The organism is Variovorax paradoxus NBRC 15149 (assembly GCF_001591365.1).
Classification (GTDB): domain Bacteria; phylum Pseudomonadota; class Gammaproteobacteria; order Burkholderiales; family Burkholderiaceae_C; genus Variovorax; species Variovorax paradoxus.
This window is the reverse complement of sequence record NZ_BCUT01000005.1, coordinates 57,672-505,188: the sequence shown is the minus strand read 5'-3', so window position 1 is coordinate 505,188 and position 447,517 is coordinate 57,672. Positions and strand designations below refer to the sequence as shown.

The 447,517-nt window shown below is 66.7% G+C and carries 434 protein-coding genes, 6 tRNA genes and 3 pseudogenes (1 of these 443 running past the window's edge); 191 read left to right on the top strand and 252 right to left on the bottom strand.

The window, feature by feature from the left end; genetic code table 11:
* The first annotated feature begins 23 nt into the window (after positions 1-23).
* The gene (locus tag VPA02S_RS22755; RefSeq protein WP_062365692.1) at positions 24-779 is read left to right on the top strand and encodes a HesA/MoeB/ThiF family protein; all 756 of its coding nucleotides are present in this window, start codon (positions 24-26) and stop codon (positions 777-779) included.
* A 13-nt stretch (positions 780-792) separates the two neighbouring features.
* Here VPA02S_RS22755 and VPA02S_RS22750 read toward each other — a convergent pair whose 3' ends face one another.
* Positions 793-2,802: an AsmA family protein gene (locus VPA02S_RS22750; protein WP_062365689.1), complete on the bottom strand. Its 2,010-nt coding sequence runs from the start codon at positions 2,800-2,802 to the stop codon at positions 793-795.
* Positions 2,803-3,035: 233 nt separating this feature from the next.
* Here VPA02S_RS22750 and VPA02S_RS22745 point away from each other — a divergent pair, with 233 nt between their 5' ends.
* Positions 3,036-3,449: a response regulator gene (locus VPA02S_RS22745; RefSeq protein WP_015866881.1), complete on the top strand. Its 414-nt coding sequence runs from the start codon at positions 3,036-3,038 to the stop codon at positions 3,447-3,449.
* 28 nt (positions 3,450-3,477) lie between these two features.
* Here VPA02S_RS22745 and VPA02S_RS22740 read toward each other — a convergent pair whose 3' ends face one another.
* The gene (locus VPA02S_RS22740; RefSeq protein WP_015866882.1) at positions 3,478-4,110 is read right to left on the bottom strand and encodes a response regulator; all 633 of its coding nucleotides are present in this window, start codon (positions 4,108-4,110) and stop codon (positions 3,478-3,480) included.
* A 131-nt stretch (positions 4,111-4,241) separates the two neighbouring features.
* On the opposite strand from VPA02S_RS22740, the gene VPA02S_RS22735 reads away from it, so the two are divergent.
* The 6 genes from VPA02S_RS22735 (at position 4,242) to VPA02S_RS22715 (ending at position 7,818) form a co-directional block, all read left to right on the top strand.
* Positions 4,242-5,561 carry a CHASE3 domain-containing protein gene (locus tag VPA02S_RS22735; protein ID WP_015866883.1) on the top strand — a complete coding sequence of 440 codons (1,320 nt, stop codon included), beginning with the start codon at positions 4,242-4,244 and terminating at the stop codon, positions 5,559-5,561.
* A 191-nt stretch (positions 5,562-5,752) separates the two neighbouring features.
* The gene (locus VPA02S_RS31545) at positions 5,753-5,917 is read left to right on the top strand and encodes a DUF1328 domain-containing protein (RefSeq protein ID WP_015866884.1); all 165 of its coding nucleotides are present in this window, start codon (positions 5,753-5,755) and stop codon (positions 5,915-5,917) included.
* Between the two features lie 54 nt (positions 5,918-5,971).
* Positions 5,972-6,346: a hypothetical protein gene (locus VPA02S_RS22730; protein WP_021008789.1), complete on the top strand. Its 375-nt coding sequence runs from the start codon at positions 5,972-5,974 to the stop codon at positions 6,344-6,346.
* Positions 6,347-6,393: 47 nt separating this feature from the next.
* Positions 6,394-6,777, top strand: coding sequence for a TMEM134/230 family protein (locus VPA02S_RS22725; RefSeq protein ID WP_015866886.1), 384 nt, complete (start codon positions 6,394-6,396; stop codon positions 6,775-6,777).
* Entirely contained in the window at positions 6,764-7,261 is a 498-nt protein-coding gene (locus VPA02S_RS22720) for a hypothetical protein (protein WP_062365688.1), read from the top strand. The genes VPA02S_RS22725 and VPA02S_RS22720 overlap by 14 nt, the downstream gene beginning before the upstream one ends.
* Positions 7,258-7,818, top strand: coding sequence for a ferritin-like domain-containing protein (locus VPA02S_RS22715; protein ID WP_015866888.1), 561 nt, complete (start codon positions 7,258-7,260; stop codon positions 7,816-7,818). Before VPA02S_RS22720 ends, VPA02S_RS22715 begins: the two co-directional genes overlap by 4 nt.
* A gap of 83 nt (positions 7,819-7,901) precedes the next feature.
* Here the strand turns inward: VPA02S_RS22715 and VPA02S_RS22710 are convergent, their stop codons facing one another.
* The 19 genes from VPA02S_RS22710 to serA all read right to left on the bottom strand — a co-directional run bounded on the left by VPA02S_RS22710 (position 7,902) and on the right by serA (position 27,353).
* Positions 7,902-8,402 carry a BON domain-containing protein gene (locus VPA02S_RS22710; RefSeq protein ID WP_018906411.1) on the bottom strand — a complete coding sequence of 167 codons (501 nt, stop codon included), beginning with the start codon at positions 8,400-8,402 and terminating at the stop codon, positions 7,902-7,904.
* 132 nt (positions 8,403-8,534) lie between these two features.
* A complete protein-coding gene (locus VPA02S_RS22705) occupies positions 8,535-9,371 on the bottom strand; it encodes a DUF429 domain-containing protein (RefSeq protein WP_062365686.1) in 837 nt (278 codons plus the stop codon).
* A 2-nt stretch (positions 9,372-9,373) separates the two neighbouring features.
* Entirely contained in the window at positions 9,374-10,255 is an 882-nt protein-coding gene (locus VPA02S_RS22700; RefSeq protein WP_062365684.1) for a DMT family transporter, read from the bottom strand.
* 15 nt (positions 10,256-10,270) lie between these two features.
* Positions 10,271-10,693, bottom strand: coding sequence for a BLUF domain-containing protein (locus VPA02S_RS22695; protein ID WP_062365682.1), 423 nt, complete (start codon positions 10,691-10,693; stop codon positions 10,271-10,273).
* Between the two features lie 2 nt (positions 10,694-10,695).
* A complete protein-coding gene (gene folE / locus VPA02S_RS22690; RefSeq protein WP_015866893.1) occupies positions 10,696-11,427 on the bottom strand; it encodes a GTP cyclohydrolase I in 732 nt (243 codons plus the stop codon).
* Positions 11,428-11,491: 64 nt separating this feature from the next.
* On the bottom strand, positions 11,492-12,244 hold the full coding sequence (locus VPA02S_RS22685; RefSeq protein ID WP_015866894.1) for an endonuclease/exonuclease/phosphatase family protein: 753 nt from the start codon (positions 12,242-12,244) through the stop codon (positions 11,492-11,494).
* Positions 12,241-12,714, bottom strand: coding sequence for a dihydroneopterin triphosphate diphosphatase (gene nudB, locus VPA02S_RS22680; RefSeq protein WP_018906409.1), 474 nt, complete (start codon positions 12,712-12,714; stop codon positions 12,241-12,243). Before nudB ends, VPA02S_RS22685 begins: the two co-directional genes overlap by 4 nt.
* Positions 12,715-12,721: 7 nt before the next feature.
* Entirely contained in the window at positions 12,722-14,527 is a 1,806-nt protein-coding gene (aspS, locus tag VPA02S_RS22675; RefSeq protein ID WP_015866896.1) for an aspartate--tRNA ligase, read from the bottom strand.
* A gap of 33 nt (positions 14,528-14,560) precedes the next feature.
* Complete coding sequence (locus tag VPA02S_RS22670) at positions 14,561-15,181, bottom strand: DUF502 domain-containing protein (RefSeq protein WP_015866897.1); 621 nt, start codon at positions 15,179-15,181, stop codon at positions 14,561-14,563.
* Positions 15,182-15,191: 10 nt separating this feature from the next.
* On the bottom strand, positions 15,192-15,530 hold the full coding sequence (locus tag VPA02S_RS22665; RefSeq protein ID WP_015866898.1) for an FmdB family zinc ribbon protein: 339 nt from the start codon (positions 15,528-15,530) through the stop codon (positions 15,192-15,194).
* Positions 15,531-15,618: 88 nt separating this feature from the next.
* On the bottom strand, positions 15,619-17,058 hold the full coding sequence (locus tag VPA02S_RS22660; RefSeq protein WP_062365680.1) for a high affinity choline transporter 1: 1,440 nt from the start codon (positions 17,056-17,058) through the stop codon (positions 15,619-15,621).
* Between the two features lie 12 nt (positions 17,059-17,070).
* Positions 17,071-18,636 (bottom strand): ubiquinone biosynthesis regulatory protein kinase UbiB, encoded by a 1,566-nt coding sequence (ubiB, locus tag VPA02S_RS22655; protein ID WP_018906406.1) that lies wholly within the window; start codon positions 18,634-18,636, stop codon positions 17,071-17,073.
* The gene (locus VPA02S_RS22650) at positions 18,633-19,205 is read right to left on the bottom strand and encodes a ubiquinone biosynthesis accessory factor UbiJ (RefSeq protein ID WP_015866901.1); all 573 of its coding nucleotides are present in this window, start codon (positions 19,203-19,205) and stop codon (positions 18,633-18,635) included. The genes ubiB and VPA02S_RS22650 overlap by 4 nt, the downstream gene beginning before the upstream one ends.
* Positions 19,206-19,253: 48 nt before the next feature.
* A complete protein-coding gene (locus VPA02S_RS22645) occupies positions 19,254-20,267 on the bottom strand; it encodes a Tim44 domain-containing protein (RefSeq protein WP_062365679.1) in 1,014 nt (337 codons plus the stop codon).
* A 34-nt stretch (positions 20,268-20,301) separates the two neighbouring features.
* A complete protein-coding gene (gene ubiE / locus VPA02S_RS22640) occupies positions 20,302-21,033 on the bottom strand; it encodes a bifunctional demethylmenaquinone methyltransferase/2-methoxy-6-polyprenyl-1,4-benzoquinol methylase UbiE (RefSeq protein WP_015866903.1) in 732 nt (243 codons plus the stop codon).
* Positions 21,034-21,188: 155 nt separating this feature from the next.
* Positions 21,189-21,602: a gamma-butyrobetaine hydroxylase family protein gene (locus tag VPA02S_RS22635; RefSeq protein WP_015866904.1), complete on the bottom strand. Its 414-nt coding sequence runs from the start codon at positions 21,600-21,602 to the stop codon at positions 21,189-21,191.
* Positions 21,602-22,039, bottom strand: a complete 438-nt coding sequence (locus VPA02S_RS22630) for an HIT family protein (protein ID WP_062365678.1) — start codon at positions 22,037-22,039, stop codon at positions 21,602-21,604. The genes VPA02S_RS22635 and VPA02S_RS22630 overlap by 1 nt, the downstream gene beginning before the upstream one ends.
* Positions 22,036-25,914: a DUF3683 domain-containing protein gene (locus VPA02S_RS22625; protein ID WP_062366029.1), complete on the bottom strand. Its 3,879-nt coding sequence runs from the start codon at positions 25,912-25,914 to the stop codon at positions 22,036-22,038. Before VPA02S_RS22625 ends, VPA02S_RS22630 begins: the two co-directional genes overlap by 4 nt.
* Positions 25,915-26,120: 206 nt before the next feature.
* Positions 26,121-27,353 (bottom strand): phosphoglycerate dehydrogenase, encoded by a 1,233-nt coding sequence (serA, locus tag VPA02S_RS22620; protein WP_015866907.1) that lies wholly within the window; start codon positions 27,351-27,353, stop codon positions 26,121-26,123.
* A 226-nt stretch (positions 27,354-27,579) separates the two neighbouring features.
* On the opposite strand from serA, the gene ugpB reads away from it, so the two are divergent.
* The 11 genes from ugpB (at position 27,580) to VPA02S_RS22565 (ending at position 42,416) form a co-directional block, all read left to right on the top strand.
* Positions 27,580-28,893 (top strand): sn-glycerol-3-phosphate ABC transporter substrate-binding protein UgpB, encoded by a 1,314-nt coding sequence (gene ugpB / locus VPA02S_RS22615; RefSeq protein WP_018906402.1) that lies wholly within the window; start codon positions 27,580-27,582, stop codon positions 28,891-28,893.
* Between the two features lie 113 nt (positions 28,894-29,006).
* Complete coding sequence (gene ugpA, locus VPA02S_RS22610) at positions 29,007-29,888, top strand: sn-glycerol-3-phosphate ABC transporter permease UgpA (RefSeq protein ID WP_018906401.1); 882 nt, start codon at positions 29,007-29,009, stop codon at positions 29,886-29,888.
* A gap of 51 nt (positions 29,889-29,939) precedes the next feature.
* A complete protein-coding gene (gene ugpE, locus VPA02S_RS22605) occupies positions 29,940-30,788 on the top strand; it encodes a sn-glycerol-3-phosphate ABC transporter permease UgpE (RefSeq protein ID WP_018906400.1) in 849 nt (282 codons plus the stop codon).
* Between the two features lie 23 nt (positions 30,789-30,811).
* Entirely contained in the window at positions 30,812-31,819 is a 1,008-nt protein-coding gene (ugpC, locus tag VPA02S_RS22600) for a sn-glycerol-3-phosphate ABC transporter ATP-binding protein UgpC (RefSeq protein WP_018906399.1), read from the top strand.
* Positions 31,820-31,821: 2 nt separating this feature from the next.
* Positions 31,822-32,571 carry a glycerophosphodiester phosphodiesterase gene (ugpQ, locus tag VPA02S_RS22595; RefSeq protein WP_062365677.1) on the top strand — a complete coding sequence of 250 codons (750 nt, stop codon included), beginning with the start codon at positions 31,822-31,824 and terminating at the stop codon, positions 32,569-32,571.
* Between the two features lie 74 nt (positions 32,572-32,645).
* The gene (locus VPA02S_RS22590) at positions 32,646-35,099 is read left to right on the top strand and encodes a DUF3772 domain-containing protein (RefSeq protein ID WP_062365676.1); all 2,454 of its coding nucleotides are present in this window, start codon (positions 32,646-32,648) and stop codon (positions 35,097-35,099) included.
* Positions 35,100-35,224: 125 nt separating this feature from the next.
* On the top strand, positions 35,225-36,370 hold the full coding sequence (gene flhB / locus VPA02S_RS22585; RefSeq protein WP_062365675.1) for a flagellar biosynthesis protein FlhB: 1,146 nt from the start codon (positions 35,225-35,227) through the stop codon (positions 36,368-36,370).
* Entirely contained in the window at positions 36,367-38,460 is a 2,094-nt protein-coding gene (gene flhA / locus VPA02S_RS22580; RefSeq protein ID WP_062365674.1) for a flagellar biosynthesis protein FlhA, read from the top strand. Before flhB ends, flhA begins: the two co-directional genes overlap by 4 nt.
* Positions 38,457-40,811, top strand: a complete 2,355-nt coding sequence (gene flhF / locus VPA02S_RS22575; protein ID WP_062365672.1) for a flagellar biosynthesis GTPase FlhF — start codon at positions 38,457-38,459, stop codon at positions 40,809-40,811. The genes flhA and flhF overlap by 4 nt, the downstream gene beginning before the upstream one ends.
* A complete protein-coding gene (locus VPA02S_RS22570) occupies positions 40,808-41,710 on the top strand; it encodes a MinD/ParA family ATP-binding protein (protein ID WP_062365671.1) in 903 nt (300 codons plus the stop codon). Before flhF ends, VPA02S_RS22570 begins: the two co-directional genes overlap by 4 nt.
* The gene (locus VPA02S_RS22565; protein ID WP_081247619.1) at positions 41,685-42,416 is read left to right on the top strand and encodes an RNA polymerase sigma factor FliA; all 732 of its coding nucleotides are present in this window, start codon (positions 41,685-41,687) and stop codon (positions 42,414-42,416) included. Before VPA02S_RS22570 ends, VPA02S_RS22565 begins: the two co-directional genes overlap by 26 nt.
* 40 nt (positions 42,417-42,456) lie before the next feature.
* On the opposite strand, the gene VPA02S_RS22560 is transcribed toward VPA02S_RS22565, so the two are convergent.
* The 23 genes from VPA02S_RS22560 to fliE form a co-directional block, all read right to left on the bottom strand.
* Positions 42,457-43,503 carry a hypothetical protein gene (locus VPA02S_RS22560; protein WP_062365669.1) on the bottom strand — a complete coding sequence of 349 codons (1,047 nt, stop codon included), beginning with the start codon at positions 43,501-43,503 and terminating at the stop codon, positions 42,457-42,459.
* The gene (locus VPA02S_RS22555) at positions 43,500-44,510 is read right to left on the bottom strand and encodes a hypothetical protein (protein WP_244883715.1); all 1,011 of its coding nucleotides are present in this window, start codon (positions 44,508-44,510) and stop codon (positions 43,500-43,502) included. The genes VPA02S_RS22560 and VPA02S_RS22555 overlap by 4 nt, the downstream gene beginning before the upstream one ends.
* Before the next feature lie 26 nt (positions 44,511-44,536).
* Positions 44,537-44,977, bottom strand: a complete 441-nt coding sequence (locus VPA02S_RS22550; RefSeq protein ID WP_062365667.1) for a VOC family protein — start codon at positions 44,975-44,977, stop codon at positions 44,537-44,539.
* Between the two features lie 41 nt (positions 44,978-45,018).
* Positions 45,019-45,447 carry a GNAT family N-acetyltransferase gene (locus VPA02S_RS22545; RefSeq protein WP_015866922.1) on the bottom strand — a complete coding sequence of 143 codons (429 nt, stop codon included), beginning with the start codon at positions 45,445-45,447 and terminating at the stop codon, positions 45,019-45,021.
* A 36-nt stretch (positions 45,448-45,483) separates the two neighbouring features.
* A complete protein-coding gene (locus VPA02S_RS22540; protein WP_062365664.1) occupies positions 45,484-46,023 on the bottom strand; it encodes a nucleotidyltransferase family protein in 540 nt (179 codons plus the stop codon).
* A gap of 78 nt (positions 46,024-46,101) precedes the next feature.
* Positions 46,102-46,758 (bottom strand): protein phosphatase CheZ, encoded by a 657-nt coding sequence (gene cheZ, locus VPA02S_RS22535; protein ID WP_015866924.1) that lies wholly within the window; start codon positions 46,756-46,758, stop codon positions 46,102-46,104.
* A 1-nt stretch (position 46,759) separates the two neighbouring features.
* Positions 46,760-47,155 carry a chemotaxis response regulator CheY gene (cheY, locus tag VPA02S_RS22530; protein WP_026284205.1) on the bottom strand — a complete coding sequence of 132 codons (396 nt, stop codon included), beginning with the start codon at positions 47,153-47,155 and terminating at the stop codon, positions 46,760-46,762.
* A gap of 29 nt (positions 47,156-47,184) precedes the next feature.
* Positions 47,185-48,264 carry a protein-glutamate methylesterase/protein-glutamine glutaminase gene (locus VPA02S_RS22525; RefSeq protein ID WP_015866926.1) on the bottom strand — a complete coding sequence of 360 codons (1,080 nt, stop codon included), beginning with the start codon at positions 48,262-48,264 and terminating at the stop codon, positions 47,185-47,187.
* Positions 48,261-48,914 carry a chemoreceptor glutamine deamidase CheD gene (cheD, locus tag VPA02S_RS22520; RefSeq protein ID WP_062365663.1) on the bottom strand — a complete coding sequence of 218 codons (654 nt, stop codon included), beginning with the start codon at positions 48,912-48,914 and terminating at the stop codon, positions 48,261-48,263. The genes VPA02S_RS22525 and cheD overlap by 4 nt, the downstream gene beginning before the upstream one ends.
* The gene (locus VPA02S_RS22515) at positions 48,911-49,732 is read right to left on the bottom strand and encodes a CheR family methyltransferase (RefSeq protein WP_062365661.1); all 822 of its coding nucleotides are present in this window, start codon (positions 49,730-49,732) and stop codon (positions 48,911-48,913) included. The genes cheD and VPA02S_RS22515 overlap by 4 nt, the downstream gene beginning before the upstream one ends.
* A 12-nt stretch (positions 49,733-49,744) precedes the next feature.
* Positions 49,745-51,061 (bottom strand): EAL and HDOD domain-containing protein, encoded by a 1,317-nt coding sequence (locus tag VPA02S_RS22510; RefSeq protein ID WP_062365659.1) that lies wholly within the window; start codon positions 51,059-51,061, stop codon positions 49,745-49,747.
* A gap of 36 nt (positions 51,062-51,097) precedes the next feature.
* Positions 51,098-53,158 (bottom strand): chemotaxis protein CheA, encoded by a 2,061-nt coding sequence (gene cheA, locus VPA02S_RS22505; RefSeq protein WP_062365657.1) that lies wholly within the window; start codon positions 53,156-53,158, stop codon positions 51,098-51,100.
* 43 nt (positions 53,159-53,201) lie between these two features.
* Entirely contained in the window at positions 53,202-54,149 is a 948-nt protein-coding gene (motB, locus tag VPA02S_RS22500; protein WP_015866931.1) for a flagellar motor protein MotB, read from the bottom strand.
* A gap of 18 nt (positions 54,150-54,167) precedes the next feature.
* Positions 54,168-55,028, bottom strand: a complete 861-nt coding sequence (motA, locus tag VPA02S_RS22495) for a flagellar motor stator protein MotA (RefSeq protein WP_015866932.1) — start codon at positions 55,026-55,028, stop codon at positions 54,168-54,170.
* A 63-nt stretch (positions 55,029-55,091) separates the two neighbouring features.
* Positions 55,092-55,700, bottom strand: coding sequence for a flagellar transcriptional regulator FlhC (flhC, locus tag VPA02S_RS22490; RefSeq protein WP_018906380.1), 609 nt, complete (start codon positions 55,698-55,700; stop codon positions 55,092-55,094).
* Complete coding sequence (flhD, locus tag VPA02S_RS22485) at positions 55,697-56,035, bottom strand: flagellar transcriptional regulator FlhD (RefSeq protein ID WP_026284204.1); 339 nt, start codon at positions 56,033-56,035, stop codon at positions 55,697-55,699. Before flhD ends, flhC begins: the two co-directional genes overlap by 4 nt.
* Positions 56,036-56,236: 201 nt before the next feature.
* The gene (locus VPA02S_RS22480; RefSeq protein WP_015866935.1) at positions 56,237-56,530 is read right to left on the bottom strand and encodes an EscU/YscU/HrcU family type III secretion system export apparatus switch protein; all 294 of its coding nucleotides are present in this window, start codon (positions 56,528-56,530) and stop codon (positions 56,237-56,239) included.
* Complete coding sequence (gene fliK / locus VPA02S_RS22475) at positions 56,527-57,687, bottom strand: flagellar hook-length control protein FliK (protein ID WP_062365656.1); 1,161 nt, start codon at positions 57,685-57,687, stop codon at positions 56,527-56,529. Before fliK ends, VPA02S_RS22480 begins: the two co-directional genes overlap by 4 nt.
* Positions 57,688-57,711: 24 nt before the next feature.
* A complete protein-coding gene (locus tag VPA02S_RS22470) occupies positions 57,712-58,041 on the bottom strand; it encodes a flagellar protein FliT (RefSeq protein ID WP_230537932.1) in 330 nt (109 codons plus the stop codon).
* 31 nt (positions 58,042-58,072) lie between these two features.
* A complete protein-coding gene (fliS, locus tag VPA02S_RS22465) occupies positions 58,073-58,495 on the bottom strand; it encodes a flagellar export chaperone FliS (RefSeq protein ID WP_015866938.1) in 423 nt (140 codons plus the stop codon).
* Between the two features lie 23 nt (positions 58,496-58,518).
* Complete coding sequence (gene fliD / locus VPA02S_RS22460; protein ID WP_062365654.1) at positions 58,519-59,967, bottom strand: flagellar filament capping protein FliD; 1,449 nt, start codon at positions 59,965-59,967, stop codon at positions 58,519-58,521.
* A 152-nt stretch (positions 59,968-60,119) separates the two neighbouring features.
* Positions 60,120-61,358: a flagellin FliC gene (locus tag VPA02S_RS22455; protein ID WP_027730281.1), complete on the bottom strand. Its 1,239-nt coding sequence runs from the start codon at positions 61,356-61,358 to the stop codon at positions 60,120-60,122.
* Between the two features lie 166 nt (positions 61,359-61,524).
* Positions 61,525-61,842 carry a flagellar hook-basal body complex protein FliE gene (gene fliE, locus VPA02S_RS22450; RefSeq protein WP_015866941.1) on the bottom strand — a complete coding sequence of 106 codons (318 nt, stop codon included), beginning with the start codon at positions 61,840-61,842 and terminating at the stop codon, positions 61,525-61,527.
* Between the two features lie 292 nt (positions 61,843-62,134).
* Here fliE and fliF point away from each other — a divergent pair, with 292 nt between their 5' ends.
* The 13 genes from fliF (at position 62,135) to fliR (ending at position 73,207) form a co-directional block, all read left to right on the top strand.
* A complete protein-coding gene (gene fliF, locus VPA02S_RS22445; protein WP_062365652.1) occupies positions 62,135-63,817 on the top strand; it encodes a flagellar basal-body MS-ring/collar protein FliF in 1,683 nt (560 codons plus the stop codon).
* Positions 63,814-64,809 carry a flagellar motor switch protein FliG gene (gene fliG / locus VPA02S_RS22440; RefSeq protein ID WP_015866943.1) on the top strand — a complete coding sequence of 332 codons (996 nt, stop codon included), beginning with the start codon at positions 63,814-63,816 and terminating at the stop codon, positions 64,807-64,809. Before fliF ends, fliG begins: the two co-directional genes overlap by 4 nt.
* Positions 64,796-65,506, top strand: a complete 711-nt coding sequence (gene fliH, locus VPA02S_RS22435; RefSeq protein WP_062365650.1) for a flagellar assembly protein FliH — start codon at positions 64,796-64,798, stop codon at positions 65,504-65,506. Before fliG ends, fliH begins: the two co-directional genes overlap by 14 nt.
* The gene (gene fliI, locus VPA02S_RS22430; protein WP_374987748.1) at positions 65,496-66,947 is read left to right on the top strand and encodes a flagellar protein export ATPase FliI; all 1,452 of its coding nucleotides are present in this window, start codon (positions 65,496-65,498) and stop codon (positions 66,945-66,947) included. The genes fliH and fliI overlap by 11 nt, the downstream gene beginning before the upstream one ends.
* A 26-nt stretch (positions 66,948-66,973) precedes the next feature.
* Complete coding sequence (gene fliJ, locus VPA02S_RS22425; RefSeq protein ID WP_015866946.1) at positions 66,974-67,429, top strand: flagellar export protein FliJ; 456 nt, start codon at positions 66,974-66,976, stop codon at positions 67,427-67,429.
* A 5-nt stretch (positions 67,430-67,434) separates the two neighbouring features.
* A complete protein-coding gene (locus VPA02S_RS22420) occupies positions 67,435-68,793 on the top strand; it encodes a flagellar hook-length control protein FliK (RefSeq protein WP_062365649.1) in 1,359 nt (452 codons plus the stop codon).
* 107 nt (positions 68,794-68,900) lie between these two features.
* The gene (gene fliL / locus VPA02S_RS22415; protein WP_015866948.1) at positions 68,901-69,398 is read left to right on the top strand and encodes a flagellar basal body-associated protein FliL; all 498 of its coding nucleotides are present in this window, start codon (positions 68,901-68,903) and stop codon (positions 69,396-69,398) included.
* A gap of 21 nt (positions 69,399-69,419) precedes the next feature.
* Entirely contained in the window at positions 69,420-70,421 is a 1,002-nt protein-coding gene (fliM, locus tag VPA02S_RS22410; protein WP_015866949.1) for a flagellar motor switch protein FliM, read from the top strand.
* Positions 70,414-70,881: a flagellar motor switch protein FliN gene (gene fliN / locus VPA02S_RS22405; protein ID WP_062365648.1), complete on the top strand. Its 468-nt coding sequence runs from the start codon at positions 70,414-70,416 to the stop codon at positions 70,879-70,881. Before fliM ends, fliN begins: the two co-directional genes overlap by 8 nt.
* Positions 70,878-71,363 (top strand): flagellar biosynthetic protein FliO, encoded by a 486-nt coding sequence (gene fliO / locus VPA02S_RS22400; protein ID WP_062365647.1) that lies wholly within the window; start codon positions 70,878-70,880, stop codon positions 71,361-71,363. The genes fliN and fliO overlap by 4 nt, the downstream gene beginning before the upstream one ends.
* Complete coding sequence (gene fliP / locus VPA02S_RS22395; RefSeq protein WP_062365646.1) at positions 71,360-72,121, top strand: flagellar type III secretion system pore protein FliP; 762 nt, start codon at positions 71,360-71,362, stop codon at positions 72,119-72,121. Before fliO ends, fliP begins: the two co-directional genes overlap by 4 nt.
* A 9-nt stretch (positions 72,122-72,130) precedes the next feature.
* The gene (gene fliQ, locus VPA02S_RS22390) at positions 72,131-72,400 is read left to right on the top strand and encodes a flagellar biosynthesis protein FliQ (RefSeq protein WP_015866953.1); all 270 of its coding nucleotides are present in this window, start codon (positions 72,131-72,133) and stop codon (positions 72,398-72,400) included.
* Between the two features lie 12 nt (positions 72,401-72,412).
* Positions 72,413-73,207 carry a flagellar biosynthetic protein FliR gene (fliR, locus tag VPA02S_RS22385; RefSeq protein WP_062365645.1) on the top strand — a complete coding sequence of 265 codons (795 nt, stop codon included), beginning with the start codon at positions 72,413-72,415 and terminating at the stop codon, positions 73,205-73,207.
* 19 nt (positions 73,208-73,226) lie between these two features.
* On the opposite strand, the gene flgL is transcribed toward fliR, so the two are convergent.
* From flgL to flgB, 19 genes are all read right to left on the bottom strand, one after another.
* Positions 73,227-74,438, bottom strand: coding sequence for a flagellar hook-associated protein FlgL (gene flgL, locus VPA02S_RS22380; RefSeq protein ID WP_062365644.1), 1,212 nt, complete (start codon positions 74,436-74,438; stop codon positions 73,227-73,229).
* A gap of 40 nt (positions 74,439-74,478) precedes the next feature.
* Positions 74,479-76,437, bottom strand: a complete 1,959-nt coding sequence (gene flgK / locus VPA02S_RS22375; RefSeq protein ID WP_062365643.1) for a flagellar hook-associated protein FlgK — start codon at positions 76,435-76,437, stop codon at positions 74,479-74,481.
* 109 nt (positions 76,438-76,546) lie between these two features.
* Complete coding sequence (locus VPA02S_RS22370; protein WP_018906367.1) at positions 76,547-78,097, bottom strand: methyl-accepting chemotaxis protein; 1,551 nt, start codon at positions 78,095-78,097, stop codon at positions 76,547-76,549.
* 38 nt (positions 78,098-78,135) lie between these two features.
* Positions 78,136-80,178: a methyl-accepting chemotaxis protein gene (locus VPA02S_RS22365; protein ID WP_062365642.1), complete on the bottom strand. Its 2,043-nt coding sequence runs from the start codon at positions 80,176-80,178 to the stop codon at positions 78,136-78,138.
* Between the two features lie 22 nt (positions 80,179-80,200).
* Complete coding sequence (locus VPA02S_RS22360) at positions 80,201-81,940, bottom strand: methyl-accepting chemotaxis protein (protein WP_062365641.1); 1,740 nt, start codon at positions 81,938-81,940, stop codon at positions 80,201-80,203.
* Between the two features lie 23 nt (positions 81,941-81,963).
* On the bottom strand, positions 81,964-83,697 hold the full coding sequence (locus VPA02S_RS22355; protein ID WP_062366023.1) for a methyl-accepting chemotaxis protein: 1,734 nt from the start codon (positions 83,695-83,697) through the stop codon (positions 81,964-81,966).
* Between the two features lie 80 nt (positions 83,698-83,777).
* Positions 83,778-84,293: a chemotaxis protein CheW gene (locus tag VPA02S_RS22350; protein WP_062365640.1), complete on the bottom strand. Its 516-nt coding sequence runs from the start codon at positions 84,291-84,293 to the stop codon at positions 83,778-83,780.
* A gap of 20 nt (positions 84,294-84,313) precedes the next feature.
* Positions 84,314-86,014, bottom strand: a complete 1,701-nt coding sequence (locus tag VPA02S_RS22345) for a methyl-accepting chemotaxis protein (protein WP_062365639.1) — start codon at positions 86,012-86,014, stop codon at positions 84,314-84,316.
* Between the two features lie 86 nt (positions 86,015-86,100).
* Positions 86,101-87,780: a methyl-accepting chemotaxis protein gene (locus VPA02S_RS22340; protein ID WP_062365638.1), complete on the bottom strand. Its 1,680-nt coding sequence runs from the start codon at positions 87,778-87,780 to the stop codon at positions 86,101-86,103.
* Between the two features lie 24 nt (positions 87,781-87,804).
* Positions 87,805-88,302, bottom strand: a complete 498-nt coding sequence (locus tag VPA02S_RS22335; RefSeq protein ID WP_062366021.1) for a chemotaxis protein CheW — start codon at positions 88,300-88,302, stop codon at positions 87,805-87,807.
* A gap of 22 nt (positions 88,303-88,324) precedes the next feature.
* Positions 88,325-89,308 (bottom strand): flagellar assembly peptidoglycan hydrolase FlgJ, encoded by a 984-nt coding sequence (flgJ, locus tag VPA02S_RS22330; RefSeq protein WP_062365637.1) that lies wholly within the window; start codon positions 89,306-89,308, stop codon positions 88,325-88,327.
* Between the two features lie 8 nt (positions 89,309-89,316).
* Positions 89,317-90,450, bottom strand: coding sequence for a flagellar basal body P-ring protein FlgI (locus tag VPA02S_RS22325; RefSeq protein WP_062365636.1), 1,134 nt, complete (start codon positions 90,448-90,450; stop codon positions 89,317-89,319).
* Positions 90,450-91,136 carry a flagellar basal body L-ring protein FlgH gene (locus tag VPA02S_RS22320; RefSeq protein WP_062365635.1) on the bottom strand — a complete coding sequence of 229 codons (687 nt, stop codon included), beginning with the start codon at positions 91,134-91,136 and terminating at the stop codon, positions 90,450-90,452. Before VPA02S_RS22320 ends, VPA02S_RS22325 begins: the two co-directional genes overlap by 1 nt.
* Positions 91,133-91,915: a flagellar basal-body rod protein FlgG gene (gene flgG, locus VPA02S_RS22315; RefSeq protein WP_062365634.1), complete on the bottom strand. Its 783-nt coding sequence runs from the start codon at positions 91,913-91,915 to the stop codon at positions 91,133-91,135. The genes VPA02S_RS22320 and flgG overlap by 4 nt, the downstream gene beginning before the upstream one ends.
* Before the next feature lie 40 nt (positions 91,916-91,955).
* Positions 91,956-92,702 carry a flagellar basal body rod protein FlgF gene (locus tag VPA02S_RS22310; RefSeq protein WP_062365633.1) on the bottom strand — a complete coding sequence of 249 codons (747 nt, stop codon included), beginning with the start codon at positions 92,700-92,702 and terminating at the stop codon, positions 91,956-91,958.
* A 7-nt stretch (positions 92,703-92,709) separates the two neighbouring features.
* Positions 92,710-93,924: a flagellar hook protein FlgE gene (gene flgE / locus VPA02S_RS22305; protein WP_027730591.1), complete on the bottom strand. Its 1,215-nt coding sequence runs from the start codon at positions 93,922-93,924 to the stop codon at positions 92,710-92,712.
* Between the two features lie 92 nt (positions 93,925-94,016).
* Positions 94,017-94,703 (bottom strand): flagellar hook assembly protein FlgD, encoded by a 687-nt coding sequence (locus tag VPA02S_RS22300; RefSeq protein ID WP_062365632.1) that lies wholly within the window; start codon positions 94,701-94,703, stop codon positions 94,017-94,019.
* 23 nt (positions 94,704-94,726) lie between these two features.
* Complete coding sequence (flgC, locus tag VPA02S_RS22295) at positions 94,727-95,143, bottom strand: flagellar basal body rod protein FlgC (RefSeq protein ID WP_062365631.1); 417 nt, start codon at positions 95,141-95,143, stop codon at positions 94,727-94,729.
* 17 nt (positions 95,144-95,160) lie between these two features.
* On the bottom strand, positions 95,161-95,571 hold the full coding sequence (flgB, locus tag VPA02S_RS22290) for a flagellar basal body rod protein FlgB (protein WP_062365630.1): 411 nt from the start codon (positions 95,569-95,571) through the stop codon (positions 95,161-95,163).
* 166 nt (positions 95,572-95,737) lie between these two features.
* Here flgB and flgA point away from each other — a divergent pair, with 166 nt between their 5' ends.
* The 3 genes from flgA (at position 95,738) to VPA02S_RS22275 (ending at position 97,275) form a co-directional block, all read left to right on the top strand.
* Entirely contained in the window at positions 95,738-96,451 is a 714-nt protein-coding gene (gene flgA / locus VPA02S_RS22285) for a flagellar basal body P-ring formation chaperone FlgA (protein WP_015866974.1), read from the top strand.
* Positions 96,452-96,526: 75 nt separating this feature from the next.
* Positions 96,527-96,823 carry a flagellar biosynthesis anti-sigma factor FlgM gene (gene flgM, locus VPA02S_RS22280; protein WP_062365629.1) on the top strand — a complete coding sequence of 99 codons (297 nt, stop codon included), beginning with the start codon at positions 96,527-96,529 and terminating at the stop codon, positions 96,821-96,823.
* Positions 96,824-96,828: 5 nt separating this feature from the next.
* A complete protein-coding gene (locus VPA02S_RS22275) occupies positions 96,829-97,275 on the top strand; it encodes a flagella synthesis protein FlgN (protein WP_062365628.1) in 447 nt (148 codons plus the stop codon).
* Positions 97,276-97,284: 9 nt separating this feature from the next.
* Here the strand turns inward: VPA02S_RS22275 and VPA02S_RS22270 are convergent, their stop codons facing one another.
* Both VPA02S_RS22270 and VPA02S_RS22265 read right to left on the bottom strand, forming a co-directional pair.
* Positions 97,285-98,055 (bottom strand): Crp/Fnr family transcriptional regulator, encoded by a 771-nt coding sequence (locus tag VPA02S_RS22270; RefSeq protein WP_018906813.1) that lies wholly within the window; start codon positions 98,053-98,055, stop codon positions 97,285-97,287.
* 154 nt (positions 98,056-98,209) lie between these two features.
* Entirely contained in the window at positions 98,210-98,485 is a 276-nt protein-coding gene (locus VPA02S_RS22265) for a hypothetical protein (RefSeq protein WP_062365627.1), read from the bottom strand.
* A 135-nt stretch (positions 98,486-98,620) separates the two neighbouring features.
* On the opposite strand from VPA02S_RS22265, the gene hemA reads away from it, so the two are divergent.
* The 6 genes from hemA to paeA all read left to right on the top strand — a co-directional run bounded on the left by hemA (position 98,621) and on the right by paeA (position 104,236).
* Positions 98,621-99,892 (top strand): glutamyl-tRNA reductase, encoded by a 1,272-nt coding sequence (gene hemA / locus VPA02S_RS22260; protein WP_062365626.1) that lies wholly within the window; start codon positions 98,621-98,623, stop codon positions 99,890-99,892.
* A gap of 101 nt (positions 99,893-99,993) precedes the next feature.
* The gene (prfA, locus tag VPA02S_RS22255) at positions 99,994-101,082 is read left to right on the top strand and encodes a peptide chain release factor 1 (protein ID WP_062365625.1); all 1,089 of its coding nucleotides are present in this window, start codon (positions 99,994-99,996) and stop codon (positions 101,080-101,082) included.
* Positions 101,079-101,930, top strand: coding sequence for a peptide chain release factor N(5)-glutamine methyltransferase (gene prmC / locus VPA02S_RS22250; protein ID WP_062365624.1), 852 nt, complete (start codon positions 101,079-101,081; stop codon positions 101,928-101,930). The genes prfA and prmC overlap by 4 nt, the downstream gene beginning before the upstream one ends.
* A gap of 29 nt (positions 101,931-101,959) precedes the next feature.
* On the top strand, positions 101,960-102,292 hold the full coding sequence (grxD, locus tag VPA02S_RS22245; protein WP_015866982.1) for a Grx4 family monothiol glutaredoxin: 333 nt from the start codon (positions 101,960-101,962) through the stop codon (positions 102,290-102,292).
* A 14-nt stretch (positions 102,293-102,306) separates the two neighbouring features.
* Positions 102,307-102,807 carry a cupin domain-containing protein gene (locus tag VPA02S_RS22240; RefSeq protein WP_015866983.1) on the top strand — a complete coding sequence of 167 codons (501 nt, stop codon included), beginning with the start codon at positions 102,307-102,309 and terminating at the stop codon, positions 102,805-102,807.
* A 145-nt stretch (positions 102,808-102,952) separates the two neighbouring features.
* A complete protein-coding gene (gene paeA, locus VPA02S_RS22235; protein ID WP_015866984.1) occupies positions 102,953-104,236 on the top strand; it encodes a polyamine export protein PaeA in 1,284 nt (427 codons plus the stop codon).
* Positions 104,237-104,243: 7 nt separating this feature from the next.
* Here paeA and VPA02S_RS22230 read toward each other — a convergent pair whose 3' ends face one another.
* Both VPA02S_RS22230 and VPA02S_RS22225 read right to left on the bottom strand, forming a co-directional pair.
* Positions 104,244-104,903 carry a lytic transglycosylase domain-containing protein gene (locus tag VPA02S_RS22230; protein ID WP_015866985.1) on the bottom strand — a complete coding sequence of 220 codons (660 nt, stop codon included), beginning with the start codon at positions 104,901-104,903 and terminating at the stop codon, positions 104,244-104,246.
* A complete protein-coding gene (locus VPA02S_RS22225) occupies positions 104,900-106,645 on the bottom strand; it encodes a proline--tRNA ligase (RefSeq protein ID WP_062365623.1) in 1,746 nt (581 codons plus the stop codon). Before VPA02S_RS22225 ends, VPA02S_RS22230 begins: the two co-directional genes overlap by 4 nt.
* Before the next feature lie 146 nt (positions 106,646-106,791).
* On the opposite strand from VPA02S_RS22225, the gene VPA02S_RS22220 reads away from it, so the two are divergent.
* Positions 106,792-107,463 (top strand): RNA pyrophosphohydrolase, encoded by a 672-nt coding sequence (locus tag VPA02S_RS22220; RefSeq protein ID WP_015866987.1) that lies wholly within the window; start codon positions 106,792-106,794, stop codon positions 107,461-107,463.
* A 16-nt stretch (positions 107,464-107,479) separates the two neighbouring features.
* Positions 107,480-108,010, top strand: a complete 531-nt coding sequence (locus tag VPA02S_RS22215) for a CNP1-like family protein (protein ID WP_015866988.1) — start codon at positions 107,480-107,482, stop codon at positions 108,008-108,010.
* A 65-nt stretch (positions 108,011-108,075) separates the two neighbouring features.
* Here the strand turns inward: VPA02S_RS22215 and proB are convergent, their stop codons facing one another.
* The 4 genes from proB to rplU all read right to left on the bottom strand — a co-directional run bounded on the left by proB (position 108,076) and on the right by rplU (position 110,997).
* The gene (gene proB, locus VPA02S_RS22210) at positions 108,076-109,215 is read right to left on the bottom strand and encodes a glutamate 5-kinase (RefSeq protein ID WP_015866989.1); all 1,140 of its coding nucleotides are present in this window, start codon (positions 109,213-109,215) and stop codon (positions 108,076-108,078) included.
* A gap of 38 nt (positions 109,216-109,253) precedes the next feature.
* The gene (cgtA, locus tag VPA02S_RS22205; protein ID WP_062365622.1) at positions 109,254-110,345 is read right to left on the bottom strand and encodes an Obg family GTPase CgtA; all 1,092 of its coding nucleotides are present in this window, start codon (positions 110,343-110,345) and stop codon (positions 109,254-109,256) included.
* A gap of 70 nt (positions 110,346-110,415) precedes the next feature.
* Positions 110,416-110,673, bottom strand: a complete 258-nt coding sequence (gene rpmA, locus VPA02S_RS22200; protein WP_015866991.1) for a 50S ribosomal protein L27 — start codon at positions 110,671-110,673, stop codon at positions 110,416-110,418.
* A gap of 12 nt (positions 110,674-110,685) precedes the next feature.
* Entirely contained in the window at positions 110,686-110,997 is a 312-nt protein-coding gene (gene rplU / locus VPA02S_RS22195; RefSeq protein ID WP_015866992.1) for a 50S ribosomal protein L21, read from the bottom strand.
* 188 nt (positions 110,998-111,185) lie between these two features.
* On the opposite strand from rplU, the gene VPA02S_RS22190 reads away from it, so the two are divergent.
* The 10 genes from VPA02S_RS22190 to VPA02S_RS22145 all read left to right on the top strand — a co-directional run bounded on the left by VPA02S_RS22190 (position 111,186) and on the right by VPA02S_RS22145 (position 120,655).
* Positions 111,186-112,178 carry a polyprenyl synthetase family protein gene (locus tag VPA02S_RS22190; protein ID WP_021008896.1) on the top strand — a complete coding sequence of 331 codons (993 nt, stop codon included), beginning with the start codon at positions 111,186-111,188 and terminating at the stop codon, positions 112,176-112,178.
* A 49-nt stretch (positions 112,179-112,227) separates the two neighbouring features.
* Positions 112,228-112,304, top strand: a tRNA-Pro gene (locus tag VPA02S_RS22185).
* Positions 112,305-112,417: 113 nt separating this feature from the next.
* Positions 112,418-114,151, top strand: a complete 1,734-nt coding sequence (gene pilB / locus VPA02S_RS22180; RefSeq protein ID WP_015866994.1) for a type IV-A pilus assembly ATPase PilB — start codon at positions 112,418-112,420, stop codon at positions 114,149-114,151.
* Between the two features lie 29 nt (positions 114,152-114,180).
* Positions 114,181-115,410 (top strand): type II secretion system F family protein, encoded by a 1,230-nt coding sequence (locus VPA02S_RS22175; protein WP_015866995.1) that lies wholly within the window; start codon positions 114,181-114,183, stop codon positions 115,408-115,410.
* A complete protein-coding gene (locus VPA02S_RS22170) occupies positions 115,410-116,375 on the top strand; it encodes a prepilin peptidase (RefSeq protein WP_062365621.1) in 966 nt (321 codons plus the stop codon). Before VPA02S_RS22175 ends, VPA02S_RS22170 begins: the two co-directional genes overlap by 1 nt.
* 10 nt (positions 116,376-116,385) lie before the next feature.
* Positions 116,386-116,991 carry a dephospho-CoA kinase gene (coaE, locus tag VPA02S_RS22165; RefSeq protein ID WP_062365620.1) on the top strand — a complete coding sequence of 202 codons (606 nt, stop codon included), beginning with the start codon at positions 116,386-116,388 and terminating at the stop codon, positions 116,989-116,991.
* A gap of 78 nt (positions 116,992-117,069) precedes the next feature.
* Positions 117,070-118,563, top strand: a complete 1,494-nt coding sequence (locus VPA02S_RS22160) for an MBOAT family O-acyltransferase (RefSeq protein ID WP_062365619.1) — start codon at positions 117,070-117,072, stop codon at positions 118,561-118,563.
* A gap of 6 nt (positions 118,564-118,569) precedes the next feature.
* Positions 118,570-119,589, top strand: coding sequence for an alginate O-acetyltransferase AlgX-related protein (locus VPA02S_RS22155; protein WP_015866999.1), 1,020 nt, complete (start codon positions 118,570-118,572; stop codon positions 119,587-119,589).
* 36 nt (positions 119,590-119,625) lie between these two features.
* Positions 119,626-120,381: a cell division protein ZapD gene (gene zapD, locus VPA02S_RS22150; RefSeq protein ID WP_015867000.1), complete on the top strand. Its 756-nt coding sequence runs from the start codon at positions 119,626-119,628 to the stop codon at positions 120,379-120,381.
* A 61-nt stretch (positions 120,382-120,442) separates the two neighbouring features.
* Positions 120,443-120,655 (top strand): DNA gyrase inhibitor YacG, encoded by a 213-nt coding sequence (locus tag VPA02S_RS22145; protein ID WP_015867001.1) that lies wholly within the window; start codon positions 120,443-120,445, stop codon positions 120,653-120,655.
* A gap of 5 nt (positions 120,656-120,660) precedes the next feature.
* On the opposite strand, the gene VPA02S_RS22140 is transcribed toward VPA02S_RS22145, so the two are convergent.
* The 5 genes from VPA02S_RS22140 to secA all read right to left on the bottom strand — a co-directional run bounded on the left by VPA02S_RS22140 (position 120,661) and on the right by secA (position 128,045).
* Positions 120,661-122,610, bottom strand: coding sequence for an acyltransferase family protein (locus VPA02S_RS22140; protein ID WP_062365618.1), 1,950 nt, complete (start codon positions 122,608-122,610; stop codon positions 120,661-120,663).
* Between the two features lie 61 nt (positions 122,611-122,671).
* The gene (locus VPA02S_RS22135; protein WP_015867003.1) at positions 122,672-123,124 is read right to left on the bottom strand and encodes a (deoxy)nucleoside triphosphate pyrophosphohydrolase; all 453 of its coding nucleotides are present in this window, start codon (positions 123,122-123,124) and stop codon (positions 122,672-122,674) included.
* Positions 123,121-123,996 carry an ATP-binding protein gene (locus VPA02S_RS22130; protein ID WP_015867004.1) on the bottom strand — a complete coding sequence of 292 codons (876 nt, stop codon included), beginning with the start codon at positions 123,994-123,996 and terminating at the stop codon, positions 123,121-123,123. The genes VPA02S_RS22135 and VPA02S_RS22130 overlap by 4 nt, the downstream gene beginning before the upstream one ends.
* The gene (gene argJ / locus VPA02S_RS22125; RefSeq protein ID WP_018906804.1) at positions 123,993-125,222 is read right to left on the bottom strand and encodes a bifunctional glutamate N-acetyltransferase/amino-acid acetyltransferase ArgJ; all 1,230 of its coding nucleotides are present in this window, start codon (positions 125,220-125,222) and stop codon (positions 123,993-123,995) included. The genes VPA02S_RS22130 and argJ overlap by 4 nt, the downstream gene beginning before the upstream one ends.
* Before the next feature lie 30 nt (positions 125,223-125,252).
* A complete protein-coding gene (gene secA, locus VPA02S_RS22120) occupies positions 125,253-128,045 on the bottom strand; it encodes a preprotein translocase subunit SecA (protein WP_062365617.1) in 2,793 nt (930 codons plus the stop codon).
* Between the two features lie 195 nt (positions 128,046-128,240).
* On the opposite strand from secA, the gene VPA02S_RS22115 reads away from it, so the two are divergent.
* Entirely contained in the window at positions 128,241-128,549 is a 309-nt protein-coding gene (locus tag VPA02S_RS22115; RefSeq protein ID WP_062365616.1) for a hypothetical protein, read from the top strand.
* Positions 128,550-128,589: 40 nt separating this feature from the next.
* On the opposite strand, the gene VPA02S_RS22110 is transcribed toward VPA02S_RS22115, so the two are convergent.
* Together VPA02S_RS22110 and VPA02S_RS22105 are read right to left on the bottom strand one after the other, a co-directional pair.
* Entirely contained in the window at positions 128,590-129,576 is a 987-nt protein-coding gene (locus VPA02S_RS22110; protein WP_062365615.1) for a tripartite tricarboxylate transporter substrate-binding protein, read from the bottom strand.
* A 32-nt stretch (positions 129,577-129,608) separates the two neighbouring features.
* Positions 129,609-130,808 carry a threonine synthase gene (locus tag VPA02S_RS22105; RefSeq protein WP_015867009.1) on the bottom strand — a complete coding sequence of 400 codons (1,200 nt, stop codon included), beginning with the start codon at positions 130,806-130,808 and terminating at the stop codon, positions 129,609-129,611.
* A gap of 100 nt (positions 130,809-130,908) precedes the next feature.
* Here VPA02S_RS22105 and VPA02S_RS22100 point away from each other — a divergent pair, with 100 nt between their 5' ends.
* Entirely contained in the window at positions 130,909-131,829 is a 921-nt protein-coding gene (locus VPA02S_RS22100) for a LysR substrate-binding domain-containing protein (RefSeq protein ID WP_015867010.1), read from the top strand.
* A gap of 27 nt (positions 131,830-131,856) precedes the next feature.
* On the opposite strand, the gene VPA02S_RS22095 is transcribed toward VPA02S_RS22100, so the two are convergent.
* The 3 genes from VPA02S_RS22095 to VPA02S_RS22085 all read right to left on the bottom strand — a co-directional run bounded on the left by VPA02S_RS22095 (position 131,857) and on the right by VPA02S_RS22085 (position 137,448).
* Positions 131,857-132,573 carry a PA4824 family protein gene (locus VPA02S_RS22095; RefSeq protein WP_244883714.1) on the bottom strand — a complete coding sequence of 239 codons (717 nt, stop codon included), beginning with the start codon at positions 132,571-132,573 and terminating at the stop codon, positions 131,857-131,859.
* Between the two features lie 78 nt (positions 132,574-132,651).
* Positions 132,652-133,806 carry a response regulator transcription factor gene (locus tag VPA02S_RS22090; protein WP_062365613.1) on the bottom strand — a complete coding sequence of 385 codons (1,155 nt, stop codon included), beginning with the start codon at positions 133,804-133,806 and terminating at the stop codon, positions 132,652-132,654.
* Between the two features lie 12 nt (positions 133,807-133,818).
* Positions 133,819-137,448 (bottom strand): hybrid sensor histidine kinase/response regulator, encoded by a 3,630-nt coding sequence (locus tag VPA02S_RS22085; protein ID WP_062365612.1) that lies wholly within the window; start codon positions 137,446-137,448, stop codon positions 133,819-133,821.
* Between the two features lie 103 nt (positions 137,449-137,551).
* Between VPA02S_RS22085 and VPA02S_RS22080 the strand changes: the two genes are divergently transcribed.
* Genes VPA02S_RS22080 through ureC form a run of 4 tightly spaced genes read left to right on the top strand, consistent with a single transcriptional unit; the run spans position 137,552 to position 140,518 of the window.
* Complete coding sequence (locus VPA02S_RS22080; protein ID WP_018906796.1) at positions 137,552-137,854, top strand: urease subunit gamma; 303 nt, start codon at positions 137,552-137,554, stop codon at positions 137,852-137,854.
* Positions 137,855-137,882: 28 nt separating this feature from the next.
* The gene (locus VPA02S_RS22075) at positions 137,883-138,482 is read left to right on the top strand and encodes a HupE/UreJ family protein (RefSeq protein WP_062365611.1); all 600 of its coding nucleotides are present in this window, start codon (positions 137,883-137,885) and stop codon (positions 138,480-138,482) included.
* 8 nt (positions 138,483-138,490) lie between these two features.
* Positions 138,491-138,796, top strand: a complete 306-nt coding sequence (locus VPA02S_RS22070) for an urease subunit beta (protein WP_062365610.1) — start codon at positions 138,491-138,493, stop codon at positions 138,794-138,796.
* 3 nt (positions 138,797-138,799) lie between these two features.
* Entirely contained in the window at positions 138,800-140,518 is a 1,719-nt protein-coding gene (gene ureC / locus VPA02S_RS22065) for an urease subunit alpha (protein ID WP_018906793.1), read from the top strand.
* A gap of 3 nt (positions 140,519-140,521) precedes the next feature.
* On the opposite strand, the gene VPA02S_RS22060 is transcribed toward ureC, so the two are convergent.
* Positions 140,522-140,926: a type II toxin-antitoxin system death-on-curing family toxin gene (locus VPA02S_RS22060; protein ID WP_062365609.1), complete on the bottom strand. Its 405-nt coding sequence runs from the start codon at positions 140,924-140,926 to the stop codon at positions 140,522-140,524.
* Entirely contained in the window at positions 140,923-141,150 is a 228-nt protein-coding gene (locus VPA02S_RS22055; RefSeq protein WP_015867019.1) for an AbrB/MazE/SpoVT family DNA-binding domain-containing protein, read from the bottom strand. Before VPA02S_RS22055 ends, VPA02S_RS22060 begins: the two co-directional genes overlap by 4 nt.
* 71 nt (positions 141,151-141,221) lie before the next feature.
* Here VPA02S_RS22055 and ureE point away from each other — a divergent pair, with 71 nt between their 5' ends.
* The 3 genes from ureE to ureG all read left to right on the top strand — a co-directional run bounded on the left by ureE (position 141,222) and on the right by ureG (position 143,500).
* Positions 141,222-141,830 carry an urease accessory protein UreE gene (gene ureE, locus VPA02S_RS22050; RefSeq protein ID WP_062365608.1) on the top strand — a complete coding sequence of 203 codons (609 nt, stop codon included), beginning with the start codon at positions 141,222-141,224 and terminating at the stop codon, positions 141,828-141,830.
* 329 nt (positions 141,831-142,159) lie between these two features.
* Positions 142,160-142,831, top strand: coding sequence for an urease accessory protein UreF (locus VPA02S_RS22045; protein WP_062365607.1), 672 nt, complete (start codon positions 142,160-142,162; stop codon positions 142,829-142,831).
* Between the two features lie 18 nt (positions 142,832-142,849).
* Positions 142,850-143,500: an urease accessory protein UreG gene (gene ureG / locus VPA02S_RS22040; RefSeq protein ID WP_015867022.1), complete on the top strand. Its 651-nt coding sequence runs from the start codon at positions 142,850-142,852 to the stop codon at positions 143,498-143,500.
* Positions 143,501-143,509: 9 nt separating this feature from the next.
* Here ureG and VPA02S_RS22035 read toward each other — a convergent pair whose 3' ends face one another.
* The 4 genes from VPA02S_RS22035 to VPA02S_RS22020 all read right to left on the bottom strand — a co-directional run bounded on the left by VPA02S_RS22035 (position 143,510) and on the right by VPA02S_RS22020 (position 146,285).
* A complete protein-coding gene (locus tag VPA02S_RS22035; protein WP_062365606.1) occupies positions 143,510-144,049 on the bottom strand; it encodes a hypothetical protein in 540 nt (179 codons plus the stop codon).
* A 79-nt stretch (positions 144,050-144,128) separates the two neighbouring features.
* The gene (locus VPA02S_RS22030) at positions 144,129-144,752 is read right to left on the bottom strand and encodes an ATP-binding protein (protein WP_018906787.1); all 624 of its coding nucleotides are present in this window, start codon (positions 144,750-144,752) and stop codon (positions 144,129-144,131) included.
* A 13-nt stretch (positions 144,753-144,765) separates the two neighbouring features.
* Positions 144,766-145,050 (bottom strand): hypothetical protein, encoded by a 285-nt coding sequence (locus tag VPA02S_RS22025; RefSeq protein WP_018906786.1) that lies wholly within the window; start codon positions 145,048-145,050, stop codon positions 144,766-144,768.
* A gap of 77 nt (positions 145,051-145,127) precedes the next feature.
* Positions 145,128-146,285 (bottom strand): porin, encoded by a 1,158-nt coding sequence (locus VPA02S_RS22020; RefSeq protein WP_062365605.1) that lies wholly within the window; start codon positions 146,283-146,285, stop codon positions 145,128-145,130.
* 201 nt (positions 146,286-146,486) lie between these two features.
* Here VPA02S_RS22020 and VPA02S_RS22015 point away from each other — a divergent pair, with 201 nt between their 5' ends.
* The 3 genes from VPA02S_RS22015 to VPA02S_RS22005 all read left to right on the top strand — a co-directional run bounded on the left by VPA02S_RS22015 (position 146,487) and on the right by VPA02S_RS22005 (position 150,330).
* Positions 146,487-147,155, top strand: coding sequence for a nuclease-related domain-containing protein (locus VPA02S_RS22015; RefSeq protein WP_062365604.1), 669 nt, complete (start codon positions 146,487-146,489; stop codon positions 147,153-147,155).
* Positions 147,156-147,230: 75 nt separating this feature from the next.
* The gene (bamA, locus tag VPA02S_RS22010; RefSeq protein ID WP_062365603.1) at positions 147,231-149,633 is read left to right on the top strand and encodes an outer membrane protein assembly factor BamA; all 2,403 of its coding nucleotides are present in this window, start codon (positions 147,231-147,233) and stop codon (positions 149,631-149,633) included.
* A gap of 16 nt (positions 149,634-149,649) precedes the next feature.
* Positions 149,650-150,330 carry a response regulator gene (locus VPA02S_RS22005; RefSeq protein WP_062365602.1) on the top strand — a complete coding sequence of 227 codons (681 nt, stop codon included), beginning with the start codon at positions 149,650-149,652 and terminating at the stop codon, positions 150,328-150,330.
* On the opposite strand, the gene VPA02S_RS22000 is transcribed toward VPA02S_RS22005, so the two are convergent.
* Entirely contained in the window at positions 150,291-150,572 is a 282-nt protein-coding gene (locus VPA02S_RS22000; protein WP_062365601.1) for a hypothetical protein, read from the bottom strand. The two genes, VPA02S_RS22005 and VPA02S_RS22000, sit on opposite strands and share 40 nt — an antisense overlap.
* A complete protein-coding gene (locus tag VPA02S_RS21995; RefSeq protein ID WP_015867031.1) occupies positions 150,569-150,904 on the bottom strand; it encodes a hypothetical protein in 336 nt (111 codons plus the stop codon). The genes VPA02S_RS22000 and VPA02S_RS21995 overlap by 4 nt, the downstream gene beginning before the upstream one ends.
* Positions 150,905-151,002: 98 nt before the next feature.
* On the opposite strand from VPA02S_RS21995, the gene VPA02S_RS21990 reads away from it, so the two are divergent.
* The 4 genes from VPA02S_RS21990 (at position 151,003) to VPA02S_RS21975 (ending at position 156,058) form a co-directional block, all read left to right on the top strand.
* Positions 151,003-152,592 carry an ATP-binding protein gene (locus VPA02S_RS21990; protein WP_062365600.1) on the top strand — a complete coding sequence of 530 codons (1,590 nt, stop codon included), beginning with the start codon at positions 151,003-151,005 and terminating at the stop codon, positions 152,590-152,592.
* Positions 152,589-153,281: a response regulator gene (locus VPA02S_RS21985; protein WP_018906779.1), complete on the top strand. Its 693-nt coding sequence runs from the start codon at positions 152,589-152,591 to the stop codon at positions 153,279-153,281. Before VPA02S_RS21990 ends, VPA02S_RS21985 begins: the two co-directional genes overlap by 4 nt.
* A 131-nt stretch (positions 153,282-153,412) precedes the next feature.
* The gene (locus tag VPA02S_RS21980) at positions 153,413-153,859 is read left to right on the top strand and encodes a universal stress protein (RefSeq protein ID WP_015867034.1); all 447 of its coding nucleotides are present in this window, start codon (positions 153,413-153,415) and stop codon (positions 153,857-153,859) included.
* 189 nt (positions 153,860-154,048) lie between these two features.
* A complete protein-coding gene (locus tag VPA02S_RS21975) occupies positions 154,049-156,058 on the top strand; it encodes an AsmA family protein (RefSeq protein WP_062366014.1) in 2,010 nt (669 codons plus the stop codon).
* Between the two features lie 38 nt (positions 156,059-156,096).
* On the opposite strand, the gene VPA02S_RS21970 is transcribed toward VPA02S_RS21975, so the two are convergent.
* The 4 genes from VPA02S_RS21970 to VPA02S_RS32020 are packed head-to-tail and all read right to left on the bottom strand — an operon-like array spanning position 156,097 to position 157,227.
* The gene (locus VPA02S_RS21970; RefSeq protein WP_018906777.1) at positions 156,097-156,354 is read right to left on the bottom strand and encodes a hypothetical protein; all 258 of its coding nucleotides are present in this window, start codon (positions 156,352-156,354) and stop codon (positions 156,097-156,099) included.
* A gap of 28 nt (positions 156,355-156,382) precedes the next feature.
* Positions 156,383-156,628 carry a hypothetical protein gene (locus tag VPA02S_RS21965; protein ID WP_062365599.1) on the bottom strand — a complete coding sequence of 82 codons (246 nt, stop codon included), beginning with the start codon at positions 156,626-156,628 and terminating at the stop codon, positions 156,383-156,385.
* Entirely contained in the window at positions 156,621-157,082 is a 462-nt protein-coding gene (locus VPA02S_RS21960; RefSeq protein WP_244883713.1) for a hypothetical protein, read from the bottom strand. Before VPA02S_RS21960 ends, VPA02S_RS21965 begins: the two co-directional genes overlap by 8 nt.
* A 4-nt stretch (positions 157,083-157,086) precedes the next feature.
* A complete protein-coding gene (locus VPA02S_RS32020) occupies positions 157,087-157,227 on the bottom strand; it encodes a hypothetical protein (RefSeq protein WP_169804846.1) in 141 nt (46 codons plus the stop codon).
* 316 nt (positions 157,228-157,543) lie between these two features.
* On the opposite strand from VPA02S_RS32020, the gene VPA02S_RS21955 reads away from it, so the two are divergent.
* Positions 157,544-157,825 (top strand): HU family DNA-binding protein, encoded by a 282-nt coding sequence (locus VPA02S_RS21955; protein WP_015867040.1) that lies wholly within the window; start codon positions 157,544-157,546, stop codon positions 157,823-157,825.
* Positions 157,826-157,846: 21 nt separating this feature from the next.
* Here the strand turns inward: VPA02S_RS21955 and VPA02S_RS21950 are convergent, their stop codons facing one another.
* The 14 genes from VPA02S_RS21950 to VPA02S_RS21885 form a co-directional block, all read right to left on the bottom strand.
* Positions 157,847-161,254, bottom strand: coding sequence for an efflux transporter outer membrane subunit (locus tag VPA02S_RS21950; protein WP_062365598.1), 3,408 nt, complete (start codon positions 161,252-161,254; stop codon positions 157,847-157,849).
* Positions 161,242-162,591, bottom strand: a complete 1,350-nt coding sequence (locus tag VPA02S_RS21945; RefSeq protein ID WP_018906773.1) for a hypothetical protein — start codon at positions 162,589-162,591, stop codon at positions 161,242-161,244. The genes VPA02S_RS21950 and VPA02S_RS21945 overlap by 13 nt, the downstream gene beginning before the upstream one ends.
* A 43-nt stretch (positions 162,592-162,634) precedes the next feature.
* Entirely contained in the window at positions 162,635-163,936 is a 1,302-nt protein-coding gene (locus tag VPA02S_RS21940; protein WP_062365597.1) for an HlyD family secretion protein, read from the bottom strand.
* 469 nt (positions 163,937-164,405) lie between these two features.
* The gene (locus tag VPA02S_RS21935) at positions 164,406-165,335 is read right to left on the bottom strand and encodes a class I SAM-dependent methyltransferase (protein ID WP_155736630.1); all 930 of its coding nucleotides are present in this window, start codon (positions 165,333-165,335) and stop codon (positions 164,406-164,408) included.
* Between the two features lie 137 nt (positions 165,336-165,472).
* On the bottom strand, positions 165,473-166,231 hold the full coding sequence (locus VPA02S_RS21930; RefSeq protein WP_062365596.1) for an enoyl-CoA hydratase: 759 nt from the start codon (positions 166,229-166,231) through the stop codon (positions 165,473-165,475).
* Positions 166,228-167,409: a CaiB/BaiF CoA transferase family protein gene (locus tag VPA02S_RS21925; protein ID WP_062365595.1), complete on the bottom strand. Its 1,182-nt coding sequence runs from the start codon at positions 167,407-167,409 to the stop codon at positions 166,228-166,230. The genes VPA02S_RS21930 and VPA02S_RS21925 overlap by 4 nt, the downstream gene beginning before the upstream one ends.
* Before the next feature lie 4 nt (positions 167,410-167,413).
* Positions 167,414-168,388 carry a Bug family tripartite tricarboxylate transporter substrate binding protein gene (locus tag VPA02S_RS21920; RefSeq protein ID WP_062365594.1) on the bottom strand — a complete coding sequence of 325 codons (975 nt, stop codon included), beginning with the start codon at positions 168,386-168,388 and terminating at the stop codon, positions 167,414-167,416.
* Positions 168,389-168,521: 133 nt separating this feature from the next.
* Positions 168,522-169,415, bottom strand: a complete 894-nt coding sequence (locus VPA02S_RS21915; protein WP_062365593.1) for a LysR family transcriptional regulator — start codon at positions 169,413-169,415, stop codon at positions 168,522-168,524.
* Between the two features lie 19 nt (positions 169,416-169,434).
* Complete coding sequence (locus VPA02S_RS21910; protein ID WP_018906766.1) at positions 169,435-170,142, bottom strand: GntR family transcriptional regulator; 708 nt, start codon at positions 170,140-170,142, stop codon at positions 169,435-169,437.
* Positions 170,143-170,205: 63 nt separating this feature from the next.
* Positions 170,206-170,961: an aspartate/glutamate racemase family protein gene (locus VPA02S_RS21905; protein ID WP_062365592.1), complete on the bottom strand. Its 756-nt coding sequence runs from the start codon at positions 170,959-170,961 to the stop codon at positions 170,206-170,208.
* A 22-nt stretch (positions 170,962-170,983) separates the two neighbouring features.
* A complete protein-coding gene (hydA, locus tag VPA02S_RS21900) occupies positions 170,984-172,411 on the bottom strand; it encodes a dihydropyrimidinase (RefSeq protein ID WP_062365591.1) in 1,428 nt (475 codons plus the stop codon).
* 55 nt (positions 172,412-172,466) lie between these two features.
* Positions 172,467-173,195, bottom strand: a complete 729-nt coding sequence (locus tag VPA02S_RS21895) for a maleate cis-trans isomerase family protein (protein WP_062365590.1) — start codon at positions 173,193-173,195, stop codon at positions 172,467-172,469.
* An 8-nt stretch (positions 173,196-173,203) separates the two neighbouring features.
* Positions 173,204-174,406 carry a serine hydrolase domain-containing protein gene (locus VPA02S_RS21890; RefSeq protein WP_062365589.1) on the bottom strand — a complete coding sequence of 401 codons (1,203 nt, stop codon included), beginning with the start codon at positions 174,404-174,406 and terminating at the stop codon, positions 173,204-173,206.
* A gap of 29 nt (positions 174,407-174,435) precedes the next feature.
* Positions 174,436-175,755, bottom strand: a complete 1,320-nt coding sequence (locus tag VPA02S_RS21885) for an MFS transporter (RefSeq protein ID WP_015867054.1) — start codon at positions 175,753-175,755, stop codon at positions 174,436-174,438.
* Positions 175,756-176,216: 461 nt separating this feature from the next.
* Here VPA02S_RS21885 and VPA02S_RS31875 point away from each other — a divergent pair.
* Positions 176,217-176,316, top strand: a pseudogene (locus tag VPA02S_RS31875) (XRE family transcriptional regulator); the annotation flags it as partial.
* 216 nt (positions 176,317-176,532) lie between these two features.
* On the opposite strand, the gene VPA02S_RS21880 reads toward VPA02S_RS31875, so the two are convergent.
* From VPA02S_RS21880 to VPA02S_RS21855, 6 genes are all read right to left on the bottom strand, one after another.
* Positions 176,533-178,323, bottom strand: a complete 1,791-nt coding sequence (locus VPA02S_RS21880; RefSeq protein WP_062365588.1) for an acyl-CoA dehydrogenase — start codon at positions 178,321-178,323, stop codon at positions 176,533-176,535.
* A 267-nt stretch (positions 178,324-178,590) separates the two neighbouring features.
* On the bottom strand, positions 178,591-179,121 hold the full coding sequence (locus tag VPA02S_RS21875) for a MarR family winged helix-turn-helix transcriptional regulator (RefSeq protein ID WP_015867056.1): 531 nt from the start codon (positions 179,119-179,121) through the stop codon (positions 178,591-178,593).
* 84 nt (positions 179,122-179,205) lie between these two features.
* Entirely contained in the window at positions 179,206-180,012 is an 807-nt protein-coding gene (locus VPA02S_RS21870) for an alpha/beta fold hydrolase (RefSeq protein WP_062365587.1), read from the bottom strand.
* Positions 180,013-180,137: 125 nt separating this feature from the next.
* Entirely contained in the window at positions 180,138-181,331 is a 1,194-nt protein-coding gene (locus tag VPA02S_RS21865; protein ID WP_062365586.1) for a xanthine dehydrogenase family Fe-S subunit, read from the bottom strand.
* A 6-nt stretch (positions 181,332-181,337) separates the two neighbouring features.
* Positions 181,338-182,189, bottom strand: a complete 852-nt coding sequence (locus VPA02S_RS21860; RefSeq protein ID WP_062365585.1) for an FAD binding domain-containing protein — start codon at positions 182,187-182,189, stop codon at positions 181,338-181,340.
* A complete protein-coding gene (locus VPA02S_RS21855; protein WP_062365584.1) occupies positions 182,186-184,567 on the bottom strand; it encodes a xanthine dehydrogenase family protein molybdopterin-binding subunit in 2,382 nt (793 codons plus the stop codon). Before VPA02S_RS21855 ends, VPA02S_RS21860 begins: the two co-directional genes overlap by 4 nt.
* 466 nt (positions 184,568-185,033) lie before the next feature.
* Between VPA02S_RS21855 and VPA02S_RS21850 the strand changes: the two genes are divergently transcribed.
* From VPA02S_RS21850 to VPA02S_RS21785, 14 genes are all read left to right on the top strand, one after another.
* Entirely contained in the window at positions 185,034-185,351 is a 318-nt protein-coding gene (locus VPA02S_RS21850; RefSeq protein ID WP_015867061.1) for a non-heme iron oxygenase ferredoxin subunit, read from the top strand.
* The gene (locus VPA02S_RS21845) at positions 185,348-186,601 is read left to right on the top strand and encodes an NAD(P)/FAD-dependent oxidoreductase (RefSeq protein ID WP_062365583.1); all 1,254 of its coding nucleotides are present in this window, start codon (positions 185,348-185,350) and stop codon (positions 186,599-186,601) included. Before VPA02S_RS21850 ends, VPA02S_RS21845 begins: the two co-directional genes overlap by 4 nt.
* Positions 186,602-186,629: 28 nt before the next feature.
* Complete coding sequence (locus VPA02S_RS21840) at positions 186,630-187,940, top strand: aromatic ring-hydroxylating oxygenase subunit alpha (RefSeq protein ID WP_062365582.1); 1,311 nt, start codon at positions 186,630-186,632, stop codon at positions 187,938-187,940.
* Positions 187,937-188,452: an aromatic-ring-hydroxylating dioxygenase subunit beta gene (locus VPA02S_RS21835; protein WP_062365581.1), complete on the top strand. Its 516-nt coding sequence runs from the start codon at positions 187,937-187,939 to the stop codon at positions 188,450-188,452. Before VPA02S_RS21840 ends, VPA02S_RS21835 begins: the two co-directional genes overlap by 4 nt.
* 17 nt (positions 188,453-188,469) lie before the next feature.
* Entirely contained in the window at positions 188,470-189,465 is a 996-nt protein-coding gene (locus VPA02S_RS21830) for an amidohydrolase family protein (protein ID WP_062365580.1), read from the top strand.
* A 24-nt stretch (positions 189,466-189,489) separates the two neighbouring features.
* Positions 189,490-190,533, top strand: coding sequence for a 2,5-dihydroxypyridine 5,6-dioxygenase NicX family protein (locus VPA02S_RS21825; RefSeq protein ID WP_062365579.1), 1,044 nt, complete (start codon positions 189,490-189,492; stop codon positions 190,531-190,533).
* Positions 190,530-191,171, top strand: a complete 642-nt coding sequence (locus VPA02S_RS21820) for an isochorismatase family protein (RefSeq protein WP_062365578.1) — start codon at positions 190,530-190,532, stop codon at positions 191,169-191,171. Before VPA02S_RS21825 ends, VPA02S_RS21820 begins: the two co-directional genes overlap by 4 nt.
* Positions 191,172-191,251: 80 nt before the next feature.
* On the top strand, positions 191,252-192,430 hold the full coding sequence (locus VPA02S_RS21815; RefSeq protein ID WP_062365577.1) for an ABC transporter substrate-binding protein: 1,179 nt from the start codon (positions 191,252-191,254) through the stop codon (positions 192,428-192,430).
* Between the two features lie 15 nt (positions 192,431-192,445).
* Positions 192,446-193,315, top strand: coding sequence for a branched-chain amino acid ABC transporter permease (locus VPA02S_RS21810; RefSeq protein ID WP_062365576.1), 870 nt, complete (start codon positions 192,446-192,448; stop codon positions 193,313-193,315).
* Positions 193,312-194,325, top strand: coding sequence for a branched-chain amino acid ABC transporter permease (locus tag VPA02S_RS21805; protein WP_062365575.1), 1,014 nt, complete (start codon positions 193,312-193,314; stop codon positions 194,323-194,325). The genes VPA02S_RS21810 and VPA02S_RS21805 overlap by 4 nt, the downstream gene beginning before the upstream one ends.
* Positions 194,322-195,086: an ABC transporter ATP-binding protein gene (locus tag VPA02S_RS21800; RefSeq protein WP_062365574.1), complete on the top strand. Its 765-nt coding sequence runs from the start codon at positions 194,322-194,324 to the stop codon at positions 195,084-195,086. Before VPA02S_RS21805 ends, VPA02S_RS21800 begins: the two co-directional genes overlap by 4 nt.
* Entirely contained in the window at positions 195,067-195,789 is a 723-nt protein-coding gene (locus VPA02S_RS21795; protein WP_062365573.1) for an ABC transporter ATP-binding protein, read from the top strand. Before VPA02S_RS21800 ends, VPA02S_RS21795 begins: the two co-directional genes overlap by 20 nt.
* 36 nt (positions 195,790-195,825) lie before the next feature.
* Positions 195,826-197,067, top strand: a complete 1,242-nt coding sequence (locus VPA02S_RS21790; protein ID WP_062366012.1) for an MFS transporter — start codon at positions 195,826-195,828, stop codon at positions 197,065-197,067.
* A 25-nt stretch (positions 197,068-197,092) separates the two neighbouring features.
* Positions 197,093-197,965 carry a LysR substrate-binding domain-containing protein gene (locus VPA02S_RS21785; protein WP_062365572.1) on the top strand — a complete coding sequence of 291 codons (873 nt, stop codon included), beginning with the start codon at positions 197,093-197,095 and terminating at the stop codon, positions 197,963-197,965.
* A 21-nt stretch (positions 197,966-197,986) separates the two neighbouring features.
* Here the strand turns inward: VPA02S_RS21785 and VPA02S_RS21780 are convergent, their stop codons facing one another.
* The gene (locus VPA02S_RS21780; protein ID WP_062365571.1) at positions 197,987-198,847 is read right to left on the bottom strand and encodes an EamA family transporter; all 861 of its coding nucleotides are present in this window, start codon (positions 198,845-198,847) and stop codon (positions 197,987-197,989) included.
* Complete coding sequence (locus tag VPA02S_RS21775; RefSeq protein WP_062365570.1) at positions 198,847-199,725, bottom strand: MurR/RpiR family transcriptional regulator; 879 nt, start codon at positions 199,723-199,725, stop codon at positions 198,847-198,849. Before VPA02S_RS21775 ends, VPA02S_RS21780 begins: the two co-directional genes overlap by 1 nt.
* 88 nt (positions 199,726-199,813) lie before the next feature.
* Between VPA02S_RS21775 and VPA02S_RS21770 the strand changes: the two genes are divergently transcribed.
* Entirely contained in the window at positions 199,814-200,710 is an 897-nt protein-coding gene (locus tag VPA02S_RS21770) for an oxidoreductase (protein WP_062365569.1), read from the top strand.
* A gap of 108 nt (positions 200,711-200,818) precedes the next feature.
* Here the strand turns inward: VPA02S_RS21770 and VPA02S_RS21765 are convergent, their stop codons facing one another.
* The 6 genes from VPA02S_RS21765 to VPA02S_RS21740 form a co-directional block, all read right to left on the bottom strand.
* On the bottom strand, positions 200,819-201,802 hold the full coding sequence (locus VPA02S_RS21765) for a Bug family tripartite tricarboxylate transporter substrate binding protein (protein ID WP_062365568.1): 984 nt from the start codon (positions 201,800-201,802) through the stop codon (positions 200,819-200,821).
* Between the two features lie 119 nt (positions 201,803-201,921).
* Complete coding sequence (locus VPA02S_RS21760; protein WP_015867079.1) at positions 201,922-202,698, bottom strand: enoyl-CoA hydratase/isomerase family protein; 777 nt, start codon at positions 202,696-202,698, stop codon at positions 201,922-201,924.
* A 9-nt stretch (positions 202,699-202,707) separates the two neighbouring features.
* On the bottom strand, positions 202,708-203,898 hold the full coding sequence (locus VPA02S_RS21755) for a CaiB/BaiF CoA transferase family protein (RefSeq protein WP_062365567.1): 1,191 nt from the start codon (positions 203,896-203,898) through the stop codon (positions 202,708-202,710).
* A gap of 48 nt (positions 203,899-203,946) precedes the next feature.
* Positions 203,947-204,726, bottom strand: a complete 780-nt coding sequence (locus tag VPA02S_RS21750) for an SDR family NAD(P)-dependent oxidoreductase (protein ID WP_015867081.1) — start codon at positions 204,724-204,726, stop codon at positions 203,947-203,949.
* Positions 204,727-204,736: 10 nt separating this feature from the next.
* Positions 204,737-205,873, bottom strand: a complete 1,137-nt coding sequence (locus VPA02S_RS21745; RefSeq protein WP_026284315.1) for a thiolase family protein — start codon at positions 205,871-205,873, stop codon at positions 204,737-204,739.
* 1 nt (position 205,874) lies between these two features.
* On the bottom strand, positions 205,875-206,234 hold the full coding sequence (locus VPA02S_RS21740) for a Zn-ribbon domain-containing OB-fold protein (protein ID WP_062365566.1): 360 nt from the start codon (positions 206,232-206,234) through the stop codon (positions 205,875-205,877).
* Positions 206,235-206,421: 187 nt separating this feature from the next.
* Between VPA02S_RS21740 and VPA02S_RS21735 the strand changes: the two genes are divergently transcribed.
* Both VPA02S_RS21735 and VPA02S_RS21730 read left to right on the top strand, forming a co-directional pair.
* Positions 206,422-207,567, top strand: a complete 1,146-nt coding sequence (locus VPA02S_RS21735; protein WP_062365565.1) for a PrpF domain-containing protein — start codon at positions 206,422-206,424, stop codon at positions 207,565-207,567.
* Positions 207,568-207,593: 26 nt separating this feature from the next.
* Positions 207,594-208,373, top strand: coding sequence for an SDR family oxidoreductase (locus tag VPA02S_RS21730; protein ID WP_062365564.1), 780 nt, complete (start codon positions 207,594-207,596; stop codon positions 208,371-208,373).
* Between the two features lie 49 nt (positions 208,374-208,422).
* Here VPA02S_RS21730 and VPA02S_RS21725 read toward each other — a convergent pair whose 3' ends face one another.
* A complete protein-coding gene (locus tag VPA02S_RS21725; RefSeq protein ID WP_244883709.1) occupies positions 208,423-209,160 on the bottom strand; it encodes an AraC family transcriptional regulator in 738 nt (245 codons plus the stop codon).
* 569 nt (positions 209,161-209,729) lie between these two features.
* Here VPA02S_RS21725 and VPA02S_RS21720 point away from each other — a divergent pair.
* The 6 genes from VPA02S_RS21720 (at position 209,730) to VPA02S_RS21695 (ending at position 217,765) form a co-directional block, all read left to right on the top strand.
* Positions 209,730-211,748, top strand: a complete 2,019-nt coding sequence (locus VPA02S_RS21720; RefSeq protein ID WP_062365562.1) for an FUSC family protein — start codon at positions 209,730-209,732, stop codon at positions 211,746-211,748.
* Positions 211,745-211,957, top strand: a complete 213-nt coding sequence (locus VPA02S_RS21715) for a DUF1656 domain-containing protein (protein WP_062365561.1) — start codon at positions 211,745-211,747, stop codon at positions 211,955-211,957. The genes VPA02S_RS21720 and VPA02S_RS21715 overlap by 4 nt, the downstream gene beginning before the upstream one ends.
* Before the next feature lie 20 nt (positions 211,958-211,977).
* A complete protein-coding gene (locus VPA02S_RS21710; RefSeq protein WP_062365560.1) occupies positions 211,978-212,961 on the top strand; it encodes an efflux RND transporter periplasmic adaptor subunit in 984 nt (327 codons plus the stop codon).
* Complete coding sequence (locus VPA02S_RS21705; RefSeq protein ID WP_062365559.1) at positions 212,958-214,418, top strand: efflux transporter outer membrane subunit; 1,461 nt, start codon at positions 212,958-212,960, stop codon at positions 214,416-214,418. Before VPA02S_RS21710 ends, VPA02S_RS21705 begins: the two co-directional genes overlap by 4 nt.
* Before the next feature lie 81 nt (positions 214,419-214,499).
* Positions 214,500-215,405, top strand: coding sequence for a LysR family transcriptional regulator (locus VPA02S_RS21700; RefSeq protein ID WP_062365558.1), 906 nt, complete (start codon positions 214,500-214,502; stop codon positions 215,403-215,405).
* Between the two features lie 755 nt (positions 215,406-216,160).
* Complete coding sequence (locus tag VPA02S_RS21695; protein WP_062365557.1) at positions 216,161-217,765, top strand: GGDEF domain-containing protein; 1,605 nt, start codon at positions 216,161-216,163, stop codon at positions 217,763-217,765.
* Positions 217,766-218,245: 480 nt separating this feature from the next.
* On the opposite strand, the gene VPA02S_RS21690 is transcribed toward VPA02S_RS21695, so the two are convergent.
* From VPA02S_RS21690 to VPA02S_RS21665, 6 genes are all read right to left on the bottom strand, one after another.
* Positions 218,246-218,330, bottom strand: a tRNA-Ser gene (locus VPA02S_RS21690).
* Between the two features lie 32 nt (positions 218,331-218,362).
* Complete coding sequence (gene hemW, locus VPA02S_RS21685; RefSeq protein WP_062365556.1) at positions 218,363-219,622, bottom strand: radical SAM family heme chaperone HemW; 1,260 nt, start codon at positions 219,620-219,622, stop codon at positions 218,363-218,365.
* A gap of 3 nt (positions 219,623-219,625) precedes the next feature.
* Positions 219,626-220,225, bottom strand: coding sequence for a non-canonical purine NTP pyrophosphatase (locus tag VPA02S_RS21680; protein ID WP_062366010.1), 600 nt, complete (start codon positions 220,223-220,225; stop codon positions 219,626-219,628).
* A gap of 17 nt (positions 220,226-220,242) precedes the next feature.
* On the bottom strand, positions 220,243-220,974 hold the full coding sequence (rph, locus tag VPA02S_RS21675) for a ribonuclease PH (RefSeq protein ID WP_018907218.1): 732 nt from the start codon (positions 220,972-220,974) through the stop codon (positions 220,243-220,245).
* A 64-nt stretch (positions 220,975-221,038) separates the two neighbouring features.
* Positions 221,039-221,953, bottom strand: coding sequence for a PP2C family protein-serine/threonine phosphatase (locus tag VPA02S_RS21670; RefSeq protein ID WP_062365555.1), 915 nt, complete (start codon positions 221,951-221,953; stop codon positions 221,039-221,041).
* Positions 221,950-222,957 carry a serine/threonine protein kinase gene (locus tag VPA02S_RS21665; RefSeq protein WP_015867097.1) on the bottom strand — a complete coding sequence of 336 codons (1,008 nt, stop codon included), beginning with the start codon at positions 222,955-222,957 and terminating at the stop codon, positions 221,950-221,952. Before VPA02S_RS21665 ends, VPA02S_RS21670 begins: the two co-directional genes overlap by 4 nt.
* A gap of 91 nt (positions 222,958-223,048) precedes the next feature.
* Here VPA02S_RS21665 and VPA02S_RS21660 point away from each other — a divergent pair, with 91 nt between their 5' ends.
* The 4 genes from VPA02S_RS21660 (at position 223,049) to VPA02S_RS21645 (ending at position 227,186) form a co-directional block, all read left to right on the top strand.
* Complete coding sequence (locus tag VPA02S_RS21660) at positions 223,049-223,963, top strand: YicC/YloC family endoribonuclease (RefSeq protein WP_027730611.1); 915 nt, start codon at positions 223,049-223,051, stop codon at positions 223,961-223,963.
* A gap of 8 nt (positions 223,964-223,971) precedes the next feature.
* The gene (gmk, locus tag VPA02S_RS21655) at positions 223,972-224,592 is read left to right on the top strand and encodes a guanylate kinase (RefSeq protein WP_015867099.1); all 621 of its coding nucleotides are present in this window, start codon (positions 223,972-223,974) and stop codon (positions 224,590-224,592) included.
* A gap of 30 nt (positions 224,593-224,622) precedes the next feature.
* Entirely contained in the window at positions 224,623-224,826 is a 204-nt protein-coding gene (gene rpoZ / locus VPA02S_RS21650; protein WP_015867100.1) for a DNA-directed RNA polymerase subunit omega, read from the top strand.
* 101 nt (positions 224,827-224,927) lie between these two features.
* Positions 224,928-227,186, top strand: a complete 2,259-nt coding sequence (locus VPA02S_RS21645; RefSeq protein WP_018907216.1) for a RelA/SpoT family protein — start codon at positions 224,928-224,930, stop codon at positions 227,184-227,186.
* Positions 227,187-227,202: 16 nt separating this feature from the next.
* On the opposite strand, the gene greB is transcribed toward VPA02S_RS21645, so the two are convergent.
* The 6 genes from greB to hrcA all read right to left on the bottom strand — a co-directional run bounded on the left by greB (position 227,203) and on the right by hrcA (position 231,017).
* Entirely contained in the window at positions 227,203-227,775 is a 573-nt protein-coding gene (gene greB, locus VPA02S_RS21640) for a transcription elongation factor GreB (protein ID WP_062365554.1), read from the bottom strand.
* A gap of 40 nt (positions 227,776-227,815) precedes the next feature.
* Positions 227,816-228,877, bottom strand: coding sequence for a hypothetical protein (locus tag VPA02S_RS21635; protein WP_062365553.1), 1,062 nt, complete (start codon positions 228,875-228,877; stop codon positions 227,816-227,818).
* Positions 228,874-229,467, bottom strand: coding sequence for an adenylyl-sulfate kinase (gene cysC, locus VPA02S_RS21630; protein ID WP_062365552.1), 594 nt, complete (start codon positions 229,465-229,467; stop codon positions 228,874-228,876). Before cysC ends, VPA02S_RS21635 begins: the two co-directional genes overlap by 4 nt.
* Before the next feature lie 289 nt (positions 229,468-229,756).
* Positions 229,757-229,833 (bottom strand) — tRNA-Arg (locus tag VPA02S_RS21625).
* Positions 229,834-229,897: 64 nt separating this feature from the next.
* A tRNA-Ile gene (locus VPA02S_RS21620) sits at positions 229,898-229,974 on the bottom strand.
* Between the two features lie 32 nt (positions 229,975-230,006).
* Positions 230,007-231,017, bottom strand: a complete 1,011-nt coding sequence (gene hrcA / locus VPA02S_RS21615) for a heat-inducible transcriptional repressor HrcA (protein WP_015867105.1) — start codon at positions 231,015-231,017, stop codon at positions 230,007-230,009.
* A 28-nt stretch (positions 231,018-231,045) separates the two neighbouring features.
* Here hrcA and VPA02S_RS21610 point away from each other — a divergent pair, with 28 nt between their 5' ends.
* The 3 genes from VPA02S_RS21610 to rapZ are packed head-to-tail and all read left to right on the top strand — an operon-like array spanning position 231,046 to position 234,516.
* Complete coding sequence (locus tag VPA02S_RS21610) at positions 231,046-231,957, top strand: NAD kinase (protein WP_018906749.1); 912 nt, start codon at positions 231,046-231,048, stop codon at positions 231,955-231,957.
* A 1-nt stretch (position 231,958) separates the two neighbouring features.
* The gene (gene recN, locus VPA02S_RS21605; RefSeq protein ID WP_027730950.1) at positions 231,959-233,638 is read left to right on the top strand and encodes a DNA repair protein RecN; all 1,680 of its coding nucleotides are present in this window, start codon (positions 231,959-231,961) and stop codon (positions 233,636-233,638) included.
* Positions 233,638-234,516: an RNase adapter RapZ gene (gene rapZ, locus VPA02S_RS21600; protein WP_015867108.1), complete on the top strand. Its 879-nt coding sequence runs from the start codon at positions 233,638-233,640 to the stop codon at positions 234,514-234,516. The genes recN and rapZ overlap by 1 nt, the downstream gene beginning before the upstream one ends.
* Positions 234,517-234,531: 15 nt before the next feature.
* Here the strand turns inward: rapZ and mutY are convergent, their stop codons facing one another.
* The 3 genes from mutY to mutM all read right to left on the bottom strand — a co-directional run bounded on the left by mutY (position 234,532) and on the right by mutM (position 238,473).
* Positions 234,532-235,596 carry an A/G-specific adenine glycosylase gene (gene mutY / locus VPA02S_RS21595; protein ID WP_062365551.1) on the bottom strand — a complete coding sequence of 355 codons (1,065 nt, stop codon included), beginning with the start codon at positions 235,594-235,596 and terminating at the stop codon, positions 234,532-234,534.
* Positions 235,597-235,603: 7 nt separating this feature from the next.
* The gene (locus VPA02S_RS21590) at positions 235,604-237,571 is read right to left on the bottom strand and encodes a dynamin family protein (protein ID WP_062365550.1); all 1,968 of its coding nucleotides are present in this window, start codon (positions 237,569-237,571) and stop codon (positions 235,604-235,606) included.
* Between the two features lie 89 nt (positions 237,572-237,660).
* Entirely contained in the window at positions 237,661-238,473 is an 813-nt protein-coding gene (mutM, locus tag VPA02S_RS21585; protein ID WP_062365549.1) for a bifunctional DNA-formamidopyrimidine glycosylase/DNA-(apurinic or apyrimidinic site) lyase, read from the bottom strand.
* A gap of 71 nt (positions 238,474-238,544) precedes the next feature.
* Between mutM and VPA02S_RS21580 the strand changes: the two genes are divergently transcribed.
* From VPA02S_RS21580 to VPA02S_RS21545, 8 genes are all read left to right on the top strand, one after another.
* On the top strand, positions 238,545-240,395 hold the full coding sequence (locus tag VPA02S_RS21580) for a tetratricopeptide repeat protein (protein ID WP_062365548.1): 1,851 nt from the start codon (positions 238,545-238,547) through the stop codon (positions 240,393-240,395).
* Positions 240,392-240,916 carry a lipoprotein insertase outer membrane protein LolB gene (locus tag VPA02S_RS21575; RefSeq protein ID WP_062365547.1) on the top strand — a complete coding sequence of 175 codons (525 nt, stop codon included), beginning with the start codon at positions 240,392-240,394 and terminating at the stop codon, positions 240,914-240,916. The genes VPA02S_RS21580 and VPA02S_RS21575 overlap by 4 nt, the downstream gene beginning before the upstream one ends.
* Entirely contained in the window at positions 240,913-241,803 is an 891-nt protein-coding gene (gene ispE / locus VPA02S_RS21570) for a 4-(cytidine 5'-diphospho)-2-C-methyl-D-erythritol kinase (protein ID WP_062365546.1), read from the top strand. The genes VPA02S_RS21575 and ispE overlap by 4 nt, the downstream gene beginning before the upstream one ends.
* 66 nt (positions 241,804-241,869) lie before the next feature.
* Positions 241,870-241,946: transfer RNA gene (locus tag VPA02S_RS21565), tRNA-Gln, on the top strand.
* Positions 241,947-242,085: 139 nt separating this feature from the next.
* Entirely contained in the window at positions 242,086-243,057 is a 972-nt protein-coding gene (locus VPA02S_RS21560) for a ribose-phosphate pyrophosphokinase (protein ID WP_015867115.1), read from the top strand.
* Between the two features lie 96 nt (positions 243,058-243,153).
* Positions 243,154-243,828, top strand: coding sequence for a 50S ribosomal protein L25/general stress protein Ctc (locus tag VPA02S_RS21555; RefSeq protein ID WP_015867116.1), 675 nt, complete (start codon positions 243,154-243,156; stop codon positions 243,826-243,828).
* Positions 243,829-243,901: 73 nt separating this feature from the next.
* Positions 243,902-244,534, top strand: a complete 633-nt coding sequence (gene pth, locus VPA02S_RS21550) for an aminoacyl-tRNA hydrolase (RefSeq protein WP_015867117.1) — start codon at positions 243,902-243,904, stop codon at positions 244,532-244,534.
* A gap of 51 nt (positions 244,535-244,585) precedes the next feature.
* The gene (locus VPA02S_RS21545; protein WP_026284248.1) at positions 244,586-245,080 is read left to right on the top strand and encodes a hypothetical protein; all 495 of its coding nucleotides are present in this window, start codon (positions 244,586-244,588) and stop codon (positions 245,078-245,080) included.
* On the opposite strand, the gene VPA02S_RS21540 is transcribed toward VPA02S_RS21545, so the two are convergent.
* Positions 245,066-245,362: a YfhL family 4Fe-4S dicluster ferredoxin gene (locus tag VPA02S_RS21540; RefSeq protein WP_028256292.1), complete on the bottom strand. Its 297-nt coding sequence runs from the start codon at positions 245,360-245,362 to the stop codon at positions 245,066-245,068. The two genes, VPA02S_RS21545 and VPA02S_RS21540, sit on opposite strands and share 15 nt — an antisense overlap.
* Positions 245,363-245,425: 63 nt before the next feature.
* Between VPA02S_RS21540 and VPA02S_RS21535 the strand changes: the two genes are divergently transcribed.
* The 7 genes from VPA02S_RS21535 (at position 245,426) to VPA02S_RS21505 (ending at position 253,789) form a co-directional block, all read left to right on the top strand.
* Positions 245,426-246,376, top strand: coding sequence for an ABC transporter permease (locus tag VPA02S_RS21535; RefSeq protein ID WP_015867120.1), 951 nt, complete (start codon positions 245,426-245,428; stop codon positions 246,374-246,376).
* The gene (locus VPA02S_RS21530) at positions 246,373-247,248 is read left to right on the top strand and encodes an ABC transporter permease (protein ID WP_062365545.1); all 876 of its coding nucleotides are present in this window, start codon (positions 246,373-246,375) and stop codon (positions 247,246-247,248) included. The genes VPA02S_RS21535 and VPA02S_RS21530 overlap by 4 nt, the downstream gene beginning before the upstream one ends.
* 5 nt (positions 247,249-247,253) lie before the next feature.
* Positions 247,254-248,243, top strand: a complete 990-nt coding sequence (locus tag VPA02S_RS21525; protein WP_062365544.1) for an ABC transporter ATP-binding protein — start codon at positions 247,254-247,256, stop codon at positions 248,241-248,243.
* Positions 248,240-249,070: an ATP-binding cassette domain-containing protein gene (locus VPA02S_RS21520; RefSeq protein WP_062365543.1), complete on the top strand. Its 831-nt coding sequence runs from the start codon at positions 248,240-248,242 to the stop codon at positions 249,068-249,070. The genes VPA02S_RS21525 and VPA02S_RS21520 overlap by 4 nt, the downstream gene beginning before the upstream one ends.
* A 109-nt stretch (positions 249,071-249,179) precedes the next feature.
* Positions 249,180-250,673 (top strand): ABC transporter substrate-binding protein, encoded by a 1,494-nt coding sequence (locus VPA02S_RS21515; protein ID WP_062365542.1) that lies wholly within the window; start codon positions 249,180-249,182, stop codon positions 250,671-250,673.
* A 204-nt stretch (positions 250,674-250,877) separates the two neighbouring features.
* A complete protein-coding gene (locus VPA02S_RS21510; protein WP_062365541.1) occupies positions 250,878-252,365 on the top strand; it encodes an ABC transporter substrate-binding protein in 1,488 nt (495 codons plus the stop codon).
* The gene (locus tag VPA02S_RS21505) at positions 252,362-253,789 is read left to right on the top strand and encodes an amidase (protein WP_062365540.1); all 1,428 of its coding nucleotides are present in this window, start codon (positions 252,362-252,364) and stop codon (positions 253,787-253,789) included. Before VPA02S_RS21510 ends, VPA02S_RS21505 begins: the two co-directional genes overlap by 4 nt.
* A 315-nt stretch (positions 253,790-254,104) precedes the next feature.
* Here the strand turns inward: VPA02S_RS21505 and VPA02S_RS21500 are convergent, their stop codons facing one another.
* Both VPA02S_RS21500 and VPA02S_RS21495 read right to left on the bottom strand, forming a co-directional pair.
* Complete coding sequence (locus VPA02S_RS21500) at positions 254,105-254,734, bottom strand: YitT family protein (RefSeq protein ID WP_062365539.1); 630 nt, start codon at positions 254,732-254,734, stop codon at positions 254,105-254,107.
* Positions 254,735-254,771: 37 nt separating this feature from the next.
* Positions 254,772-255,641 carry a LysR family transcriptional regulator gene (locus VPA02S_RS21495; RefSeq protein ID WP_062365538.1) on the bottom strand — a complete coding sequence of 290 codons (870 nt, stop codon included), beginning with the start codon at positions 255,639-255,641 and terminating at the stop codon, positions 254,772-254,774.
* A 112-nt stretch (positions 255,642-255,753) separates the two neighbouring features.
* On the opposite strand from VPA02S_RS21495, the gene VPA02S_RS21490 reads away from it, so the two are divergent.
* The 3 genes from VPA02S_RS21490 to VPA02S_RS21480 all read left to right on the top strand — a co-directional run bounded on the left by VPA02S_RS21490 (position 255,754) and on the right by VPA02S_RS21480 (position 259,243).
* Entirely contained in the window at positions 255,754-256,152 is a 399-nt protein-coding gene (locus VPA02S_RS21490) for a tautomerase family protein (protein WP_015867129.1), read from the top strand.
* A 31-nt stretch (positions 256,153-256,183) separates the two neighbouring features.
* Positions 256,184-257,542, top strand: a complete 1,359-nt coding sequence (locus VPA02S_RS21485; protein WP_062365537.1) for a tetratricopeptide repeat protein — start codon at positions 256,184-256,186, stop codon at positions 257,540-257,542.
* Positions 257,543-257,647: 105 nt separating this feature from the next.
* On the top strand, positions 257,648-259,243 hold the full coding sequence (locus VPA02S_RS21480; RefSeq protein WP_081247618.1) for an N-acyl-D-amino-acid deacylase family protein: 1,596 nt from the start codon (positions 257,648-257,650) through the stop codon (positions 259,241-259,243).
* A gap of 6 nt (positions 259,244-259,249) precedes the next feature.
* Here VPA02S_RS21480 and VPA02S_RS21475 read toward each other — a convergent pair whose 3' ends face one another.
* On the bottom strand, positions 259,250-259,942 hold the full coding sequence (locus tag VPA02S_RS21475) for a histidine phosphatase family protein (RefSeq protein ID WP_062365536.1): 693 nt from the start codon (positions 259,940-259,942) through the stop codon (positions 259,250-259,252).
* 107 nt (positions 259,943-260,049) lie between these two features.
* Between VPA02S_RS21475 and VPA02S_RS21470 the strand changes: the two genes are divergently transcribed.
* Complete coding sequence (locus VPA02S_RS21470) at positions 260,050-260,769, top strand: alpha/beta fold hydrolase (RefSeq protein ID WP_062365535.1); 720 nt, start codon at positions 260,050-260,052, stop codon at positions 260,767-260,769.
* Here the strand turns inward: VPA02S_RS21470 and pcp are convergent.
* The 7 genes from pcp to VPA02S_RS21435 all read right to left on the bottom strand — a co-directional run bounded on the left by pcp (position 260,757) and on the right by VPA02S_RS21435 (position 265,770).
* Positions 260,757-261,416: a pyroglutamyl-peptidase I gene (pcp, locus tag VPA02S_RS21465; protein ID WP_062365534.1), complete on the bottom strand. Its 660-nt coding sequence runs from the start codon at positions 261,414-261,416 to the stop codon at positions 260,757-260,759. The two genes, VPA02S_RS21470 and pcp, sit on opposite strands and share 13 nt — an antisense overlap.
* Positions 261,417-261,424: 8 nt before the next feature.
* A complete protein-coding gene (gene pxpA, locus VPA02S_RS21460; protein ID WP_015867135.1) occupies positions 261,425-262,165 on the bottom strand; it encodes a 5-oxoprolinase subunit PxpA in 741 nt (246 codons plus the stop codon).
* 70 nt (positions 262,166-262,235) lie between these two features.
* Positions 262,236-263,234: a 5-oxoprolinase subunit C family protein gene (locus VPA02S_RS21455; protein WP_062365533.1), complete on the bottom strand. Its 999-nt coding sequence runs from the start codon at positions 263,232-263,234 to the stop codon at positions 262,236-262,238.
* Complete coding sequence (gene pxpB / locus VPA02S_RS21450; RefSeq protein ID WP_062365532.1) at positions 263,231-263,878, bottom strand: 5-oxoprolinase subunit PxpB; 648 nt, start codon at positions 263,876-263,878, stop codon at positions 263,231-263,233. Before pxpB ends, VPA02S_RS21455 begins: the two co-directional genes overlap by 4 nt.
* Positions 263,879-263,888: 10 nt before the next feature.
* On the bottom strand, positions 263,889-264,392 hold the full coding sequence (gene coaD / locus VPA02S_RS21445; protein WP_015867138.1) for a pantetheine-phosphate adenylyltransferase: 504 nt from the start codon (positions 264,390-264,392) through the stop codon (positions 263,889-263,891).
* Positions 264,393-264,435: 43 nt separating this feature from the next.
* Entirely contained in the window at positions 264,436-265,104 is a 669-nt protein-coding gene (locus tag VPA02S_RS21440; protein WP_062365531.1) for an RsmD family RNA methyltransferase, read from the bottom strand.
* A gap of 30 nt (positions 265,105-265,134) precedes the next feature.
* The gene (locus VPA02S_RS21435; protein WP_062365530.1) at positions 265,135-265,770 is read right to left on the bottom strand and encodes a LysE/ArgO family amino acid transporter; all 636 of its coding nucleotides are present in this window, start codon (positions 265,768-265,770) and stop codon (positions 265,135-265,137) included.
* Positions 265,771-265,851: 81 nt separating this feature from the next.
* On the opposite strand from VPA02S_RS21435, the gene VPA02S_RS21430 reads away from it, so the two are divergent.
* A complete protein-coding gene (locus VPA02S_RS21430) occupies positions 265,852-266,769 on the top strand; it encodes a LysR family transcriptional regulator ArgP (RefSeq protein WP_062365529.1) in 918 nt (305 codons plus the stop codon).
* A 24-nt stretch (positions 266,770-266,793) separates the two neighbouring features.
* Here the strand turns inward: VPA02S_RS21430 and VPA02S_RS21425 are convergent, their stop codons facing one another.
* Both VPA02S_RS21425 and VPA02S_RS21420 read right to left on the bottom strand, forming a co-directional pair.
* Complete coding sequence (locus VPA02S_RS21425) at positions 266,794-268,140, bottom strand: M16 family metallopeptidase (protein WP_062365528.1); 1,347 nt, start codon at positions 268,138-268,140, stop codon at positions 266,794-266,796.
* Positions 268,141-268,157: 17 nt separating this feature from the next.
* Complete coding sequence (locus VPA02S_RS21420; RefSeq protein WP_374987734.1) at positions 268,158-269,615, bottom strand: M16 family metallopeptidase; 1,458 nt, start codon at positions 269,613-269,615, stop codon at positions 268,158-268,160.
* Positions 269,616-269,644: 29 nt separating this feature from the next.
* On the opposite strand from VPA02S_RS21420, the gene ftsY reads away from it, so the two are divergent.
* The gene (gene ftsY / locus VPA02S_RS21415) at positions 269,645-270,895 is read left to right on the top strand and encodes a signal recognition particle-docking protein FtsY (RefSeq protein WP_081247617.1); all 1,251 of its coding nucleotides are present in this window, start codon (positions 269,645-269,647) and stop codon (positions 270,893-270,895) included.
* Between the two features lie 24 nt (positions 270,896-270,919).
* Here the strand turns inward: ftsY and VPA02S_RS21410 are convergent, their stop codons facing one another.
* From VPA02S_RS21410 to VPA02S_RS21400, 3 genes are all read right to left on the bottom strand, one after another.
* The gene (locus tag VPA02S_RS21410; protein ID WP_062365525.1) at positions 270,920-271,945 is read right to left on the bottom strand and encodes a hypothetical protein; all 1,026 of its coding nucleotides are present in this window, start codon (positions 271,943-271,945) and stop codon (positions 270,920-270,922) included.
* 149 nt (positions 271,946-272,094) lie between these two features.
* Positions 272,095-273,873, bottom strand: coding sequence for a hybrid sensor histidine kinase/response regulator (locus tag VPA02S_RS21405; protein ID WP_062365524.1), 1,779 nt, complete (start codon positions 273,871-273,873; stop codon positions 272,095-272,097).
* 10 nt (positions 273,874-273,883) lie between these two features.
* A complete protein-coding gene (locus VPA02S_RS21400; protein ID WP_062366006.1) occupies positions 273,884-274,597 on the bottom strand; it encodes a response regulator in 714 nt (237 codons plus the stop codon).
* A gap of 167 nt (positions 274,598-274,764) precedes the next feature.
* Between VPA02S_RS21400 and VPA02S_RS21395 the strand changes: the two genes are divergently transcribed.
* Both VPA02S_RS21395 and rpoH read left to right on the top strand, forming a co-directional pair.
* Complete coding sequence (locus VPA02S_RS21395) at positions 274,765-275,229, top strand: Mpo1 family 2-hydroxy fatty acid dioxygenase (RefSeq protein ID WP_062365523.1); 465 nt, start codon at positions 274,765-274,767, stop codon at positions 275,227-275,229.
* Between the two features lie 147 nt (positions 275,230-275,376).
* The gene (rpoH, locus tag VPA02S_RS21390) at positions 275,377-276,318 is read left to right on the top strand and encodes an RNA polymerase sigma factor RpoH (RefSeq protein WP_015867149.1); all 942 of its coding nucleotides are present in this window, start codon (positions 275,377-275,379) and stop codon (positions 276,316-276,318) included.
* A 47-nt stretch (positions 276,319-276,365) separates the two neighbouring features.
* On the opposite strand, the gene VPA02S_RS21385 is transcribed toward rpoH, so the two are convergent.
* The 6 genes from VPA02S_RS21385 to VPA02S_RS21360 are packed head-to-tail and all read right to left on the bottom strand — an operon-like array spanning position 276,366 to position 281,473.
* The gene (locus VPA02S_RS21385) at positions 276,366-277,205 is read right to left on the bottom strand and encodes a DNA alkylation repair protein (protein ID WP_062365522.1); all 840 of its coding nucleotides are present in this window, start codon (positions 277,203-277,205) and stop codon (positions 276,366-276,368) included.
* A gap of 10 nt (positions 277,206-277,215) precedes the next feature.
* The gene (locus tag VPA02S_RS21380) at positions 277,216-277,833 is read right to left on the bottom strand and encodes an SCO family protein (protein WP_026284245.1); all 618 of its coding nucleotides are present in this window, start codon (positions 277,831-277,833) and stop codon (positions 277,216-277,218) included.
* Positions 277,834-277,861: 28 nt separating this feature from the next.
* Complete coding sequence (gene cyoE / locus VPA02S_RS21375) at positions 277,862-278,767, bottom strand: heme o synthase (RefSeq protein WP_015867152.1); 906 nt, start codon at positions 278,765-278,767, stop codon at positions 277,862-277,864.
* The gene (locus VPA02S_RS21370) at positions 278,764-279,990 is read right to left on the bottom strand and encodes a COX15/CtaA family protein (RefSeq protein WP_062365521.1); all 1,227 of its coding nucleotides are present in this window, start codon (positions 279,988-279,990) and stop codon (positions 278,764-278,766) included. Before VPA02S_RS21370 ends, cyoE begins: the two co-directional genes overlap by 4 nt.
* A 6-nt stretch (positions 279,991-279,996) precedes the next feature.
* Complete coding sequence (locus tag VPA02S_RS21365) at positions 279,997-280,680, bottom strand: redox-active disulfide-containing membrane protein (RefSeq protein ID WP_062365520.1); 684 nt, start codon at positions 280,678-280,680, stop codon at positions 279,997-279,999.
* Entirely contained in the window at positions 280,664-281,473 is an 810-nt protein-coding gene (locus VPA02S_RS21360; protein ID WP_062365519.1) for an SURF1 family protein, read from the bottom strand. Before VPA02S_RS21360 ends, VPA02S_RS21365 begins: the two co-directional genes overlap by 17 nt.
* Positions 281,474-281,509: 36 nt before the next feature.
* On the opposite strand from VPA02S_RS21360, the gene VPA02S_RS21355 reads away from it, so the two are divergent.
* Positions 281,510-281,731, top strand: coding sequence for a twin transmembrane helix small protein (locus tag VPA02S_RS21355; protein WP_015867156.1), 222 nt, complete (start codon positions 281,510-281,512; stop codon positions 281,729-281,731).
* Positions 281,732-281,805: 74 nt separating this feature from the next.
* Here the strand turns inward: VPA02S_RS21355 and VPA02S_RS21350 are convergent, their stop codons facing one another.
* From VPA02S_RS21350 to VPA02S_RS21320, 8 genes are all read right to left on the bottom strand, one after another.
* Positions 281,806-282,687, bottom strand: a complete 882-nt coding sequence (locus VPA02S_RS21350) for a cytochrome c oxidase subunit 3 (protein WP_062365518.1) — start codon at positions 282,685-282,687, stop codon at positions 281,806-281,808.
* A 70-nt stretch (positions 282,688-282,757) separates the two neighbouring features.
* Positions 282,758-282,967 (bottom strand): DUF2970 domain-containing protein, encoded by a 210-nt coding sequence (locus VPA02S_RS21345; RefSeq protein ID WP_015867158.1) that lies wholly within the window; start codon positions 282,965-282,967, stop codon positions 282,758-282,760.
* On the bottom strand, positions 282,964-283,590 hold the full coding sequence (locus VPA02S_RS21340) for a cytochrome c oxidase assembly protein (RefSeq protein ID WP_018906709.1): 627 nt from the start codon (positions 283,588-283,590) through the stop codon (positions 282,964-282,966). Before VPA02S_RS21340 ends, VPA02S_RS21345 begins: the two co-directional genes overlap by 4 nt.
* A gap of 28 nt (positions 283,591-283,618) precedes the next feature.
* Entirely contained in the window at positions 283,619-283,735 is a 117-nt protein-coding gene (locus tag VPA02S_RS32120) for a cytochrome oxidase small assembly protein (RefSeq protein ID WP_208856271.1), read from the bottom strand.
* A 31-nt stretch (positions 283,736-283,766) separates the two neighbouring features.
* Positions 283,767-285,398 (bottom strand): cytochrome c oxidase subunit I, encoded by a 1,632-nt coding sequence (gene ctaD, locus VPA02S_RS21335; protein ID WP_015867161.1) that lies wholly within the window; start codon positions 285,396-285,398, stop codon positions 283,767-283,769.
* Positions 285,399-285,444: 46 nt separating this feature from the next.
* Entirely contained in the window at positions 285,445-286,623 is a 1,179-nt protein-coding gene (gene coxB, locus VPA02S_RS21330) for a cytochrome c oxidase subunit II (RefSeq protein ID WP_015867162.1), read from the bottom strand.
* Positions 286,624-286,683: 60 nt separating this feature from the next.
* Positions 286,684-287,160, bottom strand: a complete 477-nt coding sequence (locus tag VPA02S_RS21325) for a DUF2244 domain-containing protein (protein ID WP_015867163.1) — start codon at positions 287,158-287,160, stop codon at positions 286,684-286,686.
* A gap of 168 nt (positions 287,161-287,328) precedes the next feature.
* Positions 287,329-288,243, bottom strand: coding sequence for a class I SAM-dependent methyltransferase (locus VPA02S_RS21320; RefSeq protein ID WP_018906707.1), 915 nt, complete (start codon positions 288,241-288,243; stop codon positions 287,329-287,331).
* Positions 288,244-288,266: 23 nt separating this feature from the next.
* Here VPA02S_RS21320 and VPA02S_RS21315 point away from each other — a divergent pair, with 23 nt between their 5' ends.
* Together VPA02S_RS21315 and trmL are read left to right on the top strand one after the other, a co-directional pair.
* A complete protein-coding gene (locus VPA02S_RS21315) occupies positions 288,267-288,983 on the top strand; it encodes a ComF family protein (protein ID WP_062365517.1) in 717 nt (238 codons plus the stop codon).
* Between the two features lie 19 nt (positions 288,984-289,002).
* Positions 289,003-289,464: a tRNA (uridine(34)/cytosine(34)/5-carboxymethylaminomethyluridine(34)-2'-O)-methyltransferase TrmL gene (trmL, locus tag VPA02S_RS21310; RefSeq protein WP_015867166.1), complete on the top strand. Its 462-nt coding sequence runs from the start codon at positions 289,003-289,005 to the stop codon at positions 289,462-289,464.
* Between the two features lie 9 nt (positions 289,465-289,473).
* On the opposite strand, the gene VPA02S_RS21305 is transcribed toward trmL, so the two are convergent.
* Together VPA02S_RS21305 and VPA02S_RS21300 are read right to left on the bottom strand one after the other, a co-directional pair.
* Positions 289,474-289,944, bottom strand: a complete 471-nt coding sequence (locus VPA02S_RS21305; RefSeq protein ID WP_062365516.1) for a MaoC family dehydratase — start codon at positions 289,942-289,944, stop codon at positions 289,474-289,476.
* Positions 289,945-289,996: 52 nt separating this feature from the next.
* On the bottom strand, positions 289,997-290,617 hold the full coding sequence (locus VPA02S_RS21300) for a nucleotide-binding protein (RefSeq protein ID WP_062365515.1): 621 nt from the start codon (positions 290,615-290,617) through the stop codon (positions 289,997-289,999).
* A gap of 92 nt (positions 290,618-290,709) precedes the next feature.
* Between VPA02S_RS21300 and kefF the strand changes: the two genes are divergently transcribed.
* A complete protein-coding gene (gene kefF, locus VPA02S_RS21295) occupies positions 290,710-291,405 on the top strand; it encodes a glutathione-regulated potassium-efflux system oxidoreductase KefF (RefSeq protein ID WP_062365514.1) in 696 nt (231 codons plus the stop codon).
* A gap of 2 nt (positions 291,406-291,407) precedes the next feature.
* A complete protein-coding gene (gene kefC / locus VPA02S_RS21290) occupies positions 291,408-293,258 on the top strand; it encodes a glutathione-regulated potassium-efflux system protein KefC (protein ID WP_018906702.1) in 1,851 nt (616 codons plus the stop codon).
* Positions 293,259-293,285: 27 nt separating this feature from the next.
* On the opposite strand, the gene VPA02S_RS21285 is transcribed toward kefC, so the two are convergent.
* A complete protein-coding gene (locus VPA02S_RS21285) occupies positions 293,286-294,152 on the bottom strand; it encodes an amidohydrolase family protein (RefSeq protein WP_062365513.1) in 867 nt (288 codons plus the stop codon).
* Positions 294,153-294,256: 104 nt separating this feature from the next.
* On the opposite strand from VPA02S_RS21285, the gene VPA02S_RS21280 reads away from it, so the two are divergent.
* From VPA02S_RS21280 to VPA02S_RS21255, 6 genes are read left to right on the top strand one after another with little or no spacing between them, the layout of a single operon-like run.
* Positions 294,257-295,030: a crotonase/enoyl-CoA hydratase family protein gene (locus VPA02S_RS21280; protein ID WP_018906701.1), complete on the top strand. Its 774-nt coding sequence runs from the start codon at positions 294,257-294,259 to the stop codon at positions 295,028-295,030.
* Positions 295,027-296,880: a feruloyl-CoA synthase gene (locus tag VPA02S_RS21275; RefSeq protein WP_018906700.1), complete on the top strand. Its 1,854-nt coding sequence runs from the start codon at positions 295,027-295,029 to the stop codon at positions 296,878-296,880. The genes VPA02S_RS21280 and VPA02S_RS21275 overlap by 4 nt, the downstream gene beginning before the upstream one ends.
* Before the next feature lie 25 nt (positions 296,881-296,905).
* Entirely contained in the window at positions 296,906-297,670 is a 765-nt protein-coding gene (locus VPA02S_RS21270; protein WP_018906699.1) for an SDR family NAD(P)-dependent oxidoreductase, read from the top strand.
* A 51-nt stretch (positions 297,671-297,721) separates the two neighbouring features.
* Entirely contained in the window at positions 297,722-298,711 is a 990-nt protein-coding gene (locus tag VPA02S_RS21265; protein WP_018906698.1) for a Bug family tripartite tricarboxylate transporter substrate binding protein, read from the top strand.
* Between the two features lie 7 nt (positions 298,712-298,718).
* Complete coding sequence (locus VPA02S_RS21260) at positions 298,719-300,488, top strand: acyl-CoA dehydrogenase family protein (protein ID WP_062365512.1); 1,770 nt, start codon at positions 298,719-298,721, stop codon at positions 300,486-300,488.
* 40 nt (positions 300,489-300,528) lie between these two features.
* Positions 300,529-301,020, top strand: coding sequence for a MarR family winged helix-turn-helix transcriptional regulator (locus VPA02S_RS21255; RefSeq protein WP_015867177.1), 492 nt, complete (start codon positions 300,529-300,531; stop codon positions 301,018-301,020).
* A 15-nt stretch (positions 301,021-301,035) separates the two neighbouring features.
* On the opposite strand, the gene VPA02S_RS21250 is transcribed toward VPA02S_RS21255, so the two are convergent.
* Positions 301,036-301,698, bottom strand: a complete 663-nt coding sequence (locus VPA02S_RS21250; protein WP_062365511.1) for a TetR/AcrR family transcriptional regulator — start codon at positions 301,696-301,698, stop codon at positions 301,036-301,038.
* Between the two features lie 128 nt (positions 301,699-301,826).
* Here VPA02S_RS21250 and VPA02S_RS21245 point away from each other — a divergent pair, with 128 nt between their 5' ends.
* From VPA02S_RS21245 to VPA02S_RS21225, 5 genes are all read left to right on the top strand, one after another.
* Positions 301,827-302,264 carry a VOC family protein gene (locus VPA02S_RS21245; RefSeq protein WP_062365510.1) on the top strand — a complete coding sequence of 146 codons (438 nt, stop codon included), beginning with the start codon at positions 301,827-301,829 and terminating at the stop codon, positions 302,262-302,264.
* 41 nt (positions 302,265-302,305) lie between these two features.
* A complete protein-coding gene (locus VPA02S_RS21240; protein ID WP_062365509.1) occupies positions 302,306-302,833 on the top strand; it encodes an SRPBCC family protein in 528 nt (175 codons plus the stop codon).
* Positions 302,834-302,851: 18 nt separating this feature from the next.
* Complete coding sequence (locus VPA02S_RS21235) at positions 302,852-303,271, top strand: VOC family protein (protein ID WP_018906693.1); 420 nt, start codon at positions 302,852-302,854, stop codon at positions 303,269-303,271.
* Between the two features lie 36 nt (positions 303,272-303,307).
* The gene (locus VPA02S_RS21230; protein WP_018906692.1) at positions 303,308-304,801 is read left to right on the top strand and encodes a DHA2 family efflux MFS transporter permease subunit; all 1,494 of its coding nucleotides are present in this window, start codon (positions 303,308-303,310) and stop codon (positions 304,799-304,801) included.
* Between the two features lie 64 nt (positions 304,802-304,865).
* Positions 304,866-305,225: a DUF1428 domain-containing protein gene (locus VPA02S_RS21225; protein ID WP_015867184.1), complete on the top strand. Its 360-nt coding sequence runs from the start codon at positions 304,866-304,868 to the stop codon at positions 305,223-305,225.
* A 24-nt stretch (positions 305,226-305,249) separates the two neighbouring features.
* On the opposite strand, the gene VPA02S_RS21220 is transcribed toward VPA02S_RS21225, so the two are convergent.
* Positions 305,250-306,008: a sulfite exporter TauE/SafE family protein gene (locus VPA02S_RS21220; protein ID WP_018906691.1), complete on the bottom strand. Its 759-nt coding sequence runs from the start codon at positions 306,006-306,008 to the stop codon at positions 305,250-305,252.
* A gap of 200 nt (positions 306,009-306,208) precedes the next feature.
* On the opposite strand from VPA02S_RS21220, the gene VPA02S_RS21215 reads away from it, so the two are divergent.
* Positions 306,209-306,682: a DoxX family protein gene (locus VPA02S_RS21215; protein WP_015867186.1), complete on the top strand. Its 474-nt coding sequence runs from the start codon at positions 306,209-306,211 to the stop codon at positions 306,680-306,682.
* Between the two features lie 9 nt (positions 306,683-306,691).
* Here the strand turns inward: VPA02S_RS21215 and VPA02S_RS21210 are convergent, their stop codons facing one another.
* The gene (locus VPA02S_RS21210) at positions 306,692-307,432 is read right to left on the bottom strand and encodes a Crp/Fnr family transcriptional regulator (RefSeq protein ID WP_018906690.1); all 741 of its coding nucleotides are present in this window, start codon (positions 307,430-307,432) and stop codon (positions 306,692-306,694) included.
* A gap of 28 nt (positions 307,433-307,460) precedes the next feature.
* Here VPA02S_RS21210 and VPA02S_RS21205 point away from each other — a divergent pair, with 28 nt between their 5' ends.
* Positions 307,461-309,104: an adenylate/guanylate cyclase domain-containing protein gene (locus VPA02S_RS21205; RefSeq protein ID WP_018906689.1), complete on the top strand. Its 1,644-nt coding sequence runs from the start codon at positions 307,461-307,463 to the stop codon at positions 309,102-309,104.
* 28 nt (positions 309,105-309,132) lie between these two features.
* Here the strand turns inward: VPA02S_RS21205 and rtcA are convergent, their stop codons facing one another.
* From rtcA to VPA02S_RS21190, 3 genes are read right to left on the bottom strand one after another with little or no spacing between them, the layout of a single operon-like run.
* Positions 309,133-310,170 (bottom strand): RNA 3'-terminal phosphate cyclase, encoded by a 1,038-nt coding sequence (gene rtcA, locus VPA02S_RS21200; protein WP_018906688.1) that lies wholly within the window; start codon positions 310,168-310,170, stop codon positions 309,133-309,135.
* Positions 310,167-310,550 carry a zinc-ribbon domain containing protein gene (locus tag VPA02S_RS21195; RefSeq protein WP_015867190.1) on the bottom strand — a complete coding sequence of 128 codons (384 nt, stop codon included), beginning with the start codon at positions 310,548-310,550 and terminating at the stop codon, positions 310,167-310,169. Before VPA02S_RS21195 ends, rtcA begins: the two co-directional genes overlap by 4 nt.
* A 3-nt stretch (positions 310,551-310,553) precedes the next feature.
* Positions 310,554-311,777 (bottom strand): RtcB family protein, encoded by a 1,224-nt coding sequence (locus tag VPA02S_RS21190; protein WP_018906687.1) that lies wholly within the window; start codon positions 311,775-311,777, stop codon positions 310,554-310,556.
* A 239-nt stretch (positions 311,778-312,016) separates the two neighbouring features.
* Here VPA02S_RS21190 and rtcR point away from each other — a divergent pair, with 239 nt between their 5' ends.
* From rtcR to VPA02S_RS21165, 5 genes are all read left to right on the top strand, one after another.
* Positions 312,017-313,627, top strand: coding sequence for an RNA repair transcriptional activator RtcR (gene rtcR, locus VPA02S_RS21185; RefSeq protein WP_018906686.1), 1,611 nt, complete (start codon positions 312,017-312,019; stop codon positions 313,625-313,627).
* 41 nt (positions 313,628-313,668) lie between these two features.
* Positions 313,669-314,010, top strand: coding sequence for a VOC family protein (locus tag VPA02S_RS21180; RefSeq protein WP_026284241.1), 342 nt, complete (start codon positions 313,669-313,671; stop codon positions 314,008-314,010).
* Between the two features lie 58 nt (positions 314,011-314,068).
* Positions 314,069-314,905, top strand: coding sequence for an alpha/beta hydrolase (locus tag VPA02S_RS21175; RefSeq protein WP_018906684.1), 837 nt, complete (start codon positions 314,069-314,071; stop codon positions 314,903-314,905).
* Positions 314,902-315,849, top strand: coding sequence for a bifunctional Delta(1)-pyrroline-2-carboxylate/Delta(1)-piperideine-2-carboxylate reductase (gene lhpI, locus VPA02S_RS21170; RefSeq protein WP_018906683.1), 948 nt, complete (start codon positions 314,902-314,904; stop codon positions 315,847-315,849). The genes VPA02S_RS21175 and lhpI overlap by 4 nt, the downstream gene beginning before the upstream one ends.
* A 141-nt stretch (positions 315,850-315,990) precedes the next feature.
* Positions 315,991-316,233 (top strand): hypothetical protein, encoded by a 243-nt coding sequence (locus tag VPA02S_RS21165; protein WP_015867195.1) that lies wholly within the window; start codon positions 315,991-315,993, stop codon positions 316,231-316,233.
* A 45-nt stretch (positions 316,234-316,278) separates the two neighbouring features.
* Here the strand turns inward: VPA02S_RS21165 and VPA02S_RS21160 are convergent, their stop codons facing one another.
* From VPA02S_RS21160 to VPA02S_RS21150, 3 genes are read right to left on the bottom strand one after another with little or no spacing between them, the layout of a single operon-like run.
* Positions 316,279-318,069 carry a cytochrome c biogenesis protein DipZ gene (locus VPA02S_RS21160; RefSeq protein ID WP_062365508.1) on the bottom strand — a complete coding sequence of 597 codons (1,791 nt, stop codon included), beginning with the start codon at positions 318,067-318,069 and terminating at the stop codon, positions 316,279-316,281.
* Between the two features lie 3 nt (positions 318,070-318,072).
* Positions 318,073-319,446 (bottom strand): ATP-binding protein, encoded by a 1,374-nt coding sequence (locus tag VPA02S_RS21155; RefSeq protein WP_062365507.1) that lies wholly within the window; start codon positions 319,444-319,446, stop codon positions 318,073-318,075.
* A gap of 51 nt (positions 319,447-319,497) precedes the next feature.
* Entirely contained in the window at positions 319,498-319,917 is a 420-nt protein-coding gene (locus VPA02S_RS21150) for an organic hydroperoxide resistance protein (protein ID WP_062365506.1), read from the bottom strand.
* Between the two features lie 202 nt (positions 319,918-320,119).
* Here VPA02S_RS21150 and VPA02S_RS21145 point away from each other — a divergent pair, with 202 nt between their 5' ends.
* Together VPA02S_RS21145 and VPA02S_RS21140 are read left to right on the top strand one after the other, a co-directional pair.
* Positions 320,120-320,860: a response regulator gene (locus VPA02S_RS21145; RefSeq protein WP_062366004.1), complete on the top strand. Its 741-nt coding sequence runs from the start codon at positions 320,120-320,122 to the stop codon at positions 320,858-320,860.
* 59 nt (positions 320,861-320,919) lie between these two features.
* Positions 320,920-321,171 carry a hypothetical protein gene (locus VPA02S_RS21140; protein WP_062365505.1) on the top strand — a complete coding sequence of 84 codons (252 nt, stop codon included), beginning with the start codon at positions 320,920-320,922 and terminating at the stop codon, positions 321,169-321,171.
* Here the strand turns inward: VPA02S_RS21140 and soxR are convergent.
* From soxR to VPA02S_RS21115, 5 genes are read right to left on the bottom strand one after another with little or no spacing between them, the layout of a single operon-like run.
* Entirely contained in the window at positions 321,152-321,634 is a 483-nt protein-coding gene (soxR, locus tag VPA02S_RS21135) for a redox-sensitive transcriptional activator SoxR (protein ID WP_062365504.1), read from the bottom strand. The two genes, VPA02S_RS21140 and soxR, sit on opposite strands and share 20 nt — an antisense overlap.
* A 48-nt stretch (positions 321,635-321,682) precedes the next feature.
* The gene (locus VPA02S_RS21130) at positions 321,683-322,657 is read right to left on the bottom strand and encodes a Bug family tripartite tricarboxylate transporter substrate binding protein (RefSeq protein ID WP_062365503.1); all 975 of its coding nucleotides are present in this window, start codon (positions 322,655-322,657) and stop codon (positions 321,683-321,685) included.
* A complete protein-coding gene (pcaF, locus tag VPA02S_RS21125) occupies positions 322,657-323,862 on the bottom strand; it encodes a 3-oxoadipyl-CoA thiolase (RefSeq protein ID WP_015867203.1) in 1,206 nt (401 codons plus the stop codon). Before pcaF ends, VPA02S_RS21130 begins: the two co-directional genes overlap by 1 nt.
* A gap of 39 nt (positions 323,863-323,901) precedes the next feature.
* Positions 323,902-324,555 carry a 3-oxoacid CoA-transferase subunit B gene (locus tag VPA02S_RS21120; RefSeq protein ID WP_015867204.1) on the bottom strand — a complete coding sequence of 218 codons (654 nt, stop codon included), beginning with the start codon at positions 324,553-324,555 and terminating at the stop codon, positions 323,902-323,904.
* Positions 324,552-325,253 (bottom strand): 3-oxoacid CoA-transferase subunit A, encoded by a 702-nt coding sequence (locus VPA02S_RS21115; protein ID WP_015867205.1) that lies wholly within the window; start codon positions 325,251-325,253, stop codon positions 324,552-324,554. The genes VPA02S_RS21120 and VPA02S_RS21115 overlap by 4 nt, the downstream gene beginning before the upstream one ends.
* Positions 325,254-325,418: 165 nt before the next feature.
* Here VPA02S_RS21115 and VPA02S_RS21110 point away from each other — a divergent pair, with 165 nt between their 5' ends.
* Positions 325,419-326,204 carry an IclR family transcriptional regulator domain-containing protein gene (locus VPA02S_RS21110; RefSeq protein WP_062365502.1) on the top strand — a complete coding sequence of 262 codons (786 nt, stop codon included), beginning with the start codon at positions 325,419-325,421 and terminating at the stop codon, positions 326,202-326,204.
* Between the two features lie 24 nt (positions 326,205-326,228).
* Here the strand turns inward: VPA02S_RS21110 and VPA02S_RS21105 are convergent, their stop codons facing one another.
* Positions 326,229-327,245 (bottom strand): Bug family tripartite tricarboxylate transporter substrate binding protein, encoded by a 1,017-nt coding sequence (locus VPA02S_RS21105; protein ID WP_062365501.1) that lies wholly within the window; start codon positions 327,243-327,245, stop codon positions 326,229-326,231.
* Positions 327,246-327,388: 143 nt separating this feature from the next.
* Entirely contained in the window at positions 327,389-328,102 is a 714-nt protein-coding gene (locus tag VPA02S_RS21100; protein WP_244883704.1) for a helix-turn-helix transcriptional regulator, read from the bottom strand.
* 360 nt (positions 328,103-328,462) lie between these two features.
* Between VPA02S_RS21100 and VPA02S_RS21095 the strand changes: the two genes are divergently transcribed.
* The 16 genes from VPA02S_RS21095 (at position 328,463) to VPA02S_RS21030 (ending at position 345,219) form a co-directional block, all read left to right on the top strand.
* A complete protein-coding gene (locus VPA02S_RS21095) occupies positions 328,463-329,620 on the top strand; it encodes a nuclear transport factor 2 family protein (protein ID WP_062365500.1) in 1,158 nt (385 codons plus the stop codon).
* Entirely contained in the window at positions 329,620-331,068 is a 1,449-nt protein-coding gene (locus VPA02S_RS21090) for a L,D-transpeptidase family protein (RefSeq protein WP_062365499.1), read from the top strand. Before VPA02S_RS21095 ends, VPA02S_RS21090 begins: the two co-directional genes overlap by 1 nt.
* Before the next feature lie 413 nt (positions 331,069-331,481).
* Positions 331,482-331,682, top strand: a complete 201-nt coding sequence (locus tag VPA02S_RS31535) for a Flp family type IVb pilin (protein ID WP_081247616.1) — start codon at positions 331,482-331,484, stop codon at positions 331,680-331,682.
* Between the two features lie 19 nt (positions 331,683-331,701).
* Entirely contained in the window at positions 331,702-332,211 is a 510-nt protein-coding gene (locus tag VPA02S_RS21085) for an A24 family peptidase (protein WP_244883702.1), read from the top strand.
* A gap of 77 nt (positions 332,212-332,288) precedes the next feature.
* On the top strand, positions 332,289-333,293 hold the full coding sequence (gene cpaB, locus VPA02S_RS21080; protein ID WP_062365498.1) for a Flp pilus assembly protein CpaB: 1,005 nt from the start codon (positions 332,289-332,291) through the stop codon (positions 333,291-333,293).
* Between the two features lie 41 nt (positions 333,294-333,334).
* Positions 333,335-334,711: a type II and III secretion system protein family protein gene (locus tag VPA02S_RS21075; protein WP_062365497.1), complete on the top strand. Its 1,377-nt coding sequence runs from the start codon at positions 333,335-333,337 to the stop codon at positions 334,709-334,711.
* 33 nt (positions 334,712-334,744) lie between these two features.
* Positions 334,745-336,028: a CpaE/TadZ family protein gene (locus VPA02S_RS21070; RefSeq protein ID WP_062365496.1), complete on the top strand. Its 1,284-nt coding sequence runs from the start codon at positions 334,745-334,747 to the stop codon at positions 336,026-336,028.
* Positions 336,029-336,032: 4 nt separating this feature from the next.
* The gene (locus tag VPA02S_RS21065; RefSeq protein WP_062365495.1) at positions 336,033-337,346 is read left to right on the top strand and encodes a TadA family conjugal transfer-associated ATPase; all 1,314 of its coding nucleotides are present in this window, start codon (positions 336,033-336,035) and stop codon (positions 337,344-337,346) included.
* A complete protein-coding gene (locus tag VPA02S_RS21060) occupies positions 337,339-338,331 on the top strand; it encodes a type II secretion system F family protein (RefSeq protein ID WP_062365999.1) in 993 nt (330 codons plus the stop codon). Before VPA02S_RS21065 ends, VPA02S_RS21060 begins: the two co-directional genes overlap by 8 nt.
* The gene (locus VPA02S_RS21055) at positions 338,328-339,296 is read left to right on the top strand and encodes a type II secretion system F family protein (protein ID WP_062365494.1); all 969 of its coding nucleotides are present in this window, start codon (positions 338,328-338,330) and stop codon (positions 339,294-339,296) included. The genes VPA02S_RS21060 and VPA02S_RS21055 overlap by 4 nt, the downstream gene beginning before the upstream one ends.
* On the top strand, positions 339,293-340,174 hold the full coding sequence (locus tag VPA02S_RS31530; protein WP_081247615.1) for a tetratricopeptide repeat protein: 882 nt from the start codon (positions 339,293-339,295) through the stop codon (positions 340,172-340,174). The genes VPA02S_RS21055 and VPA02S_RS31530 overlap by 4 nt, the downstream gene beginning before the upstream one ends.
* Complete coding sequence (locus VPA02S_RS31525) at positions 340,171-340,554, top strand: DUF3613 domain-containing protein (RefSeq protein ID WP_081247614.1); 384 nt, start codon at positions 340,171-340,173, stop codon at positions 340,552-340,554. The genes VPA02S_RS31530 and VPA02S_RS31525 overlap by 4 nt, the downstream gene beginning before the upstream one ends.
* 36 nt (positions 340,555-340,590) lie before the next feature.
* Complete coding sequence (locus tag VPA02S_RS21045; RefSeq protein ID WP_062365492.1) at positions 340,591-341,064, top strand: TadE/TadG family type IV pilus assembly protein; 474 nt, start codon at positions 340,591-340,593, stop codon at positions 341,062-341,064.
* Positions 341,061-341,555 (top strand): TadE/TadG family type IV pilus assembly protein, encoded by a 495-nt coding sequence (locus VPA02S_RS21040; protein ID WP_062365491.1) that lies wholly within the window; start codon positions 341,061-341,063, stop codon positions 341,553-341,555. Before VPA02S_RS21045 ends, VPA02S_RS21040 begins: the two co-directional genes overlap by 4 nt.
* A gap of 101 nt (positions 341,556-341,656) precedes the next feature.
* Positions 341,657-343,744, top strand: coding sequence for a TadG family pilus assembly protein (locus VPA02S_RS21035; protein ID WP_062365490.1), 2,088 nt, complete (start codon positions 341,657-341,659; stop codon positions 343,742-343,744).
* A gap of 35 nt (positions 343,745-343,779) precedes the next feature.
* Positions 343,780-345,219, top strand: coding sequence for a sigma 54-interacting transcriptional regulator (locus tag VPA02S_RS21030; RefSeq protein ID WP_062365489.1), 1,440 nt, complete (start codon positions 343,780-343,782; stop codon positions 345,217-345,219).
* 16 nt (positions 345,220-345,235) lie between these two features.
* On the opposite strand, the gene VPA02S_RS21025 is transcribed toward VPA02S_RS21030, so the two are convergent.
* The 7 genes from VPA02S_RS21025 to VPA02S_RS20995 form a co-directional block, all read right to left on the bottom strand.
* A complete protein-coding gene (locus VPA02S_RS21025; protein ID WP_062365488.1) occupies positions 345,236-346,789 on the bottom strand; it encodes a TolC family protein in 1,554 nt (517 codons plus the stop codon).
* Positions 346,786-348,102, bottom strand: coding sequence for an HlyD family type I secretion periplasmic adaptor subunit (locus tag VPA02S_RS21020; RefSeq protein ID WP_015867226.1), 1,317 nt, complete (start codon positions 348,100-348,102; stop codon positions 346,786-346,788). The genes VPA02S_RS21025 and VPA02S_RS21020 overlap by 4 nt, the downstream gene beginning before the upstream one ends.
* 37 nt (positions 348,103-348,139) lie before the next feature.
* Positions 348,140-349,981: a peptidase domain-containing ABC transporter gene (locus VPA02S_RS21015; RefSeq protein WP_015867227.1), complete on the bottom strand. Its 1,842-nt coding sequence runs from the start codon at positions 349,979-349,981 to the stop codon at positions 348,140-348,142.
* Between the two features lie 79 nt (positions 349,982-350,060).
* Complete coding sequence (locus VPA02S_RS21010) at positions 350,061-350,357, bottom strand: hypothetical protein (RefSeq protein ID WP_018906842.1); 297 nt, start codon at positions 350,355-350,357, stop codon at positions 350,061-350,063.
* Positions 350,354-353,428 (bottom strand): glutamate ligase domain-containing protein, encoded by a 3,075-nt coding sequence (locus VPA02S_RS21005; RefSeq protein WP_062365487.1) that lies wholly within the window; start codon positions 353,426-353,428, stop codon positions 350,354-350,356. Before VPA02S_RS21005 ends, VPA02S_RS21010 begins: the two co-directional genes overlap by 4 nt.
* Before the next feature lie 78 nt (positions 353,429-353,506).
* Positions 353,507-354,013, bottom strand: a complete 507-nt coding sequence (locus VPA02S_RS21000; protein WP_062365486.1) for an OmpA family protein — start codon at positions 354,011-354,013, stop codon at positions 353,507-353,509.
* 83 nt (positions 354,014-354,096) lie between these two features.
* A complete protein-coding gene (locus VPA02S_RS20995) occupies positions 354,097-357,390 on the bottom strand; it encodes a hypothetical protein (protein ID WP_062365485.1) in 3,294 nt (1,097 codons plus the stop codon).
* A gap of 286 nt (positions 357,391-357,676) precedes the next feature.
* On the opposite strand from VPA02S_RS20995, the gene VPA02S_RS20990 reads away from it, so the two are divergent.
* Entirely contained in the window at positions 357,677-358,111 is a 435-nt protein-coding gene (locus tag VPA02S_RS20990; RefSeq protein ID WP_018906845.1) for a DUF1841 family protein, read from the top strand.
* Here the strand turns inward: VPA02S_RS20990 and VPA02S_RS20985 are convergent.
* The gene (locus VPA02S_RS20985) at positions 358,108-359,094 is read right to left on the bottom strand and encodes a LysR substrate-binding domain-containing protein (RefSeq protein WP_018906846.1); all 987 of its coding nucleotides are present in this window, start codon (positions 359,092-359,094) and stop codon (positions 358,108-358,110) included. The genes VPA02S_RS20990 and VPA02S_RS20985 overlap by 4 nt on opposite strands.
* A 107-nt stretch (positions 359,095-359,201) precedes the next feature.
* Between VPA02S_RS20985 and pcaH the strand changes: the two genes are divergently transcribed.
* Together pcaH and pcaG are read left to right on the top strand one after the other, a co-directional pair.
* The gene (gene pcaH / locus VPA02S_RS20980) at positions 359,202-359,918 is read left to right on the top strand and encodes a protocatechuate 3,4-dioxygenase subunit beta (RefSeq protein ID WP_062365484.1); all 717 of its coding nucleotides are present in this window, start codon (positions 359,202-359,204) and stop codon (positions 359,916-359,918) included.
* Positions 359,919-359,938: 20 nt separating this feature from the next.
* Complete coding sequence (gene pcaG, locus VPA02S_RS20975; protein ID WP_062365483.1) at positions 359,939-360,547, top strand: protocatechuate 3,4-dioxygenase subunit alpha; 609 nt, start codon at positions 359,939-359,941, stop codon at positions 360,545-360,547.
* A gap of 73 nt (positions 360,548-360,620) precedes the next feature.
* On the opposite strand, the gene VPA02S_RS20970 is transcribed toward pcaG, so the two are convergent.
* Entirely contained in the window at positions 360,621-361,313 is a 693-nt protein-coding gene (locus VPA02S_RS20970; protein WP_015867236.1) for a c-type cytochrome, read from the bottom strand.
* Between the two features lie 162 nt (positions 361,314-361,475).
* On the opposite strand from VPA02S_RS20970, the gene VPA02S_RS20965 reads away from it, so the two are divergent.
* From VPA02S_RS20965 to VPA02S_RS20940, 6 genes are all read left to right on the top strand, one after another.
* Positions 361,476-362,330, top strand: a complete 855-nt coding sequence (locus VPA02S_RS20965) for an AAA family ATPase (protein ID WP_015867237.1) — start codon at positions 361,476-361,478, stop codon at positions 362,328-362,330.
* A 19-nt stretch (positions 362,331-362,349) separates the two neighbouring features.
* Positions 362,350-362,946 (top strand): GNAT family N-acetyltransferase, encoded by a 597-nt coding sequence (locus VPA02S_RS20960; protein ID WP_028256501.1) that lies wholly within the window; start codon positions 362,350-362,352, stop codon positions 362,944-362,946.
* Positions 362,947-362,971: 25 nt separating this feature from the next.
* On the top strand, positions 362,972-364,159 hold the full coding sequence (locus VPA02S_RS20955; RefSeq protein ID WP_015867239.1) for a vWA domain-containing protein: 1,188 nt from the start codon (positions 362,972-362,974) through the stop codon (positions 364,157-364,159).
* Positions 364,160-364,230: 71 nt separating this feature from the next.
* Positions 364,231-366,162, top strand: coding sequence for an autotransporter assembly complex protein TamA (locus VPA02S_RS20950; protein WP_062365482.1), 1,932 nt, complete (start codon positions 364,231-364,233; stop codon positions 366,160-366,162).
* 14 nt (positions 366,163-366,176) lie between these two features.
* On the top strand, positions 366,177-370,262 hold the full coding sequence (locus VPA02S_RS20945; protein ID WP_062365481.1) for a translocation/assembly module TamB domain-containing protein: 4,086 nt from the start codon (positions 366,177-366,179) through the stop codon (positions 370,260-370,262).
* A gap of 109 nt (positions 370,263-370,371) precedes the next feature.
* The gene (locus VPA02S_RS20940; RefSeq protein WP_244883698.1) at positions 370,372-370,641 is read left to right on the top strand and encodes a hypothetical protein; all 270 of its coding nucleotides are present in this window, start codon (positions 370,372-370,374) and stop codon (positions 370,639-370,641) included.
* Here VPA02S_RS20940 and VPA02S_RS20935 read toward each other — a convergent pair.
* A complete protein-coding gene (locus VPA02S_RS20935; RefSeq protein WP_062365480.1) occupies positions 370,638-371,504 on the bottom strand; it encodes a LysR family transcriptional regulator in 867 nt (288 codons plus the stop codon). The two genes, VPA02S_RS20940 and VPA02S_RS20935, sit on opposite strands and share 4 nt — an antisense overlap.
* 113 nt (positions 371,505-371,617) lie before the next feature.
* Here VPA02S_RS20935 and VPA02S_RS20930 point away from each other — a divergent pair, with 113 nt between their 5' ends.
* Positions 371,618-371,854, top strand: a complete 237-nt coding sequence (locus VPA02S_RS20930) for a hypothetical protein (RefSeq protein ID WP_027730511.1) — start codon at positions 371,618-371,620, stop codon at positions 371,852-371,854.
* 48 nt (positions 371,855-371,902) lie between these two features.
* Here the strand turns inward: VPA02S_RS20930 and oxlT are convergent, their stop codons facing one another.
* On the bottom strand, positions 371,903-373,186 hold the full coding sequence (gene oxlT, locus VPA02S_RS20925; protein ID WP_374987737.1) for an oxalate/formate MFS antiporter: 1,284 nt from the start codon (positions 373,184-373,186) through the stop codon (positions 371,903-371,905).
* Positions 373,187-373,701: 515 nt separating this feature from the next.
* On the opposite strand from oxlT, the gene VPA02S_RS32015 reads away from it, so the two are divergent.
* Positions 373,702-373,866, top strand: a complete 165-nt coding sequence (locus tag VPA02S_RS32015; protein ID WP_169804845.1) for a hypothetical protein — start codon at positions 373,702-373,704, stop codon at positions 373,864-373,866.
* 42 nt (positions 373,867-373,908) lie between these two features.
* Here the strand turns inward: VPA02S_RS32015 and VPA02S_RS20920 are convergent, their stop codons facing one another.
* The 11 genes from VPA02S_RS20920 to oxc all read right to left on the bottom strand — a co-directional run bounded on the left by VPA02S_RS20920 (position 373,909) and on the right by oxc (position 386,130).
* Positions 373,909-374,856 (bottom strand): LysR family transcriptional regulator, encoded by a 948-nt coding sequence (locus VPA02S_RS20920; RefSeq protein WP_027730510.1) that lies wholly within the window; start codon positions 374,854-374,856, stop codon positions 373,909-373,911.
* Between the two features lie 69 nt (positions 374,857-374,925).
* Positions 374,926-376,341, bottom strand: coding sequence for a pyruvate kinase (pyk, locus tag VPA02S_RS20915; RefSeq protein WP_062365997.1), 1,416 nt, complete (start codon positions 376,339-376,341; stop codon positions 374,926-374,928).
* Between the two features lie 77 nt (positions 376,342-376,418).
* On the bottom strand, positions 376,419-377,432 hold the full coding sequence (locus VPA02S_RS20910) for a 2-dehydropantoate 2-reductase (protein WP_062365478.1): 1,014 nt from the start codon (positions 377,430-377,432) through the stop codon (positions 376,419-376,421).
* Between the two features lie 46 nt (positions 377,433-377,478).
* Complete coding sequence (locus VPA02S_RS20905) at positions 377,479-378,267, bottom strand: fumarylacetoacetate hydrolase family protein (RefSeq protein WP_062365477.1); 789 nt, start codon at positions 378,265-378,267, stop codon at positions 377,479-377,481.
* Between the two features lie 45 nt (positions 378,268-378,312).
* Positions 378,313-379,212, bottom strand: a complete 900-nt coding sequence (sucD, locus tag VPA02S_RS20900; RefSeq protein WP_027730507.1) for a succinate--CoA ligase subunit alpha — start codon at positions 379,210-379,212, stop codon at positions 378,313-378,315.
* Positions 379,213-379,526: 314 nt separating this feature from the next.
* A complete protein-coding gene (sucC, locus tag VPA02S_RS20895) occupies positions 379,527-380,696 on the bottom strand; it encodes an ADP-forming succinate--CoA ligase subunit beta (RefSeq protein WP_018906862.1) in 1,170 nt (389 codons plus the stop codon).
* Between the two features lie 8 nt (positions 380,697-380,704).
* Positions 380,705-381,088 (bottom strand): HAD family hydrolase, encoded by a 384-nt coding sequence (locus VPA02S_RS20890; protein WP_374987736.1) that lies wholly within the window; start codon positions 381,086-381,088, stop codon positions 380,705-380,707.
* Between the two features lie 153 nt (positions 381,089-381,241).
* Complete coding sequence (gene frc, locus VPA02S_RS20885; protein WP_015867254.1) at positions 381,242-382,492, bottom strand: formyl-CoA transferase; 1,251 nt, start codon at positions 382,490-382,492, stop codon at positions 381,242-381,244.
* The gene (locus VPA02S_RS20880) at positions 382,492-382,929 is read right to left on the bottom strand and encodes a PAS domain-containing protein (RefSeq protein WP_015867255.1); all 438 of its coding nucleotides are present in this window, start codon (positions 382,927-382,929) and stop codon (positions 382,492-382,494) included. The genes frc (VPA02S_RS20885) and VPA02S_RS20880 overlap by 1 nt, the downstream gene beginning before the upstream one ends.
* Positions 382,930-383,002: 73 nt before the next feature.
* On the bottom strand, positions 383,003-384,274 hold the full coding sequence (gene frc, locus VPA02S_RS20875) for a formyl-CoA transferase (RefSeq protein ID WP_062365475.1): 1,272 nt from the start codon (positions 384,272-384,274) through the stop codon (positions 383,003-383,005).
* 26 nt (positions 384,275-384,300) lie between these two features.
* A complete protein-coding gene (oxc, locus tag VPA02S_RS20870; protein ID WP_062365474.1) occupies positions 384,301-386,130 on the bottom strand; it encodes an oxalyl-CoA decarboxylase in 1,830 nt (609 codons plus the stop codon).
* A 156-nt stretch (positions 386,131-386,286) separates the two neighbouring features.
* Here oxc and VPA02S_RS20865 point away from each other — a divergent pair, with 156 nt between their 5' ends.
* A complete protein-coding gene (locus tag VPA02S_RS20865) occupies positions 386,287-386,895 on the top strand; it encodes a Crp/Fnr family transcriptional regulator (protein WP_015867259.1) in 609 nt (202 codons plus the stop codon).
* Positions 386,896-386,910: 15 nt separating this feature from the next.
* Here VPA02S_RS20865 and VPA02S_RS20860 read toward each other — a convergent pair whose 3' ends face one another.
* The 4 genes from VPA02S_RS20860 to VPA02S_RS20845 form a co-directional block, all read right to left on the bottom strand.
* Positions 386,911-387,747 carry a cytidylate kinase family protein gene (locus VPA02S_RS20860; protein ID WP_062365473.1) on the bottom strand — a complete coding sequence of 279 codons (837 nt, stop codon included), beginning with the start codon at positions 387,745-387,747 and terminating at the stop codon, positions 386,911-386,913.
* Between the two features lie 15 nt (positions 387,748-387,762).
* Entirely contained in the window at positions 387,763-389,292 is a 1,530-nt protein-coding gene (locus tag VPA02S_RS20855; RefSeq protein WP_018906865.1) for a tripartite tricarboxylate transporter permease, read from the bottom strand.
* A gap of 21 nt (positions 389,293-389,313) precedes the next feature.
* On the bottom strand, positions 389,314-389,838 hold the full coding sequence (locus tag VPA02S_RS20850) for a tripartite tricarboxylate transporter TctB family protein (RefSeq protein WP_027729803.1): 525 nt from the start codon (positions 389,836-389,838) through the stop codon (positions 389,314-389,316).
* A gap of 115 nt (positions 389,839-389,953) precedes the next feature.
* Positions 389,954-390,976, bottom strand: coding sequence for a Bug family tripartite tricarboxylate transporter substrate binding protein (locus tag VPA02S_RS20845; RefSeq protein WP_374987738.1), 1,023 nt, complete (start codon positions 390,974-390,976; stop codon positions 389,954-389,956).
* Positions 390,977-391,299: 323 nt separating this feature from the next.
* Here VPA02S_RS20845 and VPA02S_RS20840 point away from each other — a divergent pair, with 323 nt between their 5' ends.
* The 6 genes from VPA02S_RS20840 (at position 391,300) to VPA02S_RS31865 (ending at position 394,660) form a co-directional block, all read left to right on the top strand.
* The gene (locus VPA02S_RS20840) at positions 391,300-391,536 is read left to right on the top strand and encodes a hypothetical protein (RefSeq protein WP_062365471.1); all 237 of its coding nucleotides are present in this window, start codon (positions 391,300-391,302) and stop codon (positions 391,534-391,536) included.
* 55 nt (positions 391,537-391,591) lie between these two features.
* Positions 391,592-391,666 (top strand) — tRNA-Arg (locus VPA02S_RS20835).
* Positions 391,667-391,841: 175 nt separating this feature from the next.
* Entirely contained in the window at positions 391,842-393,071 is a 1,230-nt protein-coding gene (locus VPA02S_RS20830) for a tyrosine-type recombinase/integrase (RefSeq protein ID WP_062365470.1), read from the top strand.
* A gap of 255 nt (positions 393,072-393,326) precedes the next feature.
* On the top strand, positions 393,327-393,608 hold the full coding sequence (locus VPA02S_RS31945; protein ID WP_162269826.1) for a YlcI/YnfO family protein: 282 nt from the start codon (positions 393,327-393,329) through the stop codon (positions 393,606-393,608).
* A complete protein-coding gene (locus VPA02S_RS20825) occupies positions 393,605-393,931 on the top strand; it encodes a type II toxin-antitoxin system RelE/ParE family toxin (RefSeq protein ID WP_015867267.1) in 327 nt (108 codons plus the stop codon). Before VPA02S_RS31945 ends, VPA02S_RS20825 begins: the two co-directional genes overlap by 4 nt.
* Before the next feature lie 531 nt (positions 393,932-394,462).
* Positions 394,463-394,660 (top strand): hypothetical protein, encoded by a 198-nt coding sequence (locus VPA02S_RS31865; protein ID WP_150106809.1) that lies wholly within the window; start codon positions 394,463-394,465, stop codon positions 394,658-394,660.
* A gap of 127 nt (positions 394,661-394,787) precedes the next feature.
* Here VPA02S_RS31865 and VPA02S_RS32245 read toward each other — a convergent pair whose 3' ends face one another.
* The 3 genes from VPA02S_RS32245 to VPA02S_RS20810 all read right to left on the bottom strand — a co-directional run bounded on the left by VPA02S_RS32245 (position 394,788) and on the right by VPA02S_RS20810 (position 398,231).
* Complete coding sequence (locus tag VPA02S_RS32245; protein ID WP_230537962.1) at positions 394,788-395,474, bottom strand: hypothetical protein; 687 nt, start codon at positions 395,472-395,474, stop codon at positions 394,788-394,790.
* An 807-nt stretch (positions 395,475-396,281) separates the two neighbouring features.
* A complete protein-coding gene (locus tag VPA02S_RS20815; protein ID WP_015867268.1) occupies positions 396,282-397,730 on the bottom strand; it encodes an IS1182 family transposase in 1,449 nt (482 codons plus the stop codon).
* 150 nt (positions 397,731-397,880) lie between these two features.
* The gene (locus VPA02S_RS20810) at positions 397,881-398,231 is read right to left on the bottom strand and encodes a nuclear transport factor 2 family protein (protein ID WP_015867269.1); all 351 of its coding nucleotides are present in this window, start codon (positions 398,229-398,231) and stop codon (positions 397,881-397,883) included.
* Positions 398,232-398,657: 426 nt separating this feature from the next.
* On the opposite strand from VPA02S_RS20810, the gene VPA02S_RS20805 reads away from it, so the two are divergent.
* Positions 398,658-399,206, top strand: a complete 549-nt coding sequence (locus tag VPA02S_RS20805; RefSeq protein WP_015867270.1) for a DUF1003 domain-containing protein — start codon at positions 398,658-398,660, stop codon at positions 399,204-399,206.
* Between the two features lie 373 nt (positions 399,207-399,579).
* Here the strand turns inward: VPA02S_RS20805 and VPA02S_RS32380 are convergent, their stop codons facing one another.
* From VPA02S_RS32380 to VPA02S_RS20770, 7 genes are all read right to left on the bottom strand, one after another.
* Entirely contained in the window at positions 399,580-399,999 is a 420-nt protein-coding gene (locus VPA02S_RS32380) for a DUF6228 family protein (RefSeq protein ID WP_220459244.1), read from the bottom strand.
* Positions 400,000-400,375: 376 nt separating this feature from the next.
* Entirely contained in the window at positions 400,376-401,572 is a 1,197-nt protein-coding gene (locus VPA02S_RS20795) for an IS91 family transposase (RefSeq protein WP_062365468.1), read from the bottom strand.
* Positions 401,573-401,581: 9 nt separating this feature from the next.
* Positions 401,582-402,454, bottom strand: a complete 873-nt coding sequence (locus tag VPA02S_RS20790; RefSeq protein ID WP_062365467.1) for a tyrosine-type recombinase/integrase — start codon at positions 402,452-402,454, stop codon at positions 401,582-401,584.
* A 181-nt stretch (positions 402,455-402,635) separates the two neighbouring features.
* Positions 402,636-402,872: a hypothetical protein gene (locus VPA02S_RS20785; protein ID WP_038108222.1), complete on the bottom strand. Its 237-nt coding sequence runs from the start codon at positions 402,870-402,872 to the stop codon at positions 402,636-402,638.
* 2 nt (positions 402,873-402,874) lie between these two features.
* A complete protein-coding gene (locus VPA02S_RS20780) occupies positions 402,875-403,219 on the bottom strand; it encodes a hypothetical protein (protein ID WP_150106810.1) in 345 nt (114 codons plus the stop codon).
* A 483-nt stretch (positions 403,220-403,702) separates the two neighbouring features.
* Entirely contained in the window at positions 403,703-403,984 is a 282-nt protein-coding gene (locus VPA02S_RS20775; RefSeq protein ID WP_015867274.1) for a hypothetical protein, read from the bottom strand.
* Between the two features lie 195 nt (positions 403,985-404,179).
* Positions 404,180-404,416 carry a DUF6429 family protein gene (locus VPA02S_RS20770; RefSeq protein WP_230537982.1) on the bottom strand — a complete coding sequence of 79 codons (237 nt, stop codon included), beginning with the start codon at positions 404,414-404,416 and terminating at the stop codon, positions 404,180-404,182.
* 190 nt (positions 404,417-404,606) lie between these two features.
* Between VPA02S_RS20770 and VPA02S_RS20765 the strand changes: the two genes are divergently transcribed.
* On the top strand, positions 404,607-405,158 hold the full coding sequence (locus VPA02S_RS20765; protein ID WP_015867276.1) for a hypothetical protein: 552 nt from the start codon (positions 404,607-404,609) through the stop codon (positions 405,156-405,158).
* A gap of 38 nt (positions 405,159-405,196) precedes the next feature.
* On the opposite strand, the gene VPA02S_RS31860 is transcribed toward VPA02S_RS20765, so the two are convergent.
* The 10 genes and pseudogenes from VPA02S_RS31860 to VPA02S_RS20735 all read right to left on the bottom strand — a co-directional run bounded on the left by VPA02S_RS31860 (position 405,197) and on the right by VPA02S_RS20735 (position 411,910).
* Positions 405,197-405,646, bottom strand: coding sequence for a hypothetical protein (locus tag VPA02S_RS31860; protein ID WP_150106811.1), 450 nt, complete (start codon positions 405,644-405,646; stop codon positions 405,197-405,199).
* Between the two features lie 107 nt (positions 405,647-405,753).
* Entirely contained in the window at positions 405,754-406,089 is a 336-nt protein-coding gene (locus VPA02S_RS20760) for a DUF2489 domain-containing protein (protein WP_018907259.1), read from the bottom strand.
* Positions 406,090-406,184: 95 nt separating this feature from the next.
* On the bottom strand, positions 406,185-406,382 hold the full coding sequence (locus VPA02S_RS20755) for a hypothetical protein (RefSeq protein ID WP_018907260.1): 198 nt from the start codon (positions 406,380-406,382) through the stop codon (positions 406,185-406,187).
* A 72-nt stretch (positions 406,383-406,454) separates the two neighbouring features.
* A pseudogene (locus VPA02S_RS32375) lies at positions 406,455-407,026 on the bottom strand (GNAT family N-acetyltransferase).
* Between the two features lie 224 nt (positions 407,027-407,250).
* Positions 407,251-407,568 carry a hypothetical protein gene (locus tag VPA02S_RS31855; RefSeq protein WP_155247920.1) on the bottom strand — a complete coding sequence of 106 codons (318 nt, stop codon included), beginning with the start codon at positions 407,566-407,568 and terminating at the stop codon, positions 407,251-407,253.
* A 77-nt stretch (positions 407,569-407,645) separates the two neighbouring features.
* The gene (locus VPA02S_RS31850; protein ID WP_155247921.1) at positions 407,646-408,095 is read right to left on the bottom strand and encodes a hypothetical protein; all 450 of its coding nucleotides are present in this window, start codon (positions 408,093-408,095) and stop codon (positions 407,646-407,648) included.
* Positions 408,096-408,299: 204 nt separating this feature from the next.
* Positions 408,300-408,608: a hypothetical protein gene (locus VPA02S_RS20750; protein ID WP_015867279.1), complete on the bottom strand. Its 309-nt coding sequence runs from the start codon at positions 408,606-408,608 to the stop codon at positions 408,300-408,302.
* 44 nt (positions 408,609-408,652) lie between these two features.
* Complete coding sequence (locus VPA02S_RS20745; RefSeq protein WP_015867280.1) at positions 408,653-409,183, bottom strand: hypothetical protein; 531 nt, start codon at positions 409,181-409,183, stop codon at positions 408,653-408,655.
* Complete coding sequence (locus VPA02S_RS20740; protein WP_015867281.1) at positions 409,180-411,363, bottom strand: GYF domain-containing protein; 2,184 nt, start codon at positions 411,361-411,363, stop codon at positions 409,180-409,182. Before VPA02S_RS20740 ends, VPA02S_RS20745 begins: the two co-directional genes overlap by 4 nt.
* 151 nt (positions 411,364-411,514) lie before the next feature.
* Entirely contained in the window at positions 411,515-411,910 is a 396-nt protein-coding gene (locus VPA02S_RS20735; RefSeq protein WP_015867282.1) for a hypothetical protein, read from the bottom strand.
* 654 nt (positions 411,911-412,564) lie between these two features.
* Here VPA02S_RS20735 and VPA02S_RS20730 point away from each other — a divergent pair.
* Positions 412,565-413,368: a type IV toxin-antitoxin system AbiEi family antitoxin domain-containing protein gene (locus VPA02S_RS20730; protein WP_018907261.1), complete on the top strand. Its 804-nt coding sequence runs from the start codon at positions 412,565-412,567 to the stop codon at positions 413,366-413,368.
* Positions 413,369-413,446: 78 nt separating this feature from the next.
* On the top strand, positions 413,447-414,202 hold the full coding sequence (locus VPA02S_RS20725; protein ID WP_015867284.1) for a nucleotidyl transferase AbiEii/AbiGii toxin family protein: 756 nt from the start codon (positions 413,447-413,449) through the stop codon (positions 414,200-414,202).
* Positions 414,203-414,655: 453 nt separating this feature from the next.
* Here the strand turns inward: VPA02S_RS20725 and VPA02S_RS31845 are convergent, their stop codons facing one another.
* Genes VPA02S_RS31845 through VPA02S_RS20715 form a run of 3 tightly spaced genes read right to left on the bottom strand, consistent with a single transcriptional unit; the run spans position 414,656 to position 415,685 of the window.
* Positions 414,656-414,883 (bottom strand): hypothetical protein, encoded by a 228-nt coding sequence (locus VPA02S_RS31845; protein WP_150106814.1) that lies wholly within the window; start codon positions 414,881-414,883, stop codon positions 414,656-414,658.
* A gap of 56 nt (positions 414,884-414,939) precedes the next feature.
* Positions 414,940-415,272, bottom strand: a complete 333-nt coding sequence (locus VPA02S_RS20720; RefSeq protein WP_018907263.1) for a hypothetical protein — start codon at positions 415,270-415,272, stop codon at positions 414,940-414,942.
* Between the two features lie 47 nt (positions 415,273-415,319).
* On the bottom strand, positions 415,320-415,685 hold the full coding sequence (locus tag VPA02S_RS20715; RefSeq protein WP_018907264.1) for a hypothetical protein: 366 nt from the start codon (positions 415,683-415,685) through the stop codon (positions 415,320-415,322).
* On the opposite strand from VPA02S_RS20715, the gene VPA02S_RS31940 reads away from it, so the two are divergent.
* A complete protein-coding gene (locus VPA02S_RS31940; protein WP_162269825.1) occupies positions 415,630-416,151 on the top strand; it encodes a hypothetical protein in 522 nt (173 codons plus the stop codon). The two genes, VPA02S_RS20715 and VPA02S_RS31940, sit on opposite strands and share 56 nt — an antisense overlap.
* Here the strand turns inward: VPA02S_RS31940 and VPA02S_RS31500 are convergent.
* The 11 genes from VPA02S_RS31500 to VPA02S_RS20670 all read right to left on the bottom strand — a co-directional run bounded on the left by VPA02S_RS31500 (position 416,076) and on the right by VPA02S_RS20670 (position 436,949).
* Positions 416,076-416,276 (bottom strand): helix-turn-helix transcriptional regulator, encoded by a 201-nt coding sequence (locus tag VPA02S_RS31500; RefSeq protein WP_230537988.1) that lies wholly within the window; start codon positions 416,274-416,276, stop codon positions 416,076-416,078. The genes VPA02S_RS31940 and VPA02S_RS31500 overlap by 76 nt on opposite strands.
* A gap of 327 nt (positions 416,277-416,603) precedes the next feature.
* Entirely contained in the window at positions 416,604-416,870 is a 267-nt protein-coding gene (locus tag VPA02S_RS31495) for a helix-turn-helix transcriptional regulator (protein ID WP_015867286.1), read from the bottom strand.
* Positions 416,871-417,265: 395 nt separating this feature from the next.
* Complete coding sequence (locus VPA02S_RS31840) at positions 417,266-417,709, bottom strand: hypothetical protein (protein ID WP_150106815.1); 444 nt, start codon at positions 417,707-417,709, stop codon at positions 417,266-417,268.
* Between the two features lie 9 nt (positions 417,710-417,718).
* Positions 417,719-419,467 carry a ShlB/FhaC/HecB family hemolysin secretion/activation protein gene (locus tag VPA02S_RS20705; protein WP_015867288.1) on the bottom strand — a complete coding sequence of 583 codons (1,749 nt, stop codon included), beginning with the start codon at positions 419,465-419,467 and terminating at the stop codon, positions 417,719-417,721.
* Positions 419,468-419,543: 76 nt separating this feature from the next.
* Positions 419,544-420,152, bottom strand: coding sequence for a hypothetical protein (locus tag VPA02S_RS20700; RefSeq protein ID WP_015867289.1), 609 nt, complete (start codon positions 420,150-420,152; stop codon positions 419,544-419,546).
* A gap of 83 nt (positions 420,153-420,235) precedes the next feature.
* Positions 420,236-421,186 carry a hypothetical protein gene (locus tag VPA02S_RS31835; protein WP_015867290.1) on the bottom strand — a complete coding sequence of 317 codons (951 nt, stop codon included), beginning with the start codon at positions 421,184-421,186 and terminating at the stop codon, positions 420,236-420,238.
* Positions 421,187-421,211: 25 nt separating this feature from the next.
* The gene (locus VPA02S_RS20695; RefSeq protein WP_062365466.1) at positions 421,212-432,866 is read right to left on the bottom strand and encodes a hemagglutinin repeat-containing protein; all 11,655 of its coding nucleotides are present in this window, start codon (positions 432,864-432,866) and stop codon (positions 421,212-421,214) included.
* Between the two features lie 630 nt (positions 432,867-433,496).
* Positions 433,497-433,709, bottom strand: coding sequence for a hypothetical protein (locus VPA02S_RS32115; RefSeq protein ID WP_208856273.1), 213 nt, complete (start codon positions 433,707-433,709; stop codon positions 433,497-433,499).
* A gap of 467 nt (positions 433,710-434,176) precedes the next feature.
* Positions 434,177-435,268, bottom strand: coding sequence for a relaxase/mobilization nuclease domain-containing protein (locus VPA02S_RS20680; RefSeq protein ID WP_018907269.1), 1,092 nt, complete (start codon positions 435,266-435,268; stop codon positions 434,177-434,179).
* 7 nt (positions 435,269-435,275) lie between these two features.
* The gene (locus VPA02S_RS32240) at positions 435,276-435,857 is read right to left on the bottom strand and encodes a hypothetical protein (RefSeq protein ID WP_230537984.1); all 582 of its coding nucleotides are present in this window, start codon (positions 435,855-435,857) and stop codon (positions 435,276-435,278) included.
* Positions 435,858-436,376: 519 nt separating this feature from the next.
* The gene (locus VPA02S_RS20670) at positions 436,377-436,949 is read right to left on the bottom strand and encodes a helix-turn-helix domain-containing protein (RefSeq protein ID WP_062365465.1); all 573 of its coding nucleotides are present in this window, start codon (positions 436,947-436,949) and stop codon (positions 436,377-436,379) included.
* 277 nt (positions 436,950-437,226) lie between these two features.
* Here VPA02S_RS20670 and VPA02S_RS31485 point away from each other — a divergent pair, with 277 nt between their 5' ends.
* A complete protein-coding gene (locus tag VPA02S_RS31485) occupies positions 437,227-437,589 on the top strand; it encodes a helix-turn-helix domain-containing protein (RefSeq protein WP_155736629.1) in 363 nt (120 codons plus the stop codon).
* A 212-nt stretch (positions 437,590-437,801) separates the two neighbouring features.
* Here the strand turns inward: VPA02S_RS31485 and VPA02S_RS20665 are convergent, their stop codons facing one another.
* From VPA02S_RS20665 to VPA02S_RS32235, 6 genes and pseudogenes are all read right to left on the bottom strand, one after another.
* Positions 437,802-438,908: an HNH endonuclease gene (locus tag VPA02S_RS20665; protein WP_062365464.1), complete on the bottom strand. Its 1,107-nt coding sequence runs from the start codon at positions 438,906-438,908 to the stop codon at positions 437,802-437,804.
* Positions 438,901-440,646, bottom strand: coding sequence for an ATP-binding protein (locus VPA02S_RS20660; RefSeq protein ID WP_081247612.1), 1,746 nt, complete (start codon positions 440,644-440,646; stop codon positions 438,901-438,903). Before VPA02S_RS20660 ends, VPA02S_RS20665 begins: the two co-directional genes overlap by 8 nt.
* 244 nt (positions 440,647-440,890) lie before the next feature.
* Positions 440,891-442,795, bottom strand: a complete 1,905-nt coding sequence (locus tag VPA02S_RS20655; protein ID WP_174545088.1) for a coiled-coil domain-containing protein — start codon at positions 442,793-442,795, stop codon at positions 440,891-440,893.
* A 5-nt stretch (positions 442,796-442,800) separates the two neighbouring features.
* Positions 442,801-443,289, bottom strand: coding sequence for an ABC-three component system middle component 2 (locus tag VPA02S_RS20650; protein ID WP_062365462.1), 489 nt, complete (start codon positions 443,287-443,289; stop codon positions 442,801-442,803).
* On the bottom strand, positions 443,277-444,335 hold the full coding sequence (locus VPA02S_RS20645; RefSeq protein WP_062365995.1) for an ABC-three component system protein: 1,059 nt from the start codon (positions 444,333-444,335) through the stop codon (positions 443,277-443,279). Before VPA02S_RS20645 ends, VPA02S_RS20650 begins: the two co-directional genes overlap by 13 nt.
* A gap of 326 nt (positions 444,336-444,661) precedes the next feature.
* Positions 444,662-444,799, bottom strand: a pseudogene (locus VPA02S_RS32235) (cupin domain-containing protein); the annotation flags it as partial.
* Positions 444,800-445,315: 516 nt separating this feature from the next.
* On the opposite strand from VPA02S_RS32235, the gene VPA02S_RS20640 reads away from it, so the two are divergent.
* Positions 445,316-447,517 carry the 5' end (the start) of an RHS repeat-associated core domain-containing protein gene (locus VPA02S_RS20640; protein ID WP_081247611.1) on the top strand. It continues 2,493 nt past the right edge of the window, so the window shows 2,202 of its 4,695 coding nt (coding positions 1-2,202); it begins with the start codon at positions 445,316-445,318; the stop codon falls past the right edge of the window.

Genomic DNA, 447,517 nt, shown 5'->3' with positions numbered 1-447,517 from the left:
CACCAAGGCGGCCCGGAGCGCGCATGGACGATCACGACCTGCTGCGCTATTCGCGGCACATTCTTCTCGAAGAGTTCGGCATCGACGGGCAGGCGCGCGTCAGTGCCGGCCACGCGCTGGTGATCGGCGCGGGCGGCCTGGGCTCCCCGGTTGCGCTGTATCTCGCGGCCGCCGGCGTCGGGCACATTGCCCTTGTGGACGACGACGAGGTCGATCTCACCAACCTGCAGCGCCAGGTCGCCCATACCAACGACCGCGTGGGCCGGCTCAAGGTCGAATCGGCCGCCGAGGCCATGCGCGCCATCAACCCCGACATTGCCATCGAGACGCACGCCCTGCGCGCCGACGAGGCGCTGCTTTCGCGCCTGGTCGCGGCCGCGGACGTGGTGGTCGACTGCTGCGACAACTTTGCCACGCGGCACGCCGTCAACCGCGCCTGCGTGGCGCATGGCAAGCCGCTGGTGGCGGGCGCCGCGATCCGCTTCGACGGCCAGCTGAGCGTGTACGACACGCGCGACCCGGCGTCCCCCTGCTATGCCTGCATCTTTCCGCCCGACGCGGCCTTCGAGGAAACGCGCTGCGCGGTGCTTGGCGTGTTCGGCCCGGTGGTCGGCACCATCGGCACGCTGCAGGCCAGCGAAGCGCTGAAGCTGCTCGCGGGCATCGGGCCCTCGCTGGCAGGCAAGCTCCTGATGTTCGACGGCCGGCGCACCGCCTTCGATACGCTGAAGATCGCGCGCGATCCGCACTGCAGCGTGTGCGCGCAGCGCCCGGCCTGAAGAAGCGCCCTTCTCAAGGCTGCCGGGCGCCCTTGGCCCGAGCGGCGCCCTTGGCGGGGGCTCCGGGGGTCGGGCGATTCGCTTCCGACAGCACGCCCTTGCAGTCCGAATCCTGCCCCGGTCCGGTCTCGATGGTCGCGGCCAGTCCCAGCAGCGGGTTGACGGTGCCCAGCGCGAGCGCCGCCAGGCCGCGCCCTGCCAGCGGGACCACCTTGACGCCGCCCGTTGGCGAACCGAAAGTGCCGCCGATGACCAGCGGCGTGCGCAGCGAGAGGATGTTCTTGCTCTTGGGCTCCGGGCGGACCACGAAGTCGAGCGTTTCGGTCGCGAGGTTGGCCTGGCCGGTGGCATAGAACACGGCATTGGTCGTGTCCAGCACGAGGGTGCGCCCGGTCATCAGCCCCTTGTTCACGTCGAAGGCCATGGCCGCGCAGCGCAGCTCGACGTTGCGGTCGCCGCGCAGCAGGAACTTGATGATGTCGCCCCCCACGAGCGTTGCGAAGACCGGCAGCAGGTTGCCGAACTGGCCGCGCCCGGAAATCACCGCGACGTCGCCGGAAGCGCCTCCGAGCCAGTTGGCCACGGAATTGCCGGCGCCCGACAGGTTGATGCGGCCGTCGAGCCGGCCCACGCTGTTGCCCGTGGTCTCCAGCTTCGGAAACACCCGGGCGAGCTGCATGCCGCGCAGGTCGAGCGAGGCGCGGATGTCGGCCGGATCCTTCGCGCCGTCGATGCGGATCGCGCCGGCCAGCTTGCCGCCGCCCACGCCCAGGTCGAGCGGATCGAGCGTCAGCACGCCGTTGTTCAGCTTGACCTGCACGCTGCCGCGGTCGAGCGGCACGTCGCGCACGTTGCGGATGCGGTCGGCCGTGTACTTGACCTCGGCGTTCATGGCGCGCAGGCGCTCGAAGTCGAGCTTGGCGCTGGGCAGCACCTTGGCGCCCGGGGCACGCTTCGCCTTGATAGTGGGCGGCGGCGCGACGCCCTCGACCGCCTTGGCCGAGCGTTCGGTCGGCGGCAGGCCGATGAGCGGGCCCAGGTCGTCCATGTCCATGACCTTGGAGCGCAGCTCCCCCGCCAGGTGCGGCACCTGGCCGGCCTTGTCGAAGCGCATGTCGCCGGCAATGTCGGAAAGGCCGAGCCGGCCCTTGAGCCCGGCCACTTCCCACAGCTTGCCGCGCTTGCGCAACTCGCCGCTCAGCGCATAGGGAGAGGTTTCCGGCAGCGCGATGCCCAGCAGCGGGAACAGCGCGCCGAGGGTCTGGCCCTTGAGGTCGAACGTGGCCTGGATGCCGTCGAGGTCGGCAAAGTCGGTCACCGTGCCCGAGGCCTTCAGCCGTGTCTGGCCGGCCGCGGCATCGACCTCCAGCGGGAACGGCGGCTGGCCGGCCGCCTTGAGCTGCAGCACGTTGCCGGTGCGGCCCTCGGCCGTCAGCGGCTGGCCCTTGTAGCGGCCCTTGATGCGGTAGCTGAGCGGGAGCGTTCCCCGGCTGGTGTCGTAGCTCACGTCCGCATGCAGGTCGACGCCCAGGTGCGTGGCCAGGAAGTCGACCGCGCCGCTGTCGACCTGCATCAGGCCGATGACGGGCACGGTGCCGGCATCGGAGGTGTCCTTGCCGAGCGCCCACGTGCGGCGTCCGTCCGGCTCGATCTGCAGGCCCAGCGTGGGCGAGGACAGCGCCAGGCGCGGGATCACGACCTTGCGCGAGACGAGCGGCCAGAGCCGGATGTCGAACTCGGCGCGCTCGGCCTTCACCAGGTAGGGCTCGCGAGCCCAGGGCGGATTGGCAAACTCGATGCCGTCGGCCTTGACGGTGGCGCCGCGCAGGCCGATGCCCACGTCGAGCCGGCGCGTGATCTCGAACTTGCGCCCGGTCTTCTCGCTGACGTAGCGGTTGACCGGTCCGCGCAAGGTGTCCCACGGAAAGAACGCCAGCAGCACCGCCAGTGCGGCAAGCAGCAGCACGAAAGCCGCAAGCAGCTTGAGCCAGAGCGGCCGGTCGCGAAGGACGTTCGTTGCCATGCCGACGGGATATATCGGCCGCAGTGCATCGCGGGTCGGCAATGGACCGCAGAAACCGTGAGGCAATGCCTACGGAGGGGCCCCGCCAGCGCCTTCGTCAGAACGCGCCTACAACACCCTTCCTCCGAAACTTGCATGATGCTCGTCGGCGGCGCCACAAATTTCCGGTGTGCAGGCATTCGCCAGCGGGGCGTCGAAGACACCTGCCAACGTCAGAGGAAGCGCGGTTCGGCATGGAGACAAGATTGCAGACCTACATCGTCGAAGACAACCTCACGATCCGTGAAAACCTCATTGGCACCCTGGAAGAACTCACCTGCACGACGGTGGTCGGCTTTGCCGAAACCGAGGCCCATGCGAGGCAGTGGCTGCACGACCACAGCGAGGAGTGGGACCTGGCGGTGGTCGACCTTTTCCTCAAGCAGGGCAGCGGCCTGGGCGTGCTGCAGGCCTGCACCTCACGCCGGGCGAACCAGAAGGTGGTGGTGCTCAGCAACTACGCAACGCCCGACATCCGGCGGCGCTGCGCCGAATTCGGCGTGGATGCGGTGTTCGACAAGTCGAACGAGATCGACGCGCTGGTCGACTTCTGCATCCTGGAGGCGGTGGCTCACCGCCCCACCAGCGGCACCGGCGGCACCGGTTGAAGAAAAAGCCGCAAGGCGGCTGCTTCCATCAATCGATCAGCTTGTTCTTCAGTGCGTAGTACGTGAGGTCGCTGTTGGAGGACAGGTTCATCTTCTCCATGAGGCGCGTGCGGTAGGTGCTCACGGTCTTCACCGACAGCGACAGCGTCTTGGCGATGTCGCCCGCCGTCTCGCCCTTGGCGAGCTTCAGGAACACCTGGAACTCGCGCTCCGACAGCTGCTCGTGCGGCGCGGCATCGTCCTTGCGGTCGAGCTGGCGTGCCAGCAGCTCCGCCACGGCCGGCGTGATGTAGCGGCGGCCGAGCGAGATGGTGCGAATGGCGTTGACGATCTCCATCGGATCGCATTCCTTGTTGAGGTAGCCGCTCGCACCCTGGCGGATGAGATTCATCGCGTAGTGCTCTTCGGGATAGCCGCTCAGGATGAGGATGCCCACGTCCGGCGCCTTGGCGCGGATCATGGCGAGCGCGTCGATGCCGCTCTGCCCCGGCATGGAAAGGTCCATCACCAGCACGTCGAGTTCGGTGGTGCGCACGAGCTCGATGGCCTCGCGCCCGCTGGCGGCTTCGCCGGCCACGCGCAAATCGACGTGTTCGGAGAAGAACTGCCTGAGGCCAGATCTGACGATGGCGTGGTCGTCCACAATTCCAATTTTGATCATCTGTTACTTTCTTCGTTGTGCCGCGCCTGCGCAAGCCGCAGCATGCCGGTCCCCTGCTTGTTGTCAATTATTCACGAACTTGTGTTGAAAGCACCTTCGAAAGTTTCATGCATTGGCTAGCCCCTCCAAAAATGGCCGTGAGCCTGCTGCTCGCGGCGCTGGCCGCGCTGGCCCTCGTTGGGATCAACGAGGCCGGCTACCGCCAGTCGAGCCGCGCCCTGGCAGACATCGACGCGGCGCTGAAGGTGCGCGGTACGCTCAACCAGATCCTGCAGAACATGCTCGATGCCGAAACCGGCCAGCGAGGCTACCTCCTGACGGGCGAAGCCAGCTACCGGCAACCCTACGACACGGCGGTCAAGCAGGTCGACGGCCACCTTGCGGCGCTACGCCAACTGTACGCCGAACGCCCGGCCGAGCGTACGCGGCTGGCGGAGCTTTCGAAGCATGTGCTGCGCAAGATCGCTGAAATGGACATGAGCGTGCGGCTGCGGCAGGACGGCAAGGACGAGGCCTGGAAATTCGTCATCACGACGGACGTGGGGCGCGAGGAAATGGATTCCATTCGCAAGGCCGCCGGCGAATTGGCGGAGATCAGCAACCAGACCCTGCACCAGAGCCAGATCCAGGTGATGAAGTCGCTGCGGCTCGCGCGCATCGGCACCGCCATCGTCGCGCTTGCCGCGTTCCTTGCCTTCTTCCTGTACCTGCGGCAGGCGCACGCGCTGCGCTCCATCGGAGAGCGCCAGCAGGAAACACTGCAGCGCGAGCGCAATGCGCTCGAAGACGAAGTGCGCGAACGCACCGCATCGCTGGCCGAACTGGCCACGCACCTGCAGGACGTGCGCGAAACCGAGCGCGGCTATCTCGCGCGGGAGTTGCACGACGAACTCGGCTCGCTGCTGACCGCCGCCAAGCTGGACGTGGCACGCCTCAAGTCGCGGTTGCTGGAGGCGCCCGACGCCACCCAGCGGCTGCAGCACTTGACCGAGCTGCTCAACAGCGGCATCGCGCTCAAGCGCCGCATCATCGAGGACCTGCGGCCGTCGTCGCTGTCGAACCTCGGGCTGGTCGCGTCGCTCGAGATCCTCGGGCGCGAGTTCGCCGAACGCTCGGGCATCCAGGTCCAGATGGTGCTCGAACCGGTGGCCATGGACGAATCGCGCCAGCTCACGATCTACCGCATGGTGCAGGAGAGCCTGACCAACATCGGCAAGTACGCCGAGGCCAGCGAAGCGACGATCGTGCTGAAGAACTACGAGAACCACGCGGTCGTTGAAGTGGCCGACAACGGCAAGGGCTTCGACCCCCAGCGCATCCGTCCGTCGACGCACGGCCTGGCCGGCATGCGCCACCGGGTCGAGGCGGCCAGGGGCAGGCTCACGATCTCGTCGACGCCGGGCCGCGGCACCCGCGTGAGCGCCATGCTGCCGATCGCGAAGACGCTCTGAGCGCTTGCCGGCACCCCTGCGGTATTTCTGCACGGATCGGCGCGCAAGGAACTCGGCCATCTCCTACGCTCCCCGCGCCCAGCCGCTGACAGCCCCTCGCAGGGGGGTCCACTTAAGGTTGGCCACGTGCCGTTCATTTCCTCTTGGACGCGCAATTTCCAAACAACGAGCGAAGCCTCGAAGGAGTCCACATGTTGTATTACGCAGTGGTGTTTCTGGTCATCGCACTGATCGCCGCCGTGTTCGGCTTCGGTGGCATTGCGGCCAGCGCGGTAGGGATCGCCAAGATCCTTTTCGTGATCTTCGCCGTGCTTGCCATCGCCAGTTTCCTGGCCGGCTTGCTACGACGCAAGTAGCGTAGGTACGATCCACAGGCTCCCGCAATTCATCTCCCCGGAAAGGAAAGATTCATGAACACGACCAAGACTCCCTCGCAACTTGCCGACGAGGCCCGCCAGACCGCCAACGATGCGGTGGAAACGACCCGGGCCTATGCACAGAACGCGGTGAATGCGGCCGGCGAGAAGGTCCGCGAATTGCGCCGCGACGCGGAACCCGCGGTCGAACAACTGGCCGCACGCGTGCAGCAGGCCGTGCAGCGCGGCCTCGACGCCGCCTCCACCACCAGCGCGCGCGCACAGCGCCGGCTGGAACAGGCAGCCGACGTCACCGGACGCTACATCTCCGACCAGCCCGTGCGATCGGTGCTGATTGCGGCCGCCGCCGGCGCCGCGATCACCGCCCTCATCGTGCTGGCCAGCCGCAACCGCCGGGACGACTATTGATCTGATCCGCTGAAGGCACGCAGGCAGTTCCACCCGTTCCGCGCACCATGCTTCATCCGATTTTTTCCACGGTGCTCGGGCATCCGGAACTCATCGCCGACCACGCCGCCAACTACGCGGCACTGGTAAGACAGGAGGCCTCGGAAGCGGGGCGCGGGATCGTTGCCCGCATCGTGGCCGGCGTGCTGGCGGTCGGCAGCGCCCTGCTGGCCCTGGGGCTCATCGGCGTGGCCGTGCTGATGGGCGTGCTCCACGGCAGCTTCCACTGGGTGCTGGTGGCGGTGCCCGGCGTCGCGCTGGTGATCGCCGCCATTTGCGCCTGGATGGCGGTCCGGCCCTTCCCCGGCTATGGATTCGACGACCTGCGCGCCCAGGTCGACGCCGACCTCCGGGCGCTGCACGAAGCAGGAGTTCGCCATGGACGGCACTGAGCGCAGCTTCCTGACGCCGCAGGAGCGGCTGGCCATCTCGCGCCGTGCGCTCGTCAGGCAGTTGAATGGCGAGGACGAGCCGGCGGACGACGGCGGCCGCGGCCGGCGCCACGCCGCGCAGGAACGTCCGGAAGGAATGCATGCCGCCGGCGAAGCGGCGGACCACCGGCGGGCCTCGCCGGCGCGCGGCCGCAACCAATGGGTTTCGATGGCCCGCAGCATGACCGAGCGCTGGTGGCGCCGCCATCCGGCCCATGCGGTGGGCCAGCTCGCCCGCCCTTTGCTCGAACACTATGCCCGCAAGGAGCCCGCCAAGCTCATGGCGCTGGCGGCCGCCACCGGGGCGGTGATCGTGCTGACCAAGCCGTGGCGCCTGCTCTCCTTCACGGCGGTGCTGGCGGCTGTGCTCAAGACATCGGACGTGGCTGACGTCGTCAACACGTTGATGCAGAAAAACACCAGCCCACGAAAGGATTCTCCATGAATGCCAATGCTTCCACCGCCACGGGCGCGGCACAACACCAGCGCCTGGTGCTCGACGAGCAGGCCATCGGCGCCGCCGCCAAGAGCCTCGACGAAGGCGCGGTCACGCCGAGCTACGGCCCCTGGCGCGACGATGTGCTCAAGCTGCTGAACGACGCGCTGGCCACCGAACTGGTTTGCGTGCTGCGCTACAAGCGCCACTATTTCACCGCCAACGGCGTGTCGTCGCCCAAGATCGCCGAGGAATTCATGGTGCACGCCAACCAGGAATCGGCCCATGCCGACCGCATCGCGGAACGCATCGTCCAGCTGGGCGGGGAGCCGGACTTCGCGCCGACGCACCTGCTCGACCGCAGCCACGCGAGCTACGACGAATCCACCGACCTGCAGGCCATGGTGCGCGCCAACCTCGTGGCCGAGCGCATCGCGGTGGAAACGTACCGGCAGATGATCGCGCTGATCGGCGACAAGGACCCGACCACCCGCCGCATGCTGGAAGACATTCTTTCCGACGAGGAAGAGCACGCGGACGAGCTCAAGGACTGGCTCGGCCACTGAGCGCGATTCCTGAGGCCGCAACAGCCCTCTCTCCCATTAAAAAGCCCGGACGAACCGGGCTTTTTGCTGGGCAAGGGAAACGGTCAGCTTCTGACCTCGAGCTGGTTGTTCACCGAGGTCACGCCCTGCACGCCCTTGGCGATCTCCTCGGCGCGCGCCTTGGCGGCGGCCGTGGGTGCGGGGCCCTTCAGGCTCACGACGCCGCCCTTGGTGTCGACGTCGATCTTGATCGCGCTCAGGTCCGGATCCTTGGCGAGGCCCGCGGACACCGACGCGGTGATCGCGGCATCGTCCACCGTGGCGCTCACGGCCGCGCCGGCGTTCTTTGCGGCGTCCTTCACCTCGGCGGCGGTGCCGGAGGCGTCGATCTTCGCCTTCGCTTCCTTCAGGGCCTCCGCGGTCTTGGCGGCGGCCGTGTCGGCCGCCTTCTCGGTCTTTGCGATGGCGCTGTCGAGCTTCTCGCCCGCGGTGCGGTTGCCCGCGTTGTCGCAGGCGGCGAGGGTCAGCGCGGCGCCGGCCAGCAGCACGGCGAGCCATGCGCGCGAAAACGGCATGGCGATGGTTGTTCGGCGAATATTGTTCATTGGGAATCCTCCAGTCGCTCGCAGGGAGCAGGGAAAGGCGTGGCCCGAAGGGACGGGCCACGGCTCACTCTAGCTTTCGGAGCGAACCGGCAGGGATGGCCGGCGGCGCGAAACCCTGTAGGACGGAAGGGGTCAAGCCGTGACGATCCAGCCTTCGAGCGGATCGAACTGCTCCGGCAAGCCGTAGCCCGGACCGGGCGTGGAAGCGCGCTGCGCGCCCCAGGCGGCCTGCACGAGGCAAAGTACCGCATCGATGTGGTCGCCACGGGCGTCGCCCAGCAGCTCGGCGCGCTGGGCGCCGCTGAGCGCCAGCCGCAGCCCGAGCCGCGTGGTGCCGGCTTCGAGCGCCGCGAGCAGGTCGGTGCGCGCGGCCAGCCGCTCGGGCGTCTGCTTTGCGGATTCGTCGCTCTTGTAGCTGCGGCGGCCGATCAGCTCGCGCGCGAGCAGCCCCGGATAGGCCTCGAGCGCCACGCGGCGGCCGTTGCTGCCGGCGTGCAGCCCCGGCAGGCTCGCGCCCGCGTCCAAGAGCGGCGGCACGCCCGCATGGAGCATGAAAGCCACCGGCGGATTGACCCATTTCATCGACGTGCTCGAACCCGCAGGTCCGTCGGTCGCCCGGTGCGCGAACTTGCCGCCGGCCGGACGGGCGGCGCAGAAGGCCGCGAAGGTGGCGCGGATCTCGGCGCGGCCGAGGCCCGCATAGTGGCTCATGAGCGCGTTCCACTCCGTGGGCCATCCCAGATGCTCCACCAGTTCGCGCGGAAGGCCGAACGGAAAATCGAAGCCGCCGATCCACGCCGGTTCGCCGCGCAGCCACGCGGCCCAGGCATCGAGCGACGTGAAGCGCTGCAGGCCGGCCACCACCAACTCGCCTACATCGCCGCCGATGCTGCCGCTGGCCACGACGATCGGCTTGCGCGCCGTGGGTGCGCAGGAAAAATCGCAGCCGAACAGCAGCGCCTCGCTCATCTTCAGCCCAGCGCGAGCGCCACCACGCCGGCCGCTATGAAGCCGGCCCCCAGCAGCCGCAGCAGGCGGTCGCCCTCGCGCAGCAGATGGCCACCGATCAGCGCCGCGAACAGCATCGAGACCTCGCGTGCCGGCGCAACATGCGAAATGGGCGCCTGCTGCACCGCATAGAGCACCAGCACGTACGAGACCGGACTGATCGCCGCCACCAGCAGCGCGTATTTCCACTGCGCGCGCCACATCCGCGCGGTGGTGGCGCGGTCGTGCAGCGCCGCGGGCAGCAGCAGGCCCACGCGCACGAAATTGCTGAAGTAATCGAGCAGGATCGGCGACATCGCCAGGAACTTCACGGCATAGCTGTCGGCCACCGTGTAGGCCGCAATGAAGGCGCCGGTCAGCACGCCGTAGCGAAGGCCCTTGTGCACCCGCGCGCGCTGGGCAGGGTCATGCGTCTTGCGCCAGAGGCCCGGGCCGCCCGCCACCAGGAACACGCCGAGCACCACGCCCGCGATGCCCGCCACACCCACCAGGCTGATGCGCTCGCCCAGGAACAGGATGGCCACCAGCGACGACAAGAGCGGGCCCGAGCCGCGCGCCAGCGGATAGACCACCGTGAGATCGGACTTGCGGTAGCCGCGTAGCAGGATGACGTAGTAGAAGACGTGCAGCACGCCGCTCAGCGCGACGAAGCCCCACTCCCGCAAACCCCAGCCCGGCACCACGCGCCAGCCCAGCGCAATGCCCACGGGTGCCCACACGATGGCCATCAACACGCCGCTCTGGAATGCGAAGCGCGCATCGCCGTTCGCCTTCTTGGCGGCGATGTTCCAGCTGGCATGGACGATCCCGGCGAGCAGGATCAGCGCGAAGGCGGAAAGCGGCACCCCGGAAAACGGGGCTTAATGGCGCCCGACGATGGCGGCGGTGGCCATCAATTCTTCGAGCAGCGCGAGCGAGACCTTGCCCGACACTGCGTACGGATTGAGTTCGGGCTTTTCCGAGTACTTGAGCAGCGTCGAGGCATTGAGCTTGGAGAGGTTGACCTGCCCCATGGTCCAGCCGCCGAAGCGGCGCTCGGAGATTTCCTCGTAGTGCAGCAGCACCACGTCCTTGTGGCGCCCATCGCGCTGGATGTGGCCGTAGAGCTCGCTGATGGCCATGCGTCCGCCCTCGATGGCCTGCAGGAAGGTACCCGCGCCATAGCAAAGAATGCCGGTGATGCCGCAGGCCGTGTTGTGCGTGCGCGATTGCGAGAGGATGGCTTCGATGGCCTCGGGGCTGGTATCGACCGCGCGGCTGGCGTAGAGAAGTCGGACCAGCATGATCAGCTCCTTCTTGGCAAGAGGGAAAGGAATTCGCGCCGCAGGCTCGGGTCCTTCAGGAACACGCCGCGCATCACGGAGTTGATCATCTTGCTGTCCATTTCCTTCACGCCGCGCCAGGCCATGCAGAAATGCTCGGCTTCCATCACGAGCGCGAGGCCGTCGGGCTGCGTCTTTTCCTGGATCAGGTCGGCCAGCTGCACCACCGCTTCTTCCTGGATCTGCGGTCGGCCCATGACCCATTCGGCCAGGCGCGCGTACTTCGACAGGCCGATGACGTTGGTGTGCTCGTTGGGCATGATGCCGATCCACAGCTTGCCGATGATCGGGCAGAAGTGGTGCGAGCAGGCGCTGCGCACGGTGATCGGGCCGACGATCATCAGCTCGTTCAGGTGCTCGGCGTTCGGGAATTCGGTGAGCGAGGGTGGCGCCACGTAGCGGCCCTTGAACACTTCGTTCAGGTACATCTTGGCCACGCGGCGCGCGGTGTTGCCGGTGTTGTGGTCGTTCTCGAGGTCGATCACCAGGCTCTCGAGCACGCCCTTCATCTTGACCTCGACCTCGTCGAGCAGCGATTCGAGCTCGCCCGGTTCGATGAACTCGGCGATGTTGTCGTTGGCATTGAAGCGCCTGCGCGCGGCGGTCAGGCGCTCGCGGATCTTCACCGAGACGGGGGTGCCCTCGTCGTCGTTGTTGCCGTCAGGGCGCGGTTCCACGTCGGTTTTCCTCAGCATCCGCGCATGGTATCAGCGAACGCATTCCAGCCGGGGCCGGCGGGGAACACCGCGCCGGCGCCATTCATGCCAGCGCAAAATCGGCCACCAGCGGCAGGTGGTCGGACATGCGCGCCCAGATCGGGCCGCGCGGCACCGAACAGGCCACCGGCTCGAGCTCGCGCCCGTAGACGAAATCGAGCTGCGCCACCGGCAGCCGCGAGGGGTAGGTGAGCGTTCGCGGCCCGCGCAGGTCGCTGGTGTCGCGCAGGCCCATGGCGTTCATGGCGTAGCGCATGCGCGCGCCCCAGTCGTTGAAGTCGCCCGCGACCACCACCGCCTCGCCGGGCGGTACCTCGCGCTCGATGAACTCGCGCAGCCGCGCCACCTGCCGCACGCGGCTGCCCTTGATGAGCCCCAGGTGCACCACGATGGCATGCACCGGCCGACCCTCCACCTCGATGACCACGTGCAGCAGGCCGCGCTGCTCGAAGCGGTGGTCGGAAATGTCCTGGTGGCCGGTGCGGATCACCGGCCAGCGCGTCAGGAGCGCATTGCCGTGTTCGCCGTGGCGCGTGATGGCGTTGGTTTCATAGACGGCGGTGTAGCCCTCGGGCGCGAGGAAGTCGGCCTGCGGAAGCTCGGGCCAGCGCTCGAAGCGAAGCGCGGCCTGCCGGTTCATCTTGCGCACTTCCTGCAGGCAGACGATGTCGGCATCGAGCTGCTCGATGGCATGCCCCAGGTTGTGGATCTCCAGGCGCCGGGCCAGCCCGATGCCCTGCACACCCTTGTGGATGTTGTAGGTGGCCACCCGGAGGTTGTATGCCGGCAGGTTCATCGCACAAATTCTGGCAGCAACAGAATGGCTTCGGCGTTCGACGGGGAAAAGCAGGCATCGGCCGCTTCGCGGTAGGGAAGCCACTTCCAGTGGGTGTGCTCGTGCGGCGCCAGCGTGGGCACCACGCGCTCGGGCACGCACAGGCCGAACAGGTGCTCGGTGTTGTGCGTCACGCCGGGCGCATAGCGCGCGCGCCAGCGCGGATAGATCTCGTAGACGTTGCGCAACTGCCAGTCGACCAGCCGCGGTGCGAGCGGGCTGCCCTCCCCGCACTGGATGCCGGTTTCCTCGGCCACTTCGCGCGCCGCGGTGAGCGCCAGCGGCTCGTCGGCCAGGTCCTTGCTGCCGGTGACCGACTGCCAGAAATCCTCGGCATCGGCGCGGCGGATCAGCAGCACCTCGAGCGCCGGCGTATGGATGACGACCAGCACCGACTCCGGAATCTTCCAGGGCCGAGTGCTGGCGGTCATGGGCGCATCAGGCGGGTTGCTGTACGTTGCGCAGCCGGATGTGCAGCTCGCGCAGCTGCTTCTCGTCGACCGGGCTCGGCGCCTGCGTGAGCAGGTCCTGCGCGCGCTGGGTCTTGGGGAAGGCGATCACGTCGCGGATCGACTCGGCGCCGGTCATGAGCATGACCAGGCGGTCCAGGCCGATGGCGATGCCGCCGTGCGGCGGGGCGCCGTACTGCAGCGCGTCGAGCAGGAAGCCGAACTTGAGCTGCGCATCCTCGGCGCTGATCTTGAGCGCGCGGAACACCTTGCTCTGCACTTCCTCGCGGTGGATACGCACCGAGCCGCCGCCCATCTCGATGCCGTTGAGCACCATGTCGTAGGCCTTGGCAATGCACTTCTCGGGCGCGGTGTCCATGAGGTCTTCATGGCCGTCCTTCGGCGCGGTGAACGGATGGTGCACGGCGCTCCAGCGCTGGCCTTCCTCGTCGAATTCGAACATCGGGAAGTCGACCACCCACAGCGGCGCCCAGCGGTCGTCGAACAGGCCGCTCTTCTTGCCGAAGGCGCTGTGGCCGATCTTCACGCGCAGCGCACCGATCGCGTCGTTGACGATCTTTTCCTTGTCGGCACCGAAGAACAGGATGTCGCCGTTGCGCGCACCCGTGCGGGCGATGATCTCGGCCAGCGAGGCATCGTCGAGGTTCTTGACGATCGGGCTCTGCAGGCCCTCGCGGCCGGCCGCGGCATCGTTGACCTTGATGTAGGCCAGGCCCTTGGCGCCGTAGATCTTGACGAACTCCTGGTAGGCGTCGATCTCGCCGCGCGAAAGGCCGCCCTCGGCGCCACCGCCCGGCACGCGCAGCGCGACCACGCGGCCGCCCTGCATGGTGGCGGCGTTCGAGAACACCTTGAACTCGACGCGCTTCATGAGTTCGGTGAGCTCGGTGAACTCGAGCTTCACGCGCAGGTCGGGCTTGTCCGAGCCGTACTTGAACATCGCGTCGCCGTACGTCATGGTCGGGAACACCGGCAGGTCGATGCCCGCGGCGTTGCGGAACACATTGCGGATCATGCCCTCGAACATCTCGCGGATTTCTTCCTCGGCAAGGAACGAGGTCTCGATGTCGATCTGCGTGAATTCGGGCTGGCGGTCGGCGCGCAGGTCTTCGTCGCGGAAGCACTTCACGATCTGGTAGTAGCGGTCGTAGCCGGCCACCATCAGCAGCTGCTTGAAGAGCTGCGGCGACTGCGGCAGCGCGAAGAAGCTGCCGTCGTGCACGCGGCTGGGCACGAGGTAGTCGCGCGCGCCTTCGGGCGTGGACTTGCCGAGCATCGGGGTCTCGATGTCGATGAAGCCGTTGGCATCGAGGAACTTGCGCGTTTCCATCGTGACCTTGTAGCGCAGCATCATGTTGCGCTGCATGGCCGGGCGGCGCAGGTCGAGCACGCGGTGCGTGAGGCGCGTGGTTTCCGAGAGGTTGTCGTCGTCCAGCAGGAACGGCGGCGTGACCGAGGGGTTCAGCACCTTGAGCTCGTGGCACAGCACTTCGATCTTGCCGCTCTTGAGCTGGTCGTTGGTGGTGCCTTCGGGGCGCGCGCGCACCAGGCCGGTGACCTGCACGCAGAACTCGTTGCGCAGGTTCTCGGCCACGGCGAAGGTGGCGGCGCGGTCGGGGTCGCACACCACCTGCACGTAGCCTTCACGGTCGCGCACGTCGATGAAGATCACGCCGCCATGGTCGCGGCGGCGGTTGACCCAGCCGCACAGGGTGACGGTTTGGCCCATCAGGGCTTCGGTCACGAGACCGCAATAGTGAGTACGCATGGCCATATCTTGGATTCCGGCGCCGCGGGGGCGCGTTTTTTACTTGTTCGCGAGGGAGGACGGGCCGCCGGGAACGACCACCCCCATCGAGACGATGTACTTGAGCGCTTCGTCCACGCTCATCTTGAGTTCGATGCAGTCGCTGCGCCTGAGCATCACGAAATAACCGCCCGTGGGGTTGGGCGTGGTCGGAACGTAGACACCCAGGTAGTCGCCGCCGCCCAGGTGGCCAATGACCTCGCTGCCCGGCGTGCCGGTCACGAAGGCGATGGTCCAGACTCCCTCGCGCGGCCACTGCACCAGCACCGCCGTGCGAAAGGCGTTGCCGTTCTCGGAGAACAGCGTATCGGACACCTGCTTGACGCTGGAGTAGATCGAGCGCACGACGGGGATGCGCCGCACCACGGCGTCGCCCCATCCGAGCAGGCGCTTGCCCACGAAATTGCTCGCAATGGCGCCTACGCCCAGCAGGATGGCCAGCGTGAGCAGCACGCCGAGCCCGCGCACGTTGTTGTCGTACAGCCATTTCTGCCAGACCGAGGGCAGCACCCAGAGCGTCTGGTCCAGCGTGTCGATGATCCACTTCAGCACCGCCAGGGTGATGAACAGCGGAACGATCACCAGCAAGCCGGAGAACAGCCATTTGCGCAGGGCGAGCATGGATGGCTTCTCAGTCGCTCTTGGCGGCAGCAACCGGCGCGGGGGCCGGGCTGGGGGCGGGGACGGCGGCGGGCGCTGGGCTGGAAGCTTCCGCGGTGCTGGCGGCCGGCGCGGCTGCGGCGTCGCCGTTCTTGGCGGCGCCCGCAGGCTCGGCCTTCTTGCCGCCGCCATCGCGGAAATCGGTCACGTACCAGCCGGAACCCTTGAGCTGGAAACCGGCGGCGGTGACTTGCTTCTCGAATGCACTAGCGCCGCACGCCGGACACACCGTGAGGGGTGCATCGGACATTTTCTGCAGGGCGTCCTTGGCGAAGCCGCAGGCGCTGCACTTGTAGGCGTAGATGGGCATGGAATTGAGTGAAAAAGCGGCGCAAAAACGAGGCAGGGGCCGCTCGCAAAGCCCTCGATTATAAGGGCGCCCCGCCCTTCGGGGCGTCCTAGACAGCCAGCATCCGGTGCGGCGTGCGGGTGTTGGCCACCCACTGCGGCGCCAGCGATCCGGCCACCAGGCCGGCAAAGGAGGCCAGCACGCCGGCCAGCTGGGCCGGGAATGCGCTGCCCCAGGGCATGGCCAGGAACAGCAGCCAGGTGCCGATGCCCAGCACAATGGAAGCAAGGGCGCCCTGCGTGGTGGCGCGGCGCCAGTAGAGCCCGCACACCAGCGGCACGAAGGCACCGACCAGCGGCACCTGGTAGGCGCCCGACACCAGTTCGTAGATGGGGGTGCCCTGCATGCGGACGGCGTAGGCCAGCACGGCTGCGCTGAAGACCAGCACCGTGATGCGCATGGTCATGAGGTTCTGGCGGTCGGTGCCGGCGGGACGGAACTGGCGCCAGATGTTCTCGGTGAACGTGACGCTCGGTGCCAGCAGCGTCGCCGAAGCGGTCGACTTGATGGCCGACAGCAGCGCACCGAAGAACAGCACCTGCATCACGAAGGGCATCTTCTCGAGCACCAGCGTGGGCAGCACCTTCTGCGGATCTTCCTTCAGCAGCGCGGCGGTCTGCTCCGGCATGATCAGCAGCGCGCTGGCCACCAGGAACATCGGCACGAAGGCGAACAGGATGTACGCCACGCCGCCGATCACCGGGCCGCGGGTGGCGGACTTGACGCTGTTGGCCGACATCACGCGCTGGAACACGTCCTGCTGCGGAATGGAGCCGAGCATCATCGTGATGGCCGCGGCAAAGAAGAACACCATGTCGTGCCAGCTGGGCTCGGGCCAGAACCTGAAGAGGTCCTTGCTGACCGCGAAGGCCACCACCTTGTCGGCGCCGCCGGCCATGTTGCCGGCGAACACCGCAATGCAGGCCAGCCCCGCCACGAGGATGATCATCTGGATGAAATCGGTCACGGCCACCGACCACATGCCGCCGAACAGCGTGTAGGCGAGGATCGACACCACGCCGATCACCATGCCCGCCGGGATGGGGATGGCGCCGGCCGAGAGCACGTTGAACACCAGCCCGAGCGCCGTGACCTGCGCCGACACCCAGCCCAGGTAGCTCAGCATGATGATGAGCGAGCAGGCCACCTCGACGCCGCGGCCGTAGCGCTCGCGGTAGTAGTCGCTGATGGTCAAAAGCGTCATGCGGTAGAGCTTGCCCGCGAAGAACAGGCCCACCAGGATCAGGCAGGTGCCCGCGCCGAACGGGTCTTCGATGACCCCGTTCAGCCCGCCCTCGATGAACTTGGCCGGAATGCCGAGCACCGTTTCGGAGCCGAACCAGGTCGCGAAGGTGGTCGTCACGATCATGTAGAGCGGCAGGTGCCGCCCGGCGATGGCGAAGTCGGTGGTGTTCTTCACCCGCTTGGCGGCGTACAGGCCGATCGCGATGGTGACCAGCAGATAAACGACAACCAGCGTCAGCAGCACGGGGACACTCCTCTAGAACAATCTCACGCGCACCAGCAATTGCATGGCGAGCAACCCCAATACAAATCCTATGCCACCGTAGATGATGGTCTGCAGCAGCCGGTTGGTGCGCTTCTGGGCGGCCAGCAGCTCCAGCAGCTCGCGGCGGTGGTCGGCGGGCCGATTTTCCAGGAAATCGTGCAGCAGGCGCGGCAGCTCGGGCAAGAGTTTTGCGTAGCGCGGCGCTTCGGCCTTGAGCTGCTGGAACAGCTTCTTCGGCCCGATCTGGTCGACCATCCACTTCTCGAGGAAGGGCTTGGCGGTGTGCCAGAGATCGAGTTCCGGATCGAGCTGTCGGCCCAGGCCCTCGATGTTGAGCAGGGTCTTCTGCAGCAGCACCAGCTGCGGCTGGATCTCGACATGGAAGCGGCGCGAGGTCTGGAACAGGCGCATCAGCACCATGCCGAGCGAGATTTCCTTCAGCGGCCGGTCGAAGTACGGCTCGCAGACGGTGCGGATCGCGCCTTCGAGCTCGTCGATGCGCGTGCCCTCGGGCACCCAGCCGCTCTCCAGGTGCAGCTCGGCCACGCGCTTGTAGTCGCGCCGGAAGAAGGCCACGAAGTTCTGCGCGAGGTATTCCTTGTCCGACTCGGTCAGCGTGCCGATGATGCCGAAGTCCAGCGAGATGTAGCGCCCGAAGGTCTCCGGCGCGAGGCTCACCTGGATGTTGCCCGGGTGCATGTCGGCGTGGAAGAAGCCGTCGCGGAACACCTGGGTGAAGAAGATCGTGACGCCGTCGCGCGCCAGCTTGGGGATGTCGACGCCGGCCGCGCGCAGGCGGTCGAGCTGGGCAATGGGCACGCCGTTCATGCGCTCCATCACGATCACCTCGGGGTGGCAGAAGTCCCAGAACATCTCGGGGATCAGCACCAGCTCGAGCGAGGCCATGTTGCGGCGCAGCTGGGCCGCGTTGGCCGCCTCGCGCACCAGGTCGAGCTCGTCGTGCAGGTACTTGTCGAACTCGCCGACCACCTCGCGCGGCTTCAGGCGCTTGCCGTCGGGCGAGAGCTTCTCGACCCAGCCGGCCATCATGGCCATGAGCGCCAGGTCTTTCTCGATCACGCCGCGCATGCTGGGGCGCAGCACCTTGACCGCGACCTCGCGCACCTCGCCTTCGTCGGTGCGGATGGTCGCGAAGTGGACCTGGGCGATCGACGCGCTGGCGATCGGCGTCTCGTCGAACTGCACGAACACGTCGCCCACCGGACGGCGGAAGGCGCGCTCGATGGTGGCAATGGCCACCGACGAGGGGAACGGCGGCACGCGGTCCTGCAGGAAGGCGAGCTCGTCGGCGATGTCGGGCGGCAGCAGGTCGCGCCGGGTCGACAGCACCTGGCCGAACTTGACGAAGATCGGCCCCAGGCGTTCGAGTGCCTCGCGCAGCCGCTGGCCGCGGGGTGCGTCGAGGTTGCGGCCGATGGAGACGATGCGCGCCACCACGCGCAGCCAGGGTTTCTGGAAGCTCGTGAGCACCAGCTCGTCCAGGCCGTAGCGCAGCGCGACCCAGACGATGAAGATTCCGCGGTAGAAGCGCCTCATTCGGCCGTGCTCGCCGAGCCGGTCGACGGACCGCCGGCCTGCGGTGGCTTGCGGCCGCCGGCGAACTGGCGCAGCGCTTCCACGACCCGGCGCGCGCCGTTGGCGATGGTGTGCGCCGGTACGTCGCCCACGAGGCGGGCGAGGTCGTCCTCGACGTCCCAGCGCACGTGGTCGACCAGCCAGTTGACCTCGGCGGCGAGCTGCACGTCGCCGATGATCTGCACCGAGGGCTTGCCGCCGCGCAGCGTGGCGCGGGCCAGCTCGAAGGGGGATTCGTCCGTGACGGTGAGCGTGAGTTCAGGCACCGAGCCGGCAGGCGCGAGGTCCAGCAGGCCGGCCGGCGTGGCGACCAGATCCATCGTCACGAAGCGCCACTGGAAGCGCACCACCCGCCCCTGCTGCCGGAGCAGCCGCTGCTGGGCCTCGGGTTCCTGCTGCAGCACATGGTTCAGGAACAGCACCGCGCGGTGCTGGATCTCGTGCACCGCCCAGGCGGGCGGCTGCAGGCGCTCGCCGATGCGGTTGAACAGATCGTCGAGAAAAGAAAATGGGGACGATGGTGTAGCCATGTCCCCATTATCGGTTCTGCAGGCGGCCCCGCGGCCGCCGCAATGCGCTTACTGCAGGGCCTGGACGCCCGCCACGAGCCAGCCGCTGGTGCCGCTGGTGGGCTTGGTCATGTTCCAGACTTCGCGGAACGGGCCCGGGCCGGCCGAGGCATCTTCGCGGATCATGCCGGAGAACTCCACGCTCGCGAGGTAGGCATCGGCCAGTTCCTCGATGCCGAGCAGCTTGGCGTCGAGCATGACCACTTCGGTCTTGTTCGAGGCGCCGCCGGTGTGGCTTGCACGGTCGGCCAGCTGGCTGCGGATTTCCTCGACCATGTCGTCGGTCATCATCGAGCGCAGCATGCCGACGTCGGCGCGGTCCCATGCGTCCTGCAGCGTCACGAAGTTGCGCTTGGCGGCGCTCAGGAAGCCGTCCACGTCGAAGCCGGCCGGAATGCCCCACGACTGCGAGCCCGAGAGCGCCGAGCCGATCATGCTGCCGCCAGCCGCCGCACCGGCCGCGGACAGGCTGCTGCCATGCGCGGAGGAGCCGGCGTCGAAGGCGGTCGTGTTGCGCTCCCAGGGACGCGCCGACGCGTCGTTGCCGACATTGGCGGGGCTGTACTGCGCGGGCGCGCTGGCGTTGGCCGGATTGCCGGCGCCTTCGAATGCGAAGCCGCCGGGGCGGTTGGCACCCGACGATGCGGCCGATCGCGCCTTGAACATGCGCCAGACGAACAGCCCGGCCATCACGAGCAGGCCGATCAGGAGGATGTTCGCAAAGCCGGCACCCAGGCCGAGCGAGTGTGCGAGCCATGCGAGGCCCAGGCCGGCAGCGAGGCCGCCGAGCATGGCGCCCCACGGGCGCTTGGGCGCAGCGGCGGCGGGCGCGGGCGTTGCGGGTCTCGGCGCCGCATTGGTCGCGCTTTGCTGTGCGGGTGCGGTGGGCGCTGCGGATTCGCGCTGCGTCACGTTGGACGACTGGCGGCCGAACGACTTGCCGCCACCGATGCGAGCTGCGTCTGCCTGAACACTGACCAGGGCCAGCACGCAAGCCAGGAACAAAGAACTCAAACTTTTCATGTCGTCTCCTCTTTCGAGCGAAGAATTCGCTTCATCAACATTTGATTCCAACATGAAGGGCCACCACGCCCCCCGTCATGTTGTGATAGTCCACATGCCCGAAACCGCCCTCTTTCATGAGGGTCTTGAGTTCGTCCTGCGCGGGATGCATGCGGATCGATTCGGCCAGGTAGCGGTAGCTCGCGTCGTCGCCGGCCACCAGCTTGCCCAGGCGCGGCAGCACGTTGAACGAATACCAGTCGTAGGCCTTGGCCAGCGGCTTGGCGACCTTCGAGAACTCAAGCACCAGCAGCTTGCCGCGCGGCTTGAGCACGCGGTTCATTTCCTTCAGCGCAAGGTCCTTGTGCGTCATGTTGCGCAGGCCGAAGGCCACGGTCACGACGTCGAAGTGGTTGTCGGGGAAGGGCAGTTTCTCTGCGTCGCACACCAGCGTGGGGAGCGCCACGCCGGCATCGAGCAGGCGGTCGCGGCCGGTGCGCAGCATGGCTTCGTTGATGTCGGTGTGCACCACCTGGCCGCTGGCACCCACCTTCTTCGAGAAGGCCAGCGCGAGGTCGCCGGTGCCGCCCGCAATGTCGAGCACGCGCGAGCCCTCGCCCACGTTGGCCACCATCACGGTGTAGGCCTTCCAGGCGCGGTGCAGCCCCATCGACATCAGGTCGTTCATGAGGTCGTAACGCGTGGCGACGGAATCGAAGACGCCGCGGACACGTTGCGCTTTCTCGCTTTCGTCGACTTTCTCGAAGCCGAAGTGGGTGGTGCTCATGCGCCTGATATTAGGCCGGAAGCACACAGCTCAAGAAGGCGACCCTGCGGCGACGGCGGACATTTGTTGCTTTTTCTTGAAATCGCGGGCCGCGGCAAGGCGCGCCGCGCCTGCGTGCGGGGCTACTTTTTCAGGAGCGAACGGGGTCTGGCGGGTCAGTGGCTGCCGCAGGCGGAGCCGCCCTTGTCGATCATCGGCGCGTCGCGGTCGACGCCCGCGGCGGCAAGCCGGCGCTCGTATTCGGCCCAGAGCGCGGCCTGGTTGGCGCCGAGTTCGTACAGCAGGTTCCACGAGAAGATGCCGGTGTCGTGGCCGTCGCTGAAGACCGGCTGCACGGCGTAGTTGCCCACCGGCTTCAGGTCGACCAGCTCGACCTCGCGCTTGCCGGTCTGCAGCACTTCCTGGCCCGGGCCGTGGCCCTGCACCTCGGCCGATGGCGAATAGATGCGCATCAGCTCGAACGGAATGCGGAAGCTCGCGCCGTCCGAGAAGCCGACCTCGAGCACGCGCGACTGGCCATGCACGGTGATCGATTGCGGCGTTGGTGCGCCGGCTTGCAAACCTGCCATCAGAAGCTCCTTGTGCCCAGTCGGGCCATCATCTCACTCTCGAGCGCGGGCAGGCGCGCGGCCACGGCGGCCTGCTGGGCCGCATCGGCTTCGCGCTGCACCGGCGCCCACACGGAGCCCGGAAAATGCGTGTCGTCCGCAAAGCGCGCGATCACATGCCAATGCAGGTGCGGCACCATGTTGCCGAGCGCCGCAAGATTGATCTTGGCCGGCGACAGATGCTCGCGCAGGCACTGCTCGACCACTGTCACGGCCTCCATGCACAGCACGCGGTCGGCCGCGTCGAGGTCGGAAAACTCCGCCGCATGCTCGCGCCAGATCACGCGGTAGAAGGCCGGGAAGCCGGCCTCCTCGGCATGGATGACGCGAAGCTTCGCGCCCTCGAACACGATGCGGCCGCCGGGGCCTTCGCAGAAGGGACAGTTCTTCACCCTCATACGAGCACCCGCTCGATGCCGCCCTGGTTGGCCGCAGCGACGTATTCGGGCATCCAGTCCTTGCCGAGGATCTTGTTGGCCATTTCGACCACGATGTAGTCGGCCTCGAGCAGCCCGTTGTTCAGGTCGTTGCCATAGCGCGAGAGGCCCTGCAGGCAGCTCGGGCAGCTGGTGAGGATCTTGACGTTGTCCTTCTCGCCGACCTGGCCGTTCGCGCGCAACGCGGCCTCGCCCTTCTTGAGTTCTTCTTCCTTGCGGAAGCGGATCTGCGTCGAGATGTCGGGCCGCGAGACGCCCAGCGTGCCCGATTCGCCGCAGCAGCGGTCGTTCTTGAGCACGTTGTCGCCGACCAGCGCCTTCACGGTCTTCATCGGGTCCTGCAGCTTCATCGGGCTGTGACAGGGGTCGTGGTACAGGTAGCCACCGCCACTTGCGTCGGCGAGCGTGATGCCCTTTTCGAGCAAGTATTCATGGATGTCGATGATGCGGCAGCCCGGGAAGATCTTGTCGAACTGGTAGCCCTGCAGCTGGTCATAGCAGGTGCCGCAGCTCACCACCACCGTCTTGATGTCGAGGTAGTTGAGCGTGTTGGCCACGCGGTGGAACAGCACGCGGTTGTCGGTGATCATCTTCTCGGCCTTGTCGAACTGGCCGCTGCCGCGCTGCGGATAGCCGCAGCACAGGTAGCCGGGCGGCAGCACCGTCTGCACGCCCGCATGCCAGAGCATGGCCTGGGTGGCGAGGCCCACCTGCGAGAAGAGGCGCTCCGAGCCGCAGCCCGGAAAGTAGAAGACCGCCTCGGTCTCGGACGTGGTGGCCTTCGGGTCGCGGATGATCGGCACGTAGTCGGCATCCTCGATGTCGAGCAGCGCGCGCGCCGTCTGCTTGGGCAGGTTGCCCGGCATCTTCTTGTTGATGAAGTGGATCACCTGCTCCTTGACCGGCGCCGGGCCGAGCGTGGCGGGCGGCGCGGCCGTCTGCTTCCTGGCAAGCCCGCGCAGCAGGTCGTTGGCCAGGCGCTGCGCCTTGAAGCCGATGCCCACCATGCCGGCGCGCACCGCCTTGATGGTCTGCGGGTTGGTCGCGTTGAGGAAGAACATCGCGGCGGCGTTGCCGGGGCGGAAGCTCTTCTGCCCCATCTTGCGCAGCAGGTTGCGCATGTTCATCGACACGTCGCCGAAGTCGATCTTCACCGGGCAGGGCGTGAGGCACTTGTGGCAGACCGTGCAGTGGTCGGCCACGTCCTCGAATTCTTCCCAGTGCTTGATGCTGATGCCGCGCCGGGTCTGCTCTTCATACAGGAAGGCCTCCACCAGCAGCGAGGTTGCGAGGATCTTGTTGCGCGGGCTGTACAGCAGGTTGGCGCGCGGCACGTGGGTGGCGCACACCGGCTTGCACTTACCGCAGCGCAGGCAGTCCTTCACGCTGTCGGCAATCGCGCCGATGTCGCTCTGCTGCATGATGAGCGACTCGTGCCCCATGAGGCCGAAGCTCGGCGTGTAGGCGTTGGTCAGGTCGGCATGCGGCAGCGCGGCTTCGCCGGCGGGCGCGCGCAGCAGCTTGCCCTTGTTGAAGCGGCCCTCGGGATCGACGCGCTGCTTGTAGTCCATGAAGGGCTTCAGCTCTTCGTCGCTCAGGAATTCGAGCTTGGTGATGCCGATGCCGTGCTCGCCCGAGATCACGCCGTCGAGGCTGCGCGCCAGCGCCATGATGCGCACCACCGCAGCATGCGCGGTCTGCAGCATCTCGTAGTTGTCGCTGTTGACCGGGATGTTGGTGTGCACGTTGCCGTCGCCTGCGTGCATGTGCAGCGCCACCCACACACGGCCCTTGAGCACCTGCTGGTGGATGGCGGTGCACTCGGCCAGGATCGGCGTGAATTCGGCGCCCGAGAAGATTTCCTGCAGCGGCTGGCGCAGCTGGGTCTTCCAGCTGGCGCGCAGCGTGTGGTCCTGCAGCTGCGGGAACAGCGTGTCGACGTCGCGCAGCCATTCGGCCCAGAGCGCACGCACGCCCTGCACCAGCGCCACGGCCTGCGCCACCCGGTCTTCGAGCAGCTCGGCGGCCGGGATCTCGTGCGCGTCGTCGGTCTTGCCCAGCGGCAGGTTGCCGCGCAGCAGGAAGGCTTCGAGCGCGTCGGTGAGCGCGAGCTTGTTCTGCAGCGAGAGCTCGATGTTGATGCGCTCGATGCCGTCGCTGTACTCGGCCATGCGCGGCAGCGGAATGACCACGTCCTCGTTGATCTTGAAGGCGTTGGTGTGCTTGCTGATGGCCGCGGTGCGCTTGCGGTCGAGCCAGAATTTCTTGCGCGCCTCGGGGCTGATGGCGACGAAGCCTTCGCCGCTGCGCGAATTGGCGATGCGCACCACTTCGGAGGTGACGCGCGCCACCGCATCGGCGTCGTCGCCCGCGATGTCGCCGAACAGCACCATCTTGGGCAGGCCGCCATGCTTCTTCGACTTGGTGGCGTAGCCCACGGCCTTCAGGTAGCGGTCGTCCAGGTGCTCGAGGCCCGCGAGCAGCACGCCCGAGCGCTTCTGCTCGGCGAACATGAAGTCCTTGATCTCGACGATGCTGGGCACCGCGTCCTTCGCGTTGCCGAAGAATTCGAGGCACACGGTGCGGGTGTGCGCCGGCATGCGGTGCACCACCCAGCGGCAGCTGGTGATGAGGCCGTCGCAGCCCTCTTTCTGGATGCCGGGCAGGCCCGAAAGGAACTTGTCGGTCACGTCCTTGCCGAGGCCTTCCTTGCGGAAGGTGCGGCCGGGAATGTCGAGGCGCTCGGTGCGCAATTTCGTCTTGCCGTCGGCGGCGTAGTACTGCAGTTCGAACTCGGCGCTCTCGGCGTCGTGGATCTTGCCGAGGTTGTGGCCGATGCGCGTGACTTCGAGCCATTCGGCCTGCGGCGTGACCATGCGCCACGACGCGAGATTGTCGAGCGCCGTGCCCCAGAGCACGGCTTTCTTGCCGCCCGCGTTCATGGCCACGTTGCCGCCCACGCACGAGGCCTCGGCGGAAGTGGGGTCGACCGCGAACACGTAGCCGGCGCGCTCGGCGGCGTCGGCCACGCGCTGGGTGACGACGCCGGCTTCGGTCCAGATGGTGGGCACGGGGTTGTCGAGGCCGGGCAGCGGAACCAGCTCGACCTCGGTCATGGCCTCGAGCTTCTCGGTGTTGATGACCACGCTCTTCCAGGTGAGCGGAATGGCGCCGCCGGTGTAGCCGGTGCCGCCGCCGCGCGGGATGATGGTCAGGCCCAGCTCGATGCAGCCCTTGACGAGCAGGGCCATCTCGGCCTCGGTGTCGGGGCAGAGCACCACGAAGGGATATTCGACGCGCCAGTCGGTGGCGTCGGTGACGTGCGAGACGCGCGAGAGGCCGTCGAACTTGATGTTGTCCTTGGCCGTGAGGCGACCCAGTACGCGCGTGGCCTTGCGGCGCAGGGCGGCCACGTCGCGAAAGGCGGTGTCGAAGGCCGCGACGGCCTGGCCGACAAGGCCCGTGAGTTCGCCCACGAGCTGGTCGCGCGGCAGGTCGCTGTCGGGGGTGCGGCGCTTCTGGACTTCGGCCAGGCGGTGCCTGAGCGCATCGACCAGCTGGCCGCGGCGGCGCGGGTTGTCGAGCAGGTCGTCGACGAGGTAGGGGTTGCGCTGGACCACCCAGATGTCGCCGAGCACTTCGTAGAGCATGCGCGCCGACCGGCCGGTGCGGCGCTCGGCGCGCAGGGTCTGGAGCAGTTCCCAGCCGCGCTCGCCCAGCAGGCGGATCACGATCTCTCGATCGGAAAAGCTGGTGTAGTTATAGGGGATCTCGCGCAGTCGTACAGGCTCTGCGGCCTGCGACAACAGCGTGGTCAACGCGGTCGGAGCATTCATCGGGGGTGGCACCTCGGCCAGGCGCTGCGCGCCCATCTAGCCGGGGGTGGGATTTTAGGGCAGGGGCGGGGGGCCTGCCTTGCGCCTTCGCTGTTCCCCTATTGGGAGGCGCCCGGCAGGCGGTGCCGTGGTGTGGATGCCGCTGCCCTCACCCCGGCCCTCTCCCGGAGGGAGAGGGAGCAAGACGGAGGCGCTTGGTTCAGGGTTCAGAACAGCACGCGGCTGCGGATCGTGCCGTTCACCTTGGCCAGCTTTTCCAGCGCCAGGTCGGAATACGCGGCGTCGATGTCCATCACCACGTAGCCGATCTTCTCGTTGGTCTGCAGGAACTGCGAGGAGATGTTGATGTTGTTGTCCGAGAAGATCTTGTTGATCTCCGACAGCACGCCGGGCACGTTGCGGTGGATGTGCAGCAGCCGGTGCTTGCCGGGGTGGGCCGGCAGCGCCACCTCGGGAAAGTTGACCGACGAGGTCGAGGTGCCGTTGTCGCTGTACTTCACCAGCTTTTCCGCCACCTCCAGGCCGATGTTGGCCTGCGCCTCCATGGTCGAGCCGCCGATGTGGGGCGTGAGGATCACGTTGTCCAGCCCGCGCAGCGGCGACTGGAACTCGTCCTTGTTGCTGCGCGGCTCGACCGGGAACACGTCGATCGCGGCGCCCAGCAGCTTCTTCTGCTTCAGCGCCTCGGCCAGCGGCTCGATCCGCACGACCGTGCCGCGCGAGGCGTTGATCAGGATGGCGCCCGGCTTCATGGCGGCGATTTCGGCCGTATCGATCATCCATTGGGTGGCCTGCGTCTCGGGCACGTGCAGGGTCACGATGTCGCTCTGGGCCAGCAACTGGTGCAGTTCGCGCACCTGGTGCGCATTACCCAGGGGCAGCTTGGTCACCACGTCGTAGAAGGCGACCTTCATGCCCAGCGCCTCGGCCAGCACCGACAGCTGGGCGCCGATGGAGCCGTAGCCCACGATGCCCAGCGTCTTGCCGCGGATCTCGAAGGCGTTCTCGGCCGACTTGAGCCAGCCGCCGCGGTGGGCGACCGCGCTCTTCTCGGGCACGCCGCGCAACAGCAGGATGGCTTCGGCCAGCACCAGCTCGGCCACCGAGCGGGTGTTGGAATACGGGGCGTTGAACACCGCCACGCCGTGCTCGCGCGCGGCTTCCAGGTCGACCTGGTTGGTGCCGATGCAGAAGCACCCCGCCGCCACCAGCTTGTGGGCGGCCGCGAAGACCTCGGCCGTGAGCTGCGTGCGCGAGCGGATGCCCAGGAAGTGGACGTCGGCGATCTTGGCTTTGAGCTCCGCATCGGGCAGCGCACCCGGCAGCGACTCGATGTTGGTGTAGCCCGCGGCGCGCAGGACCTCCACCGCCGAAGGATGGATGCCCTCGAGCAGAAGGAACTTGATCCGGCTTTTTTCGAGGGAGGTTTTGCTGCTCATGGCGTACTCGCGGAAGCCCCGGCCGCGGCAACAGGCTAGGCCGAAAAAGGGGAGGTCGATGCTAGCATGCTGCGCCGCAGCATGAGGGCGCGCACGCCGTGGGAAGCCCTGCGCCAAAGGGGTTTTCCCGATTGGAAATTAACAACACTCCGTGCGCAAATGTGACGCGGCCATGTCATCCACGTGGCCTAGCATCCGCGCTTTCATTTTCCCATCAGGAGTCTTCATGCGATTCAAGACGCTCGCGCTGGCATCGGCGCTGGCCGCCACCACGCTGTTCAATGTGGCACATGCCCAGACTGAGATCCAGTGGTGGCATTCGATGAGCGGTCCGCTCGGCGAGTGGGTCAACGACCTCGCCAAGCAATACAACGCCAGTCAGAAGGACTTCAAGGTCGTGCCGACCTACAAGGGCCAGTATGACGAATCGATGACCGCCGCCATCGCGGCCTTCCGCGCAGGTAATGCGCCGGACATCCTGCAGGTGTTCGAAGTGGGCACCGCCACCATGATGGCTTCCAAGGGCGCCATCAAGCCGGTGGGCGAGGTGATGACCTCGGGCGGTGCCAAGTTCGACCCCAGTGTGTACGTGCCCGCCGTGTCCGGCTACTACACCGCGCCGAACGGCCAGATGCTGAGCTTCCCGTTCAACAGCTCGACGACCATCTTCTACTACAACAAGGATGCCTTCAAGGCGGCCGGCCTCGATCCGGAGAAGGCTCCCACCACCTGGCCCGAGGTGATCGCCGCAGCCGACAAGCTCAAGGCCAGCGGCCACAAGTGCCCCTTCACCACGAGCTGGATGAGCTGGACCCAGCTCGAAAGCTTCTCGGCCTGGCACAACACCCTGTATGCCACGCAGAACAACGGCTTTGGCGGCACCTCGGCACGCCTGGCCTTCAATTCGCCGCTGCAGGTGCGCCATTTCGAGAACCTGGCCAAGATGTCGAAGGACGGCACCTTCGTCTACAAGGGCCGCAACAACACGGCCGACGCCGCCTTCCCCTCGGGCGAATGCGCAATGATGACCGGCTCGTCGGGCCTGTACGCACGCGTGGCCAAGGACGCCAAGTTCAAGTACGGCATCTCCACCATGCCCTACTACCCCGACGTGAAGGGCGCCCCGCAAAACACCGTGATCGGCGGCGCCAGCCTGTGGGTCATGTCCGGCAAGCCGGCCGACCACTACAAGGGCGTGGCCAGCTTCTTCACCTTCCTGTCCGACACCAAGGTGCAATCCGAAAGCCACAAGCGCACCGGCTACCTGCCCATCACCACGGCGGCCTACAAGCTGACCGATGCTTCGGGCTTCTACAAGGAAAACCCGGGCACCGACGTGGCAGTGACGCAAATGATCCGCAAGACCACCGACAAGTCGCGCGGCGTGCGCCTGGGCAGCTTCGTGCAGATCCGCACCATCATCGACGAGGAGACCGAGCAGATCTGGAGCGGCAAGAAGACCGCCAAGGAGGCACTCGACGCCGCCGTCAAGCGCGGCGACGAGCAACTCGAGCGCTTCCAGAAGGCAAACAAGGGCTGAGCCGGGTGTGAGGCGCCGGCATCTGCGGCGCCTCACCCACTACACTCGCAACCCGCCGCGCCCACCGCAGGGCCGGTGGGTTCTTCTTTTTCCGAGCCAATGTTCTAACTTCCATGGAAAAACGCGTCCTCTTTCGATCTGCCTGGCTGCCCTGGCTGCTGATCGCGCCGCAGATGGCGGTGATCCTGGTGTTCTTCTTCTGGCCGGCGAGCCAGGCCATCTGGCAATCCATGCAGACGGAGGACGCCTTCGGCACATCCTCCGTCTTCGTCGGCCTGGAGAACTTCCAGACCTTGTTCGACGACCCGGCCTACATCGAGTCCTTCAAGGTCACGGCGCTCTTTTCTGTTCTGGTGGCTGGCAGCGGTATTGCACTGTCATTGATGCTGGCCATCTTCGCCGACCGCATCCTGCGCGGGAGCCTGGTCTACAAGACCTTCCTGATCATCCCCTACGCCGTGGCGCCGGCCATCGCGGGCGTGCTGTGGGTTTTCATGTTCTCGCCCAGCATCGGCGTGGTGTCGTACTTTCTGCACTACATGGGCATGGACTGGAACCACCTGCTCAACTCCAACCACGCCCTCGCGCTGATCGTGGTGGCTGCCGTCTGGAAGCAGATTTCCTACAACTTCCTGTTCTTCCTGGCGGGCCTGCAGTCCATTCCCAAATCGCTGATCGAGGCCGCCGCCATCGACGGCGCCGGGCCGCTGCGGCGCTTTCTCACGATCCAGTTCCCGCTGCTGTCGCCCACCACCTTCTTCCTGCTGGTGATCAACGTGGTGTACGCCTTCTTCGACACCTTCGCGATCGTGCATGCGACCACCGAAGGCGGGCCGGGGCGCGACACCGCCATCCTGGTCTACAAGGTCTGGCACGACGGCTTCAAGGCGCTGGACCTGGGCGGCTCGGCTGCGCAGTCGGTGGTGCTGATGATGATCGTTGTCGTGCTGACCGTGATCCAGTTCCGCTACGTCGAAAAGAAGGTCCAGTACTGATGACCGCCTATTCCTCCGCCTCTTCCCTCGCCCTTTCCCTGAGGCCTCACCATGGTTGAACGCCGCCCCGGCCTCACGGTCCTGTCGCATGCGGTGCTGCTCCTGGGCATTGCCATCGTGGCCTTCCCCATCTACCTGGCTTTCATCGCGTCCACCCATACCCGCGACGCGATCCTGCGGGTGCCCATGCCGCTCCTGCCGGGCGGCCACATGTTCGAGAACTACAGCTCCGCCCTGCTCGGCGCCGACACCCAGGGCGCGCGCGTGGTGGTGGGGCGGATGATGTGGATCAGCCTGGTCACGGCACTGGTCATCAGCCTTGGCAAGATCGCAATCTCGCTGCTGTCGGCCTTCGCGATCGTGTACTTCCGCTTTCCGTTCAAGAAGATCGTCTTCTGGATGATCTTCGTGACCCTGATGCTGCCGGTCGAGGTGCGCATCCTGCCAACCTACAAGGTGCTGGCCGACCTCCACATGCTCAACACCTATGCGGGGTTGACGGTACCGCTGATTGCCTCGGCCACTGCCACCTTCCTGTTCCGGCAGTTCTTCCTGAGCGTGCCCGATGAACTGGTGGAAGCAGCCCGCATGGACGGCGCGGGGCCGATGCGCTTCTTCAAGGACATCCTGGTGCCGCTGTCCCAGACATCGATCGCGGCACTGTTCGTGATCCAGTTCATCTACGGCTGGAACCAGTACCTGTGGCCGCTGCTGGCCACCACCAGCGAGGACATGTATCCGGTGGTGATCGGCATCAAGCGAATGATCGCCTCGGGCGACGCCGCAGTGGACTGGAACCTGGTGATGGCCACGGCCATCCTCGCGCTGGTGCCACCGGCCATCGTGGTGGTGGTGATGCAGCGCTGGTTCGTCAAGGGCCTCGTGGACACCGAGAAGTAACCGACAAAGAAGCAAACGACACAATGACTGCCATTTCTCTTCGCAACGTCATCAAGCGCTACGGCCACGGTGCCAAGGCCAACCAGGTCATCCACGGCGTCTCGGCCGATGTCAAGGAAGGCGAGTTCGTCGTCATCGTCGGCCCCTCCGGCTGCGGCAAGTCCACCCTGCTGCGCATGGTGGCCGGCCTGGAGGAAATCTCGGCCGGCGAAATCTCCATTGGCGGGCGCGTGGTGAACCAGCTCGAACCCTCCGAGCGGGACATCGCCATGGTGTTCCAGAACTACGCGCTCTATCCGCACATGAGCGTGTTCAAGAACATGGCCTATGGCCTGAAGATCGCCAAGGTGCCGGAGCCCGAGATCAAGACCCGCGTCGACAAGGCGGCCAAGATCCTGGAGCTGGGCCACCTGCTCGAGCGCAAGCCGCGCGAGCTCTCGGGCGGGCAGCGCCAGCGCGTGGCCATGGGCCGCGCCATCGTGCGCCAGCCGCAGGTGTTCCTGTTCGACGAGCCGCTGTCCAACCTGGACGCCAAGCTGCGCGCGCAGACCCGCATCGAGATCCAGAAGCTGCACCGCGAGCTCGGCATCACCTCGCTGTTTGTCACGCACGACCAGGTCGAGGCCATGACGCTGGCGCAGCGCATCATCGTGATGAACGGCGGCGTGATGGACCAGTTCGCGACGCCCGAAGAGGTCTACAACCGGCCCGCCACCACCTTCGTTGCCAGCTTCATCGGCTCGCCGCCGATGAACCTGCTGCAGCACGCCCCCGGCGTGCGGCCCGGCCAGATCCTGGGCATCCGCCCGGAGCACCTGACGCTGGACGAAAGCGGCTGGTCGGTGCAGGTGGAGTCGGTCGAACTGCTGGGCGCCGAGCGGCTGGTGTACGGCCGCATCGGCGAGGAGCAGATCATCATGCGCACCGACGAAAGCGATCATCCGCCGGTCGCGGGCGACACCGTGAAGATCGCGGCGCGCGAGGACAAGCTGCACTGGTTCGATGCCGGCTCCGGCAAGCGGGCCGACTGACGATGCCGGCACGGATGAAGCCCTGGCCCTATCCGCGCTGGATCGCGCACCGCGGCGCCGGCAAGCTGGCGCCCGAGAACACGCTGGCGGCCTTCCGCCTTGGCGCGGCGCACGGCTACCGCATGTTCGAGTGCGATGCGAAGCTCAGCGCCGACGGCGTGGCCTTTCTGATGCACGACGCCACGCTCGACCGCACCACCAACGGCCGCGGCACCGGCGGTGCGCAGCCCTGGAGCGCGCTGGCTCAGCTCGACGCCGGCGGCTGGCATTCGCGCGCCTTCGCGGGCGAGCCGCTTGCCACGCTCGAGAACCTCGCGCGCTTCTGCCTGGCCAACGGCCACCTGCTCAACATCGAGATCAAGCCCACCCCGGGCACCGAACGCGAAACCGGCGAAGCGGTGGCGCGGCTCGCGGCCCGGCTGTGGCAGGGCGCGGCCATACCGCCGCTGCTCACCTCGTTCCAGATGGAATCGCTCGCGGGCGCCAGGGCGGTGCAGCCCGAGCTGCCGCGCGGGCTGCTGCTCGACACGCTGCGGGACGGCTGGCTGGCCGCGGCCACCGGCCTGGACTGCGCCGCGGTGGTCTGCAACCACGCGCTCTGGGACGCCGCCACGGTGGCGCAGGTGCAAGGCGCGGGCATGCGCGCGCTGAGCTACACCGTGAATGACGAATGGGCCGCCGAGCGGCTCGTCGAGCTGGGCACCGACGGCATCATCACCGACCGGGTCGACCTGTTCAGCCCGGCCGGTTGACCGCTTCCCGCCGGCGCGGCCCGGCAGACACACGCTGTCACGCCCCGCGCCGCGGGCCGCAAATGGCGCCTTCTATGATGGCAGCCATGCGTTCGATCCCCCGCCTGATTGCCTTTTGCCTGGCCGCCCTGCTGCTGCTGATGTGCGGCGCCGCAACGGCCCAGCCGGGCACCAGCGGCGTCGGCGGCAGCACCGCGGCTGCCGCGGCCCCGGCGCCCGAACCCACGGTGGCCGAGCTGCGCGAGCAGTTCAACAAGATCAGCACCGATGCCGATTCCACCGGGGACCTGCGCCAACTGCTCGCGCAGATCAGCGACATCGGCACGCAGGCCGACAAGTTCGTTGCCGCGCGCACCGGCGAGCTGGCCGACCTGAACGCCCGCCTCGGCGAACTCGGCAATCCGCCGGCCGCGGGCGCGACCGAAGACCCCGACATCACGCGCCAGCGCGCCCGCCTCACGAAGGAGCGCAACGCGCTGGACGCCGACATCCGGCTCGCACGGCTGCTGGCCATCGACGTGCGGCAGCGCGCGGCCGAACTGGTGACCCAGCGCCGCGCGCTGTTCGAGGCGCAGATCACCGAGCGCGCGCCCTCGCCGCTCACCGGCGAGTTCTGGGGCGATCTGCAGGACGCCTGGCCGAGCGACCTGGCGCGCCTGAAGGCCATGGCCTCCGACCTGCGCGACGGGTTCTCGCAGGCCATGCAGCAAGGCCCCCGCATGGCGGTGCTCTGGGCGCTGATCCTGGCAGTGCTGCTCGCGGTGCTCGGCAACTGGGTGGCCGAGCACCTGCTGACGCGGATCGCCGCGCGGCTGCTGCCGGCGGGCCGGCTGCGGCGTTCGCTGCTGGTGATTGCCATCGTCGCGAGCCACGTGGTGCTGGTGGCCGTGGCGGCGCACGGCTTCGTGTGGGTGCTCGAGGAATACGCCACCTGGGAGCCGCAGGCGCGCAAGGCGATGCGCTCGATGGCGCAGGCGCTGGTGTTCATGGCCTTCGTCATCGGGCTGGGCCGCGGGCTGCTGGCCACCAGCCGCCCATCGTGGCGGCTGCCGCCGATTCCCGACGCCATGGCCACCCGCCTGGCGCCGCTGCCTTGGCTGGTTGCGGCGGTGGCGGCGCTGGCCTGGGCGCCGGTGGAGATCAACGCGCTGGTGGAAGCCAGCTTTGCGGCCGTGGTGGCCACGCACGTGCTCACGGCGCTGGTGCTCACCGCGCTCGTGGGCGCGGTGCTCCATCGCCTGCGGCCAATGCGCGCCGATACGCCGGACGCCGATCCGCCCGAGCGCCCGATGTGGGTGGGCCTGCTGGTGGCCTGCATCGGCGTGCTGATGGTGGCCATCTGGGTGCTGGTGGCGGTGGGCTACGTGGCGCTCGCGAGCTTCCTGGCCTCGCAGCTCACCTGGAGCGGCATCGTCGCGGCCGCCTTCTACGTGCTGTTCAAGTTTGCCGACGACGTGTTCATGGCCGGCGTGTCGTCGCGCAGCACCTTCGGCCAGCGCCTGCAGAAGAGCTTCGGCCTGGCGCCGCAGACGCTCGACCAGGCGGCCACCGTGCTCTCGGGCCTGAGCCGGGTGGCGCTGTTCTTCTACATGCTGATCGCGCTCGCGGCGCCGCTGGGCACCGGGCCCAGCGAAGTGTTCCAGCGCAGCGGCAAATTCGGCACCGGCGTGAAGGTGGGCGAGTTCCAGCTGGTGCCGGGCGCCATCCTGAGCGCCGTGGCGGTGGCGGTGATCGGTTTCATCGTGCTCAGGGTGTTCAAGCGCTGGCTCGCGCGCAGCTACCTGCCCAGCACGCAGTTCGAGCCGGGCATGCAGAGCTCGATCACCACGCTGCTGGGCTACGTGGGCGGCATCCTGGTGATCGCGTTCTCGCTGTCGGCGCTGGGCATCGGCATCGAGCGCATCGCGTGGGTGGCCAGCGCGCTGTCGGTGGGCATCGGCTTCGGCCTGCAGGCCATCGTGCAGAACTTCATCTCGGGCCTCATCCTGCTGGCCGAGCAGCCGGTGAAGGTGGGCGACTGGGTGGTGCTGGGCACCACCGAGGGCGACGTGCGGCGCATCAACGTGCGGGCCACGGAGATCCAACTCGGCGACCGCTCGACGGTGATCGTGCCGAACTCCGAGTTCATCACGAAGACCGTGCGCAACATGACGCTGACCAACGCGGAGGGCCGGGTGCTGATCCGCCTGCCGATGCCGCTGACCACCCACGCGCAGCGCGTGCGCGAACTCATCCTGGACGCCTGCCGCGCACACGAGAGCGTGCTGGAAACGCCGGCGCCTTCGCTCACGCTCGAAGGCATCGAGGGCGGGCTGCTGATCTTCCAGGCCATTGCCTATGTGCCGAGCCCGCGGCTGGCAGGCAGCGTGCGCAGCGACCTGCTGTTCACCATCCTGGAGCGCCTGGATGCGGAGCAGCTGCCGCTGGTGCCGTATGCGGCGCCGCCTGCGCCCGCGCCAGTGCCTGCGTCCGCACCCGCGCCGGATGCCGCGGACGGCGCCGGCCCGGCCGCCACCCCCGCCGCCTAGGCGCCGCACCGATCGTCCAAGCAGCGGGCGAATGCCCGCGCTGATCGATCAATTGTCCGGAGGCTCCCAAACCAACAATCAGCCATGAGCAGGCGTGCTGACGCCAACGCTCGCCCGGAGCATCAATGGCTGAAGAAAGCGACCTCGAAAAAACCGAACCCGCCTCACCGCAGCGCCTCGAAAAGGCCCGCGAGCAAGGGGACGTGGCGCGGTCGCGCGAATTGGCGACCTTCGTGCTGCTGGGCACCGCCGTGGCCGGCCTGTGGCTCACGGCCGATTCGCTCGGCGCCACCCTGCGCGGCGCACTGGCCCAGGGCCTGCACTTCGACCGGGCCGCGGCGTTCGACCCTTCCCACATGCTGGCGCGTGCCGGGCTCATGGGCCAGCAGGCGCTGCTCGCGCTCGTGCCGCTGTTCGGCATGATGCTGGTGGCGGCCGTGGCGGCGCCGCTGATGCTCGGCGGCTGGCTGCTCTCGGCCAAGGCCCTGGCGCCCAAGTTCAGCAAGCTCGACCCGGTGGCCGGCGTGGGCCGCATGTTTTCGGCGCAGGCGCTGTCGGAGCTGTTCAAGGCGCTGGCCAAGTCGCTGCTGATCGGCGGCGTGGCCTGGCTGGTGATCATGGGCAACGTGGACGAGGTCTCCGCGCTGATGGCGCAATCGGAGCGCGCCGCGCTGCCGCAGATGATCGTGCTGGTGGCGCACAACTGCGCGCTGATCGCCTCCGCGCTGTTCCTGGTGGCGCTGGTCGACGTTCCCTACCAGCTGTGGAGCTACCACCGCAAGCTGCGCATGTCGCGCGAAGACCTGCGCCAGGAACACAAGGAGAGCGAGGGCGATCCGCACATCAAGGCGCAGATCCGCCGCCAGCAGCAGCAGATGGCGCGCCGGCGGATGATGTCCGAGGTGCCCAAGGCCGACATCGTGGTGACCAACCCCACGCACTTTGCGGTGGCGCTCAAGTATGTGGACCACGACATGCGCGCGCCGCGCGTGGTGGCCAAGGGCAGCGACCTGATGGCCGCGCGCATCCGCGAGATCGCGCGCGAGAACAACGTGGCGGTCCTGGAGGCGCCGCCGCTCACGCGTGCGCTCTTCAAGCACACCCGGCTCGGCGACGAGATCCCGGCCGGCCTCTACACCGCGGTGGCCGAGGTGCTGGCCTGGGTCTACCAGCTCAAGCGCTGGCAAAGCGAAGGCGGCGAAGCGCCGCGCACGCCGGCCGACCTGCCGATTCCTGAATCGCTCGAATACTCACCGAAGGCCGCCGCATGAACGCCATGGCCACCCTCACGCGCCTGCAGTCGCAACTGTTCTCCGGCAGCCAGTGGAAGGGCCTTGCCGGCCCCATCCTGATCGTGCTGATCCTGAGCATGATGGTGCTGCCGCTGCCGCCCTTCCTGCTCGACCTGCTGTTCACCTTCAACATCGCGATGTCGGTGATGGTGCTGCTGGTGAGCATGTACACCATGAAGGCGCTGGACTTCGCGGCCTTTCCGGCCGTGCTGCTTTTCTCCACGCTGCTGCGCCTGTCGCTCAACGTGGCCTCCACGCGCGTGGTGCTGATGCACGGCCACACCGGGCCGGACGCGGCGGGCAAGGTGATCGAGGCCTTCGGCCACTTCCTGGTGGGCGGCAACTTTGCCGTGGGCGTGATGGTGTTCATCATCCTGGTGCTGATCAACTTCATGGTGATCACCAAGGGCGCGGGACGCATCGCCGAGGTCGGCGCGCGCTTCATGCTCGACGCGATGCCGGGCAAGCAGATGGCGATCGACGCCGACCTGAACGCCGGCCTGATCGGCGAGGAGGTGGCGCGCAAGCGCCGCCAGGAAGTCGCGCAGGAAGCCGACTTCTACGGCTCGATGGACGGCGCCAGCAAGTTCGTGCGCGGCGACGCGATTGCCGGCCTGCTGATCATGGTGATCAACATCATCGGCGGCCTGGTGGTGGGCATGCTGCAGCACGGGCTGGACTTCGGCACCGCGGGCACGACCTACACGCTGCTGGCCATCGGCGACGGCCTGGTGGCGCAGATTCCGGCGCTGGTGATCTCGACCGCCGCGGGCGTGATCGTCTCGCGCGTCACCACCGACGAAGACGTGGGCCGGCAGCTGACCGGCCAGCTGTTCTCCAACCCGCAGGTGCTGTTTCTCACGGCCGGCCTGATCGGCCTGATGGGGATGATCCCCGGCATGCCGAACCTGGCCTTCCTGCTGATTGCGGGCAGCCTCGCGTGGCTCGGCCGGCGCATGCTGAAGCGCGCGCCGCAGGCCGCTGCCGAACAGGCCGCCGCAGCCCAGGCCGCGGCCATGCCGTCGGCCGAGGCGCCCGAGGCGACCTGGGACGACGTGGCGCTGGTCGACCCGCTCGGCATGGAGGTCGGCTACCGGCTGATCCCGCTGGTGGACCAGACCCAGAACGGCGAGCTGCTGGGCCGCATCAAGAGCATCCGCAAGAAGGTGGCCCAGGAGATCGGTTTCCTGGCGCCGGTGGTGCACATCCGCGACAACCTGGAGATCCCGCCCAACACCTACGTGATCAGCCTGAAGGGCGTGGAGATCGGCCGCGGCGAGGCCTTCCCCAACCAGTGGATGGCCATCAACCCCGGCCAGGTGAGCGGCACCCTGCCCGGCACGCCGACGCAGGACCCGGCCTTCCACCTGCCCGCGGTGTGGATCGACGCCAGCCTGCGCCAGGAAGCGCAGGTGCTCGGCTACACGGTGGTCGATGCCTGCACGGTGATGGCCACGCACCTGAACCACCTGATCCAGACCCACGCCGCCGAGCTGCTCGGCCGCCAGGAAGTGCAGCAGCTGCTCGACCAGATCGGCAAGACCGCGCCCAAGCTCACCGAGGATCTGGTGCCCAAGGTCATCTCGCTGAGCACGCTGCACAAGGTGCTGCAGAACCTGCTCGACGAAGAGGTGCCGATCCGCGACATGCGCACCATCCTCGACGTGATGGCCGAGCATGCGCCCACCGTCAAGGACGCGGCCGAGCTCACCTCGCTCACGCGCCTGGCGCTCGGCCGCGCGATCACGCAGCAGCTGTTCCCGGGCGATTCCGAGCTGCAGGTGATCGGCCTGGACAGCGCGCTCGACAGCGTGCTGCAGCAGGCGCTCACCAACAACAACGGCATCGAGCCGGGTCTTGCCAACAGCCTCATGCAGCAGACCCGCGCCGCCATCGCGCGCCAGGAGCAGCTGGGCCTGGCGCCGGTGCTGGTCGTCCAGCATTCGCTGCGCGTGCTGCTCTCGCGCTTCCTGCGCCGCAGCTTCCGCCAGCTCAAGGTTCTCTCGCATGCAGAGATTCCTGACACCCGCAACATCAAGATCACCGCCACCATCGGAGGAAGAGTTTGAACATCCCGACAGACGTCCGCACCAGCGCGCGCAAGTTCGTCGCGCCCACCAGCCGGGAAGCACTGCGCCTGGCGCGCCAGGCGCTCGGCGACGAAGCCATCGTGTTGACCAACCGCGTGACCGCCGAAGGCGTGGAGATCGTGGCCATGGTGCAGGAGGACGTGGAAGGCGTGCGTGCGAGCGCCGCTGCCGCGCCGCCGGCACCCCAGCCATTGCCGGCAGCCATGGCGGCTCCTGCGCCCACCATTGCCTCCATCGCAGCGCCTGCCGCTGTCCCCGCGCCCCTGGCCGCGGACAGCGTGCTCGGCGAACTCCATTCGATGCGCTGCATGATCGAGGAGCAACTGGCCGGCGTGGCCTGGAACGAGAAGCAGCGGCGCGACCCGATGCGCGGGCGCCTGTTGCGCACGCTGCTGGGCGCCGGCTTCAGCGCCCGCCTCTCCAAGGCCATGCTGGAGCACCTGCCCACGGGCCAGAGCTACGCGCAGGGCATGGCCTTCGTGCGCTCCGAACTGATCCGCACGCTGCCGGTGCACGAGGACGAGGACGCGCTGCTGGCGCAGGGCGGCGTCTATGCGCTGATGGGCCCCACCGGCGTCGGCAAGACCACCACCACGGCCAAGCTCGCGGCGCGCTGCGTGATGCGCTTCGGCGCCGACAAGCTCGCGCTGGTCACCACCGACAGCTACCGCATCGGCGCCTACGAGCAGCTGCGCATCTACGGCCAGATCCTCAACGTGCCGGTCTACGCCGTGAAGGACGCGGCCGACCTGCACCTGGTGCTGCAGGACCTGCAGGGCAAGCACATGGTGCTGATCGACACCGTCGGCATGAGCCAGCGCGACCGCGCCGTGTCCGACCAGATCGCCATGCTCTGCAACAGCCAGCGGCCCGTGAAGCGGCTGCTGCTGCTCAATGCCACGAGCCACGGCGACACGCTCAACGAGGTGGTGCATGCCTACCGCCACGGCAGCGGCAGCGATCTCGCGGGCTGCATCTTCACCAAGGTCGACGAGGCCACGCACCCCGGCGCGCTGATCGACACCGTGATCCGCCACCGCCTGCCGGTGCACTACGTCTCGAGCGGCCAGAAGGTGCCCGAGAACCTGATGCGCGCCGACCGCGCCCAACTGGTGGACAGCGCGTTCCAGGCCAACAGCCGCAGCGCGCTGTTCGTGCCCGGCGAAGGCGACCTGCAGGACGGATCGGCAAATGCCGAGGCTTCCGCGGCCCACGCAGAGGCCGAACGCCAGCGGCTGCAGTACCGGCAGCTGATCCGCGCCATGGCGCACGACGCGCAGGAAGTGGCCGCCGCGGCGTCGGCACTCGCGGCCGCGCCGCTGGGCTTCGAGCAGGCGCGCGCGCTCTGGCGGATGGCCGCCGACGAGGACGTCGGCCACAAGGCGGTGCTGCAGGCGCTCATGGCGCATGCCGCGAGCGAGATTGCCGCAAGCTGCGACACCCACGTGCTGGCGCTCAGCGGCCAGGTCGGCCTCAAGTCCGACGAAGGCGGCGACGCCTACCAGTGCCAGGGCAGCCTGCTCCTGTCCGACCGCGGCGGACAGCCGCTCGCGGCGCCCAACCAGTGGCTTTCCACCGCCGCGACCCGCAGCGCCACCGACCCCACGCGCAAGCCCGGCGTGCGGCAGGTGCAGTGGCTGCGCCAGCAGGACTTCGGCAAGGCCGTGGTGCACATGCTGCCGCGGCTGCCCGCGGCCGAGCTCATGCTGCAGTGGCAGGTGCAGCGCCAGCAATGGATGGCGCGCGCGCCGGGCTCCACGGCCGTGACCGATCCGCGCACCGGCGAATACGCCACGCTGACCGGCCTGGACTTCAATTTTGGCGAGGCGCGCGTCGTGGTCTTCAAGGGCCGGGCCGCGCTGCAATCGGTGGCCGAGGCCCGCGTCACGCTGCGCACCGACGGCGGCCTGCCCGGCCTGCGCTGCATTGCCACGCGCCTGACCGATGCGCGCAGCCACAAGGTGCTGGCGCAGAGCTATGCGCTCACCAACATCGGCCGCGACATCGGGCCGCAGCAACTCGCGCAATGGCAAAGCTGGGCCGCCGAGGCCGAGCCCTGCCTGCGCCTGCTGCGCCAGGGCCTCTCGGTGCTGGGCGGGCTTGGCGAGGCGGGCGATCCGCACATGATGAAGCGTCTGCTCATCGCCGGCCAGGTGACCACCACCGTCTGGCGCCTGCAGCAGGCTGGCGGCGACTGGGCCGGCCGCACCCGCGCGCTGCTGTCGCAGCTGACCGGCCGGCCCGCGCGGCCCGGCCGCCCCGTGTCGGGCAACGTGCTGTATGCCGGCGTGGGCAAGCTGTTCTTCCTGCTGGAGGCGCTGGACACGTGAGCAAGCTGGTGTCGGATCAAGCCGATGGGCTGCGGCGGCTGCTTGCGCAGTCGTCGGCGCGCATCATCGCGATCGCAAGCATGGGCAACCGCCCCGGCGCCACCACGGCGGCCATGAACCTGGGCGCCGCGCTGGCCCACATGGGCAAGGACGTGCTGCTGCTCGACGAGCACGGGCCAGGGCCGGATACGGCGTGCGCCGCATGGGCCGCCGACCCGCTTGGAACGCTGGCCGACGTCGCCTCGCAGCGGCTGACCTGCGAGGGCGCCGCCGCGCGCACCGAGTGCGGCGTGCACGTGCTGCCGGCACCGCTCGGCGGCCAACCCGACCACACCGACCCGCGCCTGATGTGGGACGGCAGCATGATCCTGGTCGACGCGGCGCTCGACGCCGTCGGCAACCTGTCGCCGCTCGCGCGGCTGGCGGACGAGCTGGTGGTGGTGCTGCAGCCCCACCCGGCCTCCATCACCGCCACCTATTCGGGCATCAAGCGGCTGCACTACGCGCACGCGCTCAGGCAGCTTCGCCTGCTGGTCAATGGCGTGGCCGACCCCGAGGCCGCGCGCCAGACCATGGCCAACCTGGTCGACACCGGCAGCCGCTACCTCGCGGTCTCCATACAGCCGGCCGGCTGGGTCCGCGCCGACCCGCACATGGCCGATGCCAGGCGCCTCGCCCGCACCGCGGTGGAGGCCTTCCCGGCCAGCCCGGCGGCGGTCGATTTCCGCGTCATTGCCGCCGCGGTCGCGCAGTGGCCCTGGCGTCCGGCCGTGCGGCCGCAGGACACCCGGACCGCGCTCTGGCGGCCCGAGGCGTTGGCATCGGAGCCCGTGGCGGCACAAGAGCAAGAGACGGAAGACGAAAGGGACGGCCGTGTACACCGCGCAGGGAACCTTTGAGAAGTCCCACCTGCTGAAGCAGCACCAGCCGATGGTGCGCCGCATGGCGCTCCAGATGCTGGCCAAGCTGCCCGCCAGCGTGGAGCTCGACGACCTGATCCAGGCCGGCATGATCGGCCTGCTCGACGCTTCCACGCGCTACCAGGACAACCGCGGCGCGCAGTTCGAGACCTTCGCCAGCCAGCGCATCCGCGGCGCCATGCTCGATGAACTGCGCGCGAGCGACTGGGGCTCGCGCGGCCTGCGCCAGTCGGCGCGCAAGGTCGAACAGGCCATCCAGGCGCTGGAGCACCGGCTCGGCCGCTCCGCCAGCGAAGGAGAGATCGCCCGGGAACTGAAGATGGAGCTGGACGACTACCAGTCGCTGCTGCAGGACATCCAGGGCTGCCAGCTGCTCTACGTGGAAGACTTCGCACAGGACGGCGAATCAGAAAACCCCTGGCTCGAACGGCAGGCGCACAACGACGCCCGGCTCGGCGGCGACGATCCGCTCGCGCAGCTGCTCGAAGCGGGTTTCCGCCATGAGCTCGTCGATGCGATTGCCGCGCTGCCCGAACGCGACCAGCTGCTGCTGAACCTGTACTACGAGGAAGAGCTGAACCTGCGAGAGATCGGCGCGATCCTGGAAGTGACCCAGTCGCGCGTGTGCCAGCTGCACAGCCAGGCGATCAGCAGGTTGCGGGCGAAGTTGAAGGATTCGCTTTAGGGGTTGTGATGGGGCTTAGGACGAGCCCTGTCAATCAGCACTACGAGACATCGTCGAGTCTGCCGGCACGACGACGCTTCCATATCACGCTGTCCGCCAAATAGTGATGAAAGTTCAAGACGAAGTGCGCGATTAGAACGGTCGGAAGCCCCAGCCAAAGAAGGCTTTCTCCAACCCGGCTGGCTGCCGCATACAGAACGGCGCCCACAATTAAACAAGCCAGAAAAAAAGTCGCTGGGGGTTTCAAAACCTCGACCAGCGACTTGCGACGCGCCGAGACACTGCCTGATGTCTCGCTGCTTTTGCCCGTCATGGCTCCGGACCGACGCTGGCGATAAACGAATATCAGGTACTGAATGTTGTGCCAGACGTTGACCACCAACCAGCCGACGGTGATGTCGCTGATCCAGACGTAACCGACCAACGAAATCATCAAGTGCGAGAACACGAAGCTGTTGAAAGGCCCATCCGCCCGCTTCGCGCTCCTGGGGTATCCGAGACATGCAAACCAGCACAATGCACCGGTGACGGCCACGATTCCAACCGCAACGGCCAGCTCCTGTGGAACGGGAGGCAACCAGATCGGATATCCCAGGAAGCTGTTGGGCATCTGCGCACTGCGATGAAGGTATCCCCACGCGGGAAACAAGTAGATCAGCAGATAGGGCAGGCCGCGCCGAGGCACCTCAAGCCGACAGTCATGGCGCCTTGCGATCCCATAGCTCTGGCGAGAAACATGGAAGGCCTGGAGTACGAAATACAGGGCGAGCAACCCGGCCGCTTCATATGCAAGAGCAACGATCGTCAAGCCCGCCAATATCAAGATTGGCGCCACCGCGATCAGAGTCCAACGCAGGCGAATGCGCGATGAGATGGCTCCGATGCGCGTGTATGTCGCAACCAGATGAGGATTCGCCAGCAGCCATATGTTGATATAGAGGACGGCCAGCATCATCGGAGCCGACCACGATGCCAGCGCGCCGGCCGATAACGCTGCGAACAGGTTGCCAAAGATGAGCCAGTGCTCCCGGCGCATCGTGGCGCTCACGGGACTCCCCGAGGCGGGCTGCACGTGGACGGTGGTCATGTCACGGCAATTGGAGCAGGCGGTGGACGTGGCGATCCGAGGGGCGCTTGTTTGGGGGGTACCGAAAATACGGAGCGGGGCCGCAGATAGCGCTCGAGGTCGGTGCGCAAGCTCTGGTATGCCGCATCTCGCGCTGCCGTGAATCTCGACTCGAGGGTTGCACGGCTCAGGACACCGGACAAACCCGCCGGGGGAAGTTGCTGGTACGGATCGTAGTATTCGGTGAGCTCACAGGGGTAGCAGTGCCCCTCTGCGTCGTACTGGCTGCGGATCCTCACCTTGTAGACCACGCCGCCGTCTTTGGCCGGATCCACGGGAAAGCTGAAAGCCAGAGCGAATTCGGAAGCCTTGTCAGCAGCCTCGCTTTCAATGGGTATGAAGCCAGCGCTCCGATAAGCGCGAACGATGCTTTCCTTGAAGCTGGACAAACTGATGCCGGCAAAGGAGTTGCCGAACAAGTTCTGCTCGCCTTCCCATTGCCGCTTGTAGTTGAACCTGAACGAAGGGTCGAGATGCTCGCGCCCGACGGACTCAATCGTCGAGTACGCGTTGTCGATTGCCGGCACGAGTAGCGCGCTCAGTTCGTACTGCGCCATCCACGGAAGCGCCTTGAAATCCTGCGCATTCTTGATATCGGCAAATCTCAAGAAACATGGATTGCACTTCCCCCTGCCATCAAGCAACTCGTCGGCAGATACAAGGACGGTCGGAACCAACCGCAACTTCGGATCGACATCAAGTTTGAACTCGAAGACCGTCGACTTGCTTTTCTGCGCATCCACGGCAATGAAAGAGAAGCCGGACTTCTGGAATGCCTTGCTTACCATCGACCTGAATTCCGCAACACCGATATTTCTATAAGCAGCGATCGGGAATGCCGGCTTTCCGACCTTGTAGCTCAGATCCAGAACGCTCCGCGGCAGTTGCGGCTGCGCGAAAGCAGCCAGCCCAACCAGCAGGAGGCATCCGCCAACCAAAACTTTGCGACCGTCAGGAATAATCATCATGTGCTTCACGTAAAACGATCGCGGGATTACAACTTGCCAAGCTGCTCGGCAAGCCCGACGATGATGCCCTCGGGCCCGCGGATGTAGGCCAGCCGGTAGCTGTCTCCATACTGCATCTCGCCGATGACCTCGGCCCCATGGGCGCGCATGCGCGCGACGACGCTGTCGATGCCATCGACCGCGAACATGATGCGGCGGATGCCCAGCGTGTTCACCGGTTGATTCACGGGACCAAACCTGATCGCATTGGGCGTGTGGAACTTGTCCAGCTCGATCCCCTGTCCATCGGGCGTCCGCAACATCGCCAGGGTGGCGCGGACATCCTTGAGCCCGATCAGTTGTCCGACCAAGGGCCCTTCCACTGTTGTTTCGCCCTCGAGCTTGAGGCCCAACTCGATGAAGAACGCCTTGGTCGCTTCAAGGTCGTCGACAACGATAAGGACGTTGTCCATGCGTTTAAGCGTCATATCCTTCCTCTCCTGACTTTGAATGCAGGCGTTCGGAGCCGCTATGGTTCCAGCGCTTTCTTCATGTACGCCATGTAGAAGCCCTGAATGTAGTCGTCGATGCGCCCGAACTCTTCGTATCCCTGCTTGAGGTAGAAGGCGCGGGCCTGCCATTCGAATGTGTTCAGCGTCGCGTTGCGGGCGCCGAGTTCGCGGGCTTTGTGTTCTGCCATGGCGAGCAGCCTGCGGCCCACGCCCTGGCGCCTCGCTGCATCGTCCACGAACAGCAACTCCACGTTCAGCCATTGCAGGAATACAAACCCGCGCAGGCCACCTACGAGCGCGCCGTCCTGGTCCTTCGCGCTGACCCAGACCGGCTGCACCTGTCCGTATTCGCCGACAAATCGGTAGTTGAACTGCCGCATGCGGCGACCCAATTCGCCCGAGTGCACTTCCTCGGCCGTGGGGGTGTAGATCTCGAAGTTGCTCATGGGTTGAAAGCCGGCTGCTGGCCGCATTCTGTCCCTTCAGCCCATCTCGACCAAAAGCCGCGGCCAGCGCTCGCCGAACCGTTTTGCCACAACCCGCTGCCGGTAGGTCGCAACACTCGCCCGCAGGGGGTTGTGCCGGACGCGCAGCGCGAACAGGTCGTCGAGTCCATGCGGCGCGACGACGCCCAGCGATTCATCCTCGTTCAGCCAGACACCGACGCAGGTGGCAAATTCCGGCCAGGTTGCAACGCCTTCTTCCAGCGATGCGAGAGGAGGCACCACCTGGCCGAGGGCGGCGGCGAACCAGCGGTGCACGGCCGTCTGATTCGTCACTTCCCAATTGAAGCCTGGCATGGCCGAACGAAGCTGGTTTTCAAGGCCGGCATCGTGCTCCGGACTGGCCTCCACGTCGAAGTAGACGACATCCAGGTCTTCGACGGCCGAGCGCCGGTCGAACCCGTGAAGGGTGTCCCACACCAGGGACCGGATCGCGCCGGCGCCAATGCACCAGGACCGCAGCCCGAGCGAGCGGACGGCCCGCAGTGCGGCCATCAACTCGTCCGATGCGGCCACCATGGCGGCAAGCCTCTGCGCATGGTCTGCCTTGGGGCTGGAAGTCATGGCCCGATGGTAAGCCGGCGGACCCGCGCAGCCTCAGAACCCGAGGCTCTCCAGCAGGTCGTCGACCTGCGCCTGGCCCGTGACGGCCTCCGGGTTGCCGGGCACCACCTGCGGGCCGTTCTGCAGGCTGCTCGCTTCGGCCTCGTGGCGCTTCTCGGCGTGCTTGTCGAGGTGCGAGTTGTCGATCAGCACCTGCAGCAGCTGGGTCTCGACGTCGTTGACCACTTCCATCATCTTCTTGATGACCTGGCCCGTGAGGTCCTGGAAGTCCTGCGCCATCAGGATCTCGATCAGCTGCGTGTTGATGGCACCGGCCTTCTGCGGCACGTCCTGCAGGTAGCCGCGTGTGTCCATCACGAGCTGGCGCGCATGGTCCAGCTCGACCGGGTTTGCAAACCATTCGTCCCAGCGCCGGCTCAGGCCCTTGGCGTTGCTTGCAAGGTCTTCCTGCAGCGGCTGCGCCAGGTCGATGGCGTTGAGCGCGCGGTGCGCCGCCCGCTCGGTCATGGAGGCGATGTAGCCCAGGCGGTCGCGCGCATCGGGAATGGCCTGCGCGGCCTTGGCAACCTGCTTGTCCAGGCCCAGCTCGCGCAGGCCTTCGCGCAATTGCCGCGTCAGGTGCCCGATGCGCCCGAGCAACTCTTCGGCCGTGTTCCCGTGCTCCGCGGGTTCGAGCGCAGCGTGTGTCATGTCAGGCCGCCTCTTTCTGGAGCTTCTCGAAGATCTTGGTGATCTTTTCCTCGAGCGTGGCCGCCGTGAAGGGCTTGACCACATAGCCGTTGGCGCCGGCCTGCGCGGCCGCGATGATGTTTTCCTTCTTGGCCTCGGCCGTGACCATCAGCACCGGCAGCTTGGCAAGCTCGGGGTCGGCGCGGATGGTCTGCAGCATGGTGAGGCCGTCCATGTTGGGCATGTTCCAGTCCGACACCACAAAGCCGAAGTTGCCGCCGCGCAGCTTCTCGATGCCGGCCGCGCCGTCCTCGGCCTCGTCGACGTTCAGGAACTCGAGTTCCTTCAGCAGGTTGCGCACGATGCGCCGCATGGTCGGGAAGTCGTCCACGACCAAAATTTTGATGCTCTTGTCAATCACGATTCTTCAACTCCAACAGTTCGTTTTCAAACACGGTTCGTGCGTTCGCCGAAGGTGCGCAGATGGGCCAGCACGCGGCGCCCCATCTCTGCCAGCGGCGCCACTTCATCGGCCGCGCCCAGGGCGATGGCCTCGCGCGGCATGCCGAAGACCACGCAGCTGGCCTCGTCCTGCGCAAAGGTGTAGGCACCGGCCTGCTTCATGCGCAGCAGGCCTTCGGCACCGTCCCGGCCCATGCCCGTGAGGATCATTCCGATCGCGTTCTTGCCGGCGTGCCTGGCGGCCGAATCGAACAGCACGTCGATCGAGGGGCGGTGGCGGTTCACCGGCGGCTCCTGGTCGAGCTGCGCCACGTAGTTGGCGCCGCTTCGCCCGAGCGACAGGTGAAAGCCGCCAGGCGCGATGTAGGCGTAGCCCGGCAGCACGCGTTCGCCATGCTCGGCTTCCTTCACGGTGATGCGGCACAGGCCGTTCAGGCGCTGCGCGAACGAGCGCGTGAAGCCGGCCGGCATGTGCTGCGCAATGAGCACCGCGGGCGCATCGGGCGGCAGCGGCAGCAGCACCTCGCGGATGGCCTCGGTGCCGCCGGTGGAGGCGCCGATGATGATGAGCTTCTCGGTGCTCAGGAGCGGGCTGCGCAGCAGCGGCTCCTGCGGGTTTTCGCCCGCACTCTTGGCCGAGGCGCCGTGCCGGCCCGGCAGCAGCCGCGCCGCGGCGGCCGTGCGGATCTTGCCGGCGATGAGCTCGGTGTATTGCAAGAGGCCGTCGCGCACGCCGAGCCGCGGCTTGGTCACGAAATCGATCGCGCCCAGCTCCAGCGCGCGCAGCGCAATCTCCGAGCCGCGCTCGGTCAGCGACGACACCATGACCACCGGCATCGGCCGCAGGCGCATGAGCTTCTCGAGGAATTCGAGGCCGTCCATGCGCGGCATCTCGACGTCGAGCGTGAGCACATCGGGGTTCGTCACCTTGATGAGGTCGCGCGCCTGCAGCGGATCGGCCGCGGTGCCGACCACCGTCATGTCGGCCTGGCTGTTGATGATCTCGGTCATCACGCTGCGGATCAGCGCCGAGTCGTCGACGCAAAGTACCTTGATTTTCTTCATGCGATCCAGCTTCCCTTGCCATATGTGGCGGACCATTTGCGCAGCAGTTCGCCCTCGTCGCGCTGGACCGCCTGGATGTCGACCGGCGCGCGCAGCTTGCGCACCACCGCCTTGCCGCTCTCCGGCAGCAGGCACACGCGGCGCGCATGCAGGCCGCGCAGGTCCTGCGCAGCGACGGCGATGCGCTGCTTCTCGAGGTAGCGCAGGACAAAGTCGGCATTGCGCCCGCCGATGTTGAGCATGGTCATGTTCGCCAGCACCGCGGCGCCGCCAAAGACCTTGGCCTTGAGCCGTTCGCGGCGTGCGCCCGCGCGCAGCAGCTCGGCGATCAGCACGTCCATCGCATGCGCACCGTAGCGCATGGCACCGGCCTGCTCGCGCGAGCCCGCCTCGGCGTCGTCGGGCAGCATGAAGTGGTTCATGCCGGCCACGCCCGCCTCCACGTCGGTGATGCAGGCCGCCACGCAGGAGCCCAGCACCGTCGTCAACAGCACACCGGCATCGGTCACGTAGTACTCCGCCGGCAGCAGCTTGACCGCGGCGCAATCGAAGTCGCGGTCGAAGTAGTGGTGCGTGGCCACCGAACCCGGCACGGCCGCGGGCAGGAAGCCCTTCTGCGCAGCAAGATGGGTGTTCGCATTCGTGTTCATGCACGCGCCTTGCCCAGCGCGTACACCGTCTGCCCGACCGTCTTGAAGCTCTGGTTGACCAGCGAGGCGTTCTCCGAATGCCCTGCGAACAGCAGGCCGTTCGGCTTGAGCAGCGGCATGAAGCGGTCGAGCAGCTTCTTCTGCGTGGGCTTGTCGAAATAGATCATCACGTTGCGGCAGAAGATCGCGTCCACCGGCTCCTTCACGGGCCATGACGTATCGAGCAGGTTGAGCCGCGAGAACTTGACCATGGCGGCCACCTCGGGACGCACCCGCACCTTGCCGGCGTTCGCGCCGGTGCCCTTGTTGAAGAAGCGCCGCAGGCGCTCGGTGGACATGCGGTTGACCTGCTCCATCGTGAAGACGCCGGCCGACGCGCGGGCCAGCACCGCGGTGTCGATGTCGGTGGCAATCACGCGCGCTGCGCTCGCACGCTCGCCGAGCGCCTCCATCAGCGTGATCGCGATCGAATAGGGCTCCTCGCCCGTCGATGCGGCTGCGCACCAGACGGTGGGCGGCTGGGTGCACTTGCGCGCCAGTTCCGCAAGCACCGGAAAGTGGTGCGCCTCGCGGAAGAACGAGGTCAGGTTGGTGGTCAGCGAGTTGATGAACAGCTGCCACTCCTGGCCGTCGCGGCTGTCTTCCAGCATGGCCAGGTAGGCCGAGAATTCGGGCAGCCCGAGCTCGCGCAACCGGCGCGAGAGCCGGCTGTACACCATCTGCCGCTTGTGCTCGCCCAGCGCGATGCCGGCGCGCCGGTGGATGAGCGTGCGAATGCGCGAAAAATCGCCGTCGGTGAAAAGGAATTCGGAAGTCATGCGCGCATCTCGCTAGGCGGCTTCGGCCGGGATCACGTCCTGCGACCAGGCCAGTGCCGACAAATGCGCGGCATTCACCTGGCTCGCGCTCAGGAGCAGCGCCTCCGCCAGGCGCGCCGCCTCGCCGGTGTCCAGCTCGCAGGCCTCGGCCAGCGAGAGGAAGGGGCCGTACACGCCACCGCGCGTGAGGATGGCCTGCTGGACCGAATCGGACAGCTGCACCTTGTTGAGCACCTCCTGCATCGGAATGCCCAGCAGCTGGTCGATCAGCGAGAACATGCCGACCACGAACAGGTTGTCCGACTCGCCCCGCGGCAGCATGATCTCGCCCATCAGCTCGACGAAGCGGCCGCGCATGATGGCCTTCTTCATCATGAAGGGCGGGCTGCCCATGGGGTTGCTGGTGGCCAGCAGCAGCGAGAGCCAGCGGAACAGCGGCGAGTAGCCGAGCATCGTCACCGCGTGGTGTAGCGAATGGATCTCGACGCCGGCACCCACGGCCGGCGAATTCATGTGGCGCAGCAGCCGGTAGGTGAGCGCGGCATCGCGCTTGAGGGCGGCCTCGATCTCGCGCAGGTCCTCGTTGCGCTGGATCATCTGCAAGAGCCGCATGATCAGCACCGACTCGGGCTGCAGCGCATGGCTGCCGGTGCTCGCCGCAGGCGGCAGCGGCAGGCCGCAGCTCGGATCGGCGAACACGTCGACGCGGCGTACGGCGCAGGCTTCGAAGTCTTTCCACGAGGCCATGCGCGTGGCGATCGGCTGGATCGGCATGTGGTCGGGCAGCTCCTTGCCGCGCGCGGCCGCCACCAGCAGGGGATCGCCGGCACCCACGTCGAAATGGCTCACCAGGCCGAGCAGTTCGGGATCTTCGGGCAGCGCCTTGGCGCGGCACAGCATGAAGCTGAACCCCTGCTCGTGCAGGAAGTGCAATATCGGCCGCAGCTCCTCGTTGGCCAGGTCGCCGAGCTCCACGCACAGCACGGTGTACTCGGGCGGCAGCGACTGCAGCGCGCCCAGCGCCAGCAATTCGGCATTCACGTCGAAGAACAGTTCGCTGCGCCCCAGCCGCCATGGCGTGTCCGGCGGGTTGAGGTGTTCCGTCACGCAGGCCACGAGCGACTTGAACTGGCTGATCGCATCCGGCGCTTCTTCGGGCCTGGCGGCCGCGCGCCAGGCGAGCCTGTAGCCTGCGACGCGCTTGTGCGCATCGAGCAGCAAGGTGTAGGCCACAAAGCCCTCTGCATTGCGCGGCATCGCCAGGCCCTGGGCCGTTTCGGCTGCCGGCGTTTCCTCGGCCGCGCTGCGCCGGAAAAAATCAAAACGCATTGCATCGTCTCCGTGGGGTTGTCTCTGTCGTATCCGTCAGGCCGCGACCGGCTCCGTGCGCGCCGCGCGGGCCAGCACGGTGGCGCGCTCCACGTGCGCGCGCTGGATGCGCGGCATGGCATCGACGTCGATGATGAAAGCCACGCTGCCGTCGCCCAGGATCGTGGCGGCCGAAATGCCCGGCACCTTGCGGTAGTTGGTCTCCAGGTTCTTGACCACCACCTGGTGCTGGCCGAGCAGCTCGTCCACCAGCAGCGCGAAGCGCGTCTCGCCGGCCTGCACGATCACCAATATCCCCTGGGTCGGATCGGTCTGCGCGCCGGCCACGTCGAACACGCCGTGCAGCTCGATCAGCGGCAGGTACTCGCCGCGCACCTTGATCACATGGCCATCGCTGGTGATCGAATGCAGGTGCTCGGTGCGCGGCTGCAGCGACTCGATCACGTAGCTCAGCGGCAGGATGTAGGCCTCGCTGCCCACCTTGACCGACATGCCGTTGAGGATGGCCAGCGTGAGCGGCAGCACGATGCGGGTGGTGGTGCCCCAGCCCTCGCGCGAGCTGATCTCCACGTGCCCGCCCATCTCCTGGATGTTGCGCTTGACCACGTCCATGCCGACGCCGCGGCCCGAGATGTCGGTGACCTGCTCGGCCGTGGAGAAGCCGGGCGCGAAGATCAGCTGCCACACCTCGTCGTCGGGCATGGTGTCGGTCACGGGCAGGCCCTGCTGCATGGCCTTGGCGAGGATCTTCTGGCGGTTCAGGCCCGCGCCGTCGTCGCTGACCTCGATCACGATGTTGCCGCCATGGTGCTGCGCCGACAGCAGCAGCTGCCCTTCGGCTTCCTTGCCCTTGGCGATGCGCTGCGCCGGCGTCTCGATGCCGTGGTCCAGGCTGTTGCGCACCAGGTGCGTGAGCGGGTCGATGATGCGCTCGATCAGGCCCTTGTCGAGCTCGGTCTCCTTGCCGAAGGTGTCCAGGCGCACTTCCTTGCCGAGCTTGGCGCTGACGTCGCGGATCACGCGCGGGAAGCGACTGAACACATAGTCCATCGGCATCATGCGGATCGACATCACCGATTCCTGCAGGTCGCGCGCGTTGCGCTCCAGGTGGCCGAGGCCGCTCAGGAAGCGCTCGCATTCCACCGGGTCGAGCATGGTGGCGGCCTGCGTGAGCATCGACTGCGTGATCACCAGCTCGCCCACCAGGTTGATGAGCTGGTCGACCTTTTCCACGTCGACGCGGATCGAACTCGAATCCTTGGCGCCTGCTGCGGCGGCCGAAGCGGAAGCCGCCCGGGGTGCTGCGTTGGCCGGCGCTGGAGCGGGCTGCGATGCCGCGGCCACCGGTGCGGCCGGCGCGGCGGCCATGGGCGCGGCCGCAGGAGCCGCATCGCCGCCAGCCGGCTCGGCCGTGATCTCGATCTGCGATTCGTCGATGACGAAGCAGCACACGGCCACGATGTCGTCTGGCGCGCAGCTGGTGTCGAGCAGCACCGTGAGCTGGTCGCCGCTGCGCGTGCGCGACAGCAGCTTGCCGAGGTTGCCGAGCTCGTCGGCGAGCAGCTCGCATTCGCTGTCGGACAGGCGCGAGAAGCGGATGCGCAGCGCCCCGCCCGCCGCGGACACAGCGGCGACGGCAGCAACGGGCATGGCGGCGGGTGCGGGTGCGGGTGCAGGCACGGGTGCCGGTGCAGGCGCCGCCTGGGCAACGTCGCTCTCCAGCGCCAGCTGGCGCAGCACCTCGCAGATGTGCGCCACGCGCTCGGGGTCGGGTTCGTTCTCGGCCTGGTAGGCGATCAGTTGTTCTTGCAAGGCGTCCTTCGTTTCCAGGAATGAATCGATCATCGAGCGGCTCAGCGTCAGCTGGCCGTGGCGCGCGCGGTCCAGCAGGGTTTCCAGAAGATGGGTGGTGTCGGTCAGCGCAACGAAGCCGAAGGTGGCCGCGCCGCCCTTGATCGAATGCGCGGCACGGAAGATGGCGTTGAGCTGCTCGCTGTCGGGCGCCTCGGCGTCCAGCTCGAGAAGCAGCTGCTCCATCTGCGCCAGAAGCTCGACGGCTTCGACAAAAAATGCCTGTGTGAACTGACTGAGATCCATCGTTGCTCCGAACCGGCGTGCATGCGTGCCGGCGTCAATGTCTTTAGGGGTGCGTGGCTGCCGGCGACCCTTTGACGGTCACCTTGAGGTTGTCGGTGGGCGCGGAAAGCAGTGGCGGCGGCGATGCCTTCGCCCTTGCCGGCAGGATGGCGCCGGCACCGCCACCGCCGCTGTTCTCGTTCTCGATCTGCTGCTGGGTGCGGTGGTTCAGCAGGATGATGCTGATGCGCCGGTTGATCGGGTTGCGCGGATTGCTGCGGTCCAGGTGCATGCTGTCGGCCAGGCCGACCACGCGCAGCACCTTGTTCTCGGCCATGCCGCCCATCACCAGCTCGCGCCGCGAGGCGTTGGCCCGGTCGGCCGACAGCTCCCAGTTGCCGTAGGAGCGGTCGCCGTTGCTGTAGACGAAGGCATCGGTGTGGCCCGACAGCGTGATCTTGTTGGGCAGCTCGTTGAGCGTGGGTCCGAGCTCGCGCAGGATGGCGCGCATGTGCGGCACCACCTGCGCACTGGCCAGGTCGAACATCGGGCGGTTCTCGTTGTCCACGATCTGCAGGCGCAGGCCCTCGGTCGTGATGTCGATCAGGATCTGCGAGCGGAACTGGCGGAACACCGGGCTGTTCTCGATGAGCTTGTCCAGCCGCTCCTTCATGCTGGCCAGGCGGTCCGCATCGGCGTCGTCCTCGGCGTCGGCGCGCTGCACCTCGCCGTCGGCCCGCGTGCTCGGGTCCATGCCGCCGCCGGGCACCACGCTGATGCTGGTGCTGCTCTTCTCGCCGCCGCTGAGCGCCACCTTCAGCGGCATGCGGAAGTGCTCGGCGATGCCCTCGCGCTGCTTCGGCGAGGTATTGGACAAGAGCCACATCACGAGGAAAAACGCCATCATGGCGGTCATGAAGTCGGCATAGGCGATCTTCCAGCCGCCGCCGTGCCCGCCGCCCCCATGGGCGGCCACGCGCCTGACCACGACCCTGTGCTTTTCGGTGCTCATGACGATGCGCCGCGCCGCTCAGCGCGCCTTGACTTCGCGCACGTGGCTGTCCAGCTCGGTGAAGCTGGGCCGCTCGGTCGAGAACAGCACCTTGCGGCCGAACTCCACCGCCAGCTGCGGCGCATAGCCGTTGAGGCTCGCAAGCAGCGTGACCTTGGTGCACTGGTACAGCTTCATGCCCTCGGACACCTTCTGGTCGATCAGCGAAGCCAGCGGCGAGACAAAGCCGTAGGCCAGCAGCACGCCAAGGAAGGTGCCCACCATGGCGTGCGCGATGAGCGCGCCCATTTCCGAGGGCGGCAAATCGGCCGAGCCCAGCGCATGCACCACGCCCATCACGGCCGCGACGATGCCCAGCGCGGGCAGCGCATCGCTCACGCGCGAGAGGCTGTGCACGGGCATCTCGGCCTCGTGCTTGATGGTCTCGATCTCGTGGTCCATGAGCGCCTCGATCTCGAACGCATCGGTGTTGCCGCTGATGACCAGGCGCAGGTAGTCGCACAGGAACTCCATCACGCCGGCATCGGCCAGGATCTCGGGGTAGCGGCGGAAGATCTCGCTTTGCGCCGGGTCCTCCACGTCGGACTCCAGCTTCATCATCCCTTCCTTGCGCGCCTTGGCCAGCAGCTCGTAGAGCAGCGCGAGCAGGTCCAGGTAGAGCTGCCGGTTGTGCTTGGACGAGCGCAAGAGCAGCGGCAGCTCCTTGAGCGTGGCCTTGATCGTCTTGCCGTTGTTGCCGGCCAGGAAGGCGCCCAGCGCGGCGCCGCCGATCATCAGCAGCTCGACCGGCTGGAACAGCACGCCGAAGTGCCCGCCCATGAGCGCATAGCCGCCGAAGACGGCGCCAACCACCACCAGATACCCAACCAGAAGGAGCACGCGCTTCCCCTATTGCCCTTGAGGCGTCGATTCAAAAGCCCTGCCCGGCGGGCAGGGTCCGTGTCAGTGGAGGCCCGCGCCGCCCGGCGCCGCCTCCACGCCAAAACCCATGCCTTCGATGCCGAGCGCGCCGGCCTCGCCATCGGCGCCGCGCTTGGCGCCGCGCGCCTTGCCCGCGCGCGACGGCGGCCTGCAGAGCACGCACACGTAGCCGCTCTTGTGGTCGTGCGCATGCGCGACGAACTGGCCCGAACAGCGGCAGCAGGTGCTCAGCTGCAGCATGTCGCTGTCGAAAAAGCGCACCATCGTGTAGGCGCGCGTGAAATCCAGAATTGGCTCGCTGTCCTGGGCTGCAATTTGCTGCAAATAAAGCTTGTAGCTTTTAATCAATATCCAGACTTTTTCTTCGTCCGAATGAATTTTCATGAATTGATACATGTTGTAAAACATTGACGAATGGATATTCGCCAGCCACGTCATATACCAATCGGTTGAAAATGGAAGCAATCCCTTGGGCGGTGAAACTCCCTTGATTTCCTTGTAGAGGCGGATCAGGCGCTCGCGGCTCAGGCCCACCTCCGACTCCAGGAACTGCAGGCGGGCGCCCAGCTGGATCAGCTGGATCGCGAGCTGCACTTCCCGCACCTCGCCCAGCACGCTCTTGCGCGTCATGCCGGCACCGCTGCTTTTCGGGTCTGCAGGCTCCGTGCCGACATCAGGATCGACATGTGTGCTTGTTGCAGCATCGTGTCCTTACCTTCGCCAACCACCGCCGACATCGAGGCGTGTTCGTCGAGCCTGAAACTGCACAGCAGGAAGTTCGACGCCGCCAGCTTGACGATCTGCGCCAGCGACATGCCGGCCAGCATGTCGGCCAGTTCGCTGCTCACGCCGAGCCTAAACATCGCCGCCACGCGGTCCTGCTTGACCAGTTTCTGCGCCAGCAGCATGTAGGCGAGATTGATGTCGCCGATTTCCCGGGAGATTTCGCCGTTGGCTACGCTCATCACGTTATCCGTTTCCAAAATGCACTCCGTTCAGTCATGTCCTGATTGGATTATTCACAATATTTAACACTTGTAACCTTCTGCACTACTCAAACTGTAAACAGGGCTACAAGTACATGTAAGCTTTTGTTGCAATAGCACGACGGGGCTTCCGTCGCTGCGACCAGTTCTCAAAAAAGATGTGAATCTAATGACAAAGCATTAATCGAATCGCCCTGCCGCCTGGCCCCTGCCGTTCTCGATTCCGTGGATCCATGCCATGACCTCGGCCACCGCCAGATAGAGCTGCGGCGGAATCTGCCGATCGAGGTCCACCTGCATCAGCAACCGGATCAGGTCCGGCGAGGCGTGCACGTAGACACCGTTCTCGCGCGCCTGCCGCAGGATCGATTCCGCCGTCACGCCATAGCCCTTGGCCACGACCACCGGCGCCTTCGCGGTGTCGGCATGGGACAGCGCCACGGCGCTCTGGCGCGGTTGTGCCGGGGTCGTCATGCGGTGCGCTCCATGGCGGTGATCTGCAGGTCCTGCAGCCGCAGGCCCGCGGCCGCGAGGCGCGGTGCCAGTTCGCCGCCGTCGCTGCGCAGGCGGGCCAGCGTCGCGGCCTCGCGTGCGGCCAGGTGCGCCTGGACCATTTCGCCCGCAAGGCTCAGGCGAAGGTCCACTGCCCCCAGATTCGGCAGCGTGAGCGACACCGTGGTCGTCCAGCGGCGCGTAGGCGTGCCGCCGCCGTCGCCGCGGCCTTCCGGCGCATCGCCGGGCTGCCCGGTTTCCTCGTGGATCGACCACGCCATCGGCACATCCGGCCAGGCCTGGCCGCTCCAGCGGAACACGGCGGTGGCCAGCAGGTCGAGCTGCTGGTGCACCAGCGCGGCGGTCTGCGGATGGATCAGATCGGCCGCGGCCGGCGCTGGCGCGCGCGCCGGCGCATTGGCCGCATCGGTTTCGCCGACGCCCAGGCTGGCCATGCGCTCCTCGCCGGACGGCGCGGCCATCGCGGCGATCGCGGCCATGTGGCTGGCCGAGGCAACCGCGGCCTGGTGGATCTGGGCGGCCGGCGCGGCGCCAGCGGGCTGGGCCACAGCGGGTTGGGCCATCGCCGTCGGCTGCGCCCGAGAGGTGCCAGGCCCGGCCGGCTGCTGAAGCATCGGCAGCGGCTGCGTCAACCGAACCTGCGGCTCCTCGGCCAGCTGCGACAGCGTGCGCAGCCCCGTGGCGAATTCGAGCAGGTGCGATTCGTAGAACAGCCCGCTGCCGCTCACCGATCGTCCCAGCGCGGCCGCGAGCACGGCGCCGGACGGAGCTTCCTGCGGCGACGCCCACAGCGGCGCCGCACCGCGCACCGGCTCCGGTTCGGCATGCAGGTCCGCCAGCACGGCGCCGATGACGCGTGCCGCCGCCGACCACCGCGTGTCGATCGAGGGCGGCGCATCGGCGCGCGGCAGTGCGGGCGCGGCGCCAGTGTCAAGGCGCGTTTCGAGCGGCGCATGGGACGGCAGCCGGACATCGTTCTTGACCTTCTGGATCTCGGCCATCGGCCCGACCGGCATGCTGGTGCCGACCTCGGTCTGCAGCACGGCGAGGTCCGGCCGCGCCGAAGAAAGCTTCGAGGCAAGCAGCGCATCGACGGCAGGTCCGATCGGTCTGTTCATGGCTTCGGGTGCAGCGTCCGGCGATCAGTGCGGCAGGCCGTAGGCCTTGCCAAGATCGCTGCGGTTCTGCAGCTGGGCCATCTTGGCCACCAGGCGCTCCAGCTGCGGCTTGACCAGCGCGCACACCTCGTCCTGGTCGGCGTGGATGCGCGCGATCAGTCCGCGCACCTGTTCCAGCTGCGCGGCATCGAGCGACACCGCGCCCACGGCCTTGAGCCGGTCGACCAGCTGCGCACAGCGGGCTTCGAGCTCGGGCAGCCGGTCCCATTCCCTCGCGCGGGCCAGCGAAGCCATGAGCGACATGGCCGAGGCGAGCTCGCCATAGCAGTGGACGACTTCGTGGCGGACTGGCACGGCCTGCGCTTCCAATGCGGTGGGGTTGGAATCAATTGCCGGCACTGGCGCCGCCGATCTCGCGCCATGCGGACGCGACGTTCTCGAGCAATGCCTCGGCCTCGTCGAGTGCCTTGGGCTCGTTGTGCAGGTTGGCATAGAGCAGCCGGCGAATGACGTAGTCGTACAGCGCCGAGAGATTGCCCACCAGCTCGGCGCCGGCCGCGCCCGCGGCCTTGGCATCGAGGGCGGCCTTCAGGCCGTTGTCGACGATGCTCACGGCCTTGGAGATCGCGTTGCCCTTGGCGGCCATGTCGCCGGTGGCCATGTGGTGGCGGGCCATGCCGATGCTGGTGACGACGCCGTCGAACAGCATGACGATGAGCTGGTGCGGCGACGCGCTCATGGTGCGCGTCTCCATGCCGACGTGCGCATACGCGCTGGCGCCGGTCCTGAAGGTGTGGGGGGTGTACATGACTGCTTGCTCCGCTGGAATGGCTACTTGCTGCTGCTTTGCATGCTCGCGAATTGCTGTGTGAGATAGCTGCTGGTCCGGTTCATCTGGCTCATGAGCAGGTCGAGCTGGGTGAACTGCGTGCGATAGCGCTCCACCTTGGCGTCCACTCGCGTCTTCATGTCGGCGTACTGCTCGTCGAGCTGCTTGAGCGAGGCGGTCATGCCATCGGACGCGACCTTGAGCGCGCCGCCGGTGGAGGTGAGGTCGTCCACCAGCGCGCTCAGCTGCTTGCCGTAGCCGGCGGTGCTGCCGGTGGCGCTCGCGAACAGCCCCGAGACGCCCGCCAGGTTGCCGGCCAGGGCCGACTTGAGCTTGGTCGAATCGACCGCCATGGTGCCGTCCTTCTGGAAGGCGACGCCGATCTCGGACAGCACCTTCATGTCGTCGGGGCCGCCGGCCTGCGGCGTGGTGAGCGCCTGCCGGATGCGCGTCTGCAGGTTGCGCAGCGTCGAATCGCCGACGAGCGCGGCGCCGGTCTTGGAGTCCTGGTTGTAGGCGGTCAGCGTGTTGGCGGTGGCCTGCAGGCTGTTGTAGGCCTTGACGAAATCGTTGATGGCCGTCTCCACCGCGGCCGTGTCGGCCTGGGTCGAGAGGCTGCTGCTGCCGGTCTTGAGCAGCGTCAGCGTGGTGCCCTGGATGGCTTCCTTGACGGTGTTGCTCGCGCTGGTCACGGCAATGCCGTTGACGCTGAGCTTGGCGTTCTGCCCTGCCACCGTCTGCCGCAGGTTCTGCGTGCCCGCGGGATCGTTGTTCAGCAGGTTCTGCAGCGCTGCATCGCCCGCCACCGAGACGCGCATGCTCGAGGCCTCGCCGGTCTGCGAGGAGGTCAGCACCAGCCGGTTGGGCGTGCCGCTGCCGTCGTTCACGATGCTGGCCGAGACACCGGCCTTGGCGGCGTTGATGGCGTCGCGGATGCCCGCGAGCGTGTTGTTGCTGCTGTCGATGGTGATCGGCACGGCGGTGCGGGTGGCGTCCTTGGTGAAGCCGGAGCCGCTGTAGGTGCCGGTGGCCGCATCGAGCGTGCCGCCCGTGATGGCGCCGAAATCGATGGTGATGGTTCCGCTGCCGATGGCGGCAGTGGTGCTCGCCTGGCCCGCCGCAACCAGCGACTGCGGTTGCGCAAGCTGCGTCACCTCGACGGCATAGGTGCCGGCCGCGGCCGTGCCTGCGGCTGCCGCGGTCAGCACGTCGGTTGCGCTGGAGACGGCCTTCACGCCCTGGAACAGCGCCGGGTCCGAGAGCTTCTTGGCCGCGGCCTGCAGCGTGCCCAGCGAGCTTTGCAGCGTGCCGTAGGCCGAGAGCTTGCTCGTGTAGCTCACCTGGCGCTGCTGCAGCGCCACCAGCGGCTGGCTCTCCGCCGTCTGCAGCTGCGAGAGCAAGGTGCTCAGGTCGAGGTTGGAGCCCACGCCCAGGCTGCTGATCGATGCCATGTTGAAATTTCCTGATGTCTGTGAATGAGGAGGCGGCGGCGGCTGTCAGGATTGCTTTCGCTGTCGTCTGCGGCCTGGCCGGAACCAGGCCGCAGGGAACAGCGCAGGCGGAGCCGGGCTTTCGCCCGGCGGCCTGCGCAATGCCTTTCAGATCAGCGCAGGAGCGACAGCACGCCTTGCGTGGTCTGGTTCGCCTGGGCCAGCACCGAGGTACCGGCTTGCTGCAGGATCTGCGCACGGGTCATGTTCGACACTTCGGTTGCGTAGTCAGCGTCTTCGATGCGCGAGCGCGAGGACGACAGGTTGGTGATGGCGGTGCCCAGGTTGGAGATCACCGAGTCGAAACGGTTCTGCACCGCACCCAGCGAGCTGCGCAGGTCGTCGACTTGCTTGAGCGCTGCGTCGATGGCTTCGAGCGGGTTGGCGGTCGAGCCGGTCTGCAGGCTGGCGACCGAGACCTTCGAGGTGTCGACGGTGAAGGCAGCCGTGCCGGCGGTCGTGGCCGTGTCGGCAGAAGCCGGGTCGAGCGCGATGTAGCGGAACATGGCGGTGCCGTCGACCGCGCCGGTGAAGCCCTGGTTGATGAGCGACGAGGTTTCGCCGGCGCCGGTGGGCGTGATCGAGACTTCGGCGAACAGGTTGCCGTTCTTGTCGGCAACGGTGTTGCCGGTGAGCGTGGCGCCGCCTGCGGCCAGGCCGAGCTTGGTCGACAGGTCGTCGGTGGTCTTCTCGGCGACGGTGGTCGTGGTGACGGCCGTGGTCGAACCGTAGAGCGACTTCAGCTGGGCAACCGTGGGCGCATCGCCAGCGGCCGAACCGGTCACGCCGTCGAATGCGAAGGCAGCCGTGGCGCCGGGGCCGGCCACGTTGAAGCCTTGCATGCCGAGCGTCTTCGAGCTGATTTCCTTCAGGTCGATGTCGATGGTCTCGCCGTCGTTGGCGCCGACCTGCACGGTCAGCGGCTTGGCCGACGACGACAGGACCTTCACGCCGTTGAAGTCGGTCTGCTTGGACACGCGGTCGATTTCACCGAGGCGCAGCTTGATTTCGTCCTGGATGGATTGCAGGTCGCTGCCCGAGTTGCTGCCGTTGGCGGCTTGCACCGACAGTTCGCGAACGCGCTGCAGGTTGTTGTTCACTTCCTTGAGCGCGCCTTCCGTCGTCTGCGCCAGCGAGATGCCGTCGTTGGCATTGCGCGAGGCTTGCGTCAGGCCGCGGATGTTGGCCGTGAAGCGGTTCGCAATGGCCTGGCCGGCGGCGTCGTCCTTGGCGCTGTTGATGCGCAGGCCGGAGGACAGGCGCTGGATCGCCGTGTTCAACGACGATTGCGACGCGTTGAGGTTGTTCTGCGTGAGCAGGGAAAGGCTGTTGGTGTTGATGACTTGCGCCATGTTCGACTCCTGATAGACAAAGGTTGTGGACTCCGGCCCTCAGGCCGCAACGCTGGACCCGCTCCCACTGTGAGACTCAAGCCATCGTTGGTTTAGTTATCGGCAGGGCTTTTCAAACATTTAGAGTCCGGCGCAAAAAAAGATGCGCGCCCCACAACCTCGGCGTTCAGGCGGGCAGGTTCATCACTTCCTGGTAAGCCGCCACCAGCCGGTTGCGCACCTGCAGCCCGGTCTGGAAAGCGACGTTGGCCTTCTGCAGGTCGACCATCACGTCGTTCAGCGCCACGCCGGGCTTGCCCATTTCGAAGTCCTCGGCCTGGCCGTAGGCCTTGGTCTGCGCGGTGCTGATGCTGTCGAGCGAGCGGCGCAGCTCGGCCGCGAAGCCCCCGGGCTGGGCCGCCTCGGCGGCGGGTTGCGCAATGCCGCTTTGCAGCGCGGTGGCGCGCATCTGCTGCAGGACGGATTCGATGGCGGTGATCGACATGGAGAGCTCTCTCTGGATGGGTTGGATCTGGATATGAAGAGGGAGGCCCAGGGCCTTCCCGCGTGTTTTCAGCGTAGCAGGCGAAGCCCCGGCGACATGCGCCCAACTGACGGCAAAACCCGCAGTTGTTCGACCAATCGAATATGGCCCGGCTGCTGAGAATCAACGCCGAACCCATAGCTCGCTGACGACACCACGGCCCCCTCGGCATGACCCCAGAACATCGAAGCCTCCAGCCCCTCGACATGATCCCGCGCCGCCCCGTGCACCTGGCCGCGGCGGAGCCTGCGCAATGAGTTCGGCGGCCCCCGCGGGCACCGGCCCGGCGCCCTCGCCCGCCTCCGGCCTTGCCGAGCGCCTGCGCATCCAGCCGAAGCTGCCGCTGATCGTCGGCGCGGCCGCCATTGCCGCGGCCGCCGCGGCGTTCCTGCTGTGGAGCCGCGCGCCCGACTACGGCGTGCTCTACACCAACGTGACGGACCGCGACGGCGGCGCCATCATCGCGTCGCTGCAGCAGATGAACGTGCCCTACAAGTTCGCCGAAGGCGGCGGCGCGATCCTGGTGGCGCGCGACAGGGTGCCCGAAGTGCGCCTGAAGCTCGCGTCGCAGGGCCTGCCCAAGGGCGGCGGGGTCGGCTTCGAGCTGATGGACAACCAGAAGTTCGGCACCAGCAACTTCGCCGAACAGGTCAACTACCAGCGCGGGCTCGAAGGCGAGCTGGCGCGCTCGGTCGAATCGATCGGCTCGGTGGAATCGGCGCGCATCCACCTGGCGCTGCCCAAGCCTTCGCTCTTCGTGCGCGACCAGAAGAAGCCCTCGGCCTCGGTGATCCTGACGCTGCACCGCGGCCGCAGCATCGACGAGGGCCAGGTCAGCGCCATCGTGCACATGGTCTCCAGCAGCGTGCCCGACCTGGACGCCAAGAGCGTGACCGTGGTCGACCAGCGCGGCAACCTGCTGTCGGCCGCCAATGCCGGCGCGCGCGGGCTGGACGTGAGCCAGCTCAAGTACGCGCAGGAAATCGAGCAGGGCTACATCCGCCGCATCGAGGCGATCCTGCAGCCCCTCGTGGGCGCGAGCAACGTGCGCGCGCAGGTGGCGGCCGAAATCGACTTTTCCGTGGTCGAGCGCACCGAGGAAAGCTACAAGCCGAATCAGGACCCGCGCGCCGCGGCCATCCGCAGCCAGCAGTCGAGCGAGTCGACGCAGCAGGGCGCCACACCGCCGGGCGGCGTGCCGGGCGCGCTGTCGAACCAGCCGCCGCAGACCCCGAGCGCGCCCATCACCGCGCCGCCGAACGCCGCGGCAGCTGCGCCGAAGGCCGCGGCAACCGCCACGGCAGCCGGCACGGCACCGGGCAGCTCGCGCAAGGACGTGACGACCAACTACGAGCTCGACCGTTCGATCCGCCATGTGCAGCAGGGCGCGGGCGGCGTGAGGCGGCTGTCGGTGGCCGTGGTGGTGAACCACCGCGACACCGCGGACAGCGCCGGCAAGCCGGGCCAGCGCGCGCTCACGCCGGCCGAGATCGAGCAGATCCGCAACCTGGTCAAGGAAGCGATGGGCTTCAGCCAGGAGCGCGGCGACTCGCTCAACGTGGTCAACAGCGCCTTCGCCCGCGAAGGCGGCGACGCAGAAGCCGGGCCCGCGCTGCCGTTCTGGCGCGACCCCGCCAACCTCGGACTCGCCATGAGCGTCGCGCAGTACCTGCTGATGGCCGGCCTCGCGCTGTTCGCCTGGTTCGCGGTGCTGCGGCCGCTGCTGCGCAAGCACCTCGCGCCGCCCGCCGCCGCGGTGCCCGAAGCGGCGCCGGCCGCCCCTGGCACGGCCGACGACGACGGAACGGCCGCGCAGAACAACGCGCGGCTGCGCGAGATCGAGCGCCAGAAGGCCGACCTCGACTACGCGCACCAGACCGCCGACCAGGACCCGCGCCTGGTCGCCACGCTGATCAAGCATTGGATGAATTCATGAGCGACGCAGGCACCCGGAAGAGCGCAATCTTGCTGATGTCGTTGGGCGAAGACCGCGCCGCGGCCACGCTGCACCACCTGCCCGCCACCGAGGTGCAGGCACTGGGCGTGGCCATGGCGCGGCTGAGCCAGGTCTCCAAGGACGAGCTCGCGGCCGTGCTGGCCGAGTTCCGCATGGAGACCGAGCAGCTGTCCGCGCTGCACCTGGGCTCGGGCAGCTACATCCGCGCCGTGCTGCGCAAGGCGCTGGGCGACGACCGCGCGAGCAACCTGCTCGAGGACATCCTGCAGCCCGACGAGCCGCACGGCGGCATCGAGCGGCTCAACGACCTGGAAGCCGGCGAGGTGGTGGAGCTGGTGCGCGACGAGCATCCGCAGATCCTGGCCACGCTGCTGGTCCACCTGGACCGCAAGAAGGCCTCCGAGGTGCTCGAAAGATTGCCCGAGCGCCTGCGCCACGACGTGATCCTGCGCGTGGCCACTTTCGGCGGCGTGCAGCCGGCCGCGCTGGCCGAGCTGACCGACGTGCTCACCGAGATGCTCTCGGGCGAAGGCCTCAAGCGCAGCCGCCTGGGTGGCGCGCGCACCGCGGCCGAGATCGTCAACCTGATGAACAGCGCGCAGGAGGAAGAGGCCATTGCCCACGTGCGCGCCCACGACGAGGCGCTGGCCCAGCGCATCGTCGAGGAGATGTTCGTGTTCGAGAACCTGCTCGACCTGGAGGACCGCTACATCCAGCGCCTGCTCAAGGACATCGAGTCCGATTCGCTCATCGTCGCGCTCAAGGGCTCGGCGCCCGAGTTGCGCGAGAAGTTCCTCAAGAACATGTCGCAGCGCGCGGCCGAGACGCTGCGCGAGGACATCGAGCTGCGCGGGCCGGTGCGCGTGTCGCAGGTCGAGACCGAGCAGAAGGCGATCCTGCAGGTCGTGCGCCGCCTGGCCGATGCCGGCGAGATCGTCGTAGCCGCGCCTGGAACCGATGATTTCGTCTGACGCTTCCTTCGCCGCGCGTCCGCGCCTGTCTGCCTGGCAGCGCTGGGAGATGGGCGCGATCGACGCGGATGCGCTCGCGGCGCGCAGCGCCAGCATCGAGGTGCCCGCTGCGCCGCGCGTGGACCCGGCCGCGCTGGCACGCGAGGCCGAGCTCGAACGCCTGCGGCGGGAAGCGCGCGCCACCGGCGAGGCCGAAGGCCGCCGCGAGGGCTGGGCGCAAGGCCATGCCGAAGGGCGCGCCGAAGGCCTGGCGGCCGGCCTGGCCGCGGCCAGCGCGCATGCCGAGCAATTGCGCGCACTGGCCGCCTCGCTGCCGGCCGCATTGCGCAGCGCGGAAAGCGAGCTGGCCGATGCCATCCTGGCGCTCGCGCTCGACGTCGCGCGCCAGGTGATCCACCGCACCCTGCGCGTCGAACCCGAATGGGTGCTGGCGCTGGTGCAGGACCTGCTGCACACCGAACCCGCGCTGCAGGGCGAACCGCGCCTGCTGCTGCACCCCGAAGACCTGGCGCTGGTGAAGAACAGCCTCGGCGGCGAACTGCAGGCCGCCGGCTGGCAGCTGCGCGCCGACGACACCCTGGCCCGGGGCGGCTGCCGCGTGCGTTCCGCGAGCGGCGAGATGGATGCCAGCCTGGAATCCCGCTGGAAGCGCGTGGCCGGTGCCTTCTCGCGCGATGCCGAACCCGATGGAGCCTGAAGCCATGCAAGCCACTGCAAACACCGCCGCGCCCGGCGCCATCAACCCGCACCTCAAGTCCTGGCTCGGCACGCTCGCGCAGGCCCGCGGCGAGGTCGGCCTGTGCGCAACCATCGCGACCTCGGGCCGCCTGACGCGCGCCGTCGGCCTGGTGCTGGAGGCCGTGGGCCTGCAGCTGCCGGTCGGCAGCGACTGCCTGATCGAATTGCCGCCCGGCTATCCGCAGCGCCATGCCGAGGCCGAAGTGGTCGGCTTTGCCGGCGACCGCCTGTTCCTGATGCCGCAAAGCGAAGTGGCCGGCCTGCTGCCGGGTGCGCGCGTGTTTGCGCGGCCCGGTCCTGCGCAGTTTGCGGGCGGCGCTTCCGGCGATGCCCACACCAAGCGGCTGCCGGTGGGCGAAGGCATGCTCGGCCGCGTGGTCGATGCCGCCGGACGGCCGCTCGACGGGCTCGGCCCGCTCGACGTGAGCCGCAGGGTGCCGCTGGGCGCGCCGCCGATCAATCCGCTGGCGCGTGCGCCGATCGATTCGGTGCTCGACGTGGGCGTGCGCGCCATCAACGCCATGCTCACGGTGGGCCGCGGCCAGCGCATGGGCCTGTTCGCGGGCTCGGGCGTCGGCAAGAGCGTGCTGCTGGGCATGATGGCGCGCTACACCAGCGCCGAGGTGATCGTGGTCGGCCTCATCGGCGAACGCGGCCGCGAGGTCAAGGACTTCATCGAGAACACGCTGGGCGAGGAAGGCCTGGCGCGCTCGGTGGTGGTGGCCGCGCCGGCCGACAACTCGCCGCTGCTGCGGCTGCAAGGTGCGGCCTATGCCACCTGCCTGGCCGAGTACTTCCGCGACCAGGGCCGCGACGTGCTGCTGATCATGGATTCGCTCACGCGCTATGCGATGGCGCAGCGCGAGATCGCGCTGGCCGTGGGCGAGCCGCCCGCCACCAAGGGCTACCCGCCTTCGGTGTTCGCCAAGCTGCCCGCGCTGGTGGAGCGCGCCGGCAACGGCGCGCGCGACGCCAACGGCCGCGGCGGCTCGATCACGGCCTTCTACACCGTGCTGTCCGAAGGGGACGACCAGCAGGACCCGATCGCCGATTCGGCCCGCGCCATCCTCGACGGCCACGTGGTGCTGTCGCGCACGCTGGCCGAGGCCGGCCACTACCCGGCGATCGACATCGAGGCCTCCATCAGCCGCGCGATGACGGCGCTGATCGAGCCCTCGCAGTTCGACACCGTGCGCCGCTTCAAGCAAGCGCTCTCGCGCTACCAGCGCAACCGCGACCTGATCAGCGTCGGCGCCTATGCGGCCGGCCACGACCCGCAGCTCGACCAGGCCATTGCGCTCTATCCGCGCATCGAGGCCTTCCTGCAGCAATCGATGCACGAGCGCTGCGACTACGCCGCCTCGATCGAGCGCATGGGCAGCCTCTTCGAATCCGCCTGATCCATTTCCCTTCCACAGGAGTTGCCATGCCGCACAAGCTTCCGCTCGACACGCTCACCGACCTCGCCCGCACACGGACCGACGATGCGGCGCGCCAGCTCGGCCTGCTGCAGAACGCGCAGGTCAGCGCCCACCAGAAGCTGGAGCTGCTGCTGCAGTACCGCCAGGACTACAGCGACCAGCTGCAGGTGCTGATGGAGAACGGCCTGCCCTCGGCCCAGTGGCACAACTACCGCAACTTCCTCGGCACGCTCGACGGCGCCATCCAGCAGCAGCAGGCCATCGCCGCACAGGCGGCCAGCCGGCTCGACCATGGCCGCAGCGAATGGCAGCAGCACAAGCGGCGCCTGAACTCCTTCGACGCGCTGGCCGAACGCGCACGGCGGCAGGAACTCGTGGTCGGCGCGCGGCGCGAGCAGCGCGACAGCGACGAGCGCACGGCACGCAAGTTCTTCGACCGCGCCTCCCAACCGACACCCTGACGCACATGCCTTCCCCCATCGCCCCTTCCTTCAGCCCGAACGCGGCTGCCTCCGCGGCTTCTTCCACCGCCGCCGGTGCACGCGGCCGCAACGCCGAGGAACCCGGCGGCCGCAGCTTCGACGCGGCGCTGGCCCGCTCGCGCAACGCAGGCGCAGCGCAGGCGCCCGAAGAGGCCGAATCGTCCGCACTGGCAACCACGCACCGCCGAAAGGCCTCGCGCGCCGGCGATCGCAAGGACGAGCTTCCCGCCGAGTTGCTGCCGATGTCTTTTTTTGCGCCGCTGGTGGCGCCGCCAGCTGCCGCTACTGCTGCACTTGCAGCCGGTGCGTCCACGGCCGCCTCGGTGCCCGATGGCGTCCAGGCCGTGGTGCCGGGCGATGCGCCGGCCGACACGCTGGCTGGTGATACCGCGCACGCTGGGGCAGGCAAGCCGGCCGTCGCGGCGGATGCCGAAGGCGAAAGCACCGCGCAGGCGAAGCCGGCAGACGGTGCGCAGCAGGCCACGGCCCCGGACACCGCGCAGCCGGCGGAGGCACGCGCCGCCATGCAGGCCGCAGCCGCTGTGCCGCCGCCGGCCGCCGCGGGCACGGCCCCAGCCGCGATCCCGGCTGCCGATGCTGCAGCGCCCGACGCCGCCGCCACCACCGCCGCGGCTTCCGCAGCAGCAGCCACCGACCCCCGTGGCGCCTCCACCGCCTCCCTCTCCGCCGATGCCGACACCGACCCGGCACCGGCCACCGCCATGATCTCCGCCGACAAGACCGCCGACCTGGCCGCCGCCTCCGACGCGGCGCCCGCTTCCACCAGCGTACCCGCCTCGATGCCGTTCACGCCGGCCGCGGCCGCGGCTGCGCGCACAAACGTGCCGCCGGCTTCGCCGCACACGCCCATCCTCAGCGTGGAGCCGTCCGTCGGCTCGGCCGCCTGGGGCAAGGCCATCGGCCACCAGGTGCTGCGCATGACCGCGGCGGGCTACCAGGTGGCCGAACTGAACCTCAACCCGGCCGGCCTCGGCCCGCTCAAGGTCACGCTCACCATGGGCGACAACCAGGCGCAGGCGATGTTCGCCTCGGCCCACGAAAGCGTGCGCAAGGCGCTGGAAGTGGCCTTGCCGCAATTGCGCACCAGCCTTGCCGACCACGGCATCAGCCTGGGCCAGGCCTCGGTCGGCTCGCAATCGCATCCCTCGGCCGGACAGGGCGGCGCCTTCGGCCAGCCGCCCCAGCAGCAGGGATCGCCGCGGCAGGCCGACTACCCGGGCGCCAGCCGCGCGCAAGCCATCGCCGCCACCGAGCCGCTGCGCAGCATGCCGGCGCCCGCAACGCTTCGCAGGCCCAGTGCCGGCGTCGACACCTTCGCATGAGACGGTGAACGCGGGATCTGAGGCCTTTTCCCGCGCTTGATCAGCCCTTCGCCTGCCAGCCACCTGGCAAAGAATAGTCCGAAACCGATTCGCTTCGCAGCACCCTTATGGCTACCAGTCCTCCTGTCGCACTCGCCCCCGTTCCCCCTTCCCCCGCACGTCCATCGAAGCTGTGGATCGTGCTCCTGATCGTCGCGCTGGTTGGCGCGCTGGCCGCTGCCGGCGGCTATTTCCTGCTGCGCCAGCGCGCACCGGCCGAGCCCGCCGCAGCCGCTGCGCCGGTGCCGGAGAAGCCGATCTTCGTGACGCTGGAGCCGCTCACCGTCAACGTGCAGTCCGAAGGCCGCGGCCGCTTCCTGCACGTGGGCGTGGCCCTCAAGGTGCACGACGAACAGGCCAAGGCGCGCATCGTCGAATTCATGCCCGAGATCCGCAGCCGGGTGCTGCTGCTGCTGTCGAACCGCCCGCCCGAGTCGCTGGTGACGACCGCCGACAAGGCCCGCCTGGCCGAGGAGATCCGCGTCGAGCTGAGCCGCCCGCTGGGCGCGGGCCTGCCGCCGCAGGAGATCGCCAGCGTGTCCTTCAACACCTTCGTGGTGCAGTAACCCTTTCCGGACCGCCGATCCATGGCCTATGAACAAGTGCTCTCCCAGGACGAGGTCGACGCGCTGCTGCAGGGCGTCACCGGCGGCGCGCCCGAGCAGAGCGACGGCGCCGCCGCCCGCGCGGACGGCCTGCCGGTGTACGACCTGGGTGCGCCCGACCGCGTGGTGCGCAGCCGCATGCACACGCTCGAAGTCATCAACGAGCGCTTTGCCCGCCACCTGCGCAGCTCGCTGCTGAACTTCATGCGCCGCAGCCCCGACATCTCGGTCGGGCCGGTACACATCCAGCAGTACGGCGAGTTCGTGCGCCACCTGCCGGTGCCGGCCAACATCAACATGCTGCACATGAAGCCGCTGCGCGGCACGGCGCTGTTCGTGTTCGATCCGAAGCTGGTGTTCCTGGTGGTCGACAACCTGTTCGGCAGCGACGGGCGCTACCACGTGCGCGTCGAGGGGCGCGACTTCACGCGCACCGAGCAGCGCATCATCAAGCGGCTGCTGAACCTCACGCTGCAGTGCTATGCCGACGCCTGGCAGCCGGTGTTCCCGCTGAGCTTCGACTACGTGCGCGCCGAGATGCACGGCAAGCTCGCCAACATCGTCGCGCCCAACGAGGTGGTGATCAACACCACGCTGCAGATCGAGTTCGGCCCGGTGGGCGGCTTCCTGCACGTGTGCATTCCCTATTCGATGATCGAGCCGATCCGCGACCTGCTGTCCAACCCGGTGCAGGACGAGATCGAGGTCGACAAGCGCTGGGTGCGCCAGATGTCCCAGCAGATGCAGAGCGCCGACGTGGAGCTCAGCGCCGAATTCATCACGCTGCCCTCGACCATTGGCGAGGTGCTCAAGCTGCAGGTGGGCGACGTGCTGCCCATCGAGCTTCCGACGTCGATCACCGCGCGCGTGGACGGCATTCCGGTCATGGAATGCGGCTACGGGGTGTCGAACGAGCGCTATGCCCTGCGCGTGCTGCAGATGATCTCCCACCAAGACAGCGATCCGAAGAACGACCATGACTGACAACACCCCATCCACCAGCGATGCGGACGACTGGGCCAGCGCGCTGGCCGAGCAGACCGCGGCCTCCGCGCCCACGCCCGCCTTCGCCCCCGCCGCCCCGCCGGCGATCGCTCCCGCTCCCGCACCGGCTGCCGCTCCCGCGGGCAGCCGCGTGTTCCAGCCGCTGCAGGCCATGGCGACCGGCGCCGGCTCGCCGGTGGACGTGGAGCGCATCCTCGACGTGCCGGTGCAGCTCACGGCCGAGCTCGGCCGCACCCGCATCACCATCAAGAGCCTGCTGCAACTTTCGCAGGGCTCGGTGGTCGAGCTCGACGGCCTGGCCGGCCAGCCGCTGGACGTGCTGATCAACGGCTACCTGATCGCGCAGGGCGAAGTGGTGGTGGTCAACGAGAAGTACGGCATCCGCCTGACCGACATCGTCACGCCCTCCGAGCGCATGCAGAAGCTCGGCCGGTCATGAGCCTCTTCGCCCGCCGGCTGCGGCAGGCCGCGGCTTCGTTCGCGGCCGCGGCCTGCGTTGCCGCCCACGCTGCGCTGCCGACCGTGCCCTCGCCCGTGGAGGCCGCCGCGCCGGCCGTGGGCGCCTCCAGCCTGCTGCAGGCCGGCTTCGGCATGTTCACGGTGCTGGGCCTGATCTTCCTGTGCGCCTGGGCCGCGCGCCGCTTCGGCCTGCAGCGCCTGGGCGGCGGCCAATCGGTGAAGGTGGTCTCCAGCACCATGGTCGGCCAGCGCGAGCGCGTGGTCGTGGTCGAGGTCGGCGGCACCTGGCTGGTGCTGGGCGTTGCGGCCGGCCGCGTCAACGCACTGCATTCGCTGCCGGCACAGGTTCTGCCCGCGGCGCCGCCGGCCAGTGCCATGCCTGATGCCCGCCTGGCCGGCGCGGCGGGCCTGTTCGCCCAGAAGCTGCGCGACTCGCTCGGCCTTCAGCGGCCCCATCCATGATGCGCACCGTCCGCCAACGAAGCCTTGCCGGCTTCGCGCTGATGCTGCTCGCCCTCGCGCTGCCGACGGCGGCGTCGGCTCAGGGCCTGCCCGGCCTCACCAACACGCCCGGGCCGGGCGGCAGCCAGACCTGGTCGCTCAGCGTGCAGACGCTGGTGATGCTGACCTCGCTCAGCTTCCTGCCGGCGCTGCTGCTGAGCATGACAAGCTTCACGCGCATCCTCATCGTGCTGGGCCTGCTGCGCACGGCCATCGGCACGCAGTCGTCGCCGCCCAACCAGATCCTGGTGGGCCTGTCGCTGTTCCTGACCTTCTTCGTGATGGCGCCGGTGTTCGACAAGGTCCACGACGAGGCCTACAAGCCCTTTTCCGAGAACAAGATCACGGCCGAGAAGGCGCTCGAGAAAGGCATTGCGCCCTTCAAGTCCTTCATGCTGAAGCAGACGCGCGAGAACGACCTGGCCCTGTTCGCCAGGCTCGCGAAGATCCCCGACATGCAGGGCCCGGAAGAAGTGCCGCTGCGCATCCTGCTGCCTTCGTTCGTGATCAGCGAGCTGAAGACCGCGTTCCAGATCGGCTTCACCATCTTCATTCCGTTCCTCATCATCGACCTGGTGGTGGCCAGCGTGCTGATGTCGATGGGCATGATGATGGTGCCGCCCGCCTCCATCGCGCTGCCCTTCAAGCTGATGCTGTTCGTCATGGCCGATGGCTGGCAGCTGCTGATCGGCGCACTGGCCCAGAGCTTTTATCTTTAGAGGCGCGCAATGACTCCCGAATCCGTCATGTCCCTGGGCAGCCAGGCCATCCACGTCTCGCTGCTGCTGGGCGCGCCGATGCTGCTGGTGGCGCTGGTCGTGGGCCTGGTCATCAGCATCTTCCAGGCCGCCACGCAGATCAACGAAGCCACGCTGTCCTTCATTCCCAAGCTGCTGGCGGTGTTCGCGGTGCTGGTGCTGGCCGGCCCCTGGATGCTGGCGCAGATGCTCGACTACATCCGCACGCTGTTCTCGAGCATCCCGCAGCTGGTCGCCTGAGCGCGCGCCGACATGCCCGCCATCTTCTCCGTCACCTCGGCGGAGCTGACCGCCTGGCTGACGGCCTTCCTGTGGCCCTTCGTCCGCATGCTGGCGCTGGTGAGCACCGCGCCGGTGTTCGGCGAGCCCGGCGTCGCGCGCCAGACCAAGGTGGCCATTGCCGCGCTGCTGGCGGTGGCCCTTGCGCCCACGCTCGGGCCGATGCCCGCGGTGCCGGTGGTCTCCGCGGGCGGCGTGTGGATCATCGTGCAGCAGGTGCTCATCGGCGGCGCGATCGGTTTCACGATGCGCATGGTGTTCGCGGCCGTGCTGGCCGCGGGCGAGTACATCGGCCTGCAGATGGGCCTGTCGTTCGCGTCCTTCTTCGACCCGATGGCCGGCGGCGCCACCATGGTGGTCGCGCGCCTCATGCACATGCTGGCCATTCTTCTTTTCCTGGCGGTGGACGGCCACCTGCTGATGCTGGCCGCGCTGGCCGACAGCTTCCACACGCTGCCCATTGCCGATGCACCGCTGGCGGCGCAGGGCTGGACGCTGCTGGTGTCCGGCGGCGGCCGCATCTTTGCCAACGGGCTGATGCTGGCGCTGCCGCTGGTGACCGCACTGCTCACGCTCAACCTTGCGATGGGCATCCTGAACCGCGCATCGCCGCAGTTCAGCATCTTTGCGGTGGGCTTTCCGCTCACGCTGCTGGCGGGCATCGGCATGCTGCAGCTGCTGATGCCGCAGCTCGGCGCCTTCCTGGAGCCGCGCTTTGCCGCCGCGCTGTCTTCGCTGCCGCAGCTGATGCAGGCGCTGCGGCCCTGAGCCGCACGCCCCTTCCCATTCACAGGTAGTTGAACAGCGCGATGCTGTGCAGCCGCGCGAAGGTCTGCTGGGTGGCCTGGAGCGAGGTCTGGCGCTGCAGGAATTCCGAGATGGCGCTGGCCGGGTCCAGGTCCACCAGTTCCGAGAGGTAGGCCTTGTCGGTCAGGCCGCGCGAGGCACCGCTGGTGTCGAGCGCGTCGATCTCGTTCATGCGCGAGCCGATCGACGACATCACGGTGAGCACGTTGTCGTGCGCGTTGGTGATCTTGACATTGAAGGTGCTGAGCGCGTTGAGCAGGTCGGCCTTCGCCGAATCGCCATTGCCGGCGAGCGGCTGCCTGAGCGCGGTGACCAGTTCGCCGATGGCGGCGAACACGTCGGTGCCCGCATTGCGCGCGGTGGCCACCTGGAAGGTGTCGCCATCGGCCGGCGCGCCGCTCATGGTGATCTGCAGGCCGCCGAACGAGATGGCGGCGCCCGGCACATAGGCGCCCGATGCGGCCACCACGGGCGGCGTCTCCTGCGTGGCCACCGTGTAGTTGCCGCCGCTGAAGCTGATGACGAAGTCCTTGCCGTAGTTGGCCGCGCCCGCGTCGGTCACGCCCACGGCGCCGAAGACGCCGGAGCCGGTGTTGGCCGCGCCCGCCGAGCTCACGTAGCCCGCGCCGCCCTGCACCGACTGGAACACGCTGCGCCCGTCGTCCGTGGTGGACATCTGGCGCGACACGTCGACCTGCATCAGCCGCTGGCCCTGGTCGCCCATGTACTGGATGCCGCCGGCGGCGCCGGCCACGAAGGGCTGGCTCCCGCTCTTGAAGCCGGCGAACAGGAACTGGCCGTTGCCGTCGTCGGCATTGGCCACGTTCACGAGCTGGTCCAGGTTGCCCTGCAGCGTGGTGGCCAGCGAGGCGCGGTCGGCATCCGACAGCGTGCCGTTGCCCGCCTGCACCGCGAGCGTCTTCATGTTCTGCATGATCGAGGTGGCCGACTTCAGCGCGGTCTCTTCCTGCGAGAGCGAGAGCATCGCGCGGCTGCGGCTGGTGGCGTACTGCGCCGACTCCGCCATCGACTGGCTCACGCCCAGCGCGCGCGCGGCGGCCACCGGATCGTCGGCAGCCGTCAGGAACTTGGTGCCCGCAGCGAGCTGCTGCTGGATGCGGAACAGCTGCTGCTGCTGCGAACCCAGCGAGCTCATGCTCTGGGCGTAGAAGGATTGGGTGCTGATGCGCATCGCGGCTCCTGAAGATCTTCTTTGGAAAAATGCGGCCGGCTCAGCCGCGGATGCCCAGGATCGCGTCGAACATGGTCGACGCGGTCTGGATCACCTTGGCATTGGCCTGGTACATCTGCTGGTACATCAGCAGGTTGGCGGTTTCCTCGTCCTGGTTCACGCCCGAGATCGAATCGCGGCTCGCGCGGATCTGGCTCGTCACGCCTTCCTGCGTGGCCGAGGCCACGCGGATTTCCATGGCGCGGTTGCCCACCTCGCTCACCAGCTTGGCGAAGGCGCCGTTGAAGGTGGAGGTGCCGCCGTCCATCGCGGTCTTGCGCTGCAGCGCGCCAAGACGCAGCGCGTTGCTGCCGTCGGACACGCCGCCCGCGTTCTTGCCGATGGTGAAGGTGTCGCCCTCGGCGGGCGCGCCGCTGAGCTTGACCTCGATGCCGTCGAAGCGGATGGAAGCGCCCGCGGTGTAGGGCACGGCCGTGCCGGCGGCATAGCTGGTCGATGTGCCGTCGGCCAGCGTCACCGTCACGGCGGAGGTCGCCGGAAAGCCCGACAGCGTGTTGGCCGCGGCGTCGTAGGCGAGCGTGACCGTGCCGGCGAGCGGCGTGGCCAGGTAGGCCGCGTCGACCACGGCCGGGCTCAGCGCGCCGGTGCCCTTGTTGCCCACCGCCTTGCCCGTGGCCAGCGGCGACGCGGCCGCCACCTTGGCGGTGTCGCGCACCAGCACGTCCATGTCGCGCGCGCCGGTGCGCGTCGGCTGCACCAGGAAGGAATCGCCCGCCTGCGCGGTGCCGCTGGCCGGCGAGAGGCTCACGCCGTCGAAGCTGGCGGGAAAGCTGGTGAAGTCGCCCATCGGCTGCTTGTCCGACAGCCGCGTGACGCTGTAGGTGAGCGTGCCCGCCACGTCCTTCACCTGCACCGAATAGTCGCTGGTCGTGAGCTGCGAGGTATCGGCCACGCTGGCGCCAAGCACCATGTCGCCTCCGTTGCGCGCATTGGAAAACACGCCCGGCGCAGCTTGCGAGAAGAAGTCGGTGCCCAGCACGCCGTTCAGGTCGACGCCCAGCTTGTGCTGCTCGTTGAACTCGCTGCCCAGCGCCATCGCCAGGCGGCCGACGGCGTTCTGCGTGGGGGTGAGCGTCTCGGCGCGGAAGGCCAGCAGGCCGCCCAGCGATCCGCCAGCAATCACGTCGTCGTTGAGTTCGGACACCGTGCCGGTGAGCCCGACCAGCGCCACCGCCTTGCGCGTGGGATCGGCGGCGGACGACACCGCCTGCAGCTGCGCGGCCCGGTCGCCCAGCACCAGCGTCTGGCCGTTGCCGATGAAGACGTTGTACTGGCCGCTGTCCTGCTCCAGCACCTTCACGCCCACGATCTTGCCGAGCTCGCTCACCAGCTGGTCGCGCTGGTCCATCAGGTCGTTGGGCGGCTGGCCGCCGGCCATGGCGCTGAGCTGGCTGATCTGCTGGTTCAGGCTCGCGATCTGCTTGGCATAGGTGTTGATCTGCCCGGTGCTGCCTTCGATCTGGTCGTTGACCGAACCGTTCAGGTCCGTGAGGTACTGGTCGGTGGCGCGGAACTTGTTGGCCAGCGTCTGCGCCGCGCTGATGAGCTGCTGGCGCGCCGCCGGATCGGCCGGCGTGTTGGCCACGCCCTGCACGCTGGCAAAGAAGCTCTGCATCAGCGGTGTGAGGCCCGCGGTCTTGTCGGCCAGCAGCGAGTCGATGCGGTTGATCTGCGATCCGTAGCTCGCGAGCGCCGCGCCCGCGGCCTCGGCGCCGTTGAGCTGGGCCGTGAGATAGCCGTCGTAGCTGCGCTGCACCGTAGTGACGCGCGCGCCGTTCCCGATGAACCCCGCACCGGTCGTCGTGCCGCCGTTGGACGAGACCAGCGCGGTCTGCCGGCTGTAGCCGGCGGTGTACACGTTGGCCGTGTTGTGGGCCGTCGTCATGAGCGCGGATCGCGCGACGCTCAGGCCGGACAGGCCCGTTTGGAACATCGACATGAGGCTTTACCTGTAAAACGTTTTCTTGTTGGCACCGGGCATCGCTTGCGATGCCTGCTTCCTGTCTATCGGCAGGCGGCGCGGAAAATGAAGTGCCCGGTGGAACATTTCAGGCGGCGCGCCGGAACACGCTGACCGACTCGACCAGGCTCGCGGCCTGCTCCTGCATCGACTGCGCCGCAGCCGCCGCTTCTTCCACCAGCGCCGCGTTCTGCTGCGTCACCTGGTCCATTTGCGCAATCGCCTGGTTCACCTGCTCGATGCCGGTGCTCTGTTCCTGGCTGGCCGCCGTGATCTCGCCCATGATGTCGGTCACGCGCTTGACGCTGTCGACGATCTCGTCCATCGTGCGGCCCGCTTCGGCCACCTGGCGGCTGCCGGCCTCGACCTTGTCCACCGAGTCGTCGATCAGGCCCTTGATTTCTTTTGCCGCTGCGCCCGAGCGCTGGGCGAGGTTGCGCACTTCGGAGGCGACGACTGCGAAGCCTCTTCCCTGCTCACCGGCTCTTGCGGCTTCAACTGCAGCGTTGAGCGCGAGGATGTTGGTCTGGAACGCGATGCCATCGATCACGCCGATGATGTCGACGATCTTCTTGGACGAGGCATTGATCGAAGCCATGGTATCGACCACCTGCCCCACCACGCCCCCGCCCTTCACCGCGACCTCGGAGGCCGAGAGCGCGAGTTGGTTGGCCTGCCGCGCGTTGTCGGCGTTCTGCTTGACGGTGCTCGTGAGCTCTTCCATCGAGGCTGCCGTCTGCTCGAGCGAACTGGCTTGCTCCTCGGTGCGCGCCGAGAGGTCCCGGTTGCCCGCCGCGATCTGGCCCGATGCGGTCGCGATGGTGTCGGTGCCCTGGCGCACTTCGCCGACCACCCTGGCCAGGCTCTCGTTCATGTGCTTCAGCGCCTGCATGAGCTGGCCGGTCTCGTCGCGCGAGTCGGCTTCGATGACCGAGCCCAGGTCGCCGCTCGCCACGGTTTCGGCCACCTTCACCGCGCGGCCCAGCGGCTGCGTGACGCTGCGCGCGATCAGGAAGGCGCAGGCCGCGCCGATCACCAGCGTGAGCACCGTGAGCACGATGCGCAGGTTGAAGCCTCGCTCGTTGGCCGCGTCGATCGCATGGCTCATGTCGTCGATCGCCTTGCGCTCGAGCGCCAGCAGTTCGAGCACCCGGCTTTCATAGGCCTTGGCGGCCGGCTGGAAGATGTTCTTGAAAACCGCCTCCGCTTCGCCCGGAGTGCCGCTGGCCTTGGCTTTCTGCACCGCGTCCTTGGCGGCCTGGTACTTGGCCCGCAGCTCGACGATAGACTTGAAGGTCGACTTCTCGACGTCGGTCACCAGCAGGGCCTCGACCTTGGCCATGGTCTCGCCGCCCTTCTTGACGCTGTCGGAGATGACGTCGGCAAAGGTGACGGGAAGCGTCTCGTCGGTGGTGCGGGCAATCATCGCGGTGCGCGCGATGGCCGAGTAGGTCAGCACGTACCAGTCGGAGATGAGCCGCTCCTTCGCGAGCGGGCTCTGCATCATCTGGCGCGTGGCCTCGGCATTGCTTCGGGCGGTCACCAGGGCGAAGGCGGCCGAGACCAGGGTCAGCGCGAGAACCAGGCCGAAGCCGATGGCCAGGCGCGTTCCGATGCGCATGTTGGAAAGGAAGTTCATCTTTGAATACCGAATGGGAGTGAAGGAGGCGCGCGGCCTCAGATGGGCGCCACCTCGGGCGCGTGGTAATGGACAGGGCTGGTTTGGCGCAGGGCGGTTGCGGGCTGGCGCGGCGGGCCGTCCAGCTTGAACACGCTCACGGCCTGCACGAGGCTCGCGGCCTGCTCCTGCATCGACTGCGCCGCGGCCGCGGCTTCTTCGACCAGCGCCGCGTTCTGCTGCGTCACCTGGTCCATCTGCGCAATCGCCTGGTTCACCTGCTCGATGCCGGTGCTCTGCTCCTGGCTCGCGGCCGTGATCTCTCCGATGATGTCGGTCACGCGTTTCACGCTGCCCACGATCTCGGCCATGGTCTTGCCGGCTTCGCCCACGAGGGCGCTGCCCATGTCGACCTTGCCCACCGAGTCGTCGATCAGGCCCTTGATTTCCTTGGCGGCTGCGCCTGAGCGCTGGGCCAGGTTGCGGACTTCGGAAGCGACCACTGCGAAGCCGCGGCCCTGCTCGCCGGCACGTGCCGCTTCCACCGCAGCATTCAAAGCCAGGATGTTGGTCTGGAACGCGATGCCGTCGATCACGCCAATGATGTCGACGATCTTCTTCGAGGACGCATTGATCGAGGCCATGGTGTCCACCACCTGCCCCACCACATTGCCGCCCTTCACTGCCACTTCGGAGGCCGAGAGCGCGAGCTGATTCGCCTGCCGCGCGTTGTCCGCGTTCTGCTTGACCGTGGAGGTCAGCTCTTCCATCGAGGCCGCGGTCTGCTCCAGCGAGCTGGCCTGCTCCTCGGTGCGCGACGAAAGGTCCTGGTTGCCCGCGGCGATCTCGCCCGAAGCCGTGGCGATCGCATCGGTGCCCTGGCGCACGCCGCCCACCACCTTGGCGAGGCCGCCGCGCATCGACTCGACGGCCCGCGTGATGACGCCGATCTCGTCGCGGCGGTCGGACGACAGCGGCCGCGACAGGTCCCCTTGGCCGATGGCCTGCACATGCTCGCTCAGTACGCGAAGCGGCCGCACCATGCGCCGGATGAAGACGATCAGCCCCGTGCCCAGCAGCAGCGCGGCCAGCGCAATGACGCCGCCGAGCAGGCGCATCTCGCGGTAGAGATCGGCCATCACTTCCGAGGCGGGCATCTCCGCCACCACCAGCCAGCCGGTCGCATCGCTCCTGCTCACGGACGCATAGCGCTGCCCCGGCTGCGCCGACTGCAGCACCGCGGGCGCATCCTCGATCCACGCGGCGTCCTCGCCCTTCAGGCGGGCGAGCCAACCGGCCGCATCCGCGCCCTGCACAACCTCGGACAGCTTCTTGCCGGCCGCAGACGGATGGAACACGAGCGTGGCAGCGGCAGGGTCTGCGCCCGGGTTGACGATGTAGAGCCCGCCAGTGTCGAAGATCCGGCTCTGGCCCACCGCTTCGCCGAACGAGGCCTGCTGCTGCGAGATGTCCAGGCCGATGTAGAGCACGGCGACCACATGGTCCGCCGCGTCGCGCACCGGCTCGTAGACCGTCATGAAGGGGCGCCCGAACAGCATGACGCGGCCGATGAATTTCTTGCCCGAGCGCAGCACCGGATACGCTGCGCTCTTGCGGTCGAGCAGCGTTCCGATGGCGCGCTCGCCGTTCTCCTTCTTGACTGAGGTCGTGATGCGGCGGAAGTCTTCGCCCTGCGCCACGAACACCGTGGCGTTGGCGCCGGGAAAATCCCGCGCGAAGGCATCCACCTCGCTCGTGCTCGCGCCATTGATCTGCGTTCCGTAGCTGCTCACGATGCCTTGGGCCGCATCTTCGACAGCGAAGGTGGCCGAGAACTGGCGCCGGAAGACGCCGTAGGCGTTCTCCGCGGTCAGCTGCATGGTGCGGTCGAAGATGTCGAGCGACCGCGCAATCGCTTCGGCCTTGGCATTGGCGTATTGCGCGGCGCTGCGCTGCTGCTGCGCGGAGCCGATCGCATAGAACGCCGCGAGCAGCAGCCCCGTCACCAGAAGAATGGCAAGGGCGGCCCTGACGGTGAGCGTGCGCGCCAGCGAGACGAAGGGGCGCGTTGGCTGGGACGGGTCCGTGGCTGCGGCTTTCATCAGAGTTCTCTCCTGTGGGTGTCTAGAACTCGGTCCAATCGCCCGTGGCACCTGCGGCACCCGCGGCGCCGCCGGCCAGGGTCAGCGGCGGAGCGGAGGCCATGGCTTCCTTCTTGCGCGGCTTCGCGAGCGGCCGGGCCGGCGCCTCGGGCGTGCGCGGTGCTTGCGCATGCAGGGTTGGGGCCGCGCCCTCGAGCCTGAACACGCTGACGGCTTCCACCAGGCTCGCGGCCTGCTCCTGCATCGACTGCGCCGCAGCGGCGGCTTCTTCGACCAGCGCGGCGTTCTGCTGCGTCACCTGGTCCATCTGGGCAATGGCCTGGTTCACCTGCTCGATGCCCGTGCTCTGCTCCTGGCTCGCGGCCGTGATCTCTCCGATGATGTCGGTCACGCGCTTCACGCTGCCCACGATCTCGGCCATGGTCTTGCCGGCTTCGCCGACCAGCGCACTGCCCATGTCGACCTTGCCGACGGAGTCGTCGATCAGGCCCTTGATTTCTTTTGCCGCTGCGCCTGAGCGCTGGGCCAGGTTGCGCACTTCGGAAGCGACGACTGCGAAGCCTCTTCCCTGCTCACCGGCACGTGCCGCTTCCACCGCGGCATTGAGCGCGAGGATGTTGGTCTGGAACGCGATGCCGTCGATCACGCCGATGATGTCGACGATCTTCTTGGATGACGCATTGATCGAGGCCATGGTGTCGACCACCTGGCCCACCACGTTGCCGCCCTTGACGGCCACCTCGGAGGCAGACAAGGCCAGCTGGTTCGCCTGCCGCGCGTTGTCCGCGTTCTGCTTGACCGTGGAGGTCAGCTCTTCCATCGACGCCGCAGTCTGCTCGAGCGAACTGGCCTGTTCCTCTGTGCGTGAAGACAAGTCCTGGTTGCCCGCGGCAATCTCTCCCGAGGCGGTCGCGATCGCATCGCTGGAACTCTTGATCCGCACCACGACCTCGGTCAGCTGGTCCTGCATGCGCTTGATCGAGAACAAGAGACTGCCGGCGCGGGCCGAGCGGGCCTGCACGCTTTCGCTCAGGTCGCCGTTCGCGATGCGGCCGACCACGTCGGCGGCGTAGCCGGGCTCGCCGCCCAGTTGCCGCCCCAGCAACCGCGCCACCACCACGCCGAGCCCCACGCTGATGGCGATGCCGGCCAGCGCCATCAGCACCATCAGCAGGCGCGAGGTCTTGAAGGTGCGTGCGGCGTCCTCCATGCCGTCCTTGGCCTGCTGGTCGCTGTAGGCCACCATGCGCTGGAGCACTTTCTCCAGCGCGCGCGACTCCTTGAGCAGCTGCTCGCTCTCCTGCGGCACGCTGCCTTCGAACTGCGAGCTGTCCAGCGACTGCTTGGCGATGAGGTCGGCAAAATCGGCCAGGTGCTTTCGCAGCGGCGGCATCAGGCGCTGGTACTGCTCGCTGAGTTCGCGGCCTTCGGGCGTCTCCTCGAGCAGGGGCTTGACCTCGGCCACGTTCGATTCGAGCGCCCTCACGGCGTTCTTCAGTTCCGTGAAGCCGGTGTTGCGCTCGCCCTTGGTGCCGGCCGACAGCAGGCCCATCTGGGCGCGGCTCGCGTCGAGCAGCTGGATGTTGGCCGCCTGCACGGCCTTGATCGCGCGCAGGTCATGGCTGTAGAGGTCTTCAGTCGAGGCGTTGATGCGCCCCATGTGGAAGATGCCGAGCCCGCCAACCGCGGCGCCCACCGCCGCGACCACGAGAAAGCTCAGAACCAGCTTGGCGGCGACACGAAGCTCCAGGAACCATTTCATTTTGCTTTTTCCTGTGGTGCGTGTCAGAACTCGGTCCAGTCGCCCGGCGCGGCAGCCTGGGCCGCGGCGAGCCTTGGAGCGGAACGGGTGCCGGCGGCGCGGCGGGCCGCCGCCGGCCGGGTGGGCGCCTTCAGCGCGGGCACCGCCTTGCGCGGCGGCAGCGCCGGCTGCACCCGGGCCTGCATCTGCACGAGCGGGCGCGGTGCGTTGTCGCCGTCCAGCTTGAACACGCTGACCGACGCCACCAGGCTCGCGGCCTGCTCCTGCATTGACTGCGCTGCCGCGGCCGCCTCTTCCACCAGCGCCGCGTTCTGCTGCGTCACCTGGTCCATTTGCGCAATCGCCTGGTTCACCTGCTCGATGCCGGTGCTCTGTTCCTGGCTGGCCGCCGTGATCTCGCCCATGATGTCGGTCACGCGCTTGACGCTGTCGACGATCTCGTCCATCGTGCGGCCCGCTTCGGCCACCTGGCGGCTGCCGGCCTCGACCTTGTCCACCGAGTCGTCGATCAGGCCCTTGATTTCCTTGGCGGCTGCGCCTGAGCGCTGCGCGAGGTTTCTCACCTCGGAAGCGACGACTGCAAAGCCGCGGCCCTGTTCACCGGCTCTTGCGGCTTCCACTGCCGCATTCAGCGCCAGGATGTTGGTCTGGAACGCGATGCCGTCGATCACGCCGATGATGTCGACGATCTTCTTGGACGAGCTGTTGATGGAGCCCATGGTGTCCACCACCTGGCTCACCACGCCGCCGCCACGCACCGCCACTTCAGAGGCGGAGACCGCCAGCTGGTTGGCCTGCCGCGCGTTGTCGGCGTTCTGCTTGACGGTGCTCGTGAGCTCTTCCATCGAGGCTGCGGTCTGCTCGAGCGAGCTCGCCTGCTCTTCCGTCCTGGAAGACAGGTCCTGGTTGCCCGCCGCAATCTGGCCCGAGGCCGTCGCGATCGCATCGGTGCCGTGGCGCACTTCGCCCACCACCTTGGCCAGGCTGCCGTTCATGCCCTTGAGCGCGTGCATCAACTGGCCGGTCTCGTCCTTCGTCGTCACTTCGATGCGGCTGGTCAGGTCGCCGGCGGCCACCGCCTCGGCCACCTCGACGGCGCGGCGCAGCGGATGCGTGATGCTGCGCACCAGCAGCCAGGCGAGCACCAGGCCCAGGCCCAGCGACAGCACGCCGAAGACGACCAGCATCAGGCTGGTGCTGGCGCGCATCTCTTTGCTGCGCTCGGCCGCGGCGTCGAGCAGCGCGCGTTCCGTGTCCACCATCTGCTGCACACCTGCAAGATAGCTGCGCGAGGTGGGTTCGAAGCGTTCGTTGAAGATCCGGTTGGCGCCTTCCATGTCGCCCGCCAGCTTGGCCTTGCTGACCTCCTCGCGGGCCGCGAGGTAGGCCTTGCGCAGCTCGCCGACCTTGTCGTACAGCGCCTTCTTTTCGGGCGTGTCCATCTGTTCCTCGATGAACTTCTGCAGCTCGTTGGTCTCCTTGATGGAGAGCGCCGTGGCCGGCGCGAAGTAGGCGATCAGGCTCGCATCGCTGCTCTTGGCAATGGCCGCGGCGCGCTGGACGCCCGAGTTGGTGTTGCGCAGCCAGTCGGAGCCCGCGCGCTCGGTCTTGATGTTCTTCTCGACCATCGCATTGATTTCCTCGCCGAGCTGCTGCAGCTTCAGCACGGCAAGCACGCTGCTCGTGAGAGACAGGGCGAGGATGACGCCGATCACGACGGCCAGCCGCTTGCCGATGGAAATATTGCTCAGAAACATGCTCATCACTCCAGAAAATCAGGAAAGGGCAAGCACGCAGAACGCGCGCTTGCCGCAGGAAAGGGTTGTGCGCGCCCGCCTCAGGCGGCGATCTTCTCGACCAGGCCCATCTCGTCGCTGGACATCAGCCGGTCGATGTCCACCAGGATCAGCATCCGCTCGTCCAGCGTGCCCAGGCCGATCAGGTAGTCGGTGTCCAGCACCGAGCCCATCTCCGGCGCCGGCTTGATCTGCTCCGCGCTCAAGGTGATCACGTCCGACACGCTGTCCACCACCATGCCCACCACGCGACCCGCGATGTTCAGCACGATCACCACCGTGAACTGGTCGTAGCTGGGCGTGCCCAGCCTGAACTTGATGCGCATGTCGATGATCGGGACGATGATCCCGCGCAGGTTCACCACGCCCTTGATGTACTCCGGCGCGTTCGCGATGCGCGTCACCGCGTCGTAGCCGCGCAGCTCCTGCACCTTCTGGATGTCGATGCCGTATTCCTCCTGGCCCAGCGTGAAGGAAAGAAATTCCAGGGGACGGCCGGCCCGCAACGGGGCGATGCTGCGGCTGTCGGCGGTTTGTTGGGATGTTGTTGTGCTCATCGGATATCTGTCGCTGTTGGCTAGAACTCGGGCCACGCGCCGCCGGTTGCGCCGGCCATGGCCAGCTGCGGGGACGCGGGGGCTTCGTGGGTCTTCTTGCCCGGCGCGAGGCGCCGGGACTTCTCGGAAGCCGGGGGCATGGCAGCGGCGCTGCCGGGTTCGAGCCTGAACACGCTGACCGACTCGACCAGGCTCGCGGCCTGCTCCTGCATCGACTGCGCCGCAGCCGCGGCTTCTTCCACCAGCGCCGCGTTCTGCTGCGTGACCTGGTCCATCTGCGCGATCGCCTGGTTCACCTGCTCGATGCCCGTGCTCTGCTCCTGGCTCGCCGCCGTGATCTCGCCCATGATGTCGGTCACGCGCTTCACGCTGTCGACGATCTCGTCCATCGTGCGGCCCGCTTCGGCCACCTGGCGGCTGCCGGCCTCGACCTTGTCCACCGAGTCGTCGATCAGGCCTTTGATTTCCTTGGCGGCTGCACCTGAACGCTGGGCCAGGTTGCGCACTTCGGAGGCGACGACTGCGAAGCCTCTTCCCTGCTCGCCGGCTCTTGCGGCTTCGACAGCAGCATTGAGCGCCAGGATGTTGGTCTGGAACGCGATGCCATCGATCACGCCGATGATGTCGACGATCTTCTTCGACGAGCTGTTGATGGAACCCATGGTGTCCACCACCTGGCTCACCACGCCGCCGCCGCGCACCGCCACTTCAGAGGCGGAGACCGCCAGCTGGTTGGCCTGGCGTGCGTTGTCGGCGTTCTGCTTGACGGTGCTCGTGAGTTCTTCCATCGAGGCCGCGGTCTGTTCGAGCGAACTCGCCTGCTCCTCGGTGCGCGAAGACAGGTCCTGGTTGCCCGCGGCAATCTGCCCTGAAGCCGTCGCAATCGCATCGGTGCCGTGGCGCACCTCGCCCACCACCTTGGCTAGGCTGTCGCGCATGGCCTGGACCGCGTGCAGCAGGCTCGCCTGGTCGCCGTGCTTCAGGTCGATGCGGACCGCCAGGTCGCCGTCGGCGATGCGGTGCGCGATGCCGGCCGTGACCATCGGTTCGCCGCCGAGCTGCTTCAGCAGGCCGCGCGAGATCGCCCAGCCGAGCGCGAAGAGTGCCGCGGCCAGCACCAGCGCGCTGATCGACAGGCCGATGGCCCGGCTCATGATGGTGGCCTGCACCGTGTCCACGTAGACGCCCGAGCCGATGATCCAGCCCCAGGGCTCGAAGCCCTTCACGTACGAGACCTTGGGCACCGGCTTGTCGCTGCCCGGCTTGGCCCAGAGATAGGGAACGAAGCCCGCACCATCGGCCTTGACGGTGTCGACGAAGGCGACGAACAGCCGCTTGCCGGTGGCATCCTTGTTGGACGAGAGGTCCTTGTTCTCGAGCGCCGGGCTGATCGGGTGCATCAGCATGCGCGGCTGCATGTCGTTGATCCAGAAATACTCGCTGCCGCTGTAGCGCAGGCCGCGGATCGCCTGCATCGCCTGCTCCTTCGCCTGCGACTCGGTCAGCGTGCCCTTGGCCGCGAGCGCGTGGTAGTGGACCAGCAGGCCATGCGCGCTTTCCACCACCTGGCGCACGCTGGCCTGCCGCTCTTCCAGGATGAGCTTGCGCTCCGAAACCAGGAAAAGGGCCGTCAGCGCCGCCACGCCCAGGATGGCGCTGGCCGTGAGCAGCCCGAGCTTCTGCCCGATGCTGAGGGCGCGCGGATTCAAGCGGTTGAACATGGTCTCTTCCTTGGGTGGATGTCTTTTGTGCGGTGCTCTGTCCACAGGGTTATCGGCATCCGCGCGCAAGACTTGAGGCCTTCAGCTCAAAATTCCGTCCAATCGCCATTTGCCGCGCTGGCGGCCACGGCCAGTTGCGGGGCTGCGGTGGCCTCGCTCTTCCTGGCCGGCGCCGGCCGCAGGGCCTTCGGCGCGGCGAATGCGAGCCCGGAACGAGCGGCCGGTGTTCCATCCAGCCTGAACACGCTGACGGCCCCGACCAGGCTCGCGGCCTGCTCCTGCATCGACTGCGCCGCGGCGGCGGCTTCTTCGACCAGCGCCGCGTTCTGCTGCGTCACCTGGTCCATCTGCGCGATGGCCTGGTTCACCTGCTCGATGCCGGTGCTCTGCTCATGGCTCGCGGCCGTGATCTCCCCGATGATGTCGGTCACGCGCTTCACGCTGCCCACGATCTCGGCCATGGTCTTGCCAGCTTCGCCGACCAGCGCACTGCCCATGTCGACCTTGCCGACGGAGTCGTCGATCAGGCCCTTGATTTCCTTGGCGGCGGCGCCTGAGCGCTGGGCCAGGTTGCGCACTTCGGAAGCGACGACTGCGAAGCCGCGGCCCTGCTCGCCGGCACGTGCCGCTTCCACCGCAGCATTGAGCGCGAGGATGTTGGTCTGGAACGCAATGCCATCGATCACGCCGATGATGTCGACGATCTTCTTCGAGGACGCATTGATCGAGGCCATGGTGTCGACCACCTGCCCCACCACATTGCCGCCCTTCACTGCCACTTCGGAGGCCGAGAGCGCGAGCTGATTCGCCTGCCGCGCGTTGTCCGCGTTCTGCTTCACCGTGGAGGTCAGCTCTTCCATCGACGCCGCGGTCTGCTCGAGCGAACTGGCCTGCTCCTCGGTGCGCGAAGACAAGTCCTGGTTGCCCGCGGCAATCTCGCCCGAAGCCGTGGCGATCGCATCGGTGCCCTGGCGCACGCCGCTCACCACGGTGGCCAGGCTCGCATTCATGTTCTTCAATGCCAGCATCAGCTGGCCCGTCTCGTCGCGGGACGATGATTCGATGCGGCTGGTGAGGTCGCCGTCCGCCACCGTCTGCGCCACGCGCACCGCCTCGTTCAGCGGCCGCGTGATGCTGCGCGTCAGCAGCCATGCCAGGACGCCGCCGAGCAGCAGCGCAGCCATGGCCAGCACGATCACGTTCATGCGGCCCGCGCGGTTCAGGCTGTCCACCGCATCGGCGGCCTTGTCGATGCGCTCGGCCTGGTGCGTCAGCATGCCGCGGATGCTCGCGTCGTAGACCTCGAGCATCGGCACCAGCTTGCCGTTGGTGATCGCTGCCGCCTCCTCCTGCTTGCCTTCGGCCTTGAGCTTGAGGATGGTGTTGCGCAGGCCCACGTACTGGCTGCGCTTTTCCTTGATGCCGGCGCTGATCGCCTGCTCCTCGGGCGAATCCAGCATGGCCTCGAGCTTGGCCTGCGTCTCGGAGATGCCGGCGCTGGTCTTGCTCATCTGCTTTTGCAGGTAGTCCTGCACTTCCGCATCGTTGCTCTTGACCAGCGCGAAAGTGCGCACGCTGTTGCTGCTGGTGTTGAGCAGCCAGTTCGCGGCCAGGCGCTCCTTCACGAGCGAGCGCTGCACCATCTCCTGCACCGCGTCGCCCACGCCCTGCAGGCGGAACACGCCAATGCCCGCAATGCAGGCCATGAGCGCCAGCACCAGCGCAAAACCGATGCCCAGGCGCGTGCCGATCTTGAGGTTCTTCATGTCGATTGCTCCGTGCGCGCCGTCTCAGGCGGCGATCTTCTCGACCAGGCCCATCTCGTCGCTGGACATCAGCCGGTCGATGTCCACCAGGATCAGCATCCGCTCGTCCAGCGTGCCCAGGCCGATCAGGTAATCGGTGTCCAGCACCGAGCCCATCTCCGGCGCCGGCTTGATCTGCTCCGCGCTCAAGGTGATCACGTCCGACACGCTGTCCACCACCATGCCCACCACGCGACCTGCGATGTTCAGCACGATCACCACCGTGAACTGGTCGTAGCTGGGCGTGCCCAGCCTGAACTTGATGCGCATGTCGATGATCGGGACGATGATCCCGCGCAGGTTCACCACGCCCTTGATGTATTCCGGCGCGTTCGCGATGCGCGTCACCGCGTCGTAGCCGCGCAGCTCCTGCACCTTCTGGATGTCGATGCCGTATTCCTCCTGGCCCAGCGTGAAGGTCACCACCTCCAGCCGGCTCGAGGTGGCAGGCGCCGCGGCGCCCCGGTGTTGTGGGGGGGTCATGATCTCTGCCATATGGATTCCTTCAGCTGAACTTCTGCATGATGCGAACGAGCTTCTGCCCGTATTGCGGATCGGTGGCGTAGCCGGCCTTCTGCAGGCCGTGCGCGGCCTCGGCCGGTGTATCGGCGGCCAGCACGCCGGCGTAGCGCGGGTTGCGCGTGATGAACCGGGCGTAGTCGGTGAAGGCCTCGTCGTAGGACGCGTAGGCCCTGAACTTCGCGCGCACGCGCTGCGGCTCGCCGTCCACGTATTCGGTCGTGGTGGTCTCCACCACCGGACCCTTCCAGCTGCGGTCGGCCTTGATGCCGAACAGGTTGAAGCTCTGGGTGCCGTCGTCGGCCCGGATCTCGCGCTTGCCCCAGCCCGATTCGAGTGCGGCCTGCGCGAGGATCAGCGGCGCGGGCACGCCGCTCGCCTCGCTCGCCACCTGCGCGGAGCCGCCCATGCGCTGCACGAAGCTGTCGACATTGCCCTGCAGCGAGGCCACGGCGCCCGCGGCCGAGCGGTCGCTGTTGCGCTGGTAGATGCCCAGGTCCACCGATGCGGCCGATGGCCTTGCCGGTGCGGATGGCAATGACGATGGCAGTGGCGACGAACCGAGCGGAATGCCCGACTGCGGTGTGAGCGGAATGCCCGCGCGGGGCGCGAGCGAGATGCCTTCGCTGCCGCCGCCGTCTGTTTCTCCCGAGGGCGCTGCGCGGCTGAGCTGCGCGAGCATGGCCTCGGCCAGGCCCACGCCGCGCCCCGAGAGGTTCTGCGCGAGCTGCTGGTCGAGCATCGACATGTAGATCTTCTGGTCGCGGTTCTCCAGCAGTCCGCTCGAAGGCGTGGCCTCGCGCATGCTCTTGAGCACCATGTTCATGAACAGTGCCTCGAACTGGCGCGACACCTGCTTCAGCCCCTCTTCGGGCGAGCTGCGCACGGTGTAGCGCAAGGCATCGACGCCCTGCACGTCGAGTGCAAGGCGCTGGTCCAGCGCGCCGCTTCTGCTTTCGGTGATGGCCATGGCGATGCTCAGATGATCTCGAGCTCGGCGCGCAGCGCGCCGGCGGACTTCATGGCCTGCAGGATCGACACCAGGTCCTGCGGATTGGCGCCCAGGCTGTTCAGGCCCTTGATCACATCGGCCAGCGAGGCGCCGCCGCGCACCATCTGCAGCGCGCCGCCGCCCTGGCTGATCGAGATCTGCGAGGTCTGCCCGACCACCGTGGAGCCGCCGGAAAATGCATTGGGCTGGCTCACCACCGGATCCGTGTTGATGACCACCGAGAGGTTGCCGTGCGCCACCGCGCAGTCGTTCACGCGCACCGCCTGGTTCATGACCACGGAGCCGGTGCGCGCATTGACCACCACGCGCGCGACCGCCTGCGTCGGCGTCACTTCGAGGCTCTCGAGCCGCGCGAGAAAGCCCACGCGCTCCTGCGGCGCGGGTGCCTGCACCTGGATCACCCGGGCGTCGAGCGCCTGCGCCGTGCCCGCGCCGAACTGCCGGTTGATGGCTTCGGCCGCCAGCTGCACGGTGCCGAAGTCGGAGCGGTTGAGCTCGAGCGTGAAGCTGCCTTCGCCGCCCACCGGCGCCTCGACGCTGCGCTCCACCAGTGCGCCGGCCGGAATGCGGCCCGAGCTGAGCTGGTTGACCTGCGCCTTGCTGCCGTTGGCCGACGCGCCCGCGCCGCCGACCACCATGTTGCCCTGCGCGATCGCATAGACCTGCCCGTCGACGCCCTTGAGCGGCGTCATCAGCAGCGTGCCGCCGCGCAGGCTCTTGGCATTGCCCATCGAGGACACCGTCACGTCGATGTTCTGGCCGGGCCGCGCGAACGAAGGCAGCGTGGCCGTGACCATCACCGCCGCCACGTTCTTGAGCTGCATGTTCACGCCCTGCGGAATCGTGATGCCCAGCTGCTGCAGCATGTTGTTGAGGCTCTGCGTGGTGAACGGTGTCTGCATCGTCTGGTCGCCCGTGCCGTCGAGCCCGACCATGAGGCCGTAGCCGATCAGCGGGTTGTCGCGCACGCCCTGGATGCTCGCGAGCTCCTTCAGCCGCTCGGCCTGCGCCGGTGAACACAGGGTGATGGCGCACAGCGCCGCAAAGCCGATCAACGAACGCACATTGCAGAAGAAATTCATGATTTGGGGGTGAGTCATCAAAACGGCATGACGTTCAAGAAGAAGCGCTGCATCCATCCCATGTGCTGCGCCTCGTCGATGTAGCCCTTGGCCGTGTACTCGATGCGCGCATCGGCCACCAGCGTCGAGGGCACGGTGTTGTTGCCCGAGACCGTGCGCGGGTTCACCACGCCCGAGAACCGGATGTATTCGGTGCCCTGGTTGATGCCCATCTGCTTCTCGCCGCTCACCAGCAGGTTGCCGTTGCGCATCACGTCCACCACCGTGACCGTGATCACGCCGTTGAAGGTGTTGTTGGCGTTGGCGCCGCCCTTGGCGTCGAGCTTGTTGCCGCCCGACAGCTTGGCGTCCTGCCCGTCGAGCAGCGAGCCCAGCAGCTTCGGAATGCCGGCGAAGTCGGCCGCCAGGCTGCCCGTGCGGCTTGCCGACGCGCCCGAGTTCTTGCTCGCGTTGACGCGCTCGCTGATGACGACGGTCAGGATGTCGCCCACGTTGCGCGGCCGGCGGTCCTCGAACAGCGCGCTGCCGCCGGGACCGTCCTGGAAGATCGCGCCGTTGGCACGCCGCGGCATCGAAGAAGCCGTGTTGTCCGCCCGCGCCGTCATCGGCTGGTGCACCAGCGGCTCGCGCGGAACCTGCGCGCAGCCCGAGGCCAGCACGGCAACCGCCACCCACGGCGCCAGGCGCAAGGTGCGGGAGGTCATAACTGCGCCAGGCGCTGCAGCATCTGGTCCGAGGTCTGGACCGCCTTGCTGTTGATCTCGTAGGCGCGCTGCGTGGCGATCATGTTCACGAGCTCTTCCACCACGTTGACGTTCGAAGCCTCCACGTAACCCTGGCTCAGGATGCCCGCGCCGTCGACGCCGGGGTTGACCTGGTTCGGCGCGCCGGAGGCATCGGTTTCCGCATAGAGGTTCTCGCCCTTGCTCTGCAGGCCGGCCGGGTTCAGGAAGGTGGCCAGCTGCAGCTGCCCGACCTGCACCGTGTTGGTCTGCCCGGCCTGCGTGATCGACACGATGCCGTCGCGGCCGATGGTCAGGCTGGTGGCGTTCGCGGGCAGCGTGATGGCCGGCTGCACCGGAAAGCCGCTGGCCGTGACGAGCTGGCCGTCGCGGTCGGTCTGGAACGAGCCGTCGCGCGTGTAGGCGGTGGTGCCGTCGGGCATCAGCACCTGGAAGAAGCCGCCGCCGTTGATGGCCACGTCGGTCGGCTTGTCGGTCTTGGTGAGGTTGCCCTGCGAGTGGATGCGCTCGGTGGCGACCACGTGCACGCCGGTGCCCACCTGCAGGCCCGAAGGCAGCCGCGTCTGGTCCGAGGTCTGGCCGCCGACCTGGCGCAGGTTCTGGTACATCAGGTCCTCGAACACGGCGCGGCTTCGCTTGAAGCCCGTGGTGCCGACGTTGGCAAGGTTGTTCGACACCACGTCGAGTTGGGTCTGCTGGGCATCCAGGCCGGTCTTGGCGATGTAGAGCGAGCGCATCATGGCAAAAAATCCTTGGGGAAATGGGTGGTGGGGCGCGGGCTCAGCCGTACGCCAGCAGCTTGTTGGCCGACTGCGCGTTCTCGTCCGCGCTGTGCATCGACTTCATCTGCATCTCGAAGCTGCGGGCGTTGGCGATCATGGCCACCATGGCCTCCACGCCGTTGACGTTGCTGCCCTCGACCGCGCCGGTGGTCACGGTCACGGCCGCATCGGGCTCGGCCGGCGCGAGGCCCTCGCGCATGCGAAAGAGGCCGTCGGCGCCGCGCACCAGGTCGGCCACGGGCGGGTTGACCAGCTTCAGCCGGCCCACCTCGGCAATGCCGATGGCCGGGTCGCCGGCACCGCGTGCGGTGACCAGGCCGTTGGCCGCGATCGCGACAGTGGAGCCGGGCGGCACCGTCAGTGCGCCGGCATCGCCGGCCACAGGCAGCGAGCCCATGGTGGTGAGCTGGCCCTCGGCGTTCACCTGCAGGTTGCCCACGCGGGTGTAGGCCTCGCCGCCATCGGGCGTCTGCACCGCGAGCCAGCCGTCGCCGTGAATGGCGATGTCGAGCGCGCGGCCGGTTTCCGTGAGCGGACCGTGGCTGAAGTCGGCGCCCGGCGTGGTGGCAACCACGTAGGCGCGCGTCGTCGCCTCGGCGCCATCGGTCACCGGCACCGCGCGAAAGCTGTTGATCTGCGCGCGGAACCCGGGCGTGGAGGCGTTCGCCATGTTGTTGGCCACGGAGGCCTGCTGCTCCATGGCCTGCTTGGCGCCGCTCATCGCGACATACAGCATGCGGTCCATGGGCGGCTCAGCGGATGTTGATCAGGGTCTGGACGACCTGATCCTGCGTCTTCACCGTCTGCGCATTGGCCTGGTAGCTGCGCTGCGCGACGATCAGGTTGACGAGCTCGGAGGTCAGGTCAACGTTCGATGCCTCCAGCGCGCCCGAGGCGAGCGAGCCCTGCTTGGTGCCCGCGCCCGGCGTGCCGGTGAGCGGCTGGCCCGAGGCCAGCGTTTCGCCCCAGACGTTCTCGCCCATCGGTTCCAGGCCGTTGGGGTTGGCGAAAGAGGTCAGCACCACCTGGCCCATCAGCGTGGTCTGTTCGTTGGAGAACTTGCCGGTGATGGTGCCGTCGGGGTTGATCGAGAACGAGGTCAGCGTGCCGGAGGTGTAGCCGTCCTGCTTGAGCGTCTTGATCTCGTTGACGTTGCCGAACTGCGTGGTGCCCGAGAGGTCGACCGTGGCGTTGAGCGCCACCGAGCCGTTGCCGAAGTTCATGGCGGGCAGCGTCAGCTTGCCGCCGGCCGGCGTGAGCAGGTTGCCGTTGCCGTCGAAGCTCATCGTCGAGATCGGCGCGCCGCCATTGAGCGCGCTGCCGTCGGCCGCGCCGTACACGTCCCAGGCATTGGCGCCGGTCTTCACGAAGAAGACGCCGAGCTCGTGCGGATTGCCGAGCGAATCGAACACCGGGCCGAGCGCGTTCGAATAGTTGAAGGTGGCCGAATCGGTGGCGGAGAACGGCGTCTTGGTGGGCACCGTGCCGCGCGCGTCCAGGTTGAAGGTGGCGTTGATGGCGGTGGTCGCCTTCGGGCTCATGGCCGTGGTCTGGACCTGCAGCGGGCCCGGCGTGCCGCCGTCCAGGCCGCCGGTGGCGGAGACGCCGTAGCCCGTCAGGCGCAGGCCCGCGGCGTTGACGATGAAGCCGTCCTTGTCGCGCGTGAACTGGCCATTGCGCGAATACATCACCTCGCCGCTCGGGCTGCTGAGGCGGAAGAAGCCGTCGCCGTTGAGGATCGCCACGTCCAGCGGCCGGCTGCTGGTCTGCACCGAGCCCTGCGTGAAGTTCTGCACGATGCCCGACACCGCCACGCCCAGGCCGACGCGCGAGCCCGCATACACGTCCTGGAAGGTTGCCGCGCCCGACTTGAAGCCGACCGTGCCCGAATTGGCGATGTTGTTGCCGATGACGTCCAGGTTGGCGGCGGCTGCGGACAGGCCGCTGATGCCTTGGGAAAAGCCCATGATCGAATCCTTGTTTCAGTGCAATGAAGAAGAAGAAATGGCCCGCGGCGCACGGGCCGCTGCCGATGAGGAAGACGGCGCGCGACAGCTGCTCAGAGGAACATGCGCACGTCGGCCAGGCCGATGCTCTGGCCCGACATCAGTTCGAGCGTGACGCCGCTGGCGCCCTGCTTGACGGCGGCCACCTGCGAGAAGACCAGCGAAGTGGCCTCCACGCGCGTGCCGTTGTTGGCGGCCGCGACGCTGAAGCTGTAGGCGCCCGCCGGGGCCGTGCTGCCGTCGTCGGCCTTGCCGTCCCAGCTGACGGCGTTGACGCCCTCGGTCATCGGCCCGAGCGTCAAGGTGCGCACGGTGTTGCCCGCGGCGTTGACGATCTTCACCTCGACGGTGCCGGCGGTGGCCGGCAGCTGCACGGCAAAGGGCACGGCCGCCGGTTCCTCGCCGGCCTTGGGCTCCGTGGCGGCGATGGTGTTGCCGGGCGACAGCACGTTGTAGCCAATGAGCGATGCCGCCTGCAGCACCTGGTTGGCGCCGGTCTGGTTCACCAGTCCGCTGAGCGCGCTGTTGAGCCGCTCGATGCCGCTCACGGTGCTCATCTGCGCGAGCTGCGACGTGAGCTCGGCGTTCTCCATCGGGTTGAGCGGGTCCTGGTTGTTGAGCTGCGTCACCAGCAGCTTGAGGAAGCGCTGCTCGCTGTCCGCTCCCGAGACGTTGCCGGCGCTCGACGCGGCGGTGGCTGCGTTGAGCCCGGAGATGGAAGAGGTGTCGGAAATGGCCATGGTTCTTGTTGGGATGTGGGGGGTTACTGGCCGATGCTCAGCGTCTTGACCATCAGCGTCTTGGCGGTGTTGAGCACCTCGACGTTGGCCTGGTAGCTGCGCGAGGCGGAAATCATGTTGGTCATCTCCTCGACCACGTTGACGTTGGGCATGGCCACGTAGCCCTTGGCGTCGGCATGCGGGTTCTTCGGGTCGAAGACCATCTTCAGCGGCGAGGGGTCCTCGATGACGCCGGCCACCTTCACGCCGCCGATGTCCTGCTGGCCCGAGGCGTCGACTTCGAAGACCACCTGCTTGGCGCGGTAAGGCTTGCCGTCGGCGCCGGCCACGCTCTCGGCGTTGGCAAGATTGCTGGCCGTCACGTTCATGCGCTGCGACTGCGCGGCCATGGCGGAGCCCGCCACGCTGAAGATGTTCATGGAAGCACCGGGATGCGGCATGTGCGGCTCCTTCCTGTTTATTGCGCAGCGGAGAGCAGCGACTTGATCTTGGCGCTGACCACCGTGAGGTTGGCTTCGTAGCGCAGCGCGTTGTCGGCGAAGTTGATGCGCTCGGCGTCCATCTCCACCGTGTTGCCGTCGATGCTGGCCTGGCTCGGCACGCGGTACAGCAGGTCGCGCTCGGGCATCGAGGACGGCGCATCGGCCTGGATGTGGCGCGCCGAGGTGGCGGCCATCTGCACCGGCTGCTGCGTTGCGCGGCCGTGCTCGACCGCCTGCGTCAGGCGGCTCGCAAAATCGAAGTCACGCGCCTTGTAGTTGGGCGTGTCGGCGTGGGCGATGTTGGCCGCGAGCACTTCCTGGCGCTGCGTCCGAAGGTTCAGTGCTTCGCGGTTGAAGCGAAGCGCCGCATCCAGCTTGTCGATCATGTGTTTCCATCTTTCGAGGCGTCGCGTCCCTGGCGGGGCATGGCGACAGATGGAAAGCGAGTCTATGCATGCACTGCGTTCGCAATGGCCCGAACAAAGGGGCATTTGGCGTGCACTTCGAATCTTCGGATCGGGTGCGCCTTCCTAGAATTGCCGGGCACCCATCATGGAAAAAATCCCTTGCCGCCCACGCCGCCTGAAGCTCGTGCTGCCTGCCCTGGCGGCCGGACTGGGCGCGGCGATGTGCGTGGCCGCGGCGCCGCTCACGGGCGATGCGCGCGCCGCCGTCGACCGGCTGCTGCAGGCCCAGAGCGCCGGACTCCCGGGCAAGGTCGGCATCCGCGTCGAGGCGCCGGCATCGGGCCCGCTGCCCGCCTGCGATGCGCTCGAGGCCTTCCTGCCGCGCGGCGCCGCGGCGTGGGGCCGGGTGTCGGTCGGCCTGCGCTGCCACTCGGAGCAAAAGCCCTGGACGCGCTATGTGCTGGCCCATGTGGCGGTCGAGGGGCGCTACCTGGTGGCCGCGCGCAACATCGATACCGGCCAGGCCCTGGGCGCGGGCGACTTCATCGCCCGCAATGGCGATCTCACCGCCCTGCCGCGCTCGGTCGTGACCGACCTTGCCGAACTGCAGGGCGTGGTGGCCGCCAACCGCATCGCGTCCGGCGCGCCGCTCAGGCGCGAACTGATGCGCGGCGTGGCCGTGATCCAGCAGGGCCAGACCATCAAGGTCGTTGCCGAAGGCCCAGGCTATGTGGTCAGCACCGAAGCACGCGCGATGAGCAGTGCCAGCGCCGGTGCGGCCGTGCGGGCCAGGACCGTGGACGGCCGCATGGTCAGCGGCGTGGCCGACGAGGAGGGGCAGGTCCGCCTGCCGCAGTAGCCGCATTCGATGCGCACTGCCCTAAAGTTCTGGCCCGAACTGCCGATACACCAGGCAGCCCTTTGAGGAACCATCTTGAAAATCGATCCATTCGCCCCTTCGGCCACACCGCTCCCCCGAACGAACAAGGGCGCGGCGTCCTCGCCCGCCAGCGGCACCGATGCCGTCCAGGGCGGCAGGAACGCGGTGAAGCTCTCGCCGGGGCAGGTGCATTCGCTGCCCGAGGCGCCCAACTCCGATTTCGACGCGGCGCGCGTTGCCTCGATCCGCGAGGACATCCGGGCCGGGCGCTATGAAATCCACCCCGACCGGATCGCCCGCGGCCTGCTCGCCAGCGTGCGCGATCTGCTCCACGAAAACGGAAAGCTCTGAACGCCATGCTGCTTCACCTGTTGGCCGAAAAAACCTGTGTCGAGGAATTCCTGTCGGTGCTGGAGCGGGAGGCAGAGGCCATGAAGAACGGCCTCTTCGCCGAGCTGCCCTCGCTCACCGGGCGCAAGGCCGGCCTGCTCGACCGCATGGCGGCACTCGACCAGGCGCGCGAATCGGCGCAGGTGGCGCGGGGTTTCGAGCCCGGGCGCGCGGGCGCCGATGCCGCCGCCGCGGCGGACGGCGAGGCCTCGCTTGCCGCCTGGACGGCACTGGTCGAGCTGGCGCAGCAGGCCAAGGCCAGCAACCGCCGCAATGGCGCCATGGTGTACAGCCAGCTCGATTTCACGCAGAACGCGCTGCACTACCTGCAGGCCGGCGCGCAGCCCTTCTACGGGCCGGACGGCATCCGCAAGGCCGCCAGCGCCGCGGGAACGCGGCTGGCGGTGGGCTGAGCCGCAGATCTACTTGCGGGTCGTCTTGCCCGACTTGGGCGGCGCCTCGAACAGCTCCGAGAAGAACGACTGATTCACCTCGCCGGAATCCTTGGCAGTTGGACTCGGCTCAGCCGACGGCAGCTCCTGGAAGTCCGACGACGCGAAGTGCGGCGGCACATACACCCCGTGCTCGTCCCGCCTGACCAGGCCGCGGCGCTCCAGGTCCCGCATGGTCTTGTTGACCTGCATCCTGGAAAGCCCCGAATAGGAGGCGATGACCGACTGGGTGATGCGCTTGTCGTAGCCGCCGTCGGTGCCCGGCGCCAGCACGGTGAGCTCGTGCAGGATGCGGCTGATGAGCCGCTCCGACGAGGCCGATGAAATCTGCCGGATCTGCCTGCGCAGCACCGTGGTGCGCTTCATGACCACGTCGAGCAGGCCCATCGTCACGGCCGGATGGCGGTCGCACAGCGCCTTGAATTCGAGCGTGGGCACCAGGTACAGCGAGGTGGGCAAGGCCGCCACCAGAGTCGCGCCGGCCTGGTAGCGCTCCTCGATCAGGGCGGAGTTCAGGAAGAAGTCGTCCTGCCGGATGAAGTCGGTCGTGACGTCGCCGCTGTCTCCGCTGCCCTGCACCACCACCCGCAGCAGGCCGGTGGCCACGCAGTAGATGCGGTCGGACCATTCGTCCGCCGCCAGCACCACTTCGTTGCGCCGGTAGGACCGAAGCTCGATGCGCTGAACGAAGGCTGCGCGCTCATCCGGGGGAACGCTGGCAATAAGAGGATGCAAATACATCTGTACCGTCCATGGGCTGCCTTGCCGCATATTGGCTCAAAGCGGCTGCCTGCAACTCTCCCCGCTCTCTAAATGTGAATATTTACCAGATTAGACTCATATACTAACAGTCGGTAACATCTGGACACGCAACATCATCGCATGACTTGGCGAACTACGCGCGCCAGCCGCCCGAGACCAGCCATTGGCTTGTACCGCAGGCGACAACGAGCGCCGCGTAGGTCGCCATCGCGCCGTCGCGCCCTGCAAGGACGACGCCGCCGAGCAGCACCAGCGCTCCCACGCCTGAATTGATCGCGCCCTGGGCCCACCATGCCCTGCCGCCCGCCTTGCGCCGGAAGACGTGGCCCATGAGCGCGCACAGGAAACCGACGGCCAGCGCGGGCGCCACGAAGTTCAGCAGGTGATTGAGAAGATCCAGCAGCGACATGGGTAGGAAATGGGTATCGAGCGAGGGCCGCCGGATAAGGCCAAGGGCGCTCGCGGCGCCCTTGTTGTGTGGAGTTGCATGCGGCCAAGCCCCTTGGCGGCCGCATGGCTGCTGCTGATTTTATAATCAGTGGATATGTCAGTCTGGACCCTCGGGTTGAACCACACGACCGCGCCGCTCGATCTGCGCGGTCGTTTCGCGTTCGCGCTCGATCAGCTGGCACCCACGCTGCAGAGCCTGCGCAGTTCGTTTGCCGGCGGCCGCCATCCGCAGGTCGAGGCCGCGATCATCTCCACCTGCAACCGCACCGAGATCTATTGCGCCGCCGAGCATGCCGCGCTCGACCACACGGTCGGCTGGCTGGCCGAGAGCGGCGGCGTCGCGCCCGCGCTGCTGCGCTCGCATGCCTACACGCTGCAGGACGACGAGGCTGCGCGCCACGTCTTCCGCGTGGCCAGCGGGCTCGATTCCATGGTGCTCGGCGAAGCCCAGATCCTCGGCCAGATGAAGGACGCCGTGCGCGCGGCCGAAACCGCCGGCGCGCTCGGCAGCACGCTCAACCAGCTGTTCCAGCGCTCCTTCGCGGTCGCGAAAGAGGTGCGCACCGCCACCGAGATCGGCGCGCATTCCATCAGCATGGCCGCGGCGGCCGTCCGGCTGGCCGGCCAGCTGTTCGAAGACCTGCACCAGACGCGCGTGCTGTTCGTCGGCGCGGGCGAAATGATCGACCTGGCCGCCACGCATTTCGCGGCCAAGGACCCGAAGGCCATCGCCATTGCCAACCGCACGCTCGAGCGCGGCGAAAAGCTGGCCTCGCGCTTCGGCGGCGAGGCCATGCGGCTGGCCGACCTGCCCAGCCGGCTGGCCGAGTTCGACATCGTGGTGAGCTGCACCGCCAGCACGCTGCCGATCATCGGGCTGGGCGCGGTCGAGCGCGCACTCAAGGCCCGCAAGCACCGCCCGATGTTCATGGTCGACCTGGCCGTGCCGCGCGACATCGAGCCCGAGGTGAAGGCGCTCGAAGACATCTATCTCTACACCGTCGACGACCTCGCCCAGGTGGTGCAGCAGGGCCAGGCCAGCCGCCAGGCCGCCGTGGCCGAGGCCGAGGTCATCATCGACGCCGGCGTGCAGAGCTTCATGCACTGGCTCGGCCAGCGCGGCACCGTGCCGCTGATCCAGCAGCTCAATGCCCAGGCCGACGAGTGGCGCGCCGCCGAGATGGCGCGCGCGCGCAAGCTGCTGGCCAAGGGCGAATCGGTCGATGCGGTGCTCGAGGCCATGTCGCGCGGGCTCACGCAGAAGCTGCTGCACGGCGCCATGGCCGAGCTGCACGCGGGCGACGCCGCATCGCGCGAGCACACCGCGCAGACCATCTCGCGCCTGTTCCTGCGCAAAGAGCGTTAGCGACGCTCGCCAGCGGCCCGGCCCTGCCGGCCGCGGTCCCCCATGCGCCCTGCCGCGGCACCGCGGCGCCCTTTCCCCATTTTTCCGAGCTCCTTTCCGCCGTGAAGACCTTTCTGCGCCACCAACTCGAACGCTACGCCCAGCGCCTGGGCGAACTCGACTTCCTGCTTTCGCGCGAAGACATCATGAGCGACATGGCTCAGTACCGCCCCATCTCGCGGGAGCACGCCGAGATCACGCAGATCGCGGGCCGCTACGAGCGCTACAAGCAGCGCGAAGCCGACATCGCCGGCGCGGCCGAAATGCTCGAAGACCCCGACATGGCCGAGATGGCCCGCGAAGAAATCGCCGCCGCGCAGGCCGAGCTTGTGCAGCTCGAGGAAGAGCTGCAGCGCCTGCTGCTGCCCAAGGACCCGGACGACGCGCGCAACGCCTTCCTCGAAATCCGCGCCGGCACCGGCGGCGACGAGTCGGCGCTGTTCGCGGGCGACCTGCTGCGCATGTACACGCGCTACTGCGAGCGCGCCGGCTGGCGCTGCGAAGTGGTGAGCGAGAGCGAGAGCGAGCTCGGCGGCTACAAGGAAGTGGTGATCCGCATCGCCGGCAACGACGTCTTCGGCCGCCTGCGCTTCGAATCGGGCGGCCACCGCGTGCAGCGCGTGCCGGCCACCGAGACCCAGGGCCGCATCCACACCAGCGCCTGCACCGTCGCCGTGCTGGCCGAGCCCGACGAAACCGTGGCAGTGCAGATCAACCCGGCCGACCTGCGCATCGACACCTACCGCGCCAGCGGCGCCGGCGGCCAGCACATCAACAAGACCGACTCGGCCGTGCGCATCACGCACATTCCAACGGGCATCGTGGCCGAGTGCCAGGACGACCGCAGCCAGCACCGCAACAAGGCCAAGGCGCTGCAGGTGCTGTCCGCGCGCATCCAGGAAAAGGACCGCAGCGAGCGCGCCGCCAAGGACGCCGCCATGCGCAAGGGCCTGATCGGCAGCGGCGACCGCTCCGACCGCATCCGCACCTACAACTTCCCACAGGGCCGGCTCACCGACCACCGCATCAACCTCACGCTCTACAAGCTGCAGGCCATCATGGAAGGCGACCTCGGCGACGTGCTCGACGCGCTGCGCGCCGCGCGCGAGGCCGAGCAGCTGGCCGAGCTCGAATCGAGCCTGCCGGCATGACGGCCACGGCCACCACGCCGTCCACCGTGGCCCAGGCGCTGGCCGCGGCTGTCGCGCTGGGCGTCGACCGGCTCGACGCGCAATTGCTGCTGCTGCATGCGCTGGGCCGCGCGCCGCACGACCGCGCCTGGCTGCTGGCGCACGACACCGACGCCATTTCCGACGCGGCCTGGTCCGCGCTTTCGGTGCAGCTGCCGCGCCGCCTGGCGGGCGAGCCGGTGGCCTACCTGCTCGGCGAGAAGGAATTCCACGGCCTCGGCCTGCAGGTGGATGCACGGGTGCTGGTGCCGCGCCCCGACACCGAAACGCTGGTCGACTGGGCCCTGCAATGCCTCGAAGGCCGCAAGGCCCCGCAGGTGCTCGACCTGGGCACCGGCAGCGGCGCGATAGCGCTGGCGCTGCAGCATGCGCGCCCCGATGCGCTGGTCGACGCGGTCGATGCCAGCGCCGACGCACTGGCCGTTGCCGAGGCCAATGCGCAGCGCCTGGGCCTGCCGGTGCGCTTTCGCCAGGCCCACTGGCTCGACGGCGCGGCCGGCGGCTACGCGGTCATTGCCAGCAATCCGCCCTACATCGCGGCCGGCGACCCGCACCTGGCGGCGTTGCAGCACGAGCCGCTGGCAGCGCTGGTGGCCGGCCCCGACGGGCTGGCCGACATCCGCCAGATCGTGCAGCAGGCCCCCGCGCACCTGGCGGACGGCGGCTGGCTGCTGCTCGAGCACGGCCACGACCAGGCGGCGGCCGTGCGCCAGCTGCTCGGCGCGCGCGGCTTTGCCGAAGTGCAAAGCCGCGACGACCTTGCCGGCATCCAGCGCTGTTCCGGCGGGATCTGGCGCACGGTGAAATAATCCCCCCAGCCCATTTTTCAGGAGTTCCCATGTCCGACGCCCAGCAACGCATCGACGATCTCGTCAAGACCAACGACCTCGTGCTCTTCATGAAGGGCAACGCCAGCTTTCCGATGTGCGGCTTCTCCGGCCGCGCGATCCAGATCCTCAAGGCGGTCGGCGTCGACACCAGGACGCTCAAGACCGTCAACGTGCTCGAAGACGACGGCATCCGCCAAGGCATCAAGGAATACAGCAACTGGCCCACGATCCCCCAGCTCTACGTCAAGGGCGAATTCGTCGGCGGCTCGGACATCATGATGGAGATGTACGAGTCGGGCGAACTGCAGCAGGTGCTGGGCGGCGGCAGCAACGCGGCCTGATTTCCCGGCCCGCCATGAGCCACGACCACGGCCACGGCCACGAGGGCAAGGCCGCACCGGCCTGGAAGCACGACGGCGTGCGCGTGATCGCGGCCAACCAGCTCGACGCCAACACCGCCCAGACGCCCGGCATGAACCGCGCCGCGGCCATCAACTTTGCGCGCGTCGGCGCGCAGAAGCTCTGGGCCGGCACCGTCACCATCCATGCCGACGCCAAGACCGGCGCCCACCACCACGGGCACCTCGAATCGGTGATCTACGTGGTGCGCGGCCGGGCCCGAATGCGCTGGGGCGAGAAGCTCGAGTTCACGGCCGAGGCCGGCCCGGGCGACTTCATCTACGTGCCGCCCTACGTGCCGCACCAGGAAATCAACGCCAGCGCCACCGAGCCGCTCGAATGCGTGCTGTGCCGCAGCGACGGCGAGGCGGTGGCGATCAATCTCGATATCGAGCCGGTAGAAAAACCCGAATCGGTCCTGTGGGTCGACCCGACCCACCCGCACGGCGGGGTCTAGGCTCTCCCCCAGGCTGCGCGCACTTCGTGTCGCTTCTCCCTCCCCCTTCCGGGGGCAACACCAGCGGCCCGGCAAAGCCGGTTCCGCGGTGTTCGCTGGAATGTGCTCCGGGTCATGGTACCATCGTGCACTTCGCCGTGCCACCATGACCCTCACCCAAAGCCTGCTCATCATCGTCCTGCTGATCGCGATGAGCGCGTTCTTCTCCCTTGCCGAAATCACGCTGGCCGCCTCGCGGCGCCTGCGCCTGCGCCAGATGGCCGACGAGGGCGATGCGCGGGCCGAGCGCGTGCTGCGCGTGCAGGAGCAGCCGGGCCACTACTTCACCGTGGTGCAGATCGGCCTCAACGCGGTGGCGATCCTCGGCGGCGTGGTCGGCGAGGGCTCGCTCAGCCCCTACTTCGCGCGCTTCCTCGAAGGCTGGATGAGCGTGGAAGCCTCGGCCAACGTGGCCTTCCTGTGCTCGTTCGTGATCGTCATCGCGGTGTTCCTGGTGTTCGCCGACCTGTTCCCCAAGCGCCTGGGCATGAGCGACCCCGAGCGCATCGCGGTTCGCATGGTGGGGCCGATGATGGTGCTGATCACCGCCTTCAAGCCGCTGGTGTGGTTCTTCACGCGCTCCACCGACATGCTCTTCAAGCTGCTGGGCATGCCGCTGGTGCGCGACGACAAGATCACCTCGGCCGACATCCTGGCCATGACCGAGGCCGGTGCGCGCGCGGGCGTGCTCGCGGTGCGCGAGCAGCAGGTGATCGCCAACGTGTTCGAACTCGACACGCGGCTGGTCAGCAGCGTGATGACGGTGCGCGACAACATCGCCTGGTTCCTGCACGACGACCCCGAATCTGTGCTGCGGGCGCGCATCGTGGCCGAGCCTTTTTCGGCCTACCCGGTGTGCGACGGCGACATCGACCATGTGCTCGGCTATGTCGACGCCAAGGAGATGTTCCAGCGCGTGCTCAGCGGCCAGCCGCTGGCCTTCGACCAGGGCCTCACGCTGCACAAGGCGCTGGTCATTCCCGACCGGCTCACGCTCACCGAGGTGCTCGAGCAGTTCCAGCAGGCGCACGAAGACTTCGCGATCGTGGTCAACGAATACAGCCTGGTGGTGGGCGTGATCACGCTCAACGACGTGATGAGCACGGTGATGGGCGACCTCGTCTCCATGCCCGACGAGGAACAGATCGTGAAGCGCGACGAGAACTCGTGGCTGATCGACGGCGTCACGCCGATCCAGGACGTGCAGCGCGCGCTGCACATCGACGAGATGCCGCACCCGGACGACTACGAAACGCTGGCCGGCTTCCTGATGGTGATGCTGCGGCGGGTGCCCAAGCGCACCGACAGCGTGAGCTGGGGCGGCTACACCTTCGAGGTGATGGACGTCGACAGCTACCGCATCGACCAGGTGATGGTCACGAAAACCTAGCTCGCCCTCAGGCGGCCGAGCGGTCGCGGTCCACGAAGGTCCAGAGGCGCTGGTTCGCGAACACAGCGTTGGGATAAGGCGCCTTGCCGCGGCTGCCGTTGTAGCGCCCGAGGGTCATGTACAGGTCGCCGTTCTCGCGGTCGAGATAGTGGCGCAGGATCACGCAGCCGAAGCGCAGGTTGGTCTGCATGTGGAACAGCTTGGCCGGGTCGCTGTCGCCGATCACGCGGGTCCAGAACGGCATGACCTGCATGTAGCCGCGCGCACCGGCGCTGGACACCGCGAACTTGCGGAAGTTGCTCTCGACCTGGATCAGCCCGAGCACCAGGCTCACGTCCAGGCCCGAGCGCTTGGCTTCATACCAGGCGGTCTGCAGGAATTCCTTGCGCGTGGGCCAGTCGGCAATCTTCTTCTTGAGGCGCTCGCTCATCTCGCCCAGCCAGCGCAGGTAGGTCAGGCGGGCCTCGGTGCTCGAGAACTCGGGCACCGGCGGCGCCTTGTTGTGCACGGCCGAACTCAGCGCGGTGCGCACCGAGTCGATCAGCGGCTCCTCGATCTGCGCGCCGGCGTGCGCGGCCTGCGGCAGCGACAGCGCGGCCAGGGCGCCCGCCGCCGCGGCGCCGCCCACCAGGCACCGGCGCCGCGAGAGGCCGCCCTCCAGGCTCATTGCGCGAACTTGCCGGCGATGAATTCGGCGATGCCCGCGGCGGGCACCTTGGTGGCTGCCGTGTCGCGGCGGTGCTGGTATTCGAGCTGGCCTTCCTTCAGGCCGCGGTCGGAAATGACCACGCGGTGCGGCACGCCGATCAGTTCCCAGTCGGCGAACATCGCGCCCGGGCGCTCGCCGCGGTCGTCCAGCAGCACGTCGACGCCGGCCGCGAGCAGCTGCTCGTACAGCGCTTCGGCCGCCACCTTGACCTCGGGGCTGCGGTCCATGCCGATCGGGCAGACCACCACCGTGAACGGCGCCAGCGCGTCGGGCCAGATGATGCCGCGCTCGTCGTGGTTCTGCTCGATGGCGGCGGCCGGCAGGCGCGTGATGCCGATGCCGTAGCAGCCCATCTCGAGGAACTGCGGCTTGCCGGCTTCGTCCAGGTAGGTGGCGCTCATGTCCTTGCTGTACTTGGTGCCGAGCACGAACACGTGGCCCACCTCGATGCCGCGCTCGATCGCGAGCACGCCCTTGCCGTCGGGCGAGGCGTCGCCCGCCACCACGTTGCGCAGGTCGGCCACCAGTTCGGGCTCGGGCAGGTCGCGGCCCCAGTTGACGCCGGTCATGTGGAAGTCGACCTCGTTGGCGCCGGTGATCCAGTCGGCCATGACCATCACCTCGCGGTCGGCCACGAGCCTGACGGGCTTCTTGAGGTTCAGCGGGCCGAGGTAGCCGGGCTTGCAGCCGAAGTGGTCGTCGATCTCGGCCAGCGTCGCGAAGCGGAAGCCCTTGTCCAGGCCCGGCACCTTGCCGACCTTGATCTCGTTCATGTCGTGGTCGCCGCGCAGGAGCAGCAGCCAGACTTGCGAACCCTTCGGGTTGCCGGCCTCGTCGAGGATGTCCGTTGCCAGCACCAGCGACTTGACGGTGGTCGAGAGCGGCACGCCGAGCAGTTCGGCCACGGCTGCGCAGGTGCTCTTGCCCGGGGTGGGCGTCTTCTCGAGCGCCTTGGCCGCCGCGGGGCGCGGGCCGGCCGGAGCGAGCGCCTCGGCCTTCTCCATGTTGGCCGCGTAGTCGCTGCCGGGGCAGTAGACGATGGCGTCTTCGCCGGTGGCGGCAATCACCTGGAACTCTTCGCTCAGGTCGCCGCCGATGGCGCCGCTGTCGGCCGCCACCGCGCGGTAGCGCAGGCCGAAGCGGTCGAAGATGCGGCGGTAGGCATCGGCCATGGCCTGGTAGCTGGCCTTGGCCGCATCCAGGTCGCGGTCGAAGCTGTAGGCGTCCTTCATGATGAATTCGCGCCCGCGCATCAGGCCGAAGCGCGGACGGCGCTCGTCGCGGAACTTGGTCTGGATCTGGTAGAAATTCTTCGGCAGCTGCTTGTAGCTGCGGATTTCCTGGCGCGCGATGTCGGTCACCACCTCTTCGCTGGTGGGCTGGACCACGAAGTCGCGGTCGTGCCGGTCCTTGATGCGCAGCAGCTCGGGGCCCATCTTGTCGAAGCGGCCGGTCTCCTGCCAGAACTCGGCCGGCTGCACCACGGGCATCGTGAGCTCGACCGCGCCGGCGCGGTTCATTTCCTCGCGCACGATCGCCTCGACCTTGCGGATCACGCGCAGCCCCATCGGCATGTAGGTGTAGATGCCCGTGCCGAGCTTCTTGATCATGCCCGCGCGCATCATGAGCCGATGGCTCGCGACCTCGGCGTCAGCGGGCGCTTCCTTGAGGGTGGAGACAAAAAATCGGGAAGCTTTCATCGGGATCGCGCTGGTGGATTTAAGAATCTTGGGGAAGACGGATGCCGGCGGAGAGACCTCCGGGAACCCGCGGGCCTCGAACTGGCCGCTTGCCGTGTGCAACCCGGCATGCATAATCGACTCAGTTCAAAAATTGGGGTTTGATTATGCTCGACCGGGACGGCTTCAGGCCCAACGTCGGCATCATCCTGCTCAACCAGAGAAACCAGGTTTTCTGGGGCAAACGCATACGCACGCATTCCTGGCAGTTTCCGCAAGGCGGCATCGACCGCGGCGAAAGTCCCGAGCAAGCCATGTTCCGGGAACTGCACGAGGAAGTCGGACTCCATCCGGAGCACGTGCGCATCGTGGCCCGTACCCGTGACTGGTTGCGCTACGAGGTGCCGGATCGGTTCATTCGCCGTGACGCACGGGGCCACTACAAGGGCCAGAAGCAAATCTGGTATTTGCTGCAATTGATCGGTCACGACTGGGATCTGAACCTGCGCGCGACCGACCACCCCGAATTCGACGCCTGGCGATGGCACGACTACTGGGTGCCGCTCGATGTGGTCGTCGAATTCAAACGCGGCGTCTACGAGATGGCACTGACCGAGCTTGCTCGCTACCTGCCGCGGCAGGATTTCCGCAACCGCTTCCTGCGCAGCAACGTGCGCGCCCGGGAGTTCGAGCGCCACATGCCAGACGGCGGCGCGCCCGCGGGGCTGGACCTGCCGCCCGGCGGCAGTTTCGATCCACATCCCGACATTACTTCTGCGAGCGATGACCCTTCCCCTCCTCCCCACAACAAAGCGCCCTTCCTTCCGTCGCAGCGCTGAGGGCGCCCTGCTCGCCGTGTGCCTGGCCCTGCTGGCCGGATGCGCATCGGGCCCGCACGACACGGACAACCCCGACTGGGCGCAGGCCGGCCTGCCGCCGCCGCCCAAGCGCTATGAGACCGATGCCGAATGGAAGGAAAGCGAAGCGCCTCCGCCGCCGGCCTTCGACGTCAAGCGCCTCGAGCCGATCGCAATGCCGCCCTACATGTCGCTGAAGTTCGGCGTCGATCCGGCCACCATCACGATCACCGGCGACGGCGTGGTGCGCTACGTGGTGGTCGCCACCAGCCGCAGCGGCGGGGACGCGGCGCTGAACGCTTTCTACGAGGGCGTGCGCTGCTCGACCGACGAGGTGAAGAGCTACGCGCGATTCAACAACGGCGCCTGGAGCAAGGTCGAACGGTCCGAGTGGAAGAGCTTCCGCGACCTGAACTCGAGCTACGCCAGGCAGCTGGCGCAGCAGGGCCTGTGCCGCGGCCATGCGCCCCGCGTCTCGGTCAAGGACATGGTCACCAACATGCGGGACCCGGCGCGCCAGCTGCAATAAGGCAAGGCGGCAGAACGATCGAACGGGGCCTCCTTGAAGGCCCCGTTTTCCATTCCGGCCCGGCCTCAGCCGCGCATCAGCACCATGTTGTCGCGGTGGACCATTTCCGGCTCCGCCACATAGCCCAGCAGCCGCTCGAATTCCGACGAGGGCTTGCGGCACAAAAGCCGGGCCTCCACGCTCGAGTAGTTGGCCAGGCCGCGGGCGAGTTCCACGCCGTCGGCGTCGCGCACGGCGATCACGTCGCCGCGCGAAAACTCGCCCGAGACGCCCGTCATGCCGATCGGCAGCAGGCTCTTGCCCTCGGCGCGCACCTTGGCGGCCGCGCCGGCATCGACGGTGACCGCGCCGCGCAGCTGCAGGTGGTCGGCCATCCAGCGCTTGCGCGCCTGGTGCTTGGCCGTCTGCGCCACCAGCAGCGTGCCGATGGATTCGCCGCGCACGAGGCGCAGCAGGGCATCGGGCTCGCGGCCCCAGGCGATCACGGTGGAGGCGCCCGAGCCGGCCGCGCGCTTGGCAGCGAGGATCTTGGTGATCATGCCGCCGCGGCCGAGGCTGGAGCCCGCCCCGCCCGCCATGGCTTCGAGCGCCGGGTCGCCGGCCGCGGCCTCGTGCACGAACTTGGCCTGCGGGTCCTTGCGCGGATCGGCCGTGTAGAGGCCCTTCTGGTCCGTGAGGATCACCAGCGCATCGGCTTCGACCAGATTGGCCACAAGCGCGCCGAGCGTGTCGTTGTCGCCGAACTTGATCTCGTCGTTGACGACGGTGTCGTTCTCGTTGATGACCGGCACCACGCCCAGCCCGAGCAGCGTGACGAGCGTCGAGCGCGCATTGAGGTAGCGCTCGCGGTCGGCCAGGTCGGCATGGGTCAGCAGTACCTGGGCGCTGCCGATCCGGTTCTCGCGCAGCTTGGTCTCGTACATCTGGGCCAGGCCCATCTGCCCGACGGCCGCGGCGGCCTGCAGTTCATGCACCTCGTGCGGCCGCGTGCGCCAGCCCAGGCGCTTCATGCCTTCGGCAATGGCGCCGCTGGACACCATGACCACCTCGCGGCCGCCCTGCACCAGCACCGCCAGCTGCCGGCACCATTCGCCGATGGCGGCTTCATCGAGACCGCGCCCCTCGTTGGTCACGAGGCTGGAGCCTACCTTGACGACGATACGGCGGGCATCCCGCAAGGCAGTGGATCCGGAGTTCGAGGTCATGGAGGGGCGTGGCGGTCGTGAATGCGGGGTGCGGAGCGTCAGGAGGAGGAGGAGGAAGAAGTATCGGGCGGCAGCTCGACGAAGCGCGGATCGACCTCGACCGGCACATGTTCAGCCGCCTGCTGCGCCTTGACCTGCTGGTACACGGCCTGCACCAGGTGCTCGCAGCCTTCGCGCGTGAGCGCGGAGATCTCGAACACCGGGCCCTTGAAGCGCAGGCGCTTGACGAAGTCCTTCACGCGCGCGGCGCGCTCGTCGGCGGGCACCATGTCCAGCTTGTTGAGCACCAGCCAGCGCGGCTTTTCATAGAGCGCGGCGTCGTACTTCTTGAGCTCGCCGACGATGGCCTTGGCCTGGGCGACCGGATCGACCGCATCGTCGAACGGCGCCATGTCGATCACGTGCAGCAAGAGCCGCGTGCGCTGCAGGTGGCGCAGGAACAGGTGGCCGAGGCCCGCGCCTTCGGATGCGCCTTCGATCAGGCCCGGCAGGTCGGCCACCACGAAGCTCTGCTCCGGGCCGACGCGCACGACACCGAGGTTCGGGTGCAGCGTGGTGAAGGGATAGTCGGCGATGCGCGGGCGCGCGTTCGAGATGGCGCTGATCAGGGTCGACTTGCCCGCGTTGGGCATGCCCAACAGGCCGACGTCGGCGAGCACCTTGAGCTCGAGCTTGAGGCTCTTCTTCTCGCCCGGCCAGCCCGGGGTCTTCTGGCGCGGCGCGCGGTTGATCGCGCTCTTGAAGCGCATGTTGCCGAAGCCGCCGTCGCCGCCCTTGGCGATGGTGACGACCTCGCCTTCCTTCAGCAGCTCGTACAGCACTTCGCCGGTTTCGGCGTCGCTGATGATGGTGCCGACCGGCATCTTCAGCAGGATGTCGTCGCCCGCGGCACCGAACATGTCGGAGCCCATGCCGTGCTCGCCGCGCCTGGCCTCGTGGCGGCGCGAATAGCGGAAGTCGACCAGGGTGTTGAGGTTGGAATCGGCCACCGCGTAGACGTGGCCGCCGCGGCCGCCGTCGCCGCCGTTGGGGCCGCCGAATTCCTTGTATTTTTCATGACGGAACGACACGCAGCCGTTGCCGCCATCGCCTGCGGCGATGTCGATGAAGGCTTCGTCGACGAACTTCATGGGGTATCCAGTGTACAAATGAAGAAGCCCCGACAAAGCGGGGCTTCGAGCTGATCGAAGTGACTCAGGCTTATGCCGGGGTCACGTTGACCATGTGCTTGTTCAGTGCGCCCTTGACACCGAACGACACGTGGCCGTCCACCAGTGCAAACAGCGTGTGGTCCTTGCCCACGCCGACGTTCACGCCGGGGTGGAACTGGGTGCCGCGCTGGCGCACGATGATCGAGCCTGCGCTGATCAGTTCGCCGCCGAAGGCCTTCACACCGAGCATCTTGGGCTTGGAATCGCGCCCGTTTCGCGTTGAGCCGCCGCCTTTTTTCTGTGCCATGGAATCTGCTCCTTAGCCAGCGATCGCGCCGATTTGCAGTTCCGTGAACTGCTGGCGATGGCCTTGACGTTTCTGATAGTGCTTGCGACGGCGCATCTTGAAGATGCCGACCTTGTCGTGCTTGCCGTGCGACAGTACCGTGACTGTCACCGTTGCGCCGGACACCAGGGGCGTACCGATCTTGATTTCGCTGCCGTTGCCGACTGCAAGAACCTGATCGATCACGATTTCCTGGCCTACATCCGCAGCAATCTGTTCTACTTTAATTTTTTCGCCGGAAGCAACGCGATACTGCTTGCCGCCGGTTTTTATGACCGCGTACATGTGAACCTCTTAAGGAATGAGCTCTACGGCGAATTCCGCAGAGCCCAAGATTCTAGCACGGTTTGCACGCGCTAACATGGTTTGAGCCAAGGCGCCGCCGGGACGGCGCGCGCTCCTCCCTATAATCTGCGCCTTCCGGCCTCGTGCCGCTGTCACTTTCGCATTCAGACGCGCCGCGCGCAAACGCCTTGCCAGTCCACGCCGCCGATACCTCCCCCACCGCCACCGTGCTGGATTTGATCGCCGGCGACATGGTCGAAGTCGACCGTGTGATCGCGCAGCGCCTCGACACGGGCGTGCCCCTGGTCAGCCAGGTGTCGAAGTACATCATCTCCGCGGGCGGCAAACGCCTGCGCCCGGCGCTGCTGCTGCTCATGTCGGGCGCGCTCGGCTACACGGGCGAGCAGCGCTTCAACCTGGCGGCGGTGGTGGAGTTCATCCACACGGCCACCCTGCTGCACGACGACGTGGTCGACGAATCGACCCTGCGGCGCGGGCGCCCGACCGCCAACGAATCGTTCGGCAACCCGGCCAGCGTGCTGGTCGGCGACTTCCTCTATTCGCGCGCCTTCCAGATGATGTTGGATGCAAACAACATGCGCATCATGCAGATCCTGGCCGAGGCGACCAACGTGATCGCGGAAGGTGAAGTGCTCCAGCTGATGAACATGCACGACGCCACGCTGGACGAATCCGCCTACCTGCGCGTGATCCGCTCCAAGACCGCCAAGCTGTTCGAGGCCAGCACGCGGCTCGCCGCCGTGCTGGCGGGCGCCACGCCCGAAGTTGAGGAAGCCTGCGCCACCTACGGCCAGGCCCTGGGCACGGCTTTCCAGGTGATCGACGACGTGCTCGACTACGCCGGCGACGCACACGAAACGGGCAAGAACGTGGGCGACGACCTGCGCGAAGGCAAGACCACGCTGCCGCTGATCTTCGCCATGCGTCGCGGCAGCCCCGCGCAGGCGACGCTGGTGCGTGCGGCCATCGAGGCCGGCGACACCGCCCAGCTGGGCAAGATCGTCGAAATCGTCCACGCCACGGGCGCCCTGGAAGCCTCGCGCGCCGCCGCAGCCGACGAGGCAAAACGCGCGATTCACGCATTGCGCGACTTCCCGTCCAATTTGCATGCCGACGGTTTGCTACAATTGGCGGCTCAGTTGCTTGAGCGACGTGCCTGAACACCTCACAAGAGTTGGCAAGGACGAATTCTCTTTTTTTGCAACCAATCGGGGTGTAGCTTAGCCTGGTAGAGCGCTACGTTCGGGACGTAGAGGCCGGAGGTTCGAATCCTCTCACCCCGACCAGCCTTTGGCTGGCACAAATAATGCCCGTGCCTGTTGCTGCGTAGCGATTTACAGGGACGGGTGGTTCAGCGATGATCGTGAAGCACTTTTTCACATCTCTTGCAATTCGCTGAATGGCTGCTGCCGAACTTCCTGTTAAAGAAAACACGCAAATCGCCCTCCCGGGCCTTGCGCGTGCCTTGGTCTCGGCCGGCAAGCTTCCTGCGAAGACCGCGGAAGACATCTACCAAAAGTCGCTGAGCGGCCGCACCAGCTTCATTGCCGAGCTGACCGGCAGCGGCGCCGTCTCGGCCGCCGACCTCGCCCACACGCTGTCCAGCGCCTTCGGCGCGCCGCTGCTGGACCTGGACGCCATCGACCACCAGCGCCTGCCCAAGGACCTGCTCGACCCGAAGCTGTGCCACGCCTACCGGATCGTGGTTCTCAGCAAGCGCAACAACCGTCTCATCGTTGCAACGGCCGACCCTTCGGACCAGCAGGCGGTGGAAAAGATCAAGTTCGCCTCCCAGATGGGCGTGGACTGGGTCATTGCCGAATACGACAAGCTCTCGCGCATGATCGAAGCCGCCGCGGTCACTGCGGCGGAAACCATCAACAGCATCGTCGGCGCCGAGTTCGAGTTCGACGACGTCTCGGCGGACACCTCGGGCGATGCCAACGAACAGGCCATCGCCGAGGTCGAGGACGCGCCGGTCGTGCGCTTCCTGCACAAGATGCTGCTCGACGGTGTCAGCATGCGGGCCTCGGACATCCACTTCGAGCCCTACGAGCACAACTACCGGGTGCGCTTTCGCATCGACGGCGAGCTGCGCGAGATCGCGAGCCCGCCCACGCTCATCAAGGACAAGCTGGCCTCGCGCATCAAGGTCATCTCGCGGCTCGACATTTCGGAGAAGCGCGTGCCGCAGGACGGCCGCATGAAGCTCAAGATCGGGCCCGACCGCGTGATCGACTTCCGCGTCAGCACGCTGCCCACGCTGTTCGGCGAGAAGATCGTGATCCGTATCCTGGACCCGAGCAGCGCGCGCCTGGGCATCGACGCACTGGGCTACGACGCCGACGAAAAGGAGCGCCTGCTGCATGCGATCGGCCGCCCCTATGGCATGGTGCTGGTGACGGGCCCCACGGGTTCGGGCAAGACGGTGTCGCTCTACACCTGCCTGAACCTGCTGAACCAGCCCGGCGTCAACATCGCCACGGCGGAAGACCCGTCCGAAATCAACCTGCCCGGCGTGAACCAGGTGAACGTCAACGAGCGCGCCGGGCTCACCTTCGCGGCGGCGCTGCGCGCCTTCCTGCGGCAGGATCCCGACATCATCATGGTCGGCGAAATCCGCGACCTCGAAACCGCCGACATCTCGATCAAGGCCGCGCAGACGGGCCACCTGGTGCTCTCGACGCTGCACACCAACGACGCGCCGACCACGCTCACGCGCATGCGCAACATGGGCATTGCGCCGTTCAACATTGCCTCCAGCGTGATCCTGATCACGGCGCAGCGGCTCGCGCGGCGCCTGTGCCACGTATGCCGCGCGCCGGCCGACATGCCGCGCCAGGCGCTGCTGGATGCGGGCTTCAAGGAAGAACAGCTCGACGGTACCTGGAAGCCCTATCGGCCGGTCGGCTGCGCGGCGTGCAGCAACGGCTACAAGGGCCGGGTCGGCATCTACCAGGTGATGCCGATCTCGGAAGCCATCCAGGCGATCATCCTGCGCGACGGCAGCGCACTCGACATCGCACGCCAGTCCGAGGCCGAGGGCGTGCGCTCGCTGCGGCAATCGGGCCTGCGAAAAGTCATGCAAGGGCTCACCTCACTCGAAGAAGTGGTGGCGGTCACCAACGAATAACGAACACACTGCAAGAAATCGGAGATCGAATGGCAACAGTGGCATCCACCCGCACCTCGAACACGCTCAAGGAATTTGTCTACGAGTGGGAGGGCAAGGACCGCAACGGCAAGCTGGTGCGCGGCGAGCTCCGGGCCGCCGGCGAGAACCAGGTGCAGGCCGCCCTGCGGCGCCAGGGCGTCCTGGCGTCCAAGATCAAGAAGCGCCGCATGCGCTCGGGCAAGAGCATCAAGCCCAAGGACATCGCGATCTTCACGCGCCAGCTGGCAACCATGATGAAGGCCGGCGTGCCGCTGCTGCAGTCCTTCGACATCGTGGGCCGCGGCAATGCGAACCCGAGCGTGGCCAAGCTGCTCAACGACATCCGCAGCGACGTGGAAACCGGCACCTCGCTGTCGTCCGCCTTCCGCAAGTTTCCGAAGTACTTCGACAACCTCTACTGCAACCTGGTGGAAGCCGGCGAAGCGGCCGGTATCCTGGAAGACCTGCTGGACCGCCTGGCCACCTACATGGAAAAGACCGAGGCCATCAAGTCGAAGATCAAGTCGGCGCTGATGTATCCCACCTCCGTGGTGGTGGTCGCGTTCGTGGTGGTGGCCATCATCATGATCTTCGTGATTCCGGCCTTCAAGCAGGTGTTCACCTCGTTCGGCGCCGACCTGCCCGCGCCCACGCTGTTCGTGATGGCCATGAGCGAATTCTTCGTCTCCTACTGGTGGCTGATCTTCGGCGTGGTCGGCGGCGGCACCTACTTCTTCCTGCAGGCCTGGAAGCGCAACGAACGCGTGCAGCGGGTCATGGACCGCGCGCTGCTGCGCGTGCCGATCTTCGGTACGCTGATCGAGAAGTCGTGCGTGGCCCGCTGGACCCGCACCCTTGCGACCATGTTCGCGGCCGGCGTTCCGCTGGTCGAGGCGCTCGACTCGGTGGGCGGCGCCTCGGGCAACACCGTCTACGGCGACGCCACGGCCAAGATCCAGCAGGAAGTCTCGACCGGCACCAGCCTCACGACGGCCATGACCAACGTCAACCTGTTCCCCTCGATGGTGATCCAGATGACGGCCATCGGCGAGGAGTCCGGCTCGATCGACCACATGCTCGGCAAGGCCGCCGACTTCTACGAGTCCGAGGTGGACGACATGGTGGCCGGCCTCTCGAGCCTGATGGAGCCCATCATCATCGTGTTCCTGGGCGTGATCATCGGCGGCATCGTGGTGTCGATGTACCTGCCGATCTTCAAGTTGGGCCAGGTCGTTTGATGCTGGTGTCGCAGGAGTTCGACGCCGCATTGGCCGGCGTCCTCGGGTTGCTGGTCGGCAGTTTTCTCAACGTGGTGATCTACCGCACCCCGGTCATGATGTACCGGGGCTGGCTGGCCGATGCCGTGGCCAACCTGATGTCGTCCAAGGACGTCCCGTCGCTCTGGACGTTGGTGTTCGGGCCGAAGGCGCAGCCGCCGGCCGGCCTCGAGGCGGCGGCGGACAAGGCGGCCGTGGCCATCGAGGCGCTGCCGCCCTTCGACCTCGCCCGCCCGGCCTCGCGCTGCGGCGCCTGCGGCCACCGGATCCGCTGGTACCAGAACATCCCGGTGCTGAGCTACCTGGTGCTGCGGGGCCGCTGCGCCGCCTGCGGCACGTCCATCAGCCCGCGCTATCCGCTGGTGGAACTGGTGACCGGCGCGCTGTTCGCGCTGTGCGCCTACCGCTTCGGCCTCACGCCCACCGGCGCGCTCTGGGCAGCGTTCGCGGCCTTCCTGATCTGCCAGTTCCTGATCGACTTCGACACCCAGTTCCTGCCCGACGCGCTCAACTATCCGCTGCTGTGGCTCGGGCTCGTTGGCGCGGCCATGGGCTGGACCGGCACCGCGCTGAGCTCGGCGGTCTGGGGCGCCGTCTTCGGCTACCTGAGCCTGTGGCTTGTGTACCATGGCTATCGCCTGGCCACGGGCAAGGAAGGCATGGGATATGGCGACTTCAAACTGCTGGCGGCGCTCGGCGCCTGGCTCGGGGCCGACTACCTCATTGCCATCATCCTGGTCTCATCGCTGGTGGGCGCCGTGATCGGCCTCACGCTGCGCCTTGTCGGGAAGCTGGCGCACAAGGACATTCCGATGGCCTTCGGTCCCTTTCTTGCCGGTGCCGGCCTGGTCTGCCTGGTGGCGGGCCCGGAGCTCGTGAGGCAATGGATTCCCTTCGCCTTCCCGCTCGGCGCATTCGCCCGCTGAGGAGCGCGTGATGCGGCGCATCGGCCTCACGGGCGGCATCGGAAGCGGCAAGAGCACGGTCGCGGCCCTGCTGGTCGCCGAAGGCGCCGTGCTGGTCGACACCGACGCCATCGCACGCCGCATCGCGCAGCCCGCGGGCATCGCGATGCCCGCCCTCGAGGCCGCCTTCGGCCGCGGCGTCATCGCGGCGGACGGCGGGCTCGACCGCGCGGCGATGCGGCAGCTCGCGTTCGCCGACCACAGCGCCAAAAAGCGCCTCGAATCGATCCTGCATCCGCTGATCGGTGCCGAGACCGAACGCATGGCCTCCAACGCCGGCCCCGACGCGGTGGTGGTCTTCGACGTGCCGCTCTTGGTCGAATCCGGCCGCTGGCGGGCCCGGGTCGACCGCGTGCTGGTGGTCGATGCCACCGAGCAAACGCAGCTGCGGCGCGTGGTGGCGCGCTCCGGCTGGACGCCCGAGGCGGTGCGCGCGGTGATCGCCCAGCAGGCGCCGCGCGGGCTGCGCAGGGCGGCCGCGGACGCGGTCATTTTCAACGAGTCGCTCTCGCTGGAGGAACTCGCTGCAGAGGTCCGGAGTCTCTGGAAGCGGTGGGTTCCGCCCGGCACGCGATAATCCGAGACTGGCCGCCAGAGCGGCCGCACAACGACCAAGACAAAAAAGGCGCTCGCCGGAGTGCCCTCACCTCCTGCGATGCTTTTCAATTCGTATCCCTTCATTTTTGTCTTCTTCCCGCTGGTACTGATCGGGTTCTTCCTGATCGGCAAGCGCAACGCCCGGTCCGCCGCGGGCTTTCTCGCCCTGGCCTCGCTGTTCTTCTACGGCTGGTGGAGCGTCAAGGCGCTGCCGCTGCTGGTGGCGTCGATCTGCATCAACTACTGGTTCGGGCTGCGCCTGTCGCCCGCGCCGGAGCGGGACGACCGCAAGCGCAAGTCGCTGCTGGTGCTGGCGCTGGTGGTCAACCTGGGCGTGCTCGCGGTCTTCAAGTACGCCAACTTCTTCGTCTCGAACGTGAACGACGGGCTGGCCGCGGCGGGCCTGTCGCAGATCCCGCTGCTGCACATCGTGCTGCCGATCGGCATCTCGTTCTACACCTTCACGCAGATCGCCTTCCTGGTCGACTGCTGGCAAGGCAAGGTGCATGAGCGCAGCTTCATCCACTACGTGCTGTTCGTCACCTACTTTCCGCACCTGATCGCGGGCCCGGTGCTGCACCACGCGCAGATGATGCCGCAGTTCGCCAATGCGGCCACCTACCGGTTCGACCCCAACAAGGTGGCGCTCGGCATTGCGATCTTCACCTTCGGCCTCGCCAAGAAGCTGCTGATCGCCGACCCGGTGGGCCAGTACGCCGACATGATGTTCAACGGCGTGCACAAGGGCATCGAGCCCACGCTCTACACCGCATGGTTCGGCGCGCTCGCCTACACGCTGCAGATCTATTTCGACTTCTCGGGCTATTCGGACATGGCGGTCGGCCTGTCGCTGTGCCTGGGCGTGCAGCTTCCGCTGAATTTCCGCTCGCCCTACAAGTCGACCAACATCATCGAATTCTGGCGGCGCTGGCACATCTCGCTGTCGAACTTCCTGCGCGACTATCTCTACGTGCCGCTGGGCGGCAACCGCAAGGGCCCGGCGCGGCGCTACCTGAACCTGTTCCTCACGATGCTGCTGGGCGGCCTCTGGCACGGCGCCGCCTGGACCTTCGTGATCTGGGGCGCGCTGCACGGCGTGTTCCTGATGATCAACCACCTCTGGAACGCCAAGGTGCGCCGCAACATTCCGGCGGGGCCGGTCGCGCACGTGCTGGGCTGGTTGCTGACCTTCCTGTGCGTGGTGCTGGCCTGGATCGTGTTCCGCGCCGACGGCCTGCACACGGCCATGGCCATCTACAAGGGCATGCTCGGCCTGCATGGCGCACCGCCTTCCGCGTTCAGCGAGCTGGGGCCGGTTCCGTTCCGCAAGCCCGAGTTCTTCCAGACCATGCTCGTGGGCATCGTGATCTGCCTCGCATTGCCGCCGACGATCACGCTCGAGCGCTGGATTCCCCACCCGAAGGCGGTGGCGGGGCAGCGCGTCATGGCCTGGTGCTCCTCGGCCGTGCTGGCCATCGGTACCTTCGCGCTCTTCGCCTGGTGCGTCTCGAAGCTGGGCAACTACAGCCCGTTCCTCTACTTCCAATTCTGATTCGACATGACGACGCCCGCGAAAGTCTGGCTGCGGTTCTTCCTGACCGGCTACATCGTCCTGATGGTGCTGTGGATCGTTTCGCTCACCAGCCCCGTGCCTTACGGCGACCTCACGCGGATCGGCCGCCTGTCCGAGCGCGAATTCGGCTGGACCGCCCCGCCGCCCAAGGTGGACCCTGCCTACCTCAAGGGCACGCCCGTGGACCAGGCCGACATCATGGTGATCGGCGACAGCTTCTCCATGACCTTCCGCTGGCAGTCGGTGCTCACCAGGGCCGGCTACCGCGTCTCGACCACCTACTGGGGCCAGTACGAGAACGCGCTGTGCAGCGACTTCGACCAGTGGGTCGAGCGCACGGGCTTCAAGGGCAAGCTGATCATCATCGAGAGCGTGGAACGCCTGTTCGGCGACCGTACCAAGGACAGCATGAAGTGCCAGAAGATGATCCGGCCCTACGACGCCATGGACCATCCGCTGATCACGCCCGACGAGACCGTGCCGAGCCCCGCGCCCAACTGGAACGTGCAGTTCCTGACCGGCATCACGACCTACTACAACACCTGGAAAGCGAAAAAGTCTGCAACAGACATCCACTTCGACTGGAACACCTGGGTGCGCCCGGTGCCCGATGGTTGCAAGCTCTTTTCGCATCGCTCATGCGACAAGATGCCCTTTTTCGCTGAAGATGACGACAATGGGCCGCTGACCCTTGCGCACCTGGAATGGATGAAGAATTTCACAAAGGCGCACAGCAAGCTTCCTATCATGTGGATGGTGATTCCCAACAAGACCACCGTGTACCTGAAGCCCGACTACTCGAAGGATTTCGAAGCCGGGTTCCGCACGTCCGGGCTGCCAGGACCGGATCTCTTTGCGTTCACGCGCGAAAAGCACACGCAGATCCGGGACTTCTATTTCTCGAACGACACCCACATGTCCATGCATGGCCAGCTCGCGCTGGGAGAACGCATGCTGGCGGCCGTGCGCGAGGTGGTGCCGACGCCTCCCTCGAAATCGCCCTGAAGCTATGATGGCTCGACAGGAAAGCTATAGAACCGCGTGATCCTCTACGAGTACCCCTTCAACGAGCGCATCCGCACCTATCTGCGGCTGGAGCACCTGTTCCGCCGCCTCGGGGAGCTGGTGCCCTCGGAGTCCGCGCTCTCGCACCACTACGCGCTGGTCACGATCTTCGAGATCATGGATGTCGCCGCGCGCGCCGACCTCAAGGCCGACGTGATGCGCGACCTCGACAAGCACAAGAACGTCTTCAACAGCTACCGCGGCAATCCCGCCATTGCCGAGGCCGTGCTCGACCAGGTGGTCGGCCAGCTCGAACGCAATTTCGCCACGCTCAATGCCGTTGCCGGCAAGGCCGGCCAGTCGCTGACCGAAAACGAATGGCTCATGAGCATTCGCAGCCGCGCAGGCATTCCGGGCGGCACCTGCGAATTCGATTTGCCCGCCTACTACGCGTGGCAGCACCGCAGCGCGGCCAGCCGCCGCGCCGACCTCGAACGCTGGTCGGCCACGCTCTCGCCGCTGGCCGAATCCATCTACCTGCTGCTCAAGCTGCTGCGCGATGCCGACGTGCCCTACAAGGTCATCGCCACCAGCGGACAATTCCAGCAGAACCTGCCGCAGGGGCGCAGCTTCCAGCTGCTGCGCCTGCGCATCGATCCGCAACTGGGGCTGATTCCCGAAATCAGCGGCAACCGGCTCATGGTGTCGGTGCGGATGATGCGGCATGAAGCCGACGACCGCCTGCACCCGAGCAGCGACGACGTCGCATTCGAACTCACGCTCTGCGCCTGAGCCGCCGGCTCGTCTCCAGGGCGCGCACCGCAGGGCAAGCACGAAGGTTATCCATCCCATCATGAGCGACGTGAACAAGATCGGCGAGCGGATCGTCCGCTGCCCCTCGTGTGGCGGCGACAGTGTCTACGCCGAACGCAACCCCTACCGCCCGTTCTGCAGCGCACGCTGCAAGGGCATCGATTTCGGCGCCTGGGCCAGCGAGGAATTCCGGATGCCGGCCGAAGCGCCGGCCGACGACGAGCCTTTCGGCGATCCGAAGAAAGTCCAGTAGGCGCGCTACGGCTGCGGCGCGAGCAGGATGCGGTCCAGATAGTCCGCATGGCCGCGCACATAGGCCGGGCGCAGATGCTCCCGGTCCTTGTAGACCGGTGCGTCGTCCGGCGTTGCGCGCAGGCACTGCCCGCCGGTGCAAAGCCGGGCCATCACATCGATGGGCTCCGCGCCACTCGCCCGCGCCAGCGCCTTGAGCTGCTCGTTGAGCTGCGCCTGGTCCGGCGGCAGGGGCGCCGTGGGCGTGCTGTGCAGCGCCACCATCCGGCCCATGCGGCTGCCTTCGATGAGGCGCCGCGGCTCGAACTCGGGGCCGCTGGCGTTGTCCAGCAGCAGGTAGACCTTCTTCTTTTGCCGCACCAGTTCGGCCAGCAGTTTCTCGAGCGAAGCCAGCGAGCGGCCGAGGCCTTCGCCGCCGTTGTTCACGAGGTACGCCGCATCGCCTTCGCGAAAGTAGAAGGGCAGCGGGAAATTGCCCGTGAAATAGCAGTTCCAGCAGCCGCCCACCACCACCGTGTCGATCCGCGGATCGAGCGCCAGCGCCAGCATCTCGCCGCGCGCCTTTTCGCAGCCCGGGTTGCCTTCGGCGACCATGCCGGGCACCGGCGGGCAGGCGCCATAGGTCGAGAAGTAGGTGGTCGCCATGCGCGCGGGCGCGCTGCCCGCGAGCGCCAGGGCGCGGGGTGCGTACTGCAGGATGTGGCTGTCGCCGATCAGCAGGACCGTGCGCGGCCCGCTGCCCACGCGCTTGACCGGGTAGGCGCCGATCTTCTGCTGCTCGAAGCCGGCGTAGTAGTTGTCGTCCACGGTGGCGTCGGTCACCTTGCGCAGCAGGTCGCTGCCGTTGCGCGGCGGCATGCCGCCCAGCGCCAGCAGGCCGGCCACCGCAATCGCCGTGCTGCCGGCCACCAGCGAACGCAGCATGCCGGCCTGGGCTCGCGCCCGGGTGAAGCGCTCGACGAAGCGATAGGTGAGCCAGGCCAGCGCCACGCTCGCCAGCACCAGGCATGCGCGGATCCACGCCGCCGGCTCGCCCTCTTCCACGATGCGCGCATACACCAGCAAGGGCCAGTGCCACAGGTAGAGCGGATAGCTGATGAGCCCGATCCACACCATCGGCCGGCTCGCGAGCACATGCCTGTTGAGCAGGCCCGCAGGCCCGGCCGCGATGCAGCTTGCCGCGCCCAGCGTGGGCAGCAGCGCCCACCAGCCTGGAAAGGCCTTGTCGCTGCGGGTCATCACGAGCCCGAGCACGATCAGCCCCACGCCCAGGCAGGACTGCAGGTGGCTGCGCCAGGCCGGCGCCTTGCCCGCGGCCTTGAGGCGCATGCAGGCCAGGATGCCGCCCACCATCAGCTCCCAGAAGCGCGAAGCGGGCGAGTAGAAGGCCGCCGTGCGGTAAGGGTGGATGGTCAGCACGTTGACCAGGAACGACACCGCCGCGAGCACCCACAGCAGCCGAAGAATGGGCCAGCGCCGGCGCCAGGCCAGCGCGAGCAGCATGGGCCAGAAGATGTAGAACTGCTCCTCGATGCCCAGCGACCACAGGTGCAGCAGCGGCTTGGTCTCGGCCGCCGTGTCGAAGTACCCGGCCTCGCCCCAGAAGACGAAATTGGCGATGAAGGCCGCGCCGCCCGCTGCCTGCTTGCCGAGTTCGGTGAACTCCCTGGGCAGCAGCGCATACCAGCCGAAGGCGAGCGTGGCCAGCAGCACCAGCGTGAGCGCCGGAAAGATCCGCCGGATGCGCCGCGCATAGAAGTCGCGGTAGCTGAAGTCGCCGGCCGCGTGGCTCTGCATGATGATGGTCGTGATCAGGAAGCCCGAGATCACGAAGAAGATGTCGACCCCGATGAAGCCCCCCGGCAGCGCATCGGGAAACGCATGGAAGGCCAGCACCGAGGCCACCGCCACGGCGCGCAGGCCGTCGATGTCGGGGCGGTACTTGGGGTGCATCATCTGGTGCTCCAGGCCCGCGGCGCCGGCTGCGCGCGCCCGCCCGCCCGCGCGGCCCCGTCCATCAGGCCAGCGTCGAGACCGCCAGCGCCGCCGAGGCCGGCAGGCCGCGCTCCTGGGTCAGCCATTCGAGCACCGGCAAGGCGCCCGGCAGCACCGGCGCCACGTCCAGCGGCAGCTGCTGCCAGCGCATGGCCTGGCCTTCGCGCATTTCGAACTCGCCGCTCCAGGCCGTGACCTTGCACCAGTGCAGCCGCACCAACGCGTGCGGATAGTCGTGCTCGGTGATCTTCCAGACCTCGGCGCCCGCGATGGTGATGCCGAGTTCTTCTTCCAGTTCGCGGCGCAGCGCCTGCTCCACCGTTTCGCCGGCCTCGATCTTGCCGCCCGGAAATTCCCAGAAGCCCGCATAGGCCTTGCCTTCGGGCCGGGTGGACAGCAGCAGCGCGCCGTCGGCCGGCCGGATCAGCACGCCGACGGCCACCTCGGTGTGCTTGCGGCCTTGCTCTGCACTCATGCCGTCGCCCGCCCGGCGTAGTCGCGCGCGAACTGGTAGGCCACGCGGCCGCTGCGCGATCCGCGCTCCAGCGCCCAGACCAGCGCCTCGGGCCGCGCCGCCTCGATGGCGGCGGCGTCGACGCCGAACGACGACAGCCACTGCGCGACGATCGCCAGGTATTCGTTCTGGCTGAACGGATAGAAGCTGACCCAGAGGCCAAAGCGCTCCGACAGCGAGATCTTTTCCTCGATCACCTCGCCGGGATGGACTTCGCCGTCCTCGGTGTGGGTGTAGCTGAGGTTGTCCTTCATGTACTCGGGCAGCAGGTGGCGCCGGTTGCTGGTCGCGTAGATCAGCACGTTGGGCGTGGCCGCGGCGATCGAGCCGTCGAGAATGGACTTGAGCGCCTTGTAGCCCGGCTCGCCCTCGTCGAAGCTCAGGTCGTCGCTGAACACGATGAATTTCTCGGGCCGCTGCGACACCACCTCGACGATGTCGGGCAGGTCGGTGAGTTCGGCCTTGTCGACCTCGATCAAGCGCAGCCCCTGCGGCGCATAGGCCTGCAGGCAGGCGCGGATGAGCGACGACTTGCCCGTGCCGCGCGCGCCGGTCAGCAGCACGTTGTTGGCCGGCTTGCCCTCGACGAACTGGCGCGTGTTGCGCTCGATCTTTTCCTTCTGGACGTCGATTTCCTTCAGGCTGTCGAGCGCCATGGCGGCCACGTGCCTGACGGGCTCGAGCACGCCATGGCCCGAGCTGCGGCGGCGGTAGCGCCAGGCGATCGACGCGTTCCAGTCGGCGGGGGCCGCGAGCGGCTGCGGCAGGATCGACTCGATGCGGCCGATCAGCTGTTCGGCGCGCTCGATCAGCTTCTGGAACTGCTCGTTCATGACCTGTAGTCGGCGTTGATCGTGACGTACTCGTGGCTGAAGTCGCAGGTCCACACGGTTTCGCTGGCGTTGCCGCGGCCCAGGCCGATGCGCACCGTGATCTCGCTCTGCTTCATCACGCGCTGGCCGTCTTCCTCGCGGTAGGACGGATTGCGCCCGCCCTTGACGGCCACGTGCACGTCGTCCAGGAACAGGTCGATGCCGGTCTGGTCGAGGTCCTCGATGCCCGCGTAGCCGACGGCCGCGAGGATGCGGCCGAGGTTCGGGTCGCTCGCATAGAAGGCCGTCTTGACCAGCGGCGAATGCGCCACGGCATAGGCCACCTGCTTGCACTCGGCGGCATTGCGGCCGCCTTCGACCTGGATGGTGATGAACTTGGTGGCACCCTCGCCATCGCGCACGATGGCCTGCGCAAGCAGGCGCGCGACGTTCTGCATGGCATCGACCAGGGCCTTGCCCTCGGGCGAATCGAGCGAGGTGATGGCGGCGTGCGCGGCCTTCTGGGTGGCGATGACCACGAAGGAATCGTTGGTCGAGGTGTCGCCGTCGATGGTCACGCGGTTGAACGAGGCGTCGGCCAGGCGCCGGGCCAGCGGCTGGATCAGCGAGGGATCGATCTTCGCGTCGGTCGCCATGAAGCCCAGCATGGTCGCCATGTTCGGGCGGATCATGCCGGCGCCCTTGCTGATGCCGGTGATGGTGACGGTGGCGCCGCCGACCTGGACCCGCTGGCTGAACGCCTTGGGGATCGTGTCGGTGGTCATGATGCCTTCGGCGGCACGCGCCCAGTGGTTCTCCGCCGCGTCGGCCAGCGCGGCGGGCAGGCCGGCCTCGATGCGATCCACCGGCAGCGGCTCCATGATCACGCCGGTGGAGAACGGCAGGATCTGCTCGGGCGCGATCTCCAGCTGGCGCGCGAGCGCGATGCAGGTGGAGCGCGTGCGCATCAGGCCGTCTTCGCCGGTGCCGGCGTTGGCGTTGCCGGTGTTGATGACCATCGCGCGGATGCCGTAGCCGGCCGCCAGGTGGTCGCGGCAGACCTGCACCGGCGCCGCGCAGAAACGGTTCTGGGTGAACACCCCGCCGACCGCGGAGCCTTCGTCGATCAGCACGACGGTCAGGTCCTTGCGGTTGGCCTTGCGCACACCCGCTTCGGCCACGCCGATGCGGACGCCGGGCACCGCGAACAAGGCGGCGGGATCAGGGGCGGACAGGTTCACGGGCATGGCGGTTTTCTCTTCTCTGGAGTTTCTGGGTCAGCTGAGCTTGCCGTGGCAGTGCTTGTACTTCTTGCCGCTGCCACAGGGGCAGGGATCGTTGCGGCCGACGCGCGCGAAGGCTGCGGCCTCGGCGCCGAGCGTGCCCAGCCCCAGTCCCGCGGCCGCGATGCGGCGCTGGTTTTCCTCGTCCAGGCGCACCTCGACCTCGCCGGTCTCGGTGGGCGCGCTGTAGGTGATGTTCGAGACGTTCTCGCCGCGGCTCTCCAGCGCATCGGCGGCTTCCTCGAGCTGCTCGCCCGACTGCACGCGCACCGTCATGAGCTGGCGCGTGACTTCGTTCTTGACCGAATCGAGCAGCTGGCCGAAGAGCTCGAAGGCCTCGCGCTTGTACTCCTGCTTGGGCTGCTTCTGCGCATAGCCGCGCAGGTGGATGCCCTGGCGCAGGTAGTCGAGCGAGGCCAGGTGCTCGCGCCAGTGCGTGTCGATGCTCTGCAGCAGCACCATGCGCTCGAACTGGGTGAAGTTTTCCTGGCCGATCAGCGCCACCTTGGCATCGAAGCTGTCGTTGGCGGCCTTCACCACCATGTCGACGATGTCCTCGTCGCTCACGGCCTCGGCCGCCTCGACCTGCTGCTTCAGGGGCATGTCGATGCCCCATTCATTGGAAAGCGTCTTCTCCAGGCCCTGCAGGTCCCACTGCTCCTCGACCGACTCGGCCGGCACGTACTGGCGCACGAGGTCGGTGAAGCAGCCTTCGCGCAGCGCCGCGATCTGTGCCGAGAGGTCGGCCGCGTCGAGGATGTCGTTGCGCTGCTGGTAGATCACCTTGCGCTGGTCGTTCGAGACGTCGTCGTACTCGAGCAGCTGCTTGCGGATGTCGAAGTTGCGCGCCTCGACCTTGCGCTGCGCGCTCTCGATGCTGCGCGTGACGATGCCCGCTTCGATGGCCTCGCCGTCGGGCATCTTGAGGCGGTCCATGATCGCCTTGACGCGGTCGCCCGCGAAGATGCGCATCAGCGGATCGTCCAGGCTCAGGTAGAAGCGCGAGGAGCCCGGGTCGCCCTGGCGGCCCGAACGCCCGCGCAGCTGGTTGTCGATGCGGCGCGACTCATGGCGCTCGGTCGCGATGATGCGCAGGCCACCCAGCGACTTGACGAACTCGTGGTCCCGGGTCCATTCGTCGCGCACGTGCGCGATGTCGGCTGCCTTGGTGGCTTCGTCGCGGCCTTCGTCGTTCTCGATGGCCTCGATCATCTTCTCGATGTTGCCGCCCAGCACGATGTCGGTGCCGCGGCCGGCCATGTTGGTCGCGATGGTGATCATCTTCGTGCGGCCAGCCTGCGCCACGATGTCGGCTTCGCGCGCATGCTGCTTGGCGTTGAGCACCTGGTGCGGCAGGCCCGCCTGGGTGAGCAGGCCGTCGATGATTTCGGAGTTCTCGATCGACGAGGTGCCCACCAGCACGGGCTGGCCGCGCTCGTAGCACTCGCGGATGTCCTGGATGGCCGCCTCGTACTTCTCGCGCGTGGTCTTGTAGACGCGGTCGAGCTGGTCGTCGCGCTTGCTGAGGCGGTTCGGCGGAATGATGACGGTCTCGAGGCCGTAGATTTCCTGGAACTCGTAGGCTTCGGTGTCGGCCGTGCCGGTCATGCCGGCCAGCTTGCCGTACAGGCGGAAGTAGTTCTGGAAGGTGATGGAGGCCAGCGTCTGGTTCTCGGCCTGGATCTGCACGCCTTCCTTGGCTTCCACGGCCTGGTGCAGGCCGTCGCTCCAGCGGCGGCCCGTCATCAGGCGGCCGGTGAATTCGTCGACGATGACGACTTCGCCCTGCTGCACCACGTAGTGCTGGTCGCGGTGATACAGGTGCCGTGCACGCAGCGCGGCGTTCAGGTGGTGCATCAGCGTGATGTTGGCCGGGTCGTAGAGCGACGCGCCTTCGGGCAGCAGCTTGAATTCGCCCAGCAGCTGCTCGGCCTTCTCGTGGCCGTCTTCGGTCAGGAAGACCTGGTGGGTCTTTTCGTCGACCGTGAAGTCGCCCGGCACCGTGACGCCCTCGCCCGTGCGCGGATCGGCCTCGCCTTCCTGCTTGGTCAGGAGCGGCACCACCTTGTTGATGGCCAGGTAGAGGTCGGTGTGGTCTTCGGCCTGGCCGCTGATGATCAGCGGCGTGCGGGCCTCGTCGATCAGGATGGAGTCCACCTCGTCGACGATGGCGTAGTTCAGCATGCGCTGCACCCGGTCGCCGGGCTCGTACACCATGTTGTCGCGCAGGTAGTCGAAGCCGTACTCGTTGTTGGTGCCGTAGGTGATGTCGCTGCCGTAGGCCTGCTGCTTTTCCTCGCGCGGCATCTGCGGCAGGTTGATGCCCACCGTGAGGCCCAGGAAGTTGTACAGGCGGCCCATCCACTGGGCGTCGCGGTTGGCCAGGTAGTCATTCACCGTGACCACGTGCACGCCCTTGCCGGCCAGCGCGTTCAGGTACACCGGCAGCGTGGCGGTGAGGGTCTTGCCCTCGCCGGTGCGCATTTCGGCGATCTTGCCGTTGTGAAGTGCCATGCCGCCGAGCAGCTGCACGTCGAAGTGGCGCATCTTCATGACGCGCTTGGAGCCTTCGCGCACGGTGGCGAATGCTTCGGGCAGCAGGTCGTCGAGGCTTTCGCCCTTGGCGATGCGGTCCTTGAACTCCTGGGTCTTGGCGCGCAGCCCATCGTCGCTGAGCTTCTCGAATTCGGGTTCGAGTGCATTGATGCGCTCCACCGTCTTGCGATACTGCTTGAGGAGCCGGTCGTTGCGACTGCCGAAAATCTGGGTCAGGAAGTTGGTTGCCATTGGCGTGGAGATGGGCGTGCACCTGACCAGGCAGGCACTGCGACCGGATTCCCTAAGATATGGTGAAAGCAGTTGGGCGCATCTTCTTCGAATGCAAGCTCCGAAGAAGGCAAGCGGCTCCAGACCGGATCTGCCGGCGCAAGCGTCGGCAAACCGGGCATTTTAGCTGCCCTTGTTCCACCCTCCGGATTACCCATGAATCGCCGCTCCGTCCCCCCCTTCACGCTGCAGCAGGCCGCCGAAGGTTCGCCCACCCTGGCGAGCCTGATCGCCCGTGCGCGCGACGCGAACGAACGGCTGCGGGCGGTCGAGGGGCTGATCCCGCCGGCCATGCGCCCGGCCGTGCAGGCCGGCCCGGCCGAGGGCGATGTGTGGTGCCTGCTGGTCAACGGCAGCGCGGCGGCGGCCAAGCTGCGCCAGCTGTCGCCGATGCTGGTCACGCGGCTGCGCAGCAAGGGCTGGGACGTGAACACGATCCGGATCAAGGTGCAGTCCGGGCGCTGAGCAAGAAAAGCCGTCCCCTCGAACGGCCAGGCGGCCGCGCCTATTGCGGCTGCAGCCCGATGCCGTGCGCCACCTTCTGCCAGCGCTCGGCCTCCGAGCGCATGAAGGCCCGCAGCTCGCCCGTGGTGGAACCCTTCAGCTGCACGCCGAGCACCGCCATGCGCTCCTTCACCGACGCATGGTCCAGCGCCGCGATCGCCTCGCGCCGCAGCCGCTCGATCAGCTCCAGCGGCGTGGTGGCCGGCGCCACCAGCGCCCACCACTGGTCGATCTCCATGCCCTTGAGCCCGCTCTCCGCCAGCGCGGGCACTTCCTTGAGCCCCGGAATGGCCACGCGCTGTGCGCTCGTCACCAGCAGCGGTCGGATCCGGTTGGCGCCCAGCAGGCTGGAGCCGCTGGCCAGCGTGGCGAAGTGCCCGGCCACCGTGCCCGCCGCCACGTCGGTGAGCGCCGGCGCCGAGCCGCGATAGGGAACCATGTTGAACCTGATGCCGGTGCGGCTCGCCAGCAGTTCGGCCGCCAGGTGGCTCACCGTGCCGGCGCCGCTGTGCGCGATGGCCGGCGGCATCGGCCGCGCGGCCGCGGTCTTGACGAAGGTCTTGAAATCGCGGCTGTCGTTGTCCATGCCCGCGAAGAACACGAGCGGCGAGGTGCCGATCATCGTCACCGGCGTGAAGTCGCGCAGCAGGTCGTAGGGCAGCCGCGCCGTCACCGCGGGCGCAATGGCGTGCGGCAGCTCGACGATGGCCAGCGTGTAGCCGTCGGGCGCGGCCTTGGCCGCCGCCTCGGTGCCGATCTGGCCGGCGGCGCCGGGCCGGTTGTCCACGATGACCGAGCTGCCGATCGTCTGGCTCATGCGCTGCGCCATGGCGCGGGCAATGGCGTCGGTGCTGCCGCCGGCGGCCCAGGGCACGATCAGCTTGATGGGCTTGTCGGGAAAGGCCGCCCAGGCGCGCTGCGCGGTGGCGGCAAACAGGGCGGCGGCCGAACCGGCAGCCAGGAAGGCGCGGCGTTGCATTGCGTGCATGGTTTCGATTCCTTCTGTGGTGCTTCGGAGGTTCAGGCGGCCCGGTCGGGCCAGCTCGGGTCGCGCGAGGCGTTGGCGGTGAGCATCAGCACCACGTGGGCGTCGGCGGCAATCGCGTTGCCCTCGCGCAGCTGGCGCAGCGCGTCGAGCCCGGCCGCCGCGCACAGTTCGGCGCTCACGCCGGCCGCCGTGAGCTTTTGCCGGGCCGCGCGGGCCTGCTCGTCGCCCACCACCACCGCGCCGCCGCCCGAGGCGACGGCCGCCTGCCACTGCAGGAAGGTCACGGTGGAGCCGGCGGTGGAAAACTGCGCGGTGTGGCCGGGATATGCGCCGTCGAGCGCCCCGCCGGCCAGCACGCGCGAGAGGCGCGCAAAAGGCTCCACCAGCCAGAGCCGCGGCAGCCGCGAAATGCGCCCGGCGGCCAGCAGGTCTCGAAAGCCCGCGTAGATGCCCCAGGCCAGGTCGCCGCGCGCCGTGGGAATCACGAGGTGGTCGGGCAGGCCGCCCTCGGCCAGGCACTCCAGGGCGATGGGCTTGTAGCCCTCGATCGCGAGCGGCGCGCTGCCCAGGGCGGGCAGGCGGTAATTGGTCAGCGCGAAATAGCCCGGATGCTGCGAGCGCTCGCGCACGAAGGCCCAGCGGCCGGCGTTGTCGGCAAAGGCGTGGCGCCGCGCGCCCAGCGCATCGAGCTGCCGCGCGTAGGCGGCGGGCAGGCCTTCGTAAGTGGCCACTTCGCAGCCCAGCCCCGCAGCCCATGCATAGTGCGCCGCCGAGACCGCGGCATTGCCCGATGAGGCCAGCACCAGCGTGTGGGCGCCGAAGTCCAGCGCCTGGGCCACGCCCACCGCGGTCATGCGGTCCTTGTGGGAGCCCGTGGGGTTGCACGATTCGTCCTTGAGCGCGAGCCGCGCCACGCCGAATTCGTGCGCCAATTCCGGCATGTCGAGCAGCGGCGTGCCGCCCTCGCCCAGCGTGAAGCCCGGCGCGTAGGGCATGGGCACGGGGCTGTCGCCGCCCGGCAGGTAGCTCGCGTGCAGCCCGACATGGACGCCCATGCCGCGGCAGGCCGGGCAGCCGTCGTTCGCCAGCGTCAGCGGATAGGGGGCATCGCAGCGCAGGCACCGAAAACCCTGCAGGCGGGGGTTTTTCAGCGGGCGCGGCGGACGGGGTCGCGCGGTGCCGGACGGCTCGGAAGCCGAGGCGAGCTTGAAGTGGATGACGGGCGCAGGCATGTTCAGGGGGTCTTGGCTGGGGGAAGTCGTGCCGAAATCTTAGGCATCTGCAAATAAAATCATCTAGCTTGAAATACTCAAGCGATAAGAAAACTTATCGATGCGCTTCGCCGAAATAGAGACGTTCCGGGCCCTGATGCGCGCCGGCTCCACCCGCAAGGCCGCGGCGCTGCTGCATGTGACGCAGCCCGCCATCAGCCAGTCGCTCAAGCGGCTCGAAGCGCAGGCCGGCATGCTGCTGTTCCAGCGCACCGGCGGGCGGCTGGTGCCCACGCCCGAGGCGCAGGCGCTGTGGAGCGAGGTGGAACGCGTCTTCATCGGCATGGAGGCGATCGAGCACCGCATGCGCAGCCTGCGCGACTTCGGCACCAACCAGCTCGAGCTCAGCTGCTATCCGGCCTTCGGCCTGGGCTTCATGCCGCGCGCACTGGAACGCCTGAAGGCGCAGCGCGGCGACAACCCCTGGCCGCAGGTGTCGCTGCAGGTGCTCAGTTCCAAGGACGTGCGCGACCGCGTGGCCAAGGGCGTCTCCGACTTCGGCCTGATGGCCGATGAACTGCCGCTCGAAGGCATCGATCACTCGACCTTCGCGCGTTTTCCCGGCGTGGTCGTGATGCCGCAAGGCCATGCGCTGGCGCGCTTCAAGCGCGTCGAGCCCGAACAGCTCGCGCAGGTGCCCTTCCTGGCACTGAACCCCGAGGACCCTTCGCACCGCGGGCTCGAAACCGCACTGGCCGAGCGCGGCGCGTCGCTCCGGGTGATGGTGCAGACGCCCTACGCGGCCAGCGTGTGCGAGATGGCCGTGCGCGGCCTGGGCGTGGGGCTGGTCAACCCGGTCACCGCGCTCGACTACGCGGAGCGCGGCCTCGTCGTGCGCCGCCTCTCGGTCGACGTGTTCTTTTCGTGCGTGCTGGCGCTGCCCGCGGGCAAGGTGCTGTCCACCACCGCGCGCGACTTTCTTTCGCTCATGCGCCGGCAGCTGGCGGAGGACGAGAAGCGCATCCAGCGCTACCTGCGCTGAAGCCGCGCGCCTCCTCTCTTCTCCCTGCTACTTCAAGCCGAACTCGTGGTTCAGCCCCACGACGAAGCCGCGCACGCCGCCGGGCCCCGTCCTGGAGGCGCTCACATCCACGCTGACCAGCGGCGTGAGGCTGAAGCGCCCGCCGAGGCGCGAAGTCCACACACCCGATGCGCGGCTGCGCTCGGCGATCAGCGAAACCTTGTCATCGAGCGCCCACTCCGCCGCCAGCCCGCCGCGTGGCGTGCGGGCGCCGGTGCCGGTGGCCCAGTCGGCGCCGAGGTTTGCATGGACCTGCAGGCTGTCCGCCGGCCGCCATGTGACCGGCAGCACCAGCTGACCGCCGGCACGGCCGCCGCGCCTGAGGTCGAACACGGCGCCGAGCGACAGCGCCGCGCTCAGCGGCGCATCGGCAGCGGGTCCGTGGAAATTCCATTTGAGCTGCGGGCCCGCAATGACCGAGCGCACGCCCTGCGCCGACAGCCGGTCGGCGCCGAGCCCGAGCTCGACCGGCCCGACGCGGCAGGACGGGCCGATGTGCAGCCCGTTCACCGGCTCGGTGCCGGTGCGGCCCCACCAGGCTTCGTACTGGCACTGGCCCGGATCGAGCATGCCTGCATCGTCCACGTCGAAATGGCCCGCGGCCTGGGCAGCCGCGCTGGCCAGCAGGCAGGCAGCCGCCGGCAGCCAGGCGGGTTGCGGCCGAAGTCGTCGAATCGTTGTTGTTCTGCGTCTGTTCTTTTTCATCGCCCGTCATCCCGAAGTCCCGGCATTCTAGGGATGGCCAAAGTCACCGCGGCGGCGCGGCGCCCGCAAGGCGGATTCTCAGATCTCGAACTGCGGCTGCAGCTCGCGGATGCGCTTGATGGCCACGCCGGCAGCGGCCGTGCGGGTCTCGACGCCGAGCTTCACGTACACCCGCTCCAGGTGCTTCTTGGCCGTGGCGGGGCTGCTGCCCAGGATCTCGCCGATGTCCTTGTTGGTCTTGCCCTTGACCACCCAGTAGAGCACCTCGGCCTCGCGCGCCGTGAGCTTCAGGCTCAGGCTCATGGCCTCGATCACGGCAGTGTCGGAAATCTCGCGCATGACGATCATCCATTCGTCGCCATCGTCGTCCTGCCCGGTCTGCCGATGCAGCCGCAGGCTGAGGCTGCTCGTGGTTGGCGTGGCCCCCACGCTCGGCACCTGGGGCTGTCCGGCGGCGCTCGGCGTAGCCCCCACGCTCGGCACTGCGTGTCCTCGCTGCCCCCCGAGGGGGCCGCTCGCGCCTTGGGGCGGCCCGGCGGCGCTCGGCGTGGCCCCCACGCTCGGCCGCACGATCGAAAGCGCCGGCGGCTCGATGCCCTGCTGCCTGGCCTCGGGCGCATGGCGCCGCAGCCATTCGAGCACCACGGGCGGCGTCTCGGGCGCGCGGGTGTCGCAGTAGCGCTGCAGCAGCTCGCGCGCGAGCGCCGTCTGCCAGATCAGCTTGCCTTCGGGCAGGCGCACCGTGATGCTCGCGTAGCCGAAGGCGTCGAGCGCATTGCGCGCCTGGCCGGCCTGGCGCGCGTCCTGCCGCGCGCGGCGGGCGCCCTGCAGGTGCACGTTCATGCGGGCCAGCACTTCCTTGGGCTTGATCGGCTTGGTGACGTAGTCGACACCGCCGGCCTCGAGCGCGGCCACCAGGTGCTCGGTCTCGGTGAGGCCGGTCATGAAGACGATGGGAATGTGCGCCGTCGCGGCATCGGCCTTGAGCCGGCGCGCCACCTCGAAGCCGTCGATGCCCGGCATCATCGCGTCGAGCAGCACGATGTCGGGGCGGGCCTGCGCGGCGCGCTGCAGCGCCTGCTCGCCGTTGGTGGCAATGAGGACGGTGTAGCCCGATTCGTCGAGCGCATCGTGCAGCACCGCAAGGTTGTCGGGCACGTCGTCGACGATCAGCACCAGGTCGCTGTTGGCGCCCTGTTCGCGCAGCGTTCTTGCAAGCGGTGTGGTTTCCATGGGAGGTGTTCTTCAGGCCGCGCTGGCTGCGGCCGCCAGCGCCCGGCTCATGGCCTCGAACTGGAACTGGCGCGCGAGCACGCGCTGCGCCTCGGTCCAGGCCATGCATTCGGGCTCGTCGGCGTCGATCTCGTCGAGCTGGTTCATGATGCCGCGAAAGTAGCCCAGGCTCACCGCTTCGTCGAGTGCGCGAAGCCTCGAAAGCGACGGCGCCTGCATGGCGCGCGGCGCGGCGGCGGGCGCCGGCTTCGCGGCGGTGTCGGTCCATCGCAGGCCGAGCCGGCGCTCGAGCCAGTCGAGCAGTTCCGTGTGGCGCACCGGCTTGACGAAGAAATCTTCCGGCGCAATGCCCACGTCGTTCTCCAGGCCCTTGTCGAAGGCATTGGCCGAGACGATGGCCACGCTGGCATCGGCCAGGCCGAGCCTGCGTGCGCGGCGGATGGTCTCCCAGCCATCGATGCCGGGCATGGCAAGGTCGACGAACATCGCGTCGGGCCGGTAGCCGGCCGCAATGAGGTCGAGCGCATCGTGGCCGCTGGCGGCGCTGCGCAGCTCGAAGCCGAGCGGCGCCAGCACATGGCCGAGCAGGTCGCGGTCGGCCTCCTCGTTGTCGACCACCAGCAGCCGCCGGCGCGGGCCTTCGTAGCCGCGGCGCGCAGGCTGCACCGGCGCCGGCCGGCCCGAGGCGCCGGCCGCGTCGTGCACGCGCGGCAGGAAGAGCCGCACGCAGAAGAGCGAGCCTTCGCCGGGCGTGCTGCGCACCTTCATCTCACCGCCCATCAGGTCGGTCAGCATCTTGGCGATGGTGAGGCCCAGCCCCGCGCCGGGCGTCGCAGCCGCGGCCGCATCGCCGCGCGTGAAGGGCTCGAAGATGCGCTCGATGTCCTCGGCCGTCATGCCGGGACCGGTGTCCTCGATCTCGACCGAGGCGAATTCGCGCGCATACGACAGCCGCAGCCTCACCTCGCCCGCGGCCGTGAACTTGATGGCATTGCCCAGCAGGTTGATGAGGATCTGGCACACGCGCTTCTCGTCGGCGCGCACCAGCTCGGGCAAGCTGCCGGTGGTCTCGAAGCGGAACCGCAAGCCCTTCTCGGCCGCCTGCAGCTCGAACATGTCGGCCAGCTCGCGCAAGGTGTCGGCAAAGCGCATGGGCCGGGCATGCAGCGTGAGCTTGCCGGCCTCGATGTGCGCGATGGCCAGCGTGCCCTCGATGAGCGACAGCAGATGCTCGCCGCCGCGCTTGATCACCGCCACGGCCTGCTGGCGGTGCGGCGGCACGGACGGGTCCTCGCCCATCAGCTGCGCGTAGCCCAGGATGCTGTTGAGCGGCGTGCGCAGCTCGTGGCTGATGGCGCTGATGTAGCGGCTCTTGGCCTGGTTGGCCTGGTCGGCGGCGCGGCGCGCCTGCTCGGCCGCGAGCTTGGCCTGTTCGGCGACTTCGCGCGCTTCCTCCGCCGTCTGCTTGGCCGATTGCAATGCGCGGTCGGTCGCGCGGTGCAGCTCGATCTCGCGCATCAGCAGATGGGTCTGGCGGTTCGATTCTTCCTGCGCGACCCTCCGGCTCTGGTGCGCCAGCACCAGCCACCAGGCCACCACGCCCGCAATCACCAGCAGCGCCATGTACGCCTTGAGAAAGCCCGAGCGCAACGCCGACTGCTGCACGCCGGCGAGCGCCTCGGCCAGCTCCGACTGCGAGGCCAGCTGCAGCGCGCTCTCGCCCAATGCGCGCAGCTCCTGCTGGTAGAGCACGCCGAACACCACCGCCAGCACCGGCACGATGATCAGCATCAGCAGCAGGAAGTGTCCGAGGCCGGTGTCGAGGTAGCGCCAGCTGAAGCGCGGCAGCAGCCAGCGCAGCACCGACGACCATTGCGCCGAGAGGCTCGCATGCGGCTTGCACAGGTCGCCGCAACGCGCGTCGAGCGTGCAGCACAGCGAGCAGATCGCGCCCTGGTAGGCCGGGCAGTGGGCCATGTCGGGGCCTTCGTACTCGCGCTCGCAGATCACGCAGTGCTGCACCTTGAGGCGCTGGTAGCTGCCCTGCGCGCCGCCCTCGTCCACGGCATGCTCGACCCGCGCCCAGCGCACCGCGCGCGGGCCCGCGGCCGGTGTGAAGGCGACCGCGCCATGGCCGGCCGAGCCCCGCGCCAGGTAGTACTTGCCGCCCGTCGCCCAGGCCAGCAGCGGCGACACCACCAGCGCCGTGCCCAGCGCAATGAGCGCCGAGAAGGCCTGCGCGAGCGGCCCGAAAACGCCCAGGTGCGCGGTGATCGACAGCACCGAGGCCAGCGCCATCGCGCCGACACCCACCGGATTGATGTCCCACAGGTGCGCCCGCTTGAACTCGATGCCCGGCGGCGACAGGCCCAGCGGCTTGTTGATGACCAGGTCGGCCACCACCGCCATCATCCAGGCGATCGCGATGTTGGCGAACAGGCCGAGCACGTCGCCCAGCGCCTCGAACACGTTCATCTCCATCAGCATGAAGGCGATGAGCGCATTGAACACCACCCACACCACGCGCCCTGGATGGCTGTGCGCCACGCGCGAGAAGAAATTGCTCCAGGCCAGCGAGCCCGCATAGGCGTTGGTCACGTTGATCTTGAGCTGCGAGATCACCACAAACAGCGCGGTCGCGGCCACGGCCCAGCCGTAGTTCGGAAACACGTACTCGTAGGCCGCCAGGTACATCTGGTTGGGATCGACCGCGCGCTCGACCGGCACCATGTGCGTGATCGCCAAGTAGGCCAGCAGCGCGCCGCCCAGCATCTTGAACACGCCCAGCACCACCCACCCCGGCCCGCCGGCCAGCACGCCGGCCCACCAGCGCCGGGCGCCCGCGGCGGTGCGCGCGGGCATGAAGCGCAGGTAGTCGGCCTGCTCCCCCATCTGGGTGATCAAGGCGATGCCGACGGTCAGCGCCGCGCCAAACAGGTGCAGGTCGAAGCCCTTGGCGCCGGCCCTCACACCGTTGTAGTGCACGATGCCCGCAAACGCACCAGGATCGCGCACCAGCACGAAGACAAAGGGCACCACCAGCATCACCAGCCAGAGCGGCTGGGTCCACAGCTGCAGCCGGCTGATGGCCGAGACGCCGTGCGTCACCAGCGGAATCACCACCAGTGCGCACACCAGGTAGCCCCAGACCGGCGGCACGCCCAGCGCGAGTTCGAGCGCATAGGCCATCACCGCCGCCTCGAGCGCGAAGAAGATGAAGGTGAACGAGGCGTAGATCAGCGAGGTGAGCGTGGAGCCGATGTAGCCGAAGCCCGCGCCGCGCGTGAGCAGGTCCATGTCGACGCCGTAGCGCGCGGCATACACGCTGATCGGCAGGCCCGCCAGGAAGATGATGAGCCCCGTCGCCACGATGGCCCAGAACGCGTTGGCGAAGCCGTACTGCACCAGCAGCGTCGCGCCCACGGCCTCCAGCACCAGGAACGAAGCCGCGCCGAAGGCCGTGTTGGCCACGCGCCATTCGGACCACTTGCGAAAGCGCTGCGGCGTGTAGCGCAGCGCGTAGTCCTCGAGCGTTTCGCTCGCCACCCAGCTGTTGTAGTCGCGCCGCACCTTGACGATGCGCTGGGGCGCGTCGTCGGGGCTGGGGGTGGCGGCATCCGGGTTCACACCGTTTCGGTGCATCTTTCGTGCCATCCATACGTCTTTTGGCGAACACCGGCACGACTGTTGCAAAGACGAAGCCTGCCCAATAATGGCCGACCTCCCGCCACCCGAAGCCGCCCCAATGGAACTGACCCCGCGCGAAAAAGACAAGCTGCTGATCTTCACCGCAGCACTGCTGGCCGAACGCCGCAAGGCGCGCGGGCTGAAGCTCAACTACCCCGAAGCCGTCGCGCTGATCTCCGCCGCCGTGATGGAAGGCGCGCGCGACGGCAAGAGCGTCGCGGCGCTGATGAGCGAGGGCCGCAGCGTGCTCACCCGCGCCGACGTGATGGACGGCATCGCCGAGATGATCCCGGACATCCAGGTGGAAGCCACCTTTCCCGACGGCACCAAGCTGGTCACCGTGCACCAACCCATCGTCTGACTCTCCCCCCGGAACAAGAAAGCCTGCCATGCGCCACAACGCTTCCAAGACGCTTGCCCTCATTGCCATGCTGCTGCCGCTCGCGGCCAGCGCCCACACCGGCGCCGACGGCGGCGTGCACCACGGCTTTGCCACCGGCTTCCTGCACCCGCTGACCGGCGCCGATCACCTGGCGGCGATGGTCGCGGTCGGCCTCTGGAGCGCGCTGGCCGCCCGCCGCGCCTGGCCCGATCTGCTGTGGGCGCCGCTCGCCTTCGCGGGCATGCTGCTGGTGGGCGGGCTGATGGGGCTCGCAGGCGTGCAGCTGCCGGCCGTCGAACCGATGATCGCGGCCTCGCTGCTGGTGCTGGGCCTGCTGGTCGCCACGCGCGTGCATCTGCCGGCCGTGGTGGCCGTGGCGGTGGTCGGCGTGTTCGCGGTGTTCCACGGCGTGGCCCACGGCTACGAGCTGGCCAGCGAAGACGGTGCGGCCCTCACGCTCGCCGGCATGGTCGGCGCCACGGTGCTGCTGCACGCCGCCGGCATGGCGATCGGCTGGGCGCTGCGCCGCGCCAACGCCTGGCTGCCACGCGTGGCCGGCGCCGCTGTGCTCGGCCTGGGCGCAACGCTGCTGGCCCAGGCCATCTGAGGCCGGCCATGATCCCTGGCGAACTCTTCACCGACGACGGCGAGCACACGCTCAACCCGGGCCGCCGCACCCTCACGCTGGTGGTGCAGAACACCGCCGACCGGCCGATCCAGGTCGGCTCGCACTATCACTTTGCCGAGACGAATGGCGCGCTCGGCTTCGACCGCGCGGCCGCACGCGGCATGCGGCTGAACATCGCCTCGGGCGCCGCGGTGCGCTTCGAGCCGGGCCAGCAGCGCACGGTCGAGCTGGTCGACCTTTCGGGCGATCGCATCGTCTACGGCTTTCGCGGCCTCGTTCAAGGGAAACTTTAAAAAATGGCCACCATCGGGCGACGCGCCTATGCAGAAATCTTCGGCCCCACCGTGGGCGACCGCGTGCGGCTCGCCGACACCGACCTGCTGATCGAGGTCGAGGCCGACTACACGCTGCGCGCCGGCGGCTACGGCGAAGAGGTGAAGTTCGGCGGCGGCAAGACCATCCGCGATGGCATGGCGCAATCGCAGCGCACCAGGGCCCAAGGTGCCGTCGATACCGTGCTGACCAACGCGCTGATCCTCGACCACTGGGGCATCGTGAAGGCCGACATCGGCTTGAAGGACGGGCGCATCGCCGCCATCGGCAAGGCCGGCAACCCCGACGTGCAGCCCGGCGTGGACATCGTCATCGGCCCGGGCACCGAGATCATCAGCTGCGAGGGCAATATCGTCACCGCCGGCGGCATCGACAGCCACATCCACTTCATCTGCCCGCAGCAGATCGAGGAAGCGCTCGCCTCCGGCATCACCACCATGCTGGGCGGCGGCACCGGCCCCGCCACCGGCACCTTCGCGACCACCGCCACGCCCGGCCCCTGGCACATCGAACGGATGCTGCAGGCGGCCGATGCGTTCCCGATGAACCTGGGCTTCCTCGGCAAGGGCAATGCGAGCCTTCCGGATGCGCTGCACGAGCAGATCGAAGCCGGCGTCATGGGCCTGAAGCTGCACGAGGACTGGGGCACCACGCCTTCGGCCATCAGCAACTGCCTGGACGTGGCCGACGCCACCGACACGCAGGTGGCGATCCACAGCGACACGCTCAACGAGTCGGGCTTCGTCGAGAACACCATCGCGGCCGTGGGCGGCCGCTCGATCTGCGCCTTCCACACCGAAGGCGCGGGCGGCGGCCATGCGCCGGACATCCTGCGCGTGGTGGGCGAGGAGAACTTCCTGCCCTCCTCCACCAACCCCACCATGCCCTACACCGTGAACACGCTCGACGAGCACGTCGACATGCTCATGGTGTGCCACCACCTGGACGCCGGCATTGCCGAGGACCTGGCCTTTGCCGAGTCGCGCATCCGCAAGGAAACCATCGCCGCCGAGGACGTGCTGCACGACCTGGGCGCGATCAGCATGTTCAGCTCCGACAGCCAAGCCATGGGCCGCGTGGGCGAAGTGGTGCTGCGCTGCTGGCAGACCGCGCACAAGATGAAGCTGCAGCGCGGCAAGCTGCCCGAAGACAACGAGCGCAACGACAACTTCCGCGCCAGGCGCTACGTGGCCAAGTACACGATCAACCCCGCCATCTCGCACGGCATTGCGCACGAGGTGGGCTCGATCGAGGTCGGCAAGTGGGCCGACATCGTGATCTGGAAACCCGCCTTCTTCGGCGTGAAGCCCTTCACCCTCATCAAGGGCGGCACCATCGCCATGGCCGCCATGGGCGACCCCAACGCGTCGATCCCCACCCCCCAGCCGGTGCACTACCGCCCGATGTTCGGCAGCTACGGCGGCTCGCTGGCCAGGAGCTCGCTGACCTTCGTCTCGCAGGCCGGACTGGCCGCGGGCATCAAGGAACGCTACGGCCTGGCAAAGCACCTGAGCGCGGTGAAGAACATCCGCAATGTGCGCAAGAAGGACCTGGTCCACAACGGCTACACGCCGAAGATGGAGATCGATGCGCAGACCTATGCGGTGCGCGCCGACGGGCATCTGCTGACCTGCGATCCGGCGGTGCAGCTGCCGCTGACGCAGCGGTATTTTCTGTTCTAAATGTCAGCTGCTCCGAGGCGCGAGATGAGCGCGGATCCACTCCGCAAGCGCCTCTTCCTCGAGCTGGCCGGCGGCGAGCTTGAGTGTGGTCAGCACGCAATCGTGGTCGGTCGCGCGAAGCTCAAACCCATTGAGGTCCAGAAAAACTTCCATGGCGACGAAAGCCGTTCTTTTTTTGCCGTCGGTGAATGGATGGTTGCGGGCAATCCCGAAGGCGTAGCTCGCAGCCAGTGCCGCCGCGTCGGGCGATTCATAAAGCGCCCGGTTTTGCGGTCGCCCCATGGCGGAAACGAGCAGCCCCTCGTCGCGTACTCCGGCGGGACCTCCATGCTCGGCCAGCTGTTCTTCGTGGACAGCATGAATCAATTGAAGGCTGAGCCAGACCCAGGCGTCGTTCGCGGCGCTCACTTGGCGAGCTCGCGCAGCACGTTGCGCCGCTTCTTCATGATGCGGCGGGCTGCTTCCATCTGGCGCTCGAACTCCTCGTCATACGGAGTCATGGTGAACCCCCCGCCTGCGGCTTGCGTCAGGTAAATCGTGTCACCCTTGCCGACATTCATGCTCGCCAGCACTTCCTTGGGCAGGATGACTCCGACCGAGTTGCCGATCTGGGTCAGTTTGAGGGCGGACATGGAAAGCTCCATTCAATCGAAGTTATAACAAGCGTTATATTATTCCGCCTTACTGGGAGTCGCAAGCCACCATGCTCACCGCCAACAAACTCATGCCCCAAGGCCGCGGCCTTGCGCCCGTGCTGCTCAAGCGCGCCGCCACCATCGAGCTCGACTGGGACGTGCGCCAGAAAAGCCGTTTCGACGCCACCGATTCACAGGGCCGGCAGATCGGGGTGTTCCTGCCGCGCGGCACCGCCGTGCGCGGCGGCGACGTGCTGGTGGCCGAGGACGGCTCGCTGGTCCGCGTAATCGCGGCGCCGCAGCCGGTGCTGCGCATCACGCATTGCACGGCCCACGGCACGCCGTTCGACCTGACGCGCGCGGCCTATCACCTGGGCAACCGGCATGTGCCGATCGAGCTCAAGCCCGACCACCTGAAGATCGAGCCCGACCATGTGCTGGCCGACATGCTGCGCTCGATGCACTTGATCGTCGTCGCGGTCGAGGAAGCCTTCGAGCCCGAGGGCGGCGCTTATGGTTCGCACGAGCATTCGCACGGGGCCGGCCATGATCACGCGCACGACCATGGCCACGCGCATGGCAGCAGCAAAGGCGCGAAGCCGCTCGTGCTCGCACCGGAACTGCTCGATGACCATGATCATTCGCACGATCACGGCCATCATGGGCACTCGCACTGAAATGAGATCGGCTTGGTGCGTTGTGCGTCATTCAGGGCGCGCTCCCGCCGACGGGGTACGCGGCTCCGCGAATGTCCTCCGGCCTGCGGCCTCCCCCTTGATTTCGCTGCGCAAGGCACCCCATCGGCGTGATCGTTATCAGCCACGGTCGTTGATCGCGGTTCACCGGCAGCGTGCCCGAGTGCACAGGGCATCGGGTGCTCCCCGCAGCGAAATCAAGGAGGAGGGGCGTAGCCCCGGGGGACATTCGCGGAGGGGAGTACCCGGTGGCCTGTGCACGCGCCCCGAACAACAGCGCCCCCCAACACGACGCGCAGCAAAGAGCTGACATGCCCGACCCCCACAGCCTCCTGCAGCTCATCTGGCTCGCCTCCCCCGCCCTGCCCGTCGGCGGTTTTTCCTATTCGGAAGGCGTCGAGGCGGCCGTCGAATGGGCCGGCATCGATTCGGAAGCCAAGGCCATCGAGTGGCTCTCCGACCAGTTGCACCTGAGCTTCGCGCGCGGCGACCTCGCGCTGGTGGCGCAGGCCATCCCGGCCTGGCGCGCAGGCGACGCAGTGCGCATCCGAGAACTCAACACTTGGGTGATGGCCACCCGCGAATCGGCCGAGTTCTTCCTGCAGACCGAACAGATGGGCCGCTCCTTCGTCGAATGGCTCAGGCTGCACCACGGCGACACGGCTGCCGTTTTTGCCGGCCTGCCCGCGAGCTATCCCGTCGCCTTTGCCTTTGCCGCGAGCCGCACCGGCGCCTCGGTGCACGACGGCTGCCTGGCCTTTGCCTTCGGCTGGGCCGAGAACATGGTGGCCGCGGCGGTCAAGGCCGTGCCGCTCGGCCAGAGCGCGGGCCAGCGCATCCTGGCCCGGCTCGCCAACGAGATTCCCGCCGCCGTCGAGCGCGCCATGCAGCTTGGCGACGACGAGCGCCAGGCCTTTGCGCCCCTCTTGGCCGTGCTGTCGGCACGGCATGAAACACAATACTCGCGCCTCTTTCGAAGCTGACCGAACCGGACAACGCCCATGACCTCCGCCCTGCACCACATTCCCCATCGCACCAAGAAACTGCCGCCACTGCGCGTGGGCATCGGCGGCCCGGTCGGCTCGGGCAAGACCACGCTGCTCGAGATGCTCTGCAAGGCCATGCGCGACAAGTACGACCTCGTCGCCATCACCAACGACATCTACACCAAGGAAGACCAGCGCCTGCTCACCGTGGCCGGCGCCCTGCCCGCCGAACGCATCATGGGCGTGGAGACCGGCGGCTGCCCCCACACCGCCATCCGCGAAGACGCGTCGATCAACCTCGAGGCCATCGACCGCATGCTCGAGGATTTTCCCGATGCCGACGTGGTGTTCGTCGAATCGGGCGGCGACAACCTCGCGGCCACCTTCAGCCCCGAGCTGTCGGACCTGACGATCTACGTGATCGACGTGGCGGCCGGCGAGAAGATTCCGCGCAAGGGCGGCCCCGGCATCACCAAGAGCGACCTGTTCGTCATCAACAAGACCGACCTCGCGCCCTACGTCGGCGCGAACCTCGACGTGATGGAGCAGGACACGCAGCGCATGCGCCGCCAGCGGCCCTACGTGATGACCAACCTCAAGACCCACACCGGCGTGGCCGAGGTGGTGGCGTTCATCGAGAAGCGCGGCATGCTGACCGCAGACTGAGGCACGCCCTCAGAGTTCGCTGCCGTCGCGCAGCTGCCGCGCCTTGTAGACCAGCCGCACGCCCCCGCGGCGCGCATCGCGCACGTGCTGCAGGTACACGTCGGCATCCTCGTGCGTCCACGCCGCGTAGGCACTGCCGGGATCGTTCGAGGCCAGCTCGGCGCCGAAGGCCGCGCGGCCCCATCGGAGCAGTTCGGCAAACGCGGCCGCGCCGCCGTCGGGCACCGCCGATGCGGACGCGAGGTACTCGACGCGCCGCAGCTGCGAATCGGCAAAGAAGAAGGTCGGTTCGAACACCAGCCCCGCCATCGAGACCGGCGCCCCCTGCCAGCCGCCGACCAGGCGGCCCGCGAGCCGCTGCGGCCGCGGCACGCGCTCGATCGTGGGCATTGCGGCCTGCAGCTCGACGGCCGTCATGCCGAGCCGCACGCCGGGCGGCAGCGCCTGCGCATGCAGCGCCCCGGCAGCAAAGACTGCGGCGCTCGCGGCGAGTGCGCGAACGAGCAGACCGAAAAAGAGCGGGGGAACGAGGGATCGCAGCTTCGACATCGGAACAGGAAAGAATCAATTTGCGGCCAGCACAGGCAGCGAGCAAGCCGCAAGTATCGTGCGAGCGAAGGCCCGGCACTCAGCCTCCCGCCGACGCCGCCCGCCCGGGCAGCGGCAGCCGCAGCGTCAAGCCCAGCGCGCCGCCCGCGTCCGGCGCCGCATAGATGCGCCCGCCGTGGCGGCTCGCGATGCGCTCGCACACGCGCGCACCGGCATGGCCGACGGCCTGCGTCGCCTCGAGAAAACGCGCCAGCGGCGGGCTCGCATCGGAAGCATCGAGATCCCTCCAGTGGATGACGGCCTGGCCGCGTTCCACCCGCGCCGAGACCTGCAGCGTGGCGCCGGGGGACATGACCTTTGCCGCATAACGCGCGATCTTCGAAAGCAGTTCCTCGAGCTCGGCCTCGATGCCGAACACGGGCACCACCTCGTGCGGAACCCGGATGTCGAAGCGGATCGGCCAGCCGGACGCGCCTTCTGAATCTTCAAAACTCCGCAGCGACGCGACAAGCGGCCGCAGGTCCTGCATGCGGCTCTCGCGCATCTTCTGCTCGGCCTCGTGGCGGGCCTCGGCGGCCATTTCGCGCGCTTGCGCGCCGGCCTTGAGGTTGGCAACGAACAGGGAGGCGATGAAGGCCAGCACCGCGGCCAGGCCGAGTGCAACGACGATGGCAATGGCCAGGCCCAGGTTGCTTGAATACATGGCTCGTGCGCCTTCAGCGCCCCTGCGGCGGCCGGAACTCCAGCGCACCACCGGGACCGCGTTCGCAAGTCCCGGTCAAGCTGTCGGCGCGAGGACCCGGAAGCACCGGACGCGCGCCTTCGGCCTGGCCGTCGCACACGTCCCATGCGGCCATGGGCGGCCCTGGCGGTGCTTCGCCGCGAAAACCCGCGTGCCAGCCGGGCAGCGGGCCATGGGGCGGCGGCGGGGGAAGCATGATGCAGCCGGACAAGCCGGCCGCGGCGAGCAGGCCCGCCAGGTAGGGGTGGATTCTGGTCATTCGAACCTCATGAACAAGTTCACGGGCACATGCGGCGGGGCTGTGCATTGCAAGGCCCCGCCGCACCTCGCCTGTCGTCAGAACGCGTGCCGGATGCCGAAGTCGTAGCCCGTGGACGAGCGCGGCAGGCCGGTGTAGCTGACGCCGGCGCTGCCGTAGCCCGTGGTGCTCGCGGCGCTCAGGCTGCCGGTGTAGGCCGCATCGTTGCGGTTGTTCACGCGGGCCACGGTCGCGTACAGGGCCGTGCGCTTCGAGAGGTTGTGCACATAGCCGATGGCCAGCTTCTGCGCGCGCGGATCCTCGCCCGTGATGCCCGCGGCGCCTTCGTCGTAGCGCACGGTCGAGTACGACGCGCGGATCACGCCCGCGCCCACCGGCATGCTCGCGCCGATCAGGTAGCCGTTGTAGCTGTCGTGGCTGTTGCCGACGGCCAGGTCGAACTTGTTCTTCACGTTCGACAGCTCGCCGAACAGCTTGACCGGGCCGAAGTCGTACGACGCGCCGAGGTTGATGGTCTGCACCTTGCGGGTCAGCGAGGTAGTGTCCACCGCAACGTTCTCGCCCACGGCCAGTGCCACGTCGAGCGGCCCGTTCGCATAGCCGAAGCGCCCGCCCGCGTAGCGGCCCGCGCTGCTGCTGGTGGCGGCCGTGAGGTCGGTGGCGCCGGTCCGGGTGTTCTCGTTCAGGCTGTATTGCAGCTGGCCGTAGAAGCCACCGAGGTTGGGCGGCAGGAAGTAGCCGACCATGTTGCTCGCACGCACGTAGTTGGTGTTGTTCAGGCCGGTGCTGCCGCTCACGGTGTTGATCACGCTGGCGCCCGAGCCGTTGGTGCCGAACGGATCGAAGACCGTGTCGTTCCAGAAGGTGGCGGTGTAGTCGCGGCCCAGCCGCAGTTCGCCGAAGCTGCCCGACAGGCTCACGGTGGAGCGGCGGTTGAAGGTGGAGATGCCGGTGGCGCCGTCATCGTTGGTGATCGGCGCTTCGAGCCAGAAGCTGGCGGCCAGCCCGCCGCCCAGGTCTTCCGTGCCACGGAAGCCGATGCGGCTGGAGTTGTAGCCGGAGTTGGCGAGGCTCCACTTGCTTTGCTTGGAGGCAAGGCCTGTGGCCGCGTCGCGCGAGGTGGCCGACTGGTAGGTCACGCCGGCATCGATGACGCCGAACAACGTGACGGACGATTGGGCAGAGGCCAGGCCGGCAACGGCCAGCGCGGCGAGTGCCGTGAGGGATTTCTTCATACAGGTTTCTCCGGTTTTCAGCAGCTCTTCATCGAGCAGCTGGACGGATGGTCCCGTTCAAAATTGGAGGAATCTGGTCGATGCAGCCGGCTTTGCATCGACTGTTGTTTGTGCGCACGCCCAAGCCCCTGGGCCCTGCAAGGCCTCGTACCAGAAATCTCCCAAATGGCACGCAATGCTCGGCACCCGAAGGAGCCCGACATGACCATTGCATTGCAGAACACCATCGCAGCCTCGCTGGGTGTGCAGCAGCTCGCCAGCGCATTCAGCCCGGCCTTTTCCCATTTGCGCATTCTTCGCGACCTGATCATCCCGATGCCCGAGGGCAGCGTGGTTCGCACCGCCATGATCGATGCGGTGCTGGTGTGCGAAACCGGCGTCTACCTGTTCGAGATCAAGGCCTGGCGCAATGCCTTCGTCTACCGCAAGAAATCGGAGGCGGCGCCGCCGCGCTGGTTCCTGCGGCTGCAGGGCTGCAGCCGGGCACGCGAGGTGAAGGACCCCGCCTGGCAGGGCGGCCGCAAGACCACGCAGCTGCGAAGCCTGCTGAGCGACGAACTGCGGCTGCAGTATTTCGTGCTGCTGCCCTGCGAGGGCGTCGAACTCGAAGGCGTGATGCCCGCCGCCGTGATCACCCAGCAGGACCTGCCCTACATTGCGCGCCTGGTGCGCAACAACGGCCGCACCGCGCGCACCTATCCGCTGCTGGATGCCGGCGCCATCGACCGCACCGCGCAGCGGCTGCTCGACATCCAGGGCAGCCTCTCGCTCGACGAGCACATGCAGAACTGCCGCGAAAGAAGCGAGCAGATCTCCACGCGCTGGAACGGCGCGGGCGCTGCTGCAGCGGCAGGCATCGGGCTGCAGTAGGCGGCGCCTGCGGCACGCCACCGCGCGGCGCAGGGCATCCCAGATTTCTCCGACTTTGGCGGGGACCATGCGGCGATGAATCCTTCCAAGCCCGCCTGCGTCCTTGCCGCCATGTTTCTCTCGATCGCCTGCGCGCCCGCCTGGGCCGCCGATCCGTTCACCGTCAGGGACATCCGGCTCGAAGGCCTGCAGCGCGTGGAGCCCGGAACGGTGTTTGCCACGCTCGGCATCAAGGCGGGCGACACCTACAGCGACGAGCGCGGCAGCGCAGCCATCCGCTCGCTGTTCGAACTCGGCCTCTTCAAGGACGTGCGCATCGACATCAACGGCAGCGTGCTGGTGGTGATCGTCGAGGAACGCCCGTCGATTGCCGACGTCGACTTCGTCGGCACCAAGGAATTCGACAAGGCCGCGCTCCAGAAGGCACTGCGCAGCGTGGGCCTGGCCGAGGGCCAGCCCTACGACAAGGCGCTGGCCGACCGCGCGGAGCAGGAACTCAAGCGGCAGTACATCAGCCGGAGCCTCTACAGCGCGCAAGTCGTCACCACCGTGACGCCGCTGGAGCGCAACCGCGTCAACCTGACTTTCAGCGTGACCGAGGGCGAGTCCGTGCGCATCAAGGAAGTGCGCGTGGTCGGCAACCAGGCCTTCGGCGAAAGCACCCTGCTCGACCTGTTCGACCAGGACAGCGGCGGCTGGCTGAGCTGGTACACCAAGTCGAACCAGTATTCGCGCAGCAAGTTCAACGGCGACCTGGAGACGCTGCGCTCCTTCTACGTCACGCGCGGCTACCTGGAGTTCCGCATCGACTCCACGCAGGTCGCCATGTCGCCGGACCGGGAGACGCTCACGCTCACGGTCAACATCACCGAAGGGCAGAAGTTCGCGGTGGCCGGCGTCAAGCTCGCGGGCAACTACCTGGGCCGCGAAGACGAGTTCAAGTCGCTCGTGACGATCCGCCCCGGCCAGCCCTACAACGGCGAAGACGTGAACGCCACCACCCGGGCCTTCACCGACTATTTCGGCACCTTCGGCTATGCCTTCGCACGCGTCAAGGCAGAAACCGAGATCGACCGCGACAACAACCGCGTCACGCTGGTGCTGCGGGCCGAACCTTCGCGGCGCGCCTACGTGCGGCGCCTGAACATCGGGGGCAACGCAAGAACGCGCGACGAAGTCATCCGCCGCGAGTTCCGGCAGTACGAGGGCGCCTGGTACGACGGCAACAAGATCAAGCTCTCGCGCGACCGCGTGGACCGCCTGGGCTTCTTCACCGACGTGAACATCGAGACCACCGAGGTGCCGGGCTCGCCCGACCTGGTCGACCTGGCGATCAACGTGACCGAGAAGCCCACCGGTTCGCTGCAGCTCGGCGCGGGCTACTCGTCGACCGATAAGGTCTCGCTGAGCTTCGGCATCACGCAGGAGAACGTGTTCGGCACGGGCAACTACCTGGGCCTGCAGGTCAACACGAGCTCGTACAACCGCACCGTCTCCCTCACGGCCACCGACCCGTACTTCACGCCGGGCGGCATCTCGCGCACCTTCAATGTGTTCCACACCACCACCCGCCCCTACTACCAGGCAGACGGCAACTACAAGCTCGCGAGCGATGGCGGCTCGGTGCGCTTCGGGCTGCCGCTCGGGGAGCTGGACACGGTCTACCTGGGCATCGGCGTGGAGCGCTACAGCTTCACGCCGGGCACCAACGGCGCCTACACGCTGGTCGACGGCTCCTACGTCTACACCGGCACGCCGCAGGCCTACCTCGACTACTTCCAGTGCACGGGCACCGCGCCGAGCGTGGTGTGCGCATCGAGGAACATGGTGGGCATTCCCGCGACCATCGGCTGGGCACGCGACGACCGCGACAGCGCGCTGGTGCCCACCACCGGCCGGCTGCAGAGCGCCAACCTGGAGGTGGGCGTGGGCAGCGAGCTGCGCTACCTGAAGAGCACCTACCAGTACCAGCAGTACTTCGCGCTGTCCAAGCAGTACACGCTGGCCGTCAACGGCCAGCTCGGCTATGCCAAGGCGCTGGGCGGCACCACGTACCCCATCTTCAAGAACTTCTATGCGGGCGGGCTCGGTTCGATCCGCGGCTTCGAGCAGAACTCGCTCGGGCCGGTCGATGCGGTCACGGGCGGTGCGCTCGGGGGCACGCGCAAGGCGATCTTCAACATGGAGTTCAGCACGCCCTTCCCGGGCGCGGGCAACGACCGGTCGCTGCGGCTGTACACCTTCTTCGATGCCGGCAACGTGTTTGCCGAGCGCACCGCGAGCATGACCGACGCGCAGTGGAAGGCGCAGAACCGCCTGCGCGCCTCGGCGGGGGTGGGCATCAGCTGGATTTCCCCGCTCGGCCCGCTGCGCCTGGCCTATGCGGTGCCGCTCGTGTACCAGAAGCTCGACGAAGCCAACGGCATTGCGGCGGACCGGACGCAGCGCTTCCAGTTCCAGATCGGCACCTCGTTCTGAAGCGGAGCACCCCTCGATGAGCCGCATCCTGCTGGCCGAAAAAGGCCGCGAGATGGCCGCCGTCTTGCTCGAAGGCTTGCAGCGCGCAGGCCACGACGTGGAGCACATCGCCGATGGCGCCGCGGTGCTCGACCGCATCCTCAGCTCGCCGCCGGCGCTCACGCTGCTCGACACCGCGCTGCCGCGCATCGGCGGCCTCCGGGTGCTGGAGCAGGTGCGCTCGCACAGCGACCATCCGATCATCGTTCTGACGGCCCGCACGCGCGAGGCCGACCGCCTGCGCGGCCTGGACCTGGGCGCCGACGACTATGTGTGCAAGCCCTTCTCGCCGCGCGAAGTGGTGGCGCGCGTGAACACGGTGCTGCGCCGCCATGCGCAGCGCCAGCGCATCGCCATGGCCTCGCCTTCGGTGGCCTTCGGCGGCAGCGCCCACAGCGTGAGGATCGAGGGACAGCTGCTCGCGCTCACGGGCCGCGAGCTGAACCTGCTGCAGGCGCTGTCACGCGAGCCGGGCCGGGTGTTTTCGCGCTCCGCGCTGCTCGAGGCGGCGTTTGCAGATGCGCTCGATGTGAACGAGCGCGCAGTCGACGGGCACATCAAGAACCTGCGCAGGAAGCTCGCCGCCGCATCGCCCGCGCACGACTGGATCCGCTCGATCTACGGGGTCGGCTTTGCCTTCGAGGAGCGGCCGGCCTGAGCGCGTGCGCAGAGCTCGCGCGGCGGCCGGGCGGCGCGGCTGTCGGTGACCATGATCGGCGCCAGCGTGGAAAGCGCCGAGCTGCCCGCGCGGACCCGGCCGGCCGCGACGCATCCGCCGCTCGCCGCCACCACGGCGCCGACCACCAGGCCGCAGGCGGCCAGCAACCCCAGGAGGCGCTGCGCCAGCATGGGCCCGTGGTCTTCCGCAGCCTCGGCGCGGACGTGCCAGACGGCGCTCATGTGCGCGGAGGCTCGGTGGCGGTGCCGGTCCCGCCCGATCGGGTGGCGCGTGCTTCCGCCCACACCACCAGCAGCGCCCAGACATGGGCCACCGCCCAGAACAGCGCGGCCAGCAGCAGCAACAGCGCGTCCATCCCCGGATCGGACCAGAGCTCGGTCCAGGACCACGGCGAAGGCGCCGGCGCGCAGTACCCCGGACTCGCCCATGCGAGCGCGGGGGCCACGAGGGCCTGCCAGGCCTTCTTCTTCGGGGAGCATCGGTGCGTGAGCGGGTTCATGGCGCGCATCGTGCGGTTCGATTCGGGAGAAATGTGGGAGAGCGGTTCTCCCAATTTCCTCCTCGATTCGCGGCCATGATCGGCCGCTCCTCCATGACGCATTCCCGCCCCGTACGCATGCCGCAGAATGCGGCCATGCCTCCCCCGAGCCCATGCCGCGCCTGACACTTTCCAGGAAGATCTTCCTGGCGCTGGCCGCCTTGCTGATCGTGCTGCTGCTCAGCTTCGCGGGGCTTTCCATCGTGGCGCTGCAGCGCGGCCTCGGCTCCTACGTGGCCGAGATCGAGATCCGGCGCATGGACTGGCTCTCGCAGCTGCTGCTCAAGCACTATGCGGCCAACGGCGACTGGAAGAAGCTGCAGGGCAACGACGATGCCTGGCAGCGCCTGCAGATGGGCCGGCTCGCCGCGGTGCTCGACGGCGCCAGCAATGCCGACGAAAGAAAGCTCCCGCCCTGGTACGAGAACCGCGGGCCGGGCGCAAACGGCAACGGCCCCGAAGGCAACCCCGAGAACGGATCGCGCCCGCCGCCTCCTGCGCCCTCGCCCCAGCTCGAGCTGCTGCCCCGGCGCTTTCCGCCGCCACCGCCGCTGGGCTTCTTTCCCGATCCGCGCGAAGCCGCCGACTCGATCTTCCAGCGCCTGGGCGTGGTCGACGCGCACGGTGCGCACGTGGTCGGCGCCAAGGTCGACCCGGAGAATGCCGCGCGCCTGCCGATCCGCCACGGCCGCTCGGTCGTCGGCTACCTGGTGCTTGCGCCGATGCAGGGCCTGGAGAGCGAGGCCGACCGCGCCTTCCTCGCGCGCCAGTCCGGCGTGATCGCCCTCACCGGCCTGTGCGGGCTGGCCTTTGCGCTGATGCTGTCGTGGCTGCTCGCGCGGCGCTGGTTCCGGCCGATCGACGAGCTCACGCAGGCCGCGCAGCACGTGGCGCGCGGGCGGCTGTCCACGCGCGTGGCCGTGCATGGCTCGGACGAGCTTGCGCTGCTCGGCAAGACCTTCAACGACATGGCGCAGCGCCTGGACACGGTGGAGGCCTCGCGCCGCGCCTGGCTGGCCGATGCGGCCCACGAACTGCGCACGCCGCTGGCCGCCATGCGCGCAGAAATAGAGGCGCTGCAGGACGGCGTGCGCAGCTTCGACGAGCGCACCGCGCTGCGGCTGCATCGGCAGGTGATCCGCCTCGGCCAGCTGGTGGACGACCTGCGCAGCAGCATGCGCGAGCCGCAGAACGACCTGCTCGCGACCACCGTGTTCCCGCTCTCGCTGCTGAAGGAAGCGCTCGACCACACGCGCGACCGGTTCGCTGCGCGCGGCATCGCGGTCGACCGCAGCGCCATCGACCGTGTCTCGGCGCGCGCCCAGCCGATGATCGACGGCGACGCGCACCGGCTGCACCAGGTCTTCATGAACCTGCTGGAGAACACGCTCGCCTACACCGACGCCGGCGGCCGGCTGCGCATCGGCGCCACGGTCGACGGGGCGTGGACGGGCAACAACCTGACCCTGCAATTCGACGACAGCGCGCCCGGCGTTGCCGAAGCGGAATTGCCGCGCCTGTTCGACCGGCTGTTCCGCGGCGAGTCGTCGCGCAGCCGCGAGCTCGGCGGCTCCGGGCTCGGCCTGTCGATCTGCCGCGCGGCCATCGAGGCCCATGGCGGCACCATCGACGCCCAGGCTTCGGAGCTCGGCGGACTGCGCGTGACCATCACCCTTCCGCTGTCGAGGAGCGCGTCGCCATGACCCGTATCGTCATCGTCGAGGACGAGCTCGACATCGCATCGGTGGTGCAGGACTACCTGCGCCACGCCGGCTACGAGACCACGCATTTCGCCGACGGCCAGAGCGCGCTCGACCACCTCATCGCCTCGCCGCCCGAGCTCACGCTGCTCGACATCATGCTGCCGCGTCTCGACGGCATCGAGGTGCTGCGCCGCGCGCGGGAGCACACCAGCCATCCGATCATCATGCTCACCGCGCGCATCGAGGAGGTCGACCGCCTGCTCGGGCTGGAGCTGGGCGCCGACGACTACGTCTGCAAGCCCTTCTCGCCGCGCGAACTGGTGGCGCGCGTGCGCGCCGTGCTGCGGCGCACCGAGCCGCCCGCGGAGCGCGGCCAGGCGCGCCAGGGCATGTCCGGCCTGGTGCTGGACGACGTGCACTGGCGCGCGTCGCTCGAAGGCACGCCGCTCAATCTCACACGCCGCGAGTTCGGGCTGCTGCAGGTGCTGTCGCGGCACCCGGGCCGCATCTTCTCGCGCGCCCGCCTGCTCGAGCTGGCCTACGACGACACCATGGACGTGACGGAGCGCGCCATCGACAGCCACGTGAAGAACCTGCGCCGCAAGCTCGGCGCCGTCACGCCCTCGCACGACTGGATCCGCTCGGTCTACGGCGTGGGGTTTGCGTGGGAGGCGCCGGCCCAGGCCTGAGCGTGCGTGGGCGCTCTCCCGTCGTTTGCGATTAGGGGCCGCAGCCCAGCTTCGTTGCTTGAAGGGCCCCTGCCCGCGAACTAGACTGGAATGCGAAGGCACCCGCAGTGCCGGGGGCCAAGGAGTCGGCCATGTACAAGCGCATCCTCGTCCCCACCGATGGCTCTTCGCTCTCCGAGCAGGCGGTTGCCACTGCCATCGACCTGGCGCTGCTGGCGGGTGCCGAACTGGTGAGCGTCACTGTCGCGCACATCCAGCCTTATGGCTATTTCGAAGGCTCGATGGTGCTGAACCAGCGCGAGATCGAAGCCTCGCAAGAACAGGTGGAGCAATCCGCGCAGCGCCTGGTCGATGCGGTCAGGAGCGCCGCCATCGCCCGGGGCGTGCGCAGCGCGCAGGCCATCGTCATGAAGTCGAACCAGGTGGCCGAAGCCATCATCGCCACGGCCAAGAACCAGCAGTGCGACCTGATCGTGATGGCCTCGCACGGCCGGCGCAGCCTGGCGCGGCTGCTGATGGGCAGCGAGACGCTGCATGTGCTGACCCACTCGCACATTCCGGTGCTGGTGCTGCGATAGAAGCCTGATCGAAGTGCGCCCGAGGTGAAATTTTTCACGGCCGGGCACCGGCATCGGCCGCTCCTCGTGAACGCGCCGCTCCTGGTGCGACTCACTCCCTGACTGCCATCCGCAGCTCGCGCAGGGCTGCGGAAGGTACAGTGCCCTGCAATGGCTGCATTGCGCAAGGGCCGCTTCAAGGGAGTGAAAATGAAATCATCGATGTTTCCCCGCGCCGTGGGCTGGGGCCTGCTTCTGCTGTCGGCCCTCGCGGCGCTGTGCATCGCGGTCCTGTTGAGCTTCGACTGGAACCGCGCCCGGCCCTGGATCAACCAGCGCGTGAGCGAAGCAACCGGCCGCCCGTTCGCGATCCGCGGCGACCTGGCGCTGCAGTGGTCGAGCCCCGAAGCCGAAACGGGCTGGCGCCGCTGGGTGCCCTGGCCGAGGCTGAGCGCACAGGACATCACGCTGGGCAATGCCGACTGGGGCAAGACCGGTCCGCACCTGGCCGAGATCCGGCAGCTGACCTTCTCGCTGAACCCGCTGCCCCTGCTGAACCACACGATCCGCATTCCCACGCTCGAGCTCGCCGGCCCCGTTCTTTCGCTCGAACGCACCGCGGACGGCAAGAACAACTGGACGCTGGCCGCCGGCGGCGGCGCGGAGCCCTCGAGCTGGAAGCTCGACCTGCAGCGGCTGGTGCTGAGCCAGGGCACGGTGAAGCTGGCCGATGCAACGGCAAGGCTCGATCTCAAGGTCGACATCGACAGCCTGCCCGCGGAAAGCGCCGAAGGCTACGGCATCGGCTGGAAGCTCGGCGGCACCTTCCGCCAGACGCCGGTGCAGGGAAGCGGCAAGGCCGGCGCCGTGCTCTCGCTGCAGCAGGACACCAAGCCCTACCCCTTGCAGGCCGGCGTGCAGGTGGGTGCCACGCGCATCGACATCGCCGGCACGCTGACCAAGCCCGACGCGCTGGCCGCGCTGGACCTGCGGCTCAAGCTGTCGGGCGCGAGCATGGCGCACCTGTATCCCATCACCGGCATCACGCTGCCCAATACGCCGCCGTTCAGCACCGAAGGCCATCTGGTCGGCAAGCTCGACAAGGCCGGCGGGCGCTGGCTGTACGAGAACTTCAAGGGCCGCGTGGGTGCCAGCGACATTGCGGGCACGCTGGAGTACGTCTCGCAGCAGCCGCGGCCGCTGCTGCGCGGCCAGGTGCAGTCCAACCAGCTGCGGCTGGAAGACCTGGCGCCCTTGATCGGCGCCGATTCGAACGCGAGCAAGGCCAAGCGGGGCGCCCCGGCCGTCCAACCGGCGGGCAAGGTGCTGCCGGTGGAGAAGTTCGATACCGCAAGCTGGGGCAGCATCGATGCGGACGTCAAGTTTGCCGGCCGCAAGATCTTCCACGCGAAGGACCTGCCCATCGACAGCCTGGTGGCGGATCTTCACCTGAAGGACAGCGTGCTCTCGCTCACGCCGTTGAGCTTTGGCGTGGCAGGCGGCACCGTGGCCGCCACGGTCAAGCTCGACGGCCGGCAGGACCCGATCCGCGCCAACCTGCAGCTGTCGGCGCGCCGGCTCCGGATCAAGGAACTCTTCCCGACGCTCGACACCCTGCAGGCCAGCCTGGGCGAAGTCGGCGGCGACGCGGCGCTGTCCGCCTCCGGCAACTCCGTCGCGGCCCTGCTGGGCACTTCGAACGGCGAGGTGAAGGCGCTGGTGAGCAAGGGCACGGTGAGCAAGTTCCTGCTCGAGGCCATGGGACTGAACATCGGCAGCGTGGTGGCGACCCAGCTGTTCGGCGACAGGCAGGTCCAGCTGAACTGCCTGGCGAGCGATTTCAAGGTGACGCAGGGCGTCATGCAGACGCGCTCCTTCGTGCTGGACACGGACGAATCGGTCGTCAACGTGAGCGGGCTCATCGATCTTTCCAAGGAACAGCTCGCGCTGGAGATCCAGCCGCGCAACAAGGCGCTGCGCGTTCTTTCGCTGCGCTCGCCGCTGTACGTCCAGGGCACGTTCAAGAACCCCGACGTCGGCGTCGACAAGGGTGCCGTGGCGCTCAAGCTGGGTTCCGCGATTGCGCTGGGTGCGGTGGCGCCCGCCGCCGCGCTGCTGCCGCTCTTGAACATGGGCTCGCAGGAGTTCGCGCAATGCGCGCCGCTGGAGGCGGCCGCGCGCCAGAAGCCGAAGGCTGGCAAGCAGCCCGGGGCACGCTAGCGGCGCCGCGGGCCCGCTGCCCGCGCGGGGCTTTCTTTCTATTTTGAAAGCTTGGCCTGGACCGCCCGCTGCGCCAGGCAGGCCTGCGTGGCGCGATGCGTTGCGAGTCCGAAGCAGTGCGCCTCGGCCCGGCGGGCAAGCGCCTCGAGCGATCGGCGTTCCTGCGCCGCCGAAACCTGGAATTCGACCAGCCACTTCATGACCACGGCCATCACGATCAGGAGGCCGACCAGCGCGGCAACCAAGGTTCCGCGCCAGTCCTGGATGCGGAAGATCGACGGTGGGGGCTTGCTCATCGTTGTCGTCCGAGTCGGCAGAGGAGCACTAGCGCGGAAGCTCCGGGAAGAGCCACAGGCTCAAGCCAAGAATGACGCCCGCCCCGAGCGACACGACGGCCGCGGTCACGAACAGCGCCGCGGCAACGATGTTCGGCACCCGCATGGCGATGGCCAGGAAGGAAATGGTCGCCAGGGCATACAGGAGCACGGGCAGCAGGGCCAGCCAGGCCGGCCGCCCGGGCGGTGCCGGCGGCTCGTCCGGACTCGGGTCTGCGAGGAACGGACTACGCATGGAATCCCTTGCCGTGGAAGGCGGCGCGCAAATCGGCATCGCTCGCGGGGGAAAGGATCATCTGCGAACGCCATCCGCTGACAGCCGACCGCGACAGCGCCTCCCGCGCATGGGGCAGCTCGGTCGGATGCGCCATGAAGAACACGTGAACGCGCTGGCCGAGCGCGCTCCACGCGTCGGCAATGAGCGCCACGACCGGCGCTGCATCCGCGTGCAGTCCAAGAAGAATGGCATCGAAGCGCCGGCCTTCGCGGGCGGCGTCGATCAGGCCATGAAGATGCGCGAAGGAGGCGTGGTCGAGGCCGATGGCTTTCAGCGAACTGCCGGTGCACAGGCGTTGCAGGGCGTCGGAGTCCACCAGCGCGATCCGGTTCTGGCGGAGCGTGGGTGCAGATGTCATGGAGGTGGCGGCTTGGTGTTCCCGGCCGGGGTCGGGCCTGCGGTCCGGGAACACCGGGTCAGCAGTTGCCCTTCTTGGCTTGCCCAGGAGGGCAGAAGCCGCCCTTGCCCGGGCCTGGCCCCGGGTCCGCCACAACGCAGGCGCTCAGGAGCAAGGTCATCGCAAACGAGAAGATCACGGTGGCGGCTGTTTTTTTCATGCGGACTCCTTGGTTGAAATTGCCTGGCGCTGCTTCAGATGGCGCCGTGGCCATCAGCGAGGCGACAAGATATGTGAATTACTAACATTTAGACAGGAAATGCTTCACGATCGGCTTTGGTTTACGTGAGAAACCGTAACCAGCCCTCCGTTCTGCCCAGTACTTCACGAATGCGCGAAGCGGACATCCGTCACAGGTGTGCAGATTTAGAAGCACATCTGCAGGCCCGGGCGGGAATCCGGCCGCCGCATTCGGTCAAACTCGGGTACGACCCTCCGTGGTTTTCACAAATGTTCTATCGAAAGGAATTCCTGTTTTGAACAAGACCGAACTCATCGCCGCCATTGCAGAAGACACCAACCTCAGCAAGGCCGACGCCGGCCGCGCCTTCGACTCGGCGCTCGAACAACTCTCGCGCGCCCTGGTGCGTGGGGAGACGGTGCAGCTGATCGGCTTTGGCACCTTCAGCGTGGCCGACCGTGCCGAGCGCACCGGCCGCAATCCGTCGACCGGCGAGCAGATCACGATCAAGGCGAGCAAGAGCGCGAAATTCGCGGCCGGCAAGGCGCTGAAGGACGCCATCAACCAGGTCGGCTGACCGTCCCCGGGGGGCGGCGGCTCAGGCCTGTGCGCCCTGCCACCCTCCGCCCAGCGCCTTGTAGAGGTTGACCCTGTTCACGGCCTCCTTGAGCTGCAGCTCGATCAGCTGCTGCTGCTCGGCATAGAGCTCGCGCTGGGCGTCCTGGCTCGCAAAATAGTCTTCCAGGCCACTGCGGAAGCGCGTACGCGCAATGCTCGCCACCTTCTCCAGCGCCTGCACGCGGGCCTGCTGCGCTTCCAGCTGCGGGCGCAGGTGGTCGTCGGCGATCAGGGCGTTGGCGGTTTCTCGGAATGCCATCTGCGCGGCACTTTCATAGGACGCCATGGCCGCTGCCAGCCGCTCCTCGTTGGCCGTGATGTTGGCCGAGCGGCGGCCCCAGTCGAACAGCGGCAGCGACACCCCCAGCACCCCGGCCCAGCTGCTGTTGCCGCTGCTCAGCAGCGTCGACAGCTCCCGGCTCACTCCGCCCGCGAGCGCGGTGAGCGAGATGGTCGGCAGCATCGCGGCCTTGGCCGCGCCCACGCCCGAATTGGCCGCCTCGACGCGCGAATAGGCCGCCAGCAGGTCGGGCCGGCGCTGCAGCAGGCTGGACGGCAGGCCGGCCGCCACCTGCGCAGTGGAGCGCTCCGGCCACGGCCGTGCGCTGCCCGTGTCGGGCGACACCGGCTGGCCGACCAGCACGTTCAGCCACTGGAGATCCTGCGCGACGCGCATGCGGAATTCTTCCTGCTTGACGCGGGCGTTCTGCAGCAGCGACTGCGCGCGGTACACGTCCAGCTGCGCCGCACCGCCCGCCGCCTTGGCGCGCCCGATCATGTCGGCATTGGCGGCCAGGCCGGACTCGTTGGCATTGGCCAGCGCGAGCAGGGCGCGGTCGGCGCGCAGCGTGAGGTAGGCATTCGACACCTCTCCCACCAGGTTCATGTGGGCGGCCGCAAAGTCCTTGTTGCCCGCCTCGGCCAGCGAGCCGGTCTGCTGGGTCGCGCTCTGCTGGCGGCCGAAGAAGTCGAGCTCGTACGAGGTCACGCCGGCCTGGATGTCGAAGCTGTTCGATGTCCGGCCGTCGGTCGGAATGTTGCCCAGCGGGCTGAGCGAGCCCTGCGGGGTGGTCTGCGCCCGCTGCGCATGGCCCGACAGCCCGATCTGCGGAAACAGCGAGGCGCGGCTGCCGGCATACACGGCCCGGGCTTCGCGGGCACGCGCGGCATAGGCGCGCAGGTCGCGGTTCTGCGCGAGGGCGGTGGTGATGAGCCCGCGCAGTTCGTCGTCCTGCACGAAGCTGCGCCAGTCGACGGGTTCCGCGTTCGGCGCCGTCGTGCCGGCCGGCCATTGCGAAGGCACCGTCAGGTCGGGCTGCTTGAGCGGCGGCGTGAGATTGCATCCGCTCACCACCAGAACCACGCAGGTCGCCAGCACCAGCAGCAGCAGCCGCAGGGACAGGCGCACGAAGCCGGCGCCGGGAGATCCGAAGCCCGCGCTCGCCAGCAAGGCCGAGGCGGCCTTCCATGGCCGCACCTGGACCGCGACGTGGCTCGGCGGCACGTTGAACACGTGGCTCACCAATTGCTCTCGCTGAGCCTCGGTCCCGGCAAAGCGCAGCTCGGCGCCCGCGGAACTCCTGGCGGCCAGGCGGGCCGGAAGCCATCCCACCGGGTCGACGTAGACCTCCAGCGGCTGTCCCACGCGCAGGCGTTTCAGCAGGGCCTTGGCCTCCAGCAGCGCGCCATCGGCCGCGATGTTGACGAAGCGCGATTCGCCCTCGCCCGCCGCGGTGCGCACCCGGGTGCGCGCACGCCAGGGGAAGCGCTCTTCCTGCTCCGGCCGCGGCAGGTCGACGCAGGCCATGAGCGCGGCCAGGCACAGCAGCAGTGCGATACCGGTCCACACCAGATTGAGCTCGTCGCCAGGCGTGAGCGCCTCGCCGCTCAGCGCGACCGACGCGCCGCCGAGCTGCAGCGCCAGCAGAAGCCCGCCGAACATCGCGACCAGCTTCCAGTGCACGACGGTCTTGGTGCGGTCCAGCCCCTTGTTCGTCACCTTGAAGGGCCGCCCGAAGGGCCGCAGCATGGCGCTGGCCAGCGTGCTGGTGACGGCCATGGCCGCCACCAGCTGGCTCACCTCGCTGAACACGGGCAGGCAGCGCCGCCCGCTGATCCAGTAGCTGTAGGCCCAGAACATGAGGAGCGGCGGCAGCCCGAAGGAGGCAAAGGCCTGCGGCGTGGCATGGAACACCGACACTCCGGCATACCAGTAGAGCGCCGGCGCCAGCATGACCATGGCCATGAACGGCTTGCCGAGCCAGTGCAGCAGCCCGTGCAGGAAGTGCATCCGCGCCGAGAAACTGAAGCCCCGGCCGCGCAGCGGGCCGTTGGGCAGCAGCGCGAGCTGCACCGTGCCCAGGCACCAGCGGCTGCGCTGGTTGATGTAGTCGATGATGCTCTCGGCCGACAGGCCGTTCGACAGCCGCTCGCCGAGCCAGCGCGTGATGTGGCCGTGGCGCAGCAGCAGGTAGGTGGTGTGGATGTCCTCGCACACGCTGCCCACCGGAAAGCCGCCCGCGGCGGTGATCAGGTCGCGCCGCACGATGAAGGAAGTGCCCACGCAGAAGGCCGAGTCGGCGGCATCCTTGGCCGGCTGCAGCACGTCGAAGAACACGCGCTGCTCGTCGACCCAGCTGTCGGTGGCGCGCAGGTTGTGCTGGATGGGGTCGGCGTTGTAATAGAACTGCGGCGTCTGCACCAGCCCGACCTTGCGGTCCGCGAACAGGCCCAGCATGCGGTAGACGATCTGGCGCTGCGGCGCGAAGTCGGCATCGAGCACCAGGATGTAGGGCGCATTGGTCACGCCCGCCGACAGCCGCAGGCCGTTGTTGAGGTTGCCGGCCTTGGCATGGCTGTTGTCGGGCCGGCGCGCGTAGTGCACGCCCTTGCGTTCGCAATACTCGCGCAGCCAGTCGCGACGGGTGTCGTCGAGCACCCACACGTTCAGGTTCGGGTAGTCGATGGCCTGCGCGGCAATGACGGTCTTCTCCAGCACCGCCAGATCCTCGTTGTACGTGCAGATGAACACGTCCACGGCCGGCACCTGCGCACCGCGGCCGCGCAGCAGGGCTTCGCCGCGGTCGGCCAGCTGGTGGTTGTCGCGCCGCCGCACCAGCATGTGGATGGACATCAGCGTGTAGACGATGGCCGTGAGCTCGAAGCACAGGAACACCCAGGCGAACAGGGTCTCGAAGCCCAGGTCCGACGGCGGCATGGTCGCAACCACGCGCCAGACGGCATAGCGCATCAGCAGCAGCGCGGTCAGCGCGCCGAACAGCACGCGGTGGGAGGTGCGGTCGATCCGCCCCCACGTCATCAGGAGGAGGGCCAGGCCCGCGACGAGTGCGTTGAGCTGGAACTCCGGTGTGGCGATCAGGTGGGACATGGTGACGTAGCTCCTGTTGCGGCGGTCTTGCCGGTGAAGGGGTTGAACCCCGTGGCGGCCAGCGCGATCCAGGCAGTCGCGCCCAAGTGTGGCCAGCGGTAGTAGAAGAAGTCGGCGCCGGTCGAGTCGGGGCCGATGGCCAGCCCCGTCGATATGCGGGCACTGGGGGTGGCGTAGTACAGGCCGTTGCCGGCGCGCTGCGAGGCCAGCAGCTGCCACAGGGCTTCGGGCGCCGCGCCCTTGCGCGCCACCAGCGTGGCGGCGGCCTGGGCGGTGCCCTCGGTCCAGATGCCGTCGGGGCTGCGCGAGAAGCCGTAGCCTTCGCCGAAGCGATGGTGCTTCTCCACCCAGTCGAGCCCGCGCATCCAGGGGCAGGAACCCTCGGGCGCCGCCAGCAGCGGCCACAGCTGGGCATCCAGGCCGGAGCCATCCGTGGCGATGGTGGCGCCGTCTTCCTTGGTGCCGATGTTGAAGCGCTGCTCCGATGCGTTCCACATGCGGCTGACGAATTCGAGCGCGGTGCGCGCCTGCCGGCGTTCGGCTTCGGCCTCGCCGCCGGCGCTCTTCGCCGCCCAGGCGGCCGCCACCGCGATGTCGATGTTGTGCTCGGTGGATTTCCAGGTCTGGGCGCGCTGCGCGTTGTCCCAGCCGTACCAGCCGCCGTTGTAGCCGTCGGGGGCGTTGCGCGCGCGGGTGCGCTGCTCGATCCAGCCGAGCAGCCGGCGCGCGCCCGCCAGGTAGGCGGGCGAAGGCTCGGCCTCGTTCAGGTTCAGCAGCAGCAAGGCGGCCCAGGCCACGTTGCCGGTGGCCGTGCTCACCTGGTAGGCATCGGCGATCCACTGGTTCTTGGCCGCATCCCAACGCCCCGGCAGCGCGGCCTTTTCCTCGGTCATCGGGCCGGCGCGGTAGGCGTTGCGAACGCGCCCGTCGGCCGTGTTCGGGTCGCGCTCCATCGCGCGCACCACCGCGTCGCCGATGCGCCGGGCCGAGGCTGCGTCGCCGCAGGCCAGGAGCGCGATGCCCGCGAGCGCGTTGTCATAGGTGAAGGCGGCGCCCGCCAATGCAGGTTCCAGCGGCGTGCCCTGCTTCGGGTCGGCGACGCGGTAGCTGGCCAGGAACAGCGGTCCGGAAGCCGCGCCCTTCTGGTCCTCCGCCACCGCGCGCCGCAGCCCCTCGCAGCTTTGCCGCGCCAGCGTTTGCTGGGTGGCGCTGGCGGCTTGCGGGCCGGGCGGCCGGCCCGCAGACGGCTGGGCGAGCGCTGCGGACAGCGGCAAGGCCAGTGCCATCGATGCGGCAAGGCAGGACGCCAGGGGCCGGGAAAACGGGAAGACCGACATGGTTCTGTTCCGATGCATGCAAGGGGTGCATTGGCGCCTGCGCTCAGGACCTGAGGCTGGCCGACACCACCTTGCCGGGCGCGCACATGTTGCTGCCGCCGTCCGGCGGAGCCTCCTGCGGCTCCTTGCCTTCGATGCGGGCCACGGCGTAGATGGAGCCCTGCTCGGCATACGGGAACGGCACGCTGTAGGTGCTCTGCAGCGCATCCGAGGCCACGGGCAGCAGCTGCTCCACGCGCGCCGGCATCGACTTGGCGGAATCGTCGAGCTTCACGTCGAGCACGGAGCCGATGCCCAGCCGCTTGGCCACGCGCGCCGGGAACACCGCCACCACGCCGAGCCGGCTGCAATCGGTCACCCGCACCAGCGAGGCACCTGCCGTGACATACGCGCCTTCGGGTGCGAGCACGGAGTGGACCTGCCCGGCCTGGGACGCCTTGATTTCATAGAAGGAGAGCTTCTCCACCCGGCGGCGCTCCTCTTCCTCGAGGTCGCGGACCTCCTTGAGCTGCTTGAAGATGGCGGTGGCGTCCTGCTGGGCGCGCCCGACGCTGTTGCGCAGCGCCTCGCGGCGGCTGGCGAGCGTCTGGAACAGGTTGCTGCCGCCGGTGCCCACGAAGGCACCCTGCCCGGCGCTCGCCACCGTCTGGGCCTGACCCGCGAAGGACTGTTCCGCCACCGCGGCATTGGCGCGCGCCGTGTTCAGCTGCGCCATCGAGGCGTTCATCACCTGCTCGCTGATCGCGCCCTGCTCCAGCAGCGCCTGGTTGGTGCGGACCTTGTTCTCCTGCTCTTCCACCACGCTGTGCGCCACGTCGCGCTGGCGCCGGGCGATCTGCCAGGCCTCCCAGGCCTGCGCCAGCGAGGCCTCGCGGTGCACGCCGGCTTCCTGCCCGACGGACCGCATCTCCTGGTTGTCGGACTTGTACTGGTTGCCGAGCTGGGCCAGCTGGCTTTGCAGCGACAGGCGCTGCGACCTCAGGGTGGTGAGGATTTCCTGGCTCACGGTCGGGTTGCGCACCGTGGCCACGATGGTGCCGGGCTCCACCTTGTCGCGCGCATGCACCACCATCTGCGACACCACGCCGTTGATCGGCGAAGTGATCAGCCCCACCGGCGCCTGCAGGACGGCGCGGGTGGCCTGCGAAGACAGCAGCGGCTGGACCAGCGTGGCAATCATCAGCCACAGCACGAAGGCCAGCAGCGCATAGGCCGCCAGCTTGGGAACGAAGGCGCCCGATTGCCTTCGCCGGCCGTTCCGGCCCAGGGCGCGAGCGCTCGCGGCGCCAGCGATGCGCCGCTGGCGAAGAGAAAAGAGAACCGAATCCGGTTTTGACACACGCATAGCCACCTCTCGTGAGAACCACGTAGCGCCGCCCACAAGCGGCGCGACACCAAGATTGAAAGACCGCCCGCAGCAAGCCGACGCCAAGCCACAGGCCTGCGTCCGCATGTTGCGGTGCAATATCAAGGTACGTCGAAACCCTGGTCAGGACTGCTTCGGTGCGAAACAAGATGTGCTGAATTCACATTCCGGCAACACCGATGGTCGGGTAAAAGTCCTACATTGGCGTCGGATAGCGCGCCATTGACCACAAAAGGCCGCATCAGGCATGCGGACTGATGCGAGGCTCGGGTTTCCCCTGGGAAGCCCTCAGCGGGGCACGCCAAAGCGCGGTTCGCCGGGCCCTCCGGCATTTGAACGCGCAGCCGTCGGCAAGTGGGCAAAAGGAAGATTCGGTAACGATACCGATCGTGTCTGCGCCGCGCTCCGGGCGGCTTCGCGGTGCTAACCGGGTGTGAGAACCTCGGGATCAGCGGTCCGGGACCGCCGCCACAGCCGCTGCGGGATCGCCGCGGCGCCTTGCCACGCACATCAGCGACAGCGCGCTCGTAGGCGACGAGGGCCGCCGGCCGGACAGCATGTTGCCCAGCCGGTATTTCCATTTCGCCGGCCCCACCACGCCGCGCAGCGCATCGGCGCCGATCTGGTGGTTGTGCGGGTAGACGCTCACCTCGAAGCCCAGCGGTTCCAGCGTCGAATGGAAGAATTCCTTCGTGACCCCGTCGCCCGGCTGGTGATGGACCTCGGTCCGCAGCCCCCACGACTGCTGGCTGCCGGTCTTGTGGAAGCCATGCCCGATCGCCCGGTAGACCCACAGCCGCGCATCCCACATCAGCTTGGCAAGGCCCTTGTAATCCCAGGCGGTGAGCTGCGGATCATGGTCGGTGACCAGGAGGCCATGCGGCTTCACCAGCCGCGCCCCCTCGCGCAGCACGGCGGCCATGTCGTCGCAGTGGTGCAGCGACGCATTGATGGCAACGATGTCCGCCACCTGCGAGCGAAAAGGGGTGTAGGCCGCATCGGCCAGCACCGCCGTGTAGCCCAGCTTGGCCGCCAGCTCCAGCGAGCCGGGCGCCACGTCCACGCCGATCAGCAGCCGCGGCTTGCCGCCGAGGGTGGCAAAGATGTTGCCCGGCCCGCAGCCCAGGTCGATGACCACCTTGTCGGTCCAGTCGCCGGCAGCCGCGAGCCACCGGCTCCTGAAATGCGCATCGCGGTGGCAGAAATCCAGATATTCCTGCGCCCACTGCGCATTTCCAAAATAAGTGGCATTGGCGGTAATGGCGTCGGTTTTGCGTTCGAGTCCCGATTCGAAGTAAGCACCCGAGCGTTTCAAGCTCGCGTGTGGCAATAAGATGTCTCCAATCATCTTGAATCCTTCAAAAATCTGGGCCGGCATCGAGACAAGTTATGCTTAAGAATTACATGACTTTCGAATCCGCTGTTAGCTTTTTTAATACGTTTACAAGCTGCGTGATTTAAAAACTGACCTGCTGGTTACCCCATTTGGGTGATATCAGGCATCGATATTCGCCGTCATCGGCCAATGAAAGCGGCCACACCGTCGCGAAATGCCTGGCTGCCATACACCTCCTCGACCAGGTCATCGTCGTCCAGCCGCTGCTCGACGACGAGGCGGCGGATGCTCTCCTTCACGGCCTTGTGCGTGACCGGCGACAGCGCCATGAGCCGCACTGCCAGCGCATGCGCAGCGGCATCGAGTTCGCCCGCCGTGCAGACGGCGTGCACATAGCCGCAGGCCAGCGTTTCCTCGGCCGTCAGGTGGTCGGCCAGCAGCAGCATCCGCTTGACCCGCGGCACGCCCAGGGCGGCCTGCAGCCGCGCGATGTTGCGCGACGACAAGGTGTTGGACAGCGTTCCCGCAATCGGCGCGCCGAAGCGCGAGGCGTCGCTGCAGACCCGGAAATCGCAGGCCGTGGCCAGGGCCAGGCCGCCGCCCACGGCCCAGCCGTCGATCACGGCCACAGTGGGTACCGCGATGCGCTCGACCGCATCGATGACGCGCTCCACGAAGGCTTCGTAGGCGATGCCGTCGCGGCCGCCGCGAAAGCCCTTGAAATGGGCGATGTCCGTGCCCGCGATGAAGGACTTGCCGCCCGCCCCCTTGAACAGCACGCTGCGTACCGCCGGGTTGCGCGCGCACGCGCCGATGCGCTCGAGCAGCGCCTCGTACATCTCCCGCGTCATCGCGTTGTGGCGTTCGGGGCGATGGATCACGATCTCGGCCACGCCCGAGGCGTGAACGCGGAGCTGCACGCATTCAGCTGAACTCACAAGGCCTCCGCCGCGCCGGCTGGCGTGTTGATCTCGGCCAGGATTTCCTCGTTGTGCTCGCCCAGCAGCGGCGGATGCCGGCGCACCTGCTGCGGCGTACCCAGCAGCTTGACCGGAAAGCCGATGTTCTTGACCTTGCCCTCGATCGGATGGTCGATCTCCATGCACATGCGGCGGTGCCTGCCGTGCTCGCCCTCGAAGGCCTCCGGATACGACAGGATGGGGCCGGCCGGGATGCCGGCGGCCAGCATGGCGTCGATCCAGTCGGCGCTGTCGCGCTGGCCGAACTCCCGTTCGAGCGCCTCGATCAGCGCCTCGCGGTGCTTCAGGCGCTGCGACACGCTCGCGTAGTCCGGGTGCGCGGCGAGGTCCGGCCGCTGCAGCAGTTCGCACAGCCGGGTCCAGAGCTTCTGGTTGGTCGCGCCCATCACGAAGTAGCCGTCGCGCGCCTTGACCGCCTGGTAGGGCGCGCTCATCTTGTTGCTGGTGCCCAGCGGCGCCGGCGGCACGCCCGTGCCCCAGTACGCGGACATGTCCCAGACCGAGAAGGCCATGGCCGCGTCGAACAGCGAGGCGTCGATGTGCTGGCCCACGCCCGACTTCTGCGCGCCGATGTAGGCCGCGAGCAGCGCATAGGTGGCAAACAGCGCGCAGCCGATGTCGGCCACCGGCACGCCGGCCTTGACCGGCTTCTCGCCGGGGTAGCCGGTCACGCTCATCACGCCGGACATGGCCTGCGCCATCAGGTCGAAGCCCGGCCGCTCGGCCCAGGGGCCGCTCTGGCCGAAGCCGGAGATGCTGACGTACACGATCTTCGGGTGGATCTTTTTGATCGACTCGTAGTCGATGCCCAGGCGCTGCACCGCGCCGGGACGGTAGTTCTCGACGATCACATCGGCGGTCCGGGCCAGCTTGTAGAAGGACGCGCGGTCCTCCTCGTTCTTGAGGTCCAGCGTCAGCGAGCGCTTGTTGCGGTTCATGTTCAGGAAGCCCATGCTGTCCGGCCCCTTCATCTTGAAGCCCATGGCGCCGCGGGTCTGGTCGCCGCCCGGCGGCTCGACCTTGATCACGTCGGCGCCCAGGTCGGCCAGCAGCATGCAGGCGAACGGCCCGGCCATGACCTGGCTCACGTCCAGCACCCGGATGCCCTGCAGCGGCAGTTGTCGCGCGTGGTTCATTTTTTCAGCCCTCCTCGGTGACCTTGGCGGTGCGCACCACCTCGCCCCATTTCTTGAACTCGGCAGCCATGAAGGCCGCGAACTTGTCGACCGATCCGCCGCCGTCCTCCACGCCATAGCCATCGAAGCGCGCCACCACATCGGGCAGCGCCAGCACCTTGTTGATGTCGGCATTGATCTGCAGGGCCAGGTCCCTGGACATGTCCCTGGGGCCCACCACGCCATACCAGCTGGACACGTCGAAGCCCTTGAAGCCCTGCTCGTCCATGGTCGGCATTTCAGGAAAGCCCTTGGCGCGCTGCAGGCGCGTCTGCACGATGCCCGCCATGCGCCCGGCCTTGACCTGCGCCGTGGCGGCCGTCATGGTGTCGAAGCTGTAGTCGATCTGGCCGCCGATCAGGTCCGTCTGCATCGGGCCCGAGCCCTTGTAGGGCACGTGGATGCTCTTGACCTCGGCCGCCATGTTGAACATCGCGGCCGCCAGGTGCTGCACCGATCCCGTGCCGGAGGAGCCGAAGCTGATCTTCCCCGGGCTTTGCCTGCACTGCTCGGCCACTTCCTTGACCGAGCCGGCGGAGTTCTTCGCGCGGGTCACCAGGATGTGCGGCGTGGCACCGACCATGGCAATGGGCGCGAAGTCCTTCAGCGGGTCGTAGCTGATGCTCTTGAAGATGTGCGGCGAGATGGCATGCGTGTTGACGTGCGCCATCAGCAGGTTCACGCCCTCGGTGAAGCGGGTGCGTGCAAAGAAGTCCGCAGCCAGTGCGCCGGTGGCGCCGGGCTTGTTCTCGACCACCACCGAGCGGCCCCACAGCTGCGACAGCTGCTGGCCCACGATGCGCGCGAACACGTCGGTGCCGCCGCCGGGCGCCCAGCCCACGTAGATCTTGACGATGCCCTTGGGCAGCTCCGTGGCTCCCAGGGCCCAGGGCGCGGCCAGCGCGCCGGCGCTGGCCGCGATGAAGTCTCGGCGTTTCATGTGTGCGTCCTCTGTCTCTGCTGTAGTAGTGCCGCTACTCTCCCGTAGCGCAGAGGACGTCGCAAGAATGTGGAAGGCATGCCTGGCTTCGTGATCCGCGAAGCCAGGGCCGCAGGAACGCTGCTTTCTTCTTCTAGGTGCTGATGCCGATCAGCTGGGCCACCACGTTGCGCAAGGTCTGCTCCTGCGCATGGCCTTCGACACACGACAGCACATAGGCGCGCTGGTGCCAGTCGCCCTCGATCTCGGCCGAGCCCAGGTCGTCTTCCGGATGGAAGCTGCGCAGCACCTCGGGCGGCATCAGGCCCACACCCAGGCCATGGCGCACCAGCGCCAGCATGGTGTCGAAGCCGCTGGTCGAGAAGTTGTTGGGGAACGACCGGCCGCGGCTGCGGTAGGCCCCTTGCAAGGCCGACAGGATCGCCGAGCCCTTGCCGAGGCTCACCACCGGCAGGTCCAGGAAGTCGTCGATGCCCACCGGCCGCTGCGCCGCAAACTGGAAATGCCGGCGGCTGTACACGAGCACCAGCCGGTCCTGCCGGTAGTCGAACTTCGGCAGGTCCAGGAACCCGCTCTTCTTCTCGTAGATGCCGACGTCGATCACCTTGTCGCGCAGCAGCTGCTGCACGATCTTGCTGTTCTCTTCCAGGATCTTCAGCGTGATCTGCGGGTAGGCGTCACGCAGCCGGGCGATGTCCTTCGCCAGGAACTGGATGATGGCTGCCTTCGGCGCGCCGATGAGAATGCGCCCGTCCTGCCCGCGCCCCAGCACCTGGGCATCGCCCTCGAGCCGGCCGATGAGGTTGTCGATCTGCCGGATGTGCGCCATCAGCCGGTTGCCGGCCTCGGTGACGAGCACGCCGTGCGCCACCCGCTTGAACAGCCTGGCGCCCAGCTGCGCCTCCAGGTCGCTCACGCGCTTGGAGGCAGCCGCCACCGCCAGGTTCAGCCGGTCGGCAGCCCGGGAAATGCTGCCTTCCTCGGCGATGCACAGGACCAGCTGGACGGTGGTGGAGTCGAGCTTCATGGCGCCGCCGGCCGCACCGTCAGCTGAACACGCTCTCCAGATCGGCTTCTTCCGCGCTGCTGTCCAGCTTCAGGCTCTGCTCGATGTGGTCGAGGTGATGGAGCATCAGCTTCTCGGCGCGCTGGGCGTCGCCGCGGTTCACCGCCGCGACGATTTCCTCGTGCTCGTCCGCGCGGCAGCTGGTGGCGGTGGGCGCGTCGTACAGCGAGATGATCAGGCAGGTCAGCGCCGACAGCTCGCGCATCGAGCGGGCCAGCGCGGAGTTGCCGGCGAGCTCGGCCAGCAGCACATGGAATTCGCCCGACAGGCGCACGATGGCGCGCTTGTCGTCGCGGCTGCGCGCCTCGGCCTCCAGGTCGATGTGGCGGCGCAGGCGCTGGCGCTTGACGTCGTCGAGCGTGCGGACGAGCCGGCGCAGAACGCCCGGCTCGATCAGCCGGCGCGCCTCGAACACGTCCTGCGCCTGCTCGATGGTCGGCTTGGCGACGAAGGCCCCCTTCTGCGGAACCAGCTCGACGATCTGCTCGTGCGCCAGCCGGGCCAGCACTTCGCGCACCTTCGCGCGGCTGGTGGCGAAGATCGCGGCCAGCCGGTCCTCGCCGAGCTTGGTGCCCGGCGCGAGCCGGTGCTCGAGGATCGCCGCCGAGATCTTCTCGGCAATCTCGTCGACGCTGTGCTCGCGGGAGTTGGCGGCACTGGTCTTGCGTACTGAAGCTTTGGTGGACATCGCAGCCGATTCTATCGACGAGCCCTCCCCGCAGCCGGCTTGCGCGCGGCGCCCCCGGCGGCCTCAGGCGCGGCCGGCATCGCGGGCCAGGAGGCGTGACAGTGCATCGGGCAGTCCCTGGTTCGGCTTGACCGGCGGCGGCGCGAAACTGCCCCTGCGCGCCGGCGCGGGCGCCAGCGATGCGAGCGTCTGCGCATGGCAGACGGCGCTGGACACGCCGTCCACCACGGGCACCGGGATCCGGTCCTTGATCGAGCGCGCAAGGCCCGCCAGCGGCGCGCCGGCGATGATGATCACGTCCGCGCCGTCGTCCTCGACGGCCGACATGCACAGGGCCTCGAGGCGCTCGCCATGGTCGTCCTGCACGCTGCCGATGTCCTTGAGCGGCCCCTCCAGGCTGCGGATGCTCGCAAGCCGCTCCAGGAGCCCGTTGGCCTGCACGCACTCGCGGTACCAGGCCGTGATGCGGCGCGAGATCGCGATGATGGAGAAGCGCTTGCCCAGCAGGCAGGCGCTCATCAGCGCGGCCTCGGTGAGGCCGACCACCGGAATGTCGAGCGCCTCGCGCAGGCCGTCGATGCCGGGGTCGCCGAAGGCCGCGACCACGATCGCATCGTGCCGCGCGTGGTGCTCCGCGACCAGCGTGGCGGCGGCATAGGCGCCGATCAGCGACTCGAACCGGGTCTCGATGTAGGCGACGCCGAAGGGCGCCGTCAGCACCTCGATGCGCGTGTCGCCGGCGGCCGCGCGGCGGGCCTCGGCCGCGATCAGGTCCGAGACGCTTTGCGAGGTGTTGGGGTTGATCAGCAGCAGGTTCATGGCAATGTCTCCAGCGTGAGGCTTAGGCGGGTCGACGGGTGGGCAGCAAGGTGGGCCCGGCCCGGCGCAGGAATTCGCCGCGCCCGGCGCGCGGATGGAAGCGCTCGCCGTCCCACACGACTTCGCCGCGCGCCAATGTCAGCGCGGGCCATGCCTTGACGTCGATGCCTTCGTAGGGCGTGTAGTCGACATCGTGGTGCAGGTCAGCGTTGCGGATGGCGCGCGGCGTGGTGCCCCACACCACGAGGTCGGCATCGGCGCCGACGGCGATCGTGCCCTTGCGCGGATGCAGGCCGTAGGCCTTGGCGGGATTGGTGGAGGTGAGCTCGACGAAGCGGTTGATCGTGATGCGCCCGTCGAGCACGCCGTGCGAGAACAGGAGCGGCAGCCGCGTCTCGATGCCCGGAATGCCGTTGGGAATGTGGCGGAAGGCCACCTCTTCGCCGCCGGGCTTCTTGCCCTCGGGCGCGTCGTAGCGGAACGCCGCGTGGTCCGACGAGAAGATGGTGAACAGCCCGTCGGCGAGGCCGTTCCAGATCACCTGCTGGTTCTCGCGGTTGCGCGGCGGCGGGCTGCAGACGCAGCGCGCGCCCTGGTAGCTGTCGTCGATGCCCAGGTCCTCGGCCGTCAGGAACAGGTACTGCGGGCAGGTCTCGGCAAACACGCTCAGGCCGTGCGCGCGCGCCCAGCGGATCTGCTCGACGGCTTCGCGGCCCGACACGTGCACGATCATGATCGGCACGTCGACCAGCTCCGACAGCGCGATCGCGCGGTGGGTCGCCTCGCGCTCCACCAGCATCGGCCGCGCATGCGCATGGAAGCGCGGCGCGGTGCGGCCGCTGGCTTCGAGCCGCTTGGTCAGCCACTCGATGCAGTCGGCGTTCTCGGCATGGATCATGGCCATCGCGCCGTGCTCCCTGGCCACCGCCAGCACGTCGAGGATCTGGCCGTCGTCTAGCTTCAGGTCGTCGTAGGTCATGTAGATCTTGAACGAGGTGTAGCCCTCGGCGATCAGCTGCGGCAGCTCGTGCTTGAGCACCTCCTCCGTCGGGTCGCTCACGATCAGGTGGAAGGCGTGGTCGACGTGGGCACGGCCTTCGGCGCGCCGGTGGTAGTCCTGCACGGCGGCGCGCAGCGACTGGCCCTTGTGCTGCGCCGCGAACGGGATCACCGTGGTGGTGCCGCCGCAGGCCGCGGCGCGGGTGCCGGTGTCGAAGTCGTCGGCCATGCGCACCGGCGGCTCCATCGGCTGGTCGAGGTGGCAGTGGGCATCGACGCCGCCCGGCGTCACGTAGCGGCCGGCGGCGTCGATCTCGCGCCGCCCGGGGGGCAGCGCGAGGCCCAGCTGCACGATGCGGCCGTCGCGGATGCCGATGTCCGAATCGAAGGTGTCGCTGGCGGTGGCAACGCGGGCGTTGCGCACCACGAGGTCGAGGTCGCGGAAGGTCATGGTCTTTCTTCTGTGGGTCTGTCTGTGTCTTGTCTGCGCGGCTGCGCGACGGCGTTCAGGCCGGCGGCCCGAACAGCCGGCCCCAACCCCGCACGGCGCGGGGATCGATGCCGACGGTCTTCAGCGCCCGCCACACCACGGTGGCGACGGAGTCGTAGATCGGGATGCCGAGCTCGCGCTCCATCTCCTCGACCAACTGCGCGCCGTGCAGGTTGGTGCACATGATGGTGATCGCGTCGGGCCGCTGCTGCGCCACTTCGCGCAGCATGCGGCGCAGCGTGTCGGCGTCGACTTCGCTGAATGCGAAGTTCACCGTCAGCCCGAGGTGCCGCTCGGCCACGCAGTCGATGCCGATGCCCGCGTAGTTGGCAACGATGCGCCGCTGCACGTCCTCGACATAGGGCGACACCAGGCCGAGCGTGCGCGCGCCCTGCGCGACCAGCAGCTCGTTGAGCGCCAGCACCGAGGTGCTGGCCGCAATGCCGGTCGCCTCGGTGATGCGGGCGCACAGCGCCCGGTCCTTCTCGAAGCCGAGCCAGCTGGCCGAGGTGCCGCTCCAGCAGATCGTGTCGACGCGCGCATCGGCCAGCAGCCGCGCGGCCTCGAGGATCTTGCTGTCGTCGAACTGGCTGAGCGAGGCGCCGCGCAGCGAGATCTCGGTGACGGTGAAGCGCGAGAAGTGCGCCGAGACGCCGGGCACGCCGCTGACCATTGCGCTGGTCAGCGGCTCCAGCGCGGTGTTCGAGGAAGGCGTGAGCACGCCGATGAGTTTGCGTGGGATCATGGTCGTCTTCAGAGGCGAGGGGTGTCGGTCGGGTCGGCCGGTGCGCCCGGCTTTCCCTGGTGGCGCGAGGCCAGGTCGAGCTCGTGCGCCAGGGCCTTGCGGCGGGCGGGCGTCGGCCCGGCATGCGAGGGATTGTCGAGCGCGGGCAGCACGAAGTCATTGACCATCTTGCGGATCGCCAGCACGTTCTTCGACTCGCGCAGGCCGCCTTCGATGGGCAGCATGCTGGTCATCACGACCACCGCGTTGCGCTCGGGCAGCGCCACGATGAACTGGCCCTTGAAGCCCATGGCATGCACCTCGGGCTCGGTGGCGACGATGTCGTTGATCCACCAGAACTGGCCGTACCACGGCGCGGACGACGGCGCGGTCATGGTCCGCATCCAGGCCTGCGACACGATCTGCCGGCCGTTCCAGCGCCCGCCGGAGAGCACCAGCATGCCGAGCTTGGCCATGTCGATCGCGCGCAGCCGCAGGCCCCAGCCAGCCGACACCAGCCCCTTGCCGTCGGCGCGCTCCCAGGCGTAGTGCGCCATGCCCATCGGCTTGAAGATCTTCTGCTCGGCAAAGGCCTGCAGCGGCATGCCGGCGTCGGCGCCCAGCGTTGCGCTCGCAAGGATCGGGTTGACGTCGGTGTAGTCGAAGGCCTCGCCGGGCGGGCGCCTGGGCGTGGTCTCGGCGGCGAGCTTCAGGCGGTCGGGCGCGCCGTAGTAGATCGGGTCGTCGGTCGGCTTGAAGTCGTAGAACAGGCCGGTCGACATCGACATCACGTGCCGCAGCTCGATGGCCTGCTTGTCCGCGAGTGCCGCCTTCAGGTCGGGGCGCGCCTTGGCCAGCACGGGCGCCACCTTCTCGTCGAGGCGGCTGCGGCCCTCGTCGATCAGCACGCCCGCAGCCAGCGCGGTGACGTTCTTGGTGATCGAGTAGAGCTCGTAGTTGTGGTCGCGGCCGAGCCCCCGGCTGTAGCGCTCGAAGACCAGCTTGCCGTCCTTGATCACGAGGAAGCTGCGCACGTCGAGGTCTTCCTTGCGGATCCACTCGGACAGCCGCACCAGCGGACGCGAATCGACGCCGACGGCCTCGGGCACTGCGGCGGCGACGGCGGGCCCGGCGTCATCGGCCGGGGCCACGGATTGGGCCAGCGCGGCACCGGCCGAGGCCAGGTTCAGGGCCAGCGCGATGGCCGCAAGGCGGACATGGGACATGGACATGGTTGTCTTCTCCTGGAGGGTTGCGTGCCTCAGACCGGCAGCTTCTTGCTGTAGTCGATCAGCATCGTCGAGCAGACGAACAAGCCCGCGCCCGCGGCCGTGAACAGCATCAGCGCCATGAAGTACGAGCCGGTGGCCTGCACGATCAGGCCCACCACGATCGGCACGCCGATGCCCGCCACGTTGCCGCCCAGGTTCATGGTGCCGCCGAGAAAGCCGACCCGGGCGCGCGTGCCGAGGATCGAGGGCACGCACCAGAACAGGCCGCACCAGCGCAGGAAGAACAGCGTCACCGACAGCAGCACGACCACGGCGATCGGGTCCTTGATCTGCGTCACCATGAAGATGGCGATGGTCGCGATGATCGACGAGATGCCGAACAGCGTGCGCAGCACCTTGCTCTGCGAGGCGCCGGCCGCCTGCCACTTGTCGGCCAGCCAGCCGCCGAACATCTCGCCCACGAAGCCCGAGAAGAACATGATGAACACCGCGCCGCCCATCTGCTTGATGTCGAAGCCGTGCACCTTCGACAGGTAGTTGGGCATCCAGGTGAGCAGGCCGTAGAACAGCGCGTTGAAGCACATCCAGCCGAAGAACATGCCCCACACGGAGCGGAAGCGGAAGAAGTCGAGCACCCGTCCGCTCGCGTCCGCCGATTCCTTGGCCGCGTCGGCCGCATGGCTGGCCTCGATGAAGCGCGCCTCGGCCTCGTTCACGCCGGGATGCTGGCGCGGATGGTTGCGGATGTAGCGCCAGGCGAAGTAGCCGGCCAGCACGGTCCCGCCGCCGGCAATGGCGAACGCCATGCGCCAGGAGCCGAGCACGGCGATCAGCCCCGAGATCAGGATCGCGCCGAGCGCGGCGCCCAGCGGCGCGCCGCCATCGAGCAAGGTGGCGCCGCGGCCCCGTTCGGTCTGGGTCATCCAGATGCCGTTGAGCTTGCCGCCCGCAGGGTAGATCGGCGCCTCGGCCGCCCCCAGCCCCAGGCGGGTCAGCAGCAGCGGAACCCAGCCCGTGCAGGCGGCGGCAATCGCCTGGAAGAAGCCCCAGCCCAGCGTCGCGCCGGCAATCACCACGCGCGGACCGAAGCGGTCGGCCAGCATGCCGCCGGGAATCTGCATCAGCGCATAGGTCCAGAAGAAGGAGCTGAGCAGCAGGCCCTGCACCGCGGGGCCGATGTCGAATTCCTTGGCGATCAGCGGCATGGCCACCGACAGCGAGGCGCGGTCGATGTAGTTGATCGAGATCAGGAACAACATCATCAGGAAGATCTTCCAGCGCACCTTGGTGGGCTGGTGGGCTGGATTGGCGGTCGCCGCGGGCGCCGATACCGTCGTTGTCGATTGCATTGGTTGTCTCCTTGGAGGCGCACTGCCGCGGGGTCTGGACCCCGGGGCGCAATGGCGCTTCCCATCGCATGGTTGAAGCACGGCAAGCCGCTGTGCAAAGAGGCCCGTGCGCTCTTCGGCGCATCGGGGCTCCGCGGCCCATCGGCAGGACTGCAGCCGGCGCCGCTGCCGCTCTTCAGGCGTCGAACACAGGCTGTAGGGCGAATCTAAGTTTCGTCGACAATGTTGTCAACAATGATGTTGATATTTTGATCGACACTATCGTAAACACTTAGAGTGCTCCGACGTGGCGCCCAAGCTGCGACTTGTAGACAGCACAAAACGCGTCCCGGAGCGAGAACGGTTGTGCCCGGCGTGTTGATTGCCACCGCAAACTGACCCGGCTAACCCACTAATTTCCGTCTAGGACTGACCCACGCAAGACCCTACTCTGCTCATTTTTAAGGCAGGGGATCCGAGGAGTGATAGACGTGGCGACATTGAGTGTCATCAGACGCTGGGCCCTCCACGAGCAGATGTCCATTCACGAAATAGCCAGGCGTACAGGCCTGTCTCGCGACCCGCATGCCTACCTGCGCGACGTACCGACGAAGAGCTCCTGCCGCGTCGCTGGCGGCAGCGTTGACCGCTGCACTCGTCGTCAAGGCGAATGGCCCGAACGCTTACGCTGAACGGACACCTCGCGATGAACTCCCTTGTTCGGGGGGAAGTAAGTCGACATCCACCAACCACGAGGAACTGATACTTCGCAGTAAGAGCTTCGCCTGCGAATTCCCTTCAGTACATATCGATTGGTAGCGCCATTACGCTCTCGGCACCATCGACGATGCTGTCGCGCAGGCCCGGCACCTTGTTCAGGATGTGCTCGGCATAGAAGCGCGCGGTCGCGATCTTGGCCTGCATGAAGTCGACGTCGACGTTGTGCGACGCCAGGTCCGCTGCAATGATCAGCGAGCGCGCCAGCTGCCAGCCGGCCACGAGGTTGCCCGCAAGCATCAGGTAGGGCACGCTGCCTGCGAACACCGCGTTGGGCGAGGCCTTGGTCTGGCCCGCGACGAAGTCGACCACCTCGATGAAGGCCTCGCGCGCGGGCTTCAGGCGCTTGAGGACGGCGGCCGCGGCGGGGCTGCTGCTCCTGGCCAGTTCGGCCTCGGTCTTCTCGATCTGCGCGGCAATGGCCTTGGCGGTCTGGCCGCCGTCGCGCGCGGTCTTGCGGCCCACGAGGTCGTTGGCCTGGATCGCAGTGGTGCCCTCGTAGATCGTGAGGATCTTGGCGTCGCGGTAGTACTGCGCCGCGCCGGTCTCCTCGATGAAGCCCATGCCGCCATGCACCTGCACGCCCAGCGAGGTCACTTCCAGGCTCATCTCGGTGCTGTAGCCCTTCACGAGCGGCACCATGAATTCGTAGAAGGCCTGGTTCTGCTTGCGCGCCTCGGCATCGGGGTGGTGGTGCGCGGCGTCGTAGGCCGCGGCGGCCACGCTGGCCATGGCGCGGCAGCCTTCGGTGTAGGCACGCATGGTCATCAGCATGCGCTTGACGTCGGGGTGGTGGATGATGGGCGCGCTCGCGTTCATCGAACCATCGACGGGGCGGCTCTGCACGCGGTCCTTCGCATAGGCCACGGCGTGCTGGTAGGCACGCTCGGCAATCGCGATGCCCTGCATGCCCACGGCATAGCGGGCCGAGTTCATCATGATGAACATGTACTCGAGGCCGCGGTTCTCCTGGCCCACGAGATAACCGACGGCACCGCCGTGGTCGCCGTACTGCAGCACGGCGGTGGGGCTGGCCTTGATGCCCATCTTGTGCTCGATGCTCACGCAGTGCACGTCGTTGCGCGCACCGAGCGAGCCGTCCTTGCCGACGATGAACTTCGGCACCACGAACAGGCTGATGCCCTTCACGCCCTCGGGTGCGCCGGTCACGCGGGCCAGCACCAGGTGCACGATGTTCTCGGCCATGTCGTGCTCGCCGTAGGTGATGAAGATCTTGGTGCCGAAGACCTTGTAGGTGCCGTCAGGTTGCGGTTCGGCGCGGCTGCGCACCAGCGCAAGGTCGCTGCCGGCCTGCGGCTCGGTCAGGTTCATGGTGCCGGTCCACTGGCCGCTCACCAGCTTCTCGAGGTACACCGCCTTGAGCTCGTCGGAGCCGGCCGTGAGCAGCGCCTCGATGGCGCCGTCGCTCAAGAGCGGACACAGCGCGAAGCTCATGTTGGCCGAGTTGAGCATCTCGCCGCAGGCCGCGCCGATGGTCTTGGGCAGGCCCTGGCCGCCGAAGTCCGCCGGATGCTGCAGGCCCTGCCAGCCGCCCGACACGTACTGCGCAAAGGCTTCCTTGAAGCCCGGCGTGGTCGCGACCTGGCCGTCCTTGAAGGACGAGGGGTTGCGGTCGCCTTCGATGTTCAGCGGCGCCACCACGTCCTGGTTGAAGCGCGCGCATTCCTCGAGCACGGCCTGCGCGGTTTCGAGGCCGGCGTCCTCGAAGCCCGGCAGCCTGGCGATCTCGCCGATGTTGGCCAGGTGCTCGATGTCGAACAGCATGTCCTTGAGGGGGGCGGTGTAGCTCATCTCAATCCTGCTTCCAGAAGCAGTCCCAAATTACTTAGTAAACACAACTTACGTGCGGATCAACCAACGGCCAAGGCCTGATGTTTGCCGGCTTCCCACGACTCTCAAGGCAGCCAGAGAAATTCAGCAGAAGACCGATGCACGGAGATACCGAGTCGCACGAAGACGGCAGCTGCTGCGAACGATCAGCAAGGAATACGGGAACTGAAAGAAATCAGTGCGCCGATATTCATCAGTCTGTGAAAGACGAAAACCCCGTCAGACGACTCAAGCTCCCTTTTCCTTCTTTTCATGCGCATCGACGAGCTGCGCAAGCAACCTCATGAAGACAACGCGATCTTCCGGCGACAGCGGTTCGATCAGCAGTTCTTGAGAGCGGTGAATGCTTTCTTGCAAGTCATTGATCAGGTTGAGCCCATCCGTGGTGATCACCGAAAGCCTGGATCGACGATCGTCCGGGTTGACGCGGGTTTCGACCAACCCCTTGTCACCGAGACGTTTGAGCACTTCCGCCGTCGTTGTCCTGTCCAGCGAAAGCTCTCGACCGATCGCTTTCTGATCCAGCCAAGGGTTCATCGAAAGCGCCGTCAGCATGCCGACCTGAAGCGGAGTGATGCTTTCGGATTTGCATAGATCGAAAAAGATCGCCTGTCCGATCTGGGTCAGCCTGCGGATGAGGAAACCCGGGCGACGCCACATGACCTGGCGCAACGGATTGAAAGGCTCCAGGACCGGTTGCTTTGCCACATCGGCCGAGCCGACTGTCTTTTTTTGAGCGGGAGAACGCTTTGTCATCATCTCAAGATCGCTGAAGGTGTCAGCCGACGAGTTTATCGACTCCCTTGAGGGTGAATGGAAAACCAAACCGCGCGTCAGGCTGCGCTAGCGCAGGTCGACCTTCAGGTAGTCACCCAGCAAGCGATAAAAATCTTCCTCGTCATCCCACGGGATCATGTGCCCCGCGTTCAAAGCCGTGCATTGCGACAATCCAGGCGCGAGAGTCTCGATCTCAGCAAGGTCTTCCGGCAGCATCACCCCTCCTCGGCCCGCCGCCATCAGAAGTCCCGGCGTCTGCAGTTTGGGTAGATCGGCGTGGATGTCGTCCTCATGGAAGCCAGCATGCGCCTGGACAACGGCATCCTGGTCGCAGGTATGGAGCCATTCGGCCCTCAGCCGCAATTGTTCGTCTGTCCACGTGGGTGCATAGGGGCGAAGCTCCTCGGCCGTGATGCCATTGACGGCCATCTGGATCGACTCGACATACCAAGCCAGAGGAACTGGATAAGGTCGGCGGCCCGGGCCGGACATGGGCGGATCGACAAGCAGCAGCTTGGCCATGCGTCCCGGATCGCACGCCGCGGCGCGAATTGCCACGCGGGCGCCCATGGAGTGACCCAGCACCGTCACGGACGACCATTCCAGGACATTCAGCAGGTCCAGCACGTCGGCCGCCATGGCATCAAGGCTCGCGACCATCCCCGGCGCGCTGAAGGACAGACCGCGCCCACGAAAGTCAAGGACATGGACGTCGAAGTGCCGAGCCAATCGCTCGGCGACGAAGCCCCAGGTGATTGCAGGACTCGTGATTCCCGGCAGCAGGAGCAGTCGAGGGCCCTGCCCGCCGTAGCGCAAGAGGTGCAGCCGCACCCCGTCCGCACGCACGTGATAGCCATGAAGAAAGGAACTCATTGAGACTCCAAAAAAGATTCACTCACTCGCCCGCAGGCGAGGATCCAGCGTCCCGTTGGAAGCTGCGGTGAAAGCACCATCCAATCGCTCGCGTGTTTTGCTCATCGCACCTGAAGCGAGTTATGTCAGGGCCGCGGCGATTTTCCAAACCAGCCACGGATGCGACTCCAGAGCACGCTCCACATCATCCCGGCGACGGAAACCGTGGGTTGTGGTTCATTGGACGCAACCGTTTGCCCGCCCAACCGTCGCGTGATCTGTTTTCCGAAGTCCGCGACCATGCGGCGCACGAAATCCTTCACGAGTCCGGAGCGCGAGAATTGGGCCAGTGGACCCTGGAGGGCGTAGATCATGTCCACGTGCACACGAGTGCTTCCGGCCGTCAGTGCTTCCAAGCGATAGGTGATGTCTCCCTGGGTGCGCGACTTGCTCAGGCTGTCCTGGCCCGCACCGCGCAGGACTGCGCGCCTGGCAGCGTCGTCACGCTCCAGCCGCGCTGCACCGGCGAATGCCGCCGACATCGGGCCGAACTTGATCGCGATGGTGCCCTTGACCCTCTCTCCCTCGTGCGAGTCGATGGTCGCACCGGGCAAGCAGGATGCAACCGCAGGCAGGTCGCCCATGAACTCCCACACCTGATCGGCCGGATAGGGCACATCGAAATGCACTTCGATCGCGTTGCCCTTGGCTTTGGCCTTGGCCATCGCGATGGGATCGACCTCGGCCATTTCCGCGGCAACCACCGGATCCGCCGTGGGCGGCTGCGCCGGACTCGGTGTCGTGACCGGGCCCAGTGCCATGGTTCGCGGCAAGCTCAGTGTCTGCCGCAGCTTTTCGACTTCCGCGTCGGGGGTGTCACGCTGCTGTTGCAGCACATCCAGGATGGCGTCCACGATGCCCTGGTATCCGGTGCAACGGCACAGGTTCCCGGACAGCTCGAGGCGCACGAGCGCCTCGTCGGCGTGTGGCAGGCGCAGCACGATGTCGCGCGCCGTGGTGAGCATTCCGGGTGTGCAGAACCCACACTGCAGTGCGTGATGGCGCGTGAACGCCGGACGCAGCTTCTGCATCACCGCATCATCGTCGTAGCCCTCTATGGTGGTGACCTCCTGGCCCTCACATGCCACGGCGAAAGTGATGCACGATCGCGTCGGTTGCCCGTTGACGAGCACCGTGCATGCGCCGCAGACGCCATGCTCGCAGCCAAGGTGGGTTCCTGTCAGGCGCAGTTCGTCCCGCAGGAAGTCACCAAGATGCATCCGCGGTTCCGCCTGCCGGCTGAAGCCGCGGCCGTTGACCTGAATAGAGATGGGGTTCAAGTCTTCTTACTCCGCTAGCTTGTGGTTGGAAAACACACCCGACTGCTCGAGTGCGCGCTCGACGCAGGCCGTGAAGAGCTTCCGGTCGATGCCGTCGCGATCAGGAAGCGCAGGGCCGACGGCCGCGCTCACCTTGTCACGCCCTGCGGCCTGCGCACCCTTGCTGGCAACTTCCGCCGCGAATTCGTTCAACAGGATCGGTGGCCCGTCTGCGGCCCCCAGAACCACGCGTGCACACTTGCGCGAGACATCGAAATAAACCGCTGCACTGGCTTCGGCAAATTCGCCAGGCTTGCGGCAGACCTTGTGATACCCCCAGCGCGTCGTCGGCGTCTCGGATGGCACGTGGATGGCCACGATCAGCTCGTCAGCCTCGAGCACCGTCGTATAGGCGCCGAGCATGAGGCCGTCCGCCTCGATCGTGCGTTCGCCACGCGGCGACCTGAGCACGATGCGGGCACCAAGCGCAGCGAGCGTCACCACCCAGTCTGCAGCTGGATCTGCATGCGCCAGGCTGCCTCCGACAGTGCCGCGGCTTCGGATCGCCCGGTAGGCGATGCCTCCCGCGACCTGACGCATGGGATGCGCCGCCAGCGGCGGGTACACACCATCCTCGATCTCGGCATGCGTGACGGCAGCGCCGATCTCGACCCACTCGCCCTTGCGACTGACGGCGCGCAGCACTGCGATATGAGCGACGTCGACCACTTGCGCCGGTCGCGCCAGTCTCAAGTTGAGCATGGGACCGAGGGACTGGCTTCCGCTCATCGCCTTGGCCGTGCCGCCGCCCTTGGCCAGCACCTCGATCGCCTCATCCACGTCGAAGACCCGCGTGTACGCAAATTTCGCCGCCTTCATTTGACGAGCCCCTGTTCCGGCTTCGCGCTTTCGAGGGCCTTGAGCAAGCGACGCGGCGTCAGGGGCGTCATCAGCACCTCCGCAGCACCCGTGCCTCGCAACGCGTCGTTCACGGCATTGAAGATCACCGCCGGCGGCGCGATCGCGCCCCCCTCCCCCACGCCCTTGGCGCCGAACTCGGTATGAGGCGAAGGCGTCTCGAAGTGCTCGATACGGATGCGCGGCACCTCCGTGGCGCCAGGCAAGATGTAGTCGGCCAGCGTGGAAGCCAGGGGCTGGCCTTGGTCGTCGTATGGGCTTTCTTCATACATCGCGGTGCCGATGCCCTGCGCGATGCCCCCTATGGTCTGACCCTCCACGATCATCGGGTTGACCATGGTGCCGCAATCCTCGACAACGACGTAGTCGAGGATCTCGACCTCGCCTGTCTGCGTGTCGACGGCGACCACCACGGCATGGGTGGCATAGGTAAAGGTACCCGTGTCGACCCTGGGCTTGTATGCACGCGAAACCTCCAGTCCACCGAGATGCACGTTCTCGGGCAGATCCTGTGGCGTGAGATACCACGCGCCGCCCACTTGGGACAGCGGAATCGACTTTTCCCCGGCGACGGCGAACCCCTCGACCAATGCGACGGCCTGCGGGTCCACGCCCATGAGATAGCCGGCGATCGACTGGATGCGAGGCAACAGTTCCTTGCACGCCGTCGAGATGGCGCCTCCTGACATGACGGTGGCCCGAGAGGCGTAGGTCCCCGAGGAGAAGGGCGTGAGCGCGGTGTCGCCATGCACGACCCGGATCCGGGCAACAGGAATGCCAAGTACGTCATTCGCGATCTGCGCGAAGCTGGTCTCCATGCCCTGGCCATGCGAGTGCACGCCGACGCGCACTTCCAGCCCGCCATCCGCGGTCATCCTGACGACCGCCTGATCGAAGCCAGGCACCACCGGCAACCCCCAGTTGGCGAAAACGGTCGTGCCGTGGGCAGACTGCTCCGTGTAGGTTGCCGTCCCGAACCCGATCCGACGTCCGTCCGGCTCTCCCCGGGCTTGCCGCTCACGGACTGTAGCGAGTCCGATCATCTCCACGGCGCGACGCAGGCTCGCGGGAAAGTCGCCGCTGTCGAAGTGCTTGTTGGCTACGTTGACATAAGGCATGGCGGCGGCCGGGACGAGGTTGTCCATGCGGACCTCCCATGGTTCTCGGCCTACTTCACGCGCCACGGCGTCCATGAGGAGTTCGATCGCAAAACAGACGCCGGTGCGCGCCACGCCGCGGTAAGCCATGAAGCCCGGCTTGTTGGTCGCGACACACAGGGTCTCGCAGCGATAGCCACGGAAGGTATAGGGGCCCGGCAGGTTGCCGATCGCCTGCCCAGGCTCCAGACCGACGAAGAAGGGATAGTAGGAATAGGCGCCGCCGTCGATGGTGATGACGGCGTCCAAAGCGAGGAGCTTTCCCGTGCGGTCCGCGTAGGCAGTGAGCTGGTAATGATGCTGCCGCGTGTTGGCGCCGACGATCAGATGCTCACGCCGATCCTCCAGATAGCGGAACGGCGTTCGGTATGTTTTGGCCAGCCAGGCGATGCACAGGTCTTCGGGGTACAGCTGTCCCTTGTAGCCAAAGGCGCCTCCCACGTCGGGGGACACCACGCGCACCGCCTCCTCATTCATCGAGAGGTGCTGGGCGATACCGACGCGCAGCAGGTGCGGGACCTGTGTCGCACTGACGACCACGAGTTGATCGGCCTGGAAGTCCCAGTAGGCCAGTACCGATTTGCCCTCCAGCGGCACGATGCACTGACGCGACAGCTCGACGGTGCGGCTGACCTTCACTTCCGCCTTCGCGGCAAGTTCATCGAAGTCGCGATTGGCCCGCAGCGTGAGAAAGACATTGTCTTTCCACCCAGGATGAAGGAAGTCTCCCGTCGCCGCAAGAGAAGACTCGGCGCCGTGGTAGACGGGCAGCTCGTCATAGGAGACCTGCACCTCTTCGAGCAGGTCTTCCGCCACTGCACGCGTTGGCGCAACAGCCATGGCGACCGCCTCTCCCACGTGCCGGACCTTGCCCGAAGCCAACGGCGGCAAGGCCGAGTACTGGTATGTGGGTAGCGAAGAAGGGGAACCGATGTCCGCTGCATCCAGCATCATCTCGCGCAGGAACACCTTCCCCGCAAGCGCTTCCGGAATCTCGACACCCGTGATGGTGGCGTGCGCCAGAGGGCTGCGCAGGAACGCGACCTCCTGCAGACCCGGCAGCACGAAGTCGCCCACGAAGTTGCCTTTGCCCACCATGTGGCGCGCATCCTCCTTGCGAGGCACCCGGGCTCCGATGCCCTCGCGCTTGAGCACTCTCGCCGGAATGTCTGCTTGGTTCATGCGTTTCCTTTTGCTTGACTGATTTTCTCCAGGCGCCGCACAGGATGTGCGGCACGGCGATCCTGACCAGGCACCTCCCAGGCCACATCGGCGCGTGCTTGCCCACACGATCGGCACCCATCAAGAGATGTTCACCGGCCGCTTCCCACCATTTGCATCGCGGTGTCAGCAGGCCATTCATGCCCCGCTTCCATTTTATGACAGTACACATGCAAAAGTATAGACGTGCGGTGCGCGTGTGTGAAGGTAGCGTTTCTTGATGAAAACCCTGACACGACAAACTCACTGATTCGGTGCGAATCAAGAGCGTAAACGCACCGTTTCCGTCCGGTTTTTGGGTGCATTTCCATCCACTCTGGTGCAGTGCCAACAAGTACAAACCCGCACTTGAAAAGACAGACCGATCCAACTAATATGACAGTTCACTGAGTATTTATTTCGGATCTTTCAACGACTGGATGGAGCCATGGATTGGATCAAGGTCGCCTCGGCGCAAGAGCTGAGCAACGATGAAGCGAAGACGGTCGACGTCGCTGGCTACGGGGTTGCGCTGTACCGGATCGACGACGAGTTTTTCGCCACAGACAGCATGTGCACCCATGCCACCGCTCTGCTGTCGGAGGGTTACGTGGAAGACGGTTGTGTCGAATGCCCCCTGCATCAGGGCCGCTTCGACATTCGTACGGGCAAAGCGATGTGTGCGCCGGTCACCGTGGACCTGCGCACCCATGCCGTGAAGCGGGAAGGCGATCACATCTACGTGTTGTCGCCTGCCGGCAAATGACCTCACGCGGTATCGTCATCGTCGGTGCGGGCCAGTCGGCGGCTGTCGCGGCACACGCCCTGCGCGAGCATGGCTACAGCGGGCGCATCACGATGCTGGGGCGCGAGCGCCACAGACCGTACGAGCGCCCGCCTTTGTCCAAGGCCGTCCTGGTCGCTGCCAACGCCCCCCGGCTCGACGTCCTCACGGACGAATCCTGGGCGCGCAGCAAGATTGACCTGCTCAGCGGCAGCGATGCGGTTGCACTGGATCTTGCGCAGCAGCACGTCCGCCTTGCGGACGGGCAGGTGCTCGAGTACGAGATCTGCCTGCTCGCCACCGGCGGCGAGGCCGTCACGCTCGCATCCGTCCCCGCCGGTCGGCCGGGTGTGCACTACATCCGGACTCTGGATGACGCGCGCAGGCTACGCGCAGCCCTTCAAGGAACGCCGCAAGTCGCAATTCTTGGCGGGGGTTTCCTCGGCCTCGAAATCGCCCACTCGGCACTGTCCGCAGGCGCTTCGGTGACAGTGCTCGAACGCGCCACAGCCCTGCTCGATCGCTTTGTGCCGCCGCAGGCGTCGGCATGGCTGGAATCGCGAACGCGTGCAGCGGGCGCAACGCTCCTGCTCGGTGCTTCCTGCAGCGGCGTCCATTCACTGCCGGCCGGTCGGTCGCGCCTGAGCACCAGCACCGGCGATCTGGAAGTGGATGAGGTGGTCGTCGCCATCGGCCTGTTGCCCAACGACGCGCTGGCGCGCGATGCGGGGCTGCAGATCGCGGCAGGCGGCGGCATTCTGGTCGACACGTCCTGCCGCACCAGCGACGCACACGTGTTTGCATGTGGCGACTGCACCAGCCAGCGCCGCCCCGGCCAGGCGGCACCAACGCGCCTCGAATCCTGGCAGAACGCGAACGAGCAGGGGCGCACTGCCGCTGCCGCCATGCTGGGCCTGCCTCTTCCTGCACCCGCGGTGCCGTGGTTCTGGACCGACCAGGGGAAACACAACATCCAGATGCTGGGCCTGCCGGCCAACGATCTCGAATATGTGCGCCGCGGCGACCCGGCCGACGACAAGGTGCTGTGGATCGGCCATCGGGGTTCTGTCCCCTTGCACGGCGTCGCCATCAATGCGGGCGCCGACCTGCGAGCCGTTCGCCCTCTCTTCGAACGTGGGCGGCCCGTGCAGCTGGAGGACTTTCAACTGGACGCCACCAATCTGCGCACATGGGCCAAGCAGATGCAGGCCGACGTCGCGACCACCGCTTAACCACCTCTCTCAAAGCTAAGGAGCTTTCATGTATCAATCGCAGGCGGTCATCGGCATCACGAATGCCCGAAAGAACCCGCCCTTGGAACATTGCGTCTGGCCAGCGGACGCCATGAACAACATCCCGGACTGGGTCTACACCAGCCAGGCGATCTATGACCAGGAGATCGAGCGCATCTTTCGCGGCGACACCTGGAATTTTGTCGCCCTGGAAGCGGAGATCCCCAACCCGGGCGACTACAAGCGCGGCTATGTCGGCGCCACGGCCGTCGTGATCGTGCGCGCGGAGGACCACACGATCTCCGTCTTTGAGAACCGCTGCGCCCATCGCGGCGCGGAGTTCTGCCGCGCCAGCCAGGGCAATACGAAGGAGTTCGTCTGCCCCTACCACCAGTGGTCGTACGACCTCAAGGGAAACCTGCAGGGCGTTCCGTTCAAGCGCGGCATCAACAAGGTGGGCGGCATGCCAGCGGACTTCAAGAACGCCGACCACGGCACCCGCCAGTTGCGTGTGGCCACACGCAACGGCGTGGTGTTCGCCACCTACTCCGACAAGACCCCTCCTCTGGAAGAGTACATGACCCAGGAGATCGTCGAGGAGTTCGACGTTCCCTTCTCGGGCAAGAAACTCAAGATCCTGGGCTATTGCCGCAACGAGCTTCCCTGCAACTGGAAGATGTACCACGAGAACCTCAAGGATCCGTACCACGCAACGCTACTGCATTCGTTTCTCGTGGTGTTTGGCCTTCTCGTGCCTGGCATCAAGTCGATCGTGTTTGCAGACAAGGCGCATGGTCGCCATGGCTTCATGGCGTCGGCCAAGCCAGACGAGATCTATGCCACTGTCGCCGACGACGACAAGGCGCAGATGCGATCCTTCAGCGACAACCTCCGGTTGCGCGACGAACGGTTCCTGGACTATGTACGGGAGTTCAAGTCGCCCTGGTCCGCCAACATGATGACCATGTGGCCGAACCTCATCGTTCAGCGCCAGATGAACACGATGGGTGTGCGCCAGATCATCCCGAACGGTCCGAACAGCATGGTGATGCAGTGGACGATGTTTGGGTACGAGGACGACACGCCGGAGATGACACGGCACCGCCTGCGTCAGGGCAACCTGATGGGCCCGGCCGGCTTCCTGGGCCTCGAGGACAACGAGGCATTGAAGTTCGTGCAGGAAGGCCTGCGCAACTCTTCCACGGACAACAACGTCGTCAAGCTCGATGCAGGCCACCAGGGCACGGCACGCAATCTCATCTCCGAGTCCTGTATCCGCTCCCTCTACCAGTACTACCGGGACGTGATGGACATCCGTGTCGCGGAGAAAGCAGCATGAAGGATCGCCTCGCCTACGCCAGGACCACCCTCTCGCCGCGACGCGCAGCCGAGCTGCGCGCCGAGATCGAGTCGTTTCACGTCGAGTACTGCGCGGTCCTGGATGCGAACGACGTCGAACGCTGGCCGGACTTCTTCAGCCAGGAAGCGACGTACCGCGTGACCTCGCGCCAGAACGCGCTCTTGAACATGCCCGTGGGACTCATCTACTGCGAAGGCCTGGACATGATCATCGACCGCGCCCTCGCCGTCGCGCACTCGCAGATGTTCGCGCCGCGGCACATGCTGCATGTGCTGGGGATTGCGCGCGTGCTGCAAGAGACGGGAAACACGATCAGTTCCCAGACGCCCTTCATCCTCATGCAGACCCTGGTGGAGGGCCCATCCACGGTGCACCTGGCCGGGGTCTATCACGACCGCTTCGTGCGCGAAGGCGAACGGCTGCTGCTTGCCAGCCGTGAAGTGATCCACGACACGGAAATTCTCGACACCGCCTTGGCGTACCCCGTCTGAGGCCACCTAGGAAGACCATGAATCAAACCCCAAAAATCGCGCTGGAGGAGCACTTCTCCGCTCCCGGCTTCAATGCCTACTCAGCCCCATACACGCGAGCGCTTCCCGCCGAATTCGTCGCCAAGCTCGACGCCAGGCTGGCCGACTTCGACGACCAGCGCCTTGCGGAAATGGACGCAGGGAACATCGAGTACGTCGTGCTGTCGCAAACGATGCCCGGTGTACAGGCTGAGGCGGATCGCGACACCGCCGTGCGCCGAGCACGTGAGAACAATGAGTTCCTTGTCGAGCGCGTGTCGCGCCATCCGCAACGCTTCGGCGCCTTCGCCCACGTGGCCATGCAGGACCCGAGCGCCGCAGCCAAGGAGCTGGAGCGCACCGTCGTCGAACACGGCTTCAAAGGCGCGATGATCAACGGCCATACCCTGGGTCGCTACTACGAAGGTGGCGCGTTCGATGTGTTCTGGGAGCGCGCGCAGGCGCTCGGCGTTCCCATCTATCTGCATCCCAACGCGTTCAGCCAAGCGCCGGCCCTGCTCGAAGGCATGCCGGTGCTCCAGGGCGCTGCATGGGGATGGGGCGTCGAAACGGCGGGCCATGCGTTGCGCCTGCTGTTCGGCGGGGTGTTCGACAGATTCCCGCGCCTGACCCTGGTGTTGGGCCACATGGGGGAGGCCCTTCCGTACCAGCGCTGGCGCATGGACAGCCGCTTCGCCGCGTATCCATCCGGCATCAAGTTGGCGCGCAAACCCAGCGAGTACATCGGCAGCAACATCGTGATCACCACGTCCGGCGTGTGCTCTGCACCGGCCCTCCTGGGCGCCATTGGCGAGCTCGGGGCACAGGCCGTGCTCTTTTCGGTGGACTACCCCTACGAGTCCACGGCCGAGGCCTGCACCTTCATCGAAGACGCACCTCTCGACGACAAGACGCGGGCACAGGTGTGCCATGGCAATGCGCGCCGGCTCTTCAAGCTAGGCAGCCCGGAAGACCTGGCGCTGCTGCAGTTCTGACACTTCACTCCAAAGGACGAAAAAATGGCAGTCAGCGATTATCAGATGATCAAGGCCTGGGACGAGGTCCTGAAGCTCAGCAAAGTGGAGCGCGGACAGACGGTCTCCATTCTGTGCGGCCCCCACACGCACCCGCAGACGCTCCAGACAGCGACGATCGCCGCGCAGGCCGCAGGCGCGATCGTGACGAGGATCGAACTGCAACCCATCAACGCGGAAAAGGCCACCAGCCGCGACCTGATGAGCTACCTGGGCGCAACGCCCCTGACCGACAACCCGGTCGCGCTGGCGGCGATGAAGAACAGCGACCTCGTCCTGGACTTGATGCTGCTGCTGTTCTCGCCCGAGCAGATGGAGATCCTGGAGTCGGGAACGAAGATCCTGCTGGCCGTGGAGCCGCCGGAGGTCCTGGTGCGGGCGGTGCCGACCGAAGCCGATCGCAAGCGCGTGCTGGACGCGTCGAAGCTGCTCAAGAAGGCCAAGACGATGCACGTGACCTCGCCGGCCGGCACGGACGTGACGTTCCAGCTCGGCGAATTTCCGGTCATCACCGAGTACGGCTTCTGCGAGGAACCCGGTCGCTGGGACCACTGGCCGAGCGGCTTTCTCTTCACTTTCGCCAACGAAGGCGGCAGCGACGGCACCATCGTGATCGATCGCGGTGACATCCTGCTGCCGCAGAAGAACTACGTCTCGGACAAGATCACGATGAATCTGAGCGGCGGTTTCGTGCGCAGCATCGAAGGCGACGTCGATGCCGCCCTGCTGCGCGAATTCATGGAAGCCTACAAGGACCCCGAGGCCTACGCCATCGCGCACATCGGCTGGGGGATGCAGCCACGGTGCTACTGGCACACGCTGTCGCTGATGGACCGCGAAGCGACGACCGGCCAGGATGCGCGCTCGTTCGAAGGCAACTTCCTGTTCTCCCTGGGCCCGAACAACGAGGCCGGCGGCTCTCGCACCACGCCTTGTCACCTCGACATTCCGCTGCGCAATTGCACGGTGGCGCTGGATGGCATCGTCGTGGTTCGCGACGGCAAGGTGATCGACGGGGCTTTCCAATGAGCTTCGATCAAGACATCTACCAGAAGCAAGGGTTCGGCAATGCCGTGGCGCCCATGGCGCCCTACGGACTGTTGATCATCGACTTCATCAATGGTTTCGCCGATCCGCTCACGTTCGGCGGCGGCAACATCGGCCCCGCCATCGAATGCACGCGCGGGCTTCTCGCCCAAGCCCGCCAGCGCCAATGGCCGATCGTGCACACGCGGGTCGTGTATCAGGACGATGGCGCCGACGCCAACATCTTCGCGCTCAAGGTGCCCCCCATCCTTGCCCTGCGCGAGGATGCGCCTGAAAGCCAGATCGTTCCGCAACTGCAGCCGGTGGCCGGGGAGTTGGTGCTGCGCAAGACAAGTCCCTCGGCCTTCTTCGGAACTTCGCTGGCCGCCTGGTTGTCCCTGCGCGGCATACGGACCCTCCTGATTGCCGGGTGCACGACCAGCGGCTGTGTCCGCGCCAGTGTGGTCGACGCCATGTGCCACGGGTTCCGCCCCCTCGTCGTGACCGACTGCGTGGGGGACCGGTCGCTGCAGGCCCACGAGGCCAACCTGTTCGACATGAATCAGAAGTACGCGACCTTGATGGCCCGTGATGTCGCCCTTGAGGCGACCACCAGGGCAGAAAACGGCGCCTCGGTCTGACATCCGTTCGAAGGTCCGTCACCTCGTTCGAACCCCTGGCGCTCACCGCGCCAGGCACGCCCCACTATTTGGAGAAAAGAATGACCATCAAATTCGTTGCCGCCTTGGCGGTCTCACTCGCGACGATCGCCTTTCAGGCCCGCGCCGACGTCATCAAGGTTGGCGTCATCGCGCCGATGTCCGGACCGTTTTCGGCCGTGGGGCAAACCTGGGAGGGTGCGACCAAGGCATACCAGAAGCTCAATGGCACGACCGCGGGCGGGCACACGATCGAGGTCATCTATCGCGACCTTCCGGAGATCAATCCCGCGCAAGCCAAGGCCCTGGCACAGGAACTGATTGTCAAGGAAGGCGCCCAGTACATCGCCGGCCTCTATTTCACTCCTGACACCCTGGCTGTGGCTGCGCTCGCGCAGGAGGCCAAGGTACCGGTCGTGATCTTCAACGCGTCGACGTCCTCGCTTCTGGACAAGTCGGACTTCCTGCTGCGCACGTCGTACACCTTGCCGCAGATGGCGGTCCCTGTGGCCAAGTACGCGCTGGAGAAGAATGTCAGGAATGCCGTCACGCTCGTCAGCGACTTCGGTCCCGGCCTGGACGCCGAGAAGGGCTTCACCACGGCATTCGTCAGCGGCGGAGGCAAGCTGCTCGAGGCCATCCGCGCGCCGCTAAAGACAACCGACTTTGGTCCTCTGATGCAGCGCGTGAAGGCGCTCAAGCCCGACGCCCTCTACGTCTTCGCCCCAGGCGGTCCTGCGACCTACGCGATGGTCAAGGCATACAACGAGGCTGGGTTGAGGGCCGCCGGCGTGCGCTTTCTCGGCACGGCCGAGACCGATGAGGACCAGCTGCGAGCGATCGGCCCGGATCTTCTCGGCATCGAGACGGGCATGTTCTATTCGGCGACGCACAACTCTCCTCTGAACAACGCCGTCATCAAGGCCCTCGGCGAGGTTGCCCCCAAGGCCATTCCGACCGTCCAGCTTGCGAACGCGTATGACGGTCTGCATGTGATCTATCACATGGTCAAGGCAACCGACGGGAAGCGGGACGGCGCCAAGGCGCTTGTCAGCGCCAAGGGTCATTCCTGGGAAAGTCCGCGAGGCCCCGTGAAGATCGACCCGGCTTCGCGCGAGTTCGTGCAGAACGTCTACATGCGCGTGGTCGAAAAGGACCCGTCCGGACGCTACGTCAACCGGGAATTCCGGACGTTCGAGATGCAGCCCGACTACGGCCGCACGCAGAACGCTTCCAAGTAACGCAGAGTCTGCAGCATGTCTCTCGCGCTTCTTAGCAGCATTCTGATCGACGGGGTCGCGTACGCGATGATCCTGTTCATGATCACAGTGGGCCTGTCGATGACGATGGGCCTGATGCGGGTGGTGAATCTGGCCCATGGCGCCTTCGCGATGCTCGGTGGCTTCCTCGCAGCCACGATCCCGCAGCGCCTGGGCGTGCCGATCTGGCTGGGCTTCGTGCTGGCCATCGTTCTGGTCGGACTGGTTGCGCTGCTGTTCGAGCGCATCCTGCTTCGGCGCTTCTATCGACGTGACGACCTCGATCAGATGCTGATGACGATCGGGCTGATGTTCGTGGCAACAGCCGCGGTGAATCTGCTGTTCGGATCCACTGTGACATCGGTGGCGCTGCCGGAGCTGTTCAACGGCACGGTCGATCTGGGCTTTCGGTCCATCCCTCGGCATCGGCTCATCGTTATGGCGTGTGGGCTCGTGGTCGTCTGCATTCTCTGGCTGGCGGTGGACAAATCTTCCTTTGGCATCCGGGTACGCGCTGCAGTCGACAACGCGCCCATCGCACGGGCCATCGGCATCGACACGACGAAGATCTATGCCGCCACTTTCGTGATGGGTGCAGCGCTCGCAGCTCTGGGAGGCATCGCTGGCGCGGAACTGCTGCCCATGGAGCCGACCTACGCCTCCAAATACCTGGTGATCCTCCTGGCCGTCGTCGCCGTGGGAGGCAACGGAAATCTGTTTGGCTCATTCTTTGCAGCGTTGCTGCTCGGCATTGTGGAGACTTCGATGAAATACATGGTTCCGCAGCTCGCATCGGCTGCGTTTTTCCTGACGATGATCATCGTCCTGCTGGTTCGACCGCAGGGGTTGTTCGGGAGACACGCATGAACGCGGTCAGTGCGCCCATGACGGTGACCGCACCGTCTCGCGTCCGCCCGTGGATGCAGCTGCGGGGGGAGCTCGTGCTGATGCTGGTGGGGCTTCTGGCCTTCGTGCTGTTCCCGCAGGACCTCGGTTTGCTCACCAACATGGCGACCATGTCCATCTTCGCGCTGTCACTGAGTCTCGTGCTGGGGCAGGCAGGCATTGCGACCTTGGGCCAGGCCGCGTTGTACGGCAGCGGCGCCTACGTCGCGGGCTGGACGGCGCTGTATCTGACGGCAGATCCGATTGTGGGCTTGCTGCTGGGCGGGCTGGGCGGCGGCGTGATCGCGCTGCTGAGCGGCGCCGTCATGCTGCGGTCGACCAAACTGACGCTGGTCATGCTGACCATCGCGGTCGCCCAGCTGCTGCTTGAACTGGCCAATTGGGCGAGGTGGCTCACGGGCGGCGACGATGGACTTGCCGGCTTCAACATCGGTCCCTTGCTGGGCATCTGGGAATTCAACTTCCTGAGTTACACGGGCTATTTCTATGCCCTGGGCGCACTTGTGCTTGTGTACTTCCTGCTGAGGAACCTTGTGGAGTCGCCGTTCGGCCTCACGGCCCGGGCGATCCGCCAGGATCCCGGACGCGTTCAGGCGCTCGGAGGGCGCGTCTATTTGCACTTGCTGGCCGTCTACACGGTCGGCGGCATCGTGGCCGGGCTGGCTGGCGCATTGACGGCACAGACCAGCAAAGTCGCCAACCTCTTCATGCTGGATTTCACGACATCGGCCGGTGTCGTGGTCATGATCGTTCTGGGTGGAACGCGCCGTCTGTCGGGCGCCGTGCTCGGCACTGTCGCGTACATGACCATCCATCACATCGCATCGACCTTGAACCCCTATCACTGGTTGTTCTTCATTGGGTCGATGCTGATCGTCGTACTCATCGTCCTGCCCGAAGGCTTGATCGGACTTGTGGACCGCACTGTGGCGTACACCAAGCGGCCTGGCCGCAGTGGGGTGGCTCGATGACCCACCGACTCCAAACCCACGGCCTGTGTCACTCCTTTGGCGGCCTGGCGGTCACGCAGAACGTCACGCTGTCCCTCCCCCTAGGAGCCCGCACTGCATTGATCGGTCCGAATGGCGCTGGCAAGACGACTTTGGTCAACCTGCTGAGCGGGGCGATGCGCCCGCAGTCGGGTGACATCCAGCTGGACGGCCGCTCGATCGTCCAGCTGCCGCAGTACGCACGCGTGCGCAACGGCATCGTTCGCACGTTCCAGATCAGCCGCCTCTTCAAGGAACTCACCGTGGCGGACAACGTCAGGGTCGCCGTGTTGCAGCGGCACCGGGCTTCCATGCAGTGGTGGCCCTCGCCGGCGCGTTCCGCACGCGTGCGGGAAGATGTCGACGAGACACTCGGCATGCTGGGACTGCACCCCTATGCGAACCGGGTGGTGGGACAACTGGCACTGGGCGAGCAGCGACTTGCGGAGATCGCCCTGGCACTCGCGATGAAGCCCCAGGTGCTGCTCCTCGATGAACCGGGCGCAGGCGTACCGCAGGGAGAAGGCGGCCGGATCATGGAAGCCATCGGGAGCTTGCCGAAGGATCTATCCGTCCTGCTGATCGAGCACGACATGGACCTGGTGTTCCGGTTCGCGTCGCACATCATCGTCCTGGTCGCCGGTGCGGTGATGGTCGAGGGGACGCCGCAGGAAGTCGCTGCCAACGAGCAGGTCAAGCAAATCTACTTCGGACGAGACGGTCATGCCCAAGCCCACCATTGAACTCCGGTTCGACGACGTCACCGCAGGCTATGGCGGCCTGCCCGTCCTCGAGCATCTCAGCTTCAGCGTACGCGAAGGCGAGCGCCTTGGTCTGATCGGACGCAACGGCGCCGGCAAGACCACGACGCTCGCGACAGCCATGGGCCTGGCCGACCTGATGAAGGGGCGCATTCATTTCGGCGGCGATGACATCGGCAACGCGAGCACCTACGCACGCTCGCGCGCTGGCCTCGGCTACGTACCGCAGAGCCGCGACATCTTCCCCTCGCTGACAGTGGAGGAGAACCTACTGTCGGGCTTGCAGGGACGCTCGGCCAGCGTTGCCCTGCCACCGATCTATGCGCTGTTTCCGCGGCTCAAGGAGCGGCGACGCAACGGAGGCACGCAGCTGTCGGGCGGCGAGCAGCAAATGCTGTCCGTGGCACGGGCACTCGTCGGGCAGCCGCGCATCCTGTTGCTCGACGAACCGCTGGAAGGCCTGGCGCCGATGGTGCGCGAGGAGCTGATGGACGCCATCGTCCGAATGAGTGATCAGCTCGGCGTGGGCTGCATCATCGTGGAGCAGCACGTGGATGTCGTTCTCGAATTTTCCAACAACGTGATCGTGCTGGAACGCGGCCTCGCTGCCTACTCCGGGTCAGCCGCGGTGCTGAGCGGCGAAGAGGCATTGCTGAACCGCACCATCGGCATCCAGAAGTGCTGAAGACGAATTCATCATTTGTTCAACGTGGATCCGCACATGACGCCCTCTCCTCATTCACCTTCGGAACTGCGGCAGCATTGGCGCTACGTCCTGGGTTGCTTCCTCGGCCTGGCCAGTGGCGTCTCATCCCTGTACTTCTACAGTTCAGGTCTGTTCCTGAAGCCGCTCGCCGCCGAGTTCGGATGGACCCGAGGCACCGCGTCCCTGGGCTCGCTGATCAGCAGCGTGCTGCTCGGATGCGCGGCGCCGTTCATCGGACAGGTGATCGACCGGTACGGTGCGCGACGCGTCACCCTGCTCTCCCTGGTGGGCCTGTCGACATCGTTCCTGCTTCTGGGCGTTTGGACACAGGGGTTGGCCAGTTTTCTGGCGTTGGTCACGGTCCTGACGCTACTCGGTGGCGCGACCTCGCCCTTGTCCTTCACAAGGATCCTCGTGGGCAAGTTCTCTCGCCAACGCGGACTGGCCCTGGGCATCGCCATCACCGGGACGGGCGTTGGGGCCATCCTGATTCCGCTGATCGTCACGCCGGCCATTGCCAATTTCGGATGGCGAGCCACCTATCTGGGCCTTGCGGCGGTCGTCCTTGCACTTTTGCCATTGATTGCCTACTTCCTGCGGGGCGCGGATGCGGCCCCTGCAGAGAAGGGCCGCCGTGCCCCAGCCGGAAGTAACCTGAAGGCGCTGGCCGATCCGCGCTTCTTCCGCATTGCCGCTGTCTTCCTGCTGTGCTCGGTCGGCATCTTCGGCACGATCGTGCACGTCGTTCCGATGCTCACCGACCTCGGGCTTTCCCCGAACCGCGCCGCCGGTCTCGCCAGCATCCTTGGCGTGGCGGTCATCGTCGGACGAATCGTCACCGGCTTTCTGCTGGACATGTTCGATGCCGCGCGCTTGTCGGCGACGCTCTTCATGCTGTCTGCCACCGGCATGCTGCTGCTGGCAACGGGCCAACCGGCGCTGGTGCTTCCCGGGTTGCTCATGACTGGCTTCGCGGTCGGCGCGGAGTTCGACCTCGCAGCCTACCTGGTGAGCCGAAAATTCCCGCTGAACCTCTACAGCACCCTCTTCGGGGGTGTCTATGCCACGGTGGCCATTGGCGCCGGCATCGGGCCATTCCTCGCGGGACGGCTCTTTGACATTTCCGGCAGCTATGTCTCGTGGCTCTGTCTGGCAGCGGGACTGCTGCTTGCGGCCGCAATGCTCTGCCTCATGGAACGTCCGGCCGCCAGGCACGCGAGCGGCACGGTCGCAGCGGCGGGTCCGGGCGAGCGCTGAGTTCGCTACGCCTTCACTGGTCACGATGCACAGTCTCCGTGCGCTCCTGGGCCCGCTGCGCGTGTTCGATGCAGTGTGCCGCGCCAAAGGGATCACACGCGCCGCCCAGGTGCTTCATGTGACGCCCGGTGCAGTCAGCCAGCAAGTCAAGCTGTTGGAGGTCGGGCTCGGAGCGCAGCTGTTTCAGAAATCCGGCCGCGAGATCGAGCTCACCGCGGTGGGCAAACGACTGGCCCACCGCGTTTCGGATGCTTTCGATCGCCTGAACGATGCGCTCAATGACGTGGTCGATATCCAGCTGGACAAGCGGCTGCGCCTGAAGGTGACGCCGAGCCTGGCCATCCGATGGTTGGTGCCTCGCCTGCGCGGCTTCTACGCGCAACACCCCGACATTGACCTCGAGATTTCGACCATTGCAATGGCCGACGACATCCGGCTCGAGGGCGCTGACTGCGCGATCCGGCATGGCATGGGAGAGTGGGCCGATGTCGAGCTGGACCACCTCTTCGACGACGAATTTCTTCCTGTCTGCGCACCCCACCTGGCCAGGCATTTGAAGACACCTCAAGACTTGCTGCAAGCCAACCTGCTGCACTCGATGATGCGGCCGGAAGCCTGGTCGCTCTGGTTCAGTTCGGCCGAACTTGTAGATTCCCCGCGTCTGCATGGAATCACCTTGGCGAATGCTGCGCTGTGCTACCAGGCGGCGGCCGATGGATTGGGGATTGCCATCGCCCAGCGCGCCTACGTGGATGACGACCTGCGAAGCGGGCGGCTCGTCATCGCCGTGGATCACGTGGCCAGAACGGAGTCCGGGTACTACCTGGTCTGCGATCCGCTGAAAGCGGCAGAGGCTCCCGTGAAGCTTTTCAGAGATTGGATCCGTTCTGTCCGGTAGCAAGGGGTATCGAAGAAGGCGTCAAAGACTGATCGCCGCGATCCCCGCCAGCACGATCACCGCGCCGGCAATGCGGCGCGCGAGATGACCCTCGCCAAACAGTCTGCACGCGACGAGTGAGCCGATGACGATGGACGACTCGCGCAAGGGCGCGACAAGCGCCACCGGCGCCTTCAGCATGGCGGTGAGAACGAGGATGTAGGCGAGCGGGGAGAACACAGCCACGATGAGGATCGGCACGGCGTCGGCACGGATGGCCGCTCGAATGCGATGGCGCCGACGCAGCAAACTGGGGGTCAGGATCAGGCTCTGCAGCAGCAGCGTGGCGGCGTAGTAGCTCACAGGCGCCAGGTGCAGCGCGACGACCGAATAGCCGTCCCAGACCGTGTAGGCGGCGATGGTCGCCCCCGTCGCGGCGCCCCAGAGCAAGCCCTGAAGCGGCCGGCGGCTTGCGCTTCTGAACGGGTTGCCGGTGACGACGAGAATGCCCGCCACGACAAGCGAAGCGCCGAACATCGCGGCAGCGGTGAGCTGTTCGTCCAGGAGCAGGATCGCGAACAGCATCGCCAGCACCGGCCCGGTGCCGCGGGCGACCGGATAAACCACCCCCAGTTCGGCGCGTTCATAGCCGGCCTGCAAGGTCAGGGAGTAAGCGGTGTGCAACACGGCCGAGACGGCGGCGCCCGCCGCGAGCTGCCAGCCGGGCACCTGCTGCCCATCCGCCATGAAGGCGAGGCTGATCGGTATGCACAGCAGCGCCGAAGCGTAGGTGTAGGCGCAGACGAACAGGACGGCATCACCGCGCTTGTACTTCGAGGCCAGGTTCCATACCGCATGGGCGACCGCCGCGGCGAGGACCATCGCGACGGTGCCGGGCGGCATCAGGCGATATCGGGCAGGTCGATGCCCGCCCGTTCGGCGCGGCGGCTGCGCTGCGGGTCGCGCAGCGCGACAGCCGCGACCAGGGCGTCGATCACCACGAGCTGCGCCAGCCGACTCCCGGCCGCGGCCATCTGGGCCGTCAGTGGTGCCCCGCCGACCACAAGCGCGATGTTCGCGAGTGTCGCCAGCGGTGTGCCGTACTGGTTGGTGATGGCGATGAGCGAGGCTCCGGCAGAAGATGCCGCATCGGCGATGGCGAGCGTCGTCGAGGTGCGCCCAGTCGAACTGATGGCGATGACGACGTCATCGGGGCCCAGGAGCCGCGTCGCGATCATTGCCGATAGATGGTCCGCAATGCCGATGGTCGTCACGCCGACCGCGCGCAGTCGGAAGACCGCATCGGCGGCGACCGTCGCGGAGGGGCCGGCTCCGAATGCGATCACCTGGCGCGCCTGCTCGATGGTGCTGACCGCCCGCTCGAGCGCCGACAGCTCCAGGGCTCCGCCGAGCGCAGTCAGTGCGTCAGTGCCTGCGCGGGTCGAGGCTTCGAGCACCGCTGCAGTCGTCGCACCCGCGGTGAGCACGCCAGGCGGCGCAAAGAACCCGGTGGTACCGCGGGCACGCGCGATCTCGATCTTCAGTTCGGTGAAACCGCTGAACCCGATCGCACGCGCTGCGCGGATCACGCTCGGCGGCGAAACGCCGGCACGGGCAGCCACCTGCGCGGTCGTGCTCGCGCCCACGAACAAGGGATCGGCGAGCAACAGTTCGACGACCTTTGCCTCGCTGGCAGCGAGATCGCCAGTTCGGGCCTGGATGCTTCCGATCCATTGCAACAAGCGCGCATTGCCTGAAACTCTATTACCATCTCTCTTCATATTCAGTAATAGATTACATTGCACCGGTGACGAGCGCAAGCATGGCGCGTACGGAACGCTGAAGGGACGCTCGAAGGAGTCTGTGTTCATGAATACAACAAGGGCTGCATCCATCGCCGTTGTGGGTCCCGGTGCCATCGGCACCGCGGTCGCGGCGGCACTGCACGAAGCCGGTCGCACACCGTTGCTGTGCGGCCGCACACCCCGGGCGTGCCTGACGCTTCAGGATGGCGATCGCCTCATCACCGTGCCCGTTCCGGTGCGGGTGGATCCCATCCAAATCGGTGGGGCGGTGGACCTCGTGTTTCTGGCGGTCAAGGCGACACAGATCGAGGCGACTGCAGACTGGCTCACCGCTTTGGGTGGCCCCAAGACTGTCGTGTGCGTTTTGCAGAACGGCGTCGAGCAGCTGGAGCGGGTCGCCCTGCATGCCTGGGCCGCGCAGGTCGTTCCCGCGGTCGTGTGGTTCCCTGTGCAGGCCCAAGCCGACGGCTCGGTGCGCCTGCGCGCAGACATGCGCCTGAGCCTGCCAGACACGTCGCATGCCCGCGTCGTAGCCGAGGCGCTGCAAGGCACACGGTGCCGCGTCGAGCTGGCCGCGAACTTCCACGCGCTGGCCTGGCGCAAACTGCTGCAGAACGCGGTGGCCGGATTCATGGTGCTCACGCAACGCCGCTCGGGCATGTTCGGGCGGCCCGATATCGCCGCGCTCGCCCTTGCCTATCTGCGGGAATGCCTGGCCGTGGCGCGCGCCGAAGGCGCAGAACTAGACGACGGGGTGCCGCAGGAGATTCTCGACAAATTCCAGGCAGCTCCCGCAGACATGGGCACGTCCATCCTCACGGATCGCGAAGCCGGCCGGCCGCTCGAATGGGATATCCGCAACGGTGTGGTCGCGCGTCGCGGCCGGGCTCGGGGGGTCCCGACGCCGATCAGCGATATGTTGGTGCCGCTGCTCGCGGCCGCGAGCGACGGCCCTGGCTGATCCTGCGGCCGATGAGCGCACTGTCGCGCCTCTTCCTCCTTGCCGCGGGCGCCGCAATCTCAGTCGAGTTGCTGTCCAGCCGGTGCGCGATCACCGGGCGCCACGGCCCTAATCCGCTTTGAACCCCGAAGCTTTGACCACCGGCTCCCAGAAGGCGCGCATTTCGCCGAACCTGGCTCGAGCCTCGGCCGGCGAGCTTGCCGTCTCCACAAAGCCGAGCGTGCGGATCTTGCGCGCGAACTGCTCGGTTGCCACCGCTTTTCGGATCGCAGTGCTCCATTCGGAGACGACGACGGCAGGCGTTCCAGGAGGCAGGCATATGGCCAATACGCCCACCGCGGTGAGCTCCTTTCGACCGAGCTCGCCGAACGTCGGAACGTCAGGCAGAAGCGGCGAGCGCTGCGCAGAGGTGACTGCCAGCACGCGAAGCTTGCCAGCGTTGTGGTGCTGTGCGAAGTCTCCGACCGTGGAACTTCCCGCGGCGACATTGCCACCGACCAGGTTCACGATCATCGGGGCTGCGCCCTGAAACGGCACGTCCTGCAGGGGCGTTCCGATGACCTTGGCGATCTGCAATCCCAAGAAATGGGTCGGACCTCCCGATGCGGCATGGCCGAAGTTGGCATGCTCGGGATGGGCGCGCACCCATTGGGCATATTCAGCAAACGTCTTGATGGGCGAGGTCGCGGGTACAGCCAGCGCCATCGGAAACTCGACCACCGTCGACGCCGGCAGGATATCCCGCTGCGCAGCGTAGTTGAGCTTGTTGAAGACGAACGGATAGATCGATTGCAGGAAGTCAGGACACAGCATGGCCACGCTTCCGTCGGCAGGGGCGGCACGCAGCGCATCGACCGCGATCTTTCCGCCGGCTCCGGGTTTGTTCTCCACCACGACCGTGCGATTGAGCGGCTCATGCAGCTGATCCGCAAGCGCTCGTGTGACGACATCGAGTGTCCCGCCAGGAGAGAAACCCACAAGAATCCTTGCGGGCGGTCGGCTGGCCGACTGCGCGATGGCCGAGGGCGTGCCGAAGGACACGGCAACGATGAGTGCGAGGCTGTAGAGCCAGGCGGTGCTCGGTTTGTTCAAGAGCTGCTCCAGGAAAATTCAGCGAGGTCACGTCGGTTGTTGCGGCGTCGGCACGAGGCCACCAGAGGGATTCGAGCGCGCAGCGACCCACGACGCTGGCGCCACTGCGCGAGGCAAAGTCAGCGACCGCGAAAGACCGGGGCGCGCTTGTCGGCGAAAGCACGACGCCCCTCCAGCCGGTCCTCGCTGTCCCTGAGCACGCCAAAAGCCTGGCGCTCCAGTTCCAGTCCACCTGCAAGCGGCAACTCCCGTCCGGTCATCGCCAAACGCTTGGCCGCGGTCATCGCCAATGGCGCATTGGCGGCCATTGCGCGTGCCAGGTCGATCGCGGTTTCCTGCAGCGCGGGAAGGGGAACGACCTTGCTGACCAGTCCGATCCGCAACGCTTCGTTGGCATCGATGCGTTCGCCCGTCAGCAGCATCCACATCGCGTCCGACTGGCCCACCGCGCGGATCAGGCGTTGCGTGCCACCGGCGCCCGGGATGCTGCCGACGCGCACTTCCGGCAAGCCGAACTGCGCGTTCTCGGAACAGATGCGGATGTCCGCAAGCAAAGCCAGTTCCAGTCCACCGCCAAGGGCATAGCCATTGATCGCGGCGATGACAGGCTTGTCGGTCTGCAGCGTGCCGAAGTTGGAATGCCGGGTACCGGCGCGAAAGACCTGCCGGGCTGCGCTGTCGGCAGGCGGCATCGTTTTCTTGAGATCTGCACCTGTGCAGAACGCCCGCTCGCCCGCGCCCGTCAGCACGAGGACGCGGATGCCCTCGTCGCTGGAGACCTCGTCCCAGATCGCGAGCAACTGCTCGTTGGATTCCGGGTCGATGGAATTCATGGCTTCGGGCCGATTCAGGGTGACGATGGCGACGCCGTCCTGGACTGTCTTGACGATGGGCATGGGTGTGTCTCAGTTCGAAGGAGAGTCGGCGGCGATGACCGCCTCGATGTTTTCCGGTGGCATGCCCAGTTCGACCAACACCTCGCGGGTGTGCTGTCCGAGTGTGGGAGCCGCTCGTCGCGCCTGGGGCCGCTCGCCAACCGCACCCATCACGCTGCGTGGCATCGTCAACGCACCTGCGACCGGGTGCTGCAAGGTCTCTGTGAGCGCTGCTTCGACGAACGGCGCGGACCGCGCGACCTCGGCATAGTTGTTGATCGGCCCGCAGATGATGTCCACGGCCGCGAACTGCTCGAGCCAGAAGGCACGGGAATGCGCGAGCATGCGTGCTTCGAGCAGGCGCAACAGCGCCTCGCGGTGCTGCAACCGATCCTTGTTCTCGGCAAAGCGCGGGTCCGATGCGAGCTCAGGCGCACCGATGGCGGCACACAAGGCCTGCCATCGCGCGGGGTGATAGGCCGCCACCATGATCCACCCGTCGGCGCAACGCAAGGCCTCGTTCGGCGTCGAATACGGCGCGGCGTTTCCCTGCGGGCCGGGCACATGGCCGTCCGCGAAATAAGACGCGAAACTCACATGCTGCAGCGCGATGGCGCTGGCGAACATGCTTGCTTCCACGTGCTGGCCCAACCCGGTGCGTTGGCGCTGCGCGAGGGCAGCCAGGATCGAGATGGTCGCGAACGACCCCGTGACAAGATCGACCACGGGCACCGGCACCTTGCACGGCTCGCCGCCGGGCGCGCCGGTGACACTCATGAGGCCGCTGACGGCTTGCAGCACGCCGTCCACCCCGGGCAGGTCCTTGGCGGCCCCGTGCTGACCGTACGCGGAGACGGAGCAATAGATCAGCCGCGGATTGGCCGCAGCCGCCGTGGCGTAGTCAAGCCCCAGGCGTTCCATCACGCCCGGGCGGAAGCTCTCCACCAGCACGTCCGCCTGCGCGACCAACTGCAGCGCCGCTTGCCGGTGGGTCGGCTGCTTCAGATCGAGCACGATGCTGCGCTTGTTGCGATTGAGCGCCAGGAAAGGAACGCCCTCGCCATGAACCCAGGGCGACAGCGCTCGCGACAGATCTCCTGTGGGGGCTTCCACCTTCACGACGTCGGCCCCGAGGTCGGCCATGCACAGCGTGCACGTGGGGCCCGCCATGACCTGGGTGAAGTCGATCACCTTCAATCCGCTCAATGCATTTGCGAGCATGCGACCTTCGATCTCGTTGGATGTTCTTCTTGGATCCGCATCGGTTCACTACACCGACGGGCTGCTGAGACTGCGTCCGCCGCAAACGTAAAGCAGCTGCCCCGTGACGTAGCTGGAGCCTGGCTCCGCGAAGAATCGAACGGCACGACCGATGTCTTCCGGCTGGCCGATGCGCTCCATCGGCACAGTCTTGTGAAGGCCCTGCCTGACCTCTTCGGTAAGCGTTTCAAACAGCGGCGTCTCGACGATGCCCGGGGCGATGGCATTCACGGTGATGCCCTTGCGCGCATATTCCAGCGCCAGCGAGCGGGTCAGGCTCACCACGGCCCCTTTGGAAGCGGAATAGGCCGCCTGGCCGCGATTGCCCAGCCAGGCACGCGAACCGATGTTGATGATGCGTCCGAACCGGTTTTCCGCCATCTGGGACAAGACCGCCTTGGAGCAAATGAATTGCGAATGGAGGTTGACCTCGATCACGCGGCTCCAGAACGCCAGGTCCATCTTGGAAACAAGCTTGTCTCCACCGATGCCGGCGTTGTTGACCAGGATGTCGATGCGGGCATGGGATGCCAGCAGTTGGGCCACCGTCGACTCCACCTGCTCCACGGAGCTCACGTCGACCTTGAAGGTCTTCACGTCGAACCCCTCGCTCGCAAGGCCGCGCTGGGCCGCTTGCAGGGCTTCGTCGTCGAAGTCCCACAGCGCGATGCGGCAGCCGGCCTGCGCAAGCTCGCGGGCGATGCCAAGGCCGATGCCCTTCGCCCCCCCAGTGACGACGGCGACGAGGCCTTGCAACGAGGCAGGCGCGGTTGGATTTGTCTGGTTCATGTCGACCCGATCAGAGCGAAAGAATATGGATGGCGCAGGCGGCGTGATCCACGCCCCAGATACCGCCGCCAGTCACCTGCGTGAGGCCGATGCGCGCCCCCTGCACTTGCCGTGCTCCCGCGCGGCCTTGCAACTGCTCGCAGACCTCCACGATCTGTGCGACGCCGGTCGCGCCGGGCGGATGTCCCTTGGCGAGAAGGCCGCCGCTAGGATTGACCGGCACCCGCCCGCCCAGGGCGGTCGCACCGCTGTGCAGCAACGCAGCCGCGTCGCCGCGATCGCAAAGCCCCAGCGCTTCGTAGTAGAGCAATTCGGAGATGGTGAAGGCGTCGTGCACTTCCAGCAGACTGAGATCCTGTGGTCCCACACCGGCCTGCTCATAGGCCAGCCTGGCGGCACGCGCCGTGATCTCGGCCTCTGTCATATCGACCGGCGTGGTTTCGAACAAGCCGGACTGCACCACGGACGCCAGCACCTGAACCGGCTTTGCTACGCCTTGGGAGGGCTTGGTGCTGAGCACGAGGGCCGCTGCACCGTCGACCACGGCGGGACAGCACTGCAGCAGCGTGAGCGGCTCGGCCACGGGGCGGGACGCAAGAATCTCCTCGCGGGTCGCCAGCTTTGCAAACTTGGCGATGGGATTGAGAACACCATGCTTTCGGTTCTTCACGGAGATGTCCGCAAGCGTCTCGAGCTTGAGCCCGCGGTCGTGCATGTAGCGCCGAGCGCGCATGGCGTACAAGGCGGGCATGATCATGCCCCGCCTGTTGTTCCAGTCTTGCTGGCTCAGCTGCAGCGGCCCGCCGCCCAGACCGCTCAGATGGTCCATCCCGAACACCAGGACGGTGTCGTACTGACCGACCTTGAGCGCCTGCAATGCGAGATTCAGTGCGGTCGCGCCGCTGGAACAGGCGTTGTCCACGTTGTAGACGGCGCCCCCGTGCGCATGCAGTTCACGCAGTGCCCGCTGCCCTGGCAACATGGCGCCGAGCGCGTTGCCGCAGTAGAACGCCTGTACCTCGGAGAGTCGCGTACCGGCATCTTCCAGGGCATCAAGAATGGCCGACTGGACCATGGCCTCTTCGGTGAGCTCCGGAAAGCGGCCGAAGTCGGTGATGCCCACGCCGGTGATCATTGGTTGCTTCATCTCATTGCTCCTGGAAGGCGTAATCGGGTGTGCCGTCCGGCAATGCGAAGGGCACCACGCGCACGCGGCTTTCGATCGCAGGCGGGCTTCCATCGAACAAGAGCCGACCGAAGGCGCGAACGCCCGGCTCGAAGTCGACCATCGCCAATGCGTAGGCGGGCTTGTCCTTGCCGGGATGGACCACCGTGAAGCTGTAGAGGGACCCGGTCGGGCCGGTCTCGATTTCGTCGATCGGTTGGTCGTGGTGGACGAACTCGATCGGCGGAAACTGGGGTGGCTGACCACCTGCCTGTGTGGCCACAAGCACCATGCCGCCAGGGGTGTCACGGATGTGGGAATCCGTGCGCTTGATGATCTTCAAAGGTGTCTCCTGTTCCGGTGGCGATGGCCACGGCAACAGGAAGTTTGGTGACCCAGGGCCGCCCCGTCATTGGATTTGTGCTGCGCATTCTTTAGCCGCCCTAAAGCGTGCAAAGCGTGTAGTTCTGCTAAAGCCAGAGCAGCCGAACTGCAAGGACGCTCGCCCTGCGCACGCGCATACTGAATGAATGAAAGAACAAATAAGCGTTCCGGTCACCTTGATGCGCGGCGGCACAAGCAAGGCTGTTTTTCTCGCACAGCGTGACGTACCGTCCGATCCGCAAGCGCTGCAGCGATTCCTTCTGGCACTGTTCGGCAGCCCGGACGTGCGCCAGATCGACGGGCTTGGAGGCGCCGACATCCTCACAAGCAAATGCGCAATCATTGGGCCGCCGTCACGACCTGACGCGGACATCGACTACACCTTTGTGCAGATCGGGATCGATCAGCCAAGCGTGAGCTTCGAGATCGTCTGCGGCAACATTTCATCGGCCACCGGCGTCTACGCGCTGCAGGAGCGCCTCATCCCCGTGCAGGAGCCCGCCACCACGGTGCGAGTGCACAACACCAACACCGGCAAGATTCTGCGCATGGTGGTGCAATGTGCGCACGGCGAGCCGCGCGTGGAAGGCGACACCGAAGTGGATGGGGTGCCTGCCAAGGGCGCCGAGGTCGCATTGGACTACTCCGGCACCAGCGGCGCCACCACGGGCAGGTTGCTGCCCACCGGGCAGGCACGTGATTCGGTCTACGTCTCCAAACTCGGTCGCGAGATACCCGTGTCGATCGTCGATGTGGGAACGGCGTGTGTATTCATTCGCGCCGCGGATCTGGGCGTCACCGGCACGGAGCTTCCCGGTCAGCTCGGCTCCGACATCTACGAAATGGCCGAGGAAGTCAGGCGCTGGGCCGCCGATCGTTGCAACCTGCCAGCGTCAGGAACCCTCACGCCCTACCAGATCCTCATCGGCGAAGCGCAAGACTACCGAACCATTGGCGGCGATCGAATCGTCAAGTCGTCGGAGAGCGACTTCGTGGCGCGCATGGTTCTCAATGGCGGCGCGATGCACAAGGCTTTTCCAGGCGGTGGCTCGGTCTGCCTTTCCGTGGCAGCACAGATCGCAGGAACGATCCCGGCTGAGGCGCGAGGCAGTCATGCCGGTCCCACGCGCATCCGCATCGGCCATCCGAGTGGTGTGATCGGAATTTTTGCGAGCGTGGCTCGCACTGCCGACGACGAGTGGACGGTCCGAGAAGTGCACTTCACCCGAACCGCTCGGCGGCTGTTGGATGGAACCGCCTACGTGAGGCGAGCTCTCCTCGAGGTTGGCTGATCTCACCGAACTGCCGAGGCATTGCAATGATGACGCAAGATCTTTTTTCTCTGCGAGGCCGCACGGCTCTCGTCACGGGTGGCTCACGGGGTATTGGTCGCATGATCGCCGAGGGATTCTTGGCGCAAGGCGCACGCGTCTACATCAGCGCGCGCAAGGCCGCGGCATGCGATCTGGCGGCGTCGGAACTGTCAAAGCACGGACACTGCGTCTCGCTGCCTTACGACGTCTCCACCGTCGACGGCTGCCAAGCCCTGGCCGCTGCCTACGCGCAACATGAGACCACCTTGGACATCCTGGTCAACAACGCCGGCGCTGCCTGGGGAGAAGACTTCGATGCTTTCCCCGAAAGCGGCTGGGACAAGGTGGTCGATCTCAACATGAAGACACCCTTCTTCTTGACGAAGGCGCTCTCCGAACCACTGCGCGCCGCGGCCAAGGAGCGTGTGGGGAAGATCATCAACATTGCGTCCACGGATGGCATCGCGCTCAACCCTCAGGAGAATTACTCCTACGTCGCCAGCAAGGCGGGCTTGATCCACCTGACCCGGCGCATGGCGCTGCGCCTGGCGCAGGACAACATCGCGGTCAGCGCCATTGCACCGGGCGCGTTTCCCTCCGAGATGAACCGCAACGCGCGCGACCGCGGCGACGAACTGTCCGAACACATACCCGCCAAACGCATTGGCACTTCAGAGGACATCGCAGGCGCGGCGATCTTCCTGGCGTCGCGTGCAGGTGACTACGTGATGGGCGCTACCCTGGTGGTGGACGGTGGTGTGACCCACGCCCGGGCTTACAGGTGAGTGTGTCGATGGGATGGCCGCTGGTGTGCGGCTGACCTGAAATCACGTGTCATCCATCGACTCGAAAGCGGTCGTTGATGTAGGTGGCGGGCGGCTTTCCAAAAGCCTTCTTGAACATCGTGTTGAAGGCAGAGGGCGATTCATAGCCCAGGTCGTAGGCGACTTGCTGGACGGTCGCGCCACCGGACAGCTCGCGAAGTGCCACGATCATCTGCAGCTGGCGCCGCCAGCGGCCAAAGCTCAGGCCCGTCAGCGAGGTGCACAGTCGATTCAACGTTCGATCGCTCATGCCCAGTTCGCTTGCCCAGTTCGTCTGGGTCCTGCGATCGGAGGGATCGCGCATCATCGCCGTTGAGATCTTTCTGAGCCTTGCGTCCTCAGGCATCGGCAGGAACATTTCCTCCGTGGGCATCGCGCACAGCTGGTCGAGCAGCACCTGCGCCAGTCGATCGGTCGACCCGCCGGCTTCGTACAAGGGCGGCAATCCTGCGAGGTACTGAATCATCTCGCTGAGCATCGGGCTGATGCGCAAGGTGCAGCAACGATCCGGCAAGGGGGCAGCGCCAGGTTCCACGAAGAGGTAGAAGATCTGCGCGTTGGCCGTTCCTCGGTTGCTGTGCGGCGTACCGCCGGGAATCCACACGCCCGCCTGGGGTGGGACCATCCACAGCGCGCCGGGCACTTCGCAGGAGACGGCACCGCGCAGCGCGATCACGAGCTGGCCGGACCGGTGCTCGTGCACAGGGATCTCTCGCTCGCGCGCCGCCACATCGACGCGCAGTGCCATCACAGGTACTGACGGTTCGTAGTCCAGAGCTGGTTCGCCGAATTCTGCGCTTCGCATGTTGAGAAAGTTCGTGTTGCTCCCGCCACCGGGCTCGCTCGTGCCTTGGAATGGGTGCTCTGTTCGTGGCGGTTGAGATCGGCCAAGGCACGCAGACGGACCACTCTTCCCGTTGCTCAACCGAAGGCATCACCGCCGCTGCAGTGCCTGTCGCTCGGACGTGCTGACGGGCAAGGCCCTACTTCAGGCCTCACACCGAGTCACGACATCCGCGTTGACGCAGGCTCCACATCGTTGCCGGGCCACGCCTCCTCCGCGATGACCGAAAAGAGAAGTCATTCGTCCAACTTTGCAATTCTCGGCGCATGTGCTGATCACTAGCATCGTCGCATGAAAATGATTCGCAATAAGAACGAGATGGTTTCGGCGCAGGAAGTGGCGCAGTTGGCCGGCTCCGCTCACCCATGGTTTCGCGATCTAGCCAGCATCACGGTCGGCGGTTTGCGCTCTCGCTTTCGCCCGCACTGCCGTTTCGCGTGCAAGCGTGCGCGTGCGCCTTCTCGGGGCGCCGCATGATCGCGCTGCCGCGTTTCTCTCGGCAGGAGTTGCTCTTTTCCTTCAAGAGCTTCGTCGCCGCCGTGCTTGCGCTTTACCTGTCGAGCCGCTTTGGGCTGCCCCGGCCCTTCTGGGCCATGATGACCGCCTATATCGTGGCCCACCCTCTGGCCAGCCATGTGCGCTCCAAGGCGCTCTACCGCTTTGTGGGCACCTTGCTGGGGTGCGCTGCGACCGTGGTGCTCGTCCCCTCGCTGTCCGGCTCCCCGGAACTCCTGTCGCTGGCCTTGGCGCTGTGGGTGGGACTGTGCCTCTATGTGTCGCTGCTGGACCGCAGCGCGCGTTCCTACGTCTTCATGCTGGCTGGCTACTCAGCCGCTTTGATCGGCTTCCCATTGGTAGAAGCGCCTGCGGCGATGTTCGACACGGCCGTCGCACGGGTCACCGAAATCGGGCTGGGCATCCTGTGTGCCAGCGTGGTCCACGGCATCGCGCTTCCTGCCGGCCTGGCCGCGTCCCTGCTGGGCGTGATGGATCGCGCACTTGGCGATGCGCGGCAATGGCTCATTGACCTGCTGCGCGAGCCGCCGAGCGACGCAAATCACGCTCGAATGTCGGCGGACCGCCAGCGGTTGGCCCTGGACATCACACAACTGCGACTGCTGTCCACGCATGTGCCCTTTGACACCCATCTGCGCTGGAGCGGGGGCGCCATCGACGCACTGCAGGACCGTCTGGCCGCCCTCACCCCGGTGCTGTCGGCGGTGGAAGATCGCCTGCAAGCGCTGTGCACCGCCACAGGCGGTGTGCCGGACGACATCGGCGCGACCTTCGCGCAGCATTCGGTCTGGCTGGCCCCGAGCGCGACGAACGCGGGAGTGAACGAAGCGCACGCGGCCTTTCGCGCCATCGCGGACGGTCCCGCCGCTTCGCCCTGGATCCGCGCGCTGCGGATCGATCTGGCAACCCGCCTGGAGGACCTGGTGGAGCACTGGGATGCCTGCACCACGTTGCGCAATGCTATCGACGCTGGCGTTGCCGGGAACCCGGTGCCGTTGCGGCGCACCGCGGCCCTGGATCGCAGGGTGCTTCACCTGGACAGAGGGCTTGCGCTGCGGTCGGCGATCACTGCGGTGTTGGGCACCTGCCTCTCGTGCGCGCTGTGGATTGCGACGGGCTGGCCCTCGGGATCCGCCATGGCCATGGGCGCTGCCGTCTTTTGCAGCTTCTTCGCCACCATGGACGATCCGGTGCCAGCCATGCACAAGTTCATCACGGCGCTGTTGTGGTCGTTGCCGGTGTCGGCTTTTTATGTCCTGGGGGTCATGCCGCTGGCAGATGACTTTGGCATGCTGGTGCTGTGCATCGCGCCTGTGTTCTTGGTGGTCGGGTGCTACATGGCACGGCCGGCCAGTTCCTTGTCGGCCCTTGGCATGTTCTTCGGTGTCGCCGGAACGCTCGCCCTTCAAGATACGGCCGCCGCCGATTGGGTGAGCTTCATCAGTTCCAACCTGGCCTTGTTCGTGGGTGCGGTGATCGCGGCCCGCGTCACCGCTCTCATGCGCAGCGTGGGGCGTGACTGGACGGCCAGGCGCATACGCCGCGCGACATGGCACGACCTTGCCGATCTGGCTGCCCATCCGCAGGACGCATCCGCCCGAGACGCCTTTGGCTCACGCATGCTCGACAGGATGGCGCTGTTGGCGCCGCGCGTGGCGCCCGACGGTCCCGAAGCGGTCCAGACCGCGGCACACCGCGCGCTTCGCGAACTGCGCCTGGGGGCAGACATCGCTGCGCTGCAGCGGCATCGCGGCCGCCTTGCGGAAGAACCCGTCAGTCACCTCTTCAGGGAATTGGCCCTCGTCTTCCGCGCCCATGTGGCAGGCGCGCCACCGCGTCATGCCTCGCTGCGGCCGCATATCGATCGGCTGTTGCTTGACGCCCTGGCGGCGGGCGCCGAGCGGCCTGCCGTCGCGGCACTCGTGGGCCTTCGACGCAACCTCTTTCCGGCCGCTCCCGCCGCGCTCCAACCATGATCGAAGTCAACTTTTTGGGCGTGCAGTTGCCCGGGCTTTTGCTGCTGGCAGCCGGTGCGCTGCCGTGCTCCTGGGCAACGCGCCGCCTGCTGGCCATCGTCGGTGCCTACCGATGGATCTGGCACCCCGCCCTGTTTGACCTTGCGCTGTACGTCCTGGTGCTCAGTGCCTTGGCTTGTCTCACCGGCGCAACCGCCGCCTCGTTCTGATATCCGGACCGCTTCAACCCATGAAACCTGACGCCCTCCCCTCGCCCGCCTGGACTTCACGTCTTGCCCGTCCCGTCGTTCGTCTGTTGGTCACCGTGCTGATGGTGGCTGCAGCCGGCTGGGCAGGCTGGCGCGTATGGGACCACTATGAACTCGCCCCGTGGACACGCAACGGACGCGTGCGGGCCAATGTCGTGCAAGTCGCTCCTGACGTGTCTGGCATGGTCGCGAATGTGGCGGTGCGTGATAACCAGTTCGTTGCCGCTGGCGCCTTGCTGTTCTCGGTGGACAAGGCCCGTTTCGAGTTGGCGCTGGAACAGGCCCAGGCCGTCGTCGCGACGCAGCGCATCGCGATCAGCAACCAGCGCATCACGCTCGCACAGGCGCAGCGCGAGAGCCAGCGCAATTCCGACTTGGGCGATCTGATCTCACTGGAGGCTCGCGAGCAGTCGCGGCTGAAGGTGGACCAAGCCAAGGGCGCACTTCAAGCGGCCGAAGCGGCGTTGCGACAGGCGCAAGCCGCGTTGAATACCTCGACGTTGAACCTGGAGCGCACCCAGGTGCGCGCACCCACCACAGGGCTCGTAACCAACCTCGACCTGCGCCAGGGCGCCTATGCGAGCGCCGGCCACCCCGTGATGGCGTTGGTTGACGCGGGCTCAATTTATGTCGAAGGCTATTTCGAGGAAAACAAGCTGGCTCGGATCCATCAGGGCGACCGCGTACGAGTCACGCCGATGGGTGGCCCGGCGCTCGATGGCACCGTCGAAAGCATCGCCGCCGGCATCGCTGACCGTGACCGAAGCACCAGTGCCAACCTGCTTCCCAGCGTCAATCCCACCTTCAACTGGGTGCGGCTTGCACAGCGCGTGCCCGTGCGCGTGAAGCTCGATCAGACGTCCTCCAGCACCCGCTTGGTCGCAGGCCAGACGGTCACCGTTGAAATCCTCGAGACTGCTCGAACCACGGCCGCCACGGCCCGGGCTTCGGAAAGCCGGGAATGAAGGCCATGTCCCGATTCCTGGCCACCGCCGCGGCGGCAAGCGCACTGCTCACCGGTTGTGCCCACCCACCCGTGGGACCGGACTACGTGCCTCCCGTCCCTCTGTCTTTCGCGCAATCCGCCTCCGCGGGCACCTTCCGATCTGCCGGCGGCCAAGCAGTGGACGCGACTCTGCCGCCACACTGGTGGAGGCTCTACGACGACCGGCAGCTGGACGCGTTGGTCACACAGGCGCTGGAACACAACACCGATCTGCGGCAGGCCGTGGCCAACCTGGAACGCGACCAGGCGCTGGCAGCCGAAGTGCACGGACATGAGAGGCCGACGGTGGCGGCCAGCGGTGGTCCCGGCTTCGGGCACGTCTCGGGCTTGAGCCTCCTGCAGCGCGACTACGAACCGCCCAGCCGCGGCACATACAGCGCGGGGGTTTCCTTGTCGTATCAACTGGACCTGTTCGGTCAACTGCGTCGCGCCGTCGAAGCGGCCGAGGCCGACACCGGCGCCGCGCAGGCGGCGTTGGACCTTGTACGTGTGAGCGTGGCCGGCGGCGTGGCACATGCCTATGCGCAAGCATGTTCAAGCGGCTATCGCTTGCGCGCAGCGCAGGAGTCGGTTCGTCTGCAGGAAGAGGCGATCCGACTCTCCGAGCGGCTTCAACAAGGGGGCAAGGTCGGGGAGATCGACATTGCACGTGCGCAAGGTCAGTTGGAACAACTACGTGCTGCGCTGCCGCCGCTTCGGGCCCAGCGCCAAGGTGCGTTGTACCGGTTGGCAACACTGACCGGCGCAGCACCTCGCGACTTCCCTGCGGCCGTGGCCACGTGCGAGCAGCCGCCGCGCTTGGCAGGACTGCTTCCGGTAGGAGACGGCGCGGCTCTTTTGCGACGGCGGCCCGACGTTCGCCAAGCGGAACGCAGCTTGGCCGCCGCCACCGCCCGCATCGGCATCGCAACAGCCGACCTCTACCCCAAGGTGTCGCTGGGCCTCTCGGCCAGCTCGGCGGGCTTCTTGGCAAGATTTGGAAACCGGGAAACACTCAGCTACAGCCTGGGCCCGCTGATCAACTGGACGCTACCCAACACCGGCGTTGCCCGCGCTCGCATCGCGCAGGCCGAGGCGGCCACCCGGGTTGCCGCTGCCCGCTTCGATGGGACCGTACTGACGGCACTGCGCGAGGTCGAAACGGCGCTCGATGTCTACGCGCACGAGTTGGAACGTCATGCTGCGCTCTCGGCCGCGCAAGAGCAAAGTGCCATCGTCGCCCGGCAGGCGCGCAAGCTCTATGTCAACGGTAAGACCGGTCAGCTTGAAGCAGTGGATGCAGAGCGCACCCTGGCAGCCAGCGAAGCCGCTCTGGCAACGTCCGCTGCCCTGTTGGCAGAGGATCAAGTCGCCGTATTCATGGCGCTGGGAGGTGGTTGGGAAGCCGATGAGGTCCTCGTGAATGCCGTGCATTAGCGCACGCCTGAGCGTTTCTCAAGCGAAATATGGGGCAAACGAAAATTCCAAAACGTCAGTCCGAGCGGGCCGCGATGCTTGATGGACGGGTTTGATCTTCTGAAGACCTTTTTGGAGGTCGCCAACGTCGGCAGCTTCTCGCGCGCAGCGGGCAAGCTGGGGATCTCCAAGGCCAGCGCGAGCAAGCATGTCGCGACGCTTGAGGCGCGCTTCAACGTACGACTTATGAACCGCTCAACGCGGTCGGTGACATTGACCGATGCTGGAAGGCTGCTCCAGCTTCGCAGCGCGCCGCTGATGGAGATGGTCGAGTCGACGCACAGCGAATTGCAGGCACATGGCTCACGCCCAAGCGGTCGTCTGCGCGTCGCGGGGCTTCATGGGCTCGTGTACACCGACTTCCCGAGCCTGCTGAGCGAGTTCCTCACGCTCTACCCAGATGTGCATATCGACCTGCAGATCGGCAATCGCGTGGTCGATCTCGTGGAGGAGGGTGTCGACATTGCCCTGAGGTTCGGGCGCATCGGCGACGAGAACCTGATCGTGCGTCGCCTCCAACGAGTGGAACTCACCCTCTGCGCCACGCCCAGTTACTGGGCCAGGCGCGGCATCCCTCAAATGCCCGACGACATGCGATGGCACGACGTGCTCACTTACTCGCTATCGGCGGGCGCCCCGCATATTCCGTTCGAAGTCGATGGCGAGCCATACAACCTCCCGATCTACGGACGCATGGATGCAAACGACTCAGGCACTCTCGTCGCCGCGGCACTCGCCGGCATCGGCGCAGTGTGTGTGCCGGCGCTGCTGGCTCAGCCGTACACAGAACGCGGCAGCCTGGTCTCAGTGCTCAAAGAATTCATGCCTCGTGACATCTGGCTCTACGCAGCGTACACGCAGCGCCGGCACAACAGCGCAGCCCTGCGTGCACTGCTGAAATTGCTTGAAACGCGCATGGGAGGCGGCGCACCCGACCATCCGACCTAGAAGCAGAGGGCTGAAATACATCCATTCACAAGCGCCTGCCGCGTATCGCTCAATTTCGCGGAAGCAACCATGCCGTGGAAGCACAACGCTACGGCGCGCTCCGCAAGCTGGGGTGCCATCTGCGCATGCGTCTCAAACCATCGACGCTGTGTTGCGCAGAAGACGCTGCAAGATGCTATTGAACACAGCAGGGCCACTCTACTGCAGCGGCGTCGACCATGCGATCTCTACGACGTTGTTCGCGTGCAGCGCCAGGCGACTTCGTCGATCGCAAGATCTCGTGAAAGCATCACAGCGCCACGGTTGTGTCCATGTACGGCGCGTAGGCTGCCTCGAAGCCCGACGCCGCGGCCCAACCGTCGATAACCAAAGGCACGTCAATACCCCCTTACCGTTGATTGGCCACGCACCCTCAAGCCATGAGAATCCGTTGGCGCCGTAGCCGAAGCTGCCACTGTGGGCCGCGTCGAAACCAGTGATGCGGCCTGTTGGGCTGTCGCCGATGCTTCAGGTGACATCGGCCGCAGCAATGGTGCTTTGGATGGGGTGTCCTGTCAGCGGACTGAGCAGGCTCTGCGTGAGGCTGCCCACGCGCTCAGCCGTATCGTTGGTGTAGCTGCTGAATTCGGTCTAGGTCAGCCGCGCGGCGCTGTCATAGCTGCTGCTGGGATGAGATGATCAGATCGCGCACGCGTCTCCGGTTGGAGCTCACGCTCGGCTTCTCACTTGGAGTTCTTTATGGATTTTGGCCTTCGATGAAAGAAGCTTCCACTCCCCTCGCGGCCGAGACCATTCCGGACACGTCCATTGGTCCATGGCCGGCGACCGACGCCAGTTCTCTTGCCCGGAAAACAGACGCGCAACGAAGCCGCGTCATCTACGGTACTACTTTGTTTGTAGTCTTTGTGTGCGCGGCGTTGCTGGTCATGAACGCATGGCTGGTCGTTCGTGCGCGCACGGCGGAAAACGAGCAGATCGCGCGGGCGAATACCAACCTGGCACGCGCGGTCAGCCAGCAGATCGATAGTACGGCTGCCCTGGCCGAGCACATCATCTCGGGCCTCGTCTTCGAACTCGAGCGCGCGGACATCACGCCCGACTCCCTGCAGCGTCTTCAACCGGTCCTCGTGAACCATGTCGCCGAAGTTCAAGCCATCAAGGGAATCTTCATCTACGACGAGCAAGGCCGATGGCTGGTCTATTCCGATGCATCCCCGGCGGGTACCCGAAGCAATTCGGATCGCGAATATTTCATTCACCACCGGACCAACCCGAGCGCGCGGACGCTGATCAGCGGCCCCATCGTGAGCCGCTCTTCGGGCGAGTGGGTGATCCCGGTGTCGCGCAGGATCAACGACCCGGACGGCAACTTCGCCGGCGTGGTGCTGGTCACGCTCAGCGTCAAGCATCTGCTGAGTGTCCTGGACCACTTTCAGATCGGCGAGCAAGGAGCAATTGCGCTGTTCGGGACGGACCAACTGCTGCTCCGCCGCCCCTTCAGGGAAGCCGACCTGGGCAGGCGCAGTACAGATACGCCGTTGCAGCAACGTTTCCGGGCCTCGCGCTCGGGCACCGTCGAGGGAAGATCGGCGATCGATGGCGTGACACGGATCATCAGCTTCGAGCATTTGCTGAACTACCCGCTCTTCGTGACCGTTGCCGTCGGCAAGGACGAGGCGCTGCAGGAATGGAAATCCGCGTCGATCTATCAAACGGCTTGGGTGGTTCTTTTGTGCCTGGTCGTCGGAGTGTCAGGCCGCCACTTGATCCGGTCGATGCGCAGGCGACTGGTGGCGGAACTGCGGCTGCGAAGTGCCCGGGACGCGCTGACGGAGGCCAATGAGCGCCTGGAACATCTTGCGCAGGAAGACGGGCTGACAGGCCTGGCCAACCGCCGCTACTTCGACGCCCGCCTGGCCCTCAACTTCCAACAGGCGCTGGCAAGCCAAACGGCGCTGGCGGTCGTCATGGTCGACGTCGACGAGTTCAAGAAGTACAACGATCTGTACGGGCATCTTGAAGGCGACGACTGCTTGCGGCGGGTCTCCCAGGCACTGCGGTCGGCCGTGTGGCGCTCGAGCGACCTTGTCGCGCGCTACGGGGGCGAAGAAATGGTTTTGTTGTTGCCCGCGACGGACGCCGCAGGTGCACTCGAGGTTGCGCAAAGGGCGCGGCTGGCCGTGGCCGATCTGCAGATCCCTCATGCGGCGTCGGCGCTGGGCACCGTCTCCGTCAGCCTTGGCGTGGCGTCCGGGGTTCCGCAGCCCGGCAGCACGCCGTTCGAACTGCTGAGAGCCGCGGACGAAGCACTCTACCTTGCCAAGCAGGAGGGGCGAAACACCGTCAGGGTGCACGCCTGACCAGTTTGCTGTTGTGTTGCCCTCGTGGTGGCCGAAGGCGACGCAAATGCGCTGGCTTGGCGGCCATCAAGGGCTACAGGTGGTGGGCTCCACAGACGGGCAGGGTCTAGCCTGGGTTGCGCCAGGCAGGCCTGGCCCGTGAATAAATTATAGCATAAATGCGACAAGATGTAACATTTTTTGGCCAAGATCTGGCTCAGTCAGGTCCAATTGGCCCGTCGGATTGGGCTCAAAACGGCATTCGGCAGACGGCGGCAAGCGCCGGCCCGCCCCGGCGGGGGTAGTGCCGCAACGGGTTGCGCAGAGCCCGAGCTGAGCCAAAGGCCCCTGGGACACCAGCCCCCTAGAGACCGGTGGTTCGGCGCACCTCGCCCAAGGTGATCCAAAGCAGCCCACCTGAGCGCGAAAAGAAAAGGGGGTAAAAATGGGGGGTAAAGTGCCTGCCCCGCCCGCAAATCCGCATGGATACTGGGTTGCCGGCGGAGAGTGTGAGATTCGAACTCACGGACGCTTTCACGTCGGCAGTTTTCAAGACTGCTGGTTTAAACCACTCACCCAACTCTCCGGAACCGTCGATTTTATGCTGACGCCGGCCCGTTACTCGTCGGGCAGGAAGAGCGACTGCAGGTCGCTCAGGAAATCCAGCCCGCGCTCGGTGGGCCACACGCGATGCAGGTCGCGCGCGATGAGGCCCTTGCGCTCGGCTTCCTCCAGGCCCTTTTGAATGCTGGTCATGGCCAGCCCGGTGCGTTCGCTGAATTGGGGCAGCGTGAAGCCCTCCTTCAGGCGCAGCGCGTTGAGCATGAACTCGAACGGCAGGTCGGCCAGCGCCACTTCGTCGCTTTGCGCCACGGCGGCGCCGGTGCGGGCGTTGTTCATGTACAGGCGCGGCTCGCGAAAGCGTACCTGGCGCACGATGCGGTGCGCGAAGCTCAGCTTGCTGTGTGCGCCGGCGCCAATGCCCAGGTAGTCGCCGAACTGCCAGTAGTTGAGGTTGTGCGCGCAGGCGTGGCCGCTGCGCGCATAGGCCGACACTTCGTAGCGCGACATGCCGCTGGCGGCGGTTCGCTCGGTGATCCGGTCGAGCATGGCGTAGGCCAGGTCGTCTTCGGGCAGGGCCGGCGGAAACTTGGCGAACCAGGTGTTGGGTTCGATGGTGAGGTGGTACACCGAGATGTGCGGCGGCGCGAGCGCCAGCGCCTGGGTCAGGTCGGCGTCCAGCCCCTCGAGCGTCTGGCCCGGCAGCGCATACATCAGGTCGAGGTTGAAGGTGTCGAACGCGCTCGCGGCTTCTTCCACGGCGGCAATGGCCTGGGCGCGGTCGTGCACGCGGCCCAGCGCCTTCAGGTGCTCGTCGTTGAAGCTCTGCACGCCCACCGAAAGCCGCGTGACGCCCGCGCTGCGGTAGGCGCGGAAGCGGTTGCGCTCGAAGGTGCCGGGGTTGGCTTCGAGCGTGATCTCGCACTCGGGCGCCAGCTTGAGGCGGGCGCGCACGTCGCCGAGCAGGCGGTCGATGGCCTGGGGCGAAAAAAGGCTCGGCGTTCCGCCGCCGATGAAGATGGTGTGGACGGTGCGGCCCCAGATGAGCGGCAGCGCGGCGTCCAGGTCGGCAATGAGCGCGTCGAGATACGCTGACTCGGGAATGCCCTCAGCCTCGGCCTCGCTGGTGGCGCGCCACTCGTGCGAGTTGAAGTCGCAGTAAGGGCACTTGCGCAGGCACCACGGCAGATGGATGTAGAGCGAGAGCGGCGGCAGCGCCGCGAGCTGCAGCGGGCCGGGCCGCATCCAGTGCAGCACGTCGTTGGCCTGCGGTGCGCCCGTGGGCTGCACGGGCTGGATGGGAACGACAGAGGCCATCGCTCAGAGCCAGCGTTCGCGCATCAGGGCCAGCATGGCCTTGGCCGCCTGGCCCCTGTGGCTGTTGGCGTTCTTCACCTCGGGCGGCAGCTGGGCAAAGGTCTTGCCGAAGCCGGGCAGGTACATGACGGGATCGAAGCCGAAGCCGTTGTCACCGATCGGCGCCTTGGTGATTTCGCCGACCACGCGGCCCACCGCGATGAGCGGCTCGGGATCGTCGTGCCCGCGCAGCGCGACCAACGTGCTGACGAGCGCGGCGCGCCGATTGACCACGCCGTCGAGCTGCTCGAGCAGCGCCTTGACGTTGTTGGCGTCGCCCTTGGCATAGCCGAACTGCGTGGCATAGAACGCGGTGTCCACGCCCGGCAGGCCGCCGAAGGCGTCGACGCAAAGGCCTGCGTCGTCGGCAATGGCCGGCAGGCCGGTTGCGGCGCTGGCATGGCGCGCCTTGGCCAGCGCGTTTTCGACGAAAGTGCGAAATGGCTCCTCGGCCTCGCCCACGCCCAACGCCGACTGGGGCACGAGCGTCACGGCCAGCTCCGCAAACAATTGCTGGAGTTCGGCAAGCTTGCCGGCGTTGTTGGAGGCCAGGACCAGTTTCATCGCCATCGACCGATCGATCACTTCGAAACGAGGGACTGCTGCTGCAGCACGATCAGTTCGCCAATGCCCTTTTCGGCCAGGCCGAGCAGCAGGTTCATCTCCTCGCGCGAGAAGGCCGCACCCTCGGCGGTGCCCTGCACTTCGACAAAGTGGCCGGCGCCGGTCATCACGACGTTCATGTCGGTATCGCAGGCGGAGTCTTCGGTGTATTCGAGGTCGAGCAGCGGCGTACCGGCAACGATGCCGACCGAAATGGCCGCGACATGGCCCTTGATGGGCGACGCGGGGATCGTGCCAGCGGCCAGCAGCTTGTTGACGGCGTCCTGCGCGGCGACAAAGGCGCCGGTGATGGCCGCCGTGCGGGTGCCGCCATCGGCCTGCAGCACGTCGCAGTCGAGGTGGATGGTGCGCTCGCCCAGCGCAGCCAGGTCGAACACGGCGCGCATCGAGCGGCCGATGAGGCGCTGGATTTCCTGCGTACGGCCGCTCTGCTTGCCGCGGGCGGCTTCGCGGTCGCTGCGCGTGTGGGTGGCGCGCGGCAGCATGCCGTATTCGGCCGTGACCCAGCCTTCACCGCTGCCACGCTTGTGCGGCGGCACGCGCTCTTCGACCGAGGCGGTGCACAGCACGCGCGTCTGGCCGAATTCGATGAGCACCGAACCCTCGGCGTGGATGGTGAAACCGCGGGTGATGCGCACCGGGCGCAGCTGGTCGGCGGCACGGCCGCCGCTTCGTGTGAAAGCAGTCATTTTTTTGTGAGAGGTATGTGGAACAAAAAGCGCAGACGGCCCGCAAGCCGGAGCAGCCGGGCGATCAGGTCTTCTTGGCTGCCGAACGGCGAATGGCTTCGTTGATTTCGGCAATCGAGCGCTCGATGGCGTCTTCGTCGAGGTCGTCGAGCGCGTCGAGTTCGCCGTCAGCGGGCATGCCGGCCTGGATGGTGGAAGCAAAGACGCCGTCGTCGATGGTCTCGGTGGAAACGCCGCGGTCTTCGCCCGTCGAATCGGGCATTTCCCATTCGAGGGCGATGAGCGTGACGTTGTCGCTGTGCGCGCCGCCCTTGCGCAGTGCCATTTCGGCCAGGTCGGGCGCGGCGTCGGACACCGGCTTGTCGGAGGACAGCGTGTGCACGATGACGGCGTCGTCGAGCACGCCCCAGACGCCGTCGGAGCACAGCATGATGCGGTCGCCGCGCTGCAGCTGCAGCGGGGCCGAAATATCGAACAGCGGCGTGGTCGGCGAGCCCAGGCAGGTGAGCAGCAGGTTGCGGTTGACCGGCATGTCCGCGCCATGCGGACGCGGGCGCTCGGCATGCGAATGGTCGCGCGTGCGGGTCAGCAGGCGGCCGTCGCGCACCACGTAGAGGCGCGAGTCGCCGCAGTGCATCCAGGTGGCCGTGGTGCCCTGGAGCAGCGCCGCGACGACGGTGGTGCGCGGCGTGTCGAGCATGGCCTTGTGGCTCGCGTACCGCATGATCTGCTGGTGCGCCGCCATGGCCGATTCGGCCAGGAAGGCCTTGACGTCCTTGACGGTGGGGCGCGCTTCGCGCTGGTAGAGGGCCGCGATGGTCTGCAGCGCCAGCTGGGCCGCAATCTCGCCCTCGGGGTGGCCGCCCATGCCGTCGGCCAGCACGAAAAGGCCCGACTCCCGCGTGTAGCAGTAGCCCATGCGGTCTTCGTTCTTGAGACGGCCGCCCTTGCGGCTGACCTGGAATACCGAGAATTTCATGCCGGGCGCGTGGTAGGTGCCGCCGCCCTGGGCAGGGCCTTCTTGTCGAAGGAGCGGATGTTGTCGAATGAAAGCCGCACCTTTTCGCCGACGGTGAGCTTGGTGTAGCGGCGCTCGCCTTCGCGGCTGAGCTCCTTTTGCAGCGCAAAGACCGACTGCGGGCGCGAGAGCGGATCGAGCGACATGCACCATTCGACCACCTCGATGAGGTTGTCGGAGTACACGCCGCGCAGGCGCGACAGCGACAGGCTGAGCCGGTCTTTCTCGATGCGGCGCGGCGCGTCGTTGGGCGGATAGCCCTGCATGCAGGCGTAGATGCAGGCGCCGATGGCGTAGATGTCGGTCCAGGGACCCATCGACGAGTCGCGCCGGTACATCTCGGGCGCGGCAAAGCCGGGGGTGTACATCGGCCGGATGAAGATGCCCTCCTTGCTGAGCACCTCGCGCGCGGCGCCGAAGTCGATCAGCACCGCCCGGTCGTCGTCGGTGACGAAGATGTTGGCGGGCTTGATGTCCAGGTGCAGCATCTTGTACTGGTGCACGATGCGAAGGCCGCGCAGGATCTCGTCGAACAGCGACCGGATGGTCGATTCACGGAAGACCTTGGGCCTTTTCAGGTCGCGCGCCGTCACCACGAAGTCCTGCAGGGTGGCGCCCTCCAGGTAGTTCATGACCATGTAGACGGTTTCGTTCTCGCGAAAGAAGTTGAGAACGCTGACCACCGAGGCGTGCGAAATCTGCGCGAGCGAGCGCCCTTCCTCGAAAAAGCTCTTGAGGCCGAGCCGGTAGAGCGAGAGCTTTTCGGGCGCCACTTCGGGCGTCAGCTCGCCCGGCCCGCGCGTTGCGAGCGAAGATGGCAGGTATTCCTTGATGGCAACCTGCTGTCCGCTGGGGTCTATGGCGAGGTAGACAACGCCAAAACCGCCTGCGGAAAGCCGGCGAACGATGCGGTAACCGCCAATGACCGTATCGGGCAGCAGGGGCGAAGGCTTGACCTTTGACATAATCCGGGAGTTTCGCCCGAAGGCGATGGTGCGGCAAGCGAACGCCATGCCGACGCCTCGGTGCTTGCAAGCAAAACCATAGTGAGGCGCAATGCCAGTTTACAGCATGACCGGCTATGCCAGTGGCCAGAACGGCCCCGCCGGCAGCCACTCCGAAGCCGAGGCACGGCCTGCCGCCGCGGGCCGTCTCGGGGTCGAAATCCGCTCGGTCAACAGCCGCTTCCTCGACCTCACCTTCAAGTTGCCGGAGGAACTGCGCCAGCATGAAACCGCGCTGCGCGAGCTGCTCACGGGCAAGCTCAAGCGCGGCAAGGTGGAGGTGCGCGCCGCCATCGAGAACACCGCCCAGGCGGGCGTCGTCGAGCCCTCCGTCAAGCTGCTGCAGCGGCTCAACGGCGTGCAGGACGGCATCAAGGCCTGGCTGCCGGGCGCCCGCGAACTGAGCGTGGCCGACGTGCTGCGCCTGGCCGGCGGCGACAGTGCCGCCCGCGGCGACTGGGGCGGCGACCTGCTCGAGGTGGCCGGCAAGGCGCTGGATGCGCTGATGTCGGCCCGCCAGCGCGAAGGCGCGCGGCTCGCCAAGATGCTGGAGGCCCACCTCGCCCAGCTGCGCGCGCTGGTCGAACAGGCCGGTCCGCTGATTCCGCAGCTGGTCGAGCAGCAGCGCGCTCGTTTCCTGGAGCGCTGGCAGGAAGCCATGGGCCTGACCGGCGGCACCCTGCCCGAGGCCGCCCAGGACCGCGCGCTGACCGAGGCCACCGCCTTTGCCATCCGGATCGACGTGGCGGAAGAGCTCACGCGGCTGAATTCGCACCTCGATGAGATCGAGCGGCTGCTCAAGAAGGGCGGCGAAATCGGCAAGCGGCTGGACTTCCTGATCCAGGAGCTGCATCGCGAGGCCAATACACTGGGCTCCAAGTCGGCCGCGCTGGAGCTCACCCGCATCGGCGTGGACATGAAGGTGCTGATCGAGCAGATGCGCGAACAGGTACAGAACATCGAATGAGCGAGCGAATGGACTATCCAGGCAACATCTTTGTCGTGGCGGCACCCAGCGGTGCCGGCAAATCGAGCCTGGTCAAGGCGCTCATGGAGCTGGACACAGCCGTCCAGCCCTCGGTTTCCCACACCACCCGGCCACCGCGCGGGCAGGAAAAGCACGGCCGGGAGTATTTCTTTACCTCGCCCTCCGAATTCGACGCCATGATCGCGGCGGATGGGTTCGTGGAGTGGGCCCACGTGCACGGGCACCGCTACGGCACCTCCAAGAAAGCCATCGAGGAGCGCATCGCCCAGGGGGCCGACGTCATCCTGGAAATCGACTTCCAGGGCGCCATCCAGATCCGCAAGACCTTCGCCAACGCGGTCATGATCTTCATCCTGCCGCCCAGTTGGGAAGAACTGCGCTCCCGGCTGGAGCGGCGCGGCGAAGACAGCGCGGCCGTCATCGAGCTGCGCCTCAAGAATGCCGCCGAAGAGATGGCCCGGGCAGGGGAATTCGACTTCGTTATAATCAACGAGTTATTTGAGCGCGCGCTTTTCGATCTCAAGGCGATCGTCCACGCTCAGCGGCTTCGGTATTCTGCACAGCGCCGCGCACGTGCCGACACATTCGCCGCCCTGAACATCCCCTGATTTCCTGCTCACCGACCGAAAGACTCCATCATGGCCCGCATCACCGTCGAAGATTGCCTGCTTCAGATCCCCAACCGCTTCCAGCTGGTCCTGGCCGCCACCTACCGTGCGCGCATGCTGAGCCAGGGCCATGCACCCAAGATCGAGAGCAAGAACAAGCCCGCCGTCACGGCCCTGCGCGAAATCGCCGAAGGCAAGATCGGCCTTGAAATGCTCAAGAAGGTGCCGGGCTGATCGTTGTTTCTGACGCAGCCCTGCAACGAAAAGGCACCGCAAAGCGGTGCTTTTTTTACGTCTGGACGCGTCCATAGAGCGGTCACGCTAAAGTGGTAGCCATGAGCGCGGTTGCCAAACATCAGTCCCATGCCCCCACGGGGGGCACGCCCAAGCCGAGCCCGGCGGCGCTGAATGCGGCTGCCGCGAGCTTTGCCGCGCTGACCGCCAGGCTCGACTACCTGAGCCCCGAAGACACCGAGCTGGTCCGCCGCGCCTACCGCTTCGCCGACGAAGCCCACCTGGGCCAGCTGCGCAACAGCGGCGAGCCCTACATCACCCACCCCATTGCCGTGGCGGCGCAATGCGCCGAATGGAAGCTCGACGCACAGGCGCTGATGGCCGCCCTGCTGCACGATGCCATCGAAGACTGCGGGGTCACCAAGCCCGAACTGATCGAGCGCTTCGGCGCGCCGGTGGCCGAGCTGGTCGACGGGCTCACCAAGCTGGACAAGCTGCAGTTCAACACCCGCGAGGAAAACCAGGCCGAGTCGTTCCGCAAGATGCTGCTGGCCATGGCGCGCGACGTGCGCGTGATCCTGGTCAAGCTGGCCGACCGCACGCACAACATGCGCACGCTCGACGATGCGCCGCGCGAGAAATGGGCCCGGATCTCACGCGAAACGCTCGAAATCTACGCGCCCATCGCGCACCGGCTGGGCCTGAACCAAACGTACCGCGAACTGCAGGAACTGTCGTTCCGCCATCTGAAACCGTGGCGCTATGCCACCCTGTCCAAGGCCGTGGCCAAGGCGCGCGGGCGCCGCCGCGACCTGATCCAGAAGGTGCAGCGCGAGGTCGAGACCGCCTTTGCCAACGCCAACATGACGCTGCGCATCGCGGGACGCGAGAAAACGCTCTATTCGATCTACCGCAAGATGGAGGAAAAGCACCTGAGCTTCGCCCAGGTGACCGACATCTACGGCTTTCGCCTGATCGTGCCGAACGTGATCGCCTGCTACACGGGCCTGGGCATCCTGCACCAGATGTACAAGCCGCTGCCGGGCAAGTTCAAGGACCACATCGCGATCGCCAAGCTCAACGGCTACCAGTCGCTGCACACCACGCTGGTGGGCCCGGCCGGCGTGAACGTGGAGTTCCAGCTGCGCACCGAGGCCATGCACGTGGTGGCCGAATCCGGCGTGGCGGCGCACTGGCTCTACAAGGCAGCCGAGCCGAACGCGGCCAGCAACGACCGGCTCGGCACCAAGTGGCTGCAGTCGCTGCTCGACATCCAGGACGAAACCCGCGACGCCGCCGAGTTCTGGGACCACGTCAAGGTCGACCTGTTCCCCGACGCGGTCTACGTCTTCACGCCGAAGAGCCAGATCCTCGCGCTGCCGCGCGGCGCCACGGTGGTCGACTTTGCCTATGCCATCCACAGCAACATCGGCGACCACACCTCCGCGGCACGCATCAACGGCGACCAAGTGCCGCTACGCACGGAGCTCAAGAACGGGGACGTGGTCGAGGTCATCACCGCACCCGTGTCCACGCCCAATCCCGCATGGCTCGGCTTCGTGCGAACCGGCCGGGCGCGCTCCAAGATCCGCCACTACCTGAAAACCCTGGCCCATGCCGAATCCGAAGGCCTGGGCGAGAAGCTGCTGGCTCAGGCACTGCGCGCCGAAGGCCTCAGCAAGCTGCCGGCCGAGGACGCCGAGCACCAGGCGCTGTGGGAAAAGCTGCTGCGCTTCACCGGCAACCGAACGCGCGCCGAATTGCTGACCGACATCGGCCTGGGCAAGCGGATTGCCAGCATCGTGGCAAAGCGGCTGGTGGCCATGCTGTCCGAACTCGGCGAGCGGCCCGATGCGCTGCTGCTGAGCCGCGAGCGCTTCATCTCGCACGAGACCATTTCCCAGGGCGCCGTCACGCTGGATGGCAGCGAGAACTCGTCGGTCCGCTTTGCGCTGTGCTGCCGGCCGATTCCGGGCGACGAGATCGTCGGCTACCTCGGCCATGGCGAAGGGCTGGTCGTGCACACCGAGTCCTGCGGCGTGGGCCAGCGCCTGCGCCACAAGGACAGCGAGCGTTTCTTCGCGGTCGAGTGGGCGGACGAGCCGACCCGCACCTTCGAAACCGGCGTGGTCATCACGGTGCGCAACGACAAGGGCGTGCTGGCGCGCGTGGCCGCGACCCTGGCGGACGCCGAAGCCGACATCACGCACGTCGAAATGGCCGACGAGACGCCGCAGGATTCGACCGACCTGCGCTTCGTGATTGCGGTGCGCGACCGCACCCACCTGGACAGCGTGCTGCGCGCCGCGCGGCGCACGGCCTCGGTGCTGACCGCCGCAAGGACGGTTCCCGCGCCCTGACCGGCGGGCAGGAAAGCTAGCGCGCCGTGCCCGGTGCCGGATAGCTGACCGACAGCAGCTCGACCTCATGGGCGCCGCCCGGCGTCACGAGCTTCACCACGTCGCCTTCGCGCGACTTGAGCAGCGCGCGGGCGATCGGGGAAATCCAGCTGACCTGCGACTGGGCGCTGTCCGCCTCGTCGATGCCTAGGATCGTCACGCTGCGCTCGTCGCCCGTTTCGTCCATGTAGCGCACCGTTGCGCCAAAGAACACCTGGTCGCTGCCGTGATGCACCGAAGGATCGGTCACTTCGGCAATTTCGAGCCGCTTGGTGAGAAAACGGATGCGCCGGTCGATTTCCCGCAGCCGCTTCTTGCCGTAGAGATAGTCGCCATTTTCGGAGCGGTCGCCGTTCTTGGCGGCCCAGTGCACCGCCTCGACGACCTTCGGGCGCTCTTCGTCCATCAGCTGAAGCAGTTCGTCGCGCAGTCGGGCATAGCCGGCCGGCGTCATGTAGTTCTTGCTGCCGCTCGGGAGCGCGGGGGCGGCGCTTTCGCCGCCGTCGTCGTCACCGTCGCTCTCGGTTTCCTTGGTGAATGCTTTGCTCAACTTGGTAGAACCTCTGGTCTCAAGGAAGGGAATGGGCTTTTCACCGTATTTTCAACATTCGCGACAGGGTGCGCAGCGGCGCCGTCACGCGCCACGAATTTGAGGCCCGAAGTGCCGTGCATTGCGCTTCCAGGTGCGAGGTGCGCGATCTCGCGCGCTCCAGGTCCTGCGCGAGAACGGCCTGGCTGCGCTGGCATTCGGCGAGTTCATGTTGGCGCGCATCGCGTTCGGCGATTGCCTCGCTCAAATGCTGCTGGCAGGCCGTGCGGCCGGCAATGGCCTCGTCCAGTTCGCGCTGCTGCTCAGCGCGGCAAGCCATTGCCTCGTCGAGTTTCCGCTGGAGCACCGCGCGCTCGGACACGGCCTTGTCCAGCTCACGCTTGATCGCCACGCGGTCCAGGGTGGCCTGGGAAGGAAATTCGATGCTGGCCGGCGCCTGCGCGGTGTGGGCAGCAAGCTCCCTGCCCACGCGGACCTTCGACGGCACCGCCGTCTCCCGATGGGCCGACAGCGCCCGCTCCCTGTCGAGCTTCGCACCCAGGACCGGATGCAGCTTGTCGTAGAGATACGCCGGGTCCTCCACGAGACGCGGGAAGTCGAGCATCACCAGCGGCACGTCGTGCTTGACCAGCGTGTGCATCAACTCATGAAAGCCCAGCGCAAGAAGGCGTGCTTCGTCGATCGGATTGAGCGAATAGACGATGCCGCCCGGCGTGGTCCCCCACGACTCCCAGAGCCGGCAATCGTCCGGCAGGCCCTCCATAGCGTACCGTGCGCGCAACTCGTTGACCACGCGGCTGGTGGAGGCTTCCACGATGCTGCGCATCGGAAAGATCACCGCATCGAGCGCGATGGACGGGTCCGCGAGCAGGCGCGTGGCATAGGCATGCAGCCAGGGCGACTTGATGACGTAGGGCAGATCGGGGTTGTCGAAGGGCAGGTCCTCGAGGCCCGCGTTGGCGTCCTCGTTGTAGGTGCTCGCGGCCGGATGCCTTGCAAGATGCGTGTCCAGCCCGCAAGCCGCCAGGTACTGGACGAGGAAGGTCGTGCCGGCGCGCCCCGTGCCGGCAATCATCAGGTGGTTTTTTCTTGCGGGCGTCATTGATGCAGCGTCCGGGTTGGCGCCGTTCCCTCCAGCGAAGCCATGATCTGCTGCACCGCAGCCGAGACATCGCAGCTGGAAGTGTCGACTGTGAGCGCGGGGTTTGCCGGGGCTTCGAAGATGTCGGACACGCCGGTGAAGCGCGCGATCGCGCCCTGCCGCGCTCGCGCATACATCCCCTTGGGGTCGCGCCGCTCGCAGACTTCCAGGGGCGCGTGCACGAAGACCTCGTGGTACGAAGGCCCGACGATCGAGCGTGCGAGATCCCGGAGCGCCTGCAGCGGTGAAACAACGGCAACGATTGCCACCATGCCCTGCTCGTTCAACAGCCGCGCGATGTGGGCAATGCGGCGGATGTTCTCGTGGCGGTCTTCCGCGCTGAAGCCGAGCCCGCGGTTCAGTCCCTTGCGGACCTCGTCGCCATCCAGCCGCACGGCACCCACGCCCCTGGCGCGCAGCAAGGGCTGCAAGGCGGCGGCGATGGTGGACTTTCCCGCGCCGGACAGCCCCGTGAGCCAAATGACGGGCGGCGGCCGCAGTGTTGTTGTCGAAGCAGGACGATCGTCTGGTTTCTGCAACTGTTCTGGCATCGAAAAACAGGTCTGGCCGGGCGCGGCGCCTCGAGGCAGCGGCTCACCCGGCGTGAAGGAAGACGAAGGTTCTCAAGCGGCTCGTTTTCTTCCGGCTCCTCCGGTGAACAACAAGAATGCCTCAACAGCACCCGAAGGTCGAGGGCGATCCGGTGCAGGATCGATCGCATCGAATGGAGCCCCGGAGCGGGAACATTGCCCGTGATCTCGTTGAACGGAAAAATATTCCGCAGAGAGCCGCGCAAAAGAAAAAGGGTTAGGACACGTAATGTCCTAACCCTTCAAAGAGTGGTGCGGCTGGCAGGAATTGAACCCACGACCCCTTGGTTCGTAGCCAAGTACTCTATCCAACTGAGCTACAGCCGCACAGCTATCGATTATAGCATCCATTTTTGGCCCCTGGCGGACCAAGCTCAGAAATGAATGCAATTGGTAGGCCGTGATGGGCTTGAACCATCGACCAACGGATTATGAGTCCGCTGCTCTAACCAACTGAGCTAACGGCCCACGAGAGGCCACGATTCTATTCGCGGCGTCGCTCACTTGCGGTGGCTCAGCGCATTGCTGACCAGCCGCGAGGTGATGTCCACGATCTGGATCATGCGCTCGTACGGCATGCGGGTCGGGCCGATCACGCCCAGCGTGCCCACCACCTGCCCGTCGACTTCATAGTTGGCGCTGACGATGGAAAGCTCCTCGATCGGCACCACCTGGCTTTCGCCGCCGATGAAGATGCGCACGCCCTCTGCCTTGCTCGACACGTCGAGCAGCCGCATCAGCTGCGCCTTCTGCTCGAAGAGCTCGAAGGCACGGCGCAGCTGCCCCATGTCGCTCGAAAAATCGGTGACGGAAAGCAGGTTGCGCTCGCCGGAGATCACCACGTCGTCTTCCTGCGCCTCGGTGAGCACCTCGGAACTGACCTTGACCGCCGCCTGCATCAGCGCGGCAATTTCGCCGCGCAGTTTTTCGACCTCGGACTGCAGGCGGTCGCGCACCTGCTCGATGGTCAGGCCCGCGTAGTGGGCATTGATGTAGTTCGATGCTTCCACCAGCTGCGACTGCGTGTAATCGGCTTCCGGAAAGATCACGCGGTTCTGCACGTCGCCGTCGGGCGAGACGATGATCACCAGCAGCCGCCGGTCCGAGAGCCGCAGGAACTCGATCTGCTTGAAGACCGAGGCGCGCCGCGGCGTCATGACCACGCCGACGAACTGCGACAGGTTGGACAGCAGGTTGGCCGCGTTGGCAATCACCTTCTGCGGCTGGTCAGGGGGCAGGTGGCTCGGCGCGTTCATGTGCTCGCGCTGGGCGGTGAGCATGGTGTCGACGAACAGCCGGTAGCCGCGCGCGGTGGGAATGCGTCCGGCCGAGGTGTGCGGGCTGGTGATCAGCCCCAAACCCTCGAGGTCTGACATGACGTTTCGGATGGTCGCGGGAGACAGGTCAAGGCCCGGGGCGCGCGACAAAGTCCGCGACCCGACCGGTTGGCCTTCGGCGATATAACGCTCGACCAGCGTCTTGAGGAGCAACTTGGCACGGTCGTCCAGCATTGCAAGATTTTAGTGTTGTAATTTGTAGATGACTTCCCGCTTTCGTCACGTCGCGCTGATCGGCAAATACCAGGCTTCAGGCGCCCGGGCGCAGGCCGATGCCCGCGACGGCGTGATGGAAGATATCGGCGCCTTCCTGGAATCGCAAGGGTGCGAGGTCTTTGTCGAAAAATCGGCGGCCGAGGAGGCCGATGCGGACGCCAGCGTCGGCGGCCGCTACCAGCCACTGAGCGTCGAGGAAATCGGCCAGCGCTGCGATCTGGGCCTGGTGGTGGGAGGCGACGGAACCATGCTGGGCATCGGCCGGCAGCTCGCCTGCTACGGCATTCCGCTGATCGGCATCAACCGCGGCCGGCTCGGTTTCATCACCGACATTCCGCTGGACAACTACCAGGCCACGCTGATTCCCATGCTGGCCGGCGAATACGAGGAAGACCACCGCAGCCTCATGCATGCGCAGGTCATGCGCGACGGCGCCTCGGTCTTCGACGCGCTGGCAATGAACGACGTGGTGGTCAACCGCGGCGCCACCTCGGGCATGGTCGAGCTGCGCGTTTCGGTGGGCCGGCATTTCGTGGCCAACCAGCGCGCCGACGGCCTGATCATCGCTTCGCCCACGGGTTCGACGGCCTATGCGCTCTCGGCCGGCGGGCCGCTGCTGCATCCGGCGGTGCCGGGCTGGGTGCTGGTGCCCATTGCGCCGCACACGCTGTCGAACCGCCCCGTGCTGCTGCCCGACGCCGACGAGATCGTGATCGAACTGGTGGCGGGGCGCGACGCCAGCGCCAATTTCGACATGCAGTCGCTGGCCTCGCTCGCGATCGGCGATCGCGTGGTGGTGCGCCGCTCCGACTTCCGCGTGCGCTTCCTGCACCCGCGCGGCTGGAGCTATTTCGACACGCTGCGCAAGAAACTTCACTGGAACGAAGGGGGCTCCTGAAATGGCGCTGCGACGCATCGCATTGCGCGACTTCGTGATCGTGCGATCACTCGAACTCGACCTGTCGGCAGGCTTCACGGTATTGACCGGCGAGACCGGCGCGGGCAAATCGATACTGATCGATGCGCTGCAGCTGGCGCTCGGCAACCGGGCCGACGCGGGCGCGGTGCGCGAAGGCGCCGAACGGCTCGACGTCAGCGCCGAATTCGATGCCGACCCGGCACTCGCGGCCTGGCTCGACGAGGGCGGCTTCGAAAACGGCGACGCCCTGCTGCTGCGCCGCACCGTCGACCTGCAGGGCCGCAGCCGCGGCTGGATCAACGGCAGCCCGGCCACCGCCACCCAGCTGCGCGAACTCGGCGACCGCCTGCTCGACATCCACGGCCAGCACGCATGGCAGAGCCTGACGCGCCCCGAGGCCGTGCGCGGCCTGCTCGACGCCTATGCCGGCGTGCGCACCGATGCGCTGGACGCAGCCTGGCAGAGCTGGCGCCAGGCGCTTTCCGCGCTCGACCACGCGCGCTCGGCACAAGATTCGCTGCTGCGCGAACGCGAGCGGCTGCAATGGCAGATCGCCGAGGTCATGAAGCTGGCGCCGGCCGAAGGCGAGTGGGAAGAGCTTTCCACCCAGCACGCGCGAGTCTCCAATGCGCAGGCACTCATCGATGCGGCGCAGGGCGCGAGCCAGGCGCTCGAAGACGACGACAGCGGCGCGCTCGCCGCGCTGTCGCGCGCCGTCGCGCTGCTGCAGAACTGCGAGCACATCGAGCCTGAATTCCGCGCCCTCGGCGAAGTGCTGGCCTCCAGCGTCGCCCAGGCTTCCGATGCCGCCCACACGCTGCACAGCTACCTGCGCGACGCCGAGGCCGATCCGAAGCAACTGGCCGAACTCGACGAGCGCATGGGGCTGTGGATGTCGCTCGCGCGCCGCTACAAGCGCACGCCGGACGACCTGCCGGCGCTCCTGGCCAGCTGGCAGGCCGAGCTGCAGGCGCTCGATGCGCAGAGCGATCTCGCAGGCCTGGAGCGCGCCGAGCAAGGCGCGCAGCAGGCCTACCTGAAGGAAGCCAAGGCGCTCGCCAAGGCCCGCAAGCTGGCCGCCCCGCGGCTGGCGGAGGCGGTCACGCAGGCGATGCAGGGGCTCGGCATGCAGGGCGGGCGCTTCGAGGTCGAGCTGCTGCCGCTGGCGCAGCCGGGCCGCGCGGGTCTCGAAGACGTGGCCTTTCTCGTGAGCGGCCATCCCGGAAGCACGCCGCGCCCCATCGGCAAGGTGGCTTCGGGCGGCGAGCTCTCGCGCATCGCACTGGCCATTGCGGTCACCACCAGCCAGCTCGGCGCCGCGCAGACGCTGATCTTCGACGAGGTCGATGCCGGCGTCGGCGGGGCCGTGGCCGAGACCGTGGGCCGGCTCATGAAGCAGCTCGGGCGCGATCGCCAGGTGCTGGCGGTCACCCACCTGCCGCAGGTTGCCGCCTGCGCCGACCACCACCTGGTGGTGGCCAAGCGCCAGACGGCGGCAGCCGGCCAGGACGGCCCGCGCACCGAAAGCGGCGTCTCGCGGCTCGACGACGACACCCGCGCCCGCGAAATCGCGCGCATGCTCGGCGGCGAGAAGCTTTCGCAGACCTCGCTGGCGCATGCCCGCGAAATGCTGGGCCACAAGACTTCGGCGGCGCTGTGATGGACCTCGACCTGGTGCTCATCACCGGCATGTCGGGTTCGGGCAAGTCGGTGGCGCTGCATGCGCTGGAAGACGCCGGCTACTACTGCGTCGACAACCTGCCGCCCGAACTGCTGACGGCCTTCATCGCGCTGCAGCACGAGCAGCAGGCCACGCGCGTGGCCATTGCGATGGACGTGCGCAGCGGCGTGTCGCTGCCAATCGTTCCGCAGCAGCTCGAAGCCCTGCGGCAGGACGGCGTTTCGCTGCGCTCGCTTTTCCTCGACGCGACCACCGACGCGCTGCTGCGGCGCTATTCGGAAACCCGCCGGCGCCATCCGCTGTCGCGCCAGGAGGGCCGCAACGACGTGCCCGAACAGGAGCGCGTGCTGGTGCAGGCCATCGAGCTCGAGCGCGAGCTGCTGGCCGACCTGCGCGACGGCGCCGACGTGATCGACACCAGCCTCATCCGGCCGGCCCAGCTGCAGAGCTACATCAAGGCGCTGATCTCGGCGCCCCAGAGCAGCGCATTGACGCTGGTGTTCGAATCCTTCGCCTTCAAGCGCGGCGTGCCGCTGGATGCCGACTACGTGTTCGATGTGCGCATGCTGCCCAATCCGCACTACGTGCCCGCGCTGCGGCCGCTCACGGGCCGCGATGCGCCGGTGGTCGAATGGCTGCGCGAGCACGACGACGTTGCGCGCATGTACGACGACATCGAGCAGTTCCTCTCGCGCTGGCTCGACGCGCTGGCGCGGGACCATCGCAGCTACGTGACCGTGGCCATCGGCTGCACGGGCGGCCAGCACCGCTCGGTGTTCCTGGTCGAGCAGCTCGCGCGCGCGTTCGGAACGCGCTGGGTCGCGCTCAAGCGGCACCGCGAGCTCGACGCAGGCTGAGTTCGCTCCGTCCGGCTAGCCCGCGCTGCTGCTCTCGAGCAGCTTGCGCATCGGCGCCGGCAATCCCAGCCGGCCCCACTCCTGCGCATCCACCCAGCGCGCCGCATCGCCTTTCGGCTGGCTGCCCTGGAGCAGCACCGGGTGCAGGTGCAGGTCCTTGTGGGTCAGCACATGCACGAAAGGCGGCAGGTCCTGTGCGCCGGCCAGCGCCGCCGGCGGCAGCGCGGCCAGCAACTCTTCTCGGCTATCGAACACGGGCAGGCAGTAGAGCCCGGCCCAGATGCCCTTGGCCGGCCGCTTCTCGAGCCAGACGCGGCCTTGCGCATCGCGCGCGAGCAGCGCCCAGAGCGACTGGGCGCTGCGCTTGAGCTTGCGCGTCTTGACCGGATAGCGCTCCGGCTGGCCTTCGCGCAGCCCCACGCATGCCTTGTTCAGCGGACAGATCATGCAGCTCGGCTTGCGCGGCAGGCAGACCGTGGCGCCCAGGTCCATCACGCCTTGCGTGTAGCTCGCGATGGCCTCCTTCTGCTCGGCCGGCGGCAGCAGCTGCGTGGCCCGGTCCCACAGTGCGCGTTCCTGCGCCGACGAGGACATGTCGCCGCCAAAGCCGAGCACGCGCGTCAGCACGCGCTTGACGTTGCCGTCGAGAATCGCGACCCGCTCTCCGAAGCAGAAGGCCGCGATCGCCGCGGAGGTGGAGCGGCCGATGCCAGGCAGGGTCTCGAGCTCGGCAGCCGTGCGCGGAAACTCGCCGCCGAAGCGCGCCACCACCTCCTGCGCGCAGCGGTGCATGTTGCGGGCGCGGCTGTAGTAGCCCAGGCCGCTCCAGAGCCCGAAGACCTCGTCCTCGGTGCCGTCGGCCAGCGCCCGCACGGTCGGAAAGCGTTCGAGAAAGCGCGCGAAGTACCCGAGCACGGTCGAGACCTGCGTCTGCTGGAGCATGACCTCCGACAGCCACACGCGGTAGGGATCCCGCGTGTTCTGCCACGGCAGCGCGCTGCGCCCGTGGCTGCGCTGCCAGGCCACGACGCGCTCGGCAAAATCGGCCGGCGCCTGCGGCTCCACGGCCGCAGCCGGCACCGGACGATCAGGCCGCCGCACGCAGCTCGCCGACGGCGGCAGCGGCTGCTGCCGGCCTTCCCTGTTGCGCGATGGCCGAGGTGAATTCATGGAGCCGAAGCTGCAGCTCGGCCAGGCTGCTCTCTTGCTGGGCCAGCTCGAGCAGGCGTTCGTCGAGGTTGCCTGCCGCATTCTGGATGCGCTCGATCGCTTCGATGCGCTTGCTGAAATTGCGGCGGCGCTCCTTCAGCTGCGCATCGATCTGGGCGCTGGCGCCCTTGCTCCAGCGCTCGACCTCGGTCATGGCCGCTTCGTTGACCAGCCGCAGGCGGCTTGCGAGCGCGCGCACCAGCTTGTCGCAGAAGTCCGCCTGTGCGAGCTTCAGCAGGTTGCCCACGCCCAGGTAGTGGATGTGGCTGCGCTCGATCTGGCTGAGCTCCTGCTCGAAGCTCGTCAGGTCGGGCTCGGCGGGCGCCTGCAAGGTGAAGCCCTGCTCCGCGTTGAGCTGGCGGAAGGTGGCGTGCAGCATCGACTGGATCTCGGCCGTCGTGGCCTGCACTTCGCGCAGGTTGTTGCGCAGCGAGTCGAAGGTTTCGCCGTACACCTTGCGCACGTTGAACTTGACGCCCGGGCGCTTGAGCGCGGCCGAAAGCCGCACCATGTCTTCCTTGAGCGCGGTGCGGCCGAGCACGGCATACACCTCGCGCAGCAGCTTGCCCTGCACCGAACGCAGCGCGAGGATGCGCGTGTTGCTGCCCTCGAACTCGGTCTGTTCCTGGTCGATGCGCGCGCGCATGTGCCGAATGACCGACACGTTCTTGCCGCGCAATCCCTGCAGCTCGAGCGCCTGCTCCGACAGGTCGCGCTGGCGCACTTTCAGGATGCGCTCGGCCTCGGTGCGCAACGCGACCATGCCGGCGTCCACCGCGAGCCGCAGCATGGTTTCGCGCTTGCCGAGCACGCCTTCGGCGAGCAGTGCCTCGAAAGCCGGCAGCCGGCTGGCGTCGAGCAGCCGCGCATCGCGCTGGATCTTTGCCTGCAGGCCCTTCTGCGCCGACACCGGCAGCACCTGCACCAGCGGCACCTCGAGGAACTTGGCCGCAACCTCGCGCTGGCGTTCGATCTGGAGCTCGATCTGCGCGGGCGTGCTCAGCGAGTCCCACATGGTGTCGATCTTGTTGAGCACCACGAAGCGCGTGTCGCTGCCTTCGCTTTCGGTGACCAGGTGCTCGCGCCAGATCGACAGATCTGAACGCGTCACGCCCGTTTCTGCGCCCAGGATGAAGACCACGGCATGCGCCTGCGGGATCAGGCTCACCGTGAGCTCGGGCTCGGCGCCGATGGCGTTCAGGCCCGGGGTATCGAGGATCACCAGCCCCTGCTCCAGCAGCGGATGCGGCATGTTCAGGATGGCATGGCGCCAGCGCGGAATCTCGACCCGGCCTTCGGCGTCCTGCACGGGGTTGTCGTCGGGCGTCTCCTCGTTCCAGAAGCCCAGCGCGTGCGCCTCGTCCTTGCTGACCCAGCGCACTTCGGCCACCTTGCTCATGGCCTGCGCCAGCTGGTCGGCATCGGCCACGTCGATCGCAATTTCGGTCCAGCGCCCGGCCTTTTCGCGCCAGTGCGTGAGCGAATGGGGTTCCAGGCGGGTCTCGATCGGCAGCAGCCGCAGCTTGGGCGACAGCGCGGCGTCGTAGCCCAGCTCGGTCGGGCACATCGTGGTGCGCCCGGCGCTGGCCGGCATGATGCGGCGACCGTAGGCGGCAAAGAAGATTGCGTTGATGAGCTCCGACTTGCCGCGCGAGAACTCCGCCACGAAGGCCACCATGACCTTGCTGGTGCGGATCTGCAGCTCGAGGCCGCGCAGGCGCTCGGCCACTGCCTGATCGAGCAGCTCGTTCTCGGTCAGCCAGCGGGACAGCCACTGCAGGCGGTGCGCGAAATTGCTCCGCCAGGCACCGTGCTGATCGAGTTGTTGATTGAAAGAGCGACTCAAGGGGAATATGTAAGAAAGAACTTACAAATATAGCATTGCAAACTGGGAAGCAGGCGATTGCAGGATATGCCAACCCGGCGGCTAAGACACTATTTTTGACAATTGGGGCAATAGTAAGTGGAACGCTGCCCTTGGCGCAGCAGCCGGATCGGCGTTGCGCAGACCCGACAGGGCTCGCCGGCCCGTCCGTAGACCGTGGCTTCGAGCTGGAAATAGCCGTTCTGCCCATCCACGTTGGAAAAGTCGCGCAGCGTGCTGCCGCCCTTCTCGACCGCCCGGGCCAGGATTTCGCGCACGGCCGCATGGAGCCGGGCTGCCCTCGGCCGGCTGATGCGCGCAGCCGAAAGCGTGGGCCGGATGCCGGCCAGGAACAAGGCCTCCGACGCATAGATGTTTCCAACGCCGACCACCACGTCGCCCGCGAGCAGCACCTGCTTCACCGCGGCCTTGCGCTTGCGAAGGCCGGCGTGGAACGCGTCCAGGTCGAAGCCGTCGCCCAGCGGCTCCATGCCGAGGCCGCCGAGCAGCTTGATGGCCCAGGGCGCGGCTTCGTCCTCCACGTAGACCACGGCGCCGAAGCGGCGCGGATCGTTCAGCCGCAGCGTGCCGAGTTCGGTCACCAGATCGAAGTGGTCGTGAACGCCCGGCGCGGGCAGCGCCGCATCGAAGCGCAGGCTGCCCGACATGCCCAGGTGCAGCAGCAGCAGGCCGCGGTCCAGGTCGATCAGCAGGTACTTTCCGCGCCGGCGTACCTGCAGCACGCGGCGACCGACCAGCGCCTCGGGCATCACCATGAGTGCCCAGCGCAAGGGTTTGCCGATGCGAACCGCATCGATGCGTGCACCGGCAATGCGTTCGGCAAAACCGCGCCGCGTCACTTCGACTTCGGGAAGCTCTGGCATGAAATAAAAACTCCGGGCTGCGACGAAGCCCCACGCGGTGCTCGCTCAAAAGCTTGGATTATTATGGTTCGATGATTCCATCGCTCCGCCGACACCGCCTTGCGGCGGCCGCGTCTTTCGTCGTGTTGCTGGCTTGCGCCGCGCATGCGCAAAGCTCCGATCCCGCCGCGCCCAGGAGCCCGGCACCCATCATCGAACGGCCGGCACCCTCCCGCCCCGGCACCAAGCCGGCGCCGGCCGCTGCCGCAGCCGCCGCGAAGCCGGCCGGCGACCCCGAGGCCCAGCGCTCCGCGCTGACGGCCGAGCTGTTCTACGAAATCCTGATGGGCGAGATGACCGCGCGCTCCGGCGATCCCGGATCGGGTTATGCGCTGGTGCTCGATGCAGCCCGGCGGCTGCGCGACGGCAAGCTGTTCCAGCGCGCGGTCGAGATCGCGCTGCAGTCGCGCTCCGGCGACGCGGCGCTCGCGGCCTCGCGCGCATGGCAGGAAACGCTGCCCAACTCGCGTGATGCACGGCGCATCGAGCTGCAGATACTGATCGCGCTCAACCGCATCGGCGAAACGGTGGAGCCGCTGCGGGTCGAGATCGCGGCCACGCCGCAGATCGAGAAGCCGCTGCTGATGGCGGTGATCGCGCGCAACTACTCGCGCGCCTCAGACAAGAAGCAGGCCGCCTCGGTGGTCGAGCAGGCGCTGGCCGACGAACTCAAGAGCCCGGCCACCGGCGCGCTGGCCTGGGCCACCATCGGCCGCATGCGCCTGAATGCCGGCGACACCTCGGGCGCACTGGACGCCGCGTTCAAGGGCCAGCAGATGGACCCCGCCTCCGATGCTCCGGCCGCACTTGCGCTCGAGATGATCGACCCCGGCCAGCCGCTCGCGGAGCCGATCGTCACGCGCTACCTGGCCAACAACCCGAAGGCGCCGCCCGACCTGCGCATCGCCTACGCGCGCGTGCTGGTCGAGAACCGCCGCTATGCGGATTCCACCGCGCAGCTGCAGGCGCTCACCGCGGCGCGCCCCGAACTGGCCGAGCCCTGGCTGCTGCTTGGCAGCCTGCAGGCGCAGGCCCGGCAGGACGCGGCAGCCGAAACCTCGCTCAAGCGCTACATCGACTTGGCGGCCAACCAGAAGGACCCGGACGACCGCCAGCGCGGCACCACCCAGGCCTACCTCGTGCTCTCGCAGCTGGCGGAGCGCCGCAAGGACTTCACGGCCGCGGAGCGCTGGCTCGCACGCGTCGACGGCACCGACGAGCTCGTGGTCGCGCAGACGCGCCGCGCGGGCCTGCTGGCGCGCCAGGGCAAGCTGCCGCAGGCGCGCGAACTCGTGCGCGGCCTGCCCGAGCGTGCGCCCGAGGACAAGAAGCAGAAATTCCTCGCCGAAGTGCAGCTGCTGCGCGATGCCAAGCAGTACCAGGCGGCCTACGACATGCTGGCGCAGGCCTCCGCCGCCGCCCCGAACGACAGCGACCTGGTCTACGACCAGGCCATGGTGGCCGAAAAGCTCAACCGCCTCGACGAGATGGAGCGGCTGCTGCGCAGGCTGATCGAGCTCAAGCCCGAGAACCAGAACGCCTACAACGCGCTCGGCTACTCCTTTGCCGATCGCAAGATCCGCCTCGACGAGGCCCGCACGCTGATCCAGAAGGCCGTGCAGCTGGCGCCGGAAGACCCCTTCATCGCGGACAGCCTGGGCTGGGTGGAATTCCGGCTGGGCAACACGACCGAGGCCATCCGCATCCTCGAGACGGCCTACAAGACCCGGCCCGATCCGGAGATCGGCGCGCATTTCGGCGAGGTGCTCTGGGCCACCGGCCAGAAGGACCGCGCGGTCACGATCTGGAAGGAAGCCCTGCTGAGCGACGCCGAGAACGAGACCCTGCAGGAAACGCTCAAGCGCCTGCGGGTCAAGCCGTGAGCGTGCCCGCCCCGCGGCTGGCCGATGGCGGCCGCCGCGCCCTGCTGCTCGCGGGCGCGGCCGCACTGCTCTCGATGGCCGGCTGCGCCCAGCTGGCGGGCGGCCCCTCCGCCCCCAGGAGCACGGACAGCTGGAGCGGCCGCATGTCGCTGCGCATCGACAGCCAGCCGGTGCAGACCTTCTCGGCATTGTTCGAATTGCGCGGTTCTCCCGAAGCGGGCGAGCTCTCGCTCACGAGCCCGATCGGCAGCACCCTGGCCCAGCTGCACTGGTCGCCCGGCCAGGCCCTGCTCAAGAACGGCAGCGAGGTGCGGCGCTTCGAATCTGTCGACGCACTGATCGAGGCCGCCACCGGCGCGGCCATACCGGTCGGCGCGCTGTTCGGCTGGCTCGCGGGCCGCAACGAGCCCGTACCCGGCTGGCGGCCCGACCTCGCGCAGGTCGCGAACGGCCGACTGCAGGCCACCCGCGAGTCTCCCGGCCCCACGGCGGACCTGCGCATCGTGTTCGAGCGGTCATGAAGGCGATCTACGACCTTCCCGCACCGGCCAAGCTCAACCTCTTCCTGCACATCACCGGCCGGCGCGACGACGGCTACCACCTGCTGCAGTCGGTCTTCATGCTGATCGACTGGTGCGACACGCTGCACGTCGAGCTGCGCAGCGACGGCCAGCTCAGCCGCGAAGACCTCACGACCGAACTGCCGCCCGACGACCTCGTGCTGCGCGCGGCACGGGCGCTGCAGGCACATGCGGCGCCCGGCCAGGGCGCCCACATCGGCATCGCCAAGCAAGTGCCGGCGCAGGCCGGCATGGGCGGCGGCTCCTCGGACGCCGCCACCTGCCTCCTGGCGCTGAACCGCCTGTGGGGGCTGGACCTGCCGCTCTCGCGCCTGGCCGAGATCGGCGTGAAACTCGGCGCCGACGTGCCGTTCTTCCTGGGCGGGCGCAATGCCTGGGTCGAGGGAATCGGCGAGAAAATCAGGCCCGTGGCCATCCCTTCCGCGCGGTTCGTGGTGGCCAAGCCACCCCAGGGACTCGATACCCGTTTAATTTTTTCTGCGCCCGACCTTCAACGCGCCACTCCTGTTGCTACAATCTCGGGCTTTGCTGCAGATAGCGAACAGCTTGAAGCCCCAAACCCCGAAAGCAGCGCTTTCAAGGTTTTCGACTTCGGCCACAACGACCTGCAGCCGGTTGCCCAGCGGCTTTGCCCCGCGGTCACCGACGCCATCGAATGGCTCGGCGCCCAAGGATTGAAAGCCCGGATGACCGGCTCCGGAAGTTCGGTTTTCGCGAAAATGCCGCAAGGGCCGCAGGAAGCGGAACTGGCAAAAGCCCCACCGGGCTGGCAGGTTCGCCAATGCAGCAACCTGGCCGTTCATCCACTTTGGGGATGGGCGACCTGAAGATAATCGGACCGTCATGGGTCCGATGCGACATATCGGTTTGTGGCGAAAGCCATCGACCCGTGTAGGGGAGTCGCCAAGCTGGTTAAGGCACTGGATTTTGATTCCAGCATGCAAAGGTTCGAATCCTTTCTCCCCTGCCAAATTTTCAAACTGCGGCCCACCGGCCGCAGTGCTTCTTTTGCAGCATGCCCGCTGCAATAATCGACAGCCCTCGGGCTGCCACGACTCGAACTCTTTGGCGGCTTCCTAAAAGCCAATTCGCACTGCCGGGACGCGCTCATGCAGGCTAATCACCCTGATTTCATGGTTTTCACCGGCAATGCCAATCCTGGCCTTGCCGCAGAAATCGCGCAGAACCTCGGGACCTCGCTGGGTGCCGCGCGCGTTGGACGCTTCTCCGACGGCGAAGTCACCGTCGAGATCAACCAGAACGTCCGGGCGCGCGATGTGTTCGTGGTGCAGTCGACCTGCGCACCGACCAACGAAAACCTGATGGAACTGCTGATCATGGTCGACGCGCTCAAGCGCGCCTCGGCCGAGCGGATCAGCGCGGTGATTCCCTACTACGGCTATGCCCGCCAGGACCGCCGCCCGCGTTCGAGCCGCGTGCCGATCTCGGCCAAGGTGGTGGCCAACCTGCTCGAAACCGTGGGCGTCGAGCGCGTGCTCACGATGGACCTGCACGCCGACCAGATCCAGGGCTTCTTCGACATTCCGGTCGACAACATCTATGCGTCGCCGGTGCTGCTGGGCGACCTGCGCCAGAAGAACTACGAAGACCTGATCGTGGTCTCGCCCGACGTCGGCGGCGTGGTGCGCGCCCGCGCACTGGCCAAGCAGCTGAACTGCGACCTCGCCATCATCGACAAGCGCCGCCCCAAGGCCAACGTGAGCGAGGTCATGAACGTGATCGGCGAAATCGACGGCCGCAACTGCGTGATCATGGACGACATGATCGACACCGCCGGCACGCTGGTGAAGGCGGCCGAAGTGCTCAAGGAGCGCGGTGCGAAAAGCGTCTACGCCTATTGCACGCACCCGATCTTCTCGGGCCCGGCCATCGAGCGCATCACCCACTCCGCGCTCGACGAAGTGGTCGTGACCAACACCATTCCCCTTTCCGACGGCGCCCTGGCGTGCGGAAAGGTCCGCCAGCTCTCCGTGGCACCGCTGATCGCCGAAACGATCCAGCGCATTGCCAAGGGCGAGTCGGTGATGAGTTTGTTCTCGGACCAGGACAACCTGTTCTGATCTGGGCAAAAAGCGGGCGCCACCTTCCCTTTCTGGAATGGCGCCCTTGTTGAACCGGAGTCGCACTGGTCGCGGTGGACTCTCACAGGAGTTGTTATGAAATTCGTCGCTTTTGAGCGCGCCAAGCAGGGCACGGGTGCGAGCCGCCGTCTCCGCATCTCGGGCAAGACGCCCGGTATCGTCTACGGTGGTGAAGGCAAGCCCCAGCTGATCGAGCTCGATCACAATGCGCTGTGGCACGCCCTCAAGAAGGAAGCCTTCCACTCGTCGATCCTCGAAATGGAACTCGGCGGCGCCACCAGCAAGGTGCTGCTGCGCGACGTGCAGTACCACCCGTTCCGCCAGCTGGTGCAGCACATCGACTTCCAGCGCGTGGACGCCAAGACCCGCATGCACATGAAGGTGCCGCTTCACTACAAGGGTGAAGAAGAGTCCGACGCCGTCAAGCTCGACCACAACCTCGTGACGCACGTCATGACCGAACTCGAAGTCAGCTGCCTGCCGGCCGACCTCCCCGAGTTCATCGAAGTGGACCTCTCGGGCCTCAAGAAGAACGCCACGCTGCACGTCAACGACATCAAGCTGCCCAAGGGCGTGAAGTTCGTGAGCCACGGCAAGCTGAACCCGGTCATCGTGTCGGCCGTGCCGCCGCTGGTCTCCGAAGAGCCGGCACCCGCCGCCGAAGGCGCAGCACCTGCCGAAGGCGCAGCAGCAGCAGCAGCCGGTGGCAAGCCTGCCGCCAAGACGGCAAAGCCCGCCGCGAAGAAGTAATTTCCCTCGCTTCCCTGCAGAAGGCCCGCCGCGTGCGGGCCTTCTGCTTTTTGGGCGGCGAGATAATTCCCTCATGATCAAGCTGTTTGTCGGCCTCGGGAATCCGGGGCCTGAATACGAAGCTACCCGGCACAACGCCGGCTTCTGGTGGATCGACGCCCTGGCGCGCGACTGGAAGCTCAACCTCGTGCCCGAGCGCAGCTACCACGGCCTTGCGGCACGCACGAACATCGGCGGGCAGAGCGTCTGGCTGCTGGAGCCGCAGACCTTCATGAACCTGTCGGGCAAGTCGGTGGGCGCGCTCGCGCGCTTCTTCAAGATCGCGCCCGAGGAAATCCTCGTGGTGCACGACGAGCTCGACGTGGTGCCCGGCCAGGCCAAGCTCAAGTTCGGCGGCAGCCACGCGGGCCACAACGGCCTGCGCGACATCCATGCGCAACTGGGCACCGGCGACTACTGGCGCCTGCGCCTGGGCATCGGACACCCCGGCGTGAAGTCGGAGGTCATCAACTGGGTGCTCAAGAAGCCACTCAAGGAGCAGCGCGAAGCCATCGAGGACGCCATCGTGCGCACGCTGCACGCGGCGCCCGCGCTGGTGGCGGGCGAAATGGAAAAGGCCACCTTGATCATCCACACGAGCAAACCGCCCCGGCCCAAACCGCCGCGGCGGGAGCCCGGCGACGGAGGCACGCCCGCCACCGCCTAGTCAGCCGGCCAAGAGAGCGCGGGAGAGAAGAGAAAAGGGAGAGAAAAAGAAATGAAAAATAGAACCAGGACCAGGAAAGCAGCGGCTGCCGCCTTGCTTCTGGCGGCCTGCGGCACTTTCTGGATGCCCGCTGCGGCACAGGGAAAGTCCGCGACCTACCGCTGCGGCAACACCTACACCGACCGCCCCTGCGAAGGCGGCAAGCAGCTCGCGCTGGACGACGCGCGCACCGAGGCGGACCGCCGCGCCGCAGAGGCCGCCACGCGCCGCGCCGAGCAGCGCGCCGACCAGCTCGAACGCATCCGCCTGTCGCAGGAAAAGGAGGCCTACGAGCGCAGCCGCCGCTCGGCGCACGACGCCCGGCAGGCCGCCATGGCCGAACGCCGGCTCGCGGCTTCCGAACAGCTCGCGCGGGCACGCGCCCAAAAACTCGGCGCCGAACCCCGCAAGTCGAGCCCGCGCTTCAGCGGTGCGGCCGACGACGGGCCCGCCGCCGCGCAAGGCGGAAGCCGCAGGAAAAAGCGCAACGGTTCAAGCGCCGGCTGAGGGCGCGGGCGGCTCGGCAGCCGCGGCCTTTGCCTTGGCCGCGGCGAGCCGCTCGAACTTCTGCCAGAGCGTCTCGCGGCTTTCCACGTGGGCCGGGTTGATCGGGATGCACGCCACCGGGCACACCTGCACGCACTGCGGCTCGTCGAAGTGGCCGACGCATTCGGTGCACTTGTGCGGGTCGATCTCGTAGAACTCCGCGCCCATGTAGATCGCATCGTTCGGGCACTCGGGCTCGCAGACATCGCAGTTGATGCATTCGTCGGTGATCATGAGAGCCATGCCCCGATTATCGCGAACAAGGCACGGTTGTTGCACGAGTCGGGTTATGCTGCGCCCCGCCCCATGAGTCTGTTCATTTTCAAGCGCCTCGCCACGCTGATCGCCACGTTGATCGGCGCCTCGGTCATCGTCTTCCTCGTTCTCGAGATCCTGCCCGGCAATGCCGCGCAGATGCTCATGGGGCCCGACGCCGCGCCCGAGGCGGTGGCCGCGCTGGCCACCAAGCTCGGCCTCGACCAGCCAGCCTGGACGCGCTACTGGCACTGGATCGCGGGCCTTCTGACCGGCAACCTGGGCGACAGCTACGCCTACAGCTCGCCGGTGCTCGACCTCATCCTCGAACGGCTGGCGCTCACTGTGCCGCTCGCGCTGCTCGCTATGGCCTTCACCACGGTGCTTGCGCTGCTGGTGGGCGTGACCGCCGCCGCGCGCCACAACAAGCTCGGCGACGTGGGCCTGATGGGTCTCACCCAGGTGGGCATCGCCATTCCCAATTTCTGGTTCGCGATCCTGCTGATCCTGGTGTTCTCGGTGCAGCTGCAGTGGTTCTCGGCCGGCGGCTTCGAGGGCTGGGGCGAAGGCATCTTCGCGGGCCTCAAGTCGCTGCTGCTGCCGGCCCTGTCGCTGGCGGTGGTGCAGGCCGCGATCCTCGCGCGCATCACGCGCTCGGCGGTGCTCGAGGTGATGCGCGAAGACTTCGTGCGCACCGCGCGCGCCAAGGGCGTTTCGCAGCGCGCGGTGCTCTGGACCCATGTGCTGCGCAACGCGATGATCCCGGTGGTCACCGTGATGGGCATGCAGTTTTCCGAGCTGCTGGCCGGCACCATCGTGGTGGAGAACGTGTTCTACCTGCCGGGCCTGGGCCGGCTGATCTTCCAGGCCATCAGCAACCGCGACCTGATCGTGGTGCGCAACTGCGTGATGCTGCTCGCGGCCCTGGTGGTCATCGTGAACTTCGTGGTCGACGTGCTCTATGCCGTGATCGATCCGCGCATCAAGGCGAGCGACATATGAGCACCACCACCATTCCGAGCGCGGCCGCGCTCAAGGTGCCCGGGTTCTGGCGCCGCGCGCTCCGGCACCGCAGCTTCGTGCTCGGCGGCGTGCTGACGCTGCTCCTGCTGCTGGCCGCCGCCCTCTCGCTGGTGTGGACGCCCTGGTCGCCCTACGAGATGGACATGGCCAGCAAGCTCAAGCCGCCCTCGGGCGCGCACTGGCTGGGCACCGACACCTTCGGGCGCGACGTGGCCTCGCTGCTGCTGGTGGGAGCGCGCGCCTCCATCCTGGTGGGCGTGATCGCGGTGGGCATCGGCCTTGTCGTGGGCACCGCGCTGGGCCTGCTCGCCGCGGCGCGGCGCGGCTGGGTCGAGGAAGCGATCATGCGGCTCACCGATTTCTCGCTCGCGTTTCCGGCCATCCTGTCGGCCATCATGATGACGGCGGTGTTCGGCGCCGGCATCGTCAACGCGATCGTCGCGATCGGCATCTACAACATCCCGACCTTTGCACGCATCACGCGCGCCTCGGCCAATGCCATCTGGTCGCGCGAATACGTGGCGGCCGCGCGGGCCTGCGGCAAGGGCTCGTTCGCCATCACGATGCAGCACGTGCTGCCCAACATCTCGGCCGTGCTGATCGTGCAGATCACGATCCGCTTCGCCATTGCCATCCTGGCCGAGGCCGCCCTTTCCTACCTTGGCCTGGGCACGCAGCCGCCGCAGCCCTCGTGGGGCCGCATGCTGAGCGAGGCGCAGACCATGATGTTCCAGTCGCCGCTGCTCGCGGTGTTTCCCGGCATGGCCATTGCCATGGCGGTGCTCGGCCTCAACCTGCTCGGCGACGGGCTGCGCGACCTGCTCGACCCGCGCCTTGCGCGCGCCCGCTAAGCGATATGCCACTGCTCGAAGTCAAAGACCTGCACGTCGAACTGCAAACGCAGCGCGGCCCCGCCGAGGCCGTGCGCGGCATCGGCTTCACGCTGGAGCGCGGCGAAACGCTGGGCGTCGTGGGCGAATCGGGCTGCGGCAAGTCGATCACGGTGATGTCGCTGATGGGCCTGTTGCCATCGACCGCCAAGGTCAGCGGCAGCATCCGCTTCGATGGCACCGAGCTCGTCGGCCTCGGCGAAAAGGCCATGTGCCAGATCCGCGGCAACCGCATCGGCATGATCTTCCAGGAGCCAATGACGGCGCTGAACCCGGTGCACACCATTGCGCGCCAGGTCGGCGAGCCGCTGCGGCTGCACCGCGGACTCACGGGCGCCGACGCGCGCAAGGAAGTGCTGGCGCTGCTCGATCGCGTGGGCATTCCCGATGCGGCTTCGCGGCTCGATGCCTATCCACACCAGTTCTCGGGCGGGCAGCGCCAGCGCATCGGCATTGCCATGGCACTGGCCTGCGGCCCCGACCTGCTGATTGCCGACGAGCCCACCACCGCGCTGGACGTCACCATCCAGAAGCAGATCCTCGAACTGATCCAGGGCCTGGTCGCGGAGCGCGGCATGGCGCTGATCCTGATCTCGCACGACCTGGGCGTGATCGCCCAGAGCGTCTCGAAGATGCTGGTGATGTACGGCGGCAGCGTGGTCGAGAGCGGCCCGACCGACACCGTGTTTGCCGAGCGCGCGCATCCCTACACGCAGGGCCTGTTTGCGGCGCGGCCGGCGCTTGGCGCGCCGCGCGGCATTCGCCTGGCCACCATCCGGGGCAGCGTGCCCGAACTGGTCGACCTGCCGCCGGGCTGCCCCTTTGCGGGCCGCTGCAAGTACACGGTCGATGCCTGCCACACGACGCGGCCGCCGCCCGCCGTGCTGCGGCACGCGCACGCGGTGCGCTGCATCCGGCTCGAGGAAATTGCGGCGGAAGGCGCGCTCGAATCATGAACCAACCCGCCAGCACGCAGCCCCTGCTCGAGGTGACGGACCTCGTGCGCCACTACGCGCTGCCGCGCGAAAAGCTCTTCGGGCCGCCGCCGCTGGTGAAGGCGCTCAACGGCGTGAGCTTCAGCGTCGCGGCCGGCCGCAGCCTGGGCATCGTCGGTGAATCGGGCTCGGGCAAGTCGACCATCGCGCGCCTGGTGATGGCGCTCGACACGCCCACCTCGGGCAGCGTGCGCATGCTGGGCCGCGACCTGCACCGGCTGCCCAAGGGCGAGCTGCGCGCGGCGCGGCGCGATTTCCAGATGGTGTTCCAGGACCCGTATGGCTCGCTCGATCCGCGCCAGACCGTGGCGCGCATCGTCGCCGAGCCGCTCGAAGCGCTGGCCGAAACCAGCCGCGCCGAACAGCGCGAGCGCGCCTCCGAGGCGCTGGCCGCCGTGGGCCTGCGCACCACCGACATGGACAAGTACCCGCACGAATTCTCGGGCGGGCAGCGCCAGCGCATCGCGATCGCGCGCGCGCTCATCACGCGGCCCAAGCTCATCGTGGCCGACGAGCCCGTGAGCGCGCTCGACGTGTCGGTGCAGGCGCAGGTGCTCAATCTCATGCAGGACCTGCAGCAGCAGTTCGGTGTCAGCTACCTGCTCATCAGCCACGACCTCGCGGTGGTGAACCATCTGTGCGACGAGGTCTGCGTGGTGTGGAAAGGCAAGATCGTCGAGCAGGGCTCGCCCGGCGAGCTCTTTCGCAATGCCCAGCATCCCTACACGCGCACGCTGCTCGACGCGGTGCCGCGCACGCCCGTCGGCGGCACGCTGCTGGCGGCCTGACATCGGAGCTTCGCGGACTGGTTCTAGGATCAGTGGGTCATAAGCATCTGGTTGCGCGGCCGCCTGCCTGCGCGCAAGATGCCTGCCCTTGTTCCGAGGACACCGCTTCATGCTCAAACGACGCACCCTGCTCGCCACCGGCGCCGCCGCCCTGGCTCCTCTCGCGCTGCCGGCGACCGCCTTCGCGCAGAGAAAGAAGGACGCGCTGGTGCTGGCGCTCACGCTCGAACCTACAGGGCTCGACCCCACGGCCAAGGCTGGCGCCGAGATTGCGGAGGTGGTGCTCTACAACGTCTTCGAGACGCTCACCAGGATCAATTCCGATGGCAGCGTTTCGCCCCTGCTGGCCGAGCGCTGGGAAATCTCGCCCGACCTCAGGACCTACACCTTCCAGCTGCGGCGCGGCGTGAAGTTCCACAACGGCGAGCCCTTCGACGCGAACACCGTCAAGTTCTCGTTCGACCGCGCCGCCGCGGCCAACAGCACCAACAAGGACAAGCGCACCTTCACCAACATCGCCGCGCAGGTGGTGGACGCGCACACGGTGGTGCTGATCAGCAAGGAGATCGAGCCCGAGCTGCTCTTCCTGCTGGGCCAGGCCTCGGCCATCATGGTCGAGCCCAGGACGGTGGAGACGAACGCCGTCAAGCCCGTGGGCACAGGCCCTTACCGGCTCGACAGCTGGGCCAAGGGATCGGCCATCGTGCTCGCCAAGTGGGAGGGCTGGCGCAACGCCGACGCGGTGCAGATCCGCAAGGCGAGCTTCCGCTTCATCTCCGAGCCGGCCGCGCAGACGACGGCGCTGCTCTCGGGCGATGTCGACCTGTTCCCGCACGCCTCGGTCTCGCGCAGCCTGCCGCAGTTCCAGAACGACAAGCGCTTCCAGGTGGTGTTCAACGCCTCGCGCGGCAAGACCATCCTGGCCATCAACAACAGGCGCAAGCCGCTCGATGACGTGCGCGTGCGCCGCGCGATTGCCGCGGCCATCGACCGCAAGGCAGTGATCGAGGCCGCCGCGGACGGCCGCGGCGTGCCCATCGGCAGCCACTACGTGCCGGGCGCGCCGGGCTATGTCGACACCACGGGCATCAACCCCTACAACGTCGAGAAGGCGAAGCAGCTGCTGGCCGAGGCGGGCGTGAAGACGCCGCTCGAACTCGACCTGGTGCTGCCGCCTCCGCCCTATGCGCGGCAGGGCGGCGAGCTCATTGCCGCGCAGCTGGCCAAGGTGGGCATCGTCGCCAAGGTCCAGAACGTCGAGTGGGCGCAGTGGATCAGCGGCACCTACGGCAACAGGAACTACGACCTCTCGCTGATCCTTCACGTGGAGCCCTTCGACCTCGTGAACTACACCAAGCCCGAGTACTACTGGGGCTACCAGTCGGCCAGGTTCAACGAGCTGTTCGACAAGGCGCGCAACAGCGCGCGCACCGCCGACCGGCTGCGCTACCTGGGCGATGCGCAGCGCCTGCTGGCCGAGGACGCGGCCAATGTCTTCCTCTACCAGCCGCAGTTCATCACAGTGGCGGCGCGCGGCTTGCGCGGGCTCTGGAAGGACACGCCGATCTTCGTCAACGACATCGCCGCGCTCTCCTGGAGCTGAGCCCGGCATCCGGGAACGTCCCGAGGAAATAGCGCCTGCGCGGACCAGCGCCGAAGCCTGCGCTGCGAGAGAATGGCTCGCTGCCCGCGCGTGGCATCTTTCGTGCTGCGTGTCCTTCCTTCGTGCCGCCGCGCCTCCATTCGGGGCGCGCCGCGCATGGGAAGCAGCCATTCGCATCCATCGTTTTTCCGGAGATCACAACGTATGTTGAACCGTCGCACCCTCCTTGCCACCGCCGGCGCCACCGTGGCGCTGGCCTCTCCCATCGCCGGCATGGCGCAGGGGCGGAAGGACGCCATCGTGATCGGCATGGCGCTCGAGCCGCCGGGCCTGGACCCGACCGCCGGCGCCGCGGCCGCCATCGCGGAGGTGGTGCACTACAACATCCTGGAGACGCTCACCAAGATCAACGCCGACGGCAGCGTCACGCCGCTCCTGGCCGAGAGCTGGGAAATCTCGCCCGACCTGAAGACCTACACCTTCAAGCTGCGGCGCGGCGTCAAGTACCAGAACGGCGAGCCCTTCAATGCCGCCGCGGTGAAATTCTCCTTCGACCGTGCCGGCGGCGAGAAGAGCACCAACAAGGACAAGCGCACCTTCGCGAACCTGAGCACGCAGGTGGTCGACGACTACACCGTGGTGGTCATCAACAAGGAAATCGACCCCGACCTGCCCTTCGTGCTGGGCCAGGCCACGGCCGTGATCGTCGAGCCCAAGAGCGCCGACGGCAACGCCACCAAGCCGGTCGGCACCGGCCCCTACAAGCTCGACAACTGGGCCAAGGGCTCGTCGATCACGCTGAGCAAGTGGGAGGGCTTCCGCAGCCCGGCCACAGCCAAGATCAACAAGGTCACCTTCCGCTTCATTTCCGACACGGCCGCGCAGGCCGCCGCGCTGATGGCCGGCGACGTCGACGTGTTCACGCGCATCGGCACGCGCGCGGTGCCGCAGTTCAAGATGAACCCGCAGTTCCAGGTGATCCTGGCCGGCTCGCGCGCCAAGACCATCCTGTCGATCAACAACAAGAAGAAGCCGCTGGACGATGTGCGCGTGCGCCGCGCCATCCTCGCGGCCATCGACCGCAAGGCCGTGATCGAAGGCGCGGCCGACGGCTTCGGCGTGCCGATCGGCAGCCACTACGTGCCGGGCGCCGCGGGCTATGTCGACACCACGGGCATCAACCCCTTCGACCTCGAGAAGGCCAAGAAGCTGATGGCCGAGGCCGGCGTGAAGACGCCGCTCGAACTCACCATGACGCTGCCACCGCCGCCCTACGCACGCCAGGGCGGCGAGGTGATCGTGGCGCAGCTCGCCAAGATCGGCATCACGGTCAAGGTGCAGAACGTGGAGTGGGCGCAGTGGCTCAGCGGCACCTACGGCAACAAGGACTACGACCTGTCGATCGTCTCGCACGTCGAGCCCTTCGACCTCGGCAATTACGCCAAGCCCGACTACTACTGGGGCTACCAGTCGAAGCCCTTCAACGCGCTGTTCGACAAGATCAAGGCCACAGCCAATGCGGCCGAGCGCAACAAGCTGCTGGGCGAAGCGCAGAAGATGCTGGCCGTCGATGCAGCCAACGGCTTCCTCTACCAGCCGCAGTTCCCCACCATCGCGAAGAAGAACGTGAAGGGCCTCTGGAAGGAGAACCCGATCTTCGTGAACGACCTCTCGGCGCTGTCGTGGGGATGAGTGCCGACGTGTCCTCCTCCTCATCCTCTTCTTCATTGAACGAGCTTTCCGCCCAGGAACTCTCCGCCGCCTACCGCGACAGGCGCCTGTCGCCTGTCGAAGTCACGCAAGCCGTCATCGCGCAGATCGAGCGCTGCGAGCCCAGGCTGCAGGCCACCTGGCTCTTCAGGCCCGAAGCCGCGCTCGAGCAGGCACGCGCTTCGGAAGCACGCTGGCAGCGCGGCGACGCGCTCGGCCCGCTGGACGGCGTGCCGGCCACCATCAAGGAGAACATCGCGACCCGCGGCGATCCGATGCCGGCCGGCACGGCCGCCGTCGACCTGAAGCCCGCGGCCGCCGATGCACCGCCCGCCGCGCGCCTGAAGGAGGCCGGCGCGGTGATCGTGAGCAAGACCACCATGCCGGACTACGGCATGCTGTCTTCGGGGCTATCGAGCTTCCACACGCTGGCGCGCAACCCGTGGGACCTGAGCCGGACCCCCGGCGGCTCGAGCGCCGGCGCCGGTGCCGCGGCCGCCGCGGGCTACGGCCCGCTGCACATCGGCACCGACATCGGCGGGTCGCTGCGGCTGCCCGCGAGCTGGTGCGGCATCTTCACGCTCAAGCCGAGCCTGGGCCGCATCCCGATCGACCCGCCCTACATGGGCCGCGCGGCCGGGCCGATGACGCGCAGCGTGGGCGATGCGGCGCTGATGATGCAGGTGCTTTCGAAGCCCGATGCGCGCGACAGCATGAGCCTGCCGCCGCAGGACATCGACTGGGAGAGCTTCGACGTGTCGCCCGACCACCTGCGCGGGCTGCGCATCGGCCTGCTGCTGGACGCGGGCTGCGGCCTGGCGGTCGAGCCCGAGATCCAGGCGGCGGTCGAGCATGCGGCGCGCCTGTTCGAAAAGGCCGGCGCCATCGTCGAGCCGATGCAGCCGTTCATGTCGCAAGCCATGCTCGACGGCATGGACCACCTGTGGCGCATGCGCTCGCTGGTGGACATGAAGGCGCTGCGCCCCGACCAGCGCGCCAAGGTGCTGCCCTACATCCGCGAATGGGCCGAGAGCGCGGCCGAGTTCAGCGGCGAGCATGTGTTCCGCGGCTTCAGCCAGTTCCATGCGACCCGCGTGGCCACGGTGCAGGCCTGCGCGCGCTTCGACTACGTGATCTCGCCGGTGTCGCCGAACATGCCTGCGGCCGCGGAGGCGCCGTCCCCCACCAACGATCCGCTGCGGCCGCTGGAGCACATCGGCTTCACGGTGCCGTTCAACATGTCGGAGCAGCCGGCGTCGTCGGTGAACTGCGGGTACTCGGCGAGCGGGCTGCCGATCGGGCTGCAGATCGCAGGGCAGCGCTTCGACGACCTCGGCGTGCTGCGCGTGTCGCGCGCGTTCGAGCAGATTCGGGAGCCTCAGCGGCCCTGGCCTGTGGCGCCTTGAACGATGGGACAGCCGCTGCTGTTCAGGGCGCGCTCCCGCCGACGGGGTACCTTGCTCCGCGAATGTCCTCCGGCCTGCGGCCTCCCCCTTGATTTCGCTGCGCAAGGCACCCCATCGACGGGAGCGTTATTCAGAGCGGTCGTTGATCAGCGGTACACCAGCAGCGTGCCCCAGTGCCCAGGGCATCGGGTGCTCCCCGCAGCGAAATAAAGGAGGAGCCGAAGGCGGGGGACATTCGCGGAGGGGAGTACCCGGTGGCCTGGGCACGCGCCCTGAAAAACGACAGCGCTCGAACAAAACAGCAGCAACAAGAAATCAAGTCGCAGCGTAGCGCCCCGGCCTGTGGTTGATCCATAGAAAAAGCCCCATCACCACCGCAGCCAGCACCGACCATCCCACGCGCTGCGGCGGAATCACGAACAGCGCGAGCAGCACCACCGTGCAGTCGATGCCGATCTGCACCTTGCCGGCGGGCCAGCCGCGCTTTTCCTGCAGGTACAGCGTCAGCACCGTCGCGCCACCCAGGCTCGCACGATGCCGCGCGAGGAACAGGCATCCTGTGCCCAGCAGCAGGCCGCCGAGCACCGCTGCGAAGGCCGGGTGCAGCGAATCGATCGAGATGTAGCGCGGCGCCCAGTCGGTCATCACCGACAGCAGTGCAATCGCCGAAAACGTCTTGACCGTGAAGGCCCGCCCCATGTGGCGCCATGCAAACCAGTAGAACGGCAGGTTCACCAGGAAGAACACCTTGCCGAAGCTCACGCCCGTGGCGTAGTGCAAGAGGAATGCGACACCGGCCGTGCCGCCCGTGAGCAGCCCCGCCTGGCCGAACAGCATCATGGCAATGGCGACGAACAGGGTGCCCGAAAAGATGGCCTGCGCATCGTCGAAACGCGAGTGGCGCAGCAGTTCGGGGCGCGTGGCGGGTTGTTGTGGCGCATCCATGGCGGGCCTGACGCAAATCCCGCGCCACCTGGCGGCCTCAGACCAGGTGGGTCGCCAGCATCTCCCGCGCCCGCGTCACGAATTCGGTCTCTCCGCGGCGCGCGGGCAGGAACTGGAACGCGACCCGGGGCAGGGCCGGCAGGCCGTGCGGCGGCGCCAGCCGGCCAACCCCTTCGCACACCGCCGATTCGTTCAGGCAGGCCACCCCCAGCCCCGCAGCCAGCGCCGACTGCAACCCCGCGACGCCCGACGCCACGTGCGCCAGCACATACGGCACGCGCCGCCGCCGCAGCAGCGCCACCGTGTACTGGTGCAACGAGCAGGTGTCCGGCAAGGCCAGCAGCCGCACCGGCTCGCCGCGTGCGAGCCGCATGCCGGCCGCGCCGAGCCACGCGAGCGATTCGCGCCGGATCACCGGAGCCTTCGCACCCGGCTCGGTCGATGGCGACGTTCCGGCGATGTTCATCGCGAGCCCCACGTCGAAATCGCCGTGCGCATAGGCGGCCCGCAGCGCGTCGCTCTTCATGATGCTCACGTGCAGCCGCACCTGCGGATAGCTCTCGCCAAGGCGCCCCAGCAGCCGCGTGAGATCGCCGGGGCGAAAGTAGTCGGTCACGGCGAGCCGCAATTCGCCCTGCAGCGTCTCGCCATGCAGATCGCGGAACGCCTCGTCGCTGAGCGCGAGGATGCGACGCGCATAGGCCAGCAGGCGCGTGCCGGCCTCGGTCGGCGCCACGCCGGCCTTGCTGCGCGTGAGCAGCGACTGCCCTGCCCGCTCCTCGAGCTTGCGGATCTGCTCGCTGACCGACGACTGCGACAAGAACACGCGCGGCGCCGCGGCCGTGAGGCTGCCGGCATCGATCACGGCGGCCAGGGTGCGAAGCTGCTCCAGGTCGAAGGTCTGCATGGTTCATCCATCCGTTTACCCGATGGATACCATCATATCTTCCCGCTTTTCCGATTTCACTGCAGTTCCCACAATAGCCCCATCGTTCACTCATTCCTTCATGGAGCTCCCCATGCCGCACATCGTTGTCCACCTCTCGGGCGAGCCCGACGCCCAGCTCACGCGCAAGACGGTCGACGTGGTCGCCGAACTGACCCAGAGCGTGCTCGGCAAGCAGCTGCCGGTGATCGCCGTCACGGTGCAGTACATCGCCGCCGACACATGGTTCATCGGCGGGCAGTCGCTGGCCTCGCTCGGCAAGTCGGCCTTCCACCTCGACATCAGCATCACGGACGAGACCAACACCAAGGCGGAAAAGGCGCGCTACCTGCGCGAGGTGCATGCCGCCATGGCGCGGCTGCGGCCCGACCTGCACGAGGTTTCGTACATCCACGTGATCGACGCCCGCGGCGCGGCCTACGGCTACGGCGGAAAGACACAGGAGTACCGCCACCAGCAAGCGGGCGTTTGAAGCCCGCGGCGGGGCATGGCACCATGCGGCCATGCCCCCCGCCACCCTGCACGCCGACAGCTTCGGCAACCCGCTCACGCTCGACGATGCCGCCAGCCTGCCGCTGGTCGAAGACTTCACCATGGGCTTCGTGTCGACCGAGGCACGCGCGGTCAATCTGCTGGCCCTGGCCGACAGCGACGCGAGCCCGATGGTGCAGGCCTACTGCGCAACGCTGCACCTCTTCGCCGAATCGCGCGATGCCGCGGCCAATGCGCGGCCCTTTCTTGCCAAGGCCCGCGCCGCATCCGAACGCGCCACGCCGCGCGAACGGCGCTACATCGCGGCCATCGAAGCCTGGGCCGAGGGCGACATCGCCAAGGCCATCGCCCTGCACGCCGAGCAGGCTCGGGAGCATCCGCGCGACCTCGTGTCGGTGAAGCTGGGGCAATACCACTGCTTCAACACCGGCGACTGCCCGGGCATGCTGCGCCTGGCGCTCGCCGCGCTGCCGGCCGCATCCGACGTGCCCTATGTGCATGGCATGGCGGCCTTCGGCTACGAGCAGTGCCACCTGATGCGCGAGGCCGAGGCCAGCGCGCGCCGCGCCATCGGCATGTGCCGCAAGGAGCCGTGGGCGCACCATGCGCTGGCGCATGTGATGCTCACCGAGGGCCGGCTCTGCGAGGGGCTGGCCTTCATGCAGGGCGTGAGCGACAGCTGGAGCGGGCTCAACTCGTTCATGGTCACGCACAACTGGTGGCACGTGGCGCTGTTCCTGATCGAGCTCGGCCGCGACGATGAAGCGCTCGCGCTGTACGACCGCGAGGTGTGGGGCGTGGTGAAGGACTACTCGCAGGACCAGATCGGCGCCGTCTCGCTGCTGGCGCGCTTCGAGCTCGCGGGCATCGGCGTGGGTGCGCGGTGGGACGACGTGGCGAGCCACCTGCTGCAGCGCACGGCCGACCACGTGCTGCCCTTCCTCGACCTGCAGTACCTGTATGGCCTGGCGCGCGCCGGGCGGCCCGAAGCGGACACGCTGCTGCGCAACATCGAAGCCCATGCGGCGCGCGCGCCGCTCTCCACGCGCGCCGCCTGGCAGAGCGTGTGCGTGCCGGCCGCGCGCGGGCTCGTTGCCCATGCGCGCGGCGATTTCGCCGCCGCCATCGAAGGACTCGGCAGCGCCCTTCCGCGCATGCTCGAGATCGGCGGCAGCCATGCGCAGCGCGACCTGTTCGAGCAGGTGTACCTCGATGCGCTCGTGCGCACCGGCAGCCAGGCCGCGCTCGCGGGTGCCCAGGGCATCCTGCAGCAGCAGCTCAACGGCCAGCCCGAATCGCTGCGCCTGCGGCGCCAGGCCGGCGAGGTTTATGCGCGGCTCGGCCTCGGGCAGCTCGCCTCCCGTCCTTGAGAAAGGCCATGCCTTCCGGTCATGGGAGTTGGCGCAAAAGGAATTAACGGACACGCGGGGGCGACTTCTAAACTGCCCGCTCCACATCGCTCCGGTTCCTTTCCCATGCAGAAACCAGTTGTCGTGCTCGCCATCTCCGCGGCCTTGGCAGGCCTCTCGTCCGCAGCCCCAGCTGCGACCGATGCCCCCGTCGAACTCGACCTGCTGCTGCGCGGCGGCACCGTCTACACGGGCGATTCGGACCAGCCCGTGGTGGGCGATGTCGGCATCGTGGGCGACCGCATCGTCTTCGCGGGCCGGAAGGCGCCGCCGCAGTTCAGCGCGCGGCGAACCATCGACGCGGCCGGCCTCGTCGTGGCACCGGGCTTCATCGATGCCCACACCCACGCCGATGCCGACCTGCATTCCACCGATCCGCGCAAGCGCCTGAACATTCCCTTTCTCACCCAGGGCGTGACCACCGCGGTCATCGGCAATGACGGCTTCGGCGGCTTCGACATTGCCGCGCAGACGCAGCGCCTGCGATCGGCGCCCGTTGGAACCAACGTCGCCATGTACGTGGGCTTCGGCCCCGTGCGCATCGACCAGCTCGGCGAAGCCAATCGCACGCCGACGCCCGAGCAGCTCGACGCCATGCGCCGGCACGTGAGCCGCGCCATGTGCGACGGCGCGCTGGGGCTTTCGACCGGGCTTTTCTATCCGCCGCAGAATTTCTCGAAGACCGAGGAAGTGATCGAGCTCGCGAAGGTCGCGGCCCGCCACGGCGGCCTCTACGACAGCCACATCCGCGGCGAGTCGATGTACAACATCGGGCTCAAGGGTTCCATCGAGGAAGTGATCCGCATCGGCCGCGAAGCCCGCCTGCCGGTGCATGTGGCGCACATCAAGGCACTGGGCGTGGACGTGCAGGGCCAGAGCGGCGACATCATCCGCCGCATCGAGAAGGAGCGTGCCGCCGGCCTCGACATCACGGCCGACCACTACCCGTGGACGGCATCGAGCACGCGTTTCTCGGCCGCGCTCGTGCCGCCCTGGGCGGTCGACGGCGGGCGCGCGGCGATGCTCAAGCGCTTCGATGACCCGGCCGTGCAGGAGCGCCTGCGCACCGGCATGCGCGAGAACCTGCGCCTGCGCGGCGGTCCTGAGAGCATCCTGTTTTCGGCCGGCAGCACCAAGTACGTGGGCAAGACGCTGGCCGACGTGGCCAAGGCCTCGGGTGCCGACCCGGTGGATGCCGCCATCGCCGTGCTGCGCGACGGCGACCTGATGATCGCCTCGTTCAACCAGAGCGACGACGACGTGCGCGCGTTCATGAAGCGGCCATGGGTCATGACCTCCTCCGATTCCTCGCTGGGCCATCCGCGCGCCTACGGCACCTTCGCGCGCAAGTACGACCAGTACGTGGTGAAGGAGCACACGATCTCGCTGGGCCAGTTCATCCGCAGCAGCTCGTCGCTGACCGCGGACACGCTGGGCCTGAAACAGCGCGGGCACCTGCGGCCGGGCTACTACGCCGACGTGGTCGTGTTCGACCCCGCGCGCTATGCCGCCAAGGCCACCTACACGCAGCCGACGCTGCTGTCGGAGGGCGTGGTCACGGTGTTGGTGAACGGCCGCCTCGCGGTGGATGCCGGCAAGCCCACGGGCGTGGGCGCGGGCCAGCCGTTGCTGCGCACGCCGAAGGCCGGCAGCTGCACCTGACGCGGCTCAGCTCTTCTTCAGATGCCGCCGCTGGTCGTAGGTCGGCTGCGGCGGCAGGTCGGCCAGGTGCCGCGTGTCGGCCCAGTCGAGGATCTCGATGGCGTCGGGCATGGCCGGGTCGGCAATGCGGATGCGGTTGAAGCCCGCGTTGGGAATGTCGCTCTGGCGCGGCCCGCTGAGGCTGAGCCCGCGCGCGGTGCGCCACACCATGTCGAGCACGCCGCCGTGCGTGACCACCACCAGCCGCTGCCCCCGGTGCGCAGCCGCCAGCGCGCCGATGGCCGCGACGATGCGCGTGTGGAATTCGCGCGCCGTTTCGCCTTCGGGCATGGCGTGGTCCTCGCGGAACTCCAGCCATTGCTCCCAGGCTCGCGGATGCAGCGCCTGGATCTCGTCGGCCCGCATGCCTTCGACAATGCCGAAATACTGCTCGCGCAAGCCCACCGACGTGACCACCGGCAGCGACAGCTGCTGCGCGGCCGGCGCGGCGGTCTGCTGCGCGCGCATGAGGTCGCTGCTGATGATGTGCTGCGCGGTGTCGCCCGCCAGCCGCAGCCCGAGGCGGCGCGCCTGCTCGTGGCCGATGTCGTTGAGCGGCACGTCGGCATGCCCCTGGAAGCGCAGCTCGCGGTTCCAGGCGGTTTCGCCGTGGCGGATCAGGATGAGTTCGGTCGCGGAGTCGGGTGAAGGCGTGGGCATGGACGCCCATTCTCCACTGCGTGCGTGACGCTCGGGACCTGGGTGGCGGCATCTGTTGCAGCGCCGCCACCTGCAGCTCGAACGGCGCCGCACTCGCCGCGCCGGCGATGGCGCAAAATCCGGCCATGCCCCACCTTGTCCTGCTGCCCGGCCTTGCCTGCGACGAGCGCATCTGGGAGGCCCAGCTTCCCGCGCTCGAGCCCCTGTTCGAAACGCGCGTGACCGATGCCCACATGCGGCACGACACCATCGAAGCCATGGCTGCGGCCGTGCTGCGCGAGAACCCCGGCCCGCTGCTGCTGTGCGGCGCGTCAATGGGCGGCATGGTCGCGATGGAAGCCGCGCGGCAGGCGCCCGAGCGCATCGCGGGGCTCGCGCTGCTGGGCACCAACGCACGGCCCGAGGCGCCCGAGATGTACGAGCTGCGCGAAAGCGCGATCGAACTGTTCGAGCGCGGCGAGCTGCGCGACGTGATCGAGCCCAATGTGGTGTTCGCCTTCCACCCCGCGCAGGCCGCCGATGAAGCGCTGGTGCAGCGCTACGTCGAGATCGTGCTGGACGCCGGCACGCAGCAGCTCATCACGCAGAACCGCGCGGTGATGCGGCGCCCCGACGCGCGCACCCACCTGCCCTCGCTGCGCGCGCCGGTGCTGCTGGTGTGCGGCGATACGGACCGGCTGACCCCGCCCGACTGCACGCGCGAGATCGCGGCGCTGGTGCCGCATGCCGAAGTGGTGTGGGTGCCGCAATGCGGCCACATGCTGACGATGGAGCAGCCCGCGTCCGTGAATGAGGCGCTGCTCGGCTGGCTCGCTCAGTGGAGCTGACCGCCGGTTTCGGCCACGTCCTTTTCAACGGCCAGCGCGGTCGCCACCGAGATGCGCAGCGCCTCGATCATGGTGGCCAGCGACATGCTCGGCACGCCGGGAAAGCGCGCCGCCTGCTCGGGCAGGTAGGGAATGTGGATGAAGCCGCCGCGCAGCCCGGCCGCCGGATGCATGGCGATGCGGTGCATCAGGCCGTAGAAGATGTGGTTGCAGACGAAGGTGCCGGCCGTGTTCGAGACCGCCGCCGGAATGCCGGCCGCACGCAGGTCGCGCACCATGGCCTTGATCGGCAGCGTCGAGAAATACGCGGCGGGCGCGCCGGGCACCACGGGCAGGTCGATGGGCTGGCGGCCAGCGTTGTCGGCAATGCGGCCGTCGTCGATGTTGATGGCCACGCGCTCGGGCGTGATCTCGGCGCGGCCGCCGGCCTGGCCGATGCACAGCACCAGCCGGGGCTGCAGTTCGTCCATCGCACTTGCGAGCACCTCGATGGCCTGGCCGAACACGCAGGGCATCTGGCGCGCATGCACGGTGGCGCGGCCGCACCGCCAGCCGTCGAGTGCGCGCACGGCCTCCCATGAGGGATTGAGGGCTTCGCGGTCGAACGGATCGAATCCGGTCAACAGGACATCGGTTCGCTGCGCCACGGCTTGAATCAGGCCATCGCGCGAACCGCGATGCCCTCTTGCTGCAGGCGCTCGCGAATGCGGCGCGCAAAGGCCAGCGCGTGGGCGCCATCGCCATGCAGGCACACGGTCTGGGCATTGACCGGCACGATGCTGCCGTCGATCGCCTTGACCTTGCGGTCGCGCACCAGCGAGAGCGTCTGGGCGAGGGACTGCTCCTCGTCCTCGATCAGCGCGCCGGGCTGGCTGCGCGGCACCAGGCTGCCGTCGGGCATGTAGCCGCGGTCGGCAAAAACCTCTTCGACCGGCGTGAGGCCGGCACGGCGCGCGGCGTCGATCATGCCGCTGCCCGCAAGGCCGAAGAAGCGGAGCGAGGGATCGAAGCGCCGCACCGCTTCGCAGAGTGCGTCGGCGAGTTCGGGCTCCTTCACGGCCTGGTTGTAGAGCTGGCCGTGCGCCTTCACGTGCGAGAGCTGGCCGCCCTCGGCCTTGGCGATCGCGGCCAGCGCGCCGACCTGGTAGAGCACGTTGGCCACGATCTCGTCGGGCGGCAGGTGCATGGTGCTGCGGCCGAAGTTCTCGCGGTCCGGAAAGCTCGGATGGGCGCCGATGGCCACGCCGTGCGCGATGGCCCAGCGCACGCATTGCCGCATGGTCTTGGCGTCGCCCGCATGCCAGCCGCAGGCGATGTTGGCCGAGCTCACGAGGCCGAGCAGCGCTTCGTCGCTGCCGGCGCCTTCGCCGAGGTCGGCATTCAGGTCGATTTGCATGGGGTGGGTTCCTTCTTCAAGACGGGCCGGCGCGTCGGGCCAGCCGGCGCGCCTGCGCTGCTCGCACAGTCTATGCCGGTCTCGTCCAGCCCGCTGCCGCCAGCCCTTGCGCGACCTGCGCAAGATAGCGCTGCTGCCCGGCCCAGGCCTCGAGCGCCGCGGCCATGTCGACCTGCACCAGCCGCAGTCGGCCGTCCAGCGGCGCCTGCGCGAGCTTCCACAGGTCGGCGCGGATCACCACGCCGATGCGCGGATAGCCGCCGGTGGTCTGCGCGTCGCCCATCAGGATGATCGGCTGGCCCGAGGGCGGCACCTGGATCGTGCCGGGAATGACGCCCGACGAGAGCATGTCGGCACTGCGCCGGCGCTTGAGCTCGGCGCCCGCGAGCCGGCTTCCCATGCGGTTGCTCTGCGCGGTGATGCGCCAGCGCTCGCTCCACAGCAGCGCCTGCGAGGCCACGGTGAACTGGTCGAACTCGGGGCCGGGCAAGACGCGCAGGGCGATGGCCGAATCGCTTTCCTCCGCTCCCCAGTCCGGACCGCGCAGGCCGAACGGGCGCCGCGCGAGCCGGGCGGCATCGAGCGCCGTGGCGCCCAGTGGGAGCCGGTCGCCCTTGCGCAATGCGCGTCCCTGGTGGCCGCCGAAGCCGGCCTTGAGGTCGGTGCTGCGCGAGCCGAGCACCGGCGGCACGTCGATGCCGCCCGCCACCGCGAGCCAGCTGCGCAAGCCGGCCTTCTTGGCGCCAGCCGCGTTGGCGCCCGCGAGCTTGAGCGTTTGCCCCGCCGCGACAGGCACGCTCCAGCAGGGCCAGAGCGGCGCGCCGTCGAGCCGGGCGCCAAAGCCGTCGCCCACCAGCGCGATGCGCGTGGCCGTCTCGAAGCGAATCTCGCAGCCGCCCATGGTGAGCTCGAGGCCGGCTGCACCGTCGGCATTGCCGACCAGCCGGTTCGCCAGTGTGAGCGCCAGCACGTCGAGCGCGCCGCCGGGGCAGATGCCGAGCTGGCGGTGCCCGTGCCGCCCCAGGTCCTGCACCGAGGCCAGCATGCCGGGCTTGTGCACCAGCATCATGTCTGCACGCTTTCGACGACGAAGCGCACGTGGTCGCCGGGGCGCAGCAGGGTCGGCGGCTCGGCCGACGGATCGAAGAGTTCGAGCGAGGTGCGGCCGATCAGCTGCCAGCCGCCCGGCGACACCAGCGGATAGATGCCGGTCTGCTCGCCGCCGATGCCGACCGAGCGCGCAGGCACCGCCGTGCGCGGCTCGGCGCGGCGCGGCGTGGCAAGCTCGGGCGGCAGCCCGCCCATGAAGGCGAAGCCGGGCAGGAAGCCCAGCAGGTAGACCACGTAGTCGGCCGCGCTGTGGCGCCGCACCACCTCGGCCGGCGTGAGTCCGGTGTGCGCCGCGACATCGGCAAGATCGGGGCCGTGCTCGCCGCCATAGGCCACCGGAATCTCCACCCGGCGGCCCTCGATGGCCGTGGCCGACAGCCGAGGCCAGGCCTCGTTCACGCGCGCCATCAATGCCTCGATATCGACCGCGGTCGGATCGAAGGTTAGCGTGAGGTTGTTCATGCCCGGCAGCACCTCGCCCACGCCAGCCCATTGCTGCACCTCGGCGCCCAGCGCCCAGATCTGCTGCTGCTGCGCCAGCGTGGCGGGCGGCGGCAGTTCGCAAAGCAGCGCCGCATCGCCCAGCGGATGCAGGCGCGGCAAGGGAAGCCGGCTACTCACGACCCAAGCTGCGCACCTTGGCTGCGAGCTGCTTCTCCACGTCGGGCGAGACGAACTTGTGGACCTCGCCACCGAGCATGGCGATCTCGCGCACGAAGGTGCTCGAGATGAACTGGTACTTGTCGCTCGGCGTGAGGAACACGGTTTCGACGTCGGGCATCAGCGAGCGGTTCATGCCCGCGAGCTGGAATTCGTAGTCGAAGTCGGTCACGGCGCGCAGGCCGCGCACCATGGCCTTGCCGCCGCGCGCCACCACGAAGTCGCGCAGCAGGCCCGAGAAGCTCTCGACCGTGACCTGGTCGCTGTAGGGCTTCACGGCCTCGCGCGCCATCTCGATGCGCTCCTGCAGGCTGAACAGCGCCTTCTTGTGATGGCCCGCCGCCACCGCGACGATGACCTTGGAGAAGAGCTGGGTTGCACGCCGCACCACGTCCTCGTGGCCGAGGGTGATGGGATCGAAAGTGCCGGGATAAACCGCGATCACGTTGCTGGCCATGGTTGCTTCTTCCTCATGCAGCCGGTGCGGCTTGTTCGGCGGATTATGCAGTCCCGTTTGCGGCCTGCCGCAGCAAGTGGGCGTGCACCGCCCCTGCCTTGAGGTAACGAAAACCAACAAGGCCGAGCGTGGCCAGCTCCTCGTCGCTCCAGCGGCGCGGTGCCTCCAGGTAGACGGCGCCCCCGCTTTTCATGGCGCGCGCGGCGGCCCGCAGCGAGGGTTCGTAGAGGGCGATGCTCTCGAAAGGCGGATCTAGAAAGACCGCATCCAGGCTGCCCGCCGGGGCGCGTTCGAGCGCGGTGAGCCCGCTGCCGCGCTCGATGCGCACGGCCTCGGCCGAGAGCTTGGCCTTGGCGGCCTGCAGCTGGGCCACCAGCGCGGCGTCCTGCTCGCAGAGCAGCACGCTCGCGGCGCCGCGCGATGCGGCTTCCAGGCCGAGCGCCCCGGTGCCTGCGAAGGCATCGACGCAGTGCCAGCCCGGCAGTTCGCCTCCGCCGGCACCCGCGATGCTCGCGAGCCAGTTGAACAGCGTCTCGCGCACGCGGTCGGGCGTGGGGCGAAGGCCCGGCTTGTCGGCCACCGAAAGGCGGCTGCGCTTCCATTGGCCACCGATGATGCGCACCTCGTGCGGCAGCGATTTCGATCGTGGCGACGGCGACGAGGGCGGCGTCGAAGGGGAGCGCCTGGCGGCTGCGGCTTTCTTCTGGGGCATGCGGCAAGCTTAACGCCGCCGCATGCGGGCTCAGGCCCCGAGCAAGGCCCGCCGCGCCAGCAGCGCGGCCAGCAGCAGCATCGTGCCGCCGATCAGCGCGTCGAGCATCTGCCAGGCGCGCGGCCGTGCAAACACCGGCGCCAGCCAGCGCGCACCGAAGCCCAGCGCCGAGAACCACAGTGCGCTCGCAACCGCGGACCCGGCGATGAACCAGGCCTTGAGTGCGCCGCCGTACTGGGCGCCGGTGCTGCCCACGAGCAGCACGGTGTCGAGGTAGACATGCGGATTCAACAGGGTGAAGCCCGCCGCCTGCGCCAGCACGGCGGTGCGCGAGAGCGAAACGCCCTGGGCCTTTGCCTGCAGCGCGCCGGGCTGCCGGGCACGCCACAGCGCGCGCAGCCCGTAGGCACCCAGGAACAGCGCGCCGAGGCCGGCGAGCGCGGTGGCCACCGCCGGCCGCCCTTTCAGTGCCTGCGCCATGCCTGCCACGCCGGCCGTGATCAGGATGGCATCGCTGGCCGCACAGAACAGCACCACGGCGCTCACATGCTCGCGCCGCAGCCCCTGGCGCAGCACATAGGCGTTCTGCGCGCCGATGGCGACGATGAGCACCAGGCTCATCAGGAACCCATTGACGAATGCGGCAGAGATTTGTTCGATCACCATGGCGCCAGCTTGCCGCTTCGTCTCTATTAATTCAAACTAAACTTCCTAAGCCATATTCAGTTTTTCTAATTCACGCGAACCATGCTCGACTACGCCGCCCTGAATGCATTGGCCGCCGTGGTGCGCGAAGGCAGCTTCGAGCGCGCGGCCCGCGCCCTCCACGTCACGCCCTCGGCCGTCTCGCAGCGCGTGAAGCTGCTCGAGGAGCGCACGGGCGGCGCGCTGCTGGTGCGCGGCCAGCCCTGCATCGCGACGGAAGCCGGGCAGCAGCTGTGCCGGCACATCGAACGCGTGGGCATGCTGGAACATGAGCTGCGCGAGGCGCTGCCCGCGCTCGGCATGGGCGGCCGCAGCGGCGAGGGAGCCGAGCGGGTCACGGTGCGGGTGGCAGTGAACGCCGACAGCCTGGCCAGCTGGTTCATGGCCGCTGCCGCCGCCTTTGCAAGGCAGGAAGAATCCGCCCTGCTCGACCTGACCGTGGACGACCAGGACCACACGGCCGAGCGCCTGCGCAGCGGCGCGGTGCTGGCGGCCGTCACCGCGCTCGCGCAACCGGTGGCCGGCTGCAACAGCGAGGCGCTGGGCGCCATGCACTACGTGGCCGCCGCAAGCCCGCAGTTCGTCGAGCGGTACTTCGCCAAGGGCGTGGGTGCGCGCACCCTGGCCCATGCGCCGAGCCTGGTGTTCGACCGCAAGGACCGGCTGCAGGCACGCTGGGTGCGGCGCATCTGCCACCGCAGCATCGAGACGCCGCGGCACTGGCTGCCCTCGGCCCAGGGTTTCGTCGAAGCGGCGCGCGCCGGCATGGGCTGGGGGATGCTGCCGGCCAGCATGGCGGCCGACGCAATGCGCACGGGCGCGCTGGTGGAGCTGGTGCCCGGCTCGGCGCTGCAGGTGCCGCTCTACTGGCAGCAGGCGCGCGCCGCGCCGCAACTGCTCGAGCGCCTCAAGGCCGCGGTGCGCGCAGCCGCCGCGAGCGGCGCGCACGCGCTGCGCTGAAAAACGCGGCCTCGGGACGCGGCCCTATTTGCCGCCCACCACCACCGTCACCATGCGTTCGGGCTGCAGCTTGCGCGCGAAGGCGGCCCGGACCTCGGCCGCCGTGACCGCGTCCATGCGCGCGGTCCAGGTGTCGAGATAATCGAGCGGCAGGTCGTGCCAGGCGATGTTGGCCACATTGCCGATGAGCTTGCGGTTGCTGTCCAGCAGCAGCGGGAAGCCGCCGATCAGGTTGTCCTTGGCAGCCTTGAGCTCGGCGGCGGTCGGGCCTTCGGCCACGAACCTGGCGAGCACGTCGCGCGAGACCCTCACCGCTTCCTCGGCCTGATCGGGGCGCGTCTGGAAACCGACGCGGAAGGCGCCGGCGTCCAGCCCCGGCGCGAAGCCGCTGTAGACGCTGTAGGCCAGGCCGCGCTTCTCGCGCACTTCGTTGGTCAGCCGCGAGACAAAACCGCCGCCGCCCAGCACGTAGTTGCCGAGCGTGAGCGCGAAATGGTCCGGATCCTTGCGCGGATAGCCGGGCTGGCCGATCAGCACGTGGGCCTGGGCCGAAGCGAAGGGAATGCGCTCGTCCTTGGGCGCGGTGAGCGCGGCCACCGGCGCAATCGCCGGGAGCGGCGTGCACGCCTCGGGCCCCGGCAGCCGGGAGAGCAGCGCGGTGGCCATGGCCTCGGCCTCGGCGCGGGTCACGGCGCCCACGATGCTGAGCTTGGCCCGGCACGGCACGATCAGCTCCTGGTAGCGCTGCCGCATGGCGGCGGTGTCGATGCGCGCGAGCGTGGCCTCGGTGACTTCCTGGCCGTAGGGATGGCCGCCGTAGACGGCCTTCGCGAAGGCGCGGCCCGCGATGGTTGCCGGCTTGGTGTTGGCCTCCTTCAGCGAGGCATTGATGCGCTCCCGCTCGCGCTGCCAGATGTCGTCGGGAAAGGCCGGCTCGCCGATCTCGCGCGAGGCCAGCGCCACCACCTTGGCGCGCAGCGCCGGGTCGGACAAGGTGCGCAGCGAGTAGCTGGCGCGGTCGGTGCCGGCGCTGGTGCCGAACTCGGCGCCCAGGTCGGCCCAGGCTTCGCCGAGCGCGTTCTCGTCGAGCGCCGGCTCGCCGTTCTTGCCGGCGCGCACGCCCTTCTCGACCATGGTCGCGGTTGCGCTGGCCAGGCCGGCCTGGCCGGCCGGATCGCGCCGGCTGCCGGCATCGAAATCGATCTGCACGTCGACGATGGGCAGCGCCTGGGTCGACACCAGGTAGATCTTGGCGCCGCTCGCGAGCGTCCAGTGCTCGATCGGCAGCGCGGCCTGTGCGGCGTTCAGGCCGGCGAAGGCCGTGGCGGCCGCGAACAGCGCGGAGCGCAGGATTTTTGTCATGGGGGTCATTGAAGAATCCGGGCCTTTCAGTGCAGTTCGCCCTGCGGGGCGGCAAAACCGCGGCCGCGCGGCCTGGCTTCGAGCGGCAAGGGGCGCAGCGTGGCCACGGTGAGCTGGTCGTCGCCGAAGTACTTGGCGGCCACGGCCTGTACCTGGGCCGGCGTCACGGCCTGCAGCTTCGCGACGATGCGCGCGCTGGTGTCCAGCGGCAGTCCCTGCACCCAGTTGCTGCCGAGTTCGCGGGCCTGCGCCATCACGGAGTCGCGCTTGTAGGTTTCGCTGGCCACCCACTGCGTCTTGACGCGCGCGAGTTCGGCTTCGCTCACGCCCTCCTTCGCGACGCGCGCCACCTGGGCGCGCAGCGCCGCCTCCACCGCTTCGGCGCTCTTGCCGTGGGCCGGCACGCCCACCAGCGTGAACAGCTGCGGCCCGCGGCCGGCCAGGCCCGAGTAGGCGCTGGCCGAATCGGCCACGCGGTCGGGGCCCTGGGTCAAGGCACGGTCGAGCCGTGCACCCGTGTAGCCGTCGAGCACGGCCGACAGCACTTCGAGCGCCCACACGTCGCTGTCCGCGGCATCGATGCTTTCCAGCTGCGGAATGCGGAACGCGAGCGACACGTAGGCCTGCTCGGCCGGCGCCTTGAACTCGATGCGGCGGATGCCGCGCTGCGCGGGCTCGGTGCGCGGCTTGCGCGCGGGCACGGCGCGCGCGGGAATGCTGCCGTAGTACTTCTCGGCCAGCGCACGCACCTGGGCCACGTCGACATCGCCCACCACCACCACGGCGGCATTGGCGGGCACGTACCAGTGGCGGAAGAAGGCGCGCGCGTCGTCGGGCGTCATCGCGTCGAGGTCGCTCATCCAGCCGACCACGGGGCGGTGGTAGGGCGAGGCCGTGAACACGGCCGCGTTCTGCTGCTCGCCGAGCAATGCGCGCGGCTGGTCTTCGGTGCGCAGGCGCCGTTCTTCCTTGACCACCTCGATCTCGCGCTTGAACTCGTCGTCGGACCACTGGTTGTTGGCGAAGCGGTCCGATTCGAGTTTCATGACCTGCTCCAGGCTGGCCACGGGAATCTGCTGGTAGTAGCCCGTGTAGTCGCGCGTGGTGAAGGCGTTCTCCTGGCCGCCCAGCGCCGCCACGCGGCGCGAGAACTCGCCGGGCTTGATGTCCTTGGTGCCCTTGAACATCATGTGTTCGAGCACGTGGGCCACGCCCGAGGTGCCGTCGACCTCGTCCACCGAGCCCACGCGCACCCAGAGCATCTGCACCGCGGTGGGCGCGCGCCGGTCGGGCTGCACCAGCAGCGTCATGCCGTTGGCCAGGGTGAATTGCCGGGGTGCGGATGCGGCCGCGGCGGCAGCGTCGGAGGGAGCGGCGGTGGGAACCGGTGTGGGCTGGGCCTGCGCAGGCATGGCCCACAGCGCGCAAAGCGCCATTGCCAGCACCGCACCGGACGCAGCACGGCGTGGCGAGGGGTGTTTCATAGAATGGGTCGGATTGTAAAAAGCTCCCGATGTTCAGTTTCTTCAAGAAAAAACCGCCTGCCGAAGCCCCGGCCGCGCCGGCGCCCTCACCGGCCGCCGAGCCGGCCCCTGCGCCCGAGCCCGCGCCTGAGCCCGCTGCCGCACCCGCGCGCTCGGTGTTCTCTCCGTCGAGCTGGTTCGGCTCGAAGCCTGCCGCGGAGGAAGCGGCGCCTCCGCCTGCAGCGCCCCCGGTGGCGCCTCCTCCGCCGCCACCCGCGGTTGCGCCACCCGCCGCACCCGTGCCTGCACCAGCACCAGCACCAGCACCAGCACCTGCACCTGCACCTGCGCCGGTGCCCGCTCCCGCTCCCGCCGTCCTCATCGAAGCCGCCATGCCCGCCGAGCGCAAGGGCTGGTTCGACAAGCTCAAGACCGGCCTGCGCAAGACCGGCACCGGCATCCAGGCCGTGTTCGTCAACGCGCAGATCGACGAAGCGCTGTACGAGGAGCTCGAATCGGCTCTGCTGATGGCCGATGCCGGCGTCAAGGCCACCGAATACCTGCTCGACGACCTGCGCGGCCGCGTCAAGCGCCAGATGGCAACCGATGCGGCGCAAGTGAAACGGCTGCTGGCCGATGCCATCACCGACCTGCTCCAGCCGCTCGAAAAACCGCTGGTGATCGGCCAGTTCACGCCGACGGTGATCATGGTGGCGGGCGTCAACGGCGCCGGCAAGACCACCTCGATCGGCAAGCTCACCAAGCACCTGGCCAGCGAAGGCGCCTCAGTGCTGCTGGCCGCGGCCGACACCTTCCGCGCGGCGGCGCGCGAGCAGCTGCTGGTCTGGGCCGACCGCAACACGGTCGAGATCGTGAGCCAGGAAGGCGGCGACCCGTCGGCCGTGAGCTTCGACGCAGTCACGGCCGGCAAGGCGCGCGGCAAGGACGTGGTGCTGGTCGACACCGCCGGCCGGCTGCCGACGCAGCTGCACCTGATGGACGAGCTCAAGAAGATCAAGCGCGTTGTCACCAAGGCCGACGCCACCGCGCCGCACGAGGTGCTGCTGGTGATCGACGGCAACACCGGGCAGAACGCCCTGGCGCAGGTCCGGGCCTTCGACGAGACGCTGGGCCTCACCGGCCTGGTGGTGACCAAGCTCGACGGCACGGCCAAGGGCGGCGTGCTCTGCGCCATTGCGCGCGAGCGGCCGATCCCGGTCTACTTCATCGGCGTGGGCGAGAAGCTGGAAGACCTCGAGACCTTCAACGCGCGCGAGTTCGCGCTGGCGCTGCTGGGCTGACGCGCCGGCAGCGGCCGCCCGCCCTCAAAAACCGAAGAGCGAGCGGGTGTCGCAGAGAAAGCCGCTGCAGTTGGCAGGCTTGACGTAGAGCGTCCTGATCTGGCCGCTCGGCAGGCCGTAGTCGCCCACCAGCGCGTTGCCCTTGGCGCCCTCGGCGTTCGCCTGCGCGATGTAGTCCGCGCTGTTGGCCGCGGGCTGCAGGCTCTGGTAGCTGAACGTGGCCGCTTGCGACAGGTCTTTCTCGTAGAGCAGTTTCAGGCCGTCCGAGAAGACGTAGCCGGTCTTGAACCGGAAGCCCTGGGCGCCCTTCGCCTCGAACTGGGCCAGGAAGTCGGAGTCGCTGCCGGGCTGGTCCAGCGCTTCATAGCCGTAGGTGGCATTGCCTTGCGCGTCCTTTTGGAAGACCAGCACCGTGGCTCCGCCGATCATGTACGCGCCGCCGACGCTGTAGTAGCCGTTGCCGCCCTGCGCATTGATCAGCGACAGGTAGGCGGCGCTGTCGGCGGGTGCCGCCTGCACGGCATAGGTGTAGGTCGATGCCGAGCCGTTGTCCTTGCGGTAGAGCGTGCGGATCTGGCCGCCGACCACGTATGGCCCGCCCCACTTGAAACCCCGGGCGCCCTGGGCGTTGAGTTGGGCCTGCAGGTCCGCCGTGGAGCCGGTGTCCGGCAGCAGTTCGAAGGCGTAGGTGGTGCCGGCATCCTTCACGTAGGCCTCGACGACCTCCGTGCTGGTCGGGCTCGTGGGGAAGGCCAGGCCGCTGAAGAAGCGGAAGGCCCTGGCGCCCTGGGCATTGAGTTGGTCGAGAAACGCCGAAGCGTCGGCGGCGGGCGGCAGCGCCTCGTACATGAAGGTGCGGGTGGCCGGGGCGGGTGCCGGGGCCGGGGCCGGGGCGGGTGCCGGGGCCGGCGCGGGTGCAGGAGGCGGCGGAACCCCGTTGCCCCAGCCAACCGGCAAGCCACCACCGCCTCCTCCACCCCCGCCGCCGCATGCCGCGAGGGCCAGCATGGTGGTGGTTGCGATTGCTACCGCTGCAAACTTGAATCTCATTCGGAATCCTCCCTGATCAATGTGTGTGTGCGACCCAGGGAAGGTACGTCCGGGGGGCTGACGGCCACCAGTGCCGAAAGTCATGACATCGCCGGCTAACGCCCCGGCAATTACCAGCCACACATTCGAAAGTATTCGATTCCGAGCCGCTAAGCGCTTGCCGCTCGGGCCATCATCCGGAACAGCGAATCGGCGGCCACCGGCTTGAACAGCACCGGAATCCCGGATTCCCGCACGCGCTGCAGCCTGTCGGGAGAGGTTTCGCCGGTGATCAGCAGCAAGGGAATCGTGGGCCCGCCCTGCCGCCGGCCGCTCAGGCGCAGGCCCACGTCCAGCCCATCGACGCCATCGGCCAGCCGGTAGTCGCACATCAGCAGGTCGAAAGGCCGCCTTTCGCTGCTCGCCTGCTGCAAGGCGGCGGCAGCGGCGGCTTCGTCCGCGACGGCGAGCGCGTCGATCGAATGCGAGCGCAGCAGGCCCGTCATGGCTTCGCGGATTTCGGATTCGTCGTCCAGCAGCAGCACCCGCGCGGGCAGTGCCGGGGCCGCTCGCCCGGGCCGTTTTTCCTGCCGCGGCGCCGCAGCCTCGGGCAGGAAAGGTCCGGCCAGCGCGCCCGCCTGCGGCGCAACGGCCGGCAGCACCACGCGGAAATGGGTGCCGCGCCCGAGCCGCGAGTGCATCTGCACCGGATGGCCCAGCAGGTGCGAGAGCCGCTGCACGATCGACAGGCCGATGCCCAGCCCCCTCGAGCGGTCGCGCCCCGGATTGTCGATCTGGTAGAACTCCTCGAAGATCCGGTTCGACTGCTCGGGCGCAATGCCGATGCCGGTGTCCCGCACCTCGATCCACACGAACTCCCCGCGTTCGCGAGCCGTCACGGTCACTCCGCCGCGCGCGGTGTACTTGAGGGCGTTGTCCAGCAGGTTGGACAGCATCCGATGCAGCAGCTGAGGGTCGCTGCGCACCCACAACCCGCTGGCGCGCACGCGCAGCTGCAGCTGCTTTTGTTCGGCCTGGGCCGAGAAGGTGTGGTTGAGCGGCAGGAACAAGGCATCGAGCTGGACGGCCTGGCGCACGGGCGTGACCACGCCGGCGTCCAGCCGCGAGATGTCCAGCATGATGTCGAGCGAGGCGCCCAGGGCATTGACGGCGCGCATCAGGCGCTGCGCGTTGAGCTCCTCCGGACGGCCGCGCAACTCGTTCTCGAGCGCGGCGCCGAACAGCGCAATGGCATGCAGCGGCTGGCGCAGGTCATGGCTGGCGCTGGCCAGGAAGCGGGTCTTTTCCCGGCTGGCGCGCTCGGTGGCGGCAATCTGCTCTTCCAGCCGCACGGCCAGGGCTTCCTTCTCGAAGCGCAGGACCAGCGAATCCGCCAGCAGCCTGTGCTCCTGCACGCCGACGCGCAGCATGAGAAACAGGTAGATCGAGGCGAAGGCCGCGAGAAAGAGATGGATGGAGTCGCGCTGCCACGCCAGCGCAACGATCAGCCCGCCCATCATGGGCAGCGTGTGGCCGAACAGCGCTGCCTGGAGCGGCCGCAGCGACTGCACGGCCCGGGCGCAGTTGCCCATCATCACCACCATCAGCGCGGCAGTGACCGGCAGGTTGCCCGCGGGCACGAAGATCCACGGCGCCAGCGCATCGGCAAACCCCAGCAGGGTCACGATGCGGGTGATCCTGCGCGCCCACCAGGCGCTGTCCGCCGCCGGAACCGACGGATTCCAGCGCGGCGTGAAGTACATGCCCAGGTACAGCGTCAGGTGCAGCACGACGAAGGGCAGCACCATCGGGTCGCCCAGCTGCAGGTACATGAATGCACCGAGCACCAGCACGAAGACGACGCGGGCCAGGAAGGTGGCGTTGTAGTTGAAATAGACCGACGCCACGTGTTCGCGCAGCACGCGCTGGTTCAGCGGCGTGTCGGCCATGCGCGGCGGCTCAACGCAGGCTGCTGATCAGCTGCGCACGCGAACGCACGCCGAACAGCAGCAGGATGGTCGATACGTGGTTCTTCACCGTGCCTTCGCTCAGGTTCGCGAGCTGGGCGATCTCCTTGTTCGCCTTGCCGTCGAGCACCCATTGCAACACCTGCATCTGGCGCGGCGTGAGCTCCTGCCAGGCGCTGGCCCGGGCCGATTCGGCGTAGCCGCCGGGCGCCTTCGGCATGGCGGCGGAAGGGGAAGCTTCAGGCGCGCCGGGCTCGAGCAGGCCGCAGGCGCGGATGAATCCCACCACCTCCTTCAGGTCCGCCGACTTCGGAAGAAAGGCGCTCGCGCCCAGCGCCACCGCGCCCTGCGCCAGCGAGGTGTTGCCGGTGCCCGACAGCACCACGATGCGGGCGGACGGGTGGCGCAGGCGGAATTCCGCGAGGCCGCTCAGGCCGTGGGTGTCGGGCAGCGCCAGATCCAGCAGCACCAGGCGGATCGACTCGCGGTGCCTGTCGTACAGCGCCAGCGCCTCGGCCGCGCTGGCGGCCTCGAAGACCTCGATGCTCGCCCCCGAGGAGGCGGTCTGCGCCTCGATCAGCGCACGCACGCCGAGCCGCAGCAAGTCGTGGTCGTCCACCACCAGGATGGCACCCGGCGCCCGCGCGGGGATGCCGCTCGCCAGAAGCGGCGGCGGCGGGTTGGAGGAAGATTCGAGCGAAGGCACGCGGTCGATCTTAGCGACGCGCCCGGCGCGCAACAGTGCACTAAGTCATGGGGTAGCCGCCGTTCCGGGGCATCGCTTGCTCTTGTTTTAATAGCACTTGCCATCCCCTGCGCGCGGGAGCACCATGCGCTACCCGCCGCACCGAACGGCGTTTGGAGACAACAACCATGATGCACACCGCCGATGCCCCGCTGGCAGCGGGCGAGCGCAAGGTCGACCGGCTGCTGGCCCACTATGGCGAAAGCCACCGCCATCCGATCAACGAGCTGATTCACTTCGCCGCGATCCCGGCCATCATGCTGAGCCTCGTCGGCCTGCTGTTCGCGTTGCACCCGTGGGCCGCCTACCTCTTCGTGGCGGCCAGCCTGGTCTACTACGCCCTGCTCCGCTCCCCTGCGTTCCTGCTCGCCATGCTGGCCGGCACGGCCCTGGTGCTGGCGCTGGTCCATGCGATGGGGAGCCTTGTACTGCCGGTTTCCGCCGCCATCTTCGTGGTGGCGTGGATCTTCCAGTTCATCGGCCACAAGATCGAAGGCAGGAAACCTTCTTTCTTCGAAGACATCCAATATCTTTGGGTGGGGCCGCTGTTCGTACTCTCGAAGCTGTTTTTGCGCCTCGGTATCCGCTGGTGATTCCCAGGGTCGGACGCCGCCGCAGGCCGGATCGCCGTCCGGCTGACAACTTTGGCTATCGGTGCGATAGAAACTTAGGGGGAACCCTTGGCTTAGCACTCCCTCCAATCGAGTGCTAATATGGCCAATACAAAGGAGTTTCCCCTGATGACCACGCTGTCTGGAGCCTCTGCCAACCAGCTCGCCGTCGCCAATCCATGGTCGATGGTGCCGCCGCTGGGCAACCTGGATGCTTATATTTCGGCCGCCAACCGCCTGCCGATGCTCACGCTCGAAGAAGAGCAGGGCTTCGCACGCCGTTTGCGCGACCACAACGACCTCGAAGCGGCCGGTGCGCTGATCCTCTCGCACCTGCGCCTCGTGGTGTCCATTTCGCGCCAATACCTGGGCTACGGGCTGCCTCACGGCGACCTGATCCAGGAAGGCAACGTCGGCCTCATGAAGGCCGTGAAGCGCTTCGACCCCGACCAGGGCGTGCGGCTCGTGAGCTACGCCATGCACTGGATCAAGGCCGAGATCCACGAGTACATCCTGAAGAACTGGCGCATGGTCAAGGTCGCGACGACCAAGGCCCAGCGCAAGCTGTTCTTCAACCTGCGCTCGATGAAGCAGGGCTTCAAGGCCGACTCGGCCGCGGCCGACAACGGCACGCACCGCGACACGCTGAGCCCCGACGAGGTGTCGCAGATGGCGACCCGGCTCAACGTCAAGCCTGAAGAAGTGCTGGAAATGGAAACCCGCCTGTCGGGCGGCGACGTGCTGCTCGATCCGGGTCCGTCGGACGACGGCGACGAGGCCTTCGGCCCGATCGCCTACCTGGCCGACGCCACGCAGGAACCCACCGCCCTGCTCGAGTCGCAGCAGCGCGACCGGCTTTCGAGCGACGGCATTGCCACCGCGCTCGAAGCGCTGGACGACCGCAGCCGCCGCATCGTCGAAGAGCGCTGGCTCAAGGTCAACGACGACGGTTCGGGCGGCATGACGCTGCACGACCTGGCGGCGGTGTACGGCGTGAGCGCCGAGCGCATTCGCCAGATCGAAGTCGCGGCCATGAAGAAGATGAAGAAGGCGCTGGCCGACTACGCCTGAGCCCTCTGAGCTTCACCCGAACAAGCCCGGCCGCGTGCCGGGCTTTTTCATGCCTGTTTGGCCAGCGTGCGCAGCGCCCGCCTGGCAATGTAGCGGGTGGCCGGTGTGTCCGACTCGGCCACCCAGCGCGCGCAGAGCCGGTCGACCCACTCGGGCTGGGTCTTGCTCGCGTCGTTGAGCCAGTTGGCCACCGAATTCTGCACATAGCGGCTGGCGTCGGCTCGCAGCGGCGCGAGGAGCGGCAGCGCGCGCCAGGGCTCGGCCTTGAGCGCGTCGATCTGCGCGCACCAGACGCCGCGCGGGCGCGTGAGCTCGCTGGCAAAGCGGCGGATGTTCGGATCGGCATCGGCCGTCCACGGCTGCAGCAGCGCGAGCGACTCGTCGAGCGAGGCGATGACCGCGTCGCGCACCGCCATCCAGGCGATTTCCCGCACGCCGAAGTGCGGATCGGCGGCAAAACGCCGCACCGCCTCCAGCTGCGCCGCCAGCGGCAGGCCCGAAAGCGTGACCCACTGCGCGGCCCAGCAGCGCGCGACGTCGCTCGCGTGCGTGGCCAGCCGGTGGGCGACGGCGTCGCGCTCGGCATGCAGCGCCGCCAGGTCGTAGAGCGCGCGGGCAATGTGGCCGTGCCGCTGCATCGGCTTGAATGCGCCGAGCATGGCGATGGTGTCGGCCAGCCGCTCGCTGGCCGGATCGAGCCCGATGTGGGCCGCCACGCTACGCGCGAGCCGCGGCAGCTCGAGCGCCAAGAATTCGTTGAGGTTGACGGTCTCGAGCAGCCCGTCGTTGAGCGCGCGCAGCACCTCGGGCGGAATGAGTGCGATGCGGAAGGCGCCCCGGCGCGCCTTCAGGTGCTCGACGGAGGCCAGGGCAAGGGCGGCGTCCATGGGCGCGCGGTCAGGACTTGAGCAGCGCCTTCACGTCCGACACCATCGGCGCCACGCCGGCGCCATAGCGCGCGTAGAGCCGCAGCCGGCCGTCGGTGTCGTAGACGAAGCTGGCGGCCGAATGGTCCATCGAGTAGCTCGTGGGAGTCTTGCCCTCGACCTTCTTGAAGTAGACCTTGAAGTCCTTGGCGACCTGGGCGAGCTGGTCGGCCGTGGGAATCAGCGCGACGAAGCCCGGGTCGAACGCGCCCATGTAGGCCTTGAGCACCTCGGGCGTGTCGCGCGCCGGGTCGACCGTGACGAACAGCACCTGCAGCTTGTCGCCATCGCTGCCGAGCTGCTGCTTGACCTGCGCCATCTCGGTCATGGTGGTGGGGCAGACGTCGGGGCACTGCGCGTAGCCGAAGAACAGCACGACCACCTTGCCCTTGAAATCGGCCAGCGTGCGCAGCTTGCCGTCGGCATCCTTGAGCGAGAAGTCGCGGGCATAGTCGGCGCCCGTGATGTCGACCGCATTGAAGCTGGGCTTGGCTTCGCTGCAGGCCGAAAGACCGAGGCCCAGGGTGGCGGCCATGGCGGCCCATCCCGCACCGCCGGCAATCAGTTGGAGGGCATTTCGCTTGTTCATGGGCACGGGCATTCGGTCAGTCAATCAATCAGCGGAGGTAATGGTCGACGAGCAGCGCCGCGAACAGCACGCTCAAATGGATCAGCGAGAACCGGAAGGTCTTGCGCGCCAGCGCATCGGAGTAGTTGCGCCAGAGGGCGAAGGCATAGCCCGTGAAGCCGATGCTCACGCCCACCGCCACCGCCAGGTAGAGCCAGCCGCTCATGCCGTAGATGAAAGGCATGAGGCAGGCCGCGAACAGGATGAAGGTGTAGAGCAGCACCTGCAGCCGCGTGAACTCGTTGCCGTGCGTGACGGGCAGCATCGGCAGGCCGGCCTTGCGGTAGTCCTCGACGCGGTAGAGCGCCAGCGCCCAGAAGTGCGGCGGCGTCCACAGGAAGATGATCAGGAACAGGATCAGCGCCTCGGGGCCCACGTCGCCGGTCATTGCGGCCCAGCCCAGCACCGGCGGCATCGCGCCCGAGGCGCCGCCGATCACGATGTTCTGCGGCGTCAGCGGCTTGAGGATCACGGTGTAGATCACCGCATAGCCGACGAAGGTGGCAAAGGTCAGCCACATGGTGAGCGGGTTGACCTGGAACCAGAGCAGCGCAGAACCGGCCGCGCACAGCAGCGCCGAGAACACCAGCGCCTGCAGGTCGCTGAGCTGCCCGCGCGCCGTGGGGCGCCAGGCGGTGCGCTTCATCTTGGCGTCGATGCCCTTCTCGACCAGGCAGTTGAACGCCGCCGCCGCGCCCGCCACCAGCCAGATGCCGATGCAGGCCAGCACGGCGCGCTGCACGTCGGCCCACGAGGGCAGCCCGGGCACGGCCAGCACCATGCCGATGAGGGCGCAGAAGACGATCAGCTGCACCACGCGCGGCTTGGTCAGCGCATAGAACTGGCGCAGCACGTTGGCGGTGCTTGTCTGCTGCACGGAAATCGGCGTGCTCACGCGGCGGCCTCCCTCTGGTTGTTGTGTGGGGCGCCGGGCGCCTTGTCCGTATCGTGTGCGGTCGCGGTCGCGGCCACGGCCACGCGGCGGCTCTCGCACAGCGCCCATGTCAGCACCACGGCCAGCGCCGCGGCGCCCCCGGTGTGCAGGACCGCGGCGACCAGCGGCCAGCCGAGCAGCACGTTGCCGAGGCCGGTGGCCAGCTGCAGCAGCGCGAGTCCCGCGAGCCAGCGCGCCTGCGGCCGCAGCGGCGGCGTGCGGCGCAGCTGCCACGCGAGCACGCCCAGCGCGGCGAACACGGCGTAGGCCATCAGCCGATGCACGTAGTGGATGGCGGTGAGCGCGGAAAAATCGAGCGGCACGCCGCTGCCGGTCACGCCCAGGTGGCGCCAGATCTCGAAGCCCTGGGCAAAATTCATCGGCGGCCACCAGCTGCCTTGGCAGGTCGGGAACTGGGTGCAGGCCAGCACCGCATAGTTGGTGCTGACCCAGCCGCCGAGCGCGATCTGCAGCAGCAGCAGGGCCGAGGTGGCGATCAGCCCGCTGCGCAGCGCAGGCGACACCGGCGTGGGCAGGCGGTCGGCGGCGGCCTGCCGGTAGCGCACCGCCTGGATGCACAGCAGCACCAGCAGCACCACGGCGCCCAGCAGGTGCAGCGTGACGATCGCTGGAAAGAGCTTCCAGGTGACCGTGAGCGCGCCGAATGCGCCCTGCAGGCAGACCCAGGCCAGCGTGAGCGCGGGCCACCAGGCGCTGAGCGTGGCGTGCTCGCCGTCCGCCGGCGCGGGCGGCATGCGGCGCTGGCGCCGCCGCACGGCCCAGGTGGCGCCCGCCAGCGCGAGGATCAGCACACCGACGCCGGTGGCCAGGTAGCGGTGCACCATCTCGACCCAGGCCTTGCTGTGCGTGACGGGGCCGGTCGGCTGGGCCGACTGCGCCATGGCGATCTCGTGGCGCGCGCCCACCGGGCTCGCGTTGCCGTAGCAGCCCGGCCAGTCGGGGCAGCCCAGGCCCGAATCGGTGAGCCGGGTGAAGGCGCCGAACAGCGTGAGGTCGAAGGTGAGGAACAGCGTCAGCACGGTGAGCGCATGCAGCCGGCGCGCCGGACCGGCGCCCGCGTTGCGGCGCCACACCCACACCAGCGGGCCGAGCGCGATCAGCACGCCGGCAGCCATCAGCCAGGCGACGGGGGTGAGGTCGTAGAGCGAGCCGGTGTCCATCATGCGGTGCTAGCGGCCGGGCTCGTCCCAGGAGGCGGAGGCGCGCAGCAGGCGGTCGAGGTCGCGCTTGGCGCGGCTCGCGCCCGCGGCGTCCATGCGGGCCGGAAATCGCATCATCCAGTTGCCCATCGGATCGACCACGTACAGGTGCTCGGCCAGCCCGTGGCCCGGGGCGGGCGCGAGCCACTTGGCCAACTGCTCGGCCGGCACGCGCAGCACGGTGGCGCCGCGCAGGCCGTTGTCCAGCCGCGCCGGAACCGGCGCCGCATCGCTCACGAGCCAGACGCGGTCGAGCCGGTCCTTCTCGCGGCCCAGGCTCTCGCGCAGCTGGCGCTGCAGGTAGAGCTGCTGTTCGCAGAGCGCGTCGCAGGCCGCATCGGCCACGGCCACCAGCAGCCACTGGCCCTTGAGCGTGGCCAGGTCGACCGGCGCGCCGCTGCGGTCCGTGGTGGCGAGCACAGGCAGCGTGCGCTGCGGATCGATGAGCTCGCCGTAGACGCTGCGCCCCTCGGGCCGGATCACGTAGTAGGTGAAGTACGACGCGATGACGGGCGCGGCGCACATCAGCATCACGGCAATCATCTTCCAGCGCCCGGCCACCGTGCGGCGGCCCTCGGCACCGTCGAGCGCCTGGTTGGGCGACGGCATCGAGTGCACCGTCAGGCCCAGCGGTTCGTCAGAGGCTGCGTTCATCGCGTGCGCGGCGCCTCGAGCGGCGGTAGGGGGAAATGATTTGGAACCAGACATAGAGGATGACCACGAGGGCCGAAAGCCCGAACCACTGGAATGCATAGCCGTAGTGCTTCTCCAGACCCAGAGCGGGGGCCGGCCAGTCGCGCTGCAACCCCTCGGAAGCGGGGCCGGCCTGCTGCAGCGACACGTCGGTTCGCAGCGGCAGCTTGGTTTCGGCGCGGAACGCTTCCAGGTCGAGATTCTGCCGGATGGGCGAAGACCCCGCGGATTCCGGTGCCGAGGCGGCCGCGGCCGGCTTGCCGAGCTCGAACAAGTGGCCCGGCGGCGGCTCGATCAGGCCCGTGACTTCGACGATGCCCGGCGGCGTCTCGACCGCGCCCAGCTGCGTGCGGTCGTTGAAGTTGCGCTGCACCCAGCCGCGCTGGATCATCACGGCCTGGTCGCTGCCTTCCAGCGCGAACGGCGTCAGCACGTAGAAGCCCGGCACGCCATGCATCTGCCGGTTGTCCAGGTAGACCGTCTGTGGCGTCAGCCAGAGGCCGCGCAGCCGCACCGGCCGGTGCAGCTCGCCGGCCGGCGCCTCGAGCGCCAGGAACTCGGCCTGGGCCAGCGGCGGCTTCTGCTTCTGGGCCTCGATCTCGGCCTGCAGCGCCTCCTTCTGCGCGGCGCGCGACAGCTGCCAGCGGCCCAGCGACACCGTGGCGCAAAGGGCCAGCACGGCGGCCAGCGTGACCAGCAGGAAGCGGCCCCGCCTGGGCCTCTGGCGGGCGGAATGAAGGGGTTCCGGCGTCACTGGAGTGGATGAGGCGTGCGGCCGATAATCGGGGTCATGAAATATTTCGTCGCCCTGGTTTTCGTGGGCATCTTCGCGAGCCTTGCCTTTGCGCTCTTCTACATGCTGAAAGACGGGCGCAACGGGCGCGCCAAGAGCGGCGGCATGGCGCGCGCCCTCACCTTTCGGATCGGCCTGTCGGTGTTTTTGTTCCTCTGCATGCTGCTGGCCTGGAAATTCGGCTACATCCAGCCCACCGGGCTCCCGCTCGGCAAGTAGATGGTGCTCGTTCCACGAGAACCATGAAAAAGGCGCCTTCCGGCGCCTTTTTTTCTGCATGCCGCGGGGGTCGCTCAAAGCCAGTACACCAGCATGTAGAGGCCGAGCCACACCACGTCGACGAAGTGCCAGTACCAGGCCGCGCCCTCGAAGCCGAAATGGCGCTCCGGCGTGAAGTGGCCCTTCTGCAGGCGCAGCGTGATGAACAGCAGCATCAGCATGCCGATGAACACGTGCAGGCCGTGGAAGCCGGTCAGCATGAAGAAGGTCGAGCCGTAGGCGCCGGAGCTGAGCTTGAGGTTCAGCTCGGTGTACAGGTGGTGGTACTCGTAGCCCTGCACGCCCAGGAACAGCACGCCGAGCAGCACGGTGAGCCACATGAAGCGGATGGTCTGGGCACGATGGCCGGCACGCAGCGCGTGGTGGGCAATGGTGAGCGTCACGCCCGAGCTCAGCAGCAGCGCGGTGTTGATCGTGGGCAGCCAGAACGGGCCGACGGTCTGGAAGGGCTCGACGATGTCGGCCGGCGAACCGGTGGCGCCGGCTGCAACGCTGGGCCACACGGCCTTGAAGTCGGGCCAGAGCAGCGCGTTGTCCAGGCTGCCGAGCGCCGGCAGCGAATGGGTGCGGGTCCACCACAGCGCGGTGAAGAAGGCACCGAAGAACATCACTTCGGAGAAGATGAACCAGCTCATGCTCCAGCGGAACGAGAGGTCGATCTTGTGGCCGTACTGGCCGCTTTCGCTTTCGCCGATGGCGGTGCGGAACCACACGAACAGCGTGGCGAGCCACCCGACCATGCCCGCCAGCAGGGACCAGGCGCCCCACTGGTGGCCGTTGATCCATTGGGCCGCGCCGAGAATCACGAAGAACAGGCCGGTCGCAGCCATGACCGGAAAGGCCGATGGCCCCGGCACGAAGTAGTAGGGCGTGGCGCCGTGGGTGGTTGAACTCATATCAGCTCCTGGCTTTCTTTCTTCTCTCGATTCGATGGGTTCTGGATGTCGTGGGCCATGCGGACCGGGCTCAGGGCGCAACCACGTAGCGCACCAGCAGCACCAGGCCGACGATGAAAACGATGACCGCTGCAAAGGCCACCGCGATGATGTGCAGCGGGTTCAGCTTGGCCAGGTCGTCCTGGTAGGCGCTTTTCTTGCGCACCCCGAAGAACGACCAGCACACGGCCTTCACCGTGTCCCACAGCGTGGCCTTGGGCGGCGTGTTCGGTGCGGTCACGAACGGGGCTCATGGGCAGCATTCGAAACAGCGGCCACCGGGGCCGCGGGCGTCTTGCCGCCGACTTCGAAGAAGGTGTAGGACAGCGTGATGGTCTTCACGTCCCTGGAGATCTTCGGGTCGATCACGAAGGCGACGGGCCACTGCTTCTTCTCGCCCGGGTCGAGCGTGTACTGGTTGAAGCAGAAGCACTCCAGCTTGTTGAAGTACGGCGCGGCCTGCTGCGGCGCATAGCTCGGGATGGCCTGCGCCGCCATGCGGCGGTTCTGCACGTTCTGGAATTCGTAGACCACGGTGTTGAGCTGGCCGGGGTGCACCTGAATCGTCCGCTCGGCGGGCTTGAAGTCCCAGAGGGCACCGCGCACGTTGGAGTCGAACTCGACCGTGATGGTGCGCGTGGTGTCGACCTGCGTGTTGTCGGGCACGCGCACGTTCTTGCCGCCGCTTGCGCCCCCCGGCACCTCGAGTTCGCTGAGCGCGAGGATGTTGATGCCGGTCATTTCGCAGATGGCGCGGTACAGCGGCACCAGGGCATAGCCGAACGCGAACATGCCGCAGGCCACCACGGCCAGCTTGCCGACCATGCGGACATTGGCGCGCTTGATGCGTTGACCGAGGCTCATGATGCGGGCGGCTCCGTTGGCTCGTGCTTCAGCGTCCGCTGAACCAGATCATGCGGACCAGGAATCCGAGAAAGAACAGCACGGCGATGGAGGCCAGCGTGAGCCCCATGCGGCGGTTGTTCCTTTTCTGTTCGGGCGTGGTCATCGTGGTCATGCAAGCCGGCGGCCGGTGCGGTTCAGCCGATCACCTTGGTGGCGGTCGCATCGAGCTTGGGCGGGTTCTCGAAGGTGTGGAAGGGCGCCGGCGACGGCACTTCCCACTCGAGGCCTTCAGCCGCTTCCCAGGGCTTCTGCGCTGCCTTCTCGCCCTTGCCGAGCATGGTCGGCAGCACGATGAAGAAGAAGAAGTAGACCTGGGCCAGACCGAAGGCGAACGCACCCACCGAAGCCACCGCGTTGAAGTCGGCGAACTGCATCGGGTAGTCGGCATAGCGGCGCGGCATGCCCGCGAGGCCGAGGAAGTGCATCGGGAAGAAGGTGACGTTGAACGAGATCAGCGACCACCAGAAGTGGATCTTGCCGCGCGTTTCGTTGTACATCACGCCGGTCCACTTGGGCGCCCAGTAGTAGTAGCCCGCGAACATGGCATAGAGCGAGCCGGCCACCAGCACGTAGTGGAAGTGGGCCACCACGTAGTAGGTGTCCTGCAGCTGGATGTCGATCGGGGCGATGGCCAGGATGAGGCCGGTGAAGCCGCCCATCGTGAACACGAAGATGAAGCCCACCGCGAACAGCATCGGGGTCTCGAAGGTCATCGAGCCCTGCCACATGGTGGCGATCCAGTTGAAGATCTTCACGGCCGTGGGCACCGCGATCAGCATGGTCGCGTACATGAAGAACAGCTGGCCCGTGACCGGCATGCCGGTCGTGAACATGTGGTGCGCCCAGACGATGAACGACAGGATCGCGATCGACGAGGTGGCGTACACCATCGAGGCGTAGCCGAACAGCCGCTTGCGCGAGAACGCCGGCACGATCTGGCTGATGATGCCGAAGGCCGGCAAGATCATGATGTAGACCTCGGGGTGGCCGAAGAACCAGAAGATGTGCTGGTACATCACCGGGTCGCCGCCGCCGGCGGGGTTGAAGAAGCTGGTGCCGAAGTGGCGGTCGGTCAGCGTCATGGTGATGGCGCCTGCGAGCACGGGCATCACGGCGATCAGCAGGTAGGCGGTGATGAGCCAGGTCCAGCAGAACATCGGCATCTTCATGAGCGTCATGCCGGGGGCGCGCATGTTCAGGATGGTGACGATGATGTTGATCGAGCCCATGATCGACGAAGCGCCCATGATGTGCATCGCGAAGATGCCGGCGTCCATCGAGGGGCCCATCTGCAGCGTGAGCGGCGCGTAGAGCGTCCAGCCCGCGGCGGGCGCGCCGCCGGGCATGAAGAACGAGCCCACGAGCATCAGCGCGGCGGGGATCAGCAGCCAGAAGCTGAAGTTGTTCATGCGCGCGAATGCCATGTCGGATGCGCCGATCTGCAGCGGGATCATCCAGTTCGCGAAGCCGACGAAGGCGGGCATGATGGCGCCGAACACCATGATCAGGCCGTGCATGGTGGTGAACTGGTTGAACAGCTCGGGGTTCACCAGCTGCAGGCCGGGCTGGAACAACTCGGCGCGGATCAGGAGCGCAAGCACGCCGCCCACCATCAGCATGGTGAAGCTGAACAGCAGGTAGAGCGTGCCGATGTCCTTGTGGTTGGTGGCGAACACCCAGCGGCGCCAGCCGGTGGGCGCTGCGTGGTGCTCGTCGTGTGCGTGGCCGTCGTGGGCGTGACCGTGGGGGTCGAGGACTGCACTCATTTCGTTGTTCCTTGCAATTTCTTCGTCGCGGGGCGCTTGGACGCGGTCACTTGCCGCGCAGGGCCAGAACTTCGGCCGGCTGCACCAGCTGGCCCGTCTTGTTCGACCAGCTGTTCTTGGTGTAGGTGGCAACGGCCGCGAGGTCGGTGTCGCTCAGCTGCTTCCAGGAGGGCATCGCGCCATTGTTCTGGCCGTTGAGCAGCACCGTGAGCTGCACCTTGTGGTCGGTGTCGAGCACCTTGGGGCTGGCGTCCAGCGGCTTGATCGGGCCGGCGCCCTTGCCGTTGGCCTGGTGGCAGGCCGCGCAGTTGGCGGCATAGACCTTCTCGCCGCGCGCCAACATGTCGGGCAGGGTCCAGACCTTGCTCGGATCGTCGAGCTTGGCCGCGGCTTCCTTGCGCTTGCCATCGACCCAGGCCGTGTAGTCGGCGGCCGAGACCACCTTCACGTGGATCGGCATGTAGGCGTGTTCCTTGCCGCAGAGTTCCTGGCACTGGCCGTAGTAGTCGCCCACGGTCTCGGCGCGGAACCAGGTATCGCGCACGAAGCCGGGAACCGCATCCTGCTTGATGCCCAGCTGGGGCACGGCAAACGCGTGGATCACGTCGTTGGCGGTGGTGATGATGCGCACCTTCTTCTGGACCGGCACCACCATCGGGTTGTCGACCTTGAAGAGGTAGTCGTCGGGCATGGCGCCCTTGGCACCGGCGTCGGACATGGCGCGCTGCGAGCTGTCGAGCGTGGAGATGAAGGCCAGGCCCTCGCCTTCGCCGTTCAGGTAGTCGTAGCCCCACTTCCACTGGTAGCCGGTGGTCTTGATGGTGAGGTCGGCGTTGGTGGTGTCCTTCTGGGCCACCAGCACCTTGGTGGCGGGCAGCGCCATCACGATCACGATGATGAAGGGCACGATGGTCCAGATGACCTCGACCACCACCGATTCATGGAAGTTGGCCGCCTTGTGGCCGACCGACTTGCGGTGCTTCCATATCGAATAGAACATGACCGCGAACACGGCAACGAAGATGACCGTGCACAGGATCATCATCACCGTGTGCAGGAAATGCTGTTCCTGCGCAATCTTGGTGACGCCCAGCGGAAGGTTCAGCTGGCGCACCGAGGGGCCGCCGGGCAGATCGTTGACTGCGTGCGCCGCGCCGCTGAAAGCCGCGCCGGCCGCCAGCAACAGATTCGCCGGCCTGTACTTATTGCGCCAAATGCTCTTCATCGTGTTCACGTTTCTTCAATTTTTTTCAACAAACCCAACCGTGCAGCGCCGCGCGAGCCCTCAGGCGCCACGCAACGCCATGCGAATCTCGCGCGCCAATGCGGCTCGCAACTCCGGGCGTACATAGCGCCCCACCCTGACCGATCGACCCTGACCCGAGACCTCGATCAGCGAACGATCGCTGGCCTGCGGTTCGATCCGCACCTGGTGCGGCAGAAATTCCGTGCGCTCGTAGTCGCCACCGTTCTCGAGTTCCACCACCAGCCGGCCGCCCTGCAGCGCAATCCGTTCTCCATCGGTTGCGTGCCGTGCGTACAGCATGAACGCGAAACCCACCGCGGCCAGTTCGAGCCAGGCAAAAGGCAGAACCAGCGGCGCACCGAGCATCCAGAAGACCGCGCCGATACCGAGCGATACCACGCACAGCGAGGCGTAGAGCCAGCCCAGCTGGCTCGGCGTCACCGAGCAATTGCGCTTCAGGAACCAGTGGATGTTCTGGCCTGAAACGGTGGCAAAACGAAACACGGAATTCGACACGGGCGAGTTCAGCAAATCGGTGCGTCGACGCTGCCAGACCCCTTGTCTCCACAGGATCGGACAGACCTCGTTCGCGGAACACTACCCGCGAGTTTCACGCAACGGCGGATTGTAGCGGGTAGACACAGGCGCCCGGTCGCGGATGCGGGAGCGGGCCGGGCGCGCCGCTCAGGCGCCGGGCCGACCGCGCTGCAGCATCGAGCGCATCTCGCGCAGCGACACCGCGCTCTCGGCCGAAAGCGCCACGCGCGGCGCGGGCTTGAAGGCATGGCCGTAGATGACCTCGAAGGTCAGCGCGATGCGCCCGCCGCCCTCCTGCGCCGGCGCCAGTTCGGGCAATGCGTGCTTGAGCGCCTGGTGCCATGCCTTGCCCCGAAGCGCCGGGAAGCGCGCGGGATGCAGGTTGCGCCCGAGCGTGCGCAGCTCGGCCAGTGCCGCTTCGGGCGTGGCCCAGGTGAGCACGATGCGTTCCATGTCCATCACCGGCTCGGCGAAGCCGGCATGCACCAGCATGTCGCCCCAGTCGTGCATGTCGGTGTATTCGTGGCCCGCGGCCGGCCAGCCAAGCCGGGCATGCAGCGCCCGCAGCTCGCGCACCGTGTCGGGGCCCAGGCACGAGAACATCAGGAAGCCGTCGGTCGCCACCAGCCGGTGCCAGCGCGCGATGAGCGCCTCGGGGTCGGCCGCCATGTGCAGCGACATGTTGGCCCAGAGCAGGTCCACGCCGTCTTCGGGCGGTGCGTCGAAGCGCAGCTTGCTGCCCTGCCAGCGTCGCGCGCTCCACCAGGGCGCGGCCAGCGCCTCGCCGGCCGCGGCGGCCAGGTTCGCTTCGGGTTCGATCACGAAGCAGGCGGCTTCGCGGTAGCGCCGGGCCACCAGCTCGTGCGCCTCGAGGCCGCCGCGCAGCGGCGCCCAGTCGGCCCAGGTGCGTGGCTGCGCCTTGATCCATTGCAGCCGGTCTTCCATGCGGCGGCCGATTTCCTCGTGCAGCCAGGGTGAGCCGTCGGCGGGCGCGAGCCGGCTCCAGCGCGCGGCCGCCGTGGGATCGATGGTCGGCGGTCTTCTTGCGGGGTCGGTGGCCATGGGGCCGTGAGTATATTGAGCCCATGTTCAGCCGTTGGGCCGACCGGCCTTTGACCTCTCTGCTCGCACGGCTGCCCAGCCAGTGCGAGGTGTGCCGCGCATGGCCCTCGCGCCGCATCTGCGATGGCTGCGTGGCGCGCTTCGCGCCGCCGGCCGCGCGCTGCGGCAGCTGCGCCCTGCCGGTGCCCGAGGGCGTGGCGCGGTGCAGCGAATGCATGCGCGATCCGCCGCCGCTCGATGCCTGCTTTGCAGCCTGCGCCTATGCGTGGCCCTGGCCCGATTGCATCGCTCAATTCAAGTTCCACGGCGAGGCCGGCTGGGCCGGGCCGCTCGCCACGCTGATGCGCAGCGTGCCGTGGGTGGAGCCGGCGCTGGAGCAATGCGACCGGGTGCTGCCCATGCCGATGGCGCCGGCCCGGCTGCGCGAGCGCGGCTTCAACCAGGCGCTCGAACTGGCGCGCCGGCTCGCGCCCGCCAAGACCGACGCGGCGCTGCTGCTGCGTACCCGCGAGACGCCGGCGCAGAGCGGCCTCGCGCGCGCCGAGCGCCTTGGCAACCTGCGCGGCGCCTTCGCGGTGGAGCCCTTGCGCGCCCACGAGCTGCAAGGCCGGCGCGTGGTGCTGGTCGACGACGTGATGACCAGCGGCGCCTCGCTGTTCGCGGCCGCCGCGGCGCTGCGGCTGGCGGGCGCGGCGCACGTTACGGCCCTGGTGTTCGCGCGCACCGATCCGCCGCATTGAGCACCGCGACAATCGGCGCATGTTCCATATCGTCCTGGTCCAGCCCGAAATCCCGCCGAACACGGGCAACGTGATCCGCCTTGCCGCCAACACCGGCTGCACGCTCCACCTGGTCGAGCCGCTGGGTTTCTCGATGGACGACCGCCTGCTGCGCCGCGCCGGGCTCGACTATCACGAATACGCCGAAGTGAAGCGCCACGCCGGCTGGCAGGCGCTGCTCGAGGCCGAGCGGCCGGCCGCCGAGCGCATGTTCGCGCTCACCACGCGCGGCACGCGGGCCGTGCACGACGTGCGCTTCCAGCCGGGCGACTGGCTGGTGTTCGGCTCGGAGACCAGCGGCCTGCCGCCCGCTGTACGCGAGGGCTTTGCCGAACCGCAGCGCCTGCGGCTGCCGATGCGCGAAGGACAGCGCAGCCTGAATCTCTCGAATGCCGTGGCGGTGACCGTCTTCGAAGCCTGGCGCCAGAACGGCTTCGGCTGAGCAAAGACCTCAGCGGTAGCGGCGCACCACCGATTCGGCCACGCAGGCCGGCTTGGCCGCGCCTTCGAGCTCGATCGTGGCTTCCCAGGTCATCTGGATGCCGTCGTCGGCGATCGGCTCCGCCGTGAGCAGCTTCATGCGCGCGCGCAGCCGCTTGCCCACCGGCACCGGCGACATGAAGCGCACCCGGTTCAGCCCGTAGTTCACGCCCATGCGCGACTCGACCACATCGAGCGCCGCCTCGAAGAAGCGCGGCAGCAGCGACAGCGTGAGGAAGCCATGGGCGATCGGCCCGCCGAAGGGCCCGGCCTTGGCGCGCTCGACGTCGACATGGATCCACTGGTGGTCGCCCGTGGCCTCGGCGAACTGGTTCACCTGCGCTTGCGTGATGGTGATCCAGTCGCTCACGGCAACTTCCTGGCCGACGCAGGCCGCAAGATCCTGAAGCGTCTGGAATGTCTTTTTGGTCATGCGGGGCATTCTGGCGCGAAGGCCGGCGGCGCGGCTGTCGGCCTTGCGACAGCCGCGATCCTCAGCCTTCGAGCCAGTCGCAGATCGGCTGCCACTGCGCCAGGTCGCGCTGCACCCGGCCCGGCGCGATGTCGAACAGCGTGAGCCCGCGCGCCGCGAGCTGCACGTAGTTCTGGGTGTCGCGCAGCTCGCCCAGTACCGGCACGCCAAGGCTGGCGATGAACTCGTGCAGCCGGTCGGCCGCCAGGGTGCGGGCGTTCACGCGCATGCCCACGAGGCTGATCTTCGTCTTTTCGGCGCGGCGCTGCTCCTTCAGCCGGTCGAGGAAGTCGCGCGTGGCGTAGATGTCGAAGATGCTCGGCTGCAGCGGCACGATCACCCGGTCGGCCAGCGCCAGCACCTCCTTGAAGCGCCAGCCGTGCAGGCCTGCGGGGGTGTCGAGCACCGCATGCGTGGTGCCGCGCGGCGGCCGCACCACGGCGCTGTCGCCGGTGGCTTCCCAGGTGGCGATGGCCCGCGCCTGCGGCGGGCGCAGGCCCAGCCAGAGGCGCGAGGACTGCTGGCGGTCCACGTCGCCCAGCATCACCGCATGGCCGCGGCTCGCAAAGTAGCCCGCAATGTTGGTTGCGAGCGTCGATTTGCCCACGCCACCCTTGGGATTGGCGACCAGAACCACCGGCATAGCATCTCCTCCAGAGCTGGAAACCTCCGCATCGTAGCGACACGGGATGCGTTCGGCCCCGGCAAGCGCCAAACCTGCGCTATGTTCGCGGCATGACGACAACAACATCGGCCGCCGGCGACACCGGCGGCATCTACGTGCTCGCGGCCCATCCGCACTGGCGCGACTCGCGCGTGAACCGGCGCATGCTGGCCGCCGCGCGCGGCGTGCCGGGGGTCGATGTCAACGACATCTACGGCAGCTACCCGGACTTCTCGATCGACGTCGAGGCCGAACACGCCCGGCTCGCCAGGGCCCGCCTGGTGGTGCTGCTGCACCCGATCCAGTGGTATTCGATGCCGGCGCTGCAAAAACTCTGGCTCGACGACGTGCTCAGCTACGGATGGGCCTACGGCCCCGGCGGCACGGCCCTGCAGGGCAAGGACTGCTGGCTGGTCGCCACCACGGGAAGCCCCGAGGCGAGCTACCACCCCCAGAGCTACCACCGCTATTTCTTCGACGCCTTCCTGCCGCCCTACGAGCAGACCGCGGCGCTGTGCGGCATGCGCTTCCTGCCGCCGCTGGTCTTGCACGGCGCGCGCAGCGCCGCGGAGGACGAGGTGGCGGCACACGTCGAGGTGTTCGCCCAGCGGCTCGGCAGCTACCCGCAATGGCCCGAGCTCGAGGAGCTCGACGCCTGCGTGGCCTGCCCGGTGCCCGAAACCGACCGCCCGGCCGAAGCCGATGGCCTGGACGAGGCGGCGTCCGCCGCCAACGATGAACAGAACAACGAAAAAGGCATGGCCTGAGCATGGAACACGCACCCGCCTGGCTGACCAACAGCCTGATCTACCTGGGCGCCGCCGTGCTGGTGGTGCCGCTGTCCAAGGCGCTGGGCCTGGGCTCCATCATCGGCTACCTCGTGGCCGGCATCGCGATCGGCCCGTGGGGGCTCGGGCTCGTCTCCAGCGTGGAGGACGTGCTGCATTTCGCCGAGTTCGGCGTGGTGCTGATGCTGTTCCTCGTGGGCCTGGAGCTCGAACCCAAGCGCCTGTGGAACCTGCGCCGGCCGATCTTCGGCTGGGGCACCGCGCAGGTGCTGAGCTGCGCCGCGGTGCTGTTTGCCGTCGGCTTTGCCGCGGGCGTGGCGTGGCGGGTGGCGCTGGTGGCGGCGCTCGGCCTGGCGCTGTCTTCCACCGCCATCGCGCTGCAGGTGCTGGGCGAACGCAACCTGCTGAAGACCCCGAGCGGCCAGGCGGGCTTCTCGATCCTGCTGTTCCAGGACGTGGCAGCCATTCCGATCCTCGCGCTGCTGCCGCTCTTGGCCGGCGCCACGGCGGCCGAGCAGTCGCTCAGCGGGCTGGACCGCACGCTCGAGGGCCTGAAGATCGTCGGCGTGATCGCCGGCATCATCCTCGGCGGCCGGCTGGCCCTGCGTCCGCTGCTGCGCTGGATCGCGCGCAGCAACACGCCCGAGATCTTCACCGCCGCGGCGCTGCTCCTGGTGGTGGCCATCGCCGCGCTGATGCAGTTCGTGGGCCTGTCGATGGCGCTGGGCGCCTTCCTTGCCGGCGTGCTGCTGGCCGAGAGCGAATACCGGCGCGAGCTCGAGACCGACATCGAGCCCTTCAAGGGCCTGCTGCTGGGCCTGTTCTTCATTGCCGTGGGCATGTCGATCAACTTCGGCGTGCTGATCGCGAGCCCCGGGCTGATGGCGCTGCTGGTGGTCGGCTTCATGGCCATCAAGCTGGCCGTGATCTACGCGCTGGCCAAGGCCATGGGCCTGGCCTACCAGGAGCGGCCGGTGTTCACGCTGCTGCTGGCGCAAGGCGGCGAGTTCGCGTTCGTGGTGTTCCAGGCCGCGGGGCCCGACGTGCTGCCGCCCGAGACCACCTCGCTCCTGATCGGCGCGGTGGCGCTGTCGATGCTGCTGTCGCCGCTCCTGCTGGTGCTGCTCGACAAGTTCGTGCTGCCGCGCTACAGCCGCAGCAACGGCACGCAGCTGGAAGAAATTTCAGAGCAGCAGGACGCCAAGGTGCTGATCTGCGGCTTCGGGCGCTACGGCCAGATCGTGGGCCGCATGCTGATATCGCAGGGCCTGCGCGTGACGGTGCTCGACCACGACGCCGACACCGTGGAGGGCCTGCGCCAGTTCGGCTTTCGCGTGTTCTACGGCGACGCGACGCGGCTGGACCTGCTGCGCACCGCGGGCGCCGGCACGGCCAAGGCCATCGTGGTGGCGGTGGACGACATCGAGCAGTCGCTGGAGATCGTCGATCTCGTGAAGGAGCACTTTCCGAAGGCCCGCATCATCGCGCGGGCGCGCAACGTGAACCACCTGTTCCAGCTGCGCGACCGCGGCGTGACGGACGTGGAGCGCGAAGTGTTCGAGTCGTCGCTGCGCAGCGCGCGCACCGCGCTCGAGGCGCTGGGCTGGCCGGCGCACGAGGCGCGCGAATCGGCCATGCGCTTTCGCCGCCGGAACCTCAAGCTCGGCGACGAGATGTACCCGCACTACAAGGACCGCGCCCAGCTGATCGCGGCCAGCAAGGCCGGCCGCCAGCAGTTCGAGGAACAGATGGCGCGCGAACGCGAGGAACGGCAGCGCCGCTCGGGCCTCGACTGGGACCTGATCGAGGAAAAGGAAGAGGCGGACGCGTAGCCCGCGCCGGGCCCCGCCTACTGGCGCTCAGCCCTCCAGCTTCAGCAGCCTGACCGCATTGCCCTTCAGGATGCCCGGCATCACCTCGGGCTTGAAGCCGGCGGTCTCGAAGTCCTTCATCCAACGGTCGGGCGTGATCAGCGGATAGTCGCTGCCGAACAGGATGCGGTCCTTCAGCAGCGTGTTGGCGTACTGCACCAGCTGCTTCGGAAAGTACTTGGGGCTCCAGCCCGAAAGGTCGATCCAGACGTTCGGCTTGTGCGTGGCCACGCTCAGCGCCTCGTCCTGCCAGGGAAAGCTGGGGTGCGCCATCACGATCTGCATGTCGGGAAAGTCGATGGCCACGTCGTCCAGGTGCATCGGGTTGCTGTACTCCAGCCTGAGGCCCCCGCCGCAGCGCATGCCCGAGCCGATGCCGCTGTGGCCGGTGTGGAAGATGGCCGGCAGCTTGTGCTCGGCAATCACCTCGTACAGCGGCCAGGCCATCTTGTCGTAGGGGTGGAAGGCCTGCACCGTCGGGTGGAACTTGAAGCCCTTCACGCCGTGCTCTTCAATCAGGCGCCGCGCCTCGCGCGCGCCCATCTTGCCCTTGTGCGGATCGATGCTCGCGAAGGCGATCATCATGTCGCTGTTCTTCTGCGCGGCTTCGGCGATTTCCTCGTTCGGGATGCGGCGGCGGCCCATGTTCGATTCGGCATCGACCATGAACATCACCAGCCCGATCCTGCGTTCGCGGTAGTAGGCCACGCTCTCGGCAATGGTGGGCCGGCCGCTGGAGCCGAAGTACTTGTCGGCGGCGCGGTCGTATTCCTCGCCGTAGTTGTCGAAGGGGTTCCAGCAGCTCACTTCGGCGTGGGTGTGGATGTCGATGGCGATCAGGTTCTGGTGGTCCATGTCGTTGTCTCCAGTACGGGTAAGTCCCTAGGGATCGGGGGTCTCAAGTGCCTTGAATTGATTATTTATCATAACCATAATCCAACTCACACACGAATGCAATCATGACCAATCCCGACCTCCAACTCGACATCCGCGACGACGTGGCCATCGTCCGCCTGACGCGCGGCGCCAAGCGCAACGCGCTCTCGGACAGCCTGATCCTCGCGCTGCGCAATACCTTCGAGACGCTGCCTTCCACGGTGCGCGCCGCGGTGCTCGACGGCGAAGGCCCGCACTTCTGCGCCGGCCTCGACCTGAGCGAGCTGAAGGAGCGCGACGCCGGCCAGGGCATGCAGCACTCGCGGCTGTGGCACGGCGCGCTCGACCTGATCCAGCACGGCCCGGTGCCGGTGATCGCGGCGTTGCACGGCGCGGTGGTGGGCGGCGGCCTCGAGCTGGCGAGCGCCTGCCACATCCGCGTGGCCGACCGCAGCACCTTCTACGCGCTGCCCGAAGGCTCGCGCGGCATCTTCGTGGGCGGCGGCGGCTCGGTGCGCATTCCCAAGCTGATCGGCGTGGCGCGCATGACCGACATGATGATGACCGGCCGCGTCTACAACGCCGAGGACGGCGAGCGCGCCAACTTCGCGCAGTACCTGGTCGACGAGGGCGCGGCCTTCGACAAGGCCTTCGAACTCGCCAAGCGCGTGGCCACCAATGCGCCGCTGACCAACTACGCGCTGATGCATGCGCTGCCGCGCATTGCCGAGCAGTCGGCCGACCACGGCTTCTTCACCGAGGCGCTGATGTCCGGCATCGTGCAGAACGCGCCCGAGGCCAAGGCGCGCGTGCGCGATTTCCTCGAAGGCCGCGGCGCCAAGGTGAGCAAGGAATGACCACCATCCGATACCGTCCGCTGGCCTTCGGCGTCACGCGCGCCGTGCTGCGCCAAGGTGCGCCGGGCACCCAGTACCTGCGGGCCGAAACCCAGCTCGCGCCCTACCGCGACCGCATGACCGACCGCCTCGCGCACTGGGCCGAGCAGGCGCCCGAGCGCACCTTCATCGCCCGCCGCGAACGGCTGGCCGATGGCAGCACCGGCGACTGGCAGCGCGTGAGCTACGCCGAGGCGCTGCACAAGGCGCGCGGCATCGGCCAGGCGCTGCTCGATCGCGGCCTGAGCGCGGAGCGCCCGGTCGCGATCCTGAGCGAGAACGGTATCGAACATGCGCTGATGGCGCTCGGCTGCCTCTACGCGGGCGTGCCGTACTGCCCGGTGTCGCCGCCCTACTCTGTGGTGAGCCAGGACTTCGAGAAGCTGCGCCACGTGCTGGACACGCTCACGCCGGGCCTGGTGTTCGCGGCCGATGCCGCGCGCTTCGGCCGCGCCATTGCCGCCACCGTGCCTGCCGGGACCGAAGTGGTGATCGCTGAAGGCGCGCTCGAAGGCCGCGACGCCACCTCGTTCGATGCGCTGGCCGCCACGCCGGCCACGCCCGCCATCGATGCCGCGATGCGCGCCACCGGCCCCGACACCATCACCAAGTTCCTCTTCACCTCGGGCTCCACCAAGATGCCCAAGGCGGTGATCAACACGCACCGCATGTGGTGCGCCAACCAGCAGCAGCTGCGCCAGTCGATTCCCGCCCTGGGCGAGGAGCCGCCGGTGCTGGTCGACTGGCTGCCCTGGAACCACACCTTCGGCGGCAACCACAACGTGGGCATCGTGCTGGACAACGGCGGCACGCTCTACATCGACGACGGCAAGCCCACGCCCGCCGGCATGGCCGAGACGCTGCGCAACCTGCGCGAGATCGCGCCCACCATCTACTTCAACGTGCCGACCGGCTTCGAGGCCATTGCGCACGCCATGGAAACCGATGCGGTGCTGCGCCGCAACCTGCTGTCGCGCGTGAAGATGTTCTTCTACTCGGGCGCCGCGCTCTCGCAGCCCGTGTGGGACAGCCTGCACAAGACGCAGGAGTCCGAAGTCGGCGAGCGCATCGTGATGGGCACGGGCCTGGGCATGACCGAATCGGGGCCGTTCGCGCTCTACGTCACGGGGCCCGAGGTCAAGTCGGGCGACGTGGGCCTGCCCGCGGCCGGCATCGAGCTCAAGCTGATCGAGGTCGACGGCAAGACCGAGGTGCGCTACCGCGGCCCCAACATCACGCCCGGCTACTGGCGCGCGCCCGAGGCCACGGCCGAGGCCTTCGACGACGAGGGCTTCTTCTCGACCGGCGACGCGGTGAAGTGGATCGACGAGTCGAACATCCACCGCGGGCTGCGCTTCGACGGCCGCATTGCCGAAGACTTCAAGCTCGCCACCGGCACCTTCGTGAGCGTGGGTCCGCTGCGCGCCAAGATCATCGCGGCCGGCGCGCCCTACGTGCAGGACGCGGTGCTGACCGGCATCAACCTGAAGGAAGTCGGCGCGCTGGTCTTTCCGACGCAGAAGGTGCGGGAACTGGCCGGCCTGTCCGAAGGCGCATCGATGCAGCAGGTGCTCGAAAGCGCGCCGGTGCAGGCGCACTTCCAGCAGGTGGCCAATGCGCTGGCGGCCATGGGCACCGGCAGCGCCAACCGCATCGCGCGGCTGCACCTGATGGCCGAGCCGCCTTCCATCGACAAGGGCGAAGTGACCGACAAGGGCTCCATCAACCAGCGCGCCGTGCTCAAGCACCGCGCCGAGCTCGTCGAGGCGCTGCATGCCGACACCCTGCCCTTCACCCTGAAGCCCCGCTGAACCACCACCCGAGGAGACACACACCATGAAGATCGAAGGACAAGCCGCACTCGTGACCGGCGGCGCATCGGGCCTGGGCGAAGCCACCGCGCGCGAACTCGCGCGCCTGGGCGCCAAGGTGGCGGTGCTCGACCGCAATGCAGAGCTCGCCGCCAAGGTGGCCGCAGAGATCAGCGGCGTCGCGTGCGTCTGCGACATCACCGACACCGAGAGCGTCAATGCCGCGCTCGACAAGGCCGCGGCCGCACACGGCCCCGCGCGCATCCTGATGAACGTGGCCGGCATCGGCAGCGCCAAGCGCATCGTCGGCAAGGACGGCAACCCCGCGCCGCTCGAAGACTTCGTGCGCGTGGTCAACATCAACCTGGTCGGCGGCTACAACATGGCGCGCCTCTTTGCTGCACGCTGCGCCAAGCTTGACGCGCTCGACAACGGCGAGAAGGGCGTGATGCTCTTCACCGCCTCCGTCGCGGCCTTCGATGGCCAGGTAGGCCAGCAGGCCTACAGCGCCTCCAAGGGCGGCCTCGTGGGCATGACGCTGCCGATGGCGCGCGACCTCGCGCAGCACGCGATCCGCGTCTGCACCGTGGCGCCGGGCCTCTTTGCCACGCCGCTTTTGATGGAACTGCCCGAAGCCGTGCAGCAATCGCTGGCCGCGTCGATCCCGTTTCCGCCGCGCCTGGGCAAGCCTTCGGAATTTGCCGAGCTGGCCTGCCACATCGTGACCAATGGCCACCTCAACGGCGAAGTCATTCGCCTCGACGGCGCCCTGCGCATGGCGCCGCGCTGATTTTCAGCCCCAGCAAACAGAGAGAGCCCCGCAAGGCAAGGAGACAACACCATGACCAACAGACGCCAATTCGTGCAGGCACTCGGCGGCGCAGCCGCGCTCGGCGCCCTGCATCCGCTTGCCGCACTCGCCCAGGCCGTGCAGCAGGCCAAGATCTACTACGGCTTTCCGGCCGGCAGCGCGGGCGACAGCGTGGCGCGCCGGGTGGCCGAGAAGCTGGGCGACACGCCCTATTCGAAGATCAACGCGGTGGTCGAGAACAAGCCCGGCGCGGGCGGGCGCATTGCGCTCGACACGCTCAAGGGCTCGCCGGCCGACGGCTCGGTGCTGTGCCTCGCGCAGGCCTCGGCGCTTTCGACCTACCCGCACATCTACACCAAGCTGAGCTACAGCCTTGCCGATTTCGCGCCGGTGTCCATCGGCGCCGTGATGACGCACGGCCTGGCCGTCGGCCCGATGGTGCCGGCCAGCGTGAAGACGCTGAAGGACTACATCGCCTGGGCCAAGGCCAACCCCGGCCAGGCCAGCTACGGCTCGCCGGGCGCGGGCTCCACGCCGCACTTCCTGGGCGCGCTGCTGGGCCTGAACACCGGCACCGACCTGCGCCACGTTCCCTACCGCGGCTCGCTGCCGGCCATCAACGATGTGGTGGGCGGGCAGATCGCCTCGAGCATGACGCCTGTCGGCGACTACCTGCCCTTCGCCAAGGCCGGCAAGCTGCGCGTGCTCGCCACCTCGGGCGCGCAGCGCGCGGCCTACCTGCCCGACGTGCCCACCTTCACCGAACAGGGCTTTCCGGAGATCGTGGCCGACGAATGGTTCGGCTTCTTCGCGCCGGCCAAGACGCCCGCCGCCGTCATTGCCACCGCGAGCACGGCGATCCAGGCCGCGCTCAAGGACAAGGCCGTGGCCGAGGGCCTGCTGTCGGTCGGCCTGGTGGCCCACGGTTCCTCGCCCGAGGACATGAAGAAATCGCTCCAGTCCGAATACGAGCGCTGGGGTCCGCTGGTCAAGAAGATCGGCTTCACCGCCGAGTCCTGACGCACCCATGGATTACCGCCCCCGCCCCGAAGACAGCCGCTTCATCCTGAACGCGGTGCTCGACGCACCTTCGAAGCTGCGCGCCCTCGCGCCCTTCGCCGAGGTCGACGAAGCGCTGCAGCAGCAGGTGCTCGAGGAAGCGGCGCGCTTCGTGGCCGAGGCAGTGGCGCCCATCAACCGCGGCGGCGACGAGACCGGCTGCCGCTTCGCCAACGGCGAGGTCGCCACGCCGCCCGGCTTCCGCGCGGCCTACCAGGCCTTCGTCGATGGCGGCTGGCCCGGCTTGTCGGCCGCGCCTGAAGACGGCGGCCAGGGACTGCCGACCGTGCTCGAGGCCATCCTCTACGAATGGCTGAGCGCGGCGAACCATGGCCTCACGATGGCACCGGGCCTGCTGCACGGCGCCTATGCCTGCCTCAAGCACCACGGCAGCGACGAACTGAAGGCGCTCTACCTCTCGAAGATCGCCACCGGCGAATGGCTCGCCACCATGTGCCTGACCGAAGCCCATGCGGGCAGCGACCTGGGCCAGGTGCGCACGCGCGCCACGGCGCAGGCCGACGGCAGCCTGCGCGTGAACGGCGGCAAGATCTTCATCTCGGGCGGCGAGCACGACCTCACGCCCAACATCGTGCACCTGGTGCTGTGCCGCATGCATGGATCGGAAGTACAGGCGCCCGCCGGCCCCAAGGGCCTGTCGCTGGTGCTCGTGCCCAAGCTGCTGCCGGACGGCACGCGCAATGCGGTGCACTGCGAGCGCATCGAGGAGAAGATGGGCCTGCACGGCAGCCCCACCTGCACGATGCGCTTCGACGACGCCACCGGCTGGCTGGTCGGCGAGCCGGGCCGCGGCCTGGCCGCGATGTTCGTGATGATGAATGCGGCGCGCCTGCATGTGGCGCTGCAGGGCATCGGCCTGCTCGACGCCGCCTGGCAGAAGGCCGACGCCTATGCGGCCGAGCGCCGCCAGATGCGCGCGCCCGGCGCCGTGCCCGCCAGCCGCGGCAGCGAGGCCGCGGACCTGATCGCCGAGCATCCCGCGATCCGCCGCATCCTCGACACCCAGCGCGCCTGGATCGACGGCGCGCGCACGCTCGCCTACCGCAGCGCGCTGATGCTCGACGTGGCCGCGCACGATGCCGATGCCAAGGCGCGCGAACGCGCGCAGCGCTGGTGCTCGCTGGTCACGCCCGTGCTCAAGGCCGCGTGCACGCAGCAGGCCTTCCATGGCGCGAGCGAATGCCTGCAGGTGTTCGGCGGCCACGGCTACGTGCGCGAATGGGGCATCGAGCAGATCGTGCGCGACGCGCGCGTGACCATGATCTACGAGGGCACCAACGAGATCCAGGCCATCGACCTGCTGGTGCGCAAGGTGCTGCCCGACGGCGGCGCCGCCATGTCGGCCGTGCTGCTCGAACTGCGCGACACGCTCGACGCCTCGCGCGACGCCGATGCCGACGTGCAGCGCCGGCTCGCGCAGCTGCGCTACCTGGGCACCACCATCGCGATGGCCGCGCAGGCCAACCCCGTGCTGCCCTACGAAGTGGCCGACGATTACCTGCGCGCCGTGATGCTCGCGATGCTGGCCTGGGCCTGGGCGCGCATCGATGCGGCCGAGGCGCCGGAGGCCGAGCGCGCCGCCAGGGCCGGCCCGGCGGCCGCGCTGCGGCGCTGGGTGCTGCCCGAATTCGACATGCGGCTGGCCATCGTCAAGCGCGCCTGCGAAGGTGTCGCCATGACGCACCACGCCGCAAAAACCCCGGCCGCCGCGCGCTGACGGAAGCCCGGTCGGGCCGGCCACGAGTTACGCTCGGGCCATGCCCCGTCCATCCAAGAACAGTCCCGCCAAGGCAGAGCCGGCCGCAGCGCCAAACGGCAAATCGGAGCGGCTCGACGCCCGCATGCTGGAAGCCCTGGTCGGCTACAACGCACGCCGCGCCTGGCTCATCGTGAGCAGCGTGTTCGCCGACCGCATGGCGCCGTACGGCCTCAAGCAGATCGACTTCTCGGTGCTGTCGCTGCTGGCGCACAACCCGGGCGCCACCTCGCGCCAGCTGTGCAACACGCTCGACATCCTGCCGCCCAACCTGGTGAGCCTGGTCGCCACGCTCGACAGCCGCGGACTCATCGAGCGCCGCCCGCATCCGCACGATGGCCGCGCGGTGGGCCTGCACCTCACCGAGGCCGGAGAAAAGCTGATTCGCGAGGCCGAGCAGACCGTGACGCAGCTCGAGGCCGACGCCAGCGCCCGGCTCACGGTGCGCGAGCGCGAAACGCTGATCCGGCTGCTGCAGAAGATCTACCTGTAGCCGGGGCCACCCAGGCTAAAGCCCCCGCTCCACCATGTCGATCAGCCGCTGCCCCAGCGCATGGCTGGATTGCGCGTCCAGGCCCTTGAGCGGTCCTTCGATGATCAGCAGCGCCAGGCCGTGCACGGCCGACCAGGCCAGGTATTCGGCATTGGGGCGGTGCGAAGGGTCGAGCGCACCTGCTTCCACGAGCCGGTCGATCGCCGCGCCCAGCAGCTGGAACGGATCCTTGCCGCTGGCCCCCTCCTTTCCCGGCCCCACCTCGCCTTCGGCGTCTTCCGACGACACCACGAAAGCGGTGCGGAACAGGCCCGGCTCGGCCTGGGCAAAGCGCAGGTAGCCGGTGCCGATGGCCCGCACCTGCGCCCGCGCGAAGTCGACGGGCGGCTGGTCGCAGGGCAGCACCGCCAGCTCCTTTTCCATCGCACTGGCCGCCGCCGACAGCGCGGCCGCGCGCACCGCCAGCAGCAGCTCCCGCCGGCTCGCGAAATGGCGGTAGGCCGCATTGGGCACCACGCCCGCGCGGCGCGTCACCTCGCGCAGCGCCACCGCATCGGGGCCGCCGTCGCGCGCCAGTTCGATCCCAGCGTCGAGCAGCGCGCGGCGCAGGTCGCCATGGCGGTAGGTGCTGCGGGCCGCGGGCGGGCTCGGGGCTGGCGGGACGATGCGGGGGCTCATCAGGAATCTCCATGTGGACAGTGTCCATTATGTCTGCTATTCTTTGTGGACGGTGTACACAAACTTAGTTATTCCGTATGCGCGCAGGTCTCTGCGCATCCTTTCATCCTCAGTCCAAAGGAAACGCCATGAAAGTCCAGTCCTATCTGTCGTTCGAAGGCCGCTGCGACGAAGCGCTCGCGTTCTACAAGAAGGCGCTCGGCGCCGAAGTCGTGCAGCTCATGCGCTACAGCGAGGCGCCGCAGATGCCGCCCTCGTCCGATGCCGACGCCAGCTGCGGCGGCGGCGCGCCGGCGGCCGACAAGGTGATGCACGCGGTGGTGTGCATCGGCGAAACCGAGCTGATGGCCTCCGACGGCCGGTGCTCGGGCCAGCCGGAGTTCAAGGGCATCATGCTGGCCCTCACCGCCGCCACCGACGCCCAGGCGCGCCAGTGGTTCGATGCGCTGGCCGACGGCGGCCAGGTGATGCAGCCGCTGATCCCGACCTTCTTCAGCTCCAGCTTCGGCATGCTCACCGACCGTTTCGGCGTGGGCTGGCTGCTGGTGGTGCACGCCGGCCAGTAACCCGTCGCCGCGACGCCCGCTCCCGCTCCAGGAATACCTTCATGCTCAAGAAAATCGCCCTCGCCATCCTCGCGCTGATCGCGATCGTGCTCATCTACGCCGCCGTCCGCCCCGGCAGCTTTCGCGTCGAGCGCACGGCGCGCATCGCGGCGCCGGCCGAGAAGATCTTTCCGCTGATCAACGACTTCCACCGCTGGGGCGAGTGGTCGCCCTACGAGAAGCTGGACCCGGGCATGAAGCGCGCTTTCGGCGGGGCACCCGCCGGCCGGGGCACGACCTACGCGTGGGAAGGCAACGACAAGGCGGGCGCGGGCCGCATGGAAATCGCCGAGTCCACGCCGGCTTCGAGGATCGCGATCCGGCTCGATTTCATCAAGCCCTTCGAAGCCCGCAATATGGCCGAGTTCACGCTGCAGCCGCAGGACGGCGCGACACAGGTGACCTGGGCCATGCACGGCCCGAGCCCCTACGTCGCAAAGCTCATGGGCATCTTCTTCAACATGGACCAGATGATCGGCAAGGACTTCGAAACCGGCCTTGCCAACCTCAAGACGGCCTCCGAAAAATAACCCCCGAAAGGAAACACCATGTCTCCCATCCACGCCTACCTGACGTTCGACGGCAACGCGGCCGAGGCCATGCGCTTCTACGAGAAGACGCTCGGCGGCACCATGCAGATGATGATGACCGTCGGCGAAGCGCCCGGTACCGAGCAGATGCCGGCCGACGCCAAGAAGCGCATCATGCATGCGTCCCTGGCCTACGGCGACGGCATGCTCATGGCCTCCGACGCCATGCCCGGCCAGGCCTACGAAGGCATGAAAGGCTTCGGCGTTGCGCTGACCCTCGAGACCGTCGTCGAAGCGCGCCGCGTGTTCGACGCCTTTGCCGAGGGTGGCACCGTCTCCATGCCCTTCGAGAAGACCTTCTGGGTCGAGGGCTTCGGCATGGTGACCGACCGCTTCGGCACGCCCTGGCTCATCAACGGCGGCAAGCCGCTGGTCTGAAATCACCTCACACGCCATTTGCAGGAATCGCTCTTCATGACCGACACACTCGACAACAACCGCAAGCGCTGGCTCGCACTGATGGTGCTGTGCCTGGGCGTGCTGATGATCGTGCTCGACACCACGATCGTGAACGTGGCGCTGCCTTCGATCCGCACCGACCTCGGCTTCACCGAGACCTCGCTGGTCTGGGTGGTGAATGCCTACATGCTGACCTTCGGCGGCTTCCTGCTGCTGGGCGGACGGCTGGGCGACCTGTACGGCCACCGCCGGCTCTTCCTGATCGGCCTCGTGCTGTTCACGCTGGCCTCGCTGGCCTGCGGCCTCGCCAACTCGCAGGCGCTGCTGGTCGCGGCGCGCGCGGTGCAGGGGCTGGGCGGCGCGGTGGTCTCGGCGGTGGCGCTCTCGCTGATCATGAACATCTTCACCGAGCCGGCCGACCGCGCCAAGGCGATGGGCGTCTACGGCTTCGTCTGCGCGGGCGGCGGCAGCATCGGCGTGCTGCTGGGCGGACTGCTCACGAGCACGCTGAGCTGGCACTGGATCTTCCTGGTGAACCTGCCGATCGGCGTGGCCGTGTATGCGCTGTGCCTCGCGCTGCTGCCCTCGGCGCGCGGCCACGCCCATGGCGAGAAGCTCGACGTGGCCGGCGCCGTGGCGGTGACGCTGTCGCTGATGCTCGCGGTGTATGCCATCGTCAACGGCAACGAGGCCGGCTGGCAGTCGGCACAGACGCTCGGCCTGCTGGGCGCCGCGGTAGTGCTGATGGCGCTTTTCATCGCCATCGAGGCCCGCGTGCAGCATCCGCTGATGCCGCTCGGCCTGTTCCGGCTGCGCAGCGTTTCTGTCTCCAACGTGGTGGGCGTGCTGTGGGCGGCCGCCATGTTCGCGTGGTTCTTCATTTCCGCGCTCTACATGCAGCTGGTGCTGGGCTACACGCCGATGCAGATCGGCCTGGCGTTCCTGCCGGCCAACCTGATCATGGCGCTGTTCTCGCTGGGCATCTCGGCCCGGCTGGTGATGCGCTTCGGCATTCGCCGGCCGCTGTCCGTGGGGCTGTGGCTCGCGGCCATCGGGCTGGCGCTGTTCGCGCGGGCGCCGGTGAACGGCAGCTTCGTGGTCGACGTGCTGCCGGGCATGCTGCTGCTGGGCCTGGGGGCGGGCATGGCGCTGAACCCGCTGCTGCTCGCGGCCATGAGCGAGGTGAGCCCGACCGAGTCGGGCCTGGCCTCGGGCGTGGTCAACACGGCCTTCATGATGGGCGGCGCGCTCGGGTTGGCGGTGCTGGCCAGCGCGGCCGTCGCGCGCACCACGTCGATGGAGGCGGCCGGCGCAAAGCTGGCGCTCGCGCTCACCGGCGGCTACAACCTCGCGTTCCTGATCGGCGCCGTGTTCGCGGCCGTGGCGGGGCTGCTCGGGGCCGTGCTGCTTCGCACCGCATCGCCAGGGTCCACCCAGAACAACGAAGACAACAACAGCAAGGGGTCCGCGGCATCCGCAGGCACGGCCAACCGTGCGGCGGCGTCCTGAGGGTCCGCCCGCCGGGCGGCCCCTTTTTCTTTCCTTTCTTCCGTTTCTTTCAAGGAGACTTCCAATGGCTCGCTATGTCGATGGCTTCATCGTTCCCATTCCCTCGAACAACATCGAGGCCTACCGCAAGCTGGCGCGCAAGGCCGGCAAGATCTGGATGGAGTACGGCGCGCTCGAATACGTGGAATGCGTGGCCGACGATGTGAAGCCCGGCAAGTTCACGTCTTTTCCGCAGAGCGTGAAGCAGAAGGCCGACGAAACCGTGGCGTTCTCGTGGATCGTCTACAAGTCGCGCAAGCACCGCGACGCGGTCAACGCCAAGGTGATGGCCGACCCGCGCCTTGCCGCGATGGACCCCAAGACCCTGCCCTTCGATGGAAAGCGGATGATCTTCGGCGGGTTCAAGTCGATCGTCGAGTTCTGAGCCGAGACCCTGAGACCCCCGGCCTCAGGCGAAGAATCCGTCGTAGACGAGCTTGAGGCCGGTCAGCAGCATGCCCAGGTACACGAAGCGATAGAACCACGCCGCATCGATGCGCCGGGCAATGCGGATGCCCACCCACACGCCGAGCGGCGCGAGCGGCATCAGCGCCGCCGAAGTGGCCAGCGTGCGCAGGTCGATCAGGCCGAGCCATGCGTAGGGAATCCACTTGCTCAAATTCACCACGAAGAAGAAGTACGCCATGGTGGCGGTGAACACCACCGGCTTGAGCCGCAGCGGAATCACATAGGCATTGATCGGCGGCCCGCCGGCATGCGCGATGAAGCTGGTGAACCCCGACACCGCGGTGAGCGCCGCCCCCACCGCGCGCGAAGGCAGCGGATCGTCCGGCTTGGGCGGAAACACCAGCCGCTGCGCCAGGAACAAGAGCGTGAACACGCCGACGATGCCGGCCACCGTGTGGGCCGAGAGCGTGCGGAAAAGCAGCGTACCGATCACCGTGCCGAGCAGCCCGAAGGGAATCAGGAACTTGAGCAATGCGCGGTCGAAGTCGTTGCGGAAGGCGGCCAGGCCGAGCAGGTCCATCAAGAGCAGCAGCGGCATCAGGATGGCCGCGGCCTGCGGCACGGTGACCGCCAGCGCCATCAGCGGCACCGCCAGCGAACCGAAGCCGGCGCCGAAGCCGCTCTTGCTGATGCCCAGCAAAAGCACGGCGGGAATGGCCACCGCATAGAAATGCGGATCGGTGATGAGGGGAAAGACCATGGGGAAGGAAGCGGCGCAGAAAAAAGCCCGCTGTGTACCGGGTAGCGGGCCGCCTGAGCGTAGCAGGATGGCGCCGGCCATGGGTTGCCGTCGGAAATTGTGCGTAAACGCACATACCGGCGTGTGGCAGCTGCGCACACTGGAAGCGCAACCGCCGCACTGCGCGGCGACTCCCTCCCATTTTTTCTCAAGGATCCGCCATGAACACCCGGGCTGCCTCCATCGCCTCCGCCGCTTCGGCGTCTTCTTCCTCGTCTTTCCTTGCCACGCCCGCCGCCCGCGACGACGCCGGCAAGCTGCTGCTGCGCCTGGCGATCGGCGTGCTCGTGCTGCTGCACGGCATCTTCAAGATCTCGGCCGGCGTGGGCTTCGTGAGCGCGATGCTGGCGAAGGCCGGGCTGCCGGGCGGGCTGGCCTACCTGGTGTACGTGGGCGAGATCGTGGCGCCGCTGCTCATGATCGCCGGCTTCTGGACCCGCGCCGCCGCCGGCGTGGTGGTCATCAACATGCTTGCGGCCTTCGGCCTGGTGCACATGGCCGACCTGTTCGCGCTGACCAAGCAAGGCGGCTGGGCGCTCGAGCTGCAGGGCCTGTACCTGTTCGGCGCGCTCGCCGTGGTGCTGCTGGGCGCGGGCCGATTCAGCCTTGGCGGGCTGCGCGGCCGCTGGAACTGATCCGGCTCATCAGTCGCCCCTGACCTGCGAAACCATCGCCTCGAGCCGGGCGACGTCGGCCACCCGCAAAGCCTTGCCGTCCTTCTGAAGCACGCCACTGCGCGCCAGCACGTTGAGCTCGCGGGTCACCTGCTCGCGGTTGGTGCTGATCTGGCTCGCGAGCGCCGCGTGCCTGGGCGCCGGCTCCAGCCGCGCCTGGTTGTGCGCCACGCCCGCGGTTCGCGCGAGGCGCAGCAGCTCGGCATGCAGCCGGTTCTGGACCCCCAGCGTGCTCAGGTCGATCACGCGCTCCGACAGCTGGCGCACCAATGACGCCAGCCGCTGCATCACCCGCTCGGCCACCAGCGGCTCCTCGCGCAGCAGGCTCAGGAAGGCGGCGCGGTCGAGGCTGGCCAGCACGCTCGGCAGCAGCGTGACCACGTCGGCCGAACGCGGCCCGCCGTCGATGGCGGCAATGTCGCCGAAGTGCTCGCCGGCCTCCGAATCCCTGAAGGTCACCTGCCGCCCGTTGGCCGCATAGGTGGTCACGCGGACCCGGCCCGAGACCAGCAGGAACACCTCGCCCTGCTGCTGTTCGGCGCGCAGCAGCAGCGGTTTGCCGGCCTCGACGCTGTGCCACAGGCATTGCTGCGCAAGCAGGTCGAGCCGCTGGTCTGGCAAGCCTTCGAACAGCGCGATGCGGCGCAGCGCGAGGCTGGAACGGGGAATGTCTGGAGTGAAGGCCATGCCGGTGAAGAGGGGCGCGCGCATTATGCTCGGGTGCCCTTCGAAGCCATTCATGGACAGACGCTCCCCACCCATCGCCCGGCTGCCGAAACCGCCAACCCGGCGCAACCTCCGATGGACGAGCGGACTGGTGCTGATGGCCTATGTCACGGCGCACCTGCTGAACCATTCGCTGGGCATCGCGTCCTTTGCGGCGGCCGAGGCGGTGCTGCGCAATGTGCAGCTCTTCTGGCACAGCCTGCCGGGCACGCTGCTGCTGTACGGCGCGGCCGGCGCGCACCTGGCGCTGGCGGTGGCCGCGCTGTGGGAGCGCCGCACGCTGCGCATGCCGCCGCTCGAGGGCCTGCGCGTGCTGCTGGGTTTTGCGCTGCCGCTGCTGCTGGCCACCCACCTGACCGCCATGCGCGGCGCCTACCTCGCCTACGGCATCGAGGGTTCCTATGTGCGCGTGGTCGCCGGCCTGTGGAGCCTGCCGGGCGCCGGCGCGCAGTTCACGATGCTGCTCGCGGCCTGGACCCATGGCTGCCTCGGCATCCACTTCGCGCTGCGGGCGCGGCCGGCCTACCGCCGCTTTTCCTACCTGCTGCTGGCCATTGCCGTGGTGCTGCCGCTCACGGCAATGATGGGCTTCATCTCGATGGGGCGCGAGTTCCAGTGGACCGGCGTGCCGCCCGCGGTGCTGCCGACTCCGGCCGAGGGCCGTGCGCTCGACACGGCGGAGGGCCGCATCAAGCTCTTCTACGCGCTCGGCCTGGCCGCCCTGCTGGCTGCCTATGCGGCGCGCAACTGGTTCGCGCGCCGCGCGCGGGGGGCGTCGATCGCGCTGCGCTATCCCGGCCGCACGGTGCACGTGCCGCGCGGCTGGAGCGTGCTGGAAGCGAGCCGCTCGCACGGCATCGCGCATCTCTCGGTGTGCGGCGGGCGGGCGCGCTGCTCGACCTGCCGCGTGCGCGTGCTCGGCCCCACACAGCACACGGACCCGCCCGACCGCGACGAGCAGCGAACGCTCGACCGCGTGCGAGCCCCGGGCGGCGTGCGGCTGGCCTGCCAGCTGCGCCCGCGAGGCGACATCGAGGTCATCCCGCTGTTCGCACCGGCAAGCCGCGGAAGGCAGCCGGCGCCGGCCAGCAGCTTCGGCCGCGAGCGCGACGTGGCCATCCTGTTCGTGGACCTGCGGCGCTGGTCGGGGTTGGCGGAGGGGCAATGGCCCTTCGACCTGGCCTATGTGCTCGACCGCTACTTCGCCACCGTGGGCGCCGCGGTGCGCGAATGCGGCGGCGTGCCGAACCAGTTCATCGGCGACAGCGTGATGGCGATCTTCGGGCTCGACACCGACCTGCCCACCGCCTGCCGGCAGGCGCTGCGCGCGATCGAACTCATCGGCCAGCGCATGGATGCGTGGAGCGAGGGCTTCGAAGCCCAGTTCGGCCACCAGCTGGACTTTGGCATGGGCCTGCACGCCGGACGCGCGGCCGTGGGCGAGGTGGGCTACCTCGACACCACCACCTTCACCGCGATCGGCGAGGTGGTCAACACCGCGAGCCGGCTGCAGGACCACGCCAAGACGGCCGCATCGCGCCTGGTGGTCTCGGTGTTTGCCGCGCAGCAGGCCGGCTTCGCGCATGCGGGAGGGCAGGTCGAAATGCTGGCCGTGCGCGGCCGCTCCGAGCCGATTGCGGTGATCTGCTGCGATTAGCAGCAGCGGCCGGCCGACGCGCTGCGCTTCAGGCCGGCGCCACCGTCACGGTGGCCGCGCCCGGCGCTTGCGCGATGGCATAGCGCACCGGCAGGAAGCGCTCGATCACCGCGCAGTTGGTGCGCGTGTGCTCGGTCACTTCGCTGCAGGTGAAGGCGCCGCCGCGGCCGCTCTGCCATGCCGCCAGGCCCAGCAGCAGGGCCAGCTGATCGGCCAGGTGCGGGCCCACGGCCGCCTGGCTTTTCTGGAATTCGCGCAGCTCCTTCACCAGCCCGTGCGCCACCTGCTCGGCGCTCAGCGACTTTTCGCCGAAAGCCGTGAAGACCTCGGTGACATGCTCGTACGCCAGCGTGGCAAGCAGCGCGTTGCCGGGGCCTTCGTTCTGGCGCGCCGCTGCGGTGCGCAGCTGCTCGCCGGACCAGCCCATGGCCTTGCCCAGCGTCTCCAGTTCGCGCACGGCAATGTGGCGCGCAAGCCCCGGCGCCAGGCACTCCGCATGGCTCGACAGCAGCGCGCCGCGGCTCACCAAGTCGAAGGGCTGCAGCCCATCGGCCGCCGGCACGATGGCCGCTTCGACCTCCCCGCCGCCGGCCGGATAGAAACCACAGCGGCGCAGCACCAGCTGCAGGTCGGCGCCCAGGCGGCGCACCAGCGGTGCGAAGGCGCGTTCCAGGAAGTGGAAAGGCGGCGCCATCGGGTTGTGCGTGCCGCCGCTCAGATGCAGGTGGCTCGGCGCACCGGCCAGCAGCAGCGGCGGCAGCACCGTCTGCAACACCAGCATGCAGCTGCCCGCGCTGGCAATCGCGAAGCGGTACTCGCCCGCGCGCACCGGCCCCGGCACGAAGCGCAGCGACTGCGATCCGAGCTCTGCCCCTTCGACCTGCGCGCCGCTGATCTGTGCCGCTGCATTCACGCAGGCCAGGTGCTGGCGCATCAGGCCCGGCTTGGCGCGGCCTGCGCGAATCTTCTCGATGGCCACTGGCTGGCCCGTGGCCACCGAAAGCGCCAGGCTGGTGCGCAGGATCTGCCCGCCGCCCTCGCCTTGCGAACCGTCGAGTTCGATCATGGGCGGCCTCCTTGTTGCGCGGCGACCACGGCCGCGCCGGAGCGCGAAAGCGCGCGCCTTGCGAGCCGGCAGGCACGGCAGCGCACCGCCGTGCTGTTGATGTTGCCCAGCGCCACCTCGTACCACCACTTCTGCTGCTTGGCCGTCCACACTTCGTCGGCGCCGCAGTCGCGGCAGGTGAAGGCCTTGTCCACGTAGAACGTGGGCAAGGGTCCGTAAGTATTGTTGTGCGCGGCCAGCAGCGCCGTATCGGCGACCACCAGGCCGGCACCGCTCACGGGCCGCGCGCCGGCGGGCAGCCGCTGCTCGGCCAACCTGCGCGCGGCGCGTTCGAGCCGATGTGCCTTGATTTCGGCGCGGCGTTGCTTGTTGCTTTTCATGGGTTATCCCTTCACGCACACCACCTGCTTGAGCGTGTAGACCACCTCCACCAGGTCCTTCTGCGCCTCCATCACCGCGTCGATGTCCTTGTAGGCCATCGGGATCTCGTCGATCACGTCGGCGTCCTTGCGGCATTCCACGCCTTCGGTCGCGGCGATCTGGTCGGCAATGGTGAAGAGCTTCTTCGCCTTGGTGCGGCTCATCTTTCGGCCCGCGCCGTGGCTGCAGCTCATGAAGCTCTCGGGGTTGCCCTTGCCGCGCACGATGTAGCTCTTTGCGCCCATGCTGCCGGGAATGATCCCGAGCTCGCCGGCCTTGGCGCTCACCGCGCCCTTGCGCGTGACGAGCACCTCTTCGCCGAAGTGCGTCTCGCGGCTCACGTAGTTGTGGTGGCAGTTCACCGCTTCCACATGCGCCTCGAAAGGCTTGGCAATCACCTTGCGCGCGGCCGCGACCACGCGCTGCATCATCACCTCGCGGTTGGCGCGCGCGAACTTCTGGGCCCAGCCCACCGCGCGCACATAGTCGCCGAAGTACTGGGCGCCTTCCTCGAAGTACGCCAAGTCCTGGTCGGGCAGGTTGCGCTGGTGCAGTTCGGCGTCCTTCTTCGCAAGCTCGATGAAGTGCGTACCGATGGCATTGCCCACGCCACGCGAACCCGAATGCAGCATGAACCACACGGCGCCCGCTTCGTCGAGGCAGACCTCGATGAAGTGGTTGCCGGTACCCAGCGTTCCCAGGTGCTTGTGGTTGTTGGTGTTCCTGATGCGCGGGTAGTCCTCGCAGATCAGGTCGAACTCATCCACCAGCTTGGCCCAGGCGGCATCGGTCTCGTCGGGCGGCGTTTCCCACGATCCCTTGTCGCGGCCCATGCGCTTGGGGTTGCTTCCGTGCGGCACGGCCTTTTCGATGGCCGAGCGCAGCGGACCCAGGTTGTCGGGCAGGTCGCGCGCGTTGAGCGTGGTCTTGCAAGCCATCATTCCGCAGCCGATGTCCACGCCCACCGCGGCCGGGATGATGGCCTTGAAGGTCGGGATCACCGAACCCACGGTGGCGCCGATGCCGTAGTGCACGTCGGGCATGGCCGCGATGTGCTTGAACACGATGGGCAGGCGCGCCGCGTTCTCGAGCTGCTTCTGCGCCTCGTCTTCCACGGGCACGCCGTTCGTCCACATCTTCACGGGGACGCCGTTGGCGACTTCGTGCAGTTTGTAGTTGTTTGCCATCTTTTTGCCCTCTGATCATCAAATTGTCCGGCGGGGAGGATGCCGATGCACCCTCCCCCGACTCACGCCACAACGGCGCTTGGGACCTCTCCTTGCGAAGAGCGTGCCAATATGGCCCGCGTGCCGCGACTTTCTTCAAGTCGTTGATGTCATTGGATTTTTTCGATATTTCGCGTGAGAAATGATTCTGCTGTCTCTTCATGAAACTAGAATATTGGCTAGTAATTTAGCTTCATCGAATGAAACCCATCGTCGTCATCGGCTTCCTCGGCACCCAGCTCGACGCCGGCCAAGGCGCGGGCCGCTGGAACAAGTGGCGCCCGACGGTCTCGCTCGCGCAGCACGACGACATGGTCGTTTCGCGCATGGAGCTGCTCTACACGCTCAAGCACAAGGCGCTGGCCGAAGTGGTCAAGGCCGACATCGCCGCCGTGTCGCCCGAGACCACAGTCAACCTCGTGCCCTTCGACCTCGCAGATCCTTGGGACTTCGGCGAGGTCTACACGCGCCTGTACGACTGGGCGCGCGCCTACACCTTCGACACCGAGCGCGAGCAGTACTGGACGCACATCACCACCGGCACACACGTGGCGCAGATCTGCATGTTCCTGCTGTCGGAATCGCGCGTGGTGCCGGGCGTGCTCGCGCAGACCTCGCCGCCCCGGAAGCAGCGCGAAGGCGAGGCCGGCAAGTGCACGCTGATCGACCTCGACCTGTCGCGCTACGACGTGATCGCGCGGCGCTTCGATGCGGAGCAGCGCGACGCGGTCGCGTTCCTGAAGAGCGGCATCGCCACGCGCAATGCGCGCTTCAACGCGCTGATCGACGAGATCGAGCGCGTGGCCGTGCGTTCGCGCGCGCCGATCCTGCTGGTGGGGCCGACGGGCGCGGGCAAGTCCTTCCTCGCGCGGCGCATGTTCGAGCTGAAGCAGGCGCGCCACCAGATGAGCGGGCCGTTTGTCGAAGTGAACTGCGCCACGCTGCGCGGCGACGGCGCGGCCTCCACCCTGTTCGGCCACAGGAAGGGCTCCTTCACCGGCGCGGCAAGCGACCGGGCCGGGCTGCTGCGCACGGCGAACCAGGGCGCGCTGTTCCTCGACGAGATCGGCGAACTCGGGCTCGACGAGCAGGCGATGCTGCTTAAGGCCATCGAGGAGAAGCGCTTCTTCCCGGTGGGCGCCGACAAGGAAGTGGAGAGCGACTTCCAGCTGATCGCCGGCACCAACCGCGACCTGCGCAGCGACGTGGCCGAGGGGCGTTTCCGCGAAGACCTGTTCGCGCGCATCAACCTCTGGACCTACGACCTGCCCGGCCTCGCGCAGCGGCCCGAGGACATCGAGCCCAACATCGACCACCTGCTGGCCATCCATGCGGCCGAGAACCACCGCGTGGTGCGCTTCAACGCCGAGGCGCGCGCAGCCTACCTGCGCTTCGCGCAGAGCGGCGAGGCGCTGTGGTGCGGCAACTTCCGCGACCTCTCGGCCAGCGTGACGCGGCTGGCCACGCTCGCGGACGGCGGGCGCATTCCGGTGGCGCTGGTCGAGGCGGAGATCGAGCGGCTGCGCTGGCTCTGGAACCGCGAGGGCCCGGCCAGGCGAAGCGCAGGCGCTGCCGACGTCGACCTCGGCAGCCTGCTCGGCGATGACCGCGCGGCCGCGCTCGACCTGTTCGACCGGCTGCAGCTCGAAGCGGTGGTGCGTGTGTGCCGCGACTCGCGCAGCCTGTCGGATGCGGGGCGGCAGCTCTTCCAGGCCTCGCGCGCGCAGCGCAGCGTGGTGAACGATGCCGACCGGCTGCGCAAGTACCTGACCAAGCACGGGCTCGAATGGAGCCGCATCGCGGCGGGCTGAGCTATCCTGCGCCGGAACTGCCACATTCCAAGGAGAAACCCATGTCGCTGACACTGCTCCTGCGCTGCCACGATCTGGACCAAACCCAGCGCTTCTACGCCGATGTGCTCGGCTTCGCGGCTGCGCATTCGGCAGAAGGCACCCTGACGGTCGAGAAGCAGGGCGGCAAGCTCATCTTCACCCAGCAGGATCTCTGGCAGAGCCCGCCCGCCTGCTCCGGCACCTTCTATTTCGTCGTGCCGGATGCGGCGGCCTACTACGCCGCCGTCAAGGACAAGGCCTCCATTGCGTGGCCGCTGCAGCAGATGCCCTACGGCTCCAGCGAGTTCGCGGTGGTGGACTGCAACGGCTACCACCTTGCATTCCGGCAGCAGCAAGCCTGAGCGGCCGATCCGCAAGGCGCCCCACGCGGCCGGGCGCCACGGAAAGCAAGCACTCCCCATGAACTGGAAGCTGGCCTTGTTCGCAGCCCTGCCCGCCTTTCTCACCGGTTGCGTCCAGTCGATGTTCTATTACCCCGACCGCGTGCGCTACGAAACGCCCGACGCGCTCGGGCTGCGCTACGAGGCGGTGCAGTTCGCCAGCGCCGACGGCACGCGCCTGGCCGGCTGGTTTCTTCCGGCCGCGGGCCGCAGCAACCCGAAGGAGGCCAAGGGCACGGTGGTCCACTTCCACGGCAACGCCCAGAACATGAGCGCGCACTGGCGCTTCGTGGCCTGGCTGCCGAAGCAGGACTTCAACGTGTTCGTGTTCGACTACCGCGGCTACGGCGAATCGGCCGGCAAGCCCGAGCCCAAGGGCGTGTTCGAGGATTCCAGCGCTGCGCTCGACCACGTGCGCTCGCGCGGCGATGTCGACCCCGGGCGCCTTCTCGTCTTCGGCCAGAGCCTGGGCGGCGCCAATGCGATTGCGGTGCTGGGCTCGGGCAACCGGGCCGGCGTGAAGGCGGCGGCCATCGAATCGACCTTCTATTCGTACTCCTCGATCGCGAACGAGAAGCTCCCGGGCGCCGGGCTGCTGGTGAGCGACGACTACGCCGCATCGAAATACGTCGCCGACGTTGCGCCCATTCCGCTGCTGCTGATCCACGGCACGGCCGACATGGTCATTCCGGATTCCCATTCGCGGCGCCTGCTGGAGGCCGCGCGCGAGCCCAGGCGCCTGCTCGAGGTGCCCGGCGCCGGCCACCTCGAGCCCATGACCGAGCGCTTCGGCACCACCTGGCAGCGGGCGCTGGTGGAATTCTTCGACGCCTCGCTGCGTCCACGCCAGCCATGAAGCATTTCGATTCAACCGCCACCCGCGAGCCGCTGGACTTTGCGCGGCTCGTGCCCGCGCTGCGCGCAGCCTTCGCGGCCGAGGCGCAGGTGCCGCCGCGCCATGTGCACGCCATCGAGACCGCCGGCGCCGACAAGGGCACCGTGCTCATCATGCCGGCGTGGAGCGACGCGGGCTTTCTGGGCATCAAGACCATCAACATCTTTCCGGGCAACAGCGCGCGCGGCCTGCCCGGCCTGCATGCGACCTATGTGCTGTACGACGCGCGCACCGGCGTGCCGCTGGCCATGATGGACGGCAACGAGCTCACCGCGCGCCGCACGGCCGCCGCATCGGCGCTGGGTGCCTCGTTCCTGGCGCGCGCCGATGCGCGCCGCCTGCTGGTGCTGGGCACCGGCCGCGTCGCGCGGCTGCTGCCCGCCGCGCATGCGAGCGTGCGGCCCATCGACGAGGTGCTCGTGTGGAACCACCGGCCCGAAGGCGCCCAGGCCCTGGCCGCGCAATGGCGCGCCGAAGGGTTCAACGCCCGGGCCGCCACCGGGCTCGAAGCGGCCGTGCGCCAGGCCGACATCGTGAGCTGCGCCACCCTGGCCACCGCGCCGCTGGTGCGCGGCGAATGGCTGGCGCCGGGTTCGCACCTGGACCTGATCGGCAGCTTCACGCCCGCCATGCGCGAGGCCGACGTGCGCTGCTTCGAGGGTGCGCGCACCTTCGTCGACACCACCGAAGCGCTGCAGAAGGCCGGCGAGCTGCTCGACGCGATCGCGGCCGGCACGCTGCGCGCCGATGAGGTGCAAGGCACGCTGGCCGCACTCTGCCGGGGCGAATGCGCGGGCCGCGCGGGCCGCGAAGAGCGCACCGTCTTCAAGGCCGTGGGCAGCGCGCTCGAAGACCTGGCGGCCGCCACGCTGGTCTGGCAGCACGCCGAATCGATTCCGGCCTAAGGCTTAAGGCCTAGAAAACCGCGGCCACCGCGCTGCGGGAAGCCCGCTTACCGACAGTCACATACGTCATGCAGCGGATGGCACGCCTCTTGCGCCAACGTTAACCTGATGCCCATACCCAAAGGCCAGGAGGCCCGCCCCATGCTCACCATCTTCCAGAAAGCCACCATCCTCAGCAAAGCCGGTTTCGAGGTGCCCGCCTGTCCGGCCGAGGATGCCTCGGCCGGTGCGGTGTCCCAGAAGATGCACGACTGGGCCAAGGCCATCGAGACGCTGTACGTCAGCTACGTGGCGGCCCGCGCGGCCAAGAGCCTGCGGGATGCCGAGGAATCGCGCCAGACCGACATGCTGCGGCGGCTCTCGCTGAGCGCCTGGGCCGCCTGACAGGCAGGCTCGGCCGCCCGCTCCACGCCCGAGCCGCGTCAGCGCTCAACCGAAAGTGAACGCGTAGGCCTGCGCGCCGGCGTCGAAAAACTCGATCTCGAACAGCCGCTCCCGGCTGCCCTCCGCCTGCCGCACCAGCTGGTACAGCTTCTGTGCATCGATCACGCCGTAGCCCTGTGCGTCGGTGTCGGAACCGTGGTCCGCGAGCGGCGGCTTTCCATCCATCAGCACCCTGAAGCGCACCGGCTTGCCATTGGCCGCCGGGCCCAGCACCAGGTGCAGGTCGCGCGCCTGGAAGCGATAGGCGATGCGGCCGTTGGCGCCGTTCAGCACGGCGCGCTCGGCCTCCACCGTCCAGTCGCCGGCCAGCGACCACTGGTTGGTGCGCAGCGCCGAGGCCGCCGGCTGGTAGGCCTTCGCATGGTCCCGCGCGATGCCGCCGGGCGAGGCAAAGCCGTGCGCACGCTCGTGGCCCAGGTAGGTTTCGCCGGAGAGCGCCGGCTCGGCGCCGGGCGCGGCCTGGGTACCCTGCCCGAGCGGCGCCACCAGCCCGGCGGCGATGCGGGTCTGGCCCGCCTCGGCCAGCAGCTGCTGGATCACCTGCTCGGCCTTGTCGTAGCGGTTCTCGCCGAACTGGTGGTGGCGGATGCGGCCCTCGGCATCGATGAAATAGAACGCGGGCCAGGCCTGGTTGTCGAAGCCGCGCCAGATCGCGAAGTCGTTGTCCAGCGCCACCGGAAAGCCGATGCCCAGGTCCTTGACGGCCTTGCGCACGTTGGCCGGCTGCTTCTCGAACGCGAACTCCGGCGAATGCACGCCGATGACCACCAGCCCCGCGTCCTTGTACTTCTCGGCCCATGCACGAAGGTAGGGCAGCGTGCGCAGGCAATTGATGCACGAGTAGGTCCAGAAGTCGACCAGCACCACCTTGCCGCGCAGGGCCTCGGGCGCGAGCGGCGCGGAGTTGATCCATTCGGTGGCGCCGGCCAAGGAGGGAAAGCGGCCTTCGACCCTGAGCTCGCGCGCGGGCGGCGGGGCCGTGCGATCGTCCGACACGCGCAGGAGGCCCGCGTCTTCGCGCAGCGCGACCGGTTCCGGCTGCGGCTTGCCTGGCTTGATCCTGTCCACCAGCGCCTGCTCCAGCGCCGACGTGGTGCCCACCGACAGGCGGGCGAGCAAGCCGGTGTCCAGCCCGAGCGCAATGGCGCCCACGCCCACCAGCACGGCCGCGCCGGCGGCGCGCCGCACCCATTCGCCGGTATGCAGCGAACGCTTCATGACGGAGAAAACCCGCCCGCCGAACAGCAGCGCGGCCGCGAGCGAGGTGCAGGCGCCGGCCGCATAGGCCAGCAGCAGCAGCGAGGTGCCGACGCTCGCGCCATTGAGCGCCGCGCCCGTCAGGATCAGGCCGAGGATCGGCCCCGCGCACGGCGCCCAGAGCAGGCCCGTGCCCACGCCCAGCAGCAGCGGCGAGAACCCGGATGCAGGTGCCGCGCCATCGCCGCCGCGCGGCTCGGACATGCGGACGCCCAGCGCCACCAGCGGCCGGCCGAGGCGCTCGGCCACGCCGGGGAACAGCAAAGTCAGGCCGAACAGCGCGAGCAGCGCGATGGCGGCATGGCGGCCGTATTCGTTGAGCGTGACGATCCACCCGCCGCCCACCGCCGCCAGCGTGGCCACGGCGGCAAAGGCCAGCGCCATGCCCAGCAGCATCGGCAGGCCGTGCGAGCGGAACGGTCGGTCGGCGCGCGCAAACACGAAGGGCAGCACCGGCAGGATGCAGGGGCTCAGGATGGTGAGCACCCCGCCCAGGTAGGCAATGAAGAGGATGAGCATGATTCAGTCCTGGAGATTGGTGCGCGCCGGAGCGGCCAGCGCGAGCCGGGCCTCGAGCCCGCCTTCGGTGCGGTTCTTCAGCGTGAGCTCGGCGCCCATGGCCATGGCCAGCTGGTGCGCAATGGCCAGGCCCAGCCCGGTGCCGCCGGTGCTGCGGTTGCGCGAGCTCTCGACGCGGTAGAAAGGCTTGAGCACGGCGTCGAGCTCGTCCGGCGGAATGCCGGGGCCGTTGTCGAGCACGCTCAGCACCAGCCGGCCGTCTTCTTCGGCATGCACGCGCAGGCGCACCTCGCTGCCGAACTTGAGCGCGTTGTCGATCAGGTTCATCAGGATGCGGCGCAGCGCATGCGGGCGGCTCACGATCGGCGCGCCGGCCTTGCCTTCGAGCCGCACCTGCTGGCCCACGTCTTCGTAGTCGGCCACCATGCTCTCGAGCAGCGCGTCGGCATCGATGCGCAGCGGCGGCTCCGCGGCGCCATGGAGCGTGCGCGCGTAGGTCACGCCTTCGCGCACCAGCGAGTGCATGGCGTCGAGGTCCTGGCGGAATTTCTCGCGGTCGTGCTCGTCGTCCATCAGGTCGGTGCGCAGCCGCATCCGCGTGATGGGCGTCTGCAGGTCGTGCGAGATGGCCGCGAGGATCTCGACGCGCTCGGACATGTAGCCCGCAATGCGCTGCTGCATGGCGTTGAAGGCGCGCGCCGCATGCGCCACTTCGGTGGGGCCCTCTTCCGCGAGCGTGCGGCCCTTGAGGTCGGGCCCGAGCCGGTCGGCCGCCTCGGAAAGCTGCGCGAGCGGCCGCGTCACCAGCCGCACCGCATACCAGGCGCACACGGCCAGCACCACCAGTTGGGCCGCAAGCAGCCACATCACCCAGCCCGACACCGGCATGCCCACGCGCACTGCATGGACGACCACGGAAGACCCGTCGCCCAGGCGCACCTGGATCTGCAGGCCCTCCGGCGGCCAGGCCACCTCGCCGACCTTGACGACCTGGAACGGGCGCATTGCATCGACGATGGCCGCGGCAAACTGCCGCGACTGCAGCGAGCCGGGCTCGGTGCCCTCTGCACTGCCGCCCAGCACGAAGCGGTAGTTGCGCCGCTCCAGCCGGTCGAGCCAGCCGGCGCGCTCGGCGGCGGGCAGGCGGTCGAGGATGGCGACCGAGCTCGCGATGTCGCGCTCGATGCCGATCATCATCAGCTCGCGCAGCGCCATGTTCCGCTCGTAGCGGATCGCCGCGAAGGTGAGCAGCTGCGCAATCGCCAGGCCCACCACGATGATCAGCGTCACGCGGGAGAACAGCGAGCCGGGCAGCAGCCGGCGCCAGCCGCGCACAGTGCCGGCCGGGTTCGCGGGAGGATTCGCGGGAGTGGACATGGACACCTTCTTCTTCGTTCATGCGGCGCGGCTCTGCACGCCGCCGCTGGCTCACACCAGGTGGATGGAAACGTCGATATTGCCCCGGGTGGCCTTCGAATAGGGGCAGGTCTGGTGCGCCGCGTCCGTCAGGGCCTGCGCCACTTCGCGGTCCAGGCCCGGCAGGCTCACGTTCAGGCGTGCCTGCAGGAAGTACTCGCCGCCCGCCGTGCCCAGGTCGACCTCGGCATCGACGGCCAGGTCGGGCGGCAATGCGACCTTCATCCTGCCCGCCGCCTTGCCCATGGCGCCGATGAAGCAGGCCGACCAGCCGGCCGCGAACAGCTGCTCCGGGTTGGTGCCGCTGCCGGCGCTGCCGGGCGACGAGAGCTTGATGTCCAGGCGGCCGTCGGAGCTGCGTGCCTCGCCGTCGCGGCCACCCGAAGAGGTGTGGGTCTTGCCGGTGTAGAGAACTTTTTCGATGCGGGTCATGGTGGTTTCCTTGGGTGGGTTGGTTCGGGAACGCACGGATTGTTGAGCCGCCTTCCCCCTGCCCGCGCGGATTGCGTATGCCTGTGTACGGCGCCCGCCGCGCCAGATACTTGCGAATACAAAACCGCCGGCCCAGAGCGGGCGGGCGGCTACATTGCGGCTGCGGGGCGCTTTCCGCACCCACCCTTTTTTGCTCACCGCCATGACGCCAAAGACCTCCGACCACATCCTCATCGTCGACGACGACCGGGAAATCCGCGAACTGCTCACCACCTACCTGGTGAAGAACGGCTTGCGCGTGGTCGCGGTGCCCACCGGCCGCCACATGCGCGCCGCGCTCGAAGAGTCGGGTCCGTTCGACCTGATCATCCTCGACCTGATGCTGCCCGGCGAAGACGGGCTCACGCTGTGCCGCGACCTGCGCACCGGCAAGTACAAGGCCACGCCCATCCTGATGCTGACCGCGCGCAGCGAGGAGGCCGACCGCATCCTGGGCCTGGAGATGGGCGCCGACGACTACCTGGCCAAACCTTTTTCCGCACGCGAGCTGCTCGCGCGCCTGCGCGCCGTGATGCGGCGCACGCGCATGCTGCCGCCGAACATGGGTGCGGTCGAACCCTCCCAGAAACTGGCCTTCGGCGAATGGCAGGTCGACACGGTGGCGCGCCACCTGATCGACGACAGCGGCGTCATGGTGGCGCTGAGCGGCGCCGAATACCGGCTGCTGCGCGTGTTCCTGGACCATCCGCAGAAGGTGCTGAGCCGCGACCAATTGCTCAGCCTCACCCAGGGCCGCGAGGCCGAGCTCTTCGAGCGCTCCATCGACCTGCTCGTGAGCCGGCTGCGCCAGCGGCTGCGCGACGATGCGCGCGAGCCCCGCTACATCAAGACCGTGCGCAGCGAAGGCTATGTGCTCGCTTCGGCCGTCGAAGCCATGAACTGACCGGCTCGGTATTCATTCCGCTTGACCTCAAGTTAGGTTGAGGCTGCACATTGCGCAGCATGAACCATGACCCGCAAACCTCCGCCCGCGTCGCAGAGGCGCTCCAGATCCATCGAAGCATTGCCGCATGCCATGCGTACCTTGCGCGCAGTGACGATGCCCACGCGCTGACGGCCACGCTGATGCTGCCCTGCTACCGCGCCGAGTTCGAGCGGCTGGTGCTCGCGATGTCTGCCGCCGAGACGAACGAACTGATGTCGCGGCTTCCCATCGGCGAGGAGCGGCAATCCCTCAGTCTTCCGCGCGCCTGATCACGAGCCGGCGGGCGCCGGGCCCTTCCGACGACAGCTTGTCGGCCGGGTTGCGCAGGCGGCAGCGGTCGATCGACAGGCAGCCGCAGCCGATGCAGTCGTCCAGCGTGTCGCGCAGCTTCTTGAGCTGGGCCATGCGTTCGTCCAGCTCGGCGCGCCAGCCGGCCGAAAGCCGCGCCCAGTCTGCGCGGCTGGGCGCGGCCGAGGTGGGCAGCGTGGCCAGCGCATCGGCGATGTCGGCCAGCGCAATGCCCACGCGCTGCGCGACGCGGATGAACGCCACGCGCCGGAGCACGTCTCGCCCATAGCGGCGATGGTTGCTGGGCGCCCGGTGGCTCGCGATGAGCCCCTTGGATTCGTAGAAATGAACGGTGGACACCGGCACCCCGCTGCGGTGCGCGACCTCGCCCACAGACAGCGTGGCGGGAAAATCGTGCGGTGGTTCTGCTGGCTTGGATTTCATCGAGACCTCTGGACCTCGACTTTAGTTGAGGTTCCAGAGGCCGCGTGCTCACTCCACAGTAGCGCCCGAAGCCTTGACGATGCCGGCCCAGAGCGCGCTTTCCTTCGCGATGAGGGCGGCGTATTCGGCCGGGCCGCCGAGCAGCGGCACGGCGCCTTCCACGCCCAGGCGCGACTGGAACTCGGCGCTGCCCGCCACCTGGAGCATCTGCGCCGAAAGCTCCTTCACGAAAGCGTCGGGCGTGCCGCGCGGCGCGAGGACGCCGTAGGTCAGCGTGCTCTCGAAGCCCGCGAGTTCGCGCAGGCCCGACTCGGCCACGGTGGGCACCTCGGGCAGCGAAGGCAGGCGCTTGGCGCCCGTGACCGCAACGGCGCGCAGCCGCCCGCCCTTGACCAGCGCGAGCGCGGGCGGAACGACGCTGAACATCATCTGCACCTGCCCGCCCGCCAGGTCGGTGAGGCCGGGGTTGGTGCCCTTGTAGGGAATGTGATTGATCCGCGTGCCGGTGCGCTCTGCGAAGAGCTCGCCGGTCAGGTGGCCGCCGGTGCCGCTGCCGCTCGAGGCGTAGTCGAGCAGGCCCGGCCGGGCCTTGGCCTCGGCGACCAGATCGGCCACGGTGCGGATCTTCGATGCCGCGGGCACCACCAGCACCAGCGCGGACGAAGCGAACATGGCCACGGGCAGCAGGTCCTTGCGCGCGTCGAACTTCAGGTCCTTGTAGAGCGCCGGGTTGATCGACACGGTGCCGGTGTGGCCCAGCAGCAGCGTGCTGCCGTCGGGCGCGCTGCGCACCACCTGCTCGGTGCCGAGGTTGCCGCCCGCGCCGGGCTTGTTGTCGACGATGACGCCCTGCTTGCGCAGCTCGCCCAGGCCCTTGGCCATCTGGCGCGCGAACACGTCGTTGCCGCCGCCGGCCGCAAAGGGCACGACGATGCGGATCGGCCGGGCCTCGCTCTGCGCGTGCGCAGGCAGCCCCGCCGCCGCCAGCAGCCCCAGCAGCAGGCCGCGACGGGCGCGGTCCATCAGACGCGTTCCAGGATCACGGCAATGCCCTGGCCCACGCCGATGCACATGGTGCACAGCGCGTAGCGGCCGCCGCCCTTGTGCAGCTGGTTGACCGCGGTGGTGGCCAGGCGCGCGCCGCTGGCGCCGAGCGGGTGGCCGAGCGCAATGGCGCCGCCGTTGATGTTGACGCGCGGGTCGTTGTCCTGCAGGCCCAGCAGGCGCAGCACGGCAAGGCCTTGCGCCGCGAAGGCTTCGTTGAGCTCGATCACGTCGAGCTGGTCGAGCGTGAGGCCGGTGAGCGCCAGCACCTTCTGCGTGGCGGGCGCGGGGCCGATGCCCATCACGCGCGGCGCGACACCGGCGGTGGCCATGCCGACCACGCGGGCGCGCGGCGTGAGGCCATGCTTGGCGGCGCTGGCTTCGTCGGCCAGCAGCAGCGCGCAGGCGCCGTCGTTCACGCCACTGGCATTGCCGGCCGTCACGGTGCCGTCGGGGCGCACCACGCCCTTGAGCTTGGCGAGCGATTCGAGGCTGGTTTCGCGCGGATGCTCGTCCTTGTTGACGATGATGGCGTCGCCCTTTTTCTGCGGCACGGTCACGGGCACGATCTCGGCATCGAAGAAACCGGACTTCTGCGAGGCCACCGCGCGCAGCTGCGAGTTGAGCGCCATCAGGTCCTGCGCCTCGCGCTCGATCTTGTAGTCGGTGGCCACGTTCTCGGCCGTCTCGGGCATGGAGTCGACGCCGTACTGCGCCTTCATGAGCTTGTTGACGAAGCGCCAGCCGATGGTGGTGTCGTACACCGCGTTGTTGCGGCTGAAGGCGCTCTCGGCCTTGGGCATGACGAAGGGCGCGCGGCTCATGCTTTCGACGCCGCCGGCAATCATGAGGCCGGCTTCACCGGCGCGGATGGCGCGCGCCGCGGTGCCCAGCGCGTCGAGGCCCGAACCGCACAGGCGGTTGATGGTGCCGCCGCCGATTTCGAGCGGCAGGCCCGCGAGCAGCGCCGACATGCGCGCGACGTTGCGGTTGTCTTCGCCGGCCTGGTTGGCGCAGCCGTAGAGCACGTCGCTCACGGCCTGCCAGTCGACGTTCTTGTTGCGTTCCATCAGCGCCTTGAGCGGCACCGCGCCCAGGTCGTCGGTGCGCACGCTGCTGAGCGAACCGCCGTAGCGGCCGAAGGGGGTGCGAACGGCGTCGCAGATGAAGGCTTGGTTGGTCATGTGAGTTGTCTCTCTCTCTGATTACTTGGTTGAATGCGGTCAGGCGGCGATCGGCAGGCCGACCAGCTTTTCGAGCTCTTCGCGGCTGAGGCCCTCGACCAGGTCGACGAGCTTCAGGCCCTCGGGCGTGCATTCGAGCGTGGCGAGGTCGGAGTACACGCGCTTGACGCAGGCGATGCCGGTCAGCGGATAGCTGCATTCCTGCACCAGCTTGCTCGCGCCCTGCTTGGTCAGCAGGTCCATCATGACCCAGGTCTGCTTGGCGCCGATGGCCAGGTCCATGGCACCGCCGACTGCGGGAATCGCGTCTTTCTCTCCCGTGTGCCAGTTGGCCAGGTCGCCCGTGGCCGACACCTGGAATGCGCCGAGCACGCAGATGTCGAGGTGGCCGCCGCGCATCATCGCGAAGCTGTCGGCATGGTGGAAGAACGAGCCGCCCGGCAGCAGCGTGACGGGCTGCTTGCCGGCGTTGATGAGGTCGTAGTCCTCTTCGCCGGCCTCGGGCGCGGGGCCCATGCCGAGGATGCCGTTCTCGCTCTGCAGGATGACCTCGCGGCCCTTGGGCAGGTGGTTGGCCACCAGCGTGGGCTGGCCGATGCCCAGGTTGACGACGGCGCCGTCGAAGATGTCCTGCGCCACGCGGGCGGCGAGCTGGTCCTTGGTGCGACGTGTGTAAGTGGTGCTCATGGTCATGCTGCCTTCTTGAAACCGCCGGCCTGGGTGGCCACGCGTTCGATGCGCACCACCTGGTGCACGAAGATGCCCGGGGTCACGACGGTCTCGGGGTCGAGGGTGCCGAGCTCGGCGATGTCGTGCACGGTGGCAATGGTCTTCTTCGCGGCCATGGCCATCACCGGGCCGAAGTTGCGCGCGGCCTTGCGGTAGACCAGGTTGCCCCAGCGGTCGCCGCGCTCGGCCTTGATGAGGGCCACGTCGCCGTGGATCGGGTATTCGAGCACGTACTGCTTGCCGTCGATCTCGCGGGTTTCGCGGTTGCCCGCGAGCTGCGTGCCGTAGCCCGTGGGGCAGAAGAAGGCGCCAATGCCGGCGCCCGCGGCGCGGATGCGCTCGGCCAGGTTGCCCTGGGGCACCAGTTCGAGTTCGATCTTGCCGCTGCGGTAGAGCCCGTCGAACACTTGGCTGTCGGCCTGGCGCGGAAAGCTGCAGATGATCTTGCGCACGCGGCCGGCCTTGAGCAGCGCGGCCAGGCCGGTTTCGCCGTTGCCGGCATTGTTGTTGACGACGGTGAGGTCCTTGGCGCCCTGCTCGACGAGGCCGTCGATGAGTTCGCCGGGAATGCCGGCGGTGCCGAAACCGCCGATGAGAACCGTGGCGCCGTCTGGGATGCCTGCCAGGGCATCGGCGACCGAGCGCGCGATCTTGTTGATCATGAAGCCTGTCTCCGGGAGTGAGGAAAGAAAGAGAAATCGAACCGTGCGAACGACCTGCCCCAGCCATCCGACCAGACCGGGCCGATTCCGTGTCTTGCGAATCGCCGATTTGTTCGTATAAAGAACATTTGTTCGTATAATGAATTCTAAAGAGGATCGTTCCACATGGCAACCCATACCCCGCAAGCAGAGACGCCCGCCCCCGGCGACAGCTACGTGCAGTCGTTCGCGCGCGGGCTCCAGGTGATCCGCTCGTTCAGAGAAAGCGCGCCGCGCCAGACGCTCAGCGAGGTGGCGGCCGCCAGCGGCCTCACGCGGGCGGGCGCGCGGCGCATCCTGCTCACGCTGCAGACGCTGGGCTATGTGGTGAGCGACGGCAAGCTCTTCACGCTCACGCCGCGCATCCTCGACCTGGGCTTTGCGTATCTTTCTTCGATGCCGATCTGGAACCGCGCCGAGCCCGTGATGGAAGCGCTGGTGCAGCAGGTGCAGGAGTCCTGCTCGGCCGCGGTGCTGGACGCCACCGACATCGTCTACGTGATGCGCGTGCCCACCAAGAAGATCATGCACATCAGCCTGGGCGTGGGCTCGCGCCTGCCGGCCTACTGCACCTCGCTTGGCCGGCTGCTGCTGGCCGACCTGGACGACGAAGAGGTGCGCGCGCGGCTCGAGGCCTCCGATCGCCAGGCGCTCACCAAGCACACGGTGACCGACGTGGACGCGCTCATGGCCAAGGTGGCGCAGGCGCGCAGGCAGCAGTGGTGCCTGGTGAACCAGGAGCTGGAAGAAGGCCTGATCTCCGTGGCCGCGCCCATCGTCAACCGCCAGGGCCGCATGGTGGCCGCGCTGAACATCAGCGGGCAGGCCAACCGCACCAGCGCCAAGGTGATGCAGGAGACGATATTGCCGGCGCTGATGGATGCCGCGAAGAAGGTTTCGCGGCTGCTGTAACGAGAAGGCGCTTCGGGGGGCGTCCTAAGCTTCGGAGTGGATGCCCTTCATGATGATGACCCCGCCCAGGCGCGTGGTGTCGGCGCGCATGCGCTTGGCCAGCGCGTCGGGCGAACCGGGCTGCGCCTGCCAGCCGGTCTTCAAGAGCGCCTGGCTCACCTCGGGCGAGCCGAGCACCTCGGCCAGCGCGGCATTCAGCTTGGCGATGGCGGCGGGCTTCATGCCCGCGGGCGCGGCCAGGGCGGTCCAGATCTCGAGGTCGGCGCCGCGCACGTCGGCGTCGCGGATCGTGGGCAGTTCGCTGGCCAGCGGGCTGCGCTCGGGCGAGGTCACGCCAATGGCCTTGAGCTTGCCCGACTTCAGATGCGGCAGGGCCAGGCCCGGCGGCAGCAGCGCCAGCTGGATCTCGCCCGCCAGCAAGCCGGCAATGACCTGCGGATTGCCGGTGTAGGGCTTGTGCTGCGCGGTGATGGCGGCGCGGCTCTTGAGCAGTTCCATGCCCAGGTGGCCCACGGTGCCCACGCCCGGGGTGCCGTACTTGCCGCCGCTGCCGAGGTTGCGCACCCACAGCAGCTGCTCGGCCGCCGTCTTGCCGGTGGCGTTGCCCGACACCGCCAGCACCAGCGGCGCGGTGCCGATCATGCCGACCGGCGCAAAGTCTTTCTCGGGATCGAAGCTCAGCTTGGGATTGAGCAGCCTGGCAATGGTGAGATTGCCGTTGATCAGCGCGCCGATGGTGTGGTCGTCGGTCGCCTTGGCCACCTGGTCGGCCACCAGGTTGCCGCTGGCGCCGGGCTTGTTCTCGACCGTGACCGGCTGGCGCAGGATCTTCGACAGCGGCTCGGCAATGGCGCGCGCCGCCAGGTCGGGCGATGCGCCCGCGGGAAACCCCACGAGGATGCGAACGGGCTTGGTCGGCCAGGCGGCGTCGCCGCCGGCAGCGGCGGTACCGGCGCGCTGGGCCCACGATCCGGGTGCAAAAAGCGATGCGGCAACTGCTGCTGCGCCGCTTTCGAGCAAGCGGCGTTTGGTGATCTTCAAGATGGCTCCAGAAAGAGTGGGAGAGAGTCCGGCAACGTTGCTGACGTCGCACTTACAGAACGTTACAGGATCGTGCTGCATTGCGCAACCGTTGACCCTGTTGCGGGCACGCCCCGCGCCCCGCCTCCGCGCCTCCGTTCGCGTCAGTTGAAGAGGCCCTGCTGCGTGGCCTGGTGCACCGCCTGGGTCCGCGACTTGACGGACAGCTTGCGGTAGATGTTCTTCGCGTGAAACTCGATGGTGTTGACCGAAAGCGACACGGCCTCGGCGATCTGCTGGTTGCTCCAGCCCTGGGCGATGAGGCGCAGCACCTTCAGCTCGCGCGGAGACAGCAGCGGCTTGCCTTCCGCCAGGCTCGCGGGCACGGGGTGGATGGCAATCGGCTTGGGCTGGGCGGAAGCAGCGAACAGGCCGAGGATGCGGCGCGCAATGCGTGAATCCACCGGCGCGCCGCCGCGTTCGATGGAGCGCAGCAGGAACGCGAGTTCGGCGTCGTCGGCCTCGGTCAGCACGTAGCCCACCGCACCCGCGGCAATGGCGGCGCCCACCAGGCCGTCATCGTCGGTTTCCGACATGGCGATGGCGTCGATGTGCGGATAGGCCATGCGCACGTGGCGGATCAATGCCGCGCCATCGCCATCCGGCCCGTCCATGCCCACGAGCACGAGGCTGAAGGCCTGCGTGGCCAGCATGAAGCGGGCCTCGGCCTGCGTCGACGCGGCCGCCAGCTCCAGGCCGGGCACCACCGTGGCAAGGATGCGCCGCATGCGCTCCGACACGCCCCGGCTGCCCTCGACAACGAGGGCGCCACCACGCATGCCGGCAGCAGGGCTGCCGGCGGATATCTGATTGGCCACGCGCACTTCCTTTCGGCCGCACAAGGCGTGCCGAGATTGATCTTTGGCTTGAACATTGCATGAACGATGCCCGGCCAAGGAGGCCGGCGTGGCGCCCGGCGCTTCGACGCATGCAGGCACTCCGATCTTCATTGGCGAAGCGGCTGCGGACCCGCTTTTCAGAGGCTTGAAAAGGGCGGCTGGAACGGTCGTTTTGGGGCCCTGCGTTACGTATTTGCCACAGTGCCTGTTACGTAACACACCCCTCGGCCACACAGGTTGGAAGCGGTCAATTCGAGTGTCCGCACTGTGTCCGAAGGTTACTCCCCCACTTACAATCCCTGCCGCATCATTCCTTCCCCCTACCAGGTCTCGTCCGCAATGCCCAAGAGCCCCCTGCCGCGCACGCGCTTTCGCTTTTCTCCCACCGTGCGTGCCTTGCTCCTGGCCACCGCCTGTGGCATGGCATTGCCGGTGCTCGCCGCCATTGAGCACGACGAGGTCGACCGGCTCATGCAGGCCGGCAAGCTCGACGAGGCCATGACGCGCGCCGATGCCTTCCTGAAGGACAAGCCCAAGGACCCGCAGATGCGCTTCCTCAAGGGCGTGATCCAGCTCGACACCGGCAAGCGCGCCGAAGCCATTGCCGCCTTCACCCAGCTCACGCAGGACGCGCCCGAACTGCCCGAGCCCTACAACAACCTCGCCGTCATCTACGCGAGCCAGAACCAGTTTGACAAGGCGCGCAGCGCGCTCGAGAGCGCGATTCGCACCAACCCGAGCTATGCCACCGCGCAAGAGAACCTCGGCGACGTGTATGCGCGGCTGGCCAGCCAGGCCTACAGCAAGGCGCTGCAGCTCGACCAGAACAACACCGCCGTGCAGCCCAAGCTCGCGGTGATCCGCACCCTGTTCACGCCTGCGCCGGTCGGCGGCAAGCCATCCGCCGTTGTCGCGGCGGCAGCGCCCGAAGCCACGCTCCGCGCGGCACCTGCTGCGGCACCCGCGCCCGTCGCCAAGGCGCCCGCCGCTCCGGCGCCCGCGCCGGTGCCGACGCCGGCTCCCGTCAAGGCAGCAGCGCCCCCCGCACCTGCGCCCGCAGCACCGCCGCCGCCGCCCACCGTGGTGGCCAAGGCACCCGAGGCTGCGCCGGTGCCGGCGGCGCCCGCGCCAGCACCGGCTGCGGCGCCCTCTTCCACCTCCACCGCCGAAGTCGAATCGGCCGTGCGCGGATGGGCTGCCGCATGGGCCGGCCAGGACATGGACCGCTACCTTGCCGCCTACGGCCCCGACTTCAACCCCGGCGGCGGACAAAGCCGCAAGAGCTGGGAAGAAGAACGCCGCGCGCGCATCGTCGGCAAGTCGAGCATCAGCGTGAACATCGAGAACCTCGTGATCAGCGTCAACGGGCAGGCCGCTACCGCCAAGTTCCGCCAGATCTACCGCGCCGACAACCTCAACATCTCGAGCCGCAAGACGCTCGAGCTGCAACGCGCCGGCAACCAGTGGCACATCCGCAAGGAAAGCGTCGGCGGCTAGTGGCAGACATCGTCCGGCGCGGCCGGCTTCGGAAGCCTGCGCTGCGGCGCGGCGCGAACATGCTTGCCGCGCTCATGGCGGCATCAGCCCTGCTGCTGGCAGCGCACGGCACGGCAGCGGCCGCATCGACCAAGTCCGCGAGCGCCAAGACCAGCGGCACCAAGACCAACAAGGCTTCCGCCAGCCGCCCGGCCGCCAGGGAAGCCAAGGCCAGGACGGCACGAAAAGCTTCCGCCGCAGAGGCAAGAACCGCTGCCGCCGCCGCAGCCAAAGGCGCCCCGCGCAGCAAGGCGGCAGCCGCTTCTGCTTCTTCTTCTGCAGCCTTGCAGCAGGCCAGCAGCGCCGAAGCCCGCCTGATCGCCGTCTATGAACTGTTCGGACGCGGCCAGCCGCGCCCCGCGCTGGCCAAGGCCCGCGACCTCGTGCGGGACTATCCCAACTTCCAGCTCGCGCAGCTCGTCTATGCCGACCTGCTCGCCACGCAGGTGCCGCCCGCGCACGCCTTTTCCGATGCCACCGGCATCGGGCGGCTGCGCAGCGATCCGGCCATGGCCGACCTGCGCGAAGAGTCCCGCCGGCGCCTGCAGGCCCTGCGCGACAGGCCGCCGGCCGGCACCGTGCCTTCGCAGTTTTTGGCGCTGTCCACGCGCAGCCGCTATGCGATTGCGGTCGACGCCTCGCGCTCGCGGCTCTACCTGCTCGAGAACTCAGACAAGGGCCTGCAGCTGGTGGCCGACTACTACGTATCGGTCGGCAAGTCGGGCATCGGCAAGGCCACCGAGGGCGATGCGCGCACGCCGCTGGGCGTGTACTACGTCACCAGCAGCCTCGACCCCAAGTCGCTGCGCGACTTCTACGGCGCCGGCGCGCTGCCCATCAACTACCCCAACCCCTACGACGTGCGGCGCGGCAAGACCGGCAGCGGCATCTGGCTGCACGGCACCCCGCCCCAGCAGTTCTCGCGCGCGCCGCTCGCGAGCGACGGCTGCGTCGTCATGGCCAACCCCGACCTGAAGCAGCTGCTGCGCAAGGTGCAGATCGGCGCCACCCCCGTGGTCACCGCATCCAGCCTGCAGTGGATTGCGCGCCCGCAGGCCGAAAAAGAGGCCCAGACCTTCACCAGCGCAATTTCTGCCTGGAAAGATGCCAGGGCCAACGGAAATGAAGCGCAATTGAAGAAATTCTATTTGCCCGATTTCCAGCGCAGCAGCGGCAACAAGAAAAACACCGATGGCTTTTCGGTGCTCCACGACGAAGTGGAATATGCCCAGGGCAAACGCGTGCAGTTCAAGGACATGTCCTTCCTGCATTGGCGCGACGGCGACGACACCATGGTCGCCACCTTCGGCGAAGTCTTCGAAGGCGAAAAAAGCGGGCGCACCCGGCGCCAATACTGGCTGCGCCAAGGCAGCGAGTGGAAGCTTTTCCACGAAGAAATCCTCGGCTGAGACCCTCCCGGCTGAGGGGTAGGTACCCCAAAGGTGTGACTTTTTGCACAAGAGATGCACCTATCTTGGGCGTTACAACTACCGTTACACACCCCTGCTACGTAACACGTAACGACTTTGTTCCCGTAACAAACGTCGTTTGAATGTTCCCAGGGAACGTAACGTTGTTCACCCATTCATGGGATGCGCACACACCGTGTCAGAGGGAAAAATGTGTCTCAGGACTGTTACTCCTGCTCCCAGGCGGAGGCTTCCTGAGGACGGCAAAGGGTTGGCCGCCTTCCTGCTTAGACCATATGGCCTAGCACAGGAAAGCCTCGAACCCACGGGTTACTGTTGTTGATACACGGAGTTACGCTGTATAACATCCACCTGGCCAGCCTCACTTGTTAACACTTTTTTAAGGGGAAATCATGCTTCGCTCTATTACTCGTTTTCTGCGCGATGAAGAAGGTGCTACTGCAATTGAATATGGAATTATTGCGGGGTTGATTTCAATTGCCATCGTGGGCGTTTTGAGTACCGCTGATGGTCTTGGTCCTCGTTTGGCGCGTGTTTTCACGAATATTACGAACGCGCTGCCGGCTGCTCCTGCCACAACCACCAATCCTTAAACCGGGCTCAACGTAGCCAGTGTTCATATTGGTTTGCCTGTTCTGGTTGCTCTTCGTCGCTGTCTATGATTTCCGAAAGCGCCGGGTCCCCAATTGGTTGGTGCTTGCCGGGTCCGTACTGGCCTTGGCGGCTCTTTCCATCGGGACACAGCCTTTCGGCATCAGTTGGACAGCGGCAGCCACAGGCGCTGCGGCGGGCTTCGGATTTCTGTTGCTGTTCTACGTCGCCGGCCTCATGGGAGCAGGCGACGTGAAATTTGCAGGCGCTCTCGGATTGTGGGTAGGCCTATCGGCATTGATTCCAATCTGGGTCATTGCCAGCTTGCTCGCCGCGTTGCACAGCGTCCTCTGGCTGGTGTTGCGACGTTGGCCGTCGTTTCCGAGGCTCTATTTGCTCTTGTCGGATCAGCGGCCAGCCACCGTTGACGAAGGGAACGTGCGTAGTCATGGCCGCGCGCGCTTTATTCCCTATGCGGCTTACCTTGCACTGGCCACTGTGGTGTGGATGGTTTGGGGGCGACAGGGGTAGTTCTTCAGCCCCCTCGCGTCGCGAGCCTTTCGCCGTCGATTTCGTGATCGCTTGCTCACCACCCTCTTACACCGCCCATGATCCACCTCACGAAAATCATTGCCGCCATCCTGGTGCTGCTCGCCATAGCTTTGGGCGGCTATGCCTTCATGCTCAGCCGAGCACCCGCACCGGCTCCGATTGCGGCGGCTCCCATTGCCAGCCCATCCAAGGTCCAGGATGCGCCGACATACCCAGTCGTAATTGCCTCGAAGGCCCTTCCCGCGGGACAGGTCATCCCGGCGGACGCGCTGCGCGTGGCACAACTCTCCATCAATCCGGCGGGCGCATTCCAGGACGCCGCCGTCGTAGCCGGCCGCGTCCCAGTGTTCGATCTTGGCGAAGGTTCGCCGTTGCTCGAGGCTCAGCTTGTTTCCGGCTTGGCGCTGCGCGTCTCGGAAGGGGAACGTGCAATTGCCGTCCGAGCCGATGAAGTCATGGGCGTTGGCAACAAAGTTCAACCCGGTGACTTCGTAGACATATTCGTGATGCTCAAGTCCGACGGCAGGGATGTCGACCGTAGCCAAGCTCGTCTGCTGCTCTCGCGCAAGCGGGTCCTCGCCTTTGGCAGTGCCTCGATCGACGGCTTGCCCTCAAAGGGGGCCGACGGAAAGGCAAATGCACAAGCTCAACAACGCACCGAGGCACCGCGTACGGCCGTGCTCGCCGTTGCAGTGGACGAGGTCAACCGTCTGACGCTTGGCGAGTCCAGCGGCCGCCTGCTGCTCGCGCTTCGCAACCCAACCGACACGGCGGAGCCTGATCCAAAGCTCTTTGCTGAACTCCCGACGGCGCTCCAGCCACTGCCTGCCAAACCTGGCGAGCCGCGCCGCGTTTCGCTTGCGGGTTTGGACAAGGCGCAGGCTGGTCTGACAGCCTTGGATCTCATTGCTGGCGGTACGGCTGAGGGAAACCGGCGTGCTGCCGCAATCGTCCGCCCCGCTGTGCCGACAAACATTGGCGGCCGAACCGGCAGCGCGGCACGAGGAAGCAATGAGGTCGAGGTGATCCGAGGCGAGCGCAGCGAGACCATGCGCTACTGACTGCGATGCCAATGACTGCCCCCGCTCACGAAAGAAGACACATGCCGCATATGCCCCGCGCGAAGCTGAACGACGCTAGACCCCGCTCTGTGGGGCTGCTGCCGAATCTGCTTCGACCATCGCTGCTCGCACTGTGTCTCTTCGCATCCGGCCTCCTGCCCGCTGCGTCACTGAATGCAGGCGCTGCGCCCGTAGCGACCAAGCCTACGCCTTCGGCGCAACAAGAAGCTCAGCAACCAATCACGCTGATTCTGGGTGCAGGCACCCAGAAGGAGTTAGTGATCGACAAAGGACTGGAGCGCATGGCTATTGCGGATGAGGCTGTCATTGGCGTCACCCTGGCCCGAAAAACCCAAGGTGCACCAGCGGCCCGCCTGATCCTCACTGGCAAGACGGCCGGCCGTACAACGCTGATGATCTGGGAAAAGGGCCGCGCCACCGCCACGACCTATGCGGTCGAAGTGCAACGCAGGGCGGCAACGCTGACCGGCTCCACAGACAGCCTTCCAGCGAATCAGCAGGCACGCGAGGTTGCGCTTTCCAGTTCCCCGGACAAAGCTGCCTTGATCGATCGTTCCGTCGTGGACGTGCGCAGCCATACGGTCCAGGTTGAGGTAAAGGTTGTTGAATTCAGCCGTAGCGTTCTGAAGGAGGCAGGGTTCAATCTTTCCTCGTATGGCCCCAACAGCCACGGCTTCAGTTTCAGCAACATCACTCCCGGCGGCGTGCTCGCCGATGCCTTCAGTCTCGCGCTGGGGTTCGGCAATGCCAACAAGGGGCGAGGCATGTCGCTGACGCTCAACCTGCTCGAAGGAAACGGACTTGCGAGAGTGCTCGCGGAACCGACGCTGGTTGCCATGTCGGGGCAAAGTGCCAGTTTCCTGGCAGGTGGCGAGTTGCCTATTCCAGTGCCTCAAAGCCTGGGCACCACGACCATCGAATACAAGTCCTTCGGCATTGGCCTCTCGGTGACGCCAACGGTTCTCTCGAACGACCGCATTGTTCTGAAAGTGGCCCCGGAAGCAAGCGACCTCGACTACACCAACGCGTTGAGCATCGGCGGCATCGCAGTGCCCGCCATCAGCACACGCCGCGCAGATACGACGGTCGAACTCGGAGATGGTGAGAGCTTCATCATCGGCGGCCTTGTGAGCCGCACCACGTCGTCCAATGTCGACAAAGTGCCGTTGCTTGGAGACATCCCCGTGATCGGTTCGTTCTTCAGGCAGAACAAATACCAGATGAGTGAAAAGGAGCTCGTGATCATGGTCACGCCGCATCTGGTCAAGCCGCTTGCACGCGGCACCGACCTGACACCTTATCTCCCAGGCACGGCCGAGCAACGCGATGGCGCAGTGTGGCGCGCCATCTTCCTGGGTGGCGCCTCCAACACAGCGCTGCCGGGCTTCTCCCGCTGAGAGCCCCGTCGTGATGCAACAAGCGCTCCTCATATGAACGCTCCACGCGACAGCATCCCGGAAACTGGTGCAGAAACCTACCTGTTCGCTTCGAGCAATGGTGGTCACATTACGTGGCTGACCGATGCACTCACTCGGCTCGGGTCGGTCGTTGTGCTTGCGCCCGACACGAAGTCGATCGACGAACGCATCGCGTTGCTCGGCCCAGTCGCTGTCTTCCTTGACTTCTCTCCGGATCAAAGCGCCGCAGCAAGCCAGCTCCACCAGAGACTCAAGCGAGACTGGCCGGCGCTACCCGTGCTGGCCACCGGTGTTTCCGCCGAACCGGCCGCCATGCTCGCGGCACTGCGCGCAGGCGTGGACGATTTCGTCGATATCGCGGCTCCTCCTGCCGAAGCGGTGAACACGCTGCGGGCATTGCTGGAGCGGCGCAGCAGCATCCAAGGTGGCATGCGTGGCAACACACTTGCATTGCTGGGCGCTCGTGCAGGGCTTGGAGTGACCACGCTCGCCAGCAGCCTGGCCCTGACGCTGAACGCTCAATTGACACAGACGCCGGCGCGTCCTCAAGGGCGCGCGGCTCGGCACGGTGTGGCCCTGCTTGATCTGGGTCTGCCGGCGCGCGACGGGCTGCTCTACCTTGACACGCAGAGCGGTTTCAGCTTCGTTGATGGGGTGCGAAACCTGCGCCGCCTGGACCAGACGCTTCTGCACACCGCACTCGCGCATCACACCAGCGGCGTCGCAGTCCTGCCGCTGCCGGCGAGCCTCTCGCAGATACGCGAGATCTCGCACGCCGATTCCGTCGCACTGATCAAGCGTCTTGCCGATTTCTTCGATTTCCAGATAGTCGACCTTGGCGGCTTCTCGACCATCGATTTCATTGCGCAAACTCTCCGAGAAGCACAGCAGACCTGGGTTGTCTGTGACCAGAGCATCGGCAGCATTGTCTCGACTGCCAACCTGCTGAAAGAACTGCGCACACGCGGCGTCGAAACCGACCGGCTCTCACTGGTCGTTAACAAGTTCGATCCCAATGTGGGCCTGCCGGCCAAGGATATTGCCGAGCGGCTGGAGCTATCGCTGCATCACGTACTTCCCGCCCGCAGCACACAACTGCTGGCGGCTGCGAGCCGCGGCGAGATGTTGGTTCGCACGGCGCGCAACGATCCCTATTCACAGGCCGTCACAGGCCTCGCGCGCAGTCTTCATCAGCAGTACATGTCGGTTTCGGGCCAGCCTCCAGCCAAAGATCCACGTTGGGTGAAGCTCATGTCGCAAATCACCGGGCTCTGGAAGAGTTCAAACGAAGGTTGAGCCAATGTCCTCCGATATCGAATTTGCCGACGACGACCAGGCATTCATCAATTCGCAGCAGTTCCAGGACATCAAGAGCTGGACGCATGACCATCTGCTGAGCCGGATCGAAGAACTGGGGGCGGAGTTCGGCCGCTGGTCGCGCGCCTCCATCCAGCAGTTCGTGGAACTGGAAGTCGACAGCTTCGTGCGCCTTCGTCGCGTGCCGATCAACGACCGGGAGATGCAGCTCATCTCCGATGCGCTGACAAAGGAACTTGCCGGTTTCGGCCCTTTGGAAGACCTGCTCAACGACCCCGCCGTAGAAGACATTCTGATAAACGGCCACACGAACGTGTACGTGTCGCGCAACGGGGTTCTGGAACGCGAAACGCTGCGCTTCGCCGATACGGAGCATGTCATGCGCATCGTGCGCCGCATCCTCGCGCCATTGGGCCGCCGTCTCGACGAAGCCAACCCGATGGTCGATGCGCGGCTTCCCGACGGCGGACGCATCAACGTCATCATCGAACCGCTGGCCATTGATGGCCTTTCCGTCTCGATCCGGAAATTTCGCAAGGAGCCGTTGACGCCAGCCGATCTGGTGAAGCTGGGCACTTTCGACGCAGGCATGGCGCAACTGCTCGAGATTGCGGTACGAGCTCGCTGCAACATTCTCGTGAGTGGCGGAACGAGTTCCGGAAAGACTTCTCTGCTGAACGCCCTGGCGAGCTTCATTCCTCCGGCCGAGCGCGTCATCACCATTGAAGACACGGCCGAACTCTCGCTCGGCCACACGCACGTCGTTCGTCTGGAAAGCCGGCCCGGCGGCTTCGACGGAACGGGTGTGGTCTCCATTCGAGACCTGCTCCGCAACAGCCTGCGCATGCGTCCTGACCGCATCATCGTCGGTGAGGTGCGCGGCGCCGAGGTCATCGAGATGCTTCAGGCCATGAACACCGGCCACGAAGGCTCGATGGGCACCATTCACGCAAGTTCACCTCGCGAATGCCTCTACCGACTGGAAATGCTGGCGGGTTTCGCGGGCTATCAGGGCAGCGAGGTGAGCCTGCGCCGCCAGATTGCGAACGCAATCGACTTTGTGGTGCAGATCGGCCGCATGTCCGGCGGTCAGCGCCGCATCATGTCGCTCAGCGAAATTACCGGGGTCAACGACAACGTGGTGGCGATGCAGGAACTGTATCGGTACGACCCCATCGTTTCGCCTGATGGCGAGGAGCGTGACCGTTGGATATCCCTCGGCATCGCGCCTCATTCGCCGAAGATCACGCGCTTCCGCCAGATGATGACGCGTGCACAGGGGGACAGGCGTGCGTGAAGCACTGCTCATCGTGATGTGCCTTGCCCTGCTGCTGGCGGCGGCAGGCATCTTTCTATGGCAGTGGGCGAAGGGCCGCCAGCGGCGAGGGGCCGCACAACGACATCTGGCGCAGCAAATTGAAGCGAAGCAGATGCCCGTCGAAGGCGCATCGTCGCCGCCGAGCACGTCATTCATCGATTCATCAACGTACGGTGGGAATGTAGACCCGTGGATGAATGCGAACGCCGAACCAAGCGTGCAGGTTCAAAAGAGCAAGCTCCAGTCGCTGATGCCCTCTTGGCTCGAAGGCGCTGTCGCAGCGCGGACCATCGTTCTCATCGGTCTTCTTATCATTTTGTTGAGTGCCGTAGCCGGTCTCGTCGCCGGATGGATCAGCGCTATTGGCTCGCTCATTGTTCTGACGCTGTTGGCCATGTTCGGCATCTGGCTGAAGGTGCAGAAATTTCGTCGTCAGCTCGTGAGGCAACTCCCGGCGTTCATCGACGCCATGGTTCGGCTGATCACGATTGGAAATTCGACGCAAGCTGCTTTTCAATTGGCGATCGCATCGACAGAGACACCGCTGCGCGGCTATCTCGAACGTGCGGCGAATCTGGTGCGCGCTGGGGTTGACTTGGATCGGGCGCTTCACCAGACGGCCGCGAGCGTGCGCGTTGAAGAGATGTATTTGTTGGCCTCCATCCTTGGGCTTGGGGTGCGCTATGGCGGACGGGCCGACCTGCTCCTCGAACGAGTTGCTAACTTCATGCGCGACAGGGACCAAGCCGAACACGAATTGATTGCGCTTTCGTCCGAAACACGCCTGTCAGCCTGGATTCTTGGATTGCTGCCGGTCGGCGTCGGTGGCTTCATCATCATCGCCAATCCCAGCTACTTCCTGCGGATGTGGCAGGACTCCACTGGGCAGATACTGATATTTGGCGCTTTGGGCTTGCAGATGCTCGGAGCATTACTACTCTATCGGTTGGCGAAGCTGACATGACGTTTACGCCCGCCCAACTCGCGATATGGAGCCTGGTGCTTCTGGCATTAGGTCTCTTCGCCGCGGCCGCCGGATTGCTGGTCACCGAACTACAGCGTGTACAACGCGGCAAAGCCATTGGAAGAGCCATTCAGCGCGATGACGTCCTGGCGCCGAAGGAGCTAGACCCTGGAGCGGAAGCGGAAGGGGTCGTTGACAGCGCACGACGTGCCGATGCAGACCTGCCGCTTCACTGGCTGAATACCCGTGTTGGGCGCGCTCTGGTCGCAAACGAGGACCGGCGCCTGATAGATCAGTGCGGCTTTTCGTCGATGCGGGCGCAACTTGTTTTTCTCGTGACCCGGGTCTTATTAGCGATCTTGCTGCCACTCGTGGCAGTCATGTTCTGGCCCAGTCCGATATCGACCCAGAAGTTAACGATCATTCTGACGACCGCCATCGGAATCGGGTTCATGGTTCCCAAGTTCGTGCTCGGCAGGATAGCCGCAGGCCGGCGCGAGCGTGTTGCGCACGAGCTGCCGCTGTTCATCGATCTGCTGCGGCTTCTCCAGGGCGTTGGCCTGAGCTTGGATCAGAGTTTGCAGATCATGGCCAGTGACTTCTCGCATGTCATGCCGGTGCTCGGCCACGAATTAGCGATCGCAAACAGTCAGTACAGCCGTGGTCGCACCCGCGAGCATTCATTGAATCGACTCGGGACACTTCATGCCAACGACAACCTGGCAGGCATGGTTTCCCTGCTGGTGCAGGTCGATCGCCATGGGGGCGCGGTACAGGAGCCTCTTCGGATTTTCAGTGACCGCCTGCGGGAGCACCGTAAATCCGAGATGAAAGAGCGCATCGGCAAGATCACCGTGAAGATGACCGCCGTGATGGTGGGCACGCTGTTGCCCGCTTTGGTGATCGTGACTGCGGGCCCTGGCTTCATCGCCATCTTCCGTTCCCTATCAGCGATGTCCAAATGACCATATCTCTGAAGCATGCCACTCGGGCCGTTGCGTTACTGTGTGCCTCGCTAGCGGTTATCGGCTGCGCCGGTTCCAAGGGACACTATCCTGCTGCGGCCGAAGCGCAGCAGCGGATGGCTGCCGAGGCCGCGGCAACGCAGAAGGGTACGGCCAGCATCGACAGTCAAGCCACCTATCTGAAGCTCGTCGAGCAGATGCAAACGGACGGTCTGTGGTTTGCCTCGCTGGCGCACATCGATGCGCTTGAGAAGCGCTGGGGCGTTTCACCCGAATCGAGCCGCATGCGTGCGGATGCGCTGCGCCAAACAGGCGAAACTGCACGCAGCGAAGATGCCTACAAGAAATTGATCGGCACGCCACTCGAGGCAGCCGGCTATCACGGGCTCGGCCTCCTCGCGGGGAGCCGCGGCGACTATTTCGAAGCTGTAAAGCTCCTGAAGGAAGCGCAGCGCCGCAATCCGACCGACGCTGTGCTGTTGAGCGATTTGGGTTATGCCAACCTTCGAGCGGGCCTTGTCGCCGATGCGCGCTTGCCCTTGATGCAGGCGCTTCAGCTTCGCTCGGACAATCTGCAAGCACAGGCCAATCTAGCGCTCTATCTAGAGGTCACACAACAGCACGCTCAGGCGGATGCATTGATGGAAATTCATCGCATGTCTGCTGCCACGCGCGCCGCCATCCGTGAGAGCGCGCGGCAGATCGGAAATGCTCCGCGCGCTGCCAGATCGAATGACATCGTCATGTCCGCCAGCGACGGTGCCGCGCCGCTAAGGCTCAAGACTGCCCGTTGGCCCGATCTGGGCGGACGACGGGCCATCATGAGTCCCGCTCCGGCTAGTAATCCATCCAGCTCGTCATCACGAGGTACAGAATGAAAAAACTTTTGCCAAGGCACATCACTGTCTTGCCGCTGGCCAGTCTCACCCTGGCGCTGCTCTCCATCTCTGCTGCCGCACAGAAGATTCCCGATGCTCCTGCCGCCGCTCTGTCCGCACAGGAAAATGCAGCCGAAGTTGCCCCGCCGGGCGAAGAGCCGTACGCGTACACCCCGGCCCTGCGGGTAGGCGACTCCGCCATGGGACTGCTGGCCTTGCAACGTGAAGGCGCAACTTCTTCGCCGACTCCGCGCCCGATCGCGGGTGACGTCGCTCGCCGTAGTTACGAGCGTTACCTGAAGAGCTTCGAATTCCCTATTCCCGAACATTTCAATTCGACGGTCAAGTCGAAAGGCGATAGTGGAAGTTCGGCGCGGTAGCGCTCCCTTCGACGCGTCATCGACCCCTTCCCTCGTATGCGAATCACCACTCCTTCGTCTCGCGCTCATATCCAAAAGGGTGCTTATGCGGTGGAGTTCGCCCTGGTTTTCCTGATCTTCTTTTCCGTGCTGTACGCGATCATCTCGCTTGGCATCGTGCTCACTCTTCGGCTCAGCCTACAAAATGCCGCAGAGGATGGAGCGCGGGCGGCGCTGCACTACCAGGACACTTTGGGCAAGCGGGAGATCGAAGCGAAGAATGTCGCAATAGCGCAGTCGAGCGGCTGGGCACCTACCGCGCCGATCGTAGATGCGCACATCTGTCAGATCGAAGGAAACATCTGCGGCCCGTCGCGCGTATGTAGCGCCGATTGGAGCCAGCGCTGCCAAGTTGTGGTGACAGTCACGACGGCGGGCATGAGATCGGTGCTTCCCCCACTAATGAACCTAGCCGTTCCCGATCAGTTGACGGGACGCGCCAGCATGCTGCTTGATGGGAGAGCCTTGTGATCGCCACATTCTCCAGGTCTATCCCGTGCGCACCCTCTGCCACGCGCCAGCGCGGGGTCGCCGCGATCGAGTTCGCACTGGTCTTCGCGGTGCTCTTTTTAGTGCTGTACGGGATTGCGACTTTCGGCTCTGTTCTCTACATCCAGCAGGTGGTATCGCGCGCGGCGGAAGACGGGGCTCGCGCCATTCCCCTTCTGCCGTCAAGCACCAGCTTTGGAGCCACCGAGAAGGCCCGGATCAAGGATGTGGTGTACGACTCCCTCGCGGCCGCACTGATTGTTCCCAATACCGCGACCGGTAATCCGCGCCAATGGATCGTCGACAAGGTCGAAGTCAATCCGGCCACGGTGGGTACAGGCTCATCTAAAACCGGTGTGGTGACAGTGATCTATCCCTATGGTGCCAATCAACTCTTGCCAGTAATCAGGCTGCCTGGTATCAGCGTCTTGATGCCAGACAGACTGACGGGCCGTGCCACCGTTGCACTTTAGCTTCAAAAAAACGCACTGGCATGACCGTTCAACGCGATAAACCTACAACTTCGAGCCCCTCACGAGGAGTGCTTCGCCATGGCCGACAAACCGGGTCCATCTTGGTCAACACGGCCATTGCGATGAGCTTGATCGTTATTGCCTTAATCGGTACAGAGCTGGGCTATCTCTTCTACATGAAGAGAGAGTTTCAGAAGACCGCTGATCTGGCGGCTCTCGCAGGTGCGCAATATCTACCCGTAATTTCGTCGTCGGATTGCGCCAAGGAGACTCAGGCGGCCAAGTCCAATGCGGCAGTCAATCTGCCGGGCATCTCGCTGACAAAGGTCGAGTGCGGGCAATGGTCCACAGCAGCGCCCAAGGCGATTACTGTCACTGGCACAAAGCCGAATGCGGTTCACGTCTCGATCAACGAGGCCCCACCTTCGATCCTCAGTTTCTTTTCGGGAAACCGGGTGATCGGCGTGGAAGCCATCGCGGTCCGTGATGAGCCGATGTCGGTCTTCTCCGTAGGATCGAATCTGGTCAACACGAATCCCGAAGGCGCACTCATCAATGTGCTGAGGCTGGTCGGCGTCGATCCTTCGATCAATTTGCTCACCTTCCGCGGACTTGCAGGCGTCAACATCAAGCCTTCCGGCCTTCTGCAGGCGCTGGGAGTGAATGTATCGACCGATATCGGTGTTGGCGAACTCAACGCCTTGCTCGCAGCGCGCAAAGTCTCGATCAGTAATGTCGTGAATGCCGTAGTTTCACTGGCCGGACAACAGGGCGTGGCCAACACCCAGGTTCTCCTGGGCGCGATCGGGGGTCTGGGCATCGACCTTGACGCACTCACCGTGCAACTTGGCTCGACTGGTTCGGTACCCGAGACCAGCCGGGGACTTTTTGCAGCCATTCAAGCGCCCACGACAGCTTCTGCGCTCAACGTCGATGTAGATGCCATGTCTCTTCTGACCGCCGCTGTCGGCGTCGGAACCAAGACACACGCAGCTACTCTGGACTTGGGCTTGGGTGGTGTCACGGCGCTGACAGGCGTCTCAGCAGACGCCAAGCTGCGCATCATTGAGCCGCCTTCGATCGGCATCGGAAGCATCGGCACGACAGCCTACAACGCGCAGGTCCGGCTCTACGTAAAGATCAGCACGGTCGCTGGCGGACTGGTATCGACCCTGCTCAACCTGCTGGGCACCAGCATCGACCTGCCCATCATGATCGACGTGACGAACGCCTACGCCGAACTCAAATCCATCGATTGCACGACGTCCCCGAACACTGCCACGTTCGATGTCCGGTCTTCGATCCTCAATGCCTGTATTGGAAACCCTGTCATTGGCGTCGCCAATCCAACGCCTGCCCAGTTCGAAGCGGCCGTCTTCTCCACCTCGAAGATTTGCGATGCCGGCCTGCAAAACATGACGCTAGTCAAGCTGCTTGGACTCAATTTCCTCTCTGGCAAGGCTTACGTACCGGCCCTAAGCCAGCTAGACCCGGTGACCGTACCCGTCGGCGGATACACCGACACACCTCCCAATGGTTTGGCGATTGCCGACACGGTCGCAACATTGGCCAGCGAGTTGCTCAAACTGGTGCTCGCACAACCCGGAAGCGATGTCGCGATTGCTCCACTTCCCGCCAGCATCGCAACGTCTGCGGCCGACGACTACTTAACGCGAGCAGGCACCCTCTCGACCGGAAAATACAACACCGATTCGGTGGTTAGCTTGCTTTCGAAGGACGACCTCACTTGGGATCGGCCTTGCGGCCTGCTCACACTGGGAACTTGCCCAATGCCGAGCAAATGGAAAGAAGAAATCACTCCGATCTTCCTGGTCAATCCGGGCTGTACGGGCTCTTCAGCTGCATACAACAGCTGTGTTCGAACGAAGCTGATCGACGAGCTTCAGACAACCCAAGGCGGTGGCCTGTTGGGCACCGTGCTAAACACCGTCGGCAATCTGATCGGCGGACTGCTCGGTACGGGCAACCCTACGGCGCCCGGCGTTCCGAAGCAGAATCTCCTGGCGGGCATCCTTTCTCCCGTTATTGAGTTGCTGCGTCCCACGCTGAACATGGTTGGGCAGCTCATCTCAAAAAACGTTCTCTCCGATATTGCCGGTCTCGACATCGGCCGCTCCCGTGTTGCCCTGCAATCGCTAAGTTGCAAGAACACCAAGCTGGTCCGCTGATCGGTAGATCCAGCGCCTTCGCAAACACTAACTGAATGTCCTCCCCCGCCAACTTCGACGAACTCGACCTCTTTGTCTGGGAAGGCAAGGCCGACATCCTCGACCGTATCGCGCGGTGCATGGCGAGCTTCGACGTGGAGGTGATCCGGGCCGATGGCTTGCCGCCTCCGCAGCAGGATCGCGGCACTGCGCTTCGGCCTTCGGTGGCCATCCTCAGCGTGACGGTCATCGACAGTGGCGGCCTCGCGCATGCCACCGAGCTGCTGCAGGGCATGCCGGTGATCTGGGTGGCGGCCGCCTCGCGGGAGCGGGACTCGCGCACGTATCCGCCCGAGTACCTGCACGTGCTGCCCTACGACTTCACCTGCGCCGAGCTGCGCACGATGGTGGCCAAGCTGGTGCGGCAGCTGCGCGCGCGCGACGTGGCGCCGCAGGCGCCCGATGTGCTGGTGGCGCATTCGGACGCGATGAAGTCGCTGCTGGCCGAAGTGGGTGCCTTTGCCGATTGCAACCACAGCGTGCTGGTGCGCGGCGAAACGGGCGTGGGCAAGGAGCGCATCGCGCAGCAGCTGCACCTGGGGCACCAGCACTACAGCAAGGGCGCGTTCGTGGCGGTGAACTGCGGCGCGATTCCTGACGGGCTCTTCGAATCGCTCTTCTTCGGCCACACCAAGGGCTCGTTCACGGGCGCCGTGCATGCGCACCGCGGCTACTTCGAGCAGGCCACGGGCGGCACGCTGTTCCTCGACGAGATCGGCGATCTGCCGCGCTACCAGCAGGTAAAACTGCTGCGCGTGCTGGAAGACAACGCGGTCACTCGGCTGGGTGCCACGGCGCCGATCCGGGTCGACTTTCGGCTGGTGGCGGCCACCAACCGCAACCTGCGCGAGATGGTGGCGAGCGGCGAGTTCCGCGCCGACCTGTTCTACCGGCTCGCGGTGATCGAGCTGCATGTGCCCAGCCTGGAGGAGCGCGGGGAGATCGACAAGATTGCGATCTTCAAGGCGCTCTTGGCCAATGTGCTGGGCGACGAACTCGAGACGCTCGGGGAAACGCCGCACTGGCTCAGCGATGCGGTGGCCGAGACCTATTTTCCCGGCAACGTGCGGCAGCTACGCAACCTGGCCGAGCGGGTGGGCGTGATCGCGCGGCAGCTGCACAGCTGGGACCAGAACCTGATCCAGCGCGCCATTGCACTCACGCGCGGCACGCCGACGCTGGCAGCAGGCGCTGCTGCAGAGCGCAACGGCCATGGCGGCGGCGGCACCATGAACGGCGTGGCGCTCGACGGCAATGGCGAGCGCAAGGGATGGAACAGCAGCGAGCGCAACCGCATCATCGCGGCGCTGGAGATCAACGACTGGAAGCGCCAGGACACCGCGCAGCACCTGGGCATCAGTCGCAAGGTGCTGTGGGAAAAGATGCGCAAGTACCAGATCCTCGACGGCGAGCCCGGCATCCCCGAAGACGCCTGAACTCGCTGCGGCTCGCTTAGCGGTTTGCCAGCCGCGCGGTGCGGCGCAGCGGCGGGTTTGCCGCGGTTGCGGTGGCACCGCGCTCGGCCGCCGGTTCGCTGGCGCAGCTTGCGTTGCTCGAGATGCACAGCGCGGTGAGCAGGCCGTCTTCGCTCAGCGCGGGCCGGTTCGGCGGGCCGAAGATGCGGTCGATCCAGGAATTGCTCGCGTCGGCGTCGATGCGCAGTTCGCCGGTGGTGCGCGCCAGGCGCAGCTCGGTGATGCGCAGGTCGAACACGGCGTCGACGTAGTCGAACAGCAGGTTGTAGTAGTCGAGCTGTGCGTCGAGCACGGCGGGCAGTGTTTCGCGGCCGAACTCCATCAGCCGGCGGCGCCCGCGAAAGGCCTGGCCCGATGTGCTGACGGCCTCCGCCAGCTGCCGCTCGCGCTCGCGTCCGGACACGGCGCGCGACCATGAGGCCGAGGTGAGCTCCAGCAGGTTGAGCTTCACGCCTTCGAGCTTGGCTTCCTGGTTGGCGACTTCGGCCAGGGCCGACTTCAGGCGCAGCTGGCGATCGAAGCCGTTGCCGAAGTTCCAGTTGAGCTCGAAGGCCGCGCGCGTCGGGTCTTGCGGCGACACGCCGCGCGGGTCCTTGCTCTTGACGACCACCGCATCCACGGTCGGCCAGATGCTGGCCTCCTGCTGGTCGACCAGGGCCTGGGCGCGCGCCACGCGGCCCTTGGCTTCGGAGATTTCGGTGCTGCGCTCCTCGGCGCGGCGCAGGGCCTCTTCGTGCGAAGCGATGCGCCAGTACGCGGGCGCGGCCAGCACGGGCAGCGAATCGGTGTTGGGCGTGAACTTGAAATAGGTGTTGAACTTGGCCAGCGCCTCGTCGCGCTGCGCCTGGAAGTCGGATTCGCGCGCGGCCACGCTGGCGCGGCGCGCGGCCGCCATGTTCAGGTCGTTCTCGCCGGCGGCGCCGAGCGCCACGCGGCGGGCCTCGGCCTTCGAAAGCTCGGCCACCACCTCGGTGGACTTGCGCGCGATCTGCTTCTTGAGATCGAAGCGCTGCACCTGCAGGTAGGCGGTCAGCGCATCGAGCACCACCTTCTGCGAAGTGGTGACGACGGCCTCGTCGTCGGCCTGGTTGCCGGCCTCGGCGGCGCGAATCGCGGCGTTCATGGCGCCGCCGTCGATCAGGCTCAGGCGCGCCTCGGCGGTGAGCACGGTGTAGTTCTCGGTCTTCGCGTTGTCCGCGCCGCTGTTGTAGGTGCCGGAGGCGGTGCCCATCTTGAAGCGTGGGTAGCGGGCCTTCTTGGCGGCGTCCACGCCAAAGCTGCTGGTGTTGGCGGCGGCTTGCGCGGTCTGCACTTCAGGGTAGTCCTGCGACAGCGCAATGAGCGCCTGCTTCACGCGCTGCGCATAGCTGGCGGCGCCGATCGATGGCGCGGAAAGGCGGCGCGCCGGCATCAGCTGCGCGGGCGCCTCCTGCGCCAGGGCGCCCGGAGGAAGCGCAAAGCTCGCGCACAGCACTGCACAAAGAACACCGGTGCCCGCTGGGCGCCGGCCGGCCACGTTGCTGCCCATCATGGTTCGCGGAAGGCTTCGCGCCGCAGCTTGAGCACGGGCCGAAGGATGTACCAGATGAACGGATCGGTGCCCACCTTCAGGTCGACCTCCGACTCCATGCCGGCGGTGATGCGGTTCTCTTCGCGGCCCACGTGGGCCTGCTCGGTGCTCACGAGGATGCGGTAGTACGGCGCCGCGTTGGCAATGGCCGGGTCGCGGTCGGCATCGGCGGCCACCAGGGTGACCTTGCCTTCGACCGCGCCGTAACGCAGGTAGTCGTAGGCGGTGATCTTGACGCGCGCCGCCTGGCCGACCTCGACGAAGCCGCGGTCGTTGGGATTGAGGCGCGCCTCGATCATGATCTCGTCCTTGTCGGGCACCACTTCCATGATGGCTTCGCCGGGCTTGATGACCCAGCCCGGGCTGGCGCTGCGCAGCCCCTTGACGATGCCGTCGGCGGGCGCCTTCACCATGGTGCGGGAGCGCTGCGTGCGCGCGCGCGCCAGGTCTTCGTTGAGGCTGGCGAACTGGCGCTCCACGGTGGCCAGTTCGTCGGACGCGCGGCGCCGGAAGCGCCCTTCGGCCTCGGCCATCTTGGCCTGCGCCTCGGTGATGGCAGCGCTCGCGGAGATGGCGCCCTGGCGCGCCACGGCCAGCTCGCTTCGCACGCTTTCGACCTGCCGCCGCTTCTCGAGCACTTCGACCTGGCCGACCAGCTTTTCATTGAGCAGCTGCTCGGAGATCTCGAGTTCCTTCTGCATCAGTGCGAGGCGGTCGTTCAGGCCCTTGACCTTGGCCTGCTGCTCGAGCAGCCGGCTGCGCGCGCCCTCCAGGCCCGACACCGCGCCGGCCATCACGCCGCGCTGCTCGAGCGCGCGCGCCTCGTAGGCGCCGGTCTCGCCGTCGAGCACGCTCTCGTCGATGTCGGCGGCAAAGCTCTCGCGCCTGAGCGGCTGGCCGCGGCTCTCGGCCATGAGCCGGATGCGGGTGGCCTGCGTGGCGGCATAGCGCGCGGTGAGTTCCTCGAAATTGAGCCCGCTGCCGCCCAGGTCGATCTCCACCAGCGGCTGGCCTTGCGTGACCTTGTCGCCTTCCTTGACCAGCACGCTGCTGACGATGCCGCCTTCCAGATGCTGGATCGACTTGACGCGGTCCGACGGGATCACGCGGCCCGGTGCCACCACCACGGTTTCCATGGGAAAGCCCAGCCCGACCGCGGCCAGCAGCGCGACCGCGCCGCCAATGACCCACTTGCGGCGCCGGCCCTTGGGCGATGTCTGCGCCGCGCGCTTGTGATCCTCGTCCTGCAGTATCTGCGGCAAATCTGATTTCAAGTCGCGGTCCCCAATTACTCTTCGATCGATCGGCCGCTCAGGCCATGGAACGGTTGGCGGCGGCTTGCTGCGAGTGCACGTCGGCATCGTCCTCGCCTGCGGTGGAATCGGGGAGCGCCACCAGCGCCTTCTTCACGCCGAAGAGCTTGGGCACCATGACGGCGGCCGTGCCCTGTTCGACGTTGCCCTGCCCCGTCACGTGGTAGACCACGCTGGCTGCGGACACGATGCGAAGCGAATGCGTGACCACCACCACCGTGCGCACCTTGGCCACCGCGAGCAGCGTGGCCAGCAGGGTGCGCTCGCTCTGGAAGTCCAGGTCGTTGCTGGGCTCGTCGAGCACCAGCACCGAAGGCTTGCGCAGGAAGCTCATGGCCAGCGCGAGCTTGCGCCGCTCGCCCACCGACAGGCCCGTGCCGCCCTCGCCCACCACGGTGCGGTAGCCGTCGGGCATGCGCGAAATGAACTCGTGCGCGCCCGAGAGCTTGCAGGCCGCCACCACCTGCTCGTCGCTCTGGCCCGGGGCCGTGCGGCGCATGGTGTCGATCAGCGGTCCGCCGAACCAGTACACCTCCTGCGAGAGGTAACTGATCCAGCGCGAAAGCTCTTCGCGGCCGAATTGCGAAAGGTCGTACTCGCCGATGCTGATGACGCCGCGCGTGGGCGTGTACAGGCCCGAGAGCAGCTTGACCAGCGTCGACTTGCCGGCGCCGTTGCGCCCGACGATCACGTGCAGCCCGCCCGGCCCGATGTCCAGGTCGACGTTCTCCAGCACCGGCCGGTGCGCGTCTTCCGTGAAGCTGAAGCTCACGTCCTTCAAGGTGACGCGGCCCAGCGGCTGCGGCAGCGTCATGCCGGTGGGCGCTTTCTCCACCGGCTCGCCAAGCACCGTCTCGAGCCGCTTGGCCGCTTCCTTGGCCGCGGCCAGCGAGCGCCAGCTCGACACCAGCCCGGCCACCGGCTGCAGCGCCTTGAGGGCCAGCATGTTGGAGGCGACCAGGCCGCCCACCGTCATCCATTGCTCCATCACCGAGATGGCGCCCACCGTGACCACGATGACCGAGAACACCGTCATCAGCACGGTGGTGCCGTCGCGCGCGGTTTCGATCTGCCCGTTCTTGCTGAAGCTTTCGCTCAGCCAGGAGTTGTACGACTGGCGCCACATCTCGATGGTGGGACCGTCGTTGGCCTGCGTCTTGAGCGTTTCGCGCGCGTTGCAGATCTCCGAGGTCATGCGCTCGAGGCCGCGGCCGCGCTGCACTTCCTCGACCCGCCCGCTGCGCACCTCGTCGGCCCACCACCAGGCCAGGAAGACCATGATGGCAAGGAACAGCACCACCACCGGCAATACCGGCAAGGCCACGATGCCGATCACGGCCAGTGCGAAGACCGCCATCGGCAGATCGAAGATCGATTGCGCCAGGCCGCCGGTGACGGTGCCGCGCACCGAGGCCACGTCGCGGAAGAACTGGTGCCAGATCGAGGCCGGGCGCGCTTCGAGCGCTCGCAGCGGACGGTTCAGCATCGAATGCAGCAGCGCGCCCGACACGCCGTGGTCGATGATGGCGCCCGCATTGCGCAACAGGCGCGAACGCCCCGAGCGCAGCCAGAACTCGATGCAAAGAAAGAACAGGATGCCGCACACCAGCGCGGCCAGCGTGGAGACGCCGCTGCGCGACAGCACGCGGTCATACACCTGGAGCAGGAAGATCGATGGCAGCAGGCCGAACAGGCTGATGGGCAGCGAGCGCCAGGCCGCGCTCTTGACCAGTGGGTAGGCGGCGCGGAACGCCGTATGCAGGGCACCCGCGTACGGGCTCGCACCTGCTTTTTCGGGCACCTCGGCCACCAGTTGGCTGGGCAAGAGAAACTTGATCATGGGAAGGGCCGATCCGTCAGGCAATGACGCCTGCGCCATTATCGACTGTTACCCAGTTGTTACAAGACAAAATCAATACTTACGAAGCGCTGCAGCGTGACATACGTCTCAGCGTGTGCGACACCGTTTCTGCATTGGCCGCAGCGGCGTCCTTGGCGGCCTCGACAGACAGGCTGCAGTCCGCCGCTTTTCTAGCCACGACCGGCGCCGCTTCGTCTTTCGGCAGGCCCTGCGCCAGCACCAGCGCAACGTTGGCGCACAGCAACATGCAAAGCAGCCATGCGCACAACAACTGCAGCCAGCCCAGCCACCACCGGCGCTGCGGCGCGGCTTGGCGTTGATAGGGCAAGGACGCCTGAGCGTTCAGTTTGATCATGGCAATGCTTTCAGAACCCGGGCCAGCCGGGACAGACCGACACCGGCAGAACTCTTGGCCAGCACCCAGTCGCCCGGCTGCAGCAGGCCGCCCAGCGCGGTCGACAGGTCGGACACATCGACGAACCAGTGCGAGCGGACCTTGGTGCGGATGCGCGCATGCAGCGCCCGCATCAGCGGGCCGCACAGCAGCACGCGGTCGGGCTGCGATGCGAGCAGCTCGGGCTCCAGGTCCAGGTGGTGCCGCTGCGCGGCGGGGCCGAGCTCCTGCATGTCGCCGAGGATCGCCACGCGGCGGGCCGGCTCGCAGGGCGCCTGCGACAGCAGCTCGAGCGCGGCGCGCATCGAGCTCGGGTTGGCGTCATAGGTCTCGTCGATCAGCTTGAAACTGCCGCCGCCGATGTGGATGGTGTGCAGCGCGCCGCGTCCGCCCGGCGGCTCGAACTGCGCGAAGGGCTCAACCGCGGCGGCCAGCTTCAGGCGCATCGCCTGCAGGGCCGCCAGCGCGGCCACGGCGCTCACGCCCATGTGGCGCCCCGGCGCATTGAGCCGCAACTGGAACGGCTCGCCGAGCACCTGGGCCTGCACCTCGCCATGGTCGAACGAGAGCAGCCGCACGTCGGCGTCCTTGTGCTCGCCATAGGTCACGATCTGCAGCTGGTGCGCCATGGCGGCTTCGGCAAAGGTCGCAAACTCGGGGAGGTCGCGGTTCAGCACCGCGCTGTCGCCGGGCGCCATGCCCTCGAAGATGCGGCTGTCCATGCGCGCGGCGGCTTCCGAAGGCCCGCGGTGCTTTTGCGACGCGGCCGACAGCCCCGTCACCACGGCCAGCATCGGCCGCACCAGCTGGGCCGTGGCCAGCATGTGCGGCGATCCCATCTCCAGCACCCAGTAGGCCGCATGCCGCGGCATGCAGGTCAGGTTCCAGGCCATGCCCGAGGGCAGGCTGACGTTGCCTTCGGGCCGGCCGACCTCGCCCCACACGGCCAGGGCGTCGGCCAGCATCGCGGCCACGGTGGCGCCGGCGGTGCCGCTGCCCAGCACGCCGCAGACGCGCCCCGTGAACTCGGTGCGCGCATGCGCGCCCAGCGCAAGCACGGCCTGCGGCACGTCGTCCACCTGGAGCACCGGCACCCGCTTGTCGAGGTGCGGTGCGGGATCGGTGCACAGCACGGCGGCGGCCGGCTGCAGCACGCCCTTGAGCGCCACCGCGGCCAGCGGCGTCTTCGAGGGCCGCGCCTGGTGCTCGAACACCACGCGGCCCTTGCGCAGGAAGGAGCGCTGCGTCACGCCGCTGGCGCGCCAGCCGTCTTCCGGGCGCACCACCCATTCGCCGCCGGTCACGCGCGCCATTTCGCCCGCGGTCCAGGCGGCGGCACCGTCGTCCCTCGCGCTGCCGGCGCCGGGCACGGCGGGGCGCTCCAGCAGGTAGCGGCGATAGGCCACGAAGCCCGACACGTATTGCGCCACGTCGTCGATGCGCACCCGGAACGCGTGGTGCCGGATGAAGAAGGAGCCGACGATGGTGGAGGGCCGGCGAAAGTACATCGCCATCTCGGGCCAGAAGAAGCCGTTCTGCAGGTAGTGGGCGCGGTACTCCAGCGCGCGGTAGAACTTTTCGGTGTCCAGCTCGTCGAGCAGGTGCCGCATGGCGGGCGTGGCCTCCAGGCGCTGCAGCATCTGCTGGGCCGCGAGCATGAGTTCGAGCAGCGTCGGAAAGGTGGTCTTTCGGTCGAGCACGAAGTCCAGGTAGCCGGCCACGTTCTGCAGGCCGAAGCGAAAGTACTTTTCCTGCGGGCTCCAGCGCGTGAGCTCGTTGACGCAGCAGCTCAGCCAGTGGTCGTGCGCCTGCCAGTGCTGGCTTGCAATGAAGTGGTCGAAGGCCTTCTCGACCACGGCGAGCCACCTCGCATCGCGCGTGAGGCCGTACAGGCGCATGAGGCCATAGGCCGCCTCGCCGTCGTAGTAGATGACGCGCGAGGCCTGCTTCACGCGCAGGTCGCCGGCATGCAGCACGTGGCTGAAGCTGCCGGTGGCGCCATCCTGCAGCGAAGCGATGCCCAGCGCCAGCTTCTCCAAAAGCGGCAGCCAGTCGCGCGTGTCCATCGCCTCGCAGTACTTCACCAGGGCCAGCACGCAGGCGGCATTGCCGCCCAGCCTGATCTCTTCGCCGGTGTCGACGAGGAAGGCGACCTCGGTGCCGTCGGCCAGCGTGTAGCTGCGGATGAGCGTGTTCGCGAGATGGTCGAGCGCGCGGTCGATGGCCAGGCGCAGCTTGTCGTCGCGCACGAGCTCCCACGCCTCGACCATGGCGCTGAGCACGCTCGCATGGCGCATGGCGTCGTAGGTCGGAATGCGGCGGTCGAAGCACGGAAAGTAGCCGTACACGAAGAGCCCGTCGTCCTGCACCTGGCGCGCAAGGTACGAGGCGCCGCTACGCACCAGGTCGAGCGCCGACTGCGGCGCGAGCGCCGGCGCCTGGCGCCGTCCGGCATCGAGCCCCGTGCCCACGAGCTTGTGCACCACGCAGTCGGCCTGGCAGAACACGCCCACGGTCGCGAGCAGGTAGACGCGCTGGTCGGCCGGCAGCTCGAGCGGCAGCGCGCGTGCGAAGCGCGCCTGGGCATAGGCCTCGAAGTTGCGCGCATTCACCACTGCATGCGCAATGGTCGAATCGCCGCTCAGCATGGCGTTGGCGTTGAGCTCCTGCTCGGTGAACGCGGTCTCGAAATCCTGGTCGAAGGCCAGGCCGAGGCGGAAATAGTTGCGCTTGACGCCGGCGAGCTGGGCCTTGAACTGCGCCCAGTCGATCGGGCTTGCGCCCTCGACCCAGTCGATGCGCAGCCATGGCGAGACGATGCCGCAGTCGCGCACCCAGCGCTCCACGGCCTCGGCGCCTTCGTGCCATGCGGTTTCGAAATCGGCCGCGCGCGCGTGCACCACGTGCGCGCGCTGCGACCCGTCGCTCACCGAGAAGAAAAGCGTGAAGGCCGGATAAGGCGCCGGCAGCGCCGCGCACACCGAGGCCAGGCGCTCGTGGCAGGCATGGAGCTGGTCGGAGAAGGACATCATTCGGCCCCAGTCGAATGCGGGAGGCCGGTCGCACCCGGACCGGGAACTCCCATCGAAGGCATCGCGTTTCTCCGTGTTTCAGCGGTAGCTGAATTCGGCTCGGCGATTGAGCTGATGGCCCTCCTCGGTGGTTTCGAGCGACGCGGGTTTTTCAATACCCCAGCTGACGGCCTCGATGCGTTCGCCCGGCACGCCAAGCTGCGTGAGCGCGCGCTGCACGGATTCGGCCCGGCGCTGGCCCAGCGCAAGGTTGTATTCGCGGCCGCCGCGCAAGTCGGTGTGGCCCTCGATCACCACCTTGCTGGCGGGACGGTTGCGCAGGTAGCTCGCATGCGCTTCCACCACGTTGCGGTATTGCGGCTTGACGTCGTATTTGTCGAAGTCGAAGTACACGATCTTCAGTGCGGGGCCGTTCTGCACCGGCGCGGGCGGGGGTGGTTCCACCTTGGCCACCGGGGCCGCCTTGTTCGAGTAGTAGTAGGTGGCGTCCTCGCGTCCGCTCTTGGAGGCCGTTCCGCAAGCGGCAAGGCTTGCTGCAAGGGCGACGATGGCCAGTATCCGGTAGCTGCTGCTGCTGTTCTTCATATCGATTCCTTTCGCGGGCCAGGCCGCGGCGGCCTGGCCCTGGTGCGTTGTTTTTCTTCCTTCTCCTCTACTGCTCTTGTTCCTTAACCCAGCAGGCCGTGCAGGATGTTCGTCACCGGGGTGAGAACGCTGCCGGTGCCGGCGGCCTGGTCCACCAGGCTGGTGATCGGGGTGACCACGTCGGTCACGATCGGAGCGGCATGCTCCACCGTGTCGACCACGCTCGCGACGGTGTCGACCACCGGAGCGACCGTCGGGGCTGCGCCGGCCAGGATGTCGGTCACGGGCGCTGCCACCGTGGATGCCGTGGCAACCACCGGTTCGAGCGCCGCACCGGCCGTGCTTGCCGTGTCGAGCACCGGCTCCAGGATGTTGGCCACCGGGCTGCTGCCGCCGCCCAGCACGCCGCCCAGCAGGCCACCGCTGCCGAGCACGCTGCCGACCAGGCCGTCGTTGCCAAGCAGATCGCCGCCGAGCAGGCCGCCGACGATGCCGTCTTCGCCGAGCACGCCGCCCAACAGATCACCGCCGAGCAAGTCGCCACCCAGAAGGTCGCCACCGAGCACGCTGCCGACAACGCCGTCCTGGCCGAGCACGCCACCCAGCAGATCACCGCCGAGCAGATCACCACCCAGGAGGTCGCCACCCAGGAGGTCGCCACCAAGCAGGTTGCCGACCAGGCCGTCTTCGCCGAGCACACCGCCGAGCAGGTCACCACCGAGCAGATCACCGCCCAGGAGGTCACCACCGAGCAGGTTGCCGACCAGGCCGTCTTCGCCGAGAACGCCGCTGAGCAGGTCACCGCCGAGCAGGTCACCGCCGAGCAGATCACCACCCAGGAGGTCACCGCCGAGCAGGTTGCCGACAAGGCCGTCTTCGCCGAGCACACCGCCCAGCAGGTCACCACCGAGCAGATCGCCACCCAGGAGGTCGCCGCCGAGCAGGTTGCCGACAAGGCCGTCCTCACCCAGCACGCCACCCAGCAGGTCGCCGCCGAGCAAGTCGCCACCCAGGAGATCACCACCGAGGAGGTTGCCGACGAGGCCGTCTTCACCCAGCACGCCACCCAGCAGGTCACCGCCGAGCAAGTCGCCACCCAGGAGATCACCACCGAGCAGGTTGCCGACAAGGCCGTCTTCACCCAGCACGCCGCCGAGCAGATCACCGCCCAGGAGATCGCCGCCGAGCAGATTGCCGACAAGGCCGTCTTCACCCAGCACGCCACCGAGCAGGTCGCCGCCGAGCAGATCACCACCCAGGAGATCACCACCGAGCAGGTTGCCGACCAGGCCGTCTTCGCCGAGCACACCGCCCAGCAGGCCGCCGTCGCCCAGCAGGTTGTCGACCAGGCCATCCTCGCCGAGCACGCCGCCGAGCAGGCCGTCTTGCGCAAGGAGGCTGCCGATGGCGCCGCCGCTGCCGAGCAAGCCGTCTTCGCCGAGCAGGCCGCCGACCACGCCGTCATCGCCAAGCACGCCGCCCAGCAGGCCGCCTTCACCCAGCACGCCATCGGTCACGCCGCCGAGCAGGCCGTCTTCGCCGCCGAGCAAGCCACCCAGCGGGCTGTCTTCGAGCAGGCCGCTCACGGCGCCGCCGTCGCCCAGGAGGTTGTCGACCACGCCGTCCTGGCCCAGCAGGCCGCCGGTGAGGCCGTCGCTGCCCAGCAGGCTGGACAGCGCGCCGTCACCGCCAAGCAGGCCGCCCACCACGCCGTCGCCGCCGAGCAGGCTGCCCACCGGGCTGCCCGCGCCGATCAGGCCGCCCAGCAGGCCCTCTTCGCCCAGTACGCCGCCGACCACGCCGCCGAGGGCGCCGTCCTCGCCCAGCAGGCCGCCGACGATGCCGTCGTCGCCGATCACGTTGTCCAGCAGGCTGCCGATGGCACTGCCTTCTCCGATCAGGCCGCCAAGCGTGCCGTTCTCGCCGAGCAGGCCGCCCACCAGGCCGTCTTCGCTGACGAGCTCGCCGAGGAGGCTGTCCTGGCCGAGCAGGCCGTCCACCACGTTGCCGACCACGCCCTCCTCGCCCACGAGGCCGTCGAGCGCGCCGTCCAGGCCGAGGCTGCCGGTGAGGCCGCTCAGGATGCCTTCATCGCCCACCAGGTTGTCCAGGCCGTTCTGCAGCGCGTCGGTGACGTAGTCGACCTGCTTGACCAGCTGGTCGACCAGCGCACCCGTGGCGCCTTCGCCGAGCAGGCCGTCGACGATCGGGCTGGCCACGCCGCCCACGCCATCGGCCACGGTCTCGACGAAGTCGTCCGCCGGATCGAACTGGTTGGGATCGTTCTGGGAGAACTCGGAACCGAGCACCGGGGCCAGCACGTCGTCGACCACGTCGCTCACGCCGTCGACCACGCCCAGCACCGGGTCGAGCGAGTCGCCGAGACCCGCGGTGTCGCCGATCGAACCGACCAGGCCGCCAGCCGCGCCGTCGCCCGGATCGAGCAGGCTGTCGCCGTCTGCGTCTGCGTCTGCATCGGCGTCTGCATCGGCGTCGGCGTCGGCGTCGGCGTCGGCATCCGCGTCAGCGTCAGCGTCCGCATCCGCATCCGCATCCGCATCGGCATCGGCATCCGCATCGGCATCGGCATCAGCATCAGCATCAGCATCAGCATCAGCATCAGCATCAGCATCAGCATCAGCATCGGCATCGGCATCGGCATCCGCGTCAGCGTCGGCATCCGCGTCGGCATCCGCATCGCCGTCGGCATCCGCGTCAGCATCCGCATCGGAATCAGCATCCGCATCGCTCTCACCGCCACCACCACCGCCGCTGCCGGCGAAGAACGGGATCGTTCCACCGTCGTCACCGCCACCGCCGCCCAGCGCGGCACCGAGCGCAACGGCGCCCAGTGCGCCGAGCGCGAATTCGCCGAGGCCGAGGCCGCTGCCGGCCGCGACCTTCTTGGTGACGGCCAGTGCGGCCGCGTCGGCGTCGCTGTCGGGCGGGGTCACCTGCAGGTCGCCCGAGGCGACATCCACATTCACTTGTTCGAGGCCGCCGGGCAGCTTGGTCGAGCCGATGGTGGCGTCGGTGCCGCCGGTGAAGACGCCGGCCAGCGGCGCCTTGTTGGTGGCCGAGCCGGGGAACAGGACGTTGGCCTGCCCGCCTTCGGGAACGATCACGCGGTCACCCGCGATCAGGGTCTGGTTGCCGTCTACCGGAATGCGGACACCCTCGCGCATCACCGCGACGCCCGGCGTAGCATTGGACAATGTGCCAATGCTCGAGGGCGCCGCGGCAGCGGCAGGTGCCGACGAGCTCATCGCGGCGGGAGCGCCGAGCGGTGTGCTGGTGGCTTGGGCGATGACCACAGGAGCAACGCCACTGGCGGCAAGTCCTTCGGTCGAATGGGTCGGTGCTTGTGGTGCGTTCATGACAGCCTCTGTGACAAAAGATGCATCTACAGGGGCAACTAGCGTGCCGTGCTGCCAACTCTTTTGAGCCACCGGTTCGCCAAGAACGCAAGTTATTGATTTTTATGGATATTTTTCTGAAAACGGGTGCCCGCGCTGTCGGCCGGAACAGCGCTTTGGACGCTGTTTTGACCATTCGTTACGTTACGGCGTAACGTCCCGCTACCGGAACATCGGGCGCATTCCGGGCTGCCGGCGCGCGGTTTTCCCCTCCCCTCTTTTTCCTTTCCAGCTTCTCCATACAGATATGTTCAATCCCTCCCAGGAAGACGTGCGCCGCTTCTTTTGCGACGTGTACGCCAAGCACCGCCAAGGCTTGCCGATGGAAGCGCTCGAGACGATTGCCGCGGGATGGATCGACGCCCACCCCGAATACCACGAGGACCTGGCCGACGCCGATGCGGCCGTGGCGCGCGTGTACGACGGCTCGAACGGCCGCGAGAACCCGTTCCTGCACCTGTCGATGCATCTTTCGATCAGCGAGCAATGCTCCATCGACCAGCCGCGCGGCATCCGCCAGGCCGTCGAACTGCTGGCCGCCCGCCGCGGCTCGCTGCTCGATGCGCATCACGAGGCCATGGAATGCCTCGGCCAGATGATGTGGGAGAGCCAGCGCGCCGGCCGGCCGCCCGATGGCGATGGTTACGTAGCCTGCGTGCAGCGCCGCGCAACCAAGGACTAGCCGGCCTTCCGGGAAGGCAGCGCGCCCTGCTGCTTCGCTCCCTCGCGCAGCAGCGCGGCCATGGCGCTGCGCAGCGCCGAGGGCTCGGCGTCGCTGCGCAGCAGCAGGCCCACGGGCTCGTCGGTGCCGGCGGTTTCGATGCGCAGGCGCACCAGCCGCTGGTCGGCCAGCTCGCCGCGCGCGGCGCCCAGCGGGGTGATCCAGACCGCGTCGGACACCGCCACCAGGCCGCGCGCCACCGCAACGTCGAGCGTCTGCAGCGCGTGGGGCGGAAGCGCCAGGCCGCGCGCCGACAGGAAGCTTTCGGTGTTGTGGCGCGGGATGGTGCCCTCGCCATACACCACGAGCGGAAAGCCGAGCACCGCCTGCACCGACACCGCCCGGGTCGACCGGCCCGCCAGCGGATGGCCGGGGCGCACGGCAAACACCAGCGGCTCGGTGTAGAGCAGCTCGAAGCTGAGCCCGCCCATCAGACGCGGATCGCTCATGCGGCCGGCCACCAGGTCGAGTTCGCCGGCGCGCAGCTCGTCGAGCAGCACCGGGTTGGCCGCGCTCTTCACCACAACCTGCACCGACGGCCAGCGCTCGCGAAAGCGCGCGAGTGCCGCCGGCAGCAGCGCCGGCGCCACGCTCGGCAGCGCGCCGATGCGCAGCCGCTCCACGCGCTCGCCCGAGGCGGGCGCCACCGCCTGCGCGCTGGCGTCGATGGCCTCGAGCACGCGCAGCGCATGGGCCAGCAGCTGCTCGCCGGCCGGCGCGAGCCCCTGCACCCCGCGCCGCCCGGCATTGCCGCGCTCCACCAGGCGCGCCCCGACGATGGCCTCCAGCTCGGCCAGCGTCTTGGACACCGCCGGCTGGCTCAGCGACAGCCGCTCGGCGGCGCGCGCGAGATGGCGCTCCTGCGCCACCGCGACAAGGCAGCGCAGGTGGCGCAGCTGCACGTTGCGCACAAAGTCCTGGCGAAGGTCGGCGGGAGTTTTCAATTACTGGTGGTTATGTAAAACAGACCAATCTTCAATTTACATCATCGAACGCGGCTTCTAAAGTTCAGCTTCCAAATTCGATTCGTCCCACGACAGGAGACAACGGCATGTTGACGAAAACCCCGGCCACCCTCACCCCCCGCGACTGGGAAGCCCATCCCTCGTACATCTACACCGGATACAAGTCGACCGCGAAGCGCGGCCCGCAGAAGCCCCTGGTGCCGCTGAAGGCCTCGCTCGGCGAGCTGCAGCAGCCGGTGTACGGCCACGACAGCATCGGCGAGCTCGACCACGACCTGACGCGCAATGCGCGCAAGAACGGCGAGCCGCTGGGCGAACGCATGATCCTCACCGGCCAGGTGCTCGACGAGCGCCGCCGCCCCGTGGCCAACACGCTGGTCGAGCTCTGGCAGGCCAACGCCTCCGGCCGCTACGTGCACAAGGTCGACCAGCACGACGCGCCGCTCGACCCCAACTTCCTGGGCGCGGGCCGCTGCCTGACCGACAGCGAGGGCCGCTACCGCTTCCTCACCATCAAGCCCGGCGCCTATCCCTGGGGCAACCACCCCAACGCCTGGCGCCCGCAGCACATCCACCTGTCGCTGTTCGGCCAGAGCTTTGCGAGCCGGCTGGTCACGCAGATGTACTTCCCCGGCGACCCGCTGCTGCAGTACGACCCCATGGTCACCGGCACGCCCGAGCGCTACCGCAACCGGCTGATCGCCGACTTCAGCCTCGACATCACCGAGGAAGGCTACGCGCTGGGCTACCAGTTCGACATTGTGCTGCGCGGCGCCGACGAAACGCCGTTCGAAAACCGCTGAGCAAGAAGGAGACACACACCATGTTGATGACCGCACAGGAAGCCGACTTCGGCCAGACCCCCTCCCAGACCGTGGGCCCCTACTTCGCCTACGGCCTCACCGCCGCGCAGTACGGCTACGACTTCGACCAGCCCTTCGACGGCGTGGTGGCCCTGGACAACGCCAGCGGCGAGCGCATCCGCCTTGAAGGCCGCGTGATCGACGGCGACGGCAACCCCATCGGCGATGCGCTGGTCGAGATCAGCCAGCCCGACGGCGAGGGCCGCTATCCGCAAACGCCCGAAGAGGCGCGCGAGATCGGCTTTCGCGCCTTCGGCCGTGCCGGCACGGGCACCGATGCGCAGAACCGCTTCGTGTTCCACACCGTGAAGCCGGGCGCCGAATCGCCGGGCGAAGCCCCGCACATCAACGTGATCGTGCTGATGCGCGGCCTGCTGCTGCATGCGTTCACGCGCGTTTACTTCAGCGACGAGGCCGAAGCCAACGCCAGGGACGCCGTGCTGGCCAGCGTGCCGGCCGAGCGCCGCCACACGCTGATTGCCGAGCGCGTGGAGCAAGGCGGCGCGGTGAGCTACCGCTTCGACATCCGCATGCAGGGGCCCCAGGAGACGGTGTTCTTCGACGTCTGACACCAGCAGCCGGCCCCGCAAACAAGAAAGCCCGCGCGATGCGGGCTTTCTTCTTGATGGGGCGGGAGGGCGCTTACTCGGCGGCGCGGTGGATGCGCGATTCCGGCACCGTCTTGAGGTCGCCGGGCAGCGAGCTGATGTAGCTCGCGAGCGTCTTGAGTTCGGCGTTGCTGAACTTCTTGGGCTCGACCTGCTGCGCCATCACCGCATTCGAGCGGCCCAGGTGCAGGTTGTTCTTCACGCGGTACGACTTGAGCGCCACGAAGAGGTAGTCGGCATGCTGGCCGGCCAGCTTGGGCACCGTGCCGTCATTGGGCGTGCTGAAGTTGGCGCCGTGGCACTTGGTGCAGCTGTTGTCCTTGTCGCGCGACACCAGGGCCTGCACGTTCTCGGGCATGGGCTTGGCGAGCGCAGCCGGGGGCGCGTCGCCTTCCTTCAGGCCCAGCTGGCTGTAGTAGGCGGCCAGGTCGGCGATGTCCTGCTCCTTCAGGGTGTCGGCAATCGCGCGCATGGTGGGGTGCTTGCGGTCGCCGCCCTTGTAGGCGGTGAGGGCCGAGGTGATGTAGCTGGCGCTCTGGCCGGCGATCATCGGGACCTTGTGGATCTCCGGAAAGCTGGCCTGGTAGCCGATGATGCCGTGGCAGCCCACGCACATGGCAACCTTCTTGGCACCCTCCTGGGCATTGCCCGTGACTTGCTGGGCTTGCGCCGAGACCGTCACGCAAGCGACAGCGAAGGCAAACATCGTGGTCAACAACTTGTTCATTTTGCGCGCACAATCTCGTGGAGATACAGTTTTTCGAATCAACATTCGATTATATGCAAGGGTCCTCCGGGAACCCCTTCAAGCCGTCCAAGTGGCTGCACGAAGCGAATCGAGTGTGTTCTTTTCTCCACCCCGCCTCCTCCACCCTGCTCGCGTTCACTCATGAAATTCAAGGGCTCAGACAACTACGTCGCCACTCAGGACCTGATGCTGGCCGTCAATGCCGCCATCACGCTCACGCGCCCGCTGCTCGTCAAGGGCGAGCCCGGCACCGGCAAGACCATGCTGGCCGAGGAAGTGGCGCAATCGCTCGGGCTGCCGCTTTTGCAGTGGCACATCAAGTCGACCACCAAGGCGCAGCAGGGCCTCTATGAATACGACGCCGTGAGCCGCCTGCGCGACTCGCAGCTGGCGGACGTGGACGGTGGCGAGCGCGTCAAGGACATCCAGAACTACATCGTCAAGGGCGTGCTCTGGCAGGCCTTCACGGCCGACCAGCCGGTGGCGCTGCTCATCGACGAGATCGACAAGGCCGACATCGAATTCCCGAACGACCTGCTGCGCGAGATCGACCGCATGGAGTTCTACTGCTACGAGACGCGCGAGCTCATCCGCGCCAAGCACCGGCCGGTGGTGTTCATCACCTCCAACAACGAGAAGGAGCTGCCCGACGCCTTCCTGCGCCGCTGCTTCTTCCACTACATCAAGTTCCCCGACGCGGAAACGATGAAGAGCATCGTGGCGGTGCACTTCCCCGGCCTCAAGCAGGAGCTGCTCACCTCCGCGATGAAGACCTTCTACGACGTGCGCAACCTGCCCGGCCTCAAGAAGAAGCCCTCCACCTCCGAGCTGCTCGACTGGCTCAAGCTGCTGGTGGCCGAGGACATTCCGCTCGAGGCCCTGCAGAGCAAGGACGACAAGGTCGCCGTGCCGCCGCTGGTGGGCGCGCTGCTTAAGAACGAGCAGGACGTGACCCTGTTCGAGAAGCTCGTCTTCATGCAGCGCAATAACCGATAACTGCTCCGGGGCCCGCGAAATGGCGTTCGTCGAACCTGTCACGCTGAAGGCCCGCGACCTCGCGCTGGTGCCGCTCTCGCTCGATCATGAAGAGGGCCTGCGCGCCGCCGCGGCCGACGGCGAGCTCTGGAAGCTGCGCGTCACCTCCGTGCCCGAGCCGCACGAAACCCGCGCCTACATCGAAACCGCGCTGCAGGGGCGCGAGGCCGGCCACCGCTTCGCGTTTGCCGTGACCGAAGCCGAAACCGGCACCGTGCTCGGCAGCACCAGCTTCCATGACGTCCTGCCGGCCGTGAAGCGCGTGGAGATCGGCTACACCTGGTACGCCCGGCGCTGTCAGCGCACCCACGTCAACACCACCTGCAAGCTGCTCATGCTGACGCACGCCTTCGATACCCTCGGCTGCAACGTGGTGGGCTGGCGCACCGACAATTTCAACTTTGCTTCGCAGCGCGCCATCGAGCGGCTCGGCGCCAAGAAGGACGGCGTGATCCGCGGCCATGCGATGCGCCGCGACGGCACCATCCGCGACACCGTGATGTACAGCCTTGCCGCGGGCGAGTGGCCCGAGGTGAAGGCCCAGCTGCTCTACCTGCTCGACAAGCCGCGAAGCTGAAGAGAAGCCCAAGGAAAGCCCGACCATGCTGATCGATTTCTTCTACACGCTGCGCTCGGCCAAGCTGCCGGTCTCGGTCAAGGAATACCTCACGCTGCTCGAGGCGCTGCAGGCCGACGTGGTGGGGCCCAACTCCGACGGCGCCTTCGGCCTGGACGACTTCTACTATCTCTCGCGCACCGCGCTGGTCAAGGACGAGAAGCACTACGACAAGTTCGACCGCGCCTTTGCCGCCTACTTCAAGGGCGTGGAGATGCTGGCCGACTTCACCAAGGAAGTGCCGCTCGACTGGCTGCGCAAGACGCTGGAGCGCGAGTTCACGGCCGAGGAAAAGGCCAAGATCGAGAAGATGGGCTGGGACGAGCTCATGGAAACGCTCAAGAAGCGCTTCGAGGAGCAGAAGGAGCGCCACGAGGGCGGCAACAAGTGGATCGGCACCGGCGGCACCTCGCCCTTCGGCCACGGCGGCTACAACCCGCAGGGCGTGCGCATCGGCGGCGCGGGCAAGAACAAGAGCGCCGTGAAGGTGTGGGACCAGCGCGCCTATAAAGACTACGACGACAGCCAGGAGCTCGGCACGCGCAACATCAAGGTGGCGCTGCGGCGGCTGCGCAAGTTCGCGCGCGAGGGCCACGAGGAAGAGCTGGACCTGGACGACACCATCCACTCGACCGCGGCCAATGCCGGCTACCTCGACATCAAGATGCGGCCCGAGCGCCACAACAACGTCAAGGTGCTGCTGCTGATGGACGTGGGCGGCACCATGGACGAGCACATCCAGCGCGTGGAGGAGCTGTTCTCGGCCGTCAAGACCGAGTTCAAGCACCTGGAGTTCTTCTACTTCCACAACTGCGTCTACGACTTCATGTGGAAGAACAACAAGCGCCGCTTCTCCGAGAAGTTCGCGACCTGGGACATCCTGCGCAAGTACAACAAGGACTACAAGCTCATCTTCGTCGGCGACGCGACCATGAGCCCCTACGAGATCCTGCAGCCCGGCGGCAGCGTCGAGTACAACAACGAGGAAGCCGGCGCCGAATGGATCCAGCGCCTCACGCACACCTTCCCCAAGTTCGCCTGGATCAACCCCGAGCCGCAGGGCGTGTGGCAGTACCGCCAGAGCATCGCGGTGATGCAGCAGCTCATGTCCAACCGCATGTACCCGCTCACGCTGCGCGGCCTCGAAGAAGCAATGCGAATGCTTTCTAAGTAAGGCCGGTGCGAAGCCCGGAACTGTTTCCGGATGCTTACGGAACCGGCCCGCCTTGCTGTCAAAATCCGCCCATGCTCAGGGTGGTTCCAGTCATTGCGCCGGCGTGGTTGCCGGCCTTGCTTTTTTGCGGCGTCCTGCTCTTGCAGGGATGCAGCCTGCTGCCGAAGAAGGACAGCGCGCAGGACACGGCCACCCCCGCGCTGGTGCGCAGCGACGGCGCGGCCGCCGATGCGGACCGCAAGGACAGCGAGCGAAGCGGGCCGCGGCGCGACGCCTTCACCGTCGAGGTGCGCGGGCCCGACACGGTGCGCGAGTACCTCACGCTGCACCTGGACATCCAGCGCTACCGCACGCTCGACGACCTGGGCGCCACCGAGATCTCGCGGCTCATGGTGGCGGCCGAAGGCAATGCGCGCGAACTGCTCGGCACGCTGGGCTATTTCACGCCCACGCTGACGCTGGAGCTCAACGAGACGCCGGCCAGCGACAAGGCGCCGCGCGAGATCGTCATCACGGTGGAGCCGGGCGAACTCACGCGCGTGAGCAACGTGCAGATCAGCTACGGCGGCGCCATTGCAAACGACCCCACGGCCGAGGCCCAGCGCGATTCGATCCGCACCGGCTGGACGCTGCGCCCGGGCCAGCCCTTCACGCAGCAGGGCTGGGACAACGCCAAGACCATTGCATTGCGCAGCCTCACGGCCAGGCGCTTTCCCACCGGCAGCGTCGAAGTGAGCCGCGCCGAGGTCGATGCCGACCGGCACGAGGCCCGCCTCAGCGTCACCTACCAGTCGGGCCCGGCCTACCGCTTCGGCCCGCTCGTGCTGCGCGGCACCGAGCGCTACGACGCCGACGGCGCGCGCCGCATCGCGCAGCTTCCCACCGGCACCGACTACGACCAGCAGAAGCTGCTCGATGCCCAGCAGCGCCTGGCCAGCAGCGGCTATTACGACTCGGTGTTCCTCACGCTCGACACCGAGAGCGGCACGCCGCTGGCCGCCCCGGTGATTGCGCAGCTGCGCGAAGCGCCGATGCAGAAGGTGGTGCTGGGCGCGGGCTTCACCACCGACAACGGCCCGCGGCTGTCGGTGGACCACATCCACAACCGGCTGCCGCTGCTCGGCTGGCGCGCCGTGTCGCGGCTGTCGGTGGACCGCGACATCAAGTCGCTGGGCACCGAGTGGAACGCCATTCCCGATGACCGCGGATGGCGCTGGTTCGCGGGCGCCGGGCTCAAGAGCGAAACCTCGGGCAGCTACGTGGTCGACAGCGGCCGGCTGCGCAGCGGGCGCAGCAAGTCCAGCGGCCACATCGACCGCAGCTACTTCCTGCAGTACGACTATGCGCAGAACCGCGGCATCAACGCCCCGCCCTCGGCCTCCGCCGTGACCGCCAACTGGGGCTGGACCGGCCGCTATTTCGACGACAACGCCGCGCCCACGCGCGGCTTCGGCCTGGCGCTCGAACTGGGCGCCGGCTACACGCTGACCGGCGAGCGCCTGCCCTTCACGCGCACCTATGCGCGCTGGCTCGGCGTGCTGCCGCTGGGCTTCGCCGAAGACCGCGACGCCGACACGCTGGCGCGCCGCAGCCGGCTGCAGCTGCGCGCCGAAGCCGGTGCCGTGTCCGCCAAGGACAGCGCGCAGATTCCCTCCACGCTGATGTTCCTCACGGGCGGCGACACCACCGTGCGCGGCTACAGCTACCGCCAGATCGGCACCGTGCGCAGCGACGGCCAGATCGTGGCCGGCCGCTACCTGGGCGTGGTGAGCGTCGAATGGCAGCGGCCCTTCGTCTACAAGGACAAGCTCACCGAATGGGAGAGCGTGGTGTTTGCCGACGCCGGCGCCGTGGCCGACAAGCCCGGCGAGCTCAAGCCGAAGGTCGGCGTGGGCGTGGGCGCGCGCTGGCGCAGCCCGGTCGGGCCGGTGCAGGCCGACCTCGCCTATGGCGTGGACACGCGCAAGTTCCGCCTGCACTTTCGCCTGGGCTTCACTTTCTGAACGCGCACGCATCGATGCAGACCGACGCCGAACCCCAGTCCACGCTACCGGCACGCGCACGGCGCTCGCGCACGCGGCGCGCGCTGCGTGCGCTGGGCTGGATGTTCGCGGGCCTGCTCGCGCTGGTGCTCGTGGTCGGCGCGGCCGCGTGGTGGTGGATCGGCTCCAACCAGTCGCTGGCCTTCGCGCTCGCCAAGGCCGCGCGCTATTTGCCCGCCGGGCAGACGCTCGAAAGCCGCGAGGTCACGGGCTCGCTGCGCACCGGCGGGCGCATCGGCTGGCTGCGCTGGCAAAGCGACAAGCTGGCGGTCGAGGTGCAGGAGGCAAGCGTCGGCTGGCAGCTCGCGCCGCTGTTCCAGCGCAAGCTGCAGCTCGGCGAAGTGCATGCGGCGCGCCTGCTCATCGAACGCCGCGGCCCGCCGAGCGACACGCCCACCGAGCCGCTCGAACAGCTCGCGCTGCCGATCGAGGTCGAGCTGCCGTTCCGCATCGACGAGCTGCGCTGGACCGGCCCGCCCGCGCTTCAGGCCAGCCAGCTCGCGGGCAGCTACCGCTACACCGGCGCGGAGCATCGGCTGGAGGTCAAGGGCGTCGACATTGCCGACGGCCACTACAGCGCGCGCGTCAAGCTGCAAGGGCCCGCGCCGATGGCGCTCGACGCCACGCTCGACGGCCGCGTGAAGGCACCGCTGGCCGAAGGCCGCAGCATCGAGGTGCTGGCCCAGGCCGCCATCAAGGGCACGCTTGCCGGCACCGGCGCGCGGCTGCAGGTGGCCGCCGAACTGAAGCCGTCCGAGCCCGATGCCGAGGCCCCGATGGAAGCAAAGCTGCAGGCGAACGTCGCGCCCTGGCTGCCGCAGCCCGTCATCGATGCCAAGGCCGACCTGCGCAACGTCGATGCGGCCAGCCTCTGGCCCGGCGCACCGCGCACGCGGCTGACCGGCACGGTGGCGCTGCAGCCCGACGCGGCCACCGGACCCGCCGCCTGGCAGGCCTCGGCCAGCATCCGCAACGCGCTGCCCGGGCCCTGGGACAAGGGCGCGCTGCCGCTCGAACAGGTCGAGGCGCGCGTGGGCTTCGACGGCACCAGCTGGACCGTGCCCGAAGCCACGCTGCGCGCGGGCGGCGGCCGCATCGATGCCGAAGGCCGCTGGAGCCCCGCGCCCGCACCCTGGCAGGCGCGCGCCACCGTGCGCGGCGTGCGGCCCGGCCTGCTGCACAGCGAGCTGTCGGGCGCGCCGATCAACGGCACGGCCACGGCGCAGCAGCGCGAGGACACCATCGGCTTCGACCTCGCGCTGCGGGCCCAAGGCGGTGCCGGCAGCGCGGCCATGCCCGGCTTCGGCCTCGACCGCGTGCTCGCCCAGGGCCAGTGGAAGAACCAGGTGCTGGACCTGCGCACGCTGCGCGTCGAAGCCGAACGCGCCAGCATCGGGGGCCGGTTGCAGGTGCGCGTGGCCGAGCAGGCCGCGAGCGGCAAGCTCGACCTCACGCTGCCGGGCGGTGGCGCGCAGCTCGAAGGCCGCATCGCGCCCGCACAAGGGGCCGGCGAGATCAAGGCGCGCATCGACGACGCCGAAGCCGTGCAGCGCTGGATCGAAGGCCTGCCCCAGATGTCGAAGCTGTTCGCGGGCAAGTCCGCCAAGGGCTCCGCGCAGCTCGACGCCAGCTGGCAGGGCGGCTGGCAGACCATCCAGCGCCGGCTCGAGAACCCCAATGCGCCGGCCCAGCGCGGCATTGCGGAGCCCAGCCTCAAGGCCGTGCTCGGCGTGCCGCGCCTGGAGCTGCGCATGCCGGCTGCCGAGGGCAATGGCAACGCAGCGGCCTCCACCGTCCAGCTCAAGGGCCTGCACGCGGACCTTGCCGGCAGCCTGGCGCAGGCCACGCTCGCGCTGCAGGGCGAAGCCAGCACCGGCACGCAGAAGCTCACGCTCGACGCGCGCGCGAGCGGCGGCCTTGCAGGGCCCAACCAATGGCGCGCAGCGCTCGCCAGCCTGCGCCTGCAGGCCCAGGACAGCGCGAAGCCCGCCACCGCCAGCGCGCCCTGGACGCTGGAGCTCGGCCGCGAGCTCACCGCCACCCTCAAGACCAGCGGAAGCGGCAGCAGCAGCCGGCTCGATCTCGAAGCCTCGGCCGCTGCCGCCACCTTGCGCGGCCCGGCACCTGGCACCGTGCGCATCGAGTGGCAGCCGCTGCGCTTCACCCGAAGCGGCGCGGCCCCGGACCAGGCCTTCCGCCTGCAGTCCAAGGGCAAGCTGCAGGGCCTTCCGATGGCCTGGGCCGAGGCCTTCGGCGCCAGCGCCACCTTCAACGAGATCGGCGTGAGCGGCGACCTCGTGTTCGACGGCGACTGGGACATCGACGCCGGCGACACCCTGCGCGCCCATGCGCGGATCGCACGCCAGAGCGGCGACATCCGCGTGCAGGCGGGCGAGGCCGCGCTGGTCACGCGCATCACGAGCCGCGGCACCGGCACGGCCAGCGAGCGCACAATGAATTCCGCCACCGCGCAGGGCACCGCGCCCAGCACGCCGGCCGGCCTGCGCCAGGCCGAACTGCGGCTCGATGCGCAGGGCGAGGCCGTGCGCGCCACGCTGGCTTGGGACAGCGAACGCGCGGGCAAGATCGGTGCAGAGCTCAACACGCGCATGCAGCAGCGCGCGGGCGGCTGGCAATGGGCGCCCGATGCGCCGCTGGCCGGCAACATCAAGGCCACGCTGCCCAACCTTGGCGTGTGGTCGATGCTCGCGCCGCCCGGCTGGCGCGTGGCGGGCACGCTGGACGCCGATGCCGCGCTCTCGGGCAACCGCGCAGCGCCGCGCTGGAACGGCACGCTGGGCGCCGACAAGCTCGCGCTGCGCGCGCCGGTCGAAGGGCTCGACCTGCGCGACGGCCGGCTGCGCGCCACGCTCACCGGAGAGCGCATCGAGATCACCGAATTCACGCTCAAGGGCGGCGCCGGCAGCACGGTGCGCATCGGCGGCCAGAGCGGCAACCGCAGCACCGCGGCCAGCCAGGCCGCGAGCGACGGCGGCTCGCTCTCGGCGCGCGGCGACATGGCCTGGGGCGCGGCCGGCGCCTCGGGCACAGGCATCCGCATGGCGCTGCAGGCCGACCTGCGCGCGCTGCGGGTGCTGGTGCGCACCGACCGGCAGCTCACGCTCTCGGGCAACCTGCAGGCGCGCCTGGACGCCGGCCAGTTCAGCGTGCGCGGCAAGCTCAGGACCGACCGCGCGGTGATCATCCTGCCCGACGAGACCGCGCCGAGCCTGGGCACCGACGTGGTGGTGCGCTCCGCCGCCAAGGACCGCGAGATGGCCGAGCAGGCCCAGCGCGACGCCGCGCGCAACGAGGCGCAGGCCGCCAGGCCGCAGACCGCGAAGCCGCCCGACATCGTGGTGAACTTCGACCTGGGCGACGACTTCGCGGTGCAGGGGCGCGGCATCACAACGCGGCTCGAGGGCGACCTGGAGATCCGCAGCACGCGCCTCGATGCGCCGCCGCGCATCACCGGCGAAGTGAAGACCGTGAAGGGCCAGTACCGCGCCTACGGCCAGCAGCTCGACGTGGAAACCGGCGTGGCCCGCTTCAACGGGCCCTTCGACAATCCCGCGCTCGACATCCTGGCGATCCGGCCCAACATCTCGCAGCGCGCCGGCGTGCAGATCACGGGCACCGCGCAGTCGCCGCGCGTCAAGCTCTATTCGGAGCCCGCGCTGTCCGACGCGGAGACGCTCTCGTGGGTGGTGCTCGGCCGCGCCTCGGCCACCAGCGGCGGCGAATCGGCGCTGCTGCAGCAGGCGGCGCTCGCTTTGATCGGCCACGTCAGCAAGGGCACGAGCGGCGGCAGCCTGGCCGGCCGCTTCGGCCTGGACGAACTCGGCTTCAAGGGCCCCGGCAGCGGCGGCGACCTGCGCGAATCGGCGGTCACGCTCGGCAAGCGGCTGTCGAAGGATTTCTATCTCACCTACGAACGCAGCCTGGGCGGCACCTTCGGCACCATCTTCATCTTCTACGACCTGACGCAGCGCCTCACGCTGCGCGGACAGGCCGGCCAGACCAGCGGGCTCGACCTGATCTACACGCTCAAGTACGACTGAGCTGCGGGTCTGCCGCCTTGACCGCGGTAATTCACAGGGTTAAAAATCGTTAACGCCCTTCTAACAAGGAACGACGATGCACGGTGAAGGAGACAAGGGCGAGTGTTCCATGCTGGACCGTCAGAAGTACGACCCACCGGGCTACTCGCGAACCACGTTCTTGCGCCACGCGCTGCAGTGCGTGATTGCAGTCATTGCAGCAGGCGCCGCGGTGGCGTCCCTTCCCTACTGGGGAGGCGACGACTTTCCGCTGATGGGCCTGATCGTCTACGTGGCGGGCATGGTGTTCGTTGCCATGCCGCTGTGCCTGTACTACGAGTCGCTGCTGCAGTCGCATGAAGAGCGCGTGGAGCGCGCGCGGCACATGCTGGCCGGCTAGGCCTCCGCCTGGACCTCCGGCTTCGCCTTGACCACTTGCCTGAGGCCCGCAAGCGCGGGATCGACGATGGCCGCGTCCGCTCCCACCGCATACACCGCATAGGCCGGATAAAGAAACTCCGGCGTGCCGGGCACGCGGCGCAGCCGGCCCGACTCGAGGTGGCTGCGCACCACGTCGTGCCGGAAGTAGCCGGTGCCGCCCGCGGCCAACAGATACTCGCGCCCGAGCGGCCCGAGCCCGGCGCTCACCGCGGCGTTGGAGAGCTCGGGAAACGCGAGGCCGTGCTGCGCCGCGAACTCCGGGCCCCAGTCCACATACACATAGTCCGCCGGCCGCGGCACGCGCGGATGCTGCGCGGTCGTGACCATGACCAGCTTCTCCTCGATGAGCAGCTCCACGCGCAGGCCCGGCCGCTGCTGCGGCGCGTAGGCAATGGCCATGTCGAGCACGCCCGCGGCCACCTTGTCGAGCAGGTCGTGCGGAAAGCCGACCTCGGTGCGGATGGCCAGTTGCGGCGCGGCCGTGCGCATCCACAGCAGCCATTGCAGCAGCAGCGGATCCCACAGGCTGATCTCGCAGCCGATGGCAAGCACCGCGCGGCTGCCGACGGGCACCGCTACCTGGTGGCGCGCGCGCTCCCACACCTGCACCAGGATGGTGGCGTGCGGCAGGAACTGCTCGCCGGCCGCGGTGAGCACCGCGCCCGCCTTGTTGCGCACGAAGAGCGGTCGGCCCAGCAGCTCCTCGAGCGTTCGCACGCGCGCGCTCACCGAAGTCTGCGTGACGTGCAGCCGCTCGGCGGCGCGCTGGAAGCTGCGCGTGTCCACGATCTCGAGGAAAGTCCGGGCCAGGTTGATGTCCATGCCGCATCCTTTTGAGTGCATAAATTTTGCACTCAACTGGCAATTAATATCGTTTTACTTGATGCGAACGCGGGCCCAAGATGAAGGCATCCCAAGCAACCAGGAGTTGATCGATGTCCACCGTTCGCGAACCATTCCATGCCGGTGCCGCCGAAAGCCTTGCCGACGCCTTCAAGGGGCTGCTCGACGAAACCCTGATGCTCGTCGAGGCCCTGCTGAGCCCGAACAAGATCATCGGCGAGGTGGAGCAGATGCGCGCGCTGCAGGTTGCGGCGGACGACATCGAGCCGACGGATCCGGCGCAGGCCGAGCTGCTGCGCTCGCGCGCCTCGCGCATCGGCCTGCGCTGAGGCGGCGTGCGGCGCGGCTGTTGGCCTGCCGCACGAACCATGAACAGACTACGAAGAAAGCCGGCTCTGCTCGATGTGCTTGCGCCGCATCGGCCGCAACACGAACCAGGCCAGCAGCGCCGCAGCCGCATTGACCGCGCTCGCGGCAATGAAGACGGCCTGCCAGCTGCCTGTGGCTGCCGCAAGCACGCTGGACAGCGGCACCAGCAGCGAGGCCGTGCCCTTGGCGGTGTAGAGCATGCCGGCGTTGGACGCCGCGTACCTGGAGCCGAAGGTGTCGGCGCAGGTCGAAGGAAAGAGGCTGTAGATCTCGCCCCAGGCAAAGAACACGATGCCGGTGAGCACCACGAAGAGGATCGGGTTGTGGCCGTAGTGATAGAGCATCAGGATGCCCACCGACTCGAGCGCGAACGCAATGAACATCGTCTGCTCGCGCCCGATCTTGTCGGACACCCAGCCGAAGAAGGGCCGCGTGAGTCCGTTGAGCACGCGGTCGATCGCCAGCGCGAAGGTCAGCGCGGGCAGCACCAGGCCCATGATGTTGACGGGCACGTCCATGATCTTGAAGTCCTGCGCGATCGGCGCGAGCTGGGCGGTGGCCATGAGGCCGCCCGCGGCCACCATCACGAACATCGCGTACATCACCCAGAAGACGGGCGAGCGCAGCACCTCGGAGGGCGCGTAGTCGCGGCCCGCCTGCTGCACGTTGCGGCTGTTCGATGCCTTCGCGTGGTGGGGCGCGCGGGTCAGCATCCATGCGAGCAGGAACACGATGAGTCCCTGCCCGATCCCAAAATACAGGAACGCCGCCTCGTAGCCGCTGGTGCGGATCATCGCGGAGATAGGGATGATGGTGAGCGCCGAGCCTGCGCCGAAGCCCGCGGCCGTCATGCCGGCCGCAAGGCCGCGCCGGTCGGGAAACCACTTGAGCGCATTGCCCACGCAGGTGCCGTACACCGCGCCCGCGCCGATGCCTCCGATGGCCGCCGCAATGTAGAGCAGCGGCAGCGTGGAAGCCACCGAGTTGATCACCCAGCCGAGGCCGCACAGGATGCCGCCCACCAGCACCACCGACCGCGGGCCGAAGCGGTCGACGAGGTAGCCTTCGATCGGCACGAGCCATGTTTCCGTGAGCACGAAGATGGTGAAGGCCACCTGGATGGCGGCGCGGCTCCAGCCGTGCTTCTCCGCGATCGGATTGACGAACAGCGTCCAGCCGTATTGCAGGTTGGCGATCATCGCCATGCAGACGATGCCGATCAGCAGCTGGCCCCATCGGTAGGCCTCGGAACGGGTCGCGCCGGTGCCGTAGGTTTCGGATGGGGAATACATCGCAGGATTGGAACCTGCGATCGTGGAGGTGGGCCGGGTCATGGAGTTGTCCTAAGTGTTTTCGTTGAATTCCGACAGGCTGCGAATACGGAGCAATCAGTCGAGCGATCGATGCGCATCGACAGGCGACGAGGCTTTTTTTGACATCGCTACACGGCAGTGGGATCGCCAGTTTCTGCGCGTGAATGACTGTCGGACCGAGCGCCCCAAAAACTCTTGACCGCAGTCAAGTTCATTCGAATCGCGCTCTCGCGAGACCCCCGTGGTATCCCTAGCGGGTTCGAAGCTTCGATGGTTCGCGAAGGGGTGCTGGGTGCGTGCCGATGCGCGTTGCGCGCCTGCCGGAAGGCCCCGCGAGGCGCTGCAGGAGCCCGCGCATGCAGGACCCGTTTGCGTCCGAAAAAATTGACCTAGGTCAAGAAACGCAAAAATCGCGTTTGCGCTCGTCTAGGGTAAACCCTAAAATCGAGGGTAATCCCTTCAGTCTTTTCGATTCAATCTTCCTGGAGCCTCTCATGAGCCACACCACCCTGAATTCCAGCGCCTTCCGCACACCCGCCTCGTCGTCGACCGCCAACAATGCGATGCGCGATCTGTTCGCCGCAATGCCCATCGTGATCTTCTACAAGGCCGCACGCGCCGCGCTGATGCAGCGCCGTTCGGCGGCCGTGCAGCGTTGAGCCGCAGCAGCCCATTCACTCTCATCGAAGAGCGCGCGCGAGTTACTCGCCGCGCTCTTTTTCGTTGGGGCTTCCGAACGGCACGATCTGCGAAATGAGCGCGGGTCCGTCGGCCAGCAGGAAGTCCTTGAAGGCCTGCGCCACCGGCGGCAGCCGCTTGCTGCGCCGGTGCACCACGTACCAGTTGAGCATCAGCGGAAAGCCCTCGACGTCGAGCACGCGCAGGCTGCCGGCGCGCAGCTCCTGGCTGATGGTGTGGGCCGACACGAAGCTCACGCCCATGCCCGCGATCACGGCCTGCTTGATGGTCTCGGTGCTGCGGATCTCCATCGCGATGTTGATGCCGCGCAGGTCGCCGCCGAAGCCCTCCTCCATCGAATGCCAGGTGTCCGAGGCCTTCTCGCGCACCACGAAGGGCTCGCGCATGAGCCGCGCGAGCGGGATGCGCGGCACGCCCACCAGCGGGTGGCTGGGCGCCGCGACGATCACGTAGGGATGCGGCGCGAACGGCTGGTTGACGGTGTCCAGGTCGGTCGGCGGGCGCACCATGATCGCCAGGTCGGTGAGGTTCTCGGCGATGTGGGTCATGAGCCCTTCGCGGTTGTGCACCGTGAAGTTCAGCGTGACGCCGCGGTGCCGGCTCGCAAACTCCACCAGGAGGCGCGGAAAGAAGTAGTCGCCCGCGCTGATCACGCCCACGTTGAGCTTGCCGCCCGAGACGCCGTTGAACTGCAGCATCGCGTTCTCGGCCGCCTCGAACTGCTGGATGATGGCGCGGCTGATCTGCAGCAGCTCGGTGCCGGCCGGCGTCAGGTAGATCTTCTTGCCGAACTGCTCGAACAGTGCATTGCCCGCGTGTTCCTCGAGCTTGCGCACCTGCGTGGAAACGGCCGGCTGCGTCAGGTGAAGCTCCTCCGCCGCGCGCGAGAAGCTCAGCAGCCGCGCCACCGCTTCGAAGACTTTCAACTGGCGCAGGGTCGCGTGCTTCATTCGGAAAAAAGTGGCTGCTGCAATCGAGCGGGCATCGTACCTGCGCCCGAGTCCGCTCGCGTGAACCGCCTAGGGTATGCGCGCGACGTGCAGCAGGTTCGTCGTTCCCGAAAGCCCGAACGGCAGGCCCGCAACCACCACCACGTCGCGGCCGCTGCTCGCGAAGCCTTCGGTGCAGGCGTTGCGGCAGGCGCACTCGATCATCTCGGCCACGTCGTGCACGTCGTCGACCAGCACCGCGTGCACGCCCCACACCATCGCCATGCGGCGCGCCGTGGCCACGTCGGGCGTGAGGCTGATGATGGGCACGGCCGGCCGCTCGCGCGCGGCGCGCAGGCTGGTGAAGCCCGACGAGGTGTAGGTGACGGTGGCGGCGGGCGCCAGCAGCGCGGCCACCTGGCGCATCGACGCGCACACCGCATCAGCCGTGGTCGACAGCGAGGCCTCGTGCGTGGCGTCGATGCCGATGCGGTAGGACGCATCGGCCTCCACGCGCGAGATGATGCGGTCCATCATGGCCACGGCCTCGAGCGGATATTTTCCGGAGGCCGATTCGGCCGACAGCATCACCGCATCCACGCCGTCGTACACGGCGGTGGCCACGTCGGACACCTCGGCGCGCGTGGGCACCGGCGCGGCAATCATCGACTCGAGCATCTGCGTGGCCACCACCACCGGCTTGCCGCGCTTGCGGCAGGCGCGCACGATCAGGCGCTGCAGCTCGGGCACGCGCTCGGGCGGCAGCTCCACGCCGAGGTCGCCGCGCGCCACCATGACGCCGTCGCACAGGTCGACGATCGCGTCGAGGTGGTCGATGGCCGCGGGCTTCTCGAGCTTGGCCATGATCCACGCGCGCTTGCCGATGATGGCGCGCGCCTCCTCGATGTCTTCGGGGCGCTGCACGAAGGACAGCGCCACCCAGTCCACGCCCATGGCCAGGCCGCAGGCCAGGTCGTCCAGGTCCTTGGGTGTGAGCGGCGAGATCGGCAGCACCACGCTCGGCACATTGACGCCCTTGCGGTCGGAAATCGGGCCGCCGACCAGCACCGTGGTCTCGGCAAAGTCGGGGCCGAAGCTGTCCACGCGCAGCCGCAGCTTGCCGTCGTCGAGCAGCAGGTCGGTGCCCACCTGCAGCGCCGCGAAAATTTCCGGATGCAGCAGCGGCGCGCGGCGCGCATTGCCGCTCGCGGCGTCCATGTCGAGCCTGAAGCGCGAACCCGCATCGAGCTGTGCGCGGCCACCTTCGAAGGTGCCCAGCCGCAGCTTCGGCCCCTGCAGGTCGAGCAGCACGCCGATCGGCCGGCCAAACTCTTTCTCGAGCCGCCGGATGGTGTCGAGGCGGCGCGCATGGTCATGCTGCGTGCCATGGCTGAAGTTGAGCCGGAACACATCCACGCCGCGCTCGAACAGGGCACGGATGGCCGGCTCGTCGGTGGTGGCAGGGCCCAGCGTGGCCACGATCTTCGCGCTGCGTGTACGTCGCATCATCCGTTCCATTTCATCGATCGATCACAGCGCACGACCGGCGCCTCCTCGGCGCCGGATTGCGCAGCCTGAGGGAGCTAGCCCGCCATCTCGTGAAGGCAGACGCGGCCGCGCTGTTCTTCCATCGTACGCGCCAGCAGCTTGACCAGGGAATACACGGTGTCGATGTGCGGCGTTGGCGTGTCGGTGAGCCGGGCCAGCTCGACCACGGCGCCCACCAGCGCATCGATCTCGGGTGCGCGGCCGGCCTCCACGTCCTGCAGCATCGAGGTCTTGTGCTTGCCGACCTTCTCGGCGCCCGCAATGCGCTTGTCGAGCGTCACGCGGAACTCGATGCCCAGCTTGTGCGCCACCGCTTGCGCCTCGCGCATCATCGCGGCAGCCAGCTCGCGCGAGGGCGGGTACTGGCAGATGTCGACCAGCGTGGAGTGCGACAGGCTGCTGATCGGATTGAAAGTCAGGTTGCCCCAGAGCTTGAGCCAGATCTCGGCGCGGATGTTGTCGAGCACCGGCGCCTTGAAGCCGGCCGCGCCCAGGCAGGCCGAGACGCGGTTCACGCGTTCGCTCGAAGAGCCGTCGAGTTCCCCCACCGGGAAGCGGTCGCCTTCGATGTGCTTCACCACGCCCGGCGCCGTGAGCTCGGAGGCGGGATACACCACGCAGCCGATGACGCGCTCGGCCGGGATCTTCGCGGCCACCAGGCCGCTCGGGTCGACGCTGCGCACCGGCGTGCCCGCGAGCGCGCCGCCGTGATTGTGGAAGTACCAGAACGGGATGCCGTTCTGCATCGTCACCACCACGGTCTCGGGCCCGAAGAGCCTGGGCACGTCGTTGGCCACCGCCTCGACCTGGTGCGCCTTCATCGCAAGGATGACGATGTCCTGCGGCCCCGCCTGCTCGTAGCGGTCGGTGGCCTTGACGTTGCGCGCCACCTGCTGCGTGCCATCGGCTCCGATGAGCTTGAAGCCGTGGGTGGCAATGGCGTCGAGATTCTTCCCGCGCACGATGAACGTCACGTCCTCGCCGGCCAGGGCGAGCTTTGCGCCCACCAGGCCGCCGATGGCGCCCGCTCCAATGACTGCTATCTTCATGTCGATCCCCAAGGTTGTTGATTCTTCCGGCGCAGGTCGGTCTCTCTCAGCCGAAGCGGTTGCCGAGCCTGCCGATGCCGCCGATCTCCACTTCGACCAGGCTGCCGGGCTTCATCGAGCCGACGCCGATGGACGTGCCGCACAGGATCACGTCACCGGGTTGCAGGGTCATGTCCTGGGAGATCAGGCTCACGAGTTGCTGGACCGAAAAGCGCATGTCGCTGATCGGATAGTTCTGCCGCACCTCGCCATCGAGCAGCGTGGTGACGGTGAGCGCGGCGGGATCGAGGCCGGTGGCCACCACCGGGCCCATCGGGCAGAAGGTGTCGAAGCCCTTGGCCCGCACCCACTGGGCGAACGACGCGTCGCGGTTCAGGATGTCGGCCACCGTCACGTCGTTGGCGCAGGTGTAGCCGAACACATGGCCGAGCGCATCCGCCTCGGACACGGCCGTGCAGGCCTTGCCGATGACGATGCCGAGCTCGCCCTCGAACACCACCTTGCCCTCGCACAGCGGCTTGCGGATGGGCGCGCCGGGCGCAAGGTAGGAGTTGGGCGCCTTCAGCAGGTAAAGCGGCTCGGCCGGCACCGCGAGCTTGAGCTTTTCGCCGAGCGCGTGGAAGTTGTTCCACAGCGCGATGACCTTGGTCGGCTCGGTGGGCGTGAGCAGCCGCACGCCCGAGAGCAGGAACACGCGGCCGGTCGGCTCCGGGCGGTCGAACATGTTGCCGCGGTGCTCGTGCACGGCGTCGCCTTCGAGCGTGCCGAAGCCCGTTTCGCCGCCGTGTTCGAAACGGACCCATCGTTGTTGTTGCTGCTGTTGCTGCTGCTGCATGTCGCGCCTTCCTTTGGTTTCTGTTGGAGTGGTTCTGTGTTCAGTTCAGTCGAAGGGCAGGTAATCGGGGATCACCAGCGACGCGAGCAGCTTTCCCATCTCGGCCGGGTTGTCGGTCACGTGGATGCCGCACTCCTTCATCACCGCCAGTTTTTCCCGCGCCGTTCCCTTGCCGCCCGAGACGATGGCGCCCGCATGGCCCATGCGCTTGCCCGGCGGCGCGCTGGCACCGGCGATGAAGCCGACCACGGGCTTTCGCATGTGCTCGCTGATCCAGCGCGCGCAGGTTTCTTCGTCGCTGCCGCCGATCTCGCCGACCATGATCACGGCGTCGGTGCGCGGGTCGTCGTTGAACATCTTCAGCACGTCGATGTGCCGCAGCCCGCCCACCGGATCGCCGCCGATGCCCACCACGGTCGACTGCCCGATGCCGAAGCTCGCGAGCTGGCTCGCGGCCTCGTAGGTCAGCGTGCCCGAGCGCGAGACCACGCCGATGCGGCCCTTCTGGTGGATGTGGCCGGGCATGATCCCGATCTTGATTTCCTCGGGCGTGATGAGGCCCGGGCAGTTGGGGCCGAGCAGCAGGGTCTTGCTGCCCTCCATGCGATGGCGGGTGCGGATCATGTCGCGCACCGGAATGCCTTCGGTGATGCACACGACAAGCTCGAGCCCCGCGTCCACTGCTTCATCAATGGCGGCGGCGGCAAACGGCGGCGGCACGTAGATCACGGACACGGTGGCGCCGGTCTCGGCCTTGGCTTCCTTCACGGTGCCGAACACCGGAATACCGTCGAAGGACTTGCCCGCCTTGTTGGGGTTCACGCCGGCGACGAAGCACTTCTGGCCGTTGGCGTAGTCGCGGCACATCGCGGTGTGGAACTGGCCGGTCTTTCCCGTGATGCCCTGGGTGATGACGCGGGTGTGCTTGTTGATGAGGATCGACATTTCAGCCTCGCTGTTGTTCTTTTTCGGGGCGCGTGCACAGGCCACCGGGTACTCCCCTCCGCGAATGTCCCCCGGCTTCGCCTCCTCCTTTATTTCGCTGCGGGGAGTACCCGATGCCCTGTGCACGAGGACACGCTCGTTGTGCACCGCTGATCAACCACCGCTCTGTCCAACGCTCCCGTCGATGGGGTGCCTTGCGCAGCGAAATAAAGGAGGAGCCCGAAGGGCGGGGGACATTCGCGGAGCAAGGTACCCCGTCGGCGGGAGCGCGCCCCGGACAAGGTAGGTCAAACACAAAGCGGTGCTTCATGGTCCTAGCCTCCCCGCCGCGCAGCAGCCACCACCAGCCCCGCCGCCTCCGCCATGTCGTCCGCACTGATGATCCGAAGGCCCGACTGCCCGAGGATGGTCTTGCCCAGGCTCTCGTTGGTGCCCTTCATGCGCACCACCAGCGGCACCGCCAACTGGACCTCGCGCGCGGCAGCCACCACGCCGCGCGCGATCACGTCGCACTTCATGATGCCGCCGAAGATGTTGACCAGGATCGCGCGCAGGTTCGGGTTGCGCAGCATCAGCTTGAAGGCTTCGGTCACCTTCTCCGCCGTGGCGCCGCCGCCCACGTCCAGGAAATTGGCGGGCGATCCGCCGTACAGCTTGATCGCGTCCATCGTGGCCATCGCCAGGCCCGCGCCGTTCACCAGGCAGCCGATGTCGCCTTCCAGCGCAATGTAGGAAAGATCGAACTTCGAGGCCTCGACCTCGGCCGGGTCTTCCTCGTCGAGATCGCGCATCGCGGCGATCTCGGGCTGGCGGAACAGCGCGTTCGGATCGAAGTTGAACTTGGCATCCAGCGCCAGCACGCGGCCGTCGCGCGTGAGCGCCAGCGGATTGATCTCGGCCAGCGATGCGTCGCAGGCGTCGAAGGCCTGGTAGAGGTTCTGCACCAGCGTGCGCACCTGCGGCAGCAGCTTTCCGGAAAAGCCGATGTCGCGCGCCAGCCCGTCGGCCTCGGCCGCCTTCACGCCGGTGGACGGATCGACGAAGAGCTTGCGGATTTTTTCCGGCGTGCGCGCCGCCACGTCCTCGATGTCCATGCCGCCTTCGCTCGACGCCATCAGGGCCACGCGGCGCGACTCGCGGTCGACCGCCATGCCGAGGTAGAACTCCTTTTCGATCTCGACGCTCTCCTCCACCAGCAGCCGCTTCACCAGCCGGCCTTGCGGGCCCGTCTGGTGCGTTCGCAGGGTCATGCCAAGCAGCTCGTCGGCATGGCGCCGCACTTCGGCCGCCGACCACGCCAGCCGCACGCCGCCGCCCTTGCCGCGGCCGCCCGCATGGATCTGCGCCTTGACCACCCAGGCCCTGCCGCCAAGCCGCGCGGCCGCATCGGCCGCCTCGTCGGGCGAAAAGCAGGCATATCCACGCGGCGTGGGAACGCCGTATTTGCGCAATACGTCCTTGCCCTGGTATTCGTGGATATTCATGGCGGCTTTCAGGCGCCGAGCTCGGCGCCGCGGGTTTCGGCCCAGTTGAAATAGCGCCTTTTCATGACGCCGGCATCGAGCTCGCGCTTTTGATGCTCTTCCTTTTTCTGCTCGATCACCTCGGCCAGGAATTTGGCGTCGTAGGCACGCAGAAGATGCGGCTGGTGGGTGCGCAGGTAATGGCAGATCCGCTCGACGCCGTCCTGGCTCTCGCGCAGCAGCTGGCAATAGACTTCGCGGTCCCAGTGCCAGCGCAATCCCAATTCGTAGAACGCCGCGTTGTAGGCGTTGCGCTCGGTTTCGCTGTTCCAGTATTGAATTGGCAAATCATCGATCATGAAATTTCTCCTAGAAATTGAATGCCGGGCATCAAATGTTTTGCGGATCGGCATGATCAAAATGTAGATTCGATGATCGATAAATAATAGTTAAACTATTTTATTGAATGCATTCACTATAAGTTATACATAATTGGCCGTGAATTCCCGCCGCGGATGGCATTGCCACCCGCGTTTTCCTCAGCCTTCTAAAAACCGGCGCTCAGTTCAGATGACGCCGTCAGCGCGCAGCGCGGCCACGTCGCTGGCCGTGTAGCCCAGCTGCATCAGCACCTCGTCGGTGTGCTCGCCGAGCAGCGGCGAGCGCGTGACCTCGGTCGGGCTGTCGGACATCTTGATGGGGTTGCCCACCGTCAGGTACTTGCCGCGCGTCGGGTGGTCGACCTCGACGATGGTGCCGGTCTCGCGCAGCGACGGATCGGCGGCGATTTCCTTCATCGAGAGAATCGGCCCGCACGGAATGTCGTACTGGTTGAGGATGTCCATGGCCTCGAACTTGTCCTTGGTCATGGTCCATTGCTCGATGCGCGCGAAGATCGGCTTCAGGTGCAGCAGGCGTGCGGCCGGCGTGGCATAGGCCTCGTCGGTGATCCAGCCTTCCTCGCCGATGACCTTGCACACCGCGGGCCACACCGCCCCTTGCGTGATGAAGTAGATGTAGGCGTTGGGGTCGGTCTCCCAGCCCTTGCACTTGAGGATCGAGCCCGGCTGTCCGCCGCCCGAGGCATTGCCCGCGCGCGGCACCGCGTCGCCGAACTTGCCGTCGGGGTACTGCGGGTACTCGTGCATGGTGCCGGTGCGCTCCAGCCGCTGCTGGTCGCGCATCTTCACGCGGCACAGGTTGAGCACCGCGTCCTGCATGGGCGCGAGCACCTGCTGGCCGCGGCCCGTGCTGTTGCGCTGGTAGAGCGCCGCCACGATGCCCAGCGCCAGGTGCAGGCCGGTGCCGCTGTCACCGATCTGCGCACCGGTGACGACCGGCGGGCCGTCCTCGAAGCCGGTGGTCGAGGCCGCCCCGCCGGCGCACTGGGCCACGTTCTCGTACACCTTGCAGTGCTCGTACTTGCCGGGGCCGAAGCCCTTGACCGACGCCACGATCATGCGCGGGTTGAGCTCCTGGATGTGGGCCCAGGTGATGCCCATCCGGTCGAGCGCGCCGGGCGCGAAGTTCTCCACCAGCACGTCGCAGGTCTTGATCAGCGAATCGAGCACCTTCTTGCCCTTGGGCTTCTTGGTGTCGAGCGTGATCGAGCGCTTGTTGTGGTTGAGCATCGTGAAGTAGAGGCTGTCCACGCCGGGAATGTCGCGCAGCTGGCCGCGCGTGGCGTCGCCTTCGCCGGCGCGCTCCACCTTGATCACGTCGGCGCCGAACCACGCCAGCAGCTGGGTGCAGGTGGGACCGGATTGCACATGGGTGAAGTCGAGGATGCGAACGCCCTCAAGTGCCTTGCTGCTCATCAGCTGTCTCCTTTGATCGTGGCCTCTGCTTCTTGCAGACGAGCGCGCAATTTACGCTCTTCGGCGAAGCGGGTGGTTTCGTCGCGCACGATGGCGACGATGCCCGTGACTTCACGACTCTGCGAGAACAGCATCGACACCGTGAAGGCGATCGACAGCGTGTGCCCGTCCTTGTGCAGCGCCGGCACGCGCAGCAGGTCGGCACCGTACTTGGTGATGCCGGTTTCCATGGTCTTGTGGTAGCCGTCCCAGTGCCGCTGGCGCTGCCGCTGGGGAATGATCATGTCGAGCGACTGGCCCAGCGCCTCGGCTTCGGTGAAGCCGAAGATGCGCTCGGCCGCGCGGTTCCAGAGCGTGATCGCCCCTTGCGCATCGCACACCATGATCGCGTCGCCGGCGCCTTCGACGAGCTGCTTGAAATCAACGTTCGCTTGCATGTTTTCCTCTGGCGCTTCATGTCATTTCCCGGCTCGCCCGCGTCTCGTGAAGCGGCGAGCCGGGGTGGGTCCGCTAGACGGCCTTCGATTCTTTCAGGTTGTCGATCTGTGCCTGGGTGTAGCCAAGCTCCGCCAGCACCTCTTCGGTGTGCTCGCCCAGGAGCGGCGAGGCGGTGACCTCGGGCTTGAGGTCCGAGAACTTGATCGGGCTGCCGATGGTCCAGTAGCTGCCGCGCTCCTTGTGCGGCACTTCGACGATGGAGCCGCTCTTGCGCAGCGACTCGTCGTGCAGCAGTTCCTTCATCGACAGCACCGGGGCGCAGGGAATGTCGTGCTTGCGGAAGATGTCCACCGCCTCGAACTTGGTCTTGTCCTTGATGAAGTCCTCGATGGTGGCGAAGATCTGGTCGATGTGCGGCTGGCGGGCCTTGGGGGTCATGTAGTCAGGGTCGGTCTTCCACTCGGGCTTGCCGAGCGCGTCGCAGATCGGGTCCCAGGCGTGGCCCTGCACCGTGAAGTAGATGTAGGCGTTGGGGTCGGTCTGCCAGCCCTTGCACTTCAGGATCCAGCCCGGCTGGCCGCCGCCGCCGGCATTGCCGCCGCGCGGCACCACCTTGTCCTTGAAGGCCTCCATCTCGTGCGGGTACTGCGGGTATTCCTCCAGGTAGCCCACGTTGTCCAGGCGCTGCTGGTCGCGCATCTTCACGCGGCACAGGTTGAGCACGGCATCCTGCATCGAGCAGGCCACCTTCTGGCCCTTGCCGGTCTGCTGGCGGCCGATGATGGCCGTCAGGATGCCGATGGCCAGGTGCATGCCGGTGTTGGAGTCGCCCAGCGCGGCGGCCGAGATCGTCGGCACCGAGTTCTCGCCCTTCCACCAGCCGGTGGTGGAGGCGGCGCCGCCGGCGCACTGCGCCACGTTCTCGTAGACCTTCAGGTCCTCGTAGTGGTGGCCGTCGCTGAAGCCCTTGACCGAGGCGACGATCATCTTGGGGTTCAGCTCCTGGATGCGGGCCCAGGTGAAGCCCATGCGGTCCAGCGCGCCGGGGCCGAAGTTCTCCACCAGCACGTCGGATTCGCGGATCAGCTTTTCCAGCACGGCCTTGCCCTCGGGCTTCTTCGTGTCCAGCGTGATCGAGCGCTTGTTGCTGTTGAGCATGGTGAAGTACAGCGCGTCGACGTTCGGGATGTCGCGCAGCTGGCTGCGGGTGACGTCGCCGGCGCCCGGACGCTCGACCTTGATCACGTCGGCGCCGAACCAGGCCAGCATCTGGGTACAGGCCGGGCCGGCCTGCACGTGCGTGAAGTCGATGATCTTGATGCCGTTGAGGGGTTTGTTGCTCATTTGAGGTTCTCCTTGAGGATGCTGGGTTACTTCTTCTTCGCCGTGCTGGGGTTCAGACTGGTGATGCGGCCGCTTTCGGTGCCGGCGGTCTCGTCGATCACGGCATTGATGAGGGTCGGACGGAGCGAAGCCACGGCTTCGGCCAGCGCCTTCTGCAATTCGTCCGCGGTGGTGGCATTGACGCCCACGCCGCCGAAGGCTTCCATCAGCTTGTCGTAGCGCGCGTTCTTCACGAACACGGTGGGCGCCACGTCGGGCGTGCCGCTCGCGTTCACGTCGGTGCCGCGATAGACGCCGTTGTTGTTGAACACGACGATGCAAATGGGCAGGTTGTAGCGGCAGATGGTCTCCACCTCCATGCCGCTGAAGCCGAAGGCGCTGTCGCCCTCGATGGCGATCACCGGCTTGTCGGTGACCACCGCGGCGGCCACGGCAAAGCCCATGCCGATGCCCATGATTCCCCAGGTGCCCACGTCCAGGCGCTTGCGCGGCTCGTACATGTCGACGATGCTGCGCGCGAAGTCCAGCGTGTTGGCGCCTTCGTTCACCACGATGGCGTCGGGCCGCGCCTTCACCTGGTCGCGGATCACGCTGAGCGCGCTGTGGAAGTTCATCGGCGAAGGCCGTGCGGCCAGCGTCACGGCCATCTTCGAGAGGTTCTTGTCCTTGCGCTCGGCGATGGCGCCGGTCCATTCGGCCGGCGGCTTGGCCCACTTGGCATCCACGCCCGCGAGCAGCGCCGCCACGCAGGAGCCGATGTCGCCGATCACCGGCGCGGCAATCGCCACGTTGCTGTCGATCTCGGTCGGCGCGATGTCGATCTGGATGAACTGCTTGGCGCCCTTGTCCTGGCCCCAGGTCTTGCCCTTGCCGTGCGACAGCAGCCAGTTCAGGCGCGCGCCCACCAGCATCACCACGTCGGCTTCCTGCAGCACGTAGGAGCGCGCGGCCGCGGCCGACTGCGCATGCGTGTCGGGCAAAAGGCCCTTGGCCATCGACATCGGCAGGTAGGGAATGCCGGTCTTCTCGACCAGCGCGCGGATGTCGGCATCGGCCTGCGCGTAGGCCGCGCCCTTGCCCAGCAGGATCAGCGGCTTCTTGGCGCCCTTGAGCAGGTCGAGCGCACGCTTGACCGCGTCGGGCGCGGGAATCTGGCGCGGCGCGGGATCGACCACCTTGATGAGCGAGCGGCGGCCGGCTTCGGCCTCCATGGTCTGCGCGAACAGCTTGGCCGGCAGGTCCAGGTACACGCCGCCCGGGCGGCCCGACAGCGCCGCGCGGATGGCGCGTGCGATGCCCACGCCGATGTCCTGCGCATGCAGCACGCGGAAGGCCGCCTTGCACAGCGGCTTGGCGATCGCGAGCTGGTCCATCTCCTCATAGTCGCCCTGCTGCAGGTCGACGATCTCGCGCTCGCTCGAGCCGCTGATGAGAATCATCGGGAAGCAGTTGGTGGTGGCATTGGCCAGCGCCGTGAGGCCGTTCAGGAAGCCGGGCGCCGACACCGTCAGGCAGATGCCGGGCTTCTGCGTGAGGAAGCCGGCGGCGGCGGCGGCGTTGCCCGCATGCTGCTCGTGGCGGAACGAGATGACCCGCAGGCCCTCGGCCTGCGCCATGCGCGTGAGGTCGGTGATGGGAATGCCCGGCAGGCCGAAGATGGTGTCGATGTCGTTCAGCTTGAGCGCATCGATGACCAGGTGGAAGCCGTCGATGGTCGTTTCGTGCGCCGCCGATGCCTCGTCGGCAGGGTGCTTGAGGGCCACCACGACCGCATCGCCGTCGTTTGCCCTGTTCTTGGGCTTGAGGGCGTCGTCCAGGGTGGTGGATGCCTCTTTGTCCGTTCTTACTGAAGACATGTCTCTCCTTCTTGCTTGGTTGAATGGCCGAGGCCCGAGCCGGGACTATGATTCGGGGGCATGCTTTCGGGCGTTGACCTCGGTCAACTTTCCGGAAAACGGCACCGGCCAGATGAACCAGAAGTTGTTGTTGCGCATTCGAGCAAGACGGGACCCATGACCTTGTTGGAAAACCACCCGGAGAAGAACATCATTCGCGCGCAGCTCCGGCAGAACATCCTTCTCAAGGACCTGAGCGAGAGCGAGCGCGCCGAGCTGGAAACCCATCTCGTCATCGTGGACGGCAACAAGGGCGATTTCCTGCTGCACCAGGGCGTGCGCGAGATGGAGCAGTACTTCATCCTCGACGGCATCCTCAAGCGGGTGGTGAGCAACCCCGAGGGCAAGGAAATGATCCTGCGCTTTGCCGATGCGCACGACATGGAAACCAGCTACGCCGCGCTGCGGCTGGGCACGCCCACGCCCTACGGCATCGTCTGCGTCACCAAGGCCCGCGTGGCCAGCCTGCCGCTGAAGGAGTGGATCGCGTTCCTGGACCGCCACCCCGAGACCAAGGAACTGTTCGAATACTGCGTGATGCGCGGCATGAGCGAAATCATGGCGCACACCATCACGCTGCATCTGCTCGACGCCCCCGGCCGCGTGCACCGCTTCATGCGCAAGCACCCCGAGCTGGAAGACCGCATTCCCAGCAAGGAGCTGGCGTCGTACCTCAATCTCTCCGCAGAAACCCTGAGCCGGCTCCGAAAGCGCGGAAAAATTTAGCTCGCGCGCCCTTTTTCAGGTCTGCTTGGCCGACGCGAAGCGGCGCGGAACGGTCATCAGGCGCAGCGCGTTGTCGACGCCGCTCACGCCGTCGACCTTGGAGGCCACCTCCTGCGTGAGCGCGCGCTCCTGTGCATCGAGCACGATGCCGCTCAGCTTGACCTTGCCCTGGTCGGCCTCGACGGTCACGCGGATGTCGCCGGTCGCCTCGTTGTCCTTGAGCGCCGACTTCACCCGCGCCGCGAGCGCCATGTTGGCCAGGAGCGCGCGCGAGGCCGGCGTCTCGGCAAACTCGGGGCGCTCCACCAGCGCGCGGATCTGCGCCACGCAGCTGTCCACCGAGAGGCGGTCCGTGTTGAGCACCAGGTCGTAGAGCACCGGGTCGCCCCAGGTCACGCCGAACTGCGCATGCATGCGCGCGGCGTGCGCGTCGTCGCTGCGCCGGATCTCGGCTTCGGCAAACTCGGCATCGTCGGTTTCGAGGTGCGCCATCAGCCATTCGACCCGCTTCTTCATCGAGCGCGTGATGCGCACGCACATCACGTGCGGCACCGGCCGCAGCAGGCAGGTCGCGCCCCAGCCGCGCAGCACCACGTTGCCGCGGTCGGCCAGCGCAAAGAGTTCCTCGGCCGTGTAGAGCGCCAGGCTGCGCCGGTCGGCGGTGAACCGCTCGACAAAACCGGCCTTGCCGTCGCGCAGGCGGCCGATGAAGCTGGTCGGCACCTGCATGCGGTCGGCCACGCGCTCGATCGTCTCGTGGCGCATGACCGCGAGGCCGAGCGTTTCGGCAAGCCGAAGCGACACGTCCTTGGCAAGGGAACCCATCTCCTGGGTGAGTGCGATCACTGGCATGTGGTTGTTCTCCGTTCAGTCCACCGGGCGCTCGACGGCGAACTCGTCGGGCTTCTTGGGCTTGACGAAAGCCAGCACCTTGGAAATGAGCGGCCAGAACAGCAGCACGAGCGCCAGGGTGGTGATGCCGCCGACCAGCGGGTTCGAGAACATGATCGTCACGTCGCCCTGCGAGACCAGCATGGCCTGGCGGAACGAGTCTTCCGCCTTGTCGCCGAGCACCAGCGCCAGCACCAGCGGCGCCAGCGGGAAGTCGAGCTTCTTGAACAGGTAGCCCACCACGCCGAAGCCGAGCATGAACCAGATGTCGAGCATCGCGTTGTGCACCGTGTAGGCGCCGATGGCGCAGATCACGATGATCACCGGCGCGATGATCGAGAACGGAATGCGCAGGATCGAGGCGAACAGCGGCACCGTGCTCAGCACCACGATCAGGCCCACGATGTTGCCCAGGTACATGCTGGCGATCAGGCCCCAGACGAAGTCCTTCTGCTCGACGAACAGCAGCGGGCCGGGCTGCAGGCCCCAGATCAGCAGGCCGCCCAGCAGCACCGCGGCGGTGGGCGAACCCGGAATGCCCAGCGCCAGCATCGGCAGCAGCGCGCTGGTGCCCGCGGCGTGCGCCGCGGTCTCGGGGGCCACCACGCCTTCCATCTGGCCGGTGCCGAACTTGGAGCCGCGTTTGGACATCTTCTTGGCCAGGCCATAGGCCATGAACGAAGCCGGTGTCGCGCCGCCGGGCGTGATGCCCATCCAGATGCCGATCAGCGAACTGCGCAGCGAAGTCACCCAGTACTGCGGCAGCTGCTTCCAGGTCTGCAGCACCACCTTCGGATCGATCTTCGCGCTCTTGCCCGAGAACTTCAGGCCCTCTTCCATCGACAGCAGGATCTCGCCGATGCCGAACAGGCCGATCACCGCAATCAGGAAGTCGAAGCCGCGCATCAGCTCGGGCTGGCCGAAGGTGAGCCGCAGCTGGCCCGTGACCGTGTCCATGCCCACGCTGGCCAGAGCGAAGCCGAGCGCCATCGAGGCCAGGATCTTGAACGGCGAGCCCTTGCCCATGCCCACGAAGCTGCAGAAGGTCAGCAGGTACACCGCAAAGAATTCGGGCGAGCCGAACTTGAGCGCGAACTTGGCCACCAGCGGCGCCAGGAAGGTGATCATGATCACCGCCAGCAGCGCGCCCACGAACGACGAGGTGAAGGCGGTGGTCAGCGCGGCGCCCGCATTGCCCTGCTGCGCCATCGGATAGCCGTCGAAGGTGGTGGCCACCGACCACGGCTCGCCCGGGATGTTGAACAGGATGGAGGTGATGGCCCCGCCGAACAGCGCACCCCAGTAGATGCACGACAGCATGATGATTGCCGAGGTCGGCGACATCGTGAACGTGAGGGGCAGCAGGATCGCCACCCCGTTGGCGCCGCCCAGGCCCGGGAGCACGCCGATCAGCACGCCCAGGATGATGCCGACGAACATCAGGCCGATGTTCATCGGCGTGAGGATTACCGAGAAGCCCTGCATCAGGGCACTGATTTCATCCATTTCGCGTTTGCTCCGTGAGATTCAGTAGCCGAGAAACCGGAGAGGATCGAGTGCGCCCTTGAACAGCGGCACCTTGAACCACACCTCGAACATGCAGAAGAACACCGTATTGACGACCAGCGCCGCAATGGCGCTCTTCACCCACGAGTACTTGCCCAGGAACACCATGAACAGCGCGATGTAGATCGCCGACGCCACGTAGATGCCGAGCAGCGAGATCGCCCCCACGTACACCGTGGCCGGCAGCAGCACCGACAGCACGCGCTTGAGCTGCACCGAGTCGACGAAGACCTCGGTCTTCCTGTTCTTGCCCAGCAATGCCTGGTACAGGATGCCGGCGCCGGAAATCGTGATGATCACGCCGATGTAGAAGGGGAAGTACCCCGCGCCGGGCCCGTCGCTGGTCCAGCCCGAGCCCAGCCTCTGGCTCTCGTAGATCACCACCAGGCCGATGGCCACCAGGACCAGTGCGACCACGGCCTCGACCACGTGGGTCGCTACGCCGGTGCGCACCGGCCCGTCTGCTGAATTCTCGTCGTGCTCCATGGAGTCCCCATCGTTCATGTGTATGCCGTGAAACCCGAAGTGCAGCGCTCCGCCCGCCGCCCTGCCGGCGGCCGTCTCATCAGGGCAAGGAGCGCCGCGCGACGCTCGGTGATTGCTACTTGCTGCTGGCCAGGAAGCCGGCTTCCGTCATCAGCGTGCGGTGCGTGGCTTCCGCTTCCGTGAGCCATTTGGTGAACGCGTCGCCGGTCATGAAGGTCGGGTTGAAGGCACCCTTCTCCATGTACTCCTTCCAGTCCGGCGTGGCGGCGATCTTGGTCAGCAGGTCCACGTAGAAGGCGAGCTGCTCGGGCGTCACGCCGGCAGGCATGAAGATGCCGCGCAGCATCGTGTACTTGGTGGGAACGCCCGCTTCCTTGCAGGTGGGGACATCGTTCCACGACTGCGTCTCCGTCACCTTGGCCTTGAACGGCATGCGCTGGTCGTCGAACACGCACAGCGCGCGCAGCTTGCCCGCACGCCACTGGGCCACCGCCTCGATCGGGTTGTTGACCGTCGATTGCACGTGCCCGCCTACCAGTTGCACCGCCACCTCGCCGCCGCCCTTGAACGGCACGTAGATGAACTTGGTGCCGGTGGCCTTCTCCAGCGCCACCGTGATGATCTGGTCTTCCTGCTTGGAGCCGGTGCCGGCCATCTTGAACTTGCTCGGGCCCGCCGCCTTGGCCGCCGCAATGAACTCGGAAGCGCTCTTGTACGGCTGCTCGGCGTTGGTCCACAGCACGAACTGGTCGAGCGCCATCATCGCGACGGGCGTCATGTCCTTCCAGTTGAAGGGCACGCCGGTGGCCATGGGCGTGGTGAACAGGTTGGACAGCGAGATGATGATCTTGTGCGGATCGCCCTTGGCTTCCTTCACCGCAAGAAAGCCCTCGGCCCCCGCGCCGCCCGACTTGTTGACGACGATCAGCGGCTCCTTCATCAGCTTGTACTTGATGACGATGCCCTGCAGCAGCCGGCCCATCTGGTCGGCGCCGCCGCCGGTGCCCGCCGGGATCACGAACTCCACCGGCTTGGTGGGCTCCCATGCGGAAGCTGGCGTGGCAGCCGCCAGCGCCAGCATGGCCGCAGTGAAGACTGAGGCCCGGCAAGCGCGGGTGCGCGAAAAGAAGTTCTTCATCATGTTGTCTCCTGTTCTCCGGTGTAAGTGCGCTCTTTTTTTTATGGGATCTGAGCCGATGCGAACAGGCGCGATGGTGCGCGCAGGAAGAACTTAGCCTGCTTGACCCTGGTCAACTTTTCAAAGATTTTGTCTTGGGGTTAGCCCGTGCCGAGCGAGGGCGGGCGAGCCCCGCCGCGCAGGCTGCGCGGGAGGAATTGCACACGAGCGAAAGGCCTGTGGCAGCACCGGCCGGATTCAGTTTTTCCTCGCATTCGGGTGGGATTCGGGTAAACCCTAAAATGGCGGTCATTTCCCGACCAACGAATCCCAGGAGTTTCCGTATGTCTACCCTTGACCGATCGTCCAGCACGAGCGCATCTGGTGGCTTGGCTGGCGCGCTCAAGGCGCTCGCCGAAGAGGCCAGCGTGCTCGTTCAGGCCTTGCTCAGCCCCGGCAAGGTGATCGAGGAAGTCGAGCAGATGCGCGCGCTGCAGGTGCGCGCCGACCGCATCGAGGCCTCCGACCCGCTGCGCGCCGACGTGCTGCGCTGGCACGCCTCGCGCATCGGCCTGCGCTGAACCGACCTCTGCGCGGCGGCACGGCGCCAAACTGGTAAAGTCCGGGCCGCCCTCCGTCTTCGTAGTTCAATGGATAGAACGGGGTCCTCCTAAGACTCAGATACAGGTTCGATTCCTGTCGAAGGCACCAAGGACCCGATTCACGGCGTCTCACCCCACATCAGAAACCCGCACGCTCTCTAGGCGTAGCGGGTTTTTCTTTGCCTCGCGACGACACGCGGCGTAGCATCCCATCGCCCGGAAATACCGTCATTTTTGTCGGTATCCCGGAAATCCCCGTGACGAGATACCGTTGAGGAGAAGAGATGGCGCTGACAGACACGTTTGTTCGGCAGGTGAAGCCCACCGGGAAGGCCAACGGCGACAAATATGCCGACGGCGCCGGCATGTACCTGCTGGTGAAGACTGCCGGGAAATACTGGCGAATGGATTACACCTTCGCCGGCAAGCGGAAAACGCTGGCGCTGGGAACCTACCCGGAGGTCTCGCTGGCCAAAGCTCGGGATCGCCGCGCCGCCGCCCGCGAACTGCTGGCCGACGGGACGGACCCGAGCGCGGCCAAGCGCGAAGAAAAGAGAGCCCGAGCCGACGCGGCGGCGAATACGTTCGAGGCGGTTGCGCGCGAGTGGCTGGGAAAGACTGCCGCCAAACGAGCGAGCGGAACGCAGCTCAAGGTCAAGACGTGGCTCGAGAAGGACGCGTTCCCCTTCATCGGCAAGATGCCCATGTCCACCATCGGTCCGCGGGACATTCTGGAGCGGGTTGTCCGCAAGCTGGAAGCACGCGGCGCCATCGATACCGCCCATCGCGTCAAGCAGCTTTGCGGGCAGGTGTTTCGCTTCGCGGTGGTGTCAGGACTGGCAGAGCGGGACGTCACCGCCGATCTGAGCGAAGCTCTGGCCTCGAAAGCGACCAGGCACTTCGCCGCCATTACCGAGCCCAAGCGAGTCGGAGACCTCATGCGCTCGATCCATGCCTACAGCGGCCACCCCACGACCGTTGCCGCGCTGAAGCTCTCCCCTCTGCTGTTTGTCCGCCCTGGCGAGTTGCGCACCGCGGAATGGGCTGAGATCGACCTGGACGCGGCCGAGTGGCGCATCGCCGGCTCGAAGATGAAAATGAAGGTCGATCACGTCGTGCCGCTGGCAACCCAAGCGGTGGAGATCCTGCGGAACCTCCACCCGATCACGGGGCATGGACGGTTTGTGTTTCCCAGCATACGGACGGGTGAACGCCCCATGAGCGAGAACACCATCAATGCCGCCCTGCGTGGAATGGGCTACAGCGCCGAAGTCCACACGGCTCACGGCTTCAGGGCAACCGCGCGGACCATCATGGACGAGGTGCTTGGCGAGCGCGTGGACTTCATCGAGCACCAGCTCTCCCACATGGTGAGGGATACCAACGGTCGTGCGTACAACCGCACTGCGCATCTCCCCGCGCGCCGGGAAATGATGCAGCGCTGGGCGGACTACCTGGACAAGCTGCGCATCGGTGCCGACCTGATTCCGTTGAAGCCGCGCCAGATGACATAGCGCCAAGTCCGCGCGCTCCTTCCAAGCCAGCTGGATGAGTGCCACGACATCGCGCAGGTGCGCCGCAATCTGGGGCAAACCGCTTCGGACGCCTGCCGTGAACTGCTGTGCTGCTCGCAGTGCGCCGCGCGCCCGTTCCGACGCCGCGCGTTGACTACAGCCGGCTCAGCCAGGACCAGACACTCGAAGTCACCTTCCGATGTCGGCGTCGGGACAAAGTGGCGAACGCATTACAAATGTGCTACGCTTACGGCCATGAAATCGTGCACCTTACCTGCCGTTCGCGTTGAGCCGGAACTGCGTGCCGAGCTCGAAGCGGTCCTGGGTGAAGAGGAAACCATCAGCACCTTTGTGGCCGATGCCGTGCGCCGAGCAGTTGACTTCCGTCGCGTCCAGACGGACTTCCATGCGCGTGGCGAGGCCGCTTGGCAGGACTACCTGCGAACCGGTGTTTCACACCCCGTGGACGAAGTGTTTGACCGCGTCCAGACCCGCATTGATGCACGACGTCGCGAATTGCAAGGCCCTGGCACGTGACTGAGTTGTTCGGGGTTGAGATGACCCCGCAAGCCGAGGATGACCTTGAGCGGTTGTTTGAGTTCCTCGTCGCTCGGTCAGAGACCTTGGAGGAACTGGACCATGCCCAGCATGTACTGCACGAGCTTCGCACCAGTATCAAGAAGCGGCTGGCCGAGAATCCTTGGGCGTATCGGAAAGCGAGCGACGGCAGGCGTACAACGCGCCGAGAGTTGATCGTAGGGCTTGGTTCCACAGGCTACGTGGCCCTCTACGAAATCCTTCCAGGGCGGGAAGTCAGGGTGTTGGCAATTCGTCATCAGCGCGAAGAGGACTACCACTGAGCCCAATGCGGCCGTAAGTCGCTGTGGTGTGGCGCGACGATCTGGCTGAGAGGCGCGCGACAGTCTCCACAATTTGAATGACTTCTTCAGAGATGCTGCTATGTCTCGTGTGGCCCTAAGCGGAAGTACCAGCACGAAGAAAGCTGCCCGTCGATGGAGACTTCAGTCGATGCCCGGAAGGCCTCTCACTGCGAAGTATTGCTTGGCGCTCTTGCTTCAAGCCCTTTGATCTCACTCAAGCCTTCGTCCGTGGGTACCGATCCAAGTTGCCAAGTAGTGTGAAGTACTCCCCCATAAAACTCACCGCCCAATTGCGACAGTCGGACGTATGTCCTTTCCTTGGACGGGACATTGATTTCAATCTCTATGTCTTTGATCATCATGTCCCAGTCCCACTTTTGAGAAAGACGATAAGCTCCGGGAGGAAGCTTTATCAGCGAATATGTTCCTGATCCTAGACTTGCAACTTCAACGCCATCTACATAGAAGTAGACATTCCGAGCTCCGAATACGAACGATCCGGGCCGATAGATGACCAACTCTCCGTTCTTTGAATCTGACACCCACGACTGGGGCTTAGGCTTGCCGCTCGGCGCAGCGCAAGCAACAAGAAAAATGGGCAGAGCCAAAAATATCCACTTTAACTTCATCTACAACCTCTCTTCGGGGATGTCGCCCCGCCTCCATACAGACAACGTCACCGATCAGATTTTGAAACATTGTCGATAGGCCGACTGTAGCCGCACAGGTTAGCGGCGAAAAGGAGGCCGAACCGGAAGTACAGATTCCTCTGCAGCAGCCCTGCACAAGGGCCTACGCCAAATCAGCGGCCCGGTCGCTGGGCCTGCATCGTTGTTTAAACTTGAAGCGAGCTCCACGCTTCAGAAAAGGTTTCGAGGCTGATCGGCTGCGCGTGAGGGTCTTCTTCCCTGAACAATCCGCGCCCGACGCCGAAATCCTGAATGGCATCCCGAAAGCCGCCCGCAGTGCCTGACGCGATACCCCAGGCACGGTGCTTACAAACCACGAGAGGGCTCTCGAGCAGCGTTGCAACGGCGGTCATTGCGGCGCGGAGCTCCCCCCGGCGCATTTCAGAGGCAGAAGCTGCCAATGCGACTACCAACATGGAGCCGAACTGAGATGCGCCTCCATGTTGGACGTTAGGCGCCGAAAGTAGATGCAAGTAGAAGTCCGGCGCCTCATGTTCTTTCTCGCATACCGTCCATGATGGCGCCCATGCTTCCGTTCCAAGGAACCTCCAAGAATTCGACTCGAGGGCGTTGGAGGGCGAACCGTGCGCCCAACGTGCATGTGACTTCAAATCCCAACCCATCTTTCCGAAGGCGACCGATCGATACTCTTTCCCCAAACCCGAGGTTTGGCTTGAACGGACCGTCGGCTTTCCGCGGTCTGAGCGGACAAATGGCGCGAGCAACTGCTCGATCTTCACCCATACCTGCCATTGCCAAGGCAACAAGCTCGGTGCACCAAGCAGTACAAACACATCGTAGTTCTTGGCGTAATACGGAATTGAATTCGTCACGGGGAGAGGGTCATCATTCAACTGGACGGCAAAGAAATCGATGCGTGCAGCGAGCTTGCCTTTTTAGCTGGACAGTACCGAGGGCTCGGGGCCGATCAGCACGATCTTGCCACGGGCGCGAACGTCGGTTCCTGGTTGGCTTCAGTCGCACCGGTGAAAGCGCTTGCACTCAGCGACAGCATGAATAGCAACTACGCACTCAGTTCACGCAAAACCCTGAGAGCCAGTGCTCCGCGTCCAACGCCTGTGCCTCGATTGTGCTCGTTGAAATTTTGGGCGCTCGTTATGTCCTCCCACTGCTCCACTCGTATCTCATCAGTCGTGTCGATCTCAAATGCAATGAAGCGCTGGTCTTGCGTTACTAGCCGACCGAATATGCTGGGCATGCCCGGGAAGTCAATGCCAAGTTCAACGACGATCGATCTTTCCCATTGGATGCCCCGCTCAACTCCCACACTAGCCAACGCCGGCGGCACGCCGTGCCGCCTCCAATAGCTTGCTTCTGCGCGCAGCGAACGCTCGACGCTGGCGTTTTGCTGTTGTACGTTTAACTGTCGCGGTTCGCGTTCACACATAGCCGAATTACGATCGTCCAAGATGAATGGAGCTACTCGGATCTTCGCCGCTGCGACAGAGGTCCGCTCTTGGCCGAGGTTGTGTGGAAACGCTCTCGGCGCTCCAGTATGCCGAGCATCCGCGTCACGAGGGCAACCGCCAGCCTCGCAGGCCATCCAGTCGTCGTAGACGGGCACGAATGGATTTGAAGCCCAGCGGCCCTCTGCACCCGTTGAAGCGCCGTAAAGAGGCTCATGGCCCCACCAGCCGCACCGCCTTCATCATTCTTCTCATTCCCAGGATGGCGATCACTCGCTTGAGGTTGTAAGCCAGCACATGCAGGCTCATCTCGGTGCCCACATGCGCCAGCGTCTTCGTCAGGAAGTGCGTCGAGCCCATCCAGTGCTTCAACGTCCCGAAGACATGCTCCACGGTGCGCCGTCGCAAGGTCATGGCCTTGGGCTTCTTGTCCAGGCGCTGCTGCACACGCTCGAGTACTTCTTCATGTTCCCATCGGCGGATGCGTCGGAAGTCGCCTGTCGTGCATTGGTCTTTGATCGCGCATGTGGGGCAGGCGCTGGTCCAGTAGACATGCGCGTTGAGCCCGTTCTTCTCCAGCGTGCTGAACCGGTAAATGGCCTGCTCGCCCGCAGGGCACTGGTACTCATCGTCCTTCGCGATGTAGATGAAGTCGCTCTTGTCGAAGCGACCCGCAGCCTTGGCGCCCGAGGTCATGGGCTTGGGCACGAAGGCCGTGATGCCCGCGTCCTCGCAGGCCTTGAGCTCGGTGCCGTTGAAGTAGCCACGGTCGGCGAAGGCCTGCAGCTTCTTCGTGTCCATCGCCTCACGTGCCGCCTTGGCCATCTTGCTCAACTGGGCCCGGTCGTTGCCGATGTTCGTCACCTCGTGTGCCACGATGAGATGGTGCTTGGCATCGACCGCCGTCTGCACGTTGTAGCCCACCAGGCCCGAGCCCTTGGCCTGCGAGTTCATCGAACGGGCATCGGGGTCGGTGGTGGAGATCTGCCCGTCGGGCAGCTTCTTCAATTGCTCCTGGGTCTCGTCGAGCTGGCGCATCTGCGCGCGCAGGGTTCGGATCTTGTCCTGCAGGCGTTCGGTCTTCGCTTCCACTTCAGCAGGCTGTGTGCGATCCGCCGTCTCCAGCACGTCGAGGTAGCGCTGGATGCTCTGTTCGATCTGGCGCTGGCGCGCATCGATCTTGGCGGGGGTGACATTGCGGTCGCGGCTGTTGACGGCCTTGAACTTGCTGCCATCGATGGCCACGATGGCCTGCGTGAACAGCTTGAGCTCCCGGCACATGCCCACGAAGCGCTTGCAGACGTTGCGGATGCCCGCGCCGTTGTCGTGACGGAAGTCGGCAATGGTCTTGAAGTCCGGGGCAAGGCGGCCAGTGAGCCACATCAGTTCGACGTTGCGCTGGGCCTCGCGCTCCAGACGCCGGCTGGACTGGATGCGGTTCAGGTAGCCGTAGATGTAGAGCTTGAGAAGCACCGCCGGGTGGTACGCAGGCCGACCGGTAGCAGCTGGGTCCGCGCCTTTGAAGCCGAGTGCCTGAAGATCAAGTTCCTCGACGAAGGCGTCGACGACTCGCACCGGGTTGTCTTCGCCGATATAGTCATCAAGACATTCCGGCAACAGCGCGACCTGCTGTCGGTCTTCGCCTTCGATGAATCGCTTCATGGGCACCTCGCTTGGAACGGTGCATCGATTTTATTTTTTGATGGGCGGGACTGGAAGTCTTTTCACACAGCCTCGGCCGACTGTAGCCGCCCACGCTGCCATCGTGGACGGACCTAAGCCGACAAGCGCCTCCTCCAACTCCCGCCGTCTTTACGAGGCAAGGACGACGAAAGCCTGCAGTTCGGCCATCTTGCCGTCACGGAATCGCCAGACATCGCAGTACGCATGAGGCTGTGTGTTCCCCTCCTCGTCCGTCAACGTGATCTCGCCGAGTGCGGCAACGAAGTCGCCGTCGCCGATCATGTGGTGAACCTGGAAACGGGGCGGCTCTTTGTACGCGACGACCATCCACTCGCGAACGGCCTCCTTGCCTCGCAGGATTGTGTCACCCACGAAGTTCCAGACGGTGTCTTCGGTGCAGAACTTCAAGAACCCTTCGAAGTCGCCATCCATGATGGCGGCGTTGGCAGTCGCGAGGATCGTCTTGTGATCTTTGGGCATTTCAGCATCTCCATCCATGAATGGCGGTGGGGCCCGCGCGAGTGATCAATGAATCAGGGCCGTGACGCACATTTTGAACCGGTCCGAAATCACATTCTCTGCCAGCCTAAGCGTCGCGGCCTCGGAGCTTTGGGCCCATCGCAGACGATCGCTCGTCCAGATTTGGCGCCGCAGAGCTGTCGGTGGAACTCGGCGGGTCAAGGAGTCAACGTCCAGTCGATTTCGATCGACGGTTTGATGCTCCTCGCAAGCCGCGCGCCGGCGCACCCAGCTGCCGCTAGGAATGCGCTGGCGTGGGCACGAGTGCAACGCTTCTCGGTGTCTTCAAACATCCACGTGCTGTCTGCCCCATGATGCAACCGGGCTTGCGGCGTTTGGCGGACGCGGGCCATCGACATCGCCCCTGACTTCACCATCGGAGCCCGTATGAACGACAAACACCTCACCCCAAATGCGACGACCCTGGCGGCCGAAGATCGGCTTCGGCTGGAGTCACTTCGCAAGCAGCGACGCGCCCATCGGCAAGCCAGATCGGCCAAGCCGCCGACGGCTCCCGAGCATTTCCTTGCAGGCGAACCGACTCGCAGTCAACGCCTGGCCGACGCGGTGGCGGCGACCGTAGGGTCGTGGCGCTTCATCATCTTCCAGAGCACGGCCATCGTGCTGTGGATCGTCGGCAACGCGATGACCGGGAACGGCGCTTGGGACCCGTATCCGTTCATTCTTCTGAACCTGCTCCTGTCGTTCCAGGCGGCCTACACCGCGCCGGCAATCATGATGAGCCAGAACCGGCAGTCCGAGCAGGACCGGCGCCACGCGGAAACCGACTACGAAATCAATGTCAAGGCGGAGTTGGAGATCGAACTGCTGCACGAGAAGATCGACCTCCTGAAGGAACGCGAACTGCTGGCGCTGACCGACGCGGTGCACGCCCTGACTCGGCGGATCGAAGGGTTGTCGGCGCGCCCGACCTGAATCGCGCTACGGCCGCGGCTTCCACGCCACGTTGAGTCGTACGACGGGCAGGTCTGGCGAGCCACCGCGTGGTGCAACAGGCGGTCGATCTCCTTCTTCGCCAAGCCGTAGCGCAAGGCGCAGGCGCGACGCCGGGGCGAACCCGGGGGGCTGCACTGGGCTGAATGGGAGCATCACATGGCAGTCGCATCGGTCGAACCTGAATCCGGTCTCGCTCCGAGCGCGTGTCGCCACTGCCCTTTGTGGCACCTGCTTCGTGGCGCCCGACACGGGACTTCAATGAAGTCCGAGTTCCACCGCAATGGGTGCGGGCCGAAGATGCGCACGCCCGGACCAGACGGTCGTGAGCACCCGCTTGTGGCCGGGTGCAGCCCTATCGCCGGACTTCTTGTTGGCCGAAGAATGCTCCTGCCTCCGCGGCGAGTTGCTCCAGGCTTCCCACCTCAGGGACCATCGTTAGACGAACGTACCACTCGGGAGGTCCGTCTCTCGGGTCCAGATTGACTTCAAGATTCACGTGCCCAAGCGAATCGGTAATTGCCACCATGCTCATCTCCCCGTCCAGGGCAGCCCAAGATTTCTCACCTTCCCAGCCAGACGGTTCGGCAACCATCTCATTGAATAGCACCACGGGTGACGTTCCGAGCTCCGAGTTGCCAACTCGCGCCGTCGCACTGAACCGATGACCCTCAAGGGTCACATCGTAGCTAACGAGGCTTCCTTGTCGTTGATCCCGACGAGAGTGGAACCGAAGCTTCGCCTCGCGTTCCGAGGTCACTACAAATTCGCCCATGCTTTCCTTCGTGAACGTCAGCTTAGGTTAAGGGTTGTCCGACACCTGCCCGTGCAACACCACGAGCCCGCGCACGACAACGGCCTGAGGGCAGGTGTTGGACAAGCCTCTAAGGAGGAAACCGCGGAATGCGCTGCTGCGGACGGGGAAGGCTACCGGCCTATGGCGATTCGGAACGCGTGGCCCGAGCTGGCGCCGATGCTGAGCCCGAGGGACGCCTCCAATGGCGTTGCCGAAGCGCAGCAAATCAAAGCCGTTGTTTGGGTCGCCTGACGCCAGGACGGTCGACGAAGGGCATCACCGGACTCGAAGACCAGACTTCCTCTCATCGGCCCGATAGCAAGAAGGGTCGAAGGTTGGCTGAGCAGCGGCGTCGTCATGGTGCCCGGACCTGTGGTGGCGGCGCACGGATCGGCTGCCCGCGCGCCAACGTCAGCAAGACGATCATCGCAGCGCCGCAGTGCATGCAGACGAAGGTCGGTGGAGAACGGCAAGGCTCGGCATCCAGGCTCGCGATCTGCGCGACGGCGTCAGCCTCTTGCCCCAGTAGTTCGCGGATGCGCGCCAGGTTGGCCGTGCGATTGCCGTTGGCCAGAAGCCCGTAGTGTCGGATGCGGTGGAAGCCGCCCGGCAGGACATGCAGCAGGAAGCGGCGCATGAACTCATCGGCATCGAGCGTCATCGTCTTGCGCCGGGTGCGGCCCTTGGCCCGATAGTCCTTCCAACGGAAGGTGACGCCTTGCTCGTCCATGGCAACAAGCCGGCTGTTGGAGATGGCGACGCGGTGCGTGTAGCGGGACAGGTAGGCCAGCACCGCTTCGGGTCCGGCGAACGGTCGTTTGGCGTAGACGACCCATTCGCACGTGCGCAGCGGCGCGAGCCAGGCCGCAAAGGCGCGCGCGTCGGTCAGCGCGGCGAACTCGCCGAAGAACCGCAGGCGCCCCGCGCGATGCAGCTGTCCGAGCGCTTCGAGGAAGCGCCTTCTGAACAGGCGCGACAGCACCCGCACGGACAGGAAGAAGCCGGGCTTGCAGGCGATCCAGCGCCCGCCATCCGGCGACAGACCTCCGCCCGGCACGATACCGTGCACATGCGGGTGGTGCATCAGTGCCGATCCCCACGTGTGCAGCACCAGGGTCGCGCCGATGCGCGCGCCAAGGTGCTTGGGATCGGCTGCGATGGTCAACAGGGTCTCGGCGGCCGTGTCGAACAGCAAGGCGTAGATCTCCGCCTTGTTGTAGTAGGCGATGGCGCTGATCGGCGCCGGCAAGGTGAAGACGACGTGGTAGTAGTCCACGGGCAGCAGATCGGCCTGGCGCGCCTGGAGCCAGCGCTGCGCCGCACTGGCCTGGCACTTCGGGCAATGCCGGTTGCGGCACGAGTTGTAGGCGATCTGATCCTGCCCGCAGCCTTCGCAACGCAACACGTGGCCCCCCAGCGCCGCGCTGCGGCACTGCTCGATGGCCGACATGACCTTGAGTTGGCCCAGGCTCAGGTGGCCACGCTGCGCGTTGCGCCAATCGGGGCCGTGGGTGCGGAAGATGTCGGCGACTTCCAGGGCGCAGTGCGCCATGGAGACGACCTACGCAGACAGCTTCTCCAGCGGGCTGACGACCTCGCGCAGGACTTCGGTGGCCACGTGCGTGTAGACCGACGTGGTCTCCAGCTTCTTGTGGCCGAGCATCACCTGGATCACACGGATGTCCACCTTCTGCTCCAGCAGGTGCGTGGCGAAGCTGTGGCGCAGCGTATGCATGGTGACGCGCTTATCGATCTTGGCCGCTGCGGCGGCGTCATGGACTGCCCGGTTGAGCTGGCGCGCGGTCAAGGGATCGACCGGGTTCTGCCCGGGGAACAGCCAACCGTTGGGCAGCATCTTGCCCTTCGCGTTCGCATACCGCCACCAGGCCCGCAGCCGCTCCAGCAGAACCGGCGAGAGCATCGCATAGCGATCCTTGCGACCCTTGCCCTGCTCGACGCGCAGGGTCATGCGCTGGCTGTCGATGTCGCCGACCTTCAGCGCAACGATCTCACTGACCCGCAGACCGGTGCCGTAGGCGATGGACAGTGCCGTGTGGTACTTGGGGTTGGTGGCCGCCGCGATCAGGCGCGCGGCCTCGTCGCGGCTGAGCACCACCGGCAGCGTCTGCGGCACATGCACGTAGCTCATCCTCTCGACCAGTTCGCCGCGACGGAGCGTGACGTCGAAGAAGAACTTCAGGCCGGTGATGGTGGCGTTGAGCGTGATCGGCGAGACGCCCCGGTCGACCAGGTGCAGCTGGAAGCGTCGCAAATCCTCGGCAGTGGCCGTGTCGGGGGAGCGTTGGAGGAAGCTCGCGAGGTAGCGCACGGCGCGGACGTACGCAGATTGCGTCTGGGGGCCGAGCTTGCGCATGCGCATGTCGTCGAGCAAGCGCTGGCGCAGCGGCGAAACCACCGGTGTCGAAGGGATCATGATCGTGCTCCTGTCGAAGAACGAGGCCGATTGCCTCGGTTCCCAACATAGACAGGGGCGCGATGTTTGTTAAATCACGGACTGTGCGGCGGGCTACCGCGCGAGCGGTTTAGTCCTCGGGGCGAATTCTGCCTGCGTCGCGAAGGTCTGGTTCTGGCCGAAAGTGCCTCTGCGCGATGCGTCATTGCCTGGCAAGGCGTGAGGCGATCACCCCACGGCGATCGAACACCCAGCCGCGCTCGATGTTCACGCTGAATTCAGCGTAGACGGAATCCTGAAGCCATCCCTTGCACTGCTCGACATCGACGACATTTCCGTCGGGCAGAAGACAACGCATGGTTCGCGCCTCGTCTTCCACTATTTCGATCAGTTTCGACCAAGCTTCGATCCACAGGTCTTCGATTTCAGAGTTAGTCACAGCTATCGGACTCGGCCGGCATGTCGCTCGACGAACAGCTTAGCTTCGGCCAAGGTCGCAGGGTAGTCCACGAGTGATCCACTCGGCTGCTCGTGGATGGATTGAAAGCGAAACCTGTGGCTGACCAGGAACTCGACCTTGCGCCACTGCTCAACGTCGGTCATTCTGGGCGCCGAAAATTTCCGACTCAGCATCACCATCGGTCCGTGGCACTGCGGGCAGAGCCGAGCAATCTCCCGCGTTGGCTTCTTGAAGGACTTACGGCACGAGAAGCAGACGTGCGGAAACAGATGCCTCTGCTCCTGGCGCGGCTTGGCAAAGTACACGTGATGTTTGAACTTCTTCATGGCTTCTGGGGCGGCGACCAATAGATGCGAAGGGCAGCTTTTGGCCGAATTCTGCCTTCGCCTACACATGTCCCAAGTCATCGAGCCAGCGAAGCTCCTCGGCCCCCTCCTCGGATGCCTGGAAGATGTTTCGCAGAATCTGCGGAGTGATTGGCCGACCAGCCTCACTGACAAGAGGCTGATGCCCCGCACACTCCAGAGCCGAAAGCAGCGCAAGCGCTTTTGCACAGACGTCTTCTGTTCGATTGAAGAAAATCTCCTGGTCGAACACGGGCTTCCCGGCGAGAAGGCGGTCTCGCACATCGAGAACTCCGAGGTTTGTAATGCGCCGAACTTCGCTCACCAACGACACGGGCGGGTCACATGGCGCTGTAGAAATGATCACGCGGCTCATCTTCGTTGGGAAGCGAAAGGGGATGACTGATCCAGGCCGAATTTTGCTAGCCGCTGCGAACAGCTGATTGTGGCCGCAAGCCGTCGATCTCAATGATCTAGCTGGTGACCGGTGAATTTCAAGAAAGCGAAATAGTGATAGAGGCCAACAAACGCACCGACCGCGAGAGCTAGTAGGAAGTAGCCGGCAAGAATCCAGAAAGGGGCCGCAGCGAAGAGCGCTCCGATCTCGCTGAAGTCCATGGCGGAGAACAACACTACGAGCGGGATAATGACGGACATGATCAGCACAGGAATCATATAGAGCCCGGAAAACTGCAGGCCGCGAAATCTTACTGAGGACTTCTCATCCCACAGGTTTGGCTGAATCATCAGTGGGATAGAGAAGAAGTGATACGGCTTTCCGGGTATATGAGTTGGTGGAGGGTTCATCTTGAACGAGAAAAAGCGAGGCGGTCGACAAAGGTGTGCTCCAGGCCAATCGTCACTACACGAGCCGCTGAGTACCAGAGACAGGCGATTCGGCGTCCCTCACGAATGACTGATGTTGGCCGGATTCTGCCGCAGCTACTGGCGCACTGGCGCCGCCCCGTTGGTTCCGAAGCATTTGGCCGCGAGCTCCTTGGCACGACGCATCCCTTCGTCCGTCAGGTAGACCGACTCCTGCCTGCCGTGGGCCTCCGTGATGAGCCCTTTTTCGTGGAGCCCGTCCATGGTTGCGAAGTCATATCGCTTCCATACGCGTCCGTTGTCGAACTCAAAGACGCCGAGCAACGCCAGAACCGCCTCTTCGACCTTGACCATGTCATACCCCATAGCATCGCCCCTTTCCGTTCGACGATGGACCGTTTGCACGGCACCGCCTCTGATTAGCCTCGGCCGCCGCAAGGCGGCAGTTCGACCTTACGATGGTACTTTGGCAATTTGGCATTCGCCAGCAACATGGTCTCACCCGCCAGGCGTCGTACAGGCTTCAATTCCGACACGCACAGAGATGAAAGCAAGCAAGACCAAGAGATCCACGTCCTGGAGCGACGTCAAGGCCAGACTGATCCACTTCGACCACGATGGACTGGTCGGCCTGGTGCATGACCTGTACACGGCCGACAAGAGCATCCAGATTTTCCTTCACGCCCGTTTCGGGCTGGGCGAAGATATCCTGGAGCCGTACAAGATCACCATCAGCCGCTGCCTTTGGCCCGACATGTTCCGGAACCAGACCGTGTCCGTCGCCGAGGCCAAGAAGGCCATCGCGAATTACAGGAAGGCAATTGGCCAACCGGAGGGCCTCGCAGAGTTGATGGTCTTCTACTGCGAGCGCGGATCAGGCTTCAGCGTTGAAGTTGGCCTGCAGGACGAAGACTTTTTCAACGCGTTGGTGCGAATGTTCGAGCAGGCGTTGAAGGCCATTTCGAAACTGCCGGATGAGCAGCGACCCTTGCTCATGGAACGACTGGAAGCCGTATGTCGCATCAGTCAGAACATCGGCTACGGCGTCGAGGATGCCATGAAGGACCTGCTTGTCGAATACGACATCTACGATTGACGACGATGTTCAGGGTTTGCTCATGGCCGGATCCGCCACTAGCGAGCGGGCGGCGTTGTCGCAACGGGCTTGCCGGTCAACTCTTCGATCTTTGATCTCGCCTGCCGTTCGATCGCTGCATTTTCCTCTGCCGACAGCTGCACTGATCGAGATGGGAGTTCGGTGGGCGGCCTTGAGCCCTGAGCGTTGATGGCAATCACTGCTACGACTGCGAGACCAGCGACAGCGGTCGCGACCCATCCAGGAACGCGGTGAGCACCGCGCCATTTTTCAGGATTAGCTTTTGCAAGATCATGCGCCCATACCCACGCGCTTCCGGAAATCAGCAGGCTCAGAAAACATAGAGGAATGCCGATCCAGATGACGCCGACGGCGGCCCACGGTGTCAGCACACCGCTGATCGCCAGGAGGCCAAGCCAAAGCACAGTCGGGGCTACACCCAAAAGAATCAGTATGTTGGCAACATTGCGTTTGCTGCCGGAGCTCATTTGATTCACCGAAGTCGTAGGGCTTGAATGTCCGCCATCCGCTGATCTTCGCTTGCGGGAACAATGACTGGCTCTGGTCGCATTCTGCCCACCGGCTGGCTCCACGCTCATGAGGAAAACCGGCCGACGAGGCGCGCACATGCAGCGCGAACCTGCTTCCGGTGAAGAGCCTCGAGCTCGCGCGCCTCGCGGTCGCACTGTTCTAGCCAGGCCGGCGCACATTGACTGCGGAGCTCGTGCGGCGGAAGGTGGTCCGCTTCACTCGCAACGGCGACGAACAACGTGAAGTCCGGGTCATGGTCAAGCCGTGACACTTCAAAGCTCAGCGCTGCCAATTGCCTGACGCCCTCAATAAAGGGTACCGTGTCATCCGCGAGGCCCCGAGCGGCGTCCACGACCGCTCTGCGCGCCGCCCCGAGTTGGCCGTCGTCAGCCGTGTTCACGTCACTCCTCTGTACATGTTCACTGTCCTTCGGCGCCACCCCTCGAAGGCCCGCAATTGGCCGATGACAGCTGTTGCATCCACGATTGCGCAGCCTTACCAGAATCGACCGACAAAGCTAACGGTCTTCTCAAACAGGCTATTCGGCAGCATGGCGCTCACAGCGATGCAAGCACCACCGATGAGCCCAAACAAGAAACCAACCCGATCACCGCTGGCCCACAGCAGGTAGCCGATCCCCGCGATGGCTGCACCAAAGGCGAGGACGGAGAGTCGCCCTTTCCAATTAGCCATGAAACTCCAATCTTTTGTGGGTTGAGGGCAATGAACGACTGAATGCCAATGCCCCGACGCAAGAGATTGTTTTCATGTCGGTATAGGACCACCGGTTTGGCTCAGAGATTGGGCACTAGACTCGGGAACAAGCGAGAAAACGTAGGCGTCGGTGAATTTCCCATGCACCTTTAAACGATTGCGAGCCAGGCATTCGCGCAAGGCCCCGGACTTGGCCGCCAACGCAAGGCTGGGGGCGTTGTCTGCCGCGACGACGATTTCAACTCGACCAAGCTGAAGCTCTGAAAAAGCCACGCGAGATAGGGTCTGAATGGCTGCGGAGGCGGCACCCCGGCGATGCCAGGACTCACGACCCAGTAGCCGAGATTGCAGAACCCATTGAGGGCATTGAATTGGTTCAAGCCACACCCACCCACAAAGCATCTTGACTGGGCATCGAAGATCCCGAATTCGTGACTCGCTCCGTTTGCGCGTTCCTGCGCGCAATGTGAAAACCAAGACAGTGCATCGGAATCGGTGTAGCCGGCATGTGCCCAAGACATCCACTTGCCCACCGTAGCACCCGACTCGCGAACGGCCTCAGCAAAGGAAACGGCGTCGCTCTCGACGAAGGGACGAAGAACGAAGTGACTCGCAGCTTGCATGAGTGTTGATGTATGGGCGCCTCACGGATTCTCGCCGCACGGCGTACAGCAAGGTTCGGGGACCGGAAGACTGTACAAGTTCACATTACCAAATAGAAGCCGAACCGGCAATGCGACCGGCCGCTCTTGGCCGGCGACGGAAGTCTAGGTGCGCTTCCAAAGCTCACGACGTTGCCACGTCGGAACGGCCACAGTTCAAATGGCGATGACGTCACGTCGACTGCTCAGCAGGCAAGACGGCCGAATATCACCGTGTCGCTCGGAAACAGCGGAAACGACATATCTTGTTTGATGCATATTTCTTCTCCATCACGGGTGACATGAATGTCCACAAGCACAAAAGTTGGGTCGTCACGCGACAGGTGGTACCGAAAATATTTCGGCGGGTCGTGCGGCACAATGTAGGCGCCGGTCCTTGCTTCAATCTGCTCAAGCATTTCAGCGATATTGGTGCACGGCAACATCAATCCAGGCTGTGCGACGAACGTATTCAAAGATTGGTCGAAGGCCAACACTTGGCCGCGAGGATGTACTTCAGGCATTTGAGTGGCTTGGCTTGGCAGTGGCAATCTCGAATTCTGCCTGTCTAGCGAAGGGCTTCTCTTGGCCGACTGCGGCACTACTCGTGTGTGCGTACATGCGACGTCCCAACATAGATAGCCACTGAAACTACCGCTGCCACGATGGCCCCGATCAACCATCGGCCGCGACGTCGCTCGATCTCCTCGACATATGCCTGATACGACAGAACAGGTCCAGCAGCGCTCTCCAACGTGACGACCTCACCCAGATGCAGCCCTATCCGCACTCTGGGACCTGCGGCTTCAACAGCGCCCGCTTGCTCTTGTGTGACGCTGAGAATCGATGCAAAGGGAAGATATAGCACGGGCCGGAGTCTCAGCAGGAGTTCGTCACGATCAATGTCGTTTGCGATTCCAATGCCCAGACCGGCGTCGAACTTCGTCGTTCCATGATTGATACCAGACCTGCTGATTGCTTTCCCAATCGGGCCGACGTACTTCAGCGTTACGTCACGCGCCGTGAGAGTCTTCTCGGCGGCAGCCCTCATTTCTGCTCGGTGCATCAGCATCAAGCCAGCAACGACTAGCAGTCCGATACTGCAAGATGCGCGGTACTCCCGCAACCATCGCGAGACCCGCACTGCACTCGCCGCTAGCTCCATCACTTCCCCAATGTCAACTCTGATGGCCGAATTCTGCCTGCCGCTCCGAATGTCCGGTTCTGGGCGACACCTTAGCAATCACGGACCGGGTTAGGTGCCATCTCCCGTCCCGACCGCCGCCGTTCCGGGCGGTTCGAACTGATGATGGGCTTTGACCTGGTCGTAGCAGTGCGAGCACAGGACAGTGTGTTGAGTAAAGGCCCGGAAGCGCTCGCTCCTGTCCTCTTCCTGCAGATAGACCAGCTCGCAGGCGTAGCACCAGCCTTGCTTGTCATCAGGGTCATCACTGTTCTCAATGAAGCCTAACGGAACGCCGTGATTCTGGATCAGATGCCCGCACACCGAAGCAAGTGCCGCTTGCCCGTGATGCGGGCAGTTGATATCTATCTTATCGGTCATGGTGTCGAAGGGATGTACCCGGCTTCTAAAGATTGCAGCCGAACCTAGCTCACCTCACTGCGAAGCTCGTGTTCAGGCGCCTGCGGTTCGTCCAGCAGGCGTTTTGCCACCACCTGAGCCTTCAGGACAAGAAAGAGCCCAAGGGCCAGTTGGGCGAAGCCGATGAATCCGTCGATGTGCCGGCCTGCGTCCATGGTCGAGACCGGCTGGCCGCTGCCAATCCACAGCGCGCACACCGAGAGATAGCCCATGACGGGGGCGAGCGCCTTGAATGCAATGACGAGCAGGCCCAGGACCACGCATGCCACGACCAACGCCTGCTGAGCCGGAACGCGCAGGACGTCGTCGTATTTCGTCCTGGGGACAAGCTTGTGCGCAATGACCATGGGGAAGAACCAGCACAGCAGGCCCGCCAACAAATAAAAGCCGCCCATGAGGTAAGGCACCCAGACGGCACTGGGGTCGCTGCTGCCAGCCTTCAAGGCGCCGCCGATGGCAACAGCCTGGAATGCCGTGATGAGCAGCCAGATGGCAAAAAGGCGCGAAGCGGTACCGACGATTTGCTGAGGGGTCATGGGGTTTGCGCTTGCGCGCTCGGCTGAGAAGATGTTGTTTTTTGGCTGCTTGCGGGTTGCGGCGGCACCGTGCCGCGCTGGGCCAGCAGCAGGAAGTCGACGCCCTGGGCGCGTACGGACTGCATGTCGAACTTGGTGAGGCTGGCTTGGCCCAGGAGCGACACGCAATCGGCGCAGACGACGGCTGGTACGTTCTTCAGCTCGAAGGGTCCCACCTTCATGGAGTCGACCACCACCCCCTTGGCTGCGACCTTGCGACCGTCGGCCACGGTCATCAGAACTTTGGGGTCGACCACCCGATACACCGCCTTGGAGTCGCGCAGCATCGCTTCGCTCAGGCTGGTGAGACTTGCGCCGGTATCGACCATGAAGGGCTTCGGCTTGCCCGAACCGAGCGTCACGGGTGCGAAGAAGTGACCCGCATACATGGGAAGGCGCAGCGCCATGCGTTCCTCGTTCTTCTCCGGCTCGGCCTTGTCGATGGCCGTCTCAATCGAAATCCGTTGCGCCGCGAAGTAAGGCCGCATGCCTTTGGCCTCCAGCTGGCTGTCGTACGCCTGCAGCAGCGACAGCGCTTCGTAGGGTCGATGGGTCTTGAGCAGCAGGCTGGCCAGCCGACCCCTGACATCCACGAGGCTTGGCGCCACGGACAGCGCCTTGTACGACCATTCGATGGCGTCGCCGGTGTGGCCAAGCTTCTCGTGGCTGTCCGCGTAATAGGCAAAGAGGTCATACGCTCCCGCTCCGAGGTCCATCGACTTTTTCAGGTGAACGATGGCTTCTTCATGCTTGTCGCGTTGGTTTAGCACGAACCCGAGGCGGGCGATGCCGAGGGAATCCTCCGGCCGAAGGCGCACGTATTCGCGCCAGCTCGATTCCTGGCACCGCAAGTCGCGCAACTGCGCGCACTTGTTGGCCTGCGACCTGAAGTCTTCTGCGCTCAGGTTGTCCTTGTTGAACCAGCGCTCCACGTAGCCACGGTTCGAGAGCGAACTCGCGCCCGAGGTCGCGAGCAGCACCGCGCAGCACCCGACAAAGACCTGCAGGTTTTTCCGTTGGCTCGGGTAAGCGGTCCAGAGCGAGAAGATGGCGACCACCACCACTGGAATCAGCAGCGCGCCGACTCCAACCCCCAGTGCGTAGCCGAGGGAGGCTCGCTCGGGCAGGTGGAAGGCCAGGCTGAACCACACCAGTACTGCGGAGAGCACGACCGCGGAGGTCCACAGAGGTGCGCCGGCGGTGCGCTCGCGCAGCCTGTCAAGTCTGACGAAGTCCGGCTCGACATCGGATGGCGCCGCTCTCTCGCCGACCAGTTCCGGAATCTGCTGCAGAGGCTTCCAGGTCAGGCGCCCTTCGCACCAGACGAGCGTGTTCGAGCTGATGGTGCCCGCCTGCACGAGCTGCTCGAGTTGCGCAGCCGACACGGGCCCGCTTCTGTGCTCGCCTTCCGCATACCACCAGACCTGCTCTCCCTCGTCCTCGGCGGGGGAGCTGGTGAGGTCCGCCGCAGGCGCCAGTGGCACCGGAACGTCTGTAAACACTGGCTCCCGGCGCTGCTCCAGCCCCTTCAAATTCCTTACACGCGGGCGTCCAGGCTCAAAGGGGGCGGAACCGGCGCTCTTCTCGGCGCCAAAGTACGTGTTCTTCACCCGCTCGGAGTTCGTGAAATACAGGAACCAGAGGAAGCTGGAGATGAAGCCGCGCACGGTGCGTCCGGCATCTTCGCCAGCTGCATTGACGTCCAGGAACGCCCAGGCCGCACCCACGTCGCCGAGATACATGACGAATGGACTGAGGGCCAGAAAGAGCTTGGCATGCGCCACGCTCTCCGGCTCGTACCTCGTGCGAAGCCGATTGGCCATCCAGACTTGCCAAACGATGACGCCCAGCAGCAGGCACCAGCAGAAGGCCTTGTAAGGCACGTAGCCCGCAAGTTCCAGGACCGCGGGGGTGCGCAGCTCGACGTCTGCGAAGGTCTTCAGCTGCGTCCCGATGCCTACCAGGGGTGTGAGGACGAACGCCGTGACAAGAAAGAAGCCGAGCCAGCCTTTGGTTCCGTACAGCGTCTCTCCTTGAACCTCCCTCTGGCGTGCCGACCGGCGGGTGAGCCATACGCAGCCCGCAACGAGCGCGATGAACAGCAACAACGGCACCATCGAGCCAACCTGCTCCATGTTCATTTCTGTTCCTCGGTCTTTGAGTTCTTTTGGGGGGCTCGGCCTGTCGACGGCAATGTGCGCGCGAGCGCGGATACGGGCACTCGGGCACCCGCCAGCCCGCGAAGCGCAAGCTCTCGCTTGAAGCCAGAAAACGAGTTCTTGCTTGCCGCCATCATTCCGCCGGCGCGAAAGTGGTGTGTTCGGAAGCGGGCGCACCCGCCGTCTCGCGCCTCTTGGATGCCGTCAGGGCAAGAAGATTGAGCAGGCAAGGCATTGCCAGCAGGGCAACGAAGACCGCGATGAAGAAGCCTTCTCGGAGCGGGAGCGACCACAGGATGAAGGTAATTCCTGCGGACAAGCCGGCCATCCACAGGCCGTTGAGAAGGAGTGCCACCACGACGGCAAGGCGGGAGGAGTCCTGTCGAAAGGCAATCAGTGCCGCGCCAAGCGGCAGCAAGTGAATCACCATGACCAGCGGTGAGGCCCGCGGATAGCGAGCCATCGCAAGTGCGCCAATCCCGAAGATGGCAACACCAACCCAATCGAGTACCTTCGCCCAGGTTCGCATCCGGATTCCCTCCAACGGGCGCGCGACCTGATTAGCCTGTACCGCCCTAACCCTCGACTACTCGAGGCGTCTCCCCGGAGGAGTACCGCCGCTTATGTTTTTTTGCACCCGCTCGTTGGCCGTTTTCTATGGTGCTGGCGAGATGTTACCCGCAGTAACCCGAGCACACAACGCTCAGGAAGGCCTGAGCTTTCCGCCGGGCGCGAGTATTGGGGCGATGGAACGTAAGTCCGCTCGTGGCCGAGGTCGTGTGGAAACAGCTTCGGTGACCGCGAAGCTGTGATCGGCGTCACGCACTCGTCCAGTGGCCTCGCCGCAGAAACGGGTGACCTGGCATGCTCCTGAGTCGCCGAAAGCGTTGCAATGGCGATTGAAGAGCCTCACTCCCCCAATAGGCCTTGTCGCCTTCATCGTTTGGTTCATACCCAGGATCGCGATCATGCGCTTCAGGTTGTAAGCCAGCACGTGCAAGCTCATTTCCGTGTTCACGCGTGCGGTGACCGAAAGGTGCCCGACGTCCGGGCGCAAGAACGTTTGCGTAAATATACAAAAAACGATAATTTTCGCAAACGCTTTTGAACTCAGAGGCCTTCCATTTTGGCCCCCACGCCTCCCACACAAGCTTTCCCCGTTGGGCAGGAAAGAAGCGCAGAGTTGCTGCGCAATCTTCAGTCGCAGGCTCGGTACCTGTTCCGCGAAGACGAGTTCGCCCGCCACACGGGCCGCGAACCGGGCGGCCCCGCGTCCCAGATGGCGCTGCAGCGCCTTTCCAGGGCGGGACGCATCGTATTGGCCCAGAAGAACGCGGCCCGCTGGCTCATCGTACCTCCGGAGCAAGCGCACTATGGCGCCCCACCAGTCGACTGGTGGCTGGATGACCTCATGCGCGACCAGGAACCAGCGTACTACCTGGCCCTTCTGAGCGCCGCACGCTTTTGGGGTTCGTCCCATTACGCCTATCAAGCCACTCAAGTCATGGTGAGCCGGCCTCGGCGGCCGCTTGCAGTGGGCAAGCTGCGTGTGGAATTCGTTGTCAAGAAGGCCTTGGGCGACACCCCCGTGGTTCACGAGCGGACCAAGATGGCGCGCATGCGCATCAGCACTCGTGAAGCCACCGTGCTTGACCTCATTCGACACCAAAACACCGTGGGCGGACTGGAGGCCGTCGCTCGGATTGCCCACGACCTCCTACCGAAGATGACGTCGGTCGGCGTGCGCGACGCTGTAAGGGCCCTGAACCAAGTGCCGGCCGTCCAGCGCTTCGGGTTCGTGCTCGACCAGCTCGGAGGGGGGCGCTTGGCAGATACGGTCGCCAGCTGGCTGCATCAGCAACGGCGCAGTGTGCAGCCGCTGGTCACGCCCCGAGATGACCAAGCCACCATGCACCTGGTCGACGGCAAATGGGCCATCGAGTACACGTCGAACCAGCACGAACTACTGAAGGAGATGCGAGGATGATCAGCGTGCAGGAACTAGCGCAGTGGCGGCCAGTGGCTCCGTGGAGCGGTTGAACAGGACTACCTCATCAGCCAGGCCGTGGCCGCCATCTTCGAGGACAAGTTCTTGACGGGCCAAGTCGCAATGCGCGGAGGCACGGTGCTTCACAAGGCGCACCTCGCACCGGCGAGCAGGTATTCGGAAGACATCGACTTGGTGCTGGTGGGCGACCGTCCGCCCGGCCACATCAAGAAGGCACTCACACGAGTACTTAAGCCGCTTCTTGGTAATCCGGTCGAGTCGGTGATGACGGACATTCAGTTGACTGTTCGCAACCTGGTGGCCAAGTCAAAAATCATCCGCAGCACATACACCTACGACCCCACGAGTTCTGACGCGGCGCTCGCCCACCTCAAAGTCGAGGTCAACACCAACGAGAACAAGAGCTTCTTCCCTCTCGTGACCGTCAAAGTCCAGGTTCCCGGGCCCGGCGCGGCACGGCACATTGCCGTGGCGTCATACGACCTCGACGAGATGCTCGGCACAAAGCTGCGCGCGCTGCTCCAGCGCGAACACGGTCGAGACCTGTTCGACATCGTCTGGGCGTGGGAGACATCGCAACAGCCCCATGCGGTCTCCAAGGTGAACCCGGGTCGAGTCGGCGAAGCCTTCCGCTTCTATATGAGGCAGGAGGGCAGCACGTTCAGCGCTGCCAACATCGAAGCAGAGCTGGTGCGCCGAATGAAGTCGCGCAAGTTCTTGAGCGACATGGACGGCTACTTGGCACATGACAGGACATATTCGCCACAGACCGCGTATGAGCAGTTCTGCCAGGTGTTCTTGCCGCACCTCTGACCCGCGCTGCGCGACTGGATGTGGTGCTCAAACCCCTGTGCAAGCATTTTGCGCATCAGAGCGTTCTGAAGCGTCGCCCCTCGAAGCACAGGAAATCGTCGTTCAACTACGTGGAAACCGTGACGGGCTCGGCCGACAACTTGAACCTCGAGCCGCAAGCCGGTCCCATCTGACCTGTCCCAGAACAGTCACATGCGAAAGCACGAACTGGCTCGGCACATGCCATCGCCAAGGCGTCTCCGGGGAAAAGTGCTCGTACTCAGCTCGGCGAAGCAAAACGGCATATAGGGCCACAGACCGTCGGTTGCCTCGGTTGCCATTGCATCCAGGTAGTCGACCTTCGTCCCGCCGATGGCCACAAAGCCGCTGGCCTCAAGGCCTTTGATGACATCCCCATCACACCTTCTGCCAAGCCACCTGGAAACATCCCTTCGATGGTTGACTCCAGGGCCTTCAGGACCGCGGGCCGCCCAATCTGGTCTTTCGGACGTCGGCGGCACCGGCGAGCGTGCAGGCGCCGTTCTTGTAGACGAGGGCCGCGGTTGGCCGCGCCGGATCGTTCGCGAATACGCGGCCACGCCCGATACCGGCGATGACGGAATTGGGGATGTTGGGACCGTACGGAAGATCGTCGAATAAGGAAGCGACGCGATGGAACTCCGAAGGTCTCAGTTCAAGCATTGGTGCGATTTGAGTTGGTCAGTTGAAGGGTTGCTTCTGGCCAATTCTGCTTTCGCCTACCCATGTCCCAAGTCGTCGAGCCGGCGAAATTCCTCGGCCTCTTCTTCGGACGCCTGGAAAATGTTTCGCAAGATCTGCGGAGTGATTGGCCGACCAGCCTCACTGACAAGAGGCCGATGCCCGGCACGCTCCAGAGCCGAAAGCAGCGCAAGCGCTTTTGCAAAGACGTCTTCTGTACGATGGAAAAAGAGCTCCTGGTCGAACACGGGCTTCCCGGCGGAAAGGCGGTCCCGCACGTCGAGAACTCCGAGGTTTGTAATGCGCCGAACTTCGCTCACCAGCGAGGCGGACGGGTCGCATGGCGCCGTTGAAACGATCACGCGGCTCATCTTTGTGTAAGCGTCAGCTCACGGCCCTCTTGACCGCGGCCGAATCATCAGATGTCGAAGACCTGGCGCAGCATGTGGAACGGCACTCGCCATGAATGCCCGTTGCCCGTGTCGACGGTGGCGGTGCGCTGGTTGATGCGCACGATGACGCCTACCTGCGGCTGGAGGTAGCTGTCGTCGAACGAGACCTTCTCGCCGCAGCGGAAGTCGCCCCGTGAAGGCATGCTCTGCGGTGGTGCTGCGCGCGCAGAAGCCGTTGCGGGCGGGCTTGCAGGATCCGGTGGTTCGACGGCGGCATAGGGCAGCTTCCACTCGCGTCGCGTGCCTTCCTCGTGCAAAGTCACCTGCGTGTCCCTCATGGCGACCACCTTGCCATGGCGCATCTGGCCGTCGCGCCAGTCGAGAAAGCGCACCGTCTGGGCCGATCGCGGCCATCCTAGCTGCCCAGGGCCACCCGACAGCCAAGGGTGGTTGACTCAGTCGTCGAGCGGGATCGAGCGCGGCTCGTGCGTCCTCGGAAAGTTGCGCGGCAAGCATGTCGACGGCGTCAATCACCTCGTCGCGCTCCAGCGTGTAGAGAAATTCGTGCTTGCGGTTGAGCGCGCCGACAACCTCGAGAAATTCCGAGACCGCCCGGGCGACCGCTTCGGTATAGGCCGCGTCTTCCGCGCCCGCCACATTGTTGGCCTCGCGCACCTGCCGCAGCGCATCCAGGAAGGCCGCGCGCGTCTTCTTGACTATGGCGGCAGGGATGCCTTCCCGGCCGTCCCAATGGCGAAGCGGATTCTCGAGATTCTCCTGCATCAGGTAGCGGGCTCGGCTAGATCAACCAGTCCGCGAGAGTTCGAATATCCCTCCGGATCATCAATCCATTGCTGAAGCGCCCCACGCGGCCATCCACAGGCGTGTCCGCCCAAATGCACTTGAGGCGGAAACTTGCATCCGGCAGTCCTGCGATACAAGGTGGCGCGGCTCAGTGCGGTGATCCGTATCACGTCGGCCATGCGAAAAAATGCGGGGCCTGTCGCGCTCGACAGATCAACATGGCGGTGATTGGCATGGGATTCCAATTGCATGACAACTCCTTGAAATTGGGTCAAGCCTTGGCGGCGTGCTTACGGACATTGAATTTCTGACTTGAAGACTCTGGACAAAGCAGAGCAGCGCTGCCGTTCGGACTCGCCCCGGCAATCGCAGCCCAATCCGGCGGTTCTTAAAAATTGTTATCCGCATGGAGTTGCGCCGAGCGTGCGACAAAGCTCGACTTCGGACAACTGACAAATCTGCTAGGGAAGTCCGGTCCGCGAAGGACGCGGAGAGTCTCGCTTCGTTCAGTTCATTCGACTCGGATGCGTGATGGGCGAATTCGAATAGCCGTCCGGATCATCGATCCAGCGCTGAAGCGCTGCACGCGGCCATCCAGAGGCGCGGCCTCCCAGGTGCACGGGAGGCGGGAACTTGCCTTCGGCAATTCTTCGGTATACGGTGGCGCGACTCAGTGCGGTGATGCGAATCACGTCAGCCATGCGAAAGAATGCAGGCATACCGACGGTCTGCGGACCGAGTTCGCGGCGGTTTACGTGGGCGTCGAGTTCCATGACAGATCCTTTTGGGTGCCGTGCTTTCAGGCCGTGCATCGTTGGATGTGAAGTCCCCGGCTTGAAGAGCTCGAATAGGAGCAGAACCAGTGCCAGGCAAGAGTGACTGCGCCCTGAACAGCTGTCGGACCCAGGGGCGGCCTGCTCCCACGAAAAGTTCTCCGCCTGGATCTGCGTCTAGGGTGCGACGAAGTATGTCATTCGACAACTATCACTTTTGACAGTGCATATGAAAATTGCGGGATGGCCTGGTGGAGAGACCGCCGCAACGGTCGGATATCGATCCTTCGTCGATCACCATCGTCCTTCCTGCTTTCTACGGTGCCCATGCACCTCAAGGGCGCTGAGGAATGTGGACTGCTGCAAAATTCATGCGGATAACGGTGCGCCCAAGGTCATGCATGGCGCGACTCCAGCCACTGCTTCATTTGTTCGAGTTGCTTGTCACGCTCGGAGATCGCCAGGTCCAACGCGCGGGCACCATAGCGCCCGACGCTGAACGACTTGCTGACGTTCCGATCACCAATGCGCGTCTGTGCTCGCCAGATCGACGGTTTGCCATCGGGGGTACAACGGATGCAAGTCACGCCAGCGATGCCACTGGGCGAATCGACGCGCGGCTTGGCTGCCTGTACATGGCGAGGCGTGAGCGGCTTCTCGGCTTCGATCTCATCGCGCCATTGTTTGGCGACTTTCAACGAAGCACGAACTCCACCGTGCGTACTGAGCAAGAACACGCGGCGATGGCGCTGGCCTTGCCGGATAAGTGTGACTTCCCAGCGGTCTTCCATGCGCCAGATGCCTCGCATCGAGAACGAATTCGGTGTGCCCTTGGGCATGATCGCTAATCAGAAACTCGCATTCAGGTTGAAGCCGAAGGTGGTCTTGGCCGTGCGATACCCCTCGGGCTTGCGGATCGGCGCCCCCATGTAGAAGTCATAGCTGAGCTTGCTCCACTGCCCCCGCACCCCGAGGACCGCGCCCGCGAGGCTGCGGCCCAGCAGGTCCGCGGTGGAACGCCCGCCGACATGCCCGTAGTCGGCACCGACATACAGCTCCGCCCCGCTCTGCCCCATGGCCCAGCCGATGTCGTTGCGGATCAGCCAGCCGCGCTCGCCCATCAGGCTCGTCTCGCCGTCGAAGCCGCGCACTGTGTAGCGCCCGCCGATGGCGAAGCGGTCCTGCGGCGTGAGCGGCGTGCGGTTCCACTGCGCGCGCACCAGGCCCGAGTAGCGCAGCTTCTCTTCGCCCAGCTTGAACGGCGCGTTCAGGCTCACCTCCGCCGTGTACAGCCGCATGCGCGAGGTGCCCTCGCCGAACGCCTCCTCCGGCGCCGCGATCGACCCGAAGCCGCCCGCGCCGTGCTTGTAGGCGAGCGTGCCCTCCAGGGTGGCCTCGCCGATGAACTCCTTGTGGTTCAGCCCGAGCTCCCAGCCACCCACCACCCGGTGCTGCACCTCGACCTCGGTGTCGTCCACGAAGTTGCGCGATTCGCGCCGGAAGCCCTTCAGCGCCAGCGTGGTCTTGCGGCTCTGGTCGCGGTACAGCAGGCGCGAGAGCTTGACCTCGGCGTTGTTGGTCTTGCCCGCGTAGACATAGTCCTGGTTCAACCCGGCCACGCGCTGGTGGTACTGGCTGTTGGAGGCCGTGAGGCCCAGCATCCAGTAGCCGTACGGCAGCGAGTAATGCACCGTCTGGCCTTCGGTGCCCTTGGCCGGATCGCTGAAGACGTGGCCGTTGATGTTGTGGTTGGCGCTGACATAGAACAGGTCGTTCAGCCCGAAGGGGTTGTCCAGCGACAGCGTGGCGCCGGCCTGGTAGCGGCCGGTGGCCTCGGTGCCGCTGTCGTCCAGGCTCAGGGTGAGGCGCCACTTCTTGGCCTGCACGTACTTGACCACCAGGTCGCTGTCGCCCGGCCTGGCACCGGGTGCGGTCGAGGGCTCGATCTGGATGTCGGCCTCGGCCGTGGGCGCGCGCTTGAGGTTCTCCAGGCCCTGCTCGATGTCGCGCAGGTTCAGCAGGTCGCCCGGACGGGCGGGAATGGCCGAAGCCAGCAACGCGGAACTGCCCAGCAGCGTGGAGGAAGAATCAGGCGTGGTCCGGATGGCCGCGATGCGCCCGGGGACCAGCGACAGGGTCAAGGTGCCGGTGGAGAGGTCCTGCGGCGCGGCCAGCACGCGGGTGGTGACGAAGCCGCGCGCAATCGCCGCCTGCTGGGCGCGGGCGAGCACCACGTTTACGCCGGCGGTGCCCAGGCAGCGGCCAAGAGGTGAATCGTTGCCTTCAGGACCTGACAAATCGGAAACAGCCCACTGGAAGGCCTCGGCCTGCTCGCCCACCAGCAGCACGCGGTCGATGCGGAAGCACGGTGCTTCGGAGGCCGCGATGCGCTGAGTGGGTGCGGGCGGTGCGGCCTGCAGCCGCAGGTCGACCGTGCGCTCGTTCTGCTCGCGCAGGGCGCGCTCGCGTTCCTGCTGGCGTTGCTGTTCGACGAAGGGTTGGGGAGTGCTCGCCAGTTGGGCTGACGCGAGCGACGGCAGGCCGAGGATGGCCGTGGTCAACAGCGCACGCGCACGCGGTCTATTTTGGGTGTTCATTTGGAATGTGCTCTTACGCGGCGCGCAAAGGGGCAACGGCCATGCGGTCATGCCGTCAGGTTGCTTGTGGTGCGGGTTATCTGGGCGGACGCGCGCAGCTCGGCGCATCCTTCGTTTCGACCGGCGCGCCGTCCATCGAAGTCACCGAAAGTGAACATGCCATTGGCCCGGCCTTGAAAAGGCGCACTCGGTATCTCGCGCCGGGCTTCGGGGTCAAGATCTTTGCCGCCCAGGGACAACTCGTCGCCGGCATGACGGTCTTTCTCTGGCTCAGATAGTCATAGCCAGCTGAGGAATAGCGCGTCCACTGACCCGCGATCAGAATCGGCTTATCGGCAGGGGCCGCGATCTTCCAAGGGCCCGGCGCGTCCGCTCTGCGTAGGTAGGAGTCCATCTGCTGCAGGTACGCCACCCGTTTGGTGTCGAGGCAGTCGTCGCCGTCCTGCACGGCTTCTGTCTTGGCTTTGAACTGCGAGTTGGTTCCGAATTCGGACTCGAAGAAGAACTCCGAATCGCCTGCTTGGGCCGCATAGTTGTATTCGGGCTTGGGATAGCCAGCGCCGTCGTATGCGCAACCGGCCAGCCAGAACGCAACCAGCAATGCAAGACTTGGCGCGGAGAACTTATTTTTTAGCATCTGGAGAATCAATAGGATTGGCGAGAATGCAGCTTCGAACGCCGTCATTCAATTTTCATCGCGGACATTAAGCGCGTAGAAGAGCGAGAGTGCCGCGCAAGAATCAGACAACGCGTGCGAACACATGCCCGCTAGGAAGTGGAAAGTTGTCGATACAAGCCTCGCACCGTTAGGCCTTCATCACTCTCGAGTCGATGGTACAGACCAGAAAGCAGCTCGTCTGGTACCGCAGGTCCGATTGGCCACAAGCGCGACCAAGGGAATTTCATGAGTGGGTGATTGACCTGTGGATTCACAAGGCCTGCTTGCTCTCGCAACCGAAACAACATCAGCACCTCAACGGGAAAATGGCTGAAGCTATTTGAAAAATCGGCAAACTCTTGAACGCCAGTCAAACGAGTATGTTGATTGCACAGTTGCACGAGCCATTTTCCGAGGGTCTCGGAGTCCTGAGTGTCCCAGTTCTGCAGTATTTCCTCTGCTACTGCATAGCGCGGATAGTTCGTACCCGGATAGTCGATGCGCCGCACATCGCACCACAAACGCAAGATCCATTGCAACAGTCCGCGCGAATCGGCGTCACGCAAGTAGCCGCGCCTCATCACATCTACGGCCAAAGAAGCCCAGCGCTCCAGAACGACCAAATCACCCACCGCGGCGGCAAGACCCAACCAACCGGCGAATCCAACCGACATGCCGCAAAGCTTCCGTCCAAAGCGCGCGGGGAACTCGGATTCAACCAATACGGTCTGCAAGAACGAAAGCTCTCGATAGAGAACTCCGAGCGCAAATTGATCACGTGCCGTATCAGCAGGCGCCAGTCGGCACCCATGCATTACCTTTGCTATCGACGTCGTTTCGAGCGCCCCACTTAGAAACGCGGATCGCGAGGGATGACTCACCACTTCCTCATGACCCGTCAATATGGATGTGTGAACAATTCGTCCCGTGCTCGCGTAGTCGCCAAGAGTTTGAAGGTCAGATGATTCAAACGACTGCAGCCACTCTTCATTCATCCGAAGGTGTTTTTTCAACGAAGGCCAGGAATCGAGTGTCTTTACGAGCGGTGGGTCGATGTGCAAGATTTCTCCTCGGAGTCGAAAATGATCAAGGTGCGGTGCCAGGACGTGGTAACCCCTTGGGAACAGGCCACGGAACTACGGTCACTGTCGGACGCGCACTCTGCCCTTGCGGTGGGACAGCGACTTCAACTACGTAAGGTTGAATCGTATAGCCTTCGCGAAGCAAATTTTGTAGCCCCCTTGCATACGCCCTATCAGCTGCGCTAACGCGCTGTCCACTGATCATGCCTGTATTCGCGGCTTCATTGACCCAATCATTCACTCGTTCAGGAAGCGGCTTTGGTTTGTCGACAGGCTGCCGATTCCCGGTATCAGTCGTTTTGATCTCGAATGCGGGAATCGTCTTGTTCTCCGTATTAATCTTCCCGCCAATGCTATCCACACCATAGCCTCCGCCGGTTTGCAGGGGCCTGGTCCCTGGCGACAGTTGCTCAATGATCTCCGTACCGAGGCCGCTCGGACCTTCACCCCAAGCCCCAAGCCGCACCCCGGCGTTTTGCCCCGAGATTCTTTGTCCTTGTGGGGGCATCGTGAATACTGTTGCCCCAGAAATGTCCTCAATGGAAGTGCCCCTGATGGGCATATGGACGACGGTTTGATTCTGCGTCGAATAGACATTTGAAAGATCCCCGTCGCTGGTGATCTCCGTTGGCCGAACAGAATTCCTGGAGGGGCTGACAGGGCGTAATCCTCCTAGGGCCTGTATGGCCGTCGGAATCGCGACGGTGGTGGCTCCGAGTATCAAGGCACGCGTCGCTCTGTCGGCAATAGCGTCGTCCACCCTTGCGTCGCAAGCTCCAGCACTGAGCCCTCCGCAGTAGGTCTGTCGGAACTTCGCTACTTCCAGTGCCTGTTGGACGTCAGTGCCACCCAGTGCCCCCACCCCGCCAACTGTGCCCAAGACGTTCACGTTGTTCTGCCAGCCTTGGAATACGGTTGACATCTGGGCATAGCCAAACGGGATGGCCGAATCCACGTCGGCAGCACTGGCTGCTTGGCTTTCCAAGGCACTGACACTGGCGACGTCGCCGGCCTTGATGTAGGACTTGATCAGATCGATGTTCTTCTGCGAGAGGGCAGCATATTTGCCCGCGATCGCTCGGACTTCCTCATCATTGCACTCCCCCTTGGCCCTGCACGCCGCGAACTCCTTCTTCATCGCGGCCACTTGGTCGTGCTTTAGAAAATTGTTGACCGTTGCATTGTTGGCAACTGTCGCGCCGACGCCGGCACTCGAGCTTCCGCCAGCCACCGTGCCAACAGCCGCACCCACCAAAGTCGAAGCGGCCGTCAATAGCGCGCTGTAGTCACTCTTCTTCTGTGCAGCTTGCTCAACCGTTAACGAAGGGTCGTTGTAGTCATAGCCGTTCTCCTTTAAGTATTTCTCCATCGCAGGCAGCAACTGCTCGTTGACAACACCAGCAGCGGCCCCCGCCAAACCGCTGCCGTCGCCGACTTTGGCCTGGATGAACCCGGCAATCCCGTGCAGTACAGTTTTTTCCAACGAACCATCTGCAAAGTTGGTCACAGTCCGTGGAGCTTCTCCAGCAGCGAGCGCTCTTGCATTCTCTTGGGCCTGCGCTTGTTGATTTAACGACTGGCTCACGTCTCCAATCACGCCGCTCAAAACGCTGCCCACGAGCTGAGCTGCGCGCTGATGATCTTGCGCTTGCTGCTGCAGTCTCGGAATCTCCTTGGCCTGTTGCAAGGTCAGCGTATTGACGAGCGCGCCGTTGGCCGTAACCGGATCCCTAGTTGTCAGAGTGGCCACGTTGGCGTTGCTCTTGTCGTCGATCTCCTTGACGCCTGTGCCAACGATCTTGATGTTGCCCGGGCTGATCACGCTCAAGGTCTGGCTGGACTGGCTGTTATCCGCAGGCAGTCCCTTGCCTCCGTTCAGATTCGCCAGCACGGTGTTGGTCGCGCTCCGAGCTACGTTGCTCAGCACGTTGTTCGCTGCACCCGTGCCATAGCTGAAGCTCAGGCTGACGGCGCTGCTGCTTGAATTGGTGTTCTGCCGGTTCTGCAGATCGCTGGTCGTGAGGCTCCCAGTGACCAAGCTATTCTTGCTTTCGGGCGCTGTGCTGGTGATCCCGCCGCCCTTCAGGTCGGTGTTGCCCTTGACCGACACGTCGTAGCCGCCATTGCCCGCAGCGATGCCACTTTGCCCGGTGGCGCTGCGGTAGTTATGGTCGACTCTCTGTTCGGAGGCATCGACCGTGGCGGAGACGAACTGACCGTAGCAGATCGGCGGAATACACAGGCTGAGCGCGACTCCGCTGCTGCTCTGGTTGCTGTTGTAGGTGGTGCTGTCCTGCAGGCTCTCGATGTTCAGGTTGCCTGCGATGTCGGCCTTGACCGAATCGGCCGTGATCTGCGCCCCCTTCATGTTCACGTCGCCGCCGCTCTTGATCTTCACGGAGTCGGTGGCGGTGATGAGGGTGTTGTCGTGGCGCGTCTCGATGCCCGTGGCCTTGCCCTGGTTGCTGCCGGCATTGACCTGGATGCTGAAGCCGTTCTGCGAACCGAAGCCGAAGGTCACGCCCCCGCCGAGCGAACTGCCCGAATTGGTACTGAGGGTGGCCGCCTTGTTTTCCGCGGCGAGCATGTTGATGTCGCGCTTCGCGTCCAGCGCGATATCGCGAGCCTGCAGCTTGGCACCCTGCATGTTGATGTCGGTCTCGCGCGCGGTGATGTCGATGCTGCCGGCCTGGATGTTGGTGCCGCGCTGGTTGCTGTAGACCTCGGCCGTGTCGCTACGCGAACGTGTGCGGCTTTCGCTCACGCTCACACCAAAGGCCGCACCGCTGGGGTCGCCGCCGGTGCCCGCAGCCGTCAGTCCCTGGATGCCATTCCCTAACGCCCCATCGGTGGCCAGCTTGTAGGCGTCGTACCCAGCCTTGAGTTCCAAGGCGCCCTTCAGCCGGCTGTCATCGGTCTTGCGCGACTCCTGCGCCGCATCGTAGGCGCTGGTGATCGCGCTGCCCACGATGCCGCTCAGCTGCGCACCGATGGTGTGGCTCTTGGATTCTGCGTGGTGCTTGCTGCTGCCGCTGGACGTGGCGGCGTTGAGGTTCACTGCATTGCCAGACAAGGCGACTTTGTTCTTGGCCAGCAGATCCGCGCCTTCGGCCGTGATGTTGCCTTGGCCAGTGCCCGCATATTTGGAGTCCAGGCCAGCCACCATGGTGAGATTGCCGCCGTTGGCACTGATCAGGCTTGTGACGGCGGTGCTGGACTCGCCCGTACCGTCCTCCGAACCCTTCACATTGCTGTAGGCCGTATGGCGTGGCGCAAGGCCTGGCGACGGGCTGAAGCTGCGGCTCTTGCCGCTGCTGGCAGTTGCCGACACAGAGGTATCCTGAGCCGCCAGCACGTCGATGTTACGGCCGGCAGTAATGGCGATGTTCGTGTCGGCCAGTACATTGCTCGCCACGATCTGGGCATCGCGCCCAGCATCGATGCTGACGCTGCCGCCACTGATGGTGCTGCCGACCTGTGTCGTGCCAGCACTCATTTCGTTGCGATTGCTGGAACTGCTGCTGTAGCCCTTTCCGTACAGCAGGCTGTCTTTCACTCCGTTGAAGCCGCTTTGGCTGCTTCTCGAAACGTTGCCGGTCGCATGTTGCTCCTGCGCGCTCTCGATGCGCACATCGCGACCCGCGCTCAGCACGAGTTGGCTCTCTGCAGACACTCGACTGCCGCGGACGCCCAGGTCATTGCCCGCGGACATCACCACGTTCTGCCCGGAGAAGTTGCTGCCAAGCACGGTGGTGTCGCTCTGCGCCTTGATTTCGGAGCTGCTGCTCTTTGAAGTGAGCGTTTTGCGTGAGGAGTTGCTGGTTGTCAGGATTGCTTGGCTTGACTGTCCGGCATCGATGCGGATGTCATGCTCAGCGGTGACCGCCAGGGTGCCTCCGGCCGACACGTCAGCGGCGCGTGCTCGGACATCGTTGCCCGCGGTGATGGCGACACTGCCGCTGCCCACGATGGTGGAGCCGATTTCGCGGCTCTGCGAGGACACGGCGCTGAAGCTACGGCCCTTGTTGCCGCCGCTGGCGAAGATGGTGCTCGATTCAGAGACGGTGCCGAGGTTGACGTCCCGCTCCGCATTGACCAAGGTTCGGCTGTCCTTGCCGACATTGGCGAGGACCGCGCCGACGAGGTTGACATCGCGCCCCGCGGAGGCCAGCAGGACTCCGCCAGGGTCGCTGACATAGACCCCGGCCACACGGTCCACGGCCGTGTTGTTCAACAGCCCGCCCGTGCTCTGGGTGGTCGTTCGGATGTTGATGTCCCGGCCGGCAGTCAGCATGGCCGCGTCCCGCGCATCGATGGTGCCGCCGATATTGTTCAGATCGGACCTGGCGTCGAGGGCAACGCTGCCACCCGAGATGCGGCCACCAAGATTGTTGACGTTCTCGGCCGTGATCGACACCAGACGCCGTCCGGCGATGGTGCCCGTGTTGGTGACATCGCCCGAACTCTTGATGATGGCGGCATCCGCGCTCAACAATGCGCCTGAACCGTCGATATCGCCTGGCCGCACACGCACATACACCTGAGGCACCAGCACGCGTTGCATCGTTCCGTCCGGCAAGGTCACCGTCTGTTCGACGAGCCACACGATGTCGCTGGTCAGCTGCGCCATCTGCGCCGCGCTCAGCGCCACGCCCGGGCGCAATCCGTATTGCTTCGCGAAAATCACGCCGGCGTCCATCAGCGCCATGTACTGGTCTTCGTCGCTGTTGTAGCCATCCAGGTAGCGATAGCCTGTGAGTTGCGCCACCTGTTCGCGGATCAGCTTCTGCTCGTAGAAACCATCGCCCAGGCGCTTGAGGATGTTGCTCGGGTCCTGGCCGAGGCTGTTCAGCAGGTAATCGCTGCTGAGCCAGTTGCGGTAGTTGGCGAAGCGCGGGTCGGTCTCGATCAGGTAGCTGCCCGGACCGGCACGAAGGTTGAACAGGCTGGCATTCGGGATACGCACGTTGGGCATGCTGGTGCGCACGACCATCGGGACGGTCCGGCTTGCGCCGGCTTGGGCCGACGAAGCGGTGCCGGTCGCAGCTCCGTTGGCACCTACGTCCGTGGCGCCCGTACCCAATTGCGTTGCCGTCGTGCCATCGGGTCCGGTCGACCCTGTCGCGCTGCCAGCACTCTGGCCGTCGACCTTGACTGTGTCGCCCACATTCGCCGGCACTTCGACAATGGTGGCCGGCCCTTGGCCGCCGCCCACCGCGCCCTTGCCGGTCGCCCCGCCCGTCCCGCTGCCGACCGGGGCGACGCCCGCGTTGTAGCCGGCGGCCGCATTGATGTTTTCCTGGTACTTGTAGGCGCCCAGCGAAATGGTCTGCGGCGGAAGGATCAGAGGCACATTCATCGCCTGCACCTGGCCCTTGTTGTCGATCACGGTGGCAGAGCCCGTGATCGTGCGCGTACCCGTCAGCTGGTAAGACTGGTAGTCAGTGGCCGTGATCGTCCCGCCGGCCAGCACCTGGCTGTTCTCGTTGTACAGGCGCCCGTTGACGGTCATGCTGCCGCCCGCCACCAAGTGGGCGGGGTCGATGTTGGTCGCCGTGTCTTCCGTGGTCGTGATGGCGTTGTGCCAGACGGCGTAGCCTCCGATGCCGACGAGCTCGCCGGTAGCCTTGAGATAGACGAAACCGTTGACGGGGTCGACATTGACTTCGTCCAATGGATAGGTCGTGGTCCTGCCGACACCGCTGCCCACGAGCGTGTTGGGTGCGATGCCGGTCAAGGTGCTGGGCGTTACCGTGGGCGCGCCCTTCTGGATGTGGACATCGCGGTTGTTGACCTGCGCCATCGAGATGGACATGTCGCCAATGGACTCGATGTCGGCGCTCAGGTTGTCGAGCGTCCCACCTTGGCCGATCGCCTGACGGTTGGCATCGAGGGCGCCACCGATATACATGTTGCCCTGGCTGTAGATCAGGGCGTGCTCACGGTTGGTGATGGTGCCCGCACCGATGTCGAGGTCGCCGCGCGATGCGATCGTTCCCGCCTTGGTCACGCCATTGGCGGTTTCGCTGTCGTTGAGCAGCGTGCCGGCCGAGATGGAAATCGCATCGCCATAGATCCGGCCGGTGCCGATGTTGTTCAGCGCGCCTGCGTTGATCTCGGTTTCGCCGCGGCTGTCAATCAGGCCGCGGTTGGTCAGCGTACCGCCGGCATTGACGATGGTGTTCGTCCCCGACATCTCCGCATTCGCCGTGTTGTCCACGTTGTTGCCGCCCACGGTGAGCGTCTGGCCCGCCAGCAGCTTGCCGTTGTTCGTGAAGTTGCCCGTCGTCGTGTAGCTCAGGTTGCCATTGGCAGCCACCTCGCCGTTGTTCACGATGTCCTGCTGGAGCGCAATGCTCAGGTTCTGGCCCGAGACGGCCCGGCCATCGCCGCTGAAGTTCGCAACATCGATCTTCAGGCTCTTGTCGGCCACCAGCGTGCCGCCGGTATTGACCAGGTTGAGCGTCTTGGCGCCGGGGTTGGCGGCATTGGGATCGGCGATGGCGAGCGTGTTGCCGGCCGAGATCAAGCCATTCGTGTTGTTGACGGTGCCGCCGCTGGTGATGGTGGCGTTGACGTCGGCGCGGATGGCACCCGAGCTGTTGTCGAGATTGCCGGCACCAACGGCCACATTCAGGCCTTCGATGCCCTGCTCGGTGCCAAGAGTGCTGGTGTTGACGATGCGGCCGGCGTTCAGCGTCGTTGTGGCCGCCGAGCGGATCAGGCCGCTGGTATTGGTCAGCGTCCCGGCGTTCACGGCCAGATCGCCCGCGGCCAGGGTGCGGCCGCCGGTGTTGTCGTAGGCGGCCGCGTTGGTGTTGATGGCGACGGTGGACTGCCCGAGCACCAAGCCTGCGCCCGTGTTGGAGAAGCCCTGGGTGCTGGCCGTCACGGCGTTCTTCGCGCCGATGAAGCCCGCGTTGTTATTGACCGACCCGGTGGTCAGGTTCAGCGTGCCGCCGCTGCTGATGCCGCCTTGGCCATTGATGTACCCGGCCGCATTCGTGTTCGTGAGCAACTGACCATTCGTGTCGATGGTCATCGCGCCGCCCGACTGGATCAGGCCGGCAGCGTTGATGAGCGCGCCCGAGTTCACGGCCACCGTGGTGGTGGCCGCCAGCGTGCCTTGCGTGTTGTCCAGCGCATTGTTCTGCCCGTTCGCGCGCGTGTTCACCGCCAGGCTGTTGCCAAAGATCTTGCCCGCGACATTGTTCAGCCCGCTATTGAGCAGCGTGGTCGCGGCGCCGGCCTGCAACGTGCCGCCGTTGTTCGTCGTCGCGCCTGACGTCGTGACGCTCAGGTTGCCATTGACCGCCGCGGCGGTTCCGCTGCTGTTGTCCAGCGTTCCGGCCACGAGCGTGGTGTTGCCGTTGGCCGCCAACGTGCCGCCCACGTTCGAGGCCGCGCCGCCCACGGTAACGCTCAGGTCTTCGGCAGCGGTCACGCTGCCCGCGTTGTTGCTCAAGCTGCCGGCAGCGATGGTGGTGGTGCCGCCCGCGCCGATCACGCCCTTGCTGCTGTTGTCGAGCAGGCCGCCCACGGTCAGGCCGAGATCGGAGGCCTCGGCGGCGCGGAGGATGCCGCCCTGGTTGGACAGGCTGCCGGCCGCGACGGTCGTGTTGCCATTGCTGGCCAGCGTGCCGCCGCCGTTGTCCAGCGCGCCCACCACCGTGATGCGCGTGGCATCGGCGCCGGTTTGCACGATCTGGGCGCCGGCGCGGTTGCCGAGCGATCCGGCGTCGATGGTGATGTGCTTGGCGCTGACTGCGGCCGTCGCGCCGTCCTGGTTGAACGCGCCCGACATCGCGACGGTCAGCGCACCATTGGCCGTGACCTGGCCGTTGGTGCCGTTGTAGCTGCCGCCGGCAATGCTCAGCGTGCCGACACCGGCATGCTCGATCTTGCCGCCGGCGTTGGTGATGTTGGCGCCACCCAGGCTCAGGTCCTGCCCATTGCTCGCGATGCGTCCGCCGTTGTTGTTCAGGGTGCCGGTGGTCGCAATGGTGGTCGCGCCCGTGCCCGTCTGCACGATCTCGCCGCCGTTCGTGTTGGCGAGGTTCGAAAGCTTCAGGTCGAGCTGTTTCGCGTTGAGCCGGCCCGCGTCGTTGACAAGGGTCTGCGGCGCCTTGCTGTTGGCGGTCACGCTCAGGGTTCCCGGCGTGACGACCGTAGCTTTGCTGGTGATCACGTCGCCCTGCGTGGCCGTGATCGCGATGTTCGCGGCGCTGGTCTGACCGGCCGAGACATCGACACTGGCGCCTTGCAGCGCGGCATTGCCGGCTGCCAGGTTGGTGCCGTGTGTGGCGAGCGCCCCGGAGACCGTCACACTCAACTCGCCCACCGTACCGAGCTTGCCATCGCTCTGGACGCCTGCACCGAGCACGCCGGTGCTGCCGCCTTGCAGGCTGCCGGTGGTGATGGTGGCATTTCGCCCGGCCGTGATGCTGCCGTCGTTGGCGAGCAGGCCAGCCACTGCCACGGTGGTGTCGTTGGCCCCGCGCAGGCTGCCGCCCGCGGCGTTGCTCAGGCTGCCCGCCTGCACGCTGAGGTCGGTGGCGGCGCCGATGTAGCCCTGGCCATTGGTCAAAGCGCCGGTGACGTTCACCTGGGTCGCGGCCTGGGCCGACTGGATCGAGCCCTTGTCGTTGGCGAGCGAGCCGGCGTCGAGGGCCAGCTCCTGGGTGGCCGCCAGCGTGCCGGCCGTGTTGTCGACTGCGCCCTGGACATTGACCGCCAGGCGGTTCAGCGCGGACACGGTGCCGCCGCTGTTGTCCAGGCTGCCGGCATTCAATGCGGTACTGCCATTGGCGGCGATGGTGCCGCCACGGTTGCTGGTGGCGCCGCTCGTGGTGCTTGCGACATCCCCCGTGGCAGCCGTGACGCGCCCGGCATCGTTGGCAAGGCTGCCGGCTTGCAGGGTCGTGTTGCCGCCCGCACTGATCTCACCCTGGCCGTTGTCCAGCAGACCCGTCACATTGACGCTCAGGTCGGAGACCTGGGCGGCCTGCAGTGTGCCGCCCCGGTTGTTCAGGCTGGCTGCGGTGAGGGCGAGGCTGCCGTTGCTGGCCAGCGTGGCGCCGCTGTTGTCGATGGCGCCCGAGGTCGCGATGGTGGTCGCCCTCGTGCCGGTCTGCACGATCTCGCCGCCGTTCGTGTTGGCGAGGTTGGAGACATTCAGGTCCAGCTGATTGGCGCTGAGCTTGCCGCCCTCGTTGACCAGCGTCTGGCTAGGCTGTGCGTTGGCAGTCACGCTCAACGTGCCCGGCGTTGTGATCGTGGCCTTGTCGGTGGTCACGTTGCCCTGCGTCGCCGTAACCGCAATATTCGCCGCACTGGTCTGGCTGGCCGAGAGATCGACGCTTGCACCCTGCAACGTGGCATTGCCAGCCGCCAGGTTGGTGCCATTGGCGACCAAGGCGCCGCTCGTGGTCACGACCAGGTCACCCGCTGCGCCAAGCTTGCCGTCGCTCTGGATGCCGGCACCCAGCACGCCGGTGCTGCCGCTTTGCAGGCTGCCTGCGGCGACCGCCGTGTGCCGCCCGGCCGTGATGCTGCCGTCGTTGGTCATCGCCCCGCCGACCGCGACACTCACATCGTTCGCGCCGCGCAGGCTGGCGCCATTGGAGTTGACGAGTGAACCCGCCTGCACCTTCAGGTCGGTGGCCGCCCCGATCGTGCCGCTGCTGCCATTGGTCAGTTGGTTAGTCACCCCCAGCTGCACTGCAGCCTGCGCCGACTGGATGCTGCCCTGCGTGTTGTCCAGGCTGCCCGCGCCGAGCGCGACGCCTTGGTTCGCCACCAGTGTGCCGCCGGTGTTGTTCACCGCGCCCGCCACGTTGGCCGTCAACGCACCCGTTGCCGAAATCACGCCGCGCGTGTTGTCGGCCTGTCCGCCCACGGTCAGCGTGGCGTCGGCCGCGCTGGTCAGCTTGCCGTCGACATTGACCAGGTCGCCGGTCGTGGTGATGTTCAGGCTGCCCGCGTTGAGCGTGCCGCCGGTGTTGTCGAACCGATCGACATTGGCGCTGAAGCCGTTGCTGACGTTCAGCGTGCCGCCGTGGTTGTCGAACGTCGGCTGGCTCACGGCCATGTTGGCGACATTCAGCGTGCCGCCGTTGTTGTTGATGTTGGCGCTTTGCAGGCTGATGGGCCCGCCGGCGTAGATCTTGCCGCTGTCGTTGCGGATCGTGCCGCTGGCGGTGATCGCACCTGGCGACGGTGGAACGTACGGGGCGGGCGTGACGGTGCTGCCGGAGCCGGTCTCCGTGCCGGTGCCCGTGGTTGGCGCGGCGGGGTCGGTGGTGCCGCCCGTGCCTGTTCCTGTGCCCGTGCCGCCGCCCGTTCCGGTGCCAGAGGTGGACGGCGCAGCCGCCACGGGCTCCAGCCCGATGACGCCGCCGCTGGTGTTGCTCAGGGCCGGCGCGCTCAGCCCGAGACCGGCGCTGCTGGTCTGGCGCAGGGTGCCGCCGCGGTTGTCGATGTCGCCTCCGGTGCTGGCGAGCTCCAGCCGCGCGCCTTCGAGCGTGCCGCCCGCGCCGTTGAGTGCATTGGCCAGGTCGCCCTGGGTCGTGATCTTGAGGTTGCCGCCGCTGCTGATGCGGCCGCTGTTGGCGAGGGCCGAGGCCGCGAGGTTCGCATCGGCGGTGGCCTGGAGCGTGCCGATGTTCTCCAGGCGCCCGGCGCTGGTGACGACCAGTTGGCCCGCGCCCATCAGCGCGGCGGCGCCCGGCGCGGCCTGGATGGTGCCGGCGTTGCGCACGCCCAGGCCGGCCTCGGTGCCGATGAGGGTGATCTTGCCGGCGTACATGCCGCCGAGCGCAGCGACGTCCAGGGCAAAGGTGGGCGCCGTGCCGGTGCCCGCGGTGGGCGTGACCTGGCTGTGGTCGGCGCTGACCGTGTTGGCGCCGGTCACCACCTTCAGTTCGCTGGCCCAGATGCCGGCGTTGGCCTGCACGGCGCGCGCGAGGATGGCGGCGTAGTCGGTCTTGCTGGCGTCCAGGCCCGCGCCGTCGATGGTGATGGTGCCGCCGCGCACGAGGAAGCTGTCCAGGCCGCCCACGGCATTGAACTGCGGCGTGCCGGTGGTCAGCGTGGCCCGGCTCGCATTGATGAAGCCGCCGCCGTCGACGCTGATGCCGGCCGGGTTGGCGATGACCACCTCGGCCCGCTGCCCCGCCACTTCGATGTAGCCGCGCAGCTGGCTCGGGCTGCCGCCGTTCACCTCATTGAGGATGATGCGTGCAGGCCCGGTCGCGAGATACGGATTGCCTTGCACGAACCCGCCGAGCTGGCTCTGCACATTGGTGCGGCTGTTGTTCAGGATGGCGCCGTTGGGCGCCACGTTGAACTGCTGGTACACATTGCGCGAGACACCGGCGGCGCTGGGCGTCTGGATGTTGATGAGCGGCACGCCGTTGGGCGCGACCAGCACCGTGGGCCGCAGGTTGGCGGGAACGTTGGGCGCGCCGACGATCTGGGCTTCTCCAGGAAGCGCGACCAGTGCACCGAGCAACGCGACAGCCTTCACCGCGGCGCCCGCGCCGCCGGGCCCGCCCGTGGGTTTGGATTTGCCCTTCCCCGTGCTGCTGGCTGTTTCTTGCACCACCATCCGCATGCCTCTGGCGGCGTTGAAGATGATGCGATGCAGATAACGATTCATTGTTCGGCGCTCCCTCGGTGTTGTCTGCTTGCGACGTCTTTTGTGACAAGACGCACGAGACGGGGAGCGATTATGCGGAACGGGTGCGCGAGGACGCGCGGTACAAATTCACAGATCCGACCTGTTCGCGAGACCGCCGGCCGAACGTAATCAATACGGCCTACATTTCGCTGCGGGATGTGTGGGTCCAATACGACGAATGGTCGCCCGCAGCATTGCGGGATGCGTTTGCGCACTCCCAACGCGATCCGACAAGTGCCGACGACGACGACCGCGTGTCGGGCGACACGACCAACTGGCTCCCGGAGCCAGTTGCTGACGTCGCTTGATACCGCGACTGAAATGAGGCGGCGATGGCGGCGCGGGTGAGGTGCCGCAACAGCCACACCGAGGGTATTGCCTCAGCCCCGATAGCCGACACGGACCCGGTCGGCGTGCAGTCGCAGCAACCGAAAGTCCGCCCCTTCATTCTGGGAGAGAGATTCGAACGGACTTGGTTTCCTCGACAAGCTTGGCCAGCAGCAGAACGCGGGTGTTGATCTCTGCAAATTGATAGTTTTGTAAGCCGCCCCGTGATGCGCTAAGTGCGTCCACGTGGAAAAACTCAGTTCGCCCGCCGAAGGTCATCTATCAAATACGCGCCGCCAGTGTGTTGAGCATGTTGGCGAGGCCGGTATCCGCTGAACTGTAGGGATGGTCAAAGTGCTCAATTTGCAGCCACTGTGCTTCTTGGCCGAGATGAACGTACTTCTCAAAGTCATCGACCGGCAATACTTGATGTGGATGTACGCCAGGGACAAACCGAAGGTTTTTTGTCTCGCCTTGCCAAGTGATGTATTCCACTTCCGCAAACCAGGGGGGCGCGACGCCCTCGTCCACCAATAAGCGCGCGATCTTCCTGAACCGTTCTTCCTTGACAGTGGGGTGAACATGACGATGCGGGGAAAAAGTTCAGCGCAACGATTCAGGAATCCAGCCAGACCTGGCCACGGTATCTGGCTCATCGCATTTGAGATCAATGTGCCTTCGAGATCGAGAGCAAGGACGTAGCTTTTCATGAATGGACGTTGATCGGTCACAAAACTCCGGACTTTGGCCGCATTCGCCCTTACCAATTTCGCACACGACTGGGTCAGGTGGCGTCATTCTTCAGCGAGGCCAAGACAAGGCACGTCCGCAGGCAGGGCAGCTCGAAAGCTTGCAGCTGTGAGGGACCTCGGTGCGCGCGAAGTTGCGGGGCATCCAATCGCACGAAGGTTCACGTGCCACAGCCGCAAGCCTTGCCTCACCAGTCGCACGAGCGCAGCCATTCACCGAATCTTTGGCAGCATGGGCTGGTCCTTCGCGTGCTCCAGCACTCGACTTCTCTCCGCCCCTCTCCAACGCTCCGCCAATCGCTGCGCTTCGGTCTGCACGTCCGGCATTCGTGCGACGAAATGATCCACTTGGTCGGCAAGACTTGTCTCGCCCCGTCTGCGAAGCGCATCTGCTGTGGCGCGCCAATCTGCGACCACTGCCCGCCGGGTGTTTCGCATCTGCTCTTGGCCGTCATCCACGGCGCCTCGCCCCGACCTCAGTGCCTGGAGCAGGCTCTCCAGCTTGGCGCGCATGAAGGTCGAGGTCTTCGGCGACCGATGCCTGGCTCGGTCGCTCAAGGGCAGTTGCCCGAATGCCCGAAACGCGCGCAGCCGATGATGGATCGCATCCCTGTACGGCTTGCGGGTCTGCCCTCGCACTTGGCGCGGCGTGGCATTGGCCGCCACGCCCTGCTCTCGCATCAGTGCGGCGAACTGCTCGCGCCACTGGCGCAGCGTGTCCTTTCGGATGTAGAGGCGCTGGCCGGGCTCGAACTCGTGCTCGCACTTGACCACCAGGTGCACATGCGGGTGCGGTTGATCGGTGTGCAGCACCATGGCGTAGCGATACTGCAGCGCGAAGTTCTCGCGCGCAAAGACGCGGGCGGCCGCCCGTACCTTGTCCGGCGGCGTGCCGGCGGGCATGGACAGGACGATGTTGTGCACCAGCTTCGCACGCGTGTCTTTCTGCCCCGGCGCGGGTTTCGGCTTGTACTGGCTTCTGCAAAGCTCCAGCTGCCAGTCGGCCGCGATCTCCTTGCCTGCACCCCGGCCCTGCGGCGTCAGCCCCTCGTCGGTTTCGATCGGCAGCTTGCCGTGCCGGCCGATGTAGCGCAGATGGGCCTCGACGCCGCCGACATCCCGTCCGCCGCCGGAGACCTTCACCATCACCTCGGGCGTGCGCCCCACCGTGCGCTGGATCTGCGCGATCTGGTCGGCGCCGAAGCGCAGCTGGCCGCCCGGTCCTCGCCGGCCGTAGCTCACGATGTCCAGGGTCATGTCGCGCGGCGCACCGGCCGGGCCGCGGTCGCTTCGGCCTGCGCGCACCCTCTGTTTAGGCATGGGCACTCCCGGCGCCGGTCTCCCAGCTGATGAGGTTGCGCCGCACGAGGGCGGCCGTGGCTTCGCGTGCCACTTCGACTTCCCGCCGGACTGACGCAATCGCTTCACTGAGGTCCGGTGCCACCGTCGCTGGCTGAGTGTTCGGCGTGCCGAACGTTCGAAGCTGCCGTCCCAGTGCAGCCAGTCGGGCGCCGGTCACCTTGATCTGGTCCAGTTCGTTCGGCGGCAGCACGGCCGCGTCACGCACATGGTTGTGGATCAGCAGGGCCAGGTAGCTGGCTGTCTTCATCCCACGGGCACGGGCTCGCTCTGTCGCCAGCGCGCGATCGCCTTGGCGAAGCCGCAGCGTGATGCGATCCGCCGCGCCAATGTCGCTTTCCGTTTCGTGTGGGAATCGCTGTTCGCCCGAGCCCGGCGAGATGACGCCGTGGGTCTTGAGGACCTCGTCGACCATCTTCGCGAGCAGGCTCGACGCACTGAGATGATGACGGGCGGCCAGCGCGGCGAAGCACGCCCTCGTCTCGGGCGGCACCCGGGTTCCGATCATGCGGCTCGATCGAGAGGACTTGGTCATTGCAACGCCATCGCTGTTAACAATGTCTGACGGCAGTCTATCCTGCCCTCATAGCCGCACAAGGACTTTGCCCTCGGAATTCCAGCGTCGAGCCCAACCCGCCGTTTCGCGGCTCCGGAGCGTTGCCGTCGATCGGCAGCTCGAAGACCGCCATCCATGTTCGGCATGCCGAACATGACGAAGTTAGACGGAACGATCCCGCCCTCATAGCCGCACAAGGACTTTGCCCTCGAAGTTTCGGCGTCGTCCTGCGATCGCCGCGTCCAGGCTACCGAAACCGAAAATTCATTCCGCTCGCAGAGCAAGCCCACACGGCCGCCGCATAAATTTCCTCACGGCGCCATCAAGCAGAAGACCTCCGCTGTCGATACCCGTTCGAGGCTTCCTCGGCGTTCGGCATGCCGAACACCGAGAAATAGAGCCGGACAGAGAGGTGAATTCGGCACGTAGCGAATTCGGGGGGGGCATCGAATGGGCATCCGCGTCGCCCCGCTGCGCGGCAGTGCCGCCAAGAACAGCCTACTCTCGCAGCGTGAACACCACTGAGAGGTAAGAGACGGGCTGGGTCTGAATGGCCTCGATCCCATGGAGTGCGGTCGCATCGAACAGCAGCGAGTCCCCCGCCCTCACCTCCGCAGTCCTGCCGCCATAGCGGTAGGTGACCTCCCCGGACAGGAAGTACAGGAACTTGAGACCTGGATGCTGGAAGGTCACGTAGGGATCGGCACCGGGCAGCAGCGTGACCAGGTAGGGCTCGACGAACAGGTTACCCGACAGCAGGTGGCCCAGCAGCTCGTAACGGTAGTCCGCCACGGCGCCGATGCGATCGACCAAGACACCATGTCCTGCACGCACATGGCAAAAGTCAGTGCGCCGCGCCTGGTCACCGAAGAAGCGCGAGGTCGGCACATGCAGGCCCTGCGCGAGGCGCTCCAGCGTCTCCACCGACGGCGAGACCAACCCGCGCTCGATGCGCGAAAGCATCGAGGCAGAAATGCCCGAGGTCTTGGCCAGCGCACCGCCAGACACATCGGCCGCCATGCGCAGTGCCCTCACCTGCGCGCCAATGCGCGCCGCGGACAGACTGCGCACGACAGGTGCGGGTTTTCTCGATCGGACACGCGTCACCGAGACCGGCAACCGCAAGGGGCGGACCGTTGGCAAAGGCGAGGCTGCTTCTTTGCGCGTCATACGCCCCCGCTGATCACTCGCAGGCCACCGCCGAGAAATCGCTGGTGGCGTTGAATCTGAAGGTAGCTGCTCTGGTTCCGCATCGTTGCTGCACTGTGTTCTTAAAAACATGCACAGCAGGATTATGTGTCGTTTAAGACGTTTCCTCCACAAGCACATTCAACGAGCCTGCTCGGACATGAATGCAGGCACACCAACCAAGACGCCATCGGGCATTGCGCGGGGCAGGTTGCCCAACGCAGTGACCCTGGCTCTCGGGCGAAACCTGAGGTATTTCCGCGAGCAGGCAGGACTCACGCAGGTTGAACTGGCCTTCGATGCGGAGGTGGAGCGGTCGCGCATCTCCAAGATAGAACGAGGACACATCAACCCTTCGCTGTTGACGCTGGCCACGCTGTGCTATTGCTTGAAGATCACACTCCCCACTCTGTTCGAAGGCATGAAAGAGACGCTGGCGCCCTCATGGAAAGGCGGCGAGTTGCGACGCTCAAACCAGGCAGTTCTTGTCGCGTCGTCGGAGAAGTCGCGTGGTCACCGATAACGCGCAGAAACCGCGACCTCTACAGTTCGGTTTCTGGTTTCCTCGAGCGGACTATTACGCCTAACAATGGATCGCACGCCGACGGCCATCGACCAATGGCTGACGAGGTACGCTCCAGCGCATCCCCCGCAATGACATGCGAAATGCTGTCTAAGCCGAGCCGTTATGAACAGTGCGGCGAACCCGCGGCGCCGATCTCAGCTGTCGCATCGCTAATAGATGTAGCCCCGTATCTGACGACGCCGGCGACTCCTCACAGCTCCCGGCACAGCGGTGGACTCGATGATCAGCGCGACTGGTTTTGGGACGACGGACTCTGCGACCAAGCGGTCGACGTTCACTGGATCGCGCAACATCGCCTCAAGGTACTTCGCCTCGATCGAGTTCGCAATACCTGCCTCTTCCTGGACGGTGCGAAGTCTGAACTGCAGTTTGTCAACAACCTGGTCGTGATCAAGGTTCTTTCCCGCAATGGCCTTCGCGAGCGCTTTGTACCTGCGCTTGATGATTCCGCCGGAGCGGTCCTTTACCTTAAGCTTTCTCAGGTGAAAGGCCACGAGCGCGCGCTGGGCAGAGGTCAATTGCGGTCTCCAGCTGAAGCTCCTGATCTCAGGTCTATCGCGCAACCAGTCAAGGTTCACGTCGAACACCGATCGGCGCAGGAACCCATCAAGGTACGGATGAATGAGGCGTCTGGTCTCCAGGACACTGCCGGCCTTCGCCGGTCGCAGCGGCGTCGATCCGGGTATGCGCAACGAGGGCGCCGGCGGCGCATTGGATCGACGTGCCTCTTTGACACGGGCCTCTTCCTTGCTACAGAGCTGCAGGCGCGACTTGGTTCTGCTGGCCTTCGCTGGCGTGACGCGGGTAAGTTTGCCTGGGTAGAAATTGCTCTTCGATCCTTGGCAGTCAGAGCATGCCGGAACGAGGTTCAGGGAGAGGAACGAAAGATGCGGAAAGGCCTTCGGCGTCCTTGGCAGATAGTGGTCGACGGTGATGTTCTTCGGCAGACCGCAGTACGGGCATGCGCCGAATCTGCCGTAGTCACGCAGATCCTTGATGTAATTGAAGGGCCCTGCCTTAGAGTCGTACAGATCGTGGAGAAAGTCTGTGAAGCCTCGCAACTTAGAGACGAAAAGCCGGCGCGGAGTCTGGAAGAACTCGACGTAGTTTAGGAAGGGCTCTATCAGGTTCCTGTACGCGCGTCGTGCACTGCCAACTCGTGCACGTTTGTCCCTACCGTTGTATGTGCGCGCATATATGCCAAGCGCGTGGAGATCGTCCTCGACCGTCCTCTTGCACTTAAGGGCGCTAGGCATCGAACGCCTTGCCGCTTTCGTCCCCCGACATCTCGATCAGATAGCTCACGCCATCCTCGCCCAATCCGGCGGCCATGCCCTGCAACTGCTGTGCGTCGACGCGGCCCTGCCGAGCGCGAATTGCGCGGTCGATGCTCGCCTGGAATCCTTTGCGAATCTTCTCATCCTCGAACACGTAGTCCGAAATCATGGACACGTCCGCACCGAGCGTCTGTAACGACGGCCTAAACATTTCGGGCACACCATCCGGCGTGGTCTTCATGACCTTGACGGTGGACTTTTCGAACTCACGAACAACAAACGGCGAGTGCGTGACGACCAGTGCGCGTGAGCCGGTTGCCTGCATCGTTCGAGCAAGTGTCTGAATCATGAGCGTGATGAAACTCGGGTGCAGATGGTTCTCTGGCTCATCGACCAGAACCAGCGCGCCGCCACGCGAGGCGGTCATCAACCGCGTGCAAAACAGCACGAGGCTGCGCTCTCCCGAGCTAAGCGAATACTCTCGCCCGTCTCGGCTTCGCATGTAGGGCGGAACTCCACGGTCCAGACGAGAAAGTGCATCGGAGAACTCCCCGCCGGACGCCTCCGCCAATTGGCTGAGCGATACACGCGTTTCGCTCTGATCTATGTCCATCCAGGACGTACGCTGGGCTGCCGGCTGCCCGGGATGCAACGGGAACCACAGCTCGCGCACATCGATAAAGCCCGACAGGATTTCTCTCAGCAGGCGCAGGTCACTGAGGCCATGCTGCTCGCTTCCCGACGAGATGATCCGGTAGACCAACTCCGTCAGCAGACGCCAGTCGCTTGACCGGACACCCTGCTCGTAGACGTCCACGCCCCTGCGGCGGAGACCCGACCACATGGCTCGTTCATAGGTAAAGACGGCAACGCGGAGAGGCGGCGATTGGGCGTAAGGATCGTCAAAACTGGCCGCAGAGAGTGGCATGTCGACGCCTCCGAACTTCGCACGGCGGTTGACGGCGCATTTGGCGAGCCCCAACAGGAGGTTCGTCTTGCCGGAGCCATTCGGTCCGATGACGACATTCAACAGTTGTCGTTGGCCCAAGACGGATGGGAAACTCAGTCGCAGCTGCAGCACGAATTGCCCATCCCATAGCGGGACCTCGGCCTCGAGCCAATCGACATCGGCGAGGCCGGTACTGTCTTTTTCGGCAGCCGCCATGCTGCGGCGAAAATCGACCAGCGCGAATCGTTCTTCGTCTTCGCGAAAGAAGTCCGCCCACAGATCATGCGGCGACGTCCGAACTCGGCGAAGTATTCGGGAGTTCGGGCGGAGATCGTTCAGTACGACGAGTTCGTTGACCGACAGAAGTAGGCGCTTAGCCAACTCTGGCCCGAGCCTGCGGAAGACTTCTTCGTATAGGCGTCGATTGCCGATCGACAAGACGAACTGCCCGTGCCGTATCCGGAACTCCGTAAGGGGTAACCAATCCGTTTTGCTATCTCGGCGGTAAGGTGGTTGGTCCGAGAGCGGCGGCTCATCGGTTTCCGTCAGGAAGGCGATCTTGGCAATGAAGTCCCACTTGGTATGAGCCGCCAGCACGAACACCGTACAGCGGCCCACGGTGTTCCGCGTAGACGGAGAAAGCTCCTCCCACGATTCCAGCTTGATGGCCAGACCAACCGCCGATTCGAACTCGCGGGGCAGGGAGCTCGGCTCCCATGACCCCACCCACACGCCAGGGCGCGAGCCATCAATAGATAGTGTGTCCATTTAGATTGGTCAAGTTGCGGCGAAGCTGCAGGAGGCTTCGCAGGCTGCGGGCGGGCAGCCAACCTCTTCAGTCCAGTGCGCGGGCCTTTCATGTTGATCAAGTGGCTGCGCCATCGCGCGCTTTAGTTCGTCCTGTCTTGTTGCCATCCTTGTTCTCCACCCCCGCGGCAGCTTGAGCCAAGAATCGACCACAAAGAATGTAATGTCCACGTGTCTCTCTCAAACTACATCAGAACGCGCCGCTTCAGGGTGGCGGCAGCAGGTCGCTGTCGTCGTCCTTCTGGTCGGACGAGTCTCCTGCCGGCTCGTTGAGCTTCATCTCCGGTTGTGCGTCGGTAGCAGGCTCTGGCAAGTCTCGATAAGGATAGAACCCAGCCCGGCCGAGAGCTGGATTCTTGGTGAACACGATGGGCTTGACTGCATCCGTGAGCGAGGCAGGAACCTCTTCGTTCTCAAGCACGACGATTTGCCCGTACCCTGCCCAGTCGGACAACCAGCGGTAAAACCTTTCACGAACAGTGCTGGGCTCCACGTCCGGCGATGCAGTGCGCTTGGGGTCCGCGTACGGCTTCAGCGGTGAGTCCAAGACAACGACGCCGAGGTGCGGGTACTCATGTTCGACGGCATACTCCATCAGGGCGATGACCAGCGACGCCAGGTACAGAGACCGTAGCCCAGCGCCGTAGCTGAGGCGTGCGCGGTCATTGATGACGAGGTCGCATTCGCCAGCATCGAGCGAGATGTTTTTGATGTCGGTGAGGCCCCAGTCCTCCAAGAGAGCCTTTGCACGGTTCGCCACTGCACGGCCGTGCGTCCCTCCATCGCGCGTGACGTTCACGCGCTTGCGCACCTTGGATTTTCCGAGGCGAGCAACTTCTGCCTCCAAGCGCTCAATCTCGTCGAAGATGCCGAGCTGTGCAGCGAGGTCGCTGCGCCGTAGCGCCAGCGTCTTTGGATCCCCGGTGAACTCGATGCGCGCGCCGTTGACGACGACCGCTTCGCGGCTCTGGAGCGCGTTCAGGTTGCCGCCAAGTCTTTCGGCCTCTGCTCGGAACTCAGAAAACCGGCCGCGTTCGCGCTCGAGCGCCACAAGCAGGCCGCGGCGAAGAGACTGAATCTTCTCTGCTTCAGCCTTGATGGCTAGCTGGTAGTCCTTCGGTTTGGGCTGCGGGTGGCCGTGGTGCCCGTGCTGGTCAGCGGTGCTGGTGCCACACAGGGGGCAGGCCACCTCCGGTAAGGCTTCGAAGAACGCGGCACCTTCGTTGCTGGCTCCTAGCCGCGACAGGTCATTCGTGTACTTCTCGTCGAGCAGCTGGAACCTGCCAATCATTGAATGAGCGTGGTTTCGCCGGTTTGCCGCAATCGCATGCTCCTCGGCGGTATCAGCAAACTCCCTTCGAAGCTCCTTCAGCTTCGTTGCCCGCGCTTCGTACTGACTTGTCATGGCCGCAAGCGTCGCGTCAATGCGCTCGATTGCTTCGGCCACATCCTCGCGCTTCACATCGCGTGGAAGACCCGCCTTGACTCGTTCAAGTGCCGCTTCGGCAGACGTGAGCTGCCCCTTGATGCGCTCGACCTCTGCCTTGGTTTTGGTGACCTGGATGGCCGCATCGTCGTTCCCTGTTAGGAATAGATTGAACGATGAAATGCGCTTGGGCGTTGCGTATCCGACGCCACTGGTCGCAAAGTCTGCTGGGACCTCGGTTTGGGACCAAAGTGCCCAATGCCGGACGTCATCACCGGTGACAGGACCTCGTTCGCTCTGATTCCGAAGAAGCTGCTTCCCTGCGGCGCCGGAGAGCTCGACGATCAGCTCGCCGAGGTCTCGTTCCACGGCCTCGAACGCGAGGGGCTTTTCGTTCCCATCGGCCCGGGACCAGATTGCGGCCGAGCCGCCATTGATGCCTCGCCGGACTTCGTACTCGACGTCGCCAGCAAGGAGTCGAAGCCTGAGTTCCTGATAGCCCTGGGCCTGCGGGAAGGTGCTGTCAGGAGCATCCCCTCCAAGCAAGTACCAGAGGCATGCATGGATGTACGACTTACCCGTGTCGCTGGGGCCAACGACAACACGTCGCTTAGGATGGAAGTCGATTTCCACATCGGGCTTATCGGGCCCGTGGGAGGAAAGTTTGAGAAGAACGATGCCCATTGTGCTTAACCGTGGCGTACAACGGCTTCAATCTCAGCGCCCCAAAGGTGACCACTGGCGGCGAACTCATCGGTCAACTCGCCGGAGTCCGAGGAACCAAAGTGCTCGGCCGCCCAATGGCAGCGAAGGTCCAGATCACGCAAATACTGCGAAGTGAGAGACGTGGTCAACATCCTAGCGCTCTCGCCAGCGTAGTAGGTGATACCGTCTTCAGCCCACGCAGCAGTCACCAGTCCGCGAGTGCTCATCAGATGCAGACCTCGCTCGATGAGCTCCCGTCGACTCAGCAGTTCCGCTCCGCGGAATGGGATGGGCGTGTGGAGGCTCGAAGGACCATCGAGGTCCGCTGAATAGACAACGGCGTAGTCGAGCAGCACGAGCTTCTGCAGGTCGGCCCCTTGCGGCGAAAGTGCCTGCAGCAGATACACCATCCTCAAGCCGAGCTCGAGCGGCGAGTTGAAGACGGGAAGAGGCGTGCGTTTCACTTGACCCATTTCAGCTTCTTCTGATTGGCAAGATGGTGGCACGAACCTGGCAGGTCTCCCGGCCGGAGGCGAGGCGAGAGAACGCTGTCGTTGACCTTCAGTCCCTGCGCGCTGGCCAAGCCTGCTTCCAACCTATCCAGACCACTGGTGTGCCTCGGACTGTTGACGGATGAGCGAATGCCTGTGTGGATCATTTCGAGCAGGTTGAAGAACTCATGCTCACCGTATAGGTCACGGCTGAATGTCTTCAAACCCTCGGCGCAGTAAAAGGTCGTGCGCTGGTCAAGGAAGTGTTCGCGGAACTCTGGAGAGGCCATTAACGCGTCGACCGTGAGCGTCTTCCCGCTCAACTCCGAATACACCTGCAGCAGAGCCTGGATATAGTTGGCCTCATCTGCGGTTGGCGTTGACGGCGCAGGTGGGTCGTCCATTCGTTCAGCGACGATGCCAAAGAGCTTGTGGTGGTCTGACCGGTCTAGCGCGTGCCAATCCAGGATGTCGCGAAGTTCGCATTCGCGGATGTCCTTAAAGTCGAAGTTCGAAACGACTGCTTCAACTGTCGGCGCCAGGTCGCCCTTCAGCTTCTGCAGACCCGTCTCGCCCGCCTTCCAGTCAGCGAGGAGGCGCTGCTTGAAGACGTCTGGCTTTGCGAGAAGATCGAACAGGTCGCTACCCACACCGCGGGGGGCGCAGATGAGGTAGTGCCTGGGATGAACGTAGGTCTCCGCCGCCAGATGCCTGAAGAACTTTGCCAGCTCCGGAAATATGTTGCTCGGCGTCAGCGGGTTCTCATAGTGCTTCGCCTGGTACAAGTCCCACTTTCGGGGCTCTCGCTCCGGTACGAGCCGTGCCTCGACATCGCGGCCTTTATCGTTCGCTGCACCGAGGCGCTTCACAAGAGCGTAGGTCTTACCTTTTCCCAACGGGCGTAAACGAACCGCAGCCTCGATGAGCCGCTCCCAATGCGATGGTTCGAAATGCAGGACTTGCGCAGAGGCCGGCATGACGCCGCCCATTCCGACGAAGCGATTGGTCTTTTTTCGTGCAGCTCCCATGCGTCTCGCCACCGCAGCTGTTGCCGCTGCTGTTAGCGCCTTTCCTGCGCTGATGTGTGTGCTGTTGCTCGAGAAATTGTATCGGAACTGTAACTCATTGACGCCTTGTAATTGTCCGAGGCCGGGGAATGAGTGGCGTCGCCGTGAGGTCGCATGGCTTGGGGCGATCTCGAGCCCCGTCCATCACCAATACTTCGGGTTGGACTCCCAATTCACGCAGGGAGCAAGCGATTGCTCCGCGCCTAGTACGGCACGTAGCGAAATCGGGGGACCATCGAATGGGCATTCGCGTCGCCCCGCTGCACGGCAGTGCCGCCAAGAACAGCCTACTCTCGCAGCGTGAACACCACGGACAGGTAAGAGACCGGCTGGGTCTGGATGGCCTCGATCCCATGCAGTGCGGTCGCATCGAACAGCAGCGAGTCCCCTGCCCTCGCCTCCACAGTCCTGCCGCCATAGCGGTAGCGGAGTAAGGGGCTGGCCGCCCCATCTTGAACGCTCGGGCGCTGGCGGCAACGATCCTGTCCACGAAGGAATAGATGGACATGATGGCAAACGGTCAAGAGGTGCGTCGGCGCCGGTACAGTGAAGAGGGGCACCTCCTGATGTCGCTTGACATGCGCTGAATCGACGCTTGGGCCAGCGTCACCGTGCGGCGCATCAGTCGTGGTGGGGCATACAGCGGTCTTCGTAGCGCGACGCAGTTCAGCTATCGAGGCTCGCTGAGCGGCAGATGGTTTCTTGAGGGTTTCGATTTCGGCGCGCTTCTTTGCGGGTAGCGTGGGATCCTAAGCAGTCGCTGACAGACAACACCGCGTGCATTGTGTCGCGTACTTTCATCTTCAGTTCGCCGATGGCTTTGCTCCGCCGCAGAACTATTGCTGCTTGCTCCCAGCCTTTTCAGCTATCTTGAAACAACTTGTACGTTGCGCCACGTGGCAGTGCGCGAAGGGATCGGCCGTTCAAGGAAGTTGACTGCCATGGCCTTCGCATCGTTGGGCTGTAGGTGTTCAAACATGCAATCAAGAAGCGTGAGGGAGAGCGCAATGAGGGTGATGAAAAAATCTAAGTGGCCAATTGAATTTGCATCACTTCCGTGGAAGCCGGAGCGGGGAGTTCAAGTTCGTCGACAGAAAAGCCATTGGAATCGCGATATTAAGTGCCGCCTAACTCATGTCTTACATTGGATCTTCGCGTTACTTGTGCTGCTTACGGGCGCGCAAGCTCACAGTGTCATCCCGGCTCAGCAGGGGCAGGAGTTTCGGCTTGGTAATCGTGCGTGGATGCTGGACAAGATGGCTTCATGCACGGACTACATGCAACTCCTTGATTCAGAGTCGCATGAACACACGTACGAGCAGCCATATCTGCTGCCGTACTTTTCCCCTTTCTATGGTGAGGTCGGCGCCTGCGCTTGGAAGCGCAAGACGATCTATAACCCAGATGTCTTTTTGACGGACAACCCCCAGTCGCCTTTTCAATCGCGATCTGCATTGATTTGCCCTGCGAACAGTTCGCTATCTGGTCAGACCTGCGCATGCAATCGACACGCCCAAGAAGATGCAACCCACACTGCGTGCGTTCCGGCTATCCCTCAACCAATTATGTGCATGGCGGGCGCGTCGGAAGGCCATCCCATTTCACCATCCACAGCCGAGAAATATCGTTCCGAGACCGATTGGTCCGACTTCGGACCTGGGGCCTTGTCCTTCACGCGCACCTACAGTAGCAATTGGGCGAGTGATTCGGCCCGGACCGGTAATCCGCTTGGCCAAGTCTGGTCGCACAACTTCAGCACCATGCTGGTCGCAACACCCAGCACAATCCCAGTGGGTGTAGTCATCGCCACCGGCGAAGGCTATGTACGGACCTTTGGAAAGGTTGCTGGCGCCACCACCTGGAGCGCCGGCAACAGTGCCGACACCTTGAGCCAGCAGTCGTCTGGCGCTTGGACCTACCACCGCGCCGATGACGACACCACCTTGACCTTCGACGGCTCCGGCAAACTGCAGATCGAAGCGGATCGCAACGGCTGGGTCACTGTCTACACATACAACGGTGCTGGCCAACTGGCCTCCGTCACGAACGGTTTCGGGCGCACCCTTGCGCTGGCATACAACGGCGCAGGCCAACTGACCGCGGTGACAACGCCAGATGCGCGCGTTATCGCCTATGCATACGATGGCACCGGCCGCCTTGTCTCGGTCCTGTACCCCGATGGCAAGGGTCGTAATTTCGTCTACGAGAACGCTTCGTTTCCCCAAGCTCTAACGGGCATCTTCGATGAGTCCGGTAGTCGCTGGGGTACGTTCGCATACGACAGCACGGGCCGCGCGGTCAGCACTCAGCTCGCGGGCTCTGTTGACGATTATCAAGTCAGCTATCCGTCCTCAGGGTCTGCAACAGTGGTCGATCCGTTGGGCACGAGCCGGAACTACAGCTATGGCACTACGCTGGGCAAGCTCGCCGTCACGGGCGGCTCGCTGCCCTCAGGCGAAGGCAAGAGAGACGCCGCCAGTCGTGTGCAGGATGCCAACGGCCTGATCACCAGCGAGACTGATTTCAATGGCGCGGTCACGACGACGACATGGGATGTAGCCCGCCGCCTGCCGACCTCGGTCACGCGTGCCTCCGGCACCCCCGAAGCGCAGACCGTCTCGACCCAATGGCACGCTGCCTTCAGCCTGCCCGTGCTGGTGACCGAATCCGGCCGCACGACCGCCTACACCTACGACGCCGTGGGCAACACACTGACCAAGACCGTCACAGACACCACGAGCAATACCGCCCAGCTCTGGCAATGGACCTACAACGCCCAGCAACTGGTGGCGACTGCCACCGAACCCAACGGCGCGGTGACCAGCTACACCTACGACCCTCGTGGCAATGTCCTCACATCGACCAACGCCCTGGGCCACGTCACCAGCTACACCTACGACAACGCCAACCGCGTCGCGAGCTCGACGACCCCCAACGGCCTCGTCACCACCTACACCTACGACCCGCGCGACCGCCTGCTCACCCAGACCGTAGGCGGGCAGACCACCTCGTTCACCTACAGGCCCTACGGCACGGTCGAGACGGTGTCCTCGCCCACGGGCCTCGTCCTTACCTACACCTATGACCCCGCCCACCGCTTGACCGGCTGGAGCAACAACCGCGGCGATTCTGAGCTCTACACC

Bases quoted from the DNA above. Each gene is read 5' to 3' on its own strand.
- VPA02S_RS22755 (WP_062365692.1), top strand. From the start codon at position 24: ATGGACGATCACGACCTGCTGCGCTATTCGCGGCACATTCTTCTCGAA.
- VPA02S_RS22750 (WP_062365689.1), bottom strand. From the start codon at position 2,802: ATGGCAACGAACGTCCTTCGCGACCGGCCGCTCTGGCTCAAGCTGCTT.
- VPA02S_RS22745 (WP_015866881.1), top strand. From the start codon at position 3,036: ATGGAGACAAGATTGCAGACCTACATCGTCGAAGACAACCTCACGATC.
- VPA02S_RS22740 (WP_015866882.1), bottom strand. From the start codon at position 4,110: ATGATCAAAATTGGAATTGTGGACGACCACGCCATCGTCAGATCTGGC.
- VPA02S_RS22735 (WP_015866883.1), top strand. From the start codon at position 4,242: ATGGCCGTGAGCCTGCTGCTCGCGGCGCTGGCCGCGCTGGCCCTCGTT.
- VPA02S_RS31545 (WP_015866884.1), top strand. From the start codon at position 5,753: ATGTTGTATTACGCAGTGGTGTTTCTGGTCATCGCACTGATCGCCGCC.
- VPA02S_RS22730 (WP_021008789.1), top strand. From the start codon at position 5,972: ATGAACACGACCAAGACTCCCTCGCAACTTGCCGACGAGGCCCGCCAG.
- VPA02S_RS22725 (WP_015866886.1), top strand. From the start codon at position 6,394: ATGCTTCATCCGATTTTTTCCACGGTGCTCGGGCATCCGGAACTCATC.
- VPA02S_RS22720 (WP_062365688.1), top strand. From the start codon at position 6,764: ATGGACGGCACTGAGCGCAGCTTCCTGACGCCGCAGGAGCGGCTGGCC.
- VPA02S_RS22715 (WP_015866888.1), top strand. From the start codon at position 7,258: ATGAATGCCAATGCTTCCACCGCCACGGGCGCGGCACAACACCAGCGC.
- VPA02S_RS22710 (WP_018906411.1), bottom strand. From the start codon at position 8,402: ATGAACAATATTCGCCGAACAACCATCGCCATGCCGTTTTCGCGCGCA.
- VPA02S_RS22705 (WP_062365686.1), bottom strand. From the start codon at position 9,371: ATGAGCGAGGCGCTGCTGTTCGGCTGCGATTTTTCCTGCGCACCCACG.
- VPA02S_RS22695 (WP_062365682.1), bottom strand. From the start codon at position 10,693: ATGCTGGTCCGACTTCTCTACGCCAGCCGCGCGGTCGATACCAGCCCC.
- folE (WP_015866893.1), bottom strand. From the start codon at position 11,427: ATGCTGAGGAAAACCGACGTGGAACCGCGCCCTGACGGCAACAACGAC.
- VPA02S_RS22685 (WP_015866894.1), bottom strand. From the start codon at position 12,244: ATGAACCTGCCGGCATACAACCTCCGGGTGGCCACCTACAACATCCAC.
- nudB (WP_018906409.1), bottom strand. From the start codon at position 12,714: ATGACCGCCAGCACTCGGCCCTGGAAGATTCCGGAGTCGGTGCTGGTC.
- aspS (WP_015866896.1), bottom strand. From the start codon at position 14,527: ATGGCCATGCGTACTCACTATTGCGGTCTCGTGACCGAAGCCCTGATG.
- VPA02S_RS22670 (WP_015866897.1), bottom strand. From the start codon at position 15,181: ATGCTCGCCCTGCGCAAATGGCTGTTCTCCGGCTTGCTGGTGATCGTT.
- VPA02S_RS22665 (WP_015866898.1), bottom strand. From the start codon at position 15,530: ATGCCCATCTACGCCTACAAGTGCAGCGCCTGCGGCTTCGCCAAGGAC.
- ubiB (WP_018906406.1), bottom strand. From the start codon at position 18,636: ATGAGGCGCTTCTACCGCGGAATCTTCATCGTCTGGGTCGCGCTGCGC.
- VPA02S_RS22650 (WP_015866901.1), bottom strand. From the start codon at position 19,205: ATGGCTACACCATCGTCCCCATTTTCTTTTCTCGACGATCTGTTCAAC.
- VPA02S_RS22645 (WP_062365679.1), bottom strand. From the start codon at position 20,267: ATGAAAAGTTTGAGTTCTTTGTTCCTGGCTTGCGTGCTGGCCCTGGTC.
- ubiE (WP_015866903.1), bottom strand. From the start codon at position 21,033: ATGAGCACCACCCACTTCGGCTTCGAGAAAGTCGACGAAAGCGAGAAA.
- VPA02S_RS22635 (WP_015866904.1), bottom strand. From the start codon at position 21,602: ATGGCAGGTTTGCAAGCCGGCGCACCAACGCCGCAATCGATCACCGTG.
- VPA02S_RS22630 (WP_062365678.1), bottom strand. From the start codon at position 22,039: ATGAGGGTGAAGAACTGTCCCTTCTGCGAAGGCCCCGGCGGCCGCATC.
- VPA02S_RS22625 (WP_062366029.1), bottom strand. From the start codon at position 25,914: ATGAATGCTCCGACCGCGTTGACCACGCTGTTGTCGCAGGCCGCAGAG.
- serA (WP_015866907.1), bottom strand. From the start codon at position 27,353: ATGAGCAGCAAAACCTCCCTCGAAAAAAGCCGGATCAAGTTCCTTCTG.
- ugpB (WP_018906402.1), top strand. From the start codon at position 27,580: ATGCGATTCAAGACGCTCGCGCTGGCATCGGCGCTGGCCGCCACCACG.
- ugpA (WP_018906401.1), top strand. From the start codon at position 29,007: ATGGAAAAACGCGTCCTCTTTCGATCTGCCTGGCTGCCCTGGCTGCTG.
- ugpE (WP_018906400.1), top strand. From the start codon at position 29,940: ATGGTTGAACGCCGCCCCGGCCTCACGGTCCTGTCGCATGCGGTGCTG.
- ugpC (WP_018906399.1), top strand. From the start codon at position 30,812: ATGACTGCCATTTCTCTTCGCAACGTCATCAAGCGCTACGGCCACGGT.
- ugpQ (WP_062365677.1), top strand. From the start codon at position 31,822: ATGCCGGCACGGATGAAGCCCTGGCCCTATCCGCGCTGGATCGCGCAC.
- VPA02S_RS22590 (WP_062365676.1), top strand. From the start codon at position 32,646: ATGATGGCAGCCATGCGTTCGATCCCCCGCCTGATTGCCTTTTGCCTG.
- flhB (WP_062365675.1), top strand. From the start codon at position 35,225: ATGGCTGAAGAAAGCGACCTCGAAAAAACCGAACCCGCCTCACCGCAG.
- flhA (WP_062365674.1), top strand. From the start codon at position 36,367: ATGAACGCCATGGCCACCCTCACGCGCCTGCAGTCGCAACTGTTCTCC.
- VPA02S_RS22560 (WP_062365669.1), bottom strand. From the start codon at position 43,503: ATGACCACCGTCCACGTGCAGCCCGCCTCGGGGAGTCCCGTGAGCGCC.
- VPA02S_RS22555 (WP_244883715.1), bottom strand. From the start codon at position 44,510: ATGATGATTATTCCTGACGGTCGCAAAGTTTTGGTTGGCGGATGCCTC.
- VPA02S_RS22550 (WP_062365667.1), bottom strand. From the start codon at position 44,977: ATGACGCTTAAACGCATGGACAACGTCCTTATCGTTGTCGACGACCTT.
- VPA02S_RS22545 (WP_015866922.1), bottom strand. From the start codon at position 45,447: ATGAGCAACTTCGAGATCTACACCCCCACGGCCGAGGAAGTGCACTCG.
- VPA02S_RS22540 (WP_062365664.1), bottom strand. From the start codon at position 46,023: ATGGTGGCCGCATCGGACGAGTTGATGGCCGCACTGCGGGCCGTCCGC.
- cheZ (WP_015866924.1), bottom strand. From the start codon at position 46,758: ATGACACACGCTGCGCTCGAACCCGCGGAGCACGGGAACACGGCCGAA.
- VPA02S_RS22525 (WP_015866926.1), bottom strand. From the start codon at position 48,264: ATGAAGAAAATCAAGGTACTTTGCGTCGACGACTCGGCGCTGATCCGC.
- cheD (WP_062365663.1), bottom strand. From the start codon at position 48,914: ATGAACACGAATGCGAACACCCATCTTGCTGCGCAGAAGGGCTTCCTG.
- VPA02S_RS22515 (WP_062365661.1), bottom strand. From the start codon at position 49,732: ATGACTTCCGAATTCCTTTTCACCGACGGCGATTTTTCGCGCATTCGC.
- VPA02S_RS22510 (WP_062365659.1), bottom strand. From the start codon at position 51,061: ATGCGTTTTGATTTTTTCCGGCGCAGCGCGGCCGAGGAAACGCCGGCA.
- cheA (WP_062365657.1), bottom strand. From the start codon at position 53,158: ATGGATCTCAGTCAGTTCACACAGGCATTTTTTGTCGAAGCCGTCGAG.
- motB (WP_015866931.1), bottom strand. From the start codon at position 54,149: ATGAGCACCGAAAAGCACAGGGTCGTGGTCAGGCGCGTGGCCGCCCAT.
- flhC (WP_018906380.1), bottom strand. From the start codon at position 55,700: ATGACGCGCAAGAGCGTGCTGGGCGAGGTGCGGGAAGTGCAGCTCGCG.
- flhD (WP_026284204.1), bottom strand. From the start codon at position 56,035: ATGAGCGTAGCCAACGGCGAAATCTCCCGGGAAATCGGCGACATCAAT.
- VPA02S_RS22480 (WP_015866935.1), bottom strand. From the start codon at position 56,530: ATGACGACCCCGGCACAACCGCGCCAGAGCGCCGTGGCGCTGTCCCAT.
- fliK (WP_062365656.1), bottom strand. From the start codon at position 57,687: ATGAACAGACCGATCGGACCTGCCGTCGATGCGCTGCTTGCCTCGAAG.
- fliS (WP_015866938.1), bottom strand. From the start codon at position 58,495: ATGTACACCCCCCACACCTTCAGGACCGGCGCCAGCGCGTATGCGCAC.
- fliD (WP_062365654.1), bottom strand. From the start codon at position 59,967: ATGGCATCGATCAGCAGCCTGGGCGTGGGCTCCAACCTCGACCTGAGC.
- VPA02S_RS22455 (WP_027730281.1), bottom strand. From the start codon at position 61,358: ATGGCGCAAGTCATCAACACCAACAGCCTTTCCCTGCTCACGCAGAAC.
- fliE (WP_015866941.1), bottom strand. From the start codon at position 61,842: ATGTCGATCACCGCCATCGAATCCGTCCTGCAGCAGATGCGCGCCACC.
- fliF (WP_062365652.1), top strand. From the start codon at position 62,135: ATGAGTTCGGCGGCCCCCGCGGGCACCGGCCCGGCGCCCTCGCCCGCC.
- fliG (WP_015866943.1), top strand. From the start codon at position 63,814: ATGAGCGACGCAGGCACCCGGAAGAGCGCAATCTTGCTGATGTCGTTG.
- fliH (WP_062365650.1), top strand. From the start codon at position 64,796: ATGATTTCGTCTGACGCTTCCTTCGCCGCGCGTCCGCGCCTGTCTGCC.
- fliI (WP_374987748.1), top strand. From the start codon at position 65,496: ATGGAGCCTGAAGCCATGCAAGCCACTGCAAACACCGCCGCGCCCGGC.
- fliJ (WP_015866946.1), top strand. From the start codon at position 66,974: ATGCCGCACAAGCTTCCGCTCGACACGCTCACCGACCTCGCCCGCACA.
- VPA02S_RS22420 (WP_062365649.1), top strand. From the start codon at position 67,435: ATGCCTTCCCCCATCGCCCCTTCCTTCAGCCCGAACGCGGCTGCCTCC.
- fliL (WP_015866948.1), top strand. From the start codon at position 68,901: ATGGCTACCAGTCCTCCTGTCGCACTCGCCCCCGTTCCCCCTTCCCCC.
- fliM (WP_015866949.1), top strand. From the start codon at position 69,420: ATGGCCTATGAACAAGTGCTCTCCCAGGACGAGGTCGACGCGCTGCTG.
- fliN (WP_062365648.1), top strand. From the start codon at position 70,414: ATGACTGACAACACCCCATCCACCAGCGATGCGGACGACTGGGCCAGC.
- fliO (WP_062365647.1), top strand. From the start codon at position 70,878: ATGAGCCTCTTCGCCCGCCGGCTGCGGCAGGCCGCGGCTTCGTTCGCG.
- fliP (WP_062365646.1), top strand. From the start codon at position 71,360: ATGATGCGCACCGTCCGCCAACGAAGCCTTGCCGGCTTCGCGCTGATG.
- fliQ (WP_015866953.1), top strand. From the start codon at position 72,131: ATGACTCCCGAATCCGTCATGTCCCTGGGCAGCCAGGCCATCCACGTC.
- fliR (WP_062365645.1), top strand. From the start codon at position 72,413: ATGCCCGCCATCTTCTCCGTCACCTCGGCGGAGCTGACCGCCTGGCTG.
- flgL (WP_062365644.1), bottom strand. From the start codon at position 74,438: ATGCGCATCAGCACCCAATCCTTCTACGCCCAGAGCATGAGCTCGCTG.
- flgK (WP_062365643.1), bottom strand. From the start codon at position 76,437: ATGTCGATGTTCCAAACGGGCCTGTCCGGCCTGAGCGTCGCGCGATCC.
- VPA02S_RS22370 (WP_018906367.1), bottom strand. From the start codon at position 78,097: ATGAACTTCCTTTCCAACATGCGCATCGGAACGCGCCTGGCCATCGGC.
- VPA02S_RS22365 (WP_062365642.1), bottom strand. From the start codon at position 80,178: ATGAAAGCCGCAGCCACGGACCCGTCCCAGCCAACGCGCCCCTTCGTC.
- VPA02S_RS22360 (WP_062365641.1), bottom strand. From the start codon at position 81,940: ATGAAATGGTTCCTGGAGCTTCGTGTCGCCGCCAAGCTGGTTCTGAGC.
- VPA02S_RS22355 (WP_062366023.1), bottom strand. From the start codon at position 83,697: ATGTTTCTGAGCAATATTTCCATCGGCAAGCGGCTGGCCGTCGTGATC.
- VPA02S_RS22350 (WP_062365640.1), bottom strand. From the start codon at position 84,293: ATGAGCACAACAACATCCCAACAAACCGCCGACAGCCGCAGCATCGCC.
- VPA02S_RS22345 (WP_062365639.1), bottom strand. From the start codon at position 86,014: ATGTTCAACCGCTTGAATCCGCGCGCCCTCAGCATCGGGCAGAAGCTC.
- VPA02S_RS22340 (WP_062365638.1), bottom strand. From the start codon at position 87,780: ATGAAGAACCTCAAGATCGGCACGCGCCTGGGCATCGGTTTTGCGCTG.
- VPA02S_RS22335 (WP_062366021.1), bottom strand. From the start codon at position 88,302: ATGACCCCCCCACAACACCGGGGCGCCGCGGCGCCTGCCACCTCGAGC.
- flgJ (WP_062365637.1), bottom strand. From the start codon at position 89,308: ATGGCCATCACCGAAAGCAGAAGCGGCGCGCTGGACCAGCGCCTTGCA.
- VPA02S_RS22325 (WP_062365636.1), bottom strand. From the start codon at position 90,450: ATGACTCACCCCCAAATCATGAATTTCTTCTGCAATGTGCGTTCGTTG.
- VPA02S_RS22320 (WP_062365635.1), bottom strand. From the start codon at position 91,136: ATGACCTCCCGCACCTTGCGCCTGGCGCCGTGGGTGGCGGTTGCCGTG.
- flgG (WP_062365634.1), bottom strand. From the start codon at position 91,915: ATGATGCGCTCGCTCTACATCGCCAAGACCGGCCTGGATGCCCAGCAG.
- VPA02S_RS22310 (WP_062365633.1), bottom strand. From the start codon at position 92,702: ATGGACCGCATGCTGTATGTCGCGATGAGCGGCGCCAAGCAGGCCATG.
- flgE (WP_027730591.1), bottom strand. From the start codon at position 93,924: ATGGGCTTTTCCCAAGGCATCAGCGGCCTGTCCGCAGCCGCCGCCAAC.
- VPA02S_RS22300 (WP_062365632.1), bottom strand. From the start codon at position 94,703: ATGGCCATTTCCGACACCTCTTCCATCTCCGGGCTCAACGCAGCCACC.
- flgC (WP_062365631.1), bottom strand. From the start codon at position 95,143: ATGCCGCATCCCGGTGCTTCCATGAACATCTTCAGCGTGGCGGGCTCC.
- flgB (WP_062365630.1), bottom strand. From the start codon at position 95,571: ATGATCGACAAGCTGGATGCGGCGCTTCGCTTCAACCGCGAAGCACTG.
- flgA (WP_015866974.1), top strand. From the start codon at position 95,738: ATGGAAAAAATCCCTTGCCGCCCACGCCGCCTGAAGCTCGTGCTGCCT.
- VPA02S_RS22275 (WP_062365628.1), top strand. From the start codon at position 96,829: ATGCTGCTTCACCTGTTGGCCGAAAAAACCTGTGTCGAGGAATTCCTG.
- VPA02S_RS22270 (WP_018906813.1), bottom strand. From the start codon at position 98,055: ATGTATTTGCATCCTCTTATTGCCAGCGTTCCCCCGGATGAGCGCGCA.
- VPA02S_RS22265 (WP_062365627.1), bottom strand. From the start codon at position 98,485: ATGTCGCTGCTGGATCTTCTCAATCACCTGCTGAACTTCGTGGCGCCC.
- hemA (WP_062365626.1), top strand. From the start codon at position 98,621: ATGTCAGTCTGGACCCTCGGGTTGAACCACACGACCGCGCCGCTCGAT.
- prmC (WP_062365624.1), top strand. From the start codon at position 101,079: ATGACGGCCACGGCCACCACGCCGTCCACCGTGGCCCAGGCGCTGGCC.
- grxD (WP_015866982.1), top strand. From the start codon at position 101,960: ATGTCCGACGCCCAGCAACGCATCGACGATCTCGTCAAGACCAACGAC.
- VPA02S_RS22240 (WP_015866983.1), top strand. From the start codon at position 102,307: ATGAGCCACGACCACGGCCACGGCCACGAGGGCAAGGCCGCACCGGCC.
- paeA (WP_015866984.1), top strand. From the start codon at position 102,953: ATGACCCTCACCCAAAGCCTGCTCATCATCGTCCTGCTGATCGCGATG.
- VPA02S_RS22230 (WP_015866985.1), bottom strand. From the start codon at position 104,903: ATGAGCCTGGAGGGCGGCCTCTCGCGGCGCCGGTGCCTGGTGGGCGGC.
- VPA02S_RS22225 (WP_062365623.1), bottom strand. From the start codon at position 106,645: ATGAAAGCTTCCCGATTTTTTGTCTCCACCCTCAAGGAAGCGCCCGCT.
- VPA02S_RS22220 (WP_015866987.1), top strand. From the start codon at position 106,792: ATGCTCGACCGGGACGGCTTCAGGCCCAACGTCGGCATCATCCTGCTC.
- proB (WP_015866989.1), bottom strand. From the start codon at position 109,215: ATGACCTCGAACTCCGGATCCACTGCCTTGCGGGATGCCCGCCGTATC.
- cgtA (WP_062365622.1), bottom strand. From the start codon at position 110,345: ATGAAGTTCGTCGACGAAGCCTTCATCGACATCGCCGCAGGCGATGGC.
- rpmA (WP_015866991.1), bottom strand. From the start codon at position 110,673: ATGGCACAGAAAAAAGGCGGCGGCTCAACGCGAAACGGGCGCGATTCC.
- rplU (WP_015866992.1), bottom strand. From the start codon at position 110,997: ATGTACGCGGTCATAAAAACCGGCGGCAAGCAGTATCGCGTTGCTTCC.
- pilB (WP_015866994.1), top strand. From the start codon at position 112,418: ATGGCTGCTGCCGAACTTCCTGTTAAAGAAAACACGCAAATCGCCCTC.
- VPA02S_RS22175 (WP_015866995.1), top strand. From the start codon at position 114,181: ATGGCAACAGTGGCATCCACCCGCACCTCGAACACGCTCAAGGAATTT.
- VPA02S_RS22170 (WP_062365621.1), top strand. From the start codon at position 115,410: ATGCTGGTGTCGCAGGAGTTCGACGCCGCATTGGCCGGCGTCCTCGGG.
- coaE (WP_062365620.1), top strand. From the start codon at position 116,386: ATGCGGCGCATCGGCCTCACGGGCGGCATCGGAAGCGGCAAGAGCACG.
- VPA02S_RS22160 (WP_062365619.1), top strand. From the start codon at position 117,070: ATGCTTTTCAATTCGTATCCCTTCATTTTTGTCTTCTTCCCGCTGGTA.
- VPA02S_RS22155 (WP_015866999.1), top strand. From the start codon at position 118,570: ATGACGACGCCCGCGAAAGTCTGGCTGCGGTTCTTCCTGACCGGCTAC.
- VPA02S_RS22145 (WP_015867001.1), top strand. From the start codon at position 120,443: ATGAGCGACGTGAACAAGATCGGCGAGCGGATCGTCCGCTGCCCCTCG.
- VPA02S_RS22140 (WP_062365618.1), bottom strand. From the start codon at position 122,610: ATGATGCACCCCAAGTACCGCCCCGACATCGACGGCCTGCGCGCCGTG.
- VPA02S_RS22135 (WP_015867003.1), bottom strand. From the start codon at position 123,124: ATGAGTGCAGAGCAAGGCCGCAAGCACACCGAGGTGGCCGTCGGCGTG.
- VPA02S_RS22130 (WP_015867004.1), bottom strand. From the start codon at position 123,996: ATGAACGAGCAGTTCCAGAAGCTGATCGAGCGCGCCGAACAGCTGATC.
- argJ (WP_018906804.1), bottom strand. From the start codon at position 125,222: ATGCCCGTGAACCTGTCCGCCCCTGATCCCGCCGCCTTGTTCGCGGTG.
- secA (WP_062365617.1), bottom strand. From the start codon at position 128,045: ATGGCAACCAACTTCCTGACCCAGATTTTCGGCAGTCGCAACGACCGG.
- VPA02S_RS22115 (WP_062365616.1), top strand. From the start codon at position 128,241: ATGAATCGCCGCTCCGTCCCCCCCTTCACGCTGCAGCAGGCCGCCGAA.
- VPA02S_RS22110 (WP_062365615.1), bottom strand. From the start codon at position 129,576: ATGCACGCAATGCAACGCCGCGCCTTCCTGGCTGCCGGTTCGGCCGCC.
- VPA02S_RS22105 (WP_015867009.1), bottom strand. From the start codon at position 130,808: ATGCCTGCGCCCGTCATCCACTTCAAGCTCGCCTCGGCTTCCGAGCCG.
- VPA02S_RS22100 (WP_015867010.1), top strand. From the start codon at position 130,909: ATGCGCTTCGCCGAAATAGAGACGTTCCGGGCCCTGATGCGCGCCGGC.
- VPA02S_RS22095 (WP_244883714.1), bottom strand. From the start codon at position 132,573: ATGAAAAAGAACAGACGCAGAACAACAACGATTCGACGACTTCGGCCG.
- VPA02S_RS22090 (WP_062365613.1), bottom strand. From the start codon at position 133,806: ATGGAAACCACACCGCTTGCAAGAACGCTGCGCGAACAGGGCGCCAAC.
- VPA02S_RS22085 (WP_062365612.1), bottom strand. From the start codon at position 137,448: ATGCACCGAAACGGTGTGAACCCGGATGCCGCCACCCCCAGCCCCGAC.
- VPA02S_RS22080 (WP_018906796.1), top strand. From the start codon at position 137,552: ATGGAACTGACCCCGCGCGAAAAAGACAAGCTGCTGATCTTCACCGCA.
- VPA02S_RS22075 (WP_062365611.1), top strand. From the start codon at position 137,883: ATGCGCCACAACGCTTCCAAGACGCTTGCCCTCATTGCCATGCTGCTG.
- VPA02S_RS22070 (WP_062365610.1), top strand. From the start codon at position 138,491: ATGATCCCTGGCGAACTCTTCACCGACGACGGCGAGCACACGCTCAAC.
- ureC (WP_018906793.1), top strand. From the start codon at position 138,800: ATGGCCACCATCGGGCGACGCGCCTATGCAGAAATCTTCGGCCCCACC.
- VPA02S_RS22055 (WP_015867019.1), bottom strand. From the start codon at position 141,150: ATGTCCGCCCTCAAACTGACCCAGATCGGCAACTCGGTCGGAGTCATC.
- ureE (WP_062365608.1), top strand. From the start codon at position 141,222: ATGCTCACCGCCAACAAACTCATGCCCCAAGGCCGCGGCCTTGCGCCC.
- VPA02S_RS22045 (WP_062365607.1), top strand. From the start codon at position 142,160: ATGCCCGACCCCCACAGCCTCCTGCAGCTCATCTGGCTCGCCTCCCCC.
- ureG (WP_015867022.1), top strand. From the start codon at position 142,850: ATGACCTCCGCCCTGCACCACATTCCCCATCGCACCAAGAAACTGCCG.
- VPA02S_RS22035 (WP_062365606.1), bottom strand. From the start codon at position 144,049: ATGTCGAAGCTGCGATCCCTCGTTCCCCCGCTCTTTTTCGGTCTGCTC.
- VPA02S_RS22030 (WP_018906787.1), bottom strand. From the start codon at position 144,752: ATGTATTCAAGCAACCTGGGCCTGGCCATTGCCATCGTCGTTGCACTC.
- VPA02S_RS22025 (WP_018906786.1), bottom strand. From the start codon at position 145,050: ATGACCAGAATCCACCCCTACCTGGCGGGCCTGCTCGCCGCGGCCGGC.
- VPA02S_RS22020 (WP_062365605.1), bottom strand. From the start codon at position 146,285: ATGAAGAAATCCCTCACGGCACTCGCCGCGCTGGCCGTTGCCGGCCTG.
- VPA02S_RS22015 (WP_062365604.1), top strand. From the start codon at position 146,487: ATGACCATTGCATTGCAGAACACCATCGCAGCCTCGCTGGGTGTGCAG.
- bamA (WP_062365603.1), top strand. From the start codon at position 147,231: ATGAATCCTTCCAAGCCCGCCTGCGTCCTTGCCGCCATGTTTCTCTCG.
- VPA02S_RS22005 (WP_062365602.1), top strand. From the start codon at position 149,650: ATGAGCCGCATCCTGCTGGCCGAAAAAGGCCGCGAGATGGCCGCCGTC.
- VPA02S_RS22000 (WP_062365601.1), bottom strand. From the start codon at position 150,572: ATGAGCGCCGTCTGGCACGTCCGCGCCGAGGCTGCGGAAGACCACGGG.
- VPA02S_RS21990 (WP_062365600.1), top strand. From the start codon at position 151,003: ATGCCGCGCCTGACACTTTCCAGGAAGATCTTCCTGGCGCTGGCCGCC.
- VPA02S_RS21985 (WP_018906779.1), top strand. From the start codon at position 152,589: ATGACCCGTATCGTCATCGTCGAGGACGAGCTCGACATCGCATCGGTG.
- VPA02S_RS21980 (WP_015867034.1), top strand. From the start codon at position 153,413: ATGTACAAGCGCATCCTCGTCCCCACCGATGGCTCTTCGCTCTCCGAG.
- VPA02S_RS21975 (WP_062366014.1), top strand. From the start codon at position 154,049: ATGAAATCATCGATGTTTCCCCGCGCCGTGGGCTGGGGCCTGCTTCTG.
- VPA02S_RS21970 (WP_018906777.1), bottom strand. From the start codon at position 156,354: ATGAGCAAGCCCCCACCGTCGATCTTCCGCATCCAGGACTGGCGCGGA.
- VPA02S_RS21965 (WP_062365599.1), bottom strand. From the start codon at position 156,628: ATGCGTAGTCCGTTCCTCGCAGACCCGAGTCCGGACGAGCCGCCGGCA.
- VPA02S_RS32020 (WP_169804846.1), bottom strand. From the start codon at position 157,227: ATGAAAAAAACAGCCGCCACCGTGATCTTCTCGTTTGCGATGACCTTG.
- VPA02S_RS21950 (WP_062365598.1), bottom strand. From the start codon at position 161,254: ATGTCCCACCTGATCGCCACACCGGAGTTCCAGCTCAACGCACTCGTC.
- VPA02S_RS21945 (WP_018906773.1), bottom strand. From the start codon at position 162,591: ATGTCGGTCTTCCCGTTTTCCCGGCCCCTGGCGTCCTGCCTTGCCGCA.
- VPA02S_RS21940 (WP_062365597.1), bottom strand. From the start codon at position 163,936: ATGCGTGTGTCAAAACCGGATTCGGTTCTCTTTTCTCTTCGCCAGCGG.
- VPA02S_RS21935 (WP_155736630.1), bottom strand. From the start codon at position 165,335: ATGCCGGCCCAGATTTTTGAAGGATTCAAGATGATTGGAGACATCTTA.
- VPA02S_RS21925 (WP_062365595.1), bottom strand. From the start codon at position 167,409: ATGAACCACGCGCGACAACTGCCGCTGCAGGGCATCCGGGTGCTGGAC.
- VPA02S_RS21920 (WP_062365594.1), bottom strand. From the start codon at position 168,388: ATGAAACGCCGAGACTTCATCGCGGCCAGCGCCGGCGCGCTGGCCGCG.
- VPA02S_RS21915 (WP_062365593.1), bottom strand. From the start codon at position 169,415: ATGAAGCTCGACTCCACCACCGTCCAGCTGGTCCTGTGCATCGCCGAG.
- VPA02S_RS21910 (WP_018906766.1), bottom strand. From the start codon at position 170,142: ATGTCCACCAAAGCTTCAGTACGCAAGACCAGTGCCGCCAACTCCCGC.
- VPA02S_RS21905 (WP_062365592.1), bottom strand. From the start codon at position 170,961: ATGAACCTGCTGCTGATCAACCCCAACACCTCGCAAAGCGTCTCGGAC.
- hydA (WP_062365591.1), bottom strand. From the start codon at position 172,411: ATGACCTTCCGCGACCTCGACCTCGTGGTGCGCAACGCCCGCGTTGCC.
- VPA02S_RS21895 (WP_062365590.1), bottom strand. From the start codon at position 173,195: ATGATCCCACGCAAACTCATCGGCGTGCTCACGCCTTCCTCGAACACC.
- VPA02S_RS21890 (WP_062365589.1), bottom strand. From the start codon at position 174,406: ATGTCCATGTCCCATGTCCGCCTTGCGGCCATCGCGCTGGCCCTGAAC.
- VPA02S_RS21885 (WP_015867054.1), bottom strand. From the start codon at position 175,755: ATGCAATCGACAACGACGGTATCGGCGCCCGCGGCGACCGCCAATCCA.
- VPA02S_RS21880 (WP_062365588.1), bottom strand. From the start codon at position 178,323: ATGAGCTACACCGCCCCCCTCAAGGACATGCTGTTCGACATCGAGCAC.
- VPA02S_RS21875 (WP_015867056.1), bottom strand. From the start codon at position 179,121: ATGATGACAAAGCGTTCTCCCGCTCAAAAAAAGACAGTCGGCTCGGCC.
- VPA02S_RS21870 (WP_062365587.1), bottom strand. From the start codon at position 180,012: ATGAGTTCCTTTCTTCATGGCTATCACGTGCGTGCGGACGGGGTGCGG.
- VPA02S_RS21860 (WP_062365585.1), bottom strand. From the start codon at position 182,189: ATGAAGGCGGCGAAATTTGCGTACACGCGGGTCTTCGACGTGGATGAG.
- VPA02S_RS21855 (WP_062365584.1), bottom strand. From the start codon at position 184,567: ATGAACCAAGCAGACATTCCGGCGAGAGTGCTCAAGCGCGAGGGCATC.
- VPA02S_RS21850 (WP_015867061.1), top strand. From the start codon at position 185,034: ATGGATTGGATCAAGGTCGCCTCGGCGCAAGAGCTGAGCAACGATGAA.
- VPA02S_RS21845 (WP_062365583.1), top strand. From the start codon at position 185,348: ATGACCTCACGCGGTATCGTCATCGTCGGTGCGGGCCAGTCGGCGGCT.
- VPA02S_RS21840 (WP_062365582.1), top strand. From the start codon at position 186,630: ATGTATCAATCGCAGGCGGTCATCGGCATCACGAATGCCCGAAAGAAC.
- VPA02S_RS21835 (WP_062365581.1), top strand. From the start codon at position 187,937: ATGAAGGATCGCCTCGCCTACGCCAGGACCACCCTCTCGCCGCGACGC.
- VPA02S_RS21830 (WP_062365580.1), top strand. From the start codon at position 188,470: ATGAATCAAACCCCAAAAATCGCGCTGGAGGAGCACTTCTCCGCTCCC.
- VPA02S_RS21825 (WP_062365579.1), top strand. From the start codon at position 189,490: ATGGCAGTCAGCGATTATCAGATGATCAAGGCCTGGGACGAGGTCCTG.
- VPA02S_RS21820 (WP_062365578.1), top strand. From the start codon at position 190,530: ATGAGCTTCGATCAAGACATCTACCAGAAGCAAGGGTTCGGCAATGCC.
- VPA02S_RS21815 (WP_062365577.1), top strand. From the start codon at position 191,252: ATGACCATCAAATTCGTTGCCGCCTTGGCGGTCTCACTCGCGACGATC.
- VPA02S_RS21810 (WP_062365576.1), top strand. From the start codon at position 192,446: ATGTCTCTCGCGCTTCTTAGCAGCATTCTGATCGACGGGGTCGCGTAC.
- VPA02S_RS21805 (WP_062365575.1), top strand. From the start codon at position 193,312: ATGAACGCGGTCAGTGCGCCCATGACGGTGACCGCACCGTCTCGCGTC.
- VPA02S_RS21800 (WP_062365574.1), top strand. From the start codon at position 194,322: ATGACCCACCGACTCCAAACCCACGGCCTGTGTCACTCCTTTGGCGGC.
- VPA02S_RS21795 (WP_062365573.1), top strand. From the start codon at position 195,067: ATGCCCAAGCCCACCATTGAACTCCGGTTCGACGACGTCACCGCAGGC.
- VPA02S_RS21790 (WP_062366012.1), top strand. From the start codon at position 195,826: ATGACGCCCTCTCCTCATTCACCTTCGGAACTGCGGCAGCATTGGCGC.
- VPA02S_RS21785 (WP_062365572.1), top strand. From the start codon at position 197,093: ATGCACAGTCTCCGTGCGCTCCTGGGCCCGCTGCGCGTGTTCGATGCA.
- VPA02S_RS21780 (WP_062365571.1), bottom strand. From the start codon at position 198,847: ATGCCGCCCGGCACCGTCGCGATGGTCCTCGCCGCGGCGGTCGCCCAT.
- VPA02S_RS21775 (WP_062365570.1), bottom strand. From the start codon at position 199,725: ATGAAGAGAGATGGTAATAGAGTTTCAGGCAATGCGCGCTTGTTGCAA.
- VPA02S_RS21770 (WP_062365569.1), top strand. From the start codon at position 199,814: ATGAATACAACAAGGGCTGCATCCATCGCCGTTGTGGGTCCCGGTGCC.
- VPA02S_RS21760 (WP_015867079.1), bottom strand. From the start codon at position 202,698: ATGCCCATCGTCAAGACAGTCCAGGACGGCGTCGCCATCGTCACCCTG.
- VPA02S_RS21755 (WP_062365567.1), bottom strand. From the start codon at position 203,898: ATGCTCGCAAATGCATTGAGCGGATTGAAGGTGATCGACTTCACCCAG.
- VPA02S_RS21750 (WP_015867081.1), bottom strand. From the start codon at position 204,726: ATGAACCAGACAAATCCAACCGCGCCTGCCTCGTTGCAAGGCCTCGTC.
- VPA02S_RS21745 (WP_026284315.1), bottom strand. From the start codon at position 205,873: ATGAAGCAACCAATGATCACCGGCGTGGGCATCACCGACTTCGGCCGC.
- VPA02S_RS21735 (WP_062365565.1), top strand. From the start codon at position 206,422: ATGAAAGAACAAATAAGCGTTCCGGTCACCTTGATGCGCGGCGGCACA.
- VPA02S_RS21730 (WP_062365564.1), top strand. From the start codon at position 207,594: ATGATGACGCAAGATCTTTTTTCTCTGCGAGGCCGCACGGCTCTCGTC.
- VPA02S_RS21725 (WP_244883709.1), bottom strand. From the start codon at position 209,160: ATGGCACTGCGCGTCGATGTGGCGGCGCGCGAGCGAGAGATCCCTGTG.
- VPA02S_RS21720 (WP_062365562.1), top strand. From the start codon at position 209,730: ATGATCGCGCTGCCGCGTTTCTCTCGGCAGGAGTTGCTCTTTTCCTTC.
- VPA02S_RS21715 (WP_062365561.1), top strand. From the start codon at position 211,745: ATGATCGAAGTCAACTTTTTGGGCGTGCAGTTGCCCGGGCTTTTGCTG.
- VPA02S_RS21710 (WP_062365560.1), top strand. From the start codon at position 211,978: ATGAAACCTGACGCCCTCCCCTCGCCCGCCTGGACTTCACGTCTTGCC.
- VPA02S_RS21705 (WP_062365559.1), top strand. From the start codon at position 212,958: ATGAAGGCCATGTCCCGATTCCTGGCCACCGCCGCGGCGGCAAGCGCA.
- VPA02S_RS21700 (WP_062365558.1), top strand. From the start codon at position 214,500: ATGGACGGGTTTGATCTTCTGAAGACCTTTTTGGAGGTCGCCAACGTC.
- VPA02S_RS21695 (WP_062365557.1), top strand. From the start codon at position 216,161: ATGAAAGAAGCTTCCACTCCCCTCGCGGCCGAGACCATTCCGGACACG.
- hemW (WP_062365556.1), bottom strand. From the start codon at position 219,622: ATGGCCTCTGTCGTTCCCATCCAGCCCGTGCAGCCCACGGGCGCACCG.
- VPA02S_RS21680 (WP_062366010.1), bottom strand. From the start codon at position 220,225: ATGAAACTGGTCCTGGCCTCCAACAACGCCGGCAAGCTTGCCGAACTC.
- rph (WP_018907218.1), bottom strand. From the start codon at position 220,974: ATGACTGCTTTCACACGAAGCGGCGGCCGTGCCGCCGACCAGCTGCGC.
- VPA02S_RS21670 (WP_062365555.1), bottom strand. From the start codon at position 221,953: ATGAAATTCTCGGTATTCCAGGTCAGCCGCAAGGGCGGCCGTCTCAAG.
- VPA02S_RS21665 (WP_015867097.1), bottom strand. From the start codon at position 222,957: ATGTCAAAGGTCAAGCCTTCGCCCCTGCTGCCCGATACGGTCATTGGC.
- VPA02S_RS21660 (WP_027730611.1), top strand. From the start codon at position 223,049: ATGCCAGTTTACAGCATGACCGGCTATGCCAGTGGCCAGAACGGCCCC.
- gmk (WP_015867099.1), top strand. From the start codon at position 223,972: ATGGACTATCCAGGCAACATCTTTGTCGTGGCGGCACCCAGCGGTGCC.
- rpoZ (WP_015867100.1), top strand. From the start codon at position 224,623: ATGGCCCGCATCACCGTCGAAGATTGCCTGCTTCAGATCCCCAACCGC.
- VPA02S_RS21645 (WP_018907216.1), top strand. From the start codon at position 224,928: ATGAGCGCGGTTGCCAAACATCAGTCCCATGCCCCCACGGGGGGCACG.
- VPA02S_RS21635 (WP_062365553.1), bottom strand. From the start codon at position 228,877: ATGACGCCCGCAAGAAAAAACCACCTGATGATTGCCGGCACGGGGCGC.
- cysC (WP_062365552.1), bottom strand. From the start codon at position 229,467: ATGCCAGAACAGTTGCAGAAACCAGACGATCGTCCTGCTTCGACAACA.
- hrcA (WP_015867105.1), bottom strand. From the start codon at position 231,017: ATGCTGGACGACCGTGCCAAGTTGCTCCTCAAGACGCTGGTCGAGCGT.
- VPA02S_RS21610 (WP_018906749.1), top strand. From the start codon at position 231,046: ATGACTTCCCGCTTTCGTCACGTCGCGCTGATCGGCAAATACCAGGCT.
- recN (WP_027730950.1), top strand. From the start codon at position 231,959: ATGGCGCTGCGACGCATCGCATTGCGCGACTTCGTGATCGTGCGATCA.
- rapZ (WP_015867108.1), top strand. From the start codon at position 233,638: ATGGACCTCGACCTGGTGCTCATCACCGGCATGTCGGGTTCGGGCAAG.
- mutM (WP_062365549.1), bottom strand. From the start codon at position 238,473: ATGCCAGAGCTTCCCGAAGTCGAAGTGACGCGGCGCGGTTTTGCCGAA.
- VPA02S_RS21580 (WP_062365548.1), top strand. From the start codon at position 238,545: ATGATTCCATCGCTCCGCCGACACCGCCTTGCGGCGGCCGCGTCTTTC.
- ispE (WP_062365546.1), top strand. From the start codon at position 240,913: ATGAAGGCGATCTACGACCTTCCCGCACCGGCCAAGCTCAACCTCTTC.
- VPA02S_RS21560 (WP_015867115.1), top strand. From the start codon at position 242,086: ATGCAGGCTAATCACCCTGATTTCATGGTTTTCACCGGCAATGCCAAT.
- VPA02S_RS21555 (WP_015867116.1), top strand. From the start codon at position 243,154: ATGAAATTCGTCGCTTTTGAGCGCGCCAAGCAGGGCACGGGTGCGAGC.
- pth (WP_015867117.1), top strand. From the start codon at position 243,902: ATGATCAAGCTGTTTGTCGGCCTCGGGAATCCGGGGCCTGAATACGAA.
- VPA02S_RS21545 (WP_026284248.1), top strand. From the start codon at position 244,586: ATGAAAAATAGAACCAGGACCAGGAAAGCAGCGGCTGCCGCCTTGCTT.
- VPA02S_RS21540 (WP_028256292.1), bottom strand. From the start codon at position 245,362: ATGGCTCTCATGATCACCGACGAATGCATCAACTGCGATGTCTGCGAG.
- VPA02S_RS21535 (WP_015867120.1), top strand. From the start codon at position 245,426: ATGAGTCTGTTCATTTTCAAGCGCCTCGCCACGCTGATCGCCACGTTG.
- VPA02S_RS21530 (WP_062365545.1), top strand. From the start codon at position 246,373: ATGAGCACCACCACCATTCCGAGCGCGGCCGCGCTCAAGGTGCCCGGG.
- VPA02S_RS21525 (WP_062365544.1), top strand. From the start codon at position 247,254: ATGCCACTGCTCGAAGTCAAAGACCTGCACGTCGAACTGCAAACGCAG.
- VPA02S_RS21520 (WP_062365543.1), top strand. From the start codon at position 248,240: ATGAACCAACCCGCCAGCACGCAGCCCCTGCTCGAGGTGACGGACCTC.
- VPA02S_RS21515 (WP_062365542.1), top strand. From the start codon at position 249,180: ATGCTCAAACGACGCACCCTGCTCGCCACCGGCGCCGCCGCCCTGGCT.
- VPA02S_RS21510 (WP_062365541.1), top strand. From the start codon at position 250,878: ATGTTGAACCGTCGCACCCTCCTTGCCACCGCCGGCGCCACCGTGGCG.
- VPA02S_RS21505 (WP_062365540.1), top strand. From the start codon at position 252,362: ATGAGTGCCGACGTGTCCTCCTCCTCATCCTCTTCTTCATTGAACGAG.
- VPA02S_RS21500 (WP_062365539.1), bottom strand. From the start codon at position 254,734: ATGGATGCGCCACAACAACCCGCCACGCGCCCCGAACTGCTGCGCCAC.
- VPA02S_RS21495 (WP_062365538.1), bottom strand. From the start codon at position 255,641: ATGCAGACCTTCGACCTGGAGCAGCTTCGCACCCTGGCCGCCGTGATC.
- VPA02S_RS21490 (WP_015867129.1), top strand. From the start codon at position 255,754: ATGCCGCACATCGTTGTCCACCTCTCGGGCGAGCCCGACGCCCAGCTC.
- VPA02S_RS21485 (WP_062365537.1), top strand. From the start codon at position 256,184: ATGCCCCCCGCCACCCTGCACGCCGACAGCTTCGGCAACCCGCTCACG.
- VPA02S_RS21480 (WP_081247618.1), top strand. From the start codon at position 257,648: ATGCAGAAACCAGTTGTCGTGCTCGCCATCTCCGCGGCCTTGGCAGGC.
- VPA02S_RS21475 (WP_062365536.1), bottom strand. From the start codon at position 259,942: ATGCCCACGCCTTCACCCGACTCCGCGACCGAACTCATCCTGATCCGC.
- VPA02S_RS21470 (WP_062365535.1), top strand. From the start codon at position 260,050: ATGGCGCAAAATCCGGCCATGCCCCACCTTGTCCTGCTGCCCGGCCTT.
- pxpA (WP_015867135.1), bottom strand. From the start codon at position 262,165: ATGCAAATCGACCTGAATGCCGACCTCGGCGAAGGCGCCGGCAGCGAC.
- VPA02S_RS21455 (WP_062365533.1), bottom strand. From the start codon at position 263,234: ATGATGCTGGTGCACAAGCCCGGCATGCTGGCCTCGGTGCAGGACCTG.
- coaD (WP_015867138.1), bottom strand. From the start codon at position 264,392: ATGGCCAGCAACGTGATCGCGGTTTATCCCGGCACTTTCGATCCCATC.
- VPA02S_RS21440 (WP_062365531.1), bottom strand. From the start codon at position 265,104: ATGCCCCAGAAGAAAGCCGCAGCCGCCAGGCGCTCCCCTTCGACGCCG.
- VPA02S_RS21435 (WP_062365530.1), bottom strand. From the start codon at position 265,770: ATGGTGATCGAACAAATCTCTGCCGCATTCGTCAATGGGTTCCTGATG.
- VPA02S_RS21430 (WP_062365529.1), top strand. From the start codon at position 265,852: ATGCTCGACTACGCCGCCCTGAATGCATTGGCCGCCGTGGTGCGCGAA.
- VPA02S_RS21425 (WP_062365528.1), bottom strand. From the start codon at position 268,140: ATGACCCCCATGACAAAAATCCTGCGCTCCGCGCTGTTCGCGGCCGCC.
- VPA02S_RS21420 (WP_374987734.1), bottom strand. From the start codon at position 269,615: ATGAAACACCCCTCGCCACGCCGTGCTGCGTCCGGTGCGGTGCTGGCA.
- ftsY (WP_081247617.1), top strand. From the start codon at position 269,645: ATGTTCAGTTTCTTCAAGAAAAAACCGCCTGCCGAAGCCCCGGCCGCG.
- VPA02S_RS21410 (WP_062365525.1), bottom strand. From the start codon at position 271,945: ATGAGATTCAAGTTTGCAGCGGTAGCAATCGCAACCACCACCATGCTG.
- VPA02S_RS21405 (WP_062365524.1), bottom strand. From the start codon at position 273,873: ATGGCCGACACGCCGCTGAACCAGCGCGTGCTGCGCGAACACGTGGCG.
- VPA02S_RS21395 (WP_062365523.1), top strand. From the start codon at position 274,765: ATGATGCACACCGCCGATGCCCCGCTGGCAGCGGGCGAGCGCAAGGTC.
- rpoH (WP_015867149.1), top strand. From the start codon at position 275,377: ATGACCACGCTGTCTGGAGCCTCTGCCAACCAGCTCGCCGTCGCCAAT.
- VPA02S_RS21385 (WP_062365522.1), bottom strand. From the start codon at position 277,205: ATGGACGCCGCCCTTGCCCTGGCCTCCGTCGAGCACCTGAAGGCGCGC.
- VPA02S_RS21380 (WP_026284245.1), bottom strand. From the start codon at position 277,833: ATGAACAAGCGAAATGCCCTCCAACTGATTGCCGGCGGTGCGGGATGG.
- VPA02S_RS21370 (WP_062365521.1), bottom strand. From the start codon at position 279,990: ATGATGGACACCGGCTCGCTCTACGACCTCACCCCCGTCGCCTGGCTG.
- VPA02S_RS21365 (WP_062365520.1), bottom strand. From the start codon at position 280,680: ATGAACGCAGCCTCTGACGAACCGCTGGGCCTGACGGTGCACTCGATG.
- VPA02S_RS21355 (WP_015867156.1), top strand. From the start codon at position 281,510: ATGAAATATTTCGTCGCCCTGGTTTTCGTGGGCATCTTCGCGAGCCTT.
- VPA02S_RS21350 (WP_062365518.1), bottom strand. From the start codon at position 282,687: ATGAGTTCAACCACCCACGGCGCCACGCCCTACTACTTCGTGCCGGGG.
- VPA02S_RS21340 (WP_018906709.1), bottom strand. From the start codon at position 283,590: ATGAGCCTCGGTCAACGCATCAAGCGCGCCAATGTCCGCATGGTCGGC.
- VPA02S_RS32120 (WP_208856271.1), bottom strand. From the start codon at position 283,735: ATGACCACGCCCGAACAGAAAAGGAACAACCGCCGCATGGGGCTCACG.
- ctaD (WP_015867161.1), bottom strand. From the start codon at position 285,398: ATGAGTGCAGTCCTCGACCCCCACGGTCACGCCCACGACGGCCACGCA.
- coxB (WP_015867162.1), bottom strand. From the start codon at position 286,623: ATGAAGAGCATTTGGCGCAATAAGTACAGGCCGGCGAATCTGTTGCTG.
- VPA02S_RS21320 (WP_018906707.1), bottom strand. From the start codon at position 288,243: ATGGCCACCGACCCCGCAAGAAGACCGCCGACCATCGATCCCACGGCG.
- VPA02S_RS21315 (WP_062365517.1), top strand. From the start codon at position 288,267: ATGTTCAGCCGTTGGGCCGACCGGCCTTTGACCTCTCTGCTCGCACGG.
- trmL (WP_015867166.1), top strand. From the start codon at position 289,003: ATGTTCCATATCGTCCTGGTCCAGCCCGAAATCCCGCCGAACACGGGC.
- VPA02S_RS21305 (WP_062365516.1), bottom strand. From the start codon at position 289,944: ATGCCCCGCATGACCAAAAAGACATTCCAGACGCTTCAGGATCTTGCG.
- VPA02S_RS21300 (WP_062365515.1), bottom strand. From the start codon at position 290,617: ATGCCGGTGGTTCTGGTCGCCAATCCCAAGGGTGGCGTGGGCAAATCG.
- kefF (WP_062365514.1), top strand. From the start codon at position 290,710: ATGACGACAACAACATCGGCCGCCGGCGACACCGGCGGCATCTACGTG.
- kefC (WP_018906702.1), top strand. From the start codon at position 291,408: ATGGAACACGCACCCGCCTGGCTGACCAACAGCCTGATCTACCTGGGC.
- VPA02S_RS21285 (WP_062365513.1), bottom strand. From the start codon at position 294,152: ATGGACCACCAGAACCTGATCGCCATCGACATCCACACCCACGCCGAA.
- VPA02S_RS21280 (WP_018906701.1), top strand. From the start codon at position 294,257: ATGACCAATCCCGACCTCCAACTCGACATCCGCGACGACGTGGCCATC.
- VPA02S_RS21275 (WP_018906700.1), top strand. From the start codon at position 295,027: ATGACCACCATCCGATACCGTCCGCTGGCCTTCGGCGTCACGCGCGCC.
- VPA02S_RS21270 (WP_018906699.1), top strand. From the start codon at position 296,906: ATGAAGATCGAAGGACAAGCCGCACTCGTGACCGGCGGCGCATCGGGC.
- VPA02S_RS21265 (WP_018906698.1), top strand. From the start codon at position 297,722: ATGACCAACAGACGCCAATTCGTGCAGGCACTCGGCGGCGCAGCCGCG.
- VPA02S_RS21260 (WP_062365512.1), top strand. From the start codon at position 298,719: ATGGATTACCGCCCCCGCCCCGAAGACAGCCGCTTCATCCTGAACGCG.
- VPA02S_RS21255 (WP_015867177.1), top strand. From the start codon at position 300,529: ATGCCCCGTCCATCCAAGAACAGTCCCGCCAAGGCAGAGCCGGCCGCA.
- VPA02S_RS21250 (WP_062365511.1), bottom strand. From the start codon at position 301,698: ATGAGCCCCCGCATCGTCCCGCCAGCCCCGAGCCCGCCCGCGGCCCGC.
- VPA02S_RS21245 (WP_062365510.1), top strand. From the start codon at position 301,827: ATGAAAGTCCAGTCCTATCTGTCGTTCGAAGGCCGCTGCGACGAAGCG.
- VPA02S_RS21240 (WP_062365509.1), top strand. From the start codon at position 302,306: ATGCTCAAGAAAATCGCCCTCGCCATCCTCGCGCTGATCGCGATCGTG.
- VPA02S_RS21235 (WP_018906693.1), top strand. From the start codon at position 302,852: ATGTCTCCCATCCACGCCTACCTGACGTTCGACGGCAACGCGGCCGAG.
- VPA02S_RS21230 (WP_018906692.1), top strand. From the start codon at position 303,308: ATGACCGACACACTCGACAACAACCGCAAGCGCTGGCTCGCACTGATG.
- VPA02S_RS21225 (WP_015867184.1), top strand. From the start codon at position 304,866: ATGGCTCGCTATGTCGATGGCTTCATCGTTCCCATTCCCTCGAACAAC.
- VPA02S_RS21220 (WP_018906691.1), bottom strand. From the start codon at position 306,008: ATGGTCTTTCCCCTCATCACCGATCCGCATTTCTATGCGGTGGCCATT.
- VPA02S_RS21215 (WP_015867186.1), top strand. From the start codon at position 306,209: ATGAACACCCGGGCTGCCTCCATCGCCTCCGCCGCTTCGGCGTCTTCT.
- VPA02S_RS21210 (WP_018906690.1), bottom strand. From the start codon at position 307,432: ATGCGCGCGCCCCTCTTCACCGGCATGGCCTTCACTCCAGACATTCCC.
- VPA02S_RS21205 (WP_018906689.1), top strand. From the start codon at position 307,461: ATGGACAGACGCTCCCCACCCATCGCCCGGCTGCCGAAACCGCCAACC.
- rtcA (WP_018906688.1), bottom strand. From the start codon at position 310,170: ATGATCGAACTCGACGGTTCGCAAGGCGAGGGCGGCGGGCAGATCCTG.
- VPA02S_RS21195 (WP_015867190.1), bottom strand. From the start codon at position 310,550: ATGAAAAGCAACAAGCAACGCCGCGCCGAAATCAAGGCACATCGGCTC.
- VPA02S_RS21190 (WP_018906687.1), bottom strand. From the start codon at position 311,777: ATGGCAAACAACTACAAACTGCACGAAGTCGCCAACGGCGTCCCCGTG.
- rtcR (WP_018906686.1), top strand. From the start codon at position 312,017: ATGAAACCCATCGTCGTCATCGGCTTCCTCGGCACCCAGCTCGACGCC.
- VPA02S_RS21180 (WP_026284241.1), top strand. From the start codon at position 313,669: ATGTCGCTGACACTGCTCCTGCGCTGCCACGATCTGGACCAAACCCAG.
- VPA02S_RS21175 (WP_018906684.1), top strand. From the start codon at position 314,069: ATGAACTGGAAGCTGGCCTTGTTCGCAGCCCTGCCCGCCTTTCTCACC.
- lhpI (WP_018906683.1), top strand. From the start codon at position 314,902: ATGAAGCATTTCGATTCAACCGCCACCCGCGAGCCGCTGGACTTTGCG.
- VPA02S_RS21165 (WP_015867195.1), top strand. From the start codon at position 315,991: ATGCTCACCATCTTCCAGAAAGCCACCATCCTCAGCAAAGCCGGTTTC.
- VPA02S_RS21160 (WP_062365508.1), bottom strand. From the start codon at position 318,069: ATGCTCATCCTCTTCATTGCCTACCTGGGCGGGGTGCTCACCATCCTG.
- VPA02S_RS21155 (WP_062365507.1), bottom strand. From the start codon at position 319,446: ATGTCCACTCCCGCGAATCCTCCCGCGAACCCGGCCGGCACTGTGCGC.
- VPA02S_RS21150 (WP_062365506.1), bottom strand. From the start codon at position 319,917: ATGACCCGCATCGAAAAAGTTCTCTACACCGGCAAGACCCACACCTCT.
- VPA02S_RS21145 (WP_062366004.1), top strand. From the start codon at position 320,120: ATGACGCCAAAGACCTCCGACCACATCCTCATCGTCGACGACGACCGG.
- VPA02S_RS21140 (WP_062365505.1), top strand. From the start codon at position 320,920: ATGAACCATGACCCGCAAACCTCCGCCCGCGTCGCAGAGGCGCTCCAG.
- soxR (WP_062365504.1), bottom strand. From the start codon at position 321,634: ATGAAATCCAAGCCAGCAGAACCACCGCACGATTTTCCCGCCACGCTG.
- VPA02S_RS21130 (WP_062365503.1), bottom strand. From the start codon at position 322,657: ATGGACCGCGCCCGTCGCGGCCTGCTGCTGGGGCTGCTGGCGGCGGCG.
- pcaF (WP_015867203.1), bottom strand. From the start codon at position 323,862: ATGACCAACCAAGCCTTCATCTGCGACGCCGTTCGCACCCCCTTCGGC.
- VPA02S_RS21120 (WP_015867204.1), bottom strand. From the start codon at position 324,555: ATGACCATGAGCACCACTTACACACGTCGCACCAAGGACCAGCTCGCC.
- VPA02S_RS21115 (WP_015867205.1), bottom strand. From the start codon at position 325,253: ATGATCAACAAGATCGCGCGCTCGGTCGCCGATGCCCTGGCAGGCATC.
- VPA02S_RS21110 (WP_062365502.1), top strand. From the start codon at position 325,419: ATGGCAACCCATACCCCGCAAGCAGAGACGCCCGCCCCCGGCGACAGC.
- VPA02S_RS21095 (WP_062365500.1), top strand. From the start codon at position 328,463: ATGCCCAAGAGCCCCCTGCCGCGCACGCGCTTTCGCTTTTCTCCCACC.
- VPA02S_RS31535 (WP_081247616.1), top strand. From the start codon at position 331,482: ATGCTTCGCTCTATTACTCGTTTTCTGCGCGATGAAGAAGGTGCTACT.
- cpaB (WP_062365498.1), top strand. From the start codon at position 332,289: ATGATCCACCTCACGAAAATCATTGCCGCCATCCTGGTGCTGCTCGCC.
- VPA02S_RS21075 (WP_062365497.1), top strand. From the start codon at position 333,335: ATGCCGCATATGCCCCGCGCGAAGCTGAACGACGCTAGACCCCGCTCT.
- VPA02S_RS21070 (WP_062365496.1), top strand. From the start codon at position 334,745: ATGAACGCTCCACGCGACAGCATCCCGGAAACTGGTGCAGAAACCTAC.
- VPA02S_RS21065 (WP_062365495.1), top strand. From the start codon at position 336,033: ATGTCCTCCGATATCGAATTTGCCGACGACGACCAGGCATTCATCAAT.
- VPA02S_RS21055 (WP_062365494.1), top strand. From the start codon at position 338,328: ATGACGTTTACGCCCGCCCAACTCGCGATATGGAGCCTGGTGCTTCTG.
- VPA02S_RS31530 (WP_081247615.1), top strand. From the start codon at position 339,293: ATGACCATATCTCTGAAGCATGCCACTCGGGCCGTTGCGTTACTGTGT.
- VPA02S_RS31525 (WP_081247614.1), top strand. From the start codon at position 340,171: ATGAAAAAACTTTTGCCAAGGCACATCACTGTCTTGCCGCTGGCCAGT.
- VPA02S_RS21045 (WP_062365492.1), top strand. From the start codon at position 340,591: ATGCGAATCACCACTCCTTCGTCTCGCGCTCATATCCAAAAGGGTGCT.
- VPA02S_RS21030 (WP_062365489.1), top strand. From the start codon at position 343,780: ATGTCCTCCCCCGCCAACTTCGACGAACTCGACCTCTTTGTCTGGGAA.
- VPA02S_RS21025 (WP_062365488.1), bottom strand. From the start codon at position 346,789: ATGATGGGCAGCAACGTGGCCGGCCGGCGCCCAGCGGGCACCGGTGTT.
- VPA02S_RS21015 (WP_015867227.1), bottom strand. From the start codon at position 349,981: ATGATCAAGTTTCTCTTGCCCAGCCAACTGGTGGCCGAGGTGCCCGAA.
- VPA02S_RS21010 (WP_018906842.1), bottom strand. From the start codon at position 350,357: ATGATCAAACTGAACGCTCAGGCGTCCTTGCCCTATCAACGCCAAGCC.
- VPA02S_RS21005 (WP_062365487.1), bottom strand. From the start codon at position 353,428: ATGATGTCCTTCTCCGACCAGCTCCATGCCTGCCACGAGCGCCTGGCC.
- VPA02S_RS21000 (WP_062365486.1), bottom strand. From the start codon at position 354,013: ATGAAGAACAGCAGCAGCAGCTACCGGATACTGGCCATCGTCGCCCTT.
- VPA02S_RS20995 (WP_062365485.1), bottom strand. From the start codon at position 357,390: ATGAACGCACCACAAGCACCGACCCATTCGACCGAAGGACTTGCCGCC.
- VPA02S_RS20990 (WP_018906845.1), top strand. From the start codon at position 357,677: ATGTTCAATCCCTCCCAGGAAGACGTGCGCCGCTTCTTTTGCGACGTG.
- pcaH (WP_062365484.1), top strand. From the start codon at position 359,202: ATGTTGACGAAAACCCCGGCCACCCTCACCCCCCGCGACTGGGAAGCC.
- pcaG (WP_062365483.1), top strand. From the start codon at position 359,939: ATGTTGATGACCGCACAGGAAGCCGACTTCGGCCAGACCCCCTCCCAG.
- VPA02S_RS20970 (WP_015867236.1), bottom strand. From the start codon at position 361,313: ATGAACAAGTTGTTGACCACGATGTTTGCCTTCGCTGTCGCTTGCGTG.
- VPA02S_RS20965 (WP_015867237.1), top strand. From the start codon at position 361,476: ATGAAATTCAAGGGCTCAGACAACTACGTCGCCACTCAGGACCTGATG.
- VPA02S_RS20960 (WP_028256501.1), top strand. From the start codon at position 362,350: ATGGCGTTCGTCGAACCTGTCACGCTGAAGGCCCGCGACCTCGCGCTG.
- VPA02S_RS20955 (WP_015867239.1), top strand. From the start codon at position 362,972: ATGCTGATCGATTTCTTCTACACGCTGCGCTCGGCCAAGCTGCCGGTC.
- VPA02S_RS20950 (WP_062365482.1), top strand. From the start codon at position 364,231: ATGCTCAGGGTGGTTCCAGTCATTGCGCCGGCGTGGTTGCCGGCCTTG.
- VPA02S_RS20945 (WP_062365481.1), top strand. From the start codon at position 366,177: ATGCAGACCGACGCCGAACCCCAGTCCACGCTACCGGCACGCGCACGG.
- VPA02S_RS20940 (WP_244883698.1), top strand. From the start codon at position 370,372: ATGCTGGACCGTCAGAAGTACGACCCACCGGGCTACTCGCGAACCACG.
- VPA02S_RS20935 (WP_062365480.1), bottom strand. From the start codon at position 371,504: ATGGACATCAACCTGGCCCGGACTTTCCTCGAGATCGTGGACACGCGC.
- VPA02S_RS20930 (WP_027730511.1), top strand. From the start codon at position 371,618: ATGTCCACCGTTCGCGAACCATTCCATGCCGGTGCCGCCGAAAGCCTT.
- oxlT (WP_374987737.1), bottom strand. From the start codon at position 373,186: ATGTATTCCCCATCCGAAACCTACGGCACCGGCGCGACCCGTTCCGAG.
- VPA02S_RS32015 (WP_169804845.1), top strand. From the start codon at position 373,702: ATGAGCCACACCACCCTGAATTCCAGCGCCTTCCGCACACCCGCCTCG.
- VPA02S_RS20920 (WP_027730510.1), bottom strand. From the start codon at position 374,856: ATGAAGCACGCGACCCTGCGCCAGTTGAAAGTCTTCGAAGCGGTGGCG.
- pyk (WP_062365997.1), bottom strand. From the start codon at position 376,341: ATGCGACGTACACGCAGCGCGAAGATCGTGGCCACGCTGGGCCCTGCC.
- VPA02S_RS20910 (WP_062365478.1), bottom strand. From the start codon at position 377,432: ATGAAGATAGCAGTCATTGGAGCGGGCGCCATCGGCGGCCTGGTGGGC.
- VPA02S_RS20905 (WP_062365477.1), bottom strand. From the start codon at position 378,267: ATGCAGCAGCAGCAACAGCAGCAACAACAACGATGGGTCCGTTTCGAA.
- sucD (WP_027730507.1), bottom strand. From the start codon at position 379,212: ATGTCGATCCTCATCAACAAGCACACCCGCGTCATCACCCAGGGCATC.
- sucC (WP_018906862.1), bottom strand. From the start codon at position 380,696: ATGAATATCCACGAATACCAGGGCAAGGACGTATTGCGCAAATACGGC.
- VPA02S_RS20890 (WP_374987736.1), bottom strand. From the start codon at position 381,088: ATGCCGATCCGCAAAACATTTGATGCCCGGCATTCAATTTCTAGGAGA.
- frc (WP_015867254.1), bottom strand. From the start codon at position 382,492: ATGAGCAGCAAGGCACTTGAGGGCGTTCGCATCCTCGACTTCACCCAT.
- VPA02S_RS20880 (WP_015867255.1), bottom strand. From the start codon at position 382,929: ATGCAAGCGAACGTTGATTTCAAGCAGCTCGTCGAAGGCGCCGGCGAC.
- frc (WP_062365475.1), bottom strand. From the start codon at position 384,274: ATGAGCAACAAACCCCTCAACGGCATCAAGATCATCGACTTCACGCAC.
- oxc (WP_062365474.1), bottom strand. From the start codon at position 386,130: ATGTCTTCAGTAAGAACGGACAAAGAGGCATCCACCACCCTGGACGAC.
- VPA02S_RS20865 (WP_015867259.1), top strand. From the start codon at position 386,287: ATGACCTTGTTGGAAAACCACCCGGAGAAGAACATCATTCGCGCGCAG.
- VPA02S_RS20860 (WP_062365473.1), bottom strand. From the start codon at position 387,747: ATGCCAGTGATCGCACTCACCCAGGAGATGGGTTCCCTTGCCAAGGAC.
- VPA02S_RS20855 (WP_018906865.1), bottom strand. From the start codon at position 389,292: ATGGATGAAATCAGTGCCCTGATGCAGGGCTTCTCGGTAATCCTCACG.
- VPA02S_RS20850 (WP_027729803.1), bottom strand. From the start codon at position 389,838: ATGGAGCACGACGAGAATTCAGCAGACGGGCCGGTGCGCACCGGCGTA.
- VPA02S_RS20845 (WP_374987738.1), bottom strand. From the start codon at position 390,976: ATGAAGAACTTCTTTTCGCGCACCCGCGCTTGCCGGGCCTCAGTCTTC.
- VPA02S_RS20840 (WP_062365471.1), top strand. From the start codon at position 391,300: ATGTCTACCCTTGACCGATCGTCCAGCACGAGCGCATCTGGTGGCTTG.
- VPA02S_RS20830 (WP_062365470.1), top strand. From the start codon at position 391,842: ATGGCGCTGACAGACACGTTTGTTCGGCAGGTGAAGCCCACCGGGAAG.
- VPA02S_RS31945 (WP_162269826.1), top strand. From the start codon at position 393,327: ATGAAATCGTGCACCTTACCTGCCGTTCGCGTTGAGCCGGAACTGCGT.
- VPA02S_RS31865 (WP_150106809.1), top strand. From the start codon at position 394,463: ATGACCAACTCTCCGTTCTTTGAATCTGACACCCACGACTGGGGCTTA.
- VPA02S_RS20815 (WP_015867268.1), bottom strand. From the start codon at position 397,730: ATGAAGCGATTCATCGAAGGCGAAGACCGACAGCAGGTCGCGCTGTTG.
- VPA02S_RS20810 (WP_015867269.1), bottom strand. From the start codon at position 398,231: ATGCCCAAAGATCACAAGACGATCCTCGCGACTGCCAACGCCGCCATC.
- VPA02S_RS20805 (WP_015867270.1), top strand. From the start codon at position 398,658: ATGAACGACAAACACCTCACCCCAAATGCGACGACCCTGGCGGCCGAA.
- VPA02S_RS32380 (WP_220459244.1), bottom strand. From the start codon at position 399,999: ATGGGCGAATTTGTAGTGACCTCGGAACGCGAGGCGAAGCTTCGGTTC.
- VPA02S_RS20795 (WP_062365468.1), bottom strand. From the start codon at position 401,572: ATGGCGCACTGCGCCCTGGAAGTCGCCGACATCTTCCGCACCCACGGC.
- VPA02S_RS20790 (WP_062365467.1), bottom strand. From the start codon at position 402,454: ATGATCCCTTCGACACCGGTGGTTTCGCCGCTGCGCCAGCGCTTGCTC.
- VPA02S_RS20780 (WP_150106810.1), bottom strand. From the start codon at position 403,219: ATGAAGAAGTTCAAACATCACGTGTACTTTGCCAAGCCGCGCCAGGAG.
- VPA02S_RS20775 (WP_015867274.1), bottom strand. From the start codon at position 403,984: ATGATTCAGCCAAACCTGTGGGATGAGAAGTCCTCAGTAAGATTTCGC.
- VPA02S_RS20770 (WP_230537982.1), bottom strand. From the start codon at position 404,416: ATGGTCAAGGTCGAAGAGGCGGTTCTGGCGTTGCTCGGCGTCTTTGAG.
- VPA02S_RS20765 (WP_015867276.1), top strand. From the start codon at position 404,607: ATGAAAGCAAGCAAGACCAAGAGATCCACGTCCTGGAGCGACGTCAAG.
- VPA02S_RS31860 (WP_150106811.1), bottom strand. From the start codon at position 405,646: ATGAGCTCCGGCAGCAAACGCAATGTTGCCAACATACTGATTCTTTTG.
- VPA02S_RS20755 (WP_018907260.1), bottom strand. From the start codon at position 406,382: ATGGCTAATTGGAAAGGGCGACTCTCCGTCCTCGCCTTTGGTGCAGCC.
- VPA02S_RS31855 (WP_155247920.1), bottom strand. From the start codon at position 407,568: ATGCCTGAAGTACATCCTCGCGGCCAAGTGTTGGCCTTCGACCAATCT.
- VPA02S_RS31850 (WP_155247921.1), bottom strand. From the start codon at position 408,095: ATGAGGGCTGCCGCCGAGAAGACTCTCACGGCGCGTGACGTAACGCTG.
- VPA02S_RS20750 (WP_015867279.1), bottom strand. From the start codon at position 408,608: ATGACCGATAAGATAGATATCAACTGCCCGCATCACGGGCAAGCGGCA.
- VPA02S_RS20745 (WP_015867280.1), bottom strand. From the start codon at position 409,183: ATGACCCCTCAGCAAATCGTCGGTACCGCTTCGCGCCTTTTTGCCATC.
- VPA02S_RS20740 (WP_015867281.1), bottom strand. From the start codon at position 411,363: ATGAACATGGAGCAGGTTGGCTCGATGGTGCCGTTGTTGCTGTTCATC.
- VPA02S_RS20735 (WP_015867282.1), bottom strand. From the start codon at position 411,910: ATGCGAACCTGGGCGAAGGTACTCGATTGGGTTGGTGTTGCCATCTTC.
- VPA02S_RS31845 (WP_150106814.1), bottom strand. From the start codon at position 414,883: ATGCTTGAACTGAGACCTTCGGAGTTCCATCGCGTCGCTTCCTTATTC.
- VPA02S_RS20720 (WP_018907263.1), bottom strand. From the start codon at position 415,272: ATGAGCCGCGTGATCGTTTCAACGGCGCCATGCGACCCGTCCGCCTCG.
- VPA02S_RS31940 (WP_162269825.1), top strand. From the start codon at position 415,630: ATGGCGACCACCTTGCCATGGCGCATCTGGCCGTCGCGCCAGTCGAGA.
- VPA02S_RS31500 (WP_230537988.1), bottom strand. From the start codon at position 416,276: ATGGCCGACGTGATACGGATCACCGCACTGAGCCGCGCCACCTTGTAT.
- VPA02S_RS31495 (WP_015867286.1), bottom strand. From the start codon at position 416,870: ATGGAACTCGACGCCCACGTAAACCGCCGCGAACTCGGTCCGCAGACC.
- VPA02S_RS31840 (WP_150106815.1), bottom strand. From the start codon at position 417,709: ATGCCCAAGGGCACACCGAATTCGTTCTCGATGCGAGGCATCTGGCGC.
- VPA02S_RS20705 (WP_015867288.1), bottom strand. From the start codon at position 419,467: ATGAACACCCAAAATAGACCGCGTGCGCGTGCGCTGTTGACCACGGCC.
- VPA02S_RS20700 (WP_015867289.1), bottom strand. From the start codon at position 420,152: ATGACGGCGTTCGAAGCTGCATTCTCGCCAATCCTATTGATTCTCCAG.
- VPA02S_RS20695 (WP_062365466.1), bottom strand. From the start codon at position 432,866: ATGAATCGTTATCTGCATCGCATCATCTTCAACGCCGCCAGAGGCATG.
- VPA02S_RS32240 (WP_230537984.1), bottom strand. From the start codon at position 435,857: ATGACCAAGTCCTCTCGATCGAGCCGCATGATCGGAACCCGGGTGCCG.
- VPA02S_RS31485 (WP_155736629.1), top strand. From the start codon at position 437,227: ATGAATGCAGGCACACCAACCAAGACGCCATCGGGCATTGCGCGGGGC.
- VPA02S_RS20665 (WP_062365464.1), bottom strand. From the start codon at position 438,908: ATGCCTAGCGCCCTTAAGTGCAAGAGGACGGTCGAGGACGATCTCCAC.
- VPA02S_RS20660 (WP_081247612.1), bottom strand. From the start codon at position 440,646: ATGGACACACTATCTATTGATGGCTCGCGCCCTGGCGTGTGGGTGGGG.
- VPA02S_RS20655 (WP_174545088.1), bottom strand. From the start codon at position 442,795: ATGGGCATCGTTCTTCTCAAACTTTCCTCCCACGGGCCCGATAAGCCC.
- VPA02S_RS20650 (WP_062365462.1), bottom strand. From the start codon at position 443,289: ATGGGTCAAGTGAAACGCACGCCTCTTCCCGTCTTCAACTCGCCGCTC.
- VPA02S_RS20645 (WP_062365995.1), bottom strand. From the start codon at position 444,335: ATGGGAGCTGCACGAAAAAAGACCAATCGCTTCGTCGGAATGGGCGGC.